This window comes from Paenibacillus sp. 10L310 (assembly GCF_056395745.1).
Genome location: NZ_JBFTKC010000003.1, coordinates 57,672 through 519,044, shown reverse-complemented (window position 1 = coordinate 519,044; position 461,373 = coordinate 57,672). Strand labels below are relative to the sequence as shown.

The 461,373-nt window shown below is 43.8% G+C and carries 424 protein-coding genes, 1 pseudogene, 3 riboswitches and 1 other annotated feature (2 of these 429 running past the window's edge); of the genes and pseudogenes, 332 read left to right on the top strand and 93 right to left on the bottom strand.

Going from position 1 to position 461,373, the window contains the following annotated elements; translation table 11 throughout:
• Together AC1DE7_RS11330 and AC1DE7_RS11325 are read left to right on the top strand one after the other, a co-directional pair.
• Positions 1-82, top strand: the final stretch of a protein-coding gene (locus tag AC1DE7_RS11330; protein WP_076317451.1) for a hypothetical protein. Its footprint begins 371 nt before the window's first position; only the last 82 of its 453 coding nucleotides appear in the window; its start codon lies beyond the left edge, outside the window; its stop codon occupies positions 80-82.
• A gap of 37 nt (positions 83-119) precedes the next feature.
• Positions 120-1,415: a multi-tm2 domain protein gene (locus tag AC1DE7_RS11325; RefSeq protein ID WP_477534449.1), complete on the top strand. Its 1,296-nt coding sequence runs from the start codon at positions 120-122 to the stop codon at positions 1,413-1,415.
• Between the two features lie 151 nt (positions 1,416-1,566).
• Here the strand turns inward: AC1DE7_RS11325 and AC1DE7_RS11320 are convergent, their stop codons facing one another.
• The 7 genes from AC1DE7_RS11320 to AC1DE7_RS11290 form a co-directional block, all read right to left on the bottom strand.
• Positions 1,567-2,220 (bottom strand): methylthioribulose 1-phosphate dehydratase, encoded by a 654-nt coding sequence (locus AC1DE7_RS11320; RefSeq protein ID WP_076317453.1) that lies wholly within the window; start codon positions 2,218-2,220, stop codon positions 1,567-1,569.
• Between the two features lie 3 nt (positions 2,221-2,223).
• Complete coding sequence (locus AC1DE7_RS11315) at positions 2,224-2,901, bottom strand: 2-hydroxy-3-keto-5-methylthiopentenyl-1-phosphate phosphatase (protein ID WP_477534391.1); 678 nt, start codon at positions 2,899-2,901, stop codon at positions 2,224-2,226.
• Positions 2,898-4,121 carry a 2,3-diketo-5-methylthiopentyl-1-phosphate enolase gene (locus AC1DE7_RS11310; protein WP_076317454.1) on the bottom strand — a complete coding sequence of 408 codons (1,224 nt, stop codon included), beginning with the start codon at positions 4,119-4,121 and terminating at the stop codon, positions 2,898-2,900. The genes AC1DE7_RS11315 and AC1DE7_RS11310 overlap by 4 nt, the downstream gene beginning before the upstream one ends.
• On the bottom strand, positions 4,118-4,978 hold the full coding sequence (gene proC, locus AC1DE7_RS11305) for a pyrroline-5-carboxylate reductase (protein WP_340905500.1): 861 nt from the start codon (positions 4,976-4,978) through the stop codon (positions 4,118-4,120). Before proC ends, AC1DE7_RS11310 begins: the two co-directional genes overlap by 4 nt.
• 36 nt (positions 4,979-5,014) lie before the next feature.
• Positions 5,015-6,262, bottom strand: a complete 1,248-nt coding sequence (locus tag AC1DE7_RS11300) for a glutamate-5-semialdehyde dehydrogenase (RefSeq protein WP_340984794.1) — start codon at positions 6,260-6,262, stop codon at positions 5,015-5,017.
• 58 nt (positions 6,263-6,320) lie between these two features.
• A complete protein-coding gene (gene proB, locus AC1DE7_RS11295; RefSeq protein ID WP_047843533.1) occupies positions 6,321-7,424 on the bottom strand; it encodes a glutamate 5-kinase in 1,104 nt (367 codons plus the stop codon).
• 361 nt (positions 7,425-7,785) lie between these two features.
• Entirely contained in the window at positions 7,786-8,994 is a 1,209-nt protein-coding gene (locus AC1DE7_RS11290; RefSeq protein ID WP_405157463.1) for a pyridoxal phosphate-dependent aminotransferase, read from the bottom strand.
• A gap of 261 nt (positions 8,995-9,255) precedes the next feature.
• On the opposite strand from AC1DE7_RS11290, the gene AC1DE7_RS11285 reads away from it, so the two are divergent.
• From AC1DE7_RS11285 to AC1DE7_RS11270, 4 genes are all read left to right on the top strand, one after another.
• Complete coding sequence (locus tag AC1DE7_RS11285) at positions 9,256-10,251, top strand: ABC transporter substrate-binding protein (RefSeq protein ID WP_405157462.1); 996 nt, start codon at positions 9,256-9,258, stop codon at positions 10,249-10,251.
• 202 nt (positions 10,252-10,453) lie between these two features.
• Complete coding sequence (locus AC1DE7_RS11280; protein ID WP_405157461.1) at positions 10,454-12,076, top strand: ABC transporter substrate-binding protein; 1,623 nt, start codon at positions 10,454-10,456, stop codon at positions 12,074-12,076.
• Between the two features lie 73 nt (positions 12,077-12,149).
• Positions 12,150-12,971, top strand: a complete 822-nt coding sequence (locus tag AC1DE7_RS11275; protein ID WP_340984798.1) for a carbon-nitrogen family hydrolase — start codon at positions 12,150-12,152, stop codon at positions 12,969-12,971.
• A gap of 91 nt (positions 12,972-13,062) precedes the next feature.
• Positions 13,063-13,248, top strand: coding sequence for a hypothetical protein (locus AC1DE7_RS11270; protein WP_340984799.1), 186 nt, complete (start codon positions 13,063-13,065; stop codon positions 13,246-13,248).
• A 235-nt stretch (positions 13,249-13,483) separates the two neighbouring features.
• Here AC1DE7_RS11270 and AC1DE7_RS11265 read toward each other — a convergent pair whose 3' ends face one another.
• The gene (locus AC1DE7_RS11265) at positions 13,484-14,404 is read right to left on the bottom strand and encodes a LysR family transcriptional regulator (protein ID WP_076318119.1); all 921 of its coding nucleotides are present in this window, start codon (positions 14,402-14,404) and stop codon (positions 13,484-13,486) included.
• A gap of 361 nt (positions 14,405-14,765) precedes the next feature.
• On the opposite strand from AC1DE7_RS11265, the gene AC1DE7_RS11260 reads away from it, so the two are divergent.
• The 5 genes from AC1DE7_RS11260 (at position 14,766) to leuD (ending at position 21,460) form a co-directional block, all read left to right on the top strand.
• Complete coding sequence (locus tag AC1DE7_RS11260; RefSeq protein WP_100527258.1) at positions 14,766-16,664, top strand: beta-glucoside-specific PTS transporter subunit IIABC; 1,899 nt, start codon at positions 14,766-14,768, stop codon at positions 16,662-16,664.
• A gap of 36 nt (positions 16,665-16,700) precedes the next feature.
• A complete protein-coding gene (gene licT / locus AC1DE7_RS11255; RefSeq protein ID WP_074095604.1) occupies positions 16,701-17,540 on the top strand; it encodes a BglG family transcription antiterminator LicT in 840 nt (279 codons plus the stop codon).
• 45 nt (positions 17,541-17,585) lie between these two features.
• Complete coding sequence (locus AC1DE7_RS11250) at positions 17,586-19,043, top strand: glycoside hydrolase family 1 protein (protein ID WP_477534390.1); 1,458 nt, start codon at positions 17,586-17,588, stop codon at positions 19,041-19,043.
• A 361-nt stretch (positions 19,044-19,404) separates the two neighbouring features.
• Positions 19,405-20,826 carry a 3-isopropylmalate dehydratase large subunit gene (gene leuC, locus AC1DE7_RS11245; protein ID WP_074095602.1) on the top strand — a complete coding sequence of 474 codons (1,422 nt, stop codon included), beginning with the start codon at positions 19,405-19,407 and terminating at the stop codon, positions 20,824-20,826.
• 31 nt (positions 20,827-20,857) lie between these two features.
• On the top strand, positions 20,858-21,460 hold the full coding sequence (gene leuD / locus AC1DE7_RS11240) for a 3-isopropylmalate dehydratase small subunit (RefSeq protein ID WP_036607574.1): 603 nt from the start codon (positions 20,858-20,860) through the stop codon (positions 21,458-21,460).
• 197 nt (positions 21,461-21,657) lie between these two features.
• On the opposite strand, the gene AC1DE7_RS11235 is transcribed toward leuD, so the two are convergent.
• The 4 genes from AC1DE7_RS11235 to AC1DE7_RS11220 are packed head-to-tail and all read right to left on the bottom strand — an operon-like array spanning position 21,658 to position 24,938.
• Positions 21,658-23,130: a serine hydrolase domain-containing protein gene (locus AC1DE7_RS11235; protein WP_076250031.1), complete on the bottom strand. Its 1,473-nt coding sequence runs from the start codon at positions 23,128-23,130 to the stop codon at positions 21,658-21,660.
• A gap of 51 nt (positions 23,131-23,181) precedes the next feature.
• A complete protein-coding gene (locus AC1DE7_RS11230) occupies positions 23,182-23,718 on the bottom strand; it encodes a sensor histidine kinase (protein WP_477534389.1) in 537 nt (178 codons plus the stop codon).
• A 21-nt stretch (positions 23,719-23,739) separates the two neighbouring features.
• Positions 23,740-24,279 (bottom strand): HAMP domain-containing protein, encoded by a 540-nt coding sequence (locus tag AC1DE7_RS11225; RefSeq protein WP_477534388.1) that lies wholly within the window; start codon positions 24,277-24,279, stop codon positions 23,740-23,742.
• Entirely contained in the window at positions 24,264-24,938 is a 675-nt protein-coding gene (locus tag AC1DE7_RS11220) for a response regulator transcription factor (protein WP_036607568.1), read from the bottom strand. Before AC1DE7_RS11220 ends, AC1DE7_RS11225 begins: the two co-directional genes overlap by 16 nt.
• 276 nt (positions 24,939-25,214) lie before the next feature.
• Between AC1DE7_RS11220 and AC1DE7_RS11215 the strand changes: the two genes are divergently transcribed.
• From AC1DE7_RS11215 to AC1DE7_RS11105, 23 genes are all read left to right on the top strand, one after another.
• Positions 25,215-26,621, top strand: coding sequence for an N-acetylmuramoyl-L-alanine amidase (locus AC1DE7_RS11215; RefSeq protein WP_477534387.1), 1,407 nt, complete (start codon positions 25,215-25,217; stop codon positions 26,619-26,621).
• A 258-nt stretch (positions 26,622-26,879) separates the two neighbouring features.
• Positions 26,880-28,289, top strand: coding sequence for an N-acetylmuramoyl-L-alanine amidase family protein (locus AC1DE7_RS11210; RefSeq protein ID WP_076250034.1), 1,410 nt, complete (start codon positions 26,880-26,882; stop codon positions 28,287-28,289).
• A gap of 35 nt (positions 28,290-28,324) precedes the next feature.
• Positions 28,325-29,002 (top strand): GerMN domain-containing protein, encoded by a 678-nt coding sequence (locus tag AC1DE7_RS11205; protein ID WP_076250035.1) that lies wholly within the window; start codon positions 28,325-28,327, stop codon positions 29,000-29,002.
• A gap of 72 nt (positions 29,003-29,074) precedes the next feature.
• On the top strand, positions 29,075-31,813 hold the full coding sequence (locus tag AC1DE7_RS11200) for an S-layer homology domain-containing protein (RefSeq protein WP_477534386.1): 2,739 nt from the start codon (positions 29,075-29,077) through the stop codon (positions 31,811-31,813).
• 163 nt (positions 31,814-31,976) lie between these two features.
• Entirely contained in the window at positions 31,977-32,672 is a 696-nt protein-coding gene (gene nth, locus AC1DE7_RS11195) for an endonuclease III (RefSeq protein ID WP_036607558.1), read from the top strand.
• Positions 32,673-32,695: 23 nt separating this feature from the next.
• Complete coding sequence (locus AC1DE7_RS11190; RefSeq protein WP_017687779.1) at positions 32,696-32,968, top strand: hypothetical protein; 273 nt, start codon at positions 32,696-32,698, stop codon at positions 32,966-32,968.
• A 308-nt stretch (positions 32,969-33,276) separates the two neighbouring features.
• Complete coding sequence (locus AC1DE7_RS11185; RefSeq protein ID WP_477534385.1) at positions 33,277-36,963, top strand: dynamin family protein; 3,687 nt, start codon at positions 33,277-33,279, stop codon at positions 36,961-36,963.
• A gap of 324 nt (positions 36,964-37,287) precedes the next feature.
• Positions 37,288-39,060 carry an ABC transporter ATP-binding protein gene (locus tag AC1DE7_RS11180; protein ID WP_477534384.1) on the top strand — a complete coding sequence of 591 codons (1,773 nt, stop codon included), beginning with the start codon at positions 37,288-37,290 and terminating at the stop codon, positions 39,058-39,060.
• The gene (locus AC1DE7_RS11175) at positions 39,057-40,907 is read left to right on the top strand and encodes an ABC transporter ATP-binding protein (protein WP_036613270.1); all 1,851 of its coding nucleotides are present in this window, start codon (positions 39,057-39,059) and stop codon (positions 40,905-40,907) included. Before AC1DE7_RS11180 ends, AC1DE7_RS11175 begins: the two co-directional genes overlap by 4 nt.
• Before the next feature lie 348 nt (positions 40,908-41,255).
• Entirely contained in the window at positions 41,256-42,758 is a 1,503-nt protein-coding gene (locus tag AC1DE7_RS11170; RefSeq protein ID WP_477534383.1) for an AraC family transcriptional regulator, read from the top strand.
• 131 nt (positions 42,759-42,889) lie between these two features.
• Complete coding sequence (locus AC1DE7_RS11165; RefSeq protein WP_339283193.1) at positions 42,890-43,879, top strand: ABC transporter substrate-binding protein; 990 nt, start codon at positions 42,890-42,892, stop codon at positions 43,877-43,879.
• A gap of 62 nt (positions 43,880-43,941) precedes the next feature.
• The gene (locus AC1DE7_RS11160) at positions 43,942-44,964 is read left to right on the top strand and encodes an NAD(P)/FAD-dependent oxidoreductase (RefSeq protein ID WP_127549560.1); all 1,023 of its coding nucleotides are present in this window, start codon (positions 43,942-43,944) and stop codon (positions 44,962-44,964) included.
• A gap of 252 nt (positions 44,965-45,216) precedes the next feature.
• Entirely contained in the window at positions 45,217-46,404 is a 1,188-nt protein-coding gene (gene purT / locus AC1DE7_RS11155; protein ID WP_477534382.1) for a formate-dependent phosphoribosylglycinamide formyltransferase, read from the top strand.
• Positions 46,394-46,852, top strand: coding sequence for a GNAT family N-acetyltransferase (locus AC1DE7_RS11150; protein ID WP_017687788.1), 459 nt, complete (start codon positions 46,394-46,396; stop codon positions 46,850-46,852). The genes purT and AC1DE7_RS11150 overlap by 11 nt, the downstream gene beginning before the upstream one ends.
• Positions 46,853-47,111: 259 nt before the next feature.
• Complete coding sequence (locus tag AC1DE7_RS11145; protein WP_477534381.1) at positions 47,112-47,915, top strand: CAP domain-containing protein; 804 nt, start codon at positions 47,112-47,114, stop codon at positions 47,913-47,915.
• Between the two features lie 303 nt (positions 47,916-48,218).
• Positions 48,219-49,088: a GDSL-type esterase/lipase family protein gene (locus AC1DE7_RS11140; protein WP_036672919.1), complete on the top strand. Its 870-nt coding sequence runs from the start codon at positions 48,219-48,221 to the stop codon at positions 49,086-49,088.
• A complete protein-coding gene (locus AC1DE7_RS11135; protein ID WP_036613296.1) occupies positions 49,089-50,054 on the top strand; it encodes an ABC transporter ATP-binding protein in 966 nt (321 codons plus the stop codon). It abuts the gene before it with no gap.
• Complete coding sequence (locus tag AC1DE7_RS11130; RefSeq protein ID WP_036613298.1) at positions 50,047-51,036, top strand: ABC transporter permease; 990 nt, start codon at positions 50,047-50,049, stop codon at positions 51,034-51,036. The genes AC1DE7_RS11135 and AC1DE7_RS11130 overlap by 8 nt, the downstream gene beginning before the upstream one ends.
• Positions 51,037-51,112: 76 nt before the next feature.
• Positions 51,113-53,092 carry a DNA topoisomerase IV subunit B gene (parE, locus tag AC1DE7_RS11125; protein WP_282320949.1) on the top strand — a complete coding sequence of 660 codons (1,980 nt, stop codon included), beginning with the start codon at positions 51,113-51,115 and terminating at the stop codon, positions 53,090-53,092.
• A 12-nt stretch (positions 53,093-53,104) separates the two neighbouring features.
• Complete coding sequence (gene gyrA / locus AC1DE7_RS11120; protein ID WP_477534380.1) at positions 53,105-55,567, top strand: DNA gyrase subunit A; 2,463 nt, start codon at positions 53,105-53,107, stop codon at positions 55,565-55,567.
• Positions 55,568-55,795: 228 nt separating this feature from the next.
• Entirely contained in the window at positions 55,796-56,236 is a 441-nt protein-coding gene (locus AC1DE7_RS11115; protein ID WP_315371381.1) for a MarR family winged helix-turn-helix transcriptional regulator, read from the top strand.
• A 275-nt stretch (positions 56,237-56,511) separates the two neighbouring features.
• On the top strand, positions 56,512-56,958 hold the full coding sequence (locus AC1DE7_RS11110; RefSeq protein ID WP_036613308.1) for a MarR family winged helix-turn-helix transcriptional regulator: 447 nt from the start codon (positions 56,512-56,514) through the stop codon (positions 56,956-56,958).
• Complete coding sequence (locus AC1DE7_RS11105) at positions 56,955-58,466, top strand: DHA2 family efflux MFS transporter permease subunit (RefSeq protein ID WP_282320950.1); 1,512 nt, start codon at positions 56,955-56,957, stop codon at positions 58,464-58,466. The genes AC1DE7_RS11110 and AC1DE7_RS11105 overlap by 4 nt, the downstream gene beginning before the upstream one ends.
• A gap of 106 nt (positions 58,467-58,572) precedes the next feature.
• Here the strand turns inward: AC1DE7_RS11105 and AC1DE7_RS11100 are convergent, their stop codons facing one another.
• From AC1DE7_RS11100 to AC1DE7_RS11090, 3 genes are all read right to left on the bottom strand, one after another.
• Positions 58,573-58,917 carry an MGMT family protein gene (locus tag AC1DE7_RS11100; protein ID WP_036613313.1) on the bottom strand — a complete coding sequence of 115 codons (345 nt, stop codon included), beginning with the start codon at positions 58,915-58,917 and terminating at the stop codon, positions 58,573-58,575.
• A gap of 192 nt (positions 58,918-59,109) precedes the next feature.
• Positions 59,110-59,841 carry an RluA family pseudouridine synthase gene (locus AC1DE7_RS11095; RefSeq protein ID WP_100527272.1) on the bottom strand — a complete coding sequence of 244 codons (732 nt, stop codon included), beginning with the start codon at positions 59,839-59,841 and terminating at the stop codon, positions 59,110-59,112.
• 2 nt (positions 59,842-59,843) lie between these two features.
• Positions 59,844-60,707 (bottom strand): class I SAM-dependent methyltransferase, encoded by an 864-nt coding sequence (locus tag AC1DE7_RS11090; RefSeq protein ID WP_017687801.1) that lies wholly within the window; start codon positions 60,705-60,707, stop codon positions 59,844-59,846.
• Positions 60,708-60,933: 226 nt separating this feature from the next.
• On the opposite strand from AC1DE7_RS11090, the gene AC1DE7_RS11085 reads away from it, so the two are divergent.
• Genes AC1DE7_RS11085 through AC1DE7_RS11075 form a run of 3 tightly spaced genes read left to right on the top strand, consistent with a single transcriptional unit; the run spans position 60,934 to position 62,817 of the window.
• On the top strand, positions 60,934-61,386 hold the full coding sequence (locus AC1DE7_RS11085; RefSeq protein ID WP_017687802.1) for a flavodoxin: 453 nt from the start codon (positions 60,934-60,936) through the stop codon (positions 61,384-61,386).
• Between the two features lie 5 nt (positions 61,387-61,391).
• Positions 61,392-62,198, top strand: coding sequence for a hypothetical protein (locus AC1DE7_RS11080; protein ID WP_076250045.1), 807 nt, complete (start codon positions 61,392-61,394; stop codon positions 62,196-62,198).
• A 52-nt stretch (positions 62,199-62,250) separates the two neighbouring features.
• Positions 62,251-62,817: a nitroreductase family protein gene (locus tag AC1DE7_RS11075; RefSeq protein WP_100527275.1), complete on the top strand. Its 567-nt coding sequence runs from the start codon at positions 62,251-62,253 to the stop codon at positions 62,815-62,817.
• Positions 62,818-62,838: 21 nt separating this feature from the next.
• Here the strand turns inward: AC1DE7_RS11075 and AC1DE7_RS11070 are convergent, their stop codons facing one another.
• Together AC1DE7_RS11070 and AC1DE7_RS11065 are read right to left on the bottom strand one after the other, a co-directional pair.
• Positions 62,839-64,296: a 4-hydroxyphenylacetate 3-hydroxylase family protein gene (locus AC1DE7_RS11070; RefSeq protein WP_477534379.1), complete on the bottom strand. Its 1,458-nt coding sequence runs from the start codon at positions 64,294-64,296 to the stop codon at positions 62,839-62,841.
• A 202-nt stretch (positions 64,297-64,498) separates the two neighbouring features.
• Positions 64,499-64,651, bottom strand: coding sequence for a DUF1540 domain-containing protein (locus AC1DE7_RS11065; RefSeq protein WP_074095586.1), 153 nt, complete (start codon positions 64,649-64,651; stop codon positions 64,499-64,501).
• Between the two features lie 343 nt (positions 64,652-64,994).
• On the opposite strand from AC1DE7_RS11065, the gene AC1DE7_RS11060 reads away from it, so the two are divergent.
• A complete protein-coding gene (locus AC1DE7_RS11060) occupies positions 64,995-65,807 on the top strand; it encodes an AAA family ATPase (RefSeq protein ID WP_405141426.1) in 813 nt (270 codons plus the stop codon).
• Positions 65,808-65,903: 96 nt separating this feature from the next.
• On the opposite strand, the gene AC1DE7_RS11055 is transcribed toward AC1DE7_RS11060, so the two are convergent.
• Complete coding sequence (locus tag AC1DE7_RS11055) at positions 65,904-67,370, bottom strand: HAMP domain-containing sensor histidine kinase (protein ID WP_477534378.1); 1,467 nt, start codon at positions 67,368-67,370, stop codon at positions 65,904-65,906.
• Positions 67,355-68,041: a response regulator transcription factor gene (locus AC1DE7_RS11050; protein ID WP_036672909.1), complete on the bottom strand. Its 687-nt coding sequence runs from the start codon at positions 68,039-68,041 to the stop codon at positions 67,355-67,357. Before AC1DE7_RS11050 ends, AC1DE7_RS11055 begins: the two co-directional genes overlap by 16 nt.
• A 192-nt stretch (positions 68,042-68,233) precedes the next feature.
• Here AC1DE7_RS11050 and AC1DE7_RS11045 point away from each other — a divergent pair, with 192 nt between their 5' ends.
• From AC1DE7_RS11045 to AC1DE7_RS11005, 9 genes are all read left to right on the top strand, one after another.
• The gene (locus AC1DE7_RS11045; protein WP_477534377.1) at positions 68,234-68,950 is read left to right on the top strand and encodes a YceI family protein; all 717 of its coding nucleotides are present in this window, start codon (positions 68,234-68,236) and stop codon (positions 68,948-68,950) included.
• A 257-nt stretch (positions 68,951-69,207) separates the two neighbouring features.
• Positions 69,208-73,584, top strand: a complete 4,377-nt coding sequence (locus AC1DE7_RS11040) for a glycosyl hydrolase 53 family protein (RefSeq protein WP_477534376.1) — start codon at positions 69,208-69,210, stop codon at positions 73,582-73,584.
• A gap of 271 nt (positions 73,585-73,855) precedes the next feature.
• Positions 73,856-74,899 (top strand): SPFH domain-containing protein, encoded by a 1,044-nt coding sequence (locus AC1DE7_RS11035; RefSeq protein WP_477534375.1) that lies wholly within the window; start codon positions 73,856-73,858, stop codon positions 74,897-74,899.
• Between the two features lie 71 nt (positions 74,900-74,970).
• Complete coding sequence (locus AC1DE7_RS11030; RefSeq protein ID WP_340390619.1) at positions 74,971-75,945, top strand: diacylglycerol kinase catalytic domain-containing protein; 975 nt, start codon at positions 74,971-74,973, stop codon at positions 75,943-75,945.
• 83 nt (positions 75,946-76,028) lie between these two features.
• Positions 76,029-76,742 carry a response regulator transcription factor gene (locus AC1DE7_RS11025; protein WP_477534374.1) on the top strand — a complete coding sequence of 238 codons (714 nt, stop codon included), beginning with the start codon at positions 76,029-76,031 and terminating at the stop codon, positions 76,740-76,742.
• Positions 76,739-77,737, top strand: coding sequence for a sensor histidine kinase (locus AC1DE7_RS11020; RefSeq protein ID WP_477534373.1), 999 nt, complete (start codon positions 76,739-76,741; stop codon positions 77,735-77,737). Before AC1DE7_RS11025 ends, AC1DE7_RS11020 begins: the two co-directional genes overlap by 4 nt.
• 189 nt (positions 77,738-77,926) lie before the next feature.
• Positions 77,927-78,697 (top strand): ABC transporter ATP-binding protein, encoded by a 771-nt coding sequence (locus AC1DE7_RS11015; RefSeq protein WP_017687815.1) that lies wholly within the window; start codon positions 77,927-77,929, stop codon positions 78,695-78,697.
• Complete coding sequence (locus tag AC1DE7_RS11010) at positions 78,672-80,630, top strand: ABC transporter permease (RefSeq protein ID WP_282320960.1); 1,959 nt, start codon at positions 78,672-78,674, stop codon at positions 80,628-80,630. Before AC1DE7_RS11015 ends, AC1DE7_RS11010 begins: the two co-directional genes overlap by 26 nt.
• Positions 80,631-80,774: 144 nt before the next feature.
• Positions 80,775-81,116: a cupin domain-containing protein gene (locus AC1DE7_RS11005; RefSeq protein ID WP_282322145.1), complete on the top strand. Its 342-nt coding sequence runs from the start codon at positions 80,775-80,777 to the stop codon at positions 81,114-81,116.
• Positions 81,117-81,380: 264 nt separating this feature from the next.
• Here AC1DE7_RS11005 and AC1DE7_RS11000 read toward each other — a convergent pair whose 3' ends face one another.
• Genes AC1DE7_RS11000 through AC1DE7_RS10980 form a run of 5 tightly spaced genes read right to left on the bottom strand, consistent with a single transcriptional unit; the run spans position 81,381 to position 84,175 of the window.
• Positions 81,381-81,680, bottom strand: a complete 300-nt coding sequence (locus AC1DE7_RS11000; RefSeq protein ID WP_036613395.1) for a metal-sulfur cluster assembly factor — start codon at positions 81,678-81,680, stop codon at positions 81,381-81,383.
• A 31-nt stretch (positions 81,681-81,711) separates the two neighbouring features.
• The gene (locus AC1DE7_RS10995) at positions 81,712-82,944 is read right to left on the bottom strand and encodes a hypothetical protein (RefSeq protein ID WP_477534372.1); all 1,233 of its coding nucleotides are present in this window, start codon (positions 82,942-82,944) and stop codon (positions 81,712-81,714) included.
• A gap of 13 nt (positions 82,945-82,957) precedes the next feature.
• Positions 82,958-83,563 carry a DUF2249 domain-containing protein gene (locus tag AC1DE7_RS10990; RefSeq protein WP_477534371.1) on the bottom strand — a complete coding sequence of 202 codons (606 nt, stop codon included), beginning with the start codon at positions 83,561-83,563 and terminating at the stop codon, positions 82,958-82,960.
• On the bottom strand, positions 83,550-83,924 hold the full coding sequence (locus AC1DE7_RS10985) for a hypothetical protein (protein ID WP_477534370.1): 375 nt from the start codon (positions 83,922-83,924) through the stop codon (positions 83,550-83,552). Before AC1DE7_RS10985 ends, AC1DE7_RS10990 begins: the two co-directional genes overlap by 14 nt.
• A gap of 17 nt (positions 83,925-83,941) precedes the next feature.
• Entirely contained in the window at positions 83,942-84,175 is a 234-nt protein-coding gene (locus AC1DE7_RS10980; protein WP_036613358.1) for a DUF2249 domain-containing protein, read from the bottom strand.
• Between the two features lie 320 nt (positions 84,176-84,495).
• Here AC1DE7_RS10980 and moaA point away from each other — a divergent pair, with 320 nt between their 5' ends.
• Genes moaA through AC1DE7_RS10950 form a run of 6 tightly spaced genes read left to right on the top strand, consistent with a single transcriptional unit; the run spans position 84,496 to position 93,677 of the window.
• A complete protein-coding gene (gene moaA / locus AC1DE7_RS10975) occupies positions 84,496-85,497 on the top strand; it encodes a GTP 3',8-cyclase MoaA (protein WP_282320964.1) in 1,002 nt (333 codons plus the stop codon).
• 57 nt (positions 85,498-85,554) lie between these two features.
• Positions 85,555-89,307 (top strand): nitrate reductase subunit alpha, encoded by a 3,753-nt coding sequence (locus tag AC1DE7_RS10970; protein WP_282320965.1) that lies wholly within the window; start codon positions 85,555-85,557, stop codon positions 89,305-89,307.
• A complete protein-coding gene (gene narH, locus AC1DE7_RS10965; RefSeq protein WP_253501249.1) occupies positions 89,297-90,766 on the top strand; it encodes a nitrate reductase subunit beta in 1,470 nt (489 codons plus the stop codon). Before AC1DE7_RS10970 ends, narH begins: the two co-directional genes overlap by 11 nt.
• Positions 90,751-91,443, top strand: a complete 693-nt coding sequence (gene narJ / locus AC1DE7_RS10960; RefSeq protein ID WP_282320966.1) for a nitrate reductase molybdenum cofactor assembly chaperone — start codon at positions 90,751-90,753, stop codon at positions 91,441-91,443. The genes narH and narJ overlap by 16 nt, the downstream gene beginning before the upstream one ends.
• Positions 91,440-92,165 (top strand): respiratory nitrate reductase subunit gamma, encoded by a 726-nt coding sequence (narI, locus tag AC1DE7_RS10955; protein ID WP_310336437.1) that lies wholly within the window; start codon positions 91,440-91,442, stop codon positions 92,163-92,165. The genes narJ and narI overlap by 4 nt, the downstream gene beginning before the upstream one ends.
• Positions 92,166-93,677, top strand: coding sequence for a nitrate/nitrite transporter (locus AC1DE7_RS10950; protein WP_253501243.1), 1,512 nt, complete (start codon positions 92,166-92,168; stop codon positions 93,675-93,677).
• A 125-nt stretch (positions 93,678-93,802) separates the two neighbouring features.
• Here the strand turns inward: AC1DE7_RS10950 and AC1DE7_RS10945 are convergent, their stop codons facing one another.
• A complete protein-coding gene (locus tag AC1DE7_RS10945) occupies positions 93,803-94,504 on the bottom strand; it encodes a Crp/Fnr family transcriptional regulator (RefSeq protein ID WP_253501240.1) in 702 nt (233 codons plus the stop codon).
• 71 nt (positions 94,505-94,575) lie between these two features.
• On the opposite strand from AC1DE7_RS10945, the gene AC1DE7_RS10940 reads away from it, so the two are divergent.
• A complete protein-coding gene (locus AC1DE7_RS10940) occupies positions 94,576-95,304 on the top strand; it encodes a YwiC-like family protein (RefSeq protein ID WP_477534369.1) in 729 nt (242 codons plus the stop codon).
• A gap of 138 nt (positions 95,305-95,442) precedes the next feature.
• Positions 95,443-96,165 carry a ZIP family metal transporter gene (locus tag AC1DE7_RS10935; RefSeq protein ID WP_253501237.1) on the top strand — a complete coding sequence of 241 codons (723 nt, stop codon included), beginning with the start codon at positions 95,443-95,445 and terminating at the stop codon, positions 96,163-96,165.
• A 176-nt stretch (positions 96,166-96,341) separates the two neighbouring features.
• Here the strand turns inward: AC1DE7_RS10935 and AC1DE7_RS10930 are convergent, their stop codons facing one another.
• The 3 genes from AC1DE7_RS10930 to AC1DE7_RS10920 form a co-directional block, all read right to left on the bottom strand.
• On the bottom strand, positions 96,342-96,767 hold the full coding sequence (locus tag AC1DE7_RS10930; protein WP_253501234.1) for a YlbF/YmcA family competence regulator: 426 nt from the start codon (positions 96,765-96,767) through the stop codon (positions 96,342-96,344).
• 190 nt (positions 96,768-96,957) lie between these two features.
• Positions 96,958-97,644: a Crp/Fnr family transcriptional regulator gene (locus tag AC1DE7_RS10925; protein WP_253501231.1), complete on the bottom strand. Its 687-nt coding sequence runs from the start codon at positions 97,642-97,644 to the stop codon at positions 96,958-96,960.
• Between the two features lie 56 nt (positions 97,645-97,700).
• Positions 97,701-98,696: a multicopper oxidase domain-containing protein gene (locus tag AC1DE7_RS10920; RefSeq protein WP_253501228.1), complete on the bottom strand. Its 996-nt coding sequence runs from the start codon at positions 98,694-98,696 to the stop codon at positions 97,701-97,703.
• A gap of 279 nt (positions 98,697-98,975) precedes the next feature.
• On the opposite strand from AC1DE7_RS10920, the gene AC1DE7_RS10915 reads away from it, so the two are divergent.
• From AC1DE7_RS10915 to AC1DE7_RS10885, 7 genes are read left to right on the top strand one after another with little or no spacing between them, the layout of a single operon-like run.
• The gene (locus AC1DE7_RS10915; RefSeq protein WP_282320967.1) at positions 98,976-99,584 is read left to right on the top strand and encodes a hypothetical protein; all 609 of its coding nucleotides are present in this window, start codon (positions 98,976-98,978) and stop codon (positions 99,582-99,584) included.
• A 39-nt stretch (positions 99,585-99,623) separates the two neighbouring features.
• Positions 99,624-100,274, top strand: a complete 651-nt coding sequence (locus tag AC1DE7_RS10910; RefSeq protein WP_477534368.1) for a hypothetical protein — start codon at positions 99,624-99,626, stop codon at positions 100,272-100,274.
• The gene (locus AC1DE7_RS10905; RefSeq protein WP_083684306.1) at positions 100,274-100,831 is read left to right on the top strand and encodes a hypothetical protein; all 558 of its coding nucleotides are present in this window, start codon (positions 100,274-100,276) and stop codon (positions 100,829-100,831) included. Before AC1DE7_RS10910 ends, AC1DE7_RS10905 begins: the two co-directional genes overlap by 1 nt.
• Before the next feature lie 45 nt (positions 100,832-100,876).
• Complete coding sequence (locus AC1DE7_RS10900; protein WP_282320968.1) at positions 100,877-101,611, top strand: SMI1/KNR4 family protein; 735 nt, start codon at positions 100,877-100,879, stop codon at positions 101,609-101,611.
• A gap of 21 nt (positions 101,612-101,632) precedes the next feature.
• On the top strand, positions 101,633-102,934 hold the full coding sequence (locus tag AC1DE7_RS10895) for a hypothetical protein (RefSeq protein WP_282320969.1): 1,302 nt from the start codon (positions 101,633-101,635) through the stop codon (positions 102,932-102,934).
• A 32-nt stretch (positions 102,935-102,966) separates the two neighbouring features.
• The gene (locus AC1DE7_RS10890) at positions 102,967-103,389 is read left to right on the top strand and encodes a hypothetical protein (protein WP_036672886.1); all 423 of its coding nucleotides are present in this window, start codon (positions 102,967-102,969) and stop codon (positions 103,387-103,389) included.
• 21 nt (positions 103,390-103,410) lie between these two features.
• The gene (locus AC1DE7_RS10885; RefSeq protein WP_282320970.1) at positions 103,411-104,016 is read left to right on the top strand and encodes an SMI1/KNR4 family protein; all 606 of its coding nucleotides are present in this window, start codon (positions 103,411-103,413) and stop codon (positions 104,014-104,016) included.
• A gap of 91 nt (positions 104,017-104,107) precedes the next feature.
• On the opposite strand, the gene AC1DE7_RS10880 is transcribed toward AC1DE7_RS10885, so the two are convergent.
• Positions 104,108-104,428, bottom strand: a complete 321-nt coding sequence (locus AC1DE7_RS10880; protein ID WP_076250065.1) for a hypothetical protein — start codon at positions 104,426-104,428, stop codon at positions 104,108-104,110.
• A gap of 109 nt (positions 104,429-104,537) precedes the next feature.
• Between AC1DE7_RS10880 and AC1DE7_RS10875 the strand changes: the two genes are divergently transcribed.
• Positions 104,538-105,590, top strand: a complete 1,053-nt coding sequence (locus AC1DE7_RS10875; RefSeq protein ID WP_282320971.1) for a leucine-rich repeat domain-containing protein — start codon at positions 104,538-104,540, stop codon at positions 105,588-105,590.
• Positions 105,591-105,739: 149 nt separating this feature from the next.
• Positions 105,740-106,561, top strand: coding sequence for a cupin domain-containing protein (locus tag AC1DE7_RS10870; protein ID WP_315373138.1), 822 nt, complete (start codon positions 105,740-105,742; stop codon positions 106,559-106,561).
• Positions 106,562-107,257: 696 nt separating this feature from the next.
• On the opposite strand, the gene AC1DE7_RS10865 is transcribed toward AC1DE7_RS10870, so the two are convergent.
• Positions 107,258-108,304, bottom strand: coding sequence for a Rieske 2Fe-2S domain-containing protein (locus AC1DE7_RS10865; RefSeq protein ID WP_477534367.1), 1,047 nt, complete (start codon positions 108,302-108,304; stop codon positions 107,258-107,260).
• Positions 108,305-108,711: 407 nt separating this feature from the next.
• Here AC1DE7_RS10865 and AC1DE7_RS10860 point away from each other — a divergent pair, with 407 nt between their 5' ends.
• Positions 108,712-109,158, top strand: coding sequence for a carboxymuconolactone decarboxylase family protein (locus AC1DE7_RS10860; RefSeq protein ID WP_036672879.1), 447 nt, complete (start codon positions 108,712-108,714; stop codon positions 109,156-109,158).
• 32 nt (positions 109,159-109,190) lie between these two features.
• Positions 109,191-110,126: a sigma-70 family RNA polymerase sigma factor gene (locus AC1DE7_RS10855; RefSeq protein WP_477534366.1), complete on the top strand. Its 936-nt coding sequence runs from the start codon at positions 109,191-109,193 to the stop codon at positions 110,124-110,126.
• Positions 110,127-110,226: 100 nt separating this feature from the next.
• Here AC1DE7_RS10855 and AC1DE7_RS10850 read toward each other — a convergent pair whose 3' ends face one another.
• Both AC1DE7_RS10850 and AC1DE7_RS10845 read right to left on the bottom strand, forming a co-directional pair.
• Positions 110,227-111,180, bottom strand: a complete 954-nt coding sequence (locus AC1DE7_RS10850; protein WP_477534365.1) for a hypothetical protein — start codon at positions 111,178-111,180, stop codon at positions 110,227-110,229.
• A 241-nt stretch (positions 111,181-111,421) separates the two neighbouring features.
• Positions 111,422-112,063 (bottom strand): spore coat protein, encoded by a 642-nt coding sequence (locus AC1DE7_RS10845; RefSeq protein WP_477534448.1) that lies wholly within the window; start codon positions 112,061-112,063, stop codon positions 111,422-111,424.
• 310 nt (positions 112,064-112,373) lie between these two features.
• On the opposite strand from AC1DE7_RS10845, the gene AC1DE7_RS10840 reads away from it, so the two are divergent.
• From AC1DE7_RS10840 to AC1DE7_RS10830, 3 genes are all read left to right on the top strand, one after another.
• Complete coding sequence (locus AC1DE7_RS10840; protein WP_338706387.1) at positions 112,374-112,958, top strand: hypothetical protein; 585 nt, start codon at positions 112,374-112,376, stop codon at positions 112,956-112,958.
• A 29-nt stretch (positions 112,959-112,987) separates the two neighbouring features.
• Complete coding sequence (locus AC1DE7_RS10835) at positions 112,988-113,716, top strand: DUF1361 domain-containing protein (RefSeq protein WP_477534364.1); 729 nt, start codon at positions 112,988-112,990, stop codon at positions 113,714-113,716.
• Positions 113,717-113,955: 239 nt separating this feature from the next.
• Positions 113,956-114,978 carry a serine hydrolase domain-containing protein gene (locus tag AC1DE7_RS10830; protein ID WP_477534363.1) on the top strand — a complete coding sequence of 341 codons (1,023 nt, stop codon included), beginning with the start codon at positions 113,956-113,958 and terminating at the stop codon, positions 114,976-114,978.
• An 83-nt stretch (positions 114,979-115,061) separates the two neighbouring features.
• Here AC1DE7_RS10830 and AC1DE7_RS10825 read toward each other — a convergent pair whose 3' ends face one another.
• A complete protein-coding gene (locus AC1DE7_RS10825) occupies positions 115,062-116,042 on the bottom strand; it encodes a serine hydrolase domain-containing protein (protein WP_477534362.1) in 981 nt (326 codons plus the stop codon).
• Positions 116,043-116,235: 193 nt separating this feature from the next.
• Here AC1DE7_RS10825 and AC1DE7_RS10820 point away from each other — a divergent pair, with 193 nt between their 5' ends.
• From AC1DE7_RS10820 to AC1DE7_RS10810, 3 genes are all read left to right on the top strand, one after another.
• Positions 116,236-117,300, top strand: a complete 1,065-nt coding sequence (locus AC1DE7_RS10820) for an ankyrin repeat domain-containing protein (protein WP_477534361.1) — start codon at positions 116,236-116,238, stop codon at positions 117,298-117,300.
• Between the two features lie 545 nt (positions 117,301-117,845).
• Positions 117,846-118,565, top strand: coding sequence for a hypothetical protein (locus tag AC1DE7_RS10815; protein ID WP_282320981.1), 720 nt, complete (start codon positions 117,846-117,848; stop codon positions 118,563-118,565).
• A gap of 48 nt (positions 118,566-118,613) precedes the next feature.
• Positions 118,614-118,928 carry a hypothetical protein gene (locus tag AC1DE7_RS10810; protein ID WP_282320982.1) on the top strand — a complete coding sequence of 105 codons (315 nt, stop codon included), beginning with the start codon at positions 118,614-118,616 and terminating at the stop codon, positions 118,926-118,928.
• A 257-nt stretch (positions 118,929-119,185) separates the two neighbouring features.
• On the opposite strand, the gene AC1DE7_RS10805 is transcribed toward AC1DE7_RS10810, so the two are convergent.
• Positions 119,186-119,335 carry a hypothetical protein gene (locus AC1DE7_RS10805; protein WP_282320983.1) on the bottom strand — a complete coding sequence of 50 codons (150 nt, stop codon included), beginning with the start codon at positions 119,333-119,335 and terminating at the stop codon, positions 119,186-119,188.
• Between the two features lie 172 nt (positions 119,336-119,507).
• Here AC1DE7_RS10805 and AC1DE7_RS10800 point away from each other — a divergent pair, with 172 nt between their 5' ends.
• Both AC1DE7_RS10800 and AC1DE7_RS10795 read left to right on the top strand, forming a co-directional pair.
• Positions 119,508-120,044, top strand: coding sequence for a nucleoside deaminase (locus AC1DE7_RS10800; protein ID WP_282320984.1), 537 nt, complete (start codon positions 119,508-119,510; stop codon positions 120,042-120,044).
• Positions 120,045-120,410: 366 nt separating this feature from the next.
• Entirely contained in the window at positions 120,411-121,196 is a 786-nt protein-coding gene (locus tag AC1DE7_RS10795; protein WP_477534360.1) for a hypothetical protein, read from the top strand.
• A gap of 482 nt (positions 121,197-121,678) precedes the next feature.
• Here the strand turns inward: AC1DE7_RS10795 and AC1DE7_RS10790 are convergent, their stop codons facing one another.
• Positions 121,679-123,025, bottom strand: a complete 1,347-nt coding sequence (locus AC1DE7_RS10790; RefSeq protein ID WP_477534359.1) for an ABC transporter substrate-binding protein — start codon at positions 123,023-123,025, stop codon at positions 121,679-121,681.
• Between the two features lie 150 nt (positions 123,026-123,175).
• Entirely contained in the window at positions 123,176-123,532 is a 357-nt protein-coding gene (locus AC1DE7_RS10785; protein WP_477534447.1) for an SgrR family transcriptional regulator, read from the bottom strand.
• 114 nt (positions 123,533-123,646) lie between these two features.
• Here AC1DE7_RS10785 and AC1DE7_RS10780 point away from each other — a divergent pair, with 114 nt between their 5' ends.
• From AC1DE7_RS10780 to AC1DE7_RS10765, 4 genes are all read left to right on the top strand, one after another.
• On the top strand, positions 123,647-123,943 hold the full coding sequence (locus AC1DE7_RS10780; protein WP_282320986.1) for a non-canonical purine NTP pyrophosphatase: 297 nt from the start codon (positions 123,647-123,649) through the stop codon (positions 123,941-123,943).
• Positions 123,944-123,948: 5 nt separating this feature from the next.
• Positions 123,949-124,908, top strand: coding sequence for a DMT family transporter (locus AC1DE7_RS10775; protein ID WP_477534358.1), 960 nt, complete (start codon positions 123,949-123,951; stop codon positions 124,906-124,908).
• Positions 124,909-125,089: 181 nt separating this feature from the next.
• Positions 125,090-125,599, top strand: a complete 510-nt coding sequence (locus AC1DE7_RS10770; protein ID WP_282320988.1) for a hypothetical protein — start codon at positions 125,090-125,092, stop codon at positions 125,597-125,599.
• A 649-nt stretch (positions 125,600-126,248) separates the two neighbouring features.
• Entirely contained in the window at positions 126,249-128,534 is a 2,286-nt protein-coding gene (locus tag AC1DE7_RS10765) for a preprotein translocase subunit SecA (RefSeq protein WP_282320989.1), read from the top strand.
• Positions 128,535-128,955: 421 nt separating this feature from the next.
• On the opposite strand, the gene AC1DE7_RS10760 is transcribed toward AC1DE7_RS10765, so the two are convergent.
• Positions 128,956-130,281 (bottom strand): PepSY domain-containing protein, encoded by a 1,326-nt coding sequence (locus tag AC1DE7_RS10760; RefSeq protein ID WP_282320990.1) that lies wholly within the window; start codon positions 130,279-130,281, stop codon positions 128,956-128,958.
• A gap of 395 nt (positions 130,282-130,676) precedes the next feature.
• Here AC1DE7_RS10760 and AC1DE7_RS10755 point away from each other — a divergent pair, with 395 nt between their 5' ends.
• The 4 genes from AC1DE7_RS10755 (at position 130,677) to AC1DE7_RS10740 (ending at position 133,771) form a co-directional block, all read left to right on the top strand.
• Positions 130,677-131,651 (top strand): phosphotransferase enzyme family protein, encoded by a 975-nt coding sequence (locus AC1DE7_RS10755; protein WP_282320991.1) that lies wholly within the window; start codon positions 130,677-130,679, stop codon positions 131,649-131,651.
• Positions 131,652-131,738: 87 nt separating this feature from the next.
• Positions 131,739-132,200, top strand: coding sequence for a hypothetical protein (locus AC1DE7_RS10750; protein WP_282320992.1), 462 nt, complete (start codon positions 131,739-131,741; stop codon positions 132,198-132,200).
• Between the two features lie 194 nt (positions 132,201-132,394).
• The gene (locus AC1DE7_RS10745; RefSeq protein WP_282320993.1) at positions 132,395-132,928 is read left to right on the top strand and encodes a pilus assembly protein; all 534 of its coding nucleotides are present in this window, start codon (positions 132,395-132,397) and stop codon (positions 132,926-132,928) included.
• 102 nt (positions 132,929-133,030) lie between these two features.
• Positions 133,031-133,771, top strand: a complete 741-nt coding sequence (locus AC1DE7_RS10740) for an AAA family ATPase (protein WP_477534446.1) — start codon at positions 133,031-133,033, stop codon at positions 133,769-133,771.
• A 223-nt stretch (positions 133,772-133,994) separates the two neighbouring features.
• On the opposite strand, the gene AC1DE7_RS10735 is transcribed toward AC1DE7_RS10740, so the two are convergent.
• On the bottom strand, positions 133,995-134,465 hold the full coding sequence (locus AC1DE7_RS10735; RefSeq protein ID WP_282320994.1) for a GNAT family N-acetyltransferase: 471 nt from the start codon (positions 134,463-134,465) through the stop codon (positions 133,995-133,997).
• Positions 134,466-134,749: 284 nt separating this feature from the next.
• Here AC1DE7_RS10735 and AC1DE7_RS10730 point away from each other — a divergent pair, with 284 nt between their 5' ends.
• Together AC1DE7_RS10730 and AC1DE7_RS10725 are read left to right on the top strand one after the other, a co-directional pair.
• Positions 134,750-135,046 (top strand): hypothetical protein, encoded by a 297-nt coding sequence (locus AC1DE7_RS10730; protein WP_282320995.1) that lies wholly within the window; start codon positions 134,750-134,752, stop codon positions 135,044-135,046.
• A gap of 489 nt (positions 135,047-135,535) precedes the next feature.
• Positions 135,536-136,357, top strand: a complete 822-nt coding sequence (locus tag AC1DE7_RS10725) for a nuclease-related domain-containing protein (RefSeq protein ID WP_282320996.1) — start codon at positions 135,536-135,538, stop codon at positions 136,355-136,357.
• 392 nt (positions 136,358-136,749) lie between these two features.
• Here the strand turns inward: AC1DE7_RS10725 and AC1DE7_RS10720 are convergent, their stop codons facing one another.
• On the bottom strand, positions 136,750-138,288 hold the full coding sequence (locus tag AC1DE7_RS10720) for a hypothetical protein (protein ID WP_477534357.1): 1,539 nt from the start codon (positions 138,286-138,288) through the stop codon (positions 136,750-136,752).
• A 161-nt stretch (positions 138,289-138,449) separates the two neighbouring features.
• Here AC1DE7_RS10720 and AC1DE7_RS10715 point away from each other — a divergent pair, with 161 nt between their 5' ends.
• From AC1DE7_RS10715 to AC1DE7_RS10685, 7 genes are all read left to right on the top strand, one after another.
• Complete coding sequence (locus tag AC1DE7_RS10715; protein ID WP_477534356.1) at positions 138,450-139,256, top strand: helix-turn-helix transcriptional regulator; 807 nt, start codon at positions 138,450-138,452, stop codon at positions 139,254-139,256.
• Between the two features lie 135 nt (positions 139,257-139,391).
• Positions 139,392-140,348: an aldo/keto reductase gene (locus tag AC1DE7_RS10710; protein WP_477534355.1), complete on the top strand. Its 957-nt coding sequence runs from the start codon at positions 139,392-139,394 to the stop codon at positions 140,346-140,348.
• A 139-nt stretch (positions 140,349-140,487) separates the two neighbouring features.
• The gene (locus tag AC1DE7_RS10705) at positions 140,488-141,084 is read left to right on the top strand and encodes a cupin domain-containing protein (protein ID WP_076250084.1); all 597 of its coding nucleotides are present in this window, start codon (positions 140,488-140,490) and stop codon (positions 141,082-141,084) included.
• A gap of 206 nt (positions 141,085-141,290) precedes the next feature.
• Positions 141,291-141,971 (top strand): hypothetical protein, encoded by a 681-nt coding sequence (locus AC1DE7_RS10700; RefSeq protein WP_127549464.1) that lies wholly within the window; start codon positions 141,291-141,293, stop codon positions 141,969-141,971.
• A 548-nt stretch (positions 141,972-142,519) separates the two neighbouring features.
• On the top strand, positions 142,520-144,109 hold the full coding sequence (locus AC1DE7_RS10695) for a methyl-accepting chemotaxis protein (protein ID WP_076250086.1): 1,590 nt from the start codon (positions 142,520-142,522) through the stop codon (positions 144,107-144,109).
• Between the two features lie 24 nt (positions 144,110-144,133).
• A complete protein-coding gene (locus AC1DE7_RS10690; RefSeq protein ID WP_477534354.1) occupies positions 144,134-144,559 on the top strand; it encodes a chemotaxis protein CheW in 426 nt (141 codons plus the stop codon).
• 14 nt (positions 144,560-144,573) lie between these two features.
• On the top strand, positions 144,574-146,589 hold the full coding sequence (locus AC1DE7_RS10685) for a chemotaxis protein CheW (protein WP_477534353.1): 2,016 nt from the start codon (positions 144,574-144,576) through the stop codon (positions 146,587-146,589).
• Positions 146,590-146,687: 98 nt separating this feature from the next.
• Here AC1DE7_RS10685 and AC1DE7_RS10680 read toward each other — a convergent pair whose 3' ends face one another.
• Complete coding sequence (locus AC1DE7_RS10680; RefSeq protein WP_036613457.1) at positions 146,688-147,572, bottom strand: LysR family transcriptional regulator; 885 nt, start codon at positions 147,570-147,572, stop codon at positions 146,688-146,690.
• 112 nt (positions 147,573-147,684) lie between these two features.
• Between AC1DE7_RS10680 and zwf the strand changes: the two genes are divergently transcribed.
• The 4 genes from zwf (at position 147,685) to AC1DE7_RS10660 (ending at position 152,739) form a co-directional block, all read left to right on the top strand.
• Positions 147,685-149,208 (top strand): glucose-6-phosphate dehydrogenase, encoded by a 1,524-nt coding sequence (gene zwf / locus AC1DE7_RS10675; protein WP_036613459.1) that lies wholly within the window; start codon positions 147,685-147,687, stop codon positions 149,206-149,208.
• A 36-nt stretch (positions 149,209-149,244) separates the two neighbouring features.
• Positions 149,245-149,910: a fructose-6-phosphate aldolase gene (gene fsa / locus AC1DE7_RS10670; protein WP_036613461.1), complete on the top strand. Its 666-nt coding sequence runs from the start codon at positions 149,245-149,247 to the stop codon at positions 149,908-149,910.
• 60 nt (positions 149,911-149,970) lie between these two features.
• Positions 149,971-151,389 carry an NADP-dependent phosphogluconate dehydrogenase gene (gene gndA / locus AC1DE7_RS10665; protein WP_036672842.1) on the top strand — a complete coding sequence of 473 codons (1,419 nt, stop codon included), beginning with the start codon at positions 149,971-149,973 and terminating at the stop codon, positions 151,387-151,389.
• A gap of 246 nt (positions 151,390-151,635) precedes the next feature.
• Positions 151,636-152,739 (top strand): metallophosphoesterase, encoded by a 1,104-nt coding sequence (locus AC1DE7_RS10660; RefSeq protein ID WP_477534352.1) that lies wholly within the window; start codon positions 151,636-151,638, stop codon positions 152,737-152,739.
• A gap of 170 nt (positions 152,740-152,909) precedes the next feature.
• On the opposite strand, the gene AC1DE7_RS10655 is transcribed toward AC1DE7_RS10660, so the two are convergent.
• The gene (locus AC1DE7_RS10655; RefSeq protein WP_477534351.1) at positions 152,910-153,932 is read right to left on the bottom strand and encodes a hypothetical protein; all 1,023 of its coding nucleotides are present in this window, start codon (positions 153,930-153,932) and stop codon (positions 152,910-152,912) included.
• Between the two features lie 277 nt (positions 153,933-154,209).
• Here AC1DE7_RS10655 and licT (AC1DE7_RS10650) point away from each other — a divergent pair, with 277 nt between their 5' ends.
• From licT (AC1DE7_RS10650) to AC1DE7_RS10635, 4 genes are all read left to right on the top strand, one after another.
• Positions 154,210-155,064 carry a BglG family transcription antiterminator LicT gene (gene licT / locus AC1DE7_RS10650; RefSeq protein WP_036613466.1) on the top strand — a complete coding sequence of 285 codons (855 nt, stop codon included), beginning with the start codon at positions 154,210-154,212 and terminating at the stop codon, positions 155,062-155,064.
• A 132-nt stretch (positions 155,065-155,196) separates the two neighbouring features.
• On the top strand, positions 155,197-157,116 hold the full coding sequence (locus AC1DE7_RS10645; RefSeq protein WP_477534350.1) for a beta-glucoside-specific PTS transporter subunit IIABC: 1,920 nt from the start codon (positions 155,197-155,199) through the stop codon (positions 157,114-157,116).
• Positions 157,117-157,165: 49 nt separating this feature from the next.
• Positions 157,166-158,629 carry a glycoside hydrolase family 1 protein gene (locus tag AC1DE7_RS10640; RefSeq protein ID WP_477534349.1) on the top strand — a complete coding sequence of 488 codons (1,464 nt, stop codon included), beginning with the start codon at positions 157,166-157,168 and terminating at the stop codon, positions 158,627-158,629.
• 167 nt (positions 158,630-158,796) lie between these two features.
• Positions 158,797-159,363 carry a 5' nucleotidase, NT5C type gene (locus AC1DE7_RS10635; RefSeq protein ID WP_036613472.1) on the top strand — a complete coding sequence of 189 codons (567 nt, stop codon included), beginning with the start codon at positions 158,797-158,799 and terminating at the stop codon, positions 159,361-159,363.
• A 24-nt stretch (positions 159,364-159,387) separates the two neighbouring features.
• Here the strand turns inward: AC1DE7_RS10635 and AC1DE7_RS10630 are convergent, their stop codons facing one another.
• A complete protein-coding gene (locus AC1DE7_RS10630) occupies positions 159,388-160,254 on the bottom strand; it encodes a helix-turn-helix domain-containing protein (protein ID WP_477534348.1) in 867 nt (288 codons plus the stop codon).
• Positions 160,255-160,388: 134 nt separating this feature from the next.
• On the opposite strand from AC1DE7_RS10630, the gene AC1DE7_RS10625 reads away from it, so the two are divergent.
• The 11 genes from AC1DE7_RS10625 (at position 160,389) to AC1DE7_RS10575 (ending at position 174,248) form a co-directional block, all read left to right on the top strand.
• The gene (locus tag AC1DE7_RS10625; RefSeq protein ID WP_477534347.1) at positions 160,389-163,109 is read left to right on the top strand and encodes a family 78 glycoside hydrolase catalytic domain; all 2,721 of its coding nucleotides are present in this window, start codon (positions 160,389-160,391) and stop codon (positions 163,107-163,109) included.
• A gap of 114 nt (positions 163,110-163,223) precedes the next feature.
• Positions 163,224-163,697: a putative immunity protein gene (locus AC1DE7_RS10620; RefSeq protein ID WP_477534346.1), complete on the top strand. Its 474-nt coding sequence runs from the start codon at positions 163,224-163,226 to the stop codon at positions 163,695-163,697.
• A complete protein-coding gene (locus tag AC1DE7_RS10615; protein WP_477534345.1) occupies positions 163,672-164,211 on the top strand; it encodes a GNAT family N-acetyltransferase in 540 nt (179 codons plus the stop codon). The genes AC1DE7_RS10620 and AC1DE7_RS10615 overlap by 26 nt, the downstream gene beginning before the upstream one ends.
• 71 nt (positions 164,212-164,282) lie before the next feature.
• On the top strand, positions 164,283-165,440 hold the full coding sequence (locus AC1DE7_RS10610) for an acyltransferase (protein WP_477534344.1): 1,158 nt from the start codon (positions 164,283-164,285) through the stop codon (positions 165,438-165,440).
• A gap of 167 nt (positions 165,441-165,607) precedes the next feature.
• Positions 165,608-166,168, top strand: a complete 561-nt coding sequence (locus tag AC1DE7_RS10605; RefSeq protein ID WP_477534343.1) for a DEAD/DEAH box helicase family protein — start codon at positions 165,608-165,610, stop codon at positions 166,166-166,168.
• Between the two features lie 57 nt (positions 166,169-166,225).
• Positions 166,226-166,531: a hypothetical protein gene (locus AC1DE7_RS10600; RefSeq protein WP_315373318.1), complete on the top strand. Its 306-nt coding sequence runs from the start codon at positions 166,226-166,228 to the stop codon at positions 166,529-166,531.
• A gap of 224 nt (positions 166,532-166,755) precedes the next feature.
• Complete coding sequence (gene licT, locus AC1DE7_RS10595) at positions 166,756-167,595, top strand: BglG family transcription antiterminator LicT (protein ID WP_477534342.1); 840 nt, start codon at positions 166,756-166,758, stop codon at positions 167,593-167,595.
• Between the two features lie 167 nt (positions 167,596-167,762).
• A complete protein-coding gene (locus tag AC1DE7_RS10590) occupies positions 167,763-169,700 on the top strand; it encodes a beta-glucoside-specific PTS transporter subunit IIABC (RefSeq protein WP_477534341.1) in 1,938 nt (645 codons plus the stop codon).
• A gap of 444 nt (positions 169,701-170,144) precedes the next feature.
• Positions 170,145-172,058, top strand: coding sequence for a beta-glucoside-specific PTS transporter subunit IIABC (locus tag AC1DE7_RS10585; protein ID WP_477534340.1), 1,914 nt, complete (start codon positions 170,145-170,147; stop codon positions 172,056-172,058).
• 34 nt (positions 172,059-172,092) lie between these two features.
• On the top strand, positions 172,093-173,535 hold the full coding sequence (locus AC1DE7_RS10580; RefSeq protein WP_477534339.1) for a 6-phospho-beta-glucosidase: 1,443 nt from the start codon (positions 172,093-172,095) through the stop codon (positions 173,533-173,535).
• 314 nt (positions 173,536-173,849) lie between these two features.
• Positions 173,850-174,248, top strand: a complete 399-nt coding sequence (locus tag AC1DE7_RS10575) for a RidA family protein (protein WP_036613496.1) — start codon at positions 173,850-173,852, stop codon at positions 174,246-174,248.
• A gap of 121 nt (positions 174,249-174,369) precedes the next feature.
• Here AC1DE7_RS10575 and AC1DE7_RS10570 read toward each other — a convergent pair whose 3' ends face one another.
• Positions 174,370-175,527 (bottom strand): S8 family peptidase, encoded by a 1,158-nt coding sequence (locus AC1DE7_RS10570; RefSeq protein WP_477534338.1) that lies wholly within the window; start codon positions 175,525-175,527, stop codon positions 174,370-174,372.
• Between the two features lie 220 nt (positions 175,528-175,747).
• Between AC1DE7_RS10570 and AC1DE7_RS10565 the strand changes: the two genes are divergently transcribed.
• From AC1DE7_RS10565 to AC1DE7_RS10535, 7 genes are all read left to right on the top strand, one after another.
• Complete coding sequence (locus AC1DE7_RS10565; RefSeq protein ID WP_477534337.1) at positions 175,748-176,269, top strand: GNAT family N-acetyltransferase; 522 nt, start codon at positions 175,748-175,750, stop codon at positions 176,267-176,269.
• Between the two features lie 118 nt (positions 176,270-176,387).
• Complete coding sequence (locus tag AC1DE7_RS10560; RefSeq protein ID WP_339186857.1) at positions 176,388-177,245, top strand: Cof-type HAD-IIB family hydrolase; 858 nt, start codon at positions 176,388-176,390, stop codon at positions 177,243-177,245.
• A 176-nt stretch (positions 177,246-177,421) separates the two neighbouring features.
• Positions 177,422-178,687 carry a YncE family protein gene (locus AC1DE7_RS10555; protein ID WP_477534336.1) on the top strand — a complete coding sequence of 422 codons (1,266 nt, stop codon included), beginning with the start codon at positions 177,422-177,424 and terminating at the stop codon, positions 178,685-178,687.
• 364 nt (positions 178,688-179,051) lie between these two features.
• Positions 179,052-180,257: an ACP S-malonyltransferase gene (fabD, locus tag AC1DE7_RS10550; protein ID WP_477534335.1), complete on the top strand. Its 1,206-nt coding sequence runs from the start codon at positions 179,052-179,054 to the stop codon at positions 180,255-180,257.
• 272 nt (positions 180,258-180,529) lie between these two features.
• A complete protein-coding gene (locus AC1DE7_RS10545; RefSeq protein WP_477534334.1) occupies positions 180,530-192,415 on the top strand; it encodes an amino acid adenylation domain-containing protein in 11,886 nt (3,961 codons plus the stop codon).
• Between the two features lie 35 nt (positions 192,416-192,450).
• Positions 192,451-202,272 carry an amino acid adenylation domain-containing protein gene (locus tag AC1DE7_RS10540; protein ID WP_477534333.1) on the top strand — a complete coding sequence of 3,274 codons (9,822 nt, stop codon included), beginning with the start codon at positions 192,451-192,453 and terminating at the stop codon, positions 202,270-202,272.
• Between the two features lie 472 nt (positions 202,273-202,744).
• Positions 202,745-202,927, top strand: coding sequence for a YjfB family protein (locus AC1DE7_RS10535; protein WP_017687885.1), 183 nt, complete (start codon positions 202,745-202,747; stop codon positions 202,925-202,927).
• Between the two features lie 142 nt (positions 202,928-203,069).
• On the opposite strand, the gene AC1DE7_RS10530 is transcribed toward AC1DE7_RS10535, so the two are convergent.
• From AC1DE7_RS10530 to AC1DE7_RS10510, 5 genes are all read right to left on the bottom strand, one after another.
• Positions 203,070-203,807: an HAD family hydrolase gene (locus AC1DE7_RS10530; RefSeq protein WP_477534332.1), complete on the bottom strand. Its 738-nt coding sequence runs from the start codon at positions 203,805-203,807 to the stop codon at positions 203,070-203,072.
• A gap of 71 nt (positions 203,808-203,878) precedes the next feature.
• Positions 203,879-204,928 (bottom strand): zinc-dependent alcohol dehydrogenase, encoded by a 1,050-nt coding sequence (locus AC1DE7_RS10525; protein WP_477534331.1) that lies wholly within the window; start codon positions 204,926-204,928, stop codon positions 203,879-203,881.
• A 275-nt stretch (positions 204,929-205,203) separates the two neighbouring features.
• On the bottom strand, positions 205,204-206,442 hold the full coding sequence (locus AC1DE7_RS10520; RefSeq protein ID WP_076328498.1) for an aspartate aminotransferase family protein: 1,239 nt from the start codon (positions 206,440-206,442) through the stop codon (positions 205,204-205,206).
• Between the two features lie 89 nt (positions 206,443-206,531).
• Complete coding sequence (locus AC1DE7_RS10515; protein ID WP_477534330.1) at positions 206,532-207,740, bottom strand: MFS transporter; 1,209 nt, start codon at positions 207,738-207,740, stop codon at positions 206,532-206,534.
• 341 nt (positions 207,741-208,081) lie between these two features.
• Entirely contained in the window at positions 208,082-208,714 is a 633-nt protein-coding gene (locus tag AC1DE7_RS10510; RefSeq protein ID WP_340935558.1) for a DUF1963 domain-containing protein, read from the bottom strand.
• 205 nt (positions 208,715-208,919) lie between these two features.
• Here AC1DE7_RS10510 and AC1DE7_RS10505 point away from each other — a divergent pair, with 205 nt between their 5' ends.
• Positions 208,920-209,621: a pseudouridine synthase gene (locus AC1DE7_RS10505; protein WP_340935559.1), complete on the top strand. Its 702-nt coding sequence runs from the start codon at positions 208,920-208,922 to the stop codon at positions 209,619-209,621.
• A gap of 70 nt (positions 209,622-209,691) precedes the next feature.
• Here the strand turns inward: AC1DE7_RS10505 and AC1DE7_RS10500 are convergent, their stop codons facing one another.
• The 3 genes from AC1DE7_RS10500 to AC1DE7_RS10490 form a co-directional block, all read right to left on the bottom strand.
• Positions 209,692-210,630, bottom strand: a complete 939-nt coding sequence (locus AC1DE7_RS10500) for a DMT family transporter (RefSeq protein ID WP_477534329.1) — start codon at positions 210,628-210,630, stop codon at positions 209,692-209,694.
• Positions 210,627-211,478 (bottom strand): AraC family ligand binding domain-containing protein, encoded by an 852-nt coding sequence (locus AC1DE7_RS10495; protein ID WP_127547607.1) that lies wholly within the window; start codon positions 211,476-211,478, stop codon positions 210,627-210,629. Before AC1DE7_RS10495 ends, AC1DE7_RS10500 begins: the two co-directional genes overlap by 4 nt.
• Positions 211,479-211,705: 227 nt before the next feature.
• On the bottom strand, positions 211,706-212,821 hold the full coding sequence (locus AC1DE7_RS10490) for an NADH:flavin oxidoreductase (RefSeq protein WP_477534328.1): 1,116 nt from the start codon (positions 212,819-212,821) through the stop codon (positions 211,706-211,708).
• A gap of 223 nt (positions 212,822-213,044) precedes the next feature.
• Between AC1DE7_RS10490 and AC1DE7_RS10485 the strand changes: the two genes are divergently transcribed.
• From AC1DE7_RS10485 to tyrS, 8 genes are all read left to right on the top strand, one after another.
• Complete coding sequence (locus AC1DE7_RS10485; protein ID WP_282321034.1) at positions 213,045-213,626, top strand: TetR/AcrR family transcriptional regulator; 582 nt, start codon at positions 213,045-213,047, stop codon at positions 213,624-213,626.
• 54 nt (positions 213,627-213,680) lie between these two features.
• Entirely contained in the window at positions 213,681-213,980 is a 300-nt protein-coding gene (locus tag AC1DE7_RS10480; RefSeq protein WP_282321035.1) for a Dabb family protein, read from the top strand.
• Positions 213,981-214,026: 46 nt separating this feature from the next.
• Positions 214,027-214,806 (top strand): NRDE family protein, encoded by a 780-nt coding sequence (locus tag AC1DE7_RS10475; RefSeq protein WP_282321036.1) that lies wholly within the window; start codon positions 214,027-214,029, stop codon positions 214,804-214,806.
• Positions 214,807-215,129: 323 nt separating this feature from the next.
• A complete protein-coding gene (locus tag AC1DE7_RS10470) occupies positions 215,130-216,446 on the top strand; it encodes a nucleobase:cation symporter-2 family protein (RefSeq protein WP_477534327.1) in 1,317 nt (438 codons plus the stop codon).
• 319 nt (positions 216,447-216,765) lie between these two features.
• Positions 216,766-218,235 (top strand): protein adenylyltransferase SelO, encoded by a 1,470-nt coding sequence (locus AC1DE7_RS10465; protein ID WP_477534326.1) that lies wholly within the window; start codon positions 216,766-216,768, stop codon positions 218,233-218,235.
• A gap of 158 nt (positions 218,236-218,393) precedes the next feature.
• On the top strand, positions 218,394-218,837 hold the full coding sequence (locus AC1DE7_RS10460) for an Imm63 family immunity protein (protein ID WP_036613948.1): 444 nt from the start codon (positions 218,394-218,396) through the stop codon (positions 218,835-218,837).
• A 20-nt stretch (positions 218,838-218,857) separates the two neighbouring features.
• A complete protein-coding gene (locus tag AC1DE7_RS10455; protein WP_076250149.1) occupies positions 218,858-219,307 on the top strand; it encodes a DMP19 family protein in 450 nt (149 codons plus the stop codon).
• Between the two features lie 98 nt (positions 219,308-219,405).
• Positions 219,406-219,633: a binding site (T-box leader), on the top strand.
• Between the two features lie 116 nt (positions 219,634-219,749).
• A complete protein-coding gene (gene tyrS, locus AC1DE7_RS10450) occupies positions 219,750-221,012 on the top strand; it encodes a tyrosine--tRNA ligase (protein WP_340907700.1) in 1,263 nt (420 codons plus the stop codon).
• Between the two features lie 156 nt (positions 221,013-221,168).
• Here tyrS and AC1DE7_RS10445 read toward each other — a convergent pair whose 3' ends face one another.
• From AC1DE7_RS10445 to AC1DE7_RS10430, 4 genes are all read right to left on the bottom strand, one after another.
• Positions 221,169-221,447, bottom strand: a complete 279-nt coding sequence (locus AC1DE7_RS10445) for a YxcD family protein (protein WP_017687903.1) — start codon at positions 221,445-221,447, stop codon at positions 221,169-221,171.
• 5 nt (positions 221,448-221,452) lie between these two features.
• Positions 221,453-221,950, bottom strand: a complete 498-nt coding sequence (locus AC1DE7_RS10440) for a hypothetical protein (protein ID WP_036613538.1) — start codon at positions 221,948-221,950, stop codon at positions 221,453-221,455.
• 98 nt (positions 221,951-222,048) lie between these two features.
• Positions 222,049-222,615, bottom strand: coding sequence for a PadR family transcriptional regulator (locus AC1DE7_RS10435; RefSeq protein WP_036613540.1), 567 nt, complete (start codon positions 222,613-222,615; stop codon positions 222,049-222,051).
• A 173-nt stretch (positions 222,616-222,788) separates the two neighbouring features.
• Positions 222,789-223,364 carry a beta-class carbonic anhydrase gene (locus tag AC1DE7_RS10430; protein ID WP_091011943.1) on the bottom strand — a complete coding sequence of 192 codons (576 nt, stop codon included), beginning with the start codon at positions 223,362-223,364 and terminating at the stop codon, positions 222,789-222,791.
• A gap of 350 nt (positions 223,365-223,714) precedes the next feature.
• Between AC1DE7_RS10430 and AC1DE7_RS10425 the strand changes: the two genes are divergently transcribed.
• The 19 genes from AC1DE7_RS10425 (at position 223,715) to glnA (ending at position 248,550) form a co-directional block, all read left to right on the top strand.
• Positions 223,715-225,229, top strand: a complete 1,515-nt coding sequence (locus AC1DE7_RS10425) for a carboxypeptidase M32 (protein ID WP_477534325.1) — start codon at positions 223,715-223,717, stop codon at positions 225,227-225,229.
• Between the two features lie 160 nt (positions 225,230-225,389).
• Entirely contained in the window at positions 225,390-226,394 is a 1,005-nt protein-coding gene (locus tag AC1DE7_RS10420) for an ABC transporter substrate-binding protein (protein WP_036613544.1), read from the top strand.
• Positions 226,395-226,423: 29 nt separating this feature from the next.
• The gene (locus AC1DE7_RS10415) at positions 226,424-227,218 is read left to right on the top strand and encodes an ABC transporter ATP-binding protein (protein ID WP_477534324.1); all 795 of its coding nucleotides are present in this window, start codon (positions 226,424-226,426) and stop codon (positions 227,216-227,218) included.
• A 38-nt stretch (positions 227,219-227,256) separates the two neighbouring features.
• Positions 227,257-228,048 carry an ABC transporter permease gene (locus AC1DE7_RS10410; RefSeq protein ID WP_370511416.1) on the top strand — a complete coding sequence of 264 codons (792 nt, stop codon included), beginning with the start codon at positions 227,257-227,259 and terminating at the stop codon, positions 228,046-228,048.
• 348 nt (positions 228,049-228,396) lie between these two features.
• Complete coding sequence (locus tag AC1DE7_RS10405; RefSeq protein ID WP_076317597.1) at positions 228,397-229,374, top strand: aromatic acid exporter family protein; 978 nt, start codon at positions 228,397-228,399, stop codon at positions 229,372-229,374.
• 75 nt (positions 229,375-229,449) lie between these two features.
• Positions 229,450-230,010 carry an outer spore coat protein CotE gene (locus AC1DE7_RS10400; protein WP_477534323.1) on the top strand — a complete coding sequence of 187 codons (561 nt, stop codon included), beginning with the start codon at positions 229,450-229,452 and terminating at the stop codon, positions 230,008-230,010.
• A 201-nt stretch (positions 230,011-230,211) separates the two neighbouring features.
• Complete coding sequence (locus AC1DE7_RS10395) at positions 230,212-231,462, top strand: putative amidoligase domain-containing protein (RefSeq protein WP_477534322.1); 1,251 nt, start codon at positions 230,212-230,214, stop codon at positions 231,460-231,462.
• Between the two features lie 207 nt (positions 231,463-231,669).
• On the top strand, positions 231,670-234,471 hold the full coding sequence (mutS, locus tag AC1DE7_RS10390) for a DNA mismatch repair protein MutS (protein ID WP_477534321.1): 2,802 nt from the start codon (positions 231,670-231,672) through the stop codon (positions 234,469-234,471).
• Positions 234,472-234,492: 21 nt separating this feature from the next.
• A complete protein-coding gene (mutL, locus tag AC1DE7_RS10385) occupies positions 234,493-236,727 on the top strand; it encodes a DNA mismatch repair endonuclease MutL (RefSeq protein WP_477534320.1) in 2,235 nt (744 codons plus the stop codon).
• A gap of 17 nt (positions 236,728-236,744) precedes the next feature.
• The gene (locus AC1DE7_RS10380) at positions 236,745-237,530 is read left to right on the top strand and encodes a class I SAM-dependent methyltransferase (protein ID WP_413408242.1); all 786 of its coding nucleotides are present in this window, start codon (positions 236,745-236,747) and stop codon (positions 237,528-237,530) included.
• Positions 237,511-238,467, top strand: a complete 957-nt coding sequence (gene miaA, locus AC1DE7_RS10375) for a tRNA (adenosine(37)-N6)-dimethylallyltransferase MiaA (RefSeq protein ID WP_036672759.1) — start codon at positions 237,511-237,513, stop codon at positions 238,465-238,467. The genes AC1DE7_RS10380 and miaA overlap by 20 nt, the downstream gene beginning before the upstream one ends.
• A 373-nt stretch (positions 238,468-238,840) precedes the next feature.
• Positions 238,841-239,083 (top strand): RNA chaperone Hfq, encoded by a 243-nt coding sequence (gene hfq / locus AC1DE7_RS10370; protein ID WP_017687918.1) that lies wholly within the window; start codon positions 238,841-238,843, stop codon positions 239,081-239,083.
• Between the two features lie 170 nt (positions 239,084-239,253).
• Positions 239,254-241,914 carry a PBP1A family penicillin-binding protein gene (locus AC1DE7_RS10365; protein WP_477534319.1) on the top strand — a complete coding sequence of 887 codons (2,661 nt, stop codon included), beginning with the start codon at positions 239,254-239,256 and terminating at the stop codon, positions 241,912-241,914.
• Between the two features lie 288 nt (positions 241,915-242,202).
• Positions 242,203-242,766, top strand: coding sequence for a ribonuclease FAU-1 family protein (locus AC1DE7_RS10360; protein WP_036672757.1), 564 nt, complete (start codon positions 242,203-242,205; stop codon positions 242,764-242,766).
• A 110-nt stretch (positions 242,767-242,876) separates the two neighbouring features.
• Entirely contained in the window at positions 242,877-243,848 is a 972-nt protein-coding gene (locus AC1DE7_RS10355) for an AAA family ATPase (RefSeq protein ID WP_036613563.1), read from the top strand.
• A 124-nt stretch (positions 243,849-243,972) separates the two neighbouring features.
• Complete coding sequence (gene hflX, locus AC1DE7_RS10350) at positions 243,973-245,259, top strand: GTPase HflX (protein WP_341007898.1); 1,287 nt, start codon at positions 243,973-243,975, stop codon at positions 245,257-245,259.
• 83 nt (positions 245,260-245,342) lie between these two features.
• Positions 245,343-246,596, top strand: coding sequence for a methionine gamma-lyase family protein (locus AC1DE7_RS10345; protein WP_477534318.1), 1,254 nt, complete (start codon positions 245,343-245,345; stop codon positions 246,594-246,596).
• Positions 246,597-246,678: 82 nt separating this feature from the next.
• Positions 246,679-247,092, top strand: coding sequence for a MerR family transcriptional regulator (locus AC1DE7_RS10340; protein WP_017687924.1), 414 nt, complete (start codon positions 246,679-246,681; stop codon positions 247,090-247,092).
• Positions 247,093-247,221: 129 nt separating this feature from the next.
• Positions 247,222-248,550: a type I glutamate--ammonia ligase gene (gene glnA / locus AC1DE7_RS10335; RefSeq protein WP_036613569.1), complete on the top strand. Its 1,329-nt coding sequence runs from the start codon at positions 247,222-247,224 to the stop codon at positions 248,548-248,550.
• Between the two features lie 118 nt (positions 248,551-248,668).
• Here the strand turns inward: glnA and AC1DE7_RS10330 are convergent, their stop codons facing one another.
• A complete protein-coding gene (locus AC1DE7_RS10330) occupies positions 248,669-249,844 on the bottom strand; it encodes a site-specific integrase (RefSeq protein WP_036672752.1) in 1,176 nt (391 codons plus the stop codon).
• Between the two features lie 137 nt (positions 249,845-249,981).
• A complete protein-coding gene (locus AC1DE7_RS10325) occupies positions 249,982-250,716 on the bottom strand; it encodes a helix-turn-helix domain-containing protein (RefSeq protein ID WP_017687927.1) in 735 nt (244 codons plus the stop codon).
• A gap of 202 nt (positions 250,717-250,918) precedes the next feature.
• Between AC1DE7_RS10325 and AC1DE7_RS10320 the strand changes: the two genes are divergently transcribed.
• The 11 genes from AC1DE7_RS10320 to AC1DE7_RS10270 all read left to right on the top strand — a co-directional run bounded on the left by AC1DE7_RS10320 (position 250,919) and on the right by AC1DE7_RS10270 (position 258,812).
• On the top strand, positions 250,919-251,152 hold the full coding sequence (locus AC1DE7_RS10320; RefSeq protein ID WP_017687928.1) for a helix-turn-helix domain-containing protein: 234 nt from the start codon (positions 250,919-250,921) through the stop codon (positions 251,150-251,152).
• Between the two features lie 11 nt (positions 251,153-251,163).
• On the top strand, positions 251,164-251,475 hold the full coding sequence (locus tag AC1DE7_RS10315; protein WP_051449870.1) for a hypothetical protein: 312 nt from the start codon (positions 251,164-251,166) through the stop codon (positions 251,473-251,475).
• Between the two features lie 22 nt (positions 251,476-251,497).
• On the top strand, positions 251,498-252,634 hold the full coding sequence (locus AC1DE7_RS10310; protein ID WP_017687930.1) for a ParB N-terminal domain-containing protein: 1,137 nt from the start codon (positions 251,498-251,500) through the stop codon (positions 252,632-252,634).
• Positions 252,618-253,043 carry an ORF6C domain-containing protein gene (locus AC1DE7_RS10305; protein ID WP_477534317.1) on the top strand — a complete coding sequence of 142 codons (426 nt, stop codon included), beginning with the start codon at positions 252,618-252,620 and terminating at the stop codon, positions 253,041-253,043. Before AC1DE7_RS10310 ends, AC1DE7_RS10305 begins: the two co-directional genes overlap by 17 nt.
• Positions 253,044-253,164: 121 nt before the next feature.
• Positions 253,165-253,524 carry a hypothetical protein gene (locus AC1DE7_RS10300; RefSeq protein ID WP_477534316.1) on the top strand — a complete coding sequence of 120 codons (360 nt, stop codon included), beginning with the start codon at positions 253,165-253,167 and terminating at the stop codon, positions 253,522-253,524.
• 97 nt (positions 253,525-253,621) lie between these two features.
• Entirely contained in the window at positions 253,622-254,782 is a 1,161-nt protein-coding gene (locus AC1DE7_RS10295; protein WP_477534315.1) for a hypothetical protein, read from the top strand.
• A gap of 40 nt (positions 254,783-254,822) precedes the next feature.
• Positions 254,823-255,848, top strand: a complete 1,026-nt coding sequence (locus tag AC1DE7_RS10290) for a replication protein (protein WP_477534314.1) — start codon at positions 254,823-254,825, stop codon at positions 255,846-255,848.
• Positions 255,849-255,852: 4 nt separating this feature from the next.
• Positions 255,853-256,788, top strand: coding sequence for a primosomal protein DnaI (gene dnaI / locus AC1DE7_RS10285; protein WP_477534313.1), 936 nt, complete (start codon positions 255,853-255,855; stop codon positions 256,786-256,788).
• A 128-nt stretch (positions 256,789-256,916) separates the two neighbouring features.
• Positions 256,917-258,047, top strand: a complete 1,131-nt coding sequence (gene dnaN / locus AC1DE7_RS10280; RefSeq protein ID WP_477534312.1) for a DNA polymerase III subunit beta — start codon at positions 256,917-256,919, stop codon at positions 258,045-258,047.
• The gene (locus AC1DE7_RS10275) at positions 258,047-258,559 is read left to right on the top strand and encodes a DUF1064 domain-containing protein (RefSeq protein ID WP_477534311.1); all 513 of its coding nucleotides are present in this window, start codon (positions 258,047-258,049) and stop codon (positions 258,557-258,559) included. The genes dnaN and AC1DE7_RS10275 overlap by 1 nt, the downstream gene beginning before the upstream one ends.
• Positions 258,519-258,812 carry a hypothetical protein gene (locus AC1DE7_RS10270; RefSeq protein ID WP_477534310.1) on the top strand — a complete coding sequence of 98 codons (294 nt, stop codon included), beginning with the start codon at positions 258,519-258,521 and terminating at the stop codon, positions 258,810-258,812. Before AC1DE7_RS10275 ends, AC1DE7_RS10270 begins: the two co-directional genes overlap by 41 nt.
• A gap of 27 nt (positions 258,813-258,839) precedes the next feature.
• Here the strand turns inward: AC1DE7_RS10270 and AC1DE7_RS10265 are convergent, their stop codons facing one another.
• On the bottom strand, positions 258,840-259,052 hold the full coding sequence (locus AC1DE7_RS10265; protein ID WP_477534309.1) for a helix-turn-helix domain-containing protein: 213 nt from the start codon (positions 259,050-259,052) through the stop codon (positions 258,840-258,842).
• A 144-nt stretch (positions 259,053-259,196) separates the two neighbouring features.
• Between AC1DE7_RS10265 and AC1DE7_RS10260 the strand changes: the two genes are divergently transcribed.
• The 47 genes from AC1DE7_RS10260 (at position 259,197) to AC1DE7_RS10030 (ending at position 296,080) form a co-directional block, all read left to right on the top strand.
• Positions 259,197-259,358, top strand: coding sequence for a hypothetical protein (locus AC1DE7_RS10260; RefSeq protein WP_193748451.1), 162 nt, complete (start codon positions 259,197-259,199; stop codon positions 259,356-259,358).
• A 113-nt stretch (positions 259,359-259,471) separates the two neighbouring features.
• Entirely contained in the window at positions 259,472-259,651 is a 180-nt protein-coding gene (locus tag AC1DE7_RS10255) for a hypothetical protein (RefSeq protein ID WP_477534308.1), read from the top strand.
• A gap of 13 nt (positions 259,652-259,664) precedes the next feature.
• Positions 259,665-259,844, top strand: a complete 180-nt coding sequence (locus AC1DE7_RS10250; protein ID WP_477534307.1) for a hypothetical protein — start codon at positions 259,665-259,667, stop codon at positions 259,842-259,844.
• Positions 259,845-259,908: 64 nt separating this feature from the next.
• A complete protein-coding gene (locus AC1DE7_RS10245) occupies positions 259,909-260,574 on the top strand; it encodes an HNH endonuclease (protein ID WP_477534306.1) in 666 nt (221 codons plus the stop codon).
• An 84-nt stretch (positions 260,575-260,658) separates the two neighbouring features.
• The gene (locus AC1DE7_RS10240) at positions 260,659-260,832 is read left to right on the top strand and encodes an FmdB family zinc ribbon protein (RefSeq protein ID WP_164783333.1); all 174 of its coding nucleotides are present in this window, start codon (positions 260,659-260,661) and stop codon (positions 260,830-260,832) included.
• Positions 260,798-261,355 (top strand): hypothetical protein, encoded by a 558-nt coding sequence (locus tag AC1DE7_RS10235; protein ID WP_477534305.1) that lies wholly within the window; start codon positions 260,798-260,800, stop codon positions 261,353-261,355. Before AC1DE7_RS10240 ends, AC1DE7_RS10235 begins: the two co-directional genes overlap by 35 nt.
• A gap of 253 nt (positions 261,356-261,608) precedes the next feature.
• Positions 261,609-262,211, top strand: coding sequence for a hypothetical protein (locus AC1DE7_RS10230; protein ID WP_477534304.1), 603 nt, complete (start codon positions 261,609-261,611; stop codon positions 262,209-262,211).
• 21 nt (positions 262,212-262,232) lie between these two features.
• Complete coding sequence (locus tag AC1DE7_RS10225; RefSeq protein WP_477534303.1) at positions 262,233-262,445, top strand: hypothetical protein; 213 nt, start codon at positions 262,233-262,235, stop codon at positions 262,443-262,445.
• The gene (locus AC1DE7_RS10220) at positions 262,442-262,873 is read left to right on the top strand and encodes an ASCH domain-containing protein (RefSeq protein WP_477534302.1); all 432 of its coding nucleotides are present in this window, start codon (positions 262,442-262,444) and stop codon (positions 262,871-262,873) included. Before AC1DE7_RS10225 ends, AC1DE7_RS10220 begins: the two co-directional genes overlap by 4 nt.
• Before the next feature lie 44 nt (positions 262,874-262,917).
• Complete coding sequence (locus AC1DE7_RS10215) at positions 262,918-263,199, top strand: hypothetical protein (protein WP_477534301.1); 282 nt, start codon at positions 262,918-262,920, stop codon at positions 263,197-263,199.
• Entirely contained in the window at positions 263,196-263,435 is a 240-nt protein-coding gene (locus AC1DE7_RS10210) for a hypothetical protein (RefSeq protein ID WP_477534300.1), read from the top strand. The genes AC1DE7_RS10215 and AC1DE7_RS10210 overlap by 4 nt, the downstream gene beginning before the upstream one ends.
• Positions 263,432-263,662 (top strand): hypothetical protein, encoded by a 231-nt coding sequence (locus AC1DE7_RS10205; protein ID WP_477534299.1) that lies wholly within the window; start codon positions 263,432-263,434, stop codon positions 263,660-263,662. The genes AC1DE7_RS10210 and AC1DE7_RS10205 overlap by 4 nt, the downstream gene beginning before the upstream one ends.
• Positions 263,659-264,291 carry a hypothetical protein gene (locus AC1DE7_RS10200; RefSeq protein WP_477534298.1) on the top strand — a complete coding sequence of 211 codons (633 nt, stop codon included), beginning with the start codon at positions 263,659-263,661 and terminating at the stop codon, positions 264,289-264,291. Before AC1DE7_RS10205 ends, AC1DE7_RS10200 begins: the two co-directional genes overlap by 4 nt.
• 178 nt (positions 264,292-264,469) lie before the next feature.
• Positions 264,470-265,072, top strand: coding sequence for an AsnC family protein (locus AC1DE7_RS10195; RefSeq protein WP_477534297.1), 603 nt, complete (start codon positions 264,470-264,472; stop codon positions 265,070-265,072).
• Positions 265,073-265,189: 117 nt separating this feature from the next.
• The gene (locus AC1DE7_RS10190; RefSeq protein ID WP_477534296.1) at positions 265,190-265,360 is read left to right on the top strand and encodes a hypothetical protein; all 171 of its coding nucleotides are present in this window, start codon (positions 265,190-265,192) and stop codon (positions 265,358-265,360) included.
• Positions 265,357-265,917, top strand: coding sequence for a tyrosine-type recombinase/integrase (locus tag AC1DE7_RS10185; protein WP_477534295.1), 561 nt, complete (start codon positions 265,357-265,359; stop codon positions 265,915-265,917). Before AC1DE7_RS10190 ends, AC1DE7_RS10185 begins: the two co-directional genes overlap by 4 nt.
• 262 nt (positions 265,918-266,179) lie before the next feature.
• Entirely contained in the window at positions 266,180-266,908 is a 729-nt protein-coding gene (gene terS, locus AC1DE7_RS10180) for a phage terminase small subunit (RefSeq protein WP_477534294.1), read from the top strand.
• Positions 266,898-268,355 carry a DEAD/DEAH box helicase family protein gene (locus AC1DE7_RS10175; protein ID WP_477534445.1) on the top strand — a complete coding sequence of 486 codons (1,458 nt, stop codon included), beginning with the start codon at positions 266,898-266,900 and terminating at the stop codon, positions 268,353-268,355. The genes terS and AC1DE7_RS10175 overlap by 11 nt, the downstream gene beginning before the upstream one ends.
• 634 nt (positions 268,356-268,989) lie before the next feature.
• Positions 268,990-269,304 (top strand): GIY-YIG nuclease family protein, encoded by a 315-nt coding sequence (locus AC1DE7_RS10170; RefSeq protein ID WP_477534293.1) that lies wholly within the window; start codon positions 268,990-268,992, stop codon positions 269,302-269,304.
• Positions 269,305-269,316: 12 nt separating this feature from the next.
• Positions 269,317-270,546 (top strand): DNA sulfur modification protein DndB, encoded by a 1,230-nt coding sequence (locus tag AC1DE7_RS10165; RefSeq protein ID WP_477534292.1) that lies wholly within the window; start codon positions 269,317-269,319, stop codon positions 270,544-270,546.
• 163 nt (positions 270,547-270,709) lie between these two features.
• Positions 270,710-271,345 (top strand): hypothetical protein, encoded by a 636-nt coding sequence (locus tag AC1DE7_RS10160; protein ID WP_477534291.1) that lies wholly within the window; start codon positions 270,710-270,712, stop codon positions 271,343-271,345.
• A gap of 363 nt (positions 271,346-271,708) precedes the next feature.
• On the top strand, positions 271,709-272,431 hold the full coding sequence (locus AC1DE7_RS10155) for a hypothetical protein (protein WP_477534290.1): 723 nt from the start codon (positions 271,709-271,711) through the stop codon (positions 272,429-272,431).
• Positions 272,432-272,501: 70 nt separating this feature from the next.
• Complete coding sequence (locus AC1DE7_RS10150; RefSeq protein ID WP_477534289.1) at positions 272,502-272,744, top strand: hypothetical protein; 243 nt, start codon at positions 272,502-272,504, stop codon at positions 272,742-272,744.
• A 227-nt stretch (positions 272,745-272,971) separates the two neighbouring features.
• The gene (locus tag AC1DE7_RS10145) at positions 272,972-273,598 is read left to right on the top strand and encodes a helix-turn-helix domain-containing protein (protein WP_477534288.1); all 627 of its coding nucleotides are present in this window, start codon (positions 272,972-272,974) and stop codon (positions 273,596-273,598) included.
• 229 nt (positions 273,599-273,827) lie between these two features.
• Entirely contained in the window at positions 273,828-274,139 is a 312-nt protein-coding gene (locus tag AC1DE7_RS10140) for a hypothetical protein (protein ID WP_477534287.1), read from the top strand.
• A 212-nt stretch (positions 274,140-274,351) separates the two neighbouring features.
• On the top strand, positions 274,352-275,548 hold the full coding sequence (locus tag AC1DE7_RS10135; RefSeq protein WP_477534286.1) for a hypothetical protein: 1,197 nt from the start codon (positions 274,352-274,354) through the stop codon (positions 275,546-275,548).
• A 316-nt stretch (positions 275,549-275,864) separates the two neighbouring features.
• Positions 275,865-277,322 carry a hypothetical protein gene (locus tag AC1DE7_RS10130; protein ID WP_477534285.1) on the top strand — a complete coding sequence of 486 codons (1,458 nt, stop codon included), beginning with the start codon at positions 275,865-275,867 and terminating at the stop codon, positions 277,320-277,322.
• 38 nt (positions 277,323-277,360) lie between these two features.
• Positions 277,361-278,674: a hypothetical protein gene (locus AC1DE7_RS10125; RefSeq protein ID WP_477534284.1), complete on the top strand. Its 1,314-nt coding sequence runs from the start codon at positions 277,361-277,363 to the stop codon at positions 278,672-278,674.
• 1 nt (position 278,675) lies between these two features.
• Positions 278,676-279,044, top strand: coding sequence for a head decoration protein (locus tag AC1DE7_RS10120; protein ID WP_477534283.1), 369 nt, complete (start codon positions 278,676-278,678; stop codon positions 279,042-279,044).
• A gap of 15 nt (positions 279,045-279,059) precedes the next feature.
• Positions 279,060-280,073, top strand: a complete 1,014-nt coding sequence (locus tag AC1DE7_RS10115) for a major capsid protein (protein WP_477534282.1) — start codon at positions 279,060-279,062, stop codon at positions 280,071-280,073.
• Positions 280,074-280,087: 14 nt separating this feature from the next.
• Positions 280,088-280,498 (top strand): hypothetical protein, encoded by a 411-nt coding sequence (locus AC1DE7_RS10110; RefSeq protein ID WP_477534281.1) that lies wholly within the window; start codon positions 280,088-280,090, stop codon positions 280,496-280,498.
• The gene (locus AC1DE7_RS10105) at positions 280,488-280,928 is read left to right on the top strand and encodes a hypothetical protein (RefSeq protein ID WP_477534444.1); all 441 of its coding nucleotides are present in this window, start codon (positions 280,488-280,490) and stop codon (positions 280,926-280,928) included. The genes AC1DE7_RS10110 and AC1DE7_RS10105 overlap by 11 nt, the downstream gene beginning before the upstream one ends.
• A complete protein-coding gene (locus tag AC1DE7_RS10100; protein ID WP_477534280.1) occupies positions 280,921-281,496 on the top strand; it encodes a hypothetical protein in 576 nt (191 codons plus the stop codon). Before AC1DE7_RS10105 ends, AC1DE7_RS10100 begins: the two co-directional genes overlap by 8 nt.
• The gene (locus AC1DE7_RS10095) at positions 281,493-282,071 is read left to right on the top strand and encodes a hypothetical protein (protein ID WP_477534279.1); all 579 of its coding nucleotides are present in this window, start codon (positions 281,493-281,495) and stop codon (positions 282,069-282,071) included. Before AC1DE7_RS10100 ends, AC1DE7_RS10095 begins: the two co-directional genes overlap by 4 nt.
• A complete protein-coding gene (locus AC1DE7_RS10090) occupies positions 282,068-282,502 on the top strand; it encodes a hypothetical protein (RefSeq protein ID WP_477534278.1) in 435 nt (144 codons plus the stop codon). Before AC1DE7_RS10095 ends, AC1DE7_RS10090 begins: the two co-directional genes overlap by 4 nt.
• A 9-nt stretch (positions 282,503-282,511) precedes the next feature.
• A complete protein-coding gene (locus AC1DE7_RS10085) occupies positions 282,512-282,718 on the top strand; it encodes a hypothetical protein (protein WP_477534277.1) in 207 nt (68 codons plus the stop codon).
• A gap of 27 nt (positions 282,719-282,745) precedes the next feature.
• Positions 282,746-283,516, top strand: coding sequence for a hypothetical protein (locus AC1DE7_RS10080; RefSeq protein WP_315370873.1), 771 nt, complete (start codon positions 282,746-282,748; stop codon positions 283,514-283,516).
• 80 nt (positions 283,517-283,596) lie between these two features.
• A complete protein-coding gene (locus AC1DE7_RS10075; RefSeq protein WP_315370872.1) occupies positions 283,597-283,977 on the top strand; it encodes a hypothetical protein in 381 nt (126 codons plus the stop codon).
• A complete protein-coding gene (locus tag AC1DE7_RS10070; protein WP_477534276.1) occupies positions 283,955-284,266 on the top strand; it encodes a hypothetical protein in 312 nt (103 codons plus the stop codon). Before AC1DE7_RS10075 ends, AC1DE7_RS10070 begins: the two co-directional genes overlap by 23 nt.
• Positions 284,267-284,278: 12 nt before the next feature.
• On the top strand, positions 284,279-291,178 hold the full coding sequence (locus AC1DE7_RS10065) for an NlpC/P60 family protein (protein WP_477534275.1): 6,900 nt from the start codon (positions 284,279-284,281) through the stop codon (positions 291,176-291,178).
• Positions 291,178-291,735, top strand: coding sequence for a phage tail domain-containing protein (locus tag AC1DE7_RS10060; RefSeq protein ID WP_477534274.1), 558 nt, complete (start codon positions 291,178-291,180; stop codon positions 291,733-291,735). The genes AC1DE7_RS10065 and AC1DE7_RS10060 overlap by 1 nt, the downstream gene beginning before the upstream one ends.
• 5 nt (positions 291,736-291,740) lie before the next feature.
• Complete coding sequence (locus tag AC1DE7_RS10055) at positions 291,741-292,187, top strand: phage tail fiber protein (RefSeq protein WP_477534273.1); 447 nt, start codon at positions 291,741-291,743, stop codon at positions 292,185-292,187.
• A gap of 13 nt (positions 292,188-292,200) precedes the next feature.
• Entirely contained in the window at positions 292,201-294,156 is a 1,956-nt protein-coding gene (locus tag AC1DE7_RS10050) for a tail fiber protein (RefSeq protein ID WP_477534272.1), read from the top strand.
• A gap of 14 nt (positions 294,157-294,170) precedes the next feature.
• Positions 294,171-294,509, top strand: coding sequence for a hypothetical protein (locus AC1DE7_RS10045; protein ID WP_477534271.1), 339 nt, complete (start codon positions 294,171-294,173; stop codon positions 294,507-294,509).
• A gap of 2 nt (positions 294,510-294,511) precedes the next feature.
• The gene (locus AC1DE7_RS10040) at positions 294,512-294,655 is read left to right on the top strand and encodes a hypothetical protein (protein ID WP_477534270.1); all 144 of its coding nucleotides are present in this window, start codon (positions 294,512-294,514) and stop codon (positions 294,653-294,655) included.
• A gap of 108 nt (positions 294,656-294,763) precedes the next feature.
• On the top strand, positions 294,764-295,801 hold the full coding sequence (locus AC1DE7_RS10035; RefSeq protein WP_477534269.1) for a tail fiber protein: 1,038 nt from the start codon (positions 294,764-294,766) through the stop codon (positions 295,799-295,801).
• A 12-nt stretch (positions 295,802-295,813) separates the two neighbouring features.
• Positions 295,814-296,080 (top strand): hypothetical protein, encoded by a 267-nt coding sequence (locus tag AC1DE7_RS10030; RefSeq protein ID WP_477534268.1) that lies wholly within the window; start codon positions 295,814-295,816, stop codon positions 296,078-296,080.
• Between the two features lie 140 nt (positions 296,081-296,220).
• On the opposite strand, the gene AC1DE7_RS10025 is transcribed toward AC1DE7_RS10030, so the two are convergent.
• Positions 296,221-296,931: a stalk domain-containing protein gene (locus AC1DE7_RS10025; protein WP_477534267.1), complete on the bottom strand. Its 711-nt coding sequence runs from the start codon at positions 296,929-296,931 to the stop codon at positions 296,221-296,223.
• 166 nt (positions 296,932-297,097) lie between these two features.
• On the opposite strand from AC1DE7_RS10025, the gene AC1DE7_RS10020 reads away from it, so the two are divergent.
• From AC1DE7_RS10020 to AC1DE7_RS09970, 11 genes are all read left to right on the top strand, one after another.
• Positions 297,098-297,622 (top strand): phage distal tail protein, encoded by a 525-nt coding sequence (locus tag AC1DE7_RS10020; protein WP_477534266.1) that lies wholly within the window; start codon positions 297,098-297,100, stop codon positions 297,620-297,622.
• 12 nt (positions 297,623-297,634) lie between these two features.
• Positions 297,635-299,836: a phage tail spike protein gene (locus AC1DE7_RS10015; protein ID WP_477534265.1), complete on the top strand. Its 2,202-nt coding sequence runs from the start codon at positions 297,635-297,637 to the stop codon at positions 299,834-299,836.
• A gap of 42 nt (positions 299,837-299,878) precedes the next feature.
• Positions 299,879-300,445 carry a stalk domain-containing protein gene (locus AC1DE7_RS10010; protein ID WP_127549822.1) on the top strand — a complete coding sequence of 189 codons (567 nt, stop codon included), beginning with the start codon at positions 299,879-299,881 and terminating at the stop codon, positions 300,443-300,445.
• A 35-nt stretch (positions 300,446-300,480) separates the two neighbouring features.
• The gene (locus tag AC1DE7_RS10005; protein WP_477534264.1) at positions 300,481-301,215 is read left to right on the top strand and encodes a hypothetical protein; all 735 of its coding nucleotides are present in this window, start codon (positions 300,481-300,483) and stop codon (positions 301,213-301,215) included.
• Between the two features lie 117 nt (positions 301,216-301,332).
• Complete coding sequence (locus tag AC1DE7_RS10000) at positions 301,333-301,509, top strand: hypothetical protein (RefSeq protein WP_477534452.1); 177 nt, start codon at positions 301,333-301,335, stop codon at positions 301,507-301,509.
• Between the two features lie 67 nt (positions 301,510-301,576).
• On the top strand, positions 301,577-301,966 hold the full coding sequence (locus AC1DE7_RS09995) for a hypothetical protein (RefSeq protein WP_477534263.1): 390 nt from the start codon (positions 301,577-301,579) through the stop codon (positions 301,964-301,966).
• Between the two features lie 2 nt (positions 301,967-301,968).
• Positions 301,969-302,238, top strand: coding sequence for a phage holin family protein (locus AC1DE7_RS09990; RefSeq protein ID WP_477534262.1), 270 nt, complete (start codon positions 301,969-301,971; stop codon positions 302,236-302,238).
• Between the two features lie 20 nt (positions 302,239-302,258).
• Positions 302,259-302,984 (top strand): M15 family metallopeptidase, encoded by a 726-nt coding sequence (locus AC1DE7_RS09985; protein ID WP_477534261.1) that lies wholly within the window; start codon positions 302,259-302,261, stop codon positions 302,982-302,984.
• Between the two features lie 172 nt (positions 302,985-303,156).
• Positions 303,157-303,678: a hypothetical protein gene (locus tag AC1DE7_RS09980; RefSeq protein WP_477534260.1), complete on the top strand. Its 522-nt coding sequence runs from the start codon at positions 303,157-303,159 to the stop codon at positions 303,676-303,678.
• A complete protein-coding gene (locus AC1DE7_RS09975; RefSeq protein WP_477534259.1) occupies positions 303,679-304,371 on the top strand; it encodes a hypothetical protein in 693 nt (230 codons plus the stop codon). It abuts the gene before it with no gap.
• 7 nt (positions 304,372-304,378) lie between these two features.
• Positions 304,379-305,344 carry a hypothetical protein gene (locus tag AC1DE7_RS09970; protein WP_477534258.1) on the top strand — a complete coding sequence of 322 codons (966 nt, stop codon included), beginning with the start codon at positions 304,379-304,381 and terminating at the stop codon, positions 305,342-305,344.
• A 79-nt stretch (positions 305,345-305,423) separates the two neighbouring features.
• On the opposite strand, the gene AC1DE7_RS09965 is transcribed toward AC1DE7_RS09970, so the two are convergent.
• From AC1DE7_RS09965 to AC1DE7_RS09950, 4 genes are all read right to left on the bottom strand, one after another.
• A complete protein-coding gene (locus AC1DE7_RS09965; RefSeq protein ID WP_477534257.1) occupies positions 305,424-305,978 on the bottom strand; it encodes a hypothetical protein in 555 nt (184 codons plus the stop codon).
• An 18-nt stretch (positions 305,979-305,996) separates the two neighbouring features.
• Positions 305,997-306,692, bottom strand: coding sequence for a hypothetical protein (locus AC1DE7_RS09960; protein ID WP_477534256.1), 696 nt, complete (start codon positions 306,690-306,692; stop codon positions 305,997-305,999).
• 322 nt (positions 306,693-307,014) lie between these two features.
• A complete protein-coding gene (locus AC1DE7_RS09955; RefSeq protein WP_036674107.1) occupies positions 307,015-307,344 on the bottom strand; it encodes a zinc ribbon domain-containing protein in 330 nt (109 codons plus the stop codon).
• A 130-nt stretch (positions 307,345-307,474) separates the two neighbouring features.
• Positions 307,475-308,146, bottom strand: coding sequence for an SOS response-associated peptidase (locus AC1DE7_RS09950; RefSeq protein ID WP_477534255.1), 672 nt, complete (start codon positions 308,144-308,146; stop codon positions 307,475-307,477).
• A 206-nt stretch (positions 308,147-308,352) separates the two neighbouring features.
• Here AC1DE7_RS09950 and AC1DE7_RS09945 point away from each other — a divergent pair, with 206 nt between their 5' ends.
• Positions 308,353-309,387 carry a fibronectin type III domain-containing protein gene (locus AC1DE7_RS09945; protein ID WP_477534254.1) on the top strand — a complete coding sequence of 345 codons (1,035 nt, stop codon included), beginning with the start codon at positions 308,353-308,355 and terminating at the stop codon, positions 309,385-309,387.
• Positions 309,388-309,440: 53 nt separating this feature from the next.
• Here the strand turns inward: AC1DE7_RS09945 and AC1DE7_RS09940 are convergent, their stop codons facing one another.
• The gene (locus tag AC1DE7_RS09940) at positions 309,441-310,298 is read right to left on the bottom strand and encodes an ATP-dependent DNA ligase (RefSeq protein ID WP_477534253.1); all 858 of its coding nucleotides are present in this window, start codon (positions 310,296-310,298) and stop codon (positions 309,441-309,443) included.
• Positions 310,299-310,821: 523 nt separating this feature from the next.
• On the opposite strand from AC1DE7_RS09940, the gene AC1DE7_RS09935 reads away from it, so the two are divergent.
• The 8 genes from AC1DE7_RS09935 to AC1DE7_RS09900 all read left to right on the top strand — a co-directional run bounded on the left by AC1DE7_RS09935 (position 310,822) and on the right by AC1DE7_RS09900 (position 315,151).
• A complete protein-coding gene (locus AC1DE7_RS09935) occupies positions 310,822-311,832 on the top strand; it encodes an HNH endonuclease signature motif containing protein (protein ID WP_477534252.1) in 1,011 nt (336 codons plus the stop codon).
• Between the two features lie 18 nt (positions 311,833-311,850).
• Positions 311,851-312,408 (top strand): SMI1/KNR4 family protein, encoded by a 558-nt coding sequence (locus AC1DE7_RS09930; RefSeq protein ID WP_477534251.1) that lies wholly within the window; start codon positions 311,851-311,853, stop codon positions 312,406-312,408.
• Between the two features lie 183 nt (positions 312,409-312,591).
• Positions 312,592-312,786 carry a hypothetical protein gene (locus tag AC1DE7_RS09925; protein ID WP_210108804.1) on the top strand — a complete coding sequence of 65 codons (195 nt, stop codon included), beginning with the start codon at positions 312,592-312,594 and terminating at the stop codon, positions 312,784-312,786.
• A gap of 308 nt (positions 312,787-313,094) precedes the next feature.
• Complete coding sequence (locus AC1DE7_RS09920; protein ID WP_017688018.1) at positions 313,095-313,427, top strand: YolD-like family protein; 333 nt, start codon at positions 313,095-313,097, stop codon at positions 313,425-313,427.
• Between the two features lie 82 nt (positions 313,428-313,509).
• Positions 313,510-314,172, top strand: a complete 663-nt coding sequence (locus AC1DE7_RS09915) for a hypothetical protein (RefSeq protein ID WP_017688019.1) — start codon at positions 313,510-313,512, stop codon at positions 314,170-314,172.
• On the top strand, positions 314,165-314,653 hold the full coding sequence (locus AC1DE7_RS09910) for an accessory gene regulator B family protein (protein ID WP_017688020.1): 489 nt from the start codon (positions 314,165-314,167) through the stop codon (positions 314,651-314,653). The genes AC1DE7_RS09915 and AC1DE7_RS09910 overlap by 8 nt, the downstream gene beginning before the upstream one ends.
• Positions 314,646-314,777, top strand: a complete 132-nt coding sequence (locus AC1DE7_RS09905) for a hypothetical protein (RefSeq protein WP_017688021.1) — start codon at positions 314,646-314,648, stop codon at positions 314,775-314,777. Before AC1DE7_RS09910 ends, AC1DE7_RS09905 begins: the two co-directional genes overlap by 8 nt.
• Positions 314,778-314,785: 8 nt before the next feature.
• Positions 314,786-315,151 (top strand): hypothetical protein, encoded by a 366-nt coding sequence (locus tag AC1DE7_RS09900; protein WP_017688022.1) that lies wholly within the window; start codon positions 314,786-314,788, stop codon positions 315,149-315,151.
• A gap of 254 nt (positions 315,152-315,405) precedes the next feature.
• Here AC1DE7_RS09900 and AC1DE7_RS09895 read toward each other — a convergent pair whose 3' ends face one another.
• On the bottom strand, positions 315,406-315,624 hold the full coding sequence (locus tag AC1DE7_RS09895) for a helix-turn-helix transcriptional regulator (protein ID WP_017688023.1): 219 nt from the start codon (positions 315,622-315,624) through the stop codon (positions 315,406-315,408).
• A gap of 121 nt (positions 315,625-315,745) precedes the next feature.
• On the opposite strand from AC1DE7_RS09895, the gene AC1DE7_RS09890 reads away from it, so the two are divergent.
• Entirely contained in the window at positions 315,746-315,943 is a 198-nt protein-coding gene (locus tag AC1DE7_RS09890; protein ID WP_017688024.1) for a hypothetical protein, read from the top strand.
• Between the two features lie 701 nt (positions 315,944-316,644).
• Here AC1DE7_RS09890 and AC1DE7_RS09885 read toward each other — a convergent pair.
• The gene (locus AC1DE7_RS09885) at positions 316,645-317,196 is read right to left on the bottom strand and encodes a hypothetical protein (protein WP_477534250.1); all 552 of its coding nucleotides are present in this window, start codon (positions 317,194-317,196) and stop codon (positions 316,645-316,647) included.
• A gap of 18 nt (positions 317,197-317,214) precedes the next feature.
• Entirely contained in the window at positions 317,215-317,922 is a 708-nt protein-coding gene (locus tag AC1DE7_RS09880; protein WP_282321084.1) for a hypothetical protein, read from the bottom strand.
• Positions 317,923-318,602: 680 nt separating this feature from the next.
• Here AC1DE7_RS09880 and AC1DE7_RS09875 point away from each other — a divergent pair.
• The 3 genes from AC1DE7_RS09875 to AC1DE7_RS09865 all read left to right on the top strand — a co-directional run bounded on the left by AC1DE7_RS09875 (position 318,603) and on the right by AC1DE7_RS09865 (position 320,599).
• On the top strand, positions 318,603-319,100 hold the full coding sequence (locus tag AC1DE7_RS09875) for a hypothetical protein (RefSeq protein WP_282321085.1): 498 nt from the start codon (positions 318,603-318,605) through the stop codon (positions 319,098-319,100).
• 73 nt (positions 319,101-319,173) lie between these two features.
• A complete protein-coding gene (locus tag AC1DE7_RS09870) occupies positions 319,174-319,869 on the top strand; it encodes a hypothetical protein (RefSeq protein WP_477534249.1) in 696 nt (231 codons plus the stop codon).
• A gap of 400 nt (positions 319,870-320,269) precedes the next feature.
• Positions 320,270-320,599, top strand: a complete 330-nt coding sequence (locus tag AC1DE7_RS09865; RefSeq protein ID WP_477534248.1) for a YolD-like family protein — start codon at positions 320,270-320,272, stop codon at positions 320,597-320,599.
• Positions 320,600-321,046: 447 nt separating this feature from the next.
• Here AC1DE7_RS09865 and AC1DE7_RS09860 read toward each other — a convergent pair.
• Positions 321,047-322,213, bottom strand: a pseudogene (locus AC1DE7_RS09860) (tyrosine-type recombinase/integrase).
• Between the two features lie 1,241 nt (positions 322,214-323,454).
• Here AC1DE7_RS09860 and AC1DE7_RS09855 point away from each other — a divergent pair.
• The 4 genes from AC1DE7_RS09855 to AC1DE7_RS09840 all read left to right on the top strand — a co-directional run bounded on the left by AC1DE7_RS09855 (position 323,455) and on the right by AC1DE7_RS09840 (position 329,217).
• Positions 323,455-324,474, top strand: coding sequence for a phosphotransferase enzyme family protein (locus AC1DE7_RS09855; protein ID WP_477534247.1), 1,020 nt, complete (start codon positions 323,455-323,457; stop codon positions 324,472-324,474).
• A 1,445-nt stretch (positions 324,475-325,919) separates the two neighbouring features.
• Complete coding sequence (locus tag AC1DE7_RS09850; RefSeq protein WP_477534246.1) at positions 325,920-326,675, top strand: adenosine deaminase; 756 nt, start codon at positions 325,920-325,922, stop codon at positions 326,673-326,675.
• A 262-nt stretch (positions 326,676-326,937) separates the two neighbouring features.
• On the top strand, positions 326,938-327,114 hold the full coding sequence (locus AC1DE7_RS09845) for a hypothetical protein (protein ID WP_477534245.1): 177 nt from the start codon (positions 326,938-326,940) through the stop codon (positions 327,112-327,114).
• 801 nt (positions 327,115-327,915) lie between these two features.
• The gene (locus tag AC1DE7_RS09840; RefSeq protein WP_477534244.1) at positions 327,916-329,217 is read left to right on the top strand and encodes an aldehyde dehydrogenase; all 1,302 of its coding nucleotides are present in this window, start codon (positions 327,916-327,918) and stop codon (positions 329,215-329,217) included.
• 104 nt (positions 329,218-329,321) lie between these two features.
• On the opposite strand, the gene lexA is transcribed toward AC1DE7_RS09840, so the two are convergent.
• Positions 329,322-329,948 (bottom strand): transcriptional repressor LexA, encoded by a 627-nt coding sequence (gene lexA, locus AC1DE7_RS09835; protein ID WP_017688034.1) that lies wholly within the window; start codon positions 329,946-329,948, stop codon positions 329,322-329,324.
• 297 nt (positions 329,949-330,245) lie between these two features.
• On the opposite strand from lexA, the gene AC1DE7_RS09830 reads away from it, so the two are divergent.
• From AC1DE7_RS09830 to AC1DE7_RS09810, 5 genes are all read left to right on the top strand, one after another.
• Positions 330,246-330,623 carry a LysM peptidoglycan-binding domain-containing protein gene (locus tag AC1DE7_RS09830; protein WP_127547640.1) on the top strand — a complete coding sequence of 126 codons (378 nt, stop codon included), beginning with the start codon at positions 330,246-330,248 and terminating at the stop codon, positions 330,621-330,623.
• 95 nt (positions 330,624-330,718) lie between these two features.
• Positions 330,719-330,928 carry a DUF896 domain-containing protein gene (locus AC1DE7_RS09825; RefSeq protein WP_017688036.1) on the top strand — a complete coding sequence of 70 codons (210 nt, stop codon included), beginning with the start codon at positions 330,719-330,721 and terminating at the stop codon, positions 330,926-330,928.
• A 125-nt stretch (positions 330,929-331,053) separates the two neighbouring features.
• Positions 331,054-331,563 carry a hypothetical protein gene (locus tag AC1DE7_RS09820; protein ID WP_017688037.1) on the top strand — a complete coding sequence of 170 codons (510 nt, stop codon included), beginning with the start codon at positions 331,054-331,056 and terminating at the stop codon, positions 331,561-331,563.
• A gap of 28 nt (positions 331,564-331,591) precedes the next feature.
• A complete protein-coding gene (locus AC1DE7_RS09815) occupies positions 331,592-332,383 on the top strand; it encodes an HAD family hydrolase (RefSeq protein WP_477534243.1) in 792 nt (263 codons plus the stop codon).
• Between the two features lie 596 nt (positions 332,384-332,979).
• Positions 332,980-334,020, top strand: a complete 1,041-nt coding sequence (locus AC1DE7_RS09810) for a cysteine peptidase family C39 domain-containing protein (protein ID WP_477534242.1) — start codon at positions 332,980-332,982, stop codon at positions 334,018-334,020.
• A 479-nt stretch (positions 334,021-334,499) separates the two neighbouring features.
• Here AC1DE7_RS09810 and AC1DE7_RS09805 read toward each other — a convergent pair whose 3' ends face one another.
• Positions 334,500-335,045 carry a cupin domain-containing protein gene (locus tag AC1DE7_RS09805; RefSeq protein WP_036613600.1) on the bottom strand — a complete coding sequence of 182 codons (546 nt, stop codon included), beginning with the start codon at positions 335,043-335,045 and terminating at the stop codon, positions 334,500-334,502.
• A 179-nt stretch (positions 335,046-335,224) separates the two neighbouring features.
• On the opposite strand from AC1DE7_RS09805, the gene metH reads away from it, so the two are divergent.
• The 26 genes from metH (at position 335,225) to AC1DE7_RS09675 (ending at position 362,548) form a co-directional block, all read left to right on the top strand.
• The gene (gene metH / locus AC1DE7_RS09800) at positions 335,225-338,665 is read left to right on the top strand and encodes a methionine synthase (RefSeq protein WP_339282967.1); all 3,441 of its coding nucleotides are present in this window, start codon (positions 335,225-335,227) and stop codon (positions 338,663-338,665) included.
• Between the two features lie 77 nt (positions 338,666-338,742).
• Positions 338,743-339,681 (top strand): ribonuclease Z, encoded by a 939-nt coding sequence (rnz, locus tag AC1DE7_RS09795; protein ID WP_017688042.1) that lies wholly within the window; start codon positions 338,743-338,745, stop codon positions 339,679-339,681.
• Positions 339,682-340,037: 356 nt separating this feature from the next.
• Entirely contained in the window at positions 340,038-340,847 is an 810-nt protein-coding gene (locus tag AC1DE7_RS09790; RefSeq protein ID WP_074095490.1) for a TIGR01457 family HAD-type hydrolase, read from the top strand.
• A gap of 6 nt (positions 340,848-340,853) precedes the next feature.
• Entirely contained in the window at positions 340,854-341,675 is an 822-nt protein-coding gene (locus AC1DE7_RS09785; RefSeq protein ID WP_091020715.1) for an Fpg/Nei family DNA glycosylase, read from the top strand.
• Complete coding sequence (locus AC1DE7_RS09780; protein WP_127547739.1) at positions 341,665-342,513, top strand: deoxyribonuclease IV; 849 nt, start codon at positions 341,665-341,667, stop codon at positions 342,511-342,513. The genes AC1DE7_RS09785 and AC1DE7_RS09780 overlap by 11 nt, the downstream gene beginning before the upstream one ends.
• 19 nt (positions 342,514-342,532) lie before the next feature.
• Positions 342,533-342,871: a cyclic-phosphate processing receiver domain-containing protein gene (locus AC1DE7_RS09775; protein ID WP_017688046.1), complete on the top strand. Its 339-nt coding sequence runs from the start codon at positions 342,533-342,535 to the stop codon at positions 342,869-342,871.
• The gene (locus AC1DE7_RS09770; RefSeq protein ID WP_036613610.1) at positions 342,871-343,188 is read left to right on the top strand and encodes a thioredoxin family protein; all 318 of its coding nucleotides are present in this window, start codon (positions 342,871-342,873) and stop codon (positions 343,186-343,188) included. The genes AC1DE7_RS09775 and AC1DE7_RS09770 overlap by 1 nt, the downstream gene beginning before the upstream one ends.
• Positions 343,185-343,964 (top strand): ABC transporter ATP-binding protein, encoded by a 780-nt coding sequence (locus AC1DE7_RS09765; RefSeq protein WP_370511415.1) that lies wholly within the window; start codon positions 343,185-343,187, stop codon positions 343,962-343,964. Before AC1DE7_RS09770 ends, AC1DE7_RS09765 begins: the two co-directional genes overlap by 4 nt.
• A 6-nt stretch (positions 343,965-343,970) precedes the next feature.
• Complete coding sequence (locus AC1DE7_RS09760; protein WP_127547652.1) at positions 343,971-345,020, top strand: 23S rRNA (cytidine(2498)-2'-O)-methyltransferase RlmM; 1,050 nt, start codon at positions 343,971-343,973, stop codon at positions 345,018-345,020.
• Positions 345,021-345,247: 227 nt separating this feature from the next.
• Positions 345,248-346,726 (top strand): serine/threonine protein kinase, encoded by a 1,479-nt coding sequence (locus tag AC1DE7_RS09755; protein WP_477534241.1) that lies wholly within the window; start codon positions 345,248-345,250, stop codon positions 346,724-346,726.
• Between the two features lie 24 nt (positions 346,727-346,750).
• A complete protein-coding gene (locus AC1DE7_RS09750) occupies positions 346,751-347,770 on the top strand; it encodes an SAF domain-containing protein (RefSeq protein ID WP_076250215.1) in 1,020 nt (339 codons plus the stop codon).
• Positions 347,771-347,844: 74 nt separating this feature from the next.
• Complete coding sequence (locus AC1DE7_RS09745) at positions 347,845-348,558, top strand: hypothetical protein (protein ID WP_339282959.1); 714 nt, start codon at positions 347,845-347,847, stop codon at positions 348,556-348,558.
• Positions 348,555-349,385, top strand: coding sequence for a CpaE/TadZ family protein (locus AC1DE7_RS09740; RefSeq protein ID WP_076250218.1), 831 nt, complete (start codon positions 348,555-348,557; stop codon positions 349,383-349,385). Before AC1DE7_RS09745 ends, AC1DE7_RS09740 begins: the two co-directional genes overlap by 4 nt.
• A 7-nt stretch (positions 349,386-349,392) precedes the next feature.
• The gene (locus tag AC1DE7_RS09735; protein ID WP_339282958.1) at positions 349,393-351,219 is read left to right on the top strand and encodes an ATPase, T2SS/T4P/T4SS family; all 1,827 of its coding nucleotides are present in this window, start codon (positions 349,393-349,395) and stop codon (positions 351,217-351,219) included.
• Positions 351,209-353,275 (top strand): hypothetical protein, encoded by a 2,067-nt coding sequence (locus AC1DE7_RS09730; RefSeq protein WP_445744885.1) that lies wholly within the window; start codon positions 351,209-351,211, stop codon positions 353,273-353,275. Before AC1DE7_RS09735 ends, AC1DE7_RS09730 begins: the two co-directional genes overlap by 11 nt.
• Positions 353,276-353,337: 62 nt before the next feature.
• The gene (locus AC1DE7_RS09725) at positions 353,338-353,823 is read left to right on the top strand and encodes a hypothetical protein (protein WP_036673846.1); all 486 of its coding nucleotides are present in this window, start codon (positions 353,338-353,340) and stop codon (positions 353,821-353,823) included.
• Positions 353,824-353,839: 16 nt separating this feature from the next.
• Positions 353,840-354,238 carry a hypothetical protein gene (locus AC1DE7_RS09720; protein ID WP_339282956.1) on the top strand — a complete coding sequence of 133 codons (399 nt, stop codon included), beginning with the start codon at positions 353,840-353,842 and terminating at the stop codon, positions 354,236-354,238.
• Positions 354,235-354,786, top strand: coding sequence for a hypothetical protein (locus AC1DE7_RS09715; protein ID WP_338706303.1), 552 nt, complete (start codon positions 354,235-354,237; stop codon positions 354,784-354,786). Before AC1DE7_RS09720 ends, AC1DE7_RS09715 begins: the two co-directional genes overlap by 4 nt.
• Positions 354,773-355,756 carry a hypothetical protein gene (locus AC1DE7_RS09710; protein WP_477534240.1) on the top strand — a complete coding sequence of 328 codons (984 nt, stop codon included), beginning with the start codon at positions 354,773-354,775 and terminating at the stop codon, positions 355,754-355,756. Before AC1DE7_RS09715 ends, AC1DE7_RS09710 begins: the two co-directional genes overlap by 14 nt.
• 138 nt (positions 355,757-355,894) lie before the next feature.
• Positions 355,895-357,445: an ABC-F family ATP-binding cassette domain-containing protein gene (locus tag AC1DE7_RS09705; RefSeq protein ID WP_036613631.1), complete on the top strand. Its 1,551-nt coding sequence runs from the start codon at positions 355,895-355,897 to the stop codon at positions 357,443-357,445.
• 75 nt (positions 357,446-357,520) lie between these two features.
• Positions 357,521-357,630, top strand: a riboswitch (TPP riboswitch).
• 226 nt (positions 357,631-357,856) lie between these two features.
• Positions 357,857-358,519 (top strand): thiamine phosphate synthase, encoded by a 663-nt coding sequence (locus AC1DE7_RS09700; protein WP_339282950.1) that lies wholly within the window; start codon positions 357,857-357,859, stop codon positions 358,517-358,519.
• A gap of 17 nt (positions 358,520-358,536) precedes the next feature.
• Entirely contained in the window at positions 358,537-359,709 is a 1,173-nt protein-coding gene (gene thiO / locus AC1DE7_RS09695) for a glycine oxidase ThiO (protein ID WP_477534239.1), read from the top strand.
• Positions 359,706-359,909: a sulfur carrier protein ThiS gene (thiS, locus tag AC1DE7_RS09690; RefSeq protein WP_036613636.1), complete on the top strand. Its 204-nt coding sequence runs from the start codon at positions 359,706-359,708 to the stop codon at positions 359,907-359,909. The genes thiO and thiS overlap by 4 nt, the downstream gene beginning before the upstream one ends.
• A 2-nt stretch (positions 359,910-359,911) precedes the next feature.
• Positions 359,912-360,679, top strand: a complete 768-nt coding sequence (locus AC1DE7_RS09685) for a thiazole synthase (protein ID WP_477534443.1) — start codon at positions 359,912-359,914, stop codon at positions 360,677-360,679.
• The gene (locus AC1DE7_RS09680) at positions 360,676-361,725 is read left to right on the top strand and encodes a ThiF family adenylyltransferase (protein ID WP_477534238.1); all 1,050 of its coding nucleotides are present in this window, start codon (positions 360,676-360,678) and stop codon (positions 361,723-361,725) included. The genes AC1DE7_RS09685 and AC1DE7_RS09680 overlap by 4 nt, the downstream gene beginning before the upstream one ends.
• 118 nt (positions 361,726-361,843) lie before the next feature.
• On the top strand, positions 361,844-362,548 hold the full coding sequence (locus AC1DE7_RS09675) for a winged helix-turn-helix domain-containing protein (protein ID WP_477534237.1): 705 nt from the start codon (positions 361,844-361,846) through the stop codon (positions 362,546-362,548).
• Between the two features lie 109 nt (positions 362,549-362,657).
• Here AC1DE7_RS09675 and AC1DE7_RS09670 read toward each other — a convergent pair whose 3' ends face one another.
• Together AC1DE7_RS09670 and AC1DE7_RS09665 are read right to left on the bottom strand one after the other, a co-directional pair.
• The gene (locus tag AC1DE7_RS09670) at positions 362,658-363,158 is read right to left on the bottom strand and encodes a C40 family peptidase (RefSeq protein ID WP_253509110.1); all 501 of its coding nucleotides are present in this window, start codon (positions 363,156-363,158) and stop codon (positions 362,658-362,660) included.
• Positions 363,159-363,454: 296 nt separating this feature from the next.
• Entirely contained in the window at positions 363,455-364,096 is a 642-nt protein-coding gene (locus tag AC1DE7_RS09665; protein WP_339282944.1) for a thiamine diphosphokinase, read from the bottom strand.
• A gap of 182 nt (positions 364,097-364,278) precedes the next feature.
• Between AC1DE7_RS09665 and AC1DE7_RS09660 the strand changes: the two genes are divergently transcribed.
• Both AC1DE7_RS09660 and AC1DE7_RS09655 read left to right on the top strand, forming a co-directional pair.
• Entirely contained in the window at positions 364,279-364,980 is a 702-nt protein-coding gene (locus AC1DE7_RS09660) for a trimeric intracellular cation channel family protein (protein ID WP_036613646.1), read from the top strand.
• A gap of 1 nt (position 364,981) precedes the next feature.
• A complete protein-coding gene (locus AC1DE7_RS09655) occupies positions 364,982-365,452 on the top strand; it encodes a low molecular weight protein-tyrosine-phosphatase (RefSeq protein WP_339282943.1) in 471 nt (156 codons plus the stop codon).
• Between the two features lie 165 nt (positions 365,453-365,617).
• Here AC1DE7_RS09655 and AC1DE7_RS09650 read toward each other — a convergent pair whose 3' ends face one another.
• Positions 365,618-366,352, bottom strand: a complete 735-nt coding sequence (locus tag AC1DE7_RS09650; protein ID WP_100527393.1) for an alpha/beta hydrolase — start codon at positions 366,350-366,352, stop codon at positions 365,618-365,620.
• Between the two features lie 256 nt (positions 366,353-366,608).
• Between AC1DE7_RS09650 and pdhA the strand changes: the two genes are divergently transcribed.
• The 9 genes from pdhA to AC1DE7_RS09605 all read left to right on the top strand — a co-directional run bounded on the left by pdhA (position 366,609) and on the right by AC1DE7_RS09605 (position 378,770).
• Complete coding sequence (pdhA, locus tag AC1DE7_RS09645) at positions 366,609-367,676, top strand: pyruvate dehydrogenase (acetyl-transferring) E1 component subunit alpha (RefSeq protein WP_017688072.1); 1,068 nt, start codon at positions 366,609-366,611, stop codon at positions 367,674-367,676.
• Between the two features lie 101 nt (positions 367,677-367,777).
• On the top strand, positions 367,778-368,755 hold the full coding sequence (locus AC1DE7_RS09640; RefSeq protein WP_036613653.1) for an alpha-ketoacid dehydrogenase subunit beta: 978 nt from the start codon (positions 367,778-367,780) through the stop codon (positions 368,753-368,755).
• A 176-nt stretch (positions 368,756-368,931) separates the two neighbouring features.
• The gene (locus AC1DE7_RS09635; protein ID WP_036673829.1) at positions 368,932-370,251 is read left to right on the top strand and encodes a dihydrolipoamide acetyltransferase family protein; all 1,320 of its coding nucleotides are present in this window, start codon (positions 368,932-368,934) and stop codon (positions 370,249-370,251) included.
• 3 nt (positions 370,252-370,254) lie between these two features.
• Positions 370,255-371,670, top strand: coding sequence for a dihydrolipoyl dehydrogenase (gene lpdA / locus AC1DE7_RS09630; protein WP_036613658.1), 1,416 nt, complete (start codon positions 370,255-370,257; stop codon positions 371,668-371,670).
• Positions 371,671-372,147: 477 nt separating this feature from the next.
• Positions 372,148-372,942: a thymidylate synthase gene (gene thyA, locus AC1DE7_RS09625; protein ID WP_076328531.1), complete on the top strand. Its 795-nt coding sequence runs from the start codon at positions 372,148-372,150 to the stop codon at positions 372,940-372,942.
• 50 nt (positions 372,943-372,992) lie between these two features.
• Entirely contained in the window at positions 372,993-373,481 is a 489-nt protein-coding gene (locus AC1DE7_RS09620) for a dihydrofolate reductase (RefSeq protein ID WP_036613663.1), read from the top strand.
• Positions 373,482-374,095: 614 nt separating this feature from the next.
• Positions 374,096-375,583, top strand: coding sequence for a glutamate synthase subunit beta (locus tag AC1DE7_RS09615; RefSeq protein ID WP_036673826.1), 1,488 nt, complete (start codon positions 374,096-374,098; stop codon positions 375,581-375,583).
• Positions 375,584-375,813: 230 nt separating this feature from the next.
• Positions 375,814-376,305, top strand: a complete 492-nt coding sequence (fur, locus tag AC1DE7_RS09610; protein ID WP_036613667.1) for a ferric iron uptake transcriptional regulator — start codon at positions 375,814-375,816, stop codon at positions 376,303-376,305.
• Between the two features lie 125 nt (positions 376,306-376,430).
• Complete coding sequence (locus AC1DE7_RS09605) at positions 376,431-378,770, top strand: type IA DNA topoisomerase (RefSeq protein ID WP_339282937.1); 2,340 nt, start codon at positions 376,431-376,433, stop codon at positions 378,768-378,770.
• A 35-nt stretch (positions 378,771-378,805) separates the two neighbouring features.
• Here AC1DE7_RS09605 and AC1DE7_RS09600 read toward each other — a convergent pair whose 3' ends face one another.
• Positions 378,806-379,570, bottom strand: a complete 765-nt coding sequence (locus AC1DE7_RS09600; protein ID WP_047843374.1) for an HAD family hydrolase — start codon at positions 379,568-379,570, stop codon at positions 378,806-378,808.
• 49 nt (positions 379,571-379,619) lie between these two features.
• Complete coding sequence (locus AC1DE7_RS09595) at positions 379,620-380,540, bottom strand: ArsR/SmtB family transcription factor (protein ID WP_036613670.1); 921 nt, start codon at positions 380,538-380,540, stop codon at positions 379,620-379,622.
• Positions 380,541-380,920: 380 nt separating this feature from the next.
• On the opposite strand from AC1DE7_RS09595, the gene AC1DE7_RS09590 reads away from it, so the two are divergent.
• The 5 genes from AC1DE7_RS09590 to AC1DE7_RS09570 all read left to right on the top strand — a co-directional run bounded on the left by AC1DE7_RS09590 (position 380,921) and on the right by AC1DE7_RS09570 (position 386,449).
• Entirely contained in the window at positions 380,921-382,111 is a 1,191-nt protein-coding gene (locus AC1DE7_RS09590) for an MFS transporter (RefSeq protein ID WP_340905164.1), read from the top strand.
• Between the two features lie 83 nt (positions 382,112-382,194).
• Positions 382,195-382,920: a phosphonate ABC transporter ATP-binding protein gene (locus tag AC1DE7_RS09585; RefSeq protein ID WP_036613671.1), complete on the top strand. Its 726-nt coding sequence runs from the start codon at positions 382,195-382,197 to the stop codon at positions 382,918-382,920.
• A gap of 127 nt (positions 382,921-383,047) precedes the next feature.
• Entirely contained in the window at positions 383,048-384,262 is a 1,215-nt protein-coding gene (locus AC1DE7_RS09580; protein ID WP_143780983.1) for a hypothetical protein, read from the top strand.
• Positions 384,255-384,953, top strand: coding sequence for a response regulator transcription factor (locus AC1DE7_RS09575; protein ID WP_017688086.1), 699 nt, complete (start codon positions 384,255-384,257; stop codon positions 384,951-384,953). The genes AC1DE7_RS09580 and AC1DE7_RS09575 overlap by 8 nt, the downstream gene beginning before the upstream one ends.
• Positions 384,950-386,449 carry a sensor histidine kinase gene (locus AC1DE7_RS09570; RefSeq protein ID WP_127547712.1) on the top strand — a complete coding sequence of 500 codons (1,500 nt, stop codon included), beginning with the start codon at positions 384,950-384,952 and terminating at the stop codon, positions 386,447-386,449. Before AC1DE7_RS09575 ends, AC1DE7_RS09570 begins: the two co-directional genes overlap by 4 nt.
• Positions 386,450-386,562: 113 nt before the next feature.
• Here the strand turns inward: AC1DE7_RS09570 and AC1DE7_RS09565 are convergent, their stop codons facing one another.
• Complete coding sequence (locus AC1DE7_RS09565; protein WP_100527400.1) at positions 386,563-387,789, bottom strand: glucose-1-phosphate adenylyltransferase; 1,227 nt, start codon at positions 387,787-387,789, stop codon at positions 386,563-386,565.
• Positions 387,790-387,982: 193 nt separating this feature from the next.
• Between AC1DE7_RS09565 and glgB the strand changes: the two genes are divergently transcribed.
• Complete coding sequence (gene glgB / locus AC1DE7_RS09560; RefSeq protein WP_477534236.1) at positions 387,983-389,989, top strand: 1,4-alpha-glucan branching protein GlgB; 2,007 nt, start codon at positions 387,983-387,985, stop codon at positions 389,987-389,989.
• Positions 389,986-391,428 (top strand): glycogen synthase GlgA, encoded by a 1,443-nt coding sequence (gene glgA / locus AC1DE7_RS09555; RefSeq protein ID WP_477534235.1) that lies wholly within the window; start codon positions 389,986-389,988, stop codon positions 391,426-391,428. The genes glgB and glgA overlap by 4 nt, the downstream gene beginning before the upstream one ends.
• Positions 391,429-391,570: 142 nt before the next feature.
• Here the strand turns inward: glgA and AC1DE7_RS09550 are convergent, their stop codons facing one another.
• Complete coding sequence (locus tag AC1DE7_RS09550; protein WP_339282931.1) at positions 391,571-393,337, bottom strand: alpha-glycosidase; 1,767 nt, start codon at positions 393,335-393,337, stop codon at positions 391,571-391,573.
• 310 nt (positions 393,338-393,647) lie between these two features.
• The gene (locus AC1DE7_RS09545) at positions 393,648-394,823 is read right to left on the bottom strand and encodes a M20 family metallopeptidase (protein ID WP_477534234.1); all 1,176 of its coding nucleotides are present in this window, start codon (positions 394,821-394,823) and stop codon (positions 393,648-393,650) included.
• A gap of 183 nt (positions 394,824-395,006) precedes the next feature.
• On the opposite strand from AC1DE7_RS09545, the gene AC1DE7_RS09540 reads away from it, so the two are divergent.
• The 3 genes from AC1DE7_RS09540 to AC1DE7_RS09530 all read left to right on the top strand — a co-directional run bounded on the left by AC1DE7_RS09540 (position 395,007) and on the right by AC1DE7_RS09530 (position 398,272).
• Entirely contained in the window at positions 395,007-396,470 is a 1,464-nt protein-coding gene (locus tag AC1DE7_RS09540; protein ID WP_083677436.1) for an ABC transporter substrate-binding protein/permease, read from the top strand.
• Complete coding sequence (locus AC1DE7_RS09535; RefSeq protein WP_036613682.1) at positions 396,457-397,179, top strand: amino acid ABC transporter ATP-binding protein; 723 nt, start codon at positions 396,457-396,459, stop codon at positions 397,177-397,179. The genes AC1DE7_RS09540 and AC1DE7_RS09535 overlap by 14 nt, the downstream gene beginning before the upstream one ends.
• Positions 397,180-397,398: 219 nt before the next feature.
• Positions 397,399-397,595, top strand: a riboswitch (cyclic di-AMP (ydaO/yuaA leader).
• Positions 397,596-397,597: 2 nt separating this feature from the next.
• Entirely contained in the window at positions 397,598-398,272 is a 675-nt protein-coding gene (locus AC1DE7_RS09530; RefSeq protein WP_477534233.1) for a 3D domain-containing protein, read from the top strand.
• A gap of 107 nt (positions 398,273-398,379) precedes the next feature.
• Here the strand turns inward: AC1DE7_RS09530 and AC1DE7_RS09525 are convergent, their stop codons facing one another.
• A complete protein-coding gene (locus AC1DE7_RS09525) occupies positions 398,380-399,171 on the bottom strand; it encodes a polysaccharide deacetylase family protein (RefSeq protein WP_405157366.1) in 792 nt (263 codons plus the stop codon).
• Positions 399,172-399,325: 154 nt separating this feature from the next.
• Here AC1DE7_RS09525 and lpdD point away from each other — a divergent pair, with 154 nt between their 5' ends.
• The 5 genes from lpdD (at position 399,326) to AC1DE7_RS09500 (ending at position 402,229) form a co-directional block, all read left to right on the top strand.
• Positions 399,326-399,667, top strand: coding sequence for a prenylated flavin chaperone LpdD (gene lpdD / locus AC1DE7_RS09520; RefSeq protein ID WP_051447323.1), 342 nt, complete (start codon positions 399,326-399,328; stop codon positions 399,665-399,667).
• A 111-nt stretch (positions 399,668-399,778) separates the two neighbouring features.
• Positions 399,779-400,450, top strand: coding sequence for a PspA/IM30 family protein (locus AC1DE7_RS09515; protein WP_076210133.1), 672 nt, complete (start codon positions 399,779-399,781; stop codon positions 400,448-400,450).
• A gap of 95 nt (positions 400,451-400,545) precedes the next feature.
• Positions 400,546-400,947 (top strand): DUF350 domain-containing protein, encoded by a 402-nt coding sequence (locus tag AC1DE7_RS09510; protein ID WP_036613690.1) that lies wholly within the window; start codon positions 400,546-400,548, stop codon positions 400,945-400,947.
• Positions 400,948-400,970: 23 nt separating this feature from the next.
• A complete protein-coding gene (locus tag AC1DE7_RS09505) occupies positions 400,971-401,477 on the top strand; it encodes a DUF4178 domain-containing protein (protein WP_076317633.1) in 507 nt (168 codons plus the stop codon).
• 11 nt (positions 401,478-401,488) lie between these two features.
• A complete protein-coding gene (locus tag AC1DE7_RS09500) occupies positions 401,489-402,229 on the top strand; it encodes a DUF4247 domain-containing protein (RefSeq protein ID WP_477534232.1) in 741 nt (246 codons plus the stop codon).
• 114 nt (positions 402,230-402,343) lie between these two features.
• Here the strand turns inward: AC1DE7_RS09500 and AC1DE7_RS09495 are convergent, their stop codons facing one another.
• Positions 402,344-402,634, bottom strand: coding sequence for an HNH endonuclease (locus AC1DE7_RS09495; RefSeq protein ID WP_156946171.1), 291 nt, complete (start codon positions 402,632-402,634; stop codon positions 402,344-402,346).
• 198 nt (positions 402,635-402,832) lie between these two features.
• Between AC1DE7_RS09495 and AC1DE7_RS09490 the strand changes: the two genes are divergently transcribed.
• Positions 402,833-404,122, top strand: a complete 1,290-nt coding sequence (locus AC1DE7_RS09490; RefSeq protein WP_338708969.1) for a molybdopterin molybdotransferase MoeA — start codon at positions 402,833-402,835, stop codon at positions 404,120-404,122.
• A 6-nt stretch (positions 404,123-404,128) separates the two neighbouring features.
• Positions 404,129-404,662 (top strand): molybdopterin-guanine dinucleotide biosynthesis protein B, encoded by a 534-nt coding sequence (mobB, locus tag AC1DE7_RS09485; protein ID WP_051449961.1) that lies wholly within the window; start codon positions 404,129-404,131, stop codon positions 404,660-404,662.
• Between the two features lie 247 nt (positions 404,663-404,909).
• Here the strand turns inward: mobB and xerS are convergent, their stop codons facing one another.
• The gene (xerS, locus tag AC1DE7_RS09480) at positions 404,910-406,016 is read right to left on the bottom strand and encodes a tyrosine recombinase XerS (RefSeq protein WP_477534231.1); all 1,107 of its coding nucleotides are present in this window, start codon (positions 406,014-406,016) and stop codon (positions 404,910-404,912) included.
• 178 nt (positions 406,017-406,194) lie between these two features.
• On the opposite strand from xerS, the gene AC1DE7_RS09475 reads away from it, so the two are divergent.
• From AC1DE7_RS09475 to AC1DE7_RS09460, 4 genes are all read left to right on the top strand, one after another.
• Positions 406,195-406,683 carry a GNAT family N-acetyltransferase gene (locus tag AC1DE7_RS09475; protein ID WP_477534230.1) on the top strand — a complete coding sequence of 163 codons (489 nt, stop codon included), beginning with the start codon at positions 406,195-406,197 and terminating at the stop codon, positions 406,681-406,683.
• A 296-nt stretch (positions 406,684-406,979) separates the two neighbouring features.
• Positions 406,980-407,753: an SDR family NAD(P)-dependent oxidoreductase gene (locus AC1DE7_RS09470; protein ID WP_477534229.1), complete on the top strand. Its 774-nt coding sequence runs from the start codon at positions 406,980-406,982 to the stop codon at positions 407,751-407,753.
• A gap of 134 nt (positions 407,754-407,887) precedes the next feature.
• Positions 407,888-408,781, top strand: a complete 894-nt coding sequence (locus AC1DE7_RS09465; RefSeq protein WP_477534228.1) for an aldo/keto reductase — start codon at positions 407,888-407,890, stop codon at positions 408,779-408,781.
• A gap of 622 nt (positions 408,782-409,403) precedes the next feature.
• Positions 409,404-410,750, top strand: coding sequence for an amino acid permease (locus tag AC1DE7_RS09460; protein ID WP_477534227.1), 1,347 nt, complete (start codon positions 409,404-409,406; stop codon positions 410,748-410,750).
• A 56-nt stretch (positions 410,751-410,806) separates the two neighbouring features.
• Here the strand turns inward: AC1DE7_RS09460 and AC1DE7_RS09455 are convergent, their stop codons facing one another.
• From AC1DE7_RS09455 to AC1DE7_RS09430, 6 genes are all read right to left on the bottom strand, one after another.
• Positions 410,807-411,568 (bottom strand): YqcI/YcgG family protein, encoded by a 762-nt coding sequence (locus AC1DE7_RS09455; RefSeq protein WP_036613709.1) that lies wholly within the window; start codon positions 411,566-411,568, stop codon positions 410,807-410,809.
• Positions 411,569-411,650: 82 nt separating this feature from the next.
• Positions 411,651-412,277 (bottom strand): LysE family translocator, encoded by a 627-nt coding sequence (locus AC1DE7_RS09450; RefSeq protein WP_017688112.1) that lies wholly within the window; start codon positions 412,275-412,277, stop codon positions 411,651-411,653.
• Between the two features lie 138 nt (positions 412,278-412,415).
• Positions 412,416-413,024, bottom strand: a complete 609-nt coding sequence (locus AC1DE7_RS09445) for a DUF1989 domain-containing protein (protein ID WP_076317642.1) — start codon at positions 413,022-413,024, stop codon at positions 412,416-412,418.
• A 134-nt stretch (positions 413,025-413,158) separates the two neighbouring features.
• A complete protein-coding gene (locus tag AC1DE7_RS09440) occupies positions 413,159-414,655 on the bottom strand; it encodes an amidase (RefSeq protein WP_477534226.1) in 1,497 nt (498 codons plus the stop codon).
• Positions 414,656-414,977: 322 nt separating this feature from the next.
• Positions 414,978-415,958: a DMT family transporter gene (locus AC1DE7_RS09435; protein ID WP_047843351.1), complete on the bottom strand. Its 981-nt coding sequence runs from the start codon at positions 415,956-415,958 to the stop codon at positions 414,978-414,980.
• 144 nt (positions 415,959-416,102) lie between these two features.
• A riboswitch (FMN riboswitch) is annotated at positions 416,103-416,256 on the bottom strand.
• 84 nt (positions 416,257-416,340) lie between these two features.
• Positions 416,341-416,841 (bottom strand): DinB family protein, encoded by a 501-nt coding sequence (locus AC1DE7_RS09430; RefSeq protein ID WP_036673799.1) that lies wholly within the window; start codon positions 416,839-416,841, stop codon positions 416,341-416,343.
• Between the two features lie 144 nt (positions 416,842-416,985).
• Between AC1DE7_RS09430 and AC1DE7_RS09425 the strand changes: the two genes are divergently transcribed.
• The 5 genes from AC1DE7_RS09425 (at position 416,986) to AC1DE7_RS09405 (ending at position 423,521) form a co-directional block, all read left to right on the top strand.
• Positions 416,986-417,537: a CGNR zinc finger domain-containing protein gene (locus tag AC1DE7_RS09425; protein ID WP_477534225.1), complete on the top strand. Its 552-nt coding sequence runs from the start codon at positions 416,986-416,988 to the stop codon at positions 417,535-417,537.
• Positions 417,538-417,648: 111 nt separating this feature from the next.
• The gene (locus AC1DE7_RS09420) at positions 417,649-419,028 is read left to right on the top strand and encodes an amidohydrolase family protein (protein WP_477534224.1); all 1,380 of its coding nucleotides are present in this window, start codon (positions 417,649-417,651) and stop codon (positions 419,026-419,028) included.
• 521 nt (positions 419,029-419,549) lie between these two features.
• Positions 419,550-420,986: an amino acid permease gene (locus AC1DE7_RS09415; protein WP_255319913.1), complete on the top strand. Its 1,437-nt coding sequence runs from the start codon at positions 419,550-419,552 to the stop codon at positions 420,984-420,986.
• A gap of 259 nt (positions 420,987-421,245) precedes the next feature.
• Positions 421,246-422,325, top strand: a complete 1,080-nt coding sequence (locus tag AC1DE7_RS09410) for a hypothetical protein (RefSeq protein ID WP_477534223.1) — start codon at positions 421,246-421,248, stop codon at positions 422,323-422,325.
• Between the two features lie 275 nt (positions 422,326-422,600).
• Complete coding sequence (locus AC1DE7_RS09405) at positions 422,601-423,521, top strand: tyrosine-type recombinase/integrase (protein ID WP_477534222.1); 921 nt, start codon at positions 422,601-422,603, stop codon at positions 423,519-423,521.
• Positions 423,522-423,792: 271 nt separating this feature from the next.
• On the opposite strand, the gene AC1DE7_RS09400 is transcribed toward AC1DE7_RS09405, so the two are convergent.
• Entirely contained in the window at positions 423,793-424,722 is a 930-nt protein-coding gene (locus tag AC1DE7_RS09400) for an L-lactate dehydrogenase (protein ID WP_036613729.1), read from the bottom strand.
• A 337-nt stretch (positions 424,723-425,059) separates the two neighbouring features.
• Here AC1DE7_RS09400 and AC1DE7_RS09395 point away from each other — a divergent pair, with 337 nt between their 5' ends.
• From AC1DE7_RS09395 to AC1DE7_RS09275, 25 genes are all read left to right on the top strand, one after another.
• Positions 425,060-426,337, top strand: coding sequence for a WD40/YVTN/BNR-like repeat-containing protein (locus AC1DE7_RS09395; RefSeq protein ID WP_477534221.1), 1,278 nt, complete (start codon positions 425,060-425,062; stop codon positions 426,335-426,337).
• 147 nt (positions 426,338-426,484) lie between these two features.
• Positions 426,485-426,694, top strand: coding sequence for a hypothetical protein (locus AC1DE7_RS09390; protein WP_477534220.1), 210 nt, complete (start codon positions 426,485-426,487; stop codon positions 426,692-426,694).
• A 124-nt stretch (positions 426,695-426,818) separates the two neighbouring features.
• On the top strand, positions 426,819-427,091 hold the full coding sequence (locus tag AC1DE7_RS09385; protein ID WP_053061591.1) for a hypothetical protein: 273 nt from the start codon (positions 426,819-426,821) through the stop codon (positions 427,089-427,091).
• Positions 427,092-427,256: 165 nt separating this feature from the next.
• Positions 427,257-427,670: a hypothetical protein gene (locus AC1DE7_RS09380; protein ID WP_477534219.1), complete on the top strand. Its 414-nt coding sequence runs from the start codon at positions 427,257-427,259 to the stop codon at positions 427,668-427,670.
• A gap of 33 nt (positions 427,671-427,703) precedes the next feature.
• Entirely contained in the window at positions 427,704-428,072 is a 369-nt protein-coding gene (locus AC1DE7_RS09375) for a hypothetical protein (RefSeq protein WP_477534218.1), read from the top strand.
• Positions 428,073-428,454: 382 nt separating this feature from the next.
• Positions 428,455-429,234, top strand: a complete 780-nt coding sequence (locus tag AC1DE7_RS09370) for a phosphotransferase family protein (protein WP_127550658.1) — start codon at positions 428,455-428,457, stop codon at positions 429,232-429,234.
• Positions 429,235-429,291: 57 nt separating this feature from the next.
• On the top strand, positions 429,292-429,717 hold the full coding sequence (locus tag AC1DE7_RS09365) for an NUDIX hydrolase (protein ID WP_127550659.1): 426 nt from the start codon (positions 429,292-429,294) through the stop codon (positions 429,715-429,717).
• A 100-nt stretch (positions 429,718-429,817) separates the two neighbouring features.
• Complete coding sequence (locus tag AC1DE7_RS09360; RefSeq protein ID WP_477534217.1) at positions 429,818-430,888, top strand: CHAP domain-containing protein; 1,071 nt, start codon at positions 429,818-429,820, stop codon at positions 430,886-430,888.
• Between the two features lie 95 nt (positions 430,889-430,983).
• On the top strand, positions 430,984-431,406 hold the full coding sequence (locus tag AC1DE7_RS09355; RefSeq protein WP_477534216.1) for an NUDIX hydrolase: 423 nt from the start codon (positions 430,984-430,986) through the stop codon (positions 431,404-431,406).
• A gap of 34 nt (positions 431,407-431,440) precedes the next feature.
• Entirely contained in the window at positions 431,441-432,187 is a 747-nt protein-coding gene (locus AC1DE7_RS09350; RefSeq protein ID WP_477534215.1) for a class I SAM-dependent methyltransferase, read from the top strand.
• A gap of 28 nt (positions 432,188-432,215) precedes the next feature.
• On the top strand, positions 432,216-432,758 hold the full coding sequence (locus AC1DE7_RS09345; protein WP_477534214.1) for a GNAT family N-acetyltransferase: 543 nt from the start codon (positions 432,216-432,218) through the stop codon (positions 432,756-432,758).
• 35 nt (positions 432,759-432,793) lie between these two features.
• On the top strand, positions 432,794-433,288 hold the full coding sequence (locus AC1DE7_RS09340) for an AAA family ATPase (RefSeq protein ID WP_477534213.1): 495 nt from the start codon (positions 432,794-432,796) through the stop codon (positions 433,286-433,288).
• Between the two features lie 44 nt (positions 433,289-433,332).
• Positions 433,333-433,875 (top strand): GNAT family N-acetyltransferase, encoded by a 543-nt coding sequence (locus AC1DE7_RS09335; RefSeq protein ID WP_282321132.1) that lies wholly within the window; start codon positions 433,333-433,335, stop codon positions 433,873-433,875.
• 42 nt (positions 433,876-433,917) lie between these two features.
• On the top strand, positions 433,918-434,511 hold the full coding sequence (locus AC1DE7_RS09330) for a C39 family peptidase (RefSeq protein ID WP_282321133.1): 594 nt from the start codon (positions 433,918-433,920) through the stop codon (positions 434,509-434,511).
• Positions 434,512-435,176: 665 nt separating this feature from the next.
• Entirely contained in the window at positions 435,177-435,959 is a 783-nt protein-coding gene (locus tag AC1DE7_RS09325) for a collagen-like protein (RefSeq protein ID WP_477534212.1), read from the top strand.
• Positions 435,960-436,211: 252 nt separating this feature from the next.
• Positions 436,212-436,781, top strand: a complete 570-nt coding sequence (locus AC1DE7_RS09320; protein ID WP_282321135.1) for a hypothetical protein — start codon at positions 436,212-436,214, stop codon at positions 436,779-436,781.
• A 210-nt stretch (positions 436,782-436,991) separates the two neighbouring features.
• On the top strand, positions 436,992-437,384 hold the full coding sequence (locus AC1DE7_RS09315; protein WP_017688132.1) for a DUF2500 domain-containing protein: 393 nt from the start codon (positions 436,992-436,994) through the stop codon (positions 437,382-437,384).
• 147 nt (positions 437,385-437,531) lie between these two features.
• Complete coding sequence (locus AC1DE7_RS09310; RefSeq protein WP_017688133.1) at positions 437,532-438,281, top strand: glucose 1-dehydrogenase; 750 nt, start codon at positions 437,532-437,534, stop codon at positions 438,279-438,281.
• Between the two features lie 204 nt (positions 438,282-438,485).
• On the top strand, positions 438,486-440,171 hold the full coding sequence (locus AC1DE7_RS09305) for a hypothetical protein (RefSeq protein WP_477534211.1): 1,686 nt from the start codon (positions 438,486-438,488) through the stop codon (positions 440,169-440,171).
• 160 nt (positions 440,172-440,331) lie between these two features.
• Positions 440,332-440,754 carry a cell wall hydrolase gene (locus AC1DE7_RS09300; protein ID WP_076217086.1) on the top strand — a complete coding sequence of 141 codons (423 nt, stop codon included), beginning with the start codon at positions 440,332-440,334 and terminating at the stop codon, positions 440,752-440,754.
• A gap of 75 nt (positions 440,755-440,829) precedes the next feature.
• A complete protein-coding gene (gerQ, locus tag AC1DE7_RS09295; protein WP_036613981.1) occupies positions 440,830-441,288 on the top strand; it encodes a spore coat protein GerQ in 459 nt (152 codons plus the stop codon).
• Between the two features lie 234 nt (positions 441,289-441,522).
• Entirely contained in the window at positions 441,523-443,106 is a 1,584-nt protein-coding gene (locus AC1DE7_RS09290; RefSeq protein WP_477534210.1) for a sigma-70 family RNA polymerase sigma factor, read from the top strand.
• A 228-nt stretch (positions 443,107-443,334) separates the two neighbouring features.
• Positions 443,335-443,757 carry a MerR family transcriptional regulator gene (locus tag AC1DE7_RS09285; protein ID WP_315371702.1) on the top strand — a complete coding sequence of 141 codons (423 nt, stop codon included), beginning with the start codon at positions 443,335-443,337 and terminating at the stop codon, positions 443,755-443,757.
• The gene (locus AC1DE7_RS09280; protein ID WP_338706254.1) at positions 443,747-444,271 is read left to right on the top strand and encodes a hypothetical protein; all 525 of its coding nucleotides are present in this window, start codon (positions 443,747-443,749) and stop codon (positions 444,269-444,271) included. Before AC1DE7_RS09285 ends, AC1DE7_RS09280 begins: the two co-directional genes overlap by 11 nt.
• A gap of 605 nt (positions 444,272-444,876) precedes the next feature.
• Entirely contained in the window at positions 444,877-446,193 is a 1,317-nt protein-coding gene (locus AC1DE7_RS09275; RefSeq protein WP_036613746.1) for a hemolysin family protein, read from the top strand.
• Between the two features lie 69 nt (positions 446,194-446,262).
• On the opposite strand, the gene AC1DE7_RS09270 is transcribed toward AC1DE7_RS09275, so the two are convergent.
• Positions 446,263-446,913 carry a hypothetical protein gene (locus AC1DE7_RS09270; RefSeq protein WP_477534209.1) on the bottom strand — a complete coding sequence of 217 codons (651 nt, stop codon included), beginning with the start codon at positions 446,911-446,913 and terminating at the stop codon, positions 446,263-446,265.
• 232 nt (positions 446,914-447,145) lie between these two features.
• Between AC1DE7_RS09270 and AC1DE7_RS09265 the strand changes: the two genes are divergently transcribed.
• Positions 447,146-447,658: a hypothetical protein gene (locus AC1DE7_RS09265; RefSeq protein ID WP_477534208.1), complete on the top strand. Its 513-nt coding sequence runs from the start codon at positions 447,146-447,148 to the stop codon at positions 447,656-447,658.
• Positions 447,659-447,660: 2 nt separating this feature from the next.
• On the opposite strand, the gene AC1DE7_RS09260 is transcribed toward AC1DE7_RS09265, so the two are convergent.
• From AC1DE7_RS09260 to AC1DE7_RS09245, 4 genes are all read right to left on the bottom strand, one after another.
• Complete coding sequence (locus tag AC1DE7_RS09260; protein ID WP_127550687.1) at positions 447,661-448,614, bottom strand: hypothetical protein; 954 nt, start codon at positions 448,612-448,614, stop codon at positions 447,661-447,663.
• On the bottom strand, positions 448,592-449,182 hold the full coding sequence (locus AC1DE7_RS09255) for an RNA polymerase sigma factor (protein ID WP_017688141.1): 591 nt from the start codon (positions 449,180-449,182) through the stop codon (positions 448,592-448,594). The genes AC1DE7_RS09260 and AC1DE7_RS09255 overlap by 23 nt, the downstream gene beginning before the upstream one ends.
• Before the next feature lie 246 nt (positions 449,183-449,428).
• The gene (locus AC1DE7_RS09250; protein WP_477534207.1) at positions 449,429-450,661 is read right to left on the bottom strand and encodes an aminopeptidase; all 1,233 of its coding nucleotides are present in this window, start codon (positions 450,659-450,661) and stop codon (positions 449,429-449,431) included.
• 90 nt (positions 450,662-450,751) lie between these two features.
• Positions 450,752-451,984 carry an aminopeptidase gene (locus AC1DE7_RS09245; RefSeq protein ID WP_127550691.1) on the bottom strand — a complete coding sequence of 411 codons (1,233 nt, stop codon included), beginning with the start codon at positions 451,982-451,984 and terminating at the stop codon, positions 450,752-450,754.
• 210 nt (positions 451,985-452,194) lie between these two features.
• Between AC1DE7_RS09245 and AC1DE7_RS09240 the strand changes: the two genes are divergently transcribed.
• The 7 genes from AC1DE7_RS09240 to pucL all read left to right on the top strand — a co-directional run.
• Complete coding sequence (locus AC1DE7_RS09240; RefSeq protein WP_477534206.1) at positions 452,195-452,467, top strand: hypothetical protein; 273 nt, start codon at positions 452,195-452,197, stop codon at positions 452,465-452,467.
• Between the two features lie 180 nt (positions 452,468-452,647).
• On the top strand, positions 452,648-453,457 hold the full coding sequence (locus AC1DE7_RS09235; RefSeq protein ID WP_339186922.1) for an MBL fold metallo-hydrolase: 810 nt from the start codon (positions 452,648-452,650) through the stop codon (positions 453,455-453,457).
• A gap of 179 nt (positions 453,458-453,636) precedes the next feature.
• Positions 453,637-454,647, top strand: a complete 1,011-nt coding sequence (locus AC1DE7_RS09230) for an aldose epimerase family protein (RefSeq protein ID WP_477534205.1) — start codon at positions 453,637-453,639, stop codon at positions 454,645-454,647.
• Positions 454,648-454,779: 132 nt separating this feature from the next.
• The gene (fumC, locus tag AC1DE7_RS09225; protein ID WP_282321144.1) at positions 454,780-456,168 is read left to right on the top strand and encodes a class II fumarate hydratase; all 1,389 of its coding nucleotides are present in this window, start codon (positions 454,780-454,782) and stop codon (positions 456,166-456,168) included.
• A gap of 176 nt (positions 456,169-456,344) precedes the next feature.
• Positions 456,345-459,089 (top strand): CHASE3 domain-containing protein, encoded by a 2,745-nt coding sequence (locus tag AC1DE7_RS09220; protein WP_477534204.1) that lies wholly within the window; start codon positions 456,345-456,347, stop codon positions 459,087-459,089.
• Between the two features lie 221 nt (positions 459,090-459,310).
• A complete protein-coding gene (locus AC1DE7_RS09215) occupies positions 459,311-460,933 on the top strand; it encodes a PucR family transcriptional regulator (protein WP_477534203.1) in 1,623 nt (540 codons plus the stop codon).
• A gap of 239 nt (positions 460,934-461,172) precedes the next feature.
• On the top strand, positions 461,173-461,373 hold the 5' end (the start) of the coding sequence (gene pucL, locus AC1DE7_RS09210; protein WP_477534202.1) for a factor-independent urate hydroxylase. 1,305 nt of this gene lie beyond the right edge of the window; only the first 201 of its 1,506 coding nucleotides appear in the window; it begins with the start codon at positions 461,173-461,175; its stop codon lies beyond the right edge, outside the window.

Genomic DNA, 461,373 nt, shown 5'->3' with positions numbered 1-461,373 from the left:
TGGCGACCACAGAGGGTCTTTTACCGAGAAATGGACGGAGGCAGCCACTTCATGGCTGGATAACCTCAAGCCTAAACCATAAATGGTTTCGCATTGCCTGAAAAGAAAGGATGACGACTGTGCACTCAGATCGTAACAAATTACTCGCATTTCTATTAAACCTGATACCCGGTCTTGGTTTTATGTATTGGGGTCGAGCCGCAAGAGCCGTGATCTATCCATTGCTTTTCTTCGGAACAGCTGTTGGCTCATTCATGCTGGCATGGGCGTTTGGTCAACAGGACTTGATGATTTTTGGTGCACTATGTGCCATGTTCTTCTGGGGAGTCAGTATGCTGGATATCAGCATACTTCTGCTCCGATCGCCATCTCCACGTGATGCTCGCTACCAAGGTTATGGGGCACATTACGGAGCTCAAAATCAAGGAGAAGCCTATCAACAAGGACCATTCGCTGGTCAGGGAGATCCTTTGGAGCGGATGAATGAAGATGAGATGCATCATCAGCATCCAGGTGATGAATATGGCGTGCCTGCGGGTCCTTATGGTCAACCCATGTATCGAAAAGGCAGTGAGGGTGAACGGTTCTTCACCATTTTGCTCTCATTTGTTCCGGGATTGGGCCACCTTCATCTGGGATTGTTGCATCGCGGTTTGTCGTTCTTGATGGCGTTCTTTGGTTCATTTGCCATGATGGTTTTCGTGGCATCGATCACCAATGAATCCGTATTTTTAATGTTTCTACTCATACTGCCTGTAATATGGGTATACTGCATGTTTGATGCGGTGCAGCATGTCCACCGTAAGCAGGCTGGTGAGGTACTGCAAGATCGGACTTTATTCGAAGAATTGGAGATGGGCAGAGTAGCCGGACGACGTAGCAAAGTGCTTGCAACGCTGCTATCCGCTTTTCCAGGTGCGGGTCATCTCTATCTGGGATTACAAAAAAGAGGCATGCAATTAATGTTCCTGTTCCTTGCAAGCATCTATGTTCTGGACCTGCTTCATTTGTCGGTGTTCCTGTTCATGATTCCGTTGATCTGGTTCTACAGCTTCTTTGACGGGCTCCAGTGCTCCAGTCGTTATGGACGCGAGCCTTTGGTTGATCAACCGATCTTCAAGGACTGGGCCCGCCATCAGCGTCTGATTGGATTCGGGATTGCCGCGCTGGGTCTATATTACCTGACGATCCGTCTTGTCATTCCACAGCTGAATGAGCTCTTCCCTAATGCATTTATGACGTATGAGATACGTTCCTATTTAAACACCGTCATCGTATCCTTGCTGCTCATTTTTGGCGGTTTGAAACTGCTGTTTGGCAAGCAACGGGGGACGGGTATCCAAAGTGCTGCTCAAGGAAATGATGAGGGAGCAGACAGCCTCTTTTTATTCAAGGATCGGGATGATCGACTGTAGAGTGACCTAAAGATTATTTACACTGACACTACGATGACAGAGCAACCTTCTAATCGCTGTTATCCAACAACATAAAAACACGCCAAGGGCTATGTATATCAGCCTCTGGCGTGTTTTTGGTTGTGCAGCTTTGATTTCGAATAAATGATTGCTATTTCGTAGCACCCTTCAGCAGAAGTTGACGGTACATCACTTCGAACAAGAACTCAAACGCTTCCAGATGACGTTTCGCTTCAAAAGCATCCTTGCCCCACGCATATATGCCGTGGTTACGCAGCAAAATTCCTGGTACGTTGGCATCAAGTACACCTGGCACCAATTCAGCGATAGATGGAATATCTGCAAAGTTAGGCAGGACGGGTACACGAATCTCCGCATTTTCTTCCCAAATGTTGAAAGCCTTGATCAATTCGATTCCTTGAATCGGTACGTGTCCATCTGCTCCAAAGAATTCACTGATCAGGTTGTTAAACACAGTATGCACGTGGAATACAGCACCACAACCCGTCAAACGATAGATTTCGCAATGAATCAACGTTTCGGCACTTGGTTTCAACGTTGTTGTTTCAATTGCTTTGCCGTGTTTGTCCACAAAAAGAAAGTCTTCCGGAGTGCGAAGTGATTTGTCTTTGCCTGAGGCGGTAACCGCAAAATAAAATTGCTCCGGGTCAAAGTCTCCTACACGCATCGACAGATTGCCACTTGTTCCGGGGAACCAGTTACGACCGGCAAACAACGCTTTAATATCAGCCAGTTCTTCAAGGACCTGACGTTTGTGTTCCAATGTAATCTTTTCAAAGCCCATCGTTTACAGCACTCCTTGTGTTTGCTTCTGTTTCATATCTTCGATGATATCGTAAAAGGTAGCGAATGGCACATGGTCTACACCCAGCTCAATACATTTGTCCGTTAAAATAGAGCGGGAGTAGACGAGGTCGGCAATCTTGGCACCTTCAAAATCCGTCAGACTGTCTCCAATGAGGATTCGATTGTATTGTTCTTCCGGGAAGGTACGAATGACTGTTGTTTTGCACATGCCGCAGCCATTCTCACAAGGAGGCTGGCAGGGATTTGGCCATTCAATCTTAATGGTTTCACCCGAGAAGTCAGCTCCGTTGCAATAGACATGATCCTGCGGGATATGAAATGGTGCGAGTAACGGTTTAATGAAAAAGTCCATACCACCGCTGGTCACATTGAATTCGATACCTTCGCTGCGAACGTAGTCAAGAAACTCGCTGAATCCTTCACGGATCCCCGCTTGTCCAAGCACAAATTCCACAATTTCATCTTTCTGCGATGCAGGCAACAGAGCAAACATGGCTCCAACACCTTCACGCAGCGAGATTTTTTGCTCAATTGTATCTTTCATAATCGCTTCAATGCCCTCAGGCTTGAAATGTTTCATGATTGCGACAATATTGTCCGAGAGCGTAATCGTACCGTCAAAGTCACAGAAAATGACTGTTTTTTTATCACTTCTCATCGTTCGCCACCCCACAGATCCAATGCACTTTTCAGCTCCGGATGCTCGGTTGCATACTGCGCGAGTGGAATGGAACGTTGAGCTGCCTCAATGGCTTGCAGGAATGCACGTCCGCCTGCCTCAGTGCCCATAGGATGTCCATGAATACCGCCACCAGCATTAACGATGACATCCGTGCCAAAGTCGCGCAAAATGAGCGGTACAAGGCCTGGATGGATACCGGCTGAAGGCACTGGCATACTGGTTCGTACTGGCAGATCGGCTGTCAGTAATTGCTCCGTGATCGCCATATTTTCTTCCTTCGGCATCGTAACCGAACCATAAGGAGAAGGGAAGAGCACCAGATCGGCACCCGCAAGACGCATCAACTGGCCTAGTACAACCGAAGCGGACATGCCGTAATGTGGTGAAGGATACAGTGCACCTGCAAGAGCAGGGTGAGCCATAATTGGCACATTGATGTCAGGATCACTGCTGAGTTCATGCAGCACATCATATCCGTAAGACAATACGTTGAATAACAGGGCATTGGCTCCTGCACCAATAGCGCGTTCAGCTTGTTGCTTCAGACGAGATGTAGGTCCTGTAAGATTGGTTGCATACAGAAGTTTCTTGCCGGTCTCCTGGCGTGCCTGTTCGGCAGCTTTCATGCAGACCTCGACTCTTTTTTCGATAGGTGTCAATTTATTCTCAAACAGAATCTCATCGTCCTTGATCAAATCAACGCCACCAAGAGCCTGACGAATAAATTGTTCACGCAGTTCATCTGCATCCAGTCCGATAACTGACTTAAAGATACTCATTAACAGTGGACGATCATGTACACCAAGCAGATCACGAACACCATTCAGTCCAAACTTGGGTCCCGGGAATGCACTCAGGAAGCCATCCGAGAAACCAAGCTTTGTAAGTTTAATTCGGCCATCCATTGAGATTTTGCCAAAGACCGTCACGAGCAGGGCAGGGATATCACGGCTGAAGTTAACATCAGGATATCCGATGGTAATATCGGCGTAACGCTCACCCGCAGCTATTCCTTCAGCTTCATTTACTTCTACGCTGATTACTTCACCCAGATGTTTCTGCATCGCTTCACGCTGGGCTTGCGGCAACTCCGTCCAGCTACCCACGGTCATGCCAATCGCGATAGACTGAGCCTTCTTGCGAAAGTCTGCATGATCATCATGCAGACGATATGTGGCTGTGCACATGTTATTCATTTTAAATCCCCTTCCAAAGCAGCTCCCATCTCCCGTGAGCGCTCTGCACAGCGGTTGACGGCTGCAATAACATTTTCAAAGAAATCTCCTTCGTCCAGTGTCTTCAGTGCTGCCTGGGTTGCCCCTCCCGGGGAAGTCACATCACTACGAAGTTTCATCGGTTCCAAACCGGTTTGTTGTACCATTCGTGATGCGCCAAGCACCGTCTGAACAGTGAGATCACGAGATTGCTGGCTGGATAAGCCACCACGAATACCTGCCGCAATCATGGCCTCCATTAAATAGTATACATAAGCAGGGCCGCTTCCGGAAATCCCAGTGAGCACTTCGAGTTTATCTTCAGGTACGATGGTTACGATACCAACCGCTTCAAACATGGTCATCACCGTACTACGCTGTTCATCCGTAATCTCCGCAGAGAAGGCAAGCCCGGTTGCACCGAGTCCAATGGTACTGGATGTGTTCGGCATGGTTCTCGCGATCGGTTGTTTACGACCAAGCAAGGACTGCATCGTGCGGATTGATAATCCGGCAATGACAGATACGATCAGTTGATCAGGTGATAACAGCGGACCAAGCTCGCGCAGCGCTACGGCAGCATCTTTGGGTTTCATACAGAGTACAATGACCGGAGTGGAGGCAAGGTGATCCAAGGATTGCGAGGCAGTTCCGGTATGTACAGCATAACGGGTGCTGAGCTCCTCCTGACGTTTCTGGTTGCTGCGGTTCAGCATCGTAATATCCTGAGGACGAACGACTAGGCGGGAGATCAGTCCGCGCACGATGGCTTCAGCCATCGCGCCTGCTCCGTGGAAAGTAATCTTCTGTTGTAGTAACGTCTGTTGCTCTTGACTCATATTTATCGTTCCTCCTATATAACTGTTGCTGGGATATTATTGACGAATCTGTCCATTGCCTGTAATCCGATATTTGGTTGATGTCAGTGCTGGTAGTCCCATCGGTCCACGAGCATGCAGTTTCTGAGTGCTGATTCCGATTTCGGCTCCATAGCCAAATTCAAATCCGTCGGTGAAACGTGTGGACGCATTGTGATAGACGGCTGCTGCATCCACATCATGCATGAAGCGCTCTGCATGGGCTGTATCCCGTGTTACGATACACTCGGAATGTTTGGTTCCGTAATGTGCGATGTGCTGCATCGCTTCATCCAGGTTCTCGACCACCCGGATATTTAAAATGTAGTCGTTGTACTCGGTCGCATAGTCTTCCTCGGTTGCCTCAAGGGCAGAAGGAACAAGACGGCGCACCGTGTCGCAACCTTTCAAGACCACATTGGCCTCACGGAATTGCTCGGCAAGAGCAGGCAGATGCTCTTCTGCGTATGCGGCATGCAGCAGCAACGTTTCCATGGAGTTACATACGGATGGACGTTGTGCCTTGGCATTGATGGCAATTTCGGCTGCCATAACTGGATCGGCTGATTCATCCACATAGGTATGGCAGATGCCCGCCCCAGTTTCGATGACAGGTACCGTTGCGTTGGCAACCACATTACGAATGAGGGAAGCTCCTCCGCGTGGAATGATGACGTCCAGCAGTCCGTTCAACTTGAGCATTTCATCCACGGAAGCACGATCTGCATCTTCAACCAATTGCAATGCATCAGCAGGCATGTCTGTCGTTGTGAGTGCCTGATGCAGTACCTCCACAATTTTACGATTGGAGGACAGGGCAGAGGAGCCGCCGCGCAGAAGCACTGCATTACCTGTTTTGAGACATAATCCGGCTGCGTCTACAGTTACATTAGGACGAGCTTCATAGATGATGCCAATCAGGCCAATCGGCACTCTTAGTTTTTCAACATGTAATCCGTTTGGACGGGTAAATGTCTCTAACACTTCGCCGACTGGATCAGGCAAATCTGCAATCTGACGTAACCCTTCAGCAATGCCTGCGATCCGCTCCTTATTAAGGGCGAGTCGATCCAGCATGGATTCCGGCGTGCCTTGTTCTCTGCCGCGTGCCAGATCTTCGGCGTTTGCCGTAATGATGGAATCCGTTCCCTTAATCAAAGCATCTGCCATGACACGCAGGGCCGTATTTTTCTGTTCTGTATTCAATCGGTTCAGCTGTGGAACCGCTGCTTGGGCTTTGCTGGCTTTTTCTCTGACTTCACTCATCGTAATTCCTCCTCATATATATAAAGTTGAGTATTCCAACCACTATATAGCTTCATGTTTATTTTAACGTAATCCATTCGTCTCTATGAATAACTTCAAGTCTGTGGATGCTAGCGAGTTGTTTCATCACTTCACCACTGGGAAGTCCGGCAATGAGTCGAAGCTGGTCATCATCATAATTGACAATACCGCGACCGAGCAAGGTTTCATCCATACCAATGACCTCTACGACGTCTCCTGCATGGAAAGTTCCCAGTACCCGCTTGACCCCTACAGGTAGAAGACTGTGCCCCCCATGGACAAGGGCTTCTTCAGCACCATCATCCACAACGACTGTTCCCAGCGGAGTAGACATGAAGCCAAGCCACTGCTTTTTACGGGATAGCGAAGCGAGTCGTGTCTCAAAGTAAGTTCCTTTGCCCGTGCCATCAACTGCCTTCTGCATATCTCCGGGTTCTTTAACACTTCCCACAAATACGGGTACGCCTCCACGTGTAGCTACCTTAGCTGCATCTACTTTGGATCGCATTCCACCTGTACCAACCGATGATCCTGAACCACCGGCAAAAGCATAGATCTCAGCCGTGATTTCGGGGATACGGTCGTAACGCACGGCAGAAGGATCTTTACGCGGATCTGCGGTGTACAGGCCGTTGGTATCGGTAAGAATGATCAGATGCTGTGCCTTCACCAGGTTTGCAACCAATGCGGACAACAGATCGTTATCACCAAACTTCAATTCGTCCACCGACACCGTATCATTCTCATTAAAAATCGGAATCACTCGCTGTTTGAGCAGTTCCTCTACAGTCATGCCTGCATTACCCATGCGTTTACGACTGTGAAAGTCTGTACGAGTTAACAGAATTTGCGCCGTAGTAACGCGGTGCGCTGCAAAAGCCTGTTGATATGCCTGCATCAGTAATGCCTGCCCAACGGCCGCTGCGGCTTGTTTCTCATGTAGCAGTTTGGGGCGCTGAGGGTAGCCGATCTCCCGGAATCCAGCCGCTACCGCTCCTGAGGTGACCAGAAGTACTTCATGGCCCTGATCAGCCAATGCTGCAATTTCTCCGGCAAAAAAAGTAATCGAACTGCGATCCAGACCGCCTTCTTCCGTTGTAAGCGAGCTGCTTCCAATTTTAACTACAATACGTGAAGTCATGGTTTCACTTCCTTAAACATGATTAATAAGTGCTTCTGGAGCAGGCTTTAGCGGGTACAAAAAAAACTCCCGCCCTTTAGTTAAAAAGGACGAAAGTTCGTTACTTCCGCGGTACCACCTTTATTGATGATTAGATCATCCGGCTTCATGCCCTGTAACAGAAGGCACTGTCCTGCACGTAACAGGCCGCTCAGGGGTAGGTTTCAGAGAAGAGCCGCGGTAAATTCTTTCAGCAGGGTGGAATTTACTCTCTGGGCGCGACTGATATTCTCTTACTGGTCCCGTCATCACGTTTCGTTCAATATTTCTTATAACATACCATGGAAACTTGGCATATGCAAAGGGGTTATGGTCCTGTAAATTACTTGAATAAATTCAGCTTGCCAATCCGCTGGGCAGCTTCGCGTAATCGGTTTTCATCACTTAACAGTCCCGCGCGCACATAGCCTTCACCATGCGAACCAAAACCAATACCTGGGGCTACGGCTACCTTGGCTTCTCGCAGTAACAAGTCTGCAAATGAAGCGGAGGTATAACCGGCAGGTACAGGTAACCAGCTGAAGAATGAACCCGCTGGTTTCGAAGCTTGCCAGCCAATTGAGGAAAGAGCGTCATAAAATGCATTGCGACGCGATTCGTAGCGTGAAACCAGTGAGGCAACACATTCCTGTGAGCCAGTAAGTGCTTCCGTTGCCGCAGCCTGAATTCCACCGAAGAGACTGACATAGATATGATCCTGAAGCAGATTGATCTTAGAGACAATCTCTGCATTGCCGAGTGCGAATCCAACACGCCATCCAGCCATATTGTACGTTTTGGATAACGTATAGAACTCAATGCCCACTTCTTTGGCACCAGGGGCTTGTAGGAAACTTACGGGACGATGTCCGTCAAATCCAATCGCACCGTAAGCAAAATCACTGGCTACTACGATTTGATTTTGAATGGCAAATTCAACCGTATCTTCGTAGAACGAAAGGGGTGCCGTTGCTGACGTTGGGTTGTTGGGATAGTTCAGGAACATCAGCTTGGCCTTCTCCCGATCTTCGGCTGTAACAGCTTCGTAATCCGGCAGGAATGCGTTGGACTCCAGCAAAGGCATAAATGACATGTTTGCTTTGGCGAGTGCAACACCAGACCAGTAATCCGGGTAGCCGGGATCTGGAACGAGAACGGTGTCCCCGGGGTTAAGCAGGACCTGAGGTAACTGAACCAATCCGGTTTTTCCTCCGAACAGAATGGCTACTTCAGTCTCGGGGTTCAGATCAACGTTGTAATCTTCCTTATAACGTTTGGCGACGGCTTCCTTCAGGAAAGAGTACCCTCTAAAAGGGGAGTATTTGTGGTAGAGGGGATTCTCAGCCGACTCTTGCAGTGTTTTCACAATATGAGGTGGTGTAGGTGTATCCGGGTTCCCCTGACCCAGATTGATCACGTCATGTCCACTTGCGATTTCACGATTTACATTTTGAACAAGGGTAGCAAAAAATTGCGTTGGAAGCTGTGTCATCACATCAGAAGTCGGTATCTTAAAAGCTGAACGAGCAGTTATATGGTCTGATTGGGTCATTATATTCATCACTCCGGTTTATTAAAAATGGCAAATAGTTCTCATTAATTTATCACGCCAATCCCGAGCTGTATAGAGGGAAATGCACTTGAATATACAGTACATAGGAGCAAAGAGCGGAGTATTGTACAAAACTGAAAGTGCCCATTTAGTTTTGTCCATTGAGCTGAGAGAAGCCATGTTTTATGATAATATCCGATAATGATAATCAATATCATTAATTTCTAGCACAACGCACATGATATAGGGGGAGAAATAGAAATGAAAAAGGGCATACGAAATACGGGAGTATTATTAACGATCACATGGTTATCCATCCTGCTACTGGCTTGTGGAAATCAGGCTGCAACACCTGCTACTGGCGCAGATGATTCCAAAGCAGCCACAGAAACCACAGAGACCCAAACTGCAACGGAAGAGACGAATGAGGGCGAGACCCGGATATTCAAAGACTGGACTGGCCACGAAGTTGAGATTCCTGTAAATCCGAAGCGAGTTATCTATCATGGAGAAGTTACAGGGGATCTGCTCGCGCTTGGTGTTGTTCCTGTCGGCATACTTCGTCAAGAGGGAACCGTATTTGATGATCAGGTTGCTCAGGCAGAAGATGTAGGATTTCCGATCAGTGTGGAAAAGGCGTTAGACCTGAATCCCGATCTGATTATTTTTTCCAACAGTGACGAGGCTCAATATGATCAGATCGCAAAGGTCGCACCCACGGTTACATTTGATTCATTTGGTTTAATAGAAGATCGCATGCGTATCCTTGGCGATTTGTTGAATAAGAAGCAAGAAGCGGAGGACTGGATTACGGCTCATCAAAAAGCGACGGAAGAGATGTGGACGCAACTTCATGAGAACGGAGTAAAAGAAGGGGAGACCGCTTCGGTATTCACCATGTATCCCGGGAATCGTCTGTTTGTCATGGCGGGTGCAGGATTGCCACAGTTGTTATACGGAAAAGACGGGCTGAAGCCAACCGCGGAAATCCAGAAAGTATTGGATGAAGACATGGGATTTGTAGAGATTTCGACTGAAAAATTATCTGAATTTGCCGGTGATCGGATATTTATTTTGGATCCCGTGACCGACGATGCGAAACAATCCACCAAGGAATTGCTGGATAGTACAATCTGGAAGAACCTGCCTGCGGTGAAAGAAGGGAAAGTATATCGTTTTAATATCGTAAAAGCTTCTAGTGATGCTCTTTCCAGGGAGTGGCTGTTACAAGAGCTGCCAAAACAGATGGTTCAATAATGGTGACGAGCTAGTGAGGCAGCAGTAACACCTTTGAGTAATGCAGTTATAAAAAAGTGAAAGGGGCCTTCAACATTTCGTTGAACGCTCTTTTTTTGCTGACTAAACTCATATCTGGATTATTAACAATCTCTCGCTTATAATCAGACCATACAGAATGATTGATAATTATTCTCATTTTAGAAAAACGAGGTGAACCGACATGCAGGCTTTGGATGCCGATGGGGGAGCGTTGTTCTTTTCAGCATTCATGTTTCGGCTGGATCATCTGGTACGTCGAATTGAACCACCTGAACAGGTGATGCTGGAAGTTGCTTGCGAGAAACATGCCTTCCTGATCTGCGAAGAAGGGGATGGGCGTTTATATATAGGGCATGAACAGTTTCCGTTTACTACGGGATGTGTTTATCCGCTTTCTCCGGGAGAGGGGTACCAGATTGAACATCGTAATAACTCGGAATTGAAATATATCATAATGGCTTTTGATGTTATTCATGTGTTGACGGGTGATCCCGAGCTCTTTACCCGCCCTGTATTTGAGCACAGAAACCAATTGAATGGTTATCCCTATGCTCCGTTAAGTGGGTTGCTGGAGCAGATGTATGTCATTCGGAATTATAAAACAGATGCTGAATACAGCCATCTGAATGCACAGTTCCAAAAATGGATGGAGATGATCATTACCCGGTACACTTCTCCAAAGACGGAACAGAGTATGGAAGCAAGACTACACAGCACGATTCAGTATGTGGACGACCATTATGCTGAAGAAATCACTGTACAGAAACTGGCACGACTTGCGGAGATCAGACCTGTACAATATACGACCCTTTTCAGACAACTCACGGGTCACAAGCCGCTCGATTATGTGAATCATGTACGCATCAAACATGCCAAGGACTGGCTTCGCAAATCAGATGAACCACTTCGGGATATAGCGAGTCGTGTGGGGTTTAAGGATGAGTATTATTTCAGCAGGCGTTTTCGCCAAATGACGGGATTATCTCCTCGTCAATATGACAGATCGATTCAGCAGCAGAAATTGGTACAGGATTGGTTGGGTCATGATGTGAATATTCCAGTAAATCCGGACCGAATTATGTATTACGGAGATTCCGCTGGGGATCTGCTGATGCTGGGTATTCAGTTGCTGGAAGATCGGACATATGACGCGGTCGCTCCGGTTAATGTGGAAGCCGCTGTTATCATGAAGCCGGATTTGATTATTTTTGATAGCAGTAATGAACAACAGTATGAACAACTTTACCGGATTGCACCGACGCTTGCTTACAATTCACATGCCACGTTGGAAGAACGAATGCGCAGATTGGGCAGCTGGTTTGGCAGACAACCGCAGGTTGAACAATGGCTAACCTCCTATGCGGAGCGTACCGAGCAGATGTGGGCGAAGATCCATACTGTGATTGAAGAGGGGGAAACGGCATCCGTATTTACATACCATCGGGGTGCACGATTATTTGTTATGGGCAATATCGGTCTGGCGCCTATGTTATATCATCCAATGGGATTCAGGCCAGTTACCAAAGTGAAGGAAGCACTTGTGGCAGGCAGAGCCTATAAGGAAATCTCGGCTGAAGCGGTACGTCAGTACGCGGGAGATCATGTGTTTGTTATGCTGCCTGAGGAAGTTGTGGCAAGACAGGCTACAGAGATGCTGCTGAAAAGTCCCAGTTGGCAGGCCCTTCCGGCTGTGCAAAATGGACGGGTATATCCTGTGGAGGAGTCAACATGGAATGTGGGTGATGCGCTCACGAGTGATCGATTGTTGACCCTGCTCCCTGAGTTGTTGTGTGCAAGTTCATAACAAAAACAGGCTTGCAGTCCTCAGGAGGATCAAGCTATGATAGCAGGTATTACGGTTCAGAGGAGTGCTTGTCATGACAGAAAAACAACAGGGAGAAATGCGTGTAGCCCTGATTCAGGGCGATATTCAGCTCGGAGACCCTGAGGCCAATCATAAACATATGCAGATGTTGCTTAAGCGTGCGGTAGAACAATATCCGGATCTGGGGCTGGCTGTGTTACCTGAGATGTGGAATACCGGATACGCTTTGACTCAAATTCATGAACTCGCTGACCCGGAAGGCCAGAAATCTCGGGAATGGCTGTCTGCTTTTGCTCAAAAACATCAAATTTCCATCGTTGGCGGTTCAATTGCCGAGAAACGGGATGGTCAAATATACAATACAATGTACGCTTATGATCGTGAAGGAAAACAGGTAACACGATACGATAAATTACATTTGTTCCGTCTGATGGACGAGGAGAAATATTTACAGCCTGGTGCGGAACCTGAAATTTTTGAATTGCAGAACGGTCTTACAGCGGGTGCTTCGATCTGTTATGACATCCGGTTCCCGGAGCTTGCCCGCACCCTTGCTTTAAATGGTGCCAAGGCATTGATTGTTCCGGCTGAATGGCCGAAACCTCGTCTGCACCACTGGCGTACGTTGCTTACCGCACGAGCGATTGAGAATCAGATGTATGTGATCGCATGTAACCGTGTAGGTAAAGGGGGAGAGACCGAATTTTTCGGACATTCCCTCATCATTGATCCTTGGGGTGAGATTGTGGCTGAAGGTGGCGAAGGGGAAGAGATCGTGACCGGAATTATTCGTCCATCTCTGGTAGATGAGGTTCGCGGACGTATTCCCGTATTTGAAGACCGTCGACCTGGCGTTTATTTTGGCAAAAAATAAAAACTGAAATAAAATTCTTCAGAAAAAGTGTTTATTCTTCCAGGACGCGGGTAATGATAACTATCCCGTCACCAAGGAGGATGATCAATCAATGGACAACCATGTGAAAGATACGCTCAGGAGACTGGAACAGGATAACACAAGGGAAGATCACTTAAGGGCATTCTTAGAGAATGGAGCAGGAGGGCTATCACCCCCTGATTCAACTGTTCAGGACGAAGGCCGTGTATTGAATCAGCAAAACAGGCTGACAAGCGATCGTAATTTGCGTAAATAAACCGCCAGACATGAAGTTTTCTTATGTACGTTTTCTACGTTAACATTATAAATTAGCATTGTAGCTAAACAACTTAACAAGCAACATTGTACTGTAACCAGTTACTGTGATTGCAATGTAAGAACTCTATCCTGCGGATGCGGGAAACGAGTATATGACAAAGGCTTGGCCCATAAGGGTCAAGCCTTTGTTTTGTTTCAGTATGAAATGTACCCATACCCATAGGAGAAATTTTTTAGTCTCCCTTTGACAGTTCGGTCACGGTTTGTTGAAACGTATGGATGAATGCTTCGGCTGCCTTCGACAGCACTCTGCCTTGACGATAAGCCACAACAAGTGTTCTGCTAGGAGTAGGCTCAGCAAGTGGCACATACACAGGCACGAACTCACTGCGCGGCGCACGGGCGATAAAGCGTGGAACCAGTGTAATGCCCATACCAGTGGCGACCAGCGACTGAACGGTTTCAATATTTGTGCTCTCAAACACAACTTGGGGATCAAAACCAGCCTGCTCACAGAGATCAAATGTAAGTTTGCGGAAGCCCTGCCCTTTTTTCAACACAACAAACGGTTCATCCCGAAGCTCTTCAATTCGCACAGGAAGCGGATGTTCCGGATCTGCCCTGCGTGCCAAAGGGTGATTTGGGGGAACTGCCAGATCAATCTTTTCCTCTCCAATGGCAACGTAAGCGAGACTTGGCTCTTGTAAAGGAAGAGATAACAGACTAAGATCTGCTTTGCCGCTTGCTGTCAATTTCTCAAGCGTAAGCCCGGAGTCTTCCAATAAGGTAACCTCAATCTCGGGATAAGCTTGTTGGAACGCAGGAAGCACATGTGGGAGCAAGTGTGAGCCCGTGATCGGCATGCTGCCTACAACGACTTTACCTTTGCGAAGCTGGGAGATATCGGACATTTCCTGACGCAATAGCTCCACAGCATCTACGATCTTCTGGGCTTGCTCGACAAACGTAACACCCGCATGGGTTAACTCCACGGTACTTGTATTACGCTGAAACAGCAGCACACCCAATTCTTTTTCCAATTTGGATAATTGCTGGCTTAATGAAGGTTGAGCAATATGCAGCTTCTCTGCTGCCCGGGAGAAATTGCGTTCGGCCGCAATTTGCAGCGTATATTGAAGTTGTCTGAATTCCATCGTCATCGGTCATTCCTTTCGTTATGCCACCATTATATCATTACAGATGAAGAAATCATTAATTTCGCTTAACCGCTTGCACTCCATCAGAAGAGTTGCTATACTAAATTTGAAAACGCTTAATAAGAACCACTTACCCGGGTAAAACAAAATCAACGTTTTCATGTGTACCAGTTTCAAGTGTTAGCACAGAACCATTTCAAATGTTCATATTCTTTTTCGTTCATATAATTGAATAACATTCATCCAACGATGGCGTGTTACTGTTCGGCAGGCAAGACCTAGATTGGGTGGGAAGAGTTTCTCTTTTCCTACCCTTTTTAGGTCTTTTTTTGTTCCCATCAAGAAACGGAGGTGCACCATGAATTACAAACAATTAGCCCAATCGATTATGGAGCTGGTCGGTGGCAATGATAATATCAACACGTTAATTCATTGCTCTACCAGGCTCAGACTTACCCTGAAGAATCCGGATATGGCGAAGACCCAAGAAATTAAGAGCCTTGATGGTGTTATTGGCGCAGTGAATAGCGGCGGACAATATCAGGTTATTATCGGTAATGACGTCGCGTACGTCTACAATGAACTTGCCAAGATGATGGATACTCGGCAATCAAACGAAATTCAGGAGAAACAAAAAGCGGATTATAGCCCCAAAGGACTGTTTAATACTTTTGCCAGTGTCATTGCAGGCATTTTCCAACCTATTATCCCAGCCATTGCTGCCTCGGGCATGCTTAAGGCACTTTTGCTACTGGCGACCGTGACCGGCCTGATGTCTAAAGAGAGCCAGACATATACCGTTTTGAGTGTCATGTCTGATGCTGCCTTTTACTTTCTTCCGATTCTACTGGCCTATTCCAGTGCAAATAGATTTAAAACGAACCCCTTTGTTGCCGTTCTGTTTGGTGGAATCATGTTACACCCGAATATGATTGGTCTACTTGGCGGTGAAGATCCGGTGTCCTTTATTGGCATACCTGTTGCATCCGTTCAATATGCGACATCCGTGGTACCGATTATTTTAACGGTCTGGTTCATGTCTTACATTGAAAAGTTCGCGGACAAGATCTCACCAGGACCAGTCAAAATTTTCCTTAAACCTTTGATTGTTATTCTCATTGTTGCTCCAGTTGCCCTGATTGTACTTGGACCTCTGGGGATGTATCTCGGAACGGGAATGTCCAACCTGATCTATTGGATTCAGGATAAGATTGGATGGTTGACCGTTGTCATTATGGCTATACTGATGCCTCTGATTGTCATGTTCGGTATGCATAAAGTATTTTATCCCATTATTTTCGCAGCCTTGGCTTCACCTGGATATGAAACACTGGTGCTGGTCGCGATGCTGGCATCCAATATGGCGCAGGGAGCAGGCGCACTGGCGGTGTCATTCAAAACCAAAGACATCAAGCTGAAACAAGTCGCTTTGTCTGCAGGAATTTCAGGTGTATTCGGTATCACGGAACCTGCTCTCTACGGTGTACATTTAAGGCTCAAGAAAACGCTGTTTGCCTGCATGATCGGCGCCGGAGTCGCTGGGTTGTTCGCAGGTATTGTGAATCTCAAGGCATATGCTGCCGTGGGTCCGGGGATTGCATCTATGCCTATGTTTATCAGTGAAGATCATATGAATATTATCTATGCGATCATTACCATGCTGATCTCTGCCATTGTCGCGTTTGTCGCTGTATATGTCATTGGATTTCAGGATGTTGTTCCAACAGCAGTGTCGATAGCAGGCAGTCCTACAAACAAAGCGAGAGGCGAATCTGAAATCCAGCCATCCAAAGGGATCAAATCGAAAAAGATCGTTTTTGCTCCATTGGAAGGTAAAGTTCTGCCATTAAGAGAGGTGAAGGACGAGGCCTTCTCGCAAGAAGCCATGGGACAAGGTATGGCCATTCAGCCAAGTGTTGGCAAGGTGTTTGCCCCGTTTGATGGTACCGTTGAGACGGTGTTCCGCACTAAACATTCCATCGGTCTGAGATCGGTAGAAGGTGTAGAAATTCTGATTCATGTCGGATTGGATACGGTGAAACTGAAAGGCCAGCATTTTGATGTAAAAGTGAATGAAGGAGAACAGATCTCTCATGGTCAACTCCTGATTGAATTTGATCTTGAAGCTATACAAGCCGCAGGTTATGACACGACGACCCCTGTAATTGTGACCAATTCATCAGATTATCTGGAGATACTGGGCAATGAAACTGCGGCGACAACAGGACCGGGGAAACCATTAATTACGGTGTTATAACTCGCTGAAATATGAATGAAAGGCAGGCAGCCTGATATGGAAGTCATAAAAATACTGAATTCGAGCATTGTTCTTGCCAGACGTGTTGAGGATGACAAGGAAATTATTGTGATGGGAAAGGGCATCGGCTACAGGAGCAAACCGGGAGATGTCGTGGGCGAGGATGAGATCGAGAAGATCTATGTCCTTGAAAATGAAACGATCTCTTCGGATCTCACCGCCCTGATGAAGGAAACGCCAAAAGAATATCTGATTCTGGCTGACGAAATCATCTCTCACGCCAAACATACATTGTCCCGCCATCTGAGTGATCATCTCTATGTCGCCTTAACAGATCACCTGTATATGGCCATGAAGCGATTCAAGGACAATATGACGATCCAGAACCGAATGTTGTGGGAAGTGAAAAAGTTCTATCCGCAGGAGTTCAGTATCGGGTTGCATGGTCTGTCTCTCATTCAAAAACAGCTTGGACTCTCCCTGCCTGAAGAGGAAGCGGCGAATATTGCCTTTCATCTCGTTAATGCGCAGCAGAATGATGACAATATGAATCAGGTCATGATGATGACCAATACCGTCAAGGATGTACTCAATATTATCAAAATTCACTATCACGTGGAGCTGGATACACACAGCATCAACTATTCACGCTTTTTGACCCATTTGCAGTTTTTCATTCAACGGCTTTTTGAACATAAAACGTTAAACACGCAGGATCATGAGCTCTTTGAGCAGATCGCGAATAAATATCCGCAGGAGGAAGCCTGCGTACTGCTAATCAAGGATTATATTGAAGCTCGGTTTGAACATACGATCTCCAATGAAGAGATGATGTATTTGATTATTCATATCAATCGGGTCATGAGTCGCAATTGAGCAAGAATCAAAGAGTTACAGAGATAATCCAAGGAGGAATACACAATGACCAATACAACAAGAACGTTTCCAGAAGATTTTCTATGGGGAGGAGCGATTGCTGCCAATCAGGCAGAAGGAGCGTGGAATGTGGATGGCAAAGGTCTGTCTACAGCCGACATTGCTATCTATCGAAAAGGTGTAGCCAAGAGTGAGTATAAAAAGCATAATGCGATCAATGAAGAACAGATCAAAACTGCGATGGAGTCTACCTCGGACAGAGAATATCCGAAACGCAGAGGCATTGATTTTTACCACCGCTATGAGGAGGATCTGGCCCTGTTTGGGGAGATGGGTCTCAAAACGTTGCGCTTATCTATTGCTTGGACCCGAATTTTCCCGAATGGCAACGAAACAGAGCCGAATGAAGCCGGTTTGCAGTTCTATGACCGCGTAATTGATGGCATGCTGAAACAAGGGATTGAACCATTAATTACGTTGTCGCATTATGAGATGCCGTTGTATCTGGTGAATCACCATGGTGGATGGACGGATCGGAAAGTTGTCGAGTATTTTGTTCACTTTTGTAAAACCGTGTTCACCCGTTATAAGGACAAAGTGAAGTATTGGATTACATTTAATGAAATTGACAGCATTGTTCGTCATCCGTTTACGAGTGGTGGTATTGTGCCGGAGCGTTTCGAAAATGTGGAGCAGGCTGTATATCAGGGGTTACACCATCAATTTGTAGCGAGTGCGCTCGCAGTGAAATACTGTCATGAGATCATTCCCGGTTCCCAGATTGGATGTATGCTTACCAAACTGACAACGTACGCTTATACATGTAATCCCGAAGACGTACTTGTTGCTTCCCGGGATAATCAATTCAATCTTATGTTTACGGATGTACAGGTGCGTGGAGCGTATCCGTACTTTACGAAGAGGTTTTTTGCCGAAAAAGGGATTAACCTGGATATGCTTGAGGGGGATGAAGAGATTCTGAAAGTACACACTGTGGACTTTATCTCATTCAGTTATTATATGTCCCTGGTTTCAAGTGTGGATGGCGACCGATTGGAGCAGGTGAGTGGCAATACAACTGGAGGGGTGAAGAACCCGTATCTGCAAACGAATGATTGGGGCTGGCAGATTGACCCGGTAGGTCTGCGCATCTCACTGAATGAACTGTATAGTCGTTACGAGGTGCCTTTGTTTATCGTTGAAAATGGAATTGGGGCGGTAGACACGATTGAAGCGGATGGTAGCATTCAGGATGATTATCGTATTGATTATTTCCGCTCTCACATTGAACAAATGCATGAGGCGATTCTGGACGGTGTTGAACTGCTCGGCTATACCAGTTGGGGAGTAATTGATCTGATTAGTTATTCTTCTTCAGAGATGGAGAAACGATATGGCTTTATTTATGTAGATCAGGATAATGACGGCAATGGAACGCTGGAGAGAAAACGCAAGAAGAGTTTCTATTGGTACAAAGATGTGATTGCGAATAACGGTTTGTAATACAGTAGTCGAACAAGTACTCTCATAGAAGGCGTCTTTTCATTTCATAACAGAAACTAGCAAAGCAGCTCTGGATTCAGGGCTGCTTTTTTATGTTCTAGATAAAAAGCATTGACAGCACAGAGGCGGGAACGTAGTATAAGACTTATCTGATAATGATAATTGTTATCAATTGAAACCTCTGCGATGAGCAGTGGTTTATTTGTCTTTCTCTCGTTATAGGTTAAACCTATTACATCTATAGATATTATATCTTGGAACAATGAAGGACAGGGTGATATATTTATGTCATTCAAGAGCTTCACTTTTTAAAGAAAACAGAGGCTCTTCCAAGGACCGAACTTATAATGAGGTGAAAATGATGAGTAAAAAAACGATGTTTGAGAAAATTTGGGAAAATCACGTAATTCATCAAGAAGAAGGCAAACCAAGCATTCTGTATATCGATCTGCATCTGGTGCACGAAGTAACTTCTCCACAGGCATTTGAAGGTCTTCGTCTCAGTGGACGTAAAGTTCGTCGCCCTGAACTGACATTTGCAACAATGGACCACAACGTTCCAACGAAAGACCGTTTCAACATTACAGATCCTATCTCCAAACAACAAATTGATACACTTTCGCAAAACTGCCGTGATTTCGGCGTGAAATTGTATGATCTGGACACGATTGATCAAGGCGTTGTACACGTTATGGGACCTGAACTGGGTCTGACTCACCCGGGTAAAACGATTGTATGTGGTGACAGTCATACATCCACACACGGTGCGTTTGGCGCACTGGCATTCGGAATCGGAACAAGTGAAGTTGAGCACGTTATGGCAACTCAATGTTTGCAACAAGCAAAAGCCAAAACGATGGAAGTTCGTTTTGTCGGCAAACGTAACCCGGGTGTAACCGCAAAAGACATGATCCTCGCAGTCATCGCCAAATACGGTACAGACTTTGCAACAGGTTATGTTATTGAGTACACAGGCGAATCCATCCGTGAGTTGAGCATGGAAGAGCGTATGACGGTCTGCAACATGTCCATCGAAGGTGGAGCAAGAGCAGGATTGATCGCTCCGGATGAAACAACATTTGAATATCTGCGTGGACGTGAATACGTACCAGCGGATGCCAAATTCGACGAAGCTGTAGCAGGTTGGAAACAGCTTGTAACCGATGAAGGTGCCGAGTTCGACCATATGGTTGAAATCGATGTAGAGACATTGATTCCGCAAGTGACATGGGGAACAAGCCCAGGTATGGGAACCGACATTTCTTCGAAAGTTCCTGTTCCGGCTGAATTGCCTACAGAAAACGAACGCAAAGCGGCTGAAAAAGCGCTTGAATATATGGGACTTGAACCGGGAACACCAATCGCCGAGATTCCAATTGATTATGTATTTATCGGTTCTTGCACCAACGGACGGATCGAAGATCTGCGTGCAGCAGCACAAGTGGCTAAAGGTCACACGGTATCCAGTCAGGTTACAGCAATTGTTGTACCAGGCTCAGGACGTGTTAAAATTCAGGCTGAACAAGAAGGTTTGGATAAAATCTTTACGGAAGCCGGATTTGAATGGCGTGATGCGGGATGCAGTATGTGTCTGGCGATGAACCCGGATGTATTGAAGCCAGGACAACGTTGTGCTTCGACTTCCAACCGTAACTTTGAAGGACGCCAAGGACGCGGAGGACGTACGCATCTGGTATCTCCGGCAATGGCAGCAGCAGCAGCGGTTAAGGGTCACTTTGTGGACGTACGGGACTGGAATTTCAAAACAGAAGCAGCGATCTAATCTATAACAGACAGAAGGGAGAACGTTTAATATGGAAGAATTCAAAACATTACAAGGCATCGTTGCACCGGTAGACCGGGTCAATGTAGATACAGACGCAATCATTCCGAAACAGTTCCTGAAACGGATTGAACGTACCGGATTTGGACAATTTTTGTTCTATGAATGGCGTTTTGATGAAGAGGGCAACAATAATGCTTCCTTCGAAATGAACAAACCTCGTTATGAAGGGGCATCCATCCTGATCTCACGTGCCAATTTTGGCTGTGGATCTTCCCGTGAGCATGCGCCATGGGCGATTTTGGACTATGGATTCCGTTGTGTCATCGCTCCATCTTATGCAGACATCTTCTATAATAACTGCTTTAAGAACGGAATCTTGCCAATCAAGTTGTCAGAAGAGCAAGTAGAAGACTTGTTCCAACGTACAGCGACACATGAAGGCTATGAGATGAATGTAAATCTGGAAAACAAAACGATTACTGATGCATACGGACTGCATATCGATTTTGATCTGGATGAGCACCGTCGTCAATTCCTGTTGCAAGGATTGGATGATATCGGTCTGACACTTCAACATGATGATGAAATCGCTGCTTACGAACAACGCCACGCGGCAAAACTGTTCGGTTAATCGTTAAAGTATTGCATAACAGAAAGCTTCTGCTCGCCAAAGGCACCTTGTTCCCATCGGTGAGACAGAAGCTTTTTGTAATTTCAGAAGTAAATTAGCTTAATAAGTCAGCTATACATAGAACTCCTGATTTTTCTTGGTGGAATATTTCAACAGATACTATAACAGCCGACTAAATAGAGGAACCTAAAAATCGATTACTGAGGTAGCTCCAATGGGGCGTTTTTTGTATTCTGAAAATAGACGTAGATATAACAAGCCAAATGCACGAAATTCACAAGTGACCATACCATAAGCCATATGATTGGAGTTGATAGGGTAGTCCAGATGCCAAACCAAGGTAGCACACGTCCTCCGCCGATAAACGTAACCAAGGGGGACAGAGATAAGAGAATTAGAACCGGGATCAGTCTACCAACCGTGATCATAATCAATTTGCTGATCGTTAGGCGGTTGTTTTTCCGAAGTATGCGAAAATAGACGTAGATGCCCCATGCAAGCGTAGCGATGATCAGTGCAATCATAATCATTTCCATATTCCGACCGTTTACAAAAGAGGTTTGGGGTTCCTGCCCCCTCATAATGTCCGCTATTCCATCAATAAATGAAGAGTAATTCACATAAGCGTTTATACCAGAATTAAACATTACGGCAATGCCCATTTGCTCGTTCAAATAAACCTGTTCTTCGGACTTGTAGGTCCAGAAAATGCCGCTGTGGGAGATCGTTTGGCCGTTAGACGCATCTTGGTTTGCAAGCCAGCCCATGCCGTACGGACCGATCGCTCCTGAGGCATGATATTGTTTCATCAGCACAGGGGAAACGAGGCGGCCATTATATTGGGAAAGCATCCATAGGGACATGTCCTCTGCGGTTGAAACGATGCCGGCGGGACCCTCAATGAACCAAAGCGGTTCGGATTGACTTATAGCGCGTCCCAAGCTCAGGTAATGTCCTAGCGGGATAGTATTATTCTCATAGAATTGCTGCGTTGTATTGACACTGAAGGTATGATTCATTCCTAACGGTTCAAAAATATGTTTTTTCAGATAATCCGAAAAGCGCTCTCCGCTAACACTGTCCACGAGGTTCGCCAGAAGCACGTAATTGGGATTATGATAGCTGTAGGCTGTTCCGGGGAAATGGGCAAGTTGAACCGTGTTTAATAATTGGTTCGCTTCAGCCAGTGATTGGAATTGCGGAGTCTTTGTCATATCGGGATTAATCTTGTCATTGAGACCACTTGTCTGATTCAGTAAATGACGGACCGTGATATCAAGAACGTGGGGGTCCTGTGGAGAAAGCTCTGGAAAATAGGAAGCGTAAGTCGCATCCAAGTCGATCTGACCCTTGTCCACCAGCTGCAGAACGGCTAATGCAGTAAAGGACTTGCTTAGTGAAGCAATGGGAAAAGGGGTGTTGCCCGTAACCTTCTGGCCGTCCGCCAATGTCCCGTAGCCTTTTGCGTAAAAGACCTCATCGTTATTGGCAATCGCCAGTGAAGCAGCCTTAATGTAATTGGCCTTCATGCTCCGATTCATATATTCGTCGATCTCCTGCAGCACTTCTGTCCTGTCTCTGGCTTCATTGGCGGATAAGGGGGACGCCCACCCGGTACATAACAACAAACAGCTAATTGTGATATACATTCTTTTTTTTAGTTTTAGCATGATAACACTCCTTGAATTCAAGATAAGGAGATGTTATCAGATCATTTTCAACTATTTATCAACTTGGGTCCCAATACTTGCCGTGACGCTTCCACCTCCGTTAGGACCGTTTGCAATCTGAAGACTACCTTCATGTTTTTCGCAAAACACCTTGCAAACGTAAAGGCCCAGCCCGCGATGTTCGCTCGCATCCCATACTTCGCCTCGGTAAAAAGGGAGTATAGCCTTACTCAGGGCTTCGTCAGAGAAACCAGTACCGTCCTCTGAGACGGTAATCTTCATAATGCCTCCCTGAACGTCATAATGGACGTTCACTTGACTGGTTGCGTATCTCGCCCCATTAGCCACTATATTCTCGAAAATCTGCATGACGAGATAGGGATCTACATGTACTGAGGCATTATCATATTCCACGGATGAGACGAAACGTATACCGAACTGTTTCGCGATTTGTTCAGCGCTGCCATCCAGCAAAGCCGTCAATGAAATCGTATCCATCGATTGGATGTTCAACGGCACATCCTCCAGCCTCTGAATGGAGTTCATGGCCTCTGCATAACTCTCCAGACGCAAGATGTGAAGGTTCATAGTATGGATCAAGTCCAGCACCTATTCTTCCGACAACTTCTTCTCAGGAAGATAGGTGGAGAGAAGCTCGGCGTTTCCTTTTAACACGGACAGGGGTGTTCTCAGATCATGGGCAAAAATAGCATTGATCTGCTTGCGCTCTTCAACCGAACGCCAAAGTGTCTTAAGGTTTTTTTCCAATTGTGAGCGCATGTTTTCAAATAGCGCGATCAGCTCGCCCATCTCATCCTGGCTGTCATAGGAAATGCGGAAGTCTAGATCGTTGGCCGAAATGTTCTTGGATGCTCGTTTTAATAGCTCCAGCGGACGTTTTAGCTTCCATCTGTAAAATAGAACGGCCATGGTGACAATACCAGTCGCTACGGTGAGCAGAACCGCCGTGACGAGGGAGGGCATCACCCAATCCGTTTCTCCGAAACGCAGCCGCAGGTTCTCCGCCCAAGCAAACTCCATAGTTATAACGGCAAGCACGGCAATGAGTGTGACCACACACAACAGCATAAAAGATTGTAGCAAGGACAATCGCTTTAAAAACAGGAGTCTAGTCATGAACTTGGCCATTTGTACCCTACTCCCCAAACGGTCTCGATTTGATTATCACAGCCGTATTCCTTTAATTTGTAGCGAATCCGCCGTATATGCTCTGCGATGACGTTACTGTCACCTTGCTCGTCCATGCCCCAAATCTTTTCGTATATGCGTTCCTTTCCAAACACCATATCAGGATGCGTGGACAGCAATTCGACAATATCAAACTCTTTTTTGGGCAGTGAAATTCGCTTATCCAGGTAGTAGAGCTCCCTGGCCGTATAATCAATGACCAATTCATTGTTAAACCTTACCGAAGATTTAGTTTGGATTCGTTGTTCCCTGCGTATATGTGCTTCGACCCTGGCGCCCAACTCGCGAATGCTGAAAGGTTTCAGGATATAGTCATCGCCTCCGGCACGAAATCCCGCTATTTTATCAGCATCTTCGATTCGAGCCGTTAAGAATAAGATAGGGCAAGAGACAAAGTCGCGAATTTTTTCACATAATTGAAGGCCGTTCTGTTCAGGCATGTTGATATCTAACAAAACGAGATCGGGTTGTTTTTCCACTTTCCGCAGCGCTTCCCTGCTGTCCTTGGCCGTCATCACGGAATATCCGTTAATTTCAAAATAATCAGTCAGTAGCTTTCGAAGATCTGCTTCATCGTCCACGATCAGTATTTTAGGCATCAAGTCTCAATCTCCTGTATTCAAGTATTTGAACTCAGCATAGCAAAAATGGATGAGGAATGTAATTTCCATATGATTTCGGGTACTGGACGAATGGAGAAAGTAACCTTTTTGCCACTCAGTTTCCGACTAAATATGACAACGTTGTAACCGGATGATCAGACAATATCTGATAAACTGATTAGTAGATTATGGAAGGTTACATATTGTCATTGATGTTACGCTGCAGAGAATCAGGTCGGATGTTCAAAAGACAAAAAGAATGGTGGATGAGTTATGAAAAAATGGTCGGCAGCAGTCGTTTTTCTTCTGTTCCTATGTTTATTCCCAGTCATGGCCCATGCAGACACCACTCCCTCGATTGTACTCGACGGTGTAACCATTAACCAGCAGACGGGTGCACCTGCAGAGAATATTGGGAAAACGGTCATGGTTCCAATTCGAATTGTATCCGAGAACCTGGGTTATAAGGTGAAGTGGGAGAAGGAAACTCAGTCAGTCCAGGTTCAAAAAGGAAACAGCATGATTCAAATGACGGCTGGCAAAGATGCAGCTACAGTGAATGGAAACGTGGTGAACTTGGATTCGCCCCCACTGATCAAACAGGGAACTACGCTTGTTCCGTTACGCTTTGTTGGGGAAGGCATGGGTCTGCGTGTTGGCTGGGACAATGGAACCAAGACAGTAAGCCTATTTAGTATTCCTCCCGTAGTTGAAACGGAAGGTGACAGTGACCCCGTCGAGGCACCTGTCCCGGATGGTTTGACAGAGCTTCAAGGCATCAGCTTCAGCGGAGATCGCTTGATTGTAGCAACAAACGGTAATATTAGCCCCAAAGTATCCAGTATTGGTGGGCCAGACCGAATTATTGTTGATCTGCCTTCAGCGACATTTTCTGAGGAATTCATTCAGGGACAAGCCTCTAACCCGGATGGGAGTGGACAGATTCTCGTTACGGATTCATCCATAGTTTCCAAAGTTCGGTATGCCATGTTCAGTAAATCGCCTTCTACCGTGCGTGTCGTTCTGGATCTGAATCAGACGGCTACAGCCAAATGGTCTGTTGGAGATAACAATGTCTTGCTCGTTGACCTGACAGCCACGAGTGGAGAACCGACAAGCCAACCGGCAGTACCTACCAATGATGGCAAAACGATTGTGGTCATTGATCCGGGACATGGTGGTCGTCAATCGGGTGCAGTGAGTTTGTCAGGAGCTTATGAGAAGGATTTCAATCTGGCTGTAGGACTGAAGGTACAGGCAACCCTTCAAAAATACCCAAATATTCAAACGGTCATTACACGCCAGGATGATACAGAACTTTCGCTCAAACAGCGTGTGGATATTGCTGAATGGAATCAGGCAGATGTTTTTGTATCCATTCATGGAAACAAATTCACTACACCGGTACCAAACGGTATTGAAACGCTCTACAGTCGTAAAGAAAGCAAAACTTTGGCTGACACTCTTCACAAATATGTGTTACCGGTAACAGGACTCAAGGATCGTGGGGTTAAAACGGCTAGTCTGCATGTGACGCGTGAAACAACCATGCCTGCTGTGTTACTTGAACTTGGTTTTTTAAGTAACCCTACAGATGAAGCAGTCATGCTCATGGAAGAATACCAGGACAAATGTGCACAGGCGATTGTGGACGGAATTGTTGAATTTTTGGGACTGTAAATTGAATTGTGCGCAAATATGAAGGTTAGGGTATTACGTTGTTTAGAGATGTATATTTGATAAATAAGGAAAAAAGAAGACATTAAAATGTAAAAAAAGCTTGATCTGACAACGTTTTTTTTCTGTTATGTTGGAATATATTCGCAACTTTTGAGAGCGAGGGGCGTCTAATAGGTGTCTGGTAATGCCCAAGCGGTCAGTCGGAGTTGGAAAATGACAACATGCGGCAAAAAAATATGAGAATGGTAGGGGTGAAGGATGAAGAAGTTCGGTTTTTTGGTACTGTTATTTGTCTTTGGGCTCGTATTCCCGGGCTATAGTCACGCAGCAACAGACACGAAAATTATCCTAGACGGAAAAGAAATCGTACAGCCATCGGATACAAAAGCGGAAATTATCAACAGCAAGGTGATGGTTCCGATCCGGGTTGTGTCCGAAAATCTTGGATATAGCGTGGAGTGGAAGCAGCAAACTCAAACAGTGACTATTAGCAAAGACAACACTGCCATGCAGATGATTGTTGGACAGAAGACGGCAACGGTGAACGGCAGTAACGTAAACTTGGATGCCCCGCCACTCGTGAAAAATGGTACTACGCTCGTACCTCTCCGATTTATTGGTGAGGAAATGGGTCTTAAGGTGGGTTGGAACAATACCACGAAGACGGTAACATTAGTTACCCAGAATTCAGGTTCCGGAAACGGGACAACCACACCTCCGAACTCTGGCAATGAAGGCGGAGGATCGGATCAAGAAGGTCTTGTACTGGTGAACGGCATCAGCTTCAGCGACAACCGCTTCATGATTGCAACAAGCGGAAGTACGAAGCCGAACGTCTTCACGATGACAGGACCAGATCGAATCGTTATAGACTTGCCGAATACCGCATTTGCTGATTCGTTCAGTGAAGGACAGGCTCTAGACAGCAACCAGAATGGACAACTCGTCGTTAGCGGCTATCCGGATGTGTCGAAGATTCGTTACTCGTTATACAGCAACAGTCCATCTACAATTCGTTTTGTAATCGATCTGTCCAGTTCAAAAGGGTACAGTGTGCAAAATGATTCCGGACTGGTTATGATTAACCTCGACAATCAAAGTGGTACACCTGCCCCTCCAGTTGGTAATAATGGCAAAAAAGTTGTCGTTATCGATGCAGGTCACGGAGATCAGGATCCTGGCGCAATCGGTGTAACTGGTAAACGTGAAAAAGACTTCAATCTGGCAATGGCTCTGAAAGTGGAAGCCTTGTTGAAAAAAGAATCCAAAATTGACGTTGTGTTAACGCGCAGCGATGATACATTTTTGGCATTGAAAGAACGTGTGAAGATTGCACAAGACATAAAAGCGGATATTTTCATCTCCATTCATGCTAACAGTGGCCCTACTGCTGCGAACGGTGTAGAGACATTCTATACACGCTCCAACAGCAAAGCACTTGCTACAGTGATGCACAAGTATCTTTTACAGTCTTCCGGACTGAAAGATCGTGGAGTGAAAACGGCAAGTCTCCATGTGACCCGTGAAACGACAATGCCAGCAGTTCTGCTGGAAGGTGGATTCCTTAGCAATAAGAGCGACGAAGCAGCCCTGTTCACTGAGAGTTTCCAGAACAGTGTTGCCAAAGGGATTGTTGCAGGAATCAAGGAGTATCTGGGAATTAAATAAGGGACAAGCCCTTATGTTGAGGAGGCGGAGTTAGAATGAACAAGAAAATATGGATTGCAGCCTTGCTGGTAACGGTTATGGCAGTTGCTGCTGGATGTGGAAGCAAGCCAACAGCTGCTCCGAATCAGACGCAAGGCGCAGGAACTGAAAACAATGTAACCGAGGTTGAAGGCGAAACAATTACTGAACCGGTAACTGCTGAGCCTGAAGAGAATACAACGCCTACAGAATCGACGGAAGGCAGTTCGGAGGAAGAGACTACAACTACTCCGCCAAGCGAAACGTCTACGGAGAAGCCGGCAACTTCCGAAAGTAATGAAAAGAAAACGATCACTGTATTCTATACGGATGAAGAAGAACTGGAGTTGCACAAAGCTTCGGCAGAGATTTCATACGCATCGGATGATGCCAAATATAAAGCTGCCTTTGAATCACTGCAACAGAGCAAAGACGCTAAACTGGTTCCGCTGTGGTCTAAAGAAATTGAATTGAAGTCTGTTCAGTTCAAGGATGGAGCTCTTACGCTGGATATTCATATGCCAGATACGGCACGTCTTGGAGCAGGTGGAGAGTCTTATGCACTGGATGCTCTAAAACAAACGTTCTTCCAGTTTGATGAAGTAAAATCACTTGATTTACTGGTGGATGGTCAGCAGACGGAGAGTCTGATGGGCCATGTGGATCTTGAACATCCAATGACAAGATCCGAATAGGCTGTACAGCATGCTGTTGTACCGGGAATCCACGGAATATGGGTCGTTTTACATGAGAGAGGGGAATCATAGGTGACTTTTAAATATAACCATACATCACACTCTAAAAAAGTAGTATCAGCCGTGCTTGCAGGCATGATGGCCCTTAGCGCCGGCGGAGCTGCCATGGCAGCAGAATCAACAGAAACGGGGCAGGGTCAGACTGCTGCAATAACAAATACGGCTGCACCAACTGGTTTGTTCAGTGACATCAAGGTCGGATACTGGGCTGAGAAACATGTGTACAAACTGGCATATCAAGGTATTCTTCTCGGTAACAACGGCCTGTTCCGTCCAGGAGACGCGGTAACACAGCAAGAAGCTGTAACAATGGCAATCCGTTTTATGAATCAAGAGGGCCAGTTGAATACCGACACGGCTGCGGCATTACCGACAAACATGGAAGTGGGAAATTATTTCAAGCCATATGTCGCGCTGGCACTTCAACTGGGACTGATTGACAAAACGGAAGAATCAACGGTGGATGTATCCAAGACCTCCTGGGGTCAAAAGCCGGCTTCACGGGAATGGATTACAAAATTGTTAATCCGTTCATTGGATAAGGATGCTGAAGCGAAGGCACAAAACAATCAATCTACCGGATTTGCTGATAATGCAAGTATTTCCGAAAGTGGTAAAGGTTATGTCAATCTGGCTGTTAGCCTGGATCTGGCCAAAGGTGTTGAAGGCAACAAATTCAATCCAACTGGTTCCGTAACCCGTGCTCAACTGGCTACCTTCTTCAGTCGTGGTGAATCGTTAACGGATACAACGTACCCGAACACATCCACGGGTTATGTGACAGGATTGAAAGATGGGCAGATCACGCTGGTTGTGGACGGCAAAGCCGTTAACTTCGCAGTGAACAGCAGTACGCCTTACTTTACGAAAGACAGTGAAACTCGTGCTTCCGCCACAGATGTGAAGCTGTATACAAAAGTTATGGTTGTAGGTTCTGCAGGTGGGGCTTCCTATGTGGAAGTTGTTGATGCTACACCGCAGGTGGAAAGTGTTGAAGGTACATTTGCACGTTCATTGTCTGGTAATAAAATTGGTATCTTTGTGGGCGAGAATTACGAAACGTACAGTTATGATGAGGCAACTGCATTCATCGATCAGAATGGTAATGCAATCAAACTGTCCGATATTACGGCAGATAGCATCATCGAAGTACAGCGTGAGACGTTCTCGACTGACAAAAAAACAGTTGCTATTCGTGTGAAATCCGGCATTGTTAACAAGAGTGACAATGGCGTAGTTGCTGAAGTATCCACTTCTGGCAAAACGATCAAACTTGTCAATGCAGCGGGTGCAACAGAGCAGTTTGCATACAATGACAATCTGCTTATCACATATCAAAACCGTATCATGTCAGTGGCTGATCTCAAAGCCGGCAGTGCCGTGAAATACACCGTAAAGGACAGTGTTTTGCAAACTATCACATTGTCTCAAGGTGTGGAGCAATCTGTGCGCGGAACATTGGTTGAGATCGGTGGCAACCAGTCCACGTTAACGTTCAAACGTGAAGGGGGTTCCCTTGAGGCGAAACTGCTGACTGAAAAGCCGGAAGTTATTATTAATGGTATTCAGGATGCGACGCTAAATGATCTCATCACGGATGCAACGAACGGGGATCAGGTGGAGTTGTCATTGAACTCTGACGATCAGGTAACACGTATTCAGGTGATTGGACGTCAAATGGAACCTATGAACGGAGTAACGGTTGTATCTTACAACAGCAAAACAAAGGTACTTACCGTACTGGACAACAACAAAAAACCGTTTGTATTTACATTGGACGAAAAAACCAAACTGGACTACAATACGACCAAACCTACACTCGCTGGTCTGGAGTCGATTTTAAATGATGGTCGCAAATTGGATCTGACCTATGTGGGAACACGTGCGTTGTCCGTTAAAGTGATTTACAAGTATGAAGGTACGATCAGCAACATTGACACAACGGGCAGAAAAATCAGTGTGTTGTCTGGTAATCAGACGATTACAGTGCCTTATACTACCTTACCTACGGTTGAGATCTATAACAAATCGGGCGCAAGTCTGGGAGATTTGAAGATTGGTGACAAAGTGACCGTAACGCTTGGAGCAAATCAGGATGTAGTGCAGAAGGTTTCACTGAACACTGTGGCTCAATTCGAAGTGGTTGCCTTGGAAGCAAATAGTCGTATTCGAGTAAAATCCGATCTGTTGACAAGTCAGTTCTACGTGGATCAAGCCGTACTGACAGGAGAGAGTGGTCAGACGATCACGCCTTCACAACTGACAGCAGGCAACCTGATTAATGTAACGTTTGAAGGAGCTACGCCAAAAGCGGTTCAAGTCGTGAAGCGTACGCTGGCTGAGGTTACAGCGGTGGATGCTTCATCTGTAACGCTCAAACAGTTTAACGGCCAGACTGAAACCGTGCCTGTTAGCGGTTCGGTTAAAGTCGTAAAATCTGGCTCCACATTAACTTCACTGACTAGTCTTACGGTCGGAGATCGTGTGGAAATGACAAAAGATACGGATAATTCCACACGCTTCAGAGTACTAACTGTCATGAGCAAACAATTCTGGTCTTATGATGGCGTTGGTAACCAGATTTTGGTTAAACGGGAAACGACAGCAGACACAAACTATCGTTTTGCACTCGGATCAAGTGTATTTGTTCACCAGGGTGACAATACTTTAAGCGTGCAATCTCTCAGAGATAATGATAATATTGTATTGTATCTCCTGAACAATGTTATTCTGGAGATTCAAAAACAGTAATCGTTTCTTTTCGAGGATCAAAAGAATGACCGTCTTGATACGGGATCTTTCCCGCATCAAGACGTTTTTTTTGCAAGCTTTTTGAGGTCCCCGCAAAGTACTCGGATGAAGCTTCGAAGTAAGGCTCCGCAGAGTGGAGTCATTTTGTGGGAGGTAGCTCTTCATGAATGCAGCGACGGTTAGACATATACTCGAAACTATGGAAGCAATGTTTCCTGATGCACATTGCGAATTAAATCACAGCAATGCATTTGAATTGACGGTAGCTGTCCTTTTGTCTGCCCAGTGCACCGATGAAACGGTGAACAAGGTAACCGCAGATCTGTTCCAGAAGTACAGAAGCCCAGCAGATTATCTGGCAGTTCCTCTCGAAGAGTTGGAACAGGATATTCGGCGAATCGGTTTGTACCGGAACAAGGCCAAGCATATTCAGAACATGTGCCGAATTTTAATAGAGCAGTATGGCGGTGATGTACCGCAGGAACATGATCAGCTTGTGACGCTACCAGGTGTCGGGCGGAAAACCGCGAATGTAGTTGTTTCCAATGCGTTTGGAGTACCGGCAATTGCGGTAGATACTCATGTTGAACGTGTATCCAAGCGGCTGGCGCTTGCAGGTTGGGATGACTCCGTACTTGAAGTCGAAAAGAAACTAATGAAGCGCGTACCCCGGGACGAGTGGACTTTAACTCACCACCGGTTTATATTTTTTGGACGCTACCATTGCAAGGCACAGAACCCTGCGTGTCATATCTGTCCATTGCTGGACATATGCAGGGAAGGGAAAAAACGTATGAAAACGTCCCAAATCAGGAAAGATAAGGAACGTGTCACCACCCGAAAACGAAAAATAAATTAATGAGCAGAAAAGGATGAATAATCATGAAATGCATTTCCGTGTACACTGACAATTTTGAGGCCTTCTCCGATATCTTTGAACAAATCGTTGAACAGGAAATGGCTGAAAATGAAGAAAAAGAAGTAGAAGGTATCACAGTAAGCCACTCTGGCGACGTGCCTGAACATTATCTGGAGCGTATGTCCGTTAAACCCGAAGTTGTTGTTATGAGAGACAAAGGCAGAGACATTACAATTCTGCAACATGGACAAGTATTTGAAATCTTGCTACCTTCCATGGAGAACGCAGTTTCATAAGAAGTGATTACACTATTGTTTCTGTTGTATTAATGTCATGAGGATCGTTGTGGTTAAGGTGATCACATCGCATTCATGCAACAGACACTTGGCGTAAGCATTTGCTAAATACCAAGTATAAAACGTATTACAGATAAAACCGACTTGTTCGGTTTTATTTTTTTTAGATTATAGGACTTATACGTTCATTTATGTATATTCAATTCCAACCGTTCAAATTCAAACTTGATAATGTTAAAATAAATGTTGTAAAAGAGATAGACGTCGAAACGGATGTCAAATTAGAGGAGCCAGGGGGAAGGCCAGTCATGTCCAGAACAGATTACCCAAAAGAAATGGCCAAACCTCTGCTTCCGCTGCGTGAAGCGATGGAGCAGACAGGGGACCATACGGCTGTACAGGCTATAACGGATTTAATCAGCAAGGCGGAAATGAAACATCTGACGATTGCGTTCTGTGGTCATTTCTCTGCAGGCAAATCGAGTCTCATCAACAGTTTATGCGGTAAGCGGGTGCTGCCTTCAAGTCCCGTGCCAACAAGTGCAAATGTGGTATCCATACGTAATGGTAAGCCAAGAGCGCTTATTTATACTACTCCAAACGTAAGCGCTGACAATGGAGCAGGAACACTTGAAGTTTCTCCAGAGGAATTGGAGGCGTATTGCAAAAATGGTGGAGCTTATAGCTCAATTGAGGTATGGGATGATATTCCTCTGCTGAAAGATGATGCTGTCCTGCTGGATACACCAGGTGTGGATTCAACAGATCGCGGACATAGTCTCGCAACCCATTCAGCGCTCCATCTGGCGGATGTGGTGTTCTATGTCATGGACTATAACCATGTCCAGTCCGAGACCAACCTTTCATTTGCCAAGAGTCTGTCGGATTGGGGCAAACCGTTGTTTTTGATCGTGAACCAGATCGACAAGCATCGGGAGCGTGAGCTCTCTTTTGACCAATATACCGAAGGTGTCGAAGCTATATTTGCGGCCTGGGAAGTTAGATATGACGGACTGTTGTTTACTTCCCTCCGCGACAAGCAGCATCGCTACAACCAGTGGGATGTGCTTCCGGAACTCATTGGACACATGATGCAAGAGAAGGAAGCGTTAATTACGCACAGTTTGGCAAGTTCGGCCAGTCATGTAACGGAGCAACACTTGACGAGAGAAGCCGAGAAACGTGAAGACGAAGAGAATTCCCTGCTGGATGAGATTGGTGGCAAGGAAGGAATTGAACGCTTGGAACGAGAGCTGGAGCTTCTTGATCAACAAGCAGCAGACATTCGTACCGGGCCTTCGCGAGTGCGTGAGAAATTCCGGGCAGAGCTGGAACCTCTTCTGGCAAATGCAAATCTTACTCCTGCGGATATTCGTGCGTCGGCTGCCGCCTATTTGGAGAGCCGCAAACCAGGTTTCAGGGTAGGCTTATTGTTCTCAGGTGGCAAAACCGAGCAGGAGAAACAACGTCGTGCTTCTGAACTGGTGCGGTTATTGCAGGATCAGGCTTCCGGACAAGTTGAGGTACATATTCGTACAATGCTTAGACAGCTGGGTGAATCCCATCAGCTATGGGGAGCGGAGTGGGAGCAGTCGCTCAATACGGAACTGCCTGCTGTAGATGAGGCACTACTGGAGATGAAACGCAGTGCGAGTGCAGAGGTATCTCCAGAGTATGTGATTCAGTTTAGTAAAGATGTGCGGGGCGAGATTGAGGCCCGCTATCGCAGGTCGGCCATGATGCTGGCCGACCGCATGTTGGAGGCGCTGGGCGCGCGAGGCGAAGCCACGCTTCAGGCGCTGGACGCCAGCCGCGCAGCGCTGCTGGCGCAATCCGCGGCGGCGGCGCGCTACACGGCGCTCCAGCGCAGCGCCGCCGCAGAGGCAGCAGGGCTGCGCAGCCTGCTGCCCCATGCGGGCCCCCTCCCCTCCGGGCTATTGCCGGAGGTGAAGGGCCCGCACGTGCCCGCGGTGCCTGAACCGGGCGAAGCTCCCGGTTCGCATGCGGGCACGTCAACGTCTGTGGCTGCGCAGCCACAGACGCCAGAGGCACCGCCAGCGCAGCGCGCAGTCGCGGCGGCGGTGCCTGGGCCATCGTCGTCGGCTGGCGCTGAACGACGCCGACGCCTGGACGCAGCAGCGGCACGACTCGAAGCCGCTGCTGCGCTGGTAGAGCCGTACCCCGCCATGGGGTCGGCGGTACGGGATCTGCGTGCACGCGCGGCTTCGCTTGCGGGCGGCACGTTCACATTGGCGCTGTTCGGAGCATTCAGCGCCGGCAAATCCTCCTTCGCCAACGCGTTGCTGGGCGAAGCTGTACTACCGGTCTCGCCGCATCCAACAACAGCGGCGATTAACCGGATCATGGCTCCTGCCGGGGGCGCGGAGCATGGAACAGCCCGGGTCCGGATGAAGACCCGGGACGCCTTCCAGGAAGACCTCGCCTATTCCTTCCGTCTGCTCGGACTGGGCGAGCCTGGAGCGGAGTGGCAGAAGCGAGTACGTTCCCTCTCGCCACAGGATGTGCATCCGGCGGGGCGCCCGCACTACAGCTTTTTGCAGGCAGCGGCAGCCGGCTGGGAAGAAACAGTGGACCAGTTAGGTCAGGATGTGCTGGTGGATCTGGACGGTTATCGTAACTTTGTCGCAAACGAGAAGAAGTCCTGTTTTGTAGACAGTATCGATCTCTATTACAGTTGTGATGTGACTGAACAAGGCATTGTATTGGTAGACACACCAGGAGCGGACTCCGTGAATGCTCGTCATACGGGTGTAACCTTCAATTATATGAAGAATGCGGATGCACTCATTTTTGTCACGTATTACAACCATGCTTTCTCACAAGGAGATCGCCAGTTCCTGAATCAGTTGGGACGTGTTAAGGATAGTTCTGCCATGGATCAGATGTTCTTTGTTGTGAATGCCAGTGACTTGTCTTCCTCTGAGGAAGAACTGGAGCAGGTTCTCGATCATGTGAGTACCCAACTGCGCAGTAATGGAATTCGGGCACCACGACTCTTCCCGGTATCCAGCATACTGGCGATGGAAGGCAAGATGGCAGGTGATTCGAAGCTGCTTGAGCAATCCGGTTTTATCCGTTTTGAGGAAGAGTTCAACCAATTTGCAGGCAGAGAATTAGCCGATCTTGCCGTAGGTGGAGCTTCCGAAGAGATGGCACGTGTCATTCAGCGGTTGAAGAATCGTGCAGAGGATGCGGCTCAGGGTGAGGAAGCATTGCAGCAGCGGCGGGATGAACTGGAGACGATCCAGGGACAGTCACGCCAGCGCATACAGCGACTTGCAGAGAGATCCATGAAGGAAGAACTGTCACAGGAAACAGCAGAGTTGCTGTTCCATGTGCGGCAGCGACTTGCCTATCGCCTTGGTCTATTCATGGCAGAAGCATTCCATCCTTCCGTACTTCGGGAGGATCGGGGCAATCTGAAGACGGCTTTTGCAGCCTGTGGACGTGAACTGTTACGCATGATTGCCATTGAACTGGAGCAGGAACTGCTTGCTACCACCCTCAGACTTGAACAGGCAGGTCAGACCTGGCTGACGAAGCAAGTTACGGATTGTATAGATGATGTGAGACAGTTATCAGGGGGCGTGGATGTGTCACTGCCACTGAACGAACGCTGGAGTACACCTGTGCTTGAAGAAGTTCGTCTGGAAGAACCGTCTGGATGGAAAAGCTATTTGAATTATTTCCGCAATCCGAAACAGTTCTTCGAAGGAGATGGACGTCAGCGATTACAGGAGGCACTTGATCCTGTCCTCAAACAGATGATCATTGAAGTTCTTCCTGCTGCGCAAGACAAACTGATTCAGTTTTATGACAACCAGATTTGTCAATCCTTGCAACACCAATCCCGTCAGTTGGAAGAACGTCTGGACGAGGCGGTAAGTGGAATTCAAGATACACTGGAGAGCGGAATTCCGGCGGAGCAATGGACCAGCTTGTCTAACCAACTGGAACAGATTGAACGCAGTTAAAATCACGGCATAACGCGTATTCTCTGGAAGTCTTTGTAAAACAAAATGAATGATACAGCAACACATTGAAAATGTTGCGAAAATCAACCCAAAAGGGCCCCTGCCGAAAAGGCATATAGGGAGCCTTTTTTTGGTACGAACAACCTGAAATAAAGAGAATATTCAAACATTTGATTGAAAGGTGGGTATTTACCTTCGTTAATGCGTCAATAAGCTGAAAGCAGGCAGAATATGGTCTGTTATTCGCTTTGCCGCGAATGGGGTACGGTGATAAACTTCATAAATGTTCATAGTATTTTTGAACGACATAAGAGGAGGAGAAACATGGATGTTCTTAGGCAACTGCAAACCTTTTTTTGGGAAAAGCGAACGTATTTATTTGTATCAATCTTGTTCCTCGCCTTAGCGACCGCACTTGGGTTGGTGTATCCGTACATGCTGAGGATACTGATTGATGACATCATTGTTCCGCGAACTTTTGAAGACGTTCCCATAATTGCCTTGACTGTGTTAGGTGTAGTTATTTTAAAAGCGGGAATGCAGTTTTTACATGGCTTTTTTGGAGGACGCTTGGGTAACTTCCTGGCGTACAGACTTCGTAATGCATGTTACGAAAAGCTTCAATTTTTATCCTTCCGTTATTATGATACGGCCAAGACAGGTGATCTGATGTCCCGCCTCACGGGAGATTTGGAAGCCATCCGTAACTTTATCGGATTTGGTTTCGCCCAGATTCTTAATATGGTTTTCATGGTCGTATTTGGCGCAATCATGATGATGACCATGAGTTGGCAGCTTACGCTGTTCACGCTCATATGCATCCCATTACTTGCCTTCGTTGCGCTGAGATTCGAATCCAAAATTCACCCTGCGTTTCAGGAGATGCGGCTGGCGCTCAGTTCACTGACAACAGCGGTACAGGAGAATATTACTGGCGTACGTACGGTAAAATCCTTTGCACGTGAGCCTTATGAAGTGGAGAAATTCTCCATACGTAATGAGCGTTACAAAACAAATCAGATTCATGCCGCAACATTGTGGAGTCGCTATTTTCCGATCATGGAGATCCTTGCTTCGGTGAGTATCGTGCTGTTGCTGGTGATCGGTGGAAGAATGGTTATACAGAAGACGCTGACACTCGGTGAACTCGTTGCCTTTTTCAGTTTGATCTGGTACATAATCGGTCCAATGTGGAACCTTGGGTTCCATATCAACAACTATACGCAATCCAAAGCTTCAGGTGAACGGGTGCTCGAGCTGCTGAATACGCCAGTGGATGTGGAAGAAACGCAAGATCCAGTCATTGTTGAGGCAGACCAGGTGAACGGCCATGTGACATTTGAATCCGTTACCTTTGCCTATGGCAACAAAATGCCAGCAGTAACCGATATTAATTTTGACGCTGCACCCGGTTCTGTAATCGGTTTCCTCGGGGGAACAGGGTCAGGTAAATCGACCATCATTCAGCTTCTGATGCGTGCCTATAACGTGAACTCAGGAACGATCAAGCTGGATGGCAAAAACATTAAAGACATAGGCATCCGCAGTTTGCGGAGTCAGATCGCTTCTGTTTTCCAGGAAACATTCCTGTTCTCATCCAGCATTCGCAATAATATTTCCTACGGGCTTAAGAACGTCACCATGGATGAGATCATCCGTGCAGCCAAGCTGGCCAAGGCTCATGACTTCATTATGGAGTTCCCGGACGGATATGACACGGTGGTTGGTGAGCGCGGTATGGGTTTATCGGGTGGACAGAAACAGCGGATTGCGATTGCAAGGGCTTTGCTGAAAAACCCAAAAATTCTGGTACTTGATGATGCAACAAGCGCCGTGGACATGGAGACAGAACACGAGATTCAGTCCGGTTTCCAGGAAGTTATGCGCGGCAGAACGACATTTATTATTGCACACCGGATATCTTCACTACGACATGCAGATGAGATTCTGGTGCTCGATGAAGGTCGTGTGGTACAACGTGGTAAACATACCGAACTCATTGAAGTGCCTGGACCATATCAGGATGTTTATAAAATTCAATATGCAGATTATATTGCCCGCGGTAAGCGGGAGGCTGGGAAGCAGGTGAATTCATGAGTGCCGAAACGATAGCAGACAGGCGCGAGGCAAAAGTGGCCTCTGAGAAGAAACTGAATGAACGATTTGTGTATCAGGATGATGAAATTATTGAAAAACCGTTTAACTGGAAAGAGTTCGGACGTTTATTTGCATACATGAAACCTTATGCGAAACAACTGTTACCACTTGTTATTCTAATGATGATCTTGGGTACCATTACAAAATTGTCCGTACCTTTTCTGATCAGTCTGGCGATTGACCGTGCCATCGCACCGGCAACGGGGTTGCCAAGCATGACTATGCTTTATCTTATTGCAGGCTCCATATTTGTGTTGTATCTCATCCAGTGGGCTGCCAATACGTACCGGATCAAATTGACAAACATTATCGGACAGCGTGTTATTTATGACCTTCGCTCGGATCTGTTCAAGCATATCCAGAAGCTGTCCTTTAACTTCTTTGACAAAAGACCGGCAGGTTCCGTACTGGTACGTGTTACGAATGATATTAACTCCCTTCAGGATCTATTCACTAACGGTGCAGTTAACGTCATGATCGACTGCGTACAGTTGCTCGGGATCATTGTGATCTTGCTGTTGATTAACTGGAAACTGGGTCTTGCCGTGATCATTACGGTGCCAATCATGTTTATCATCTCGACCAAACTGCGGGTGCTGATCCGTCGGGCTTGGCAGGATGTGCGCATGAAGAACTCTCGGATCAACTCCCACTTGAATGAATCCATTCAGGGGATTCGAGTGACTCAGGCTTACACACAGGAAAAAGAGAACATGAAATATTTTGACAACATGAACCTGTCCAGCAAAAAGTCATGGGATAGAGCATCAGCGATGAACCAGGGCTTTGGACCGCTGATTGAGATTACCGGCGGATTCGGTACGTTAATCCTTTTCTGGTTTGGTGCTTACCTGATTCAGGAAGGTCAGTTGACCGTGGGATTACTTGTCGCTTTTGCCAACTATGTCGGCAACTTCTGGGACCCAATCAACCGTCTGGGACAGATGTACAATCAGTTGCTGGTTGCAATGGCATCATCGGAGCGTATCTTCGAATTCATGGATGAAAAACCAAGTATTGCGGATAAACCAGGTGCCAAGCCACTTCCTTCTATTAAAGGAGATATCGCATTCGAAAATGTGGTGTTCGAATACGAGAAGGGCAGACAGGCGCTGAAAGGGATCAGCTTCTCAGCGGCTGCGGGACAATCGATTGCACTTGTTGGTCATACGGGCTCAGGTAAAAGTACGATCATCAATCTGATCAGTCGTTTCTATGATATATCCGGCGGACGTCTCACCATTGACGGACAGGATGTGCGGGATGTAACGGTAGAGAGTTTACGCAGCCAGATCAGCATTGTATTACAGGATACCTTCATCTTCTCGGGTACGATTCGTGACAATATTCGATTTGGACGACTGGATGCAACGAATGAAGAGGTGGAGGACGCAGCCAAAGCAGTCAATGCACATGAGTTCATCATGAAGCTGCCTGGCGGATACGATACCGAAGTAGAGGAACGCGGGAACGTATTATCCATGGGACAGCGACAACTGTTATCCTTTGCCCGTGCGTTGCTTGCTGATCCACGCATACTGATTCTGGATGAAGCTACAGCCAGTATTGATACGGAGACAGAGCTTAAAATCCAGGAAGCGTTGAAGGTGCTGTTGCAGGGAAGAACGTCCTTTATGGTCGCTCACCGTCTCTCAACCATCCGGAATGCAGATAACATTATCGTCCTGGATCATGGTGAAATTAAAGAAGAGGGTAACCATGAGCAGCTGATCCAAAAACAAGGCGTCTATAATGGATTAATAGAAGCTCAATACAGATTTTTGTGATGAAACCTTCGGACGCCTGTTAAGCGTCTGAACACATATGAACTTATAACACTCTGGTGTTTTTTAGCCTGATCATTCAATAATAAGTGCATCTTATTCATTGAAGACAGGTTAGAGGATAGCCGGAGTGTTTTTTTTATTCGTTAGTGTGGTATGTTATATTTTTGAAGAATGAAATCAATACAATCGTTCATGGCTGGAGGGAGATCAATGCAGATGGACAACAACGAAATAAATTCAAAGCATTTGGATCACCTGGATCATATGAATTTTAGGCTCCTTCACGTGAATTATACGAGTGATCCTGCGACGGAGTGGCTTCTGAGGAAACACTTCATTGAAACATACATGTTATTATTTGTAGCCAGTGGGCAAGGGTGGTTAAAGATAGATGGCAGTTTCATCGAATTGAAGGCGGGCGGACTGTATGTAGGCTTCCCGGGGCAACTGGTTGAGGCAAATGTGCATTCGTTGGATGAAAGAGGCGTGTATCACATGAGTTTTGATGTCATGTACGCACTGGAGCAGGAGGGTGGAACAGCCCTTGAAATGATGAAGCAACTTTTACGTAATGAAATAAATGGCGAGGTCAGCTCATCTTCACCCGTTGCTGTTGGTGTGATCTGTCAGATGATTTACCACCACACGTTGAAGAAGGATGGTTTGCAAAGGTACTATGGTCAGATTCGTTTTCAGGAACTGTTGTATACCATGTTTTACGACGTGGCCCTTACCGAAAAGACGGACCTGGCTTCACCAATTGAACATGTCAAAGGTTACATGGAGCAGAATTATTCGAAGAGATTAACCATTGAGGAATTAGCAAATGTGGCACGAATGAGCCCTCGACATTTCATGCGTTTATTCAAGAAAAGGTATGGTTATAGTCCAGTGGACTATCTAACGCTATACCGAATTAAACAAGCCCAGATCTTAATGAGAAATGATCACAGTTATCGACTCAAGGATGTGGCATCGTACGTGGGTTATCAGGATGAGACGTATTTCCGGCGTAAATTCAAGCAAATCTCTGGCATTCCACCAGCAGCGTTTATACGTAATAGCAAACAAAAAATTGCTGCAGTTCATTCTGTGAGCATTGGTATACTGCTTGCATTGCAGATCATTCCCTGTGCCGCGCCGGCAAGTCATCCGTGGACATACTATTACCGACGTAAATATGAAACGGACAAAGTTATGCCACTCGCAGAGAGTGAGACCACTCGGCTGGAACAGCTTCGATTAGTTAAACCTGATTATATTATTACTGTTGGGACGGAGTCTGAGGATTTGCAAAGACAGCTTCATTCCACTGCTCCTGTGTGTGACCTCCCGTGGGAAAAAGGAGATTGGAGAGAGCATTTGAGATATGTTGCAAGCTTTTTGGACAGGTCTGATATTGCAGAGGTATGGCTTCAAAGATATGAAGAGAAGGCAACGACCATAAAGGACCAGCTTGAGGATTTCATACGAAAAGACAGATTAGTTGTACTCAAAGTTTATGGTGAAGCGTTGCAGATGTTAGGCCCAAGGAGCATTGCTTCCGTTTTTTACGTTGATATGCAAATGGAGGGTCCCGAAGGAGTTGAGACTTATTGGGAACGGGGCACAGTAACCATTAAGGAGTTATCTGTTCTCAACGTGGAAAGAATATTATTAATTGTTGGTGATGATGAGACATCCAGGCAGACATGGTCTGCTGTACGTAAGTCTGAAGAATGGCTTGAGTTGTTAGCGGTACAGAATGGCAGAATGGATATCCTTTTGTCGAGCGTCCTGCTGGACTACACTGCGTTTACTCATGAGCTTATGTTGGATGAAATATTAAAGTTATGGCAAGATCGTCCATAGCAAAAAGTCTGAATAGTCAATATCATACCTGAACATATTTTAATATACTTACTCCTATATCAAATGATAATGATAATTATTATTAATTAGACGTTGTCATAACTAAATGCCATATAGGGGGTACATAAAGAATGAGATTCAGATGGTTAACGGTACTATGCACCATGATGTTGGTGCTCATTATTGCGGCTTGCGGTACAGCGGGGAAAGATGAGGCCACGAGCGAAGGTCAGAAGACTGGTTCTGCCAATACATCCACAACAGAAACAAGTCAGGTAAAAAAAGTGACGACAAAGATGGGAGAAATTGAAATCCCGGTTGAACCACAAAGAGTAGTGGGTCTGTCCCTTGTATATCCGGAGTTTTTGTATGCACTTGGCATCGTACCTGTTGCTGTGCAGAACTATCACGAGGATCATCCTTCTTATTTGGAAGAGCCATTCGCGAATACCATGAAAATGGGCATCGCACGAACGCCGAATTTTGAAGCGGTTATGGAGACAATGCCTGATTTGATTATAGCTCCTGACTGGTGGTCCGAAAAGGATTATGATCAGCTTTCTCTGATTGCACCGACTGTACTTCTTCCACAACGTGATGATTGGCGGGACGAATTGCGTGATATTGCCAAAATTCTGGACAAAGAAGAACAGGCAGAAAAGGTTATTGAAGATTTGGTAGCGAAGGAAAAAGTTGCAGCCGACAAATTAAACGAGATGATCGGAGAAGAAACAGTTCTCTATATTCGAGTCATGGAAAAAGAAATCGTCCTTCACGGGGAGAACCTTGACCGTGGAAACTTCGTGCACAAGCGTCTGGGTATGAATCCGCTCCCGAATTTCCCGAAAGATCAAGTTGCCATGTCCGTATCCATGGAAGTGTTGCCTGAATACGATGCAGATCACTTGATCGTTCAACTGGATGACGATAAGAATCCTGAAATTAAGAAGAAATTTGAAGAGATGTTGGCAACTTCACTATGGAAAAATCTGAAAGCAGTCAAAAATGATCATGTGTACATGGTTGGTGGTAAAGAATGGCTCAATCTGGGGATGTCTCCACTGGCTGATCAGTATGTTATTGATGACATTGTAGCTGTTTTTGAAGAGAAAAATAAATAAAGCAAACGGTTCATGTTACACATATCTCTAAATTCACTACTAAATAACAGGATGTGTCCAAAATGAATGAAGAAGATATCTATGATGTAACCATCATTGGAGGCGGACCGGCAGGATTATATGCGGCCTTTTATGCCGGGATGCGTGATATGAGAGTTAAGATCATTGACGGCAAAGACCAACTTGGTGGTTTTCTGCATACCTATTCCGAAAAAACTATTTGGGATGTGGGTGGCCTGCCACCAATGAAGTGTTCAAAGTTGATTGAGTATCTGGTTCAGCAGGCGAATACCTTTAATCCAACGGTTGAATTGAATTGCATAGTAGATCGGTTCGCTCGACTGGACAACGATATTTTGGCTCTGTATACTGCTGAAGGCGACATACACTATACGCGTACAATCATTGTCGCAGTAGGCCGCGGTATCGCAGAAATTCAGAAATTGGAGCTTCAGGAGCCGATTCAATATGAGCATGAGAATCTTCATTACACCGTGCAAAATCCAGAACATTTTTCCGGGAAGCGTGTGCTCATTTCAGGAGGAGGCAACAGTGCAGTAGATTGGGCAATTGAACTTGCTCAACTTGCACGGAGCGTAGTGGTCGTCCACCGAAAAAATGAGTTTCGTGCAATGGAACGCAATGTTAGCGAGATGAACAATGTAACGGATGTCAGAACACCATATAGCATCACACGGCTTCATAATCATGGTGAACGTATCCATCAGGTTGTAATTACGCATATGGAGAGTCAGGAAAATGTATTGTTAGATGTGGATGAAGTCGTAGTTAGTCATGGATATAAAAGCAATTTAAGTGATCTTGCCAGTTGTGGCTTAGAAATGGACGATGGAATGGTTCTAATGAGCCAACATGCGAATACGAACCTCCCGGGTATTTTTGCTGCAGGGGATTGTGCAACTCACGATAGCAAAGTCAGACTTATTGCCGGAGCCTTCAACGATGCGATTTTAGCTGTAAATAGTGCGAAAAAATACTTGACTCCAGATGCTCCCATGATGGCGTACGTCTCCTCCCATAATGAAATTTTCAGAGAAAAAAACAAACAAATCCCAAGGTTCTAAACTTGGGGTTTGTTTGCTTATTCATGTTCACTGGAGTATTAAAATCTGCTGTTTCAACATATCCTTATTTCTGGGAAGAATGGAAAGGTTGACGAATCTGTAAGCGATAATTGTAAAATTTGATCGAAAAAACACAAAAAATCTTGTAAAATTCACAAGAAAAATAGGGAGCACTCTTGCAATCTTTAACCAAAACCCCGAAAATAGAGAGACAGATATAGAAGATTTCTCTTTGGGAGGATTGGAAAGAACATGTGGGGTGCTCCTTTTACGGCTCAAGCCAAAAAAATGCTGCTACTAGGCAGTGGAGAATTGGGAAAAGAGGTCGTTATTGAGGCCCAACGACTGGGAGTAGAGACGATCGCTGTTGATCGTTATGAGAACGCACCTGCAATGCAGGTCGCGCACCGGTCTTACTGCATCGACATGCTGGATGCCGAAGCTTTGAAACAATTGATCCGTAAAGAAAAACCTCATTACATCGTACCTGAGATTGAAGCTATTGCAACAGAAGCTTTACTGGAGCTTGAGGAAGAGGGATTTTGTGTAGTACCTACTGCCCGAGCTGCACGTCTAACGATGGATCGCGAAGGCATCCGTCGGCTTGCAGCCGAACAATTGAAACTTCCGACAGCTGATTACCTTTTTGCGGACAACCTGGAACAACTTCAGGAAGCCGTACGTGAGCTTGGCACACCTTGTGTCATTAAACCATTAATGAGTTCTTCCGGCAAAGGGCAGAGTGTATGCCGAACACCGGGCGACGTAGAGGATTGCTGGAACATTGCTCTTTCGGGGGCTCGTGGCAAATCCGTTCGTGTTATTGTGGAGAGCTTTGTGCAATTTGACAGTGAGATTACATTACTTACCGTTAGGTCTGTATCAGGCACCGTATTTTGTCCTCCGATTGGTCATGTTCAGAAGGATGGGGATTATGTCGAATCCTGGCAGCCTCATGCAATGACTCCTGAGCAATGGCAGCAAGCTTGTCATATTGCCAAATCCGTCACGGATGAACTTGGCGGGTATGGACTGTTTGGAGTGGAATTGTTCCTCACATCGGATGGTGTTGTGTTCAGCGAGGTATCTCCTCGTCCACATGACACAGGTATGGTTACAATGGTGACGCAAGACAGTTCCGAGTTTGCGCTGCATGTACGTGCAATTCTTGGTTTTCCGGTCACAGGTGTACATCTGTTGACACCGGGAGCTTCAGCAACGCTGAAGGCTAATGATGAAACATCTGACTTTACTGTAGGCGGGATTGAAGAAGCACTGGCTCTTCCTCGTACTCAGATTCGTGTATTTGGCAAACCTGAGACCAAAGTAGGACGCCGAATGGCTGTAGCTTTAAGTGCTGGTCAAGATGTGGAAGAAGCTCGTAAAACAGCGGTGCAAGCCGCTAATATGCTGAAAGTGGAGGTAAATCATGTCCAATAATGTTGAGGCCCCTGTACTGATGATCCGAGAGTGTGAACTACGAGATGCTGAAGCGGTAACGGGACTGATGCGAGAGGTCAGCTATCCGACAACAACCAATGTCATGAAAGAACGTATTGAATGTTTGGAAACCAATCCAAACGCATGCATGCTTGTTGCCGAAGTGGATGAACAAATTATTGGTGTGATTGGCTTGCAATGTGTGCAAAGTCATGCCTATCCAGAACCTGCCGCACAAATTACTTCCCTGATTGTAGGTCAAGAACATCGTGGTGGTGGGATTGGCCGTCGTCTGATGGCTCGTGCCGAAGATTGGGGCAGACAGCAAGGTGGTAAACAACTGTTTGTCACAGGTGCAAACCGTGAAGTGACTTCAACAACGTACTCTTTTTATGAGCACATTGGTTTTCAGAAGAGAGGTTATCGGTTCAGTAAAGTTCTTCTATAGTACAAATAAAGTTTCTTCTATTGCATGGAAATTCTCATGATATCCTGATCTGCACATTCTTGTGTGGTGAATGATAAATAGATGGTGAAGCGACATTCGACTAGCATTTTTAGTCCGAATGTCTTTTTTTTATGGCTAAAAAATGACAAAAAAGTTACTTTTCCATATTTTATAGGTTCACAATCTCCTGTCGAATTGATATACTGCTAGAGTATTAATTACAAAGTTGTAATAACTAATCTTAAGGAGATGAATGAATTTGAAAAAGAAATGGATGAAAACTGTCGTAACGAGTAGTCTGACAGCCGTACTGGCCGTAGGGGTAATGCTTCCTGCTTCCGCGTCTGCTGCAGATTCAACATATAAGACTATCACAACGTACAAAATTACAAGCACAGACAGCTTGAAAGCTTACATTGAGAAATGGCTCAAACAAAATGGATACACCGTATCCGAGGGGCAAATTGTAGAGAAACCTGCTACGCAGCCTGATCTAACGACGAAACCTGCTGAGCCGACAACAAAACCAACTCAACCAACAACAAAACCTGCTGAGCCTACAACTAAGCCTGAGCAACCGACTAAACCAACACAACCAGTTCAAGAAAAACCGGAAACTACACCGGCTAAAGATCCTTCAAACACAGGTAATACAGGTAACAATACAAGTAATAATGGTAGCGAAAGCACACAATCCGACTTTGCTACTCAAGTTGTAAAACTTGTGAACGCTGAGCGTGCTAAAGCAGGTCTGAACGCTCTGACTTCAGATGCACTTCTGGACAAAGTAGCTGTTGCTAAAGTAAAAGATATGAGTAACAATAACTATTTTGATCACCAGTCACCTACGTATGGTTCTCCGTTTGATATGATGAAACAATTCGGAGTAACTTACAGCTATGCAGGTGAGAACATTGCCCAAGGACAAAAAACACCACAGGAAGTGGTTACAGCTTGGATGAATAGTGAAGGTCACCGTGCCAATATTCTGAGCAAAAACTTTACGCATATCGGTGTAGGTTTCTACAACGGATACTGGGCACAAGAGTTTATCGGTAAGTAATCGATTTATAATGAAGAAAGTATGAATTTCTTTACCACAAGGTTATGCCAGTACACAGTTCATATCTGTGTATGGCATAACCTTTTTTCCGTAAAATGACATATAAAAAATGAATTCTGCGAATGAAGCGCCAAAGTTTGCAAATTAACGACAGAACATTTATGTTATTTAGGAATAGCATCATCAGGGCGTGTCTGAAAACTCCGAAGTAATCGGATTTTCAGACACGCCTTAATGTAAAGTCATTATAAATTATAAAATTATAAAGCACCCGAACTGGTGTACATGAGTGGAGATGTGATGATGAAAAAGAAAAAAAGCCTGGATTCAGCACCCTGGATCTGGAGAACTGTCAGTACAGTATCCATCTTGGCAACTTTGTTGTTGTTATTTGGATTTGGTTACGCCATAAAAGACGTGATTTTCCCCGAGGGAGATTCCGCATTAACGACAGGCCAGGAGGCAACTGCTCCATCTAAGGATATCGAGGGGGAACCGGCTGTCGTGGAAGATGGCAAGATTCGGATGGCCGTCATCGGTGATTCTCTGGCAAGAGGCACGGGCGATGATGAAGGACTCGGTTTTGTGAGACGTGCAGGGAATCTGCTTAAAGATAAAGGATATGACGTTCAGGTTCTTAATAATCTGGGTGTAAACGGTTTGAGAACAGATGCTTTATTGGAAAAACTTGATGAGCAAGGCGTACGTTACGTCTTACAACAATCCAATTTTATCTTGCTCTCGATCGGCGCAAATGATTTGTTCCAGGGAGGACAAGTTCTACAGGGGGAAGATCCGCCAACAGCAGAGCAGCTGGCAGCGGCTTTGCCGGAAACGTCGAAGCGCCTTCAAGAGATATTGAAGAAAGTCAAAGAAATTAATCCCGATGCACAGATTGCGTACATAGGGTTGTACAATCCATTTGGCGATGTGAAGGAACTGGAGAAGCCGGGTAATGCAGTGGTGGCTGCATGGAACGATGCTGCACTGGCTATTTTGAACAATGAGGACAAGATGACACTGGTCCCTACATTCGATTTGTTTGAAAATCATCTGGGGGAGTATCTCTCGTCAGATCATTTCCATCCCAACGGACAAGGTTATGAGCAAATTGCAGTTCGGATTGCACAGGAATTCCAGGCAGATACACCGGCAGAAGGGAGCGGAAATTAAATGGCAGAGCAGCAGTATGATTCCGTCCTATCCGTACAGAATCTGAAAAAGCGGATCGGACGCAAATGGATCATTAAGGACGTTACATTTGACGTAAAACCTGGTGAAATCTTCGGATTTCTCGGTCCCAACGGTGCCGGCAAAACAACTACGATACGGATGCTGGTCGATCTGATCAAACCAACAGAAGGAAAAATTAAAGTCTGTGGTTATGATGTGAATCGGGACCCTGAGCGTGCTTTGAAGTATGTAGGCTCCATTGTTGAAAATCCGGAGGTATATACATATCTGACAGGGTGGGAGAACCTGGAGCATTTCGCTCGCATGCAACCAGGTGTGGACAATGAACGAATTCAGGAAGTTGTAGATATTGTGCGTCTGGATCAGCGGATTCACGATAAAGTCAGAACGTACTCATTGGGTATGCGTCAACGGCTCGGTATTGCACAAGCGCTGCTTGGGCGACCGCGTCTGCTTATTCTGGATGAACCGACAAATGGTCTTGATCCAAAAGGGATTAAGGAACTTCGTGTCTTTATTAAGCAACTTGCCAGCGAAGGTATGGCTGTATTTGTCAGCAGTCACTTGTTAAGTGAGATCCAGCTTCTCTGTGACAGAGTAGCCATTATCAGTGCTGGGCGTGTGCTTGCTGTTGGAGGTGTAAGCGAACTGATTGAAGATCATTCGAAGTTGGCTATATGGCATGTTTCACCACTGGAGCAAGGCAAAAAAATGTTGCAGGATGCAGGCATTGCTCTGGTAGGTCGACCTGCGGATGTGATGGATGATACCATTGTTGCGGGCCTTGGTCCCAACGCTGTGGTTGCCGAGATGCACGAAGATCGAATTCCTGATATGGTGCAACAGATGGTTCAAGCTGGTATACAGGTTGAAGGGGTACAGCGGATTCAGCCTACGCTTGAACAACTATTCTTAAAAATGACAGAAGGTGAATCCATTGAGTAATATCATGCCGCTGATCCGCAATGAAACGATTAAGATGGTGAAGAAAAAACGGCTTTATATTATATTTATTGTACTTGCGGTCCTCGTACCGATGTTTACGTATGCCCAGATGAAATCTGCGGAGAATAATCGCGACAAGTTTGGCGGCGATTGGCGTCTTGAACTGCAACAGGCCATCACAGACAATCAAAATTCGCTCGGTAGTGATCGGGTACCTGAAGAGTACAAAAAATATAGAACAGTATATATCCAGCAGATGCAGTATTATCTTGAGAATGACATCAATCCCAAAGAACCGGGTGGTGTCACCTTTACGCGGGAGTTCATGAACAACGCGGTTGGATTGTTTATTCCACTGTTAATCATGGCTATTGCTTCAGATCTTGTTTCTGGTGAACGTACGACAGGTACGATTAAAATGCTTTTAACGCGTCCGGTTAGACGCTGGAAAGTGCTTTTGAGTAAATTAATTACGCTGATTATGTTTGTTTCGATCATAGTGGTATCAGCCTACATTATATGTTATGTCATATCGGGTGCGGTCTTTGGTTATAAAGGCTTCAACATGCCAATCTTCACAGGATTCAAAGTTGTGGGAACAGATGTCGATATGTCGGCAGTGCATGCTGTAGACCAGTGGCTGTATATGCTCATGCAGGCAGGACTGATCTGGTTTGTGAGTGTAATTGTGGCTATGCTTGCATTTATGGTATCTGTGCTTGTGCGCAGTACTGCTGCAAGTATCGTTATCATGATGGCCGCTTTGATTGCAGGAACAATCTTGACCAGTATGGCAGCGTCCTGGCAGACCGCGAAGTATTTGTTCATGGTTAACCTCGAACTTCCGAATTATTTGTCTGGCGGGTTACCTCCAATCGAGGGTATGAATTTAGGTTTTTCCCTTATTGTGCTTAGTGTTTGGGGCATTGCTTCACTCATTGTGTCATTCCTTGTCTTTACGAAACGGGATATCTTGAATTAAAATGGACAAGGATAAGAAAACATCTGTTTGCATTTTAGGCATTTTTTTAGTTGCAAGTTAAGAAGGGGGAGCATGAATGGTCGAGCAAATCGATATGTCGGCAGGTTCGACAGGCGGAGGACAGGGGTCTTCAGGCTACGACGCGGACGACATTCAAGTACTTGAAGGGTTGGTAGCGGTACGGAAACGGCCGGGGATGTACATCGGCAGCACCAGCACTTCAGGTTTACATCATTTGGTATGGGAAATTGTCGACAACGCTGTCGACGAACATCTCGCCAAATTCTGCTCCAAAATCGATATCACGCTGCATAAGGACGGTTCTATTACGGTTCAGGATAACGGAAGGGGAATTCCGACAGGTATACATAAAACAGGGATTCCTACTCCCCAGGTCGTGTTTACGATTTTGCACGCAGGCGGAAAGTTCGGTGGATCAGGATACAAAAAATCAGGCGGTTTGCACGGTGTAGGTGCGTCAGTTACTAACGCATTGTCCGAGTGGCTTGAAGTCGAGATTTTCCGTGATGGCAAGATTCATCGTCAGCGATTCGAGTATTGGAAGGACAAAAAAGGGATTGAACATGTCGGTGAACCGGTCTCCGGTCTCGAAGTGTTGGGAAATACCAATCGGACAGGTACAAAAGTTACATTTAAACCGGATATTCGGGTGTTCCAGAGCGGTATTCAATTTAATTATGATACATTGGCAGAACGTCTTCAGGAGATTGCTTTTCTGAATTCGGGTCTGAGAATTGTGCTCAAGGATGAACGTTCGGGCAATCAGGATGAATACATGTATGAAGGTGGAGCAAGCCAGTTTGTTGCTTTTCTTAACGAAAATAAAGATGTGCTGCATGATGTTATTCACTTCTATGCGGAGAAGGATGACATTGAAGTCGAAGTGGCAATCCAGTATAACGCGGGTTATACCGAAACGCTGGCTTCGTTCGTGAACTCGATCTCTACTCGGGGTGGCGGTACACATGAGACCGGATTCAGGGCTGCGTATACTCGTGTAATGAATGACTACGCGCGGCGTACCAGCATGATTAAGGAAAAAGATAAAAACCTCGAAGGCAATGATTTGCGTGAAGGTATGATGGCCGTCATCAGTGTCAAGATGTCAGAGGTTGAGTTCGTAGGTCAGACCAAGGATCAGCTCGGCAGCGCTTCCGCTCGAAGTGCAGTGGATTCGGTCGTGTCCGAGAATATTCAACGGTTCCTGGAAGAAAACCCGCAGGTAGCGCAAACGTTAATTCGCAAAGCGGTCCAAGCCTCCAGAGCCAGAGAAGCAGCCCGCAAAGCACGTGATGATATGCGCACAGGCAAGAAACGTAGCGAAAGTTCCAACCTGAACGGCAAACTAACGCCGGCGCAATCAAAGGATTTTACCCGAAATGAGTTATTTATTGTCGAAGGGGATTCCGCAGGTGGTTCTGCCAAACAGGGACGTGACTCGAAGATTCAGGCTATTCTGCCGCTCAAGGGAAAACCGCTCAATCCAGAAAAATCAAAGCTGGCCGACATTCTCAAAAATGAAGAATACCGCGCCATTACAGCGGCGATCGGTGCGGGCATAGGAACCGAATTTGCAGTTGAAGACAGCAATTATTCCAAAATTATCATTATGACCGATGCGGATACGGACGGCGCACATATTCAGGTGCTGCTGTTGACCTTCTTTTATCGTTATATGAAGCCTTTAATTGATGCAGGCAAAGTATATATTGCTCAGCCGCCATTGTACAAACTTACTCGTAAGTCTGGTAAGCTTGCGACTGTTCGATATGCATGGACGGATGAAGAACTGGCGAATTATATGAAGGAATTCGGTAATAATGTTGAGCTTCAACGTTATAAAGGTCTTGGTGAGATGAATCCGGATCAACTGTGGGAGACAACAATGAATCCGGAAACTCGTGCGATGCTGAAGGTACAGATTGTTGATGCAGCAAAAGCAGAACGTCGTGTATCTACGCTCATGGGTGATAAGGTTGATCCGCGGAAACGCTGGATTGTAGAGAACGTCGACTTTACAGAGTACGAAGAATAGAAGGTGCTTGGAATGAGTCCATCAGAACAATTTATGCCGGCCTTTCTCGAAGAGGTCGTTGGGGACCGTTTCGGTCGCTACTCCAAATATATTATTCAGGATCGAGCCATTCCGGATGTCCGGGATGGGTTGAAGCCAGTACAACGGCGTATTCTATACGCCATGTACGATTCAGGTAATACGCCTGACAAGACTTACCGCAAGTCTGCCAAAACCGTTGGGGACGTAATGGGTAATTATCATCCACATGGTGACTCATCCATCTATGAGGGCATGGTGCGGATGGCTCAGCCATGGAAAATGGGCCATATGCTCGTGGACGGTCATGGTAACTGGGGATCACAGGATGATGACCCGGCAGCGGCGATGCGGTATACGGAGGCCCGTTTGTCGCCCATCGCGATGGAGATGCTTCGCGATATCGAGAAACGGACGGTTCTGTTTAAGGATAATTTTGATAATACGGCCAAAGAACCGGTTGTATTGCCATCCCGTTATCCGAACTTGCTGGTTAATGGTGTCAGCGGTATTTCCTCCGGATTTGCAACGGAGATTCCTCCACACAATTTACGTGAAGTCATTGATGCTTCGATCGCTGTGATGGAGAAACCGTCGATTGAGCTGGACGAAATCATGATGTTTATGAAGGGTCCTGACTTTCCAACAGGCGGATTGATTATGGGCGGTGACGGCATTCTGGATGCCTATCGCACAGGTAAGGGACGGATCTATATCCGGTCCAAAACCGAGATTGAAAACATGCGCGGTGGCAAACAGCAGATCGTCATTACCGAAATTCCTTATCAGGTCGTGAAATCTCGTCTGGTTACAGCGATGGAGAACATCCGACTGGAGAAGAAGGTTGAAGGTATTGCCGAAGTGCGTGATGAGAGCGGACGTGAAGGTCTGCGAATCGTGGTTGAGTTGAAAAAAGAAGCGGACGCACAAGGTATTTTGGCTTATTTACTGAAGAAAACCGACCTGCAGGTCACCTATAATTTCAATATGGTTGCGATTGTGAATAAAGCACCTCATCAATTAGGATTGAAATCGATTCTCGAGGCTTACATTGCCCATCAGCGGGAGGTTGTAACATTCCGTACCCGGTTTGAGCTGGAGAAGGCGCAAGACCGTGCGCATGTGCTCGAGGGCTTGGTAAAAGCACTTAACATCCTTGATGAGGTCATTGCGGCCATCAAAGCGTCGAAGAACCGTCAAGATGCCCAAAACAACCTGATGTGGATGTTTGGATTCACGGAACGCCAAGCGGATTCCATCCTTACGTTGCAATTGTACCGTTTGACGAATCTGGAGATCAATTCTCTGGAGAAGGAACTCGGTGAACTGATGAAAAAGATTGCACAATTACAATCCATTCTGGATAGTGACCGCAAGCTCATCGGAGTCATCCGCAAGGAATTGATGGAGATTCGTGAGAAATACGGCATAGACCGTCGTTCTGCGATCCAGGGTGAAGTGGAAGAACTTAAGGTTAATCTCGAAGTACTTGTGAATGCGGAAGATGTATTTGTTACGTTATCCAAAGAGGGATATGTGAAACGTACAGGCATGCAGTCCTTTACACGTTCTGGTGGTGAACGGAGCGGAAGTGGTGTAAAAGACGGCGATTATATCGCTCAGGTTCTGGAAGTAAATACGCTTGAGAACTTGCTTGTCTTTACGAGGAAAGGTCAGTATTTCCTGTTACCTGTTCACCAGGTACCTGAATTCAAGTGGAAAGATCCAGGCACAGCCATTGTGAATGTCATTCCCCTTGCGAAAGATGATCGTATTGCAAGTGTGCTTGCTGTGAAATCCTTTGAAGAGCCAAATCACAGTCTGGTCTTCGTTACGCGAAGAGGACAGGTGAAACGAACGGAGCTGAGGGATTACGTTACCAAGCGTTCCGGTGCAGTTGCGGCTTGTAAAGTGGGCAAGGACGATGAAGTGTTATCTGTACATTTAAGTACAGGTGGTCAAGATATTATGTTGATTACAAAAGAAGCCATGGCGATTCGTTTCCGAGAGGATGAGGTCAATCCAATGGGACGTGTATCCGGTGGTGTTCGTGGTATTCAGTTAAGAGATACAGATGAAGTTGTATCCGCTCTATGGGTAGAAGGAGATGAAGGTGAAGTTGCCGTGTTGTCCGATCTGGGATATGGTAAACGATCATTACTTCTGGATTACGCTATACAGAGCCGTGGAGGCAAGGGGCTTGCCACATTCGAGTTCAAAGAAGGCAAACGTGTGAAACCGAATGGTAGCCGTATTGTTGGGGCGTTTTATTGCAAAGAGCAACGTAAGATCACTGTAATGACCAAAGAAGGCCAAGTGTTCCCGATCTCTTCGGAAGGTGTTCCGATTACAGAGCGCAAACATATTGGCAAGCTGATCGTTCATGTGGACAAACAGGACGAGATCGTTGAACTTCTAAGGGACTTCAATGAGAATCAACCAGCATCATCTTCATAAAAACAAACAAACGAGACTTTTCGCAGAACAGCTAATCCTGTCATGCGAGGAGTCTTTTTTTGTTGTTCAAAGGCGGATTAGAAGAGGGCATTCATGCGAAGTTTAACAACCTTCGTCGATTACGGTCGATCGCTAGGAAATTGAAAAAAGGCAGCAGGAATGCGGCTTTGGAGCGCGAAAACTTAAGCAGGTGAAGTGATAACCGGTTGCAGAGAGGAGCGATGGAAGATGTATAATTCCGATTTTGCCAAGTGCTGGTCCAGGTTGACCAAAGATTATAAATTGCATATGGATCAAGAGCTGGCACCCTCATTAACGGAGGCTCAGCTGGCTGTTCTGGAGGTACTTGAAGACCATCAGAAGATGAAACCTTCGGATCTGATTCCTTATCTGTCAACTACGCCAGCTGCTGTAACCATGCTGCTCGATCGAATGGAGAAGAATGATCTGATTCGCAGGAATCGGGATAATCAGGATCGACGCATTGTGTGGGTATCTCTATCAGAGAAAGGAAGAATGGAGACAGCGCGGGGAATCACCATCCGTAATGAATTCATGAACTCTGTTCTCAGTAACATTTCGATGCACAATCAACAATTGCTGGTATATCTGTTAGGCAAAATGACAACACCCAAGACCAAAGAGCCTGCCTTATCTACTTCGGTATGATACCATGCTGATTCTTATGAATAACCATAGGAGTGCCTGCTCGTTTCATGCAGGAGCCCTATGGTTATTTTATTTACAAATTACATATGCTACACACTGTGTCCAGGTTAGTTGAGTAAAGGCATGGATGTAACACAGTTAGTATGTCCTAATATTATTTTTGTAAATTCATATGTAAAGAGTTGACTATGTAAATATTTTTGTTATAATAAATAATTGTTCCCCTGATATTTCGTGTACGAAATATTATATTCCAAAAGTAAAAGGGTGAAACAATGACTGATACGTATGAAGTATTCTATATTATTAATTCGTTCCGCCAAGTGAATCAAATGCTTTTTCGAGCATTTTGGAATGAAAACAAGGAGATCGAGCTGACTTCGATCCAGTTTATGGTGTTATCCATCCTGAGGGAGCGTCCTTCCATTGGCATCAACGAAGTGGCTGAGCTATGCCATATGGGCAGCAGTTCCATGAGCGCTGTTGTGGAGCGGCTCGTCAAAGGCGAGTATATCGTTCGGACACGTTCGGATGCTGACCGCCGATCCGTTAAGCTTCAGATTACGGATAAAGGGGAACAGGCCCAACAGGAAACGCACCATTTGTGGATGGAAAGAGTGTCACCCATTCTGGATATATCGAAGGAAGACCTTGAGCACCTACTTAGAATTCATAGTCAAATGATTGAAAAGTTAGAAGGAAGAGAGATGAACAACATATGAGTACGACTACTGCTGCAGCTCCATCCTCAGCGATGGACAACATCAAGAAAGGCCCTATTGTAGCGGCATTGTTAATTGGTGCCTTTGTGGCATTCCTGAACCAAACCCTGATGAACGTTGCGCTTCCTAAAATCATGGATGACCTCGGCATCGGGCCAAACAAAGCCCAATGGTTAACTACGGGTTATATGCTTGTGAACGGTGTGCTGATTCCAATTACGGCATATCTGATTGCCAAATTTTCAACGCGTCAAATTTTCATTACAGCCATGACTCTATTTACCATAGGTACATTAGTCTGTGGTCTTAGTCCAACCTTCACCATTCTGATGGTAGGTCGTGTTATTCAAGCGGCAGGTGCAGGTATCCTGATGCCTCTGATGACCGTTGTATTCCTGACCATCTTCCCAATTGAGAAACGCGGTCAGGCCATGGGAACCATGGGGATTGCGATGATTCTGGCTCCTGCGATTGGGCCTACACTTTCAGGTTATGTGGTTGAGCATTATTCCTGGAGATTGTTGTTCTACATCATCTTGCCATTCTCTATTATTGCAACGGCAATTGGTATTGCTTTTGTCAAAAACGTAACACGTCAGTCCAGACCTAAACTGGATTATCCAGGCGTTATTTTATCTACACTTGGTTTTGGTAGTTTGCTCTACGGATTCAGTGATGCGGGTACCGATGGATGGGGCAGTACAATTGTCATTGGATGTCTCGTCGTAGGTGCGATATCCCTGATTCTGTTCGTTATTCGTCAACTGACAACAGATCATCCGCTCCTTGAGTTCCGTATTTTCAAGTACAACATGTATACATTAACAACGATTATCAACATGCTCGTGACAATGGCGATGTTTGCAGGTATGATCCTGCTCCCTATTTTCCTGCAAAACATTCGTGGATTCTCACCAATTGAATCAGGACTTCTGATGATGCCCGGTGCGATATTGATGGGGATTATGTCTCCAATTACAGGTCGCATATTTGATAAAGTGGGCGCACGCTGGCTTTCGGTTGCAGGTCTTGCGATTACGGCAATTACAACTTTTGGACTGAGTCGTCTGGCAATCGATACTACCTACGGCTACATGATGTTTATCTACACGGCTCGTATGTTCGGTATGTCGATGCTGATGATGCCTATCCAGACAGCAGGTCTGAATCAATTGCCTCAACGTCTGAACGCGCATGGTACAGCGATGTCCAATACATTGCGTACAGTTGCCGGTGCGATCGGTACAGCCATTCTGGTTACTATCATGAGTAGTAAGCTCAAAACACATCTGGCGGATGCAGTGGCTGCTGGCCAAGTTGACCCTAATAATAAGACAGCGATGTTAGCAGCTACAGCAGATGCAACGATTTACGGTGTTAACTATGCATTCATCGTGGCTACTGGAATGACCGTGGTTGCTTTGATCATGGCGTTCTTTATTCGGAAAACAAAACCAGCTGTTGAGCCTGTTACTGTAGAACAGGAAAAAGCAACGGCTACAGCATAACGAATATCAGATAAAACCAAAAAGAGAACTCTAGCAGTCGATGGGGTAACCCTAACTGCCTGAGTTCTCTTTTTTTGGTGTGCGCGATAGGAGGAGAGTACTTTTATTATTCGGGCTGGATCGTTGGATCGATAAGAAATACAGGATCGGGCTCATGACCGAACTGTTTGAGATTAATGGTTCCGTTTAGTTGAAACTCCACACCTTCGCTAATCAGTTCTGTTTCCTGCATCATGCGCGAGTGTTCGTCCGGTATGGAGATTTCTCCTTTTGCATTGACGACACGGTGCCAGGGCAGACGTTCCTTGCGGCTCATCGAGTGCAGAATACGTACGACTTGTCTCGCGGCTCTTGGACTTCCGGCATGTGCTGCAATCTGACCGTAAGTCATCACTTTACCTTCGGGAATCGCCGCGATGATCGCAACGACTTGTTTGGTAAACGGGGTCATCATGATGTCTCCTCTCTGTATTTTAGGTATATAGCTGAAAATATGAAAAAACGTGTCGTTCAGATACAGAATCTGAACGACACGTTGTATGGACAGATGTAACCTGATCCTGTGCACTTATAGAGGTTGTTCGATAATACCGCTTCTGATCCCATCGTATCGGTACTGAAAACCAGTCTTTTGAACACGTACTTATTGAGGTTGTCCAAAAGCTTTTTGGTACACGGCAGCGGGCCATTCTGCCCAGGGGAATTCTCTTGCAGGCAAAGATTGCAGAATAACTTCTTCCTTAGTAACTGGATGAGGAAAAGCAGCAATCGCCGACCATAGAGCAATCTGTTGCCCGGGTTTATTTACGCTTGCGCCGTACTTCTGATCCCCGTACAGAGGACAGCCGATTTCTTTCATTTGCACCCGAATCTGATGAGATCTGCCGGTGTGCAGTTCGATATGGACGAGGCTGTAACGGTCTGTCTCGCCGATAACACGGTAATCCAGAACGGCATCCTTACCGCCAGCCGTACCTTTAGGTACAACAGTAACGGTATTTGTACGTGCATCTTTCAGGAGCGTGTGTTTTAACGTTCCCTGCTGTGCAGGTAACTTGCCATGTACAACAGCCGCATATATTTTACGGAAATGACGTCCCCGCACAGTCTCGGACAATCTCGAAGCTGCTTTAGAAGTCTTGGCAAAAATCATTGCCCCTCCAACAGGACGATCAAGTCGGTGTACTAACCCGAGATAAACATTGCCAGGTTTGTTGTATCGTTCTTTCAGATCCTGCTTCAGCAATGTAAGCAAATCCGGATCACCTGATGAATCTTCCTGGGTAGGTACATTGACCGGCTTCGTAATGCCTAACAGATGGTTGTCTTCGAACAGAATCGGAATCGCATCGTGGTCATGCCGATGTTCTGACATGATTAAGACTCCCAACGGCCCAGAATACCACAAGGCAGATCAAGACCACTACGTGTGATCGGCAGACCAATTTCACCTGCAGTAATGTCACCACCGTACTGAGCAGACATCGTCATGGTCAACATGTTGCGCAGAACCGTAGAGGAAATGCCCGTAGTGTAGGAGTTAACCAGCATGAATAATGGATTATCCGACAAGATCGTCATACACGACTTCAGGAAAGGATATAGGTTCTCTTCCAGTTTCCATGTCTCTCCATTAGGGCCACGGCCATATGAAGGAGGGTCCATAATAATGGCGTCGTAACGATTTCCGCGACGTTGTTCCCGTTGTACAAATTTGAATACATCATCTGTAATAAAACGAACAGGGCGATCAGCCAGTCCGGATAATTGAACATTTTCCTTGGCCCATTGAACCATGCCTTTAGCTGCATCCACATGCACAACAGATGCGCCTGCATAAGCAGCAGCTACCGTTGCTCCGCCTGTATAGGCAAACAGGTTCAAGACAGAAATAGGGCGTCCTGCATTGGAGATTTTATCCATCATCCAGCTCCAGTTGGCGGCTTGTTCAGGGAACAGACCAGTGTGCTTAAAGCTGGTAGGTTTAATGTGGAATTTCAGGTTTTCGTATCCGATCGTCCAACGCTCGGGAATGGGCTTTTTCATATCCCAGTTACCGCCACCGGAAGAGCTGCGATGATAGTGACCATGCACCTGACGCCATTCATTGGTTTCTTGCTCAAGGGGCCAGATAATCTGTGGATCGGGTCTGCGTAAAATCACATCTCCCCAACGCTCCAGTTTCTCGCCGCCTCCTGTATCGATTACTTCATAGTCCTTCCAATTCTTAGCTACGTACATAATGATTTATCCATCCTTCAAAAGTCATTTGGATACTATTGTACAACAAAAAAGGGCTTGGACGCCAGTTGGGGGACGGGAGTGCACCATATACTGAAAAACAAAGATAACCAAAAATTTAATTTGACAATGATAATCATTATCACATATGATTTTGTTAATCAAAAATTCATTCTTTCTTCATAGAGAGAATATAACATGATCAAATAAAGTGAGGGAAAAATAGATGGCTAAATTGTTAGTGGCTTATGCGAGCATGACAGGAAATACAGAAGAAATTGCAGAACTGATTGTGGAAGGAATTACACAGGGAGGCCACGAGGCAGACCTGAAATCCGTAACGGATTGTAATGCATCTGATGTATTGGACTATGACGGATTCATGATCGGTGTGTACACCTGGGGAGACGGGGAGTTGCCAGATGAATTCCTTGATTTCTATGAGGAGCTGGATGAGCTTGACCTGAGTGGTAAGAGAGCTGCGGTGTTTGGTAGTGGTGACACCTCGTATGAGCAGTTCTGCGGTGCAGTTGATCTTGCGGCTGCCAAGCTGCAAGAGCGTGGGGCGGAGGTATCTCCAGAGATGTTGAAAATTGAATACAGTCCGCTTGAGCAGGAGAAAGAAACATGCCGTGACTTTGGCAAACGCTTCGCTGCTGCCGGATTACAGGTATCCTAAAGATCATGTTAAGACATAATGTTCAGGCAGCGATGCCAGTCGGAAGGAATGACCTTCCTGGACGTCTGCTTGAAGATTACAGATTGGAAGAAATGCTGCGCAGCCCACACCGATTCATCCGCCCTGAACCAGTGTCTGAGCAGCGTCTTCCACTGCAATGGAGGCACCGTGTACAATATGCGGTGAGCCATGCGGTCAATGCTTTTTACAGTCTCGACCCCGATGTTCGCAAAGAGGTACCCGTACAGTATTTACTTGAGAAGTGGTGGCCCAGAAAGACGGATGGTTTCGAATCTGTTCTCCATTACTGGGATGTGAAGAACAAGATTACGGATGAATTGTCACTCGCCATTGCAATGAACGATGATTTAAAGCATCCAGCCATTCTTTTTGAACAGTGGAGAACGGAGTTACCTTCATTATCCATGCATTTATCGATGATATTTCAGGCGGCCTGGCAACCCGAAGGCTGGGATTCGCTGCTTATTCAGAAATATATGGTTGTCCATGATCCAAACGTAGTTGAGGCGTTTCAGCATATGGTCAGTGCATTCTGCTGGGAAGCCTTCGGAAAATTACCGGGTATGATCGAGATATACTGTTTGTTGGAAGGACGCAAAATAAGGTACATCCCTGGACGCCAGTCTCTGATACGTTCCATGGACTACATTCGCTTGATACGTGACAGCATGCCGCAAGCAGAAGTGGTGGAGTCAGAACAGTTTACGACGCGTGATAAAGCGCGCATACACGAAGAGGTAGATCGCTGGAGAACGGAAGCTATTGAACCGAAGAAAACATGGTTGATGTGAAGACAGTTGAAGGATAACAATATATCATGCAGATAGAGGAGGGAAAGTTGCCATGTCTACCGGTCTAGGTCAAGATATAAGCAGCGGCAAGAGACGTGCAGGAACTTGCGAATTCAGTCCGTTGCCAGTACCCCAATCGGTTATACGAAAGTTGCTTGATGAAGCAGATCCTTCATTATATGTAATGAGTTCAGAACCCTGGAGGTTTATGTTGTTTGCAGGCGAAGGACGACAGCTTTATCTGGAAGCGGTCAGACAGAGCTATCCACCCCATCTGGCTGATCGCTACGGCGATTGGGCTACATATCAATACACGGAAGCAATCCCTACCCATCTGGTTGTCGTGGCGCCTAAAAATGCCCGTGAGGATGATCTTCTGCCTGCCAAAGCCTGGAGCAAACGCTTTAGTATTCTGGCTGCGGAACAGGGATTGAATGCGGTCTGGAAGATCAATGATTATCAACAACATCCTGTGTTTATGAATTTGATGGGTTTGACAAGTGAAGAGAAGGTGCTGGGGGTATTCCATATCGGTTACGGAGACCAGCCTGCATTGCGGGATATGGATGCAAGCAGACCAGCCTCTGAACTGATGACGGTATATGACCATTTGGTCTAAAAAAATGATTCATTAGTTCTCTTATTTGCTGGTGTTGAATAGAAAATCACGAACGAGCTGACGATTCGTCTGATCTTTGTTGTAGACGGAGAACAACCGATTGGATACGGTAAGGACATTGCCAAAAAAGAATCGTTCGAATTGGGTCTGTCTGCCCCCGAATGAACCAGATCCAAGCTCCCAGATCAGGCGGAACAGAGCGTTGCGTTCGTGAGAAGCCATATCGTTCCCTTTCAGATATATATTCAGTGAAGGAGCGATATCGGATTGAAACTCTTCTTCCTGAGGGATCATAATCACCCCGCTCGAACCCAAGAGTTGCAGAATTTCAATCATCTCAGGATAAAGTTTCGGAAAGAGGAGATTGGCTGCCATCAAAGGTTTGGGTGCAGGTAATACAAATCCTCTTCCGTCTGGTATTGCACCTGCCTCCGCGGCCAAGGCCAATGCTTTTAACGATTCAAGACCTGCGAACACACGTGCAGATTTCTCTATAACATGTGCTTCCGTATTCAGATCCAGCGTATCCGTGAGAAGCTGGATTGTACCGAGAACAAATTCCGTCTTGGCAATATAACGACACAATACCTGATGACCTGCGTGAATATGAAAGTTACTACCACTGAAGAGACGCGAGGACATTTCCTCACTTCCTGCAAAAAATATTCGTTCATGCGGAACGAGCACCCGGTCAAAGATGACGATATTGTCCATTTCTTCATATCTGGAGCTCAGGGGATAGTTGGTGTGAGATTCGGCTGCGTAGGTGTCCCTGCATACCAGACTGATTCCTGGAAGATCATTGGGGACAGCAAAAGAGAATGCAAATGGATTTTCGTCATCAAATGGGGCGGGTGAAGGTGACGGATAGACAAATATCTCATCCGAAGTGGCAGCTTGTGTAGCCATCATGAATGCACCGCTAATAATGAGACCTTCCTCGGTGCGATCCACGACCTTTGCGGCAATAGCATCTTCAGTAGCATCCAATTGCCCTGAGATTTTGCTGGCATATGGCTGAATGAAGGCATGGGATAACGTGATATCATGATCACGGCAGTACGCATAATAATTTTTGAGATTTTCTGCATATTGGGGAGATAGTTCGTTCAGGAGATCGGCACCTGTGTAAAAGGACATTATGGCTGTATTCATGTAATCGGGTGAGCGACCAAGAAAGCCATGATGCACATTTGCCCAGATATTCATCCCTTCGCGTCGTTTGCGGAGGTCGTCGGCACTGGTTGGAGGCAGGAAGGATATGCCCACAGGTTTGCCGTCTGCCGGGGAGGCATACGTCATCGTTTCTGCAAATTTAGGATCAGATTGCAGATCATACATGTACATCTGAGTCTCCATTAAACCAGCAAATGCTACATGTTCAGAGCGTTTTCCAGTAATAAGGTTACCTTTGTACCAGCAAGGGACGGACTGTGCATCAATTCGTTCGCGATACTGTGTGCCACTTTTAACAGGCATTGTTATTCACCTCTTGGTTCTAATCGTTCATGGGCATACTGACTTCTTACGTAGTGTACGTAGGTCATCTGTCCAATGTGCATTGAAGAGGTGAGAAGGATTTTTACAGAATAGGGCTTGATAATAATTATCATTCTTGTTACAATAGACAAAGAAAAAAGGAACCGGTAAGGGCTCCTTTAAGTGGATCAATTGAAATTACTTATTTTACTTCAAAAGTCTTGCAGTCTGTTTCAGCAGACTGACTTGCTTCTTTGGAACTGTGACTCACAATGTAGATCGAAGAAGCGTTACATTTGTTCTCTTGAGCCCAGTGACGACAGGAATTAACTTCACACAATACGTCTTTTGCCATGATTGTTAACCTCACTTTAATTGGATTACAGTCGTTGGTATAAAGAATCCGGATATAACAAGTTGCCGCTTGTTAATTTGGAAAATTTTTGCTCTCGTGAAATTCGGAGGGCTTTTTTGCGTTATACACAACGATGCACACTTAGAATAGCAAATTTTATTGAAGCTTGCAACCAAATGCCCCCATCTGTGGCAAAATAGTGGACGTGCTGTGGTTATATTTGCAAAAAGGCAGTAGTATGTTATTATTTAATAGTAATAATTACGATTAAAAGTCTAATTGATTCTATATAAATTGAACTAAACATTTACACGAAACCATAAATGAAGGAGCATGTGTATACATGAGCAAAATAAACCATATGAACCGGATTCCCCGCGCGAAAGGGATCGATATGGCTGCTTTTTACACGCCGAAAGAGTGTAGACGCAAAGCCCAGCATATTGTATTTTCCGCTGAAAATGAACGCATCATTAATGAATTTGTCACCATTCTGGGCATGAAAGAGAAGTTCAGAGAGCATGATGTATCAATCCCCAACAAAATGGTCATGTTCGGGCCTCCCGGTACGGGAAAAACATTAACGGCATCACATCTGGCGGAGCGCCTTGATCTGCCATTGGTTCTTGTGAGATTAGATGCGATCATTCATAGCCATCTTGGTGAGACGGGGAGTAACGTACGTAAGTTATTCGAATATGCACGAATGAATCCCTGTGTGTTATTTCTGGATGAATTTGATGCCATAGGCCGGACACGTGAGAGCAATGATGAAGTGAAAGAGATGGCTCGTGTCGTCAATACGTTGTTGCAATGTCTGGACGAATTCAATGGGGACAGTATTCTGGTGGCTGCGACGAATCTGGAAACCCAGCTGGATCACGCCATCTGGCGGCGGTTTGATACGAAGATGACCTACGGTATGCCTGATGATTCGAGTCGCAAATTGTATATCAGCAAATTGGTAGGGGCATTTGAACAGGAGACTCGGCTGGAAGATTACATATGTGAACGCTTGACTGGGTGCAGTTATGCGGATATAGAGCAGATCGTTCTGAAAGCAAAGCGGAAAGCAATCATTGCCAGTAGTGCACTTCATAAGCAACTGATCTCGGATGCTTACGATGAATACAGACCACGTGTATTAGAGTGTTGATTGCTTCCGTTCTGGATAAAGCAACAAAGAACAACGTTGAACTAGCCCAGTCTCCTGAATGGAGTTCTGGGCTAATTGTCATGTTAGCGAGGTGCATTATACTTTAACGGCTGCTCCGTATGCTTTTTCTGTATTCATGGCTTCTTGTGTTGCAGTCCAGCGTGGCAGGCTTAATCTGAACATGCTGCCTTCCGGGCTGCTGGAGACAAGTGCCAGTTCACCGCCCTGTTCCTGAGCGAGTAGGCGGCTATATGTTAATCCTAGACCCAGGCCGCGGTTACGACGTTTTTTGAGTTCTCCACGATAGAACCGTTCGAAGATTTTGGGTTGTTCTTCGGCTGCGATGCCTGTGCCGTGGTCCTTAACATCAACGTAAAGCATCTGTTCTTCTGTACTTAGATAAATATCGAAGACAGCCTTCTGTTCAGGAGCTGTGGCATGAAGTGCGTTATTAAGCAAATTGACAATGATCTGCTGAATGCGGAGAGCATCCCCCATGGTAAAAAAGTTAATTGGAGGTGCGTGCAGCTGAACCTCTGGCATTTTGTCTTCATACGCAATCTTCCACTGATAGATGATCTCACCGACCAACAGTTTCAGATCCGTCCGTTCCTTGCGAACGGCAACACTTCCTGCAGCCATGGCGTTATAGTCAAGCAAATCTGCGACCATTCGCTCCATGCGTTCAGATTCCTTCAAAGCGATATCCAAAAATTCTTTACCTTCCTGTGGACTCACAACATCGTCACGTACTGCCATAACGAGCCCCTTGATGGAAGTTACCGGTGTCTTGAGTTCATGACTTACCCCTGCCAGCGAAAGTGTACGCCATTCTTCAAGTTGTTGGAGACGAGTGGCCATATCGCGAAATGAATTTACAAGTTCATTGATCTCACGTTCTCGTGTATTCAAGTCAAGACTCACATCATAATTGCCACCTCGAATCTGTTCAGCGGCATAGGCGACCTGACGAATCGGTCTGGATAACTTTTTGGACAGGAGATAGATTGTAAACCATCCACAGAGGATTAGTCCTCCGAGGATTAGAGCCACGAGCCATATCGTCTCTGGACCAAATGTAATGGATTGTTTGGACTGCATGACCCACACTTTGCCCAAGGTTTGATCGCCCTCGGATATGTTGACCGTTACACCTGCATATTTGTTGTTTCGCGGTTCAAGATAGTCGTCTGACAGTCGATAATGCACATCTTTTTGCTCCATTTTAGGCTGGGAAAAGATCAATTGATTGTTATTGTCCAAGATCATGACACAAAAATAATTATCTGTGTTGAATAGTTTCTCTCGCTTGGTTACCAGTCTGTCCAGATCGGGTGGAACTCGAAGCATATTATTCTCACTGGTCACTCGATCGGCAATCTCCAGACCAAGCAGTTCTGCGGTTTTGAGGCTTTTCTCAATGGAAGTTGTTCGAATCCAGTAGAGTGCCCCTGCCGCAATAATCGTGAAACCAATGCACAAAATGAGAAAATATCGCAGTGTCCAGTGTGACAGAATGGATATCGTTCGTTTGGGTTTCTTCTGTTTCAGTTGGCGATCCAAAATTGATACCCCATTCCTCGCAACGTCCGAATTTCTCCCGTCTCTGGCGACCAGTGGGAGAGGGCTTGACGTAGTCGTTTAATCGATAGATCCACAGCACGATCACTGCCATCATAGTCCATCCCCCATACCTGTTCAATAAGATGATCTCTGGTAAATGTACGATTCGGATAATCGGACAGGAAGAACAGTAACGACAGGTCACGAGGTGTGAGTGCAACCTCTGCACCGTTCAGCAGCACCTGCTTGGCAGCAAGATCAATGACGAGATTTCCAAAGGAACGCTTCTCTTTGCCACCTGAGGTCCAATGTGGATTACGGCGCAACACCGCATTAACTCTGGCGACCACTTCTTCCGGTACAAAAGGTTTGCTCATATAATCGTCAGCACCGGCATTTAGTCCGTTGAGACGGTCTGAAATGTCATCCAGTGCAGTTAGCATGATCACGGGACAAGCACTTTTTTCACGAATAATCCGCAGCAGATCCCATCCGTCCATTCCTGGCAGCATCACATCAAGTAATACAAGGGAAGGCGTTACGGTATCAAAAAGGGTAAGTGCAGTCGGTCCATCTGCTGCATGATGAACTTCAAATTCTGCTTTTCTCAGATAAGCAGCCAATACTCGTGCAATAGCTTGCTCATCCTCGACGATAAGTATGGATTTCAAAAAAAGCGTTCTCCTTTCGCTTTGTAAACTTGTACTGATTTTACATGAGCCAGAGCGTAAAGCCAATCCTGTATTACGGATTTCAAAAAAATATGTGACTTGTCTTATCTTGACTTCTTCCTGACACATTCAATTGATATGATTCACTCCAAGAAGCAACCTAAACAATCATGTACTGGAGGAAACATAGAGATGAACAAGAAAGCAAAAGCATGGCTTATTACAGGTGTAGCGGCGGTTGCCGTAATCGGTGGCGGTGGTTACTATATCACAAACAGTTACTTGGGGAACAACGTGGAGATTGAGCAGGTGCTTCCTGCGAGCACAGCGACTTCCACCACAGCTGTAGATAGCACAGGAACGGTTGTAGCCAATGAAACTGCTGGAGCAGAGCAACTGAACGGAGACTGGAGCATCAGCGAAGGTTCCAAAGTATACTTCTCCGTAACCACATCACAGGAGACCGTTAACTTTGTGGACGAGAAGGTAACAGGCAATTGGACAATTAATGTAGATGATGCTGCTCAGATGAAGGCAGAAGGACAGATCGAGATGGACGGAATTGATTCCGGGAATGGACAGCGTGATGGTCACGTGAAGCAAGCCGATTTCTTCGACGTTGCTACATATCCACAAGCTACATTTACAGCGACTTCATTTGAAGGGGTACCTGCGGAATGGCCTGTCGGTCAAACGGTTGATATCAAAATGAATGGTACCATTACGGTTAAAGGTATTGAAAAAGAAGTAACCTTTGACGCAAAAGCTGCTTATGAGAATAATGCAGTATTGTTGTCGGCAACATCGATGGTAACGTTCGAAGATTTCGGAATGGAAAATCCGCACTCCGTTGTGCTCTCGACTGAAAATGATATCCAGATACAACTTGAATTGAAACTTTCTAGATAAGTGTAACAATGATCATATACCTGAAAATCTGTTCTGTTCTGCCTTACGGTAGACGGACAGATTTTTTTGTTTTTCTTACAAAATAGTGTGATTAATATAACTCAAATGTAACTGTCACAGGATCATATTGTTAAAATAACTGCTGTTTCCTTTGGAAAATGCCGTGTTACCCATCACTATTAAGCGCTTACAATGAGGAGGAATCATAACATTCATTGATCCATGCACAATCAAACACAAAAAGGGGGAGATCAAGAGTGAACAAAAGGTACATAAGCGGGTGTCTGGTATTACTAATGCTGTTCTGTGATCTGGGGTTGATGGTTCGTCCAGCAGCTGCAGAAGATGAAAAAGTGAACGTGGCACTTAACAAGGCGGTTTCGGTAAGCACAGAATATTTGGAGCATTGGAGCAAAAAGGAGCACTTGGTTGATGGTAAAAGTGACACGCATTGGGCTGCTAAGGCTGGAGTGACAACGGAACAACCACAGTGGGTGATGATTGATCTGGGTGAAGACTACAATCTGTCCGGAGCGGAGATAACGTGGAGAGAAAACACGGTTGTGAAATATATGGTAGAAACATCTGCTGATCAGCAGGCATGGACCAACGTTGCTGATCAAAATGAAAATGCCGATCCCAAACAGATCGCTGATCTGACGTTTCAGCAGAATGATGTGCGATACATCAGATTGAACATATCTTTTTACAAGGGTGAGGGTGTCTGGCCGGAAATATTGGAGTTCAAAGTGTGGGGAGAAGCAGAAGGAACTGAACCAGCCAATATTAAAGGATATGATGAGATCGAAGTGAGAACGGTGACCAGAAGTGCGCCAATTCTGCCCAACGAGGTAAAGGCACAGTTTCAGAATGAAAAATCGGGAATGGTACCTGTGACTTGGGATTATATCGACCCTATGCAATACGCCTCTGCAGGCGAATTTACGGTAACAGGAGTTGTATATGGTGCGCCTCCAGAACCTCAGCTTAAAGCTAAAGTGATCGTTGAGGGATATCGTGCAGACTATGTTAGAGGTGTTGATATTTCCACGTTGACTGCCATTGAGGACAAAGGCGGCAAATACGTGGACAGCAACGGTACAGAGCGTGATTTGCTCGATATTCTCAAGGATCGCGGTGTCAATTATGTGCGTCTTCGTCTGTGGAATGATCCACAGAAATCAGGGGGATACAACGACAAGGACGATGTCATTCGTTTGGCCGAGCGGGTGAAGAAAAAAGGTATGAAGATCCTGTTGGATTTCCACTACTCGGATGAGTGGGCGCACCCGGGCCAGCAGCTTCTTCCCAAAGCTTGGGAAGGTCTTTCGCCCGAAGAGCTGAAGCAGGCCGTATACAACTATACGTATGAAGTTGTGCGAGAAATGAAAGCTAAGGGCGCCATGCCTGATATGGTGCAGATCGGTAATGAGATCAACAGTGGTGTTCTGAACGGTTTGAGCAGCGACGTGGATTTCGAGCAAAATGTTGCATTGCTGAAAAGCGGAATTGATGCTGTACGTGCAGTAGAAGGAGAGATCACCGATAACGCGGATAAGGTGAAGATTATGATCCATCTGGCTGAAGGTGGCAAGGTGGATACGTTCAAATGGTACTTTAAAGAGTTAAGTGCTGGCGGACTGGAATATGACATTATCGGACTGTCGTATTACCCGTTCTGGCATGGGACGTTTGCGGATGTACAGAAAACGATGAATGAAGTGTCAGTCGAGTTTGGCAAAGATGTCATTATCGCTGAAACGTCCTATCCGTTTTCCTACAAAAACGGGGACGCTCATGGAAATATCATCGGATCGGACGAAGCGCTTCATGTTGGGGGAGCAGACTTCCCTGCAACCGTTCAAGGTCAATATGATGCCATCGCCGGCATTATGGACATGATTGCGAACGTGCCAGGAAATCATGGCGCAGGTTTCTTCTACTGGGAGCCAGCGTGGATTCCGGCGGGGGTAGGCTGGATTGCATCTGAAGGGAATGCATGGGAGAACCAAGCGATGTTTGACTACGATGAATTTCCGGCCAACGGCGGGCATTCTTATGAAGGCAGAGCGTTATGGTCCCTTGATGTGTACAAACGTGGATTGGGTATTCTGCCCGCAGACCGCCAGCAACTGGATGCGGCACTTACACGAGCCAAATCATTGGTACAGAATGATTTTACTCTGGATAGCTGGGTGACTCTGGCTCCGGCAATCTCGGCAGCGAATGATGTATACCAACAGGCATACACGCCGGGCGGGGTGAATCAAGCAGATACAGATGCAGCGACAACAGCATTGGAACGTGTGATGCAGCAGATGCAGGTTATCACCCCGCAGCTTGACGAGCTCAGAGCTAAAATAGCGGAAGCGCGTACGTATCAGCAGGCTGACTGGTCTGCGGCCACTTGGGCGGTATTGACCAAAGCGCTGGAAGGCGCTGATCAGATCTTGAATGATCCAAGAGCAACACAGACGGATGCGAATACAGCGGTTAAACGTTTGCATGATGCCATTCAAGGTCTATCCAATGTGGACAAAACACAACTGCACCAGTACATTCAACAAATGCAACAGCAGACTAAATCTTCCTATACACGCCGGAGCTGGTCTGTATTGGAACAGTCTTTGCAGGCAGCGATTCAGGTCCGAGATAACAATGCTGTTGTCCAGTCTGAGGTGAATTCAGCACTGAGTACGTTGAAACAAGCCTTTACTAATCTAGTCTCTCTGGAGGCTTTAACAACGGGCAAAACGGCAACGGCTTCAAGTAGTGCAGGGACAGGAGGCAATCAAGCCAACTCTCCTGAAGGTGCAATTGACAACAATCCGAACACTTCATGGGGAACAGACCAGAGGAAGGATAGCTGGTGGCAAGTGGATTTGGGTCAGGTTGCTAACCTCCGTAAAATCGAAATGTCGATGTGGAGTGGCGGCATCAAATATACGATCGAAGTGTCCAACGATAACAAAAATTTTGTGAAAGTAGTGGACACCACAAGTGATGTTGTTGTATCGACCGCACCTAGCCATGTACTTCCAGAAGGCACGGAGGGACGTTACATTCGGGTAACGATTAAAACAGGTCCCACATGGGTAGGATTCATGGAATTTGAAGCATACGGTACGTTCCCAGCGGACAAATCTGCACTGCAAACTACTGTAGATACCGCTGAGAAATTAAAACAAACCGAATACACGACATCAAGCTGGAATGTATTCAGTAAGGCACTTTCTGAAGCGAAGGCATTCATTCTGGATGTTGAATCTTCAACGCAAGATGTAAGCAATGCGGATCGTGCTTTACAAGATGCTGTGAGTAAGCTTGTACGTCAAGATGTAACACCTGGCCCTGGCCAGCCATCCCAACCAAGTGTACCATCCCAACCTTCCAACCCGGGAACAGCTCCTTCAACGGGGAATCCGGCTGTAACACCACCGGTTGAACCTGGTAATCCGCCAGTTAAGGGTCTAATAACGGTAAAAGGAACAGCAACCGGGAATGACAAGTATTCTATTCGTCCGGATGCAACTCAATTAACTCAGGCACTGCAATCCATGGATGCAGGAAATCGTACGTTGAAACTGCTTGCAGATGTGCCTGACACAGCCAAGACAGTCACATTCCAGTTAGCTGCAAGTCAACTGGCAGCATGGATTCGTTCCGAGGAAGTGAAATCTCTGGATGTAGTCGTTGGAAAGACTATCGTTCGTGTTCCTCTAAAATCACTCCCGCTAACCATTGCGGAGACTGCTGGAACGTTCGACATCGTAGTAGCAAAAGGATCGACAGATACATTGTCCACATCGCAAAAAGAAACGATCGGTAATCATGCAATTGTTGATGTGAATTTGTTAATGAACAATAAGCCATTCCAATGGACAAACAGAGCAGTTGAAGTTGCTCTATCCAATGTGGAGCAACCTAAGAAAAATGATGTAGTTATGATTGTACATTCCATATCTCCAAGTGGAGAAATGAAACCTGTTACGTATTCCAAGTACGATGACAAGACGAAGTCGATGGCGTTCAAACCGCTGGAATCCGGCAGTTATGTCATTGCAGAAGTTGAAGTGCCATTACATGATTTGCAAAATCACAATTGGGCAATCCAAGAGGTACAGAAACTCTACGGTAAAGGGATTATTTCGGGGATGAGCGCAACTCGTTTTGCCCCGCAAGGTGAACTGACCAGAGCACAATTTTTGCAAATGATTATTAAAGGTATTGGTGATGCACGCCAGCCGGATCCATCTATTTCAGTCCCAACGGATGTGAAGGAAGGGCAGTGGTATGCCGATTCAGTACGACTTGGAATGGAAATGGAAATAATTCAAGGCCGAGCAGATGGAAGCTTTGGAGCGAATGAACGCATTTCACGAGAAGAAATGGCCGTTATGCTGAACAGAACACTGAAGGTTGTGCAGCGTGAGGGTGCGACCAATTCTGTACAAGGAAATATGGTGTTTGTAGACAACGCCGAGATCGCAGCATACGCCAAAGAAGCTGTAGCCTCAATGCAACAACTTGGGCTGCTAAATGGCATGCCTGATGGCACGTTTGCTCCGAAAGAAACAGCGAACCGTGCACAGGGTGCTGTTGCAGTCGCCAGAATGATGGAACAACTGTATTAGAGATAGTTCAAAAAGCGCGCTTTTGATTATGAAGGATGATGCTTGGTGGCATTATCAACACTCATGAATAGAAAATAACAAAGCAGGTAAAGAGATCGGATCATATGATTCGGTCTCTTTATTTTTTGCGGAAAAAATGAGGTTCAGACTTCATCCCTTTCTCTAAATAGGCATATAAACATTTTGTTAATGTCGTATTGACAATATTGAATCCATTTGTTATCATTTCGATAATATCAAAACGACAATATTAAGAAATGGGGAATGAGCCATGTTTGGATTCCGATTTGCGAAATTTCAACCCAGTGAATATGTCATGAAAGTAAAAAATGGTGAGGTACAACGTCAAGGTGTAGGATTGTCCTTCTATTATTATGAGCCGACCACATCGGTAGTGGTTCTACCCGTATCCTCGGTGGATGTACCGTTCATGTTCGAAGAGATTACAGCGGATTATCAGACGGTTACTGTGCAGGGGCAATTAAGTTATCGCATTGTGGATTATTTGAAAATAACCCAGAGCCTGAATTACACGTACAATTTGCGCAAAAATCGGTATATCTCCGACGACCCCGGCAAGCTGGATCAACGGGTGATCACCACAGCCAAAGTACTGACCAAGAAACATCTGGAGCAAATGCCGCTGAAAGAAGCTATTCAATCCAGTGAACGGCTGGCAAGCAGCATGAAACGCGAGGTTGTGCAAAGTGAAGAGTTGGAGAAATTGGGCGTTGAGTTGATGAGTCTATCGATTCTGGCCATTCTGCCTAATAAAGAGACGATGCGTGCATTGGAAGCACAGGCGCGGGAAGAGATTTTGCGTCAGGCAGATGAAGCGCTCTATGTACGTCGCAATGCCTCCATTGAACAGGAAAGACGAGTGAAAGAGAACGAACTAAACACTGAAATTGCCGTAGAGACGAAGAAACAGCAAATTCGTGAGACCCAATTGCAGACAGAACGCTCGGTGAAACAGAAACAAAACGAGATGGAGCAGGAGCAGCTTCAGTTCAATACAGCGATGGAGGAACGGAAGCAACAACTGATTGAGTTAACCATTGCCAATCACAATGCCGAGGCAGATGCAAAAGCGTATGAGATTGCCGCCGTGATGAATTCATTGCAAAATGTACAGCCGAATGTATTGCAAGCAATGGCGAATATGGGCATGAATTCTGATAAGCTGATCGCACTTGCATTCCAGGAACTGGCTGAAAATGCTAGCAAGATTGGGCAACTTAATATCTCTCCAGATCTGTTGCAGGGATTGATGTCTCCTGCGCCAGGCAGAGATCAGGGAGGTCGAGCGAGATGAGATTAGGAAGAAGAGAGCAAGCAGAGCAGGCAGGGAAATCAGTACGTCAGCAGGCCACAACGGACGATCGAATGACCGAACACAAGCTGATTTTGGTGAAACGCCGGACCCGACTGGAAGAGCTGGTGGTTCGATATAACACGGTGCAGCAAGCTCAGTTCTATATTGAACGTCTGGGCGCAGACTTCAGTGATTATATGGAGGAAGACCGTCGTTATCGGCTATCTGTGCAGCAGGCCCAGCAGCAGCTGGGTCAATTGGGACGGGTTCAGACGATTGATCGGGAACATGTGCCCAATTTTATCTTTGGAGATCAGGATATCGTGGTCGTGGTTGGACAGGATGGGCTTGTAGCCAACACCCTCAAATACGTAACCGAGCAGCCGCTCATCGGTGTGAATCCGGATCCGATGCGTTGGGATGGCGTGTTATTACCTTTTACCGTGGAGGATCTGAGCTTCATTGTTCCTGATGTCATTCGAAAGCAACGAACCTTGAAAGAAGTCACTCTCGCCAAAGTGGAACTCAATGATGGACAGTATCTATATGGTGTGAATGATCTGTTCATTGGTCGGAAGACACATGTATCGGCTCGTTATGAAGTGCGTTTGGGTTCATCCACAGAACAACAATCCTCTAGTGGTATTATTGTATCCACAGGCATGGGATCGACAGGCTGGTTCAAAAGTGTGTTGGCGGGAGCCACGGGAATTGTTGGATCGGCTGCATGGCAGAACTTGAATTCTGAAGCAGAGGTCGCTACAGCATCGGCATCCATTCATGGGAGCAGGCAAGAGCTGAATCATTTTAACTGGGATGCGCCGTACTTATATTTTTCAGTACGTGAACCGTTCCCGAGCCGGACGACTGCGGTCAATCTCGTGTTTGGACAGATCCATTCAAAGCAACCACTGCACATTGTATCCCAGATGCCAGAGGATGGTGTTATTTTCAGCGATGGGGTCGAGCAGGACTTTCTTGAGTTTAACTCAGGGGTGGAAGCTATCATCGGGTTGGCAGAGAAGAGGGGACGTCTGGTGGTCTAAACCTTTATTTTCAAGCCGTTTCCGACTAGAATGGTTAACTAGATGTGATACACTGACGTCAGGAAACGGAAAGAGGGTTAACGATGCAGTCGATATTGTTGGTTGAAGATGATGCCAAGTTAGCAGGATTGCTGGCGGCTTATCTGACCCGAAATGGATTCCAGGTACAGGTCACAGATGATTTCCGTCATGTATTGGATGAATTTGTGAAGATGGAACCGGATCTGGTACTGATGGATGTGAACTTGCCTCAATATGATGGTTATTATTGGTGCAGACAGATACGCACACATTCCATATGTCCTATTTTATTCATCTCCGCTCGTGACAGTGGTATGGATCAGATTATGGCGTTGGAGCATGGGGCGGATGATTATATTACAAAGCCTTTTCAATATGAAGTCGTTCTTGCCAAAGTCCGCAGTCAGCTGCGCAGAGCCTATGGTTCTTACGCTGCTGTGCACCAGGAAGTAAAGGTGAAGAACGGTCCCTTGATCCTTTATCCTGAGCGATTCGTATTGGAATATGATGAACGCTTAATAGAGCTGACACAGAAGGAAGCCATACTGGTGGAAGCGCTGATGGCGAAGGCGGGGCGAGTTGTCAGCCGAGAAAAATTGCTAGAACAGATGTGGGAAGATCAGCATTTTATCGATGATAATACGTTGAATGTCTATATTACACGTGTTCGCCGGAAGTTGAAGGAGCTGGGTGCTGAAGAGATTTTGGAGACGGTTCGCGGAGCGGGTTATCGTGTGTTAGATCTGGATTCGTCCTCACAGGGGAAAGGGAAATGAGACTTTTCCTGAAAGACCACCAGATGTTAGTTGGATTTTATGTGTTACAGATGCTGCTGGTTCCGTGTGTCTACTGGCTCTCTGGTGAGGGCCGTCCGATGAAGATTGTCCTTTATGGCATGCTGATCAGTACGGTGGTACTGATGGTCTATCTGGTCATACGTTACCTCCAGCTACGAGCGTATTATCGTCTACTTGAACAACCACGTAAACGGGTAAACGAGCCTTTCCAAACGCTTGGAAATTCGGTCGTGGCGGAAGCCATCCAGCAATTGTTACATGAACTGGAGCGTAATCGGCAGAACGAGATGGGGCAGTTACGTACTAGCAAGGAACAGCAGGTGGTATTCATGAATCGCTGGGTTCATCAGATGAAGACCCCGTTGTCCATTATCCAACTGACCTTGGAAGATGTGGACGATGAGACGGCGGGCAGTATTCAGGATGAGTTGGATAAAATGCGCAAAGGACTTGAAATGGTCTTGCATTCATCACGGCTTGAACAGTTCGAAGGGGATTTCAGGGTGGAACTGTTATCCTTGCATGAGGTGCTTCGGAGCAGTATAGCGGAGAACCGACGTTTATTTATTCGTAGAGGCATTACGCCGGATATCCGTATGGAGGGCGACCTTCAGATCTACAGTGATTCCAAGTGGCTGCGGTTCATGTTCACCCAGATTTTGACCAATGCCGTGAACTATTCCGATAGAAAATCAGGCAAAAAAGTGATCATTATCGGCTATAAACAGGAAGAGCGTACAATCCTGGACATTCAGGATGAGGGAATCGGCATCTCGTCTGAGGATATTCATCGCGTGTTTAATCCCTATTTTACAGGCGAACGGGGCAGACAATACCATGAATCTACGGGAATGGGATTATATCTGGTCCGTGAGATCAGTGCCCGCCTGGATAACCGTGTCGAGTTGTTTTCTGAGCCAAATGAGGGAACGTTGGTCAGATTCAGCTGGGTTCATACGAAATATCCGAAGTAAAGAGCGCTTTGCCCATGGGCGAGGTGCTTTTTTTAATGCACAGAAGTGTCATAGAGAAGGCAGGGGAACAGAACCTTAAACGCGTTGTAAGGGAAGTTTAAGGTAATTCGATAGCACCGTTACGGGAGGTCGGTTAGGATAAGAATAGAATTAACGTATAAAGAATGATGGATCAGGAGGGAATTACGTATGGAAATGTTACAGGTATCAGGACTGAACAAAGTATATCAGGGCAAAGTGCAGACTCAAGCCCTTAGTGATATTCATCTCACAATCAAACAAGGTGAGTTTGTGGGTATTATGGGCCCGTCGGGCAGTGGCAAAACCACATTGTTAAACATGGTCTCCACCATTGATGAACCCAGCTCCGGCAAGGTGCTGATTAATGGCATGAACCCGTTTGATATGAAAAAGAAAGAACTTGCCATGTTCCGGCGTCGGGAACTCGGATTTGTCTTTCAGGATTTCAATCTGTTGGACACGCTGACGGTTGCTGAGAATATTGTACTTCCACTGACACTGGACAAGGTCAAACTGAAGGAGATGGAGAGCAGACTACATCGCATTACAGCGAAGCTCGGGATTGATCATATTCTGGATAAACGAGTCTACGAAATTTCGGGTGGACAGCGACAACGAACAGCCATTGCTAGATCCATGATCAATATGCCTTCGATTGTTTTGGCGGATGAACCCACCGGTGCCCTGGATTCTACGTCATCCCAAGCGGTCATGGAGTCACTTGAACAGATTAACCAGCAGGAGAAAACGACCATTATGTTGGTTACACATGACCCGCTTGCTGCAAGTTATTGCAACCGTATCGTGTTCATCAAGGACGGAAAGCTGGCAGCCGAGGTACACCGCGGAGATAATCGACAGACGTTTTTCCAGCGGATCATTGATACTTTATCCTTCTGGGGAGGGAATTCACATGAGCTTTCCTCAGTTCGCGTTTAATAACATCCGTCGTAATGGGCGAGCGTATATTGCTTTTTTTCTTAGCAGTGTGTTTATGGTCATGATTTTCTTCGCGTATGCGGTATTTATCTATCATCCATATGTGACAGAGTTGCCAATGGGTGACACAACCGCTACGGGGATGCAGATCGCTTCGATTATCGTATATGTGTTTGCATTTTTCTTTGTTATGTATTCCATCAGTGCTTTTCTCAAATCTCGGAATAAAGAGTTTGGCATTCTGACCATACTTGGTGCAGAACCCGCACAGATTCGGAGATTGGTCATTTTGGAAAACATGTTGATCGGCTGCCTGTCCATTATTGCCGGTATCGGCGGAGGTATGTTGTTGTCCAAGTTGTTCCTGATGTTAACCACTCGTTTTATCGGGATGGATGATCTGCCTTTTTATTTTCCCGTGAAAGCGATTCTGATTACGATCGGGGCCTTTCTGTTATTATTTTTCTGCATTTCACTTTTCACATTGATTTTTATAGGAAACAAACGGACGTTAGAACTTCTAACGGGAACCAACAAACCTAAAAAAGAGCCCAAAGCTTCATGGTTCTTCTCACTTCTGGGTTTTGCATTACTTACAGTAGGTTTTGTGGTACTCCGCAACGGGTTAAATGGCGGAACAATCATGCTTGCAGCAGTAACAGGGATAGCCGGGACGTATTTCTTCTATTCACAACTTTCCGTGCTCATCATCCGTTTATTGAAGCGTAATCGTAAAACCGTATGGCATGGTACACGTCTGTTGTGGATCTCAGAGATGAGCTATAAAATGAAGGATAATGCCCGCATGCTCTTTATGGTGACCGTGGTGATTGCGATTGCTTCAATGAGTGCGGTTGTAATTTTGTCACTGGATCAAGAGAACCGGGAGCAGTTTACAAACAACGATTTTCCAGTCAAATACAATGTGTACACTCCTTCGGATCAAATGGATATGAGCTATATTGATTCGACACTTGAAGCAGCAGGCTTGAGTTATCAGCAAGTGTATCTGGAGTACTTCTGGTCTGATGCGGATCAGAGTGCTGTCTCGGTTATGCCGCTCAGTCATTACAACCGATTCAATGCGATCCAAGGAAAAAAGACGTTCCAATTGGATTCAGCATCAGCATTGTTCGTAGATTCACGTAATGAGAAGGATCAGGATCAGATCGATCGAAACAGGTTTCGCAATTATGCGGAAGGAGAAACCTTGACTCTGAATCTGGAGGATGGCTCATTGCAAGCAAGAGTTACAGCTACGGATGTAGAGCCACGTTTCGCAACCTTGATCTATTCTACAGGTGTAGTCGTTCTCCCAGATGAGAAGTTTGAAGAGATCACACAACAGTTCAATGCAAATAGGTTATCAGGCAAAGTTCTGTACCAGATTCCGGCATGGGGTCATGCTGTACCTGACCGGCACTCCTCGGAAGCCATGGTTAGCGATCAGCTACTGTCGTCCGCAGATACCATTCGAAGCGATAATGCTTCGGATGAGAATTACTCCGGATTTCTGACCACTCGATATGGAGATTTTGAGAGATACAGACAGGGTACAGCACTCTTTACCTTTCTGGGCATATTTATCGGATTAATCTTCTCGATCTCTTCTGCAAGCTTTCTGTATTTCAGACTGCATACCGATCTTGAAGCGGATGGAAAGATGGTGCATTCTCTTTCGAAAATGGGTCTCAGTTTCCAGGAGATGAAACGATCATCCACCGTTCAGATTGCCATTTTGTTCTTTTTACCGATCGGGGTAGCTATCATTGAAACTTTGGTCGTAGTTAAGCCATTCCTGACTGAATTCGGTATTACCAATTATACGATGCCGGTGTTGACTGTATTTGGTGCCTTTGTACTTGCACAGACGTTTTATTTCATCATTATACGTTCGAGATATATCGCTTCTCTGCGCAAAATGATGGTGTAACCATCTTATAAACAAACGACCATAAGGGACCGACTATGATCTGTTCATTTGCCCGTATTTCTTGATTCAGATCAAGGAAATGCGGGCTTTCTTGCGATAAGATGAATGCATTCACAGATTACATTATCGAGGAGGACGATTATGATGACTATCACGTCATTGCAAGAAGTTAAAACATTTAGTGAGGACCGGTTTACGAAACGAGTTTTATTCCAACAGGGTGGTGGAGTGACCTTTGTCCTTCATTTTCTGCCAGGTCAGCAACTTCCCGTTCATAAACATCCGGGCACAGACGTTATTTTGCTGGTGGTCGAAGGCACAGGTACACTTATTCTGGATGGAAAAGAACAAGTGGTGAAACAAGAGGATGTGATCCATTGCGGCGGTGAGGTCGAGTTCGCATTTCATAATACAGGAGATCAGGAAGTTCGTTTGTTCGTGGTTTTAAACAAAGTGCCAGCAGCATCCTATGCAAAGGACATCTAACATCTACTATCAAGGAATCGATAGAATGATTCACTGATCGGTACCAATATAAGGGGAACTCTATTCTGGAGTTTCCTTATTTATTTTTTTTCAAGAATACGCTGCTCCAACATTCGTCCTTCTAGCAATCTCCGGGGTGTAAATCAAGTATGGCTTCCATCGCAAAACAAAAAGCATACCTGGGTCTGAGAACATCAGATTTAAGTACGCTTTTTCGTATTCCGGCAGCAATTTGTTCATTCATCCGGTCACTGTTCATTCTGCCTAGAAGTATCCCAGCATTTCCTTGGCTTCATTTGACATCAGCTGTGGAGACCATTGTGGCTCCCACACGACTTGAACATCAATATCGGTCTTATTTGTATTTTCCTGCAAAACCCATTTCACCGCACCGACAATTGTATCGTGCAACGGGCAACCTGGTGTAGTCAGCGTCATCCGTACATGTACCCGTTCAGGCTCTTCCCTTACTTCATACACCAGACCCAGGTCAACGATATTGACACCTAATTCAGGGTCATATACTTCCTTGAGACATTCCAGCAAATGCGTGGTTTGTTCCATCATGTTCACTCTCCAGTCCACCTTATTAATGTTAACGTCTGAATACCAAAGCAATATTTGTTATATAAATGATGGAGACAAGAGACAGTATCGTCCCTCCAACCATCATGACCTCAGCCAGATTAATCAGAATTCCACTGATAAGCAAAAGGCTTCCAACGACCATGGCGAGCATACCCCAATTGACATACCGTTCACTCAGCATACCTGCCATCAGCGGTGTTCCGGGTCTGCCTGCCTGCTTGCCATATTTGTGGGTCCACCATAGAAAAGGCACGATTTTGGAGGCATAACCAAGTATGGTGAGAGACACCCAACCCCCGAGATATAGCCATCCAGACAGCAGAACAACACGTGGATGGAGCAGCAGTTCAGGCCCTTGCGAGGAATAGATCAGTAGGGCAACAGCATATACAGCAAACGCACGGCTTACATAGACAGACCAGCGAATGCCCGGACCTGGGTTACTTTTGTGCCGTTTCTCCTGAATTTGCTCCAAGTGATACACATAGAAGAGAAGGGCGGCGGTTAGAAGTAAGAGCGCAAGCCAGAGCAATCCTCCCTTGATACCTGTCAGAAATGCGACAACACCTGTAACTACAGCTGCATTCCACAGAACCAGGACCACTTTTTGCAGTCGAATGGAATAATCGTGGGACAGGTAGAACATCGGAAGCATTTTGTAACTGAAGCCGGTAATTAACATGCCAAACCAGCCAAGTGTTCCCATCCAGATATGTGCACCGAATAATCGTTCATGCAGACCATTCCAATCACCAAAGGCAAAATTCAGACCCATCAGCATACCGGAAAGCCCGGTTAGAACCAGATAAAGACAGGAACAAGCTGCACTGATCGTTACCGGATTCCACTGTGAGGCACGGATGAGGGTAACGGCCATATTCCATCCGAACAACAGAATGCCAGAGAGAGCGAGTGTAGCAGAACCTGCAATCCAGATGACATCTGCACGGATGAAGCCGTATAACATGCCTACGATTCCGATACTGAACAAGAAATAATGACAATAACCAAGAAACAGACTGTAGATATTGGATTGCAAAATAACATGTATCAACTGATAAACGGCACCCATAGCCAGCATGGTTGCCCACCCGAGCACAAACAGATGGGCATGAAACCAGCCTTCGGGTCCTCTGAGTTCATCACCAAGCCAGCCTGTCAGCGAGAGCAGGGAGAATGCGTGATACATTACAAATCCAAAGATGCCCGTGATGATAAAAAGAAACGGCAACCTGGACATGGCCTTTGCCTCCTTACCCTTTTTCAATTCTCACTTTGGCCGTACCATCGGCTTGATCTTCAACCGTGTAGGTGCAACCGAGATTGTTCAACTCTTCAATCAGGAATACAGGTACACGGTCATTGTGAATCAGTACGACTTCCCCAGGTTTGCAACGTTCCAGAGCGGCAAGTGTTCGCATCATGGGCTGTGGAGGTTCCAATCCGCGATTGTCCAGTATAACTTTGGGTGCCTGTGGAGTTTCAATGTTTGCAATGGTAACAACTTGCTCCTCCGGATGTCCTTTGCATGAAGCGGATTCTTCGTCTGAACCGGGCTTAGAATCGACTTCCAATCCAGATAAAACCATTGCAGATAATGCTTTGGCACCGGTTTTATTTTTTTTGTGCACAAACGTGGTAACCCAGTGATCTGAACCTTTTCGTTCCGATGTGCTGGAGTATCCTTTCATCTTGAGAATACCGAGCAGGGGCGTTGGTTTGAATGGAGCATGTAGTACAAAGACATCTTCATGCTGAAGGCCTTTGACCGTGTCCATGATCAGTTGAAACGGCTCCAACTTTTTACTCAGATGAAGACGCACATCCAATTCAACAATATGGACATCAGATGGAGACATGTGTGTTCACATCCGATCCTGCACTAGCTACATCCGCCTGCTGTACCAACTGCAGAGATGATTCATACAGGGCGGCCATTCCACCGTACAGCGCATAGAAGAATGACTCCGGCGCATCGAGGGAGAAGGACAGATAGGCTTTGGGGTCCATGCCGAGCAAACGCTCAAAAAGTCTTGCACTGTCATAGGCGTAAAAACAGAAATGAGTATATTCGAACACAGGCATTTTTTCGTAAATGGTGATAATCTCTTGCGCATATTCTGCTTGCTCACGCTGTGCCAATTGAACCATGGTTGTGGCGTCTTCCAGCCGCAGCGTGATGCGAAGTGTAGTATCGTCAATGATTTCAACGTGCGCCATAGCCGTTCAGCTCCAATCTATAATTTACTGATTTTGACTTGGAAGGTTGTAGGACCCTGCTCAATATACTCCCAGTTGAAGCCATCGGGATGTGTGGATTGAAACTGGAATCGAAGAGGCTTTGGATCGTGATCGTTAATAAGCAACATGGATTCCTGTGGTTGCAACTGATCAAACGTTTCGAAAATAACTTTATGTTTCAAATGCGGTGGATACTCCGTGGCATTAATGGTTGCTGCGTATGTGTTCATGTGTCATTCCTCCAAATAGGGATAGTGTGGTGTTGCAATTTGATTATAGAAAACGTGAGGAGGGAGCTGTGTGAGCCTGCTCACACTTTTTCTTTTGCCATAATTTTGCCTTATTTAGACCAGAATCCTGTTTGGTAAAGGATTACAGAGCATATATAAATGTGCAACTGTGCGCTATGTTTCACTTCTTGTGATATTTTGCACAGTTCGCCGAGCGAGACATCCTTATATTTAGCGTCAAGATGACAAGCGATGAGAGGAAGAAAGTTCCCTCCTTCAGCCGATGTTAAGACAGCACCCTAGAGAAGGGAGGTACGTGTATGGAATCAAAATTAATGGACCCGTTTGGAAGAGTGCATGATTATTTGAGAATTTCGGTTACGGATCGTTGTAATCTCCGCTGTGTGTATTGCATGCCGGAGGAAGGAATGCAGTTTGAACCGACAGAACGCATCCTGTCCTATGAAGAAATCACGTCCATCGTTAATGCGCTTGCTCCACTGGGCATTCGGAAATTGCGTTTGACCGGAGGAGAGCCTCTTGTTCGTAAGGGGCTGGATCAACTGATTGCGATGTTATCCGCTATTCCGGGAATTGAGGACATCGCATTGACAACCAATGGCATCTATTTGGCAGCTTATGCGGATATGCTGAAGGCTGCGGGACTAACTAGGGTGAACATAAGCCTGGATTCTTTGAAGCCAGAACGATTTGCAAGCATTACTCGAGGCGGCAAGGTGCAACGTGTGCTGGAAGGCATTAAGGCCAGCCAAAAGGCCGGATTTCATCCGATCAAGCTGAACGTGGTGCTGATGAAAGGCGTGAACGACGATGAGGTGGAAGATTTTCTGCTGATGACTCGGGATGAACCAATTCATATTCGGTTTATTGAGTACATGCCTATTGGTGAAAGTGGAGAAGGATGGAGATCAGGATATATGCCCCTCGAACATGTACTGGAAACATGTGGAGCGCGATGGGATTACGAAAGATGTGGAGAGATATACGGGAATGGACCTGCGGACAGTTATCGCATAGTGGGGGCTGCTGGAACCTTTGGTCTGATTCACCCGGTGAGTAGCCATTTCTGCGGGAATTGCAATCGGCTGAGACTGACGGCAGACGGTAATATCAAACCTTGTCTCTACTGGTCGGATGAATTCAATGTTCGTCCACTCGTAGGTGATGACAAGGCGGTGCAGGATTTATTTTACAAGGCGCTCGGAGCCAAACCCGAAACACATGACATGTTAAAAGACTTAAACGGGCAACAGATCGACGGCAAGCCAACGTTGCGACATATGTCGCAAATCGGAGGTTAGCAACAGTAGTTCAGGATTCAATTTGCGTCAACAGGTCATATATGTGGGAGGACAACAATGAGTAACAAAAGCATGCCCTGGATGGGCAAACTCAAATATTTTGCCAAACGTGAAAAAAGTGCGGAGGGCTGGAGTGAAATGTCCCCGGTCAACCGGGATTGGGAAGATGTCTACCGCCGCCGCTGGCAGCATGACAAAGTGGTGCGTTCCACACACGGAGTCAATTGTACAGGATCATGCAGCTGGCAGATCTATGTGAAAGACGGCATTGTCACTTGGGAAACGCAGGCTACCGACTATCCTTCAACCGGACCGGATATGCCGGAATTTGAACCCCGTGGATGTCCACGCGGAGCGAGTTTTTCATGGTATCTGTACAGCCCGCTACGTGTCAAACATCCTTACGTACGTGGTGCATTACTGGACATGTGGCGTGATGCGCTTCAGACGCATGGTGACCCGGTTCAAGCATGGTCCAGCATTGCGGATGATCCGGCCAAAGTGAAAAGATACAAATCGGTCCGTGGTAAAGGGGGATTAATTCGCGCGTCATGGGGTGAAGTGACACAGATTATCGCCGCTTCGCTGATTCATACGATCAAAGAATACGGGCCAGACCGGATTATTGGTTTCTCTCCTATTCCTGCAATGTCGATGGTCAGTTATGCAGCAGGATCACGCTTCTTATCTCTGATGGGATCACCATTGCTTAGTTTTTACGACTGGTATGCCGATCTCCCACCGGCTTCACCTCAGATCTGGGGCGATCAAACGGATGTGCCGGAGAGCAGCGACTGGTACAATTCTGGATACATTCTGGTATGGGGCTCCAATCTGCCAATGACGCGGACACCGGATGCCCACTTCCTGGCTGAGGCACGTTATCGGGGAACAAAAGTGGTGTCGATCAGCCCGGATTATGCGGAGTATGTGAAATTCGCAGATACGTGGATGTCGGTAAAACAAGGAACGGACGGCGCTTTGGCGATGGCTATGGGCCATGTCATTCTAAAAGAGTTTTATATTGAAAAACCTACGGACTATTTCATGCAATATGCCAAACAGTATACGGACTTTCCAAATCTGCTGATTGTGGAAGAAAAGGACGGCGTACACACAGCAGGCAGATTTCTAGTTGGGGAAGATCTGGGCATCACAGGTAATAACATGGCTTGGAAAACGCTCGTTTACGATGAAAACAGTGGAACCTATGCGATGCCGAAAGGAAGTTTGGGCTTCCGTTGGGGTGAAGAAGGCACATGGAATCTCAAAATGGAACAGGTGGAGAACGGTGAGCCGATTGATCCAAGACTATCCATGCTCGGCGTCCATCATGAACTTGTAACGATTCAACTGCCGTACTTTGATGATGAGGGAAAACATGTCATGGAGCGGCAGATTCCTGTACGTCAGATATGGTTAGGAGAAAGGTGGATTACAGTAACAGCCGTATACGATCTGGTGCTTGCCAAATACGGAATTGAACGTGAAATGACGCGTTCTGCGGATTCAGCAGAAGTAGTCAATGGTGTGGAACAGTTGAGTGTACGTGTTAACCATGGAGATGAAATCTTGCATGCACCACAGGTAAAACCATTCACTCCAGAGTGGCAAGAGAAAATCACTGGTGTGGACCAAGAGACTGTCGTACAGATTGCACGTGAGTTCGCACAGAATGCGATCGATACCAAAGGTCGTTCCATGATCATCATGGGAGCCGGTATTAATCACTGGTACAACTCCGACGTTATCTATCGCGCCATTATTAACTTAATTCTGATGACAGGTTGTCAGGGTGTGAATGGTGGAGGCTGGGCCCATTATGTTGGTCAAGAAAAATTGCGTCCGGCTGAAGGATGGCAGACGATTGCCTTTGCTCGTGACTGGACCGGACCTGCACGTCTGCAGAACGGAACATCCTTCTTCTACTTTGCAACAGATCAATGGAGATACGAGGAGACCCAAGTGGGAGAGTTGACTTCGGCGCTTGAAGGTGAACCGCGGTTCCAGCATGTGGCTGATTATAATGTGATGGCTGCGCGTATGGGCTGGCTTCCATCCTATCCACAATTCAATCGTAACTCGATTGATCTGCATCAGGATGCGCTACAGGCCGGAGCAACGACGAAGGAAGAGATTGGCGCTTATGTTGCTTCCGAGCTACAGAACAAAAATCTGAAGTTCTCGATCGAGCAACCGGATGATCCGGCGAACTTCCCGCGTGTACTATTTGTCTGGAGAGCGAATCTGATCTCAAGTTCTGGCAAAGGGCATGAGTATTTCCTGAAACATCTGCTCGGTGCAACGAACGGATTGCTGAACGATGACGATCATGGACTGCGCCCAGAGCATGTGGAGTGGGTGGATGAAGCACCGGAAGGCAAGCTTGACCTGATGATCAACATGGATTTCCGTATGGCAGGTACAGCGATGTATTCCGATATTGTGCTGCCAGCAGCGACCTGGTATGAGAAAAGCGATCTGAGCAGTACGGATATGCATCCGTTCGTTCATCCATTCAACCCGGCGGTAGCCACGCAGTGGGAATCCCGTTCTGACTGGGATACCTTCAAGGAAATCGCACGTGTATTCTCCGAGATGGCTGCGCAGCAATTCGATGGGCCGCAGAAGGAGATCATCGCTACACCACTCTTGCATGATTCACCGGATGAGCTTGCTCAACCGTACGGAGAGATCAAAGACTGGAGCGCGGGAGAATGTGAAGCGATCCCGGGGAAAACGATGCCGCATATTCAGGTCGTGGAACGTGATTATGCTGCCGTATATAACAAAATGATCAGTCTAGGACCTGTGGTGAAGGATAAACCAATCGGTACCAAAGGCATATCCTGGTCTGCCAGTGAAGAGTATGAAAAACTCAAGGGTATTCTGGGCGTGCATCGTAAAGATGGCGTTGGACAAGGGTGTCCGGATCTGAGCACCGACCGCAATGTTGCGGAGGCCATTCTGACCTTGTCCAGTACAACGAACGGCAAGATGGCTGTACGTGCGTGGGAAGCGCTTGAACAGAAAACGGCATTGCATCTGAAAGATTTGGCTGAGGAACGATCTGAGGAATGTTTTACATTTGACGAGATCACTTCCAAACCGAAAACGGTCATTACTTCACCTGCATTCAGCGGATCGGAAAAAGGCGGACGCCGATATTCGCCATTCACCACCAATGTGGAGCGCCTGATTCCATGGCGTACATTGACCGGCAGACAGCAGTTCTATATTGATCATGCGATGCTCCGTGAGTTCGGAGAGACATTAGCGACATTTAAACCTGTGCTGAAGCATACGCCGTTCCATCCGAACAGCAAACGTCCGATCGAAGGTGGCAAAGAAATTGTCCTAAATTACCTGACACCGCATAACAAGTGGTCAATCCACAGTATGTACTATGATGCGTTGCCGATGCTGACGTTGTTCCGAGGTGGCCCGACAATCTGGATGAACTACGAAGATGCAGAAGAAGCGGGACTGGTCGACAACGACTGGATCGAATGTTTCAACCGTAACGGGGTAGTCGTTGCCAGAGCCGTAGTAACACACCGTATTCCTCGCGGCATGGCTTTCATGTATCACGCCCAGGACCGTCACATTAACGTTCCGGGTACCAAAATATCACAGACACGTGGGGGGACACATAACAGTCCGACACGTATTCATGTGAAGCCAACGCATATGATCGGTGGTTATGCCCAGTTAAGTTATGGCTTCAACTACTATGGCCCGACAGGCAACCAGCGTGACCTCAATGTCATCATAAGAAAACTGCAGGAGGTGGATTGGCTTGAAGATTAAAGCACAAGTCAGTATGGTCATGAATCTGGACAAATGCATAGGGTGCCATACATGTAGTGTAACATGCAAAAACACCTGGACTAATCGTCCAGGTGCAGAATATATGTACTGGAACAATGTGGAGACCAAGCCAGGGGTCGGTTATCCAAAACAATGGGAGGACCAGGAGCGTTATCGCGGTGGCTGGGAGATGAAGAATGGCAAACTGGAATTGAAGTCCGGCACACGGGCAAGACGCTTGCTTAACATTTTCCATAACCCGGATCAGCCTACCATTGACGATTATTACGAGCCATGGACATACGAGTATGAGAAACTGACGAACAGTCCGGAGAAAAAACATCAGCCTGTAGCACGACCAAAATCCCAGATCACTGGTGAATATATTAATCTGGAGTGGGGGCCGAACTGGGAAGATGATCTGGCAGGTGCCCATGTAACCGGGATGGAAGATCCCAATATGAAGGGTGTCGAGGACTCGATCAAAATGGATTTTGAACAGGTATTTATGATGTACCTGCCACGAATCTGTGAACACTGCCTTAATCCGGCCTGTGTGTCCTCTTGCCCTTCCGGAGCGATGTACAAACGGGAAGAAGACGGAATTGTACTGGTTGACCAAAATGCCTGCCGCGCATGGAGATTCTGTGTATCGAGCTGCCCATACAAAAAGGTCTATTTCAACTGGCAGACGAACAAAGCCGAGAAATGTACCCTTTGTTTCCCGCGGATTGAAGCGGGCCTGCCAACGATCTGTGCCGAAACCTGTGTGGGACGTATCCGTTATATCGGCCTGATGCTGTATGATGCAGACCGTGTTGAAGCCGCTGCTTCCGTTGAAAATGATCAGGATCTCTATGAATCCCAGATGGATATTTTCCTTGATCCGAATGACCCTGAGGTGATTCGCGAAGCGCGCGAGGCCGGAATTCCAGAGGATTGGATTATTGCAGCGCAGCAGTCCCCTATTTATAAAATGGTTATCGACTGGAAAATTGCGCTCCCGCTTCACCCAGAATACCGCACCATGCCAATGGTATGGTATATTCCACCGCTTAGCCCGATAACCAATCGGGTAGAGGGACAGGGAAGTTCGCTGGAGGCCAATGATATTTTCCCGGCGATTGATAACATGCGTATTCCCGTGGAATATCTGGCCAATCTGCTTACGGCAGGAGATACAGATCAAATCCGTGAAGTACTGCGGAAAATGGCAGTTATGCGCATTCACATGCGTAACCAGCAGACGGGCAAGACCAGTGAATCGGAATTACTGGAAAGAGTAGGCATGGATGCTCAGGAAGTGGAGGACATGTACCGACTGCTCGCGATTGCGAAATACAATGACCGTTTTGTCATCCCGCCAGCTCACCGTGAGGAAGTGGAAGATCTCTTCAGCGAACAGGGCAGCTGCGGACTTGATTTTGCAGGGGGTCCAGGTTCTTGCGGAGTATTCTGATGGGAGAGGAGACAACGACAACGATGACGATCGAACCCAATGAAGGAACAGGTCAGGCTCTGGTTTACGATACGAATACGAGAAGAATGGTCTGTAAACTGATCTCCTATCTGTTGCAATATCCCGATACAGCGTGGAGAGAAGGGTTGCAGGGATTGAAGGAAGCTATACAGTCCATTTCCGATGAGACGGTGAACCAGATCTTGCTGACATTTGTAGATAAAGCACAGGCAGTAAACTCGATTGAGTGGCAGGATTCGTATGTTCGAACATTCGATTTTGATAAAAAGTGTAACCTCTATCTCACGTATGCTCTTCATGGAGATGAACGGGATCGGGGCCCGGCTCTGATTGAATTGAAACGCAGATATGAAGCTGCGGGATTTTATATGGAAGTGAGTGAGTTGCCGGATTATCTGCCTATGGTGCTTGAATTTGTAGCTGAGGCGCCCGAGGAAGATGCCTTGGGTGTGCTCTCCAGCTGCCATAAGGCTCTGGTCACGATGACCGAAAGCATTACGGGACAGAACAGCCCATATGGACCATTGCTCAGTCTGATGTTACAGGTCATTCCTGAGCCCCCAGCTCCTGATGTACCCAAACAGGAAGAAGCAGCTAACCAACAACCTGAAGATCTCATGCAGATTGCGGCTCAGATGAGGAGGGGGAATCGGTGAGTACACTGGAACTTTTGTTATGGGGCGCTCTTCCCTATATGGTCATTGTTTTCTGTATTACGGCAACGATCTGGAGATATGTGACGAATCCCTTCAGTTGGACGTCCAAGTCGAGTGAGATGCTGGAGAAACGAATGCTAAAATGGGGAAGTTTACTCTTTCATATCGGAATATTCGCCGTAATCTGTGGACATATTGCCGGTTTACTTGTTCCGGTGGAGTTCTATCGCTGGATCGGACTGAGTGATGAAGGATATCACTTGATGGCTATCGCAGGAGGACTGCCTGCGGGGATCATTGCATTTGCAGGTGCAGTCATTCTGCTGGTTCGCCGTTATGTTGCTCGCCGGGTCCGGGCGACGAGCAGCATCGGGGATTGGCTGGCCCTTGTCATGTTGATCATTGTCATTGTCACCGGAATACTGGCGACCTCGGCCAATGCGGTGAATCACACAGGTTTCGACTATCGAACAACGATTAATCCATGGTTGCGCGGTCTGATCGTATTCCAGCCTGATCCGGTTCTGATGCAGACGGTACCTCTGAACTTCAAAGTACACATTCTGCTCACTTTTGTACTGTACTGCGTGTTTCCATTTACTCGTCTGGTTCACATGCTAAGTATGCCACTGGGTTATCTGAAACGCAGTTATGTGTTATATCGCAGGAGAGATGGAGCTGTGTATCCGAATCAGGAACAAAAAAAGGAAAGGGCGATGTAAATGCAACATAAAGGAAAGGTTCAACTGCCCTTGCAAACCGCAAGTCTGGTTCTTGGTTTCATGGTATGGGTTATCCTGTCATCTCTGATGCCATTTATTAAAGAGGATATTGCGCTTACATCTTCCCAGCTTGCATGGGCAACAGCGATTCCTGTATTGATCGGATCGATTGCCCGTATTCCGATTGGTTATTGGACGAATCGATATGGAGCACGTAATATTTTTATGATTAGCTTTGTCCTGTTGCTGGCTCCTGTATGGTGGATTAGCCGTGCGACATCGTTCAGTGATCTGGTGATAGGTGGACTGTTCCTCGGTATTGGGGGAGCTGTCTTCTCCGTCGGTGTAACTTCACTGCCCAAATATTATCCGAAAGAGCGACATGGGTTTGTTAACGGGATCTACGGAATTGGTAACCTGGGGACAGCACTGTCTGCATTCGGAGCCCCGCTGATTGCTGATCGTATGGGGTGGTCTACGACGGTTCTGCTCTACAGTATTCTGCTACTAGGAATGGCAGCGCTGAATTTTGCTTTGGGAGACAAAAAGGAAACTCGTGTTAATGTTCCGCTTATGCAGCAACTGAAGGCCATATCACGCAACAATAAACTATGGTTGCTCTGTTTATTCTATTTTCTGACATTTGGTTCGTTCGTGGCATTTACGGTATATTTGCCAAATTTCTTAGTCAGTCACTTCCAGATGGACAAAGTCGATGCAGGTATTCGTACAGCGGGATTCATTCTCGTTGCTACCATCATGCGACCTATTGGAGGCTGGCTTGGAGATCGATTTAATCCGTTCAAAATATTAATGTTTGTCTTCGGCGGATTAACGATTGCAGCGATTGTATTATCTTTCGCGCCGTCATTCTATATCTACACCATTGGATGCCTGACTGTGGCCTTATGCGCAGGGACAGGTAACGGAACTATTTTCAAATTAGTGCCAATGTATTTCGTTAAACAACCAGGTGTGGCAAATGGGATGATCTCGGCTATGGGTGGTCTGGGCGGATTCTTCCCTCCGTTGATGTTGACTTTGTTGTACAGCATGACGGGACATTATGCCATTGGTTTCATGGCTTTGTCACAGATCGCGCTGGTCAGCCTGATACTTGTGATCTGGATGTTCTACCAAGAGAAGCTTCAGTTATCTGCCAGCATTCTGGAGAATACAATTGAAGCGATTCTGATCACGGATACGAATAGTGTCATTACTTCCGTGAACCCGGCCTTCACTGCGGTCACTGGTTATAGCGCTGAAGAGGCGGTTGGACAGAGGCCAAGTCTGCTGAAATCTGGCAAGCAAGATAAACGATTCTATGACCAATTATGGTTGGAATTACGTGAAAAAGGATATTGGCAGGGCGAGATATGGAATCGGAAGAAAAACGGAGAGATCTATCAGGAATGGCTGAGTATAACGGCGATCCGTAATGAAGCTGGCGAAGTTAAATATTATGCGGGCATGTTCAGTGACATGGGCAGGCCAGAGCTCACAATCGCCTGATACATGTATCGGTAATTGTGCATACAGCAAGAGACCTTAACATCGATTGCAGGCGTTAAGGTCTCTTTTTGCACACATAGATTGGTGTAGGGGGTGTGGGTGAAAACCACAGTGGAGCTGAGTGGTCACGCATCCCTTTGTTGCTTCAATGCTTGTAAATCAAGAATGATGATCCGGCTACGATCCACTTCGAGCAAATGCTCTTTTGTAAGCTGGTTCAGAAGCCGATTCGCTGTTTCCCTTGTAGTTCCGATGGAATTGGCAAACTCCTGGTGTGTCATGGGCAGGTTGATGATAATTTGTTCGCCATGTGTCTGCCCGTGCTGCTCTGCGAGCATGAGAAGGAAGGAGAGCACACGGTTGCGTACATCCTGACCAGAGAGCACCTGCAATTTGTCCTGTAGTTCACGTATTTTGTCTCCGAGTACGCGCATAATTTTGATTGCAATCGATGGGGTACTCAGCATTAATCGTTCGAACAATCTGACAGGTATGGCCAGTAGTTCGGTAGGCGTAATCGCTTCAGCGGTAGCCGGGTAGGGGTGCGCGTTAAAAAAGCCGGTGTGTGGGAACATATCTCCTGTTTTGAGGAAAGAGACAATCTGTTCATGTCCATTCTCATCCGTTTTATAAGCTTTTACAATTCCGGTACGAATGAAAAAAACAGCTTCTTTTTCGCTACCTTCGCTAAAAATGACCGTTTTCTTGTGAATACTTCTGGAAATGGCGATATCTTCGACCTGCTTCAATTCTTCGGGGCTAAGGTCCTGGAAGATGGGGAACTGTTGTAGAAACTCCGCTGCTGAATCTTTGTTTACCCTGCTCATGAGAATCTTTCCTCTCTGTGTTCATATTTCTGAACTTCGACATCATTCAATCCTAGGAGGTTAACTGTGAAGTGAAAACCAATACGCATTCAATCGTTATCCCTCATGAACATGGCGGCTGGGCCATGGTTAGTGTACCTTTTCTGGTAGGTATGATTGCAAGTGGGCCGCAGTGGCTGCATGTGCCCTTATTTGTAGCCTGGCTTGGACTATATCTAACCGCGTATCCGTTACTGCAGTCTTTGAAAAGAAATGCCAATCGACATCGCTTATACAAGTGGTCTGCAATCTACGGTACAGTGGCGCTAATCTGTCTAATCCCACCTGTTCTGGGTCAGACCTCACTACTATTCTTTGGCCCGGTTCTGGGCGGATTGTTGCTCGTAAACATCTGGCAAGTAATACACAAAGCAGAACGCTCGCTTACCAATGATCTGTGTGCCATGCTGATGTTCTCTCTAGGGGGAGCAGCTGCTTATCTCATTGGAAGCGGGCACTGGGACTTTAGAATGGCAATCGTAGTTTTGTTTTCTTTCTTACATTTTACAGGAAGTACGTTCTTTGTGAAATCGGTCTTTCGAGAGCGAACGAATAAGAGTTGGCTGATGCTAACTCGACTAGTACATATCCTTCTAATTCTCATACCGATCGTGATCGGATATCCTTGGATGTCTTTGGCATATGTCTATTCCGCCGTACGCACCTTCATATATGCAGGCAGAACACTGCGCCCTATGAAGGTTGGTATGATCGAAATTATTGGAGCCGTGCAGTTCCTGCTCTGGTCTATTCTGTTGTAATCCGCATCATTTCATCATAGCGTGATTTTTGAACACAACAGGTGATATAGATCACAACGTCACAGGATTGTTTTTGATTGCTCTGCCAAGGTTAATGGAATGATAGAACATAATTGAACTTGAGAGGGGTCGGCCCAGATGTGGACTGCATTCATGTGGGGCGGCATCTCTGCCTCAGCGGTTGTCATAGGCGCACTCGCAGCATTGTTTCTGAAGATTCCCAAACGAGTCATTGGCTGGATTATGGCTTTTGGGACAGGTACATTAATCGGGGCAGCTACCTTTGAACTACTCGGAGATGCGCTGAATGATGGAGGTATTATCCCTACAGCCATTGGATTTACGGCGGGTGCTGTCGTATATACGCTTTTTGACTTGCTCGTTTCTGCAAAGGGAGGGGCAGGGCGTAAACGCTCGGCAAAGTCGGGAGACTCGAACCAAAGCGGCCTGGGTATCTTTGCAGGCACGGTAATGGACGCTATCCCGGAATCCATCATGCTTGGAGCCAGCTTACTGGCTGGCAACGGTGTCAGTGTGGTGCTGGTGGTATCGATCTTTGTCAGCAACATTCCTGAAGGTCTGTCCAGTACGGTTGGACTACAGGGCAAGTACAGTCGTGGCAAAATCATATTAATGTGGCTGAGTGTACTATTGATCTCCGCGCTTGCAGCTCTGGGTGGGTATCTGTTTCTCGAGCAGCTACCTGAGGAGATGAGTGCAGCAATTGGTGCATTTGCAGGTGGTGGAATCATTGCCATGATCTGCTCGACGATGATGCCGGAAGCCTTTGAAGAGGGTGGGCCAATTGTGGGTTTGATTGCATCCATGGGATTGCTCGCATCGCTGTTGCTGGATCTGTAGATAAAAGAATAAGCTTCCGATGCAGCAAAGCTTTAAGGTGCACACTTCGCTTCTTCAGCTTATTTTGTCTTCTCCGTTTTTGTGTAAATATTAGTTGAATTTATATAAAAAGAGTATCCGAACAGCGTGATTTCTGATCGGATACTCTTTTTGATTATTTAACCAAAAGGAAGATATTAATGGTTGCTGGAACAGCTGCCTCCGCATCCGCAAGCTTCCTTACCTAGTTCATTGGATTCGGGCAGGCGGTTCAACTCCACCGATTTCGTGAAAAAGTGACTGATCTGCTGATGTAGCTGACTGAACTCCCGTTGAGCATAGATAAACCGACGAATGAGGCGATGATCATAGAGTGCGCGTTCTTCCTCTTCATACACCTGGATTTCAGATGCAAGCAATTCGATATTTTGCCGTTCTTTCTCCTCCAGTGCCTGATGTTTCTCCATAAATTTCTCATACTGAGTCGTAGCTTGCTCATCTGCAGCAAACTGATCAATCATGTCCCGCATCTCTTTGTAGCCTTCATCCTGTAGCAGCAGTGAACAGAGCTCCTGCATTTTGTGCATAATGATCTGTTTGTCCAATTTAACAACCGTATTCATCGCATAAACCTCCTGAAGATCTTTTCTTAACTGTATACTGTAACGCTAGGCTGCACTGTGACGATACTCACATCCAATGTGAAATATAATACTTGTCCCAAAGCTATATGAGTTGAACTAATCATTCACACGTTAGCAGCGATGGGAAGGTTATACTGTCATCGTAGTATTAGTGTAAATAATATTTAGTTCAGAACGGAACCATTTCCCTAAGCTGCTCCAATTGCAGAATAAGGATGCAGTTTCCTGTAACCTGAAGCAGTCCCTGAGTTTGCATCATGGCAAGTTTACGACTAAGTGTTTCGGGTGTGATCCCGAGTAACAGAGCCATATCTTTTTTGAAAACAGGCAAGCGGATCTCATGTTTTGCATGATTTCGGGTATGGAAATACAAAAGCAACTTGGCAATCTTCTGTTCCGTTGTCATCGCACTTAGCGAGCTGTTCCATTCATCTGTTTCACGGAGCAGCTTGGTAATGGCAAGCAGGAAATGATAAGCAAGCTTTGGATCATGTTCAAGTAATTGGTCAAAGTCATGCTTGCTGATAGAGCAGATGGCCGAAGGCTCCAGAACTTCGGCGTTCGCGACATGTGGTTTTTGGTGTAACAGGGAATCTTGTCCGAAGAAATCACCGGGAAACAGAAACCGAATAATATGTTCCTTGCCATTTTCATTGTATTTGGATAACTTCACACATCCCTGATGAACCACATAAAGCGTATCTGAGCGTTCTCCCTCCTGGACGACAACTTCGCTTTTGTTATATTTGCGGGTATGCAGAAGGGAGATCAACAAGGCAGCTTCGGATGGATCAAGATGCTGGAACAGAGATACTTTGGAGAAACAGGCATCCTTCGCTTCGTGTGTACAGATCATCGTTTAATCACCTCGAATGGTTCAGGATAGGTATAGCCATTATCTATTGTCATGTCTCAGTGAGACATCGCGGGTCCACCATGATCAGCACCATCCTTGGTCACACGCAAAACAGCGGCAGCGCCTTTGGCTACATGGTTGAACTGATGGGTTACAATCGCATAATCGCCTTCTTCGGTCACGGTGAACTCTACGACAGCTCCACCACTTGCGGGAAGCATAACCGTCTGTATTCCATACTGGATGTTGCGTGGATTTCCATCCGTATACACACGGTCCATAATGGTACCCACAACGTGGAAGGATGAGACTTCATTGGGTCCGGCATTACTGACATAGATTCGCACCGTATCTCCTACTTTGGCTAACAGGGGATGTTTTATTAATCCATAATCATTGCCGTTAAATACGACATAATCCGGTTCCCCGTTCAAAAAAGCTTCATAATCATGCTCTTTATACCATTCACTCTGGACAAGGGTATACTCACGATCAACCAAGTGATCGGAAGGGTATCCTGCTTTGGGTTCCACAATAATCATGCCGTACATCCCGTTGGCGATATGGGCAAGGACCGGTTTGGTTCCACAGTGATACATGAATACACCGGGTGAGGAGGTGGGATAAGTGAACGTGCCTTCCTCGCCTGGCATCACATCAATAAATTTGCTGCTGGGAGCAGCATGTACAGCGTGAAAATCCATGGAGTGAGGAAGGCTGGAATCTTTATTTTTCAACGTGAACACCAAGGTATCTCCCTCTGTCACTCGTAGGACGGGTCCGGGGACGGTACCATTAAATGTCCAAGCGTTGTATATCACTCCTTTGGAGATTTCGACATCTGTAACCTGGGCCGTCATTTCAATATATACCGTAGTACCTTCTCTGCGAATGATCGGGTCCACCGGGGGTTGACTGATCGCAGAGGAGGAGGAGGAGACTTCATCGTGGTGAACAGGTTTAACTGTATCGGTTGAACTACAGTGAGAGAGAGTTGCTGTGAATATAGCGAATACGAGTGACCATTTATATACATTCAGTAAGGAGAACATAGTTGCACAACCTTTACTCAAGTGATGTTTTTCACAATATAAAAAGCGGGTTTTCTTTCATTTCAGTAGTTATTTAGTTATAGATTACGTTATTGAGGTGGAGACGGGTGTGATGAGGCACACACTTGGGTATGTCGTAATAGAGGCATTTCCAACAATCTGTCTTCAATTGTTGTGCTGAGCAACGGAGTTTCATATAATTTTAGAGAGATGGATTGGTAAATGTTGAGTATTTTGACGCTGTGTATGTCGTAGTTTCAGAAGAAAGGTGGATACAGGATGAAACGTTTCGAAGATGAAGGTGCGTATAAGTATAGTTTCTATTCGGTTCTTCGACGGGGAGAGCGGATTGATGTGAAATGTCCCAAATGCGGTGGGCACGCTTCGATTGATCAACGGAATGGTCAACTCGGATGGAAGTGTTACGAATGTTACGCTCAAGCTTTTGAAGAACCAGTATATCAATATAAAGCCAAGGGGAATTGTGCTGTATGTGAACGTTGGTTTAACGTGGAAGTCACAGACGAGAAGAAGACGTCTCACCGATCGACGCATGTGGAATGTCCGCATTGTAGTTCTGTTAATCAGGTTGAATTACACGCCAAGCCGACATACCAAAGGTGTTTTTCCGAGATTTGTGCTGGGAAAGATCCTGTATTCGGGCTGGAATTATACTTCCTGGATAATTTCAGAGGAAAAATAATATGGGCTGTGAATCGGGAGCATCTGAATTATCTCATCGCTTATGTCTCCGCAGACCTGCGTGTAAAATACGGAAATATGCCTATACGAACGGCTTCACATAGTATTCCGGCATATATCAAGGATGCGAAGAACAGGGATGTGGTTGTTCGTACACTGTCGAAGCTTCAGCACAAGACTGGATGAGACTGAAATTGAAGAGTTAAAGCCGCAAGGAGAGAAGACATGAAACTACGAGTTAAACTTACTATTTTTGCAGTCATTCTGGGTATGTTGATGATTCCGGCTTATTTTATTTTACAGACATTTGGTGTATTTCAAAAAGAGACAGTATTATCTGACTATGCTCTGGCCGTTGATGTTAATGGGAAGTCCTATGGGGCTTGGCCGCTGATTAACAGTTTTGCAGCGATGGACAAAGAGGAAGATAACCGTCAGTTTTATTACCGGATTGATATGAATCATATCCAATACCTGTTTAATCTGGCTTATAAGGAGTATGATGTGAAGCCAGGCGGGGACAATCCGTATCTGGCTGGTACTGTAAACTATCAACGTACAGATCACAACTATGTACAGACCGAGAGACAGTATGAGAACGCCAATGATTTCACAACGGTTTTGAATCTGTATGATCAGGATGGGCAGGTGATCTACATCTACAATAACACCGGCAAGGGAGATAAACAGCTGGTAGAATCCATCATTCATCAGGGAATGAGCCGTAATAGTGGCGGTAGTAGCGAAGCTGCCCGCGATCCGTATATCAATATTACGGCGTTATTCCGTGACAAGCTGAACATCGATGTGAAACTGACGGTGGATGAGGAACACAAAGTGGTTACCATTCGAATGAACAAATCGGAGGCGAGATGATGAATGAGTATGGTGTACAACAGGGACCTGCTTATCTGGAAGGATTAATTAGGAAGGAAGAGAACATAAAGTCCGATGAAGTGGAGTGGAAAGGCAAACTTCAAATGAGTGATGGTCATGATAAATTCCATATTTTTTATTATGGTGACTTGACTGAAGATGATCTGATTACCTGGCATGATTCGACACCTCTTCTTGTATATGCGGAGCATACGGTCACGGGTGAGCGCTATCTGCTCATTGATACCGCCAAGCACGGCTATGATGCTATGTTATGTGAGACCTATTCGGAAGACGCACTACATGACAGACCCCTTCGTCCTTACCTGGATGTTGAAGGTGAGGACATATTTGAAGTAGAGTTGACGGCTTACTACAATGTGCCTTGGGATGAAGAGTTTGGCGAAGATGTAGATGAAAATGGTGCATATGAACTGATTACGGGAGAGCGCATGCATTTTGATCAGGTCAAGCGTGATGGATATGATGCCTTTGCCGTTCGCATTCTGAATCGTAAAGGAGTATGGACTGAAATTGTACAGGAAGAACTGGCTTAGATCCTGAAAACGAATGAACCAAACTGAGATGGGAGATGTCGACAAATGTATATTGTATCCCGTGTACTTAAGCCGGTTCCAACAGAGGAACTGGATCACTTTGAACAACAGCACGGCATCTCGCTACCTTTATCATACCGCACCTGGATTGAGCACTACGGGGAAGGTACATATACGGGGTGGATGAATGTGCAGAGACCGGACCCAGAAGTGTTGAAGCCTTTTGTTGAATATGATTTTTGGATACATACGGATGATTCGCCTATAAGTCAGCATCAACTTGAGCAGTGCATCTCCATCGGCAGTTCTGTAGATGGAGATTTCCTTGCTGTTCATCCGGAAGTTGAGGGGCTGTTGTGGCTACCGCGTCATGATGAAAATATCACCTTATGGACATGCTCGGAGACTGAATTTGGCGAAACGCTGGACCGGATCTATTGTGGGTATTACCATCAGGATAAACCAATAACGCCACTTTACTTTGAGCCGTGGAATGAGCTGCGGAAACATACATTTTACCATTTTTCAGGCACGGAACAGGGAAGTTCCATGAAGGAACTCGCCGATACATGCAAAACAGAATTTAAGTGGGACGCTGTGTTGGAGAATGAGTACATGTGCAAGATGTTCATGGTGTCGATGGGAGGATATTTACGATTTAACTATGCTGCTGGGAGAGAAGTTGCCCTGTTCTATGAAGAAAAGAATGGTGCGGAGGAGGCGACGGATAACGAAATCAGTTTGTTTTTGCAAGCACATCATTGTACGGCATATGAATAGGGGCAGAGTGGAGGGACACCTATGAGTTGGTTAAAGGAAGACATTGCGGAACAATGGTGCAATGAAGGCAAGCGTTATGCAAGGGATGTCAATGCATTTGTCCGGAGAAGTATGCGGGGAGAGCAACCGGATGAATCCGAGTTGGAGGTAGACTCCAGAAGCGGAATGAGTACTGAAGTATTCCATATGGTGAGACAGGCCAATCTCCATGGTGATGTGGAGGTGCTTCGACATGAGCTACCCGCAGCGACGTGGCCATTGAACGAGGCGTTTCAGGCTTCCATGCAAGCGGTCAAAGTTGTAGGTTATCTGAACGAGGAAACGATTGTATGTAATACGGGGATTTTCACGGAGAATAGTCAGATATATACGATGGATCAGCACGGATGGCAGTTGATCACTCCATATACTTTTGCAGGTTGTTCATCGGATGGACTTGACTTTGCGCTTGCAGGACGGGATGGGATTCGTATTATTCGTCAGCCAGATCGCAAGTTGGAAGGACAGGAGATAGCGACATATCGATGGGAAGATATTCAAGCCCGGATACAGTCGGCATTACCTCGGATTGAATCACTTGCGGACTGTGAGCATCCCGAACGGACACTTGAAGGACTTATACCTATGGATGAAGGCAGAGCACTACTTATACACTCAAGATACGGGATATATCTTGTAACGCAAGATCAGGTGACCTTGCTTCATCCCGATCTGGCAGAGATCGAAGAGTATGAGCTAGAGGATACACAGATAGATATGGGGCATGCAGCGGTATCTCGGGATGGTCGATGGATTGCCTATGGCAGCCAAGGGAGCAATCATATGGTGATGGACCGCCAGCTGAACAAGACATACTCTCTCTATCCGGAATCGAGCTACCCTCATTATGCAGCATTCACCAGTGATAACCAGACCGTCTGGTTTAACGCATGTCATTTCTATAACGGGGTCACCATACAGGTCCCGTTGGAATCAATTGCAGGCAACGAAACAAAGGAAGATTGGCCAGTGATGGATGAGAATGCACGTGTGTATGCAACAGTGGAAATAGAGGCGGGTATGGTGCTTGGAGATGCATACGGTTATCTGTATTGTGTGAATAACAAGGGAAAGGAAGTATGGCGCCATTTTGTAGGTAGTACGATCTATTCTCTCGCTGTATCACCAGAGCAGTCCAAGCTGGCAGTTGGTACATATGGTGGCATGCTGCATGTGCTTGATCTTCGTTCCAAAGAAATGGACGAGTACGGGATCGGTACAGGCACTCTTCGTGAGTTGGAGCGGTATGTGTTGTGGCGTGGAGAAGAACCTCTGCGCTGGTGAGGTAGCATTTTGACCTAGTTAGGGGTGAAGGGATGGAACGTGAAGAGGCTGTAACGTTATTAAAATGTCACTCCTTTTCTTATGATGATCTGAGTCATCCCAAGATGGAGAACGGTTTTATTGGCAGTCTGCGGCCTTTCCGTGGACATTTGATTAAGGAGAATTTTCATGAGTTGATGGAGATACTGCGTGTTCTGGCGTCCGAACTTGCACGGCCTTCACTGGATCGGGAAGTCATGGCATGTCTATGGGGAATTACTCATATGGCCCGTGCTTGGGCCGTTGAACCCGAAGGCATGCTTCGCAGCAACAACCTCATTTCCGACGAACAGGTAACATTGATGGAACAATGGCTTAATTTGTTATCTTACGCAGTCATGATTCTAATTGAAGGCGGCGGAGAGGAAGAAGCGTTTTGGGAATATCATCAATATCTACAAGAAGAGAAGAACTGAGTTAGGGGAGGTGTGGTGAGATTGGAGCCGAATGTATCATTAAACGTGCTAATGGACGAGTTGAATCACTTGTTAGATGAGAGAATACAGGATCAAGAGATTCGGCAATTGTTTGAAGAATATCAACATCGGGAAGGTGCATCCGAGGAAAGTCTGGATCTATTCGAAAAGGAGTATGGCGTCCGGCTGCCTGGCGATTTTCGTTCCTTTTACCAAAGGAAAGACGGCAGTGGCTACGGGTTACATGTGCTGTACTCGGGTGATGCCGAGACGGGCAGATGTACACCCTTTTATCTGATGTCATTGGAAGAGATTCGACAGACCAAACAATACTTCTGTGAAGTGGATGAGAAGCTTGAAGAGTATTATTCTGCCGAAGAGATCAGCCAGCTGGACCCGGAGATCAAACCATATTTGTTCCATAAAACATGGATTCCTTTTGCAACAATTGCGGGAGGTTCGCTGTATCTGATGCTCGATTTTGATCCAACGGCGGAAGGCACGTATGGGCAGATTATTATGTACGTGCACGATCCGGACTTTGTTTATTACCTTACACCTACCTTCACGGATCTCCTCAGCATGTCGAACCGTAATCTGAAGATGATGGATGAGATCACTTATTAAAATCCTGCACGATTAGACAATTCCTTCAATAATAAAGAAGCTGCCGAAGCAGCTCCTTTATCTGAACAAGTACTTTGAATGAGTCTAATGATTACCACTGGAAGAAACGATGTCCGTGAAATCCTCCGCCTGGAGGTCCTCCGTGTCCACCTGGACCACCCGGCCCGCCTCCATGAGGTCCGCCTGGATAGCCACCTCCTGGGAAATGACCAGGGTGTCCACCGGGGTAACCACCGCCGGAATATCCACCATGCCACCAAGGACCACCGATCGGATATAGTGGAACAGGAACGATGGGCGGGTATGGATAGGGATAGGGATAAGGGTAAGGATACGGTGGGGGTGACGGATAATAAGGGTAAGGATAACCCGCAGATTGCGGGGATGAAACTGAACCAGGGCCGTATGCCATGTAATAAGCCTCCAATGACTGGATTGATGATATCAGCCTATGCCACAGTGGTTTCAGATGATACAGCAGATTGAAGATTAATGAATTATAGAGTAATGAGGGGGAACATATGGTAGCCGTAGCTTTTCACACTGATCCAAGAGGAACGGCCTATGAACTGTTGATTGACGAATTGATCGAGAAGGCAGATCGTTTTATGCTTGTAGACAGACAAAGGTACGAAGAGAATGAGATACCGGAAGTAGTTCGTGTGTTAGAGAGATTGCAGCCCTATCTTGTGGAACGTGCTACGATGGAAGAGATGATGCTGAAAAGCGGAGCCTATTATTCCGAAGGCACCTATTATACATATCGCTGTACGCCGGAATCGGGTCAAGTGCTCAAAGAAGAAGCCAATCGTTTTCATGATTGGTGTTACCCGTCATTGCCGGACGATCTTTGCTTTATGACAGAAGACGGAAATGATTATTTTTTCTCGGTTGCCCATGAGCATATGTATGGCATGAGGATTACATACAAAGAAGCGAGTGAACTTATGGAGCGGATTCCAGGGTTGTTCTTTGAATTGGACCGTCATAAGGAAATTGATCATCTTCTGGACGATGCGATCAGGCATCAGACCGATAAGCTGGATATCAGCTTACATGGTTTAAGTGAGCTTCCCGAACGAATTCGGGAGTTGAAGCACTTGAAGGAGTTGACGATTTTTGAGCAGAATCTGTACTCACTCCCTGCAAGTCTGTTTGAACTTACTTCATTGGAAAGATTGGTCATTACAACGCTGGATCTGGAGTGTATTCCGGCAGAAATCGGGAAATTGAAGCAACTTCAAGAATTAAGAATTTATTGTGGCAGCCCTTTTGAATCTGCACCTGGTTGGAGGCCCAAACCACAAACTGAGTTGGGATTAAATTGTATTCCGCCTGAGATTGGTGAATTAAGTGAGCTGAAGTATCTGGAGATAGTATATTCCGGGATACGTGAACTTCCTCCCGAGTTGGAAAGACTGAAGAATTTGCGTGCTTTACTGGTGACGAATGCACTAATTGAGGGAACTCCGGATGTTGTCACAAGAATGCACTGGCTGGAGTATGTAGACTTAATGAATATTCCATTTGGAACCCATTGGGAAGAAGTCTGGGAAATGAAAAAGAACATGTAACAAATAGAGCCCTGCTCGGGATGTCCGAGTCAGGGATATTTGTTATGCGATGAAAACTTGGCGGAAATGGGCTCACGTATCTGGGCGCTGGGCATAAGCTGGCATATAGGTTATGACCTAAACCGAGAGCGAAGGGCAGGCGTTTTATTTTGGCAACCTCATACATGGATTACACTTTACCAACCACCGAATTTACTTACGATTTGAGCAATAACCCGTTATTCAAGAAGGATGAGAACAACTATATTAACGCTCTTTCCATCAAGCAGTTAAACACACTGGGCAATGTTTCTTTACTGGATATTTTCCTCAACACGGGCAATGTGGTTGAACCACATACGCATCAGAATGCAACGGAGTTGGTATACTGCATCAGCGGTGCGGCAGTTGTTTCCCTCATTAATCCATTTACCAACGAGCTTCTTCATTTCCCGATTACTCCGGGGCAGGTGGCTAACGTTCCTCAAGGCTGGTGGCACTATGAAGTGGCCACTGCAGATCACACGCACTTACTCGCAATCTTTGATGCACCGGTTCCTGAAGCGATATTTGGCTCAGACACCTTACGTCTTACACCTGCAAAACTTTTGGCTTATACGTACTGTCTGGATGAGAAAAAAGTTCAAGAAGCACTTGCTCCCATTCAAAAAACAGTGATTATTGGCCCGCCTGCAGATTGCCAGCCTTCAATTGCTCCTGCCTCTAACAGTGCTCCAAATGTGAATCATCAGCCTTACGTAATGCCTAATGTACAACCCAATGTACAGCCAAACATGCAACCAAACACACAACCCAATGTACAACCAAACATGCAGCCCAATACACAGCCAAACAACCAACCAAACATGCAACCTTACGTGAACCGACTTCCGTACTGGGGCACTTGGGTTGATCCACGTATTATTCATGAGCCGGGCTGTCCGTATTATAGAGAGCTTCCTATGAATACGAATAATCAAGAGGACAGATGACGGTCATGAGGCGAGGTTTATCTAATACACATAAGTATTTCAGTTAAATTAGGTATAACAAAAGAAGCGTCCGCAAAGGAACGCTTCTTTTGTTGATTAAAGGTGTCTTCAAACCTGCTGAAAGCCGATGCATACCTGAACATGTCTAGAGCATGGAGTGCTAACGAATCGTAGGCGTCTTAATCAAGGATTTGAAGCGTGCCGAGAAATCTAAAGAATCTGAGACACGTTATATCAGAATAAACAGCCGTATGAAGTGTTTTTATCGGGGGATTTTGGGAAATAACGAGTCTGAGGTTCCTTACAATTTTAACTGAGGACCTAGAGGCCAAATAAGATGTCCTGAGTTCCTAAGAAAATTTTCAACCCATTCCCCAGAGACCGCAGGATAGTACTTCAAGACTTTTTAGGCGCGACATCCATCATCGATAGCTTGCCTGAGATTGAAGAACACCTACATAAGTTCAACTAAACATTTACACGATAGCGGAGAGGGCAGAAATAACTTGAAGAAGCGGAGCGTTCGCCTAAAAGCTTTCTAAAAGAAAGCTACATCGAAAGCATACGCTATCCCCGGATTTTCCCTATGAAAAAATGGAATAAAAAAATCTGGGGATAACAGCGATCGTAGAGTTATTCTGCCATCGGAGTGCCAGTGTAAATATATTCATTAGTTGAACTTATATATGATTTAATTTACGATGTGTAATTTCGTCCCAAGCCAAGCTCCGTTAATAATTGACGATAAGCAATCGAAGTACGGTCTGCGGGAATATGGGCCTCGGCATGCAGATCTAGGGGCAGATCCTCCGGTTTCTGTGACTCGACCATCTCGCGGTCTTCTTCAAATACCTGCAAGTTGAACTTGATTGTGTCTTCAATCGGAGCGTCTTTGTCAAAGTTGCGTGTGATTGGACAGAATAAACGTGTATAACGTGCAGAGATCGGCGAAGCACAATTCAGAATATTCAGCTTGTCTTCTCCTGGGAAATGTACCGTAAGAGAAGCCGCAAAAGGTGGGAACACTCGAAACTCCCGCAGCCATTGGAAACCTTCAGGTGCAACAAGATCTTGCCCTTTGCCATAGTTACTCACCGTACTCCAATACTCGGCCAGTAACTCGTTACCTTCGCGTTTCACTTTGTATTGGGGGACTTCGGTGTTGTTTCGGTCACCAAACGTTTCGGTATGCACATAGGCAAAATGGGATACATCCAGGAAACCCTCCATTTGTCGTCCAGAGGAACCAGCAATGTCAAAGTTGGGTGGCAAAATATTGATATAATCGGGATCATCCCATCCAGGGAAGGAGGGGATCTGTTCTTCTGTTCCTGCCAGTGTGGTCCATATTAAGCCATAACGTTCGACTGCCGGGTACACGATAAGTTTGAGCTTAGGTGAGATCTTGGAGCTTGGATGCGCAGGTACGGCGGTACATTTTCCTTCACAATTATAACGGAAACCGTGATAAGGGCAGACAATCTCGCCATTTTCTACCCAGCCTTTGCTAAGTGGAGCCCCACGGTGAAAACAAAGATCCTTGGCTACCACAACTTGATCATTACTGCGGTAGAGAACCAGCTTCACATCGAGTAATTGAGCAGCCAAGGGTTTGTCTGTTACTTCGGTTGCTTGGGCTACCGGGTACCAATATTGGGATAATACATGCCAGTCTTCGGCGGTGAACGTACAGCCTCTAGGCAATTCGGACGTCATTGTATGGTTTGCGTTGGAAGTTATCATAGGAAACACTCCTTGCTGATATGGATAAACGATTCGTTTTTTAGTGTCAGAAAAGTTAACTTGATTAGCCGTATGTTACTACTCTTTTGGTCAAAGTATCAATATATCCAACCTGCTTTTGGTTAAAATCACAAACGCTACAGCAAAAACCGTACATGAATACGGAAAAACGCGGATTTTTCTTACGTTAGATGTTAATTGTAGAAAAGAGAACAACCTTTCAGTATGTTTTTCTATTACTGATTATTGACTCCATGGAGGTTGCCTGCCATCAGAATCTTAGTGTGAATATCCGTTAGTTGAGCAACCATTCTTGTGGGCATAAAAAGATTTTCGCAAAGAATGTCACAGATCCCAGCCGTCATTTGTCTACAGTATGTAAACCAAATGACGGAGGCGAATGAGAAATGAATTTAAGAACGAATTACAGAGTAGCGAGTCCAGGCGCTTTTAAAGCGATGATGGCAATGGAGCAATATATTTCTGGGCAATTTGAAAATAAAGTATTGTATGAGTTGTTAAAAATCCGCGTGTCCCAGATTAATGGCTGCGCTTTTTGTCTCGATATGCATGCCAAAGATCTGATGAAACTGGGAGATTATGCGGATCATATTTTATTGCTGAGTGTGTGGCGTGAAGTGCCTTTCTTCACGGATCAAGAACGTGTTATGCTGGAGCTGGCTGAAGCGGTGACCCGAATCTCGGAACACGGTGTACCCCTTGCGTTGTACGATAAGGTCCGTGAACATTTCAGTGAATCCGAACTGGTGGATCTGATCCTAGCCATTAACACGATTAATAACTGGAACCGGATTGCGATCACAACTGGGATGTATCCGGGTTGCTTTAACTAAAAATACACGCACCATGCCAGAGGAGGCTTCTTATGAATTCCAATTTCCACGCCAATGAGCCAGAAGTGTCTTCTCTGGATGTTGGTGAGTTGTATATTCGTTATAAAAAATATGCATTTTCAATAGCTTACCGCATGCTGGGCAGTGTGGCAGAAGCTGAAGATATTGTGCAGGATTGCTTTGCGGGGATTCAGAGCACGTCTGCTCAGGATATTCGTAATCCCAAGTCCTACATCGCCAGATTGGTGGTGAACCGAAGCTTGAATTTGCTAAACTCCGCCCGTAATCAGCGGGAAAGTTATGTTGGTGAGTGGCTGCCAGAGCCGATGGGTGACAGTGAAGAGGCGAACATGCCAGAGGAAACGATGGAGAAAAAAGAGCTGATCTCCTACGCCTATCTGGTCATGTTGGAGAGTCTATCGCCCATGGAACGGGCTGTTTTTGTCCTTCGTGAAGCGTTCCGATATGATTATTCCGAAATAGCGGATTGGCTGGGCAAAACGGAGAGTAACTGCCGTCAAATCTTTAGCCGCGCCAGACGAAATCTGCCCGAAAGACTTCCGCCGATCGAGCAGAGTGATGCGGATATGATAGCCAAAGGTGAATTGCTGAGCCGTTTTACAACGGCATTCCTTCGTTATGACGTCTCTGCCATGCTGGAGTTACTGGCAGATCAGCCTGTATTTACAGCAGATGGCGGTGGCGTTGTGCATACGGTTATGAGAACAATGAACGTGCACAAAGGTGTGCTTGCACTCCTGACCTCACGGCGAGTCCTTACGCGATTGCGTGAAAGAGAATGGGTACCGATGTGCATCAATGGCGAACTTCAACTCGCGTTGATGAAAGAAGGGCAGTTGTCCGAGGTACTCTGTTTGGAGTTGGATGCTTCTGGAGAGCGGATTGAGGGCGTGTATCTCGTTGTAAATCCGAACAAACTTACATCAATAGACACTTCAACTCTTTGATCCAAACGTAAGGACTTGATATGTAAACTTAAAAGCGTCAACCTCTGTCTCGAGGACTGCCGCTTTTTTTTGCATTCACATTTTGCGATTCAGCATCCGATTATTCACGGGCAAATTGTTGTTGAACAGGTTCAATGATTGCTCTGACTTCAGGTGTAAGCTCATCATTGTTCTGATTAAGAACCCGTAAAATCTTTTCCATAGTGTCCAGAAGAACACTCTCCGTATTGGGCTCCCGCTTAGCCAAAGCTTTCTCGTAAGCCTGTTTCACCACAGGGTCCATGGTGCGGATTTCTTCATCCGTGTACCAATCATAAGCAGGCGTGTTGTCACTTCCGTAAAACAGATAATCCACAAATAACCCTTGCTTCACTGCTGATGTGCGATTGGAATTCGGGAAGTTGTTCAAAAAGGCTTCTTTCTCCAATGCACGCTGGATTAATTCGTTCCAAGAGATGATAATGCCCCCATCTGAAGTCGTCATTTGGTTGGACTCGGTAGCCATAATATTAATGTATGCAGCAATATCAGCCTTAACAAAAGGTTTGAACTTTTGATATATCTCATAATTGATGATGGGGTAATACAAGCCTTCACTGGTTTCCAGTTTGAACCCGAGATCTGAAGCTTCCTGCAGAAGTTTCTTCACGGTCGGATCTTTAATTTCTTTGAGCAGACGACTATATGTAAGCTTCTGTTCGTAACCAAGTTGTTCATGGGCTTGAGATATGGCCTGTTGAAATTGTTCCGTATACATTTGGTAATCCATATTAGCTAATTTCACGTTCTGCATGTTCTCCAATTGCAGCGTCATTAGTGTGGCCTGCCAAGGTCCGACTTTATCGATATGATTCATCAGGTATTTACGCGCTTTAACCAGACTTTCTGTGGACTTCACTGCTTCTGTTCGATAGGTTTGAAACTGATGATACACCGCTTTGGAAGCGGGAACAGGTGCAGCTAGTGTTGTTGAAGGTGTGAGTGTTGTGCCAATGGCAGTACAGCCGAGAGCCATAGCCAGTAAACCAAGTTTAGCAGGTTGCTTCCATCTCATTTGTATACCTCCCCATTAATGAAGAAAAAGCCATTTGAATTCTCGTATAACGGCATTTCACCCTATTTTATATGTATGATCCGTAAGTTGAATATGTACGGGTTTGTCTTTGATTAAACCAGTTTCTGGTAACCAAATCAAGAGTCTTAAGCAGGAAATGATTATAAATAACCAAAGAACAGCCCCTAAAACCCGCATGGGTTGAAGAGACTGTTCTGGGGAATCGGACTTTATTTTCTAATTAATGAAGTGGTTTATTGTTAATAGGCATCTGAGGCGCCCCGGTTGCTGGAATGTATGCCTGAAGCATCTGTTGTGTATCACTTGGAGTGAGTTGAGGTACTTGATAATAGGCGTTTTTATTCTGGAACATGAAAATTTCATAGGCCATCTCGATAAAATGCTGGATCTGAGAAGCGATGACTCGGCGAACCGTTCCATTTGTGATCTCGCTACAGGACATGCCGAGCAGACTCGCATGTGACTTGATCAGTCCCAGCATATGACCGCTAATCCCGGCATCCTTTACATCAGCTAAGCTCTGGTTTGGCTTTTTCGGTGCTGATGACTTAAGGCCATATACCGGTGGTACCATGTTGGGGATCATATAGGTAGCTGTCTCTTGATGAGGCTTCTGTCCGGATGCAAAACACTCTGCTGTCAGATTGTACTGGGATAATATGAAATTGTACTGCCGGTCGAGAATGCCAATCAGTTCCTGGCTCTGCACAAATGTACGAAAGATCATGTATTGATCCAGCACGTTAATGGTGGAGGACAGAATCTCATGCACATCGAACATCTCATGGCCGCCATGATTCATGTTAGGGGTGACATTTGGATTGGTGTTCAATGTAGGTTGTACTACATTCTGAGGGTTCATGGAATTTGGATTCATTGTAAATTTGATTCTCCTTTGGTAAATGGTATGATTCTATATAAGTTGAACGAAAGAATATTTACACTTGCCACTCGGATGACAGAACAACCTTCCGATCGCTGTTATCCCCAGATTTTTAATTCATTTTACAAAGGTGAAAATCCGGTGATAAGCTTATGCTTCCGAAGTAGCTTTCTTGTAGAAAGCTTTTAGCGAACGCTTCGCTTCTGTAGTTTGTTTCTGTCCTCTGCGTTCTCGTGCAAATGTATAGTTCAACTTCTATAGTATGCTTGGAGAGTAGTAAATTTATGTAATGTTAGCAGTATACGCACAAATAGGAACAGGTATGGTGGTGGTTAAGATGGAAGAGACCGATTGGGGTGTAGCAAAGGATTTGTTCGTCAAACATTACGGGAGCGCTATACAGATGCATCGAGAAGGCGTGTATGCGGACTATAAGCGATGGGACGTACCCCAAGAGTTAGAGGAACAATGGACAGGGGAGCGGATTCAACAATTAAGTTCCGAGTTGTCTATCATGAATTGGGATGCGGTGGATGAACTTGCGTTGATTGCCAAACATCGGACAGAACCAAGTATAATTAAGGCCATTACAGCATTTGCTTCAAGACAATTGAAGAGTGCGGACAGTATGGTTCGTCTCGTGTATGCTGAACGTCTGATTGAGCTGATCAAACGGTATGAATCCTCTCTGCCAATGGACAAGTTACGGGAGACCTATCAATTGACGATGGATTTGCTGGTTGATGTGGCGACTAAACCGTTGGTGCTTGATCCAGGCCATGAATTACAGCAGTATGGATTAAAGGATAAACGAGGATTGAATTTGCGTGTTGAAAAGAATAAAGAAGAAATCATCCGCTATTTTCGAAACTAATTGAATTTTATCAAGTGAGGTCAGAATCATTGAGAAAACTGAATTATATTCGCATATTTATTTTCCTTAGTGTGGTTACTATAGTAACGCTTGGCTTGTACTACGTAGCCGCAGATTGGCTGGATCAGCGTTATTTCCGCTTCCTGATCTGGAATCTGTTCTTGGGCTGGATTCCTTTTGTGTTCTCTTATGCAGCCTATCTTCTAAGTGATGTGAAATGGAAAGGTGCCGCATGGCTTGCAGTTGCAAGTGGTCTGCTGTGGTTGTTATTTTTCCCGAACTCTTCTTACATTGTTACGGATCTGGTTCATCTGACAGCGAGAAGTTCCCGGTATTATGGTGGGAACGGGGTGGACTACACGTATTGGTACGACTTAAGTGTTCTATTAATGTTTGTCTGGACTGGTCTTCTGCTTGGATTCCTGTCGATGTATCAGCTTCAGGAAGTGATCTATCACCGAATTGGACGCTGGGCATCCTGGATCTTTGTACTGGTTGGCAGTGCTTTGGGAAGTTACGGGGTATTGCTTGGACGTGTATATCGACTGAATAGCTGGGATGCACTGACGAATCGCGAGACGCTAATTGAACTGATGCACGAAAGTGTAAGCCGTCCGTCTCTGGCGTTTTGCCTGTTTTTTGGCACGTTTATCACTACAATCTATGCCACATTGTATTATCTGATCAATACGAGGGCTCCCCGTGAAACGAAGAAGATTACAGGAAGTCCCGAGTCGGACCTGCAAGCGTTACGCTAATTCATGTTGCCTCGAGACATGCAGCCAGATAGACTTACGGTAAAACGAGTGGAACAAGTTATTGAACAGCACTTGAGCATGCTTTGTCAAACTTAATCTTACGTTGTATGAAGAAGGGTTATTTCCTTTTATAAGGGAGTAATCCTTCTTTTTATGAAAATTTGGCAGGTATGCAGGATATGACGAAGAATTAAGAATGAGAATGTAATGAATACATAGACAAGTAGGTGAACAACAAAATGTTGAATGCAGTAGAGCTGACAACAAAAGTAGAAGAAGTAATGGAAAGCATTAATTTTTCGGGTGTTGTATTACTCCAGCAAGCCGGGAAAACCCTTTTGAATATGAAACGTGGTTATGCGAATCGCAGTGAAGAACTTGCCAATCAGGTGGACACACGCTTTGGAATTGCATCAGGATGTAAGGTCTTCACGGCAGTGAGTATATGCCAACTAATTGAAGCGGGCAAGTTGTCTGCGGATTCCAAGCTTACGGATGTGTTGGATGTGGAGTTTCCACTGTGGGACAAAGGGATCACCATCCAGCAGTTGTTAACACACACGTCAGGCATTCCGGATTATTTCGATGAAGAAGTGATGGATGACTTTTCAGAATTATGGAAAGACAGACCCGTCTACGCGATGCGGCGATTAAGTGACTTTCTGCCCATGTTTCAGCATCTGCCAATGAAGTTTGCTCCGGGTGAACGTTTTCACTACAACAATGCGGGTTTCATTGTGCTGGGACTTATCGTGGAACAACATTCAGGACTGTCGTTTACAGATTATGTGGAAGAGCACATTTTCAAAAGGTGTGGTATGAAGGACTCCGGTTATTTCGTAACAGATCAGCTCCCGCGTAACACAGCTTTAGGGTATATCGATCATGAAGATGGCTCCTGGAACACCAATATGTTCTCTATTCCTGTCAAAGGTGGATCAGATGGTGGAGCCTATGTTACGGCACCGGATATGATTCGATTTTGGGGTGCTTTGCTGGGTCACCAATTGTTGAATGAAGAGGCGACACAGCAGTTATTAACTCCACATGCTCATCAAGAGGATGAAGAGTATTATGGGCAGGGTATCTGGATTGACCGTAAAGAGGAAGACATTTTCAAAATTCATGTCATGGGGTTTGATCCAGGGGTGTCGTTCATGTCTTCCGTGTATCCGGACTATGACCTACAACTGGTTGTGCTCTCTAATCAAGAGTCTGGTCCGTATCCAATAACAATTGCTATCGAAGAAGCTTTGGCATGACGAATAACCCTCAACCTATGGTCAGGTTATGGCCACAAGGTTGGGGGTTAATTGATCGAACAGGAAAGAAGGATTGCCTGCGTTTATAACATTTTCCATAGCTCAGGGGCAATTAATCGAGGGAAAACATCCAACGGAGGTTTCTCTTTCTTTCGTTTGTCATTGGTTAACACCGTAATAAGTTCGAGCTCTGGGACAATATATACATACTGACCACCAAATCCTCGCGCGTAATAATAATGGAGATTGGGTTGGTCGTCTTCAGCAGCAATATTTTCGGAGTCAGACCTTCCGTTCGGATAGACATCCACCCACCAATGCCAAGCATAACTGCCGTGATTCGGTGGAGTGACTGTAATGAAAGGTTGCGTCGAACCGGATATGAGATCACCTGAAATGAGAGACTCACCCGCCCACATCCCTTGTTGTAGAAACAGCTGACCAAATTTCAACAGATCTACGGGTAACATTTTAAGACCGAATCCGCCGGTATGTACACCTTGAGGATCACTTTCCCATTCGTAATCCGTAATTCCGAGCGGGCTAAAAAGATAGTGTTCTGCGAACTCGGCTACGTTCATACCTGCATTTTGCATCAGGATGGCCGATAGGATCTGTGATACTCCGGAGTTGTACTCCATATATGTACCCGGTTCATGGCTTAGGCGTTGTTCCAACGAAAAATTCACCCAATGATCGGTGCGGGTCATGCGAGGGAATGAATTCTGCCCGCCAAACTCGTCCCAGTTGAACCCGGCTGTCATGGTGAGTAGTTGTTCCAGTGTGATCGCTGCTTTACGAGGATCAGGATCGGATGTCAACTGTGGGAAAAAAGTAGAGATTGGGGCTGATGCCTCTGGCAACAAGCCTTTATCCATCGCTATACAGATGAGCGAGGACAGCACACTCTTGGTACATGAATTGATTTTTGCAATATCGGTCGCAGCCTCTTGGTTGCGGTAGTGTTCGTACATAATCTCACCGCGTACGCTGACGAGGCAGCTTCGCAGATCCAGCTGCGGAACGATCTGTTGTAATTTGGATGACAGTGATGAAGGATTCATAGTGTCCTTTCTGTACGGTTGATTTGTTATAGGATTTTGTAGAAATAGGTGTCCATTATCTTAGCATATTAGTTGAGCGGAGCTCAACAAACGATTACTTATTCAGATTGTGAGAGGTATACTGGTAGCTAAGGAGTAGGAAAAAAAGACTGATCGTAGTGTAGAATTAAGTAAACGAAAGGAGGGTACACTTTTGTTCAAAATTGGAAATCAAGGATCGTTTGAAACGCTACCTGATCATGCTAGAGCAATATATGAGGGAGACACGGATGCTGTAGAAGAATTCATTAAGCAGGGCATGGATCTTGAAGAAGAAATCGTACTCAGTAAATACATAGCATTGACGCCACTCGACCTTGCCTTAATCTGCAATCAACCGGAAGTGGTTAAGTTGTTGGTGGAGTATGGAGTTAACCTGAATGTCAAAAATAATCCGGCGATCCTGAAGGCCGTTAGATATTGTGGAGAAGAAATGGTGCGTTACCTGTACCAGCAGGGTGCCAAGTTAAACGGACTTAATCGGGTCAAATCTAGTGCATATGACGAAGCCTACTATGGTAACAAAAAGAATATAAACGTGCTGAATGAACTGGGGTTGGATATTCGAGAATATGGAGGCAAAACGTTACGCAAGGCTGTAGCTGATCACGATATGAAGACAATCCAGTATTTGCTGGTTAAAGGGGTAGACGTCAATTACAATGAACCAGATATGGTATACCCGTATAAGGCGACACCTCTCACGGTAGCTGCAAGGCTTAATAACATGAAGATGGTTCGATATCTGGTGGACCAAGGAGCAGATGTGACCATTCAGGAAAAGGATGGAGAGCGGGCGTATACGATTGCAGTGAGTCAGAAAAATGAAGAAATGGCCGAATATCTAAAGGGGCATGAACCTCTAAACTTTCATGATATGAGCAACAAATTGCATGCATTAAAATCTTATAAACTACCACAGCAACTGATTGATTTCCTAACCGTTGGTATCCGAAGAATAGACTTGCCAGATAATGAATCAGGCATTCGATATATAGAATTCTTTCATCTGATCGATACAGTGGAGATGAAAATGGGCAGACAGAAGCTACTGCGTATATCCTCGAACGTCGATCAATATTCGCATATTCTGATCGTCTGGAATCCGAGCAAAAAAATGATTGGATATGCAGATATTGAACATCAAGAACATGGAACGATAGCTACTTTTGAAGAGTTCTTGGCTGAGCCGGGGAAACAAATTGCAGATTTTTTTTGATCAAATGTAATTATGTCCATAATAATCTGGTAGGGAGTTAATAGATCAAGTGTTCAAAATGCTTCTTTAATAAAGTAAAGAATTATCGTCGTTTAGCGACTCGTGATGATAAATTAGCGTGTACGTTTAAGTCTTTTTCGGCCTTGGCATCCATAATGGTGTGGCTTGCTTGAGTTTAAAGACACGCCATAGTGAAATATTACTTTAATATAGCTAAATCAGATTTGAAAAATTAAAATATATTTCTTTTATTGATTAGGCAGTTCACATAGTGATCTCTCTGATATCTGTATTGTTGCTTTAGCCTATTAATGTCAAAGATACAGTTATATAGGGGTGCTTGCCATGTTTATTACCACCCATGATTTTGCCAAAGCTGCTCTTAAAATAGTTTGAAAAAGGTAGGGAAATATAGACGAAGAGCTTCTCACGTGTTTATGCTTTTTGATGAAGGGTATGCTGATGCTTTTTCCATTCGCATTGTCACATTGGCTTTACTTTGAGAGTTATGCAATTGATTCTGTAAGAAAGAGGATATTAAATTCATGAGTTATTACGAACTAGCTGTTGAAAGAATTAAGAATATTGACGCGAATCAATACATTGGAATCTCCAACAAAAGATACGAAGAGGTAAGGTCTAACGGTGATTATAAAGCAGATGCCAGGTTGATTGCTGAGTATTATCGAAGAGTTGGTGTTTATTTACAGTTCATCTCCAAAGAAGTCACAAGTGTCTATGTGGGAATGGATTTGTTATTAGGCTATAAAATGGCCGATAATGAATGGGACGATTTATTGGTAACAGCTCCGAACTACAAAGAAGTCGATTTTTATCTTATGAAATTATTAACCATGCACTATCTACGATGGTGTAATCTGCTTGATAGTGGCAACAATATTGTACTTCAGTTTCCAGATATATATGAACCCATGATAAAATTGTTCGAAAGAGGTGGCGGGTGGATTAGTACGCATCATCATGAGTTGGTTGGTGGATTTGGAGCTTTTTCTCGTTCAATTGACGCAAGAAGAGGAGACATGAAACCTTTTGATATAAGTGATAAAGCTCTTGAGCTTATAATTAAAGAGGTAGAATTCGCAGAATCCTATGTGGTGGAGTATAAAAGAGGTAATCTATCAGAAAAAACATGTATTCGATGTGGGAACAGATTAATGATTCAATCCAACATAACTGAGCATGGTTATCAATGGTACAAAATTAAATGTGAATCTAAAGGTTGCTATGATAATAATTTCTCATGAGTTTACATAATAAAAAAAAATTATTAACCATAACGGAGATTGTATACAATGAGTGAAGATTTAGTACAACTTGAATTGGATGAGAACAAATTAATATTCTTTGAGATCAATAAAAAAAAGGTGAAATTGATACCTGATATTATCCGCGAGGAATTTAATGAAGCGCAAGTGATTAATGAACACAATAGTGAAGAAAAAGTGATTTACCAGGTGTATCTAATTGAAAACAATATTGAATTCACAATCCGAATTATAGCGTCGTTTTTCCATGATTCGGTCACTATTATCGCGGATGAGGCAAATATAACAATGAGAGCATATCAAACACTGAATAAAAACCTTGTAAACAGTTCATCGGCTTAAAACATTCGTAGTTTAATGTGTAAGTGGAGTAAGTGAAGTTAGTCTTTCATTAACCATAATTACATTACAGGAATTAATGAATATCCTCTCAGGCTAAAGGTGTTAAATGTATGAGGGGTTTCGCAATTGTCCGATAGAAATAGTCATGACATCAGAAATGAAGGTATTAATTTCTTTTATTGTAAATGTATTTCAGTGGTCTTTCTAAGTTCTAGAAATTCTTTTGGTGAATTTACGTTAGTTAGTGGTGATTTTCTTTAAACATCAGTAGCAAAAAATAAACTGTGTGAAACACCAACTTCTTTAGCACGTTTGTTAAACGATTCTCTGAATTCTTCAGGGGTCATATGTAAACTTCCCGGTAATTTTTCTTGATTTGTTCTTTCTTCCTTAACCTCTTCTTTCAAGGGGGGGTTACTTTACCAAATAACTAATCGGTCTTTTCCTCGTTAATTTATTTAGCTAACGGGCAGGTTAGCGTAGCTGTACAAGAAAAAAATAGCATTATGGGAGAAGGAGTAGCAGTATATTTCTGGAATTTATTATTATTGGTAATTACTGAGATGGGATGTGTATAAGATGGACAATCATTACCAAAACCTTCTGTTAGCTTTTGAAGAAGCTGAAAAGGCTAGAGATGAGGGTACTTTTCCTATTGGTGCAATTATTGTTGATGCAGATGGTTCAGTTGTAAGCCGAGGTAGGAACAGAGTTTTTTCAAGCTGTGATTCTACAGCTCACGCCGAAGTGGATGCTATAAGAAAAGCCGGAAATGTGATACTTCATCTTGAGAGCAAGAAATTTATTCCTAAGAACGAACTTACCTTATATACTACCTGTGAGCCTTGTCCCATGTGCACAGGTACAATCGTGTTGTCTTTGATTAAAAAAGTGGTTTGGGCTGCAAATGATAAGGATATAGGTGCATTTAAAAAATTCAAGGAATTAAATAGCGAATTACCTATTTATAATGATCTGTTCCACGACATCGAGTTTGTTGCAGCCCCTTACAGAGATTTAGAATTGAGACAAAGAAAAATGTTAGCAGAATGGAACAACAGCCGCGGGTATACCGATAATCATTGGAATGATGAATTAGTAAATGAAATTGTTTAATCATAAATGAAACTTTGCGTCTGATGTATTAAGCTAACGGGAACGTTAGCCCTATAAAACCAAAGAAGCAGCCGACTATAGTGATCGGCTGCTTTTGTTCAAAATTCATTCTTAATGCAACATAATAATATTTATTGTTTGGTATGAAGTGAATTTTTCAATAATAACAAAAGCTAAACCTATAGCAAATAATATAGTTCCAAGAAACATAAGCCTTTTTTATAGATGATCTACCCATAATTTTTATCGCCTCCTTGTTATGATATATTGCTTTTATAACAATTAATGGAATTTATTTAAATTATAACCTATGATTGGTACACATAGAGTTGACATGAGGTAATGCTATATCCTGAAATGAATTGTTTGCTGTTTTTACATTACAATACTGTATATGGAGGATATCTTTTTGAAAAAAAATTCATAGTTACAATGGTAGGAACCTTGTTGTTGTCTGGATGTGGGGTTAATAATCAGTCTACAAGTCCAGCAAAGGTTCATGAGAACACGTCCAAAGAGAGTGTATCAACATCAGTTGAATCTACTCCCAAAACAATATTATCCGAGACTTCAGATAAGAAAATTGCTGTTTATGGTGTTCAGGAGAAAGGGGATTTCTTCTCGTCACTTGATGTAGCTATAAATGGAGAAACGAAAACATTTGATTGGAGTAATGTAACAAATTCCGCTTTTTATCCTCAAATTTCTGTCATTGATTTAAATGAAGATGGAGAAAATGAGATTGTTATTATTCTGACCAAAGGTACAGGGACTGGAATACATGATTCAGAAGTGCATGTCCTTAAAACAGACTTCACAGAAATCCCTGTTACGGATCCGAAAGATTTCGTTAAAAACAATATTAAAGTTGACCTAAAAACTGATAAAGATATTTGGCAGTACACTGTTTCCGCTGATGGACACAAGTATTCATTTGAATTTAGTGAAAGTGACTCAAGCGAATGGTTTGAACAACCAACGGTTCAAAATATATTACGATACGTAACTAAGGATAATGAGCTTATTTCAGAGCTGCCTATTCAGATTTCTGTAGGAAACTATTTAGGACATGCAATCGTTACATATGCAATGGTTAATGGAAAGTTGGAACCATCCCAAATAGAGGTTTTAAAAGAAGGAAGCTCATTATGAGCTGCCTTTGTGTTGTATTGGATGATTAATATCCTTCTACTCTGTAGACGTATAAAGTAATGTAGATGAGGGTTTAGTTGTTCATCCGCCTGTTAGTGCAGGTACCCGAGAGGAAGATAGGAAAGACGTAATCTACAAGCTGGATCTGAGTAGAAAACAGTTAAGAGGAAACGATAGCATAACTATTAAGAAAGCAGCTGATCTTGTGATCGGCTGCTTTTGTTAGCTAGCGGGCTGAATAGTTGATTAATAGGAAGTGCAGGATAGAATCAGGATCTTATCTAAATTTCTATACCGATCTTTAATGATTGGGCTGCTGGCATTTTGAAGAAAGATTGTATTCTTTATGCGATACAATCTTGCTTTTTTGTTTATTTGAACAAACTCCTATTGGGACTGTGAAGAATTTGCTCAGATTAAAAGTTGGCTAAATCAAAATATCTTATATCCACTGTTTCCGGATAAATGGAATTCATAAGTTTTTAGGGCCGTAACGCAAGTCTATAAAAATCTGCCCAACCATAAGCGTTGGTTTGCATTCCTAATAAACGATTGTCGTAGTACGTGGTCTGTTTTAGATGGTACAAGAAGAATACAGCTCGTTTATTTCTAAGCCATTGTTCCGTTTCTCGGGTCATTCGAATACGTTTGTTTAGTTCGGGCTCATTTTCGATCTTACGCAATCGAGTGTTTAGATGCTCATAAATCTCAGGGGAAAGATGCCTACGTACAACATGACGATCATCAAACATAAGACGTAAGAAAGAGATAACCGAATTATCATCAACAACAGCATTAGCTAGTACTAGATCCGCGGCATCGATTATATCCGGACGTATAAACTCTTCATAGTCTCGAATCTCTACATTGATTATTATCCCATGTTTAGCGCATTGTTCACTAAACCAGCGTGCATTTTTCTCCAAGGAATCACCCAATATATGATAGGTCAAAAGCGATAGTGATCGTTCTGGTTGAAAGGGAGGCGGCACTAGAAAGGCAGATTCCGTTTGTAAGTAACTACGGTCATCATTAGTATATTCATGCTCTAGCATTCGGTCGGCTATAATGCTCCATTCGGGAAAAAAACTGTATGCTTCGCTATAGGTATGATCGTTGGAACCAGCATTCATATGTAGCGGATTAGCCGTATGACAAAGCCAACGACGAAAATCGCTAGATTGAAGAGGTCCCGGCCTGTTTAGCTGAATTGTCATATATGTGCATCCCGCTTCAACTCTCTCGATGTCAGGTGGTCGAATGTTTCGTGTGTGGAGTTGAAAAGGATGAATATAAGGGAGTGAATCCCCTGCCATTTCATGTATTGTTAATGGACGATAACGAGTTTCCGGTATGATCCACAGTTCCACCCGGTCGAGTTGAGCTCGCCCCCAAAAATATGCAGGGAAGGACTCAAGAACAATTTGGACGTTATCGTTCTCAATCACACGGAACGGGCCACTCCCAATAGGAAAACGTGCAAATTCCCCTGGCGAGAGTATTGAGGAAGAAAGGGGAAGGATTGAAGCACGTGGAGAAGCAAGCAGTTGGGGAAGAAGATGATAAGGTCGTCTAAGTCTAATCACAACACAGTAAAGACCTAATGCTTGAATGCTATCCAATGGAAGTTCGGTCCATTCCGTCCGTCCAAAATCGGTAGACGTTAAACGTTTAAGAGTATAGACAACGTCCTTGGCATTCAATTCGGTATTATCGTGAAAGAGTATCCCTTTTCGCATGTAAAAAGTCCAAGTGGTTTCCATGTTATCCGTTTCCCAATAATAAGCCACATGAGGAATGATTTCGTCGTCCTCATCACTAGTAGTCACAAGCGTGTCAAAGAGTTGGCGAGCCAAATGCCACTCCGTGCGCCGCAGAGTAAATGCAGGATCTAAATTAGGCATACTTCGGTAAAAAGGCAGGCGCAGTGTGTCACGTTGATAATTCTCATTCTTATCGACTCGGTAACCATACTGTCCCTATAGCCAGTTTGCAAAACGACCACGTGTTACATCATCCACGTCATGCTCTTCAAGTAATCGTATTCCATCATGAAACCTTCCTTTAATCGTTGCTTCCTGAGCGATTGTAAGCACGACCTCTGCTTCTGAAGCTAATATCGTCAGCGTTGAACGATTTCCTCGCCCAAGTCCTGGGGACCAAGTGATCCACCCAGCCGTACACAAACGACGTATGATCCATTTCACATTACGTGGCGTACAGTTCCAAACCGTGCCCAACTCTTGTAAAGTCGTCTTCTGTGAAATCTGCGATTCCAGCTTGCCAAATAATTTTTTGAGATTGAAGAAATGTTCTGATAACTGCAGAATATTCACCTCCAAATAAAAGGGGAAGTTTCAAATCGAAAAGTATACTCTTTTTATATCCCTTTTTTCAACTACAATCATAGCATACGAACCATAAGCGGAGCTGAAAAGGAGGAGCTTATTATGGAAATTGTTTTAGCCACTTGGATTCCAAGGAAAGCCCAATGGATAAACGAAGGACTGCTTAAAATACCGATCCCAATGCGGGCGTTATTTGAAAATGAAGTGCACGAAGTTGATGATATTGGAAATACCTTCGAGGAAAACGCGCTTTTGAAAGCCGACGCAGTTCAGATTACATCAAATAGGATAATCGTTGCGGAAGACTCAGGGTTATGTGTAAATGTGTTAGACGGAAATCCAGGTGTTCGTACTGCCCGGTGGGCTCCAGGTACAGATGACGATCGTAGTATGAGGTGAATATCTTGACTAAGAATAATACAAGTCGTTTTAGTAACAAAGATTATTATTTCCTCGCCATTGGTGCAGCCCTATTAGTCACCTTACTTTGGTCGACCTCTTACATTTTAAACAAAATGGCGTTTCAACATCATATTGGGCCTTTTACACTAGCTGGATTACGTTACAGCGTTTCAGCAATTACATTAGTGCTCGTTCGGTTGATTCTGGTAAATCGAAATAGTATAGCACCAAAAAGGCGTGTTCAGAAGGGAACAGTACGTATCCAATTACGACCATATTATATCGTTATTCTTGGTGTAACTGGGTATCTAATGGCACAGGGACTGCAGTATTCGGGACAGATGCTGATTACACCAACACAAACGAGCATGATCCTATCTGTTGGAAACACTGTAGCTTTAATTGTACTAGACGTTTGTTGGCTCAAAGAGTTACGTGGTCGCTCATCATTTTTAGGGATCGTGGCAGCAATGGCTGGAGCTGTCGTTTTCTATTTCCCTTGGGATTTTGAGAGGACCCATTTTGGTGGGATTGTTCTTATACTCACTTCTTGTGCTGGATATGCTATCCATCTGGCACTAACGAGGCATTTACTTAAAAACGGAAAAGCAAATCCAGATGATCTAGTTCTCATGCCCATGGGAATTGGTGCCATTGGGATGTTAGTGATTGGGCTGATTTTTGAAGGTTTACCAAGCTTCTCTTGGCCACTTGTGGGGATCATACTTTGGTTAGGGATCATTAATGGTTCGATTGCGTTCTCTTTATGGACTTGGAGTCAAAAGCACTTACGGGCTTATGAAAACAGTCTCATCAACAATTTGATGTTATTAGAGGTGGCTGTATTCGATGTTATCATCTTACACCGTAATTTATCGGTTGTTGAAGTGGTGGGACTACTGATTGTAGGATTAGCTGTTGTATTCGTACAAATATACTCTCATTTAAAAAGGCCTACCTAGGAGACTGGGTTTTTTCTAACAGTGCAAGTGTTTTACCTACCCGTATATCTGCAAAAAAACAGATAGAGATGATCAAGAGGCACTTCTAAAATGCTATGTTGATAGGGCAGGTTAGCGTAACTAAACTGGTTTATTGCTCGTTTATCAATATATAGGGCAACCGTATTCAAGGAGGTATATAATGAAAAGATTTGTATTGATGTTTATTTTTGCTTTCGCAGTGGTTGCTTGTGATAATTCTGTTGAAGATCTACCTGTTACCCAAGATGATCAGGAAATTCAGGATCTTCAAGCTGAAAACAAGCAACTTAAGGCTGAATTAGAAGCGGCTCAGAATACTTTGAATGAAATGGATATGAGTACAGTTAGAGGCCCTTTGAATGCAGCATTCAGAATAATTAAAGCTATGAATAATAAAGATTACGAAGCCTTAGCAACATTATCTGTCCCTGAAGTGGCGTGGGATGATCAGAATGATACGTATACTTTACAAGATGATGAATCCAAGCAAAAGGTTTCTCTCTTATCATCAATTGAGTTAGGGAACCTAGAGTATCGCGGATTTGATCCAGTGAGTGAGAATGAGGTTCAATTATTTTTGGCAAAAGTAGATGATGGAAATGTTGCCATTTATATTGATTTTGTGAAAACTGGGGATCAATGGCTATATAAAGACCATTTAACCAATTAAACAAGTGAAACATATCATAATTAAAAAGATATTGTTCAACTAACGGGCAGGATAGCGTAACTTGGATGACTTGAAGAGTGTTTTCTTTAATGGAAGCTTATAGATGGAGCTGTATGAAGGGCGGTCAAGATCCCATTTTGGGCATAGCAGTGAAGTGTCGCGTGACAAGAACAATGTGCCATTGCCGATTAGATTAATATCTAAACATTTAGGTTGTGGGAAATCATAACTGGTGAAAAAAAACGATTTACTATAAAGATCGCAAAATTGATGTTTATAAACTCTTTTTGAGCGAAGGATAAGAACAACATACCATTAATCAGTCAAACAACTAATTTACCGAATTATCATTAAGCTAAAGAGTAGGTTATTTAAATTCTTTTGTAATTTTTACGTCAAAGCAAATAGGAGATCAATATAAGTACGTGAGCTACTGGTGTATTGATCGACTACCTTAAGATGGATATCTCGCGAATATACCAAATCATTTAATTCAATATTTTTAGTTTTTATGGAAACTTTCACCAAGTGAGTACGTATGTAAAGTCATATCTTACGCTTAGGCAGCATTTGACGGAACGAGAATACAATTTAATAGGACAAGCTTTCTGAAAGAAAGCAGCATCATGACCGAGGAGGGAATAAACCAGTGAGTATAGTCGTCAACTTGATGCGGAGATTCAAAGACCGCGATACCCGGCAACAGTTAAAAGGCTATCGAGACAAGGTGGAACTCATCAGAACACGGAATTTGGAGACTTGGGACGATCAGCGGCTCCAAGAGGAATCTCTCCGCTTGAAAAAGGAAGCAAAGTGTGGAACACCTTTAGATGAACTACTTGTCGACGCCTATGCGCTGGTCTGCGAGGTAGCGAAGAGAAAGCTCGGATTAAAGCCTTACAATGTGCAGATCATGGCTGCCATCGCCTTGCATGAGAGATTTTTAATCGAGCAGCATACGGGCGAAGGAAAAACACTCTCTGCTGTTATGCCTGCTTACCTAAATGCGCTGACTGGCCAAGGCGTTCATGTGCTGACGTTTAACGATTATTTGGCAAGTCGAGATGCGGAGTGGATGGGTCCGATCTATCGTTTTCTCGGATTAAGTGTAAACTCGGTTCAAGCTGGTATGAGCCTTTTCGAGAAACAGGAAGCGTACGCCAACGATATAACCTATGTGACGGCTAAAGAAGCGGGATTTGATTATTTGCGCGACACGATCGCCCTAAACGAAGCTGATACGGTGCATCGTCCATTCCACTACGTCATCGTCGACGAAGCGGATTCATTACTTCTCGATGAAGCGCGGGTGCCACTAGTCATCAGCGGCGAGTTGAGCTCTTCCAAGAGCGACGACCTTCGTTTCGTAGAAGTGGCTCGGCAGCTCGACGAAGTAGAGCATTATGAATTCGACGAGTTTCAGCGGAACGTTTATTTGAATGAAGCTGGCACTGCGAAGGTGGAGTCACTACTCGGATGCGGCAATTTGTACGATAGCCATAATAGTCATTTCTTAACATCCTTGAATTGTGCGCTACATGTGGAAACGTTATTAAAGAAAGATGTCAATTATATCGTGAGAGATGGTCAAATTGAATTAATTGATGAATATACTGGTCGTGTGGCGGAGAACAGGTATTTGCCGGATGGACTGCAAGCTGCGCTTGTGGCCAAAGAAGGACTAGAGTGGAAGGCAGGAGGGAGAATTCTCGGGACGATTACCATTCAACATTTCATTAGTTTGTATCCAGGAATTTGCGGAATGACGGCTACGGCGCAGGCTTCAGTAATGGAATTTGAAAATATTTATGCCTTACAAGTCGTGAAAATTCCGCCGAATCAGCCAAACATACGGATCGATCACCCGCACCGCATTTACACTCATAAAGAAGCCAAACTAAAGGCGCTTGTACAAGAAATTTCGTCTATCCATGCGATGGGACGTCCGATTCTCATTGGTACGTCTAGCGTTGAGGAGTCTGACAAGCTGGCGGAGGCGCTGGTGAGCGCCAATGTACAATGCCATGTTCTGAATGCAAAAAACGACGCAATAGAAGCCAAAATCATAGCTAAAGCAGGAGAAATTGGCGCCGTAACGGTGTCTACAAATATGGCAGGACGCGGCGTCGACATTAGGCTCGGCGGCGGCAACCCGGAGAAGGCAGAAGTTGTCGCCAAGCTGGGAGGATTATACGTGATAGGTACATATGTGAACGAAAGCGTGCGGATTGACGATCAGCTACGCGGGCGTTCCGGCCGCCAGGGCGACCCGGGAGCTTCCGTATTTTTCGTCAGCTTAGAGGACGAGTTAATGCTTCAGTTCGGAATCCACAAAGTGGTTCGCGCTCCTCGGCAGGAGGAGGCTCTCGAGGAGTCGATGCTCCGCAGTAAAATCGAGCATGTTCAGCGCGTTATTATGGGCCAAAACTTCGATATCCATCAGGAACTGAACAGTTATTCCGATATGGTGGAGGATCAGAGGCGAATTCTATACGCTGAGCGACTCAGAATTTTGAAAGGGGAGCTGCCAATGAGCCCTTCGGAGCAGCGGGTCCGGCTTTTTTATATCGATGAGTTCTGGGCTGAACATCTGGCATACGGTTCTTACCTTCGCGAAAGCATCCATTTGGAGAGCATTGCTAGCCGCAATCCAATCGACGAATTCCATGCGAAAATCACCCAGGCCTACGAGCAAATTCCGGCTAAAATCAATAAGGAGTCTACGAATATGCTTCTAAAGCTTGGAGGTTCAAATGATCCTGCGGAGTGGGAAAAGCTCGGTCTGAAAAGCCCTACTTCCACCCGGACCTATATTATCAATGACCAGTACAGCCAGAATAAGCGGAGTTCATGGACAGGTACGACTGTTTTGGCTTTTTGGGGTAGCAAAATTTTGAAGTTGGCACTGTGGCCTGTATACAGGCTGTCAAAATAGTGATGCAGAGTAGCTTTTAAGGTAATTGCGGAAAACAGATCTAGGCCAGAGAAGGAATGGTTGGGTAAACGATCATAAACGCTATCCAAATAAGATCATTTGGTACTTCGGGGAACGAAATTATCTCAGATGTAACAAATTTGGGTTTGAGATAAAACTGTTGCTACTCTATTACATCCACAACGAGGAATTGACAACAAAATTCAAGAGTTGTTTGGAAACGTGGTCTCCCAAAATGATTAATAGGAACCACACCAAGGCGACATTATTAAGCTAACGGGAAACAATAGCTTAATAAAACCAAAAGCAGCTGACTAACGTGATCGGCTGCTTTTGGTTTGAAGTGGTGGCCCCACATCGGCACGTAAAAAGCTAGGCTCTTGTAGCGAGGTGTTCGTGGGGTTGCCTAGTTTTGTTATGGTTACAGGTTGTAATCGATGCCTTCGCCAGCGCCTGTGAGGGCATTTACGTATATGTGAGAAACGCCTTCGATCCCAGTGACGGAAAATACGTATACAAGCTTGCTGTTGTGGATCTCCAGCTTTGGCTTACCCGAGACGTTTACTTTTGAGTCGAGTTTCTCAGAGGCTTGCTCCGCAGTCAGTTTCGGGTGAAGTGGGAAGGTTTTATTGTAATTGTAATAATAACTATACGCATCAAAATTCTTCAACGCACCGTTACGACGATCAAATTCCCATACGACTTGCATCTGCGGAATGGAAACTTGTTCCCGAACCGGAATATACGTGAGATAAATTGAGGTGTTTTTTATTTCTTTTGCTACTATTGTCAGACGTTCGTCAGACCAGCGCGCCATCCAGGTGTCGGCAACCGCGATAGCCTGTTTTAAGTCCATAGATTGCTCTACAGCTACTTCTTCGGAGATCGAGACGTCGCGTGTCACTTGGAGTACGTGTCCGCTTTTACTCAGTGTTGCAATATAGGGGCTGGTTGGTTTTCCAATGGTGTCCGATAACTTGAAATCCATGACTTCTCCTAATTGGGAGCTGCTCCCGCCGGAGACCATGTTGACGATTTGCTTATCTGCTCCTGTATTCCAGGCTTCGCCCATGAAGGTTTTCGCTTTGGCCGCAAGCTCCGTAGTCTTATAAGTGGCTTCACCGGCGAAAACGGTTCCTGGCTTCGGAGGTATATAAGGATTCTGATTGTACAGGAACTCGTTAAAGGCTTTATTTCCATATGTTGAGACCGAATCGAGTGTAGACAAAGCCTCTTCCATTTCGGCCGAGATCCGTTCTATATTTGATAAAGAGGTACGATCACCTTTCTCTCTCATCAGATCAAGATATGGTAGGGCGGTCCTCGCAAACTTTCTCAGACGCTGAATTTGTTCTAATTGATTCGGGTTGAGCGAAATTTCCTTCTCGCTGGCGGGATAGGCCAAGTAGCGGCTCCCGTTCGTGATAAACGATTCGTACACTGGCCAAGATTGAGAGTTTGTTGTAGCGGATGCACTGCTTATAAATTGCACTATAAGATTGGCATTTTCAATCGCAGATTGAAGTGCTGCTTGCCGATCTGAAACCGTAGGCGCCCCAAGGGACTCCGCAAGTGCATAGTCGAAATTACGCAAGTAGATCGATTGTATATGCGACCAGTATTGCGTATTGCGCTGTTGCTGCTGCTCCCATTGTCGATTATTTTGATGCTCCGTATAACTGAAATACGCGCCCGCGAATGTCGTCGTGCAAAGCAGGCCAATGATGGATTTGGTGAGAACGTTCATGTCTGCTAAAGCTCCTGTCTTTGTCTTCATAATGCTTATCCACTTTAACAAAGATGAGAACACAGTTTAATGAGTAAATATTTCCAATGTAAATCCCTGGTCCGTTGACCAATTCTGCACGCATGAGGCTGAAGAAAAGTACATTAGAGGTGGGGAATAAGAACATTAGGGTATTGAACTAACGGGAAAAGCTAGTTCAATCAGAGATTACTTAATTCGCCAACATATTAATTATTTGTTGGTCTTTTTCTGTTGCATCCGGACAACACTGTGCAATGCGCATCTTTTTAAACTGATGGACAGTAGAGTTTGTTTATAATCAATCTTGGTCTTCATAACATAAATATTCCTGATATAATCATTTTATAAAAATGGAAACAACTGGGGTGGATGTTATGTTTTCTGAAGAGGATTATACAAAGGTAGCGAAAGAAGCCTTAATTCAATACCCGATAATTTGTAGTGAAATTGCATACCTCGGGGAAAGTGATAATGTTACATTCCGAGTTCATACTAAAGACGATAATCCGAAGTTTCTTATCAAAATCCATATCTCGAAGAGTTCCAATTACTCAAAGGAAAATATCGAATCAGAACTCATGTGGCTTGAAGCCTTGAATGAAGATACAGGTCTTGTTGTACCTAATCCTAAAAGGAATCTCGAAGGTGATCTGGTCACAGTTATATCAACTGATTATAATAACAATAAATTCATTGTGACTGTTCACCAGTGGGTTAATGGTAAGGTGCTTAACAGAGAGCCAACAAGTAATGAAACTGGCAATTTGGCTCTTTTAATGGCGGCTTTACATAAACATTCTATAAAGTGGAATTCACCTGACGGCTTTAATAGACCAATATACAATTCCGATCATTTATATTCTTCACTTAATCAATTAAAACAGTTGGTAAATTTAGAACTTATGTCAAGTGAAGCATTTTCATATGTGGAGGAGTCAGCACATAAAATAGCAAAAATGATAGAAAGACATAAAGGAGAACAGTGTAACTGGGGAATCATTCATTCCGACCTTCACGAGAGTAATTATGTGTTTTATGAAGATATTCCTCGACCAATAGATTTTTCGAATTGTGGTTATGGCTTTTATTTATTTGATATGGCTGAAACATTTCTGCATCTTTCAGTTGAAAATAGGAAAATATTCATTAAATCATATAGTAAAGTAAATCAACTACAAGGAAATTATATAGAGTTGTTAGAAGCTTTCTTTATATGGTCAATAATAAGGACTTTTGCATTTCATTCTTTAAATCCAAACGAACAACAATCTTTGACAGCTAGTCTTCCATCAGTTATTCAACATTATTTTATGAAATATTCTAAAGGAGAAAATTTCTTATTCAACTAATGGACGTTTTACCTGAATAGTGACAAAGCATTGAAATTAGCAACCTATTCAAGAATGTGTTCGTCTAATTATTCGGAGATGATACTAATGACGAAAATGAATAGCTCCATCATAATGTTAGTTTTAGTAGTGTGCATGATTTTGGCAGGCTGTACAAAGGAAAATACGGAGTCAGAACCAATACACACTGAACCAGTAGCCACAAATATTTTAAAAAAGGAGCCATTAGGTCCAAACATTAATACAAATCAATCTAATTTAGTCGGTTCCCTTAAGGTAGAAAACGTAGGATCAGATACTAAAATAATGTATACTTTCAAAAATCAAAGCGAAAAAATAGTGAATGTTATTGGCGGAGCAAGGTATAGGTTGATAAAAAACAACAAAGTAGTAGACGAAGGTGTTGTACCAACAAAAGACTATATTGATTTGGAGCCTGGTCAGGACTATACAGATATCAAGACATTTTCGAAACTGGAGCCCGGCTCATACACCATCCATGTGGAATGGAATACAACTGTTGTATCTGCTGAATTCGTTCGAAACTAAAATTGGGTAAGCTAAAAGGAAACGATAGCTCGATAATACGAAGAAAGCAGCTGATCAATGTGATCCGCTGCTTTTGTTCAAGTAACGGGCAGGTTAACTCAATGCCATATTGCGAATTACAGGTGTAACTTTTATAAATTGATAGCGTTGTTAATAACGAGGAACTTCTTATAGGTTTTCAGAATAACTAATAAATGAATACGAGGGATGAAGTATTGAAGAAAAAGAGATTATTTTTTACTGTTGTATCATTAGCTTTAATAACAGCGACCGCAACTGCCTGTGATTCAACAAGTCCAACTCAAGAGAATATGTCTACTCCAAAATCTGGTGTATTATCAAGCAAGTCGGAAAGTACAACCCTTTCTAATTCTTTAAGCGAACAAGAGAACAGACCCTCGCACTATATTGCTTCTGGAGGCGCGACGGTACAGCAACCCTTTTCCGTAAATCCTGAATTTGTACATATAAAACTGCTTATGAAGAACAATAGTAGCCATGAGGTCAATGTTAGTTTAACGCACTTAGCTACTAGTGAAGTGTATTTCGCTAGAACGATTGCTGCCGGGGAATCTTTAGATTGGATAAATAGTAAAGAAGGTTTCACACAAGGTATGAGTACTGGAGGCTACTTGCTTCAATGGAGTGGTGGCGGTTATCGCGTTGATGGGGAAGTGTGGGGATATGCTGGTTCAGACCCGGACGATACTGTTCATCTATCTTATTGAACTAACGGGCAGGGTAGTTTCGGTATGTGGTATTATTTGATTGATGGAGTAAACTAAAGGGAGTGAATTAGATTGAATGTACAGCATTCCTATTTACGACAAATTCAGCTCAAGAGGCACCAAGTACCCACTTATAATCGTTACCCCTTTAATTTGGCAGTCATTCGAAGCCTACATACTCTTGATTTCCACCCCCAGGTAACCTATATCGTAGGTGAAAATGGGATGGGCAAATCAACACTGATGGAGTCCATTGCTGTCGCATGGGGATTTAACCCGGAGGGTGGGACGATCAACTTTTCCTTCTCAACCCAGGCTACCCACTCGAGCTTATATGAATATATACAATTGATCAGAGGCCCGCGACGCCCGAGGGATGGCTTCTTCTTCCGGGCAGAAAGTTATTATAATTTAGCCACGACGATCGATGAGTTGGACAGCCAACCTTCATTCGGTCGCCCGATTCGCCCTATTAAAGATTCGTACGGTGGCAAGTCCTTGCATGAGCAATCGCACGGAGAGTCGTTCTTTTCCACGTTCATTCATCGGTTCGGGGAGAATGGATTATATATACTGGATGAGCCTGAGGTCGCATTGTCTCCTCTTCGCCAAATGGCGATGCTAACACGAATCCATGAACTTGTTTTGCAAAACTCTCAATTTATTATTGCGACCCATTCCCCAATCCTTATGGCATATCCAGATTCGATTATTTACAATCTAAAGCCGGATGGTATCGAGGTCCAAGTATTGGAAGAAACCGACCATTTTATGATTATGAAAGAGTTTGTGAATAATAAGGATAGGATGCTCAGAGAGTTATTCGAAGAAGTTCAAGACTAAGCTAACGGGCAGTACAGTTCTAATATGTGGTGTAATTTCGGACTAAGGTATGACTCATCATGCTTGAAAAACTATTGTGTTTCAGGAGGGTCATATGTATGGGAAAGACATTCAGCAAGAGAGCTAAAAAGATAATGGTAATATGTTAAACTTGCTTGTTGAATTTCATATAAACGTTAACCGCCCACCGTAAGGCGGTTAACTTAATCCAATGGTTATTCATCTATAAATGCTTTTCATAAAATACCATTGTCATTTTGTCGTTGATCACTTTTGTTGCACCCGTCTTTTTATAGCCTATCTTTTCATACAAATAACAGTTTCCTTTCTCTTGTAAGATGGTACCCAATCTCCATGACTTCGCCTCATCATAGATCTGTTCAACCAATACAAAGGCTTTTTGAGCAATTCCTTTTCCTTGATGTTCTGGCAGTATAAAAATTGGGCTAACACTATAGATTTGATTATCTTTTTTCACGACTCTAATTCCACCAACAACAACCTCAAGATGAAGAATTATAAAATAATCTGTACAAGATTGATTAATTTGAGTAATAATTCTTTCTACGGTTTCATTGGCGGGGCTCGTTTCAAAATCCTGATATTTTTCCAACAAAGGCATAAATGCTTTGACTTTCATCTCATGAATAGTCGCTGCATCTTTTAAATCTGCTTTACATAATGAAACCTCCATTAAATGTATCCCTCCTATTGAAACGCTTGTTAAAATAAGTATAAAATTTATTTCGAAAAATTTCCATTTAATGGAGTATACATGCACAATTTACGCTGGAAGGAAAAACAAGTGATTCCCATGTATACCCATAGCATGTTGAGACATGGTAGACTATATAAGAATCCGATGGGGTAATAAGATTCATTTGACATTGTTTTTACTTGATTTATAATACGTTGGAGATACGATAGGATTCGGTGTGGTTGATTTAATCGAATCTATTCAATAGGAGGTTTGAGTGAATGGAAACTATAACAGAACTCTTTAAGAGATTGGAAAAAGAAAGAGAAGAGGGATTAAAGGTAAACCCTAGATACGATATCGATAAACTTGCAGATGAAAACGGCGAAGTACCTATCTACTTTCATTCAAATATAGAGTACCAAATGTACTTGGATGGTAAAAGTGTAATTGGCTCAACCGAGCGTTTTCTCCATTCAGATTTATTACGTAATGTACAGAAAGATAGAATTGAAAAATTGACCGATGGGAGGACCTTAGCACATATTCCAGCTTTATCAACGACAGCAATCGATTAAGGAGGGGTTAAAGATATTAAAAAGACATTGGGGCAAATATTTAATTCTACTTGCCGTTATTTTACCGATCTCCATTGTTACTATCTTTACGCTCCCTCATGATAAACGCTATATTGCAGTAGCCATATTTCCAATACTATTCTGGGTATCATATTATTCGTGGATTGCATTCGAGAAGAAAAAAGAAGGTACATAAAACACGGGCTGGAATCAATGATGTGAAGCTTATCGATCGAGTTGACCTAATGCATGTAATCGAAATCTTTATAAAGGATGATATCGTTAGGACTCGCTATATTATTGAAGGAGAGCCAAAAATAATATAGCGAGTCATGGAACGAAGTGAATGTGGAGCACCGCATGACATCCTTAAGGCCTTAAGGATTATAAGGTTGGGAAGTATCTAAAAAGATCTTTGTGAAAAACAGAAGTTGTTAATTAACGGTCAGGTGAAATATTACATAGTAACTCTTATGGGGTGATAGATACGTGTATTTTCTAACAAAAACAGCAACCATTCTGACGTGGATTTTTGATCACCTTGGACTTGTTGTCGGGATTTTGTTTGGAATTGTAGCTTTAATAGGCTTACTTAGTGGGATATTCTCAAGCCGTACCCCCATGAATCATTCGCTTGCCCATGAAGAACAGGAAAGAAGCATAGACCGGAGTTTAGGAAAGAAAGAGGAATGGGAAGGCGAGCAAAGTAGCTCATTTGTAGATACGCCAGTAGTCCTTTTCGATAAGGGGCAACAGGGAGAAGCCATGGTGCTTGATGCTGTCCGAAAAAGTCACCCCGATATCAAATGTCTTTCATCTCTTTATGTACCAACAAGCAGTGGACAATACACTGAAGTGGACTTAGTTGCCATCCATAGTACTGGAATCTATGTAATTGAATCCAAAAACTATCGGGGAGTGATTGTTGGGAATGAAGATGAACGTATATGGAATCAAGCATTTATTGAGAATCGAAATGAATTTTACAATCCAATTATGCAGAATGCAGGACATATTCGTGCTATTAAGCTTTTTTTGGGTGAATGCTATACAGACATACCGTTCCATTCCATTATCGTATTTAATAACGATTCAAATATCGATACGATCAAAGTTAAATCAAAAGGCATCGTTATTACGAAACATATGAATCTAACAAGCCAATTACAGGGACTATTTCACATCCTTCCTGATGTTTTAAATGAGGAAAGTACGACAGTGGTTTATGAATCTCTGCTACCACAAACAGAGGTATCGGAGGACATAAAAAGGAAGCACTTGGAATTCGTTCGAGATCGTAAAGATGCGTAGTGTAAATTTGAATCAGCTTGAATCCAGATAGAATAGGCGCAGTAAAGAGTACTTTCCTTAAATGAAATCGAAAAATAGATAAACGATGAGCAAAGTGAGTTGCCATAGGTAGCTTTTTCTTCTTGTATGAATCTATGAAAATGTCGGTTAAAATAAGAACAACTACACATATGGTGAAATAGACTACATTGAGAATCTTTAACTTCCTAGCACTGCTTATACCCGTTCTTATCATGTTAAATTAGACGTAAAAGAAAAAATAGAGTAAAAGAAAATGTATTCATAAAAAAAGGGGGTCCTGCCATGTTCATAACAGGACTCTCTTTGCGTAAACAGCTGTTTTTTGGTGAAATATTGCCGCCATAGCGACTGGACGAGTTGAAACATGTAACCTAGAAATCCCTCAAACGATCAAATACCTCATATAAATCCTCGTGATTAACCTTAATCAATTCATCTTGACGCAGTTCCAAATGCTGCTGTAATTGATCCAGCAACTCCGTTAGAACAACATAAATCTCTTCCCGCTCAACAGTTTCAATAAAGCCGGTCTTGGCATCCATCTTGTTGAAGGTCTGTGTGTAGTTCTCAACCATGGATACGAGCTGTTTGTGCATAGCTTCCTGATTATTAAAATCTTGACTTAACTGACGTATTTCCTTCAAACACTGCTTGTACAATTGAGCTGCTTTTTTGGCGTGTGCTGCCTTGATGTGGTCCCGCCCATCCCAATCCCGAAATGGATTGTTCAGGTTCTCCGCAAGCCATTCCGGTTTGCGTGCTTTGGTGATTTCCATATCAAGTCCGGCAGCAGCGGTTTTTTTATATCTTGTTTTGATCGATTTGGCTGCATCGGCAGGAAGGCTGGTTAGCCACAGCGTAGCCAATTGTGGAAGTTGCTCTGGATCAGGGAATTCTTCACCATTGAAGCCGAACAGGTCATATGTAGTGAAGGTTTGCAAATTTGCCAAATGCTGAATCGACTCTATATGGGATACATTGCCGGGTTTACCCCACAATCGCAACTCTGAAAGCTCAGGATAATACTGCACAAGTGGCTCCAGATGGAGCTCCGTGATATCTCTGATATACAGACCTTCAAGTCGTGAGATACCCGTAACCTGTGGAAGGCCCGATGGAACGTTGAGAGTGATGCATTTACCGTCTTCATAAGCCGAGATTCGCAGATCAGGAGACAACTCTCCTGTGAAATTCAGACTTTTCATCTTTGTGTTCAAAATTAACTCCTTCAACCCGCTAACATCCACAATAAGTTTGGTCAGGTGACTGTTGCTGATATCGAGCATCGTTTGACCATGATGTATGATATGAAGTTCATTAATGAACGGGTTGTCCTCTATAAATGGAAAGATTGATTCCGTATATCCATCCATTTCAATATGTGTCAGACAAGGTAGCTTTGCGAGTTCGGCTACATCTTCAGAAGATGTAGGGCTGAAATCGCAGAGTGTACTCGTACTGCGCCGCATTACACGATCGCCAATCATCACTTCTTCGTCATCATCCGCAGCTTGTTTGAACTGCGCTCTTCGGATCGCATCGATACCTTCCCATTCACGCTGGAGATAGAGACTTTCTCCGATCGGCCAGCCTCCGCCATACGTATTTGTTTCCTCGGTGTAGAGAGGAGGGATGTTGCCTGCAAGCACATACTGTGAAGGAACATTAGCACTCACGAAACTATGGGCAAGTCGGTCATTCCAGAAATAGAAATTACAGATCAGCGGTTTCATCTGATGAAGATGCATTTCATTAGGCAGTTGATCACCAGTCCAATCCAACTGAAGGACGGAGGCAAGCGTGTCAGAAGTTTTACCCTCTGTTTCTTTCAGTCCAGTTACCTGGCAGGCTGTATATTGTTGTAATTTTTCGACGTACACGCAGTACACATCTCCAACATTGGGGATCATGTTATGCTCCTTTCGTTCTGCATCAATCGATGCTAAGCTACTTGTAAACCAAGTATTCTGTAGAACTAATAATAGATGAATTATATCAAAGTCATTCAGAGACTACCATTTTGGATAGAGTCGAATAGGCTTGAATACTTTTATAAAAAGGAACGATGTCTATGGATACAAGTATGAGCCGCAACAAAAAACTGGGTGAGTTTTTGAAATCACGGAGGAGCCGCATTCAACCGGAACAAGTTGGATTGTCAGGATCTCATGGACAGCGAAGAACACCCGGTCTACGGCGGGAAGAAGTGGCAGTATTGGCTGGTGTCAGTGCAACGTATTACACGTGGCTCGAACAGGGTAGAGAGTTGGCGGCTTCACGAGAAGTGATGCAGAGTATAGCGAATGCGCTCCGTTTAACCCTGGAAGAGAAGAGTCATCTGTTTGACTTATGGGACCCTAATACGGAACATGAATTCCTTGCTTCGTATTCGCAACTGGAGCCAGGGTGGCAGAGCATTATTGGCCAGTTGACTCATCCTTCCTTTATTACCAATGAACGTTCTGAGGTACTTGCCTGGAATGAAGCTGCAGACACGAACCTCTTCAACTTCTCGTCGATGAATGTGAATGAGCGTTTAATGATGCGGATTTTATTTCTGGATACAGCGCTCAGGGAGCGTATGCACAACTGGGAGGAATTCGCGCGGCACTCGGTAGCCGTATTCCGTACGTATTATGACAAGTATCCGAGTGACCCCGAATTCAGCAGAATCGTGAAACAATTGAGTGAAGAAAGTGTAGACTTCCGAACGATCTGGAACCTGCACCAAGTTGAATTCAAACAAGTCAATCGTGTCCTGCTTGAAACGAAGGATCGGGCAGATGGCGTTGTGCATGCATACGATATCTTTTCCATGAATAATCTGAACAGCCAATCAGGCATTCATTGTTGTATTTACGTTCCTGTTGCCATATAGAAAGTTAATCAAACTGGTAATTTCTTTACTAGCATAAACAGAGTGTGGTTGGGGTCTCGGAAGTGAAATAGAATGAACTCAAGTTCATACGTATCTAGTTAACGTTTCTATTTCAAGATGAAAAGAGGGAGCCACATGCTCAAAACAAGAACACTGGGAAATGATAAATTACGAATATCTGCGCTCGACCTGGGTGTGATGATGATGCCGTATAATGACGAATCTGTACATACCATTCAGGGTGCGCTGGATGCAGGAGTCACCATGTTTGATACGGCGGATCTGTACGGAGCGTATGAAAAACAGCAATTTGGTGGGAATGAAAAACTGCTTGGACGCGCGCTTCAAGGTCGAAGATCCAAAGCAATCGTTGCCACCAAATTTGGTATAACACACACGCAGGGCCCCAAGGGAGATCCGGCCTACATCAAAAAATCAGTAGATGCGAGTCTCTACAACCTGGGAATGGATTATATCGATCTGTATTATCAACATCGTCCTGATCCGAATACACCCATTGAAGAGACCATAGGCACACTTGCCGATCTGGTTCAACAGGGGAAGATTCGATATATTGGTTTGTCCGAAGCGCCAGTAGCGATTATTCGGCGTGCACATGCTGTTCATCCGATTACAGCGTTGCAGACCGAATATTCATTATGGAGTCGAGAGCTTGAGGATGAGATTATGCCTGTCCTGCATGAATTGAACATTGGCTTGGTTCCATACAGCCCTTTGGGGCGGGGCTTCCTGACAGGTCAGATCCGTTCTATAGACGATCTGCCGGAAGATGATTATCGTCGTCACTATCCGCGTTTCCAAGGTGAGAACTTTCAGAAAAATCTGGAGGTTGTTGGATTGATCCAAGAGATGGCTAAGCAAAAAGGGTGTACRGTCTCTCAACTTGCTCTGGCTTGGTTGCTTGGAAAGGGAGAACATATCGTTCCGATCCCAGGGACTCGCAATCTGGAAAGAGTTCACGAGAACTTAGGGGCGCTACAGGTTTCGCTTACGGATGATGAGATGAACCAGATAGATCACATATCTCCCCAAGGCATTGCAGCCGGAGGCAGATTCCCTGGTCAAGTCTAGTTTGTTTATACAAGATTCTAAGAAACCTTAAAGTTCAGGATTAAAAACAATATATAACATGTGTCAACGGTATTATCTTTCTATTCTCCGGCATACAGTACAACAATGAGATGTATGCCCAAGGAGGAGAAATGATCGTATGATGAATCCGATTTTACAAGCCCCGAATGTTCCGCTGGCAGCCGATTCCAATGCGGTTGTCAATTATCAGAGGGATTCACGCAACTATGTAACCCAGTTGTTTGGAGAACAGCTGCCGACCATTGCGAATGGGTTCTTCAATGTATACTTAAGCAAAGGAATCATTGTGCAGCCACACTGGCACACCAATGTCACGGAGATGGTTGTGGTCATCACCGGTGAAATTACAGCGTCAGTCTTCAATCCGTTTACGCGTGAACGATTGACATATCGTCTGAAACCAGGTCAGGTAGTGGTATTTCCGAAAGGCTGGTTTCACTGGTTTGTCGCTGAGACAGATGATGTATATGTATTAACTATCTTTGATCAACCAACGCCTGATATTGTGTTTGGAGCGGATTTCTTGGCAGCTACACCGCCGGAGGTGGCTCACCGTGCGTACTGTTTGGATGAAGAGGCATATACGAGAGCTGTTGCTTCCATTAAAAATGATGCGATTCTGGGCCCTCCAATAGGGTGTGATACGCAGGTTTCTGATCAATCGACTTCACCTTCCAAGACGTCCGTGTCACCATCCAATAAGCTGAAATCTTAATTCAAGATTCCTTATTCATTATCAAAGTACACAGCCTGTAACTGGAGAATATCAGTTGCAGGCTTTTTGATGTGTCGATGTAATAATCGTATGAAGTCCATGGAGGGGTTGGTATTCTATTAGAAAAAATTCAAAATGCCTGAGTCAGTGGGTTACGTTCTCTGTTAGTATAGTATGAACATCCAACAAAAACGGAGGACTCATGAATGAACATGTCAGAAATGAAAACGCTTGAAACTGCAATGAGTTATGCACCTATTTTGATGTTTGACAGAGCCGAACCTTTTTATCCTGATTTTGTTGGCATTTCTGTGTTGCATCAATCGGGGCCTTCACCATCGTTCAGAAGGGACATTAAGTTTCCGACCGAGGTAGTACAATATGTAATTGAATATGCAATCTGGTGGGATTATGAGATTGGACATCTGTATGAAATGGAGCATGTATGGGTTTATGTGGGTCATGACGGAGAGGTAGTAGACTGTGAAGCCAGCTTTCATGGGAAGGTGCTGCGCGGATTATTGAAGGAACGGGTCAATGTGGTTGGACATCATGTATGTCTGTACTCACAGCCTGGCAAACATGCTTTCTCACCACTTCCGGTTGTATTTGAGTTATTGCCAAACCTGTATAGTGCAGCAGGTGCCGAAGCTGGATGTGATGGGCTACTTGTGAATGAGTTGTTTCAAGATTATTTTGAAACAAATGAACAGATCGATGATCAGGTAGAGCGTTATCTGCAGACCAAAGCGTTTGTACCTACCATGGAGTTCGAAGAATATTTACTAAAACCGGAGATGTTCATGACGTGGGATAATCTGTTTGGAATTATTCCGCACAGGATTAAGGACCGCCTAATGGAACTGGAGCAACTATATAACACATAAATAATTAGTTTTAAACGGGTTTTATGTTAATTTAAAGTGTATTTTTTCGCTTCAGAACCAAACTTTGTTGATTCGGGTTTGGTTTTTTTTATGGGAAAATGGACTCAGTATAAGTAATCATTTATTAGACTTAGGTCTTGAAATGTTGAGTGTGTACAGCAAAAATACATAATTTTTTGTGTGGAAAATGATATTTGTTAGACGTAAGAACTATATAACTTCTTGTATAAATAAAAGAAGATCATGTCACATGAAATTTTGTATGGAGATGTATGTGTAAGTCAATGCAGAATGTTGATTATACGTATGTATGTAAATGAAAAAAACAATTTAATAGGTAAAAAGTATAATTTATATTAAAAAGAAGATTCTTTATATCTGAAATAAAAATTCATAATAGTGCAAATTTATAGAAATAAAAATCTCCTATTCAGTTTTAATATATTTATGTCGAAATAGATCGTAAGTTGTCTGGAGCGCGACCTAGAGAAGGGTTTACCAAGCGTTATATACATAACTGGACACTACGATGCCTAGGAGGAGATTACATGAAGTGGTTTGGAAATTTGAAAACAGCAACAAAGATTATCTCAGCGTTTTTAGTTGTGTCGATAATCCTTGCGGCGCTTGGCGTCTACTCTGTAGTAACATTGAGAAGTACGAATGAACGAATGCAAGAGATGTATAACAACAATCTAATCTCTGTCAAAGAATTATCATCTGCTCAGATTGATTATCAAAGAATGCGTGTGAACGTGCGTGATTTGAGCTTCGAAACCGTTGAAACCGAAAAAACTCGGATCACGGAGAACATCGCTTCGATCCGTCAGAGTGTGAATGATCGCCTGACCATCTATCGTCCGCTTGCAACAACCCCTGAAGAAATAGAGTTACTCCGTAATTTTGATGCGGAATATCCAGGATATTTAACAATGTTTGAACGAGCAACTAATCTGGCTGTCGCAGATGATCAAAGTGCCTTTAATACCTTCCTTAAATCTGAGCTTAAACCACAAGGAGACAGGATTGTAGAACTCCTTACCAATTTGATCGACCTTAATGAAAGTATGGCTGAACAGGCGAATATACAATCTCAGGCTGCCTATTCACAAGCATTTAAAGTAACGATAATTCTTGTGGTTCTGTCCGTACTCTTCAGTATTCTCATTGGATATATCATCTCTCGCTCCATTTCGAAGCCACTCATGGCCATGCTGGGTCTAGCTACAGAAGTTGCCAACGGAAATCTGACACTTAAGTCAGACATCTCCAGCAAAGATGAAGTGGGTCAACTAGCCGCGGCACTGAATCGGATGGTCGATAATCTGAAAGAGTTAATTAACAATATCGTGATGAACTCCCAAAGTGTTGCTGCTTCTTCGGAACAGATCTCAGCCAGCACACAGGAAATTGCGAGCACCAGCACAAGCCAATCCAGTGAGGCGGGAAATATCTCCGAATTGTTCAAGGAGCTTTCACTTGCCATTAACTCCGTCGCTGCAAGTGCGGAAGAAGCGGCTGAACTGTCCAACGATACGGTGAAGACTGCTCGTGAAGGTGGACTTGTTGTACAGACTTCATTGGAAGGTATGCAAGCTGTTAATACAAAAATGACTAAACTTGAAGATGATTCTCGTAAAATCGGTGACATCATTGAAGTGATTGACGATATTGCTGAGCAGACCAATCTGCTAGCGCTGAATGCTGCAATTGAAGCGGCACGTGCCGGAGAACAAGGACGAGGATTCGCCGTAGTAGCAGATGAAGTCCGGAAGCTTGCCGAACGAAGTGGCGAGGCGACCAAAGAAATTACAGCCATCATCAAAGCAATGCAGGAAAATACGAGACAAAGTGTACAGGCTGTAGTAGCCAGTGTTGAGCAGTCTTCCATGACTGGACAGGCGTTTGATCAGATCATTGATATGGTCAATAACTCCTCACAGAAAGTAAACGAAATTGCTGCTGCATGTGAAGAAGAAGCAGCCCAAGCCGCAGAGGTGATGAGCTCTGTTGAATCCATCTCGGCTTCCAGTGAGGAATCCGCTGCAGCGTCTGAAGAGACAGCGGCAACATGCCAATCTCTGGCACGTCTGGCGGAAGAACTGGCGAATTCGGCAGCTGCCTTCAAAACAAATTAATAAAATTGAATTGAGGGTGAATCGATGTCTTCACTTCAGAAGGAACAATATATTGAACTGTCTGTAGGTGCAGAGACTTGCGCCATTCGAATCGAAGAAATTCACGAAATTATTAAAATGCTTAGCATTACAGATATTCCATTTAGCCGCCCAGAGATCAAAGGGGTAGTTAATCTGCGTGGCAAGGTTGTATGTGTGATGAGTCTGCGGAACCTGCTGAGTATGCCGGATGAACCGGACACCAGAGCAACGCGTATTATCGTAGTTCGACATCAGGAAGAATATATTGGCTTGATCGTGGATCGGGTGAACAAGGTAACCACATATTCCGAAATTCATCCGCCAACCGGCGGATATGGTCGTAACCGTGAAGGTTTATTCCATGGTGTGGGTCAACAGGAAGACAAGCTTGTGGGCATTTTGAAACTGGACGAAATATTGGGCGGTTAGGGAGGTATATATGAATGATGGATTTGTCTGCCTACCGTGACATCTTTATCGAAGAACTGAATGATCAACTGGAACGTATGGATCAGTCTTTATTGGCATTGGAGCTTTCGCCATCTGTAGAACTGGTTCAGACGCTGTTTCGGGCAGCCCATACTATCAAGGGATCGGCATCCACAATGGATTTCCGTGAATTAAGCGACCTCACGCATGAAGTGGAGTATGCTCTTGAATGGGTCCGGGAGAAAAAACCGGAGATGACTTCGGAGCTAATTGATACGTTGTTCCGCTCTTTGGACGCCATGAAGGTACTTCGGGATCAGTACATTCGTGGGGAAGCCTATGCAGATTTTCGAGCAGTAGTAAGAGAAATAAAGGATTTAATTCAGACTCCGGCAGTAGTCGGAAAACTTATAATACCTCAATTGCAACCAGCAGAATCGATTATGGCACAGGTAGCTATTGTGTCAGGGAAGCAGTTATTGTCCATTCATGTTGTGCTGGAGCAGAAGTGCATGATGAAAGCGGCCAGATATCATATTTTACGACAACGCATTGAGGACATCTGTGGTACGATTGTCGCTACTTCGCTCATGGAGAGTCAACCGGGCGCGCAGAATGAAGATGATCATTATGGTCAGTTCATCATCATCGTAGCAACGTCGAATGACCAACAGCAGCTTAAGGCAGAGCTGTCTTCAGACTCGGATATTCATATGCTGGAGATTAATCGATATCTGCTGGAATCCAATGAGGTTGCAGCGACGTCTGCACCACTTGAATTAATCTCTGAAACAGAGCAAACGAAACAAAGCTTTCCTACCGTAAATACAACTGGGCCGGATGAGAAAGTGAAAGCTGCTCAACCTACAGTTCGTGTGAGTGTTGAACGTCTGGACCATTTGATGAATTTGGTCGGTGAACTGTTAATTGATCAGACATCCCTTGCAGATCTGAGTGGATCGGGTGCGCGTAAGGAGTCTTCACCACTCATCCGGAGTATTAGTGGTGTATCCGATCATATGGGCAGGGTAATCAAGGAACTCCAAGAAGGTGTAATGAAGACACGGATGTTACCCATTGATCAACTATTCAGTCGCTTCCCGAGATTGGTTCGTGACCTATCACAGAAGCTGGGTAAGGATCTGGAACTGGTTATTCAAGGTGGAGAGACTGAGCTTGACCGGATGATTATTGAAGAACTGAGTGACCCGCTGATCCATCTCATCCGCAACAGTGCAGATCATGGCATTGAAAGTGCAGAGATTCGGGCGGAGAACGGTAAGCCGTCCAAAGGACGTATTACATTAACTTCGTTTCATGAAGAAAATCATGTTGTCATTCGTTATTCGGATGATGGCAAAGGTATCGATGGTGAGAAGATTAAAGCTTCCGCCTTGGGCAAGGGCATCATTAGTGAGGAACAGGCTACACGCCTAACAACACAGGAAGCTGTCCACCTCATATTTGAACCTGGCTTCTCGACGGCTTCTTCTGTCAGTGAAGTATCAGGACGCGGTGTTGGAATGGACATCGTGCGTAGTCAGATCGGGCGACTCAACGGCATCATTGATATTGATACGGAGGTTGGTGTGGGTACCACGTTTACGATTCGTCTACCGCTCACACTGGCGATTATTAAAGGTCTGTTAGTCAAAGTATCGGGTCGTGTGCTGATCTTGCCGATGTATAATGTTGCTGAGATTGTTCGAATTTCACCTGAAGATATTCAGATGATCCAGGGGCAACAAGCGATCCTGAATCATGGACGAATTGTACCTTTTCACCGACTGTGTGACAGGCTCAACTATCCACGAACAGACCGCAAATCCAAGACCATTCCACTGGTGATCGTGCGTTCCGTTGATAAAATTGCAGCTTACGCAGTAGATGAGATTATAGGAAATCAGGAAGTCGTTATTAAGACACTCGGTACGTATCTGGGAGCGATGAACCATCTATCTGGAGCAACGATCCTCGGTAATGGTAAGGTTGCCCTTATATTGGACGCGTCCTATCTGGTGAGTCTTTAATCGTTAGATAAACACAAATTTTTATACAGGCCAAAAAGCCTCATCATCCATAACTGGACGGTGGGGCTCTTTGTTGAACCTTTTGACATTGTGACCACTCAGGATTTGAAAATGAGATCCATAAACCGGTTGGCTGCCAGAGAGATCGGCATATTGCGTTTGGTCATAATCCCCACATGGGAAGGGGGGAGCGGGACATCAAGCTGAATTTCGAAGAGAGAGCCTTCCTCCAGCTCTTTGGAGATAAATTCACGTGTGACATAGGAAATACCCAGTCCTCGACGCGCAAACTCAATCAACAGATCAACACTACCAACCTCAATCTCAGGTTTCAACGTGTAATTATAGCTGTTAAACAACTCAGTTATAGCCATCCGAACACGGCTGTTCCGGGAGAAGAGGATCAGTTGATGCTCCAGAAGCATCTCAAGTGTCATGATTTTCCCCTTCAACTGAGCATAACGTTCCCCAGCTACAAAACAGTCCTTCAACTGAATACTTTCCCTGACTTCTAGCTGTGGATCAACAATGGGCATCCGAACAACACCAAGATCAATCTTGCCTTCTTTCAGAAAGGTAATCACTTCCGGGGTAGTTCCATGACTCAGATGTAGCTTGATATTAGGGTACAAGGTGTGGAATTCCTCTAGATACGCCAGCATGTAATGCTTGAACAGGGAGTCACTGCCACCAATCCGGAGTTCACCATTGTCGAGATTCTTCAGTGCGGCCATTTTTTCTTCCGCAAGTGAGATCAGAATCTGGGATTGTTCAATATAGGAGTATAGACTGGCACCTTCCTGTGTCAGCGCTACACCCTTGGAATTTCGATAAAACAAGGTAAGACCAAAGCTCTCTTCCAATTGCTTAATGGCATGACTGACGCTGGGTTGAGTGATATACAGTGCTTTCGCAGCCTGTGTCAAACTTCCCGTTTTGGCGGCCCAATAAAAGACTTTATATAGTTCGTAATTTGTAGTCATAGATGTGGTCTATAGCTCCTGTGAAATATATTAATTACTTGTATGGCTATAAAACGTATTATAGTGTAACTACAACAAAGAAACCAGAGTTACTTGGAAGGAGAACGGTAAGATGGAACCAACTACCATTGTTTTATTTGGTGCAACTGGCGATTTAGCCAAAAGAAAAATATATCCTGCCTTATATAACTTATATCTTGAGCAGAAGCTTCCTGAAACCTTCTCATTGATTGGTCTGGGGCGTAGAGATTGGTCTGATGAATTCTTTCAGGCACAAGTGGAAAAATCATTAAATGAATTTTCCAGACGCCAAGCTGATCCTGAAGTTGTGAAGTCATTTGTGAAAGCTTTCCGCTACAGTGTATTGAATATAAGCCATAAGGAAGATTATATAAAGCTGTTGGGATTAGTTGAACAAAGAGAAGCTGAACTTGGCATTCCGTCCAATCGCTTGTTTTATCTCTCGGTTGGTCCGGAATTTTTTGAACCGATTGCCGAGAACATTCAAGAAAGTGGACTGGGTTCCACAGAGGGATGGAAACGCCTCGTTATCGAGAAGCCATTTGGTCACGATCTACAGTCTGCGAGAGACCTTAATCGCAAATTAAGCGAATCGTTCACGGAGGAAGAGATTTATCGGATTGACCACTATTTGGGCAAACCGATGGTACAGCGTCTGGAGACGTTGCATCAGAGTAACCCAATCATGAAGGCGTTATGGAACAACCGTTACATCTCCAATGTGCAAATTACGGCGAATGAGACTGTAGGTGTCGAAGAACGTGCATCCTATTATGATCATGTTGGTGCAGTGCGAGACATGTTCCAGAATCATATGTTGCAATTGCTCATGATGATGGCGATCCAGCTTCCATACAACAGTACTTCCGAAAAAGTTGGATTGAAGAAAAAACACATTATGGAATCGATCCAGCCGTTACAAAAACAAACTGTGGGCGCAAACATCATCCGTGGACAGTATGCAGAAGGCAACATTCAAGGTAAACCGGTAAATGCGTATACTGCTGAACCGGGTGTAGCCGAGAATACGATGAATGACACATTCATTGCTGCCAAATTGCAAATTGATGATTTCTTCTGGCGTGGTGTTCCGTTTTACATTCGCACGGGTAAAAGAATGAAGGAGAAATCAACACGTATCGTGATTGAATTCAAAGAACCTTCAGGACAGACAAATGTGCTGAAAAACAAGGGTTCCAAGCCAAACCTGCTTGTCATTGAGATGAGTCCGGATCAGAGCATGACATTGCAACTGAATGCAAGTGATCCTGAGAATAAAGGTGAATTCAAGCCGGTTCATATTGATCTTTCTCCGGACAAAGGTGACCTTGCGGAAGCTTATGAGAATCTGATTCGTGATGCTTTGCTGGGTGATCCAACCTTCTTTGCCCACTGGGATGAAGTAGAATTGTCATGGGCATGGGTGCAGCCAATTCTGGATGCATTCCAGGAAAATCTGTTGCCACTTCACCTGTATCCTGCGGGTAGCTATGGACCGGTTGAATCAGATGTTATGCTTGAAGAAGAAGGTCACCACTGGTGGTTTGATGAGCCGGCGGATCAGGAGTCTGTAGTTACAAATAGCATACCCTTGGCGGTTAATGCGAATCTCTAAACCAAAATAAAAAATATATCTGGAGGTAATTTAATCATGAAATTTTTTATCGATACAGCTAACGTGGAAGATATCCAAAAAGCATACAAAATCGGCGTATTGTCTGGCGTAACAACAAACCCATCTTTGGTAGCCAAAGAAGGCGTGAAATTCGAAGATCGTATTGAAGAAATCTTGCGTTTGGTACCTGAAGTGGAGTCCGTTTCTGCGGAAGTGACACCAGATGCCCTTACTGCTGAAGAAATGATCGCGCAAGCAGACGAGTTGATCAAAATTAACAACAGCGACAAAAACATCACGATCAAATTGCCGATGACACTAGCAGGACTTGAAGCTTGCCGTTACTTGACCAAAAAAGGTGTGAAAACCAACGTAACGTTGATCTTCACTGTGAACCAGGCGCTTCTGGCTGCTCGTGCTGGTGCGACATATGTATCCCCATTCCTGGGACGTCTTGATGATATCTCTGAGGATGGCGTACAATTGGTTACCAAAATTGCTGAATTGTTCCGTACACATAACCTGGATGCACAGATTATTGCGGCTTCTGTAAGACATCCGGATCACGTTACACGTGTAGCGATGGCTGGAGCACATATTGCTACTGTTCCATTCTCCGTCATTGAACAGATCTCCAAACACCCGCTGACAGATCAAGGTATGGACAAATTTGCAGCTGACTGGAAAAAAACAGTACAATAATCTATAACCATTCATTCGTTTCAACTTACTATATAAATAATGGAGTATTGGGAGGACATAATGAGTAAACAACAGATTGGTGTTATTGGATTGGCAGTAATGGGTAAAAACCTGGCTTTGAATATTGAAAGCAAAGGTTTCTCGGTATCGGTATTTAACCGTTCCCCGGAGAAAACGAACGATCTTCTGAAAGAAGCAGAAGGTAAAAACCTGACAGGTGCGTTCACTATTGAAGAATTCGTGGAATCCCTGGAGTCTCCGCGTAAAATTCTGATCATGGTGCAAGCAGGTAAAGCAACAGATGCAACGATCGAGCAACTGCTTCCTCATCTGGATCAAGGCGACATTATTATCGATGGAGGTAATGCTTACTTCCCTGACACACAACGTCGCAGTAAAGAACTGGAAGAAAAAGGTTTCCGCTTCATCGGAGCAGGTGTATCCGGTGGTGAAGAAGGCGCACTGAAAGGCCCGGCAATCATGCCCGGCGGTCAGGAAAGTGCTTATCAGTTGGTAGAACCGATCCTTACAGCGATCTCTGCCAAAGTTGGCGATGACGCTTGCAGCACATATATCGGACCAGACGGTGCCGGACACTATGTGAAAATGGTGCATAACGGTATCGAGTACGGAGATATGCAGTTGATTGGTGAAGCTTATCACTTGCTCAAATCCGTATTGAACGTTTCCGTTGAAGAGTTGCATGAGATCTTCACCGAGTGGAATCAAGGGGAGCTGGATAGCTACCTGATCGAAATTACGGCAGATATTTTCTCCAAATACGATCCAGAAACAGGCAAACCAATGGTTGACGTTATTCTGGACGCGGCTGGACAAAAAGGAACAGGTAAATGGACAAGCCAAAGTGCGCTGGATCTCGGCGTTCCATTGTCCATGATTACGGAATCCGTATTCTCCCGTTTCCTCTCTGCGATGAAGGACGAGCGTGTAGCAGCTAGCAAAATCCTGAATGGACCAGCGACTGAAGCGTTCTCCGGCGACAAAAAAGCGTTCATCGAGAACGTGCGTAAAGCATTGTTTGCAAGTAAAATCGTATCCTATGCACAAGGATTTGCACAAATGCGTGCAGCTTCCGATGAATACGGCTGGGATCTGAAATACGGTAACATTGCCATGATCTTCCGTGGTGGTTGCATCATCCGTTCGCAGTTCTTGCAAAACATTAAAGAAGCATATGACAAAGATGCAGAACTCAAAAACCTGCTCTTGGATCCTTACTTCCAAAACATCGTTGAATCTTATCAAGGTGCATGGCGTGAAGTTATAGCGGCTGCTGTAAAACAAGGTATTCCAGTACCTGGTTTCTCCAGCGCACTGTCTTACTATGACAGCTACCGTACAGAGCGTTTGCCAGCAAACTTGCTGCAAGCACAACGTGACTACTTCGGTGCTCACACATTCAAACGTGTGGACAAAGAAGGTTCATTCCACTTCCAGTGGATGGACACTAACGAGTAATTTTAATTCCGAAAATAAAGCATTCCTGCAGTGGTCCTTGAATTTAAATATTCAGGGCGGCAGCGGGAATGCTTTTTCTCGTTAATGGTTCGAATTTGAATATCATCAAATTGTAATAAAATGTACGAATCTGAGTTTGGCAAACAGATGATCTGACCCTTCAACTACGTTATACTTGTTCAGACGGACCTATATCCGTAATGAAAATTCAGAATACAACTTAATGACGTGGAGGTTAGACCGGGCATGTTTGTATTAGCAGGTATATTGTTTTTGGTCGTATACGGTTTATTAGTGTTCTACATAGGTTGGAGCGGTTGGAGTTGGATGAAACCAGTTGTGTCCGCCAGATTTCGATGGTTCTATATTATAGCGCTTGTATTCCTTGCCGTTTCCTTCATTTTGGCACGGGTATTTGGAAGCATCTCGTTCCTCGGTATTATCGGTTCTTACTGGCTGGCAATCTTCTCGTTGTTATTGTTGATCCTGCCCGTCGTCCACCTCACGATGTGGTTGCTGAGATTAACCCGTATTCCAAGACATCACACACAGAAATGGGCGGGAGTTGTTACGCTGGTGCTGTTAGTGTCCACATTGGGTTACGGAATTTTCAACGCTTACAGCCCTGTAGTGAGAACGTATAATATCCAGATTGATAAAAAAGTAGAAGGTGTAGACAAGCTCAACATTGTCATGGCTGCCGATATGCACTTCGGACTTCTATCTGGCCCTGCACATGCCAAACGCATGGTAGAGGAAATTAATGCACTGAAGCCGGATCTGGTGCTGTATCCTGGAGATATTATTGATGACAATCTGGATATGTACCTCAATAGCGGAATCGCCGATATTATCAGTGACATTCAGGCCCCATACGGCGTCTATGCTTCACTCGGAAATCACGATAAGTTTGATGGTCCGATTGAAGATCTGATTGCTGCGCTGGAGAAGAGCAACATGCAAGTTCTGTACGATGACAAGATTGTCTTGGATGACAACATCACCCTCATTGGACGGAAAGACCGAACAGAGAAGGATCGGGCAGAAGTAGCTACTTTAATGCAAGGCACTGATTTGACCCAACCGGTACTTATGATGGATCATCAGCCGTATGATCTGGATATTGCGGAGCAGAATAATGTAGATCTGATCGTATCTGGTCACACCCATCGTGGTCAGATTGCACCGGCTCAATTCATCACACAGGCCATTTATGAGAACGATTGGGGTTATCTGCAAAAGGGCTCTATGCACTCCATCGTAACCTCAGGATTTGGATTCTGGGGACCTCCAATTCGTACTAGCAGTCGTTCGGAGATTGTACAGATTAATGTGACGTTCCAGCAATGATGAAAGGCCCTTCGAAAGAAGGGCTGCCTAATAAGCACGTCAAGCGTAGATTGATGATACCGGCTCCGCTTTTATGATGACAAGATTAAATCTACTGTCGTCATAAAGCGGAGTATTTCTTATGCAATTTTAAATCGGCGCTTCAAGCCGCCTGTTTTTTATTATGTAAGTTAGTTTCTTACCCCTTTTGAAGGAATGGCTTCAAACGAATAAAATGCGCCTTTTGTATTGATTTTACCGATAAGCGTTGTGGCTCCTTTTTTCGTGAAGGTGTACTCGTTCTCTTGGATACGAACGGAATAACCTTTTAGCTCAATACCAAATATAGATCTGACTGTAGGTACAGCGATGGATAGTGCTTTGTTTTTGCTGAGCTTGGGCTTGGCAAAAGACTTTTTGAAATCAGTATCATTTTCCCAGTTGATACCCAGTTCGTTGGTGACTTTCCATACCTTTCCGGTCTTGCTGCCGATATGTACGTAATTTAGATTGTCGTTATCCCTATACTTCCATAACATATCTTTTCCTTCTACGGTAAATAAGGTGTAATCAAAAGCTTTTACTGAGGGTATTCCAAGTGTTTTGAGTGAATTTCGTGCTATGTTTGTCATCCAGGCATAGGAATCATCGATTTTATATTGCAGGATTGCCGACATTTGATTACCTTTGTCCACATCGATGTAAAGTTGTTGACTTGGTCCAAAGATGACCCAGTAGTTTTGGAGTAAATGTCCATGTTCCTGATCATTGGCTTTGAAACGCAAAAATCCACTTTTAATGAAGATATCTTCATCCTCAAATGTTTTTAAGAAGGCATCAAGCTTCAGGCGTAGCGCATTATCCATGACTTTATTGAGATCAGCGGTATCATACATGATAAGGGTGGACGCGACATGATTTGTATCAGGATCGTATCTTTGTGTGAAATCTGCGAATCCAGTTCCATCTATAGTTCCGTTAATGACCCACGGATCAAATGATGTGTCTATTGTGGTGAATTGAATGTTCTGTTTCCCCACGAGTTTAACTAGTTCATCACTCAAAAGTTGTTGTGTCTTCCGATCCAGCTGGTCAGCGGACATGTAATTCTCTATTAACGAGAGTTCATTGGATTTTGCGGCCAAGGTGGGCGGCGCTGATAACAATAGCGAGATGGCAGCAATGACGGCGGTAAACCAAGTGATTTTTTTCAAAGTGAATCCTCCTGATTAGTTTGGGTCATATTATTAGATATCAAAGGGTATATCGCATTTCAACATAACATAACATAAAAGGTAAATGTTTCATATGATCTAAAAAAGTGGAATAGAGCGGTATTATTTTTGGGTTGACACCGTTTTCAGGTTATGATAAATTATATCCGAGGCTTGTTACCGGTAATGCGGGCAAAACCACTATGGAAATGATTTTATTATTTCTGTTTTGGTTTTGCCCTTTTTTATTCCTCAAAAAAAACCAGGTGGGTCCATAATGATTATTAAACAGATATTTAATAACAATATTGTCAGTACCGTGGATGACAAAAATCAGGAACTACTGATCCTCGGCCGGGGAATCGGATTTAAGTTCAAAGCAGGCGATGAGATTGATGAAGAGCGGATTGAGAAGGTATTTCGTCTTCAGGATGCATCGATTTATGAGAAATTCAAATCCATCGTAGCTGAAGTGCCGATTGAGATTCTGCAGGCAACAGATGATATTGTGACACTGGCACGAACGCAATTGAACAAAACCATCAGTGACGGGATCTATGTCTCGCTGTCTGATCACATTCACTTTGCTGTTCAACGCTTGGAAAAAGGAATGATTACTCGTAATCCACTTTCTTGGGAAGTTCAGCACTTCTATAAGGCGGAGTACGATGTGGCCAGAGAAGCACTGACCTTGCTGAAGGAAAGACTGGATATTGAGTTTCCCAAAGATGAAATCTGTAATATTGCCTTGCATTTCATCAATGCGGAAGTCAATGATTCCATGAACGATGTCACCCATCTGATGCAGCTGTTGCAGGAGATCATGAATATCATCAAATATCACTTCAACGTCGAATTGGATGAAGATAGCGTCAATTATTTCCGCTTCATCACCCATTTGAAATATTTCTGTCAGCGTGTCATTACCCATTCTTCACATGATGATGCTGAGGAGTATTTATATGAAGTGGTTCGGAAAAACTATCCGGAGACATTCAAATGTATTGGCAAGATCGAGACTTTTATCCATAAGAACTATCAGTATGACATGACTCACTCTGAGCAGTTATATCTAACGCTCCATCTGGAACGTTTGATGAAAACCAAGCGGGACGAAAAGTCCACGCAATAGAATCAAATTACAACTGGATATCCTATGGGCTTGTTACTGTTCAATCAGGCAATACCCGAATGAGATGGCGCCATCCATATGCGCTAGATTCGTTCGGGTATTTTTTATTGGAAAAATGAGGAGGAAAACATCATGAAACATCAGGAAACGGCGCAGGAAATCATTAAAGCCGTTGGGGGAACAAACAATATTAACTCCGTTTATCACTGCGTCACACGTTTGCGCTTTGATCTGAAAGACAACGAGAAAGTTGATAACGGCTCACTCAAGAAACTGGATAAGGTCATGGGAACGAATATTTCCGGCGACCAATTCCAAGTCATTATCGGTAATGATGTGGCAAAAGTGTTCGATGCCATGGTGAAGGAAAATCCGGCAATCCAGCAAACTACAGAAAATAAAGAACCAAAGTCGGATAAAAAACAAAATGTCGTGCTGAAAATTTTCGAAACAATTGCAGGTGTCTTTGCGCCGATGCTTCCAGCGATTACTGCGGCAGGTATGCTCAAGGGATTACTTGCACTATTCGTGTCCGTAGGTTGGATGTCTGCCGGAACGGATACGTATCGTATTCTTTCAGCCATCGGTGACGGCGTATTCCACTACCTGCCTTTACTGATTGCAGTTAGCGCTGCTCGTAAATTCGGCAGTAACCCGTTTGTTGCGATTGCACTAGGTACTGCACTCATGTATCCAGACATGACAGCATTGTTATCTAGCGGTGAATCGGTTGGATTTTTGGGAATCCCGGTTACGGCAGTAAGTTATGCCTCATCGGTCATCCCAATTCTTCTTGCAGTATGGTTGATGTCCTATGTTGAAAAATGGGTTGACCGCGTTATCCCTGCTGCGCTCAAGCTATTGCTCGTGCCACTGATTACCTTACTTGTTATGGTTCCGGTAACGCTGATTGCGATCGGTCCATTGGGTACATTTGTAGGTAGCGGATTGTCTGGCGGCATCAATTGGCTGCTCAATGAAGGCGGATTGATTGCAGGTATTGTTCTTGGCGGCGCGATGGCGCTCATTATTATGACAGGAATGCACTATGCACTTGTGCCGATCATCCTGAGTAATATCGCTACACTGGGCTTTGATAAATTCTTGCCGTTGACCTTTATCTCCAATATGGGTCAGGCTGGTGCAACACTCGGCGTATTCTTCCGGGCAAAAGATAAAAAACTTAAAACCGTGGCATTATCCACGAGCTTTACAGCACTCATGGGTGTAACGGAGCCAGCTATGTACGGCGTAAACATGAAATACAAAAAACCATTTGCCGCAGCCATGATTGGTAGCGCAGTGGGTGGCGGATTCGCCCTTGCTTTTGGCGCGAAAGCGTATGTGCTTGCGGGTAATGGGGGTCTCCCAGGACTTCCTTCCCTGATCGGACAGACCTTCTGGTATTCCTTTGGGGGTATGATTTTGGCCTTTATTGTGGGTGCGATCATGTCTACGATATTTGGTATCAAGGAAGAAGAAGGAGACGCAGAGGCGTTAGCTCAATTCTCACCGGGTGCTTCTACAGCTCCAGCGAAAGTAACTTCCAATGACGCTGCAACCGTAAATGTAGACGACATGGGCGATCCAACACCAACGAGTGATGCAATAGCAGTTGCACCGATGACAGGTAAATCCATCCCACTCAAAGAAGTCAACGATCCAACATTTGGTGATGAATTGATGGGTAAAGGTGTAGCATTTGTTCCAACGGTGGGCGAATTGGTTTCTCCAGTGACAGGTACCATCATGAATGTGTTCAAAACAAAACATGCGATCGTTGTCCGCAGTGATAACGGAATGGAATTGTTGATTCATGTTGGAATTAACACGGTGAAGCTGCGTGGACAGTATTTTGATGCACATGTTGCTACAGGAGCACGTGTACAGGCTGGAGACAAGTTGCTTACATTTGAACTGGCCGAGATTGCAAAAGAATACGACATCACAACCGCTATGGTTGTTACCAATACGGCTGATTACAAGCAGGTTTTACCTGTGAAATTGGGCGAAATCACGATGGGTGAAGACGTCTTGAAAGCTGAGATCTAAACTGTCCGTCTTAGGACTAACAATATCAACAACAGAAGGAGAGATTCGAATGATTAATCGACAAGGGTTTCCGGAAGGTTTTCTATGGGGCGGCGCTATTGCCGCTAACCAGGCTGAAGGCGGATTTGACGCTGGCGGCAAAGGATGGTCGACAGCCGACATGGTTCCTTATTTTGAGAAAAAGGACTACACCAACCTTAGAGAACTGATGCATGTCACCAGTGCAACGGTTAAGAAAGCAATGGCACATCACAGTGCAGAAGGTTATCCGAAGCGTTACGGGATTGATTTTTACCATCGTTTCAAAGAAGATATTGCGCTCTTCGCAGAGCTGGGCTTCAAGACATTCCGACTGTCCATCAACTGGCCACGTATTTTCCCAAATGGTTATGATGCCGAGCCAAATGAAGAGGGATTGCGTTTCTATGACGAAGTGTTCCATGAACTCCGGAAATACGATATCGAACCACTGGTAACACTCTCGCATTATGAGATGCCTATGGCACTTGTCCTGAAATATAACGGCTGGGCTGGCCGCGAAGTGATTGGACACTTTGTGAGATATGCGGAAACCGTGATGAATCGATACAAGGACAAGGTAAAATACTGGTTGACGTTTAATGAGATTAATACAACCATTATTGAACCGTTCACAGGTGGCGGTATTATTGAAGACCGGGTTGAGAACACGATGCAGGCTTCTTATCAGGCACTTCATCATCAATTTGTAGCCAGCAGCCTGGTGACAGAAAAAGCACGTCAGATTAACCCGAACTTCCAGATCGGATGTATGCTTGCGCGTATGATTCATTACCCGGCGACATCGAAGCCAGAGGATGTGCTGCAAGCACAGATCGATAATCAGCTGAACCTGTTGCATACGGATGTACAAGTTCGTGGTAGTTATCCAACGTTTATGGCTCGGTATTGGGCAGAGAACGGGATTACGATTGCCATGGAACCTGGGGACGAGCAGATCCTGCGTGAGCACACGGTTGATTTCATCTCGTTCAGTTATTACACATCCTTGGTGTCCGCAGTGAACCCAGAGGAATATGGAGTAACTGGAGGTAACCTGTACAGTACAATTAAGAACCCGAATCTGGAGCGTACAGAGTGGGGCTGGCAGCTTGATCCGATCGGCCTGCGCGTTGCACTGAAAGAGCTGTATGACCGTTATCAACTGCCATTGTTTGTGGTAGAGAACGGCCTTGGTGCCAAAGATACCGTTGAAGCAGACGGTTCCATCAACGATGATTACCGGATTGATTATCTGAGAAAACATATTACACAAATGAAAGAAGCCGTTATGGATGGTGTGGACCTGATGGGATATACCAACTGGGGAGCGATTGATATCATCAGTGCATCCACTTCGGAAATGTCCAAGCGTTATGGCGTGATCTACGTGGATCAGGATGACAACGGACAAGGCACATTGAATCGGTATAAGAAAAAGAGCTTTGGCTGGTACCAAAAAGTCATTGCCTCGAATGGCGAGAACTTGGAATAGATTAATCTATATAGGCACCCCGGGCGTAGCTGGTATTAGGCGCCGGGGCGCCTTTTTAATATAATCAGGTAGAATTCTCATCAACGTTATTGGCATTTCAAGGTAAAAAAGATGACTACATAACATTCTGGATGGTATACTGTGTTCGTATTGGGGGAGGGATAACCATGAAGAAGCCTATTATTGCTGTAGATATGGATGACACGATATGTCATCTGGTCAAGCGGGCTATATATCACAACAACCTCAACTTCCCGACCCATCCGTTGCGCTACGAGGATATGATTCATTGGGATACATCCCATTTGCGTCATCCAGAGAGCACGCATGATGTATTTTATGGTCGGCCGGGTCTGTTCGAGGAATTGGAGTTATACGACGAATATGTTGTAGATGAGATGCGAAAGCTGAACGATGCTTATGATGTGATTGTTGTGACGGCAGCAGAACCAAGAACAGTCGTTGAGAAGTGGAACTGGCTTCAGCAGCATATGCCTTTTATAACCGCAGAACAGTTTATTACATGCAAAAGAAAAAACTTGCTCGGTTTCGATCTGCTCATTGATGATGGAGCACATAACCTGATCCCCGCGCATGAGGACGGCAAAAAGGTCATCTGTATCCCACATCCGTGGAATATACAGGAGCGTGAGCGATACAACTTTCCGTTGATGTCTTCATGGAAAGAGGCCAAGGCATACATAGATGAAGTGTTACAAGTTGTTGGTGTCTGAAAGTAAATCTTATTGTCCAGAGTGCTATGCTCTGGATTTTTTGCGATAGGCGAGAGGTGTTTCGCCTGTTATTTTTCTGAATGCAGCATAGAATGAATCCATATCCCGATATCCGACCAGCTCGGCAATCAGACTGACTTTGTGTTGTGAACCCTTTAGAAGTTCGCAACTTTTTTGTATACGGAGGTGTTGCAGGTGGCTACTAAAGGTCTGTCCAGTATGCCGAAGAAACATTCGTCCAATTTGCTTCTCGCTCCAGCCCGATACACGGACCAGATCAGACATTCGAATACGATTGCTTACGTGTTCCTTGATATAGTGAAGGATGTAATCAAAACCGGTGGAATGATGCTCTTCATCATGTTCCTTTTGATAAAGTTGTCTGTAGGTCATCAATACCAACTGGCTTACCAAGGTGTATAACATGGTAGACGAACCGATTCCCGGAACAGAGGATTCACGGTACAGCTTCACCATTAGTTCTTCAATCCGGTCGTTGTGATCCACAACGGATATATAAGGAACCTGATTTTGTTCCAGATCCATCAGATGTTGAATGATTTCTTTTTCCTGAATGATTGCTGTCAGCGTGTGGATCAATTCAGCATTAAAGCAATTATATATAATTAACGGATGCTCGGTTACGTTGGTGCTGACAGGACGAAAGACATGAGGAACGCCGACAGGAATAACAAACAGCATGCCCTTCCTCACCGGAATGACATCTTCACCGATATGATGAAAGCCCTTTCCTTCGGCAACATAGCTATACTCAATAAAATCATGTGCGTGAAAAGGAAGCACAAAATCTTCAGAGCAACGATTAACAAAAAGTTGCAGATGATTATGCAGAAAGTATTCACTTTTCATGAGTTGTACAGATGAATTCACAAGCAACCTCCTCGCACAGATGGCTGAATTACCGGATGAAATAGTCTGGATTACCGGGTATTTACGACAACAGGATCGATATAATTATATCGTAACCCCGAATGGGAAGCTAAGATGGAAAGGACGATCTGCTAATGTTCAACGTTAGTCACCTTCGCTGTGAGTATAGAATCAATCCGATAGGCCTTGATGTCAAATCACCGCGTTTAAGCTGGCAGCTGCAATCCGATCGTCGGAACTGCATGCAATCCGCTTACCAGATTCAGCTGTCATTGACGGAAGATTTTGATGGAATTGTATGGGGTTCTGGCGAGATAAGTACGGATAAATCCATACATGTGGAATTAAACCATTTTCAGCCTTCTCCGCGAACGCGATACTATTACCGAATTCAGGCATGGGATGATGCAGGAAGTGATTCGGGCTGGTCCGAAACGGCTTATTTCGAGATGGGACTTATGGATAGTCATAACAAGTGGCAAGCAGAATGGATCACAGCTCAACCATCAGATGATGGAGATACGTCATGCCCGCGTATGCGCAAGCAGTTTAATGTGAAACGACCTGTTACTTCTGCCCGCATATATGTTACAGCACTTGGATTATACGAGTTGCATATGAACAACACAAGAGTAGGAGAAGATTATTTTACACCTGGTTGGACCTCTTATCGTAAGCGATTACAATATCAAACCTATGATGTAACTCATCTACTTCAGGGTGGGCAGAACATATTAGGCGCTTATCTGGGTGATGGCTGGTACCGAGGGTATCTCGGCTGGAACAAAGAACGGGAGATATTCGGTTCGACTTCCGCGTTGCTGCTGGAATTGCATATGAAATACGCAGATGGATCAGAGGAATGTATTTTATCCAACGGGGATTGGACGGCTGCTCCAAGTGCCATTCGTATGTCGGACATCTATATGGGGGAGACGTATGATGCACGAATGGAGTCCGATTGGTCGGATTCATCTCAGACGAATTGGTCACCCGTGAACGTACTGGAGCATCCGAAAGATATCATCGTTGCGCAGGAGAATGTACCCGTCACCCAAGTAGAACAGCTACAGCCAATCGCTTTGTTAACAACCCCACAGGGAGATCGTGTAGTAGACATGGGGCAGAATATGGTGGGATGGGTGAGATTCAGCATTCAAGGTGAGGCGGGTCAGACGGTTGAGCTGCACCATGCTGAGATATTGGATCATGAAGGCAACTTTTACACCGATAATCTTCGCGCCGCCAAGCAGTGTATTCGCTACACGTGCAAGGGGGATGGCGTGGAATCATTTGAACCACATTTTACGTTCCAAGGGTTCCGCTATGTGAAGCTGGTTGGCTTTCCGGAACACGTTCGTCTGGATGAATTCACCGGAATAGTGCTGCACTCGAATATGGAGCAAACAGGTCAGTTCTCATGCTCCAGTCCGCTGGTAAACCAACTGCATCACAATATATTGTGGGGGCAAAAGGGGAATTTCCTGGATGTGCCGACAGACTGTCCACAGAGGGATGAACGGCTCGGATGGACCGGGGATGCACAGATGTTTGTCCGCACGTCCTCCTACCTGATGAATACGGCTCCCTTCTTCACCAAATGGCTGCGGGATCTGGAAGCGGATCAGGGAGAAGATGGCGGTATTCCATTCTTTGTTCCGGATCTGAGAAGTTCCACGTCAGAAGGATGGGGAGACACCAGTCATTCTTCAGCCGCTTGGGGGGATGCAGCAGTTATCTGTCCTTGGACCATCTATGAGATGTATGGGGATGTCAGATTATTGGCCGAACAATATGAGAGTATGAAGCAGTGGATCGAGTATATTCATGTGCAGGGTGACAATCCGTATCTGTGGAACACGGGATTCCACTTTGGCGATTGGCTGGGACTGGACTCCAAGCCTGATAGTTATGTTGGCGCAACGGACACAGATTATGTGGCATCATCCTTCTATGCCTATTCGGTTTCGTTAACTCAAAAAGCGGCTGAGGTTCTTGGAAAGACAGATGATGCTGAATATTTCAAGGAGTTGCACAAAAACATTGTTCATGCGTTTCGAAATGAATTCGTGACTCCAGCTGGCAAAATTGCTGTTCCTACGCAAACAGCACATGTTCTTGCGCTCCAATTTGACCTGCTGGACGCCACTTCCCGAACTCGTGCTGTCGATCAATTGGCAAAACTCGTGAAAGAGGCGGGCAATCATCTTACTACAGGCTTTGTGGGTACACCTTATCTGAATCCGGTATTGAGTGGTGCAGGTCTTCACGACCTGGCATATACATTACTTTTTCAAGAGGATTATCCGTCCTGGCTATATCAGGTGACTCAAGGCGCAACGACCGTCTGGGAACATTGGGATGGGATCAAAGAGGATGGCAGTCTCTGGAGTGCTGATATGAACTCATTTAACCACTATGCGTACGGAGCGATTGGAGAATGGTTGTATCGTTACGTTGCCGGCATTCGGTCCGATGAACATCAGCCAGGATTCCGAATGGTGCATATCGAGCCGCAACCCGGACCTGGACTGGATTGGGTGGAAGCGAGTCTGGAGACGATGTATGGTCATGTTGCTTCAAGCTGGCACCGGTTGGCGGATGGTAAAATGGATATACGGGTGCATATTCCCGCCAACACGAGAGGTACGGTACGTCTTCCTGGAGCAGGTGCACAGATCGTTCTGGAACAAGGGAAACCGTTGGATCAGATAAGTGGAGTTCAGGATATTCAAAACATTGGAGACGATGTTGAAGTCACACTTGGATCTGGGAGTTACCAATTTACGTACAAAGACACGAATGCGAAGAAGGATCGGGATGTTCAACAGTCTACATTGACAGAGTCCGTATAATGATAGAATAAGCGGTAAGATGTACACTTGAAGAGGATCTGCACACACGGAGGTCCTTTTTCGAACTTGTTGAGAGTAAATTTGTAGTATTTGAACAATGAAAGGAGCATGACCATGGCAAAACCTGCATTCAAAGATGCACCTTTACGTAGTGAAATAGAGGATTTGGCTAAGCAACAGGATCACCATACATTGGCCTGTTGGGCTGCGGAGTGTGCGGCACGTGTCTTGTATATATCTGAGAAGAAGACGGATGATCTCCGCCCCCGTGATGCCATTGACGCAGGAAGAGGTTGGATCTGTGGTGAGATTGCCATGGTTGATGCTCGAAAGGCGGCTTTTGCAGCTCATGCTGCTGCACGGGAAGCCGATCATGTCGCTGCCTCTGCTGCATCTCGTGCGGCGGGACACGCAGCTGCAACGGCCCATGTCAAAGGCCACGCGGTACATGCCGCAACCTATGCAGTGAAAGCTATCTTTTATGACTCTTTGATGGAAGAGCAAGAACGTCGTGTCCTGGAAGAGAGAACGTGGCAATATCAATATCTGTTGGGAGGGTGTAATGATCATGGGGAAAGAACACGTTAGATTAATTAAACCATCACGAGCATATAAGGAAGCGTATTTGGCATTTTATGAAGACTGGGTCAGAAGTGGAGAATTGATGGTACCTTGGGTCATTTCCAAAGATCCTTATGCGTTCGATGAGATGTTGGCATTTTTGCAACGCAATGAACAAGGGATCGACATCCCGGAAGGCTGGGTCAAAGACAGTACATACTGGTTGGTCACGGAGAGTCAACAAATCGTGGGTGCTGTGAATATAAGGCATGAGCTTAACGATAAATTGTTCAACAGTGGAGGACATATTGGATATGGTATTCGTCCAGGAGAGCGGCACAATGGCTATGGTTCCGAAATTCTCAGGCTTTCTTTGGAGAAAACAAGAGAGCTTGGAATCTCCAAAGTATTGGTTGTATGTGATGCGGTTAATGAGCCTTCCAGAAGGGTTATCCTTCGAAATGGTGGCATTCGGGATGAAGACTATGTGGAGTCCAATGGCAACGTTGTTGAACGATTCTGGATAGAGAATGTCGAATAATGCAGAATAATGATGAAATATAACGAAAATAATATGGATTATGATTGTATTACCCTCGTGTGCTGATTAAAATGAAGCATAGAATCTGGATTGCGGCCGGAAACTATCATCCCATATCAGGCACAAGTGAGGTTATCTTTATGAATCAACCGGTTAATCGGCCCCGGCGAATTGAGTATCTGGATCTCTATCGTGCTTTTGCCATCATGGCAGTGGTAGCTATTCATGCAACTTCAACAGCAGTTACGCATTACCCCAAGCATACATTAGATCATGATGTGTATTATTTCTGGAACACGTTTTTGCAATTCGCCGTTCCAGCGTTTCTGTTCCTGTCCTCCCTGGTCTTGTTCTACAACTACAGCTCCAAGGTGAATGAGAAGGGTTGGATGCTCGCTTTTTATAAAAAGCGTTTATTTAATGTGTTTGTACCTTATCTGGTGTGGTCCCTTATCTATTTTGCCATTAAACAGTTGCTTGCGGGCAAAGAACCTTTGACCCATAGTGTTCAATTTGCCAAACAATTAGTGATGGGAACCGCTCATACGCACTTGTACTTTTTTCTGATTATTCTTCAATTCTATATCGTTTTTCCGTGGCTTCTGTCCCTTACACGCCATCGTTTGTTTAATCGTTATTTGCCATTATTCTTTATTGCTGGCCAAGCGATCTTCTATGCACTACATTTGCAGTTTCACTTTGAACGGACAGGAAGTTTGTTACCCAGTTATCTGATCGTGATTGGATTTGGCGCATGGGTTGGGTTGAACTTTGAGTGGGCATTGAACAAACTGTATACTCACCGTTATGTGCTCATAGCTGCGTTGATAGGTGGAGGTGCCATTTTTATATATGGTAATGCTTATATCAAAACCGCTTTTGCTGCATACCCGGTTATAACCTATACTGTGCTGTTCCTGTTCCGTAATCTGTTTACCTTGTCAGCCTGCCTGCTCCTACTGATCTTTAGTGAACGAATCGGCACAGGAAAACATACCGAGGTTCGTAAAGCTACGCGTATTCTGGACTCCTTGGGTACAGTTGCGTTCGGTGTATTTTTAATGCATCCACTTGTACTGCTCTTCTGGAGACGTGAATTCACAGATGACCTGGCTCGGCACTTCAGCGTGGGCATCATTCTATCTTATATTGTGGCGCTCCTGATCTCATGGATCTGCGCGACGGGATTGCGCCGGATGAAGTGGGGATGGGTACTGATCGGACGGTAAGTATAAATAAACATATGTAATCTAAGATAAGAGATTTCAAGCCCTCACGCGTTGAGGGAATCACTTGAAACCTCTTTTTTATTTGCCCTTAAGAAGGTATTATAGAGTTTAATGTCCATAAAATTGAATTAATGGAATGAACACTACCTTGTCAGGAGTGATCGAAAATGAAATTAGTGATTATTTTTGGCCCACAGGCTGTGGGCAAGATGACGGTTGGGCAAGAACTGGAGAAGATAACAAAGCTAAAATTGTTTCATAACCACATGACCATTGAATTGGTGTCTCCTTTCTTCAGCTATGGAACACCACAAGGCAAACGACTGGTTAATCTGTTCCGTCAGGAGATTTTTGAAGAAGTGGCGAAGAGTGACCTACCGGGTCTGATTTTTACATTTGTATGGGCTTTTGACCTGAAGCAAGACGGAGAGTACATTCGTCAAATCAGCGAGTTATTCGAATCTAATGGAGGACAGGTCTGTTATGTGGAACTGGAGGCTGATGCATCAGAAAGACTGGAGCGTAACAAGAGTCCGCATCGGCTGCTGCATAAGCCAACAAAGCGAGACATCGCGTGGTCTGAGCGAGATTTGCTTGATACGATGAAGCTATATCGATTGAATTCGGAACCGGGAGAAATCAAGCATGAGCACTACATACGGATTGATAACACACACAAGAGTCCGGATGAGGTGGCAAAGTTAATTCAGGAACGATTTAATTTGTAATCTATGAAACGTTTATCTTAGCAGAGTAGATATTTTATATGAGAGGGGCATTACATCATGTACTTTGTTTTATTTTTGCTCATAGGACTTGTTTTATGTTATCTGATCCCATTCGGTCCGATTTTGGCTGGGGGCATTGTTTTCGCACTTGTGATAGATCATTACCGTCAGACGATGCATATGCGTGAAGATATCCGGGATATTAAGAATCACCTGGGCCTAATGAACAAAGGCGAGGCGCAGGAGTACGAAATGGATAAAGAATACACTCAAGTCGATCGTTTGGATTCAGAAGAAATGGACATGATTAATCGAAAAATTGAAGCAGACCTGGAGAAAGACAACAAAAACAATAAACCGTGAATTCCTGTAAAATAATTCTTGATTTGCTCACTCCTGTGAGTATATTTACCTAGATCAGGAGTCATGCTAATTCGATATTAACTTTTTGTTGCACTGTGTAGAAATTTGTAATATTATGAGGGAAGCGCGTACAACATATCGGGTTGTAACTGTTGAATCAGGCAAAGCCGTATACCTTGAGAAAAGGGATTGGTTTGTCTTTTTCTGTATATTGGAGTGATAAAGTGAAAATCGAGAAGGTGCTGAACAATAATGCTGTAGTTGCAATGAATGACGAACAGGAAGTTATTATCATTGGCCGGGGGATTGCTTATCAGAAGCGGGCGGGTGATATGGTTTCCGAGCAGCATATCGACAAGATATTTACTTTACAGAATGAAGATATTCAGGAAAACTTCAAGGCATTAATCTCAAGCATTCCTCTGGAATACATGAAAGTATCCGAGGAAATCATCGCTTACGCCAAATTAAAACTTGGCAAGAAATTAAATGAGAGCATTTACTTACATCTCACAGACCATATTCACTTTGCCATTGAGCGGTATCGCAAGAATCTGCCCATACGCAACGGTTTAATCTGGGAGACAAAGCAGTTATACAAAGAGGAATATGAAGTCGGAATGGAAGCGCTCAATATGATCTGTGATCAATTTGGTGTGATCTTGCCCGAGGACGAAGCCGGTTTTATGGCACTTCACTTTGTCAATGCAGCTTTGAACGAGGAAATGCCCAACATCAAGAGTATGACCCAGGTCATGCAGGAAATCTTGACAATCATCAAGTATCATTTCAAGATTGATTTTGATGAGAACTCACTGACATTTTATCGCTTTGTGACGCATTTGAAGTTTTTCGCCCAACGTTTGGTGAAGGGAAAACATTACAAGAGCAACAACGATGATGAACTGTTCCTGATGATTCAGAAAAAGTATCCAGTAGCGCACAAGTGCTCGGAGAAAATCAAGAAATTCATTGAAAGCAACTACACGTATCAACTAACTGACGAAGAATTGATGTACTTAACGATTCATATTGAGAGAGTTGTGAATGCAACTTCTGAATAATCCCATAGATCAGCTTGCAGGGTTGCAACCACTAGGGCAAAACCTGAACGCTTGAATGACTGAACATACCGTTAACCGGATGTTCCATACATTCAGATGTTCAGGTTTTTTTATTCTCTCCAATATGCTTTGAATCCGTGTCTAGCCAGAAAGGAAGAAAAGACTTCATGAAACACGAGCAATTAGCCAAAGACATTCTGTCTGGCGTTGGTGGAAAACAGAACATTAACAGCGTGGTGCACTGCGCGACCAGACTTCGTTTCAAATTAAAAAATGACAATAATGCCAAAACAGACGAACTCAAAAATCTGCCTGGAATCATAACGGTAATGCAAAGCGGGGGGCAATACCAGGTAGTTGTGGGTAACGAAGTGTCTGATGTTTATAAAGCCTTGTTACAGGTGGGTAATATGAATGCGGATGAACCGGTCTCAAGTGATGATTCAGAATCTTCCGGTAAAAAAGAGAGTCTCTTGGGTCGGTTTATCGACTTGATCTCAGGTGTCTTTACACCAATTCTCGGATTGCTAGCTGCAACAGGGATGATCAAAGGTTTCCTGTCCATGTTTACTTCTCTCGAATGGTTGGACCCGTCTTCAGGAACATATCAATTGTTGAATGCTGCAGGTGACTGTCTGTTCTACTTCTTCCCAATCTTCCTGGGTTACACAGCTATGAAAAAATTCGGTGGATCTCCATTCCTCGGGATGGCCATCGGAGCCTCACTTGTATATCCGACCTTATCCGGTCTTAGTGGTGGGGAACCGCTCTATACGCTGTTTGCAGGCACATTGTTTGAATCACCGATTCATATCACGTTCCTGGGTATTCCCGTTATCTTGATGAGTTATTCCTCATCCGTCATTCCGATTATTATTGCTGCTTATTTTGGAGCAAAGGTAGAAGCGTTCTTCAAAAAGATCATTCCTTCTGTTGTGAGAACGTTCCTCACGCCATTCTTTACGATTCTGATTGTTGTCCCTGTAACATTCCTCTTGATTGGTCCAATTGCGACATGGGCAAGTCAGCTGATTGGTGCCGGGGTATCGGGCATCTATGACTTGAGTCCGTTGGTAACCGGTATTGTTGTTGGTGGATTGTGGCAAGTGTTGGTTATCTTCGGGTTACACTGGGGTATCGTACCAATTATGTTGCTCAATCTGTCCACACTAAAAGCAGATCCGATTCTGGCGATGATGTTTGCTGCTTCCTTTGCTCAGATTGGTGCCGTTCTTGGCGTTATGCTTAAAACGAAAAATACCAAACTCAAATCACTGGGTGTTCCTGCCTTTGTGTCCGGGATTTTTGGTGTAACTGAGCCTGCTATTTATGGTCTTACTTTGCCATTGAAGAAACCATTTATTATGAGTTGTATTGCTTCTGCAACCGCTGGTGGTATTATTGGCTTCGCTGGCTCCAAAATGTTTGTATTTGCTTCAGGAATCTTTGGTGTTCCAGCGCTGATTAGTCCCACAGAGGGAATCAACTATGAATTCTGGATGGCCATGATTGCCACTATCATTGCTTTTGTACTAGGTTTTGTTCTCGTTTATTTTGTAGGATTCAAAGATCCTGCTAATCCAGAGGCTGCCAAACAGGCTCCAGAGCCAGTAAAAGAAGAGAAGGCTGCACTTGAGCCTAATCCAAACAATCGCTACGAAATTGCTAGCCCGATGACGGGTGAGGTAGTTCCTTTGCAAGAAATTAATGATGCTACATTTGCTGGTGAACATATGGGTAAAGGGATTGCTATTCGCCCAACCAGTGGGAGAGTTGTATCCCCGATTAATGGTGTGGTACAGACGATTTATCGTACCAAACATGCAATTGGTCTTGTAGATGATCAAGGTGTAGAGATTTTGATCCATATCGGTCAGGATACGGTACAACTCAAAGGTCAACATTTCACTGCACATGTGAAAGATGGAGATCGTGTGAGTGTTGGCGATCTGATCGTTGAATTCGATCTGCAGGCCATTATTGAGGCGGGATATGAGACCGTAACACCGATTATTGTAACGAATACGGCTGATTATTTGGACGTGGTTGCTACAACAAGTCGTGAAGTGCAAGAAAAGGATAAATTGGTTACGGTTATAGGTTAATGCTGCTTTAGTGCGAATTTTATTAATCTGAACATTAGCTTTATAGAGACCACTTTGATGTTTTCGAAGTGGTCTCTTTTTTTATTTTCGGTCACTCAAATGTATTTGTGAAATTAATAAAAATAAGTGTTGCAAACGTAGTTCAGATGTACTATGATGAGTTTAAGAAGTAAGCGCATACATTAATCGGGTTGTAACTGTTCAATCAGGCAATGCCGACCACCCTCAGTTCAGAGGGTATGGAATGTAACTTACTTTCGTTATCCAAATAATTAAATACCAATGTGTACAGCCTTACAGGGTTGCAACCGTTAAGGGCAAAACCTGAATTGCTGAATAACACGACTGATTTCCGGACGATCCGGTATGTTGTGTATGTTCAGTGGTTCAGGTTTTATTTGTTTCAAAAGTCATGGGGAGTCTACTTAGAGAGGGAGAATTACAATGAGCAACTACGATCAATTAGCTAAGGACATTCTGTCACGTGTAGGTGGTCGCGAGAACGTAAACAGTGTATTCCATTGCGTAACAAGACTGCGGTTTAAACTGAAAAATGAAAGCGTAGCCAAAACGGAAGAACTTAAAAATCTGCCAGGTGTTATTACCGTCATGCAAAGTGGTGGACAATATCAAGTTGTTATCGGCAACGAAGTGCCGGATGTATATAAAGCAGTTGTTAAAGCAGGGAATTTCCCAAGTGAAGGACAAGTGGAAGAGGAAACGGACAACTCAGGCAAAAAAGTAGGGTTGTTCAGCCGATTTATCGACATGATCTCCGGTGTGTTCACACCACTACTCGGTTTACTGGCTGCCACAGGTATGATCAAAGGTTTTAACGAGATGTTTGTAGCCTTTGGCTGGATAACTCAGGATTCCGGAACGTATCAATTATTGAAAGCAACGGGGGACTGTCTGTTCTACTTCTTCCCGATCTTCCTGGGTTACACTGCAATCAAGAAGTTTGGCGGTTCACCGTTCCTGGGTATGGCGATAGGTGCATCTCTTGTTTATCCGACATTGGGCGGTCTTAAGGCAGGAGATCCACTGTACACCTTGTTTACAGGTACATTGTTTGAATCACCTATCCACATTACGTTCCTGGGTATGCCGGTTATCTTGATGGACTACGCTTCATCGGTTATCCCAATCATTATTGCGACATTTGTAGCTGTAAAATTAGAAAGATTCTTCAAGAACGTTATTCCGAAAGTGGTAAGCACATTCCTTGTTCCCTTTTTCACCTTGCTTGTAATTGTTCCAGCGACTTTTTTGGTCATTGGTCCAATCTCCACATGGGCAGGACAATTGATTGGCGCGGGAGCTACTAATATTTATGAATTAAGTCCTATTGTTACAGGATTGATTATCGGTGGACTATGGCAAGTGTTTGTATTATTCGGACTTCACTGGGGACTGGTTCCGGTTGCATTATTGAATCTTAGTACGTTAGGCGCTGATCCGGTTATCGCAATGTCATTTGCTGCTTCTTTTGCTCAAATCGGTGCTGTACTTGCCGTATTACTCAAAACAAAAAATACGAAAATAAAAACACTCAGTGTACCAGCATTTATCTCCGGTATATTTGGAGTAACAGAGCCTGCGATCTATGGTGTTACGCTTCCATTGAAAAAACCGTTTATTATGAGTTGTATTGCTGGGGGGATCGGAGGCGGTATTCTCGGTTATGCAGGTTCGAAGATATACATGATTGGCGGACTTGGCGTATTCGGTTATCCAACTTTTATTAATAAAGAAACAGGATTAGACTTCGCGTTCTACATGGCTATAGTTGCTTCATTGATTGCATTCGTTCTTGGTTTCGTATTGACTTATATTGTTGGATTCAAAGATCCGGTGGAAAAAGTAGCTAAACCTGCACCAGTACTTGATCCAAATCCGAACAGCAGATACGAAATTGTAAGCCCAATGGCTGGTGAAGTTGTTGCATTGAACGAAATTAATGACGTAACGTTTGCAGGAGAGCACATGGGTAAAGGGATTGCAATTCGTCCAACCAGTGGTAGAGTGGTATCTCCAATCACAGGTGTCGTTCAAACCGTATATCGTACCAAACACGCCATTGGTCTTGTAAGCGATGATGGTGTAGAGATGCTGATCCATATTGGACAGGATACGGTCAAGCTGAAAGGTCAACATTTTACAACCCATGTGAATGATGGAGACCGTGTTAACGCAGGTGACCTGATTGTTGAGTTTGATCTGCAAGCCATTAAGGATGCAGGGTATGAGACGGTTACACCGATCATTGTCACTAATACTTCAAATTATCTGGACGTTGTAGGAACAAAAGATGCATCCGTTCATGAGAAAGATAAATTGATTACGGTATTAAGCTAATTGAAACTAAGGATGGTTAAGGAGGAACTACTCAATGAATGAAAAGTTTACAGCTTTCCCGGAGAATTTTCTCTGGGGAGGAGCAACCGCAGCGAATCAATTGGAAGGTGCTTATCTGGAAGGTGGCAAAGGTTTAACAACAGTAGATCTCATTCCGATTGGTGCCAATCGATGGAATATTGCTCTGGGTAACCTGGATTCGTATGAGCCAAAAACAGGGGAATTCTATCCTTCACATGAAGCCATTGACTTCTATCATCGATATAAGGAAGATATTGCGTTATTTGCAGAAATGGGATTTAAGTGCCTCAGGCTTTCCATAGCCTGGGCACGGATTTTCCCTAAAGGTGATGAAGCGGAGCCAAACCAAGCAGGCTTGCAATTTTATGATGATGTCTTTGATGAGTTATTAAAATACAACATTGAACCTGTCGTGACGATCTGCCATTTCGATGTACCTGTACATCTGGTCGAGACTTACGGCGGTTGGAAGAATCGTAAGATGATTGGTTTCTTTGAGAAATATGCGACGACGCTATTCAATCGATACAAGAATAAAGTGAAATACTGGATGACGTTTAATGAGATCAACATGTTGCTGCATCTCCCGTACATTGGAGCGGGTATTGTTCTGCAGGATGGTGAAAACAAAGATCAGGTCCTGTATCAGGCAGCACATCATGAATTGGTAGCGAGTGCACTTGCTGTTAAGGCTTGTCATGAGATCATTCCTGGTGCACAGATCGGGTGTATGTTAGCCGCTGGAATGGTGTATCCATACAGCTCTAACCCGGATGACGTGTGGAAGGCTATGGAGAAAGATCGCGAATCATTCTTCTTCATCGACGTGCAGTCGAAGGGAGCATATCCAGGTTATACAAAAAGGTTTTTCAGGGAAAATGATATTCGGATCGAAATGCAACCGGAAGATGCAGATATCTTGATGCAGAACACAGTCGACTATATCGGTTTTAGCTATTACGCAAGTCGGTGCACCAGTACGGACCCTGAGATTTTGAAAGATTCGACAGAAGGCAATGTATTTGGTTCGGTGAAGAATCCATATCTTCAAGCATCTGAGTGGGGATGGACCATTGATCCTAAGGGGCTTCGAATTACGCTTAATCAACTGCATGACCGTTATGGCAAACCTTTGTTTATCGTAGAAAATGGACTTGGGGCAACCGATGTGTTGTTAGACAATGACTCCGTTGAAGATGACTATCGCATCGAATATTTGAATAGTCATTTTGCCGAAATGGCTGAAGCGATTCAGGACGGTGTAGAGCTCATAGGTTACACAAGCTGGGGACCGATTGACCTGGTCAGTGCGGGTACCGGAGAGATGAAGAAACGTTACGGCTATATCTATGTAGACAGAAATAATGATGGTACGGGCACACTTCGCAGACTGAAAAAGAAGAGTTTTCACTGGTACAAAGATGTCATTGCGAGTAATGGCGCACAATATTTCTGATACAAGGTGTCCGGCTCTATAGAATAAACAAAGAGCAGTCTCGTTACTACGGGATTGCTCTTTGTTTATAAGGGGATGAATTTGACCCTTGATGTGGTTTTCAGATATAATAAAGAAATGAAGAGAATCTTGTCACTTAAGAAGGGAGGAGCATCCACTCATGAAGAAAAAATCACTTGCGTTTATATCTTCGGGATATGGATACTCCACTGCTGTCTTTTTCTAGAATCTATTCCAAGGGTGAAGTCTGTCCAAAATCGGAAGAAAACTAGGAAATAACGCAGAAAAATCTTAAGAATGATGAGGTAATCCAAATGAATATTGACAAAATTACTAGAAAAAATCCAGAAAATATGCCAGCTCCTGTAGGTCAGTACACGCATATTACAAGAATCCCGAGGAATGCAGAGTTATTTGTGACTTCGGGTCAAATTGGAGCAGATCAGAATGGACTCTTTCCAGAGAGTCTGAATGAGCAAGTCACTAATACATTTAATAATATTAAAACAGTGCTCGAATCTGAGCGCTTAGATGCTGAACATATTATCAAAGTGAACGTATGGGCAACCGAGGAAATCGATTGGGATTTCTTATATGCCGAGTGGGGACAATTATTTAGTACGGATTATCCTGCAATGACGATTGGATATATTACGGCGTTAGGTCTACCAGAGATTAAAATTGAAATAGAGCTTTGGGCAGCAAAAGTGTAACATCGAATACTTTTTAACCAAACGAAGGAGCATCTCACTTACAGATGCCCCTTCGTTTTTTTATTTGTGTAAAAATGGAAAGGATATGCCCTGTGTGCAATCATGAGCGATAGTAGGTGTATCATGGCACCTGCAAGCTCTGATAAGCATTCAGTCGACCATATGTCCAGTAGATCCCGGAGCCTGATACCGGATCAGAAGCGAAACACAGCGCATCCCGAATCTGAGCATTTGTTTTCCCTTGTGCAGCGAGAAGTGCAGCGGCTCCAGCCACATGAGGGGCAGCCATGGACGTACCGCTAAGGTAGGCATAGGAACCTCCCAGGTATGTGGATAGAATGGTATCACCCGGTGCAGCCATATCCACCCAGGAACCATAGTTGGAGAAATTGGATTTGAGATCGGAAGGGTTGGTTGAAGCAACGGCAATCACATTGGGATACGATGCGGGTACGATTGGGAATGAAGTGTTATCGTTACCGGCTGCGGCAATAATTACAGCTCCTCGATCCCAAGCATACTGTACTGCAGCTTGAAGGAAAGCATTTCCCATCGGCCCACCAAGGCTCAGGTTAACAACCTGTACACCGTTATTGGCAGCAAAGACAAGCCCGTTACCGACATTTCCAATCGTTCCTTGCCCGTTGTTATCCAGTACCCGGAGCGGAACGATGGATGCGAGTGGTGCAGCGCCTGCGATGCCCACACCATTGTTGGTAACGGAGGCAGCGATCCCGGCCACATGGGTGCCGTGGCCGTTCCCGTCCTCAGGGATGTTATCATAATCAACATAATCATAACCGGGGAGGAGCTTGGAGGCCAATTCTGGATGATTCAGCTGTACACCGGTATCGATAATGGCGATTTTGACAGAGCTGTTACTCTGGGTAATATCGCATGCAGCGGGTGCATTGATTTTGGACAAGTTATACTGATAAGGAAAGAAAGGGTCATTGGGAGTGAAAGAAGCCTCAACGAGGTAATTCGGCTCTGCATGTTCAATAAGCTCATGATCTTTGTAATGTTTCAGCATTCTGTGCATTTTTTTGCGGGATTCCACACGGTACCATCCTAAATCTTCATAGGTCTCAGCGACCTTACATCTCCCTTTTTTGTGAAGGGTGTGCATCTCATCCTCGGTAGTACCTTCCTTGAATTTGACGAAGAGCTGCTTGGGAGCGTGAGGGTGAAACTTGCTCTCGGCAAGTTGGTCCAGATAACGATACACGAACCCGATTACTAGCAAAATGAAAGCAAAAACACCTAACCATAACCACATGAGCGTTTATCCCTCCAATCTGATTTGTGACACGCCTTATCGTATGCGAACTCTATCAGACTGCGCGGGCACTCTTGCAATTTGGATAGTAGTATAGATAGATTGATAGGAAGGGATAAATTCGGTAAGATGATATGAAGAGAGCCGCTTTGGCATGAACAAGATTTAAGGCAGGGCCGAGAGGTAGCTCCTAATACAGAGGATAAGGAATGTGGTTTTATTGACACAACTTCAGAGTATACCGACAGTCACACCAGTTCAGGCACACCAGATTCATGATGCCATTGATTTTGCCATGCGTGTACGCAGAGAAGTGTTTCCGATGATGGATCATACGAAATTGCCTGTAGACTTCGAGCAGTTCAGAGAACATTATCTGGACTCCGATGATTCGATCTTTCTTGTTGCAATGATGGAGGATGCGGGCATCGTCGGTTCTATTGGGATATTACCTTATGATGGACGTATCGAAGCTGTGGAAGGTCGATATGCAGCTCGATCGGCTGCCGAAATAGTAAAATGTTATGTAGATCCCGCGTATCGTAGGTTTGGCATTGGTTCGATGTTGATGAACGAACTGGAGAACGTGGTAAAGGATATGCACTATGCAACGCTGTATTTGCATACACATCGCTTCTTGCCAGGAGCCGTAGGTTTCTGGAAACGCCAAGGGTTTACGGTTATTGCTGAGCAGGATGATGACTGGCAAACCGTACATATGGACAAGTTGGCATGTAAGTGACCATTGGAAACGGAACCGAAATTCTTACCACATTTTTGGAAAAATAGATTGATGATACTATAACTCTCGTATACAACAACATAGACATATACGAGATACATGATGGGGGCATAAGCAGATGAACGAAACGAAGCGAAAAATTGTTTTTATTGATATTGATGGCACATTGGTCGACGATGATGGAAACATCCCGTTGTCAGCACAGAAGGCTTGTAAACAGGCCAGAGAGAACGGACATCTGCTCTATTTATGTACAGGCCGATCCAAAGCAGAAATTTATGATTCCATCTGGGATGTTGGATTCGATGGTCTGATTGGTGCAGGTGGGGGTTATGTGGAGTTTGGCAAGGACGTGTTATATCACAAAAGGGTAACAGCGGAAGATGTTCGACATATGGTCGATTTTTTCAATGAAAACGGCATTGACTTTTACCTTGAATCCAATTCGGCATTGTATGCGAGTAGCAATCTTCAACCTCACCTGGAACGCCGTATCTATGGCGATGTGGAGAATGACCCTGTAGCCAGAGAGAAGAAGGAGCTGAAACCGCACCCGTTTATTGCCGGATTGACGTATGGAGAGGCCGACCTGTACAAGGATGACGTGAACAAAGTATGTTTCTTGGAGAGCTCAGCCATCCCGTTTGAGCGGATCAAGCAAGAGTTTGAAGGGAAATTCGAAGTCATTCAGTGCACCGTGCCAATCTTTGGTGAAGGAAGTGGTGAACTGATGATCCCTGGCATTCACAAAGCCATTGCAATCGCCGATTTGCTGAAGCATCTGGGCATGTCCCAAGAAGATACATTTGCCATCGGTGATGGCATGAATGATGCAGAGATGTTGGAATTTTGTAACATCGGAATTGCCATGGGTAATGCGAAGCCTGGACTGAAAGCCATTGCAAATGATATTACTGGAACAGTCGAGGAAGATGGATTGTATCATAGTTTTGTGAAGTATGGATTGATCACTTGATAAAGAAATGAGGCAATCTGGAAAACAGTTAATACGTACACCCTTTGTCCCAAACCTTATTTTAGACCCTGCATATATTATTGCAGGGTCTTTTTTTGGTTTAAAACAGATCAATTTATATTTTTACAAAAGGATTCTAATCAAACCATAACATCTAAGTGAAGGAGAGAATCGAAATGGCCATTCTATCAACCGGACCTATCGAGAATAATGCCGTCAGTGATGTACGGCCAACACAACAAGTTACCGTTAAAATTGATAACAGGAATTCTCTGGATGGATCCGTTGTTTTGATACAAGGGTATAATCTGACCTCTACGAGGACTTTATATGTCAGCGAGCAGATTTCAATTGATCCGGATCAGGTAGTGACAAGAACTTATTTTGCCAATCTTGATGCATTTGAATTTGTCTTTACAGTTGAAGGTGTAGCTATAGAGCAGACAGAGATTTCCGTGTGGGGCAAAACCGAAAACGGCCAGCTTGTTGCTGCACATCGATTAGTTTCTTCCGAACTTGAAATAGAGGGGGATAATACGTCAGTCAACCGCATATATGTAGCCAATTTTAATAGTAACGATGTTTCCGTCATTAATGGTGATACGAATACGGTCATTGCTACCATTCCTGTGGGGACGAATCCTGCAGGGATTGATGTCAATCCATTAACGAGTCGTATATATGTCGCAAACAGAAGCAGTAATACCATTTCCGTCATTAATGGTGTAACCAACGCGGTAATTGCTTCTATTCCGGTTGGGAATGAGTCAGGGGACGTAGGGGTCAATATAGCAACCAATGCCGTTTATACGGCAAATTTTAATTCATTGGATACAACTGAAGATGTAACCGTTATTGATGGATTAACCAACACGGTGATTGATGCGATCACTATTCCTGGACTCAATTTTTTAACGGGTATAGGCGTCAATTCCTTAACCAATCGGATCTATGCAGTTAATTTTAATTCTGATACTGTCTCTGTAATCGATGGAGTAACCAATACAGTGATTGCTACAATCCCCGTTCAGGTCAATCCATTCCGTATAGGTGTCAATCCAGCCACCAACCGTATTTATGTATCGAATTTTACCAGTAATACGGTTTCCGTTATTGATGGATTGACGAATTCCGTCATTGATACCATTCCAGTCGGCGTTACGCCAGCTGAAGTAGCGGTTAATACCTCCACAAATGCCATTTACGTACCCAATCGAGACACGGATAATGTTTCAGTAATTAGTGGATTAACAAATACCGTGATTACTACTGTTCCGGTCGGGAATAATCCAAACGGAGCGGGCGCCAATCCGTTAACTAATCGAGTTTATATAAGCAATCAAGATGACAATACCATTTCTGTGATCGATGGCGAAACAAATACGGTGATTGCTACTATTCCGGTGGGGGCACGTCCGTTCGCAGTAGGTGTAAATCCGTAGAAAGGTGAGGGGATTTGGATGAAAGAAGTTATAACGGCATCAGACTTAATGGAGCAGCTGATCACCATGAACAAAGAAAATTCTGTATGCCAAGTTAGGATTCTAGGTAAGGAGAATCGTGAGTCTTGAATGATCAGATCAGAATGGAACAGGCATCTCCTCAATGGGGGTGTCTATTTGCATTAAGGAGCCCAAAAAGAATGACGAATTTTTTTCCGTTAATAGAAATAGATGCCCCTCCTTTTGACTTTGTTATTGCATAACTCCTAATGAAAGTTTAATATAAATTTTGCAAACAAGGAATTTATTGGTTTTCGTTTGTCGAAGTGCATGAAATATAAAGTTGATACATGGAGGATGCTGGATGAGTAATGTAGCTCTGTTGTTTCCTGGACAAGGTTCTCAGATGGTTGGGATGGGTAGAGACTTTTGGAATAACTTCGATGTGGCTAAGAAGTTATTTGAAGAAGCCAGTGATGCCATTTCTTTCGATTTGAGAAAGTTATGTTTTGAAGGTAGCATGGCTGATTTGACAATGACGATGAACGCTCAGCCTGCACTTTTGACTGTTAGTGTCATAGCATATCAGGTGTATATGCAAGAAATAGGGATGGAACCCGCTTATTTGGCTGGGCATAGTTTGGGAGAATATTCGGCTCTGGTATGCGCAGGTGTTCTCTCATTTCATGACGCCATTAAACTGGTAAGACAACGAGGTATCATTATGCACAATGCAGACCCGGATCAGAAAGGTACCATGGCAGCCATTTCAGGTGTTCATTTAGATTCACTTCAAAACATATGCGAACAAGTTTCCACGATCGGACGTCCTGCTTGTGTGGCTTGTATGAACGCTGACCAGCAGTTTGTCATTTCGGGACATCGGCACTCTATACAAGAAATTATTAAAAGGACAGAAACCCTGGGAACGAAACAATCTTATATCAATGTAAGTGGTCCCTATCATTCTCCCATGATGCAAACCGCAGCAGAACAATTCAAAGTTGAATTGGATCAATATCAATATGCCCATGCAAAATACCCGGTTATTTCCAACGTTACAGCAGCACCCTATGAGTCTGATCGATCTGTCGTGGATTATTTAACCATGCAGATGACGATGCCTGTAAGATGGTCAGAGTCTATGCTCTATCTGGTTGCAAATGGGGTTACTGAAGTTATAGAGTTGGGTTCTAAACATGTGTTAGTTAGTCTTATGAGTAAAATAACGAAGCGTATTGTACCTTACTCGCTAAGTCAGCCTTCCGATTTACTAATGCTTACAAATACACAAGAAAGGAAAAATAAACGCTTAACAATTCGTAAAAAGTTGTTATCAGAACTTATAGTAACCGCACTCATTTCACGGAATTATAACCCTGATTCGATATCATACACCCAAACGGTTGAGCCATTGTTTCACCAATTACAACGGGCAAAGGAACAAGTAAACAACAATGAATATGAACTTAGTGAAGAAGAGATAAATGATGCTCTACAGGTATGTCATTCCATTATTATAGCAAAAAATATTCCATTGGATGGAACCGCGTTGATTGATGCAATCTAGTACTCGATCTGTGCTTTTGCAAGATCTATATTACAGCAACAGACTGCCTTTTTATAAGGTAGTCTTTTTGTCCTTTAATGCATCTGAACTTGTTGAAGCTTCAGATATTTGGTAATAAATATGTCAATAACCCACAAATCAATCTCTATTTTTTACCATATAGTAACAATAAACTGATTGATTTTACATATATTTCTATGGTAAAATTTTGCTTGAAATATGTGTAAATAATTAGATAAGCATGTTAGAGATGATTCATTTGGAGGAGAGATATGTATACTAATCAGTTTCAAACACTAGTGGATATTATCCGCGACAGAGGTAAAATAACCGACCGCGGTATTCGTTTTATCGATGCGGACAAACGTGAAACTTTTATATCTTATCATCAATTATTTACTGAGGCACAAGGGTATTTAGGTTATCTACAAGCCATCGGAATTAAACCTAAACAAGAGATTATTTTTCAGATTCAAGAAAACAAACGGTTTTTAGTCGCATTCTGGGCTTGTATACTCGGTGGAATGATCCCTATCCCTGTAAGTATTGGTGAAGATGAAGAACAAAACTTGAAAGTATGCCGTATTTGGAATTTGCTAAATAACCCTTTCATGATTGCATCTGAGAAGGTGCTGGATAAAATGAAGAGATTTGTTTTGGAACATGACATGCTTGATTTCCATCATCAATTAGAAGTCAGAACGGATCTGATCCAAGACACCATATATCATTATGAATCTATTAATAATATAGTTGAACCTCAGTCTGATGACTTGGCATTTATTCAATTTTCTTCTGGATCAACCGGTGATCCCAAAGGCGTTATGCTCACCCATCGAAACCTGATTTATAATACTTGTGCTGCTATTAATGGCACACAAATTAGTTCAAACGATAGTTTTCTCTCCTGGATGCCCCTTACCCATGATATGGGTTTGATTGGATTTCATCTCGTACCCCTCGTGGCAGGAATTCATCAGTACTTGCTCCCAACGGAATTATTTATTCGCAAACCGATTCTATGGATGAAAAAAGTAAATGAACACAAAGCAACCATACTGTCTTCTCCTAACTTTGGTTATAAATACTTCCTGAATTTCTTTCGCGAAGACAAAGCGGAGGGATGGGATCTGTCATCTGTCAGAGTCATTTATAATGGGGCGGAACCTATATTACCCGAAGTGTGTGATGAATTCCTAAATGTATTGTCAGCATATCAATTAAAGAAAACAGCCATGTTTACCGTATATGGATTAGCAGAGGCCTCTGTTGCCGTCTCCTTTCCCAAGGTAGAAGAAGAGTTTACTGCGGTGTACGTTCACCGGGATCATCTGAACTTAGGGGAGCGTGTCATCGAAGTCAAGAAACATGCTGAACATGTGGCATCATTTGTTGCCGTTGGCGAAGCAATTGATTATTGCCATGTTAGAATTTGCGATGAGGAAATGAACAGTGTTCCCGATTTGGTTATTGGAAAAATTCAAATCAAGGGGGATAACGTCACCCAAGGTTATTATAATAATTCACTAGCAACGGAGAAGTTATTAACGCACGACGGATGGGTGAATACAGGAGATCTGGGTTTTATCATGAACGGAAAACTGGTTGTAACAGGGCGGGAAAAAGACATTATCTTTATCAATGGTAAAAATGTATATCCCCATGACATTGAACGTGTCGCCATACAATTAGATGATATTGAACTCGGAAGAGTTGCTGCTTGTGGTGTGTATGATTCGAATAGTCAAAGTGAAGAAATTATTGTGTTTGTCGTGTACAAAAAAAAGATCGAACACTTCTTGACGCTTGTTAAAGAAATCAAAAGACATCTATATAAACATGGGGGATGGAGTGTCAAAGAGGTACTGCCCATCAAAAAATTACCCAAAACAACAAGTGGGAAAATCCAGCGGTATCAGTTAGCCAAGCAGTATGAAGCAGGCAAATTCTCAACAGAATTTGCATTCATCCATGACTGGATCAAGAATGACAATGACAAGGCAAAGGGAAAGGCTGCTGTTTCGGTTCGAGTCATAGAACATGAATTAACTTCACTATTTTCTGAAGTGCTGGTTGGGAAAAAGGTTGAACTTGAGGATAGCTATTTTGATATGGGTGCAACTTCATTACAGCTGGCCCAAATCGCTGAACGTATAGAACAAAAATACGGAGAAGAGCTTGCTGTTACGGACCTCTTTACCTATCCCTCGATAACTGAATTGGCAGCATATCTGGCTAGAGGCTACAGCGAGACCATGCAAGTCAACAAAACTCAAGAGGATCATACGCCATCCAAAGATATTGCTATTATCGGTATGGCTTTGAATCTCCCTGGTGCATCAAATGCAAGCGATTTTTGGCGTGTTTTGGAAAATGGAACGCATAACATTCGGGACTACCCGGAAAGTCGGATAAAAGACGCAGCGGATTATATACAATCCATGCGAAGTGAAATGAGCGAAGTTCAATGGATCAAGGGTGGTTACTTGGATCAGATTGATCAATTCGACTATTCTTTCTTTGGCATAACCCCAAAAACTGCACAATTTATGGACCCGAATCAAAGGATATTCTTGCAAACGGCATGGCATACGATTGAAGACGCTGGGTATGCAGGGGAAGGAATCAATGGAAGAAATGTGGGCGTGTACGTGGGGTATTCCAAAGTTGGGTATGATTACGAACGGCTCGTGACGGCGAGTTACCCCGCAGAACTCAAAAATTATATCATTGGAAATTTACCATCTGTACTGGCGAGCAGAATTGCATATTTCTTGAATTTAAAAGGCCCGGCCTTAACGATTGATACCGCTTGTTCCTCCTCACTTGTTGCTGTTCACATGGCATGTAAAGGATTGCTCGCTGGAGACTGTGAAATGGCAATCGCAGGCGGCATTCGAACGGCATTATTACCGATAAGTATCGGACTGGATATGGAATCTCCAGATGCATTGACGAGAACGTTTAGCGAAGATGCCAACGGCACGGGATTTGGCGAAGGTGTTGGGTCGGTCATGTTGAAGCCAATGCAGCAAGCGATTAAGGACGGGGATCATATCTATGGTGTGATTAAGGGAAGTGCGATTAATCAGGATGGAAAGACGGTAGGAATCACAGCACCTAACCCGGAGTCACAGACCAATGTGATCGAACAGGCATGGAAAGAAGCCGGCATTTCTCCTGATACGCTTAACTTTATTGAAGCACATGGAACAGGAACAAAATTAGGTGATCCGGTTGAGTTCAATGCTTTGCGTAAAGCTTTTGAGAAATATACGGATCGGAAACAATTTTGTGCAATCGGATCTGCCAAAGCTAACATTGGACATGGTTTTGAAGCGGCGGGGATCGCTGGATTAATTAAATCTATTCTTATGTTTCAACATAGAAAGATTCCACCATTGGTTCACTTTGACAAGCCTAATCCCCTGCTTAAGTTTGAAGCTTCACCTTTTTATGTGAATCAGGAACTAATGGCTTTTGGTGAAAAAGAGGGTCCATTACGATGCGGGGTTAGTTCTTTTGGTTTCAGTGGTACCAATGCGCATGTGGTTCTCGAAGAATATGTTCCTTCCCCAACCGTAGATAAAAGAATGTCCCAAGAGCCTCATCTATTTGTTCTGTCTGCTGCCACGGAACGGGCGCTGGATGAATTGGTCAGAACGTATCATGAATATCTAACCGATCACACGGATGTTTTCATTCAACAAATCTGTTATACAGCCAGTACGGGAAGGGCCAATCTGGATTATCGGCTTGCCATCATAGTCACGAGTACACAAGAATTACATGAAAAATTGAAACGAATTGCAAGCGGAGAGGGTAAACTGCCATATGTTTATTTTGGTTATGCCAAAAAAGACAAAACGCTTGTTAGCGATCATCTCTATGCTCGGGGAAAGGCAGAATCTTTAAATGAACTCGGTCAGTTATTTACACTGGGGTCAGTGATTGATTGGGAAAGGTTTTATAATCATGAAGTCATTCGGAAAATTCCATTGCCTCTATATCCATTTGAGCAGAAGCGGTGTTGGATTGAAGTCAAACATACGATACCAGCGGGACATAGGTCAGAGAGGAATGAGGTTCAAATGGAGATGAATACAAACGATATTGAATTAAAGATTAAAACAAGCATCAGTCGTGCATCTGGTTTGAAGTTGGAAGAGCTGGATCATCAAGCTCATTTTCTCCAAATGGGACTGGATTCCATCATTCTTGTGCAGATTCAGAAGGAGATCTCAGAGCTGTTCCGTTTGGATATCCCGATGGAAATGTTTTTTGAAACCCTTACAAATATTAATTCCTTAGTTAAGTATGTGTCAGAGAATATAAAACAACATGATGTATCTGAGAACATAAAGAATGAAACCGATCAGGAGCGTACTGAACAACGAAATCTGGCATCTGTGAACAATATAAACACGGCAAAATCATCAGGGAATGTCTCGGAGCAAATTGTGATGTCTGCCATTCAGCTCATGGAGTCCCAATTAAAAAGTTTGAATGTGCTGTTAGGCGAGCAAGTGAATACAATTCAATCCCCGCTTCCGGAAATGAAACATCATGAAACCAAACCAACCAAAGAGATCCAACCCAATTCGGAATCAAAGGAAGCTAAACCTTTTATACCGTATCAATCGTTGAAGATTCATGAAGAGAGCGGATTATCACCGCTTCAGAACCAGTATGTTGAACAGTTTGTAACAAAGTATACCGCAAGAACCAAAGGCTCCAAATTAAAAACAGGCCAAACACGTTTGGTTCATGCGAATAATCGCAATGTATCTGGATTTCGCTCGTATTGGAAGGAAATGGTGTATCCCATTATTTCAACTCGTGCAGAGGGAGCTAAGTTATGGGATCTGGATGGGAATGAGTATTTGGATCTGACGATGGGATTTGGTGTAAATCTATTTGGTCATAATCCAGCTTTTATTCAAAATGTAATAGCAGACAGCCTCCAGGAACAATTGCCTCCATTGGGCCCTATGTCAGATTTGGCAGGAGATGTTGCAACAAAAATTTCCGAGTTGACAGGTGTAGAGCGTGTCGCATTTTATAATTCAGGAACAGAAGCTGTTATGGTTGCACTTCGTTTAGCGAGGGCAGCAACAGGGCGTTCCAAAGTTGTATTATTTTCTGGATCATACCATGGTACACATGATGGGGTGTTGGGTGTAGCGAATCCTGGGGATGCTTTATCGTCTGCGCTGCCTATGGCTCCTGGTATTGTAAATAGCGCTATGGATGATTTGATTATTCTTAATTATAACCATCCGCAATCACTGGATATGATTCAGAACCTGGGTGATGAATTGGCTGCTGTGCTTGTAGAGCCGGTGCAAAGTCGAAGACCTGATATGCAGCCAACACAATTCTTACGGGAACTTAGAGAAATAACAAATCAAACTGGGACTGCACTTATTTTTGATGAAGTCATCACTGGATTTAGAATTGGTCTGGGTGGAGCACAGGATTGGTTTGGGGTTCAAGCAGATCTGGTTACGTATGGAAAAGTGGTCGGTGGCGGGTTGCCTATTGGCATAGTCGCGGGTAAAGCTGAATTTATGAATCCGGTAGATGGTGGAACCTGGAACTTTGGTGATGATTCTTACCCTTCCGACGCAGATAAGAAAACGTTTGTCGGTGGAACCTTCTGTACACACCCTCTTACGATGAGAGTGATGTTAACGGTACTGCAGTATCTTCAATCCGAAGCAGGAACTTTATATAAGGAATTAAATGAAAAAACAGATTATCTTGTAAAAGAATTAAATGCGTTTTTCAAAACAGCGAATGTACCGATGCAAATGGTGAACTATGGATCTTTATTTCGATTTATATCATTTGGAGATATGGAATTATTCTTCTACCATTTAATTTATAAAGGTTTATATATTTGGGAAGGCCGTAACTGTTTTATATCAACTGTGCATTCCATGGGTGACATGGATACGATAATCAGAATCGTGAAAGAGACGATCCATGAACTACGCGAGTGGGGGTTTATCCCTGGTGAATCGCCTGTTTCGGAATATCCGCTCTCTTTAGAGCAAAAACAATTATTGTTAACTTCATTACATGGGGAAAATGCGAATGCTGCATTAAATCAGAGTGTTATTTTAAAAATGACAGGTGGAATAAAACCTTCCACACTGGATCAGGCCGTGAATCAAATCGCACAGCGTCATGAAGCTCTGAGAACAGTCATTCATGCCGATCGTGAAACACAACAAATCATATCCGAAATGGAACTTCGATGTACATGGTTGGATTTCTCAGCATATGCGGGTGAGGATCAAGAACGGGAAATTTCCAATTGGTTATCTGCCGATGCAAATGAAGCCTTCGATTTACAGTCTGGGGAACCTCTATTTAGAATCACCTTGCTTAAAAAGGCAACTGATCAATACCTTATGGTGCTGACATTTCATCATATTGTTGTAGATGGCTGGTCGATTGCAGTATTCATTCAAGAGTTGGAACATACCTATTCTGCTCTGGTCCGAGGAGTTCCGGTTCAATTACCTGAAGCCACTCCATTCCGAGCGTATTTAAGCTGGCAACGACTTGAACATGAAAAAGGCTCATTTACCGAAGGAGTCCAGTTCTGGAAAGAACAATTTTCCTTATCCTATCCCAACATTACACTTCCAACGGCACCGTCCGATGATGTGCCCAAGGGATATGACGGTGAAAGATATTCCATCAAGCTGGATCATCAATTAACAGAGTCTTTGCGAACGTTAAGCATCAATAATAAGAGCAGTTTGTTTGTAACGATGTTTGCAGCGTTTCATTTATATTTGCATCAACTAACAGGGCAGTCTCACCTTGTCATCGGCGTGCCTACAGCGGGTCAGTCTCATATGCGAAAAAATGCGCTCATTGGCAACTGTGTCAACATTGTGCCTGTTCATCATGCCTTGTTAACGAAGCAATCCGTTGTAGACCATGTCCTTGAGCTCAAGGAAACGCTGGCTCTAGTCATGAAGCATCAGCATGTTCCATTGACCCTCGTATCCGAACAGCTTGCTCATATGCCTGCACCGGATACCCGGATTTTATTCAATATGGACAGAACGATTCATCATCTCCAATTTGAAAATATCAAGACTGGATTCATGTCGTATCCGATCAAACATATTTCTTACGATTTATTTCTTAATATTACGGATGTTAGCCATGAATTGTACCTGGATTTTGATTACAATACCGAGCTTATTGGACCTGAGATGATGAAATTGTGGTCTGAAGGATTTAAGGGTTTGCTGCAAAAAATGGTGAGTCATCCAGAGGCTGAAATTTCGTCTTTGACGTTGTTCTCATCCGAGCAACAGGACCAATTACAGGAAATATATAATCGGTTTGTTACGGAGCGTCTTCCTCACGTTAATCATGCAGCCATATTCGAGTCTCCAGTCAATGACGTGGAGAAAAAGCTGGCTTTGATCTGGGAGGACGTATTATCCCTCGATCAAGTGGGGAGACATGATCACTTTTTTGATCTCGGAGGTAACTCGCTCAAGGCGACAGTAATGCTATCCAAGGTACATGAGCAGTTTCAACATAAAATTTCAATCGTTCAATTCTTCCAAAATCAACGTCTGAAGCAGCTGGCCAGTCTGATTACAGGCGAGAACGAGGAAACATTCATTCCGATTAAGGCATTGGACGTCAAGGAATTCTATGAGACATCATCTGCACAACAGCGGATCTACTTTTTGGATCAATTTGAGCCGAATAGTGTGTTTCAGAACATGTGCGGCCATATTACGGTCACAGGAAATATCGATGAAGCTAAATTGATTTCGTCATTGGAACAAATCGTGCACCGTCACGAAGCTTTTCGCACCAGTTTCCATCTGATGGATGGAGAGCTTTACCAGCGTATTGCTCCAACGATTGATTTTGAAGTGAAACGATCTCAGGGAAGCTCTGCTTCATTCGAACAACATGTTAAGGCGTTTGCCAAACCATTTGATTGCTCCAAAGCGCCATTAATACGTGCCGAATTCATTCGTGTAAACGATGACCATGCAGAGATTCTCATCGAGATGCATCATATTATATCGGACGGTTATTCCGTTGGCATTCTTGCGAATGAATTGATTGATGCGTATGACGGAAGAAGCATGTCGGAAATTGAGATTGAATACAAAGACTTTACAGCTTGGCAGAAAGAATTTCTGGCGGGGGAGTCTTATAAGCAGCAAGAAAAATATTGGCTGGATCAATTCAAAGGAGAACTCCCGAACCTTAATCTGCCTACTGATTTTGTTCGGACACCTCATTTGACTTCGGCAGGTTCAAGATTGTCATTTGTGTTGGACGCACACTTGAAGCAGTCGCTGGAGAAGCTTGCGAAACAAACGGGAACTACGATGTTTATGGTGTTACTGGCAGCGTATAATGTGCTGCTTCATCAATACACAGCACAAGAAGACATGATTGTAGGTACGCCAACATCAGGAAGAAACCATCCGGATGTCGAGAATATGATAGGTGTCTTTATCCAGACGGTAGCAATTCGATCACAGCCGGTGGGAAATAAGTCGTTTCGATCCTATCTCGAGGAAATTAAAAAACAATCCCTGGATGCATTGGATAACCAGGACTATCTTTTTGACAACCTTGTAGAGAAATTAAACACGCATCGGGATACAACCGGGACAGCACTTTTCAATACGATGTATATCTTCTTAAATACCGCGTTGAATCAACGGCAAGAACAGGATTGCAGCTTTAAAGTTAGAGAATTAAATGTCGGTGTATCGTTGTATGATCTGATGTTCATCGTTGAGGATGATAACGAGTGTCTGGAAATGCACTTTAATTACAAGACGGAGCTGTTTGAACGGGATACCATCGACAGAATGAAAACACATCTGTTCAACATCCTCAGAGACATTGTGATCGAACCTGATATTGCCTTGTCCGATATTCAAATGCTGTCTGAACATGAGCAGGACGTTCTTTTATATGACTTTAATGATACCAACATAGAATATTCCCGGGATCAGACCATACAGGAGTTATTCGAAGCACAGGTGGAACGGACACCTGATCAATTGGCTGTTAGTTTTGGAAATGAGCGATGGACGTATCGTCAATTGAATGAACGGGCGAATCAGTTGGCATATACGCTTAGAGCTGAGGGAGTGCAGCAGGATCAATTTGTAGGTATTCTGACAGATCGTTCGATTGATATGATCGTTGGCATCTTTGGCATTCTAAAAGCAGGCGGGGCGTATGTACCGATTGATCCGGATTCTCCTGAAGAGCGTATCCGGTACATCCTGCATGATTCGGGGACAACGTTGTTAGTCACGCAGGAGCATTTGAAGCAGTTGGTATCGTTCAATGGAAAAATGATTGATTTGGACGATGAAGAAACCTATGTAGCTAATCTGTCGAATCTGGAACCAGCGGGGAATTCCGAACAGTTGGCTTATATGATCTATACTTCAGGCACAACAGGCATGCCAAAAGGTGTAATGATCGAACATCGTCAGGTTCATCACTTGGTTAAAGCGTTGTACAGTCAAGTTATAGATGATCAGCTTAGCGGTTTGCATGTCGCTTTACTTGCGCCTTACTATTTCGACGCATCTGTGAAGCAGATTTTTGGCGCACTGCTGTCAGGACATGCTTTGTTTATTGTAGACAAGGACACGGTACTGGATGGACAAGATTTAATGAATTATTATCAGCACCACCAGATTGATTTGACGGACGGAACACCTGCGCACCTGAAATTGCTATCGAAGGCAAAAAACGTTCAAGGCATATCGCTAAAATATATGCTCATTGGCGGTGAAGCTCTTTCTCAGCAAAGTGTAAATGATATCACATCATTATTTGCTCTCAATCATATAACGCCTCCAACCATAGTTAATGTGTACGGTCCAACAGAATGTTGTGTGGATGTTGCGACATACCGTGTACTTCCAGAACACCTGGATACAGCGAATCAACGAGCTCACCTACCGATTGGTCGAACATTAGGAAATAACCGCCTGTATGTATTGAACAAACATGGCAAAGTTCAGCCTGTAGGCGTCGTAGGGGAATTATGTATCTCTGGTGATGGGGTTGGTAGAGGATACTTGAATTTACCTGAGCTGACAGCAGAAAAATTTGTACGTGATCCGTTTGTCCAGGGAGCGACAATGTACAAAACGGGAGATTTGGTGAGATGGCTTCCCGATGGCCATATCGAGTATCTGGGAAGAATGGATCACCAAATTAAAATTCGCGGATATCGGATCGAAGTAGGAGAAGTAGAAGCAGCACTGTTAGATCTAGAGTATGTGAAAGAAGTTATCGTCGTTGCACATGAGGATGATCACGGGGACAAATCATTATGTGCATACTTTACAGCGGATTCCACGCTGACGGTGGGAGAGTTAAAACAAAGCCTCTCTATGGTGTTGCCGAATTACATGGTACCAGCCTACTTTATACAATTGGATCACATGCCTCTGACATCGAACGGGAAAATCGATCGCAAATCGCTTCCGAGTCCAGAAGAAAACATACAAACGGGAAGTGAATATATAGAACCCCGAACTGGGGTGGAAAAACAGTTGCTGCCTATTTGGCAGGATGTGCTTGCCGTGAAAAAAATCAGTGTAAAAGACAGTTTTTTTGATGTAGGAGGCAACTCTTTACGTGCGACCAAGCTGGCCGCCAAAATCAATCAAAAGCTGAATATCCACATATCGGTAAGAAACGTCTTTGAATGGCAGACCATTGAACAGATGGCTCAATCTATTGAACAAATGGAACAGGAAGTATCAGTTTCCATTCCTCAAGTGGAGGAAAAAGAATATTATCCTATTTCTTCGGCGCAAATGAGAATGTACATTATGAGCATCAAAGCTGGCAAGGAACTCATGTACAACATGTCAGGTATGTTTATGTTGGAAGGATGGCTTGATCGGACCAGATTGGAAGAAGCATTCCAACAATTGATTCATCGTCATGAATCGCTTCGGACTGGATTCAAAGTCATACACGGAGAACCGAAACAGATCGTATACCCTAAAGTTAACTTTGGAATTGAATTGATCGAGTCAACGGAAGTAGAGATCGAAGATCGAATTGAACAGTTTGTTCGCACATTTGATCTCGGGCAAGCACCTCTTATGAGGGTGGGACTTATTGAACTTCACCAGGAGCGTCATGTATTGCTGGTAGATCTCCACCACATCATTGCAGACGGACTATCCGTGCATCTTCTGATGACTGAACTTAGCCAGTTCTATAAGGGAGAGGAGCTGTCTCCTCTTCGAATTCAATATAAGGACTATGCTGAATGGCAGCAAATGCAACTTCATAGTGAGCGGATGAAAAAGCAGGAGAAGTATTGGCTTACTGTGTTTGGTGAAAGTATCCCGCTATTGGATCTGCCAACAGACTATGAAAGACCTGAAACCCTAAGTTATGCGGGAGATGTATTGGACATTGTTTTGGAGGAAGACATCCTTCCAGGCTTAAGGAACATGGAAGCTCTGACAGGAACAACGTTATATATGATTCTATTAGCAGCCTATACCATTCTGTTGTCTAAATACAGCGGACAAGAAGATATCATCGTGGGCACGCCGATTGCAGGAAGGACACATGCTGAGCTTGAGCCGGTTATGGGGATGTTTGTGAATACACTGGCTATTCGAAATTATCCTGCGGGGGATAAAACTTTTACGCAGTATCTGCTGGAAGTGAAAGAAAATATGTTGAACGCATATGAGAATCAGGATTATCCGTTTGAGGAATTGATCGAGAAAGTGAATATAACCAAAGATGCTCGGCGGAATCCGTTGTTTGACACCATGTTTGTATTGCAGAATACAGATGCTTCAGAGATTCAGATGGATGGAGTAACCTGTAAGCCTTATGCACCAAACACGAGAGTATCCAAATTCGATTTAACGTTGTATGTTACCGAATTGCAACACAAGTTAGAAGTGGCCTTTGAATACAGTACGATTTTATTTGAGAAAACAACGATTGAAGCGATGTCACAAAATCTGTTGGTCATATTAACAACCATTGCCAAAGACCCTCATATTGAAATCAACAAGATTCAATTGGTTGAAGAATTAATAGATGGGGATACGCTGGCTGATCTAATTGAAGTAGATTTCTAAAATAACTAAAAATATAAATGTGATCGGGGTGCCGTATGTCTATTTTCAAGAAACAGGAATCGTATTGGGCAAGCCGATTTGAAGATGATGATCATCTTGTTCATTTGCCTTATTGCAAGACAACCTCCAAACACCCAGACGATACGCAGCACCAGAATGATATATATAAGTCTTTGTCAGCCGATGTTTCACATAAAATCAAGTCCATGTCGCGAAATGCTCCTATGGCGATCTATACGATCTTATTAACGGGAGTTCAGTGTCTGTTATATAAATACACGAATGAAACCAAGATGATTATTGGCATACCAACGATGGAAGAAAAGAACAATGATCTATCGCTCTCGAATAAGGTTCTTGTCTTAAAAAATAATATCAATCATGTGATGTCATTCAAATCCTTATTTAATCAAGTGAAGGCAAGTTTAACTGAAGCCATTCAGCATCAACGAATCCCTTTCAGAAAAATGGTTGAACGTTTAAATGTTCAGTATGATTCGAACCATGTACCTCTAATTCATACCTTGGTTTCGTTAAATGAAATTCATCCTGCCCTTGATGAAAATAACGTAAAAGCGGCGACAATGTTCCACTTTGATCTCAAGAACGACTTCATTCAGTTAAGATTAGTTTATGATGATGATCGTTATGATCGCGATTATATGGTACAAATTGTAGAGCATCTTGACCAATTGTTTTCCGTAGTTCTAAACCAACCTGATCTGGAGTTAAGTCAAGTTGATATGTTATCAGAGTTTTATCGAAACAAGCTGTTATATGACTTTAACGATACAAGGGTTGAGTATCCACAGAACAAGACGATGCATCAATTATTTGAAGAACAGGTGGAACGAACACCGGACCATCCGGCAGTCGTATTTGAGAATAGACAGTTAACGTACAGAGAGTTAAATCAAAAATCCAACCAATTGGCCCGATTGCTTCAAGCTAAGGGGGTGCAGGCGGGTCAGTTCGTTGGCATTATGGCAGAGCGCTCACTTGAGATGATCATAGGTTTATTCGGTATTCTAAAAGCTGGCGGGGCATATGTCCCAATCGATCCGGAATATCCGGCAGACCGTATTCATTACATCCTTGAGGATTCAAAAGTGGCTTGGTTGCTGCATCAAAGTCATATACAGGAACCTGAACATTTTGCAGGGACATGTGTCATTCTGGATTCTGAAATAAATCATTATGATGATCATTTAAATTTGGAAGATGGAGCGATCTCCAGTGATTTGGCATACATGATCTACACGTCTGGAACAACAGGTCATCCCAAAGGCGTAATGATTGAACATGCCAGCATTGTGAATTCCCTGCAATGGAAATCGGATTTTTATCATTTTACCGGAGATGATCGGGTAATAATGCTGAATCCATTCGTTTTTGATTCATTTATTACTCATTTCTTTGGTCCGATGATATCTGGCTCGACAGTGTATTTGTTAAACCAGCAACAGTGTAAAGATGCTATAGCCATCAATAAGATGGTCAAAAAACAGCAAATCACGCATATCCAAAGTCCACCCAGTTTCTTGATGACCCTATTGGAACAAGTAAGCGCGGAAGATTGGACATCCATGAAAAATGTGGTGGCTGCGGGAGAGAAGATTGTTCCTGCCTTAATACACAAATTGCAGCGCATCAATCCACGCATCGAAGTGTGTAATGAATACGGTCCAACTGAAAATAGTGTTGTATCCACAGTTCTGTCGATCAAGTCGGCAGATCAAAATATCTCAATCGGGAAGCCTATTGCGAACAATAGAGTCTACATTTTAGGAGAACGGAATGAATTGCAGCCTATTGGAGTTCAGGGAGAATTATGTGTAGCCGGAGCAGGGCTATCCAGAGGTTACTTGAACCGTCCAGATCTGACGGCGGAGAAATTCGTGGATGATCCATTTGTTTCGGGAGCAAAAATGTACAAGACAGGTGACTTCGCAAGATGGCTACCCGATGGGAACATAGAGTATATAGGAAGGGTAGATCATCAAGAGAAAATTCGTGGACACCGGATTGAACTTGGTGAAGTGGAGACGGCTCTTCTAAATAGTACCCAGATAAAAGAGGCCATCGTCATAGCCAGAGAAGATGAAACAGGAACCAAACAATTATGTGCGTACCTGGTAGGGGAGGACTCAATCACGATCGGGGAACTGCGGGAGGCGCTGTCCCAGAAGCTGCCAAACTACATGATTCCGTCCTATTTTGTACAGCTGGCTCAGATGCCGCTCACGTCTAACGGGAAAATCGATCGCAAAGCTTTGCCTGCTCCCAAAGAACATATGTTGAAGGGCATGGAGTACGAAGCACCCCGAACGATGGTGGAACAACAACTTGTATCGATCTGGGAAGAGGTACTTGGGGTAGAGAACATCGGGATTTTGGATAATTTCTTCGAGCTTGGAGGAGATTCGATTAAATCCATTCAAGTCTCTTCGAGGTTATATCAAGCAGGTTACCAGGTGCAGATGGATCATCTGTTTAAAAATCCAACCATAGCAAGCTTGATTCCCTATGTTCAACCCATAAGTACCCTGTCAGAACAGGGAATCATCATTGGAAAAGTGATGCTGACTCCAATCCAGCATTGGTTTTTTGAGCAATACAAGGTGGACGCTCATCATTATAATCAGTCCGTGATGTTGTATCGGAAAGAAGGTTTTCACGAAGCCACACTTCGCGGTGTATTCGATAAACTGAGTGAGCATCATGATGCACTTCGTATGGTATATCGCCATACGGAGCAGAGGTATGAAGCGTGGAATGAAGGGTTGGCAAGGGAACCCTTATATACACTTGAAGTGATGAACTTCAAGTCATTAGCAGATCCGTCTCAAGAAATCGATAAGAAGGCAAATGAAATGCAAAGCACGTTTACGTTGGAACGTGGGCCCTTGATGAAGCTGGGCTTATTTCGATGTGCAGACGGAGATCATTTACTCATCGTTATTCATCATCTAGTCATCGACGGAGTTTCATGGCGAATTTTGATTGAAGACCTATCGAGGGGCTATGAACAATTAAGTGAGGGAGAATCCATTCAACTACCGCAAAAAACGGCTTCCTTCCAATTATGGGCAGAACAGCTCCAGTTGTATGCCAACAGTGATGCGATAACGCAAGAGCTAGCCTATTGGAATGAAATTGAACAAGTAACCTATAAACCGTTACCTACAGATTTCGAAGCGGATCATGCACTGGAAAAAGACAGTGAAGAAATCACGATGGAATGGTCAGCGGCAGAAACGGAGCAATTATTAAAACAAGCGAATCGTGCGTATAAAACGGAAATTAGCGATTTGCTGCTCCATGCATTAGGCATGTCTATTCACCAATGGACGGGTATGGATAAAGTGCTGGTCAATCTGGAGGGACATGGAAGAGAACAAATTTTACCGGATCTCGATATTACACGAACGATCGGATGGTTTACGAGCCAGTATCCGGTTGTACTTGATATAGAAGCAAGTTCAAATATGTCTCTTTTCATCAAAACAAACAAAGAAATGATTCGTCAAATCCCTAAAAAAGGGATTGGTTATGGTATTTTACGATATTTAAGTGCACTTCAGCAAGAAACGCCCTTTACCTTGAATCCTGAAATTAGTTTTAACTATTTGGGTCAATTTGATCAGGATCTTCAGAATAGCGGGATGCAGATCTCTCCCTATCCAGGCGGAGCAACAGCAAGCGACAAACACAGAAGAAATGTTGTTATCGATATGAATGCCTTAATTGTGGAAGGCAAATTGACGTTGTCACTTCGGTATAGTCGCACCCAATATCAAAAAGAAACGATGGAGCGAGTGGTAACATATTTTAGAGATCATCTGCAAGAAATAGTGATGCATTGTGTGACAAAAGAGAAGCCGGAATGTACACCAAGTGATTTAACGTTAAAAGGAATTACGATTGAAGAATTAGAAGGATTTGTTCAAGAATCGGAACACATTGGTGAAATCGAAGATATATATGCTTTGTCACCGATGCAAAATGGGATGTTCTTTCATCATTTGCTTCATTCAAAGTCTGAAGCGTATTTCCTTCAAACCACGCTGGATCTTCATGGTTCGTTAGACGTGGAAGCTTTTACGAAGAGTCTGGATCAGTTGATGCAGCGTAATTCGATTCTCAGAACAAATTTTCATAGCAAATGGAAGAATGGGCCTCTGCAAGTGGTATACCGTCATAAACGTAATGGGCTAATATACGAAGATTTGCGTGAGATGAATGAAAAAGATCGTGAAGCATACGTGGCAGACTATACAAGAGCAGATAAAATAAAAGGTTTCGACCTGTCTCAGGATGTGTTAATGCGTATCTCGATTTTGCAAACGCATGACCAAACCTATCGTTTCATTTGGAATTATCATCATATTTTGATGGATGGCTGGTGCCTGTCTCTTGTAATCCAGGAGTTGTTTGATGGATACTTTGCTATTCAGGAACAACGAAAACTGGAGGCAAAGAGTACGATTCCATACAAACACTATATTGAATGGCTGGACAACCAAGATCATGAAGAATCCCTGAAATACTGGCGTGACTATCTGCAAGGTTATGATGAGCAGACCACTTTGCCAAAAGAACATTCGATTACGAAGAGTGATGAATATCATTCAGAGCATATGATTTGTACATTAAGTCAGGAATTAACCGGACAAATCGCACAAGTGGCCAGTCAGAATCAGGTGACACTGAATACGTTTATGCAAACAGCCTGGGGAATGTTGCTACAGATATATAACGGCAGTGAGGATGTTGTATTCGGAAGCGTGGTGTCGGGCAGACCTGCGGCGATTGTTGGAGTTGAGCGAATCATTGGTTTATTCATCAATACCATTCCTGTACGCGTTCAGACTCAAGGTAACGAGACATTTGCAGCGGTTATGAAGCGGAATCAGGAACAAGCTGTCGCTTCGCATCCACATGACACGTATCCGTTATACGAGATTCAAGCGGAAACATCGCAAAAGCAAAATTTGATTGATCATATCCTGATATTCGAAAATTATCCTGTACAGGGCATTATGGAACAGTTTGGGGATGAGGAAGAGACAGCTCTTCGGATTACGAATGTAGAAGCAGATGAACAAACAAATTATGACTTTAACCTGATTATCAAACCAGGCCAATCCATGAAATGTATGTTCTATTACAATGCTAATGTCTATGACCGGGCAAGCGTAGAACGCATTCAAGGTCACTTGATTCAGATGTTGGAGCAAGTGGTCAACAATCCGAATATTCCGATCCATGACATTGACTTGACCACAACACAGGAGAAAACACAAATTTTGGAACAGTTTAATGATTCTATGGCTGAATATCCAATGGACAAGACAATTCATGGACTGTTTGAGGAACAAGCAGTAAGAACTCCCGAAAACGTTGCGGTTGTATATGATGATCGACATTTAACCTATCAAACGCTGAACGAGAAAGCCAACCAATTGGCAAGAACGTTGAAGGCTAAAGGCATTCAAAATGATCAGTTAATCGGGATCATCGCTGATCGTTCGCTAGACATGGTTGTAGGAATCCTTGCGATTTTGAAAGCGGGTGGCGCATACGTGCCGATTGATCCTGAATATCCGGAGGATCGTATAAACTACATGCTTGAGGATTCGGGTGTACATGTATTATTAATGCAAAGTCATTTGCAAGAACGCATCTCTTTTGCAGGAGAGGTCGTTTGCCTGGATCTACTTGAGTCCTATCATGAAGATCATTCCAATTTGGGAATGACTGCTGCACCAACAGGCCTGGCATATGTAATTTATACCTCAGGAACGACAGGTAAACCAAAAGGGACATGTATTGAACATAAAAATGTGGTGCGATTGTTGTTCAACAGTAAAAATATGTTTGATTTTAATGCATCAGATACATGGACATTATTCCATTCCTTTTGTTTTGATTTTTCGGTATGGGAAATGTACGGGGCATTGCTCTATGGAGGAAAACTGGTTATCGTACCTCAAATGACGGCAAAAAGTCCGGAACAATTTCTACAATTGTTAAAAATCGAGCAAGTGACGATATTGAATCAAACGCCAACGTATTTCTATCATCTTCTTCAGGAAGAACTGGCAGGTCATGCAACAGATCTGAAATTAAGAAAAGTGATTTTTGGAGGAGAAGCCCTCAATCCCGTGTTATTGAAGGATTGGAAGCTGAAATATCCATTTATCCAGTTAATTAATATGTATGGGATAACCGAAACAACGGTTCATGTAACGTATAAGGAAATAACCGACATTGAAATACATGCTGGAAAGAGCAATATTGGAAAACCAATCCCAACGTTGCAGACCTATATTTTGGATCAACATCAACGCATTCAACCGATCGGTGTTCAGGGAGAATTAGTTGTAGCAGGTGAGGGCCTTGCCAGAGGTTATCTGAACCGGCCTGATTTAACCGCAGAGAAATTTGTTGATCATCCCTGGATTACAAAAGGGAAAATGTATCGCACAGGAGATGCCGCAAGATGGCTGTCGGATGGAAATATTGAATATCTGGGACGAATCGATCATCAAGTGAAAATTCGCGGTTACCGAATTGAGCTTGGCGAAGTGGAAACTGCGCTCTTGCAAATAGACTCCATTCAGGAAGCAGTCGTTATTGCCCGTGAGCATAAGGATGGTTCGAAGCAGTTGTGTGCGTATTGGAAAGGCGACAGCTCACTGACAGCGAAGAAAATCAGAATGGCATTATCTCATGAAATTCCGGATTATATGATCCCGTCTTATTTTGTTCAATTAGAGTATATACCGTTAACTTCCAATGGGAAGGTTGACCGTAAGGCATTGCCATCTCCACAAGAACATATGCAAAAAGGGACCGAGTATATGGCGCCGCAGAACGCTGTAGAACAAGCGATTGTCGCTGCCTGGGAAGCTGTGCTTGGTGTTCAAAAGGTTAGCACATCAGATCATTTCTTTGAACTCGGGGGCGATTCGATTAAATGTATTCAAGTTTCCTCACGACTGCTTCAAGCAGGGTATAAAGTGGAAATGAAGCATTTCTTCACCTATCCGACAGTAGCGGAGTTGAGTGAACACGTTACATCCGTGAGCACTATTTCTGACCAAGGGGAAGTTACGGGACAAGTGATGCTGACACCTGTTCAGCGCTGGTTCTTTGATCAAAATATGGTGGACGCACATCATTACAATCAGGAAATGATGTTCTTTCGTGAAAAAGGGTTTGATGTCCGCTTCATTCACAGCATCATGGATAAGATCGTGAAACAGCATGATGCTCTCCGCATCCTTTATCGACAAGCGCCTGAGGGCGGATATGAAGCGTGGAATCGAGGGGCAGACGAAGAAGGATTATACAGCCTTGAAATCGTTGACCTCAAAACAGAAGCAGATCCTGCATCGTTCATTGAAAATAAAGCAAAAGAAATTCAGAGTGGTATGGATCTGTCTCACGGACCTTTGATCAAACTTGGGTTGTTCCAATGTGCTGAAGGGGATCACCTGCTTATTGCCATTCATCATTTGTTGGTAGACGGGGTATCATGGCGTATTTTATATGAAGATATTCAGACAGGGCAAGACCAGTTCTTGAGAGGTGAAGAAATCCGGCTTCCTCAAAAAACGACCTCGTTTAAACAATGGGCAGAACAATTGTCGACGTTTGCAGACAGCCCGGCGATGAAGCAAGACAATCAATACTGGAGTCGAGTGGAGCAGGCCCAGCTAAGCCCGCTGCCTAAAGATATGGATTGTGATGAGACGATTGGCAAAGATAGTGAAACGATCACCATTCATTGGACCGCAGCGGAAACCGAGCAATTATTAAAGCAAACACATCATGCGTACCATACGGAAATTAATGATATATTGCTAACCGCATTAGGAATGGCTGTTCATGATTGGACAGGCATGGGAAAAATCCTCGTAAATCTGGAAGGGCATGGTAGAGAAGACATCCTGCCAGAGCTGGACATTACGCGTACAGTGGGATGGTTTACGAGCATGTACCCCGTTATGATTACGATGGAGTCCGGGGCTGACTTATCAAGGAAGATTAAGACCGTTAAGGAAGGACTGCGTCAGATTCCAACCAAAGGCATTGGTCACGGGATTTCGAGGTATTTGTCACATGGAGATGAAGAATTCAAGTTAGAGAAAAATCCCGAAATTAGTTTCAACTATATGGGACAGGTGAATCAGGATTCGGGCCAAGATGGTATTAAATTCTCGCATTATTCCAGCGGGCCATCTGTAAGTGAAAACAACAAGAGACCATTTGTGCTGAATATCAATGGCATTGTTACAGAGGGTCGGTTGTCGCTGTCCATCAACTATAGTTCAAAACAATATCGCCGGGAAACGATGGAGCAATTGGCTTTTCTCTATAAGGAAGGTCTTAATAGAGTCGTTGAACATTGTGTAACGAAGGAACAAACCGAGCTGACGCCAAGTGATATTTCATGCAAGTCATTAACCATTGATCAATTGGATCAAATCGTGGAACAAACTGGGCACATCGGTCGAATCGAAAATGTGTACCCACTTACACCATTACAGAAGGAAATGCTGTACGAAAGTGAACGGAATCCAATTTCTGGCGCTTACTTTGTACAAATCATGTTTGATATGCATGGAGATTTGGATGTTACCTCTTTTGCGCAAAGTTTGGATCAATTAATGCAAAGGCATGCGATATTAAGAACTAATTTTTACAGTGATTTCGTGGACATCCCTCTTCAAATTGTGTATCAAGAGAAGAAATTTGAATTTAACTATGAAGTTGTAGCTGGCACAAGTGAGCTGCAACGTAAAACGTATGTTGACGAGTATATCGAGCAGGACAAGGCAAGAGGATTTGACTTACAACGAGATTCGCTAATACGTATGTCTGTTTTACGAACAAACCATGAGGAATACCGCGTCATATGGAGTTTTCACCATATTTTGATGGACGGCTGGTGTATGTCTCTGGTAAGCAAAGAGATATTTGAGAATTATTTTGCGATTCGGGAAAATAGAAAGCCTCAAGTGACTCTATTAACCCCATATAGTCAATTCATTGAATGGCTGGAACAGCAAGATCATCAAGGTGCAATAACGTATTGGACTCATTACCTGAAGGGTTATGAAGGACAAACGAAATTGCCTGGAGAAAAAATCAAACCGAAACATGAAAGACAGGATTCCAGAACGTTAAACTGTTATTTGGATGATGTACTAATCGAGCAAATGAAACAGATTGCGGAACAGCAACATGTTACTCTCCATACGTTAGTGCAGACGGTCTGGGGTGTATTGTTGCAGCAATACAATGAAAGCAACGATGTTGTATTCGGAAGTGTGGTATCGGGCAGACCACCTGTCATTCCTGGGATCGAAAGCATGATTGGATTATTTATTAATGCGATTCCTGTTCGTATCCAGGCTCAGGTCGATGAGTCATTTATATCTCTAATGAAAAGGAATCAGGCACAAGCTGTGGAGTCACATGCATATGATACGTATTCGTTATATGATATTCAAAATCTGACCAAGCAAAAACAATCTCTGATTAACCATGTTGTTGTATATCAGAACTTCCCGGTAGAGAACCGAATGGAGAGTCTGGGTCAGAAAGGTGAAACACCGCTTGAGATTATGAATGTTGGGGGTACAGAACATAATAGTTTTGATTTTACCTTGATTGTCAAACCCCATGAAAATATGAAGATCATATTGATGTATAATGCCAATGTGTATGACCCATCTACCGTTGAACAGATTCAAAAACACTTTATTTCCATGATTCAACAGGTGGTAAGTAACCCGGAAGTTAAAATCAACGAACTTGCATTGAGTACGTCGAACAGTTATTAATGCACAAGTAATGGGCCGATCCAAAAGTGAGTTTCCTCCTCACTCAAAGCGCTAACGAATCTGACGCGTATTAATAGGTAGATTCGATGTGAATGGCAAACTTAAACGAACCTCAGTAACGTTATTTCATCATATCAGGGTGTCAGAACCTAAAAATCGACCCAATCGACGAAATAACGTCTCTGTGATTCGTTACACCACAGACCTGTGCAAATCAGAGCGAATAGCGTGTGCCAGGTTCATTAGAATAAAATAACTTTAATAAGGGATGTCCTCAGTCATGCTCATGACTTATGGCATCCACTTTTTATGCTCCGTTAATGATGATAGCTGGAAAATTACTGTAGATGGAGAAATAAAGCTTCTGACGTGGTCGGATCAACATTGTGATCGACCTTTTAACAATTCCACCCTTCTGACCGATATATAATAAGTACATCTATGTAATCAGAAAGTGAAAGGAGTGCAGAACATGGATATTGCAGCATTATCAATGGCGATGAGCCAAGCTTCAGTAGTGCAGTCGGCAAGCTTGCAAGTGATGTCGATTACAAAAGACATGGCACAGCAGCAAGGCCAGCAGATGGCAGAAATGTTGAAGTCAATGCCTGCTCCTCATCCCAATCTGGGTGGAAGTCTCGATCTTTCGGTTTAGTTGAAATACAGCATGTGTCCTCATGTAACACCCATTGCAGCAAGCAAAACCCAAACAGCTCCAATTCGAATGAATTGAAGCCGTTTGGGTTGTTTTTTTTCTAAATACATTCCGAAATTATGATCTTTTTATTACAATCTTCTCAGCGAAACTTTGACAAGCTTGGCAATCTGCCTTCAAAGGGCAGTGTATCCTTCAATGTCCATAACTCATCGTAACTGGAAATCTGAAGATCGGCTTTGGACAAGTCCTGATTGCCTGATCCCGGATTACGATATCCGATGCAGCGCATGCCTGCACTTTTGGCGGCTTGGACACCATTGCGCGAGTCCTCGATCACTAGACAATTCGAAGGAGATGCACCAATCATCTCAGCGGTGGTCAGGAAAATATCTGGTGCCGGCTTGCCGTTTGTAACTTCCTCACCTGTCATTCTCACCTCAAAGTATTGTCCAAGATCGGTCTTGTCCATGATCAAATCAATCAGTGCACGTGGAGAGGAAGAAGCAACGGCTATGGGTATATGTTGCTCATGCAGCCAGCTTAACCAGCGTTCCACGGAAGGCATTGCCGTCAGATTCGAATGGGCGAGCATCGTTTGCATCACATTATGCTGATGATAAGCAAATATTTCTTCCAGCGTAGCTGTCAGCTGATGTTTGTCCAATACCTGCTGCCACATGGATTCCAGCGTAACTCCTACATAGTTATGATGTTCTTCATCAGTCACCCTGGCTCCAAAATGGGTAAAAGAGCTGCGCTCAATCTCAAAATAAATCGGTTCGCTGTCAATCAGTACACCATCCATGTCAAAAATGACCGCTTGAATGATGTCATCATTGGGCGCTCCCAGTCCGTTAGATTCTTTGTTCGCTGCCATGTTGTATTCCTCCTCCAGGATTGTGTAAACATATGTCTCTAATGTAATCCATTCATGGTTAACGTTCCACTTCAGAAACTGGAACCGCTGGATTGCAACACAACTTTAATGGCATGTGAAGAGGCTTGAAGTGTGCGTCCCTGAATATCGCAGCCAAGTGTGCGGAATGCCTCTTCGTAATCCTCCAACGGGAAGGAGTGGGTGATGATTTTTTTTGCCGGAATAATCCCTTGTTCAATCATATAATGTGCGGTTGCAAATGTTCCCAGAGAATCAATGGAACCAATAATTTTTAAACTACGGTCCACGACTTCCTTGGGATTGAAAGAAGTATTTCCATCTCTCAGACCAACCAGCATCAGATAACCGCCACTGGCGAGCTGGGAAAGTACTTGTGTGCCCACAACACCTGTTGTATCCACGATCATATCGACCTGATGGGTTGCGGGTGACAGTGATTCTATTGCATTTTCGAAGGATGAATGAACTTCCCAACGATCAGGTGTAATGGAACCGGCAATGGCTAAGCGCTCTTCGGAGATGTCGACCAGACAGCCGGTAACCCCCTTCGAAGCGAGTGCGTAGCTGTACAGAATGCCAATCGGGCCTGCACCGAGGATGATTGTTCTGAAATTCGGCAGTAGATGAATCTGATTAATCCCGGTCAGCATACAGCTGAGTGGTTCCGTCAAAGTTGCTTCTTCATAGCTCACATGATCCTTCAATTTGTACAAAAAACGATCCTCGGTCACGTAATAATCTGTAAATGTTCCGTCAGCACTTACACCTGTCTCGGTAACAGACTTGTGTGTGCAATGATTTTGTCTGCCTGTTCTGCACATGTCACACTGTCCGCAATAGTAGGTAGGGTCGACTACAACACGGTCGCCCGGTTGTAATGTCGTAACCGCAGAGCCAACTTCAATGACTTCCCCGGCAGACTCATGACCGAGAATGACAGAAGGGACCGCATGATATTTGCCGCTGACAATACCGAGATCGGTACCGCATACACCAGTTGCTCGAATACGAACCAACACCTGATTATCTCTTGTAATTTCCGGAACAGGCCGTTCCTCAAGCGCCACATCCCAGGCCGATTTGTATACCAATGCAAGCATGATATAACCTCCTTATAATTATAAAAAATATAAATATAGCGATTCATCTGAAAACAGTTTCTGACAAGATACGAAAGTAGTGAAGGGGACGAAATCGATTCTGGAGAAGCGAAGCGTTCGCCTCAAAGCTTTCTGAAAGAAAGCTACTTCGGAAGCATATGTTATCAATGGATTTTTCCCTTGGGAAAGGGAATCAAGAAAATCCGTGGATAACAGCGATCATAAGAACGATTCGTAACCGAAACGACCACTTCGAACAGTTGCATTGAAATGTTTTAATTAACGCTGGCGAGCACTGAATCCAGCCGCTCTACAATCTCAACCAGTTCGTCTTCGGTTGTGGTAAGGGAAGGCCGAACCTTAACAACGTTGCCAAATCCATATCTTGAACTTCTCAAGATTAGATGCTCATCTGTAAAAGCACGGTCAACAATGGCATTGGTTTTGAGCGTATCCGGTTCATTACCGTCACCTACAATCTCCAACCCCCACATTAACCCGACACCACGAGCTTCACCGATACTTGGGTATTTCATAGCCAATTCATGCAGCAACTCACCCAAAATTTCACCTTTGCGTTTCACCGCATCCAGAAACCCGGGTTCGGATACCACTTCCAAGGTGGATTTGGCAGCAGTTACGGAGATCAGATTACTTCCTGAGGTGAAGGAATGTTCGTGCTTTTCGAGCACGTTCAGCCGGGATTGCATTAAAACCGCAGCAACAGGTACGCCGATCCCGCCAAGACCTTTTGCAAGGGTAATCATATCAGGCTGGATATCAAACAGTTCGCTGGCAAACATGGTTCCGGTACGACCGATTCCTGTCTGTACTTCGTCAGCAATGAGAATAATATTGTACTCATCACACAGTTTACGCAGTCGTTTGAAATATCCGGCAGGAGGAATGATATTGCCGCCATTTCCGAGAATGGGTTCGATAATCATGCAGGCGACTGAGCCGGAACTTGCATATTCTATCGCATCAGATATAGCTTCAACGCATTGATAGCCGCAGTCTCCATTTGAGGATTTGAATGGGCAACGATAACAGTATGGGGCAGGTACATGGACAGCGTTAGCCACAGCCGAATTGGGGAAGCGTTTCCGTCTAAAGGCATTCCCCGAAATCCCAGTGGCAAATTGGGTCTGCCCATGATGGGACAGATACAGGCTGATGATGTCTGTTGATTCGGTATACTTCTGTGCAATTTTGGTTGCACATTCGTTGGCAGTTGAACCAGTGATATCCCGCATCCATCCGGCATTAATGTCGTTTGGAGCATATTCGATTAAGTGATCAAGTACTTCATTTACGTACGGTTCGGTGAAGGAGGAAGACATATGCGTCAGATTGCCGACTTGTTCCTGAATTTTGCTGACAACATGTGGGTGATTATAGCCCAGTGACAGATTGAATGTTCCCGACACGCCGTCCAGGTATTCAACACCTGAATCGTCAATCAACTTAATCCCTTTTCCGGCTATGAAGCGGTTGTTGGTTAAAGTTTGCATACGATTTCCTCCAATATAATGGTGTACTAGCTCGAACGAAGCTCAACAATCCGGATGATGCGGGCATCACCTCCCTTAAGAAACGATGTTTACATTTCCTTGCTATGTTGTGCGAGAGCAGTACGTACTGCATTATTTTTTACAGTCCATAGATGAGAGACCATCAATGTGAGCAGCAAGATCAGACAGAATCCGGCCAAAATCCAGATCGTATTCACGACAGGCCCTGTACTCATACTCCATCCAGTCACATACTGCAAGATGGCACCTCCAATACCACCCGATGCGATCAGGATACTGGTTGTCCGCTCGGTCATACCGGGAATCAGAACATTTGCGTAGACCAGTGCGATACAGAACAGCCCCGACATGAACAGACCGGTTCCGAAAATGAGTACATACGTTGTCCACTGTCCAGTTACAAATACCATAGCGACCGTAAACAAAAGCGTGCCAACCGTACTCCAGATCAGGAAAGGCATATAGTTGACGGCTTCCGCTATTTTCCCGGAGAAAAGACGACCGATGATCATCGCTATCCACAGGATGGAGACACTCAGCGATGCAACAGATTCCTGAAGCTGCAGTCGTTCTACGAGAATGGAGGGCAGGAAGTTCATCAATCCCAGTTCCAATCCCATGTAGATGAAAAAGAAGATGACGAAGATTGTCAGCAGACCCAGATGTTTTCTCGAATATCGGGCTTTACCTGCTACATGTGCCACTGTATTCTCGCCAGCCTGTTCCAGATACAGTGCGGCTGGCTGGGGCATAGTAATCCACAGCAGCATGAGAACTAGTGACAACATGGCCACCGTATAAAAAGTAAGATGCCACAGATCTATCCAGATGAATAAAGCAGCGACAGCCGGGATGAGAAGTGCTCCAAGAGCAAAGAAGACATCCAGCTTGGACATGGCGACCGCCTTTTGATTCTCAGTGAATTCGATCGTGAATGCACCTACAGAGGGTTCGATGATACCTGAACCGAAACCTACGATAATTGTGAGAAGAAGAACTACAGACCAGGATGGCAGAAAACCGAGTACTATATAGGCGGCTACAATACAGATCAGAGCTAGGGTCAGCATCGCTTTTCTTCCGATACGGGCTGTCAGGGCAGGAGCTGCGATGACACCGACAAGAAATCCAAGAAACTGCAGAAATAACAAAAATCCGCCATCACTGTAACCGCGCTCATAATGTGACAATAAAACAGGAAGAAGTGCACCGAGCACAACGCTGGTTATGCCGATTAACAGATAAAAACCGCAGCTTAGAGCGAATATTCTTTTCAAAAGCCCGCCTCCTAGTTGGATATAAATTTTATATTATGTAATTTATGTTTATTTCATATATAACTTATACCATAATTGTCCAAATGTACATGCTTTTTGTTGTAAAATAATGTTAAATTTTGATGAAGAGAAATATTTCTTGTACTAAATTTTTTCTAAAACGATTTCGTGTCGAAAGGATAAATATGATCCAATCCATATGACCTTTTAACAGGGTTTGGCATCTGTATTGATCGAGAATAGTAAAACGTGCATATATAAAAAAACGTTCCCTGTCTAGGTAGACGGGAAACGTTCTGATTAGCCATTTTATATAATGATACCTGACTCCACGTAAGCTATTAAGCAGTCTGTACAAAGAAAATTCCATCGAATGGCGCGTGAGCAGACTCGGGACCCCTTCGCAAAAATAAATAACCGTTTGCATCGGGAAGACCCAATATATCCCGATAAGGCTCAGGAAAATCTCCGGAATATATTTGACACACCAGTTGATGTTCCTCTAGCAAATGATCAATTCCTTTCACACCGTTTGGTAAAGTGGGAGAAAAAAATGAGAATGCAGGGAATGCCTGATCGTCTAACTCCATTTCAATCAAACGTACGCCGCTTAACGGAATGGGTGGAACGGGACATACGGAAGTGAGTGGATGCGAAGATACCGAGACATAAGTGCACCCGGCGAGAATATTCTCGTTCCATTCCAGCTCATCTCCCGTATAGGTTACCTGATCCAGAAAGTATTCGGAGGCGGAGTAGGTCGAGAAGACCGAGATATATTTATCTTGTGGTAAAGAAGGGATATGGACCTGCTGTGAAAGTGTATTGCAATTAATGGAGAACAGATGTAATAAAGGCTGCCCCTCAGGGTTGAGCGGCCAGTCGGACACGTATGCAGTGTCTCCACCAATCCACATGCCAGAGTCTTGGTTTGGATCATCGGGGTCAACTGTAATTCGAGTAACTTTGTACATGAGAAGCTCCTTCCAGAGTGTATTTTGGCCTTTCCTATGTAACGTTGTATGTGTTTTTATATAACCAATCATTGCTTCGTTTCAGTATAAATGAGATGATGTGGAATGAAAATCAGTACAAGGTACTAACTCATTGCATGAAGCGAATGAACGTACCAGCACTCTAAGCACCAGTGGCAATACTATAGATGAGAAGTGGTGACACATGTTAATTAACAAATACATAAGTGAAACGGGATTCTGCTCCCGCAGGGAAACGAACCGTTTAATTGCGGCCGGACGAATAACGATCAATGGCAGGGTATGTGAAAAAGGGGCGGAAGTTGAACCTCACGATGTGGTACTCATTGATGGCAAGCTGATTCCTCGTAATGACAGCGAACCTGTCTACATTGCTCTGAACAAGCCCATCGGTATTGTCTGCACAGCAGCAGAACATGTGGAGGGGAACATCATTCAATATATGAATTATCCTTCTCGCATATTCGCGATAGGAAGGCTGGATAAGGCATCTGAGGGGTTAATTTTGCTTACGAATGACGGAGGTATTGTGAACAAGATGATGCGTTCGGAGCATAATCATGATAAAGAATATGTAGTGACTGTAGACAAACCCATAACCGACGAATTTGTAAAGTCCATGTCGGATGGCGTTGAGATTCTGGATGTGGTGACCAAGCCCTGCGAAGTGTATAGACAAAGTGACAATGTATTTCGTATTATTCTGACACAAGGTCTCAACCTGCAGATCCGCAGAATGTGCAAAGCCTTGGGGTACCGAGTCCTCAAGCTGGAGCGTGTGCGAATTATGAATATTACGCTGGATCAACTGGAGCGGGGGCAATGGCGTCATCTGGAGCAAGAGGAACTGGAGATTCTGCTGTCTCAATTAAATGAGATAAAATGAATGACTTCTGCTCATGTCAACGGTGGTCACACACAATGTCCAGTTATATCAGTGAAAAATGAAGCAAACACTAACCCCTATGCGGATTAGTGTTTTTGTTGTTAAGCTTGTGTCCTTTTTGTTCTGAAATGTAAGAGCCAAATAGAGTTAAGAGCGCGCCGAGCACAATCACCCAGGTTATCTGCTCTTGAAGAATCAATGCAGATGACACAACAGTAATGACAGGCACCAGATAGATATATACACTCGTTTTGATAGCTCCGAGGAGATTTACGGCCCGGTTCCAGGTCACGAAACACAACGCGGAGGCACCCAGACCGAGGTAGAGAATATTGGAGAGATTGGTCATGTTTGTGAAGCGTCCGAGTTCCCAATGGAATTCAAACAAGAATAGAACTGGTAGCATGAAGATCAGGCCATAGAAGAACACCTTGCGGGTCGCACCAATGGTGTGATAACGAAGCTCGCCAATTTTTCGCATTAGCACAGAGTAGATCGCCCATACCGCAGGTGCTATGAAAGCAAGCAGATCACCTATCGGATTCAGTTGCAGAATGAAACTGCCGTTCAGTGCGATGAGTATTATGCCGCTCAAAGCAATCCCGAATCCGATGATAAAGCGGCGAGTTAACTTCTCACCATCTAAGAAGAAATGTGCGAGTACGGCAGTGAAGAACGGGGCAATGGAGACAATAACACCCACGTTGGAAGCTGTTGTGTACACCAGAGCAATATTTTCAATAAGAAAATATAACGTCACCCCACATAGTCCTGCTCCAATAAATAACCATTCTTCTCTGAATGAGGCGATCCGCAGTGAACGTGGATAGATCAATAATAGTATTAAATATCCGATCAGGAAACGGAAAAATAGAATCTCCACTGGAGTAAAGTCAATCAACAGAACCTTCGTCGAGACAAACGTAGTTCCCCAGATGAGTATAGTAAACAAAGCGAGTAAATGTCCGGTAGAGGCTTTAGTGTTTTGATGTCCAAGATGACTTGTCATACGATGTTAGTGGTGGCTCGTTTCAACTCCGAATCATGATTGAAGATACGTCTATATTGCCTGGGTGTCAGGCCAATCAGTTTTTTGAAAAAATTCGTAAAATGGCTCTGGTCACTGAATCCTGTCTGTGCAGCTACTTCAATCGGAAGCAGACCTTGTTCCAGCAGACGTTTGGCTTGATTAATGCGAATCGTTTCCAGGTAACGGTAAGGTGATATCCCTTTCTGGCGAGTGAATAAACGCAGCAGGTGGTACTTGCTCATCTCCGTCAAATCGGCTAACTCGTTCAGTGAGATGCTCTCCATGTAATGAGCTTCTATGTAATCACATATGCGTCTGATCTCTGTGGTCACATCCTGTGTGGAAACAGGTGGTTCAGCATCCGAATAATCTCGCAGCAATTGATCCAGTAGTAAGAGTAACAATTCTTCTTTGCAGAAATCCGATTGCTCTTCCAGAATCATCTGATGCAGCTCGTGCAGGGAACCCACAAGTTCACTTTGATAGAGAACGGGGGATGTGAACCGTGGCAAGTAAGCTTGTCCAGTAATCTCTCTCACATACTCTCGCATAACCTCAGGCTGGACGTTGATACAGCGATAATCGAGGGTTCTGCCATCCACCTGTTCGCAGGCGTGCGGATCATGTGGATTAAAAACAATCATGTCACCACTATTCAGAATGTATTCTTCGTTGTTGCAGACGAGGTGACGCTTGCCTTGCTCAATGAATCCAATGACGTAATAGTCATGAAAATGATTGGGAAACTTCTGCATAATGCCTTCAAATTGATAAGCTTCTAGCTGTAGATCGGTATCAAATACGACAGTCCGGACTTCCCGAGTCATGATGCACCTTCTTTCTGGTATGTTAACGTTATTATAGGTTGCAAAGAAGGAATTTTCTTGAACGATATTGCTATTGCTCGAAGTGTTTGATCGGACAGATATCTATAAAAACAAAATACCCGCAATCCCGGAGGGAAAGCGAGCCCTTTGCTTAGTATAGTTGATTCATGAGTTCAAACCTATATATATATGAGAAAAAAAATGTCTGAAACAATAAGGTATTGTTCTTAGTTTAACGTAGCCAGTGCTTCAGGTGTAAAAGGGTGAATTTCAGATACGCGGCCTTCCTGTATTTTAACTGCCCATGTCGGGTCACCAAGAAGCGCACGTCCCACAGCCACCAGATCAAATTCCTGTTGATCGAAACGCTTCATAAGCTCGCTCATACCTGGATGTGTTGCTTTATCTGCTCCTGCTTCAGGCTCATCTGGCATACCCACAGAACCGACGGTAATGGTGGTTTGACCACTTAGCTTTCGCACCCAACCTGCAAATCCAAGCTCAGATCCTTCAAACTCGGGCTCCCAGAAGCATCGTGTCGAGCAGTGGAAGATATCTACACCTGCGTCAACCAGCAAATGAAGGAATTGTTCCAGTTGTTCGGGGGTGTCGAACAGTCTGGCTTGATAATCATTCATCTTCCATTGGGAAATCCGCATCGCGATAGGGAAATCAGGACCTACCGCAGCACGAACTGCCATTACAACTTCAACCGCGAATTGAGTTCGTTTCTGTAGGTCACCGCCATAGCGGTCTGTTCTCCTATTCGTTGTTTTCCAGAAAAATTGATCGATCAGAAAACCGTGTGCACCGTGAAGCTCAATTCCGTCAAAACCAATGCTTTGTGCATTGGCTGCTGCATCTGCATAAGCTTGAATCACAGTTGCGATCTCTGCCTCCGTCATGGGCGCACCTACTTGAGTACCTTCCATATCAACTCCCGATGGACTAAGAGATTCAGCTTCTGGGTGAGGTTGAGATCCAGAAGGGCGGGTAATACCCAAGTGCAGAATTTGCGGGAAAATCTTGCCGCCAGCTTCATGGACTTGTTTGACTACTTCAGCCCAGCCGTGAAGAGCTGCTTCTCCAAACATATGAGGGAGCCTAGGCTCACTTGATGCAGACGGATGCTCAATCGTTGCACCCTCTGTAATAATGAGTCCAACACCATGCTCGGCACGTCGGCGATAATATGCAGCTACATCGGGACCTGGCACACCATCCGGGGAGAAGGCACGAGCCATGGGGGACATGACGATGCGGGAGGATAGGGTTAACTTTTTAACAGTGTATGGTTGGAACAGAAGCTCCGTAGAAATAACGTTATGTTGTTGATTACTCAAACTAAGCACCTCCATTATTATGCACCTTCAAGCGGGTACAAGTGCAATCTTAACAAGGTGTATAGGCATGCTCAACCAACAATCGAAGCATTTTGTTGCTTAAGCGAAAGACACGGATTATTGTATGGTGTCTTTGCACTTACTTTCACTTGTTGAACAATTAACACTTATCTATAATGAAGGAGTCTAACCAAATATTTTGTGTACAAAGGAGGATTGGGACATGTCTGGTGTATTGTCTCCAAACTCGAATGATCCGCGTGTAATCCGCACGCGTCAATTAATTCTTGATGCGTTTATAAACCAATTGAATATTAAAAATTTCAACAGCATTACGATTCAAAACATTACGGAACAAGCCACAATTAATAGGGCTACATTCTACGCCCATTTTCAGGATAAATATGCACTGCTTGAAGCCTTTTTAGCGGATGCTTTTATGGAATATGTAACGAAAAGAGTGAACCCGGATGCCCGGTTATCAGCCGAAACCATACAGCAGCTTATATTTTCATTATGTGATTATCACGTCTCAAGTAATGGTTGCATCAAAAAATATGAGACAGTTGCACCAATTATTGAAGAGAACATCAAGACTCAACTGGAGCAATTCCTTCTTGAATTATTGAGCAAAGTAGCGGGTGATGTAGATCCCAAAACGCTGAAAATTACGGCAACCACGCTAAGTTGGTCGATCTATGGAATGACGTATCGATGGAATATTGAAGGCGGGCAGGAATCTCCGGCTGAATTAGCCAACAGAGTGGTCCCTTATATGATGGGTGGATTGGAATTGTTGAATTAACTTTATTTAACGAAATTGCATTAATATTCGGATGGATATGGGAGGAATAACAAGATGTTTGATCATTTGGTTGTTTTTAAATTTAACGATAAAACCACACTAGCCAAACAGCAGGAATGGGTGGATCAATTGCTCGCGTTACAGGAACAAATACCGGGGATTGTCGCGCTGACTGCAGGGATCAATGCAACGGAAGAAACGGATCGTATCCAAGGTTACACGATTGGATTGAGAGTGACGTTTGAAGATCAGGAGGCATTGCGCGCCTATGGTCCACATCCTGCTCATCAGGCATTTGTAGCTTCCCTCGATGGTTGGGTGGAAGATGTGATTGTAGTTGATTATGCTATATAAAGGCGCGAAATCAGAGGTTTAACGAATATAGGAGTTGAAGATTCCCATGTGTTTAATTTTATTTGCTTACAACATGCATCCAAAGTATCCGCTTATATTGGGATCAAATAGGGATGAATTCTATCACAGACCTACGGCTCAAGCACACTATTGGGAAGATCATCCTCATATATTGGCTGGCCGGGATTTGTCGAAAATGGGAACCTGGATGGGCGTAACCACAGAGGGGCGTCTGGCTGCTACCACGAATTATCGTGATCCGAATGAAGATGTACATGCCAAGGGCTCAAGAGGAGATCTGGTTGCTGATTTTTTAAAGGGAACGTCCACACCTGAGCAGTATATGCAACATGCGGAGCAAAGCCAAAATGATTATCCTGGCTACAATTTGTTAGTGGGTGATCTTGACGACCTCTATTATTATTCTAATGTAGGTAATGTTGTGATGAAGTTGAAACCGGGAATATACGGGATTAGTAATCACTTGATTAATACGGATTGGCCCAAGGTGAAGCGTGGAAAAGAAGGGCTGGAGAAAATCATCCAAGGGGAGGACGAAGCTACCCTGACAGAAGAAATATTAGGTTTGCTGCAAATGGCAGACCCTTCAGTGGATGAGCTTTTGCCCCATACAGGTGTTCCATTGGAGTGGGAACGTTTGCTTTCTCCCATCTTCGTTAGAAGTGAGAAATTCGACTATGGGACCAGAGCTTCATCCGTTGTTCTGATGAACAGAGAAGAAGTGTTTTTTACGGAGAGGGTTCACCAGAACGGAGAGGTAATGGAGCAACGTTTTAACATCAAACCTCTTAACTCGACAAGCTGAGAATATGAAAGAAATGATGTTCTGACATTATGCATTAACATGAATTTACATGAATCACTGAAGTTAAATCCAAAGTTCATGTTTCATTGCTTCTGAGTGTAAAGAATTATTTGAATTTTCCGCGTCAACTAATATAACACGATATAAACGGTTTGAGAGTTCTTTTTGTATAACACGCCCAATTTTAGTTGGACTCTTTATCTCTTATCACAATTCTATGTTATGAATCATGGAACTTCCCTGAATAGTTTATATAATGTGAATCAACATAACATGATTTTGCAGCGGTTTGGTTGATTCTAATTTCAGGGGGGCAACGTGGGATGAAAGAAACCAAAAAGATGAGAGTTTTTTCACTGGGGATTCAGCACGTACTCGCGATGTATGCGGGAGCAATTCTGGTGCCTTTGCTTGTGGGCAGAGCACTAAATTTGACTGCAGAGCAGTTGGCGTATCTGGTATCCATTGACCTGTTAACGTGTGGGATTGCAACATGGCTTCAGGCTCGGAAAGGGAAGTACTTGGGTATTGGTTTGCCAGCGGTGCTCGGAAGTTCTTTTGTAGCGGTGACACCCATGATTGCGATTGGATCGCAATACGGAATTCCTGCCATATATGGGTCGATCATTGCAGCCGGGTTATTTATCGTCATCTTTGCCGTATTTTTTAGCAAAATCGTCAAATTGTTTCCGCCAGTTGTGATTGGTACAGTGGTAACCATTATCGGTCTTGCGCTAATCCCAACCGGCATTAAAAACATGGCGGGTGGAGCAAACAGCGAGAATTTCGGAAGTTTGGACAATTTGGCGCTTTCATTTGGTGTATTACTGTTCATTCTAATCCTGAATCGATATGCTCGCGGTTTTGTAAAATCCCTGGCTGTTCTCCTTGGTATTATTGTGGGAACCCTCATCGCAGCCATCATGGGAAAAGTGAATTTTGCCTCTGTACAGGAAGCCTCCTGGTTCCATTTACCTCAACCCTTTTACTTTGGATGGCCTACCTTTGAAATCGGCCCAATCATTACAATGATTATTGTAGGTACGGTGGTTATCATCGAATCAACAGGTGTATTTATGGCTTTGAGCAAAATCTGTGATCAACCGATCAACGAAAACGATCTGGCACGGGGATATCGCGCAGAAGGTTTTGCGTTTGTCCTTGGCGGCATCTTTAATGCTTTTCCATATAATACATTTGCTCAGAATGTTGGTTTGGTTCAGCTCTCCAAAGTGAAAACGACCAATGTTGTTGTTGCAGCCGGAGGTATACTGGTCTTTCTCGGACTTATTCCCAAAGTAGCTGCTTTTGCAACCATTATTCCAAGTGCTGTCCTCGGAGGAGCGACTGTTGTCCTGTTTGGAATGGTTGTCTCATCCGGGATCAAAATGCTGCAAAACGTCGACTTTGGCAAACAATCGAATCTATTGATCGTGGCTTGCTCCGTTTCACTTGGGCTCGGTGTTACTGCTGTACCGGATCTGTTTGCCCAGCTTCCTCAAAGTATTCGGATTATTGTTAGCGATGGTATTATCACGGGAAGCCTGTCAGCGATCCTGCTTAATGTTTTCTTTAACCTCGCTTTGAAAAAAGAGAGCGTGCCAGTACAGCCTGTACAGGCTCAAGAAGCACACACGTAATCCTTGTAATAACAGACGTGTCATCTATAGTAGTAAGTAAGCGGAATACATCCAAGACGGTTTTCTGGGAAGTGGAGTGAAAGGGAATGACCCCACTTGGCAAAGAAACCTCTTGGATTTTTTGGTGCTTACGATTCATGAGGAATGCAAAAGACATGCAAATATGCTAAAGTTTCATCAAGAACATTTTAGATGTTCGTTTAAGTCAACAATCTCTTGAATTGAATTTCCATGCGACTACATAAATGAGCATTGGTTCACAAGGCTAAAATAAAACCAGGGAATATCCCTTGGGTACAGAAAAGGAGTTGTGATCACCATGCAACAAGAAACGTTGAACAAAGGGTGGAACTTGAAGAATAGTTATGCGCAGTTGCCGCAACCCTTTTTTACAAGTCAGGTCGCGGTGCCTGTTGAATCACCAAAGCTGATCATTTTCAATAGATTGCTTGCATCCAGCTTGGGACTGGATGTGGAGTCTCTTGACAGTGATGAAGGAGCGCAAATTTTTGCAGGTAATATGATTCCGGAAGGAGCCGAGCCTTTAGCTCAGGCCTATGCAGGACATCAATTTGGCAATTTTAACATGCTTGGAGATGGACGGGCTCTTCTGCTGGGTGAACAGATTACGCCACAGGGCGAGCGAGTGGATATCCAGTTGAAAGGTTCAGGGAGAACACCGTACTCTCGTGGAGGAGATGGACGTGCTGCTGTAGGGCCTATGTTACGAGAGTATATTATTAGTGAAGCGATGTATGCACTGGGTATTCCAACGACTCGCAGTCTGGCAGTGGTGTCTACAGGAGAAAACATTATCCGCGAAACAGAGCGGCCTGGTGCCGTATTGACCCGGGTGGCTTCCAGTCATATCCGGGTAGCAACCTTTCAGTACGCAGCAAGATGGGGGTCTATCGACGATCTTCGGGCATTGGCTGATTATACGTTGCATCGACATTTTCCTGATGTTGCTCAAGCTGAGAATCGTTATCTTTTGTTCCTTCAGGAAGTGATTAAACGACAGGCGGCTCTCATAGCCCAATGGCAGCGTGTTGGTTTCATTCATGGCGTGATGAACACGGATAACATGGCGATCAGTGGTGAGACCATCGATTATGGTCCATGCGCCTTTATGGATGCTTACAATCCGTCGACCGTATTTAGCTCCATTGACAGACAAGGTCGCTATGCTTATGGTAATCAACCGTATATTGCCGGGTGGAATTTGGCTCGTTTTGCCGAGACGCTTCTGCAGTTGTTGCATGAAGATGAAGAACAGGCCGTGCAACTCGCTCAGGATGCTATCGCACAATTTTCTGAATTGTACCATCATCATTGGCTCCAGGGAATGCGTGCCAAACTGGGCTTGTTGGATGAAGAGGCCGAAGATGAAGCATTGATCAAGGAGCTTCTTGAACTCATGGAGAAGCATAGTGCAGATTACACCAATACGTTCCTGGCATTGACCTATGATAGGTTGGAAGGGACAGCTTTGTTTGGCACGCCAGAATTTGCTGAATGGCATGAGCGGTGGCAAGCAAGATTGGACAGACAGCAAGAGGAGAAGGAAGTCTCTCGACAGTTGATGAGAACAAACAATCCAGCGGTCATTCCCCGAAATCATCGGGTCGAGGAAGCCCTTGAGCAAGCGGAGAATCACGGAGACCTTAGCGTGATGGAGAAGCTTTTGGCAGTTCTTTCAGATCCGTTTGCACACTCACCTGAACAGGCTGAATATGCCGAACTACCTGCACAATGTAATACTTCGTATCAGACTTTTTGTGGGACCTGATTGAACAGTAGGAATAAATATGAAGAGGCTGCCTTGGGCAGCTTTTTCATTTTTTTATTCTGTCATGAACGTTAGAATTCAACGTTTTATTGAATTTGGAGATTATCATGCAATAATCAGACAAGTAGAGTTTTACTTTTGCAGAGGCAGGTGCATTCATGTCCAACATGTTAAGCAAAGAACAATTGGCAGACATCCTTTTACAGCTTTTAGATAGTACATCTTTTCCCAGGGAACAGATGCAGAACTATGTTAACCGCTTGTTTGAGACCTTTAAATGGGATGGGGTGCCTTATGTAGAGAGTAGAAAAGATACGTATATCGTTCGAATATACGAACGTGGTCTCGTCTCATTGGAGAAACGGGTGAAACAGCCGGATGAAGTCATCTATTGGTTGCTGGAAGATATTATTTTCACCGCGACGCATGTAGGGTTGTTGGAAAGACATGGCGTGGATAATAAAGAGACGCATTTGAACTATACAAATGAAGTGATGAAGGACCTGAACAGGGGTGTCCTGGAAGCCTTCCAGCAGATCGGTGATCCGTATTTACATTGGCATCAGACGGGTAAACGTCAGGAGTTAGAGGGCATGGCATAAAGAAAAGTGAGGTGTGTTACATGAGCGAGCAAGATATTAATGACGTATGGTATGACTATGCTGTGTTATTTGTCGAAAAAAAGAATGAATCTGAACAGGGCTGGGCATCGTTGACTTCGAATGAGCAGGACATTGCTGCTTTATGGCTGTTAGAGGCGGATGTCTTTAATGGCGGTTTTATACAGTTTTTCTGCAACTGGGGGGAAGAGGTATACCGTTACGCGTTGCGGGCATTACATATCATTGGTGCGACTCAAGTCGTGGAGATTATAACGTCAGCATACGGCTACATTGAGCACTTGAAAGAGGATGAAAGGCTTACCGAACTGTGGGATATTCCTAAATTCCTGACAAAGGAACAAGAGCAGCAGTTAGATGCGCTGGATCAGCAGTTTTGGAACAATGAGGATCAGATCGCGGAGAAAGCTTATGGTTATTATCACGGAAAATTGAACATGATGATTATATAATCTGGTTTAAACTATGCATCCGTTGTTCTGTTCAAAGATTAATACTTGGTCTTGCAATGACTGAAACGTTCGGCTATACTTGCTATAAATTGAATACATGAATCACGTTGATAGAGCGCAGTAGCGGCTTTGTCCCTGTTACAGAAAGTCAGGGGTTGATGGAACCTGATACATACAAGGGCTGCGAATTACACTCTGGAGTACTTGGGTAATGCCAAGCGGATGGGCAAACGATATATTGTCAAAAGTGGTATGGATAACGTGTTAAGGTCACGTGTTGTCCATGCAATTTGGGTGGTACCACGGTTATGATAATCGTCCCTGTGTCTAATGAAGACAAGGAGGCGATTTTTTTGTGTCCAAAAAATCCGTTCCAGCGTGTAGTTTCGTAATTTAACGTTGATCATGACTGAATCTTGAGGATAGAAAAGGGGTTATACAAATGAATATTATTGATGAACTACAGTGGCGTGACGCCATTAACCAGCAGACAGATGCAGAGGGACTGCGTGAGTTGACTGAAACCAAATCAATCTCACTGTACTGCGGCGTTGACCCTACGGGGGATAGCATGCATATCGGACATCTCATTCCATTCATGATGCTCAAACGTTTTCAACTGGCAGGACACCGTCCGGTTATTTTGATTGGTGGAGCTACAGGTACGATTGGTGATCCAAGTGGTCGGCAGGCAGAACGTTCTTTGCAAACGATGGAGCAAGTGCAGGAGAATGTGGATGCACTGACAGCGCAGATGAAGAAGTTGTTCGTAACAGACGGTGATAATCAGGTTCGCATGGTGAACAACTACGATTGGACACACAAAATCAATGTGATTGAATTCTTGCGTGACTACGGCAAAAACTTTAACCTCAACACAATGCTGGCTAAGGATGTAGTTGCGAGCAGACTGGAAGGCGGAATCTCGTTTACCGAGTTTTCATACCAGATCCTTCAATCACTCGACTACCTGCACCTGTTCCAAAACGAAGATGTACAGCTTCAAATCGGCGGTTCGGATCAATGGGGGAATATCACGAGTGGTCTTGATCTGATTCGTAAAAAAGAAGGATCTGAAGCGAAGGCGTATGGTCTGACCATTCCGCTCATGCTCAAATCCGACGGTACGAAATTCGGTAAAACAGCTGGCGGCGCAATCTGGCTTGACCCGAACAAAACAACACCATTTGAGTTCTACCAGTTCTGGGCGAATACAGATGACCGTGATGTCATTAAATACTTGAAATACTTTACTTTCCTCAGCAAAGAACAAATCGAAGCTTTGGCTGAAAAGGTAGAGACAGAGCCGCACAGACGTGAAGCACAGAAAGCACTCGCGGAAGAAATGACAAAATTCGTTCACGGCGAAGAAATGCTCGAACAGGCTAAGCGTATTACAGCGGCGCTGTTCAGTGGTGATATCCGTTCCCTGACAGCAGATGAAATCGAGCAGGGTTTCAAGGAAATGCCAACATTCGAAACGGACGGCGAAGCGAAAAATATCGTCGACTGGCTCGTAGATCTGGGGTTGGAGCCATCCAAACGCCAGGCGCGTGAGGATGTCACTAAAGGCGCGATCTCCATGAACGGTGAGAAAATCACAGAGCTTGAATTCACAGTGTCGGCAGAGCATGCCATCGGCGGTAAATTCATCATTATCCGTAAAGGTAAGAAGAACTACAGCCTGGTTAAACTCCAAGCGTAGTGTCTGAGTATTAGAACGTAACACAGAAACGTATAGAGACTACAATAGACACACAAATAAAGCTACAAATACAGAAACAAAAAGACCGCCTTCCATCTCTGTCAGGCGACAGAGGGGAGGCGGTCTTTCGTATATCAGGCCAGTGAGTGACCTATCTTATTGATTAACGATCGCTGTGATTTCTTCATCCAGATCAAGTCGTACATTCTCACGGTACGCCCTGATGTTGTATTCACTGTGCAGGTAACGAAGAATCGCTTCAATCATATTGGACTCCACCAGATATTGACTGCGGCCTTGAATCCAAACTTCAGCGGAATAACCTGTATCTTCTTCCCAGCTCAGTTCTACGTTCACATCGGTTGGACGTACACCCTTACGTTCTGCCATATGAATACAGATTGCATTCACAATTTCATCCATGCTCAGAACCATAGAGATTAGTACCGTCCGTTTCTGTTACGGTCATCATCACGATCATTGCGACGGTCATAACGACCATCCGCTGCAGGTTTGCGACGATTGGAGATGGCTCTGAAGAGTGCCATAGCCAGCATAACAATCAACATAATTGCTGCAACGTTCACGAGCAATCCAAGGATGTTACCCAGAGCGCCCATGCCACCGAATAATCCGCCGAACATCATACCAGCAAGACCACCAAGCATCATGCCTTTCATGAATCCGCCGCCACCGCCGAAGAATCCGCCACGGTTCGTTGTGGCTGCTCCATTGCTGGAATTGTTATTCGTATTCGATTTGCTTACATTGCTGTCGGATTTCTTAGGTGTATTGCTATAACTTTTCGTACCGGATTTGAATCCGCCACCACGTCTTGCATCTGCAGAATCCGGATTCGTTACTCCCACTGTTGCGAACAATAATGTAAAGGCCATAAATACCATCATTAGATGTTTAACTCCGAATTTTTTCTTCATTGTAAAGATCGTAACCCCCCGATTAATTTGTTTGAATCGCCCAAAAATGGGCCTTACTCATGTAATACGGTCAACTTGCAGGAACGTTTCAAATTTTATTAAATTTCTGAAACGCTTGGACTTGGGTCTTGAATTGCAGCTTGGCCATCAAGCAATTGGGTAACCCAATGACACCATTCCAGGCCTGTTTGTGCGTGCATTAACCCTTTTTGTACCAGGATGTAGCTTCCAAAATCTCGGTTGCCTACACGAAGATTATCCTGAGGTATACGTGACTTCAGATCCTCGAAATAACGTATGCGTTCCATAAACCAGCTTTTACGCTCGTTAAGAATGCGTCTCATGCTTCCGTCTTCCGCTATGCCAACACACAAAATACGCAAATTAAATTCATCGCGTGTAACCGGTGCGGTAACAGGAGTAATCATCCATTCCAAGAGCTTTTCAATGCCTTTTTCCGTAACTGCGTACATTTTCTTGTCCGGTTTGTCAGACTGTTGTACCCAGCGGGAGGCCAATAACTCATCGTTTTCCATCTTGGACAGGAGTGGATAGATCTGGCTGTGTTTCGCCTGCCAATGTGGCTGGATTTTCAGCATCAGATCATAGCCCGATGACTCCTCGCGGGTAAGCAGCCCGAGTAATCCGTAGGAAAGTATGTTCATGCACATGTCTCCTTAATATTAGGGCTAGGTCAGAGAGAACAATCGTTTTTACTTTCTTTGACCGCTTTCATAAAAAGTGTACACTGAAACTGTATGGTTTGACAACCTGACAGAGCAACTGCCTTAATTTAGACAAAAAAAGTGCGAACCATAAGGTCCGCACTCCAAACCATTTAGAGAGATGCCTGTTGTCCATACCCCTCAGCGACAAGATCAAGCTCACCTGTGGCAGAATCGATAACCATGCCGTGGACGGGTACATTGGGAGGAAGTAAAGGATGCTTCTTGATCACTTCCACAGTATGTTTTACCCCTTCTTCGACGCTGTCAAACCCGCGCAACCATTTTTGCAAACGGATGCCAGAGTTCTCCAGGGTTGTCATGACTTCTTCCGATACGCCACGCTCAACCATATGTCCAATCATGGTCTCAGCGTGAAGGGAAGCCATACCACATTCCGTATGCCCCACTACCAGGACTTCATCTGCACCCAGTTCATAGATGGCGACAAGTACACTACGCATTACACTCCCGAAAGGCTGAGAGATAATTGCGCCTGCGTTTTTGATGATTTTCACATCACCGTTTTTCAAGTTCATAGCCTTGGGCAGCAATTCAACCAGACGTGTATCCATACAAGTGATGATAACCATCTTTTTGGTTGGAAACTTGCCAGCCGTATACTTTTCGTATTCTTTAGTCTCGACAAATGATTTGTTGTAAGCCAAAATCTCTTGAATGTTGTTCATGTCCATTGCCTCCTGTTATCCAATACGACGAGCACGGCCACTTGCATATGATGCAGCTTGTCCTACGCGCCTTTGCTTTAAATAGTATTTCACGGTCAGCAGATGGAATTACTCCAACCCTTTAGAGGTTGTTCAAAAAGTCCACTTTTGATTACAAATCATGCCTGAGGGCATCATCAGCATCGAAGTTGAACGCCATTTCTATCTTCGCGGTAATGAAAACCAGACTTTTTGAACACGTATCTTTAGGAGAACAATGCAATTTTCATCTGTTAAAAGTTGATTATACGCAATGCAAAAAGTATCATCAATAGGGTATAACATTTTTTTTGAAGAGGTGAACGATAACAATGGATAAACAAACACAGGAACATTTGGAATCCTTCCGTAATCTGGCTCGTAAAATTAAGAGCTATCATGAAGCCATTGGTTTGCTTCACTGGGATCTGCGCACAGGTGCGCCGAAAAAAGGCGTTCCGACTCGTTCGGAGACGCTGGGTATGTTGTCCACCGAAGCATTCAAGCTGCAAACCTCGGCTGACATGAAGACTTACCTGGATGCATTAACGACTCCAGTAGTATTGGAACAGCTCGAAGATATAGATCGTCGTCTGGTTGAAGATTGCAAGAAAGAATATGATCGCAGTCAATCCGTACCACCTGAGAAAGTACAAGCTTATACCGTGCTAACAGCCAAGTCGGAAACGGCATGGGAAGATGCCAAGCATAATAGTGATTTTGCAGGATTCTCACCTTATCTCATAGATATCGTTAAGCTCAAACAGGAGTTTATTGATTATTGGGGTGTGAAGGATACACGTTATGATACGCTGCTTGATATGTATGAACCGGATCTGACGGTTGAGAAAGTGGACGCTGTGTTCGCCCGCCTCAAAGCACGTTTGGTGCCTTTGCAAGAGAAGATTAATGCTTCAGAAAACAAGCCAAATACAGAGTTCCTGAATCAGTTGTTTGACACCAAACAGCAGGAAAAATTCAGTCTGTTCATCCTGGAACAAATGGGCTATGACTTTGAAGCTGGACGATTGGACGAGAGTGTTCATCCTTTTGCAACGGGTCTTAACCCGGGTGATGTGCGGATCACAACACATTATCTGCAAGATGATGTAGCAAGCGCAGTCTTCAGTTCACTGCATGAGGGCGGACATGCCCTGTACGAGCAAAATATTGATGACAGTCTGGCGGGTACCCTTCTTGCCGAAGGAACGTCCATGGGTATTCATGAGTCCCAGTCCCGTCTTTGGGAAAACATGATTGGTCGCAGCCTGCCATTCTGGACACGTTATTACAAAGATTTGCAGCAGCATTTCCCGCAACTGAGCGAGGTTGAACTGGAAGATTTCTATCGTGCAATCAACCGGGTGGAGAGTTCACTCATTCGGATCGAAGCGGATGAACTGACCTATAACCTGCATATTATTATCCGATATGAGATCGAGAAAATGTTATTCAACGATGGTCTGGAAGTGAAAGACCTGCCAGAGACCTGGAATGCAAAATACAAGGAATACCTAGGTATTATGCCAACGAATGATGGAGACGGTGTTCTTCAGGATGTTCACTGGTCTGGTGGTGACTTTGGTTACTTTGCTTCGTATTCTCTGGGTAATATGTATGCAGCTCAAATTCTACATACATTGCGCAAGGAAATGCCGGAGTTTGATACCCTCATTGCCGAAGGTAATCTGATTCCAATTAAGGAATGGCTTGCAGACAAGATCTACCGGTATGGTAGAAGTCGCACACCTTCCGAATTAATTGTTGCCATAACGGGTGAAGAATTGAACCCGGATTATCTGGCTGATTACCTGGAAGCCAAATATGCCGAGATTTACAAGCTGTAGGTATCCCCGTAAATAACATACTGAATAACATTTCGAAGAGCTGAAGAGTCGGGCAACATTGCCCGGCTCTTTTTTGCATTTAAGTTCTTAACCTTTTGTTGGGCATCGGCATATCCATAATAGAGAGAAACTGCTGAAACCAGTGAAGGAGGGAAACAACATGAAATACACGCCATGGTTCGTCCGGGGCATCGTTATTCTGCTGATTATCATTGTGGCGCTCACCAGCTGTAATAAGGAAGAGAATGAAGCCAAGATTACGATTGGCGAAGTGACTCGTTCGGTATTTTACGCACCGGAGTATGTGGCTGTGGCTCAAGGTTTTTTTGAAGAGCAGGGACTTGAGGTGGATATTCAAACGACTGCTGGTGGTGACAAAACGATGGCGGCATTACTCGCAGGTTCGGTGGATATCGCACTGGTAGGGGCGGAGACGTCCATATATGTCTATCAGCAGGGAGCGGAAGATCCGGTCATTAACTTTGCCCAGCTCACCCAGACGGATGGTACATTTCTGTTCGCTCGTAACACAGAAGGTAGCTTCGATTGGGAGCAACTGAGGGATTCCACATTTCTCGGTCAACGCAAAGGCGGCATGCCGCAAATGGCAGGGGAGTTCGCACTGAACAAACATGGCATTGATCCGCAAAGTGATCTGGAGCTGATTCAAAATGTGGACTTTGCCAACATTGCGTCTGCTTTCGCCTCAGGCACGGGAGATTATGTTCAACTGTTTGAACCCCAGGCATCCATCTTTGAACAAGAAGGTCGGGGTAAGGTTGTTGCATCGTTTGGCACAGAAGGTGGTCTTCTGCCTTACACCGTCTTCATGACGAAACAGAGTTATCTTAACGACAATAAGGATATCGTACAGAAGTTTACGAATGGTCTACACAAAGCGCAGGCATGGGTGGATTCTCATACGGCTGAAGAGATTGCTGAAGTCATTTCTCCTTTTTTCAAAGACATCGATCCAGCCATTTTGGTAAGCAGTGTGAACCGTTATAAGGAACAGGGCAGCTATGCAACGGATCCGATCATTGATGAGGAAGAGTGGAACAATCTACTTGATGTCATGAGTGCCGCTGGAGAGTTGAAAGAACGTGTAGATTTGAATGCCATTGTGGATAATGCCTATGCGGAAGAAGCTACAAAATCAAAGTAATGGGGTATTCAGGAAAGGAAGTGAGCAGAATGCCTGAATCCGAAAGTGTGATCCGACTGGAGGGGATCTCTCAAGTATATGTCAGCGAGCGGGAAGCTTCCTTGGTGATTGAGGACTTGAGTCTGGAGATCCAAAAAGGAGAGTTCGTCAGTCTGGTTGGACCGAGTGGATGCGGTAAAACGACATTGTTGTCGATCATCGCCGGGCTGCTCACACCCACCCGAGGAGAGGTTAAGGTTAAAGGGAAACTCGTTGGCGGCCCCTCAGCACAGATTGGTTATATGCTTCAACAGGACTATCTGTTTCCATGGCGGACCATTCTGGATAATGCTTTAATCGGTCTTGAACTGACAGGCAGACTGGATGAACGGAGCCGTGAGCGTGTACGAGAACTGCTGGTAAGTATGGGGTTGGCCGGAACGGAGAATCAGTACCCGTCAGAACTTTCAGGGGGTATGAGACAGCGAGTGGCTCTGGTGCGCACGTTGGCAACCGACCCGGGGATTTTATTGTTGGATGAACCATTCTCAGCACTTGATTATCAAACCAAGTTGCAATTGGAGGATCTGGTCTCGGACACGTTAAAACAGTTTGGCAAAACATCTGTTCTCGTCACCCATGATTTGTCTGAAGCCATTGCGGTCAGTGACCGCGTCATTGTACTGGATTGCAATCCTGGGCGCATCCGTCGTGAATTTATCATTCCCGATGGAATTCGTAAATCTCAGCCGTTTCATGCCAGGGAGCAAGAAGGATTCAATGCGTTGTTTCAGGCGTTGTGGAGTGAACTGGATCAGTCCGGGGGAGGTGAGGAAGACGCGTGAATCCAATGAATCCGAAGCAGGAAAAGCGTGACGAATGGATGGGGCAGCTGCATCGGAATCATATTCAGCAGGTGGCCAGATGGCGACATCAAGTGCTTGCCGTACAGTTATCTATGTTAGTATGTATGTTTTTGCTATGGGAAGTGGCAGGCAGACTCCGTTGGATTGATGTGTTGTTGTTCAGTTATCCGAGTAAGGTTTTTGCCCAGATTGGCAAGGACATCGCTAGTGGCGAGTTGTGGGCACATGTTGGGGTAACCGTAGGGGAAACGGCAGTTGGTTTTTTACTGGGAACACTGGTGGGAACCTTGCTTGCGGTTTTAATTTGGTGGTCTCCTTTTTTGTCCAAAGTGTTGGACCCCTATATGGTTGTGTTCAACAGTATGCCAAAGGTAGCACTTGGCCCGATCTTTATTGTGATGTTCGGCGCGGGTTTTACAGCGATTGTTATGACCACATTGTCCATCACGGTCATTATCACGACACTAGTGGTGTATAACAGCTTCAATGAAGTCGATCCCAATTATATTAAAGTCATTCGTACGTTTGGTGGAGACCGTTCCGAGATTTTTACCAAAGTTGTATTACCTGCTTCTTTTCCGGCGATTGTATCCACCTTGAAAGTGAACGTTGGCATGGCTTGGGTGGGTGTAATTGTGGGTGAGTTTCTTGTCGCCAAACAAGGGCTCGGTTATCTCATTATCTACGGATTCCAGGTATTCAACTTCACACTTGTACTATCAAGTCTGTTAATTATTGCTGCAGTTGCAACAGCCATGTACCAACTTGTTGTCTATGCAGAACGCAAAATGCTGGCTGGCCGCAGGTGATTCTGAAGTGTTTTACTCGTAATGTGACCGGGTATGATATGTATACAATTTCACAAGGGGTGTCACGTTGCCCGATACCGTAAAATCAAGTACCATATTTAGTATGATTATTCCGCGCAGATCCGGAATGAATGCGATGATTGGAGAAGAGGGCCTTGAGGTTCTGTCGCAACGATCTAACTTGCCAGCGTCCCTCATTCGGGGCGTGTTGCTGTGACCGGCATGCATGCGCATGTCGGTTGATGTCGTCTAGTTTACTTTTGGATGAGACATACTAGTCATGATAAATGAATGAGGCGACGAGCTGGCTAAGAATTTTTTTGCAGCTTAGAGGAGATGGAATGTTAAATGGGTTTTAGGGTAATTAAAACTGCAATCGCCGCATTAATGGCTGTATTGATTGCAGACTGGTGTCGCTTGCCGGGACCAACATCAGCGGGATTGCTTGCCATTCTTGGCGTGGATGTAACGAGAAAACGAAGTATTCGCACCATATCGGCGCGGTTCTTTGCTTCCGTCGTTGGACTTTTATTTGCAAGTGTACTTTTTCACTTTCTAGGCTTCCATTATTGGGTGCTGGCGGTATACATATTGATCGCATTCCCGGCTATTGTCCGGGTAGGCTTCAAAGAAGGTATTGTTACAGGTTCTGTTGTGGTGTTTCGGGTGTTTGGCGGCGGGGAGATGGACGTGCATGTCATCCTCGTACAGATTGCTTTGTTGTTAATTGGTCTTGGTTCCGCAATGGCGGTTAACCTGGCCTATATGCCGGCAGCAGATCCACAGATGTTGCGCATTCGCAAACGAATCGATGAACTCTTCTCGAAGATTTTCAAGGAATTTGCGGCCACGCTACGTAATCCCAATGAAGCATGGGCGGGGAGAGAGCTGATTGAAGCAGATAAAGCGATTCTGGGCGGTATTGATGCTGCCAAACGTTCTCTGGAGAATCAGGTGATTCATCCGAATGAGGAATGGAGTGTCTACTTCTATATGCGCAAAACGCAGTTGGACTCAATCCAGCACATGATGCATCTCGTGTCCCAGATCTATCAGAAGATGCCACATGCGGAAATGGTCTCGGAGCTGTTCGATCAGCTTAGTCAGGATGTACTTACTGAATCTTACACCGGACGAACTGAAAAACTTCTTGCGGATGTGCAAGAAGAATTCAAACGTATGGAGCTGCCGGATACAAGGGAAGAATTCGAGATTCGTTCTGCAATTCTCCAGCTGTGCCGTGAACTCGCGCTGTATCTGAAAGTCGCGAAGAAGGACAAAGCGCCGTCCCCAATCTCGGACCGGTCCCAATCTACAAACGAATAATAGAAAATAGTTGTCACCCTAGACGAATGCCCTGCATACACTTGTAGTGAATGATTGTATGGAGGAGGTTTAAAGATGTCATTGAGTCATAAACATCAATGTAGAGAGATTATCACGAAGGCGATCTGCGGCAAAGGTCGTAAGTTCTCTACCGTAACACATACCGTGACTCCGCCAAATGGTCCGACAAGTATTTTGGGGGCTTGGATTATCAACCACCAATATGAAGCCGTATCAGCGGGTGACGGAATTGAAGTTATTGGTACTTACGATATCAACATTTGGTATTCCTACGACAAGAATTCTCAGACGGATGTAGCCAAAGAAACGGTCTCGTATGTAGAACATGTGCCTTTGTCCTATCTGGACCCGAAACACCGGACTTCCACAGTGGAGGTATCTGCGGATGCAACGCAGGAACCTAGCTGTGTGGAAGCCACAGTATCAGCAGGTGGAAGCAGTGTAATTATCCGGGTAGAACGGGAATTCGCTGTGGAACTTGTTGCCGAAACCAAAGTTTGTGTGAAGGTCTGCACAGAGGGTTGCGGTGACTACGAAGACAAGGACTATGACTTTGGCAGTGCCGATGGAGATTATGACGATCTCGATCCCGATCTGCTCGACGATGAGCTGTGAGTTTGACGCCTGTATTTGATAACCTAAGGTATCATATGCGCCAGAAGGCGCGGTGAAGAGGGCGTAAGCCCTCTTTCTTCTTAAATATTAAAAAATGGGTGGTAACGAGCCTCGCAATGTGCCTGGAATACCTTTCACGGGAAGGCTCCGCATTGCGGGGTTATTTTTATTTTAGTTGCATGATCCGGGAGGGGGGACGTAATGAATGTGATGGAACAAGCGGAGGAAGCGCTGCGCCGATATGAAAGGATGACTTCTGGAGAACGTGCAGAACGGTTGAAACAGGCAGGCATTGAAGTATTGTCACTGCACGATCGGCGCAAACGTGAACCAGGCTTGCGTGTACGCTATGACGTAGAGATAAGTTGTCTGCAGGCGATCCGAATCAAACGCAAGGATACTAGTGGCATGGGAGGGGCACAGGAAACTCTGTTGGTGCGTGAAGCGAGTTCAACCTTGTTCAAGCGCGTAGAACGACTTGCAATCAAAACGCTGTATACACTAGGACTGGATCATGGAGCTGTTCGAATGGAATCCTCAGGGAACGGCGGTTGTGCAGTGATTTCAATTGATCCATGTCCCTGGAAAGGGGTGACCAACCTTGCTACTACCTATAGAGAAAGCTGGAAGCAGCATCAGGAACTGCTGGATGAGGAAGTAAGTCACAGACCCATTCCAATACTCGGCATGGACCCGGAGTTTCTACTGGTGCAGATGCCGGAATCCAAAATCGTACCCGCCTCCAGATTTCTTGAACGTACAGGAATGGCAGGCTGTGATTCCGTGACGATTGGTGGACGGCGCATATATCCGGTTGCCGAACTGCGACCGGCTCCCAGCTCCGAACCACGAGAACTGCTGGCTCATCTGATGAGGGCATTCGCAGCCGCTTCCCGCAGCATTAGTGATCACTCACTTATCTGGCAGGCAGGCGGGATGCCACAGCGTGGGTTACCTCTAGGCGGTCATATTCATTTTAGCGGGATGAATCTTACCGGGGAACTGCTTCGTGCACTGGACAATTATCTGGCATTGCCACTGGCATTTCTGCAAGACCCACGAGGATCGGGAAGACGACCCCGTTATGGAGCACTTGGTGATTTTCGCCTGAAATCCTATGGTGGGTTTGAGTATCGTACGTTACCCAGCTTTCTTGTATCGCCCCTTGTTGCGAAAGGTGTTGTGGCCTTGGCAGGTCTGATCGCGAGCGGGTATACTCATTTACGGCAGCGTCCGTTAGCGAAAGCTGAGGTCCATGCCGCTTTTTATGAAGGAAAGCGCGAAGTGATTAAGGAACACATTCCAACTCTGGTAGATGATCTGAAGAGGTTGGATGGATATGCACGTTATGAACGGTATGCGTCTCCGTTAATCCTTCAATTAAAACTGGGAAGAACTTGGGATGAGAGCCGCGATATTCGCAAACTCTGGAATATTCGGGCAGGTTCATGAAGTACGGACGTTTTTTTGATATAATAAGAAACAAGTCTTTTATGAGTAATAAGCTACTACGGAAGATATGGAGCAGCAACCCTTGAAGGAAGTGGCGATTAGCCAACACATAAGGCGGAGGCGCAAACACAGTGCCTGACCGTCTTATTGTCCTTCCAGGATGCGTTTCTTCCTGACATTATAGGAACGGGATGGAGGATATTCATCATGGCTCAGTATACGCCAATGATTCAACAATATTTGCAAGTGAAGTCCGAAGCACAAGATGCTTTTCTATTTTTTAGACTGGGTGACTTCTATGAACTGTTCTTCGAGGATGCGATTAATGCTTCCCGTGAACTTGAGATCACGCTGACCGCACGCAACGGAGGCACGGATGATAAAATTCCGATGTGTGGTGTACCTTATCATTCGGCTGACAATTACATACAGCGTCTGATTGAAAAAGGTTATAAAGTTGCGATATGTGAACAGATGGAAGATGCAAGTGTAACCAAAGGTATGGTACGACGTGAAATTGTACGTGTGGTTACACCGGGAACGGTAATGGAAGGCAAGACACTCGGTGACAAGTCCAACAACTACATGGTGTGTCTTACAGGTAATCAAAATACGCTGGCGCTCGCGGCCTGTGATCTGTCAACGGGTGAGTTGTATGTGACATCCGTACCCTATTCCAAGGAATGGCTCAAGGATGAAATCGGCATCTACGAACCATCGGAGCTGGTGGGGGATGCAGCGCTGCTTGAAACGGTAGAAGCCGAGGCGTCTCCAATCGGTCGTCCTGTGGTCTACACGTCGTGGACAAAAAATAAGGAGGATCTGGTCCGTCAGCAGTTTGGCGAGGCTGTCTGGGCAAGATTAGAGCCTGAACGTCAAGCGTGTATTGCACGTCTTTTCTCCTACCTGAGCGAGACACAGAAACGTTCTTTGGGACAATTAACACAAATCTCAACGTATGAGCCAGATCATTATATGATCTTGGACCCGTTTACCCGCCGGAACCTGGAATTGGTAGAAACCGTGCGTGAACGCTCCAAAAAAGGTTCATTACTCTGGTTGCTTGATCGGACCGAGACGTCCATGGGTGCGAGAATGCTGCGTCGTTGGGTCGATAAGCCATTGTTGCAAAAAGGGAAGATCAATGAGCGTCTGGAAGCGGTAGATATGCTGTACAACCAGTTTATATTGCGTGAGGACTTGCGGGCAGAACTCAAAGACATCTATGATCTGGAGCGCTTGGTAGGTCGCATTGCGTTTGGTAATGCCAATGGTCGAGATCTGAATGCACTTAAGTCATCGCTGGAGAAAATTCCAGGACTTCGTCAGCATTGCGCAGGATCTTCTTCCGCAACATTGCAGCATATTGCCGAAACGATGGATGATTGCAATGATCTGCGTGAAGCTATCGGGCAAGCCATTGTGGACGAGCCGCCGGTATCGGTAAGGGACGGAGGTCTGATTCGTGAAGGGTATCATGAACGTCTGGATGAATTGCGTGAGGCTTCGGTTAACGGGAAGCAGTGGATTGCGGAGCTGGAAGCGCGAGAGCGTGAGGCGACAGGCATTCGATCGCTGAAGATTGGATATAACAAAGTGTTTGGTTATTATATCGAGATCACCAAGTCCAATCTGTCCTCGCTGCCAGAGGGACGTTATGAACGTAAACAGACACTTGCCAATGCAGAACGTTACATTACGCCGGAGTTGAAGGAAAAAGAGACGCTGATTCTCGAAGCTCAGGACAAAATGGTTGATATTGAGTATGGGCTGTTCGCAGAGCTGCGCGAGCGGCTGAACAAAGAGATTGCAAGATTGCAGAAGCTGGCCGAACAGGTTGCAGAGATTGATGTATATCAATCTTTTGCGGTGATTAGCGCTGAGCGTAACTTTGTACGGCCTACGCTGACCGACGGTTATGACCTGGTTGTGGAAGAAGGACGCCATCCGGTCGTTGAGGCGGTCATGCGAGATGGCGCATTTATTGCCAATCACACGGCAATGACCAAGGAAGAGGCACGTATTCTGCTGATTACCGGTCCAAATATGGCTGGTAAGAGTACGTATATGCGACAGGTTGCTTTAATCTCCATTTTGGCGCAAGTGGGTTGTTTTGTACCTGCGGGTCAGGCGGAAGTGCCGATCATGGATCGCATTTTCACACGGATCGGTGCCGCGGATGATCTCATTGGCGGACAAAGTACATTCATGGTGGAGATGGCCGACATTCAGGTCATGACGGACAAAGCCACACCACGCAGTCTGATTATTATCGATGAATTGGGACGGGGAACGTCAACTAGTGAAGGTATGGCCATTGCTCAGTCTGTTATTGAATATGTACATGATATTATCGGCTGTAAAGCTCTTGTATCAACTCATTTCCATGAGCTAGCTCATCTGGAGGAGAGTCTGGACAAGCTGGCCAACTACTCGATGGCGGTACAGGAGAGTGGTGACAAAGTTAATTTCCTGCGCAAATTGATTGCCGGGGCAGCCAGCAGCAGTTATGGTATCTATTGTGCACGTCTTGCAGGTCTGCCTGATAGCATTATTGAGCGGGCGAATGGACTATTGCATGGGTTCGAACATGCGGCCGCGCAAGTAGCTGTGGGCAGTGAATATATCGGGAATGAGAAGCAGGAAGCAGGCTTGAAATTAAAAGGTGTAGAATTCCAACACACGGCTTCAGCACCATTGATCCGGGAACACGAGATTGTGGAGAGCGCAGAGTACACACCTTCTATTGAAGATTCGGTTGGGAAGCAACATGCCAAGAAATCAAACAGCAAAGGACAGTCCAGCGCAAACCATTCGGATGTGGTTCAACTGTCCATCTTTGGGGATGATGAGCCGAATGTGGCAACGAAACCGGATGAAGTTGCGGTGGATAAACCAGCGCGAGAATTCATCCGTACGATGAAAGATATCGATGTCATGAATATGACACCTCTTCAGGCGATGCAGATATTGAATGATCTCAAATTGAAGGCACAGCAATTATCCTGAGTATAAGGGAGGGGAAAACCTGTGGCGAAGATACATGTGCTTGATGAACATATTGCCAACCAGATCGCGGCGGGTGAAGTGGTCGAACGGCCTGCTTCAGTTGTCAAAGAGTTGCTCGAAAACTCGGTGGATGCAGGCGCCACCAAAATTGAAGTGACGGTGGAAGAGGGCGGACTCCTCAGTATTCGTGTCAAAGACAATGGTACAGGTATTGAGCCAGAGGACATGGAAACCGCCTTTTATCGTCATGCGACCAGCAAAATAGCCCATGGCCGAGATCTGTTTCAGATCACAAGTCTTGGATTCCGTGGCGAAGCCTTGGCGAGTATTGCCGCCGTGTCCAAGGTAGAGGTATTATCGGCAAGTGGTAATGACGGGCGGGGGCGCCGCATCGTGATTGAAGGCGGGAACCTTGTTTCTCATGAAGATGCAACCTCACCCCAAGGTACGGATTTTGCAGTGAGAGAACTATTTTACAATACACCAGCCAGACTCAAATATATGAAAACGATCCAGACGGAACTGGGACATATTTCAGATGTCCTATACCGCATGGCGATGTCTCACCCAAACATTTCGTTCCGACTGCGCCATAATGAGAATGTGTTGCTTCAGACGTTGGGCAACGGCGATCTGCTGCAAGTGGTTGCAGCGATCTATGGGACAAGTGCAGCGAAAGCGATGCTTCCCATCCAGGGTGAAAGTCTGGATTACCGGGTGAGCGGGCTGATCAGCCTGCCAGAATGGACACGAGCGAATCGTAATGGTATGTCAACGATTGTTAATGGGAGATTTGTTCGCAATTACGGTCTCAATCAGGCGATTCTCAAAGCCTACCATACCTTGCTGCCGATCAATCGCTTCCCACTTGTCGTGGTGCAGTTGGAGATGCACCCCTCTCTTGTGGATGTGAACGTGCATCCGGCGAAGTTGGAGGTTCGCTTTAGCAAGGAACCAGAACTGTATGAATTTATAGAGACGACGTTGCGGGGTATACTCCGGCAGGAGGTATTAATTCCACAGGTCAAAAAACAGCAGATTCGACGTGGGGACGATAACTCCTTTATTCAGGAGCAATTCCTCTTTCCGCGTGGTCCGCTGAAAGATGCATCTGATGCAGAAGGATATGGGCAACAAGGGCCACTTGGGAAACCTACTGCTGCACCGCTGAAGTTAACTGCAGAAGATGATGATCTGGATTTGGATGCTCCGGCGGATGTGTCTACAGCACAGTTGGTATCTGAACAGGGTCACTCAGTGCCGTTGCCCGAAGCTCCACCTGAGGTTACACAGCCCCCGGAGCAGTTAGAAAGTTGGAACGGGGATATTTTGCAGAAGATTGCTAGTCATGGCGAGGGGCAGACATCCGCTAACGTGCAAGAAGGCACTAAGGATGTAAGTACAAGTTTAAGTTCAAGTACAAGTTCTACCGAAACTGTTCCCAAATCTGACCTCTCTTCTCAAGATGGTGGGGATCGTGGAGCAACGGAAAAACCTTTGGCTGAAGGTAAACCAGCTACGTATCGCTCCGAATCCGTAAATTCACCGGTTAGGGAAGCTCGGTCAACCTACAACCCGTCTTCGATTGCAAGAGGGGAACGGACGTGGAAAACCTCAGGTCTGCCTGATGCCACTAAACTTGCTGCTGCCATTAAATCAGATGCATCCATGCCTGAATTTCCGGAGCTGAGTCTGATCGGACAGCATCATGGTACGTATTTGATTGCGCAAAATGATCAAGGTTTATATTTGATTGATCAGCATGCCGCTCATGAACGCGTGAATTATGAGTACTATTACGAGAAATTTGGTAACCCTGCCCAGGCCTCACAAGAGTTACTGCTGCCTATTACGCTCGAATTTACACCTTCGGAGACGGAAAAGCTGAAAACAAGGCTGGCCTGGTTCGAACAGGCGGGGGTATATTTGGAGCATTTCGGTGGACAGACGTTCCGTGTGCGCTCCCACCCGTTCTGGTTCCCCAAAGGGGACGAGAAAGACATTATCGAAGAAATGTCCGAATGGGTTCTTAGCGAACGCAGCATAGATGTGGCCAAGATGCGGGAAGCTGCATCAATCATGTGCTCCTGCAAGGCGTCCATCAAAGCTAACCAGAAGCTGACGGATCAGGAGGCAGAGGTGCTGATTCAGCGTCTGGGTTCATGTCGACAGCCCTATACGTGTCCACATGGGCGGCCGATTGTGGTTTCATTTTCAACATATGATCTGGAAAAATTGTTCAAACGTGTTATGTAGCTATTTAGGAGGAATCTATGTATATTACAACCGGTGAAAAGGAAGCGGCTTTACTTGTGGAGCGGGCCCGAAACCTTGCTGAAACAACAGGGGGTACTTACGTGCGCCGTAATAAAATGTCTCTGCCCATGATGATTGAACACTATGAGGCGGAGGAGGTTCTGGTTGTACTCCAGGGTAAAGTGCGTCTATTTCGGAAGGATTCACCGTTGCTGGAGTTCCACCCCAGCATGGGATTTGTTCGTGCCAAACGTATATTGCGAGGAGAACCTGATCCACTGCTGGAGGCGGGGGCGGTGAATGAAGGGGATACCATCATCGATTGTACAGCCGGACTGGGCACGGATGCACTGGTGTTCTCGGTTGCAGTGGGCAAAAGTGGACGGGTGATTGCATGTGAGAGCTCTCTTCCGCTATATACACTACTAGTGGAGGGGATGTCTCAATATGAGACGATCAAGCCAGCGGTAAATGAAGCTTTCCGGCGTATTGAGCTGCATCATGCGAATCATCTTGAGTTGCTGCGTTCCATGCCGGATCGAAGCTGTGATACCGTATATTTTGACCCCATGTTCCGTGAACCGATGATGGATTCAAGTGCTATTCAGCCCTTGCGAGATTATGCGAATGCTCACGCGTTGGACGAACAGAGCATTATGGAAGCAAGACGGGTTGCCCGTAAACGTGTCGTTATGAAAGAAAAGCGCGGCAGCGCGGAGTTTGACAGGCTCGGATTTGAAATACTTGATCGGGCGAATGCAAAAACCCTGTACGGAGTGATTAATGTTGAAAGTGGAAGTTAAACCAAAACCTAAACTGCTTGTGTTGGTTGGACCAACAGCAGTAGGCAAAACAAGAATGAGCATCGAGCTTGCCCAAGCTTTCAATTGTGAGATTATCTCAGGCGATTCGATGCAGGTATATCGTGAAATGGATATCGGAACTGCCAAGATTACCTCTGAAGAAATGAAGGGTGTACCCCATCATCTCATTGATATCCATGAACCGGAGTATCCGTATTCTGTGGCCGAGTTTCAGGAGAGTTGTACAAGATTGATTAGTGAAATTCACGAACGCGGTAAAATGCCTTTTATTGTAGGTGGCACCGGTCTGTATGTGGAATCGGTATGTTACGGCTTCCAATTTTCGGATAGCGGTTCAGATGAAGCGTTCAGAGAGGAACAATTCAGCTATGCTGAGCTAAATGGAGCTCAGGCCCTTCATGATCGATTGAGGGAAGTTGACCCTGTTAGTGCGGATCGTCTGCATCCGAATGACCAGCGGCGAATTGTACGTGCGCTTGAGATCCATCACCTCACAGGCGAGAAGTGGTCTGATCAGCTGGCAGTACAGAAGAAAGAGTCGCCTTATGACCTTCTTATTGTTGGTTTGACAATGGATCGGCAGAAGTTGTACGCCAGGGTAGAAGAGCGGATTGATCTGATGATCGAACAAGGTCTGGTGGATGAAGTGAAGTCCCTGTTGGAACGTGGAGTAGCCAGAGGTCATATTTCCATGCAAGGGCTGGGGTATAAGGAGATTGCTGCGTTCCTGCAAGGGGAAGTGAGTTGGGAAGCTGCGGTTGAGTGGTTGAAGAGGGATACACGTCGGTTTGCCAAACGGCAGCTTTCCTGGTTCCGTCATATGAAGGATATAGAATGGGTGGACATGACGGATACCCAGGATTTTGAAGGGAAATACAAGCAGATAAGTGAATTGATTACACGGAAATTTGATTGATTTGAGCGATTATTAGTATTCTTCTGACAGGCATCGATTAGATCAAGATATGTAAACCTCTACCTTCTGGTCATCAAAAGGATAGAGGTTTTTATTTATCACTAGAACAGATGGTAGAGATTAAGTATTCGCTAAACAACGAATAAATGTGCTTTAAAATGAAGATTTTGTCCCTCTTTTGCAAAACAGACAAGCGGTGTATAATGGATAAGTCTTCTATTTGTTCACCTCGCTAAGAATGGGGGTAAAATAGCAGACAAGGGGTTTTTGTGGATTATATGAAACTGTTCATGATATAATAGCACGAAAGCTACTCAGCGATATTGAATATTACTTGAACACGAATTCAAATGAACCAATGGGGGTACGGCTAATGAACAAGTCCATCAACATCCAAGATACGTTCTTGAACCAACTGCGGAAAGAAAATATTCCTGCTACGGTCTATCTGACCAACGGCTTCCAAATCCGCGGGACAATCAAGGCATTTGACAATTTTACGATCGTCATTGACAGCGACGGACGCCAGCAAATGGTCTACAAGCATGCCATCTCCACGTTCACGCCGCAACGCAGCGTATCGCTGATGCAGCAAGATAACAGCGGCGAAGCTTAAAAAAATTACGAAACCTTTTCACCAACCATTTCGTCTACAAGTATAGGTATTGAAACAGAGCAACCTGAATAAAGGGTTGTTCTTTTCATTCCGGGCAAAATATGTTTAATATATGCCTGAGCCTACAGACGATTAGAAATTATGCAACCGAAAGGGAGTCAGGAGGTAACATGCCAAACGATCCGTTGTCGAGGTCTAACAATCGCAACAACAATAACAAGTCACCCAAAAAAGCGAAGCCAAAGACCTCTAAAAAGAAAAAAATTACGGGTAAACGCGTTGGATGGACACTGTTTTTCACAATGGCAATCGCCATATTCTGTGCACTTGGCGGATATTTATTTATTATGGTGAGTGGTGAAAATCTGCTCAAAGCCAATAAGGACAAAACCACAATTAATGAAACTTCAAAAGTATATGATCGCAATGGCCAATTAATGGGGGAACTATCCATTCAGAAGCTGGAACCTGTCAAAGAAGATGATATTCCTGAGCTTGTGAAGCAAGCCTTTGTTGCAACGGAGGATAAGCGATTCTACGATCATCAGGGCGTGGATATCTGGTCCATTGGGCGTGCAGCGGTTAAGGATGTCATGGCTCGTTCCATGGTGGAAGGTGGTAGTACACTAACCCAACAGCTTGCCAAGAACATGTTCTTGTCCCGTGACAAGACGTTCTTCCGTAAAGCAACGGAAGTATCGATTGCCATGGCATTAGAGCGCAAGTACACAAAAGACGAAATCCTGACGATGTATCTGAACCGTATTTTCTTCGGTCATCAGCGTTACGGGATTAAAGCGGCATCTGAATTTTACTTTGGAGTTACTGATCTCAAGAGGTTGAAGTTGTGGCAAATTGCTACATTAGCAGCTATGCCGAAAGGGCCTTCTGCCTATAATCCGGTGAGCAATCCAAACGACTCAAAAGCACGCCGAGGTGTGGTATTGCAGCTGATGTATGAACAAGGCTACATTACCAAGGCGGAGATGGACGAAGCAAAAGAGATTAACTATAACTACAAGCGACCAGAGAAAGACAGGAAGTATCAAGGTTTTATAGATTATGTGCTCCGTGAAGCTGAACGAGTAACAGGTAAAACGGAAGATGATCTGAATATCGGCGGGTACAAAATCTATACAACTATGGATGCTCAGGCTCAAACAGCCATGGAAACTGCCTTCACAGATGATAATCTGTTCGAGGCAAGTAAAGACGATCAACAGGTTCAAGGCTCCATGGTTATCATGAACCATGAGAATGGTAGCCTCGTTGCCCTCCTGGGAGGACGGGATTATCAGACTAAAGGTTATAGCCGTGTAACGCAGAGTCGAAGACAACCAGGTTCAGCTTTTAAACCGATTGTGTCTTATGCACCTGCGCTTGAATCAGGAAATTACAGTGCCAACTCGTCGCTGAGTAATGCGAAGCAATGTTTTGGTAACTACTGTCCTGGTAACTTGCATGGATATTCTTCAACGATCAGTATGACGGATGCCATTACGAAGTCGGAAAATATCCCTGCGGTTTGGCTGCTTGATAAAATAGGTGTTAACACAGGCATTAATTTTGCCAAGAGTGTAGGCATACAGCTGACAGATGAAGACAAAAACTTGGCGATTGCCCTCGGTGGTCTAAGTAAAGGTACAAATACACTGGAAATGGCGCAAGCCTATAGTGCATTTGCCAACCTCGGAGAATACCGACAAGCCTATGCGATTAAAGAAATCAAGGATAGCGCAGGCAAAACCACTTATAAACATGATAACTCGGACACAACGCGTGTCATGAGTGAGCAAAATGCGTATCAGCTTACACAGATGCTGCAGAACGTCGTTAATGACGGTACGGGACGTTCAGCACGTCTGGATCGTCCGGTAGCGGGTAAAACAGGAACAGTTCAAAGTGGTATCTCTGGCAACAGTGCCAACCGTGATGTATGGTTTGTTGGATACACCCCGGAATGGACTGCCGCAGTCTGGATGGGCTATGACAATCCGGATGCCAATCATATGCTTAAGAACAGCAGTAAGCTGTCGGCAGCTTTCTTTGCCAAAGTCATGGGAGATGCTTTAAAAGGCGTTCCAGTGAAGCAATTCAAAGCACCAGCTGGAGGGCAGGCACCTCCGCCAGTAGAAGAACCAGAAAAGCCGGCTCTGTCCGTTAGTGGGCTGAGTGGATCATACGATCCAAATGCACAAACCGTCTCCCTGAGTTGGACTGGAACGGGTGACGCGAGTACGCAATATCGAATTTATCGGAAAGAAACATCTGAAGCCCAGTTCACTCATCTCATTGATGCAATAGGAGCGACCAATGCACAAGATTTAAGTGCGTTGCCTGGTCTAACCTATGAGTACTATGTGACAGCTTACGACTTGGCATCAGGACTTGAGACGGATCCTTCCAACACCATCTCCTTGATGATTGAAGCGCAGGAAGTGCCGCCGGAGGAACCTGATCCTGGTATAGACCCTGGAACAGAGATAGATCCTGAGCTGCCAGGTACGGAGAATCCGGACAATGGTACACCGGATAATGGCAACTCGAACGGTAATAACGGTAATGGAAATGAAAATGGCAACAACGGAAATGGTAATGATAATAACGGAAACAATGGCAACGGTGGTAATAACGGCGGAAACGGTCAACCTGGGGAAGGCAATACGACCCCACCTGGTCAGGGCACAACAGATCCTGGCGGAAATGGTGAAGGTTCCGATGATGGGGCCGTAACAACGCCAGGCGAGGTTGTAACTCCGGACAGCGGAACAAGTGGGGATACTGGAGGGACAGATGCACCTGCAGATTCCCAAGCTGGCACCGGCGGCTAAGCCAATGAATCACTAAATAGCTACATTGAAAAACTGCTTCCCAGGAAACCGGTGAAGCAGTTTTTTGTGTTATACAGAACCAACTGTAATGGAAGCTGATTTGATGAATAGGTGGGACAAAGCTTGATTTTGAGTGTAAACCTTAAATATGGTAAGCTGTAACTATTCGTAATACGTTGTGCAAGGGCGGGCCCAGAGCGCTGGAATCCATCAGGCGGACGTTATTACATTGTTCACCAATAACATCAGAGCAGGTCACGGACCTGTAGTCGGCAAAGAGGGGTTCGTATGAAACGGAAATTCGGGGATCGCGCGAACTGGCGCCGGATTACGAACCGACAATTCACATGCCGGTTCGTTCAATCCAAAATTTTCACAGGTTATATTACGTTGTACACCATACAGGATTTGAAAGAACCTCTGTGGAAAACTTATGGAGGCAGTACCTTCTGTATCGCAGATAAAGGTTATTCCTGGCTACAATACTATCCGAAGGGAGAGCACTTTGTAGTTACGGCGATGTTTGACGATCAGGAACGGATTGTAGAGTGGTACATTGATACATGTCGTAGTCAGGGGATAACCGATCAGGGTGTTCCTTGGTTTGATGACCTGTATCTGGATGTCGTTGTATTGAAAGATGGGGAAGTATTTTTGCTGGATGAAGATGAGCTTGAAGATGCACTGTCACGAAAACATATTACAACGGGTGATTATGACTTGGCTAACAAGACGGCAAAGGAACTGCTGCATGCCATTGATGCACATGTATTCCCATACTTTCAGTTATCACTGAAGCATAGGCCGAGTTTGTTTGAGAACGGAGAGTTTCGAAAAAACATTCAGATTTGAGTCATCTACTTATCCGTAGAATTCTTCATGATCCTTCTAATATTGGAGCACCTGATAGAATACATTAATAATCAGGAGAGTTCAGCCCGATAAAATAGAGGTGATGGCGAATGAACGGACGGGTCATGGCTGCAGGAGAGCAACCAGGAGGCAGACCATCCAGACAAATTAATATTGTGTTGCGTAACCAGGAACCTCAGATGTTGGTCAAAGATGAAGCAGCGGCAGTACAGGCAGCCAAGAGTATAACCAAACATGCGCACTTCCAAGAGATACAGGGTGAATTGGAGCAACTGGTTGGACTTGAAAATATCAAAGACTTGGTGTTTGAGATCTATGCTTTTCTACAGATTGCTCAGATGCGTACCGAAGCAGGCTTACTTAGTGGTGCGCACGTGTATCATATGATCTTCAAAGGTAATCCGGGAACCGGTAAGACCACCGTGGCGAGGATTGTTGCCAAACTCTTTCAGAAGATGGGTGTTTTAAGTAAAGGTCATCTTATTGAAGTAGAACGTGCAGATCTGGTTGGAGAATATATCGGTCACACGGCGCAGAAAACAAGAGATCTGGTTAAGAAGGCACTCGGTGGGATATTGTTCATTGACGAAGCTTACAGTTTGGCCCGCGGTGGAGAGAAAGATTTTGGCAAGGAAGCTATTGATACGCTTGTAAAATCAATGGAAGACAATAAAAACCAATTTATCCTCATATTGGCTGGTTATTCAGATGAAATTGATTTTTTTCTTCAGACCAATCCCGGATTACCTTCCCGCTTTCCCATTCAAGTGGAGTTTCCAGACTATAGCATTGATCAGTTGATTCAAATCTCTGAGATTATGGCCAAAGAGCGCGATTATATTCTAATGCCACAGACCATACTCAAGCTAAAGCAGCATTTGCTTCAGGAAAAAAATGATTCGCTGCATGCTTTTAGTAACGCCAGATACGTTCGTAATGCCATTGAGCGTTCGATCAGGCATCAGGCGGTTCGTTTGTTGGAACAATACTCGGAAGGCAGTCCAGGAAAACTGGAGCTGATGACAATCCGTACAGAGGATTTGAACTTTGAGCGAAAGTAAGCGATAATATAGTTTTTACACCAGCCGGCCGGGCCAACCGGTTCGGCTTAAGGTATGCCATGGCATATTCGTGGCAATGTATATCAACGGATTACTTTAGTAATTAGAGGGAGTGAACATATACATGACAAATGGTACACATGATACAGATATGGTCAAAAAAGATCGCGCCGTCTTGGTGAGTCTTGTCACGGATGATGTAAAACGTACAGGTATTAACCCTGAGTACTCTTTAGAGGAACTGGTGAAACTTGCCGAGACAGCTGGAGTGGAGGTACTAAGTGTACTTTCTCAGAACAGGGAAAAACGTGATACCAAATGGTTCATTGGTAAAGGTAAGGTGGAAGAGCTCCGTGCGATTGCAGAGGAACTGGGAGCAACTACGGCTATTTTCGATCAGGAATTGTCAGGTGCACAGGTTCGTAATCTGGAAGAAACACTCGACCTCAAAATTATTGACCGTACCCAATTGATTTTGGACATCTTTGCACAACGTGCCAACACTAGAGAAGGTATCATTCAAGTGGAATTGGCTCAACATAGCTATTTGCTGCCACGGTTGTCGGGTCATGGTAAGAACCTGTCCAGACTCGGGGGCGGAATCGGAACAAGAGGCCCGGGTGAAAGCAAGCTGGAGACAGACCGCCGTCACATTCGTGGTCGTATCGATGATCTGAAGCGTCATCTGGAAGAATTGACTCGTCATCGTAAATTGCATCGTGAACGCCGTAAAAAAACAGGTATTGTTCAGGTAGCCCTTGTTGGTTATACCAATGCTGGCAAATCAACCTTGCTCAAGCAGTTGACGGCTGCAGATGTGTATATTCAAGATCAGCTATTCGCTACATTGGATCCTACATCACGTACGATGGAACTTCCGAGTGGAAAAGAAATCGTACTTACCGACACGGTTGGATTTATTCAAAATCTACCGCATGATCTGATTGCAGCATTCCGGGCAACGTTGGAGGAAGTGAATGAAGCAGACCTGATCCTGCATGTTGTGGACGCCTCATCAGCTATGCGTGAAGATCAGATGCGGACGGTTAATACGATTCTGCAAGAACTTGGTTCAGGGGACAAGCCGCAGTTAGTCCTGTATAACAAAAAAGATGCGTGCACACCAGAGCAACTTGAGATGCTTCCATTGGATAAAGGTCATATTAAAGTAAGCGCATTAGACTCGGAGGATTTGCTTAAAATCCGCGAATTCATTCAGACAGAGCTGACAGGTGATACGAAGCGCTTCCGTATTCCGGCAGAACGTGGTGATCTTACGTCGGTACTCTATAAAATTGGTGATGTAGTGGAAACCAGCTTTGAAGAGAATGATGTAATTTATGAAGTTGAATTGCAAAAAGGTGAATATGAGAAATTTGGTTATATGCTTGAAGAATTCATTGAATTGTAATATTCATGACATATTGATGTGATAAGTTACACGATAATGGATATTCGACGTCAGATTCGTGCTATGAAGGGGAATGAAGTAAGATGGTAAGCTTTGATTCAGAAATATCTGAACTTCAACGTCAAGTGGAGCATCAGATTGAAGGACAACTTCAACAGATTGATCGGATCACAGATCACAATCAATGGAAGGTGATTAATGCTTTCCAACAGCGAAAAGTAAGTGATTTTCACTTTGCAGGTTCAACAGGTTATGCCTATAACGATCGTGGGCGTGAAGTGCTTGATGAAGTATATGCTGATGTATTCGGCGCGGAAGCCGCGTTGGTGCGTCCTCATTTTGCTTCAGGTACTCATACGATTAGTACAGCTCTCTTTGGAGTTTTGCGTCCAGGTGACGAATTATTGTACATCACGGGTAAGCCTTACGACACATTGCATAAAGTTATTGGCAAACCCGGTGATGGTACAGGTTCATTACGCGATTTTGGCATCGGTTACCGTGAGACGGCCTTAACTGATGAAGGTGGAGTGGACTGGGTAGCAGTTGAAAAAAGCATTACACCGGCTACAAAAGTCATTGGGATTCAACGTTCACGTGGTTATGACTGGCGCTCATCCTTCTGTGTTGCTGAGATTGCTGACATGGTTACGCGTGTTAAAGAGCTTAAGGAAGATGTCATCGTATTCGTAGACAATTGTTACGGTGAATTCACGGAGGAACGTGAACCGACAGAAGTCGGAGTTGATCTGATGGCCGGATCACTGATCAAGAATCCTGGTGGAGGCATTGCGGAAACCGGTGGATACATATGTGGGAAGGAACAATACGTACAGCTGGCAGCTTATCGTCTAACAGCCCCTGGAATTGGGGGAGAGGTTGGAGCAATGCTGGGGACAACACGTGGCATCTACCAAGGACTTTACATGGCACCGACAATTGTAGGACAAGCTATCAAAGGAAGTACGTTTGCTGCTGCGATGTTTGCTGAATCCGGATTTGTAACCAAACCCGCCTGGAATGAAGCTCGCACAGATCTGATCCAGGCTGTTAAGTTTAGCTCTGCAGAGCATCTGATCGCCTTCGTGCAGGGGATTCAGCGTGCAGCAGCTGTGGATAGCCATGTGGTTCCTGAACCGTGGGATATGCCTGGTTATGAGCACCCTGTCATTATGGCGGCAGGTACGTTCATTCAGGGTGGAAGTCTGGAATTATCAGCCGACGCGCCTATTCGGGAGCCGTATATCGGGTATATGCAAGGCGGATTAACGTACTCTCATGTCAAATATGGCGTTTTGATGGCGTTACAGACTATGAAAGATCGTAAATTATTGTGAGTTTATCTAACACGTCATTGACACTTGGTAATAACTAAATGTACAATAGGGTGAAGAATAGATGACTGGAAGGTTGATGAACATGGGTGATGAAATCCGCAGAAATATGGCCTTATTCCCAATTGGTATTGTAATGAAACTTACGGATCTGTCTGCACGTCAGATTCGTTACTATGAGCAGCACAGCTTGATCGTTCCTGCGAGAACGTCAGGTAATCAACGGTTATTCTCTTTTAATGACGTAGAGAGATTGCTAGAGATCAAGGCTTTGATTGAAAAAGGAGTTAACATCGCGGGCATCAAACAAGTGATGAATCCTGTTTCAAAAGAATCCGAGGAAGCTACAGTTATCACGCCAGATACTGAAGTTAAACGCAGAGAGCTGTCCGATACGCAGTTGCACCGCTTGCTGAAGCAGCAGCTTGTATCAGGTAAGAGACCAGGACAAGTATCTCTCATTCAGGGAGAGCTTTCCCGATTCTTTAATAAAAACTAAATTCGCATAACTTGGCGAGTGAGGGGAAAACATGCACTTTTGGTGTGAGACTCCTTGACCCGTGGAACTTTCTAATGTACAAATATAACAGGCAAGCCAAATACGCAGATAAGAAAGGGAGAGGTTATAGTGAGTTATACAAAAGAAGACATTCTCCGCATTTCGAAAGAAGAAAACGTACGATTCATTCGATTGCAATTTACTGATTTGCTTGGAGCTATCAAAAACGTTGAGATTCCTGTGAGTCAGTTGACTAAGGCTCTGGATAACAAGATGATGTTCGATGGATCTTCCATTGAAGGTTATGTACGTATTGAAGAGTCCGACATGTACCTCTATCCAGATCTAGATTCTTGGCTTATTTTCCCATGGGTTGCAGAGAACCGTGTTGCACGTCTGATTTGCGACGTATATCTTCCAGATGGTAATCCGTTCCCAGGAGATCCACGTGGTATCTTGAAACGTAACCTGAAGGAAGCCCAAGATATGGGATTCACTTCCTTCAACGTTGGTCCTGAACCCGAGTTCTTCTTGTTCAAAACAGACGAAAAAGGAAACCCAACTAACGAACTGAATGACCAAGGTGGTTATTTCGACCTTGCGCCTACGGATCTTGGTGAAAACTGTCGTCGTGACATCGTTATCACACTTGAAGAAATGGGCTTTGAGATCGAAGCTTCCCACCATGAGGTAGCTCCAGGTCAGCATGAGATCGACTTCAAATATGCTGATGCTCTGAAAGCTGCTGACCAGATCCAAACGTTCAAACTCGTTGTTAAAACGATTGCACGTCAGCATGGTTTACATGCTACATTCATGCCGAAACCACTGTTTGGTATGAACGGATCCGGTATGCACTGTAACCAATCCTTGTTCAAAGGCAATGAGAACGCATTTGTTGATGAGTCGGACGAGTTGGGTCTGAGCAAAACTGCTCGTCACTTCATGGCTGGAACTCTGAAGCACGCACGTGCGTTTGCAGCAATTACTAACCCAACTGTGAACTCATACAAACGTCTTGTACCAGGTTATGAAGCACCTTGTTATGTAGCATGGTCTGCTAGTAACCGTAGCCCAATGATTCGTATTCCAGCTTCCCGTGGTCTGAGTACACGTGTTGAGGTTCGTAACCCGGATCCGGCTGCTAACCCTTACCTGGCTTTGTCTGTTCTGTTAAAAGCAGGTCTGGACGGAATCAAACGTGAGCTTTCCTTACCAACTCCAATTGACCGTAACATCTACATCATGTCAGAAGAAGAGCGTGTGGAAGAAGGCATTCCAAGCTTGCCAGCTGACCTGAAAGAAGCATTGAATGAATTGATCCGTAGCGAAGTCATCTGTGATGCTCTCGGCGACCACGCCTTGGCTCACTTCTATGAGCTGAAAGAAATTGAGTGGGATATGTACCGTACACAAGTCCACCAATGGGAACGCGATCAATATATCACGTTGTACTAGGGATATCTAAACCTTGGTAGTGCTGGATTTTCAGCGTTCCAAGGTTTTTCTCTTTTTAGAGAAATATCGGTGGGATATTTGTTATGACCGCGGTTTTGACCGCGACTATTAAATCAATCTATTCTTCTGGATAGTCCATGTAAGAAGAGTATTTATCTATGCTTCTAACTTCTATCACTTCTGTAATATGTGCGTAAATATCAGACGTGACTTCAATAGAAGCGTGTCCTAATCTTTCCTGGACTTCTTTCATACTTGCCCCGGATTCTAACATCATAACAGCATGTGTGTGTCTGAGTCCGTGAACAGTGATATCTTTATCTATTCCAGCATTTTTACAGATCCTTTTGAGCGCTCGTTGTAACGTTGATTTTGCAAAAGGGCGACCATCACCTCGATTAAAAACCAATTTCAAGCTTGTTTCCTCGGTAATTCCAATTTGTTTCTCGAACTCCTTTTGTATGAGGATTTGCTCGTTTAATTCTTTAGCTAAACTTTCAGTTATCATAATGGATCTTTTTGAAGCCGCGGTTTTGGGAGGCGCAAATAATTTTTCTATATCAAACTGATTGTACACAATTGTTTTATTGATTGAAATTCGCCTTTCCACCGTGTCTATATCATCTCTTTGAAGCGAAAGTGCTTCGCCTTTTCTTAATCCAGTTTCAATAAGAGTTTTGAAAAAATAGTAATACTTAGGATTATCTTTTAATGCCGCTGACAAAAAAACAAACACTTCCTGTTTAGTAAGAAAGTTAGCTGGGTCTGAAGTATTCAGTTTATTTAAATTCGGATCCGGGATAATTATTTTAGAACAAGGATTTTTCTTAATGATTTCAAGATCTAATGCTTTGTACATAGCACTCTGCATTGTAGTATGGATAATTTCAACTGTACGTTTGCTGAGATGTGTGATTAGCCCGTTAACGAAAGTTTGATATTGAGCGTTTGTGAGCTTCGAAACCTTAATAAAGCCTAGGTTTGGTACCAAGTATTTTTCCACTCCATATTTGTGTTGCTTGAAAGTGTTCTCTCTAACAGTATTCCTTTTGTAAATCTCTAGCCAATCCATAAGAAAATCCTTAATCAATATGTCCTTGCTTTGATTTGCGAGATTTCCGCTTTCAATTTGGATTTCTAATTCTTCTGCAGCCAATTTAGCTTCTGTTTTAGAGTTGAATCCTCTGCGTGTTGTATTTATCCTCTTCCCTGTTTTAGGGTCAACTCCTGTATCAATCTTGAACATCCATAGTGTTCCTTTTTTCTTTGTTTTATATTTGATGTAAGATGCCATTTTACAATCTCCCCTCGAAATGATTGTTTTTTGCCAACCCTCCTTATAAGAATATACGTTCTATTTTTACATATAGGAAATAGCCTTACGGCTATGAAACCTAAAAGTGAGAAGATTTTAATCTTAGTGTTATGAAGTTATTTGTCTTGGTCAGTCAATGCTTCGGCATATCCCAAAATACGCTGTTTAAGTTCTTGAGAAATTGGTTTTCCGTTAAAACTAATTTCAGGTTGATTAAGAAATTCTTCTAAATCTTTAATGTCATTTTCATCTTCTTTGTAAAGTTCATGTTTTTTAGCTATTGAAGTTAACTCTTTTAACAAAATTTCTTTTTCCTCATAACTTAACTTTTCAAGTATGATTTCTGACAAAACCTCGAAATTACAAACTAAGTTAAAAGAACCTTCAGTAATTTCATTTAGAGTTAAAGGATCATCCTTAAATTCATTTACTCCTCTTTCGTATATTTCAAAAAAGGCTGTGGACTCCTCATTAATTTGAATATTTTTAAAAATCTCAATTGCATCTTCTTGTAGATATGAGAAAAATAATCCTTTCTCGTCAGTAAGCATGGCTGCTACATGCTTTATTTTCTCGTCAAGATCAGAATTCAAGTTAAAATGATCGATTCTTTTCAAGGGTTCATTATCATCTTCATTTATGTGACCTGCCATAATCATCAATTCATTAAAAGATATATCTAGAGCTAGTGATATCTTTTTCAAAGTATCTGGTTTTGGAGCGCCGCGTTTTCCAGTCTCGATTCTTGAGAGTTGAGCAATACTTATTCCTGATTTTTTTGAGACGTCTATCAAAGTGAATCCTTTTAAATCGCGGGCATTCTTAATCAATGTACCAAGTTCATTAGACACGACGATTCCACCTTTTTTCTTATTGGTAATTATAATACCATCTTTTTACCTCGGGGTAAACAGGAAATCTAGAATACAGAAGGTATCTGATGAAAAACAGCGTAATCAATGAGCCAGATGCAGAATTTGGCGAAATATAGCATTTTACCAAAATGAAAAATACTGATATTGTTTTACCCAGAGGGAAAAAGGTGGTGAAAAAATGGCTAATATGTTTGGGATATATCTAAAAAAACAACGTAAAAAGAAAGGGTTGAATTTGATCGAATTATCTGAATTATCGGGAGTAAGTTGCGCACAGATTTCAAGAATCGAAACAGGTAAACGGGGTATGCCCAAACCCGATACATTAAAAAAATTCTCGGTTGCCTTAAATCTAAATTATGAGGATTTAATGATGAGAGCTGGGTATCTGGAAAAGGTGACCAACTGCTAAGGAGGAACGAGATGGAAACTAACATGACAATTCATATTCCTGACGTAGATAAGTATGTCCAAGAACTTGTGAAAAAAGCATATGAAATCGGAGTCGAAGAGGGGAGAGTCAAGTACGACTATCCTCTTGTACTCACTAAAAACGATCTGAAGGATATATTTCAAGTAGAAGCGTCAGCAGTAAATAAACTTGTGGAAAATCCTTCTTTTCCTAAATTCAAATTAATTCGAGCGAGGTACCCGAGAGATCTAGTTTTCAATTGGATAAGTGAAAACTCCTCTAATCAAACAGTTGGATTCTCCAGAAGGAAGAATAACAATTAATCTGTAAAGGAGAATTAAAAAATTGCAAATTACTATTGAAAAAATAAAGGTTAATGACCGCATTCGAAAGGACTTTAGTGGCATTGAAGAACTGGCGCAAGACATTGAACGGAACGGACTTATCAATCCTATATTAATAACTCCTGATTTTCAATTAGTAGCTGGAGAACGCCGATTACGCGCTCACCAACACCTTGGTCGAAAAGAAGTGATGGTTAGGGTTATGGAAATTGAAGATTACGAGCACCAACTCCGGTTAGAAATTTCAGAGAACGAGCACCGGAAAGAATTTACCTTCTCGGAGCGTGTGGAATGGGCTAAACGCCTTGAGGAAGTCGAACGAATTAAGGCCAAAGAACGGATGGCAGGAGGCAAGGAAAATGTTCCTGAGCAGCCGACCGGACAAGTTCGAGATATCGTTGCAGAACAAGCAGGATTTGGTTCTGGTAAAACGTATGATAAAGCCAAATTTATCATGGAGAACGCCACTCCGGAAATCATTCAGCAACTCGACGCAGGAATCATTTCAACACATAAGGCTTTTACGGAAACAAAAGAACGTCTTGAAGCCGCGGTCCGAGAAGCAGAAACGCGGGCAGCTCAAGCTGAACAAGAGAAAGAAGAACTTCAACGGCGATACAAGGATGCGATCCCAGCCAATCAGGTGGATGAAGCAGTAGCGGCGGCAGTAGAACGCCGAGATGAAGAGACAGAAGTTCTTCTCGAACAGAAATCTCAAGAAGCTGCTAAGAAGATCAAAGAGCGTGATCAATACTGGAAGGACAAGCTTCAGGACGATGTTGAGGCTGAGCGTCTGAAGGTAGAAGAACTGAAAGCCGGTTATCAGCGGACGAAAGAAGAATTGGAGACTATAAAGCTCCAGCAGTCAGATGACTTCGATGAACAACAGGCGACCGCTCAAATGAAGAAACTTCGCTTCGAAGCTGATAGCAACACCATACAGGTCAGCATCCATGTGAAGCAGTTTCTCCAGAAGGTTGGGATTACATCGTTCATGCTAGGTGCAGTATCCGGCGCAAGTACGAGTGAGAAGAAACGACTATCAGAAGGTCTTGATATGCTCCAATCCTTCATAGACCAACTTCGTCCGGCAATTAATTCAAGAAAGGTGGTAGACAGACATGACATTGATTCCTAATCAGCCTGACTATCTGACAATCGTTGAAAGACAGTTGCAACTTACAGAGGCGCAGGGAGTTGCTATCCGAGGATTATGGGATGGCATGAAACAAATGCAAGATGACGTTGCTGAAAAGGTCGGAGAGGTTCAGATGATGGTGCAGGAGGTTCGAGATAGTGTAACGCTGACGGATGCAGAGTGCTACCAACTCCAGTCTCTTGTCCGCAAGAAGTCGAACTCGTTAACAAAGGACAGGTATAAAGAGTCTGACGAGAAATTCAAGGTCCTGGTCGGTCGTTATCGTAGGGTGGTCTGGAGTAAATTGAAAGATCGGTTTGAGGTAGCGAAATACAGCCATGTACGGCGTATCGACTTTGATGACGCAGTTGATTTCATTAAGGAATTTCGTCCGGAAGACTACATCTGATCTGACAGGAGTTGAAACCGTTGGGATACAAATTTATGACTCTGGATGACTTGGCACGTATCTGGTCACACAAGCCATTGCAACATGAAATTATTCAGAGAAACATTGCCAAAAAGAAATGATGATTCGTGCTCAGAAGTTAATGCAAACCAGAATGTCGCGAAGACAGATCAGGGATTTATGTGATGACGCAATCGACGCACTCTCAATGGAACTTAATATTAAATTCATCAAAAAGAAAATTAAAGTGCTCCGTAACGATCTTGAAAAGTTGGAACGCTCAATCGATAAGAACGCAGAATATGAAGGACTAATCTGGAAAGAACCATCAGGCTATAAGGTTGAAGGGACAGTGATTGGTTTGTGTAGACACTGCGATAGAGAAGTGTTCTCAGGACAAAAATTTCCTGATCCAAAAGAAGAAGGACTCTTTTGTAACTACTATTGCAGAAGAGTCTACCGCAACAACAGTATCAAATGAGTCCTTAAGTTAATCGTGCTACCAACACGATCATTTAAAAAAATATTCAACGGCAGTATAACATGAAAACTTAAAAATGGAAATAGGGGGATGTCCCGTGAAAGAAAATAAGAATTTTGCTGTACGGGAAACGAATATCACTGTTAGGGGAGATAAAGAAATATCCCATCCCATCTTTCTGCGGATGTTGGAAATGATGAGAGGCAGAGGATTTACCGTTGGTTCTGACCCGAGAATAGATCGTGATTATGCGATCCTTTCAAAAGATCACTTCGCTGGAAGCAAGGGAGACCTCCTTTTCATAGCCGACAAATATAACACAGGTGCTCGTATTGAGTTTTACCAAGAAATCAATGTTGAGAACAGGAACGGTGGAAGGTATGACTTCAACAAATTTAAAAAAATGCCTTATTTGATCCAGAAACGATTTTTGGTAGAACGAAAACATATTGAGGATTTTCTGTTGCAAGAAGGTTTATCTTGTGACTCTGATCCTGAATTGAAAACATCATATGACAAGGTGTTTCACAAGCTAAACGAACCGAGTAGACATTGGAGATCCGACAATTTACCTGATTACAACGCTCTTGATAAAGATGGAGTGCGGATCAGCAATGGAGAAGTTAAGTACTTCCGTAATCGCAGAGGTGTACTGATGCGCGGAACTGTCTATCACAACATCAATAACATGTGGTGGGTGATTGTAAACAAGGATCACTATACAAATCTAGCTGCATTTGAACTCTTCAACCTTGATACTGTTCCTGAAAACTCTATCAAAAAACTTATACGTAGATCAGGGCATAACAATCCAAAATCAAGATTCGTTCCAACAGATGAACAATTGAAAGACTGGAAACGGAAAGCGAAGCAAGCTGGCAGGGAAGGGAGAGTTCAGTTTGCTAACTCTATACTTGAATACCTTTATGAAATCAATTGGTTGTCACGAAAATTCCAGTTTGTCATTAAGGAAACGAACCGACTTGGTCTTGTTGAAACAGAAGGAAATCCATATTTTCTTGGCATGAGGATGGGCGAGCGGAAATATGATCCACCTAAAACTCTTCCTCTATATCCCAAACCAAGGCATATGTCTGGTACAGAATCAGGCTGGGTAGAGAACATACGCGATTATGTATCGCATGGAAAACCGACAGTCTCCCGGTGGTTTTGCAAAGATCAGAACGGTGAAGGTGGACAAGCTTACCTTTGGCCTGAGGTTAGAGGAAGATTGTTGAAGATCGGCGCACATGTTTAGTAATGGAAAACTCAAACTGTATGACTTTGGGGTGAGGTGAGTGGCAAGTCCCCAGTTAGGAAACGGATATATCGGCATTGCTAATGAGATATGGGATGAGATCATCAGCAGAAAGTTCACCGAGCGTCAGCAGAAGATTCTCAAACTCGTTCTAAGGTTATCTTATGGCTGCCAAAAGAAAGAGGCTGTTATCCCCCTCCTGAAGCATTTTGAACTATGTGGAGTGCGTATACAGGACGCGAAGAAAGAAATTGTCTACCTACAACAATGCAAAGTAATCATGTGGGACGGAAATCAGGTTTATTCTCTTAATAAAAACTATGATGAATGGCGAGTTAATCTTGTGAAAGAGTGGGATAGGGACAAGTTTTCCGAACTCATTTCTATAAATTTAGGTGCTAAAAAAGTTACGAAAAGTGTAACTCGAAAAGAACAGAAACATGCTGAAAGTTACGAAAATCGTAACTTGGAAGTTACGAAAAGTGTAAATGAAGAGTTACGAAAAGTGGAAGTCGAAGAGAGTCTAATCCCTTGCGGGAGTAAGGATGAGGGCACCTCTAAAGACATGTTTAAAGACAGTATTAAAGTTGGTTGTTGTTTAACTGATCCCGATTCGATATTTGAACCGTACATGGGAAACAAGGATTCTGTTCCTAATACCGAAGCAGATGCTGACTCTGATCGGGAGGTTTCCCAAACGGAATATCGTAATCAAGTGGCAGCTCGTTATCTCCAGAGAAGAGGCAAGGGACTGGAGATAACCTTAAACGATGAAGATGCGGTTAAACAGTTCATAGCTGAGAGGATTCCGCTCCAAACAGCTATCGATGGTATTGACCAATCGTTTGACAATTTTAAACCCAAGAACAAATGGGATCAGATACGAAACCTGAGTTACTGTGCAACGGTTGTATATTCGTTGCATGCCAAACGTGAAAAATCAAACACAGCTGAAATTAAATTAGTGACTTCCATACCAAATGCGCCGATTGAAACGGCATCAACCGTGACCGCAGATGATTTAAAAGAGTTGCTTGCTAATCTAAGGTCAAAGCAAGGAGTGTGAGTACATGGGCAGCTTTCAGGAGGAACTCAAGGCACTAATTCCCCCAAGGTTTGCAGAAAGACAGCAGGCAGCTATTCAGCAGATTGAGAGCCATCCGGAAATCAAACGGCTCCGACAGGCCTATCCTGATCGCTCAGGAGACCTGGTAAGCCCAAGACGGTACAGGGATGTATCGGAACATTTGGCTCAATGTGATGCATGCGCCACGTGCCCCGGTCTAATAGGGTGTCAGAACGTCCAGAAAGGGCACAGAAGCGTTGAGGAACCAAGCCCTGACAAAGTGGACGAGCTGGTATTTAGGCTTAAAAAATGCGAACTGTTGAAGTCTTACGAGCGACAACAGGGCATAGGGGAACGAATTAAGAGTCACTTCATTCCTGAGCATATTTTGAACGCCACCTTTGACGACATTGAACCTGATCCTCCGAGGATGGCGGCTATTGCGGGAGCAGTGAAGTTTTGTAGTGAATTTGTTCCCAGGGAAACGGTTCAAGGTTTGTATTTGTACGGCCCAATGGGAGTGGGCAAGAGTCTTTTTGCCGGAGCTATCGCACGGGAGTTAGCTAAATGTGAAGTGGATGTCCTCATGGTGTACGTACCTGACTTTATCGAAGAGGTTAAGGATGGCATTGGCTCCAAAGAGAGCGTAGCAAAGAAACTGGATGCTCTCAGAACGGTACCAGTGCTTATCATGGATGATATTGGGGCAGAGTCGATGAGTGGTTGGGTAAGGGATGAAGTTATTGGTCCGGTTCTCCAGAGACGTATGGAGCGGTTGCCGACCATCTACACATCCAATCTAACGATACAAGAGTTGTTCAAACATTTTGCTAATGCCAAGGGATCTCAGGATGAGAAGAAGGCAGCTCGGATCATTGAGCGGATCGAACCATTTGTAAAGTTGCTGCCAGTAGGCGGAAGAAATAGACGGAGGGGATAACCGAATGTGCAAAACATGTAACGGTCAAAAGGTAACGTACCAGTTCAATGGTGCAATGATGATGTTGGGTCCTTGTCCAGCATGCAATCCTAATGCTAAAAGAGCTGTGAAGGAGGGAATCCGACCTTATGAAAATAGTCGTGGATAGTGAGCTGCTAGTTGAAGCTCTCGAAGATGCAAGTAAGGCTTTTGCGAGTAAGAGCCTCATGCCGATTCTTGATTGCTTCCTGATCGAAGCAAACAGCGAAGGGCTTAAAGTTACAGGGACGGATACTCGGACAACAATTCAGTCGTACATCTTCAGCAAGGATGTCCAGGTTGATTCAGATGGAGTGATAGCGATCCCGAAACTATCGTTGGAAATGATGAAGAAACTTACTGGCGATGTCAGTATTGAGACAAAGGGAACTACTGTGATTATTAGGTCCCGAAAAAAAGAAATCGACATGGGTATTTTCGATCCGGAGGAATTCCCGCAAGCGCCGACTATTGACGATAGTGAGCTGTTCGAAACTACTGGCAAGGAACTCAGGAGATTGTTCAAAAAGGCGACTTATGCAGCCGATCCCACGGGTAAAAATGCAGCAATACTCGCAGGAGCACACATCTATATCGATGACGGTTTGATTGGTATTGAAGCGACAGATAGACATCGACTTGCGAAAACGGAGTATGCCACAGATGTTGCTAAATTAGGCGGAGCTGTTATTGAGGCCAAGGCACTCGGGGATCTCCAAAAGATAATTTTGGATAAAGACAATATCGAATTTGGTTTCTCGAAGTCTGCTGGAGGAGAAGTGGTCCACGTATTTGCGAGAACGGACAGATTCACTTTTTACTCCAGGGTACTGGAAGGTGCCTTCCCGGATGTGAGCCGGATGTCAGTTGTGCCAGAGGGTGTCACCAAAATAACAGTAGATAAAAAAGAGTTAATGAATTGTCTTGAAATGATTTACACACTCGCAAAGGAAGACAAACACAACAAAATTATTCTTAACATCTCAGAAGATGAAATGAGTATTCGAGGACAAGGGAAAGAGACTGGCAAGGCAAGTGAAAGCATTGTTCCTCTGTCGTTTAGCGGTGAGGATTTCGCTGTTGCCTTAAACTCAAAATACTTCATGGATGCCATCAAAGCATTGGATGGAGATCAAGTAACTTTGGTGTGCTCAGGTAAAGTCAAACCTATCTATATTCTGGATGAGAGTGATGAAAGATCGGTTCTCATTGTACTTCCTTATAGGACGGAAGAAGTGTAATGAACAAATATAATGCAACCAAAGTGATCGTCACTGAAGACGGGACATTGTTCTCGGAATGGATCGTTAAAAAGCACAATCTGGATATAACCGGTACACGATTTGACAGCGTGGCTGAGGGCGAGTATTACCAACTTCTCCTCCAGCAGAAGAAATACGGAGATATCAAAGATTTCGAGTGTCATCCTAAATTTGTTCTTCAAGAGAAACCGAAGGTCACTTACATTGCTGACTTCCTGGTAACGGAATTAGATGGCAGTCAGCGGGTGGTGGATATAAAAGGAATGGAGACCTCCACATTCCGAGTCAAACTGAAACTATTCCAAGCTAAATATCCGACTTTACCAATATATATACTTGTTAAAAAGCGAGGAGAATTCATTGCTCTTGCACAATACAAGAAGGAAAAATCAGCGCGTAAACGAGCGGCGAATGCACTTAAAAAACGAGTAGATGAAGGGAGTAAGCAAAATGAAAATCAAACATACCGTAATCAAAAACGAGGACATTAATAAGCATCTTAACCAACAGGAGAAAGAAGAATTGCTGCGCTTATTTCATAAAATTCAATATGGTCGAGTTTCGGAGGGGAAAGTTGGATTTAACCTCTACCTGGTCGTAAATACAGACGAAACTTACGCTGAAGACGTTGTACGCATCTTACAAGAAAACGCTCATTGGGAACCAACATACGATCCAAATCAAGTCGAGTTTAGGCAAGAGGGAGATACGATGGAGCTTCCAGAAGTTAAGAATCCCGTCTGAATGGAAATTAAAAAGGAGCACAGAGGTTTAATTATCCTCTTGCTCCTGAGTTTTAAACAAATCTTCTACGCCGACACCTAGCGCTCTTGCAATAGTGAACAAATGCGTAGACTCATGTCGGCTATTTCTATCAAATCTACTTAACGATCCCTGAGGAATACCGGTCATTTCTGATAATTGTTGTTGAGTAATCCCCTTTTCTTTTAAAAGAGGCATTAAATTAGGTTTCACGTTAATCATAGCAGCCACCCTTTCAAAGAGATTATACGATAACGAATATTTATTAGCAAGATGGATTGACTGAATATTCGATATCGTATATGATTAAGTCAAGAACAAATATACGTAATGCGATAACGAATAAAATTATGGGGGCTGAATCACTTGAGAAGAACTTACAAAGAAACACCATACTGGACCGATGGATATTGGGAATTTGAATACGACCTCACTTTACTTACCATCTGGATTAGAGAGTTGAAAGTTCGTCTGAGCGAACGAAAACAGGCCATTAGGCTCAGAGCGTTCACTGGATACGTCCAGTGAGGTTGGCACCACTCAGAGGCAAAGGAAACATTTCCTGACCTCAACAATGAAACAGTGTACTGGAACGATCAACGTTGTGCTAGAACTAAATAGTCAAAAGGGAGGTTTGCTCTATGACTGAAGCTGAAAAAGATGAATTCTGCACAGCTCTATCTGAAAGGTATGCACAGATTAGACAGGCAAGTTCTTATAACAAAGATTTGTTGAATGTGTGGGATGAAGTTGTCAGTGATTTACCTTCTGACATTAAATCAAAATTTGATGAAAAGTACAGTCGATTGTCGGCATTTTAAGGGAGGTTTTGATGTGAGTACAGTAGATTTGAACAACTTTGATGAGCAACCTGCCGAAGTGCAGCAAGCTATTGCTTTTTATGTCGGATATTCGGTAAACGGAGTTCAAGCGACTGCCGAGGAAAGACAAGCACACTATGCCGTTTTGGAACACGTTGGGTTATTAGAGCCTATAAAATCCGTAGTGGAATAGCAGTGAAATAGGTTCAAAATATAAGCATAAGCACAGGGAATAGGAAGGAAAGGTGGATGAGGAAATGACCCATCAGACATTCTGGAAACCGGAGAAAAAACTAAAAGAAAAGAAAGTGAGCAGCTTCGGGCGGAGTAAGAAAGACAAAAAGCCTGTGCCTGAATGGAAGAAGGACATTTTAGCCCATCACCAATCCAGACCAGGCTCGAAGGAGCGCGGAGATTTCCCGAAAGAAGTCATAGCTCAGTTTATCGAAGAATCAAACGGGATTTGTGAATGCTGCAAATTTGTTGAAGCAACAACTACTCACCATGTATATCCGCGAGGAAGGAAAGGGCGCGGAGTTAAAACCAACGGTCTTCGTCTTTGCTGGCCCTGTCATGATCGGATTCAAACCAATGAAGAATTACTCCAATTTTGGATTTCCGCCTTCCGTGATAAATACGGAGACCGCTTCTGGTTCGATGAACAGGATTGGGGCGAGTACAACCGTAAGCAAGGGGTGCAGCAGAAAGCGGATCAGGAGAAACAGAACCGTCAGCAATCTTTGAACCCGGTTAAAGAACTAATTTCTTCTGCGGCAGGACGTTCATTGAAAGCAAAAGAGGTCAGACTTATTGAAATGATGGATGATAAACAGATCGCAATTTTCGAGACTTTAATTAACGATATTGTAAGAGTTGAAGAGAATCATCAAGTCCCGTTTGGATACGGACATTTCGATGATTAATATGCAATTAATTCATATAACAACGAATTTATAATGTTATTTGGAGTTGTGTTTCTCTGGATAACAGAGGAAGGGAGATAAGACATGAACACGCGATGGGATATTTATGAGTGCGAATGCGGACTAGGCTACGCGATCCGACAGGAAGTGGACAATGAAATCGAAGAACCGGCTTGCCCGCATTGCGGCGGAACAGATGCACGACTGATCCAATTAAAGGACGGTGAACGAATTGAGCCAACTGGAGCTAATCGATAAACCCGTTGTTGCCAAACCATCGACGGACTGGATCGGCGCGGACGAGAGAGTATTGGCTCTACAAAAGCATCCTAATTTCGCAATAGGAGAACTGGTTGCATACAAAATGGTTCCATCCATTTTCGATTCAAATAAGGTGTTGGTCTATGACTGCATCAGCAAGGATAAAGGGAACAAGAAGAATCCCTTCCACTACGGGAACATTCACCACACTTTAACTGGTGGTCTGTATGATGCCATTGATCGCGAATACCAGTTAGGAAACCCTGGGTGGTGGATGCTTAATGAACCTTCAAAAGATAAAGCGGATGCACATGCCCAATGGCGACCGTGGATCTGGAAGAATGAAACTGTCAAAAAAGAATTCATGGAATGGCATGCTGATCATTTCTACGGCTGGACAAAGGAAAAGTGGAAAGAGAGAAATCATACATGGAAAAGAGAAGATAGGCAGATCGTGGATGCAGAGGAACCAGCACAAGCTATCGAACAAGCTGCACCGGAGCAATTAACACTTTTTTAACAGAGGAAGGGAAACAAACATGAAACAATACGCAGTGTATAAAGGAGAAAAATTGTTAGCAATGGGTACGTCATATCAATGTGCCCAGCAGATGGGTGTAACAGCAAAGTACATCGTATGGCTGACAATGCCGACCGCTAAGCGACGACTCACGAAGAGGAAGAACCCTGATAAAGCTACGGTCTGTGACGTGCTTGATTGATTAGGGATAAGGGAATACCTCCCTTCCCACCACACAAAGGAGCGGATAAACATGGAAGCAATGAACGTGTACCAATTTCAGTATTCAGCAGCTCATTTTGATGAAGCATTCACAACATTTCAAATAGCACCAACACCAGGAAAGGCCAAGAGCGCAGAGTTCAGTTCCTTCAGTGACTATGATCCAGATGCGAAATACCTTGAATTCCTCAAGATGGTGAAGGTAAGGAAGATTGGTCAATCTACACCAAAGCGAAATGAAGCGCCTTATCCAGGCCAGGACAGAATTGATCTGATAAATGAATTGATCAGAGTAATCGGAAGGTCAGGACGGAAATTTTTGTACAGTAAGCAGCATAACCGATTTGCGGCATTTCATTGGGCAGATGGGCAGCTGTGGTTGGTAGACGATTACACGGATAGGCCACTACTTATGGACGAGTCAGTACCGGGCCAACACTATCATTTCTCACACGGAGGAACACTCTGGGGCCTTATGTGCGACTTTAGGGATTATATCTTGGGTGATGATGATGCGAACCATAACAACGGCTACGGCGGCTTGTACAGTCCGCATTGGGGATATCCGGAAGAGGACATGGATTTAATCCGTGCTTATGCGATTGAGATCGGATATTTAAAACCATGGGGTTAGGCCCACTAAAGGAGAGATAACATGAGCCAAGCTGAAATAGTGTTCCGGGAGCGGATGGATATGGACTATACAGACCAAGAATGCCCTAAATGCAATCATGCCTACCAAACTGTCGGTGAAAGGTTGGTGTCCCTGCCGTACTGCGGCGCTTGTGGAAAGACGGTGTTGGACCTTAATCATAAGTATTGCGGCTGGTGTGGAGTACAAATTGAGATGGGGGTGGGGAAACAATGAAGGCTATAACAATTATTCAGCCGTGGGCAACACTGATCGCCATTGGCGCAAAACAGTACGAGACACGTAGCTGGCCTACCAAGCATCGGGGAGAAATTGCCATCCATGCCGGGAAGAAGATTGACACTGAAGCCTGCAAAGAACCGGAAATCCGAAAAGCATTGGAAGAGTACGGATATATGATAGACAACTTACCAGTGGGTGCGGTTGTGGCGACAGCTCAATTAACTAACTGCCTTAAATCGGTGGATACATGGACTGACGGATATGTATTAGAGGGGAACAGATTGGTCTACTCTCCTGAATACGAATTTGGAGACTTTGAACCCGGTCGATATGCGTGGGAAATGTCGGATGTAAAGATGCTAATGAAACCTCTTCCGGTTAAGGGGCAGCAAGGATTGTGGAATTTAGCTAACCAATTTTAGGGTTGAGGCGTGGGCCTCTCCCTACTAAGGAGGATATACAAGATATGAGCAAAACAATCGAATTCTATAAAACTAGCAACATGGCAATTGAGATCACTTCAATGTACTGCGATATCTGTGAGCACCCATTTTATGAACTGGATGGTCGAGAGCTTGACTGTTGCCCTAAATGTGAGCACCCATTTGTTTCGTACACCCCAGAAAAAATCGATTCCGATTATGACACCTATCTGTTGATTGTAGACCCGGTAACAGGCATTCCAGCAGTTGTAAGACGTGACGGAGAGCCTGTGTTGGCTCCCAAGGAAGGAGCGGATACAGAATGAGACAATTCGGGTTAACTTACGACGATGCCATTGCAATACAATCCTGCCTGGTGATCGGTCTTGAGGCACAAAAGATTAGATATGATGAACACTGTCATGAAATGACGTTTCCTGATCGGATGAAAGCGCAATTGGACTCCTCACGAACCATGAAAAAGATTGCTTACCTCAACAAATTCACCGGGTCTCATAGCAGACGGAGCCTGAAAAAGTTAGGGAAGTTGGTGGTGGAATGAACAACCGTGTAGCTGGTTTGATAAATGAGTGGGAAGGCGTAGATCCAGAGGATTTGATTGAAGCTATAAACGAACGTGATCAAGCAATGAAAGAACTGACTGAAATTAATGCTAAGATTGCTTCAGACCGGGATCAGGTTAAGAGGGAACTTGAGTGGTTCGAAGGTCGGTGCTTGGAATTGATGAGAGAAAAATGTAAGCGGGAGATCCGGGAGGGAACGGCATGAGCACAGAAAAAGTAATAGTTATCACATCTAAGCAGGAAGACACTGATGATACTAATAAGATTATCCAGTTAAACTTTTTTTCGGATGTAGATGAAGAAGATATCCGTAAAACCAAATGGCTTCTCGGAAAATATGTAGACATGATTGATATCATCCAAAATTATGAGTATGCGCTCAAACAGATCGAGAATGGAATGTCAGCCTATGAGCTGCTGTCTGCTGAGGGTGCAGTTGCCAAGCGAGAATCAGGTCATGAGCTGACAGCAGACGTTACAGCTAATTCGGTAATAATGAAGGACAAGCGTCATGAAAACTACAAATTATACGTGTTCATAACTAATAATGTCAAATTTGCCATAAATAACATTAAAGATCCCCATGAGGGAGTTGCGGCGAGATTGTTGTTCTTGGAAGGCAAAAAATATTTGAAAGCCCAGAGTTACATGGAAAAAGGATACCGTAAGGACGTTCCTGGCATCGCGGCGACTACTTTTGCAGATAAGCGGCGCAAGTCCATAGCCAACATAGCTAATAGTTTGAAATTCAATCGAACTTTAGACTTTGTAATGATAGATTACGGTCGTGGAAGGAACCAAGATGGAGAGATTGGGTTAAAGTTACCAATATGAAAATGAACAAAACAGTCGCTGGAAACAACCCCAGCGACTGTTTTGTTTTACTCATAACTAATGTTCGTTAAATTTAACAGAGTGTTCCCCTTCTCTAATAAGAGAAGGCGTGATATGTTATATACACCAAAAAAATAGTGCACTTTAAAGGATAAAACCAACATAAGGAGGTTATTTTGTGAAAGTGAAGATTATTGAAACAGGTGTTGTTGAAGAGCTGGATTTCTTTGACGAAATGACTGGTATTGATATGGCTTACAAATTCATTGAAAAGTATGAAGGTTTTTCTGATGGTCAATTTATTGAATTGACAGAGGAAGGGTTATTTTCTGCAAGTCAAGCCACTTATAGTTGGTGGAAAAAAGTTCTTACTGAAAGGAAATTACAGAATCAAAGAATAAGTGAGTTGGTAAAAAAACACGGGAAAGAAGTAGTTGAAGATATATTAAGAGAAGTCGATTTCAAAGTTCCTTCGGACATAGAATTATTGAATCAATCTATTGCAGTTAATGAAATTTTGTTAGATTGGAATTGGGCTTTAACTAATGAGCACTTATTAAATAAAAATCGCACGATTCGGGCTATATCCCCAACTGGTCGAGTTTACTCGCTTACAAATGAACCGGGAGAGTATTCTCAATCAGATCTTGCAAAAGCTTTGGGAGTTTCTACGGCAGCAATACGAGATCGTATACGTCGAGGAACTTTACCAAATTATGATCGATACACCACAAGTGGACGTGGCTATTGGAATTCTGATACAGTCAAACATTTACTATAATTACAGGCTAAAAACCGAAGTGGGAATGTATCAAAAGCATGTTATCTTAAATCTATAAAATAACGTAAATAAAAAGGTCGCTCTTAGGAGCGGCCTTTTTATATTGGAGGGAAGAGCGTGGAGGGTAACTATTTCAGCAGAGCTGAACCGGCTATTCCAAGGGTATCGGAGAAGCAGCCGGAACAGTGTCGTGGGTGTGGATGGGGAACTTGGACAGGTGTAAATCAATTATGCATCATGCCGCGGTGCTGGAAAGGATCAGAAGAGTCAAAGAAGGTGATTGAATGAGAAAGGTACAACCAATTCGCGACGAACGTGTTATAGAAGGGATGAAGGAATACTTCTATATAAGAAGCATGCGCAATTACTTATTCTTTTGTATGGGTATATACAGCGGACTTCGTGTTTCTGACTTGCTTAGTCTCAGGGTGTGGCAAACCAAGGGAACTCACATAAGTATGGTTGAGCAAAAGAACAAGCATGCTAAAACATTTATAATTCATCCGAGTATTCGGTCAGATCTCGATGAGTACACTGCGGACATGTTCCCGAATGATTGTCTATTTCCAAGCCGCCAAGTTAAAAAAGTAAGTCGAATGCGGAAACAGCCGATTGATCGGACCACTGCATATCGTTTTCTGAGTGAAGCCGCTCGTGAATTTAGATTGAAAGATATAGGTGTTCACTCATTGCGAAAGACCTGGGCATACCGTCTGTATATGGACGATCCAGAGAATTTAGCGTTACTAATGGAGATGTTCGGACACAGCGATCCAAGGGAGACTTTGGACTACATTGGGCTGACTCAAGACATGATGGACAGAGCAATTCTTAAGTTGAGGTGAAATGAGTGAAACATAATACAACGATTTGTTCACTCACAAAAGAAATATCATGGCATTAGATGAAGAAACGCAATATTTTATGCCTAAACTGAGTGAAACACTATTACCTTTATGTTTCAGTCAACTTACATTATTTAGTGGATATGAGTATAGAACAACAGCCTGCGATTCAGACGGAGGCTTATTTTGATTCGTAACGTTTGACTATTACTGACCTTAAATAGGAATTCCAACTCAATTACATGAAAGTGGTGATAATTTTGTGAGCAGGAAACAGAATCCGAATCGGAAGAAAGCGTTCAAAATATGGAAAGATAGCGGCGGGGTGATGAAGCCGAAAGAGATTGCGGAAAAGTTGGGCATTACACCTGAATCAGTCCGAAAGTGGAAATCGCTTGATCAATGGGAAGGGAAGATGGCTAACGCTAAACCCGGTGCTCCTCGTGGCAATCAGAATGCTAAAGGCAACAGAGGTGGTAAAGGGGGTCCACTCGGCAATCAGAAAGCTGTCACGCATGGTCTGTTCCGTAAATTTGAGCCACAAGACGCTGAATACCTTGAACTCATTGATATAGTGCAGCAAATGGAACCTATAGACATGATCTGGCATAACATCACCCAGGGATTCCGTAAAATCATTTGGGCGCAGCGAATCTTCTTCATCAAAGATAAAGAGGATATGACCAAAGAGTTGAAAAGGGAGAAACCAGGCGAGTATGGAGATGAATACGAATGGGAAATTCAATTTGCTTGGGATAAATACGCTAGTTTCATCAAGGCAGAAGCTACGGTCATGCGTGAGATCAGGGGAGCTATCAAACAATTCCTTGATATCACGCCGCAGGAAGATGAACGCAGATTGAAGTTAAATCAGATGCAGGCCAAAGTTGAGAAAACCCGCCTTGAGATCGAGAAACTGAAGAATGGTGATGGAGATACCGAGGATGATCTAATCGAAGATTGGGTGAAGGCGGTGGAAACTGGTGAGTAAAGAGTCTCCGCAAACGAAACGCCGCTTTGCTGCATTCAAAAAACGTATTCCTGAGTACCGGATGAACCCGGTTCTTTTTTGCGTGGAGCTGCTGAAATTCACTCCTGATGAGTGGCAAGCAGAAGTATTGATGGACATAGCTGGAAGTCCGCGAGTTTCCGTGCGATCTGGACAGGGTGTTGGTAAGACCGGTCTTGAAGCTGCGGTGGCATTATGGTTCCTATCGTGTTTCCCGTTTCCGAAGGTTATCTGTACAGCTCCTACACGTCAGCAGCTACATGATGTACTTTGGGCAGAGATAAGTAAATGGCAAGAGAAGAGTCCTCTGCTCAAGCGAATACTCAAGTGGACAAAGACTAAGATTTACATGCGAAATTATGAGGAACGCTGGTTTGCTACAGCCCGGACAGCAACCAAGCCTGAGAACATGCAGGGTTTCCATGAAGACTACATGCTTTTCATTGTGGACGAAGCTTCAGGGGTTGAGGATCGGATTATGGAAGCGATCCTGGGTACACTCTCAGGAGAATTCAATAAGTTGCTCATGTGTGGAAACCCGACTCGGACCAGCGGTGTGTTTTATGATTCTCACAACAGGGACCGGGCAGATTACAACACGCACAAAGTTTCCTGTCTGAACAGCCCTCGGACAAGTAAAGAGAATATAGCTATGCTTGAACGTAAATACGGTAAAGGTTCTGATGTATGGCGTGTCCGGGTTGAAGGGGAATTCCCTCGTGGAGAATCAGAAACCTTCATTGCTCTGGAAGTGGCTGAATTTGCTGCCAAAGATGTAAACTTAGAACCGGTAGGTGATATCCTGACCATCGGCTGTGACGTTGCTCGTTTTGGCGATGATGAGACGTCTATGTACGCGGGGATAGGGCCCGTAACAGTCGGGCAACATCATCATTTCAAGAAAGATACGATGGTTACTGCTGGCTGGGTGTTGAACTTGATAAGAGAATTGCTTCCACAGTACCCCGAAATCGTTCATACGAGAATAAGGATAGATGATACTGGTGTGGGTGGTGGAGTGACAGATCGGCTGAATGAAATCATTGCTGAAGAAGGATTGCCATATGAGGTCATTCCTATAAACAATGGAACATCCTCATTGGATGAGCATTACGGGAATTTGGGTGCAGAAATGTGGGCATCCATTAAAGGACAATTGGAGCAGAATATGAGCAATTACATGAACGACGACCCTGCTGTGTTACAACTACCTGATGATGATGTATTAACATCCCAGTTAACTACAAGAAAATGGTCAATGACCAGTAAGGGGAAGATACTCCTTGAAAGTAAGAAGGACATGAAAAAGCGTGGATTAAAGTCACCTGACAGAGCTGACGCATATGTCCTGACCTTCGGTGAATATTCGATGGGAACACCTCATTCTATGATGCTTCCAACAATAAGTGGTGTATCAGTAAAAAGATAAAATGAAATCACCTTCTTTTAACCAAAGTTTGATGAGAAAACAAAGCAAAAACAACTCACAACATACGTTTTAAATGCGATTGACGAGAAACCTACCCGACGCGCTGTAGAATATTTAGAAACTGTTCTGCAGTTACGACAGACCGTTTGGTTCTTCGTGAGGTCCAGTCATGCAGGTAAGAATATAGAGAACATCAGTGTACCAATGCCATCACTAACAGACAGAACGGATTACTATATATAACGTTGACAAAGAAGCGGAAATGAAAGAAAAAGACCGCTTGCTCAGCCTGACAATGTATTACCCAACATGAAGTTTATCACCGAAGCTACCTAGATGATGAAGGTGAATTTGATTACATTAGCTGTAAAGTGATGTTAGCGAGTGATAGCACTTTCAGAATGATAAAAAGAGAGATTATGCAAGTTCTTGTGCTTTTATTTAGGTCTAGAAACCATTAATGAAGTGATCTAGGCGTAGATTGAAAGGAAAAATAGATATATCATATTGCACAACAATTACAAAATATTGCGCAATCAAAAATTAAATTGCGCAATTTATTGACATCGTTGTGCAATTTGATGTAAAATACTGAATATAGCAATGAATCACATTTTCAGAGAGGAGAATTAGTATGGAAAGTCAATGTTCTTTTAATTTAGGATGCGAGTATCAACTCCCTGAACTTCCTGGAGTCTATGTTATAAAAGATGTAAATACTCATGAAGTTTTATACATAGGGAGAACGCGGAACTTAAGAACACGATTTAAAAAGCACTTGAAAGAATCACACAATTGGCGATTGAAGCGAAGAGTAGTAAGCAACGAAGGGTTAACATTTGGATACGAATTAACAATTTCTCAAAAAGAGATGATTGAGAAGGAAAAAGATTATATAAGAAGTTTTGAACCAACATGTAATGAGGTTCGTTATAAAAAAATTAATTAGGGGGAATTTATAATGGCGCGTTTGTACCCGTCTTTGAGAGGAAAACTAGGAAGTACCGAATATTACCTTACGGTTATGAAAGCAGCAGATGTAATAAAAGAGATCAGATCTGCTGATGAACTTGTAGAATGGAATGATTTCACAATTGAAGAAAGGCTTCAGAGGGAGATTAACTGGGGAAGAATTAAATCTGAATTAGCTCCTTATCTACTCAGTGAAGAAGATCGATTCTTCGGTTCACTAATAGTGGATATTTACAATGATAAAGGAGTAGATTTTGAACCTTTATCATCTACGTTTAAAACAAATAATAAGTTCTACGAGAGTGCTGCACAAGGCTTTGGATTCTTAGTTATGACCGGTGGTGAAAGTTTGTTTGCCCTTGATGGTCAGCATCGTTTGAAAGCACTACAAGTAGCAATTACGGGTAAAGGAAAAGGTGGAGAATTTGTAGATTTACCAGATGATTTGACTCACAATCCTGACCTTGGGGAAGAAGACATCACCGTAATTTTTATACGGCACGATAATAATTCGCATAAAATTAGAAAGATATTTAACAAGATTAACAAACATGCGAAACCCACTTCAAAAGGTGACAATATTATAACTTCAGAAGATGATCCTTTTGCTTTAATTTCTAGAAAACTTATTGGTCCTGACGCACCACTTAAGGAAGCTCAAGTAAATTGGCGCTCAAATACATTAACGAAAACTTCCAAACAATTCACTACAATAGGCACTTTGTATGAAAGTGCAGAAATATTACTAAATCCCTATAATGTAAATAAAAAAGAACTTCCAGTTGATCTTGCGAAACATTACGATAGGGTGAGATTGGTTTGGGATACACTCCTTAAAGAGTTTGAGTTATTTACTGAGATGATACATTCTACCGAGATAGGAAAGTTGAGAGAAGAAGTTCTTGTTGGAAAACCAGTTGGACAGATGGCTCTTATTGAAGCAATTCAGAACTGTAAAGCACATAACATGCCTGATCTTCACGAGGTAATCAAACAGCTTAATAAAATAGACTGGAGTTCAGATTCTGAAATTTGGTTGCATATTATGTATGAACCTAACGGAAGAATAAAAGCTAACAGTACCTCAAGAAAATTAGCTGCACGAGTTATTGCATATATGGTTGGTGCAGAATTTAACGATAATGAAAAGGCAACACTTCTTAATGACTATCGCAAAGTAAAGAATGATTTCAATGCTATGCTTCCTGATCCGGTTTAAAAGCATTTCTGGAGCCTCGTAAGATTGTGGGAATCGAGCGAGAAAGAAACGAACAGTTGTAGGAAGCGGTATATGGCTGTGCCGTTTCTCTTCTCGTTTATCTTAAGCAAGATATCTTAATACATTATTCGACTTAAATAGAGGGTTTTCATTTTGATGTCGAATGCGTATCCAAAAAAAGAGGGTGAAAGATATTAGTCAATGGATTTACATAACTATTTTAGTAGTTGCTATTAGCATGTTGTTCTTTCTTGTTTCATATGTAAAAACTATAGTTATTAACTATAAAATTATGGAAATGAAAGAAATTAAAAATAACCTTGTGGTTTTTTACTTAATTCTTGGTCCTTGGGCAACGGAATCCCTTTACGTGAAACCTGACAAGCCACTCAGCGTGGAGGAAGAAATCAAGAATTTCTATGAAGTCGATTTAAAGAAAAAGATAAAGTCTATAAGAGGAGCGAAGAGAATTGATTTAATTGTAGAAGTTTTAATTTCAAAAAAATTTAGTGTTCATGAGAGAAATATTTTGAGGAGCTATATTGAGTCAGATGAAGTAGAAGATAGTAACTTTTTGAATGTTATGTCTATATTAGTTTCTATGGCAGTTGCTGTTTTTATTGGACTCATAGCATCTCAACTATCTGGTGCTTCTAATATGATATTGTTGTTTACTATGATTTTATCGTTAGTATTACTTTTCATGTATGCGATCTTACTCTTTACTTATTCAAATCTTCGCTCAAAAGCTAAGATGATAAGAATAGCTTTGAATAGGTATGAGAAAACTTATGAATGAGTGACAGATTTATAGGAAACAACGGTTTTTTTGATCTGAATTTTAAGTTGTTGGTAATATAAAATGTTTTTCTATAGTCACAAAAGCACGTATGTTTCAAAGCAAAAAAGCATAGACTGTTTGTGGCCATTTTTTTAGGCGCAAACTTTTAAGACGTGGCAACATCATAAGTCGCTCCTCCATGGATCGGCTTTTTTTGTTAGGAATCGAAGAATCAGTAGCGGAAGAGGTGAGAAGAACCAGTTCCCTTAAGCAGCTGATGAAGTGCAAAGGTTGTGTATGGGGTAGATGGGATGGTGTAAAGCAGTTCTGTAGTAGACCTGTTTGTCCTAAGGATATAAAATAAAGGGAGGGGGGATGGAAATGGATAATTTAACGTCATTGACTCAATTTCTTGGTATCGATTCGGACTCGATTCTTGGTGTATCAATAGAGGGTACAATGGATCAGATGCCTTTAGTGGGGAAGGTATTGAATACTTTGAAGATGAGAGAACTTCAAAAAAAAATAAAATATCTAGAACATAAAATTCAACGCTTGTCAGATAGTATGATGGAAAGACCCGATGATTTTGTCAGCCAATTTTTTAAGGAGAGGGCATTTCCATTCATGTTAGATCAACTATTAGAAGAACAACAAGAAGAAAAAACTGATTTAATTATGAATGGCATTGAATACATTTACGACCAGAGGATAACCGAAGAAAACAAAATGTTGATTCATTTTGATATTCTAAAGGAACTACGAGTTACAGAAATTAAACATCTAATGACTTATACAGCGGATGGGAGAAAAGCTGTAAGAATAAAAAACGAAGATGAAGAAGTCTCGGAAAGTGATTTAAAATATTATGAATACATAGATAATCATCTTGAAAAGTTAGGTCTTGTTGACAAAGGGGTTCGATCATCTAGGGAGGTACAGCAAGATGTTTTTTCAACTCTTTCTAATGCTGTCTCGACTAAAGATGGGATGAGAGGGAGAGGACTAATAATTAAAGCTCCACAAACAACTTTAACACCATTTGGGAGAGAGTTCGTTCAATTTTTCAAGTTAAAATCTTTGATTCAATTACCTGCTAATTAGAGTGTATTTGTTTTGGTACTTTGCTACTAAAGTCTAATGTCAAAATTTGATTACAGGCGGTGCAAATCTTATGTTTAAAAACAAAACAGAGGCTTTTCTTGAGGCCTATGCTGAGCATAAAAAAACTAGAGGAGCCATGGCAACACAGAATGATATTTTCTTTGAACTACTATATGGCTACATTAACTCTACTAGGAAAACTGATAAGAAAAAGTATGCAAAAATGATTTTAAAAACAAAGCCAACAATGTACAGAACCTCTCTGTGGGAATACGTTGATGAAGAAGAACTACTGGTAACTTCCAAAACATAGGTAGAAATTGCCGTTCTAAGGCTAATACAGCGAGAAAGTCTGATTACAGGGTGCAGTCATTTGAAGAGCGGAGAACAGCATCTGAGTGAGCCTACTCATGCATATGAAGCTCACCCTAACGTTGAAACTAACTCAACACAAACCAAAATAATCTTAAATCAAACCTTCTCTTTATCACCATTTGATGATATTATATATAAAAATAGTGATTTTAGGGAGAGTTGAAAATGACAAATTATTATTTGCAAGATGATGTGTTTATGACACCTTCGGAAGCTGCTTATCGTTGGAATGTTAAAAGAAACACGTTGATAGCTGCACTGAATCGCGGGAGGTTCAATGAGTACATCGGTGATGGAGTCAAAAGATTTACTCAGCATGGTGCTACTGAGTGGCTACTTTCTGTCAAAGCTATGAGAGATTTATTTGGAGGGGAAGATAAGGTTCAAGTGTTTGAACTGAACAATCTTCCTAACGAAACCACTCCTTCTCGTAGTGCTGTGTACTTTAATCACAGATGGCTATGTATGACTAACGTGGAGGTTGATGTTACTGAAGAAATGCTTGAGACATTCCGTACTTGTGAATCTTACGAATCTGCTAAACAAATGGCCGTGCAGTTTGGATTTGTGTGTCGCTCTGTGGAAGATATAATCGGACAGATGCCTCTATTCGGATTTCCAGACGTTGAGGATATGGAAACTTTGAAACATAATAAGAAAAGAGCCGAAGAAGTTATCGATGACTGTCTAGACGAATTGGAGCGCTCGATTCAAAAAGATCATAGCGGTGCATTCAGTCCTTATATAGCTAGCTGTAAAAAACTTCTCACTGATGTTAAGAGTCGTCTGTAGACTTAAAGGGCAGTCATATGGATCTGCCCTCTTTGCTTTACTGACCTTGGCCGTGTGTAAGTTTGGCAGTCTTGTACTGGTAAATGGCGACGATAGCAGCACAGATTGCCGGGATGGTGATTCCTATTAGAATCTCCAGCATGGTTCGTTTCCTCCCTTCTTCTCTTGTCTCTCTTTAAGAATCGTTCTATACACAACAAAGATAGTTGCTAAACAAATCCCCTTTTAAATGTCCTTTGTACAACTTCCAGAATTTGATTATGATATTTCTGAGAGAGGATGGGATAGAATGCGATATGTTGGCATTGAAACATTGTATTTGGAACTTGGCGATCTGCAAAATATTGAATTATATTTAAAAGAAACTGCTGGTGCAACTTTTTTGGGAGCATTAACAGTAGAGGCTATAAGTAGTGGAATAACCTCTGACAACACAATTCCAGCACGCTACAAGAAATTAGAGGCGAGTGATATTGCAAAGTCTAGTTACCCAGATTTATTTGCCCGTATAGAGGATGCATTTAGAACACGCAATATATAAGTACGATGATTAAGGACGAGCCATAGCGCTGGTCCTTTTTTTGTTGCTATAAAATCACTGGAGTTGGAGAACATGAACATCAGAAACGTGCCAATCGATAATACAGTAGCATGGTTTAACCTTTAACAATGAAATAAGAGTAAGAGGAGGAAGAAGGATTTAGACTGGCTAATAATTTGGTATAATAAAACATATAGCAGTAATAAACGGGGGTGAAGAAAACGAATTTTCCTCAAAAATTATTAAGTCAGTTTCTTGAAAATAGAGCAAAGGAAAAACAAATTAAAAAATTTTCTACAGCTGATATTAAAACATTGTCCTCAGCAATCATTGCCATTTCTTGTGTGCCAAATCTTTTCTTAGAAGAAGCCCAGGAGGATATGGAGTTTCAACATGTAGTTTCATTGCTCCATGTAGCTAGGGAAGAAGATGAAATCTCTACTGAACTATCACTGATTTTTACTCGAAAAAAAGATTTAATAATCCAGAAATTTAAGGACTTAAAAATTAGCTTAGAACAAGAAATATTTAAAGATAAAAGACCGCAAATTGAACACCTAATGAGATCAGATGAGGCGCAGAAAAAACAAATCGCTGAAAGGATGACTCAATCATGCTACGATAGTCATCCTGAACTCACCTCAAAGATACAATTAATTGATATGAATACTGCCTTAATCGATAAATCATTTTCACTTCATCCCAACATATTGTACGATGAGAAATTTTTATATCACTATGCATATATCATTCTTCATCCCGAAGTGCTTACGAACGATTTTGAATTGGAAGATGAGTGGAAGGACTTCCCTCTAAAGTGGCTTGTAAATAAAATGTCTCCTGCTGATGCTAGAATCCTATATATATATTATAAAAGTAGACAAGATTACTCAGCTATTTTTACTTCTCGATATGATGATGAGAGTAGATTTGAATGGCTAGTAAATCAAATTAATGCTCACAATTTCTCGGAATTTAGTAATCGTAGTTCTTTGATAGAAGAGGCGATTGAATGTTATAAACAGGGCTATTATGGTGCAACCATTTCTCTAATAATACCTCAAATTGAAGGTGTTATATGGGACTATGCAGAATACTTCAATCGGAAATTTAATAATGTATACAGAATTGAGGATGATAAACATTATCTCTTAACCTTAAGTGGTAAGGAGATGGACAATTATACTGTTGGAAATCTTCTCAAACAATCAGAGTTTGGGAAGGTTTTGGATCAAGACTTACTTTGCTACTTCTGTGATGAACTTTATAATGAAAGAAATCCAATTTTCCACGGTAGAGATAACACTTTTTCTTCCAAATTTAACGCTGCAAAGAAACTATGCTCATTTGAATATGTTATTGAACAGATAAATGAACACTTAATGAATGAACTGTTAGACAATGGATGAAGTTATTGATCCCGAAAAGGTTGATCTTGTACTGGAGGGAAAATTGCCACTTAGTTCTTTATTACCGAGTCCTAAAGATTAAATATTTGACTTCTAGGCTGAAGCCAAATATTTTACCTTGATACACAGAAAAACCTTTAAGGTGCTGCTTTGCTTTATTTGCAGTTGAAAATGATGATGAATGTAGGAAGAGTATTAAAAATCCGTAGTAATATTATAGTAAGTCGATGATATTATAAATCCATAGAAGTATGAAGAAATGTAGAAGGTAAGGAAACTTTTCCTGCCTTCTATTTTTATGTCTGGAGGTGAAACTTTGAAATGGTATCATAAAGCCATTTATTCATTTGCGAATTCGGTTCTTCCGACTGCTGTAAAGCGTCAGATGATGGGTTTTGGTAGGATGACCTCACCAAGATCGTCAAACGGATGGGATATATTCAATTGGCTCCCGAAAAAGTACCAGAGTGCCCATAATATCGATCTGACCAAGCTGCAGAATCATACAGCGGAGGAATTACTTGAAATTCTTGTGTCTGTTCATCCTGATATTTCGCATGCGCTCTACAACTTTCTGCGTATGGGAGACACGCCACTTACATTTACAGCAAAGAAGCAGAGTGGTAGTGACGATAAGAATGGGCAGAGATCGTTAGATGCAATCAAGAACTTACTGGATTCCCCACTTCCCTCACCTGGTTATCAGCATGGAAGGTCGCTGGACAAGCTTGATACGATTCAGCGGATGATGATCATGGTACGGGGTGCTTGTGCTGGTGAAGTAGTTTTGAACGAGCGCTGTAACGATGTGATTGATATCGTACCTGTTGACCCTGCGACAATTTGGTTCAGGAGAGAAGAAGGAACCAATCGACTTGTTCCTTGGCAATACATCAAGAATCCACGTCCTCGTGCTGGCGAAGAATGGTTTGGTCAGTACAAGAAAATTGATACACCAACATTCATTTATGAAGAGTTCGATCCGATGATCGATGATCCCTACGGACGGACGCCAATCCTACCGGTGCTTCAAGCGGTTTTTTTTCATCTACAGGTTTTGCAGGACTTGAAGGCGGTTGTTCACAATCAGGGATACCCAAGGCTGGATATATCCGTGGTTGAGGAAGTTTTATTAAAAAACATGCCTAATCAATATAAGAATAATCCTGAAGGTCAGCAGAAGTGGTTAACAGAACGCATGAACGAACTAATGGGACATTTCAACTCCTTGAATCCAGACGATGCCATGATACATTGGGATAGTGTGAAAGTTGAATATCTCAAGGGTGGTAATGCTGGCCCGATGATTGATATCAAGAAATTGATCGATATTATCGATACGCAGATGGCGACGGGATTAAAAACACTGCTCACATTACTGTCCAGGCATCAAGGTTCCACTGAGACATACAGCTCCGTGGATACACAAATTTATATCAAGTCTGTAGAGTCCGCCCGGAACGTGACCAAACGTTTCTGGAAGCGGGCTTTTTCTATGTCCGCTAGAGTTCGTGGTGTTCAGACGCTTGTCGAAGCAGATTATGCTCCGATTGATTTGCGTTCTGAGATGGAACGAGAACGAGATTTAAGAGCGAAACTGAACAACTATGTGCTCGCAGAAAAAGAACGTTACATCACGTCTAAGGAAGCCGCTACAGAGGCTAGATGGATCATGGGGCTTGATCCTAACATTCCGCTTGAGCTAGTTGTAGAACTGGAGAATAAACGCTTTGTTGCACAAACGCAGCCTCCTGTCACTCCACAGAATGAGTGAGTTGGCAAGTTTACTATATCAAGGAGGTGAAAAACCAAATGGCAAAACCGTCTGCAGAGCAACTGTCGAAGATTAATCAGAAGGCACTTGTCCCCCTCACCGAAGAACAAGTCCATGTGTTCCAGGCAAGGATCATCGGAACGAAGAGGATTGATAAGTACAAAATGAAAATAACTCCAAACTTTCTTCGTAAGATGGCTGATCAGGTTAAAGAAGGTGTGGCACTGCTAGTGGACCACCCATGGCAAAAGTGGGAATCACTCTCTTTCCCATATGGCAGAACCTTCGACAGCCGTATTGTTGAGGAGAATGGAGAACTGGAGCTATACGGTGACCATTACATGGCTAAGGGTCTTGAAGCAAATGGGATATCCACGGACCAATTGGCTACCGGTATTGATGCGGGTACGATCTTCGACACATCAGCTGGCTTTATATCCACGAAGCATAACTGTAGCGTTTGTGGTGGGGATTACTATCGTAATCCTGATTGTACGCATATCAGGGGATTGGAATACGATGGCAAGGAATGTCTTGTTCTTGCTGATGAAGGTTACATCATGGAAAACTCAATCGTATTCGATGGAGGTTATGAGGGAGCTGGCATCACGCGTGGTTCCCTCTCGTCAAAGATTCAAGAAGATAATGAGGTCCAACAGCAAACTGAATATGAACCACTTCCTCTAGATGCGAAGTCGCTGTATGGCGATGGACGCGTCTTTTATTTTTTTAGCAATAAAGGCGGTATGAATGCTTTTGTATCCAAACAGCACCAAACATTAGAACAGGCCAAAACACAGGCCGAAGGAGATGATACTGTGACAGAAGAACAAAAGGCTACTTTGGCAGCAGCGCAAACTCAAACAATCGCACTGACTGCTGCAAATAGTGTACTCGGACAAGTCCGCGCTGCGTTGGGCGTTGAAAATGATGCGGACATTACTGCTAAGTTGGCTACACTGAGCGCTCAGGCTGCTGATGGTGCAGTCTACAAGACAAAGGTTACGGAGCAAACTTGTGGAGCTGGTGTACGTGCGTTGGGAGAAGCGTTTAATACGGAAACTATGAAAGCTATGCTGTCCCATTTGCCAGTATCTGAGATTGAAAAAATCGGCGCGACTTACGAAGCTCAGGCACAAGTTGCATTGGGTGGCGGTGGTCGTCATACCGAGGGTGATAACCCTGATCTTCCTGCAGGAGCTGCTAATGGAACAGCGCCAACTAACGTGCAGGCTGCTGGTCAAAAGACACCAGAACAACTCCAAACAGAGGCAAAAGAAGCGGCTAGAGCTGATGCTATAGCTGCCCTCAAAAATACCGGCAGAAGTAATCTGCTGAAGGAGGATAAGTAATATGATTGGATCTCAATATAACGGCGCACCGGGACCGGGTCAGATTAATACGCAGGAATTTGTAGAAGTTCTTGCTTCCACCGATCTACAAGCACGGATTCCTGGCGGGGTGTTGCTTGCCCAAGGGAGTGGAGTAATCAAGAAAGGAACTGTCCTTGGGAGGGTTACAGTTACCAACAAATTTGTTCCTTATCTATCCTCAGCATCTGACGGTTCGCAAGTCGCTGTTTGCATTTTGGACAATGATCAGGATACTACACTTACCGATATCGGTGCTTCTGCGTGGATTGCTGGTATTTTCACTGAATCTAAAATTACAGGCATTGATACAGCGGCTAAAACAGCGCTGAAGCTTTGCTACTTTGTATAAGGGGGAACAACATAAATGGCAAACGTACTTGACCCATACTTCCTTACGGAAGTCGTTCGGAACATTCGGACGGATATCAACAGCTTTCGAGGTGCTCAGATCCTTACCAATGGAGTTGATTTCAAACCAGAACTTGGGCTGACAATTGAATATGACATCACCTATGACGATACAGGCATGACACCGCCAACCGGGTTGAACGATCCATCACCTATTCACGCAGCACCTGTTGTGAAGCAAATGAACTTCACCAACCAGGAATGGCGCGAAAAGGCGATAATTGACCGTGAAAAGATTGCTATTCTTCGCAAGCCAGGTACGAGCCTTGAACAAAAATGGGGCGAGGAGTACATGATCGACCAAATGGTTAACCTTAATCAACGCCTTGAAACTCGTTTCGAGTGGATGCGGTGGCAGGCGCTGACGGGTGGGCTTGTTATTCCAGCGACAGCCAATAAACCTTCTCGGAAAATCGACTATGGCGTTCCTGCAAATAACAAGCCTACGGCTGATATCCTGTGGAATAATACAGCAACTGCCGATCCGTTAAAAAATCTGGATGAATGGCTACTTAGATTCCGGGGAAGCGGGGCGAGAGGCGTTAAAGTTGTGGCTAACAAGAAAGTGGATACGTACCTAAAACAGAATGAAAAGATCCGTGATCTGATTAAATTCACTTACGGTAAAGATATTGTTACGGATGGTTCGCTTTCGGAAATCGTCAGTCAAAACCTGAATGGGCTTCAATACGAAGTGTACGATGGTGGATACATTGACAATAAAGGAACATTCTACCCATTCATCCCTGACAACGCCGTAATCATCATTGGTCAAGGCATGACAGGTTCTATCATGGACCTAGTGACCAGTCCTAATAACTACGAAGACATCTTCACTGGTCACACTGGCAAATTCGCGCTTGCTAAACTGATTCAAGGTGACCCTGACCAATGGCAAGTAATCAACGGCGCAACAGTGCTGCCGCGTATGAAATACGTCAACTGGCATATCTTTGCTACAGTGGCGTAAGGGAGGGATGACCTATGACGATCGTAAAAGTTTTGGTTGATGCTGTTGGGGAATACAATGCGGGGGACATCGTAAAAGATGCCCCTGATGGACTTATTGAGATTGCTAAAAGGCAAGTTCGCAATGCGGCAACCGGAAAGTTGTTAGCTGAAATCATTGAGGGAGATGTGAATTCTACGGACACTCCCTCGGAACGCGAGCAAAAACTTCAAGCAGAATTGGACGAATCGAAGAAGCGCGAAGCGGATCTTTTGGCTGAGATTGCTGAACTGAAATCCGATTTGCATAAGGACGATTCGGACGATGAACTGAAAGATCTTAAATCAACTGCAAAGGACTTGAAGATCCAAGGTTACACCAAAATGAGTATCGAAGAATTGAAAGAGGCAATTTCCACCACTAGCGGTGAAGCCGATGGTCAATAAGATACTGACAACTGAAACATATCACGAAGAAGTGAGAGGGCGCCTAGGCGTTGGTGAGGATGTAATACCTGACTCCGACATAGACGCTATTTCTGTTTTGCCAATCGGTGAAGCGAGGATTATAAAGGCAGTTCCAGATTACGCTGATTTGACTGGTGATGATCAAGCCTATGTATATGCAGCAGCTATTTGTATGGTTGCTGCTATACTTGCTCCATCTATGGCTGCCAGAATCAAAAAAACAATGAAAGATTTTGATTTTTCTTTCGAAAATCAGGCAGTTAATTGGGAGAAACGTGCATCGCAATTAGTTGATGAGGCTAATGAGTTCATTGGATTAATTTCCACCGTTCAAGAAACCATGGATGCTCCATTATTTATGTTGTCTGGTCCCACGAGGGAGAAGGAAAGGCGCGCTTCTAATGTTTAAAGATTTCGCTCATAGACATTCTCCTTGTACTGTAAATGGGGAACCGGATAAAGTCATTCTGTCCCGAGAAACAAAGGCGACTACGGTTCTTGGTAAAGAGTATATGTACAACGGCCTTTTTGCTCCTAAGTCGCCTGTATTACCTGGGGATGTTGTGCAGAATGATATGATATTCTTTGTTCAAACTCTCCGTTTCACCGCAACCAAAGACAAATACTGCTCCTTGATTAAAACGAACGTTATAACGGAAGTTCAACGATACATGCAGGAGTTCGATATGAATGACAATCCCAAGGGAAAACCTGAGTTTACTTCTGTTGTTACAGAAGTTGTTGGGTTTGCTCAACATGTCTCTGCACAACTCAAACAAGAAGACCCTGGTCTTCTATCTACAACTTCGCTGGTTATTCTTTTGCATACCAGTGTTGATGTCAGGGAACCGAGTGATCCGGAATTGGTAAGTCCAGACCGCATCGTGATTGCTGGTAAGAAATATCAAGTGGATGTGGTGGATCGGATCAAGTATCCGAATCTTCTACATATTCAGTTGTGCGAGGACAGGCGATGATTACCGGGTACGATGCAGAACGTGCAGCGAAGGACTTGGAAAACAAGTTGGCGGTTGAAATCACAGGTCTAACGAAAATCGTATTACTTACTGCGAAGACCGGCATTCGATACTACCCTGCTGTCCGTGAGCGGCTGGAGATGCAAATGATCGTGCTAGCGAACCAAATGATTTCAGGAGACATCACCGCTGATTACTGGCAAGCGTGGCTTGAACAATTCGGTAAAGGCTCACTTATGGCAGGACCGAGCCAAAACCCCGGTTTGATCAGTTATATGAACAGTGAGGCGTGGAACAAATTGAGGTCAAAGGGTAGCCGAGTAGTTGTAGGTCGGGGGAGAGGTACTTACCGAGCTATCGACGGCACAATTAAAAAGTCCAAAGGCGGATACGCAGGTGTGGATTTGGAGGAGTTGGCAGAACGTGGGGACCTTGATCCTTCGTTCAAAGCCACTCCTCCTACTTATTTCATGCGTATAGCTCTTGAATCCAATCGTGATCGGATATTAAACGGGATTAGTCGTGTCATTACGGAATTTCCATACCACCGATACTTCCGGGAGGTGAAGAATTGAGTTTGGAATTGTTAGATGCTGTGCAGCATGCGCTTAAAGGTGACGCTGAACTCATGGAAATGCTTAATCTTAATTCTTCATCTCCTTCAAAGGAGATCGTGAAGAGATTTACAAAAGGAATGGAACCCGAAATCGTCGTAAGTCATGAAACTGTTCCGCATATCTGCCAATATGTGATGCCAGGGCGCTTTTCTCCAAATCAATTAGTCTTCGAAGGAAAGTTTTGCTTAGATTTTTATGCTGGTACTGGTTATGCAGCAAAGCTGCTCTTTGAAAGAGCGTTTCGTATCTTACACGATAAACGGATAACGATGCCAGGTTGGGCGACATACCTATGTGTACTGACGTACGATGCTGATTTTGCAACGGGTATACAAGGTGTCAAAGGGTATAAGGCAATATTTGATGTTGACTATCTCCGGATGAATTGAGGTGAGGATATGTCTGAAAAACAAACTGAAGTAACAGATAACAAGCCGGAACTTAAGGAAGAATTTCCTGAGCTAGAGAAGTTGATCCGAGAAAAGATTCGTCTTGCACAAAAACTCGGATTGATGGATGGCAAGGAACCGGTTGAAGGATATGAAAACACGAAGGAATACAAACGAATTGAAGAGATTGATGCACGGCTCTGGGAGCTTGTGTAATCAACTTCATACCCAAGGAGGATAAATATGAGACCACTCGTTTTTGATGGCGTAGGAACAATCGTAGCCCGTAATTTGGATAACACAATTAAGTATGTTGAGGACAAGGTAACAAAGGTTACGTTACAACTGCAATTTGACTGGCAGGCGGTCATGGGCGGCGACAGTGGATATGCATTCCACTACACAGCAGGGGATCTACAAGACAAAGTCAGTATTGAAGTGCCACGTTACTCTGCGGCAATCGCTGATATGTCTCAAGGTGGTAAAACAGAGAAGAAAGAAATTGTGTTTGACGAAACAGAAACAGCTTTTCTGAAGAATGGCGAATACAAACTGGCCTTCGGAGAAACCTTGGTAGCGGATAGTGACGAAGTCTATGTCAAGGACCCGGATACAGATGCATTGACTCAACTTACCCGTGTGGCATCAACGCCGACTGATCAACAATACACAATCACTGCTGAGGGAGTGATTGAATCTACCACGGCAAATAATGATAAAGAACTGCTTGTTACCTACAAGTGGTCTAACCAGGGCACGGAAACTTCATTCGATGGAACTCGTCGTCCAACAGCGTTCAAATTCACGCACAGATTCAAACTGATCGATGACAAAACGAACAATGAGATTCAATGCCAGCTCACCATTTACAAAGCCTTGGGCGGTGGTACGCTTGACGTATCCCAAGAACGTAAAAAAGCTAATACTTCCACCATGGATTTGCAAGTCATGGAGCCTGAACGCACACCAGATAACCCGAATGGTCATGCAATGACTATCAAGTTCGGAATTTAAACTATCACACACAACCCTGCCGGTAATCGGTGGGGTTCTTTTTTGGTAAAAACCACTTTTCAATTAAAAGGAGAATGAACATGAGCGAAGTAGAACAAGCAGTTGAAACCCAAGAAGAGAAAACATTGGACCAGACTTTAAACTTTGGCAGCACCGTACGTCTGGCTGAAGGTATCCATAAGACTATCCAAATCGGGACAATAAAATTGATCCGGGAAGTACGGCAGCATGCGAAGAACCTCGGGGGTATTCGCTTCAGCTATGTAATTGGACGTGATCCTATTGAAGCAACGCAAGTTGGTGAGCAGGATATCCCTGCTATTGACTGTCCGGCTATTGAGCAGGCCTATCAAAAAGCCTTCGATCTGATTTTTGTTGAGGGCCTAACGGATGAAGAGTATGAACAAGTGGACATGGAGGGCATCCAGGCATTGGATGATGTTTTGGACCGATTTCTATAAGGAGTCTTTTCCTCCAGATCCTGATTCCGATGACGATGATGAGTATTCTGAGGATGGTGAAGTAGATCAACCAGGAACGGACTGGATGGGTCTATGGGCACTCTGTATCAGCAACGGTATATCTGATACAGAGTGGCTTAATATGACCATACCTAAAATCCGAGCACTGATGAATGAAAAACAGCGCTCCCGTGAATTTGAAATCACTCTTCATGGAGGTTCGGTTGAAAACAAAAAGCCGAAGAAAGCAAAATACTTATCTGATCTTGGTTTCTTCCAACCAAGGTAGGAAGGAGGCAATATGGCAGAGGGTACAAATAGAGATGTCGTTGCTGCGCGGATAAAACTAGACACTGGTACAGTGCTACAATCATTTAAAAACATTGATACGGGTGCTAAAGGTAATGCTGATGCGTTCAAGGCGCTGAATGCTGAGTTATCATCCGCTGAGAAGTCATACAAGAATATATCATCAGCAATGGATAAGATGGCCTTAACTGCGGATCAACGCCGCCAAAAGATACTCGCTGAAGTTGAAGCTCAACATAAGCAAAAACTTGCTCAAACTGCCTTGCTTGGTGCGAGGGCTCAACAGTTGGAGCAAACTAATCGCTTGATTGATGCTAAAATGCAGGCTCAGCAAGCCTTGATCAAAGGGCGTAATCAACAGATTGAGCAATCCGAACGTGAACATCAACAAAAGATGCAGATTCTTCAGAATCGTTCTGTTAAGACCGGGCAGGAGGCAGCAAAGGCAACGGGGACAGGAACGGATGACCGGACGAGAGAGCGCGTACTACAAGAGGAACAGAAGATTCGCATGGCCTTGACTGAGCGACAACGTAAAGAGGAAGCTCTCAGGGAAAAAGTGTTACAAGAGGAACAACGGATCAGACAAGCCTTGTCACAAACTGAACAGCAAACCAAACGGATGGGGTCCACAATGGATGCTGTCTCTAAAAGTTGGATTGGTAGAATAGGAGACATGGCTTCACATGCCGTTGTCTTCCATACGATGTACAAAGCGATGCACGAAGTCACCCAGGCCATGAAAGAAGGATTGGTTGACATCGAATCAAACATGGCCGGTTACGTGCAGACCAATGAGCATTATTTTGTGCATTTCGAAGATGGCACCAACAAGATGGTTATGGATACACAAAAGCTAAACCGTGAGACAAAAGCCTTTATCCAAACTGCTCACGAACTTGGATCAAACATATTGGATGTAACCGAATCGGCGCGGCTTTGGGGCAGGATGTACAAGGATGTTAATGTGGTTCAGGAGCTTGTCCGTCAGTCTACAAAGTTGTCAACGGTAGATATGGTGGAACTCGAAGACGCAACCAAATCTATGGAATCCGTTATGTCTCAGTATGGTGTACACATCAGTAATGCGAATGATGCCATGGTAATAGGTAACCGGGTTTTGGACTCTTGGTCTAAAGTTGCACATGATACGATGGCTCCAGCCCGTGACCTGGGAGCTGCCTTCCAACGTACTGGTAAGATAGCCGCGGAAACAGGCGTATCGTTCGACGTAATGAACGGGCTGATCTCCTCCGGTGTGAGGAATACAGCCTTATCCGGGGAAAATTTGGGTAACATGTGGAAAACGGTTCTGGGTACAATCCGGACAGATAAAGCCGTGGATGAAATTGAGCGTCTTGGTGTCAAAACCAAAGAGGTTGTCGATGGCGTCGAACAATGGCGTAAAGCTGAAGATATTCTATTGGACCTCTCCATCCAGGTGACAGACAAGAACTACGACCTAACTCAGTCATATGCAGATATCTCTCGTGGTGTTTATCAATATGCAAAACTGGCCGCTTCACTTAACGTTGGAGATATCTTGCTGGGTACTGCTGCTTCTATTGGCTCATCCGGCTCTACGATGCAGTATTTGACTGTTCAAATGGACACAATCCAGCGTAAGGCAGCTCAGACCAGAACTTCACTGCTTGAAATCTTTAACACAGCTGGCGAAGATGGATTGCGTCAGATGATTAAAGATGTGTTGGATGGAATTGACCAATTGCTAATTGGATTGACAAAAATACCTACAGGTGTATATGCTGCCGCTGCTGGATTAAGCGGTCTGCTGTTGGCGTACAAAGCCCTTAGCGGACCTATTGCATCCGTTATAGCGGCTATTCAAGTTTTAAACGCTGCTAAAGCGCAACAAACGGTTTCGACGGTTGCCAGCACAGCTGTAACAGCTGCTAATTCAGCTGCAAATACTGTGAACATCGTTTCAAGCGAAGGCGTAACCATCTCCACAGTTCAGCAAACTGCTGCAAGAGAAGCGCAAGCTGTAGCTACTACCACGGCAACGGTAGCAACCGGTGCATTGAGCAGGGCGCAGGCGGCGGCTACCGTTACTATGGCGGCAACAACTGCTGGACTTTCTCTGTTGGTAGGTGCTATTGCTATTTTCGCAATGAAGAGTGGGGAAGCAGAAAAAGCAGAACGTGATCGGGTTCAAATGATGAAGGACAATGATTCTGCGAGTCAACAAATGATTAGCCAGTATCAAAGGCAGATTGACTTGTTGCCTAAGATGGTCAATGCACACAATTCCTTAAAAGCGATGATTGATGGTGGAACACTATCCACGAGTAAACAGGAGCAAGCAAAACGCCAACTGGAAGAAATATCTAAAGCGCTTGCGATGACTATAGGAAAAGAAGGACTAGCTCAACTTGAAGCTGCAGGGTTTACAGACGAGGCAACTCAAATACAGATCTCTGCTCTTAATACGTTGATTGACAAGCAACGAGAAGCTAGAAAGGCTGTATTGGAAGATCAAAGAAGCGGTCTACAAGACCAAATGAATGAAAATATCGCTGTCATTGAAAAAACGAAGGAGAAGATAGAGTCTCTTGAAAATAGTTTGATCGCAGGCGGCGTAGAATTTATGAAGAACATTTTCAGTTTCAAAAGTGTGGATGAATCATCCAATGAACTGGAGAATTTACAAAATAAACTTGATTCTTTAGAGACGAAAAATCGTGAGTTGGAAGCTTCAATAAGTGATGCAAATGTCCAAATGCAACAAATGACCGTAGAATCTGTCGAAGCCCAAAAGGAAACGGATGCTTTAGCGGGGATAAACGGGAAGGCATCGGATACGATTGAAGAATTGACTGAAAAACTGGTTGAGCAGACGAAAGCTTTGAGAGAGTCCGTTCAAGCAAGTATTTCTTCAGTTTCTGAGCTGAACCAAGTTGCAGACACGCTCTCCAAAGGACAATCATTAAGTGCATCTTCTGTGGCAGACTTGATTCTAAAATACCCTGAATTGGCTTCCCAGATCCGGAAGACAACGGATGGATGGATATTTGAAGGTCAAATTCTAGAAAAATTGCGGCAAGCGAAGATAAAGAAAGCTATTGATGATCTGAAAGCTGAGAGGGATTCAACACGAAGCGTTGCGATGGAAAGTTTAAAACGAATTCAATTTTATGGCCAAGAGTTTGAGTCTATCTCAACCTTCGCCGAAGCACGCGAGAAAATTAAAGATATTGAAAAAGAAATCACCGAAGAACAGAAGAAAAATGCTTCTGAATTAAATAGCACGCAGCTTATGAATCAAGGCATAGCTAATTTTCTTCAACAAAAGGCCAATGAGCAACTCGAAGCTAAAAAACAAAAACTTAATGAGTTAAATGAAGTCGTTAAGAAATATGCCGGTCAACTACAGCTAAGCAACGAACAGATCGAAGCCATGACTAAGCTTCTGGAAGATGACACTTACGGGGTAGAAGACAATAACAAGGCCAAAAAAGAAACCGTAGAAATTATGACGGACTTACAGAAAGCGATTGAAGGCTACAACAAGTCATTGGAAAAATTGGATTCACAACAGAAAAGAGTTGCGAAGTCGTCCAAAGAATACCTTGATATACTCGCTGAGAARCGTAAAGCATTACTGGAGGAACAAAAACTTTACGAACAAGGATACAATGATCCATCTCAACTCGTGTCCTCTCAAACGGAGATAACGACAAGCGGTGGGCCTTCTTCAGACATAACAAGAATGCTGACTACTGCCGTTAACCTGGCTAACTCTGGTGTAATGAGATACAAGCAAATAGACGGAGAATTTACCGGTTCGTTTGATGACTTCAAACAGCGAGCCTATTCAGACTGTTCTCAGTTTGTGCAGGAGATGTTTGAAACGATCGGAGTACAGGTACCGCGTACGGCAGCTCAACAAGCTAAAGCGGGGACTGCGGTATCAAAGAAAAATCTTCAAGTTGGAGACCTTGTCTTCTTTAATACGAATGGTAAGGACAACTCTCACGTTGGGATTTACATGGGGGACAGCAAGTTTATCCAAATGGGGGAGTCCGGACTAAAAGTTTCGGATTTAAACAATAGCTATTGGGGGCCTAAGTACAATGGTGCAACTCGTATTCCTGGGCTTTCGACAGATGCTGCCTACCCGACATCCACTAGTTCCCAAACAACCTCTGGTGGAGTGGCATATGCCGGTAAATACGCTTCTGAGATTAATGCTGCTGCCAATCAATTTAATGTTGACCCACATCTTGTTGCGGCTGTGATTCAACGCGAATCCTCGTTCGGAGCCAAAGGAATTACCAATGTCATGCAAGTCAATGGCATGAACAATTCAACTGTTAAACAAAGTATAGATGCAGGTACGAAGATGTTATCAGACCTACTGAAGAAATCAGGTGGGGATGTCGCCATGGCTCTTGGCGGATACAACATGGGCGCTGGTATCATTGACTGGTTTAAAAAATCAGGTGGATACAATTTAGCGGATATGAAAGCTTACTCTGCTAAGTATGACAAAGTTTATGCTGGTGACGGATACGGAGATGTAGGGTATGTAGATAAAGTATTGGCTGATTATTCTCCACAAAAGTCCAGTACAACACAACCTACACAGAAGCAATTGAAGGATGCAAAAAATACCGCTGATAGCGAACTGCTTCGGATTAGTGATGAACTTTATAATATTGATGTTTCAGAACTGGAGAGTAAACTCGGAATCAAAGATATGAAAATCTCTGACAAAGAGTTGTCTTTAAAACAATCCGAAGCACGGCAGAAGAACATGAAGAAAGACTCCCAAGAGTACAAAGCAGAATACGAGCTTCAATTGAAACTCAAAACTGAAATACAGAAACTGATGCAGGAGCAGCGTCAGATGATCGAACAATCCGGGCTGAAATCAGATGAGTTGACTAATAAGCGGCGAAGCCTGACTGAGAAAATCGGGGATGTGCAGTCCGAGAAAGAAGACATGAAGGATCAGTATGCCAGCGACCAATTTGATACCGCACAGGCCAATATGGAAGCTCGTGTTGAACGCATGCGTCAACAAGGCCGTTCCGAGATGGAAATGACCAAGACGCAGCTTCAGTTTTATCAGGGACAACTCAAAAATACGGCCCTAACTGAGGAACAGCGTGTTGAATCAGCTAAACAAGTGTATGACTTGACGAACAAGGTTACGGATCTGAAATTTAAAAATTCAACCAATTGGATTGATAAACAAACGGATCAGATGGAACGTCAAGGTAAGTCTGAGGTTGAGATTTATCAAATGCAGGCCGAGGCTTACAACCGGATGCGAAACGACACCACGCTAAAAGCAGAACAACGAGCTGAAGCAGAGAAAATGTATCAAGATACTTCCAAGAAACTGATTTCGTCTAGGTACGAGTACTCGGAAAAGTGGATTAACAAAGAAGCTACGAAGATGGAAATGTCCGGTGCTCAAAAAGTTGACATCATGAAGTGGGAGCTTCAAGAGTTTCTGAAGATGCAAGCTGATAAGACGATGTCTTCTGAACAGCTATGGGATCTAGAACAGAAAATATATAAGCAGCGTAATGATCTGGATAAGGAGTACTATTCTGCTGCTGAGAAACGAATTAATCACTTGAAGGCGATCGGTGAAATGACTACCGAACAAGAACTTTCCGAGTATATGAAACTTCAAGCTTCTTACCTGGTAGGAAGCGATCAACGGATGGATGCAGATGAAAAGGTCTACGATCTAAAGAAAAAACTCATGGACGAAATGACCAAAGCTGTATCCGAATCGGTAACCAAGCAGAAAAAGTTACTGGACAATGCGAGGGATGAGGAGATTAAACGTATCCAGGCAGAGAAGGATGCTTTCACCTCGGCTCAAGAGGCCAAAATCAAAGCCATTGATGATCTGATTCAAGCCATGGAGCGAAGTAACGATCAGGATGACTATGAGAGATTGCGTGCGGAGAAAGTAGCACGTCTGGAAAAACTTCAGTCCGCTGTTGGACCAGAAGGTATTGAAGAGCGGAAACAGGTACAGAAGGATATCGAGGATATGGATCGTGAACACGGGCGCAAGCTTGCGAAACAAGCGCTTGAGGATCAGAAAACGGCATTGCAAGAGGAAAAAACAACTCGCGAAAAAGATTTTGACGATAAAATCCAAGATGCTAAATCAAATTACGATAATCTGTCAGCAGCCTTTGATGAATTTTCTTCAAATACTGAACTATCTGCTGAAAACCTGAAAAACATTCAGGTACTGAAGGAGAGCGAGAAGAACGAAACGATCCTCGGAATGCTTGATGCATTTGTTTTGGAGTACCAGAGCCGTCTTGATCAGATTGCTGCGGCAAGTGCTTCACTTGGAGTTACTGTTGTCTCTGGGGGAGCTTTGGCTCCAGGAACCGCTTCGAAGGACTCTTCATATCAAAAGGAAATTGATCTGTACACATATAACGCTAACAAGGATGCGTGGGATGCAGCTAAAGCTCGTGGTGATGCTGAAACTATGCGACTTCTGAAAGAACAAAACGATGCTATTCGCAAGAAATATGGAATCGATAAAGATACAGGCAAACTCCAGCATTTTAGTGAAGGGGGAGTAGTCAAAGGTCCTCGTGGTGCGGCTGATCCAGTTATCGCTCATGCTGGAGAGGCTATTCTTAACGATCGACAACAGGACTCATTGTTTAATCTCCTGAATCTACGTATGCACAGACTAGACTTCACAATGCCTGAATTCTCAGTTCCTCAAGGTTCAAACGGAGTAAATCCGGAGAGAACCAGCAATCAATTCGTAATTAAATCAGGAGATACTTATATCGCGGATGAATCGACCGCGAAGGTCTTCTGGAGCGAGCGCGATAATTTGATGCGGAGGATGCAGGCAAGAGGAGGTAAGGGATAATGATCAATGCTACTGCTGACGGAAAGTCTTTTCGAGAGATTGGGCTTGGCCTGAAGAAGCACAACATCCCGGTGTTGCCACCGACGAGGGACTACAGTCTTGAAATTGCAGGACGGGATGGAGAGATCGATTTTGGTAGCACCTACGGTCCAAGAGTAATTAATCTGGAGTGTATCGTTATGGCAGACGATGCTACCCTTGACTATCACAGAAGAGTCGCCCAAGTGGCGGCTCTTTTTAATATCAAAAAAGGGGACATTGTACTCACGTTTGAGGATATTCCAGGCAGAAGATATATCGGAAGGTATGCTGGGACGATGGATATTGAAAAGATTATTTTTGATGGGGAACTGACAATTCCAATCAAAATGGGCAAACATCCCTTTCCGGAAAGCGATGAAAATATGTTGGAAGAAACAATCACCCGGTCACCAGAAACACTAAAAGTGAATTCTTTGGGAGACGAACGGGCAAGCCCTGTCATCGTTCTGACCAACACTGGCTCAAACACAATTACACATTTTAGGCTTCAAAATGAATATTTGATAGAGGGGTGAACGTCTTGGCGAATATCGGCAAGTATTTAGCAACGAAAATTCTTAATACAACAGCGCGAGGGGAAAAGTTTGTTTTTCCAGATCAACTTTATGTGGGTCTGTACACCTCTAATCCCACCTTTAACGATACAGGGCAGGAAGTGAGTGGTGGGGCATATGGTCGAAAAACCGTATCCTTTGATGCTCCTGTACAGGCTACAGTCAGGGAGTTCCATCCTAAAACCGGGTTGCAAAGTGATATCCAAAAACTGGTCATTAGATCTTCGGCGGACGTACCATTTGATGTAGCATCAGGGAATTGGGGCGTGGTTACACACTTCGCCTTGCGGGATGCAGCAACTGGCGGGAATCTTTATTACTATGGTGAACTAGAAAATCCGAGAAGCATTTTAACAAACGACATTTTTAAATTCCTAACAAGTCAGGTTGAGATTCGTTTAAGTTTGAGTTAAGGAGGGATGAGTTTTGCTAAAAACCATGTACCCAGCAACGGCCAATAGTAGACAAACCGAATTGGTTGCTGCAATAGATGATACGCAAACCAGCATAACTGTACTGGATGGTTCTGTTTTGCCGGATGCTCCGAATGAGCTGGTTATTGATCCGGCTAATGAAAATGCTGAAACAATACTTTACACAGGCAAGACGGGGAACACGCTCACGGGTGTAACCAGAGGATTTGAAGGAATGGCACAATCATGGGTGGCAGGCACGAAGATTGCCCGTTTTTTTACAGCCCATGACTTTAACACATTTAAGTCCAACATTGAGGACTTGGATAATCGTTTGGACAATATTCCTGCACCACAGGACGCCTCTTTAATAGATAAGGGTAATGTCCAACTATCAGAAGCAACAGACAGCCAAGATGTAGATAAAGCTGCCACGCCAAGTGCTGTGAAAAAAGCATATGATCTTGGACTAGCTGCACAAGCTATTATCAATAACAGAGATGGATACGGTATAACAACTAATTCTGGCAATGCGTATTCCGTATCGGCTACCCCTGCACCAACTGCACTGGTTGCTGGCTTACGTGTGACAATCAAAGTCAATGCTGCAAATACTGGAGCAGTGACGATCAATGTAAATGGATTTGGTCCTAAAAGCGTCTTGAAGTCAAACGGTGGTGCCATGACTTCCGGGGCGTTCAAAGTCGATTCGGTTTATTCGGTGGTCTACAATGGCACAAATTTTATCTTACAGGGTGAAGGGGGGGCTGGAAATGCACTGCCCTCTGATGTAGTGCTCGGAAAAACGTTTACGAATGATGACGGCGAAGCGGTGGGGACTCGCGTCAGTTATGCATCAGGAGATATGATACCTTACGCCAAAATGGGTCTAACGGATATGGTTCCTAAGACAAACATCTTGCCGCCTAATACAAGCGGGAATACCACCGTGCCGATGGGACTAACCCAAGCCAAAGACGGATCGGGTTATTACATTGTTTACCTGGAACTAACTAATGTCTGGCTGGCTAAATACGACAATTTCGGGAAATTGATATGGCGCATCGGAGTCGGTACTTCGAATACCCTTTCGAGCTTAGGCATTCCCATAACTGGAACAAGAGACGGGGGAGTATGCCTATACTTTTACAACACTCAATGGTCTGATCCGTCCATTGTCAAATACACCTCGGATGGATCGCTTGTTCGTAGGTATGCTTATACTACCGGAAGTTACATTCCGATGGACATACAAATAGATTCTGATGGAGCTATTTTCGTAACCTCATCTAACGGAGGCGTGGCGAGGCTGGCAATCGATGATAGTTTTTCTTCGACGGCAACAACGGCGTCAGATACATGGAGATGGACCCAGATGTCCGTAAACACGGATATCGTTATCTATCGTGATTGGATTTACTTCATTGCAGGTTCTCAAAATAGCCCGTATTTAATTCGGTTGACAAAAGGTCCGAATGCCCCGACAACGAGCCAGTATAGCATTTCAATTTGGTCAGACGAAGGTTTGAGCGGGACTGGGTTAGTTGGGAACGGGGTTGGCGGTTTTTACGTCAGCTCAACAGCTGGCAGGATTTACTGCTTATCTTGGACTGTGGTTAAATCTTGGGACACGCAAGTTTCTTCAGGAGCTGCGAGCTTTGTTGCGGACATAATTTTTTACAATAACTTCATCTATATGTTCAACAAATTGAACGGGTTGACAACCGAAAATTCCTCTTCCACCAACGATCTAGCCCGTCTGAATTCTATAAAAACTTTATCTTTCTCAGGTGCGCTTCAGTCAGGAGAGTTTCCTGTTTTTATCAAACATGCTACCCAACCGCAATTAGATGGTAGATTAAGCAGCGGGAAGATGATGCAATTTACGTCTGACCCTCCTAACAATGTGATCCTTTGTTTGAATTCGACAACCACACTATATGCGAACCAGATGCAGATACAACCTTAAAGGAGATGGTGACCATGATTTTTATTCACGGAGAAAAAAAAAGAAAGTTAATGATGGTTGCATTACGACACTATGACCCGGAAGCGATTGAAAAATCAGAACCTGACGTTTTCAAGGAAGGTTACGTAGTTGAATCTGTACCGGATGCGCCTTACAAACCGGGCATGTATGCAACGACCTATTACAACACAGAAACGTTGGATTTTGAGTATGAGTACTCTCCTGCTCCAAAAACGGAGGAAGAGTTGGCGAACGAAAGATTTGCTCAGTTGCAGAAAGATAATGCTGAATTGAGACAGGCTGTATCTGAGCTGAGTTTGGTTATGGCAGCAGTCATGGGAGGAGGTGAGTAACTATGACATTTACAAAGGAAAGCGGCTTGGTAAAAGTGTGGGTTGGTCTTGTGCTGAGTGATGTTTACAAATTGGATCAAGTGCCACCATTATTTAATCTGAAAGTCGTTGTAACTGAAGTTGTCAACGGCACAGCAGCAGTGTAAAAAGCGTTCCAACATCGGAGCGCTTTTTTTATGTCTAATTCCAGACCATTTAACAACTTACAAGCTAAGTCGTATAGACCTAATAACAACAAAAAGGAGGAATTAATCATGCCAATTGAAACGAAACGTTTAAAACTTCCCCTCCCTTTGGGGAATGAAAGTGTAAGCCGAGTAGGTATTAATGCCATCTTTGAGAAGATTGATGAGGGTGTTGCAACACGAGAAGATGTGGAAGAACTTCGCCAATTGGTCAACGAGATGGACATTCCTGATGCATCACTGACTCAGAAAGGTAAGGTGCAGTTGTCTAGCAAGACTGACGGAACGTCCGAGTCGGTAGCCGCGACAGAGAAAGCTGTAAAAGAAGCATACGACCGTGGTAGCGCAGCAGTCACAGCAGCTCAAGATGCACAGGCTATCATTAATAACAGAGATGGATTCGGGATAACCACTAAAACCAGCGTATACAATTATGCAGTCACTCTTACGCCTGCACCCACCGCTCTTGTTGCTGGTTTAAGAGCCACCATCATGATAAATGAAACTAATACTAGCTATGTGCATCTCGATGTCAATGGCCTTGGCCTAAGGAATATCTTAAAACCTGATGGGAGCCTCCTAAAAGCAAATGCACTCCGGGCAACCGCTGTGTATTCGGTGGTCTACAATGGCACAAATTTTATCTTACAGGGTGAAGGAGGTGAGTATGGTACAGCGGTAGCGGGGGATGTCAGAGCAGGCAAAACAATAGGGACTGAATCTGGGTTTGTAACTGGAACCTTACCTGAAAGAAATACGACTATTATAACACCAACACCTTCGCCGCAAAACTTCCCTGCTGGTATATACTCAGCATTTACTGTAACAGGACAAACTGCCCAAGTGTACCAGTCATCTATGTCTAATATTCCACCAGGCACTCAAATGGATTTACCGCAACCTTTTATACCCTCTGTATCTATGGTTTATAGGTCAGGATCGGCACAGGGAGCCGCATTGAACAATCAGGCGAATGGCGGATTATGGAATAGGGCGAATCTGGATATACAAAATAACTTCAGGGCAATTCTAGGCGACACTGCATTACTTGTATTGATAAACTTTTCTCCTACAAGCGCTACAATGGAATATAAATCTTTTAGATAAGGGTGAGGAAATATGCAGACTGTTGATGGATTTATCAAAGAGAATTATGAGTTGAAATATTCAGAGATTGCTGGATCTACAATGATTATTTGGAACGAAACAACGTCCACTATTTATGATTTTTTTGTGAAATTCTTTGGCGAGATAATCGAAGATGGGATAATAAAAGGGTTAAGTTCTGCTGACATTTCCAAAAACATGATTACCGAATCCATTAAGAATAATTATGGCTTTACTGAACTGATATTGATTCAGTCCGATATTAATCTGTGGTCATGAAAAAAAATGGATAGCTAGTTTATGCCCTCTGGAGTGGTCAGAAGAGTACTCAAAAATTACAAACACCCCACAATTATAGCTGGGGTGTTGTTCTTCTATGTGCACAAACTTTTTTTGCTAAGTAAAAGGCGCTGAGATTATTAGAATTTCACAGTGTAGTAGTTTCTGTCGCGAAGTATTGGATCAGAAATTTTAACATCAGAAACTTTTACGCCTGGCTTAATCAACTTACCAACAGATACACTTGACCACTCGTTTACAGTAATATTTCCCGAAGCGGTTGTTCCACCCATATACTCGACTCCAGTATCTAAAGTATAGATATCAATAAAATGGATGGAAGCCCATTTTGGAAATGTTGTTGGTTCTTTTTTAACTAACACATCGAATTCAACAATCGCGTATGTAGCACCTTCTCCTGCAGGTGAGTCATTGAAACTACTATCATATCTAACACCTGTAACTTTAATGTCAAAATAAGGTGTTTTGACAACATCGCCTACATTGTAAATCTTGGTTTGTGGTTGGTTTGTAGTGCTAATGCTAGGGGGAGTGGAGGAATTGTTGTTCAAAAACGATTCCCCTTTAGTTTCAAACTCAATTTTCTTTTGCTCTTTGTCATAAATTAATTTGTAACCAGTCATTTCTGCAACATCACGAATAGGCAAGTATGTTTTTCCGTTATAAACCAGCGTGTCAGATTGCAAATTTTGTTCCTTGCCATCAACAGCGAATGAAAATTTGGTCAATATGGCATTAACCGTAGAGGGGGCTGCAGCAGCAAGGGTTGCTGATCCGATCATCATGCCAATACCGAGAGTAGCCACTGTTTTAAATAATGATTTTTTCAAAGTGTGAGTCTCCTTTATAAATGGGGTATACACTTTATTTCGGTAAACACTGGAAAAAGTTTATAGCACCTCTCCCAAAAAGACGGTACTTAATATGTTTGCCTAAATGAAATCACATCGGTTTTGCCGGCTGGGTCGAGGGAATAAAAATGAAGGAGGGAAGGCCATGTTTAATCGAGGGGGATTTAACCGCATGGCCTTTAACCGCCAAATATCCGTATTCGTCTTTGGCCGGGCAGTTGCTGACATATCAGGATCTGCTGGTGCTTCTGCAACGATGGAAATGACGGGTTCGGCGGTTATGGATGTCAATGCGGGAGCGGCAGGAGATTTTGTCCGTGAAATATCATTTGCGGCCGTTATGGATGTAGCTGCCGGAGCTAAGGCTGATTTTGTCCGTGAGATTACCAAACGGGCTGTAATGGATGTAGGTTTTGGGGCAGTCGCCAAGGGGAGTAGGTACCATGTGGAATTCCTTGAATTCACAGGACCATTTAAACCAGGTGATCAAGTTATTATTGATGCTAATACGTATAAAATCACCCAAAACGGAGTGAATGCTTCACATTTACTTGTTGAAGGTGATTTCTTTGATTTAAACCTTGGGGAAAACAATCTCACATGGACAGACCCTGAAACAGGTAGAAACGTTCTGATTCGTGTTACACATAGAGACAAATTCCTTTATTAATTGAGGTGTAATATGCCTAATCCAACAATGAAAGTATTCGACAAGAACATCCGGAGTGTAGGTACGTTGGTTGATAGTTCAGAGATACAACGAAGAAGACGTATTAACAGTGACTATGAAGTAACATTTATGGTCCCAATGACCTCAGATGATTACCGCGAAAAAATAGCAATCAAAGGCCACGTTCAAGACGAACGTGGCCAATTTTATGTCATTCAGTCCCGGAGCCGGTCCCGTGAAGGTCGGAAGCTGATGGCTTCAATCTATTGCAACCACATTATGTTCAAACTGAATGACTTCAAGTTTCCGTACTCGTCATATATTGATGAAGCTTATGGCGTACATCTCAACGAACTGACAGAATTGATTACAAAAGCCACTGGTGGGAGATTCACATTTGTTATCCACGATACGTTTGATCTACATGACGTTAAGGATTTTGGGCGGGGGACATGTCTTGAAGCTCTGAACCGGATTGTGGAAATGTATGAATGTGAAGTTGAACCTGATAATTTTGTGATTAACCTCAAGAAGAGAATTGGATCAGATCACGGATTGCAGTACCGGCTTAAAAAGAATATTGTATCCAGTTCCTTCAAGGACAAAGGCGAATCCCTTGTAACCCGGATGTATGCTCAAATGAAGGATGGACGGACATTCATCGGTATGGATGCTTCCTTGCTGACGGATCTGGAAAGAATCCTATTGTCGAGCGTACCAGGAACAATTGTGAACGGAAAGCTGGCGGTCAATTATCTCATATCTCCCTTTGCACAGTACTGGGCGAGTGATTCGGTTCCATTTTACGATGGAGAGATCATCGAACAGGATATTGAGGAAGCAGAGGACTTGCTGAAGGCTACACGTAAGGCGCTGCTTGAGCAAGAGGTTGTTTCTCTGGAGGCAACTATATCCACGGCAGACTTGTTCAAAATCGATCACACCGAACCCAAGCCTCATTTGGGTGATGATGTCATGTGTATCGACCCGGACATGGGCATGAACCGGATGAAGGCTCGTATTACAGAACTTACCGAGTATCCATATAGTATGGATAAGCATGCTGAACCAACAATCTCCAATCTGAACTTGAGAGATTATGATGATATTATCAGTGACCTAGAACGAAATAAGAATATCACCAATAACCTATTTTCAAACGGGAAGATCCGGACGGATGTCTTTGAATCATTTGCCAAGCAAGCGGTCATTGACATCAACAACAGCAAAACCGAGCTGATCTATCCACCAGAAGGCGGAATACTTGCTCAAGAGAAAACGAATCCTCTGGAACAAGTCAGATTGACTTCTAAAGGGATAGGGATATCGACAGATGGCTGGAAATCGATACGTGCTGCCATTACAGCCAGAGGCGTTGTAGCGGAGCAAGTAATAGGTCAACTCGGTAACTTTGTCTCTATGCTGATCGGTAATGGTGAGGACATTGTACAGATCAACACGAATGGTATTGCAGCAGGGGCATCGTCATTTAATAGCGCACCTTTCAGACTGAACATGAAGGGCGATTTGATTGCGAATAGCTTAACCGCCAACTATGCCAACATTGAGTACTCCAACTTTAAAAACGGGGCCATCGTTGGTTCCTCAATAAACGTAGGCAATGGGATGTTCACAGTTACTTCAGGAGGGATAATGTCGGCTGTAGGAGCAAACTTCTCAGGATCTATTACCGCATCTACAGTAACAGGTACAAATATTAATGGTGGTACAATTACTGGGGCATTGATCCGTACGGCAGCAAGCGGTAGACGGATAGAGCAAGACAGTGTAGGGTTCCGTTCATATGATGCTGGGAATAGAGTACGCATCCAAATCGCTACTACAGATGATGCAGCAGTAGCGGCAATTATTTTTAGGGATACAAATGGTTCATCAGTAGGGGAGATTAACTCTTATGACTCAAGCGGACAATTGACTATTTTCAGTAACAATCTGTTCTTGGGATCTAACAATACGGGCAATCCCATAAGGCTATATGGTCGTGTGATTTTTAGTGGACAGACTAGTGGATTGACACTAGCAATAGATGATGTAAGCGGATTGAGACAGAGATTAACAAATTTACAATCAGATATAGATAATCTCACTCGCTTGTTCAACAACCATAGTCACAGTGTCACCCTACCAACCCACAATCATGGAATTTCTGGTGTATCAAGCTGGGGCGGAACCTTCTCAACTTCGTCTCCGTAATGTATCATAATAGGTAAATTGCACCAATACGGAGGTAGAATGATGAAGAGGTTCGCTCATAAAGTTGCATATATCGCTGGTGGTATCATTATAGGAATAGTTTTTTCGACAACCGCAGGGGCGTTTGCGGATCAGGTCAAATCGCTTGTTGGGAAAAAGGTTACAGGAGAATATACAATTGTTGTTGATGGCAAAAAATTATCTGACAAGGGAGCTGTGATTGATTCTAAAGCTAACGTTCCGGCTCGCGCCTTGTCTGAAGCATTGGGGGCTGATGTATCAGTGGAAGGCAAGACAATTAATATAACGTCAATTTCTAAGACTGATCAGAATGTAGTGATCGATACAAAAGCGAATGTCAATAACAAGTATATTGGAGATACAAAAAGAAGTTTAGAACAACTTAAAGAAAGTATTTTAGCAAACATATTAAATCCAACAAATGAAGGTAAAAATAAAATCCAAACAGATATCGAAGAATTAAAAACTTTTGGTGCAAATGATGCAGTTGCTGCAAAAGAAAAGCAACTTGCACAGTATAACGAGGACATTGAAAAATATGAGAAGGAATTAAAACTAATTGATGAAGCATTACTTACTGCTAAATAAACATAGAAATCTAAATTTGAAATTGGTGATAAAAGTTGGCAGGACTTAAAGAGATGGTTGAATCATTTTCAAGTTTGACTGGGAGAGCATTGCTATGGCGGGTAGGAGATAGCACGAAAAGTGGTTACATAGCCGAAGCTAAGGATATTATCTTAGACGGTGACACTTTAGTGCTTATTCTATTTGATAAAGATGATTTAATAATATCTAATGAAACTAGAATTCAGGATTTTTATGAAACAAAATCAAAGTTTCAATTCACGGTAAATTCAATTAAATACACATTGTTCAGAGAATATGAGGGCGATGATGATTTTGAAGAAGAATGGGTTCCAAAAGCAAGATGTGCAAAATGTCATAGAGTAGTTGTATTTAGAGGCGAGTGTTATTGTAATAAAAATGATTTGAGTGTGACATTGTCTGTAATTGAATTTACTAATGAGTTCAATTACAGATGTCTCCTCTTTAATAAATTTGGATCGGAACTATTCGAGACTTCATATGGAACGTCACCCTCAAATGCTTGGAATAAGATCAACAAAGATGAATTTTCGTATTTTGTTGATATAATCAAAACTGAAAACGGTTTTTATTTTGAGGAGGAATGGATTGAAATTGCGTCTGAAGTTACAGATAATAAAACTAATGAAACCTCTTATTACTTTTGTAGCAAGTGCTATTTAAACACAAAAGTATACTATTACGAAGATCGATGGCTATGTAAGCCGTGTCAATTAGCGTTAGAAAACAAAAAGAAAGGGTACATTTAAGTTTATACTTGATGATCCGTAGTACAGAAGCATTAATAATCAAATAAGATGAATCTATAGAAAGCCCTATTCCTTAATTGGAAGGGGCTTATTTTCGTATAGAGAGGAGGAAAGGTCTTGGCAAAGATGACACATACACTCCAAGTTGAAATGGATTTGAATAAACCGGTTGAAGAACTGACCCAAGTAATCTCTGCGGTTCTTAGCTCGCATCCACTTAATCAAAAAGAGATTCTGACAGCTTTAGATTTGGAGATTGGGAATGCACTGGCAGCAATTGAGATTCAAGAATAAAAAGAATGCACAAAGACAATTGAATAGGGCAGGAAACATTTCCTGAACAGAGAGATGGGGGAAAACGATGGAAGCCATACCAGGAGGTGTGAATGACATGCAGGATGTGAACACGATTGTTGATTTAAAGGTCCAATTAGCTCGGATTGAGGAAGCGTTGAAACCTTTGGCTGCTTTGGCTCCGGGCGTAGCTGAAGTCAGAGAAATAGCCAAGGAAGCATTGCAGGCGGTCCAACAAATGACTCTTCGAATTGTTGAGATTGAATCCGCTCTGAAGAAGACAGCCGATGTTGCTCATGATGCAAAGCGTGATGCAGCAGATGCATTGTCGCGTTTAAATAAGCATGACGAGGACCAAAAGTGGTTGAGACGTACCGTGTACGGAGCGGCTTTAACTGGAGTAACTGGACTTATTGTTGCGGCTGTATGGGCCGGAATTAAGCTAGGAGGAATGTAATTGTGGAATGGGAAATTATTAACGGCTTGATCGATGCGAAATTAATTATTGTTTTGGCAGCATGTTGGGTCATCGGCTTTGTGTTGAAGAAGACACCAAGGGTACCGGACTGGACGATTATTTTTATCGTTACTGCGGTAGCAATCGTGTTTGTGCTGTTGATGTTGGGACTTTCGGTGGAAAGCGTGGTTCAAGGCATCTTAGTTGGTGCTGTGGCGGTCTATGGTAATCAATTGGCTAAGCAGACTCAAAAGGGAGCTGATCGGCAATGACTCTCACATTGGATTATGTAATGAGTAAGTCTGCTGCCAGGCTGACAGGTTTATTGCCTGTCGTGCGTACAGCTACGGAGCGGCTTATACAGCGCTCTTTTGCTATTGGAATCCCGATAGTCATCACGCAGGGATTGCGGACCATAGCAGAGCAAGACGCTTTGTATGCACAGGGTCGAAGCAAGCCAGGGAAGGTTGTAACTAACGCACGCGGTGGATACAGTTATCACAATTTTGGTGTGGCCGTGGATTATGTGTTGCTCATGCCTGACGGTAAATCAGTAAGTTGGGACACAGTGCGGGACGGCAACGGAGACAAACGGTCTGATTGGCTCCAGGTCGCTGAGATCGGCAAGGGGTTGGGCTTCACATGGGGTGGAGATTGGGCGAGCTTCCCTGACTATCCTCATTTGCAAATGGACTTTGGTTTATCAACAGTGCAATACCGTTCTGGGCAGCGTCCAACACAGGCGAAAATTAATGCTGTTATGGCAAAATTACAAAACAAGGAGGACAAACCAATGACGTCAGAAGAAAAGAAACAAATGGAGGAACTAAAGGCTACAGTTGAATCTCAGGCCAAGTGGATCGCGGCTCAGAAGGCTAAAGAGAACATGGAATGTCCTAAGTGGGCAGAAGAAGCTTATGAATATTATGAAGAGTGTATAACTGATAATAAAGGATCTTATGATTTCTGGCGGCAAATCGTCATTATGTACAGAAATGAGAATAACATTAGAAAATAAGTGTTTTTTAATTACGTTCCTAACTCTTAAAAATAGGAACGTAATTGATACATAAAGAGTCTTTTAGACCTATTTTGGTTATTGTTTAGGTATAAAGAATTAGATTTGAATAATGTTTTTTTAAGTGTATAATGGATTTATTTACAATCAATATCCGCTAGGAGTGAATATCATGGATCCCATGGGAAAGATATTCTTGACCACCTCAACGTCATACAAACTCGATCAGAATGACATAAGTAATGACATAGCTTTTTCAAAACAAAAATACGTCATAATATCTTATGATTATGTTTCGCCTAAAGGTTATACAAAGATGCTAAATGAAACCTTCTCTTCTGGATTAAAGCAGGTAATTTTTACACCATTTAAATTCCAAAAAGTAATCGAGAGATTAAACAACATGAATCTGAGAGTAAATTCGTTTGAATTTGACCCTCCGTTGGGAGACGAAGATCAGCAATATATTAACGATTTACTTAGGGGGGACGACTATAACAGAAAGGACCTTGGAGGTTTATTCAAAGAGATTGAAAATTTTGATGAAAAAATGAGTATTATACCCAAGAAAATATCTTTTTCTAACCAACTAGGCAACCACTGTTCTATTTACAACAATGGCACTGTTTTGGTAGAGGATGTTCAGGATTATGAAGCTATAGATCCTATAATTAGTTCGGTTATAGGTGTTTGAATGAAGAAAACACTTAACATACTGAAATATATTCTCTCTATTAGTGGGTCTCCAGCGACACTTGCTATAATGTGGTTTTTCGATATAAGACCATTCTCTTATATTTATGATTCTTTTAAAATTAGCAAGGATATCCCTGATAATGGAATGATTGCACTTGACCTCGCGTTGCTACTTCTAATTTATAATCTTCTCATAAAATGTTTTGAATGGATTTTGACTAAGATAGAAAAGCCAATATCAATTTCTTTCGCAATCATTGACCAGTCGCATCCAGATAAAAATAATTCAATAACGATTTATGCTAATGAGCAAAAGTTACACAAGCTCACATTGAAAGTTCAGGTCAATTATAAACATCTATATATGAAAAAGCTGACGAAACCTTACTTAGAAATACACTGGAGCAGATGGATCACACTAGAAATAAACGAAAGTAAATCTGCCCAAATGGGTGGAACAATGAATGAGAATGATTGGAAGGCACCCTTATTGTACTCAATTGGAGAAATGGAGCATGAGATGCATTTTGATGTTCCTATGTACATTACACCAAGCGCAACTTTTTCGAAAAAGGCATATATTATTCCAAAATTGAATTTCGATGACAATAAAGCCTTTTCATTTCTTGTCAAGTTACTTATGATAGAGGTGAAAGAAAAAAAGTTTGAGATTATTTTAAAAGAAGGGTAGTGTATGAATGTTTACAGCACAGATTGTGAAACTTAATGAGATTGATAGCTTAAGACAGGCTGCAATAATCTTAGAAAGCAATTCAATTTTAGATGACACTGTAGATCACGATGATTGGCCTGCGCATGAACCTTTGACTAAACGATGGTTAGGTGTAGATCAATTTGATTTGGGGATTAGTGAGCTAATGGCTGGAACTAGAGAGACTGTTAGATTTATAATTGCTCATGGTCATAACGAACGTGCTAAAAGAGAAAACGGTTGGTATGATGGTGATGTGTTTATAGAAGATAAGTCAGAACGTATTAATACTGCTAAATTTAATTCCATTTTTTTTGAGATGGGAGACTTTGTTTATGTGGCAGTTTTGATGCCGTTAAGCGCCAATTTAAATACATACATAAATGATTTGCTTCCTGAAGAACTTTGGGGTTCTAAGACTAGAGAACCCATAGATTATAAACTCCATCAAGATTTTTATTACTGGTTATTGAATGCCTTTACTAGGAATAATAGAGTAGCTTCCAGCAATCCTGTAATCTATATTCGTTCTTGGACTGGATTCCATGGGACTACTCAAGACACAATTCACAGAATGTCAGGTGAAGGAGAGAGGATATCCGCAATTTTAAGTACTTTGGCATTCTTGTTTTCAGACGATCCTTTTAAATCGCTCAGCTTGGCTATACAATACGAGAATGAAAGGATTCCTGTCCATTTAGGAGAGACCGGCTATCTTACTATTAGCAATTACGAGTACGAAGGAATGTTCTCAAATGCTTATCATGGAACTTCTAGAGAAATTCTCTTAACAATATTAATGTACACAAAAGTATTGCCTGACTTGTTCAGGTCATATGAACTGTCAAAAGAAGAAGGACGTTGGAACGAGACGACTAAAGAAGAGTTTAGGAACTCAATTGGAGACCAAATTATCAGTAGAGTAAGATCTGAATTGGAAATTTCAGTTTGATTGCATTGGACACCCTAACAGAAAGCAAAAGGAAGTAACAAAAAGTCTCTCTTGTCAAATGATAAGAGAGACTTTCTATTTACTGTGGTAGATTACCTGAACCTACATACTTACCTTTCTTGCTGTCCCATTTATAGTTTGCAACAGCGATCTCCCATCCACCTTCTGGGTAGTGGCTCTTCCACAGTTGCATTATTTCCCCGGTTTTCGAAATATTTATCCCAACATCACCCATAACAGACAACTTCTTTTTAAGAGTACCATCCTGATACTTGTAAACGAGCAGTTCAGTATTCGAGGGTAAATAGTCCAGAGTAACAGCTACATGCTTTTCTTTAGCCGAAATATTGAGGATATGAATTGTAGGTTCTTCATCGCTATAGTAATTTGTATCTATAAGTACGATAACTCCTTTAGAGTTAATCAAATAAAAATTGCCTGAGTCAGTGATCAACAAGTGTTCTTTCTTATTGTCTCCGTTGAGATCTAATGATTTACTGACTGTTACATGCTCCCTAGGGAATTTCTTCTCTAACAATGTCTTTGGATTTACTGTAGCAGCATCAACGTAAGATGGATTAAAAATGAATCCAAACATTGTTACGGCACAGAGTAAAGCTAGTACTCTTTTCATAGTAGTCTCCTTTATAAATTATTTCTCTTTTGCGTCACTAGCACTGAACATTATTCCAATAGCATCAGATCCAGTTATTCTATAACGAATTCCGTTTAGTTCTGTTGATTCATTAATTGTTGTCCAATCCACACCTTCATTAAGAATACCCAGGTCATCAAGAACATTACCAACAGCTTTTGATGGTGTGTCTGGATTGGTTGCGAGTATTACCAAACCGATAGTTAAAACAAGATCTGTTCCAGATGAAAGAGTGCCATTACCTTGACCTATCATCATTACATCACGTAATGATCCGTCTGCTTTGTTTACTGATCCGGCTATAGCTATGTAATCTGTGGTCATATACTGGAATACATCTTGAGCTGGTCCAGTTTCAATGTTTAATTTCTTGCCAATTTTCAGTTTGGAGTTATTAAGCTCATCTGCGCGTTGATTGAACGATTTACGAAATTCTTCCGGAGTCATTCCCAAAGTTCCTGGTATTTTGTCTTGCTTCTTTACACTCTCTTTTGCTACCTTAACTTCCTCGGTCTTAGTTGCAGATTTTTCAGCAACAACAGTTTCTGACTTGGTTTCAGCCGGAGTGGAAACTTCGGTTGCTGCAACTTCTTCTTTTTCAGTTTTCTCCTCATCTTTGTTGCCGAAGATACCTCCCACTATAATCACAACAATAAGCCAAAACCACCATTTTTTCTGAATAGGCTTTTTCAATCTTCTTCCTCCTGATATAGTAATAATTAACAACAGAACATAGTCTATCAGAACTAGGTATAATTTTCTAAAAAAATGTCTGGATGTGGGAGAATGAATACATATAGAGTACTGCAAACAGATATGGATTTCCTCACGGCAGCCTTAATACAGGTTAGGGTATCCGTCTGGCATGTTTTAGACGATCGAGAGAACATCATTGACTATGGCGGTCCGGTGGAGTCTTATACCGAAGTATCCATTAAGATCATGGGGAAAAGATACTTTCGTGATAAGTTTGAGTTTAGGGTACAAAAATAGGAGCCATATAGTGGCTCCTTTGTTACCAATCTCTTAAAAACTCCATGAAACCCAATATAAGTAATAGACCACCAGCCACAGAAACAACTCCTGATATAAAGCTGCCTATTATAGAATTGGCGACTACATTTATTTGTCCAAAATTATCTCCACAATAAGGACATATAACGGCAGTTTTAGATACCGAATTTCCGCAAGATCTGCAAGGTTCCATACTTGATAATTTACCTCTAATGGCAGCCCTTATATTTCGGAACGTAGCAAGAAACAAACCAGCAGCTAAACCGAAAAACAACAGAATAAAGCTTGAAAACATAATTATTCCAATAATAAAAGCTATTTTCTCTTCCATATATTCCTCCAACTATGTAATCAATCCAGAATAGTCTATCAGACCTAAGTGGTTATTTCCATATAATTCTGAGTTGTAAACGACAAAAAAGAGTGACGACCTACAGTGTCATCACTCTTTAATTCTATTCCTAATTTACTTCCTTTAAAAGCTCATCAGAGTTATTCCTCACATTTCCAACTTCTTTAGGGACCTTATAAGCTCTCATCTCAGAAGCCTTGTATGGATTTAGCAATCTGAGTAAGGACTGCACATCATCATTATCTCTTCCTAGCCATTCCGCCTCATCGTCAGGCCGCAGAATAACCGGCATGCGATTATGAATGTCCTCCATTAGACTGTTCGGTTCCGTTGTGATGATGGTACACGTGCTCAACTTGTTTCCATCCGGATCTGTCCATGTATCGTACAGGCCAGCAAGCGAGAATAAACGGTCATCCTTCATCAGAATGCGCATTGGTTTCTTTTCCGTTCCTTCCTTACGCCACTCATAAAATCCGTTCGTGGGGATGATGCAGCGTTTGGAGCTGATTAGACGTTTGAAGGAAGTCTTCTCGGTTAACGTCTCAGCACGGGCATTAATCATCTTGTTCCCAATCTTGTCATCCTTGGCCCAAACGGGTACCAGGCCCCATCGGAGTGAACCCAATCTATTTCCGTCCTTGCTGCCGATGATTGTCGGAATGTACTGCATGGGTGCTGCATTGTAATTAGGTTTGTACTCAAAGCCATCAGCTATAGATGCATAGTACCTGTCCATTATGGCGTCTAAGGGATCAGTAATTGTAAATCTTCCGCACATAGTAATGCCTCCTTTGAGACTCTATACTATTTAATTTTACTCAAATATTTAAGAATAGAAACGGGTAATTTGTGGAGATGATCATCCAATATAAAATAAAAATGCAATAAATTAGATGATATTTATAGATCAGCAAGTTTATGTTTAGACGTTAATCCTGTAGGTCGTTATAGTTAGTTCTATAATAAAGAATAAGGAGATTAACGATGAAAAAAAATTGTTTGGCATTTTTGACTGTTCTGCTTATAATTCTGTTGTTTTCTCATTCAACAACAGGAGCGGCATCTCCATTAAGTAATAAGGTAGATGGAATGCTTGGATTTTCTCCACCCAATGGAACTGAAGTAAAGGCAAGTAGCGAGTATTCAACATACATTGCGAAAAATGTGATTGATGGTAAGCTGAAAAACGAATGGAATGCAGGTACATATAGAGGTACCATTGAACTAAAATTTCCCGAAGCAATTGAATTTAACTTTGTTCATATTAGCACTGCAGCAGAACCGATAAGGTCCGTTACATATCAAATCTATGGATTAAAAGATGGCACTTGGACTGCTATTAGCCCTAAAGAAACCCAAGCACTTTCAGAAAGATTTAATACACCTCCACCGGTTAAAGTTACGCAAGGAGTATATGAGGGCATAAAGATTGAGGGGGATGGTGGTTCTTCTTGGTTGGCAATCGATGAAATTACATTAGGCAGTTTTGAATATATCAAACTAAATGGTTCTATCACAGGAACTACTGCTACCTTAAATTGGAATACAATTAACGATGCTACAGGATATAAAATTCAATATGGTACTGAGTCAGGAAAATACACAGATTCGATTACAGTAGAAGGGAAGGATAGCGCAACTTATAAAGTACCAAATTTGGAGTTCGGTAAAACTTACTACTTCCAAATCGTAGCTATTTTCAATGGAGTAGAAACAGTTATTTCGAATGAAGTAGCATTAACTATAAATAATGATAACACCGAGACACCAACACCGGAACAGCCTGCAGGTGATCGTGCAATCCTTGTCGTGACTATGACTACCGGTCTTGAGAAAGAGTTTGACTTGAGCATGAAAGCAGTAAATAGTTTCATTGATTGGTATGAAACAAAACAAGCAGGAAGCGGAAAAGCATCATACGCGATTGATAAGCATGACAATAACAAAGGTCCGTTCAAGAGCCGTAAAGACTACATCCTGTTTGATCGAGTCCTGACGTTTGAAGTAAGCGAATACTAAGCAGTCAATACAAAAGGCTCCGCAACTCAATGCGGAGCCTTTTTTGCATTATCTCAGACAATAAATCGATCAAACACAGGGATACGCAGCAAGCCTGATTTGGTCCAGTTGCGCATTTTAACTCTGGCCTGAATTCGAGGTTCAAGGTAAACGTTGTTCTTGTCTTCACCTGTTATCAGCTGCTGGCAAACTCCACGGAATGCTTGCTTATGTTTTGTACTGGGGCCATGCTCAATAATTCCCACTGGGCGCATTCTGCCAGTTGTATCTGGCACAGCTGCAAACCATCCAAACTCAGTTTTCTTGTATCCTGTGATAAACACATCAGCATAGGACCAGTTAATAACCTTCAGCCAATCCTTTGACCGTCTGCTGACATACTGGCTATCTTTGCGCTTGCCAACTATACCTTCCATACCCATAGTCTCTATCTGAGCGTACAAATCTTCTCCAGCGCCTTCTATGTGCGGTACGATGCCAAAGGAGGGAGAGGGCAGAGTAATGCTATGTAGAATAGCTTTACGTCCCATGAGAGGTAGTTTACGCAAGTCCTGACCTTTGTACTGCAGGATATCAAATATGGCAAACGTGGCCGGAAGCATCCGAGTGAGTTGTTGTATCTTACTATCCTGTTTAGTACTGAAGCGGCTCATGACTGCTTCGAAATCGTTCAATCCAGTTGTCGGATCGGCGCATGCTACTTCGCCATCCAAAATGATGTCGGAGTCAAACGGCAACTGTAATTCCGGGTACTGACGAGTACAGTCATTATTGTGACGTGTATATAACCGGACATTGCCGGACTGTTGCGAATATATCAACCGATGTCCATCAACCTTCGGTTCAAAAAGGTAATCCGAATGAGAGAAGGGACCCGGTGCTGTTTCAAGTAACATAGGACTTATGAACATAAAAACACCTCAACCTAATTATAGCGTTTTGCCATAAAGGGTTGAGGTGGTAAGTTATGGGATATGTAATTTCAATTCTATGTTGTTTTTGCGATGATCTCATCTAAAGTTAAATCTATGTAATTGATCCACCAAGAAGCAGAGATCTTTTCCTGGAGCGGACCTAACTTTTCAAGAGAAAGAACTTTGTCATAAGCCTGATTAAAAAACAAATATTAAAATTCCTGCTGCACTCATTCCTCTCCGATCAGACTCAGGTGAAAACGTCGCCATACACCAGCTATAACTCCATATATATCCATGTGTCTAAATTAGGAATGAAAGGTACTGTTGACTTATTGTTAGTGGGGCTTTTTTCTTTTATATGAAATACATAAGGGTATTAGGAATCAGTTGTATATTAGTTAATAATGCCCATGGTTTATTGTGGTAATTTTATAGATAATAATATTTGTATGATCAAAAGCTTGAATGGAGGGTAGAAGGGCACAAATATACTAATCCTTTGGAGGTAAGATAATTCATGAAACAACTATTAAGAAAGAATTTCGCCTTGTTATTAGCTTTAGCACTTGTACTGGGACTTTTCCCTAATTCAATTAGTGCAGAAGAAGATAGCAATCCAAATAACAACGAGAATGCTATTTCATCTGAAATAAATCTTGATCCTGTTGTTGATCGAGATCTCGTTGATGATTTCAAGGAAAATAGTGATGTTCCTGACATTTACGGTACAACTCCAGAAACTACTTATACATTTGAAGTAAATGGAGAAACAATTCAACCAGGTGAGAGTATTTATATTTATTCCTCGCCTGATATGCAACAGCCGTTAATTTCAACAGAAGCAAATTTAGCAGAAGTATCTGCAACATCAAAAGTTTCTCCTGCTGCAGTGGGAGTAAATTCAATTGGTATTCAACCTGTTTTGAACCCAAAGGGAGGCACAAGTAAGATTACTGCTGGGTTGGGCGTTACAAAGGTAGTCGGTTCCAAACCTGTCTTAGTAGGTGTAAACTACGTTCTAAAAAAAGCTATGACTAAAGGAGGTACGCCACAAGTCGTATCTAGAACCTCAGATAACATCACATTTCCAGGGCTTGGATCGTCAACTCAGAAAAACATCGCTTTATCAGGTGTAGGTTATTACTCGGTTACTTTTGAAGTAAGTGTGCACTACCCAAAAGAAATAGTTCCTTTGGTATCTTCGTCTTCAACGCTACTACTTAGTAGAACAGCTCGCCCTTGGCCTGGGGACTATGTTGACCCTGTATCAGGAAAAAGAATTACAGACCCAGTTAGTTTGACTTGGGCAAAAACCTCTACTCCTGTAGATTGGACTGATAAAGAACGCAGACCATTTAGACAGTGGTACCAAAGAACGTACAACGTACCCAATTATAATTGGGATTTAGTTGATATACATCACATCAGACCTAGAGAGTTTGGTGGCACCAACGATAATAGTAACTTAATCCCGTTAAGCAAAAATGTCCATAAACTTTATACATCTTTCTTTGCTGGATATAAGTAAGAAAAGGAGAGTATGAATATGACTAATTCTGGAGTCAGTCAGTTTCTTAAGATTCTGATTTCACAAGCGGAAAATAAAAATTCTTTAAATGTGCTTCGAGGAGATGGAGAGCTCTATAAGGCGAAATTTGTTTTTCATAAGCCGGCTCTCCAAAATGATATCCATGCGCTTGAAAAAAAACATCAAATAAAGCTGCCACAAGATATTATTGAGTTTCTTAAGATAAGTAATGGTGCTTCATTGTTTGATACTGGCGATGGTGAATCGCTGGTTGTATATAGCGTAAAGGAAATGGATGAAGAAGCCGATTTTTATTCTCCAGATATTGCTCCAGGATTATTCCCCTTGATTAAATATGCGGGAGGCACGATATTTTTTGCTTCTCAGAAAGATAAAAGAAATTTGTTCTTAGGATCATCTGGATCAGATTTTGATTATTTGGGTCTCACCTTTGCTGAATTATTAGAATACTTTATACGAAGCAATGGAAATTATTTTTGGGAGTGGAGTCCTTTGCTCGCATGTAGGACTCTTGATGAAGAAGAAGTTAAGTTTAAAGATTGGCTTGAATTATAATAAAAAGGTTCACCAGCAATTATTTGCTAGTGAACCTTTTTATTTATATATTTTGAATTTGGTATAAAGAAGCCCGGTCTCTGGGGGTCTCTGGGCTGGGTATTTTTTTCTGTTGAATAACGAACATACATTCGCATATAATGAAAATACAAACAAATGTTCTGTGAAGTTGGAGGGGTGAACATGCCAGTGAAATACTTGGGTTGGTTGGTTGAAATTATCTATGAGGATCAAAGTGGAAAGATCACCAAACGACGTATCCAGGTCAAGAGCATACGGTCGGGGATGATTAGAGCTGATGATCTATTGTCCGGAAAGCCACGTACGTTTAGGGAATCTGGTTTACTGGCATGCCGTCCAATAAGAACGACAGCATAGGGGGATTCAAAATGTTGACGGATTATCAAAGGAAGGTCCTTCGGATCTTATATAACTACAAAGGTGGACGGCGTAGGTTTCCCACTATTCACGAGCTAACGATTAAAACAGGGAAGAATAAGCCAGATATCATGGCTGCTTTGGACGCTCTTATATTCGCGGAATACATCCATTGGGAAGATAGGTCTGACACGGCCAACATAGTGATCTTGGAAGGCTGGGAACGTGAGGGAGAACGTCCCAAGGTGGACCACACACCATCGTCTGGGAACATTGACTATTGGACTCAATATTAAGGGGGGCTTATCATGCGTAGCAGACTGAAGGAAAACGGGTTGTATGAGACATCCAGGATGATTATGCCTGAACATAGAGAGGCATGGTTGGCTCAATGTGAACAACAGAAGAGACGCGGTAAGCCAGATCTGGACGATCAAGAGATACAACAGATCAGTGAAGTTTTAGTGGAGTCCTATAGTAGTAGCCGCACAGTTGATCTGGTGTTATTCAGCCCATTCGATGATGAGGATGTTTCCGGGATAGTTGTTGGACTAAATACGTCTCATCATAGAGTTAAGTTGATGTTAGAAGAAGAATATAGATGGATTCAGCTTGCGGAAATTATATCTGCATCTGTATAGCATTTGTATGAATTTGGCTATGGAATTGCCACGTTGTCCTTTATAATAACTTTAAAAGTTATTTTAATTAGGATGGTGCCAAGTGGGGGTAATTGCTTATATCTTGATAGGTGCATTTGATGTATTTGCTGTCCTGGCACTGATGTTGAGGCTTTATCGTTTGCCAGTAAGGGATAGATTTTGGGAAAAAATCATCTTTTCTGTTCTGGCCGCAGTAGCATCATATTTCATAAGGATTGTAATTGGAATACCTATGATAGATACTGCTGTGTTAATGCTCCTAGTTATACTATTTATGCGTTATGTACTGGAGATCAAACTATTTTACGCGGCTCTCATGTCTAGCGCAGGTATGAGCGCGTATGTTGCTATTCAATTAGCGTTAGCTATGGGTTACATGGCTATCGGTGGCAATGCGCAGGCCGTTATAGTTGAGACGCATGGATACAAAGTTCAATTGCTTCAAATTACAGCGATATGTATTGCGTACATTGTCTCGTCGATAATGACGCTGTTCCGTTGGGGATTCTCATTTGTACCTCTACCACCGCACGATTTCAATATTGAATTGGACTACTCTAAGAACAAGGGTCTTTTGATTACAACTATCGGTGTTCTAATCTTCATTTCATTCGCTATGGTGTTATTGCTGAATTACATGATTGTGTTGTTGGTTCCAGCAGCCTTGCTGAGCTTCGGTATATCATATTACTTTTCAAACCGGAGGGATCTCCAAATTGATTGAATTGGTATCACGTAAGTTTGCAATGTCAGTTAAACGTGCATATCCGCCGGCCAATGAGGAAGTAATAGCTTATGAGGTGGGACGGCAACTAAATCTTTATTCTATTGTTATATTGACAATAGTTTTTTCATTGTTAATAGGTCAATTAATTGGGTCGATTGTTGCCATGTGCACCTTTGCATTTGCCAGAAAAATTACTGGTGGGTTACACCTTAAGTTGACTCTGTGTACAATAGTTACTGTGTCATTATTCATAATAGCACCTGTAATTCCCATGAGCACATTTAGTGTGGTAATATTAAGCGTGCTAGTATCCTTTTTTTACATGGGACTTAGAAGAGAACAGTCACGTTGGTTGATAGTGATCGTCAGCCTGGCTAACGTGAACATTCTTTCTTCAGAAATTACACTTGTGCTTATGGCGCAATTATTGTTGGTATGGGCGGCCAAGATAAAAGGAGGTGAAAACGTACATGAATGAAAAAATTGCCAAAATGTTATCTCTTAAAATCGAGCAAGATGCAGCCGATAAAGTAGATAGCAAGAAAGTGTTCATCGGATCACAACCAGTTCCGGAGGCGCTTAAAAAGAAGAAGCAAAAGTAGAGTGAATTATGGATGAATTAAAGCATCATGTGGCTGGATCAAGAACGGTTGATGGCAAAGAAATTGGAGAGTATGATTTCTATAGTTTAGCGGAACTTTGTTACATAGATATGTTCTCTCCTAAAAAGAACTACCTTGTCCCTCACTATCATACGAAGCAATTATCCTTCAGTGATATTCGCACGTTTGAAGCATCTAAAAAGCTTTATCCGAATCTGGTGCAATTAGATAGTGGTTTACTAGTTAACATGGATCAAGTAGAGAAGATAGAGGAAACGAGGTTCGGCCTAATGGCTCACTTTTACGGTGGACTTCAACGAGAAATAGCGAAGAACAAGATCCACTTGGATTTTGTTAAAGACAAGCTGAAATGAACCCGAGTTCTTCGAGAATCGGGTTTTTTTGTACCATGAATTAACAAAAGTGTCAAGAAATTTCGATACTAGGTACGAAATACTGAAAGCATCAGGGGCTAGACGACACTCTTCGACATATTCCACTATTTTCATGTGCTATGCTTTATTTGGAAGTAGAGGGGAGGGGTTGAAAGAAGTTGTTAGATGATTTTTACTATAAAAAGTATCTACCCGTCGATACTTTTTCCCGGGGGGACGCCTGCTTATAGGCGTTAGGGTTCGATATGCCAGATATACAAATCCTCAGCGTGGCAGTCGAGGATTTTCGATATAAGAACAGCGGCTTCGTAAGGCATTGGCTCACGATTATTGGCCCAGTTAGAGATACGTTGTGGCGTATACCTGGTTCTCCGAGATAACTGTGCTTGAGTCGTACGAGCCTCCTTAATCCTAACTTTAAGCAGACATCTGCCCCGGGAGATTTTACTCACTTCTTATTCTCCTTATACGGGGTAAGACTATTTAGTTTCGAGAGACATTATAACATGGTGGTAATATCAGGTAAACCCTATACTATGACAGCACATCACATACATCGTGGGAGAGATAATTATGCAAAGTCCGGAGAGAGATTTTTTCCAAATAAAAGATACTGACAAATTCAAATTTATTCTTGAAGGAGGAACCGTAGAAGAGTTGAAAGTAGGGAACATGTTGGAGAAAGAGTGGGAGTATGATGGGAAGAAAATATCCAATAAAAACTTAGTGAAAATTCTCAATTTTATTAAGAACATAACCTTAGCGGATTGAGGCCAATAAAATGCTTTGGATCAAAGTTTCCTAAGCTATTTATTGACCGCATTTTGACCGCGCATTCTGAAGAAATAGGAATAATTAAAAGAATATATAGTTTATGATTTTTATGAAAACCGTAGTGAATACTATATAAAAGTATTTAAAAATACGTAGAAAATGATACTGGCTTTGTACCGTACACAAGTCCACCAATGGGAACGCGATCAATATATTACGTTGTACTAATAGCTCAATCCCTTGGCGCTCTAGCGCTGAGGGGTTTTTCTTTTTGTGGGCAAGTGCCTATATATTTAAAGAAAAATCAAAGTGCCCACAAAATGCCCACAAAATATTTTTCTATTCGAAAATTTCTTCAGTGAATTTCTCAAATCTATCTATATTGCTTTTCTGGATCTTGCCAGAGATGTGGGCATAGTTGACCAAAAGACAAGCAAAAGCATTAGCTAGTTATTGTGAGTGGATAACAGTATCTGGATTAAAGAGTTCTACGGTTTAATTTTGAATTTAAAAACGCTCTGTCAGAATATACTGGTCAGAGCGTTTTTATTGTTTTTGAACGAAAGATGTAGGTTTTCGGCTAATAATTAAAATGGAAGTGAAACAAATATTAGTTGTAACATGCTAATTTAAAACATCTCTTTCTGGTAAAGTAAAGACTAACTTATAGTCCTTATTGTTAAACCTTTTTTAATGGTTTAAGGCGTTTCTCCCGAGCCTACATATTTGCCCTTCGTACTATTCCACTTATAATAGGCCACAGCAACATCCCAACCTCCTTCAGGCAAATGACTTTTCCAAACTTGTCTGATTTCACCTGATTTTGATATCTTAATACTTACATCGCCAACAATAGTGAGTTTCTTTTTAAGGGTTCCATCCTGGTACTTAAAAACAAATAATTGTGTATTGGAAGGTGGGGAGTCTAACGTTATAGCAACATGTTTCTCTTTTGAGGAGATATTAAGTAAATGGAATGTTGGCTCTTCTTCGTTGTAATAATCTGTATCTATAAGTACGATAACTCCTTTAGAGTTGATGAGATAAAAGTTGCCTGAGTTAGTGATCAATAAGTGTTCTTTCTTATTGTCTCCGTTTAGGTCTACTGACTTACTGACTGTTACACGTTCTCTAGGGAATTTTTTTTCTAACAAAGTCTTTGGATTTACTGTAGCTGCATTAACATAAGATGGATTTAATATGAATCCAAACATTGCCACGACACAGAGTAGAGCTAGTACTCTTTTCATGATGATCTCCTTTAAAATTTATTTCTCTTTTGCGTCACTAGCACTGAACATTATTCCAATAGCATCAGATCCAGTTATTCTATAACGAATTCCGTTTAGTTCTGTTGATTCATTAACTGTTGTCCAATCCACGCCTTCATTAAGGATACCCAGGTCATCAAGAACATTACCAACAGCTTTTGATGGTAAGTCTGGATTGGTTGCGAGTATTACTAAACCTATAGTTAAAACAAGATCTGTTCCAGATGAAAGAGTGCCATTACCCTGGCCTATCATCATTACATCACGTAATGATCCGTCTGCTTTGTTTACTGAACCGGCTATACCTATGTAATCTGTGGTCATATACTGGAATACATCTTGAGCTGGTCCAGTTTCGATGTTTAATTTCTTGCCAATTTTCAGTTTGGAGTTATTAAGCTCATCTGCGCGTTTATTGAACGATTTACGAAATTCTTTCGGAGTCATTCCCAGAGTGCCTGGTATTTCTAAGTTCTTATCCTCTTGCTTCTTTACATTCTCTTTTGCTACCTTAACTTCCTCGGACTTAGTAGCAGATTTTTCAGCAATAACAGTTTCTGACTTGGTTTCAGCCGGAGCGGAAACTTCGGTTGCTGCAACTGCCTCTTTCTCAGTTTTCTCCTCATCTTTGTTGCCAAAGATACCTCCCACTATAATTACAACAATAAGCCAAAACCACCATTTTTTCTGAATAGGCTTTTTCAATCTTCTTCCTCCTGATATAGTAATAATTAACAACATAAATAGTCTATCAGACCTAGGTATATATTTCTATAAAAACGTATGGATGTAGAAAATGAATACATATTGAGTCTTAGATACAAACGAAGAGTTCTTTGTCGCAGAATTATCCCAAATACGTGTCTCTGTCTGGCTTGTGAAACCTGGTCGAAAGATAATTATGGACTATTGTGGAACGTTGGAAGCGTATAGTGATGTGTCTGTAAAGATTGCTGGGAACAGATATTTTAGAGACCAGTTGAATTTAGAGCGGAAAGAAGTGGATAACGGTTGATCTTAAAGGCATTATCTTGAGCAATTAAAGAAGAGGTTTAATAAATCAAAAGTTGCTGGAAACGAATAACTCGATTGTTATCCAGGGGAAATCCATAAAAAACTTGGTTTCAAGAATCGCGATAACTGGAGATATAACCTCATCTGAGAAAAGCGGAAAACCTGCTCTGACTAGTCCCTTACTTTCAGCTTCCTTAATAATGGTTTTATTGAACGTTAAGTATAAAGGAGAATAGAGTAATCTAAATTTTCAAGAAATTATATAATGTAAGGCTAATTTCATATGTTAAAAATAGTATATCCGAACCATTCCTCTTATTCCATTATATTACTATAATTGAAATAGACAAAAAGAGAGGATGATTTTATTTATGAAAAAATCTTTATTGGTAATTTTTACTTTATTATTAGTGCTTGCTTTCCCTGTTTCTTCGTTCGCAGCTGAACCGACGGAAGCACTGCCAGACCAATTCACATCAGAATTTCTACTTGTTGAAAAACAACAAAATGACCCTGACGTAGTTTCTACGCAAGCAACGCCTAAACCAGCTGGATATGGAACTATCCTTTGTAAGGCTATAGGAAGCGGGAAAATGGAATGCAACTGGACAATCAAAATTACTAAGTCTGGTGAAGCGATCCAAAAAGCAGCGTTGGTATTTGTAATTGATAACTTTGATGGAAAAGAAGTAGGTAGAAGAAATGTGACAGTCGAACCACTAGGTACTAATTACAATACATTGCGTGGGCAAGAAACATTTACCCCAGGTAAAGGTAAATTTAAAGTTCATAAATATGGTGCAGTTGAGGGAAGAAAGGCTATATATGAAATTGTAGCTGTAACTGCAGATGTTATTGAAGTAAAATAACTATTAAATAGAATTGCGAATGAACACTGTCCTACTACAAGGCAGTGTTCATTTAATTAGGAGAGATGAAACAATGTTGTTGAATGTTTTTAAGGTTATAGATCTCATAGAAAGAAACGATGTAGAAGAGAGTTTTGATGAACCAACATTTGAAATAAAAAGATTGAATGAAGAACAGAGAACAGATTTGTCTTACGAATTTAAAGATAATACACTTTTACAATGGGTAATTATTCCTTTTTTAAATGCTGGAGACAGAGCGATAATGCAAATTCAGATACATTCACAAGAAACTGAACTCTTTCTCAGAGAACATATAATTCCTCATTTCGAAAAAGTTGAGGCTATTTATCTTAACGGAGAATTAAAAGAAATACAAATAGGAGAGATGAAAGACTCTTCTAAGAAAAGATTTCAAGATCGTGCTAAAACGACTGCTGATGTTAGCGATGTAATCAAAGATTTTTATTTGAAAGAACAAATTATCAAAACGGAGTCAATTCAATGCGTCGATTATGTGATGGACATTAAACAATTCCGTTCTTGTGTAAAATTAGAGAATATTGAGGAGGATCTATCTTTAGCAAAATATTTAAAAGAATCAATTACATTAAACAATGGAAGTTTGTTTTTATCTCCATTAAATTGGAGGTTTGACGATGAACTTTTATCATCATCTGCGCTTGAATATTTTTCTCGATTTGCTGATAGGATCTACGTTACTGTTAATGAAACTAATGGTCATATTAGATCCATTGAACTAATGTAATAAAGTTGGATAAAGAAAAGCCTTGCAGCCTAAATAAAGCTGAAGGTTTTTTTGTTGTTGATAAAAGAACGTATGTTCGCATATAATATTGATGAGGTGATTTACATGTTAACGGATTATCAAAGGAAGGTCCTTCGGATCTTATTTAACTACAAAGGTGGACGGCGTAGGTTTCCTACAATCCATGAACTGACTGTCAAAACAGGCAAGCATAAACCAGACGTTATGGCTTCTTTGGATGCTCTTGTGGCTGCGGAATACATACATTGGGAGATAGGTCTGACACGGCTAACATAGTGATCTTGGAAGGCTGGGAACGTAAGGGAGAACGTCCTAAGGTAGAACACGCACCACCGTCTGGAAATATCGACTATTGGACTCAATACTAAGGAGGCTTGTCATGCGTAGCAGACTGAAGGATAACGGATTGTATGAGACATCTAGAATGATTATGCCTCAACACAGAGAGGCATGGTTGGCTCAGTGTGAGCAACAGAAGAGACGTGGTAAGCCGGAACTGGACGATCAGGAAATGCAACGGATCAGTGAAGTACTTGTTGACTCTTATAATAGAAGTAGTACGGTTGATTTGATATTATTTAACCCTTTCTTCGAAGAGCCGCTCTCAGGAGTAGTTATGGGATTAAACTCTGCACGGTATGAAATAGAGTTGATGTTAAAGGATGAGTTCCGCTGGGTTTCTTTAGCCGAAATTGTCTCTGTTAATTAATGAGATTGTATCGCTTTAGAATTGCGAGCTTATACTTTATAATATCTGTATAAGCATATTATTTTAATTAGGAGATTTTTGATTTAACCAGCGTCATATGTCAGAGTAGTAATGCAATAAAAGTGAGTATATGAAACGAGTTTCTTCATTATAATAAGAAAAAAAGGGCGCCCACAAAAGCGCCCACAAAATGCCCACAAAAGTCTGAATAATTATGATTAGTTTTGAAAAGCTGATCACTGATAATACTTGTTTTAAGCCGATTTCTTATGGTGGATGATTCACTTTGAAAGCATGGAACATAAATAGAACACAAGTCCACCAATGGGAACGCGATCAATATATCACTTCGTACTAATTGAAAAAAACCTTGTAACTACGGGGTTTTGAAGGAATGAGCCGGGGGACGTTTTGAGGGAATTGCACTTCTATTGAGGTTGCGTCCCCCTAAACGTCCCTCGGTTTTTGATTTTCTGAGCCAAAAATACGGGAAGTGTACTCTTCATATTTATCAATGTTACGCTTCTCTAGCTTTTTAGAAATATGAGCATACACATTGGATGTAATTTGCACACTGCCATGCCCAAGCTGCTCTTGTACAAATTTTATTTCGGCCCCAGCTTCAAGCATGATCACGGCATAGGTATGTCTGAAGGAATGGATCGTTAAATCCTCACTTAAACCCGCTTTTCTCAAAATTCTCTTCGAAGCATTAAAAAGACTAGATTTAGGCATCGGACTACCATCATTCCTGCACAAGACGAGATTTAAATCGTGTCTGTACATGGACTCCCCTAAATTGATCTTATTTTGATTCTGCCATGAAGCATGATACCTCAAATCATTTATGATGGCGTTACTTACACTAATGGTGCGTGTAGATTTTTTTGTTTTTGTATCTCCGAAAAGTTCATCCTCGTCTGCGGCTTGAAAATCGAGTGTTTCATCCACGCGGATCGTCTTTTCTTTGAAATTGATATCCGACCACCTGAGAGCGGCAGCTTCACCTTTTCGTAAACCCGTTTCAATAAGCACTTTGAAGAAAATCCAATAAATGTACCCATACCCTCGAGCCGTATGAAGAAATTTGGGGATGTCTTCTGAATCAATGAATTGGATCGTCTTCTTTTTGTGCGCTCCTTTAATAATTGAACCTTTACATGGATTGCGTAATATTTTTCCTTGAATCAGTGCATGTACCATGGCTGAGTATACAGTAGAGTTGATGATCTCAACCGTACATTTGCTGAGTCCCTTTTTAAATAAAGAGTCTAAAAAGACCTGATACATATCTGGTTTTAAATCTTTGAGCATCAGACGCTTAAAATAAGGTTTGATATGGGTATTAAGGTTGTTTTCATGTAGTTTGATCGTATTCTTTCGTACAACTTCTTTTTTGTAGTTATTTATCCAATTTCGAATTTAATCGACCAAAGGAATGTCGCTCTGTTCGAACCCTTGCTTTAGCTACCTTAAAAATTCAGCAGCAGCTAATTCAGCCTCTGGTTTAGTTCGAAAACCCGCTTCGGATTTCTCTTTTTGTTGTTGAGTGAACGGATCGGTGTATTTTAACCGATACCTCCAGCCACTTTTTAATTTCTTAAAACTTGCCAATTTCATTCCTCCCTACTAGAAARAGGAGAAAGAGCTTCGAATTAAAGCCGGAAAAGATATTTTAAAGAAATCATCAAAAAACGAGCCTTCGGTAACTAAGGCTCGTTTGTGCAGGAGTCATATTTGGCTCCAATAACTATGTTTGGATTAGTGCAGAGGTTTGTTGCGGAAAAGTAACTAAAACAATTCCACCCTATTTCACAGGATTTGACCATACTTTAGCTTTAAAGTTCTTGTCCTTGGTTCGAGACCAGAACTTGTACCGATTGCCGAAAAGGAAATGATCTGATTACCGATTAGATAAGTATTTAACTACTTGTCACTGCTCTAATTCATTAAGCTAGCGGGCAGTTTAGTTTAAGATTAACTGCGGTGAACCATATCATCGCTAGTGATAAAGCAGAGAATTGAACTGGATATCGCATCGGCAACGCTGAGTTTGCAGGAAGGAGCTTAAAGTATTCACGTACTCGATACATGTGGAGTGTCTAATATTGATGGTCCGTAAGGAATAGATGAGATGTGACAGTTTAGCTCAAACGACTTAATTGTATAGTGTTGACACTTCGCCCACTTGGAGTAATATGTTACTATTGAGATAGCATTCTATTTCCGATGAAGATAGTTTGAATGTTATTTATGAAGGAGTTGACAATGTTCGAGATATGTTCTATGCAAAGTCTATTTTATGAACAACGGCGGTTGTTTGTATAGAGCTAATAATATAAGTAACCGCTTAAATCCGGATAGATAATTGTTATAGTGTAGACTTTGCTACCTTAAAATTCAACTATTTTAAGGAGCGGCTATCATGAGATATGTAAATGCCGACATCATCTTTCCGGAAGAATTACTAAATGAAATACAAAAGTATATGAACGGTGGATTGGTTTACGTCCCTAAATCAAAAGGTTTGCGTTAAAAATCGGGGTGAAAATTCAGGCAGCAGAAAAATTATAATCTTAGAAATGGTGAAATCCGGCGAAAGTTTCTCGATGGTGACACTATCGAGAAACTTTCAGATCGATTTTTCCTTTCAAGCGATACTATTAAAAAGATCGTTTATACAAAATAATAGCTTAACCAAAGTCGCATTGGAAGAAATCCTAATGTGACTTTTTTGTGTATAGTATAGTTTAAATTGTTTATTACATATTTTCAAGCTTTTACTATCGTTATAATAACATATAAGAGAAGTAGTTGATTTACTTCATAAAATAAAAACTGCAGGGGGATAACAAATGAATGATTTTTTTAGATTTGATACTGATGAAGAACGGCGGGCGTTATTAATCAGAGCAAGGAAAGTCGCTTTATCTGCAATTCAAAAGTATAACTTAGAATGGGATAACATCCAGTTTATTCAACTATCCGATACGATCACGTATAAAATTGAAACCAGTACAGATAACAATTATTTACTTCGCATTCATTCGGACCGATTAAGCAGAGAGGAAATTCGTTCGGAGCTGCTACTGTTACAAGCCCTGAACAAATCGAAAGATCTAAATGTACCAGAAGGGATGGCAAATTGTGATGGTATTTATGTATTGGACATCGAAACAGAGACAGGATATAGGCGCCCTTATATAACGATGATGCGATGGATAGAGGGTGAAAAAGCAGCAGGTGAATTTACAGATAGTCAAGCATATAATATGGGTGTATTGATGAGCAGGCTCCATGAAGCAGCAAAGGATTTCAATCCACCTTCTGATTTTGTAAGACCTACTTGGGGCGTAGAAAGTTTTAAACGTGAAATGGCTAAGTTGGAACGTTACTATGAGCGTTTTTTATCCGAAGAGGGATGGAAGCTGTATCAAGATGCAGCTGAGAAGGTTGTATCCCAACTTACCACTATGCTTCCAAGTGAACATAACTATGGGCTCATTCATGCTGATTTACATACCGGTAATATGGTTTTTAGAGATAATCAACCCTATCCGATTGATTTTGGAAGATGTGGGTACGGATATTATCTCTATGATATGGCAGGTACCATATTGGAGCTTTGGCCAAAGCATCGATGGATGCTTATCCAAGGTTATGAGAGCATGAGGAAGTTGGAAAAGGACTATATTCGCGATCTGGAATGTTTTTTTGTCATGTTCATGATCGAGAACACCTGCCATCACTCCTCTGATCCAAGAGAAACAACCAGTTTAATCGATGAACAAAAGTATGCCCAAGCATACATAAGAGAATATTTAAATGGTAATCCATTTTTATTCGAAGTGATCGAGCCTGTAAATGTGGATTAATACTAACCGATACCGGGCTAAAATAATGATATCTTATGGTGATGATTTACAATAGGTCGCTGTTTAGAGTGTTTGTTCATATCATCAAGTTTTAAAAACGTGAGATATGACTTCGAGTTTATATAAGATCTACTTGTGTACTTAGCGCTGAAACTTTTCTGTTTATTATGAAGATTTATGCTTATTCATGAAGTTTGTCCGATCCAGTTGTTCTTCAGCTTCTCTAGTTCCCCTTCATTTTCGGGGTATATTTTGACGGAGCTGTTTGGGTCGTTTCGTGATTATTTAAACTGGCATTGAGTTGGAATGAAGGCGACTCGAATTGGTGGGTCGTCTTTTTTCTTTTCTAGGGGTTTGATGGTTTGCGCCGAATGTTCAGTTCAGCGAGATGCCAAAAACGGTTGAGGCATTATGGAAGATCGAGCTTTTATATGGAAAGCATCCGTCCTATACGGAGCGTCCAGAAGGGGTAGCTGTAGGAATGATGGGAAAACTTCTGATAAGAGATGATGGCACATCTCGAGAGAACGGGTACTGTATAGAACGTTATTTCTTTTTTTGTGTATGTAAAACCGCCTTACAGCGGTGTAAGCGCAAGTTAATCAAAGTATCGAACAGAGCAGTAAAATGTTGTTGTTGAAAGATGTAAAAAGGAAAATCTTCGAATTAGTAACAGAAAAGATATTTTACAAGATACATCAAAAAACGAGCCTTTGTATATAAGGCTCGTTTGTGCAGGAGTCATATTTGGCTCCGAAAGTTATGTTTAGTCTACTACATTTGTTTTATCGCTGAGAAAGTAACTATAACAATTCTACCCTATTTCAGAGAATTTGACCATACTTTAGCTTTATAGTTCTTGTCCTTAGTTCGAGACCAGAACTTGTATCTTGTACCAAGTGTCGGAATAGAGATGTGTCTAATAATTGTGCATTTAACTGAAAATATCATTTAGTATCCTAGCGCATGAGAAGTTACATATTATTATATAGCAACTGAAACGCTGAGATAGGGAGTCAGATATTAAAAAACGAAATATAGTATTGAAAATAGCTGTTGAGCAAAGGGAATTATACTGGTTATAGCTATCATCATAAATATTATTTAAAAACTTTAAGGTATATAAGATAAATTATACCAAATTTATCTTATAATATTTTTGAGTTGGAAATACAATACTTGATTCTGTGAACAAGAGGTGAGAGCAACTATGAAAAATAGAAACATAACAGGTATTGTATTGGCTATAATCTATTGCATTGTTCTTTACTTTATTTTAATAGATTCTCCGCCTGGTGAAGCTCCAAATAATCCGTTCTGGGTTTATTTGTTTATTCCAATTGGGTCTATTGTGATTACATCTTTGTTTGATTACGTAATCAAATTCGATTTTTTTAGAAAAAAGAAAGATTAGAATTGAATGGATTACTAAAATGATACAAACAATGAAAATTGCTAAAACATTTTTAGCCGGAGTCATGCTTTCTACATCTATCTCAATTCCAGCATTCGCTCAAGATCAGGCAAATTCTTTACCAGCACTTCAAGTGGAAAATAGCCTTTTAGAACTAGTCGAAAGTACAACCGATAATTCCATCACTTTTAAAGACGGTTCTACATTAATTCAATATGACAGCTATTATATTGCAACAGATTTAAATAGTAAAGATGAGTTAAAAATTACAAAAGTTGATGAGACTAAAGTAAAGTATGAAAATCTCCAAACTGGCGAAGTGAATTATGCTACAAACGAAATAAAACCTATTCACGAAGATCTCAGTTTCTCGCCACAAGCATTAGCAGACGGTTATGTATATAAAGGCAAAGTAGAAAATTCCACAGAGATAATATATGCAACTGCTTCTGCAATAGCAGGTATACTTGCTTCCTTTATAGGAGGACCTGTAGGTGGTAGAATAGCGGGCATACTTGTAAGCATCGGTGGTTATTATCTTTCTAAGGATGCACCCAGAGCCTATTGGGTAACAAAAACATATACTAGAGATGTTAAGCATAGTGATTTTAATGCGACTTTATTCATCAGGAAAGACCATCATTATTACAAATATCATGATTATACCGGTTTTATTGATACCGCTTCGACAATCCAGACTTGCCAACCTTTTGGTTGTGATCCAGTAAACGAGTATAATTCTTTTATGTTGTGGGATAGAAAAAGCCGATTAAAGTCGCTATTATAGCGGCTTTTTTTTGTTTTATTCGTACAAGTTCATTTTTCGATTACCGATTAGATAAATATTTAACTACTTAACAGAAACTAAATAAATTGTTAGAGTGGTCTTACGAAAAAGCAAAGCTCAACCGATAAAGCAATTGATGCTTTAATCCGTTGGCAAAATATTAAAGGAGTAACAAGCAGGTTTCTAACTGGCGTAGGTGTTGTTGTCACTCTTCCAGTAGCTAAACCAGCTGATTAATGTACGTGCAAATACGAGTGCTCACATGCGTGGTTATAATCCAAAAGATGATGAAGTTAAAACGTTGGTTTTTTCGTGTCTTACCAGACAAGCTGCTACAGATATTTTGAAGGCTGGTATAAAACCGGGCAGTATACCTGTAAAGAATGCGATTAAAAAGATTTCAAACGTAGCAATTAAGACTATAAATCATGTTTGGTGAAAAAGGTATTATGTTTTCTTTCCAAATAAGTGTAGCCCAGCTGAATTAGACTTAAAAATAGTTTTAAGATAACGGACAGGATAGTGTAATTATTACGCGAATTATCCTAGGGAGTTGCATAAAGAAGGAAAAACGTATCTAGAAAAATAAAAAAACTTCTTAGTGAGACTGGTGGAAAGTGTGCAACCCGGGATGTTTAAGAATAGAGCCTGTTGATTACCATCAAATCAAGGTATGGGCAATTCATAAAAAACACGAAACTAGGCACATGATTGCGTGGAAAACTTAAAATAACTGATGATGAGTTATATAGATGGAAGCAGATAAAAGGGTCACCAAAGAAGCCTATGTTTGTCTGTAACCATGGCTTACTTTTAACATGATGCATTCGTTCACCAATAGATAATCGTAAAGCTCTCTTTTCATTAATGAAAGGGGAGTTTTTTATATGTGGTAACTAAACATTTCTATTTTAAGAAATGTATCAATTCATGTTAGTAACAGCGCAAAAACCATTGTCATTTATCTAGTAACCCATTAAAGAGAAACTGAAATTAGAATTCTTTCTTACAGTGCATCAAACTGTCGGAAGCAAAAAATCTAAATTAAGCTTCCTTAGAAATTCTAATAGCCACTACATAGTAGCAAGTACTAGCTTTCACTCTATAAAAATTCCAACCATCGTTCAAATACATACAATATGGATGTTTCAACTGTATGTTGAAAGTTTCATATAGAAGAGGTATACTTTAATTAAATTTTGAGCAATTTAATTTTAAATAATTAATTGGAGATGTTAATATGGATCAGGCAAAACAACTGGTGACAGAACAACGTACATTTTTTTATACAGGACAAACTAAAAATATCGAATATCGGATTAATGCGCTTCAACAGCTTAGAAAGGGAATTGAAAAGTATCAGCAACGGATTCAAGATGCACTTCGGGCAGATTTGAACAAATCAGAGGCGGAAGCTTACGGTTCCGAGATTCGCATTGTTCTGGGTGAACTGGATTTTGCATTAGAACATCTGCAGGAATGGGCTGCACCAAAACAAGTCCCAACCAATTCGGTTATGCCGGATGGGGTGAGCACCATTTACCCTGAACCATACGGAGTGGCTCTTATTATTGCACCTTGGAACTATCCTTTCCAACTGGCCTTTGGTCCACTGATTGGAGCAATTGCAGCCGGTAACTGTGTAGTTATCAAGCCTTCTGAATTAACACCAGCGGTATCTCGTCTGACATATGATCTGATTCAGGAAATCTTCCCTCAGGAGTATATCGCCGTTATGGAAGGGGAAGTTGAAGCCAGTACAGCATTGTTGAAAGAGAAGTTTGATTATATTTTCTTCACAGGAAGCACAGGTGTTGGTCGCATTGTTATGAAGGCAGCTGCGGAGCATTTGACTCCTGTAACCCTGGAGCTAGGGGGCAAGAGTCCTGCTATTGTCCATAACGATGCAGAACTGAAGCTGGTGGCCCAGCGTATTGTTCGTGGTAAGTTCCTGAATGCAGGCCAAACTTGCGTTGCTCCGGATTATTTGCTTGTAAATGAACAAGTTCATGACGAATTGATCAATCTGATTGGCGCAGAGATCAAAGATAAATTTGGGGACGATGTGTTACAGAACGCTGATTTCCCGCATATTGTTAACTCGCGTAACTTTGATCGGTTGTCGAAATTCCTAACAGATGGCAAAACGCTGATTGGTGGACGTTCTGTACGAGAGCAGTTGCTCATTGAGCCGACTGTACTTGGAGATGTGAACTGGGAATCAGCTGTCATGCAAGATGAGATCTTCGGTCCGATTCTTCCTGTATTTACGTACAGTGACCTGAATCCTATGCTAGATGAGATTGTTCGCCGGCCAAAACCATTGGCGCTATATCTCTTCACACAGGATGAGCAGCTGCAGGATCAGGTTCTGAATCAAGTATCCTTCGGTGGGGGATGTATTAATGACACACTTTCTCATATGACTTCACACTACCTCCCGTTTGGTGGTGTAGGAGAGAGCGGTATGGGCTCATATCACGGACAACAGAGCTTTGATGTGTTCTCGCATCACAAGAGTGTTCTGAGACGCAGTGAATAATTAGCCGCTAAAATAACATAAACAAGAAAAAAGAGGTTGTCCTGTTGATCAGGACAACCTCTTTCGTATTTCATTACATCTAGTTTTGTTACTCAAGTTAAATATTAATGAATATCTCGGAAAAGGCCAATGACTTTACCCAGAATACTAACATGTTTCAAACGTAAAGGTTCGAAGGTCGCATTCTCCGGTTGAAGGCGAATATGATCTTTCTCTTTATAGAACGTTTTCACTGTAGCTTCATCGTCTTCAGTCATTGCAACGACGATATCACCGTTATCAGCAGTTTGCTGTTGACGGACAATAACGTAATCTCCATTAACGATTCCAGCTTCCACCATACTATCTCCCACTACTGAAAGCATAAACACTTTTTGTTCGCCTACATAATGTGTAGGAAGAGGGAAGTAGTCTTCAATGTTCTCGGTTGCAGTGATTGGAACCCCGGCTGTAACCTTACCAACAACAGGAATACGTGCAACGCTATGAGCAAATTGATGAGAATGCTCAGATTCTTCCTGGCTCAAAAGCTCAATGGCTCTTGGCTTGGTAGGGTCGCGTCGGATCAAACCTTTTTTCTCCAAACGATCCAAATGTCCATGTACTGTTGAGCTGGAAGCCAGTCCAACCGCTTCACCAATTTCCCGTACGGAAGGAGGATACCCCTTCAACCGGACTTCATTTCGTATAAACTCCAGAATAGCCTGCTGCCTGCTGGATATCTTCGACATACCGTATCAACCCCATTTTAGTAACGTTTGGGAAAATTATAACATAGAACCTCCGTTCGTACAAACATAAGTTCTAAATAAAATAGCATTAAATCAGTGTTTTTTAACTTATAGAACAGAAATTGTTCAAAAGTCAGAGCATAATATTGCAAATGCTTTGCAAATGTACTTGAAATAAGATATTGCTCCTTCTAAAAAAGAAGCGAACAATTGTTCTGAAAATCTATTGAACAAAACAAGTGTTCGTGTTATATTGATTTCAACAGATAGGAACAAACGTTTGGAGGCGGGTATTTAATGAGATATTCTACTTATCAAAGCATTTATGAACCAATGAATTCGGAACTGGTGAAGTCTAACATAGGGAAATACAAGAAGGTTTTAGCGCGTTTCAAGATTTCTTCATGGATGTTAAAGGTAGCCATTACCTCTTTGATTATATTTATTGGATGTAGCACTGTTTTAACTGTATTTGCCGGCAATGAGAATGATGTTCTGCCTGGAGGAAAGATAGCTGTTTCACAAGGGGAAACATTATGGAGTATTTCTTTGGAACATAAACCGACGAATATGGATACACGTATTTATATAGAAGCAATTAAGAAAGTGAATCAACTTCATACAACTTCCATCCAAGTGGGACAAGTACTAGCTCTACCGCAATTTGCAGAATAAAATGCACATCAATAAGTGTTAGCGCGTGTCAGCTTGACAAGCAGCCTTTATAATGGCAAAGTTAATATGACTTTGTATTTTTGGAGGGGACAAGCTTGGATATAGATAGTCTGGTAGCACGCATTAACGAATTGGCTCGTAAGCAAAAGTCCACTGGATTGTCGGAGGAAGAACTTGCTGAACGTGCCGAGCTAAGAGAGATTTATTTGAGTAATATTCGCAGCAATTTCAGACAACAACTGGATACCATTGAGATTGTTGATGATGAGAATGACAAAGGCCACCAAGGCAAACTCAAACACTAACGAAACCTAATGATATCATTATGATATTTAGGTTTCTTCCTGTTATTTTGAGTGTGCAATTTATAGGGGGAAATGTTGGTTTGCAATTATGTAAGCCGATACAAAGACACATAAGGGGGATTCTCATGTCGCGTTCGTTCGAGAGAACGGTTAAGAAAAATTCCAAGCAGTTAAATCAGCAACGCAAAAAAAGTGGTCAACCAATCACAGGTACACCAGGTGAAGAAGTCTTTAAGGGACGCAGCTTGTTGTTCCCAATATTTTTGATCGGTCTCGCCTTTTTGTATCTGTTTATGAGCACATTCCTTGTGCAAGCTCCAATGACAACTTGGGACTGGGTGACCATGCTGCTTTACGTATTTTTGGCAGTCATCTTCATGCTTCGCCGTCCATACATCAAGATTAGCAGTAATCGGATTATAACGACGAAGGGTAATCGTGAACGTTCAATTGGGGTTGACGATATCGTCAAATTCAGAATTGAACCAGGTACAGTTGTTATCGAACATAACAGTCGCGGGAAAAGATGGGTGTTTACCAAGTTATTGAACCGTTACGATACAGATGCGATTGCAGAACGTTTGCTGAAATTTGCGAAAGCACACCAGATCACCGTGGAAACCGTCGAAAAGTAATTATTGCATAAAGGGGTAGATGATCGGAATGGCGTTAAAAGCGATTTTGTTCGACCTAGATGATACTTTATTATGGGATGAGCGTAGTGTTCGAGAAGCTTTTCATGAGACTTGTCTAATCGCAGCGCAAGAGACTGGGGTCAAACCAGAAGAACTTGAAGAAGCTGTTCGTAATGAGGCACGTGGGCTGTATGAATCATATGAAACCTTTCCTTTTACCAAAATGATTGGAATCAATCCGTTTGAAGGCCTTTGGGCTAACTTTACTGGTGGGGATCAACCTGAGTTCCGTCAGTTGGAACAGCTTGCTCCAGTTTACCGTAAAGAATCCTGGCGTCGTGGCTTGTTGAAGTTGGGTATAGATCAGGAAGATCTTGCTGAACAACTGGCTGCGCAGTTTGGAGTAGAACGGAGATCTCGACCACATGTATACGAAGAAACGATGGATACCTTGCGTCAGTTACAAGGCAAGTACAAACTGTTGTTGTTAACGAACGGTTGTCCTGCTTTGCAACAAGAGAAGTTGGATGGTGTACCTGAATTGACTCCTTTCTTTGATGAGATTATTATCTCGGGTAACTTCGGAAAAGGAAAACCAGATCCGTCGATATTTGAACATGCTTTGAGTAAACTGGGTGTTAAACCCGAAGAGAGCATGATGGTTGGAGACAAGTTAACGACTGATATTCGTGGTGCTTTATCATCTGGCATCCAATCCGTATGGATTAACCGTGAGCATAAGAACAACAATGAAGCGTATGCGCCAGACCATGAAATCAAGCATTTGTCTGAATTAACAGGTCTAATTGCTAATTTCTGAACCCACTTGTGATTTCACTAAATCAAATATAACATGAAGCATTGCGGCTATTTGGACGGTATTATCGTTCACATAGCTGACAATGCTTTTTTGTTTTTAGGGTGGTTTAGCGGGTACGATGACCGAAATGAATATTACATCTATTTATTATTTATTATGGTAAAATTTATTGAAATTGTATAGGGGGTCAATTAAAATATAGTTGATATACTAGTGCCGCGGCCATATCAAATTTAAGGTAGAGATGTTTTAACAAATTTCTAACCGCAATTATAGTAAATTGCCAGTCATTCAAATGTCTACTGTGCTTTATTATGTATGTATTCCTAATGGGATACCATAATACTGCAATTCTTGAATGGAGGGAATTCGAAGTGGAATACCTACCTTTTCACTGATCTGTGCCTCCCGAGCTCGCTCGAATTAATAGATCACAGAGGACGCAAATGCTTGGGGTGTAAAACGGCTCACGAATTCCTTTTCGCTCATCTGTCACCCTGGGCTTGACAATCCGTCATAAAGAAAAATGAAATTTAATCCTTTTAATGGATTATAGGAATCCAAATAGTTACTAAGCCCACCCAAAGGAGACTCTTATGGATAAAATCATCTCTCTTACTGATTTTCAATATTTCAAAGGTATGAAAAAAATGTTCCCACATAGCAATCATCCCTTCCTAAATTGCAGCCATAATTCTCTAATGACAATTGCCGACTATTTCAAAAAGGATAAGTTTTCTATAGTTAATAATTTCACCACGATATACAGATTTGATAAAGATAAACTAGGAAGTACCGGTTATTTCAAACTGGATATTTTGAACTTTAAGAGGCTAGATCAAGTAATGGATGAAATGTGTATTTCAATGAATTTTACTTCACCACATATAGATTCGTTACAATCAGAAATCATTAGTTCGCTTTCAAAAGGAAACCCAGTTTCCCTTGTTATTGATTTATATTATCAAAGAGGCCGTGAGTTTTATTTTAACAAAAAGCATGGTCTACATCCCATTTTAGTTTACGGCTTTAATTTAACAACCAATGAGGTCTATATTGTTGATGATATAACGGAGTATAAGAAGTACGTTGTACCGTTTACGGAAATCAAAAAAGCTTGTATGAGTGAAGAAATCAAGCCAGATGAGCCTTATTTTATTGAATTTATAAACAATGTTAATTATCATCATGAGAGAGACCCTAAGGAAATGTTGCACGAAAGTATCAAACGTCTTAAAGATAATATGCTGAACCATCAGGACGAAATAATTGAAGGGATACAAAGTATATCATTATTGGCTGATTTTTACGGAGATAGTATAACTAACGAAGATATTATAGAAACTTTAAGTAGCACCATCTATAGAAAGTGTTCGGAAAAGTTTAGATTAGTCGCTCTTTATGAACAACTTAATCCAGATCTTATCCATACAACAAAAGAAGAAATTGATTTAATAATTAATGAAATTATTATGGATTGGACAAATATTAGGGCAATTACGACCAAGGCTATCTTCTCACAAAACATTAATAGCGACACAGTTCGTAAATGCGTCCAGTTAATTAGACATTTACATGACAAAGAAATAAAGTTCATAAAGCAATTTTATAATCTACTTAATATTTTAGCCATCTAGAGGAGCTTTCTCTGGCATAACTTCTGGAGCTATGAGGCATCGCAGTCGTAATTTTTCATCCGTATCACGTCAACCAAAGCAAGGGAGTTGAAGAATCTATAAACGAGCTTAGGTTCTAAACGAGCATGCAACTACTTGAAGCGGGCAAAACTTATATTGGAGTCTCAGCGGTCTTACATCGTCTAATATCGAGTTGATGATTCTTTTGGAGTAATATGAGTTGTTTGCTGTTTGCCAAGTAACTTGAAGATAGTATGCTGGAAGTAGGCAAATGTTCAAATTCCAGGCACGAAAGAAATGCTAACCTAGTGAGAAGTAAAGATCACGGAAAAAATGAAAACGGGACGAAGTAAGATAGATCTCTGCTTCGTCCCGTTTTCAACTTATGAGAGTTGTTTCACTAAACCGATCGATTTAAAGGTCAGTTCGTTAGGTCTTTGGGTCAGGGGCCATGAAAGACCTGAACACATCTTGAAGGGTCAGGCGTTCTTGATAAAAGTAGGATCAGGGTATGGATCTGCAATCCAGCCATCTTTTTCGATGAACAGACGTACAGCAATAATTTGTTTGTTCTCCATTAAAGTGAAGAAGTGCGGTGTATTCTCAGGTACAGAGATAACGTCTCCAGGAGACAGTTCTACATTAAAGTAGCCCACATCATCTGTAGCTTTGATAACAAAGATTCCTTTACCAGCAACAATTGCACGGATCTCATCTTCAGCGTGGGTGTGAATTTCTTCGAACTTGGCGAGCTTTTCTTCGATATCTGGTGTTTGTTCGGACAGCGTGATGACATCCCAGATCTGGTACCCGCGACGTGCAGCCAAATCTCTGATTTCATAATCGTAAGTTTCCAAAACCTCGGTTTTCTGTTCATCAGTTAATCCAAAGTTATTTTGCAGATCAGTGTTCAGTTTGGAAGCGTCCCACTTCTCATATAATACTTCGTATTTGTTTAAGAAATTTCGAACATTTTCGTCACCAGTGATGCGTTCGTTCGTATTTCGGATAACAATTTCAGCCATGTTCTTTCCCTCTTTTCCACTTGGTTTAATTGAATTATATCGGATTGCTTTGTTTTTGTCGATTCTCAAATTCCGTTCATATTCGTGCAAACCCGCCATCTTTCGGGACCAAACCCGATCTTTCACATTAAGTTAGTTTCTGTTAAACTAAGATCTAACGTTTTGCGGGGGTGAAGATATTGGATAAGATTAGTCTACACGATGCATTAAAACAACGAATATTAATCCTCGACGGTGCAATGGGGACCATGATTCAACAAGTTGATCTGACTGGCGAAGATTTTGGCGGCGAAGATCTGGATGGATGTAATGAAATGTTAGTGCTTACTCGTCCAGAACTGATCCAGCGCATTCATGAAGAATATCTGGAGGCGGGCGCCGATTTAATTGAAACCAATACATTTGGTGCCACATCCGTTGTGCTTGCTGAGTACGATATTCAGGATCGGGCACGCGAGATCAACCTGGAAGCAGCCAGAATTGCGAAAGCTGCGGTTGATCGTTTCTCTACACCTGAATCTCCACGTTATGTGGTAGGTGCGATGGGACCAACAACCAAAACACTGTCTGTAACTGGGGGCGTAACGTTCCAGGAACTTATCGACAGTTATTTGGAGCAAGCGCTTGCTTTAATAGAGGGAGGCGTTGATGCGCTACTACTCGAAACCTCACAGGACACCCTCAATGTAAAAGCAGGCAGCATTGGAATTCAGCAGGCCTTCGAACAGAGTGGTGTTACACTGCCCCTGATGATATCAGGAACGATAGAACCGATGGGAACGACCCTTGCAGGTCAGAACATCGAATCCTTTTATATATCCTTAGAACACCTTAACCCAATTTCGGTAGGACTAAACTGTGCTACGGGTCCAGAGTTCATGCGTGATCACATTCGCTCACTTTCCGCGATGGCATCGGTTGCCGTTAGTTGTTACCCGAACGCGGGTCTTCCGGATGAGAATGGTAATTACCATGAGTCACCTGACTCGCTTGCTCAGAAGATTGGTGCTTTTGCCGAACAGGGCTGGTTGAATATCGCTGGTGGATGTTGCGGGACAACCCCTGCACATATTCGGGCGATGCGCGATACACTTGCCCAGTACCCCCCAAGAGAAATGAACGGAACACATCCACCGGCATTGTCTGGTATAGAACCGATCTACATCGAACAGGACAATCGCCCATATATGGTCGGAGAGCGTACGAATGTGCTGGGATCACGGAAATTCAAACGCCTCATTGTAGAAGGCAAATATGAAGAAGCCTCGGAAATTGCACGTGCTCAAGTGAAAAATGGAGCGCACATTGTCGATGTGTGTGTACAAGACCCAGACCGCGAAGAGTCTGAAGACATGGTGAAGTTCCTTGAATTGGTTGTAAAAAAAGTGAAGGTTCCTCTCATGATCGATACAACTGATGCTTCAGTAATTGATCTGGCCCTCCAGTACTCACAAGGTAAAGCGATAATTAACTCCATTAACCTTGAGGATGGCGAAGAGAAATTTGAGCTGATCACACCGTTACTTCATAAATATGGTGGTGCAGTTGTTGTCGGAACGATTGACGAACGGGGTCAGGCGATTAGTCGGGAAGACAAGCTTGACGTAGCCAAGCGCTCTTACGATTTGCTGGTGAACAAATATGGACTCAAACCAGAAGACCTGATTTTTGATACTTTGGTGTTCCCGGTAGGTACGGGAGATGAACAGTACATCGGTTCAGCCAAAGAAACCATTGAAGGTATAAGAGTGATTAAGGAAGCGATGCCAGAATGTCATACGATCCTAGGGATCAGTAACATTTCATTTGGACTGCCTGAAGCGGGCCGTGAGGTGCTGAACTCAGTATTCTTATATGAATGTACCAAAGCAGGTCTTGACTATGCGATCGTGAACACAGAGAAACTGGAGCGTTATGCCTCCATTCCTGAAGAAGAACGCAGACTCTCCGAAGAGCTTTTATATAACACGAATGATGACACTCTGGCGGCGTTTGTAGCGGCGTTCCGTAACAAGAAGGTTGAGAAGAAGGAAAAAATCTCGAACCTTTCATTAGAAGAGCGTCTCGCTTCATATGTAGTCGAAGGAAGTAAAGAAGGATTGCTGCCAGATCTCGAACAGGCACTTGCAAAATATACAGCACTTCAAGTGATTAACGGTCCACTGATGCGTGGGATGGAGGAAGTAGGTCGTCTCTTTAACAACAATGAGTTGATTGTAGCTGAGGTGTTGCAGAGTGCGGAGGTTATGAAGGCTTCTGTAGCATATCTGGAGCAATTCATGGAGAAGAACGAGACTTCGGTTAAAGGCAAGATCATTCTGGCCACGGTCAAGGGCGATGTGCATGACATCGGTAAGAACCTGGTTGAGATCATCCTTTCCAATAACGGTTACCGAATCATTAATTTGGGTATAAAAGTACCACCTGAACGTATCATTGAGGCATACCGAGAAGAAAAAGTCGATGCGATCGGTCTCTCGGGTCTATTGGTAAAATCAGCGCAACAGATGATTCTTACCGCTCAGGATTTGCGAACAGCAGGTATTGATGTGCCTATTATGGTTGGCGGAGCGGCGCTAACACGCAAATTCACCAAAAATCGTATCCGTCCTGAATATAACGGAATGGTTGTATATGCCAAAGATGCGATGGATGGTCTGGATCTGGCGAACAAATTGATGAATCCTGTTTCACGTGAAGTGATGCAACTGGAGATGGAAGCTGAGAAAGAAGCTGATGCTTCAGGTGCTGTAGCTGTTCAGGCTCTTCCAGAGCTTACGCGAGTGGAGCGTTCGGATATTGCTGTAGATCATCCGGTTCTTGTCCCGCCTGATCTGGATCGGCATACGATGCGTAACTATCCTTTATCACATATCCTGCCATACGTGAACATGCAGATGTTGCTTGGACATCATCTGGGGTTGCGCGGCTCAGTAGAACAACTGCTTGCTTCAGGTGATAAGAAGGCTACCGACCTGAAAGCAGTCGTGGATGATATCATGCAAGAGGCTGTTCGTGACGGGATTATTCAGGCGCATGCCATGTATCGTTTCTTCCCGGCTCAGTCCAGTGGTAACAGCGTCATTATCTATGATCCAAAGGACACCAGTAATATTTTGCATACATTTACGTTCCCACGTCAAAAAGTCGAGCCGTTCCTATGCCTGTCCGACTTCCTGAAACCTGTTGAATCCGGTCAGATGGATTACGTTGGTTTCATGGTAGTTACTGCCGGACACGGTGTGCGTGAACTATCCACGGCGTGGAAAGATCAAGGGGATTATCTTCGCTCGCATGCTCTGCAATCCGTAGCGCTCGAAGTAGCAGAGGGATTAGCTGAGCGTGTGCATCATATGATGAGAGATATCTGGGGATTCCCGGACTCTGCCCAGATGACCATGAAGCAACGTCATGGTGCACGCTATCAAGGGATAAGAGTATCTTTTGGATATCCGGCTTGTCCGGATCTGGAAGACCAAGGGCCGCTGTTCAAGTTACTACAGCCTGAGGATATCGGTGTAGAATTGACGGAAGGTTTCATGATGGAACCTGAAGCTTCCGTATCAGCGATGGTATTCAGCCATCCGCAAGCTAAGTATTTTAATGTAGAGAAGGCATAAATTCAGTAGAGTGTCAGGCAAAGCCCTCCGCATTGTCGGAGGTTTTTTGCTGGCAACAGAAAGAGGTGCGATCCAGAATGGAACTATATTTCCTGGGAACTAATGCTGGTGTACCTACGCTTCAACGGAATGTAACTTCCATTGGGCTACGCATGTTGGATGAGCGCAGAGCTTTGTGGTTGTTTGACTGCGGGGAAGGGACGCAGCACCAGATTTTAAGTTCTCCGCTTAAACTGAGCAAATTGGAGAAAATATTCATTACACATCTGCATGGTGATCATGTATTTGGACTTCCAGGACTGCTTTCGAGCAGAGCCTATCAAGGTGGCACCACACCATTAACCGTATATGGTCCGCCAGGTACGGAACGAATGATCAGTACAACAATGGAGCTGAGCCAATCCCGGGTTAACTATGATTTGAATATCGTGGAACATACGGGCGGCGTCCTGTTCGAGGATGACAGTTTTATCGTGGAAGCTGCTTTGCTTGAGCATCGGATTGACAGTTATGGATACCGGATTACCGAAAAAGATCGTCCAGGAAGCCTGGATCCAGCCAAACTGGCGGAATATGGTCTGAAACCAGGCCCATTGTTCGGCCGACTGAAACGTGGAGAAACCATTACGTTGGATAACGGTGATTCGCTTCGTCCAGAAGATGTATTGGGAGCGCCCAAGCGTGGTATGGTGATCACCATATTGGGTGATACACGTCCATGTGACAACGTACAGCCACTTTCCATAAATGCAGATGTACTTGTACATGAAGCTACATTCATGCATGATCTGGCCGATACAGCGCATGAGTACTATCATAGTACTTCTAAACAAGCGGCAGAAGCGGCTAGAGCAGCCAATGTAGGGCAACTAATCATGACTCACTTCAGTTCACGCTATAAGGATGAGGATCAACTTCAGCCACTTTTGGAAGAGGCGCAGTCCGTATTCCCGAATACCAGACTTGCAAACGAACACCAGCTTATTCCTGTCGTGCATCGCAAGCAAGAATCTTAACCCTGATTGCGAACCAGTGCACGGCTAAACACGTCATATAAAGATCCGGGTAATTGCACGGGACTGAGGGTGAGGAACTCCCGCGGTCCCTTTTGCAATCTGGTCAGAAAGCGTGTAGGATGGGCAATATGAAGAGGGAAATGATTCAAATTATTTTCCGGGAAAGCGCAGGAAATGACAAGCTTGTACAGAAGACGCGCGAGTTAAACCGTCGGTGTTCGATCCGGTTCGACTTGTTGCGTGCATATGCCAGCAAGCCATTATTTTTTGCCTGAATACATAGGTTCGCTGTCAAGTTCGAGGTAATTGATTAAGGACATGAAACGTTAATGGAATGAAGAAAGGAAGTGCTGTGTGTGATTAAGGCCTATCTGATTGACTTGGATGGTACGCTCTATCATGGCAGACATCGTATCGAAGGAGCCGATCAGCTTATTCGAACACTGCAAGAGCTAGGAAAGCCGTATTTATTCGTAACAAATAATTCTTCCCGTACACCACAAGGTGTGGCAGATCATCTGAACGGGATGGGCATACCTGCCGACGCGTCTCAAGTATGTACTTCTGCTGTGGCGGCTGCTGAATATGTTGCTGAAGAGTCCCCGGGTGCAAAAGTGGCATGTATTGGAGAAGCAGGACTGCTGGAAGCCATAGAAGAAGCAGGACTACAGCTGACGGAAGATTTACCAGATTACGTGATACAGGGGATTGATCGTGAATTTTCCTATCATAAACTGACCAAGGCGCTAAGGTGGATTAATGCGGGATCAAAATTCATCATGACCAACCCGGATCTGCAGCTTCCTTCCGATGATGGACTGACACCTGGGGCGGGAACTATTGGAGCAGCAATTGAAGCAGCAACCGGAGTTCATCCTACCGTTATTGGCAAGCCATCGAGTGTTATAATGAAGTCAGCCATTAGCCGGCTAAACCTGGCGTCTCATGAAGTGGCAGTGATCGGAGATAATATGCGAACCGATATTGCAGCTGGAGTGGCAGCAGGGTGTGAGACGCTGTTGGTACTTACCGGTGTGACAACACGGGATAATATGGATGGACACATTCAAGCAGCGAAGGCTCGACCTGATCATGTGTTTGAAGATTTGCATAAATTGATGGAGTGGCTGTCGCAAGAGGCAGACCAAGCTTCCAAAAAGGGGTAATGTACGATGCCGGAACTGCCGGAAATGGAAAATTACCGGACCTTGCTGTCCGAGGAAATACTTGATCTACTGATTACAGGTGTTGTAATTAACCGCGATAAAACGATAAATACGGAGCCTGATCTGTTTATTAATGAACTTACAGGTAATCGCATCATATTTGTTGAGCGCCGAGCGAAGCATCTAATTTTCCACTTGGCTAATGGCAAACGCCTGGTGCTGCACCTCATGTTGGGCGGTATGATTTTCTGGGGCACGGAAGAAGAACGTCCTGATCGTTCCACACAAGTGGAAATTCAGTTTGGCGATCACATTTTATTCTTTATCGGACTGCGCTTGGGTTATTTACATCTGCTTACTTCGAAAGAAACCGAAGAGGCGATGTCTGATCTTGGACCTGAACCTTTAGATCGACGGATGAATGTGGAACGTTTTGCTTCTCTGTTGAAAGGTCGCCGGGGTACGCTCAAGACAACGTTGGTAAACCAACATATTATTGCGGGGATTGGCAATTGTTATTCGGATGAGATTGCTTTTGCTGCCGGTCTGAGACCAAGCTCCAAAACGCAGAACATCGCGACTTCACCAGAGTTGACAGAGCGTTTGTTCCATTCAATGCAGTCCGTGTTGCGTGAAGCAGCTTCTGAGGGCGGTTATATGGAAATGCCGCTGATGCAAGGGGATACGAAGACAGGAAGTTTTGACGAGCAATGTCGCGTATACGATCGGGAAGGCGAGACTTGTCCGCGCTGCGGGGGAACGATTGAACGAGTGGAAATTACGGGCAAGAAGGCATTCTTCTGTCCGAAATGCCAGCATGAAGCCTAAAACCGGAATCGGGGCACATGTCAGCACCAGAGGCGGATTTCTTCAGGCAGCCAAGAGAGCACATGTGATGGGGGCAACGGCGTTTCAGTATTTTCCGAAGAACCCGCGTAGTCTTGGTCTGAAAAGTCTGGATCTCAAGGATGCTGAGCAGTGCAGGGATTGGTGTGAACAGCAGGGACTTGCTTCGATTGCACATTCACCCTATCCCACGAATCCGGCGTTGGGCATGACCCGTGGAGAGGCGGGGTTTCATGCTACAATAGCTTCTATTCGCAATGATCTTGAAATTTCGAATGCTTGCGGTTCTGTTGGGACGGTGGTCCATTTTGGACATATCAAAACAAACAATCCGCTGGAGGGTTATCAGAACCTCATTCATTGTCTGGATACCGCCTTGGAGAATTGGAATGGACATTCAAAGGTACTGATTGAGAATCAGGCAGGTGATCATGGCCCGATGGGCACGACAATGGAAGAAATGATACAGATTCGCAAATTAAGCCGATATCCCGAGCATATTGCTTTTTGTTTTGACACATGCCATGCTTTTGCTTCAGGTTTGTGGTCGTCAGGCAACGAAGCGGCGATGCTCGAAAAGGGCAGGATGCTCGGATATTGGGATAATGTTGCTGCTGTACATTTTAATGATTCCAAATATGCGTCTGGTTCCTGTAAGGATAGACATGCAAGGATCGGACAGGGATATATCGGAAATGAATCAATGAAAGCATTGTTAAAGGCGCCTGAGTTCCAAAAAGCGGTTGTTGTGCTCGAGACAGAAACGGGCGAAGATGGAACGCACCGTGATGATATAGCGCTCATGCGTTCCTGGATATAATGGGGAGAGGAGCGATTGTATGCATGTTTTTTTGGATGACTATCGGGCATGTCCGAAAGGATTTGTTCTGGCAACGAATGCAGAAGAGTGCCTGATGCTGCTAAGAGAAGGTGACGTGGACATTTTGTCTCTGGATTATGAGCTTGGTCCGGATTCGCCTAATGGCGGTGAGGTCGCGGCATCCATTGTACGAGAAGGTTTATTTCCGCGTGAGATCTATTTGCATACGTCCAGTATGTTTGGGAAACGCCAGATGTACGAGATGTTATATAGCAATAAACCGGATTCGGTAACCATTCATAATGGGCCAATGACGGGTGAGGTCATGCTACGTGTTGCCGCGGGAGAAGAAAGCTAATGAAGCCAATTACATCCAAAATGTTAATGCGCAGTGTATGGGAAGGCATGCCACAGGCTGTATTTATATATACCCCTTTATGTGGGACATGTGCGGCAGCCCGCCGTATGTTAGAGGTAGTAGAGCACATGCTACCAGAAGGTATTTTATTGGAAATGAACATTCATGACATTCCTGAACTTGTACAACAATTTAAAATTTCAAGCGTTCCAGCAGTGATGCTATTTGACGGCCAGCAAGATGTTCCAAAAATGGTTTATCGGATGAGCTCTGTGGAGCATCTGCTCTCGGAGATCCGGAAGGCGGTGCTGAAATGAGTATAATCTCGATGGAACATGTCTCACTTAGACGAGAAGAGAATCAAATTTTGGATGACGTACATTTGCGCATTGAACAAGGCGAACATTGGGTTATTTTGGGTCGGAATGGATCTGGCAAAACAACGTTGTTGGAAATGATGAACGGATATATGTTTCCAAGCCAGGGACGTATTGAAGTACTCGGTAATTTGTATGGACAATGTGACGTCAGGGAAGTACGTAAGGAAATCGGTTATATCAGCCAAACGTTGATTGAGAAACTCACACCCAGAGATCCAGTATGGGAGGTCGTCGCTACAGGAGCTTATGCTTTTTTGCGTTTTTATCAGACAATTCCGGATGAAGTAAAAGCAAAGGCAATGAGTTTGCTGGATGACATGGGCTTTGCCAACCTGGCTAACAACCCGCTTGGAACGTTATCCCAAGGGGAGCGCAAAAAAGTCATGCTCGCTCGTTCATTAATGGCCGAGCCAAAATTGCTGATTATGGACGAGCCTTGTGCCGGCCTAGATTTATATGAACGTGAGAAAATGCTGGCTGAAATTGATCGTCTGCGCCAGCGTAACATTACAGTTGTGTATGTAACACATCATGTTGAAGAGATCGTACCTTTATTTACACATGTGGCCTTGATCCGCGATGGACGTATTGCGGCAGCTGGCCCCAAACATGAAGTTTTGACACAAGATACAATTAAGCATACGTACGATGTTCCGGTCGATATCCAGTGGGATAATGCTCGTCCGTGGATACGCGTACGTTCTGGAGGGTAACACAATTTGAGTACACAATCGTCTTGGGAAGAAGGCAACTTCTCCCGTTTTATCTGCACAGCCAATCATGGCTTTGCCCCTTATGCTCAGGAAGAGTTGCGCCGTACGTTTGGTGCGGTGAAGAGCACGGTACTCGTACCAGGAGAAATACTGCTTGCGGGTCTGCCTGTAGCTGAGGAAGAAGTTGCAGATAAGCTGTGGGCAGAGTATCCAACGTTTTTACGTCATATTCAACCTGTTCAGTTTCAGGAGAATACTGAAGATTCGGAGCAGTCTATTGAGAAATTGGTTGCATTTGTGTTGAATCATAAGGAATTGAACGGTGCCTCTGTCGTGCTACAGGTACGGAAGACAGAAGGGGCCTTTTGGCAAGAAAATGCAGCCTCATTGAAGCAACTGCTAACTGAAAAGCTGGATGAGCTAGGCTGTGAATGGGTTGTACGTGATGCTGAATATGTCATTTCTGTATTTGCAACGAATGATATGTTGTATGCTGGCATATCCAGACCTGAACAGAACTTGTCAGACTGGAGCGGGGGAGCCGTACGTTTTCAAAAAGAAGATGGGCAGATCTCGCGGGCCAAATTCAAATTGCTTGAAGCCGAGCTAACGTTTGGCATTGACTTTACTTCATTTCATAAAGCACTTGATATCGGTGCAGCACCAGGTGGATGGACCTCGTTCTTGCTTGAACGCGGGCTTGAAGTAACGGCGGTAGATCCGGCGAAGATGGATCCAACGCTGCTGGCATCACCCAAACTGACTTTCTTGAAAAAGAATGCAGGGGATGTTCGTTTTCGCGAAGGAGAATTCGACCTGCTCGTATGTGATATGAGTTGGAGTCCGAAGCTGATGAGCCGACTTGTATCAGACCTTCTATACAGTCTGCAACCTGGGGGAACAGCGATTGTTACCGTGAAGTTATTGCATAAAAAACCGCTCGCACTCATTAAAGATGTGATTGATACGTTTGAGCGTTCGCGGATGCAGATTCAACGTTCCAAGCAGTTGTTCCATAACCGGGAAGAGATTACACTTTATATGGTCAAATATTAAGAGATCTAGCTTTAATTAAAGTAGCTAAAGGCATTATGAAATTGATTCGATTAAGCTCATTTTATTTTGTGCTTTACAATCTATTCCTGCCTGTACTATAATGATACCAATATTAACCATAACAAACCTGAGGGAAAGCATCCCGAAGTGAACGAAACCGGATATCCGGTCTGTTCTTCTTCGGTGAAGCTTTCCCTTTTTTGTTGTGTATTGAAGGAGGAATTGGTATGAGACATCCGGCCAGGCTGGAACGCGGAAGCCTGCTGGGAGGTAGATATCGTATCGTATCCATTCTGGGAACAGGCGGAATGAGCCATGTATACGAGGCGGAAGATCTGAAGTTGCCGGGCAAGATATGGGCAATTAAAGAAAGCGTAACGATTATGCCATATGAAGGCAGTATGGAGACGGAAGCCGCTCTTCTGACATCACTTCGCCATCCAAGATTGCCGCAAATTGTTGATTTTTTTGTCCCGGATGAAGACGGGTACACATACTTGGTGATGGAATACATCGAAGGGTTAACGCTCAGTGAGTATTTCAAGCAGTGTCGTGGGAAGATCCCGATGGAGCAGTTGACGGCGCTTGTACTTCAATTGCTGGATGTGTTGAGTTATTTGCATAATCTGAATCCACCTGTGATCTATAGGGATCTGAAACCATCAAACATTATGATCACGCCGGAACATGAAGTAAGATTAATTGATTTTGGCATCGCCAGAAGTTACAAACCGCAAAGTGCTGAAGATACCGTTAAGTTGGGAACCGCTGGTTTTGCCGCTCCAGAACAGTATGGCGCGGGTCAGACCGATGCGCGTTCAGATCTATATGGACTCGGAGCATTGCTACTGTATCTTATGACAAGTGGTGCGTATACGGAATGGATTCAGGGTGTGGAAAGCTCTATCCGGAGTGATGTTCCGCGGACATACATCCCTGTGGCGAGAAGACTGTTAAGGTATAATGCCGAAGAGCGATTCCAATCTGCCGATGAGGTGCGGAAGGAACTGCTACGAATACCCGGCGGAACAACGCCTGGTGGAGATACAACGATGACCTTGAATGGGGGAACAAGAGTTATTGCCCTGACTGGTGCTTCATCTGGTGTAGGGGTTACCCATACGGCTATAGCTATCAGTCATTATCTCGAAAGGCAAAACTTCAAAGTAGCTGTGATTGAAATGTCACCTCGCTCTCAATCCTTTGCAAGGATTCAACAAATCGCTCAAGCGGGTAAACCGGTGCCAGCAGGCAGACAGTTTGCAGTCGATGGTGTGCATTATTGGAAACAATCCGGGCGAGCGGATATTTTGTCTTTGCTTGGGGGGAGTTATCAGTTCATCGTGATGGATCTCGGTAGTGGTCAGGATCAGAACCGGCTGGAAGAATTCCTGCGTGCAGATCTACCTATTGTTATAGGCTCAGGTGCCGAATGGAGACAGGCGGAGATTGGTGCTTTTGTTCGATCACATCATCGGTATCCACGAGAGAAATGGATATATTGTCTGCCCCTGGCAGCAAGTGAGGCTGTTCAGCGCATTCGTAAAGCTCTGGATACATCGAGTGTATATGGTCTGCCGTTACATATTGATCCTTTTGACAAGGACGCACAGATGGATAAAGTGTTTTCACATATTTTAATGCATATGATGGCACAGCAGCCCAAGAAACGTTCATTCTTTTCAAGAAGGAAAGTACATGATTAGAAGATTACGAAAGGAGAGCCTCTTTTGTCTAAATTAAGAAAACAAAGCCGTCAACTGATCTATGCCGGACTTATCGGAGCAGGAGCTGTAGGGTTGGTGTTTGGAGGATATGTTATTTACAATGTCAAAACGATGGGGGATGTCAGGTCAGCTGTAGAAGCCCGTTATTTATCGGCATATGAGGAAAAGGAAGCTGAATTAAAGCAACAATGGGATTCGGGAGCACAAGGATGGGTTACGATTCGGGATATTGAAGCAGGTGAACCGATATTACCGGAGGATCTGAAGCTCATTGCTGTTCCGGATGCACAAGCACCGCGAAACCTCTGGTCCAGTACCAAGCAGATGGAAGGCCAAGTGGCCAAAATAGAGTTGAAAAAAGGAACAGCCATTACCACCGAGATGGTGTATGAGGATGTACCGGCTCCTCCCGATTTAAGAAATCGAGAGCTGCAAGTTGTATTACTGCCGTCCTCACTTGTTAAGGGAGATATTATTGATGTTCGTATTCAATTCCCTACCGGACAAGACTATGTTCTCTTATCGAAGAAAAAAGTGGAACGACTCAATGCAGCTACCTTATGGATTACGATGACGGAGGAAGAAATTCTGTCACTCTCAAGTGCAATTGTAGATGCCTATTTACATAAAGCTTCAATCTATGCCTTAACCTATGTAGAACCACAGTTTCAGACACCTGCAATCGCGACGTATCCTGCCAATTCAGAAGTGTTAAAACTGCTGGAGAGTGATCCGAATATTGTTCGACGAGCCGAGCAGGAGTTATCCAGACAGGTGCGAAGTTCGCTTGAAAGTTCACTGGCCGCCTCCATGACAGCACCGTCAAAAGGGGTTGAACAGGATGTGGCACAATCCTCAGTTACATATAACAGTCGTCCATCATCAAATAATCCGGCAACGTCGGATGGAGTGATGTGGAATGATGGTTCAGGAAACGGAGCAGGAGCTAATTCTGGAAGCGTAAATGATCCTGCTGATGCTTCACAAACAGAACAACAGAGCTTGCTAACGGGTGGAGAATAGAGCGAAATCCGAGGTTTACTTTAGAATAATTCAGATAACAGGGGTTTAAGAAAAAGAAAGGAGTTGTAACATCTATGCATACATGGATCTTTGCGGGTTTATGTGAGAAGAATGATCTGATGCTGTATCTTTGCAAGATACTGGCTTCGACAGGCAACAAGGTTTTGCTCGTAGATGGAACCTTACAGCAGAAGTATGGGTACGGTGTAGGTGACAGTCAGCAGTCTTTGCGAATTACGGAATTTGAAGGATTTGATATCGCTTGTCATTTTGTTACTTCAGCAGCAGTAGAGAATCATCTTGAAGTAAATGGCGAGCGATTGGACAGTTATGACTATGTGTTATATGACATGGAGACCTCGCATTTTGCTTCACGTAATCTCTGGCTAACCGCTGATGTAAGAGTCTGGGTGAGTGATTATGAGCGTTACAATCTGGAACGTGGTAAGGGATGGTTGAAGCGGTTGCTTGAAGAACAGTCATTACCTGGTGAGCTGTCATTTCAGCGGCTCTTAATTAACGGGGTTGACTGCAAGCTTGAAGTTCGTTATCTGTGGGCGTATCTGGAGGGCAGTCCGTTTGTGTGGACAGGAGAATCCTTAGTGCTTCCTTGGGATGAGTTAACAGCTGCGGTTAAGCTTGAGAATGAGCATCATCGCCGAGTTCATCTTGGACCTTTGTCACGAAATTACAAAAAGTCGTTGTGTCGCGTGGTCGAGCAGTTAACAGGTTGGGAAAGTGTTCGCAGTCGCCGTGCGATGAAAGAAGCAGAGAGGATGAGAGCATGAGCACCATTACCTTTTGGAGCCCTTTTGCAGGAACGGGTTGCACTTCAAGCACATTAATTAGTGCTTATGCGATGGCACTTCACTACAGGACAAGAGTGTTACTTGTTAATGCAGGCTTTGCAGGAACTGGCACAGAAGCTGCTCTACCATCCAAAGATACGGATTCAGCGGATTTTATGTTCTCCTTTGAAGAGGGTGGCTGGGATGCGATTGAACGGCTGCATTCGAGCGGCAGTCTGAATAAGCACAATCTCAGGGATTATACCAAGCCACTTCTGAAGGAAAGACTTGATTTCCTAACCGGAAAAATTGATGAGATGGAACGTTCCCCGCAGGAACATGGTGAGACAGTGAAAAAGCTACTAAATGTAGCTAACGAGTATTACGATCTGGTTCTTCTGGATGCAGATCATGCTGGTGTTGATTCACAGCTCAAGCTACAGCTGGCGGACTATGTTGTAATTAATCTCGATCAAAATATGCGAAATCTGGAGTTGTTCTTTGAAAAGATCCTGCCAGAACGAATGAACAATAAGAATATACATGTTGTCATTAACAAATACGATTCGCATTCCCGTGCAACGCTTTCCAATATTCGGCGCCAGTTCAGATACAAAGGCACGATGTCTGCGATACCGTACACAACCGGATACTTGGATGCAATGAATCGGCGAGATGTCGCTAGATACTTGCAGTTGGAAAGTTTGACTGAGGATAAGGATATTCGTAAAGGGAGTTTTGCTGCAAGCATGAGCGAACTCGCTCGCCTGATTATGGACGGTGCAGGTATGCGCACAGTTCTGAAGAGGCTGGAAAGGGGAGCGTGAACCTCCGATGCTCTGGAATACCATATGGATAAGTTTGATTTTGATTCTGTGCCTGACTTATATCTGGTTCAAGTATAGAACGTTTCTTCGTGCAAAGAGTGCTCGTGTTCCTGAACAGGAATCATTCACGATTGACATGTTGATTGAGAAGGTGAAGAACTCACTTCATGAGCTTAGTCATAGTCAGCTCGCGGATGCGGGTCTGCATGAAGAAGAATATCGTCGAAGAATTAATCAGCGTGCCGAGATGAGAAAAGCACTGAAGGGCTGTGTCTCAGGCAGTATCAGCGACAAAACGTATGTCAAAAATCTGATAGGGGATCTCCTGACCCGAAGCATAGGGCTGAACAAATCAAATGTGGATGAAGTTATTTTGTTTGCAGAACCAGATTTGCTGACGATCCAGGACCGATTCGAAATTGTATTTTATCTGTACCGACAGCAATTCGGTGTGGATGCACTCTCCCGAATGATTGATACCTACGATCTTGGCAGACTGAGAATGGAGGAAGGTACGGACGATGGAGGAAGTTATTATATCTCTGAGGAGGATATTCAGTATGTGTTCGAGTGCGAATATCGAGAGCTTGGATTCAGAGAAAAGACGGATATCATCGTGCAACGTATCTACCAACATTATAAAGGATTCTCGGTTGTTGATGAGATAAGGGACCAACGTATTGACGGTGTTAGTGGTGGTGTCAGCGGTATGCTTGATGCTGTTCATAATATGGGACTTCGAAAACCGGCATCATGGAATGATTTGCTGGATCAAGGACTGGAGGATAATGCACATGAAGAACCGCTTAGCGGCATGGAAAGTGTCTGGATTTTCTATAAAGGTAAGTCCATTCATCTATCCTTTCTGTCCTTCGGCAGTATTCGTGAACTGAAAAGGGTATGCCAGAATATATACAAATACAATTACCCCGGACAGTTGTCGGAAGCAAGTGGATACAAGGTGAACGAGATGAAAGACGGCTCCCGTGTCGTTGTTGTTAGACCTCCTTTTGCAGAATCGTGGGCGTTCTTCGTCCGGAAGTTCGATATTCCGAATGCTTCACTTGAACAGTTAATTACGGGTAACAACGCAGATCTGCCAATTACATTGCTTCAATACCTGATGAAAGGAAGCCGGATCACAGCTGTGACCGGGGCACAGGGTTCTGGTAAAACAACGTTGCTTATGGCTATGGTCAAACACATCTATGCATCGTACACCCTTCGGGTGCAGGAAATGGCGTTTGAACTTCAATTAAGACGGATCTATAGTCGGCGTAATATTTTGAGTTTCCGAGAAACCGAACACATTTCAGGTCAACAAGGGCTTGATTTGCAGAAAAAAACGGATGGTACCGTCAATATTCTCGGTGAGGTTGCGAGTGATGAGGTGGCCGCATGGATGATTCAAATGTCTCAGGTTGCCAGTCTGTTCACCCTGTTTACCCACCATGCCAAAACGTTTCGTGATCTGGTCTTCTCCCTCCGTAATTCCTTGCTCAAGACAGGTATGTTCCAGCATGAGCATATTGCTGAGGAGCAGGTTGTGAGTGTAATCAACTTCGATGTTCATATGAAGAAAGATGCTGAAGGACGAAGATATATCGAACGAATTACGGAGTGTCTTCCTCGTGCGAATCAAGGTGATAGCGTGGAAGAGAGGGCAGGTTTTACATTTCATAATGTTGTGGAGTACAGAGATGGAGCGTATGTTGCAACAGCTCCAATCTCTTCTGGAAGCATGGTGGATATGCGAGAACAGATGACATTAAAGGATGCCGAGAAGTTTGAACAGTTTATGAAGCAACACTGGGGTGATCAGAATGACAATTAAATGGATTCTGCTCCTCGTATTAAGTATTTGTGCAGGGGGGTTGCTGATTACACTTCTGGTTTTAAGTATGTTACGTCACAGAGGAGGTGGTTCAACAAGTCAATCCGGCGTGATTTTTGTTCCTAGCGGGAAGGGATTCAAAGGACTGGGATCAATCTTGTTGCAGTCCTACCGTCTTGGAATGAAAGTGCCATTGCTATCAGCTTATATTCTACAGGTGCAGAAACGTATTTCATTCCGCCATGTTGGGGATGAGCCCTCACTTCGCAGGCTGACGATGACAGTGGTTCTAATTATTCTTGGAGGTTATGGCGGCATAAGTGTCATTCTGTTTCTTCTGCAGCCGGGTATCGCTTTTGTAATACTGTCCGTGCTCTGTGCTGTGGTACTAAACAGCCTGGTATTGGATATGTGCCTTAGTCGTATGGAGAAAAGGTTGCTGGTGCAGATGTTGGATCTCTTTGCAGATGTAAGGCATCGGTATCATCAGCATGGCATGGTTGAGGAAGCGCTCTATGAAGCCGCTGAAGCAGGTACAGGAGAAGCAGCAGAACAAGTAAGACTGATCTACGAAGCTCTAACTTCTCCAGATCCAAATGAAGCACTTGAGCGTTATTATGAAGTGGCTCCCAACCGTTTTCTCAAAGGATTCGCAGGCGTTTCCTATATGGTCATGGAGTTCGGGGATAAGGACAGAGCACAAGGGTCTATCTATCTCAAGGGACTTGGTAATCTGACTCAGGAGATTCATCTGGAGATTTTGCGGCGTGATAAATTGGATTACCTGCTCAAAGGACTTAATATCATCGCGCTCGCTCCGGTATTATTCACCGCTCCGATCGAACGCTGGGCTAGAGTCAGTTTCCCAACGATGGATGAATTTTATCGCAGCAAAATCGGTTTTGTTACCAAAATATCGATCTATGTGATCATCATCCTTGCTTATTTGCTTCTGCAAAGACTCCAGCAATACGATGAGACCCGTTATCGGTCAGGGCATAAGCATTCATGGTTGGATCAGTTTCTGTACAAGCAAATCTTCATACGGAAATTGGCGATGTTGTTTGCAGCAAAACCTGGCAGTGCACAGTACAGTCAAACGATAAGGCTCATGAGGGAGAGCAGTTCAGAGTTGAAATACGAATGGCTTGCCATTCGACGAGTGTTGTTATTCGCAGGTTGTTTGGTCCTTACAATGGGTTGCATCTTGCTGTTGCACCAGGTTGAACGTAACCACATCTTGTATGATCCAATCCGCGATGATCGAATGTTTGGTGCAATGGCTGAAGCGGATCTCAGGAAAGCTGAGGAAAAAACAGCGTTGGATCAATCCGTGCTGGAAAGTGTAGAAATGAACCGAGGAGCTACATACGAAGAAGTCTCCAAAGCGTTACAGCAGTTATCTCCAGTTCAGTTAGACCATGATACCCAGAATGAGACCATCACGCGCATTATGCAGAAACTTGAGGTATATAACAAACAATATGTACGCTGGTGGGAAATGATTATAGCCATTCTCATGGGTGCAGCGGGGTACTACATGCCCGTATGGCTCATGTTATTTCAGCGGAAAATGCGAAGGTTGGATATGCGACATGAAATCTATCAATTCCAGACAGTGATTTCCATTTTACGTGAGATGGACCGGATGTCAGTCGAGGAGATATTGGAGTGGCTTAATCGATTTGCCGTCATTTTCAAGCGCCCGCTGCAAAAATGTTTGTTGCATTTTGAACATGGACCAGAGCTTGCACTTGAACAATTAAAGGAAGAGGCGGGCTTGCCCGAGTTCCAGCGACTGGTTGATAAATTACAGCTTGCCCTTGGCAAAATCTCAATACGTGAAGCCTTCGATGATCTCGAGAGCATGATGGCATTTTATTTTGAACAACGCAAGCAGGAGTACAGCAAAATGATAGATGTCAAAGCATCATGGGGCAGAACCATCGGATTTACACCTATGTACGCCCTTATCTTTTTGTATCTGGTCATTCCATTGGTCGGTATGAGTTTCTTACAGATGAGCATTTATTATGAGCAAATTCAGAAACTGTAGCACAATTCATCTGTGTGACAGTCTGAAATAGTTTAATAACTTATAACTTGGGAGGATTTATCATGAACAATGCATCAAGCGCTTTAAAGGTGGCAGCAGGGATATTCTTAACAATCGCTTTGATCACAATTGTAGTTCTGTTGTTTATTTCGGCTCAGGAGGCAACCAAGACGGCCCAGAACAATTTTGCTGATATCCAAACCGAGTTGTCCCAGGCTGCATTTACGGTATATGACGGAACAACCATCAGTGGATCACAGGTAACGAATGCGCTGCGTAAATATGCGGACAAGGACCAGTTCGGTATTCAAGTTATTACAGGTAAAAATAAAGCGGGTCAATGGTACGGCAATCAATTAAACATTTCACAGGATCTCAATAATGCGGACTACGGCTCGGTTATTGCACCCGACGATAAAGTGGGGATTATTAACCAGACCATGAGTGAAAAAGAAAATCAATATGTCAATCCAAGTGGTAAATTCAAAGCCATTATCGTAAAAGACCGTTCGAACGTGGTAAGAGGGCTGATCTTCCAGCAATCCTGACAGGAGTTGGTTTAACATGTCAAGGAATACACAGCATCTCATGTTGTTTTGTACGGCGGTTGTCCTGTTTGTGACAGCCTGCCTGTACGGGCAACAGAATGTTAAGATTTTATCAGCGGCCTTGAACGACAGAGTACAGACAACAGCAGGCATGGAAGGTCGGCTGACAACAACACTGCATACCACCAATCTGTATCAGTATAGTGGAGCGGGAGTGTTGCATACCGTTAGACAGATGACAGGCACAGGCATTCCTGTGGAGGTAGATGGAACTTCGTATGTGATCGATCCACTTGTCAGCAAAACAGCGACGATTCCTGTCCAGCTCGATGCCACCTACAGACCAGAGTTTATACGAAATGAAACTGGAGAACTGCTCAAGATTGTTTTTTGGAAGGAGGCGAGTGTGAATTGATTAATGCCGCATCCAAGCTGCTTGCCGTATTGCTCGCAGTCCTTCTGCTCTATGTGTACCCAGCTGCTGAAACAGCCGATCGGCAGGATGATATAGCACGTATGACGGCTGTTCAGAATGTAACACGTTTTGTTGATGCTGTCCGAACGAAAGGGTATATTTCACCTCGAATGTTGGCTGATTTTGAGGAGCAACTGGCCCAGACGGGCAATGTGTATGATGTGTCGATGGAACATTTACATAAGAAATATGTACCTCACTATATAGACCCGATGGACAATAACAGTTTTAACGGGACCTATGAAGTGGTGCAGGATGGATATTATGCAGCTCAGATTCGAGAAAGACTATTCCCATCCTCAGGTGTGATACCGGTTGATGATCCTGGCCGAAGATATACGTTGACGACAGGGGATTTTTTCACCGTGACGCTCCAAAATACAAATCGTACACCTTCCATGCTCATTCGTGAATGGTTGAGTGGCACGGTTCAGGCTTCAGCAGTATTTGTAACATACGGAGGTATGGTCCTCAATGAAGATTACTGAGCTTTCCATTGTATTCGTGCTGATCTTTTTCCCGCTCTTCTGGATCATCTCACTCCATACGCAAGATGCCGAGGAGGCTCAATATCTTGGCCAACGATACAGAGCTGCACTTCAAACTGCAGTCATGGATGCAGGTGCAGTGATGCATCAAAATGAGAAGCAAAATGATGAAGCAGGTTATGATTCAACCAAGTTTGTTAAAGCGGACAAAGAGCTTGCCTTGTTGACATTTACGCAGACGATGGCTTTGAATATGGGGATTCAGAATGATCCTGCAGCTATTCGAAACATGTTTAATTACATTCCTGCCGTGGTTATTCTGGATTATGATGGCTATTATATGTTGTCCACAGAAACAGAGTTGACAGGTAACCGTGAAGATTCTTTAAGGCAAGTGTGGAGTCCCAAGAAACCTTATACATATTCAGATTCTAATGGTAACAGTATTAACTTTACACTGGACGACTACGTATATGCCTTTGACGCAAGCGCAGGGAAATGGATTGAGGGATTCCAAAAAGAACTGGCCTCAAGCACACAGATTCCTTTACTTCAGAATACCAGCGTATTTGAGCAAGTTAGACAAAGCCGGATTGTGACTGCTGTTCAGGATGATCTGGCTGATGTGATTAACCGCCATAATGAGTTTGCCAGAAAGAACGGTATTTCCTATACGTTTACGATGCCCCTGATTGCGCAGGAAGATTGGTACAACTCCATTAACGATACAGGGATTATGGCCTTTATCCAAGGTATAGGTGTGGGTGACCAAAAGATCAACAATTATGCGATCGGTGGAGGCAGACTTGTGAAGAAAACGGCCATCGTAGGTGGGGTAGATTCTTTAACGGGTATCAAGTACTATTACCCCTCCACATGTGGTAATGGTTACCGTGCTGAAGAGGTGTTTACAGACGCAAGACAAGCAGCTGCACAAGGCTATTTTGAATATAAATGCTCTAATCGTTAGGGTAGCCTGTATGATAAAATCATGTAAGAGGTTCCTGAACTGTTTACATTACTTTCAGAAAAGACGGGACCTGTGCTAGAATAGGGTTTCGGAACAATAACAAAAGTAATGTCTAATAGATAGGAGCAACCTCATCTTATGAGTTTATTGTCAGTAGAGAACGTAAGTCACAATTTTGGAGATCGCACGTTATTTAAAAATGTATCGTTTCGTTTACTTGCCGGAGAGCGCGTAGGACTTGTTGGTGCCAATGGTGTGGGTAAATCCACATTAATGAACATCCTTACCGGTAAATTGCTTAAAGATAGTGGAAAAGTGGAATGGACACCTAAGGTCCGTTATGGATATCTGGATCAGCACACGAAGCTTACCCCAGGCAAAACCATTCGTGACGTTCTTAAAGATGCATTCCTTCCGTTGCTTGAATTAGAAAAAGAAATGATGAATATAACGGACCAGATGGCAGATGCAGATCCAGATAAGCTGGAGCAGTTGCTGGAAGAGATGGGCGATATTCAGGAACAACTGGAACAGGGCGACTTTTATCTGATTGACGTAAAAGTGGAAGAGATGGCCAATGGACTTGGTTTGTCCGCAATTGGTCTGGATCGGGATGTCGCAGCTCTAAGTGGTGGACAACGTACCAAGGTGCTTCTGGCCAAGCTTCTGCTTGAGAAACCTACAGCTCTTTTGCTGGATGAGCCGACCAACTATCTGGATGTAGAACACATTGAATGGTTGTCACGTTACCTGAAGGACTACCCTCATGCGTTTCTTTTAATCTCCCATGACACGGAATTCATGAATGAAGTCGTAAATGTCATTTATCATTTGGAATTTGCCAAATTAACGAGATATGCAGCGAACTATAACAAGTTCCTCGAGATGGCTGATATGAATAAAGCCCAGCATATTGATGCGTACGAGAAGCAGCAAGAGTACATCAAGAAGCAGGAAGATTTCATTCAGCGTAACAAGGCACGTGCTTCAACTTCTGGTCGAGCGAAGAGCCGGGAGAAGCAACTGGACAGAATTGAACGTATTGATCGTCCAGATGAAGCGGCCAAACCAACGTTCAAATTCAAGGATGCCCGCGCGAGCAGCAAAACGGTCTTTGAGGGCATTGATTTTGAAATTGGATATACGTATCCTTTGCTGCCTAAAATGACAATGACAATTGAACGTGGTGAAAAAATTGCCATCGTAGGTTGTAATGGTGTGGGTAAATCAACACTGCTGAAAACCATCCTGGGAAAAATATCTCCACTCAGTGGAAAGACTTTCTTGGGCGATTATCTCGAAACGGCCTATTTTGAGCAGGAAGTTCGTGCTGGGAATATCACGCCGATTGAGGATGTCTGGAATGAGTTTTCACATTTGACCCAGAATGAGGTCCGGGGTCATCTCGCTCGCTGCGGGTTGAAAAATGAGCACATTACCCGTCCGCTTAACATGCTGAGTGGTGGAGAGCAAGCCAAGGTTCGTCTATGCAAACTCTTGATGCGTGAAAGCAACTGGATTCTATTCGATGAGCCGACGAACCATTTGGATGTCACAGCTAAAGCTGAGTTACAGCGTGCCTTGCAAGAATTCAAGGGAACGGTGTTGCTGGTATCTCATGAACCTGATTTCTACGAGGGTTGGGTTACCAAAACATGGAATGTTGAAGAATGGTCTGAGAAAAACTAGACAATTCAAGCAACGCTTAATAGAAATGAACGGTGACAAAAAAATCCTTCTATGGTAACATAGGCTACAACTTCATATGAACACTAGGGGGGCCGCACGATGTGGCTGAGATGGAAGAATGCGATTCCGGACCCTTTGCACCTGATCTGGATCATACCAGCGTAGGGAAGTGGCGAGCGCGTTTCAGTGAATGACGTGAGCAAACGGCAATTCGAAAGAATTCAACCGTCTTGCTTAGTAAATTGAAACATGCAGTTGCGTGTATAACGTTATGGCTATAAGGTCTATAGCTTTATTGCACGAAATGAACTGTATGTATCAGTCAGTCATCTGGTCCTATAATTAATACGCAGCCACTCCCCTACGGGAGTGGCTTTTTTGTGTTTTCATAGCATTCACGCATGGAAGGAGATGAAAAGTACGGTAATTTCTCATGAACGTGTACACGGATCATTTGAACTGCATGTTGTATCTACGGGTGTAGGGAATCAAGCATCTTTTGTAAAAGCTGCAAAGGACGTTTGGCCATGGGTGGACTACATCCATATACGAGAGAAACAACTCTCGTGGCAACAAAAGATCGGTTGGGCTGAAAGTCTGCGTGGTGTTGGCGTTCCGTCTTGTCGCATCGTTATCAATGGTTCAGAGCTGCCTTCACAGAATGACATCTATGGCGGTGTACATTGGGGGCAAGATGCGATACGTAACTACAACCCTGCTGTTATAAGCAATGTCCAGCGAATTCGTCTGGGTGTATCTGTTCATTCAATCGATGAGGCAAAAATCGCTGAAGAACGGGGAGCCGATTACCTTTTCTTCGGGCATGTCTACTCAACCAACAGTAAGCCTGATCTTGAACCAAGAGGATTATATGCTCTGGCTGAAGTGTGCTCTGGTGTCTCCATTCCTGTCATGGCGATTGGGGGCATCGAACCGGGAAACATTCACGCTATTCGCTCTGCAGGCTCACAGGGAGTCGCTGTGATTTCGAATGTATGGGCGAGCGATTCCCCGGATCGGGCCGCTGAATCATTAAGGCAGGCTATCGTTGCTACAGAAAGTTTGAGCCGCTGAATCAAGGAGATGAGAGGATGAAAAAGATCATTACTGATAGACCGGATAAGATTTATGCAGAAACGATTATTGTAGGCGGAGGCGTTGTTGGATGTGCCATTGCGTATGAGCTTGCTTCCCATGGACAGGATGTGCTGTTACTGGAGCGTTCGGCGATTGCAGGAGGGACTTCTTGCGCAGCGGCTGGGATGCTGGCAGCAGACAGTGAGGATTTTGCTCATCCTTTGATGGCTAAGCTTGCCAGGCAGAGCAGGCAGTTACTTATCGAGCAACAGGTGCTAATGGCTACACTCAGTGAGATAGAGACTGGTCTGCAACGCCAGGGATTCCTAACTCCTTTTCGTTCATACAGTGAATTAAGTAGTTATAAGGACAATCGGAAGTCTGCGTTGTCTGCTTCTGCTGATGAGGTGTGGTGGGACCGTTCCGTTGTGCAACAGGAGGCATCATGGCTTAACAGAGATACGTATGGAGCCTACTACAGACCTTACGAGAGTGAAATTCTTCCAGTCCATCTAACGAAGGCATATGCTGAATCCGCTCAAGCATTGGGAGCACGGGTTATGGAGGACATACAGGATATACGTGTGCAAGCAAACGAACACGGCGTGCAGGGGATCACCACATCGATCGGTGAGATGAAATGCAAACAGGTCATTATAGCGGCTGGATTACAGAGTGAAGAGTTGATGAGACATGTGAATCTGAGCTTGCCTGTGTGGTCGGTAAAAGGTGAAATAGCCGCCGTTCAGTTCTCAGATGAACATGCAGGGTACAGACCTGATAGAACGGTGTATGCAGAGGATATCTATATTGTTCCCAAAGCCAATGGAGAGGTTTGGCTTGGGGCAACCAGTCTGCCAGGCAGAACGGATTTGAACGTTTCTGTACAGGGTGTTCAGAAGCTGCTAACAGCGGCTACCCACTGGGTACCTGGGATGAAGGAAGCGCAATTTATACGAGCGTGGGCAGGCGTAAGACCGGCAACTCCCGATGGACTGCCTTATATAGGTGCTTGCAAGAGTATACCCGGGTTGTTTGCCGCCTTTGGACATTACCGCAACGGTATCTTGCTTAGTGCGATAACAGGCAGGCTTATCGCTGAGTTGCTCGCTGGCAAAAGCTCAGAAGAACTCGGAATTGAGGCGCTGAGCCCTGAGCGATTGAACAGAAAGGGAGTGGTGCAGTGAATATCATCGTTAATGGTCAACGGATGGAGATTGAAGACAGATTGAATCGTGTGGATAAATTACTCCAATCTTTTGATTTGCAAGTCAAGACTGTAGTTGTAGAGCTGAACAAGCATATTTTAACCCGTGAGTATCATGAAACGACGGCATTAAGAGAAGGCGATCGAATCGAGATTGTACATTTTGTAGGAGGCGGTTGATGATGTTGAACATTGGTAAATATACGTTTGAGTCCAGATTGTTGCTTGGAACAGGTAAGTTTTCGGATCTGGAAGTGCAAAGTCAGGCTGTGGAAGCATCTGAAACGGAAGTTTTGACCTTTGCTGTTCGTCGTCTGAATCTGGAAGAGCGTAACCAGAAGCATTTCCTGGATACGTTGGATCTGGATAAATACACACTTCTTCCGAATACGGCAGGGGCTTCCACTGCGGAAGAGGCGGTGCGGATTGCCGAGCTTGCGCGGGCTTCAGGACTTTGTGATATGATAAAAGTCGAAGTCATCGGAGATGGAATGACGTTACTCCCAGATCCGATTGAAACGTACAAGGCTTGCGAAATTTTGCTGGAAAAGGGCTTCACGGTATTGCCTTATATTTCGGATGATGTCATTCTGGCCAAAAGGCTACAATTACTTGGCGTACATGCTGTAATGCCTGGCGCTTCTCCCATCGGAGCTGGTAGAGGTATCATCAATCCCTATAACCTTGAGATCATCATTGAGCAGGCCGTTGTACCTGTAATTGTGGATGCTGGATTGCGCTCCCCAAAAGATGTTGCTTATGCGATGGAACTTGGTGCCGATGGCGTATTGTTAAATACAGCCGTATCCGGATCAGGGGATCCAGTGAGCATGGCTAAAGCGATGCGATTGGGGGTAGAAGCGGGTAGATTGGCATATGAGGCAGGCATGATTCCCGTAAAGCGTTATGCAGCAGCCAGTAGTCCGGTGGAAGGAATGGTTCATACATGACAGATCAAATAATATCTTCCGAGCAGGCCGATCGTTATTCCAGACAGGAACGGTACGCGCCACTTGGCAAGGAAGGCCAGGCCAGATTAAAGGGCAGCAGAGTTTTAATTGTAGGCGCTGGCGCACTCGGAACAGGAATTGCAGAAACGTTAGTTCGTTCAGGAGTCGGACACTTAACGATTGTGGATCGTGATTATGTGGAGTGGAGTAACCTGCAGCGGCAGCAATTATATGTAGAACAGGACGCGATGGAGCGGATACCGAAGGCAATGGCGGCGGAAAAACGTTTATCTGCCATTAATTCCACGGTTCATGTGGAAGGGAAAGTGTTGGACGTCAGAGTAGATGAGTTGGAAGAACTCGTTCAGCATACAGACTTGATCATGGATGCAACGGATAACTTTGATACCCGACTACTTATTAATGATATGGCACAGAAGCACGGTATTCCCTGGATTTATGGTGGATGCGTAGGTAGTTATGGTATTACCTATACGTTTATGCCCGGAGATACGCCATGTTTAAATTGTTTGCTGGGTGAAGTCCCTCTGGGTGGAGATACTTGTGATACGTCTGGCATCATACCTCAAGCCGTACAGATGGTAACGGCGAATCAGACCGCAGAAGCGATGAAGTTACTTAGTGGCAATGCAAATGCATTGAGACGTAAGTTATTGTCATTTGACCTGTGGAGGAACGAATACATATCCATCAATGTGGATGGTGCGAAAAAGCAAGACTGTCCTTCCTGCGGTACTTCGGCAACGTATCCATATCTTTCTGCGTCCAATCTGGAGAAAACAGATGTGTTGTGTGGCAGGGACACCGTTCAGATCCGACCTGCACGGCGCATGAATCTGGATCTTCAACAAACAGCGGAACGTCTGGATAGACTTCAAGAAGGAAAAGTGGAATCCAATCCGTTTCTGGTTTCTTTTACAACAGGAGTCCATAGAATGGTTATTTTCCAAGATGGACGTGTCCTCGTACACGGAACAAAAGACACAGCTGAAGCACGTACGCTCGTCCATCGCTACTTTGGTTAAAGCAAGAAAGAAGCAAAGTCTGTTCCCTTAAGGAATGGACTTTTTCATTTTACGGCATGCTATCTGTACCAACCATTGCTGCGAGCAGTGGGGATAGAGACAGGCCGGGTGAAAAAGAGTGAAAACAGCCATTTTGCTGATTGGAGCAGGAGAGCAGGTCAGCCTTATTCAGGATGTTTTATGTAGCGAAGGGTATGAGGTGCAACGAATGGAGTGGTCTGAACTAAACCAATCCGTCGAGCCTTCGTTGTTGCATATTAACCTGATCATCCTGGTAGACCGGGAAGAGGGGACGAAACATTGTGGCAAGGATCAGAAATTAGAATTAAAACGATGGTTAGATAAAGGTCAGGTTATACCTCTACTGGTTATTACTTCAATTGCATCTCCTCAGTTCATCGTGGAATGGCTGGATTATGGAGCTAATGACGTGATGGAGGAACCGATCCACATGACCGTAATGCTTGCCAGAATACGAAACTTATTGCGTGTTTTTGCGAATGCAACACCAGAGGGCGAAGAAGTAATTGTAGTTCATGATCTTAAAGTGAATTTGCGTTCAAGACGGGTAAATCGTGCGGGTGAATACCTGACATTAACACCAAAAGAGTACGAATTGCTGGAATTTCTGGCCCTGCATGTGAATGAAGCATGTACTCGGAGTGATATTTTGCGGGAAGTATGGGGATATGAGTATGCGATGGATACCAACGTTGTGGATGTGTATATCAAACATCTGAGGGTTAAGGTGGATAAGGGAAGAAGTGTGAAACTGATTCATACTGTGCGTGGGATCGGTTATATGTTGCATGATAAAAATTAGATTACTAGGTTAGTTCCATGAATCACCAGTTTAAAGTGTGGCAAAAAGAGGGTAAAAATAAAAGACCGGATAATACCCCCGGTCCTTACTCATTAGCTATGATGTGAATCTAAAGTACACGACGAGCTTTAACATACGTTCTCTTCCAAGTACCAGAGTCCAGATCAGAGAGGGTTACGCCTGGAGATCCGTACGTATGCAGAATCTTACCATTTCCCGCATAAACGCCTACGTGAGTGACATTGGAACCGGTAGAACGGCTACCACTGGAGAAGAATACCAGGTCGCCGACACGCAGATTAGCTTTAGACACAGCTTTACCTTCTTTGGATTGTTTCACGGAAGTGCGCGGCAAATCTACACCATACTTTTTGAAAATATATTTCATAAAAGAAGAGCAGTCAAAAACCTTGGTTGTTGAAGTTGAAGCACCAAATTTATATGGAGTTCCAGTGAATTTTTTGCCATAGTTAACAATTTGTTGACCTGTGGATACAGAAGCAGTTGCTGCCTGTGCAACAGGTGCGTTAGTCATTAATACAGCTCCAAAACCTAGTGTAGCGCACAACCCGACGGTTACGGCCTTTTGGACAAAGATGTTTGTTTTCATGTTAGTTAGTACCTCCAAAATTCGTTTTCGTTAAGTTGCTAGAGCGAGTATAACAGCTTTGTAACAGCCTAGAAATTGGATAGGGGAGTATAATCCCTTGCGCCACAATGGTTTGGGTATGTTTATTAAAATATGATTAAAAATGTCAAAAAATTAATCATTGACGGATGAAGAATAATGATGAAACAACAAAGACCCTTGAATATCAAGGGTCTTTATTATGTGTGAACCTATTTTCTTCATTGAATCACTGGTTACAAAAACGTAATAAATAACTATATAGCATTCGAATAGATTCAATCTTTGCTCTGAATAATCAGTAATAAGCCGCTATCGATAGTGACTGTACCGGAGGAGCCTAAGAGCTGGTTGCTTACACCCAAGGATTGTCCCATGCGAATGGTGGCTTGATCTAGTGGATACATAAAACCATCTAGAGTTATTCCTGCAACTTCATGAGTCAAGGGGAGCAGAGAAACATATTTATAGTCACGGTGCTCAACCACAGCTTTAGATGTGGTCAGTGTCATGTAGTTGTGCTTGTCCTGAATGGCACAGGAGATATGATGCTGCATCGCGCGAACCATGATATGTACATTGGCGAGTGTGTGATCCATACGTGTACCTGTAGCACCTAACATTAAGATGTGAGAAGGTTCGTAATCTAGCGCTGTCTCAAAAGCCATTTCTGTATCAGTAAGATCTTTGTGAACAGGGTCGCATGTAATGAACCGAATGCTATTGTTACTTACAATGATACGTTCCTCTTCATTAATGGAGTCGAAGTCACCAACTGAAATGTGTGGCTGAATGCCGTGTTCAATTAAAAATAATGCACCGCGATCGGCCGCGATGATCATATCATCTTCTCGTATTTCCTGAAGTAATTCTACAGATAAGTTTCCGCCTGTAAAAATAATAATCCGTTTCGCTGTCATTTTATTTCATCCTTCCTAATTCAGAGAAAAATAGTTCATAGTCCAAATCTAATGTTGGAACCTGTACAAATATATTCACCAAACCAGTATAATCCACAAAATGTGGTTGCACAATTTAAGTGCTCGCGGATACAATGGGTAGAGCGACATGGAGATGACTTGAAAAGTGAGGTTTGAACAGGTTGGACTTACACATTTTTGAAGTATTCAGCATTATAGGCACTATCGCATTTGCAATGTCCGGCGCTTTCGTGGCAATGGAAGAGGAGTATGACATTCTGGGTGTACTAGTGCTTGGACTTGTCACGGCATTCGGAGGCGGGATTATCCGGAATGTACTTATAGGTATACCTGTAACGACACTATGGAGTCAGGGATCACTTATTATGTTAGCCTTAGTATCTGTAGCAATTGCGTTTATATTGCCTCTCAAGTGGATTAGTCACTGGAAGCGAACAGAGGCGTTGTTTGATGCAATCGGACTCGCAGCATTTGCAATTCAAGGGGCGCTGTACGCGGCGAACATGGGACATCCCATTAGCGCAGTTATCGTTGCAGCAGTGATGACCGGTATTGGTGGAGGCGTTATTCGTGATGTGCTTGCTGGACGTAAACCGCTTGTATTGCGTGACGAAATCTATGCTGTATGGGCAATGACAGCCGGTTTTGTTATAGGTATGGGTTGGTTAACAACGAATGCTGGATTATTATTTTGTTTCGCGGCCGTTGTGTTCTTCCGGATGTGCTCTGTACATTATAAATGGAAACTGCCACGTCGTTCGCTCGTACCATCTGAGACCGGAAACGTCAGTCCTCAGCCGGAGAATATTGTGACACAGCCAACATCGTCGGTACTTCAAGGTACGTTAAGTAAGGGGGATTAATATGATTAATGTTTTGTTTGTATGTCTGGGCAATATATGTAGATCACCAATGGCTGAAGCCGTTTTGCGTCACAAAGTCCTGGAGAAGGGGCTTGAACACCAGATTCGTGTGGACTCAGCGGGTACAGGGGACTGGCATGTTGGTAAACCTCCGCATGAAGGGACTCGAAAATTGCTGGATTCGTACCGGATTTCTTATGCCAACATGGCAGCAAGACAGTTCGCCAGCGAAGACTTTACTCAATTTGATTACATTGTGTGTATGGATAATTCCAATGCAGATAATGTGCGCAACGTTCCAGGCGGAGCTGAGGCGGACATCATCAAGTTCATGGACATGCTTCCCGAGGAAAAACTCAGAGAAGTACCTGACCCATATTACACAGGCAATTTTGAAGAGGTGTACGAGCTGGTTAACTCAGGCTGCGATGTTCTGTTGAGTAAGATTGAAGCGGAACATTCCTTAGCCTAAAAAGCAAACGAAATTCATGCTTAATTTGTAATTCGACAAAGAAGCAGGATTAGAGGACTTAAAGTAAGCAGGATATCCTGCTTCTTTTTCAGGTTACAATTGTAAGCGGTATCATTAAAATGAAAAACAATAGCGGCATTTCAGCCGCCTGTTAAAGTGGTCCTTTTATCTTTCCTGGAGAAAATAAAGTAATGCTTCGGGCAATTCCTTCTGCCAAAAACCCCATTGGTGTTTTCCGTCTTTCTCCTGGTAGGAGACGAGGGCACCACGTTTTTCCAGCAATTCTCGAGTATCCCGGTTTAATTGAACGAAATCATACGTACCTGTGTCTGCTTCGAAATCAGTCTCCTGCAAACCAACAATCATCCAGATCGAGAGCCAAGAAAGATCTTCAGCTGCGGCATAGATTTCCTGAGAAGCAGAGTAGAAGGCGCCAGACAGGCTGATCACACGTGTGAACAGATCCGGATATAACAGAGCAAGATGAAGCGAAACACTGCCACCGAGCGAGTCTCCGGCAAGAATGCGTTCCTGCGGAGAACGGCGCACAGGATATTTCTCTTCTATATAGGGAATAATCTCTTCAGCGAAGCAAGCGGTATATGCCTTGAACCGATCTCCAAATGGAGCATATTCCTTCGTTCTCACGGACACATCGACCTGAACCCCTACAATAATGAAAGGTTCGGCTCCTTCGTCCAGAATAATTTGGTTAGCTGTTGTAGCAATTCGTCCGAAATTAAAAAATTCTTCGCCATCCTGACAATATACGACAGGGTAGCTAAGCAATTCGTTATAGCCCGGAGGAAGGTAAATACGGAGCGTTCGCTTCTCTCCAAGATAGCGACTTTCAATCTCTTCCTTCACAATCGTGCGTTTCAAATAGCGGGAATCCGTCATAAAACGTCACCTTTCTCGGTTAATTTTTTGCATTCGACCGCGCAATACGGTAAGATTACCCTTGTGCGGGGTTAGGTCAAACACGCAGTCATGTATTATGCTGTTATACCAATATTAAGCCCCTGTTATACATACAATCCGGCAGGAAACATAAAAAAATTACGGATTTCTTTGACGTATGGAGTGAAACAGGTGTATAATAATATTATAACAGCGGAACTTGATATTCAAATTTTTTGTTGAGGTGAAGAAAAAAATGAGCAAGGTTCCTTATGAAGTGTATACAGAGGATGTAGAAGCTCTGTCCGTGCTGTCTCCTGACGGCGAAATTGTTAACAAAGACATGATGCCTACACTTTCCGATGATCAATTAAAAGAAATTATGTACCGCATGGTATTTACCCGTACTTGGGATGACCGTGCAGTAAACCTGGGCCGTCAAGGTCGTCTTGGTTTCTATGCTCCAGTATCTGGTCAAGAAGCTACAATGGTTGGTAGTGAATTTGCAATTGAAAAAGAAGACTTTGTATGTCCTGGCTATCGTGACATTCCGCAACTCGTATGGCATGGACTTCCTCTTTATCAAGCATTCTTGTACTCCCGTGGACACCAACATGGTGGACAAATTCCAGATGGCGTTAATGTATTGATGCCACAAATCATCATTGGTGCACAAATTCTGCATGCAATGGGTATCGCTATGGGTTACAAATTGAAGAAACAAAAACAAGTTGTTATCACGTACACAGGTGATGGCGGTTCTTCTGAAGGTGACTTCTATGAAGGTCTGAACTACGCTGGTGTATACAAACTGCCTGTTATCTTCTTTGTACAAAACAATGGTTATGCCATCACTACTCCTTTTGCTAAACAAACTGCAGCTCTTTCCATCGCTCACAAAGCGGTAGCAGCAGGTATCAAAGGTGTTAAAGTTGACGGTATGGACATCTTCGCTGTTATCAAAGCTGTTCAGGAAGCTGCTGAGCGTGGACGTAACGGAGAAGGCGCAACATTGATCGAAGCAGTAACTTACCGTTTCCGTCCTCACTCCCTTTCGGATGATGCTTCCAAGTATCGTACAAAAGAAGAAGAGGCAGAATGGTCTGCTAAAGATCCTATCGCACGTTTCGCTAAATATCTGGAGAAAAAAGGTCTTTGGACTGAAGAAGATACAGCACGTGTGAAAGAAGAAGCAAAAGCTAAAGTAAATGAAGAGATCAAAAAAGCGGAAAAAACCGAGAAAATGACGATTTCAGGCTTGATCGACAGCATGTTCGAACAAACGCCTAAGCACTTGGAAGAGCAAAAAGCTGATTTCCAATAAGTTTTTTCCGATAAAGCATAAACATCCGCGACTTTAATGTCCCGGTATACATGTACGAATTCAAATGTGAACTGTCAATGTTTAAGGAGGAAATGAAGCAAATGGCACAAATGAACATGAAAGAAGCAATCCGTGATGCGCTTCGCGTGGAGTTGAAACGTGATCCTAACGTTCTGCTTTTCGGTGAAGACGTAGGTAATGTAGGCGGCGTTTTCCGTGTAACGGAAGGTCTGCAAAAAGAGTTTGGCGAAGAGCGTGTATTTGATACACCACTGGCTGAGTCCGCTATTGGTGGTCTGGCTGTAGGTCTGGGTGTACAAGGCTTCCGTCCGGTTGCTGAGATCCAATTCGTTGGTTTTATCTTCGAAGCCCTTGACCAAATGGTAGTGCAAGCTGCTCGTATGCGTTTCCGCTCCGGTGGAAAATACAATTCTCCAATCGTATTCCGTACACCATTCGGTGGCGGCGTAAAAGCGGCAGAATTGCATACAGATTCCCTGGAAGGTCTGCTCACGCAAACACCAGGTATCAAAGTCGTAATTCCTTCTAACCCTTACGATGCAAAAGGTCTGATGATCGCTTCTATTCGCGATAACGATCCTGTATTCTTCATGGAGCACTTGAACTTGTACCATGCTTTCCGTGCAGAAGTGCCTGAAGAAGATTACGTTGTTGAATTGGGCAAAGCGAACGTTGTTCGTGAAGGTTCTGATGTAACGATCATTACTTACGGTATGATGGTTCACACTTCTGTGAAAGCAGCAGATGAACTCGAAAAACAAGGAATCAAAGTTGAAGTTATCGACCTTCGTACGGTTAGCCCGATCGACATCGATACTATCGTTGCTTCCGTTAAGAAAACAAACCGTGCAATTGTTGTACAGGAAGCTCAAAAGAGCGCAGGTGTTGCAGCTGAAGTCATTGCCCAAATCAATGAAAAAGCAATCCTGCACTTGGAAGCTCCGGTTCTGCGTGTAGCTGGTCCGGACACTGTATATCCATTTGCACAAATCGAAGATACATGGCTGCCTAACCCGGCGCGTATCATTGCTGCGGTTAACAAAGTCGTAAATTTCTAATTTAATCATCTGACATGCCGCAAGGCGCAGTATGGTGATTCACACCGCAGCGCAAGCTGCACTGTAAACAGCCATTAGCCCCTTGAGTAACAGTTATTTGCATTAGCAGTAACAGTTGTTTCTTGGAGTTAAGGGTTGTTTTCAGGATTGAGCACATAATCAAGGAGGTTTTTCAGTTGGCTAAATTTGAATATAAATTCCCTGAATTGGGCGAAGGCCTGCACGAAGGCGAAATCATCAAGATGCACATCAAAGTCGGTGACAAAGTAACTGACGACGACATCATCATGGAAGTACAGAACGACAAAGCGGTTGTAGAAGTACCTTGTCCGGTTAACGGAACAGTTACAGAAGTATTCGCTAAAGACGGTCAAGTCTGCCACGTTGGTGAAGTTGTAGCGATCATCGATGCAGAAGGCGAACTTCCTGAGCAAGACGACGCTCCTGCTGGCGATCAAGGTGAGCAAGAGAAAGATGCAGCTCAAGGCGGAGCTGACACAAGCGGTTCTTCTGCAGCAGCTTCCAGCTCGGATGCAGCTAAAGAAGGCGGCAACAACAGCGTTCCGGCAGTACCTGCCAAAGACGTTCTGGCAACACCAAGCGTGCGTAAATTTGCTCGCGAACAAGGTGTAGACATCGCTCAGGTTAACGGCACTGGCAACAACGGTAAAGTAACCAAAGAAGATGTTGAATCCTTCAAAAACGGTGGCGGTTCTTCCGCAGCGGTATCTTCCGAAGCTCCGGCTCAAGAAGAGAAAAAATCCGCAGCACCAGCAGCTGCAGCTGATCAACACGTTGAAGAAGAGCGCGTACCATTCAAAGGTATCCGTAAAGCGATCTCTAATGCAATGGTTAAATCGGCTTACACAGCACCTCACGTTACAATCATGGACGAAGTGGACGTAACTGAATTGGTTGCTTTCCGTACTCGCATGAAACCAATTGCAGAGAAAAAAGGAACAAAAGTTACTTATCTGCCATTCATCGTTAAAGCACTGGTTGCGGCTTCCCGCCAATTCCCGGCTCTGAACGCTATGATTGATGAAGAAGCTAACGAAATTGTTTACAAAAAATACTACAACATCGGTATCGCTACAGATACAGACAACGGCTTGATCGTTCCTGTTATCAAAGATGCTGATCGTAAATCCATCTGGATGATTGCTGATTCTATCCGTGATCTGGCTGCTCGTGGTCGTGAGGGCAAATTGAGCGCGAATGAAATGAGAGGAAGCACAATCTCCATCAGTAACATCGGTTCTGCTGGCGGTATGTTCTTCACTCCAATCATCAACTTCCCTGAAGTTGCTATTCTCGGAACAGGACGCATCAGCGAAAAAGCAGTGATCAAAAACGGCGAAGTAGTTGCAGCACCTGTAATGGCTCTTTCCCTGAGCTTTGACCACCGTATCATCGATGGCGCAACAGCACAAAACTTTATGAATTACATTAAACAGCTGCTCGCTAACCCTGAGCTGCTTGTTATGGAGGTGTAAGATATGGTAGTAGGCGACGCTTCTCTCAATATCGACACATTAGTAATTGGTGCGGGTCCTGGCGGCTATGTAGCTGCCATCCGCGCTGCTCAACTGGGCCAAAGCGTATTGATCGTAGACAAATCCGAACTGGGCGGTGTTTGTTTGAACCGTGGATGTATTCCATCCAAAGCCCTGATCTCTGCTGCACACCAATATGAGTCTGCACTTCACGGTGAAGCTTTTGGTATCTCTGCTGAGAACGTAAAAGTGGACTTCAGCAAAACTCAAGAGTTCAAAAACGGCGTTGTTAAGAAAATGACTGGCGGCGTAGCTGGTTTGCTCAAAGGCAACAAAGTTGAAGTTTTCAACGGTGAGTGCATGTTCATCAACGAAAACGAAGCTCGTGTATTCAATGACCACGAGTCTCCACGTTACAAATTTAAAAATGCAATTATTGCAACAGGTTCCCGTCCAATCGAACTGAAACCTTTCCCATTTGGTGGACGCATTCTGTCTTCGACAGAAGCTCTGAACTTGCCTGAAGTACCAAAAAGCATGATCGTTATCGGTGGCGGATATATCGGTGCTGAGCTTGGTCAAATGTACTCCAAATTCGGTGCAAAAGTAACAATCATCGAAGGTTTGGATACAGTACTGCCAGGTTTCGATAAAGACATGACTAGCCTCGTGGCTAAAAACATGAAGAAAACAGGCATCGAAATCGTAACGGGTGCAAAAGCTGAAAGTGCTGAGCAAACGGATAAAGATGTAACTGTTAAGTACTCTGTAAATGGTGAGTCCAAAGAAGTAACTGCAGATTACCTGCTGGTAACTGTTGGACGTCGTCCAAACACAGATGGAGAACTGGGTCTCGACATGATTGGTGTTGACGTTGACGAGCGTGGATTTGTCAAAGTTGACCACCAAGGTCGTACCAGCATTCCTCACATCTTTGCTATCGGTGACATCGTATCTGGTCTGGCTCTGGCACACAAAGCTTCTTATGAAGGTAAAGTGGCTGCTGAAGCAATCGCAGGACAACCATCTGTAGTTGACTACAAATGTATGCCAGCTGTTGTGTTCACAGATCCAGAATGTTCCAGCGTAGGTTACACTGAAAAAGAAGCTAAAGAAAAAGGTTACAAAGTAAAAGCAGGCAAGTTCCCTTATGCGGGTAACGGCCGTGCTGTATCTTTGAACCACGCTGAAGGCTTCGTGAAAATCGTAGCTGACGAAGAAAGCGGCCTTGTATTGGGTTGCCAAATCGTAGGTCTGGAAGCTTCCAACTTGATTGCTGAGCTTGGTTTGGCAATTGAGATGGGCGCTACTTTGGAAGATCTGGCTCTCACAATTCACGCTCACCCAACTTTGGGCGAAATCGTGATGGAAGCTGCGGAATTGGTTATGGGTCACCCGATCCACATCATCTCCCGTTAAGATCAACTAAGCTTCGGATCCGTCCGGCATTATACGTATATCAGAAGAGACGAATGACGTTAACGCGTTATTCGTCTCTTTTTTCTGAGCAAGAGTCGAGAAATATAAGATACTCGTGTATGTGATATGATGAAAATTTACACGCTCATAAGTTTCAGTGAATTGATTTTATCCAACAACTCAATTGTGGTACACTGTAGTAATGATCAGTCATGATGTGGCTCCAAGCCAATCACGGTCTATATATTTAGTTAAACTAACCTTTTACACGAGAACGTAGAGAACAGAAAAAACCTGAAGAAGCGGAGCAAAAAGCTTTCTGAAGGAAAGCTGCATCGGAAGCATACGCTTCGCCTTTATCCCCGGATTTTACCTTTGGAAAAGGAGATTAAAAAAATCTGGGGATAACAGCGATCGGAAGGTTGTTCTGTCATCGGAGTGGTAAGTGTAAATATTCTTTAGTGAGGGGATTTCAACATGAAAAACTATCTGGATTTATTGCAGGATATTCTGAACAACGGCGTGCATAAAGGAGACCGTACAGGAACAGGAACACAATCTGTATTTGGCAGACAACTCCGTTATGATCTCTCCGAAGGATTTCCGCTGGTAACAACCAAACGAATTCATCTCAAATCGGTTATTCATGAACTGTTATGGTTTTTGAGTGGCGATACCAATATATCTTATTTGAAAGAAAACGGTGTGAAGATCTGGGACGATTGGGCGGACGAAAATGGGGATCTCGGTCCGGTATACGGCTCGCAGTGGCGCACATGGGAAGCACCAAACGGAGAAAAAATTGATCAGATCTCTGCAGTCATTGATTCGATCAAAAATAATCCGGATTCACGGCGTCACCTTGTCAGTGCATGGAATGTGGCTGAGATCAATAATATGAAGCTTCCACCTTGTCATTTTGCGTTTCAGTTTTACGTTGCAGAGGGTAAATTATCTTGTATGCTTACGATGCGTTCCGTAGATACGTTCCTCGGATTGCCGTTTAATATCGCGAGTTATGCGCTCTTGACTCATATGATCGCCCAGCAATGTGATCTTGAGGTAGGTGATTTCATCTGGTCTGGAGGGGATGTTCATATCTACTCTAACCATGTTGATCAGGTTAAAACGCAGCTGGAGCGTGAACCTTATGCTTTACCTAAGCTGGTAATCAAGCGTAAGCCGGATTCTATTTTTGATTATAAGTTTGAAGATTTTGAGTTTGAGAACTATCAGCATCATCCGGGCATTAAAGCTCCAATTGCAGTCTAATTATGTGTTCAATCTCGACAAGAAACTTGGATTGAAGGAGTGTATTACCCTTGAGTATTGAATTGGTATGGGCAATGGGGGAGAACGGTGTGATTGGATTAAATAATTCGATTCCATGGCGTTTACCCAAGGATATGGCCTTTTTCAAACAACGTACGCTGAACAAAACAATTATCATGGGACGTAATACGTGGGAATCTTTTGGTGGTAAGCCGCTTCCTCAGCGTCGTAATATCGTAGTGACAAGAGATCTGAACTACAAGGTGGAACAGGCTGAAATTGTACATACGATTGAAGAGGGGCTGAGTGTAACCAAAGGTGAGGAACTGTGCGTAATTGGGGGTTCCCAAGTGTATCGTGAGTTCCTGCCACTTGCAGATCGTCTTGTGGTGACCAAAATTCATGAGAATTTTGAGGGAGATACGTTTTTCCCTGAAGTGGATTGGTCCGAATGGGAACTGATTGAACAGATTGAAGGCGAACAGGATGAAAAAAATGTTCATGCGTATACATTTGAATTTTACGAACGTAAACGGTAAATGTGGCATAAGAAATTCCTGACTTCGGTCGCATTTGTATGATGAGAGGCGCTGATTGCGAAATATTCGTGAACAGCGTCTTTTCTTTATAAAAAAATGAGTCACTTGTTTAAACTGGGATACATATAACATTAATATAACATGAGTAATTGGTATTTATGTATATTATACATACGGCCAAGCATTAAACAGTAAAAAAGTGTAAAAGTTTTGAAGTTTTAACGTTGTGAAGCCCTAAAACAGGTCTGATATTCGGAATTGAGAACGATTTATAGCAAAATATGTTGAATTTGATGACAAATTATCTGACATTCACTTAACGTTTCGACCTTTTATTTCTTTAACACACACCAGATTTCGCAGTTCAAAACCACATTTAACACCAAATAAGGGTATTGACCATGGGTAGACTTGAAAGATATGATGTATAAAATACAAATAATTATGCGGATAATCCATTTAATATTCAGCACAGTAAATGCTACTATAATTGAAATATCTTCGAGAAGATTTTGTGATACAATAGACAAAAACTCAAGTAATGAGTAATCCATTTCATATAGAACCATGCACATGAAGGGATTAAGACAAGAACGGATGGGGGAAAACGTAAGATGTCTACACCTACTGGATTTATGGAATACAAACGTCAACTGCCAACAGATCGTGAGCCAGCGGAGCGGATTAAGGATTGGGAAGAGTTTCATAAACACATGGCTGAAGAAGAGCTCAGAACACAAGGTGCACGATGCATGGATTGTGGTACCCCGTATTGCCATACAGGTATAGATATGATTGGTGGCACGTCAGGTTGCCCCGTGCATAACCTGATTCCAGAATGGAATAATCTTGTATATCGCGGACTGTGGAGAGAAGCACTTGAGCGCCTTCACAAAACGAATAATTTCCCAGAGTTTACAGGTCGCGTCTGTCCAGCTCCTTGCGAAGGATCATGTACAGTTGGCTTAATTGGTCAGCCTGTAACCATCAAAACGATTGAAGAAGCAATTATTGAAAAAGGTTTCGAAGAAGGATGGGTCGTTCCCCAACCTCCTGAAAAACGTACGGGTAAACGTGTAGCTGTGGTAGGCTCAGGTCCAGCGGGATTAGCTACTGCGGCTCAGTTAAATAAAGCAGGACACTCGGTAACCGTATATGAGCGTTCGGACCGTGTCGGCGGATTGCTGATGTACGGTATCCCAACGATGAAATTGGATAAAAACGTAGTTCAACGTCGTGTTGATCTGCTCGAAGCAGAAGGCATTCAATTCATTACGAACACCGAGATTGGTAAAGATATCGCAGCACAACAACTGGTGGATGAATATGACGCTGTTGTATTGTGCGGTGGTGCAACGAAGCCGCGTGAATTCAATATTGAAGGCAGCGACTTGAAAGGCGTTCATTACGCAATGGATTTCCTGAATGGCAGCATTAAGAGTTATCTGGACTCCAATCTGGAAGATGGTCAATATCTGTCCGCTAAAGATAAAGATATTATCGTCATTGGTGGCGGTGATACAGGATCTGACTGTGTGGCTACATCGCTGCGCCATGGTTGTCGTACGATCACTCAATTCGGTACGCATACACAAGCGCCTATGGAGCGTGATCGCATTAATAATCCTTGGCCACAATTCCCGAACGTATACACACTTGATTATGCGCAAGAGGAAGCCAAAGCGTTGTTTGGTCAAGATCCGCGTGAGTTCTCCATCATGACAACGAAATTTGTCGGAGACGATGAGGGGAACCTCAAAGAATTGCATACAGTACAGATCGAGCGTATTGTGGATGAGACTGGTCGCAAGATTTATCAGCCGATTCCAGGTACAGAGCGTGTATTCCCGGCTCAGATGGCCATGATTGCCATTGGTTTTGATGGACCGGAACAAACGTTGGTAGAGCAACTGGGACTTGCAACAGATCGTCGCACAAACGTTAAGGCACGTTACGGCAAATACAACACCAATGTGGATAAAGTATTTGCAGCAGGTGACATGCGTCGTGGTCAAAGCTTGGTTGTATGGGCGATTAATGAAGGCCGTGAGGCTGCTCGTGAAGTGGACAAATACTTGATGGGTGCTTCGGTTCTGGTGTAAAGTATAGAATAAGATATCAATGACAACCTTCGCGATCAGCGAGGGTTGTTTGCTGTTATTTTAACCAATTTGACTACATATTTCATGTAAGTGTGAGCAATATCATTGCTTTTCAAGTGATAAAGATTTATTATTATATTATAATGATTATAAATAAGGATTAACTGAAACCATGAATCTGTACGATAAAAGTAAATTTCAATGAATATAAATCGGAGGTGCGACCTGCTATGGCAAGTAACCGGGACAAGTCCATTTCAGAACAGATCTTTCACATTAAAAATCAATTGGTTGAAAAAGGATATAAGTTAACACAACAACGGGAAGTTACTGTACGTGTATTGCTTGAACATGAAAAGGATCATTTTAGCGCAGAGGAAGTATTTCTGCTGGTTAAGGAGCAGTTCCCTGAGATTGGATTGGCTACCGTATACCGCACTCTCGAACTGCTGAGTGACCTTCAGGTCGTTGAAAAGATCAACTTTGGTGACGGCGCTGCGCGCTTTGATCTGCGAAGTACAGACGGTTCCCATCACCACCATCATTTGATCTGTACAGAATGTGGTAAAGTGGAAGAGATTATGGAAGATGGTCTGCTTCGTTTGGAACAACAAATCGAGCGTCAGTATGGCTTTGCTGTTACGGATCATCGTCTGGATTTCCAAGGAGTATGCAAAGAGTGCAGACAAAAGCATGTATTAAAGGAACAGGCAGCAGGATAATTCATTTCGGGAAGGTGCTCCCGAATCCGAAATCTGATATAATGAGTTTCAGAAGCAAGGGGCTTCCGTCGGCGGAATGCCCCTTTTTGCCGTCATGCGGACGGTGAAGGAGGAGAGATGGACGGATGAAGACACTGGTTATAGCGGAAAAACCCGACATGGGTCGAACCATTGCCGCCGTCATAGAACCAAAGGCCAAGAACAATCGCACGTATCTGGAGGGTGAACATTACATCATCACTTGGGCGATAGGACATTTGCTTGGACTGGCTGAACCGGATGCCTATGATACAAAGTACAAACGCTGGAATATAGCGGACCTGCCGATCATACCCGATCAGTTCAAGATTGTACCCAATCCGAGGACTAAAGATCAGCTTAAAATGATTGGAGAACTGGCAAAACGGGCTTCAGCGATCGTTAATGCTTGCGATGCAGGGAGAGAAGGTCAGTACATCTTCGCCCTCATACAACAGCAATTGAAGCTGCGTCAGCCTGTAAAGCGTTTATGGATATCGGATTTGACGGCAGAGAGCATTAGACGTGGTTTTGATGGTCTGAAGGATGCCTCTGAATTTGAAAATCTGACCCATGCTGCTCGCGCCAGAAGTGAAGCCGATTGGCTGATCGGGATGAATGCCTCACGGGCGTTTACAACCCGCCATAATGCATTGTTGTCTGTAGGCCGTGTGCAGACGCCGGTACTCGCGTTAATCTACGATCGTGAAATCGAGATTGAAGCGTTCCAGTCACAGACCTTTTATGAAGTAGCCGCCTGGTTTCGGCAGGAAGGTGTTGAGTACCGGGGACTGCGTCAGGGAGATAAGTTGACCGATGCGGAGGCAGCAGAGGCCATTGCAGCCAGTGTGAAGGGCAAGACAGGGCAGATTACCAAATACGAAGCGAAGCAGACGAAGGAGTATCCGTATCGTTTGTATGACCTGACCCTTTTACAGCGTGAAGCCAATGCCAAGTTTGGATATGGTGCCAAAAAAACACTGGATATCGCACAGGCCTTGTATGAAAAACACAAGGTGATTTCGTATCCGCGGACAAACTCCAACTATGTTACAGAACAGAATATTGAAGGTATGCACAAAACACTAAACCTGCTTAAAAATGGTACCTATAGTGAGCTTGCGCAGGGGGCCAAGCCGGAGCTTGTTCATAAGAATAATAAAGGGGTATGTAATCCGAGCAGGGTTGAGGATCACCATGCGATCCTACCTACTTTGAAGCGACCAGGTACCTTATCCAAGGATGAGCAGAACATCTATGATTTGATTGTCAGACGATTCTTGTCTCACTTTTATCCTCCGGCAGAGTATAAGCAACATACCGTGCTCACCGAAGTGGAGAAACATCAGTTTAAGACATCTGTCAAAGAGCTGTTGTCCCTCGGATGGAAAGTGGTTCTCGGTTCTGGAGATCAGGAACAGGGCGGTGCAGGCAAGAAGAAGACCAAGAAAAACGGCAATGAGGAAGAGGAAGCTGAAGAGTGGACGGACAAGGCTTTTAGTGTGCAACCTGAATTGCCTGTTCAATGCACGAAGAGTGAGTTCAAGGAGAAGGCGACCCAGCCTCCCAAAAGTTATACCGAGGGAACATTGCTGAAAGCGATGGAGAGTGCAGGCAAGCAGATCGAGAATGAAGAGCTGCGAGACGCGATGAAAGATAGTGGTCTGGGTACTCCGGCTACACGTGCGGCTACAATTGAACGCCTCAAAAACGTAGGTTACATTACGCTGCAAGGGAAGAAAATGCAGTTAACGCTCAAAGGCAGAACAGCTATTGAGTTGATTCGTCGCGCGGGTGTAGATCTGTTAACTTCACCTGAGATGACCGGGCAATGGGAAAGAAGATTATATCAGATTTCCAAAGGTGAGGCGGGTCAGGACAAGTTCATGGAGAACGTCAAGAAATTCACCTTGTCCATCATTGAGAAAGTGCGTGTACAAGCTCCTGCTCCAGCAGATGCTTTTGGAGAAGATTCACGGGCAGGCAGGGGGAAAGGCAAGGGAGCCAGAACCCAGGCAGGCAATACAAGGACATCAGCCAAGACGGCTAGTGGCGGTTCAACTGTAAAAACGTCCCGTCAGACTTCGGCATCTTCATCGAGAGCCGGCAGTGGGAAAAATGTGACCACCAAGGCGCCGTCCTCAAGTGCGAGCCCATCGGGAGTGAGAGAGTTACTGGCACCTTGCCCCTCTCCTGGCTGCACGGGTCAGATTATAGAGGGCAAGAAGGGTTATGGATGCTCACGTTTCAAGGAAGGCTGTTCATTTGTGGTCTGGAAAGAGTATGCAGGCAAAAAAATTACCAGTACGATGTTAAAATCGCTGATTGAGAAGGGGAGTACACAAGTACTGTCGTTTAAAAGAAAAGACGGGAGTACGGTGAAAGCACGTATTATTTTGCAGGACGTAGTAACAGGCAAATTATCTGGTGAGAAGCAGGATGCTTGATCTTAGTTAACAGTTAACATACAGCAAAAGGACCCTTATCCAAGGGTCCTTTTCTGTTGCTGCTGTTGTATATTTTCGTGTATGACTTTTGGTACCTCTTCCAGTGCAGTGATGGTATACATCGACGTTTCCGGATTAGGCTGAAGTTCTACGATGTTGTATTGCCATTCATTCGGTTGTTTGATATAAATGCTGTGAATTCCGGCTTTTACCGCAGGCATAATATCTGTGCGTAGTGAGTTGCCAATCATCCATGTTGCACGACGATCAAACGGACCATTAGACAGAATGCCTTCCAGTGCCTCGACGTTTTTGTGTTGTCGGATATAGATCCGATCATCAAAATAAGCCGAGAGTTTCATCTGATCAATCTTGCGCTGCTGAATCACGGTTTCGCCGCCGGTATATAAGTAGAGGGAATGTCCAGCACCTTTAAGGTTTTCAAGCGTTTCAACCATATGAGGGTAGGGTTCAACCTCCTGGTCGTATACACTCATGCCCAACTTGCTCAGATAAGACTCTTCTCTGGGAGAGGTTAATCTGGCGAACTTGCTGGAGAAATAACGATAGGTATCAATCAGGGATTGCGGGAAATGATGACTCGCAAAACCAAGCTTGTTCACTCCGGTTACATCGATCTCCAGCTGTTTTTCCCGAATCTCTTGTGTTGTCAGAGAATGTCCATCAAACCACTCTTGCATATTCTCAAAGAATTCTCCCAAAATCAGGTTGAAGTATTTGTTGCAATATACGAGTGTATCATCAAGGTCAAACAAAATATGTTGTTTCATTATTTTCATGATCTAACTCACTCCTTGTAGCCAGTAAATCCACAATGGTTCAACTAAATTAAATGCGAATATAGGATTCCAGGAACATATTCAATTCAGATACGCCATCCGGCCGAATACTGTATTTCTCTTTACGGTTACTTCCGAGCAGATGGGTCCGTAGCAGACCTGCGATGCGTAGCGCCATAACCTGGTCTTTGACCGTGTCTTCGTCTTTACCTAATTCTTCACACATCTCAGCGAGGGATTTGGGTTCATCCGATACGTAACGAAGCAGGCGAAGTCTTTCGGGATCAGCCAGCGCATGGGTAAAACGTAAAAGACATGTTGGTGGCTGGTCTTCGTTCTCTTCAGGTGCATCTACGGGATACTGCATGATCATCATACCCTCATAAAAACAGTACATATTAATAGGACGATTGTGCACCGTTGGAAACAGGATGACTTCGTTCAGTCCCGGCATCGGTTCAACAAGAACGCCCGCTGTAGCATATTCAATAAGCAGTTCAGAGCCCATTTTATCAAGCAAAATGCGTTTTTCTTCGGCATCTTCTTCCAGCCACACACGCTGATCTTCGCTCATATTCTGACAGTAGTGTTCATCCCATAGTCGCAATAATGGGACATAACTGTTCCGAATGCGCGTAGATTCTTCTATTGTAAGAGCCGGCAGAAGAGGAGACACACGTGCAAACAGGTCTTCCGCTGTCATTCCGGCAAGCATGTCCAGGAAATCACGATTCTCCGATGTATCATTTTGATAGGCTGCCCATGCAAACAAAACATCAAAATCATCAAAAGGCCAAGTGGCAGCAGGTGCGAGCGCAGCTCGTACATTGGAACTTAGTTTGCCTTCCACTTCCAGAATCCATTCAGGACCAATATCCAGATGCTGAATCCATTTTTTCGTGACATAAACCAGAAAGCTGTTGAGCATTTCATATATCGGTGAAACATCAATTTTCACATGATAAGCCATATTGTTGCAGAATCCTCCCGTCACATCTAAATGTACGCAGCGACTTAAGTACGATTAGTGCGTGTTCAAAAAGTCTGGTTTTCAGTACCAAGAAGATGGAAATGGAGTAGCGGAGCGTAGGAAAACTACGTGAGCAACGGACATTTCGGCTGAAATTCATCTTCGAAGCTGATGATGCCACTAGGCATGATTCGTAATCAAAAGTGAACTTTTTGAACAACCTCTATTATGGCTTGTTTTGCAGGGCGTTGTCCACTATAATGTTCAAGTCCGGGGCAAAGCCCTGATCTTTGAATAGCAGTTTAAAACCATATGTATAACATACAAAAGTCGTCAGCGATGGCGATTTTTCTTTGTGTGCTCGCAGGAGGAATGAATTCGTGTCATCGATTACTCGTCCCAAACTATCACACTCGACAGCGAACTATCTCATTTTGATTACGGTTATTGTGGTGGCGGGAATAAGTCAGGGGCTTTTGCTGCCTGTGCTTTCGATTTTTTTGGAGCAAAAAGGGGTTTCACCAGGTTTAAACGGATTAAACGCCGCCGCGTTGTACATTGGCTCTTTTGCCATGACTCTCGTTGCGGAGAGACTACTGGGTGCATTCGGTTTCAAAAAGTTGATTGTAGGTGGCCTGATATTAGTCATGGTCCCTTTAATACTATTTCCGTATTTACCAGATATTAAAATATGGTTCATATTGCGTCTGATCGTTGGAATAGGAGACAGCGCACTTCATTATGCGGCTCAGCTCTGGGTGCTACTTGTTACCGCTCCTGAAAAGCGTGGACGCTACATATCACTATATGGCATGTCCTACGGGCTGGGATTCAGTATTGGTCCGCTGGGAATTAAGCTGCTTGGCTTCGGTGATGCTGTCCCTTTCTGGGTCTTGTTCATCTGTATAGCAGCAGTGCTTATACTGGTATTAATGAAGCTTCCGGATACAAAACCGGAAAAAGCAGAGCATGGCCAACTACCTGAACGTCGCTTCCGTCGTAGTCTGGCATGGGCCTGGTATGCACTTTTACCAGCACTCTTATACGGATATATGGAAGCGGGTATGAATAGTAACTTCCCCGTGTATGGGTTGCGTATTGGATTCGATACCAATCAGATTTCGTCGTTGCTTCCTTTTATCGGGATTGGAGGTTTGTTCCTTCAATTACCTCTCGGAATGTTGAGTGACCGATATGGGCGGAAGAAGATATTGATGTTTGCGGGCATCAGCGGGGGAATCATCTTCATGCTGGTTCCAGTCGCAGGTACGCATTTCTGGTGGACGCTTGTATTGTTAACAATCGCAGGCGGCCTGGTCGGTTCCTTTTTCTCACTGGGCCTGGCCTATGCCGCAGACATTTTGCCTAAGGTGTTGCTGCCTGCAGCCAACGTCGTTGCTTCCTTTCATTTCACGATTGGAAGTATTATTGGGCCGAATCTGGGTGGTCAGATGATCAACTGGATTTCACCCGGAAGCATGTTCACCTTGCTCGGAATCCTGTACCTTCTTTTCGGCTTGGCAGGTATATTATTTCGTCGTAAACCTGAGTTCGAATCTGTGTTAAAATAGAAGCTGGTGTTCGCATGGAAATTGATGTCCATTTCCGAGTACACTAGTGGTAGGGAAAAACATGGACAAGAGGAGACATCGCGATGATCAGAGTAGAGAACTTGAGTAAATCCGTTGGCGTGGACCGCGTTCCCGTTCTACGGGATATTCGATTTGATATGCAACAGGGTGAAATGATAGCTGTAGTTGGCTCAAGCGGTAGCGGTAAAAGCATGTTGCTTAAATGTTTGGCCATGATGGAAAAATGGGATTCCGGCCGGTTTACGGTGGATGGCGCCGAGATTTTGAAAGAAGGCTGGTCTGGAAAACGGAAAATCAAACGGGAATGGGCATACTTGGAACAAAATCCAGAATTATTTCCTAGACGTACGGCTCTTAAAAATGTATTAATCGGACGATCGGGTCAGACTCCTGTATGGAGAATGGTAACCGGTATGGTACGTTCCGATGACTATATGGGTGCTATGGATTATCTCGAAGGATTGGGATTACTTGATAAAGCACATCAAATAGCAGAGAAGCTCAGTGGTGGCGAGAAGCAGCGTGTTGCTATTGCAAGAGCACTTGCTCACGGTGCCAAAGTCGTTTTGGCGGATGAACCAGTGATTGGTCTTGACCCTCACACAGCAGATTCGGTGCTGGAAACGCTGCGCAAATTATGTGAAGAAGAACGTGCAACAGTCATTGCAGTACTGCCTATTGAGCTTGCTGAGAAACATGCCACACGGATCTGGGGATTGGCAGAAGGCAAGATTGCTTTTGATATTCGTGGACGAAGACTGACACAGCAAGAAAAAAACCAGATTTAAACTATTGAAAAGAGTGATGAGATTGTTTAATTCACGGTGGGGACGCTTTGTAGCAGCAGGAACTATGGCAATTATGCTTGGTTCTGTTCTAAGCGGATGCACAGTCATAAGTGACCCCAAGGGTTTGATGAGAAAACCAATGATGTCCACCGATAAGGAGAAACTGTACAACGTGGTTCAGGTTAAACTGCCGCCAGAGAGTACATTGATTCGTCCCAAGGATATGAATAATACCAGCATGATTCGGGTGGAAGACCTGAATGGGGATGGAACTCGGGAAGCGATTGTTTTTTATGAGACACCTAATGAGAATGTGCGAATCCATGGCATGATTTTGGAAGAGCAGGGAGGCACATGGGTTAAAAAACTTACATTTGATGTGCCGGGAAATGAGTTGCAATCCTTTAAAGTATTGGATATTACGAATGACGGAAATCCGGATATTATTCTTGGTGTAAGCCTGCAGGAGCAGAAAGCCCTGACTGCATATTCCTACAAGGGCGGGGCACTGGAGCAGGTCTTGGGTGGAGTTCCGTATAATCAATATATCATTGATGATGCGCAGGGGAACACGCTGGATTTGAGCGGAGATGGTAAAAGTGATTTTGTTATCATTTCGCTGAACAACAGCGGTTTTGCAACGATTGCGTTATATCAGTACGAAGATGGCAGCTTCAAGGAAGTAGATCGGGTGCAGACCGATTATACCGTTAAAGAAGTTTATAATGCTCTGGGCGGAGAGATTGCCAAAGGACAGATGGGCATTGTACTGGATGCCGAGCTGGATGATCGGAGTTCCTTCTCGCAAATTATGTATGTTAAAGATAACAAGTTAGTCAATGCTTTCAAATCACCGGATCAAACGTATAGAGATGACAAAATTTTAAGCGGTGATGTTGATAATGATGGTATTATTGAGTTTGGGCTCAAAGAGACTCCAAAAGGTTGGGAGCATTACGTATTTGACTCTCGGTTGTGGTTTTACACCTATTATCAGTGGGATGGCAAAGATAGCAAGAAATTTGTCTCATTCCAATTCCGGGATGATGCTGATTTATTCCATCTAAACCTCAAGCCAGAGTGGTACGGTAAGATCACTATTGATACCAAATCGGAAAAGGAAAAATATATTCGATTTAAAATGATTGATACGGACGAAACCGTAGCAGAGATCAAATATTTCACCCTTTCCAAGTGGGAACAGGAGAAGGGTAAAAGCTGGAAGGAAATTACGCGTACCAAAGATCGGGTTATTGCTTCACGGGTAGCACAATCAGAGGCGGGTAAAGATGCACTGAGCAATACTTCTCAGCTGAATAGAAAGGGAGAACTTAATGAGTAAAGTACTTATTCTTGAGGATGAAGAATCCATCCGCAGTTTTATAGTGATTAATTTAAAGAGAAACGGATTCGAAGTGCTTGAAGCGGGTGACGGTCATGAAGCGCTTCGCATACTGCAGACAGTACCAGATATTGATCTGGCTCTGCTGGATGTTATGGTACCAGGTATTGATGGATTCGAGGTGTGTCGACGGATCCGTGAAACCAATGAACGTCTGGGCATCATCTTTCTGACAGCGAAAGTGCAGGAACAGGATAAAGTGTACGCACTCTCCGTTGGTGCAGATGATCACGTCAGCAAGCCTTTCAGCCCAACAGAGTTGATTGCACGTATTCAGTCATTGTTACGCCGCGTGAACGTGCATCGGGAAACTGCGGCAAAGGTTACGTTCCAGTCCGGGCCATTTTCACTGGACCTGATCTCAAAGCAATTCAAAAAACAGAATGAAGCCATTGAGTTGACTCCAACGGAGTTTTCCTTGATTCAGTTTTTCCTGGAAAAAGAAAATACACCGCTCAGCCGCGATGTATTGTTAGATCACGTATGGGGAAAAGAGTACATGGGTGATCCCAAAATTGTGGATGTCAACATTCGTCGTCTGCGTCAGAAAATTGAGAACAATCCTTCCGAGCCCGAATACCTGCAGACAGTATGGGGTCACGGGTACAAATGGAAGGGCCGGGAGCAATGATTAAAAAAGGCATTACTCGGCAGATCGTACTACATTATTTCTTTGTAGTTTTTCTCGCTCTGCTGTTGGTCGAATTCGTATTTATGTTGGCAGTTCAAAGGTATTATTATGAGAGTATCTACAATACGATTAGTACCCACATTTCTAATTCAAAGGACTTTTTCGAGCCGATCGCTCGTGAGAATACTACGGAGGATGGCAATAATCTGTCTAGACTCCTTGTGAACTTGGCATTGTCCAATACTGAATTGGAAATTTTGGATCTGAACGGGCGCGTATTGGCGAGTTCAACTGCTTTTGAATCTGACCGTGCTGTGCTACAAACCAGTGATATTATGCAGGCTCTGAATGGGGATATGGGACGCTGGATTGGAAGACAACCAGGTACTGGAGAATCCGTCATGGCCGTTTCACACAAGTTTGATCTGGGCGGCGAAAATACTTATGTTATTCGATATCTGACATCACTTGAAGATGTGAATTCAAAGCTGTTGAATATGGGACTACTCGCCGCTGCCGTCGGTGTTGGCGTGCTTGCTATAGTGTTGATCATCAGTATTGGTATGGCAAATTCCATTGTACGTCCAATTAACAACATCACCGCAGTATCTGCCCAAATGGCTAGAGGACGGCTGGATGTCAGGGTTAAGGGGAATTATAAGCACGAACTGGGCGAATTGGCATCAACACTTAACTTCATGGCACATGAGATTGTGCGGAGTAATCAGATCAAGGATGATTTTATCTCTTCGATCTCACATGAATTAAGAACACCTTTGACCAGTATCAAAGGCTGGAGCGAGACACTGGATTCAGGTGGTTATGATCCGGAAGAAACCCGTATCGGTATGGGTATTATCTCCAAGGAAACCGAACGACTGATTGGACTTGTTGAAGAGATGCTGGATTTCTCCAAATTGCAGCAGAATCAGATGAAGCTGGTCAAAGGAACGGTCAACATTCGTGAAATTGTACAGGAAACGATGTTGAATGTCTGGGCCAAAGCGGAACAAAAACAGGTCCATCTCAAGTTGGAAACGGACGAGACTCGTGCTTATAATGTCCATGGAGACGGTAACCGACTGAAACAAGTCTTCCTGAATGTTGTGGACAATGCGATCAAATTTTCACATGAGAATTCCTGGATCTTCTTGTCGGTCAAAGAGGAGAATGGTCAGATCATTGCAGCTGTTCAGGACACCGGTATCGGAATTAGTGAAGAACATTTAATTAAAGTACGGGACCGTTTCTTCCAGGTGAATCATCAAAATGGGGGAACGGGACTAGGTCTTGCGATTACGCAGGAACTGGTAGAACTGCATGAGGGAACGATCACGATGCAGAGTGAACTCGGATCGGGGACAACCGTTACGGTTACGTTACCGGCTGTGGCTGAGGAGATGGGTCCAGAAGAATCTGTAACACAATCTGGTGATGCTGAAGTCACAGATGAGCGAACAGCAAGCGATACAAAATCAGATCTAGAAAAGTCTTAAGGTTGTAAAAGATAAGAGATTTTTCTATCTGATGATCGAGCATGTACGCTTTATAATATCCATACCAACACAAAAAAGGTGAGCCATCCAAGGCCCACCTTTTTTGCATATTCTTATGAAGAAAGTTCGCCAGTGCGCAGGCGCCCACTTTTCTCATATACTTCTTTCAACATACGAACAGGTTGCGTACGGACAGCCGGTTTGGCAGAGACGATCTCGTTAGGTCCAACGACCACAATTTCATCTGCTGTACCTTTAACGATTGCACCGTCCTTGATTATTGCACCTTCACCGATGATGGCGCGTTCGATGTGAACCCCACGGCCTATGCGTGCGTTAGGCATAACAACACTGTCTTTAACCTCAGAGCCTTTACCCACTTCTGCACCGCAGAAGATAACGGAACGTTCTGAACGACCTTCGATTGCACAAGAGTCGTGAATCATGGAAGTAACATGTTCGATCTTTGTATGTCTTGCTTTGTAAGCACTTGGCTTGGAGCGCCAGTCGCGAGTAAACATCGGCCAGTTTTCTTTTTGCAGACTCCAGTCTTCCTCGTTGTGTAACAGATCCATATGTGCATCCCAAAGGCTCTTAACCGTACCTACGTCTTTCCAATAACCATTAAAATTATAGACAAAGAGGGGATTATTTTCGTTCAACATTTGAGGAATAACATCTTTACCGAAGTCATGACTGGATTCAGGGTTAGCGGCATCTTGCAAGAGATGGCGTTTCAGATAATCCCATTTGAACATGTAAATGCCCATTGAAGCCAGATTACTTTTTGGTTCAGCCGGTTTCTCGGCAAACTCGGTTACACGCAAATCAGCATCGGCAGCCATGATCCCAAAGCGATGTGCTTCATCCCATGGAACTTCCATAACTGAAATCGTTGCTGCGGCATTATTGGCTTGATGAGCCTCCAACATATCGCGATAATTCATATGATAAATATGGTCACCCGACAAAATTAGAACATTTTCGGGGTTTTGTTGATCAATATAGTCGATATTTTTATAAATAGCATCCGCCGTTCCCAAGTATTCGTCATTTCCTGTATGATAAGATGGAAGCAAGGATATTCCTGCCTCACTTGAGTTGCCATGTCCCCATGGTTCTCCTCCACCGATGTGATCGTGTAAAGATTCCGCTTGGTACTGCGTCAATACTCCTACAGTATCGATCCCTGAGTTTACGCAGTTACTGAGAGGAAAATCGATGATCCGGTAGTGCCCGCCAAACGGTACAGCGGGTTTTGCGATACTCGAGGTTAAAGGGGCTAATCGCTTCCCTTCTCCTCCCGCCAACAGCATAGCGATGCAATCTTTATTAAACATAATCGTTTCCCTCCCAAAATATTGTGCATTGTAGTACATCATTAACGCAAAGTAGAGCAGATGAAACGATTGTTACTGTAAAAATTCAGAAAAAAGACAACATTTTCTAAACCACCGCATTTTTCTTTTCAACTTGGCTAGACTGGGGTAATGGTTACTGTTATATCTATTTTCTTGAGAAGAAGGTGATCTCTTGGCCATTCAACCGTTAGCACACCCGGACATATTGCCGGAGCATATTTATTTATTTCATGAAGGTAACCTTCATCACAGTTATCGAATGTTGGGCGCGCAGCCTGAGACTTGCGATGGCCTTCGGGGGTATCGCTTTACCGTGTGGGCACCAAATGCCGTAGAAGTAGGACTGGCTCTGGACCGCAATGAATGGAAAGGCGAAAAGGAACCTTTATATAAGATACCCGAATCAGGATTTTGGAGTCGTTTTTTTCCGGAAATTAGCGAAGGAACTTTATACAAGTTCCGTATATTAACGGAAGATGGAACAGAATTGCTCAAAGCGGACCCATATGCGTTTCAAGCAGAGGTTCGACCTCAGACAGCCTCTGTCACCAGTTCAATCGAAGGGTACAAATGGAATGATGGAGCCTGGAGACGCAAACAACGTGCCATGTATAACAAACCTCTACATATTTACGAAATGCACATGGGAACCTGGAAGCGCAAAGAAGACGGAAGCCTCTATAGTTATCGTGAGATGGCTGATTTGCTTGTTCCTTACTTATTAGAAATGAAATATACACATGTTGAAATGATGCCCCTCAGTGAGCATCCATATGACCTTTCGTGGGGTTACCAAAACACAGGGTTTTATGCGCCCACCAGTCGTTATGGGCATCCAAAAGATCTGATGTATCTAGTGGATACACTACATCAGGCTGGGATTGGCGTATTGCTGGATTGGGTACCTGCACATTTTGCCAAAGACGCTCATGGGTTGCGTATGTTTGATGGTACGCCTTTGTATGAGTATGCAGATCCGATGTTAGCAGAGAAGCCGGGCTGGGGCACACTTAGCTTTGACTACTCGAAACCTGAGATTCGTTCATTTCTGATCTCCAATGCATTATATTGGATGGAGATGTATCATTTTGACGGACTCCGTGTTGATGCGGTTACGAGTATGCTACGGCTTGATTTTGAGAAGCAGCCAGGACAATATCGTACCAATGATGAAGGTGGTCTTGAGAACAAGGAAGCTGTAGCCTTTTTGCAACAACTGAATGAGACGGTGTTCAAGTATTTCCCTTATGCATTGATGATGGCTGAAGAATCCAGTGCATGGCCAATGGTGACTTTACCTGTAGATGAAGGTGGTCTGGGTTTCAACTACAAATGGAACATGGGCTGGATGAACGATACGCTTGATTACATGGAATCTGATTTTCATGAGCGTCCTTCCAAACATCATTTGCTGACTTTCCCGGTCGTATACTCCTTTGCTGAAAATTATGTGCTACCTCTGTCACATGACGAGGTTGTTCATGGCAAAAAGTCGCTCCTCGACAAGATGCCAGGAACCTATGAGCAGAAATTTGCCGGCATGCGTGCTTTTCTGGGCTATTTTATGACTTTCCCAGGGAAAAAGCTGTTGTTTATGGGTGGAGACTTTGGCCAGTTCATCGAATGGAAAGATGAGGATCAACTGGATTGGTTCTTGCTGGATTATGACAGTCACCGCAATTTGCATAAGTTTGAGCGTGAGCTGTCTAACCTGTACTTGAGTGAAAAAGCTTTGTGGGAGCTTGATCATTCCTTGGACGGTTATGAATGGATCACTCCGGATGATCAGGACCAGAGTGTCATTTCATACGTACGCAAAGGAAAAAAACCTACGGATACACTCCTTGTGCTCATTAACTTTCAGCCGGTCAAGCGGGAGCGTTACCGGATTGGTGTCATGCGTCCCGGTATGTATACCGAAGTACTGAACAGTGACCATTCCGTTTACGGCGGTTCAGGCATTACTAATGATATGCAACTGCCTACCGAAAAGATTCCTTTTCATGGGCATCCGCATAGTCTCGAATTGGTATTACCTCCGCTTAGCATCGTGATTCTAAAAAAGAACACACGTCGGAAAACGGATGAATCACCTGCGAGTATAACTTCCGTCAGTTCAAAAACGAAGAATAAAAATGAAAGCAACACGCTCAAACCGAAGAGGAGGACAAAGGCATGAATATTCTATTTGCTGCTGCTGAAGTACATCCATTTATCAAAACAGGAGGCCTTGCTGACGTAATCGGTGCTCTCCCGTTTGCATTGAAGAAGAGCGGGGCAGATGTGCGGGTGATTATGCCTAAGTACAAGGGGATTCCCGATGAGTATAAAGACGCGTTACAGCCCGTAATTACAACGGATGTGCCTCTTGGCTGGCGCAGGCCCTATTGTGGAATAGAAATGCTGGTTCATGATGGAATTCCAGTCTATTTTGTGGATAATGAGTATTATTTTGGGCGTGATGGAGTGTACGGTTATATGGATGATGGCGAGCGTTTCGCCTTCTTCAACCGTGCAGTTCTCGAAGTGTTGCCACAGATTGATTTCAAGCCTGACGTGCTGCACAGTCATGACTGGCATGCAGGAATGATTCCTTTGGTGCTTGAAGCCCATTACAGACACGATCCATTCTACAGTGATATTCGTACGGTATTCACCATACATAACTTGTTGTATCAAGGGGTATTCCCGCATCAGTTATTCAGTGATATCCTTGAGCTGGACGATCGATATTTCACCGTGGATGGAGCCGAGTATTACGGTAATGTCAACTTCCTGAAGGCTGGAATTGTCTACGCTGACCATGTAACAACCGTTAGTCCAACTTACGCACAGGAAGTGAAAACATCTTATTACGGATACGGTCTGGACGGACTGCTCAGTTCACTTGGAGATCGATTCAGCGGGATTGTAAATGGCATTGATACCAAGAGTTACAACCCGGCTACAGACACCAAGATCCCGGTGAAATACAGAACAAGTCTGTCCAAGAAAACGGAAAACAAAATTGAGCTGCAAAAGGAACTTGGACTTCCTGTTCGTCCTGATGTACCTCTTATGGTCATGGTCACAAGGCTTGTGGATTCCAAAGGACTTGACTTGGTCTGCCGTATCCTGGATGAATTGTTGTATTATGATGATATTCAATTCGCTGTACTTGGAACAGGGGAGCAGTCCTATGAACACTGGTTCCGTGAAGCCGCGAATCGTTATCCACTTAAAATGTCTGCACAGATCAAGTTCAACGACGGGTTATCCCGTCGGTTTTATGCAGGCAGTGATATCTTCCTGATGCCATCCAGATTCGAACCGTGTGGTATTAGTCAGTTACTGGCTCTGCGGTACGGTAGTGTGCCTCTCGTAAGGGAAACAGGCGGTCTGAACGACACTGTGCAGGCATACAATGAGTTTACTGGAGAAGGGAATGGTTTCTCATTCTCGAGCTTTAATGCACATGACATGATGAATACCATTCGGCGTGCTGAGGAGATCTACAAACAGCCAGAACACTGGAAGAAAATTGTGAAAAATGCAATGGGCGGAGAATACAGCTGGAATGTCTCAGCTGAAGAATATATGGATATTTATCGTCGGATCACACTTGACCTTGTAAATTGATGTAGTCTTGAATGAGTCACAGCACATGATGCTGTGGCTTTTTCTCATCCAAAAAAACACTTCCAAAGTTCAGAATGAAGTATCATCTGAGACGGTGGAAGTGTTTTTCTTTTCTTTTATATGACTGTTTAGAATTTAAACCTCAGTTGTGTTGGATAGTTGCCGGATCAAGCTGTCTGTACAAAATGCGATACCCATAGGGGTCAAGCTTAATGTTCATCATTCCATCGGCTGGAAACACAGGCTCTTCAGTTAATGCATCTTTCCAGTCTTTTGTTTCCATGGGATGAGAAAGCGTTCGATCTTGAGGTGTATTGTTCATCCATACGGTAAAGTGAAGGTTGTCATCCACACGCTCGTACACGATACAGGGATCATTGTGATCAGCCTTGAGGAATCGGAAGCGTCCTTTGCGAAGGGCTTCATTGCTTTTGCGTAGATCGATCATCAGACGATAGAAATCATACAATTCTCTGTCTTGCTTGGCTGGGTCCCATTCCATACATTTTCGACAATCCGGGTCAGCATCACCACTAATCCCAACTTCGTCGCCATAGAAGATACAAGGTGTACCGATATAGGTGAAAAGAAATACAACCGACAATTTTAATCGTCGTTTGTCTTCTCCTAACCGGGTGAGCAGTCGTGGGGTATCGTGGCTGCACAGCATATTAAAGATCACTTCGTTGGTTTGTTGCGGATAGCGCATAATCAGTGAACCCATCTCGTTGGCAAAATGATAACCGTCCATTGAACCACAGAAGAACTGAAGCACTTTGTCGGCAAATGGATAATTCATGACGGAATCGAATTGATCTCCCATAAGCCAGGTCAAGGAGTCGCTCCATACTTCTCCAACAATATAGGCTTCAGGGTTCGCTGCCTTAACAACCTTGCGAAAATCACGCCAGAAATGGTTGTCCACCTCATTTGCTACATCCAGACGCCACCCATCCAGCTTAATTTCTTTGATCCAGTACTCAGCTACATCAAGTAGATATGCCTTAACCTCAGGGTTGGCTGTATTGAACTTGGGCATGTTGCCATAGAACCCAAATGTATCGTAGGTTGGTATACCATCCTTGATCTGAACCGGATATTCATTGATGTGGAACCAATCGGCATACTTAGAGTTTTTGCCATTCTGGAGAACGTCTTGAAAAGGAGGGAAGTCTTCGCTGCAATGGTTAAACACCGCGTCAAGCATGACACGTATACCCAGGCGATGACATTCTTCTGTCAATTGTTTAAGCAGGGCATTATCACCGAAATGGGGGTCGACTTTTTTATAATCAATCGTGTCGTATTTGTGGTAGGAATTGGCCTGGAATAACGGGGTAAAGTAAATGGCGTTCACGCCAAGTTCAGTTAAGTCATACAGATGATCCAGCACACCTTGCAGATCTCCACCAAAATAATTGTCCAACTCAGGTTTGCCACCCCAGTCATGGGTTTCTTTTGGATTCAGCTTGGGATCTCCATTAGCAAACCGTTCCGTCATGATCTGATAAAAGACGGCTTCTTTGGCCCACTCGGGCACCTTAAACAGATCAATTTCATGTATATACGAGAACTCATAATATCCTCCAGTTGGATAGGGGGTCTCATAATGAATTCCATTATCCGCAAGAAACACATCTTCTGAACCGGCAGTTATCCGAAATATATAAGTGAGACGTTTGAATTGTGGCTTGACGGCAGCCTCCCAATAATCAAACATGTTATCCGAAGCAGCCTTCTCCAATTGAATTTCCTTGTACGTTCCATTCCAATCGTACTTATCTCCGGTCAGTGCAGTCACGTATTGCACATCATTACGTTTGGTTCGTACGCGCAGATGTATGGTAGACGAATTATAAGCATAAGCCCATTTGTCACGAGGAACATGATACATGGCTTCGAGCAGCATGACAGCACCTCCTGAATATAAGATAAGTTATAGAGGTTGTTCAAAAGACCGCTTCATCCCATCTTCTCGGTACTGAAAACCGGTCTTTTGAACACACACTTATAGTTATAATTAACCAAGTTAGCCAGCAAACAAATCACATTTACTGTAATAAAATGTATTATTTTCATCGTTTTCAAAGGTTTCTTTCACAGCATTTCCAGCTTTGTGCTGAATATACTTACAGCTAATTTAGAAAAAAGGGTGCCCTGAACAGCTTGGAATTCAAGATTGTTCAGGGCACCCCTATATAACATGTTGAAAGTGAATTTTAGCGAATAGCTTGCTCGAACTCCGTGCGGATGGTTTGAAGCAGCTCTGGCTGGCTCAGTACGTCATAGGCTGTTGTTGCAAGTGCCTTGGCTCCCAGAATCATGCCATCCAGCGCACGCTCCTGAAGTGCAAGGTCACGGAAGGCTATGGAGTGCAGTGTATGCACCTCGTCTACAACACGAATGTAGGGATGAATTGCAGGACATTTCAGGGAAACGTTACCGATGTCCATAGAGCCGTGATCATTACCACTCACAATCTCTTCTTGCGGGATTCCAAGTTCCATCAGATTTTGACTAAACGCAACTGAGAATGCTTCATTGGTAATCATCTCGTCATAGGACGTTTCATAGTTGGATGTCACCAGCTTGCATCCTGTCTGGAGAGCAGAACCTTCAGCGATCTGAATCACACGTTCTGTGAGGATATTCAGTTCTTTACGAGTTGCTGCCCGTACATAAAATTGCGCAGAAGCATAGTCAGGAATGATATTTGCTGCCTGACCTCCGTTGTTGATCACACCATGAATCCGAACGGTGCTTTTCACTTGTTGACGGAATGCATTAATCCCGTTGAACGTTTGAATGACAGCATCAAGTGCATTAATACCTTCGTGCGGACTTGCAGCGGCATGTGAAGATCGGCCATGGAATTCAAATTGCACAGCATCAATAGCCAGCGAGCTGCCTGACTTTTCGTAGGCATAATATGGATGCGCCATGAGAGCGACGTCACAGTCATCGAACAAACCTGCTTCAGCCATCGGAACTTTGGCACCACGTGTCTCTTCAGCGGGGGTACCAAACACTTTAATGGTTCCACCTACTTCATCCAGAATAGATTTTAGCCCAACAGCGGCCCCAAGACTCATCATACAGATCAGATGGTGACCACAAGCGTGACCGATCTCCGGCAAGGCGTCATATTCGCACAATAAAGCAATGGTAGGGCCTGGTTTGGCGGCTGAATAGGTTCCGATAAAGGCTGTGTCTAGTCCAAGGATAGGAGCCTCTACAGTGAACCCGTGATAGACAAGTTCTTCTTTTAGACGAGCAGAAGCAAGGAACTCTTCATTTCCCAGTTCGGGGTTGGCACCGATATATGATGAAATGGCTTTAAAACGGGAAGCATATTGATCAATAACCGTCAGAATTTGTGATTTGTTAGCTGTCATTAGTAAACTCCTTATGCAAAAATGAAAATAATTCATTGATTATTTCATGTTTGCTTCATTTTTTCAGAAACAAGTCAAGATTTGTAATGTCAAAATGCATTGCATAATCATGCATTGTACTTTATAATGACTCAGTCATCAACATGAGAAGCATACAAAGTATTGTAAGGGGAGAGAAAAAGGTTGAAATTAATAAGTCGTTACACCATGATGCTGTTGACCTTTGTTATTCTGCTGACGACTGCCGTTCCTGTGGCACTTGCAAGTGGAACTACAGATAATTCAAGCAGTAAAAAGCTGGTGCTCGGTACAAGTGCCGATTTTGCACCATATGAATTCCATAAAGTGATTAATGGCAAAGATGAAATCGTCGGCTTCGATATTGAGATCGCCAAAGAGATTGCCAAAGATCTTGGCGCTGAGCTTGTGATTGAGGATATGGGCTTCGACGGTCTTCTGCCTTCATTGCAGAGCGGGCGTGTTGATCTGGTGATTTCAGGTATGACGCCGACGGATGAGCGGAAGAAAAGTATCGATTTTTCCGACACCTATTATAAATCAAAACAAGTGATTATGGTTCGCAATGTGGATAAAGACAAATATCCAACCATGGCAGAACTTGAAAATGCGAAGATTGGCGTTCAGAAAGGCTCCATTCAGGAAACGATCGGACAGAGTATTCCAGGAGCGAAGCTTACTGCGCTGGATAAAATCTCGGATATCGTGCTTCAACTGCAAACAAAACGCATTGACGCGGCAATCGTTGAAGATACCGTTGCTGTAGGTTATCTGGACGATATCATTGGACTTGCTGCTGCTGTTCCGGACGAAGAGCAAGCAGAAGCGGCAATCGGGATTCGTAAAGGTAATACCGAGCTGCTAGCTGCAGTAAATGGAACACTAGAGCGACTGAAAAGCGAAGATAAAATCAATCAGATGGTGACGGACGCCAGCCTCTTGATGGCGGATAAAGCGAACAAATCACAAAATATTTTCCAAGTATTCTGGGAGTACAAAAGTTTCTATGCTACAGGTGTAGGATACACACTTCTGTTGTCTGCACTTGGGGTTATCTTCGGGGTAATTATTGGATTGATCATCTGTTTGTTCCGTTTGCATGACGCTGCAATCTTGCGCTGGATCGGTACGGCATACGTTGAAGTGATCCGTGGCACACCGATGCTGGTACAATTGATGATTATTTACTATGGTTTTTCTCTGAGCTTTGGCATTAACTTCACTGCACTTCAGGCAGGTATCATTACACTTTCAATCAATAGTGGTGCCTATCTGGCGGAGATTTTCCGTGCAGGTATCCAAGGTGTGGATCGTGGTCAGTTGGAGGCAGCGCGTTCATTAGGTATGGGAAGAGGCGCCGCGATGCGTTATATCATATTGCCACAAGCCTTCAAAGCTGTATTACCAGCGATCGGTAATGAATTCATAACTATCATCAAAGAATCCTCCATTATCTCCGTTATCGGTATGGTGGATATTATGTATCAGGCAAGTGTAGTCAAGAACATTACGTACCAAGGCTTGAGTCCATTTTTGATTGCAGCAGCCATCTACTTTGTAATGACGTTCATTTTGTCCAAGCTGCTGGGACGACTGGAAAGGAAGTTGAGTGCAAGTGATAGACGTTAGACAATTACACAAATCTTATGGAAATAACGATGTGCTTAAGGGCATAAACGTGACGATTGGCAAAGGTGAGGTTGTCGTGGTTATCGGTCCTTCCGGTTCAGGTAAAAGTACGTTCTTGCGTTGTTTGAACCTGCTGGAACAGCCTACCTCAGGAGAGATTGATTTTGAAGGCGTGTCAATCACGGACCCCAAGCATAACATTAACGCAACTCGTGAGAAAATGGGCATGGTGTTCCAGCACTTCAACCTGTTCCCACACAAAACGGTAGAGCAAAACATTACGATTGCTCCGATTAAAGTAAAGAAACAATCCACTCAGGAAGCGGAGAAAATTGCCGCTGATCTGCTTAACACCGTAGGCTTGTACGATAAAAAAGATACATTCCCGAATCAGCTGTCTGGTGGACAGAAGCAGCGGATCGCCATTGCTAGAGCATTGGCCATGCAGCCGCATGTGATGCTGTTTGACGAGCCTACGTCGGCACTGGACCCTGAGATGGTCGGCGAAGTGCTGGATGTCATGAAACGTCTTGCAGAAGGCGGGATGACGATGGTCATCGTAACGCATGAGATGGGTTTTGCACGTGAAGTGGGAGACCGAATCCTGTTCATGGATGGCGGGGTTATTGTGGAAGAGGGAACACCTGATGAGGTGTTTGGAGCTCCAAAAAATTCACGTACACGTGATTTTCTTGCCAAAGTACTCTAAATGAAGTGATCAAATAGCGTTACTGACTTCGAGTCGGTAGCGCTATTTTTTTATGGATAATAATCACGTATGGATTCGTAAAAGTAACTTTTCTGTTACCAAATATAAAGAAGTCGGTTCGCCCAACTTTTCTGAATTATCCAGTATTCTTACATATGCTTACATGCTAAAAACCATTTGGTAAGAATTACTACAAGTTCAGGTTACAAAATTGTGATATATTGAACTCTGCCGAAACTTCCGGACAGGGAGTGCGGGGGATGTAACGATGCAGATTGTGCAGGGGGAAGATCTACAGCACACTGCTTGGGGTGAATTAGGGGTACATAACGTTTCAAATGTAATGAAGAACCTATAGGGTGGGCTCCTCATCCGAATCCGACAACTAACTTCGCAGGCACAATGAGGGAGGAAGACCATGATTAACAAGAAACGTATAGCCAAAACAGCAGTAGCATTAATGACAACAGCAATGCTCATTCAAGCCGTTCCGGCTCACGCCGATTCAGTTCATGTGGCCAAAGAAGGGGATACCTTCTACACCTTATCAAAACAATATGGAGTAGCACTCAACACGTTAATTAAAGCAAACAACGACATTTCACCTTACAACATTTATGGTGGTTTGAAAATTACGATTCCCGGTAAGGCAAACAATGTAGCAGCCGCTGCGGCAACGGAGAGCAAGACCCAAGCGAAGACTGTTACTACAGCAAGCTTGGACGTCAACGCAGATAACAAAGTGGTTCAAGCCTGGGGTAAGACATTCGATTACAGCAAAGCTGTGAACGTAAAAGCAACGGCATACTCTGCAGATCCGTCTGAAAATGGAGGCTGGGGTGCAGTCGATTATTTCGGAAATGACCTTGAACTGGGTACGATTGCAGTTGATCCAAGTGTGATTCCACTTGGAACTAAAGTACTGGTAACTGGTCACAGCCATCCAGGATTGCCAAAACAGGCTTTTGTAGCCACAGCGCGGGATGTGGGCGGTGCAATCAAAGGTCACCGGATTGATATCTTTATCCCGGGTAGCAAACAGTCTGTAAGTTCATTTGGTTTTCAGGATATCGAGCTGTACATTCTGAAGTAGAGAGAAAATAACATTTAAAATGAATTCAAACAGGGTGTCTGCCAGTTGCTAATCCGCGATTGAACAGCACCCTTTTAATATTCTCATTTATTTCTACCACGGTCATCTTAATCTTTGGCCTTGGGCAATCCCAGCATTTCGTCCAAGGTGACCAGTTCATATCCCCGATTACGTAGTTCCTCAATAATTTCAGGCAAAGCCTCAATCGTGCCGTTCAGGTTTGACCCTACACCGCCTCCAGCATGTTGCAGAACGATGGAGCCAGGTTTCACGGCAGACAGGATGTTATCTTTCACCTGTTCCTTTGAAAGGCCTTTCCAGTCCAGGGAGTCTACGTTCCAGTTCACAATGCTATAGTGTTGTTTGGCAGCCCATCTCAGCTGTTCTTCATTAATGTCTCCATAAGGTGGCCGAATCATCTTAGGCGTATAACCCGCCAAACGTTGAATAATATCCCCGGTATGTAAAATTTGTTTGCGAAAGGCATTCATCGACAGCTTACTGAATTCAGGATGATTGTAGCTGTGATTACCAACCATATGCCCTTCCTTAACGATGCGTTTCACCAGATCCGGATGTTTCTCAGCACGACTACCCACGATGAAGAATGTAGCTCTGACATTGTATTTCTTCAATACATCCAGTACTTGTGGAGTAAATCGTGGATCAGGTACATCATCAAAAGTCAGTGCAACCTTCTTGGTTGAAGGACCATTGGTTTTGAACGTATCGGCATATTTTTGACGTAATTGTCCCAATGTCAGTTGTTCTTCTTCCGCAGAATCCGAACCTGATACTGATTCACTTGGCGGGCTTGAAACATCCTGCGATGAAACTGGAGCATGAGATCCCCCGAGAAAAATAACGATAACCATCAGCATAATGAGGCGTACGCGCATAATAAACGGCCTCCTTTTCCAAAATGACGTTCTCCTTGGTATGCCCGGGGGTTCCATAAAATATGCGTAGTGTGAGAAGTTTCATTGCGGATTTATCTTATGACAGCCATAATTCCTCCATATATAACATATAGAAAAGGATAGGTGGATGGGTATGAGTACATATGATTTGAAATCCATACGTTTACAGGTGATTGAAGCAGGAGAAGATAAGGTTTTTCTCGTTACCGGAGGAAAGGCGCATATTGGCGCCGTAGCCACGTTCTACGTGGATCATGAGCGCGTAAGCGGGACGACAGTCCATATTCCTGGGCATAAAGAACAAGAGCTGTGTGAGCGGCTTGCCCGAAAGGCTGCCTTGCAACTGAAAGTAACCGTTACGGTGATCATGGGTATCCATTTTGATTCCATCACGCGGATGCAGATCGACGAAATCGTGCAGACTGCAGAGAGGTTGATGGAGGATCATCTGAACAAAGATAAACGATCTTCCTGACATAAGAGCCATCGAATGTTTTGATTTTATTTGCTAAAATTGAAACGAGTTGTAGATTATTACGTATGTATGTTTATATACGATGTAATATCGACTAGGAGGAATAACATAATGTCCATTTTCAAACGTTTGCGTGATCTAACTATGTCTAACATCAACGCCATTATTGACAAGGCGGAAGATCCAATCAAGATGACGGACCAATATATCCGTGACATGCAAGAGGATCTGGAAGATGCGGAGAAAGCAGTAGCTCAACAGATCGCCATTGAGAAGAAATTCAAGCAGTTATTCGAAGAGCAGGAAGCTCTTGTGAAGAAACGTGAAGAGCAGGCGCATACGGCGGCACGTGCTCAGAATCTGGATTTGGCTCGACGTGCCCTGGAAGAGAAAAAGGCTGCTGAAGAGAAGATGGCTGAGTACAAAACCAGCTATGACCAAAACAAGGCTTCTGCAGATAACCTGCGTGGCAAGCTTGACGAAATGCGTAAGCAGTTGACTCAAATGAAGAACAAACGTGAAACACTGGTAGCCCGTTATAATGCAGCAAAAGCCCAAACGGAAATCAACAAAGCGTTGAATGGGTTTGGCTCTGATACTGCAAGTGCTGGTATGAAGCGTATGGAAGAGAAAATGATGCAGATGGAAGCACAGGCCGAAGCAAGTAACGAAATGTCTTCCAAAGGAAAATCTTTGGATGAAGAGTTCGAGAAGTTGGGTAAAGATCAGGCTGTTGAAGACGAACTCGCAGCATTGATGAAACAGTACGATAATAAGAACTAATACCTTGGTTGTCAGCAGGGTTAACCAGCGGAGGAGAAGAGTATTTCTCCTTCGCTTTTAAATGCGGTTCATGTTGATATGTGGGGGCTGTGTAAATGGATTTGAACATTTTGGCGATGCTGGTCTGGACCGGATCTGGTTCGGTTTTGCTGTTTGTCCTGATGTATGTTGATTCACTGTTCACGAAATATAAGGATTTTGCTGAAGTTAAGGCTGGCAATATGGCCGTTACTACACGTATGGTTATGAAATTATTTGCACAAGGATATGTACTCGCTACGTCCATTTCTACGGCCGGTCACCTGGGAGAAGCACTGCTGGTCTCCGTTGTATCCTTTATCATTTTGTTGATTTTGGAGAGTGTTGTACACTTTATGATTCGCAAATGGGCCAATCTGGATCTGGATACGGGAATTCAGCAAGGGAAGACAGGGTACGGGTTGTTCTCTGGCGCTTTACATATCGTGGGCGCACTGATTATTGCAGCTTGTTTATAAGATAAGGAACAGGAGTAATTCTCATGAGTGTATGGAAACGAATTAAAGGAATACTAACGAAACCTGAACCACCGCAGGCAGAGAAAACGATGCTTCAGCTTGCACCTGGTGATATCTGTGAGGTTTCTCTGGTCACTTATGAAGTCGTTGGTCGGGTGCAAAATCGTGCTCGAAATGCAGTTGTGCTCACATTGCAGGATGGTACCGCATTTCGATATTTGCATATCGAAGAACGGGAACTCACACGTTACGCCCTATATACACCAATTGATGGCAGGCTTGATGCACCTGATGAGGTGCCTACATTGCTGGATCTGGATGGACGCGCATATCATCTGGAGGAAGAGTATGGAGGCATGGTATCAACGGCAGGTAGAACTCCATATGGCCAGGCTGGAGAACAATTGGTATGGCAGTATCAGTCGGATGATAATATGCTTCTTCGCGTGGAGTGGCAAGACAGAAGATTTACACTGTATGAGGGTGAGTCCATTCTTCCTGCGGATATCAAAGTGATTCGTTCGAGCTAGGAGAGGTTCCAATGAAAAAACGCTTGGCACATGGATTAAAATTAATGCTGGTCCTCAGCCTTGTCATGTCTCTGTTGTCCGCGTGCGGAGCAGCACCTTCTGTTCAGGACACATATCCGCTTGAATCGGTTAACGGCAGTGGTAACTCAACGTCCTATGTGTACCGGGCTTCGGACCGTACCGTTCCGGAAGTGGCTCAGGAATTGTCTGACCAGCGGCAACCGGATCAAATCTCGGCAGAGAACACAGAGCGTATGTTCCTCGTGTATCAGGACGAGTATTATCACCTGCAACAAGACCCGAGCAAGCCGGAGGATACCTTGGTTGAGGTGGACTCCAAGGAATATGTTCGGCAGAACTACGATTCATCTTTTTTACAAGGTTACCTCACCGCTACATTAATTGGTAATCTGTTCGATTCTTTTGGCGGGCGAGGTTATGGCAACTATCGAGGATATACCAATAAAGATACGTATAAACCGAGTGCAGGGTCTTATCGTGCACCAACAAGTAATGACAAGAAGCTTGCTCCACCTATTACTGTTGAACGGAAAGGTACGATTACAAGGCGCGGAAGCGATAAAGATTCAAGCGTGGGATCTGGCGGAGGATTATTCAACCGCAACAAGGATCAGAGCAAGGGAACCATTGATCGCAACAAGAGCAGTGGTGGGTTGTTTGATTCACCTAAGAAATCCTACAAAAAACCAAAAACCAGAGTGGGCGGCGGCCGAATTAAGAGGCGTAGATAATGATTCAATTATAAGCTTGGCTGCCCAACATATAGTTCAATCCAAAAAGAACAGGAAAAGGTATGACTGATTTATCTCTATCCGCGCATTTACCTTGGAACTGTTCTTTTTGGTTTACGATTTGCGAACATGATTGGACTTGCGTACGCGGGGAATCGTTGTAGCAGGTTGTTTGCGAATCCAGCGGATAAATGGAATCATTCGTTCATCCTGTCTCAAGGATTGCAGATCAGTGAGACCAAGGGTTACAATGTCGCGATTGGTGTATAGCGAATGAATCTGTTTGTGACAGGGGATGCACAGGTTGGCCGTTGGTAGAAATGTTCCGCCCATTTCTTTGGGTGTCAGATGATGAATGGTCGTATTCACAGGTTCTCTTTCGCATAATTCACATCGATTACTCATGATTATCGCCTCCCTTTGTCACTTATATTATGGGCAGACAAGATGCCTTTCATGTTGAACATAGGTCAAGGAATGTTACACCTGTAAGAAATAAGATTTGTCACAGGATCAATAAGTGATGTACTTGTTATCTTACAGTATTCGGGCTACACTTTCTTAAAGGATGATAGTCTTTAGGAGGTAAGAATACTTTTGAAAATGAACTCACATTCACATGATATGACAACTGCCAAATTCAATCGTACAGCTGTACAGGTACCGGATGCCCAGGCCAAAATAGCTGCAAGAGTTACTGTAGGCTCCATAGAGAAAGTTCATCTTGAATCTGCTCATGGCCGCACACTTGCAGAGACGATTCAGGCACCCCATCCGTATCCATTTTTCCGAAGATCGGGTATGGATGGATTCGCGATTATCAGTACAGATACCATAGATGCATCGAGTGATCATCAAGTTTGGTTTCGAGTCATTGATGAAATTCCTTGCGGCTACACTTCGGATCACACCATTGTTTCAGGTACGACGGCTCGCATCATGACCGGTGCACAGGTTCCGGAAGGTGCGGATGCGGTGGTCATGATGGAGATGACCGAGAGCAAGGTAGAGGACGGAGAACAGTGGATTGCATTGAAACGGCACATATTGTCGGGTGCTAACATCACCCCAATCGGACTGGAAGTCCAAGAGGGACAGCAACTGCTCGAAGCAGGAACGATCATCAGGGCAGGAGAGCAGTCCGTGTTAGCTACTTTTGGTATAGCAGAAGTTCCCGTATTTCAACGTCCAAAGGTGGCGATATTCGCAACCGGCACGGAATTGCTTGATGTAGAAGAGCCATTACAACCAGGTCGGATTCGGAATAGCAACAGTTACATGCTGCGCTCTCTGGTTGTTGAGGCAGGTGGAGAGCCTGTGATGTACGGTTCTATTGCAGACGATGTGAATACGGCAAGGGCCAAACTGGAAGAAGCCATTCAAGATAATGATATTGTGGTGACCACAGGCGGAGTATCCGTCGGGGATTATGATATTATGGGTGAACTTGTGCTGGAAGAACATGTGGAGATGTTGTTTAACAAAGTGACGATGCGACCAGGCAGTGTGACCACAGCTGCTATATATAAAGATAAATTGCTTTTTGCACTTTCGGGTAACCCGGGGGCTTGTTTTGTAGGTTTTGGTCTGTTTGTTCGTCCAACCATTCGTTCCATGCAGGCGGATGCTCATCCTTATATGGAAGAATGGACTGCGATCTTGGAAGAAGAGTACACCAAAGTTAATAATTTCACACGGTTCGTCCGTGGACGCACAGAGATCCGCAACGGCATGGTGTACGCGATACCGGCTGCCGCCCGTGTAGATGAATCCAGCGTGATGATCACCATTAAGGACAGTGATTGCCTGATTGTTGTTCCACCTGAGAAAAAAGGCATTCCTGCGGGTGAGCAGGTACGTATTCTCAAACTGCCCTCAGGTCATGTGAGGTAGTGGTAGATGACTACAATGAGTGATACAAAGCCACATATCATACAGATTGTTGGATACAAAAACACGGGTAAGACAACCCTGACAGCCGCGCTGATCGGGCACTTTTCTTCTATGGGACTTAAAGTAGCAGCAATTAAGCATGATGGACATGACCATTTTGAGATGGATCAAGAAGGAACGGATTCTTATCGATTTGGAGAGTCTGGGGCTTCGGCGGTGGTTATCATGTCAGAGAAACGTACTGCGATTATGGAGCGACAGGCAACCAAGCTGGAGGATATGCTGAGCTATCTATCGGATTATGATTGGATTGTTGTTGAAGGATTCAAGAATGTTTCTTATCCCAAATTTGTGATGGTTCGAGAAGAGAAAGATCTGACCTTGGTTGATCAGCTTGAAGGGGTAGTGGGTATAATCTCATGGCTACCTTCAGAGCAGTTTATAGAGCGGAGCGCCGTAAGCAGAGAGATAACATGGTACTCGGTTCATGAAACGGAGGATATAGCCAAAGCGTTGTTAGCGATGGTTGAAAGCAAGTGAAGGCAGAATGGTGAAGTCTAATCGTAGAAACGTTAAAAAAGTAGGATATTATGATCGCTGGATATGATTGAATTTACAGAGAGCGTGATTGATTCTTTTTAATACAACGTAATATTTATTATGTAAACTATAATTATTTCTACTTATGCTCTTCTCCTTGAATGATGCAAAAAAAACAAAAAAGCAGCAGACCTTTCTCGGATCGAAATCCTTGATGCGGTTTGCTGCTTTTATTATGTTCGGGATGTTACATCCCTTCGTCGGTACGACGTTCAATGGCTTCGGACATCGTTTTGTCGGTAAGGTGAGCATAGATCTCGGTTGTTTCCGTAGAAGCGTGTCCAAGCTGCTCTTTTGTTTTGTAAATATCATTTTGCAAATAATAGTCGGTTGCGAATGAATGGCGTAATTTGTGCACGGTCAAGTAGGGTTTACCAAAGCGCTTGGCATATTTCATAATCATGGCCTGGATCGCTCTTTTGGTCATTCGACTGCCTTCGGAATCTCCGTTACGCAAAGCAATGAACAGACCTTTCTCCCGCTTGGGCGTGCGGTAACGTGATTGCCGCAGGTTCATATAAGTTGCGAGTTCGTCCTTGGCCTGTTCCCTGAAATAAACGGGTGTTTTGTACGTCTCATCATTGTTACCTTTGCGATAAACATACAGGAGTTTGTTGTTCAGATCGAGATCATCGACGTTCAGGTTCACAACTTCCGACACTCGTAAACCTGAATTTAGAATCAGGCTGGCAATGCAGGCGTCCCGTTCTTTGTTGAGCTCATGGGAATAGAGTGCCTGCTTGTTCTTCTCCATATCGACAGCGTAACCTTCAAGAATATAGCCGATAAATTCCAGTAATTCCTCTTCCTCCAGGATTTTACCTTTGAGTTTGGCAGCGGTGTCCTTGGGTTTATGGGTACGCTTGATCTCGATTTTGGCCATAATGTTCCGCTTCAGCAAAGGATAGAAGTCTTCATCTTCCGCAATTTGGCTCAGGTAATGAAAAAGCGAGCGAAGGGAAGAGAGCTTGCGGGAGACGGTAATTCTGGAATTGGTTCCTTCTCGTTTGGTTGTGAGAAATAACCGATAGGCGGTAACTGAATCCATGCGAAGGACTTCCAGTTCAGTCAAGGTAACTTCTTTATTAGAGCTTGCCTCGGACAACCCTTCTGCTCGCAACCATCCGAAGAAAGCTTCGTAATCTCTCAGATATTCGAGCAGGGTAGAGGGGGACAGGTCAGGCAGCTTGTAGTCCATGAATTGCTGAACGAACCAAGGCATGGAAGGTAGTTTGTCATCCAGCTTGCGTCGATCAATCTCTTTTTGCACGTTGGTCAAGTTCGACACCTCCATGTGAAAAACATATAAGATTAATGTTCAATTTAATAGTATTCTATGCTCTAGTGTACCATAATTTACATGCTCACAGCTTGTTCACCAAAGCAGGCAGTAAGTAGGGTATGCTTCCTTGCCCTTCGGCGCGTAAACCTTTAAAGTAATTAGTATACGTAAAGCAGAGGAGGTGAACCGGATGAATATGAAAATAGAACTGGTTCCCCGGGAACGCAGTCAGGTGATTCGGCATTTAATGCAATTTTATTTATATGATTTTACCAAATACCTGAATATTGATGTGGACAGTAACGGCATTTTTCCGGAATATCCCGGTCTGGAGGCATTCTGGGCAGAAAAGGACCGCAAGTTTCCTTTTTTGATTACAAGTGATGGGGCACCTGCAGGGTTTGCTCTGGTGGAGAAATTGGAGCCTGGTAGTAAGGATAATGACTACTATTTGACTGAGTTTTTTGTGATGCAAAAATATCGGCGCAGTGGGGTGGGCACTCGGGCAGCCTACGAGCTGTTCAAACGTTTTCCAGGAAGATGGAAAGTGACCCAGGTTCGTAACAATGTTATTGCGCAGGCGTTCTGGCGAAAAATTATAGGGGATTATACCGGAGGCCGCTTTCGAGAAAAGATCCATCCGGAACTGGGCAATCCAAGCCAGTATTTTGTAACCTGATTCCCATCGGGGTTTACCTACATATAGAAGTATTTGCATGATTGCGATATAAGTTGAACTAATCATTTACACGATAACGGAGAGGACAGAAAAAACCTGAAAAAGCGAAGCGTTCGCCTAAAAGCTTTCTGAAAGAAAGCTGCATCGGAAGCATACGCTATCCCCGGATTTTCCCCTTCAGAAAAGGGAATCAAAAAATCTGGGGATAACAGCGATTGGAAGGTTATTCTGTCATCGTAGTGTCAGTGTAAATAATCTTTAGTTCAACTTATAAATCTGATGAAGGAGTGAGTGACATGAACGTACCCACATTCCATCTCGATGGACAGACAGCACTGGTGACAGGTGCAGGGAGAGGGATCGGAAAAGCAATTGCGATTGGACTTGCCCAGTCAGGCAGTGACGTTGTACTTGTATCCCGAACGATGAAAGAAATTGAGGAGACAGCAGCCTACATCTATGAACAGACAGGGCGTAAAGCGCTCGCTCTGACTGTGGATGTGACATCAAAAGAACAAATGGAAGAGACGTTTCAAGAGGCGATCTCGGAGATGGGTAGCCTGGACATTCTGGTGAATAACGCAGGTATGAACATACGGACACCAGCACTTGAAGTAACAGACGAGCAGTGGGAGACCATCATGCAGACAAACTTAAAATCGGCTTTCTTCGCTTCGCAATTGGCGGGTCAGCATATGAAAGAACGTGGGACTGGGAAGATCATTAACATCTCTTCCGTAGGTGGGCATACGGCTTTGCGGACAGGGGTTGTATATGGTGCGACCAAAGCTGCATTAATTCATATGACCAAAGTTCTCGCACTGGAATGGGGCAAGTATGGAATCCGTGTCAATTCAGTAGGGCCATGGTATTTCCGAACACCTTTGACTGAAAAGCTGCTGGATGATCCCCATTATTTGCAGGAAATTGTAAGTCGTACACCGCTACAGCGAGTGGGAGAACTGGAAGAAGTGGTAGGGCCGGTTGTATTCCTGGCATCAGATGCAGCGGGATACATAACTGGTCAGACGATATTGGTTGACGGTGGAATGTCCATTTATGGCTTCTAAGTAAATGAAGTTGGTTGCAGTTTGGAAAAGTGGGTGGCATAACCAACTCATGGGTAATAACATAAGGGAAGTTGAAGTTAATCTGTATTTCTATTTATCTGTACCCAATTCACTGAACTTGGAGGAAGATAACCATGGAAACGCGCAAGTACGGTAATACTGGCATGAACGTAAGTACACTTGGATTTGGCGGAGCGGAAATAGGCAAAAATGTATCCAAAACGGATGTAGCAACATTGCTGAATAGTGCCCTGGATGCTGGATTAAACGTGATAGACACGGCTGAATGTTACGGTGACAGCGAAGAATTAATCGGCGAGGTGTTGTCACATCGGCGTGATGACTACTATTTGTTCACCAAATGTGGACATGCTGCCGGGATCGAAGGTCCGGATTGGGATGCCAAAGTACTGGAGCAAACGATTGACCGTAGTCTGAAAAGGCTGAAAACGGACTATGTGGATGTTATCCATTTGCATAGCTGCTCCGAAGAAGTACTCCGACAAGGAGCAGTGATCGAAGTGCTACAGCGTGCCAAGGAATCAGGTAGGACCAGGTTTATCGGATACAGTGGGGATACAACAGATGCGCTATATGCGATTCAGACCGGAGTATTTGACAGCCTGGAGACTTCATTAAATATCGCAGATCAGGAAGCAATTGATCTTACGTTGCCTGAGGCAAGAAAAAGAAACATGGGTGTCATCGCCAAAAGACCAATTGCCAATGCGGCCTGGACGTATGATACACTTTCAGAAGAGGCTTATCCATTTATATACTGGAAGCGCTTAAGTGAACTGAACTATGGTTTTCTGGGTGAAGATGCCCAGGTAGCGGTGGAAACAGCACTGCGTTTTACGCTAAGTACCGAAGGTGTAGACACAGCTATTGTAGGAACAGCCAAGCCCAATCGCTGGCAGCAAAATGCTGATCTTGTGGCTAAAGGGCAACTCCCACAGGAATTGTATGATGAAATTAGAGCACGATGGGAAGAAATCGCCGGAGCAGATTGGACTGGCCGGACTTAAAACAGAAATATTAGCGAAGCCGCCATATGGCGGCTTTTTTATGACCAACATAAAATATTTTCAACATATGAAAAATTCACAACAACTTTCGGATCAGGGGCTGCGAAAAATTTTAGGGAATAATGTCTATACGTCAGCCTAGCCCGAAAACGGGTGAAAAAGGATGAAAGAGGAAAAATCCCAGGAAATATCCCTTCTTATAAGCGACTAAATTTATAAAAAACGACGAAGATATTGAGAAAATACGAAAAATAGGCAATCTACGTTCAATTTAAAAGAAATAACGACTGAGTTATAATATTTCAACATATGAAAAATTCACAATAGAAAGATCATTTTCTCACCTTAGTTACCATCTCTCATATAGCCACATTGACGCACCACCAAGTTTAAAGGAAAACCATTATAAGCGATTGAAGTCAACCACTTTTTTGCGGGTTTGAATCAAATTGAAAATATATCTTTATGAATAATCTCTAAAAGCATACATCTTAAATTCATTATCAGAATAATTTTAACATATTAATTATTATGTAAACTAATAATAATTCTTTTGGTAATACAGACATAAAACCTCCATGACCTGTAAATCGTAAGGGGATAAGGCAGAAGGAGGAGCTTCATGAAAAGTAAGCAACACCGTAAAAACGACGACGAAAAACTAAGTTGGGTCAGCCTATCCTTGTTTGGCGCGGGTTGCACACTGGGAACGGGATTTTTTCTAGGGACCAGTCTGGCGATTCATTGGGCCGGCATATCCGTACTTATATTGTTGGTGCTGGCTGCGGCAGGTACTTACTTTGTATTTGGTGCGCTGGCTCAGATGACCGCAGAAGATCCAAAGGAAGGCGCTTTTCGAACGTATGCGGGCGAAGCATTCGGACCTTGGGCTGGTTTTGGTAGTGGATGGATGTACTGGTTCTCTGAAATGCTCATCATGGGCAGCTCATTAACGGCACTTGGGCTGTTCTCTCAATTCTGGTTTCCCAAGTTTCCGCTATGGGCATTTGTTGCGATCTATGCCGCTATAGGTCTGTTCATTGCTGCACTGGGAGCGAAGGGATTAACCAAAACGGAGAATATTCTTGCTGTAATCAAACTTGCTGCAACGGTTGCATTTATAGCTATAGCAGGAGCGGCTTGTCTGGGTTGGTTACCTGTAAAAGTCACACCCGAGCAATTGAAGAATGAATGGTTCCCGCATGGAGGTAAAGGCGTATGGACCGGTTTCATCTATGCATTCTTTGCTTTTGCCGGGATCGAGGTTATGGGTTTGATGGCAGCTAACCTGAAAGAACCAAAAGATGCAGTGAAATCAGGTCGAGTAATGCTATTGACGGTGAGTACACTCTATGTGATTGCAATTGCGTTGATCCTGTTGCTTGTGCCTTCAGTTCAGTTAACTCCAGATGAAAGTCCGCTTGTCAAAGCCATGTCAACCATTGGATTCACTGTTGTGGTCCACATTCTCAACGGAATTCTGATTATAGCCGGATTCTCGACAATGGTGGCTTCGTTATATGCCATTACGTCCATGTTGGTGAAACTCGCGGAAGATGGAGATGCACCAAAGTTGTTCACGAAGACCCGGGGAAAAAAGGACATGCCACTTCAGGCATTGTGTTGTACAGCGGCTGGATTAGTCCTGTCTACGTTGATGGCATTATGGATGCCCAAGAGTTTGTTTGAATATGTGACGACAGCAGGTAGTCTGGTATTAATGTATACATGGCTGCTCATCTGTATCACGTACATTAAAAAAATGAAGCCCGTGAAGTGGAATCGCATCAAAGTGTGGATTGCCATAGTATTAATTGTGGCTGCTGTGGCTGGGACAGCGATGGAAAAAGCCAGCAGAACGGGTCTGCTGGCAAGTGTGGGACTATTGGTGTTCCTTGGGATCATCACGTATGTTGTTCATAAGGTACGTGGCTCGAAAGCATCGCAGTCAGCACCATCCAAACCATAAGCAACTCTCAGCAACTTTCGTGGAGGTCGTACAACGGATTAATGAGTGCTTTAAGATTATTTCGTCAACTTGCCTAAGGCTTGCTTCATCCGCATGAATGGACATTTGGAAGGTGTCTGCTCATCATCAGGCAGGAAATACTGTTTCCATTCCAGATTATCCTGCTGACCATACCACATCAGCGAAGGGTGAGCAGGTACAGCATCATATGCAGCGAGACGTTTGCGAATTAAGGTTTTCATTTTACGGCCAAGAGGGGTGTTGTCATTAATGGATTCGAATACCCACCGTGGTTGAAAAGCAAACATGAGATAAGGAAAATGCCGGCTGGCTCGGAGTTCATGTGCAGGAGTTGCACAAAAACAAAAGTAAGGCTCTCCGCCAAAGCAAAACTCCCATGATGAATCATGAGGATCGGTTGAAATATGTTCCGGCCACGGCTCGGTATCGTGTGAACTTACCCGATTAAGCATTTGCCAGAATAACGTCTGATATTGCTCTACCGTTGTATGATCTTTCAGATCACTTGGTGTCTCACAGATCACGACCATCGAAGCGTAATGACCGGTGTCTCTGGAGACAGGACCATATTGTCTAAGCAGATCGGCCATATCTTCGGCAGCATGTTCAGATCGGGGGTCACACGTAAATCCGTACCTCAAATGTCCTGACAGAAATCCCATTCGTCCAGGTACACATGGATACGTATTATCTTCGTCGGCGATCATTTTACCAAATTGCGAATAAGCGTCCTGCTGCCAAGATGGAAGACGCTCAAACAAGGTGTTTATTTCGTCGGCACTATACAGCTCCGCCATTGATTCCCAACTCCATTCCACATGATACCGTTACAGTATTAATGTCGGGGAAGTTGGGTGACTGTCCAGCCTGATTTTGTTGTCAGAAAAATATGGAACGTACAGCTTCGTACCCAAAATACAAACCAAATCCGATCAGGCAGATTCCCGAAATGATAGAGATCCAGCGCAATACATTCTCACTGCTATGTTTGTGGAATCGACTGGCCATGCCAGCCATAATGACATCCCACACCAGAATACCAATGAATATGCCTGAACTGTAGAGCAGCAAATGAGCAGTATCCGTATGCTTCACAGTTGTCGCGAGAATAGAGCCATAGATCCCCAGCCAAAATAATATATTCAGTGGATTGGACAGGGCCATCAAAAATCCGGAAATAAAAGATTTTCGAACAGTTGCTTCCGCAGTAGATGTACCTTGAATGCCTTGCTTTAGCTTCGAGAGCGTTTCCACTCCCGTGTAAATCAAAATAAAACTGCCAAATGACCAGAGAAAAGAGCGCATGAACGGCGTGTCCAGAAAATGGGCAACTCCAAAATAAATCAGCAGCATATACACCAAATCTGCAAACATAGCTCCGAGTCCTAGAATCCAAGCATGCATGAATCCGTGGCGGGCTCCACGGTCGAGTTGGGCGGCGTTAATCGGACCGATTGGAGCGGACAATGATATTCCCAGAATGATATAACTGAACAGTACAGACATAAACACGTTCACTCCTTAACGGGTTCGATGAATTGTACCAGTTGTCACAGAAAATGGGTACAAGTCATCGTATTCCCGCAAGGAGTGAATTAGAACAAACTACTTTTAATCATATCGCCTTATGGCCTTGTTATTCTGTTATAGTTCCACATCCAATTGAATTGGGGTGCAGTTGTATCCGTTGCATGAGCTTTCTTCACAAGGACAGGCGGAGAGCCCAATTGTGAGATCCATTAATGCCTCCATCTCGATATAATCACCTGCACGAGAGTCGGGAGCTACAACATCAATCTTGCCTTCACTGTCTACAACGGACTTCATAAACAGGTTAAATGGATAGTGTTGATCCGGCGGTAAGATTCCGAAGGGTTCTAGTGCTGTGTTCAAGTTGTGATAACAACTGGCATGATCCTTTTTGTCGTATAACACCTCATACATCTCTGGTCGACAAGCAGAGTTGAAGAAATCATGTACCCCAACGGTGTCACGGACAATCTTGAGTAAAGGTTGATACTGATTGGAATACACAAACTGTCCCGGTTTGATTCGGTAAGTGCGCAATACATCCATTGTCACGCCGGGGTCCAAGCGATGGTTAGCATCCATAGCATCGTATGCCACAAAATCAATGACTTGCTGTCCCTCCAGATCAGTTATGCGTAGTAAAGAACCCTTGCTTACTTTCAAGGCATATCCCGTTTTGGCTGGGATACGATAAGACTGTTTATGGCGCTGATTTGTATTCATCTGTTACATTCCTCCGCTACTTTTTGCTTTCAGTATGCGGAGCAGATGAAGCTTTCATGCACTGTTATGGTGACGTACTCTACTCAGGCAGGAACATCCAATGGTGAATTTAAACACAACCACATTATATGCCTTTATGCTGGAAACAGTGGATTACCTCTCATTCCAATCCAGAGGTCTGATTGTTCAAGCTGTCCAGCCAGATGTAATAACCAATCTTCGCGTCCCTTGGTTGCCATCACTTGAACGCCCATTGGCAACCCTTCAGGTGTCATATGCAGAGGTACACTTATCGCAGGCTGACCTGTCAGATTTGCAAGCTGGGTGAAGGGTGTATACGTAAGACTTGGCTCAAACATTTCATAGATGAGTTGCTGCTGCTGGGTCTTGTCCAATTCACTAATTCGCATCAGATTACGGATCTGTTCGTCATGAGGTGTTAATTCACCAATCTTAGGCGCAGAAAAAGCATTAACAGGTGTGACGTAGAAGTCATAACGCTCAAACAAGGTGGACATCTGAGCTGCAGCTACATCCCATTCAGCTAAGCTATGTACAAATTCCGCAGCGGAAACCTTCTTGCCTGCTTCAGCCAGAACCCAAGATTCAATCTCCATATCATTGGAGGTCAGAGCCCGGCCCATGGATCGTTCCATGGAAGAGATCATCGCGGCCATCTCACCGCTGTTCATCATGTAATAATTCTCCATCAACCGAACTCCGTTGACGGGACTCAGTTTTTCTTCAACATGATGACCTTGATCTTCCAACCAGCGAACGAGCTTGTATACAGACTCTTTGGCTTCTGCGCTGACAGGTGTTCCCACGGGCGAATCCGTTGTGTATGCAATTTTCAGTTTGCGTTGATGTGGATAGCTCATATCAGCCAAGTAACTGCCTGGAAAGAGTGGAGCATGGAACGCAGCTTCGGGCTGAATGACTTGTAACGTATCAAGCAATGCAGCACTGTCCCGAACCGAGCGAGAGAGGGCAAAATCAATCGATGCGCCTTGCCATTGACGACCAACTCCCGGTCCTACAGGTGTGCGCCCGCGGGTTGGCTTCAATCCAAACAATCCGCTAAAGGAAGCCGGGATACGAATTGAACCTCCTCCGTCACTGGCTCCGGCAAGAGGAACAATACCCGAAGCTACAGCAGCAGCCGCACCACCACTTGAACCACCCGGGGAGTGATTGATATTCCATGGATTGCGAGTGGGACCATGAAGACGGGGCTCGGTAATATTTTTCAAACCAAATTCAGGCGTATTGGTATGTCCTATGAAGATAAAGCCTGCATCACGGAGTCGAGTGACAAAATTGGAATTGCGTAATGCACGATGCTCGCTGAACAAACGGGAGCCTGAAGTCAGAAATTCACCTTCCAAGGATTGCGAGATATCTTTCAGGAGCAGGGGAACGCCGGCAAAAGGTTGTTCTCCAGGTCGAACCAAACCGGCTTCCTCCCGTGCACGAGATTCATATGTACGAATAACCGCATTAAGTTGCGGATTCACTTCTTCAAGGCGTGCAAACGCCGCTTCAAGCATTTCAACCGGGGATACTTCCCGGGATCGGATCAGTTCAGCCAAACCTACGGCGTCGTAGGAGGTATATGAGAATGAAGACATTATGATCGTTCCTCTCTGAATATATTTCATCTGTTTATTCCATATGTCATCGTACCACCGGATTAGACAAAAGACAAAAGATAGAAGAGACGTAGTGCGATGATATGCATACTCGTTATGAGGTTGGAGGGAAAAGAGGGGGATTTGCATTTGCGAAATAGAGATAAAGCAAAGGGTTAATAGCTCATATTGCTAATTGAGAAAATGAACGAGTAATATCGAGTAATGGCAATAAAAAAACCAATGCTCATCTAATTTGATGTGCAATGGTTTTATTTTATATTTGACTATTTGTTTATATGTGAACCTCAAATATATCTACTTATTCTGTACGCAGCTTTGGTGCAGCATCGGCCGCAGTTGATGATCTTTCCTGCTGTCTGGAAATGGCGAAGAGGGCCACCCAGATCAGAATAAAACCAAGCAGCTGCTCCCATGTAATCAGTGTACGGAAAGCAATCCAGTTCACCAACACACCCGCCATCGGGAAGCTGAGTTCCGCGAGAGTTGCAACAGATGCTTTGGTTGACGACAGACCTTTGTAATACAACAGAAGACTGAGCAAACCAGGTAACAATGCCTGACCGAGAATGTTGAGGATGACAGCAGTCTGTTCACCCGTTCCGGACGGAAACGTCCATGCCGCACCTTCGTTCCACGTCATAAAGATCAGGAGCGGGAGAGCAACGACAAAGCGCAGGGAGGTGACGGTTTCGTAACGCGCCTGACCCAGCATCAATCGTCCCATAACGGTTGAACCTCCCCATAGGGCAGCAGCCCCAAGGGATAACAAGCTTCCAGCATGAATCCAGTTGTCCCAGTTACCTAATGGCAATGTGAAGCCAAATGTAAGCAGGTACGTTCCTGCTAATGCAATGAAGAACAATCCACCGAAGCGACGTGGTAACGTTTCTTTTAGTAACAGTTTAGCCAGCACGATAGCGAAGAGTGGTTGCATTTTTTGCAATAAAAGCACCGTATTCGGATCGTTATGTGTTAGTGCCATGGTGAACAATACCGTTGCGAGTGCTGATCCTCCCCATGAGATAAAAATCACGGCAATCCAGTGGCGAGCGCGCAGGTTTTTCAGATCAGCCCGAAATTTCCACAGCACGGGAATGGCAATAAGACTGACGATGATATGTTCCACCAGTACAATCTGCGTGGATGTCATCGTATTTAGCAAAATAATGCGGAAGAGTGGGTCGACACCCCATAAGGCGGCGCCGAGAACTACAAGCCAGAATCCGGTATTACTTCGTTCCTTGCGGTAAACAGGTGATGCTGCTGATGTCTTTTCCATATTCAGGACTCCTTCGTCAGAACACGGAATCTTCAGTTGGCAAAATCGACAAAAGCCCCCGTTTTGGTATATACCAAATAAACGGGGGCTCATCCAAGGACATGCGTCAGGAAAGAGGCCTTCCCGTGAACGGCATGTCAATGTGTTGATCTTCTCTCATCCGGACTGTACCGTCGGCCTTGGATTCACACCAAGTCAGTCGCTGAATGTCCTTCGTTAAGAACAATTAGCGAGTCGCGGGCTGGTTCCGAAGAACATCACCGCCGGTTGGGAATTGCACCCTACCCCGAAGATCCTATTCAATTATATAGTGTGTTGAACAAGCTGTAACATTAATAAGTTCATCTTATTCCTGTAAGCGCTAGCAGTTCAAGCATTTTTTTTAGAAAACGATTTTCCAGCTTCCTTGCTGTCTGCGAAGGAGCACGATCTGACCTGCGTGATACGCATCATGGAGTACCCAGCGAGCTAGTTCGTGTGCCCATTTCTCTTCGGAGTCCATATATGCGGCTTCAAGATCAGACTCTTGTAGTGCAGCTAATTGATCTCGCAACTGCTGGGCTAATCGAGTTGTACCCTGCATCAGTGTATTCCAACCAGCTGCATCCGTTGCATCTCCCGGATTCCCAAATGTGTATTCATTGGAGTCTACAGCAGGAAGGGTAGGCTCCTTACCTTGCATGCGACATAATAAGCGATGGTTGTAATAATACATATGGTTAACCAACTGCCAGATGCTTAATCCCCCTGAGGGTGGAATCCAGGCTGCTTGTTCTGCTGTAAGACCCTCCAAGGATTTCGACAAAGGTACAATCCAATTACATTGATCCCAAGTATCATCCTTTTGAATAAGTAACACATCTAGTGCTGTTGTGTTCGTCATTGCCTTTTCCTCCTTGCGTATAATTGTGATAGGTGATGTAACTAGCTAAAATTGATTAATAAGGTTACACTTAATATAACACATCAAAGACGAGTTGTAACCTTCTTTATTTACTTAGATGGTTACATAAACGGAGGTATATATATGGACAGGTTATGGACCGATTTTGTAAACAGCGATTATCATGACTGGCGTGGGGGAGATCGATCGGAGGACAGGCTCGGGAAGGCGAGTTGGCAGCAAGATTTTCTGGAACGATGGCAACTTAACGCTTCTGTCCCTGCATCTCCAGAAGATGAGTTGTCGATGAGAAACTTCAGGAATGAATTGTTGGCTCTTGGAGCCCGCGTGTCTTCTGGAGCATCATTAACGGATATAGAAAAACAATGGTTGAATGGCTTTATGGAAGCAGGGCATGTGAGAAGAACATTGACTACAATTGATCAGGAACTGAAACTCCAACTGGTAGCTGTGGAAGCGCATTGGCATCAGGTTATGGCTGAAGTAGCTGCTGATTTTGCCATGACTTTGGTGGAGGGAGAAGGGGGCAGGATTCGGATCTGTGATAATTCGGATTGTCGCTGGATGTTCTATGATGATACCCGAAGCAGAACACAGAAGTACTGTGATGATAAGATGTGTGGCAATCTGATGAAGGTTAGAAGATTTCGGGCGAAACGCAAATCCCAAAATTGATAAATACTAACAATAACTATATAATGTATATATACTAGCGAAAAAATAGTCAGAAGCAGTATGGATTCGTAAGCAGGATGTGATCGTCTTTCAAACCAAAATAGATGGGAGATGTTTCTTGTGCGGACAAGTTATCTGTTGAAAAATGGCTGTGTGTTGTCGATGGATGCTAAAATTGGACAGTATAAGAGGGCGGACGTTCTGATTCAGGATTCACTGATCATGGCGGTTCAGCCCGACCTGGATATTCCGGATGCGGAGATCATTGATGCTTCATCGATGATTATTATGCCTGGGCTGGTGGACACGCATCGGCATATGTGGGAATCACTTGTCAAAACAGCGGGAACCAACTGGTCGTTACCAGTTTATTTGCAAAATCTCTATTATGGTGCGATGGGAAGCAAGCTCCGCCCACAAGATAGTTATATTGCCAATCTGCTCGGTTCCTTGGAAGCGCTTAACGCAGGAGTGACGACAGTAATGGATTGGAGCATGCCATATTCCCCTGACCATACGGATGAACTGATTCGTGGACTTCAGGATGCTGGCATTCGGGCGGTATTTGCTCACGGAGTCCCTGGTGAGACGGACTACTGGAATCGGGATAGTCAACTCACGTATTCGATCAATGATGTGAGAAGAGTCAAAGAACGTTATTTTTCATCACGGGATCAATTGCTTACTTATGGGCTTGCCATTCGTGGTCCGGAGTTCAGTCATTGGGATACAACCGTGAAAGAGATCGAGCTAGCACAAGAACTGGATGCGATCTGTTCCATGCATGCCGGATTTGGCAGTTGGGGATCTGTGGATCGCTCGATCAGTCACTTGTACGAAGCGGGACTCTTAAGTCCACGGGTGAATATCGTTCATGGTAACACCATGGGCATGGATGAATACAAAATGCTGGCAGATAGCGGCGCTTCCTTGTCGGTCACACCTGAGGTTGAAATGATGATGGGTCATGGATATCCGGCCACCGGTTATTTTCTTGAACATGGGGGAACCCCTACACTTGGTGTAGATGTGGTCACGTCCACAGGCGGAGATATGTTCTCGCAGATGAAGTTTGCACTTCAAGCTGAACGATCCAGAGCCAATGAACAACTTTTGCAGCAGGGTGAGATGCCTGGTGAGTTGAACTTGCAGTCCAGCCAAGTGCTGAGATTTGCAACTTCGGCTGGTGCCCAAGCATTGGGATTAGAACAGAAGGTCGGTACGTTGACCCCAGGGAAGGAAGCGGATCTGATCATGATTCGTACCACCGATCTGAATATGTTCCCCGTTCATGATCCAATTGGCGCTGTTGTGCAATTTGCCAATCCATCCAATGTGGATACGGTCTTTGTGGCAGGTAGACTCGTGAAGCGAGAGGGTAAGCTGTTGAATGTTGATCTGGATGCGATTCGTCATGCGGCCATGCAGAGCAAAGATTATTTGTTAACCCAATACCGGATGTCGGACGCGGAGAGAATTACGTTCTCATAATTTACTTTTTCATAAAAACCTGAAATGAAGTCAGTTTGTATTTTTATATACAATTCTACCTATAGTAAGAAATAAAGGGCCGCATAACGCTATGTGGCTCTTTGACATGCCCTTCATATCGTCGAATTAGACAGGATAAGAGAGGAAGGGACAGCGGAAAAAGACGAAAAGAGCTCTCTTTTTCTTAACTTCAGATAACAAGGAACCAGAGATGTTTTTCGCAGAAAATTATGCTCATAAAAACTGCGCATAATATAAATTATACGCAGTTTTGTTTTAAATCGATTTTCATATTCAACCACGTGCAACAGATCATGATAAATTTCGCGGAAAAAGAACAAAATAAGTGATCTACAAAAATAAATTTAACCAAGCAACGCGATAACGTGTAGAATTCGATAGGTTTTTATAGGTGATCGATACGATAGAACAAATGACTTTTTCATAGAACAGTTGGGAAGCCATCCAATCGCTACTACATCCATAGCACAATCAAGATTCATGACGAGAGGAACATGACTATGCGTGAGAACAAACAACGATCTTCATTATTTCGTAAAAAACCAATTGCCTCCGGGGGCGATAACAGCAGTGCATTGAAAAGGGCGCTCGGTCCGTTGGACTTAACCACACTTGGGGTGGGTGCCATTATCGGCACAGGGATTTTTGTGTTGACTGGTGTAGCTGCCGCAACGTATGCCGGCCCGGGCCTTGTACTGTCATTTTTGCTGGCAGGTATCATATGTGCATTCGCTGCATTATGTTACTCGGAATTTGCATCAAGCATACCGGCCTCGGGTAGTGCGTACACGTATAGCTATACGGCTTTTGGCGAAGTGATTGCCTGGATTCTGGGATGGGATCTGATATTAGAGTATGGATTCGCGAGTGCGGCGGTAGCCAGTGGATGGTCTGGATATTTCCAAACGTTATTGTCCGGATTCGGGCTGGAGTTACCACATGCTCTTACGAGTGCGTTCAGCCCGGAAAAGGGAACCTATTTTGACATCACGGCGGCGGTCATTACGTTAATTATCACTTTCCTGCTTACCCGAGGGGTGAAGGAAGCTGCTCGTGCGAACGGCATCATGGTAGCGATTAAAATTATCGTGGTGCTGATCTTCATTGGTGTAGGTGTTTTCTATGTAGAGCCAACCAACTGGCAGCCATTTTTGCCTTTTGGTATCTCAGGCGTAACAGCTGGAGCAGCGACGGTATTTTTTGCCTACATCGGATTTGATGCGGTCTCCACAGCGGCAGAAGAAGTTAAGCAGCCACAACGGGATTTGCCGATTGGAATTATTGCGTCACTGGCAATTTGTACCGTTCTCTACATTGTTGTATCATTGATCCTCACAGGGATTGTGCCTTATAACATGTTGAATGTAAGTGATCCAGTTGCGTTTGCATTTGAATTTGTTCAATTGAAGGGATTGTCCTGGATTGTATCTCTTGGAGCGATTGCCGGCATTACGACCGTATTGCTGGTCATGATGTATGGTCAGACACGTCTGCTCTATTCCATGTCTCGTGACGGACTGCTGTCACCTGTCTTTTCCAAAGTTAGTGGCAAGAGTCAGACACCAGCGGTAGGGACATGGGTTGCAGGCATTATCGTGGCTCTGTTCTCCGGGTTCATCTCGTTGGGACATTTGGCGGAGCTTACGAACATCGGAACGTTGTTTGCTTTTGCAGTTGTAAGTCTGGGCATTATCGTATTGCGTAAAAATAACCCGGATCTCAAACGCGGATTTCGCGTTCCACTTGTGCCGCTGATTCCGATTCTGAGTGCCTTGGGTTGTGTATACTTAATGACACGCCTTGCAGCGCTGACATGGATTACGTTTTTTGCTTGGTTGATCATTGGATTAATTATCTACTTTGCGTATGGAAGGCATTACAGTCATCTGAATCCGAAACGCCGGATCTCGAGTGCTTTCAGAGCAAAGGATAATTAGATTAGTCGAGAACATCTTTAACCGAGAATATCTTCATTTTTCCTCATTTCGTATCGCTTAGGCGAAGCGGGATGGGGATTTTTTTATATAGAAAGATAAAGGATGATAACAGCAGGGGAAGGTTGGGATTTTCTTCATATATGGGTAAGTAATAAGGGACGTAACCAAGTTAATCACGGGGGCGGGGTTGCGGCTAAGCCAAATATGAAATATATTTGGGGATGTGACATGCCATCAGACATAAGAGAGGGGATGTATCATGAACACACCATTACATACGAATTCAGATCATCAAAATGCAGCTTTTGGATTTGCATTAGCTGACTCATCCGTACTTGCAGAGGCACAATTAGTTGTTTCACAATCAGGAGGTGCAGGTGACCTACAGTTAGATATTGATCCGCAGCGCCTTCTGAAGGATGGACGTAAAGTATCTGTCATTGCACAACAGTTGGACTCACCGGTCAATCGTCAGGATGCCAATATCATCTATGGTCAGGAGCTGGCATACGTGCAGTATGCTGTTAACCTGAAACCGGATAGCTCAATCTCCATTGCATCTATTGAAGGCGTTGAACAGTCTGTTAATCTTGGTTGGGAAGCATTTCAAGAGGGGGAATACGAACTTCGAATCTCCCTGCATATGAAAACACCTCGTATTGCTGAAGGTACACTCGAACCTGAACAACTTGCAATGGTTAAGTATGCGCAAGTTATCACCGTATATATATCGCTTTTCCCGGCAGAAGCAGCGTCGTTGAGTTCACCATCTCAAGCTGTGTGGAGCAGAAACCATCATGTGTTTGACTCCTACGGGAGAGGAGGATTTATTCTCGCTGACCTGCCTCGACTCGCTGAACGCGTAGAGGCACTGATGGGACCGGGTAACCATAATCTGATCGAACAATTTGCTGAAGGAAACTTGTCGGATACTTTGCTGGATGAGGGGCTGATGGCGATTGCCTGGGGCGTGACTCCGTGGTGTTATTCACTCTATTCTGCACCAGATGAGCAGTCTGCTCGAATACTTGCCGTGGACAAGCTGGGCGATGAACCTGAACGGCAAGGGATCTACCGTATTGATCCGTCCATTCAACAATTAAGCATTGTGCCGGCGAACGAACTGGCTTACTGGCCTGCTTGCGTTCAGAACGATTGGCCTGTCATTGATGTGGCGGGTGAAGGCGAGACGTTGCACATGGATTTGTATACTCAGATATGCGAATCCGTGAATGGTCTGCACGAGAATCCATTGCCATCGTTTGTACTTACCCGTAGTCAAGGCAAACCCGAAGCGATCATTCCGCTGATTGATGTTGTCATTGTGGATGAAGCGTAGAGCACTGCTTTATAATAAATATATACATTGAACTAATCATTTACACGAAAACGGAGAGGACAGAAAGAACCTGAAAAAGTGAAGCTAAAAGTTTTCTGCAAGAAAGCTACTTCGGAAGCATACGCTTCGCCTTTATCCACGGATTTCCCCCTTGAGAAAAGGGAATCAGAAAAATCTGGGGATAATAGCGATTGGAAGGTTGTTCTGTCATCGCAGTGCCCGTGTAAATAATCTTAGTCAATTTATAAAGAACCGAATTGAGGTGACGTAGACAGATGATGACCGAGGAGATTCAGGAGCAATATGCGGACGAGCTTGAAGCTTTTCACATATGGATGAAGGACGCCGGATATACAGGCCATACAGTAAAATCATACACGGGTGACGTGGTGGAATTCCTGGTCTCCATTCAAGGAAAGTCACTGGAGCAGGTCAAAAAGCTGCATGTGCTGTCTTTTCTGTCCCGTGCCCGGGAGCGTGGGGTTAGTGATGCCACGAGAAATCGCAAACATGCGGCGGTGAACTGTTTTTACAAGTCCCTCATTGAACTCGAATTGTTAACCAAGAATCCGGCGTTTGGGATCAAAAAATCCAAAACCGAGAAAAACCGTGCGCCCGTTTTCCTTGATGAAAGTGGGCTGACACGTTTTCTGGAGTCGGTAGAAGGCAAGTATCGTACACGTAATCTGGCTGTTTTTCTATTGATGGGATATATGGGATTACGGGTTGGAGAAGTGCATGCGTTGGATTGCAAAGACTATAACGCGGAGCGGCGTACATTGGATGTATTTGGTAAAGGTCGTAAATGGCGCTCGCTCCCTGTACCGGAGACTGTGGCAAAAGTATTATCTCAAGCGATGGCTGAGCGTCTCGATCCTTGGCGGCCAAAAGAGGAAGCGTTATTTGTCTCGCAGAAAGGGAAGAGACTGTCGATTCGCAGCATCCAGCTCATATCTACAGAAACCTTTGAACGTTTCCAGCAGGAATCACCAGCCAATCAACGTCAAAACTACTCCAGTCATAAGCTGCGTCACTCCTTCGCGACCATGATGTTACGGCGTGGAGCCGATCTGCGTACCGTGCAGGAGCTACTTGGTCATGCATCGATTCAAACAACAACCGTGTACACACACGTCACCAGTAGGGAGAAAGAAGAGGCTATGGCTTTGCTGGACGTTAAACTTCCGACATATTAGAAGTGAAAAGCTAATATTTAACCCGAAAAGGAGTCTGTCCAAGTGACAGGCTTTTTTGTTATTGATTTGGATGGTGGATATTTAAACATAATTAATATTATGTAAACTAATATCTGAAATCTAAATTGGCCTATAATAGAAATCAAACAAAAGAACCATTCGCCTCTTCTCTTTAGAAGAAACAAATGGCCCTTTTGGCTAAGACAGATATCTTAATTTACAACTTTTAACGTGCTAAATCGTTCACGATATGAATGATTGCGCGATTGAATTACTCGAGTCCAGCGATCTGTTCTTTTAATTTGTTAGCAGAAGCCTGGAAAGCCACTTTTTCGGTTTCATTCAACGGAAGAGGCAGAATTTCGCGCACACCGTTGCGATCTACGACACAAGGAACGCCTAGATAAACATCCGATACACCATTGTAATCTTCAAGGTACGTGGATACGTTCAGAACGGAGCCTTCGTTGCCGAGAATTGCAGCTACAATGCGGTCCAGAGCAAGGGCGATTGCATAGGAAGTCGCGCCTTTGGCATTAATAATCTCATACGCTGCATTTTTGGTACGGTCGAAGATATCCTGTTGTGTTTCTTCATCCAATTCCAGATCTGTTCCTGCAACGTTAGCCAGGCTCCATACCGGTACTTCGGAATCTCCATGCTCACCAATAATGTGTGCGTGAATACTACGCGGGTCGATCCCTTTATTTTTACCAATCAGGTAACGGAAACGTGCGCTATCGAGCAATGTACCTGAACCGATGACACGTGAAGCAGGCCATCCACTTTGTTTCCATGAAGTATAGGACAAAATATCTACAGGATTGGTTGCAATCAGCAAAATACCATGAGAATTCACTTCAGTAATACGCTCGATAATATCTTTGAAAATGCTTGCATTTTTCTTCAGCAGATCAATCCGGGTTTCGCCCGGCTTCTGGGAAGCGCCGGCTGTAATAATAATGATATCTGCATCTTTGCAGTCGGAATAATCGCCAGCCCATACTTTCACGCCTCCCGTAAATGGAAGACCGTGGTTCATATCCAGCATTTCGCCGGTTGCTTTATCATGATTCACATCCACAAATACCAACTCGGACGAACGCTGTCTCAACATTAGCGTGTATCCCGTTGTTGTTCCCACCGCACCCATGCCTACAATCACGACACGACTTGGTTTCAGAGCTGCACTATTTGTCATGTTCAATATCCTCTCCTTTTTGGGTTATACTCCCATCCATATTAAGGGATTAGAGAATATAAAGCGAGTGTTGTCTATAAAATAGTTCACATTTCATGTCTTTTTACCAAGTATTCCGTCGAAAAACAGTTTAGGATGAAATTAATGGTAATAAATGTGCGACCTATAGCCCAGAGTATGAACTGGAAAAAGGGAGCGGTCCAACCATGAGTGGGCAATGAGCCTTTTACATAAGGTTTGTGGTAGAATAGGAGCAGTGGATTCTGATGAATCGTAAATAAAACGCCATAGGACAGGCATGCGCGCCTGTATATTGGATGAGAGAGGTGGAACCCACTTGCGTTTGCAATGGATTAAAATCGCGCAGACAGCATTGCTGTCTATAGGTATAGCAGCTGTATTGGCTGCATGCACCGACTCAGATCAACCTCCGGTAGCAGAACCTCCGCAGCAGCAGGAGGACGCCGGGAATACAGGGCAGACATTAACTGTCGTTCCCCCTGTGAACAGTACAGAATCTGCAGATATGGCCAAGTACCAAATACAGACCCGTTTGACCGATTTTCAGTTGCTCAATGACAACGGAGGATTGGCGTGGGGTGTGACGCGGAATGCGCTGCGCCTGTACTACACTCAGGATCAGGGAAAGACCTGGACCAATATTTCACCTTCGGAAAATGTACAGTTTCCGGCTAACCCTAAATATGGACAAAGCATTTATTTTGTAGATCGTGCACATGGTTGGATAGTTCGTGAAGGCATGGGTGGAACAGATACCATGGTGCTTCGCACCAACAATGGGGGCGTAACTTGGAGTCTGTCTTCTCTGTCCAAGACGGATAAAGTGACTGCGATCTCATTTGTATCTCCTGAGAAAGGCTGGATTCTCACCACGGTCGATACCGCTATTGGTAAACAGGACAAGAAACTTTACTTTACCGAGGACGGTGGAATTACCTGGAATCGGATGTCTTCCAGTGATGAAGATGGCAAACAGGAAGCAGAAGAGATTTCCAAACGTGGATACACCACGGGCATGACTTTCTCGGATCCAAAACATGGTTTCTTAACAGCGCTGGAGTTCGGCACACCGAAGTTATATGTAACATCAGACGGCGGAGAAAACTGGAATACTGGACCATCCTTCTTTGACCGAAACAAATTCAACGGGTGTGGTAATTTCAGTGTTAGTTCACCACAATTTTTTGGACGTGAAGCGCAATCAGCCTGGATGTCAATGTCCTGTTCTAAAGGCGAGAGCACGACATTTAATGGATTCTTTACCACCGATGGCGGAAAGAGCTGGAAGCTGTCCAATTTCACTTTAAACAAACAAAATGGTCCGAATCGTAACCTTTCACCGGTATTTCTGAACGCATCGGAAGGTTGGGCGATGCAAAAGGGCATAACCTACCACACCAAGGATGCGGGCAAAACGTGGAGCGCTCTTCCTGCAAGCAGTGTACTGGAGAAAATTCTCGAAGATTATCCGGAGATTGTGAAGATGCAGATGGTTAACCCCAAGCTTGGCTGGATATTGGTTGAAAATACAGATGCCAAAAGATCGTTGTTATTGCAAACGGTAGATGGCGGTGTACATTGGAAAGTACTTTAAACGTAGAGTGTTATCGATGTGAATAGATAGGAGAAAGGAGAGGAGCCTAAGGGTTCCTTTTCTTTTTTGCTTAGTTTGTGAAATAAATCACAAATAAATCCGGTAGAAGGTGATATATTTAACTCAACAAGAGAAGGAGTGATGAAGATGAGAACCAACGGTCAAACTCAAATCACGCAGGCGGATGAATTAACCAGATATATGCTTCAATTATGCTACATATGTGACGATGCGAATCGTTGCACAACAGAGGAAGCAGTGAAGGCTTGCATGGCAGAACACGCACAGGCAGACCAGCCCGAACCAGCCGAAGGCGGAGAAGTAACTCGCGGGTATATGGATATGATGTACGCATAGTAATCAAAACGGATCAAAGAAGGCTGATATATCAACGTTTTGCCCCTGAAGTACCCCCCTTAGAATAGGACATTGGAAAAACCTCTGGGTTTAGCCGATGAAATTCTAGGGGGTGTATTTTTTTATGGCGATTAAAGGACACTTTGAAAGTGTTATCTCGGTTGTTATCACGATTACTATTGTAAGAGGAACGTTAGCAACTGAATCAGTTATTTATTCCGCGACATCTACGAATGACTTTGGCCCTCTGGCACCACAGATTATCACATTTCCAGCAAAAGATTTCAATCCACCACTCTTACTACAATTGACGTACACTGCTTTTATAGGCACTAGCCTGGTACCTGTTATTCGTGTAGGTCCTGAGAACTTCGATTGGTTCATTGTCTCAGACTAATCTGAACAAAAAGAATAATTATGGTGATATAGGAACAAATCCGATAGCATCGGTAAATATGACTTCACTGGCATAAAGCTGGAGGAGTCATTTTTTATTATTTGGATTTTAAATCCCACAAATGTTAAAGTTAGGATATCCGACAGAAGATAGGGGAATACTTAAATGGAAACTAAAGCAAATGGAGTTCTCAAAAATTTGACTTACCTTATTTTAATTATTGTTTTATTCGCAGTTGGATCTATGTTACTCAATAACCAACTTACGCAAGCCAGAACGAGATTTGATGTTAGTCCTTTTTTGATAACAATTATACCAATTGTTTTCTTCGGAGGTATTGGTGTGGTTCTTGGATTAAGGATTAGAGGACAATTGAGATCAACAAAACAACAGGACACATCGGGTTTCCTACTGATAACTTTACCGGCTCTTATTGTTTCTTTAAGTTATGTATGGGCCTCATTTGGATGGTTAAATGATTCTGTATATCAATATATTGTTGTTAATGACTATTTAGTGATTGTGGCTAGTGTAATCTTAGGATTCTCTATAATGTCAGCTTTACCAAAGAAAATTTAGGGTAATATTATAATGTAAAAAAAGGGTCAATAAGTGAAGAAGAAATTAGGATTGCTTGCTCTGACTTTAGGATTAATTTTTGGGGTTACTGCCAAACCAACAGCCACGACTGCATCACCAGATGGTACTCCATCTCCGCCTCGATTTGAATTCAATGCTTTAGTAACTGATGAAAATGGAAACAAAGTTGATGTCGAACTTAAAAATGTGAAACAAGTGTCAACTCAAACTAATTCTAATGGATTATTGAGAACTCAAAACGCAGACAGTGAAACAACTGTTACTGAAAGTTACGAGGTTACTGTTTCTCTCCCTACTGATAATGATGCTATAAGCACTTTTGATGAAGGCGAGGGTGGTAAAACAGAGAATAATGTGAAAGCGTATATCTATTACGTATAACCATCGTAATAACAAGTAAGAGTGCCTTTGACAATCATAGATCTGCTCTGCGTCAGGTTCTAGCGAGTCGTTTCTTTAGTTCCATCTAAATAGAACTCAGATGAGAAGCAATGAATCAGTTTGTACAACTACAAACGTATGTGAGAGAAAAGTGTAGTAAGATGGATCTGATGTACACTTAGACTAATGATTCACGGAGAATGCTCCTGCGGGAGTGTTCTTTTTGATTTGGAGAGAAATGTATGCGCTTTTAAATGTACTACGCAAATATTGCAGCATGGGTTATTATAGAAATAATTAAGGTGAATCACTCAAAATGTGGATTTTTTTATTGACTTTATCTGAAAGAGAAAGGGCGTGAAATTGTAGAAAGGACAAAACTATGAATATTCAAGATCTCCCAATTGAAATAAAAGAACATATAGGGGAAGTCCAGAAAATCACTTTTCCTAAGCAAGGTCATACTTCTACTGTGGCTATACTGGATACGTTCGACCAAAAGTACATCATCAAGAAGACAGAAAACGATCTTTATAATGAATGGTTATCCGATGAATATAAGGTGCTCCAATACCTTTACCATACGGGACTCCCTGTTCCAGAGGTATATTCATTTCATACTGAGGACACATCGAGATGGCTTCTGATGGATTATATTGATGGAATAAGTTTAAGAGAATTTCTCTCTAAGATGCCTGACCTCCAAAGTAAAGAAAAAGCGATTTTTAACTTTGGGCTTTGTTTAAAGAAAATACATGAATGCTCTTGTCCTGTTGAATTATTGAACAATGACAGTCCTTGGTTAGATACAATGCTTAACAAAGCAGAATATAATCTAACTCACTTTGCTATAGACGGATCAGCAGAATTACTTCAACAGTTGAAAGAAGCAAGACCAAAACCAGTAGAGAACACTTTCATTCATGGAGATTTTACTATAGATAATGTGCTAGTTAATGATTGCAATATTGTTGGAGTTATTGACTGGGCAGGAGCAGCTTATGGCGACCCAAGATATGATGTAGCATTAGCTATTAGACCGAAACATAATGCGTTTGACAATGAAAGAGATAGAGAAATATTTTATAACGGGTATGGAAAGTTAAGAATAACGGATGAAGAATATAATTATTTTGAAGACGGGATATATAACTTCTTTTAGTCTGGCTATAAATTGTTCTTCAAACGTATATTAATCTCTCTAGAAGGAGTCGAATAAATGAGCCCTCCAAAACATATCTTATCTGCCGCTGCAATCGTGATAAACGACAAAAATGAATTATTACTTATTAGAGGACCACGAAGAGGATGGGAAATGCCAGGTGGTCAAGTGGAAGAAGGAGAATCTCTAAGTCAAGCTGCGATCCGAGAAACGAAAGAGGAGTCCGGTATCGACATTGAAATTATCAAATTCTGTGGAATATTTCAGAATATCGAAAATTCAATATGTAACACATTATTTCTAGCCAAACCAATAGGAGGAGAATTAATCACATCAACGGAGAGTTTAGAGTCTGGTTTCTTTCCGATCGAAGAAGCCATTTTAAAAGTCGAATGGAAAAACTTCAGAGAAAGAATAGAGTATTGTTTAAAACCTGAGATGCAACCTTTTTGCATTGAGTTCAGCGATAAGAATAATATTTAAGCATGTTACATATTACAGTGTATTTACAGATTCATCATAGATATGGGTCTAGGAATAAAGCCGAATCTGACCCATTCAAGAAAGGTAAGGAGGCCAAAGTTTGAGTTCAGGAAAGAAATCTAAACGGCTGGACACTGTTCGTAGTCTCGTTCATGAAATGCTTCTTGAGGAAAGTATTAACAAGGAAGGTATGTTGGTTCATCTTTATGAGGTTTCTAATTTTGCTTCCATGCTTGCTATGAAAAGAGTACAGGATTCGGAAATTACTGCGATTGCAGGGTTACTCCACGGTTTTTATTTCTACAAAACAGGAATCGAAGACTTTCCTGGTCCTAATAGTGCGGATGCTGTTAGACCGATATTACGCAGTGCTGAAATTTTTACGACAGATGAATTGTCTATCATTCTTAAATCAATCTTTTATCAGGAAGATACACATCTAGTTCATGGCCCATATGAAGAAGTTATTAAAGATGCCATACTGTTTCAGATATACTTCCAGAATCCAAATAGAAACTTATCAAAGGCAGAGATAAGTAGAATACAGAATGTATTTACTGAATTGGGGATTTCGAAGGAGAATATAAAAGCAGACGTTAATGTTAATGTGCAAACAGTTCACATAAATACTGAAGAGCGGCGTTCTAAGTTAGCTGATTTAGCAGAAACGCTGGCAAGGCAAAATATTAATGGTACTTCAGGGGATCAACGATATCAGGAAATTTGCAGTTATTGGCCGGATTCTGATATCTGTAAAGTACTTGAAGCCAATTGGTGTGCCGCATTCGTATATCATTGTTGTATGAAAGTTGGAATAAAACTCCCTATTAGATATCCTAATCGAATGTATCGATTAGCTGGGGTGGGTGCTTGGTTGGACTGGGCTCAGCTAGCTGAAACAGAATTCTTTTATCGGGATATGCAAGAAGGATTTGAACCAGAGCGTGGTGATATAGTCATTTATGAGAAGCTCTTAACGGATAATTCTCACGATCACATTGGAATTGTTTTGGCCTGTGACGGTGATCAATTATTGGTTGCAGAGGGGAACACAGACAATAAAAACTACTTTAGCGTTTTATACAGAGAAAGAGGACATTGTATTCTCGGATATATCCGTGTAGATGAAAGCTATCAATTTAATTTTCAAGGAGAGTATAGACCAACTTAGTTGATATACATGGGTGTGCTAGTTTATGTATCTTGAGGTTATGAATTTTGTATCAAAAACATAGGAAGATCACTATCAGAAAGGAAGTTCAATCAATGAAACGAGTCGATGTAGTATACTCACTACTAACCAATCCATCCAAATCTAAAGTGCTTGCAGTAAGAAATGTAGAACGTTCAAGCTGGTCGCTGCCTGGCGGAGCTGTTGAACCCGATGAATCATGGGAACAAGCAGCAATCAGGGAAGCCAAAGAAGAAACAGGACTTGATGTTGGCGTCCACGGCATTGTAGCAATAAACGAGTGTAAATTTGAAGAAATTAAAGAACATGCCATTTTCATCACATTCAGAGCGGAAATCGTCGGAGGGAGAGAAGAGATATCAATACCAGACGAAATCTCTGAGATTGCATGGTTGGATATAACACAGGCAGATGAGCTTATGCCTTACTACAAGAATGGCTTTAAAAGCTTACTTAATGGCAATGAGATTACATATTTCAACGAAGGTAACAAGTAATGTTCTGAATGTAGTGTATAAAGGAGGCTATCAGATGAACAAGCACAGTGTTTATGAAACAAACAGCTTTTATTGGGATACAAAAGGGAATGACTTTTTGAGTGCAATCGTGCTTCCACATTATGGAGCATTTATCTCAGAAGAAAAACACCAACTTTTTGGTGATGTCTCAGGATTAAAGATGTTAGAGGTGGGCTGTGGAAATGGTCAATCCTTGCAGTATCATGGAGACCGCAAAGCAGGTGAACTGTGGGGTACGGATATATCCCAGAAACAGATAGAAAAGACACAACAACACTTGAGGACATACGGAATTCCTGCAACATTGATATGTTCACCCATGGAAGAGGGATGTGGTATTCCTACTAATTATTTTGACGCTGTGTATTCGATTTATGCCATAGGTTGGACAACCGATCTTGAAGGTACTTTCAGCCGAATCGCTTCTTATTTAAAGAAAGATGGCATTTTTATTTTCAGCTGGTCTCATCCAATTCATAGATGTGTCGTTGAAGAAAATGATAGATTTGTTTTCAATAAGTCATATTCTGATGAATCTTGGTATGCGGTGTCTCCTGATTTTTGTCAGGGAGAATTAGTTTTAGCTGATCGTCAAATATCAGCCTATGTCAACGCGTTAGCAAAAGCGGGATTTGTCATTGAACAAATGATAGAAGAATCCGATGAGGATATCATGCAATTACATAATAATAGCGATAGTCTCCTTAAAAGAGCGAAGATGTTACCTGTATCCTTTGTGATTAAAGCAAGAAAACGGTGATTAAATGAAATGAATCGGAGAGTGGGATATGTTTAAATATCAAATGGATACTGCTACCTATGTATCGCTATTGGCAATGAAAGATGCACCCCAATTATATAATCTGATCGATCGAAACAGGGATCATATAGGAGCGTGGTTGAAGTTCCCCAGCATGACATTAACAGAAGATGATTCAAGAAATTTCATCAAGAGAACACGTATACGCTATGCTCAAGATGATGGTTATTGGTTAGGAATCTGGTGTGGAGACGAGCTTGCTGGTTCTATTGGATACTTATACATTGATCAAGAAAACAAGAAGACTGAAATAGGATATTGGCTTGGTCAGGAATATGAGGGTATGGGACTTATTACAAAATCGATTAAAATTCTAATTGATTACGCATTTGATGAACTTGAATTAAATAAAGTTGAAATTGGCGTAGCAACAGACAATCTCAAAAGCCGCGCAATTCCTGAAAAATTAGGCTTTCAACGTGAAGGTGAATTAAGAGATTACGAATATATTAACGGTACATATTTAAACAGGATTATTTATGGGTTGAAAGCAGATCAATGGAGAACGTAATAAATCAAATTTTATTTTAACTAAAGGGGCTAGTTATGAGAAAATTACCGCTGTTTGTAGTGACAGGCGCGAGTGGAACAGGAAAAACAACGATCTCTTCGCTTGTTCGGAAGCAACTTCCCGAATTTGACGTCTTTGACATGGATATCATCGATAACGTGGATTGGCAGATTGCCAAAGAGAATTGGTTGAGGATTGCGTATAACATATCGCTAAGTGGACGAGGGACTGTTTTATGCGGAACGATGGTTCCGGAAAACATTGCATCGTCGGATTACATAGATCGATTTGATCGAATTCTATATATGAATTTGCATTGTGACGATGTTACTCGCCAGACGCGTTTAAGAGCCCGTGGGTGGGACGAGAACCTGGTTGAAGATCACAAGAATTTTGCCAATTGGTTACTCCAGAATTCGGAAACTGCGTTTGACCCGCCAATGCAAACAATTGATACGACAGAACTTACAGCAATGGAAGTAGCTGAACATGTTAAAGAATGGGTTTTAAAGAACTGGTGTGTTGAATGAACATTTAAAATAACCTAATAGTTAGATTGAGTGGGAGGAACAGGATGCTGCCTTTTCAAGTGAATGAATCTATTGTATTAGAGCTGATCCAATCTCGAGATAGAGATGAGTTGTATGCGTTAATTGATGAGAATAGAAAGTACTTGAGAGCGTGGTTACTCTGGGTCGATAAAAGACAATCGCCCAGCGATTTAGATTCTGTAATTGAAGTATGGACACATAATTATGAAGAGAAGAACGGTTTTGATTCCGGAATATGGTTCAATGAACAATTGGTTGGGATGTTAGGATTGCATTATATTGATTGGACGAATCGAGCAACGAGCATTGGATATTTTTTAGCTGAGTCAGCACAGGGCAAAGGAATCATTACTAAATCAATAGAACAATTGCTTAAATATCTCTTTAACGAGTTGAAGTTAAATCGTGTAATCATTCAATGTGCAGAAAACAACTTTAAAAGCAGGGCTATACCTGAGAAAATCGGATTTTCATATGAGGGAACATCCAGAGAAGCTCAATGGGTTTACGATCATTATGAGAATATTGTGACGTATAGTCTGCTGTCTAGTGAATGGCATACTTAAACGGTAGAGTACATCGTCTGATGAGACGAAGGAGGTCACGTATTGTTTCTCAATGTATTACTTTGGTTGATTATTCTCTGGGTGATCTCCCTTTATTTCAGTTTTCCTAAGAAAGATCGCATGTACACAGTCAATGTGCCAAGCACATATTACATTCAATCTTCAAATCGGTTGGATATTCAGAAAAACTACGAATGCGCTGCATTTTCCAGTGCGTTTGTCTTGAGACATTTCGGTTTGGAGTCCAACGGAACAAAGCTTTATGAAACCTATCCTCGCAAATTACTGGATGGGACGGTATATCCCAAAGCGGTCGTTGTTTTTTTCAGGAAGCTAGGATATCAGGCAATGTACTTACGTGGTAATGTGAATACGTTAAAGAAACAGATCAGCCAAGGGGTACCTGTTATTTTATTTATTAGAGTACATCCCAAACAACGTTATTTGCATTTTGTTCCCGTCGTTGGTTATGATGAAACGCATTTTTACTTGGCAGAATCGTTAGACCACAAGATTAATTGCGATGAAGAATATTACAATCGAAAAATCAGCATAAATGAACTCAACATGTTATGGAGGTCGTGGTTACCTTTTTCTCAAAACTCCTATATCGTCATACACCCGATGCAGATTTAAGACGGCTCTCTTTCAATGGGCATGATTTATTAGCTTTAAACGAACTAATCGGCATTATTCGGAACGTCTGCGTTGTTAAATCATGAAACTCATGCCCAAATGGCATGAGTTTTTTTGAACAAATATCGCTACGTAAACCAGCTCGCCTCAATTAATGGTTATGAACAATTTAGATCAACCGTATGGGCGGTGTGATATCCATTTTATTGTTTTTTCTGGGAATTAGCTGAGTTTTTTACTAAAATGGTTGTTCGTCCACGCATCTATTCATCTACATACGTACGTTAAACTATGTCTATAGGGAGGTGTCCACACTGTGAGTCATTCAGAAGTGAAGAAACGTATGAAGAGAAAAAAGGCAACATGCCATCCGTGTAAAGTTAAAAGAAAAGACCGCCGATTGAAAGTGGTTAAAAAGTTCGTTCAAGTAAAATGTCCGCCTCCAGAAGTGAATATATCTACCCCTACTGTTGTTGGACCAACAGGACCCCAAGGTATACAAGGCGTACAGGGCGTACAAGGTATTCCAGGTAAACAAGGGGTTGAAGGGCCACCTGGAGCTCAAGGACCAGCGGGGGGGCCACCTGGACCACAAGGGCCTCAGGGACAGCCAGGTCCTGCTGGAGCGATAGGCTCTCAAGGTCCGGTCGGGACCTGCTGGACCTATGGGAGCACAGGGGATTCCGGGAGAAGCAGGGGCCGTAGGGCCACAAGGTCCGCAAGGTAATCCAGGTCCTGCCGGAGCAATTGGACCTCAAGGTTTTCCTGGAGCTGTTGGGCCGACGGGGGCGACAGGAGTAGCAGGACCGGCAGGCGCGGTAGGCCCTGCTGGAGCAGTTGGCTCGACAGGCCCAGCAGGTACAACAGGAGCGGTAGGCCCTGCTGGGCCTGCCGGTGCAGCAGGAGCAGTAGGTCCGGCAGGGCCAGCCGGTGCAGCAGGAGCAGTAGGCCCGACTGGTGCTACAGGAGTAGCTGGTCCAGCTGGAGCCACGGGAGGTACAGGTGCAACAGGAGCAGCCGGAAGCGTACTGGGATTTGCTGACTTTTTCGCACTGATGCCACCTGATAATGCAGCAACGGTTGCTCCCGGTACTGATGTAAGCTTTCCTCAGGATGGGCCGACAAGTGGAACAACTATCGCACGTACGGGGCCTAGTTCATTCAATCTGGCAGCCATTGGTACGTATCAGATTTTGTTCCAGGTGAGCATCAATGAAGCCGGTCAATTAATCTTAACTCTCAATGGGGCAGATTTGGCTCCTACTGTAGTTGGGCGAGCAACGGGAACGTCTCAGATTGTGGGTATGGCTTTAGTGCAGACAACCGTGATTAATTCTATTCTGACCGTGCGGAACCCGGCTGGTAATGCTACAGCATTAACAATCACGCCACTTGCGGGCGGAACTAGACCTGTATCCGCACATCTTGTGATCACACAATTAGCATGAGTCCGTTAACAGGCTAGCAAACTCTCCTCAACTTTATTAAATATGCATCCACAACGGTAACATGGGTTTGCTTGAACTGAGATAGCAGTGCTTTACCTGAGGCTGTTATCTCAGTTGGAGCGGATAATGGTACAAGAGTAACTACATATCGGATACCCTTTTTGTTTTTGAGGAATGGTGAAAACGTCACTACTAATTATTTTTTCAGTTGATAATATGATAAAATATTGGAAAAACATCAGAGGTGAGTGCATGAAGAATGGACACTGGAGAAAAATTACATGGGTTGTTGCGGCATTATTATTAATCATGGTCACGGCTTGCAGCAATAGCAAATTCAATCCAAACGAATTTTCAGAACAGGATCTGGCTGTGACGAAGACCGACAGTGAGGATAAGATTACGTATGGAATGAGTCAGGAAGAGGCGGAGAAAATTCTCGGTGAGGGAACATCAACCGGTGTGGGTCAATCCTATCAATACAATAACGGGATCACGATTGGTTATAGGGATGCCAAAGTCGTTAGTATCATCTTGAATAAGGACTCGAAAGGGTACTTTAAGACGGCTCGCGGGGCAGAGGCGGGGATGACACATCAAGAGATTCTCGATCTGTATGGCAAGGAACATGTTCTGGTCGAATCTGAACGTAATATTGATTATGCCTATCATATTCAGAAGGAAACATTCCTGGATGAGAAGTCGCTACAAGCGGAAAAAGATGATCTGGCTATCTATCGTGCATCGTTTATGCTGACAAAAGAGGGACAGGTCAATCAGGTTATATTGTTGGATCATCGATTTGCAACAACCTTTAAGTAAAACATGGCTGCTAGTTAAGCAAGGTATTAGATAATGAAATAGTACTTATTTTTCGTATGAAGCAACCCTTCGGTATTCTGCCGGAGGGTATTTCCCTTCACACCGTTCGATTTCAATCCGGATAACAAGTTCCTTGTTTACGTGCATATACATTACAGGAGACGGGTCAAGACTCCGGCTGTCCTAAGTTGTATGAACGGAGGGAGAGACATGGGCATTGAATCATCCTGGATGTTTGATTTGTTTGGAACCGTCTTTCCGGTTGTATTTGTTCTGATTATAGGTATAGTCCTTCTGTCGATGGGAAAGGAGGTATGGAGGTGGGGACGCAACAACTCGGAGCCGCTATTGACCGTGCCTTCACGTATCACCAGCAGACGGATGAAGATGAGTCAGTCGCAATCTGAACCGGGTAGTACAGCACGAACGTTATACTACGTCACCTTTGAAGTAGAAAGTGGAGATCGGCTCGAATTCAAAGTCAATGGCGAAGAGTATGGTTTGTGTGCTGAGGGGGATGAAGGACGGCTCTCGTTCAAAGGAACGCGTTATGTAGGTTTCGAGCGATATAATCGCGTATATTCTGAACGCCTACGGGGTTAAACTGAGCAGCTTGCGCCAGAATGGCGTGAGCTTTTTTTGATTATTTACTGGACAAGCGTTTCTTAATGGGCATAACGTGTTTTTATATAAGAAGAGGCTTAATGAGATTATGATCAAAAGATCATTACCATAGAGGAGGCAATCAATATGTCATTTACAGATCAGGTCGTTGTTGTAACCGGGGCCGCTCAGGGAATAGGACGAAGTGTGGCTGAGGCTTATGCAGTCGCTGGAGCCAAAGTTGTACTTGCCGACTACAAGGAAGCAGAAGGGGCGGCCGCGGCAGCTTCCATTCGTAATGAAGGCGGAGAAGCCATCTTTGTCCAATGTGATGTTCGGAGCGAGCAGGATATTACGAATCTTTTTCGGACAACCGTGGAAGAATTCAAACAAATTGATGTTTTGGTGAATAATGCAGGACTCGCCAAGTGGAAGTCACCCTATGAGCTGACGCTGGAAGAATGGGACGATGTACTCAATACCAATGTGAGAAGTTGCTTTTTGGCGAGTCGGGAAGCAGCCAAACATATGAAAAGCAATGAACACGGGGGTGCCATTATCAATATGGCTTCCACACGTGCGCTGATGTCTGAGCCGGATACCGAAGCTTATGCCGCATCCAAAGGAGCGATTGTAGCTCTGACGCATGCGCTGGCGGTCTCATTGGGCAAAGACCAAATTCGGGTCAATTGTATCAGTCCGGGATGGATTGAGACAGGTGACGTGGAGAAATTGAAAAAGGAGGATCATGAACAGCATCCCTCCGGTCGTGTGGGTGTTCCTTCAGATATCTCCCGTGCTTGTTTATATTTGTCTGATCCAAGCAATACCTTTGTCACAGGGACCAACCTCGTTATTGATGGAGGCATGACCCGAAAAATGATATATGAGGACTAGAACCGGGATTAAGCCGGGCTAGCCCTAAGCTGTCCCAACTTCAGAGTAATAAGCCCAAGTTAAGCACTTGGGCTTATTTGTTTTTAATAACTCGGTTGCTATAATAAATGTGATTTTACAACAGTAGAGGAATGGAGGGAGTATATGTTCGGGAAACAATCCCGGAAGGTATTTTGGCTGTTACTGCTGATCGGAGGGATGATAATGATAGGGAATGAGTCACCTGCTGAAGCTGATGGCGCAGATATACGGGCGGCCTGGGTATGGCAGGCACAGTCTGTTAGCAACGGAGATGAGCTGTTGGCCAATGCAGCTAAACATAAGATAAACAGGCTGTACGTGAATGTAGACATGACGCTGTCCAAGGAGGTATACCAGACGTTTATAGCCAAAGCAAGCCGTGCAGGTATTGCGGTTGAAGCGCTGGGAGGCGATCCATCCTGGGCACTCAGTGGCCGTGAAGGTCCCATGCTCAGATTAGCGTCGTGGGTAAGTGATTATAATCAAGCTGCTGAGCTCAACGAGCAATTTGATGCCATACATCTGGATATCAAGCCCTATGTGTTACCAGCCTGGAAAGAAGATGCCAAGCCACTGGTACAATCCTGGGTAGCCAATATGAATCTGTTATTTGAGCAATTAAGACAGGATGGCGCAGTTGCAGTGAATATGGATCTGCCATTTTGGCTGGATTCCTATACCGTCACAGGAAATAGAGTTTCTGAGGATACAGATAACGAACCATTGTCACGTTGGTTCATTGAACAAGTGGAGCATGTCACTTTACTCGCTTACCGTGATAACGCGCAAGGGAACAATGGTATCATACGTTTGATTGAACAGGAAATGAACTGGGCCGATGCCAGCAATGTGAGCGTCACGGTTGGGTTGAACACCAAGCCCATGCCTGGTGAGGAGTTCACGTCATTTGCCGGGAAAGGTGTAGCACAACTGGAAAGCGTTATTGAAGAAGTTGCCTCCGCATTCGGCGAGCATAGTTCCTACGCAGGTTCTGCTGTACATGACATCGTATACTGGGGACAACTGGAGCCGTCGGAACTGCCATCACCGGAGATTCCATCCAATCAGCCAGAGATTCGGGGAACGTATATCTGGGAGGCCTCTCAGGTGACGAATGACGGGGGAGAGCACATACTAGCATTTGCTAGAGAGCAGAATATTAACTGGTTGTATGTCAGGTTGGACCTGGATCAACCCTATTCCAGCTATCGCAGTTTTGTGAAACGGGCAAAAGCGCAGGGTATTGAGATCCATGCGATGGGTGGACACCCCATCTGGGGCAAAAAGGAGAATCGTCCACGCATTCAGCGATTGATTGATTATGTGAAAAACTATAATGCTGAATCCGAGCCGGATGAACGATTTGAAGGCATCCATCTGGATATTGAGCCTTACACTTTGCCAGAGTGGGAGAATAGTCGGGACACCTTATTGACCGAATGGGCTGCCAATATTACATTTTTCCAGGAAGAAACGAAGAAGGACAGTGATCTCGAAACAAGCGCAGACCTTGCTGTATGGCTGGATAGCTTCGCGTTGCCAGGAAAGGATACATCTGTGGCTGAATTTATGATCCGTACACTCGATCATGTGTCGCTGATGGCTTTCCGTAACAACGCCGAAGGTTCCAATGGGATTGCTGCTGTTGTGAGTCAGGAGATGGAGATCGCCGATCGTTTCGGTAAAAGGTTGATGATTTCGGTCGAAATGAAGCAGAACCACGAAGGTCCTCATATTTCTTTTTATGAGAAAGGGGCAGCGGAGATGGAACTTCAGCTTGCCAAGCTTCCTGATCTGTTGGCCGAATATCAGGCTTACCAAGGCAACATTGTTCATGCCTATGATTATTGGATTGAAGCCAAGCCTTAAACAGGCGAGTATTATAAGAAACGAGTTGCTTCGGGACTTCACCTTGGGTGAGGTTCCGGGCTTTTTTTTATGGAAAAAAGATGGAATCGTGTCACCGAATGGGCTCCTGCACAATACGATGTACGGTGATGAACAGCTGAAACAAGGGAGGAAACAGACTATGGCTGTTATTAAAGCCAACTCAGAGGACGTCAAGCTGCTGGCTAGGCTCATGAGGGCAGAGGCTGAAGGTGACGGCGAACAGGGTATGTTGCTTGTGGGCAATGTAAGTGTGAACCGGGTGCTGGTGGATTGTCTGGACTTTAAGGATATTCGCGATATCAATCGTATGGTATTCCAGAATCCAGGAGGCTACGAGTCAACACAGAAGGGGTACTTTTACCAACGCGCAAGACAGTCCGAGATACGTCTCGCACAACGGGTGATTAATGGAGAGCGCTTCTGGCCTGCCAGCAATTCATTGTGGTTCTTCCGACCTGTGGCCGAGTGTCCGGCAACGTGGTATGACCAGCAAAATACAGGACGTTTCAAAGCGCATTGTTTCTTCAGTCCTTCAGGCGAAGACTGTCCGGAAGTATATTAAATTTTGGGAGGAATCATCATGATTAATCAGCCTTATCAACCAACAACTCAAACAATGGGTCAGCAAGCGAATTCCGTGTTGGGTCAACAAGCCAATTCTCAGGTTCAAGGTACGTCTTACAAAATCGGTAACGGAATGCCTGCCATGTCACCAACGCCAGGGATGGTGTCCCCAAGCTCCACAAGTGTACCCCCACTCGTATCCAGTGGTAGCCCAATGACACCAACAGGTGCAGTGATTACAACAACGGCTCCACAGTTTGAGCAGTCATACATTGAGAATATTTTACGTTTGAACCTTGGTAAATTCGGTACATTCTACATGACATATGAAGGCAACAAAGAATGGAACGCTCGCATATTCCAAGGTATTATTGAAGCAGCGGGCCGTGATCATATTATCATCAGTGACCCGAAGACAGGTAGAAGAATCATGCTGTTGATGGTCAACTTCGACTATGCTACATTTGATGAGCCGTTGTTGTATCAATATCCGGGCGTGGTAGGCAATTACCCGCAAGCTCCAAGCAGATAATCATTTTCAACTCATCATGTTGATTGATAACTGACATGTCACATGTCTAACACATACTGATTTACATCGCTGTCCTTGAATGTGGAGGTAATCCGCAGACAGGACAGCTTTTTACATAAACATATATACGAAGGTTACTCTAGGTTTAGAGTTATACGTAACCTTTTGGCGATAACATGGCACTTATACATGAATAGAACAAGCAGCATGCTTATATGAAGGGAGTCCATAGCATTGAATTCATGGATTGAAGGAGCGATGAAGGGCGAAACTGATGCTTACGCACAACTGATGTCTCAATATCGCGGGATGGCTCTTGCTGTTGCCTACAATCGTTTAGGAGATACATTTTGGGCTGAAGATGTCGTACAGGAGGCATTTACTGAAGCCTTTGGCAATCTGTCCAAGCTGGAAGCTCCTGAGGCTTTTCCCGGGTGGTTCAAGGTGATCGTGGAGAGGCAGTGTTATCGCTGGCTAAGACGCAAGCAACATACCATGATTCCAGTTCAGGAGCTGGAGCATGTATTCCATGAAGAGGATCAGGCGCATAATCCGGAAAAACAAGCGGTGCAAAACGAAATGCATCGTACCCTGCGTGATTCTATTGCAATACTGCCATCATCGATGCGGATTGCTGTTGAACTGTTTTATTTGGAAGGATACTCGCTCAAGGAAATATCGGATTTCCTCGGGGTGAAGGTACCAGCGTTAAAGAAAAGACTGTTCGATGCCCGATCCAAACTTAAGCGCTCTATGCCAGTAAGGGATCTGGTCTCTGTATTCAGTGACTTGTATGAAGGGGGAAAAGGATTGTTACACATTATGAATGGGGATCACGCTGCCAATCGTTTAAGAGAGAGTGGAATTCAGGGAGACATCCTGGTATGGAGAGAGTTGTACACGTTCGGCCCGGTAGCCAAAGAGATGGGAGATACGAAGGAGCGGCAGACTCGGGCATCCGTGTTAGAGCAGCAGTTGGGCATTCCACAGGCGGAATACTTGAAGATTGAGGAACTTGAACGCAAGTTGAACTCGTTTCAACAATACAAGGAAATTGTTTTATGGTTCGAATACGATCTCTATGATCAAACGATGTTATCGTATCTATTGCATTATTTCAAAGGACAAGCACTCCAGAATACAAAACTGAATCTGCTCTGTATTGACTCGTATCCAGAGATTGAGCACTTTAGAGGACTGGGACAGCTTACCTCCACACAGATTGAACGTCTGTCCGGCAGTTGGCATGTGATTGAGAAAAACGAGTTACAAGCCGGTGCACAGTTCTGGGAAGCCTATACGTCGACTGATTTCCGGTATCATCTGGATTACTTGCAGGCAGATACTTCTGCGCTACCCTTTGCGAAAGCTGCCTTTAAGGCACATTTGTCCCGTCTGCCATCTGTATCGAACGGTCTGGGACTCATTGAGCAGACAACACTGGAGACTATTAGAGCAGGTGTGGAGCATCCGTATCCATTATTTCGTGAGGTAGGGGACAAGCTGCATATTCTGGGGATGGGAGATCTTGAATACTGGGCACATCTGAAGCGGATGACAGAAGGACCTCATGCTCTTCTTCAGATGAGCGGTGCAACCACTTTCCCTAATTTCAAGCAGCATGATGAAAAATTCCGTGACGGAATCCTGTCGCTAACGGAACTCGGAATTCAGGTGTTGAATGGAGAAGTCGATTGGGCATTGCTGAAGCAGGATGAATTCTGGATCGGTGGATTGCATAACGAAAGCGGGAAACAAGCCAGATGGCGTTGGAACCCCGCTTCGGAAACCGTAGTGGAGATTGAGTCGACATCGTAATCAGCGGATAGAATTTAAGAAAATAACGTATTACAAAAAGAGAGTATCCAGCCATGCGGAAGCATGAGCGAGGATGCTCTCTTTGGTTTGGTTAAGAATTAGTTGTGTTTCTCAAAATGATTTTTCCTTTCTTAATAGTTTGTTTGACTAGATGTAAACCTGTACAGTAAACTGTATACATTACAGTTTACTGTACAGGTTTACACTAAAGTGTAAAGGAGTGAGGTTATGAATCAGTACACTGCAAAGCGTATCTCAGAAATTCTTCAAGAAGATGATACTAAGATGAACTTGAGGACGGTTCGGTACTATACACAAATAGGCATGGTTCCTCCGTTAGAGTTGGTAGGAAATAAAAGAGTATACACCGATAAACACATTCATTATTTTCGAGCAATTATAACTTTATCAAGAACTGGTGAGAACTTAGCATCCATCCAAGAAAAATTGAAGCTTCTTTCTGTAGAGGAAGTGGAAAAAATCGGCCAATTGATGAGTTTATATAGCCCAGATCGTGTCTTGGAAAACGAAACTCTGACAATAACAGATGATGTTTCAATTACATTAAGTCCTCGAGTTTCTGCCGAATTAAAACAGAAGGTAATTGATTCTGTCTCACAGGTTTTAAGGGGGGAGTTTAATGATGCTTAATTTACGGTTGGCTAAAAAAAAGATGGAAAAAGAAGAAGGAATGAATCATTTATGGATTGAGCTCACCCATACCAATAATTTAAATGAAAATGCAATATTACGTATTCACCTCCCAAATGGTCTTTATCGAGGATTAAATTTGAATGGGAATTTTGAAACAGAAACAGGTGAAATAAAATTAGTGTCACGAGACAAAGACGTATTTATTGAGCTTTATACACAGTCGAGAATAGATTGTGATGAGGCATTGATTAATGTGGAATTATGTTATCAAAGTAGTCATCTAAATTGGAAAGGAATAAAACAGGACATAACAGTTCGCTTTGTAGATGAGGAAGATGTAGATGATGAGCATATCGATCATCAAGTCATTGAACGAGTGATGAAACTCGAAATTAATTCGTCTAGCAAGGCTGGCTCAGATAGTGAATTATTAGTTATCAGACCAAGGACTTATCAAACAAGGGACAGTGAGTATGCTTATCTTGAAAAGGACTATCGAATAAACTACTAGTGGAAGGGAGCGCTCAACGTATTTTATGAATGCGTAAACTTATTGATAATGTGATATGTAAAGCACAATAACAATGGGCAGGTGATAAAAATGGACCAAGAGGTAATCGAATATTCCGTAGAATTCCAAGATTCTTATGGGATCATATACACTCGAGAATTGAGAGCTGAAAGTATAGCTGAAGCCAAAATTATCATTCAAAATAACTATCCTGATGTTGTAATTCGAGCAGTCACACGTATTACAGAAAATGATAAGTGATTAACTATCTAATAATCTGAAAGTTAATCACTTATCAATACAACTGAGAAAATAGGAAGCATAACGGCGTATTGAGTAAAAATTTTTCCGGGAAACAGCATAATCGAGACTTTTGTTAAAGAAAAAAGGCGTTTGTGCCATTTCGTTGTCATAGGACACGGATTGACTGTGTAGTTTAGAATTATATAATAAAAGAAGCATATCTTTTTTATTCGACAGAACAAGGTGGAGGTGGAAGCATTGGGAAGTTGAAATTGCATATGAGCGGCAGAATGGCAAATATCCTACATTTTCGAAGGAGGTGGACCTATTTGCCGAAGAATGACGGCGAATAGGATGAAAATTTGAGTGACCCCTTACCGAGTATTTTAAATTTAGTAATCATTGGTTTACTTGTATTAATGAATGGTTTCTTTGTGTCGGCGGAATTTGCGATGGTGAAAGTTCGTGGAAGCCGGATTGAGGCTTTGGTGGAAACAGGCAACAAAAATGCCATCTATGCTTCCAATATCGTACGTAATCTGGATGCATATCTATCAGCTTGCCAACTAGGTATAACTTTGGCTTCACTGGGACTCGGGTGGCTGGGAGAACCGGCAATTGCACATCTGTTAGAGCCCATGTTTACCGCATTTGGACTGGGACCAGTCTACGTTCATGGAATCTCTATTGCCATTGCATTTGTGATTATTACGATCTTGCACATTGTACTGGGTGAACTTGCTCCCAAAACGATGGCAATTCGAAAGTCTGAGACGATCACGTTGTGGTCTGCGGCTTTGCTAACGTTCTTCTACAAGTTAATGTATCCATTCATATGGGCACTGAACGGTATGGCTAACGGCTTGTTGAGACTGTTCCGAATGGCACCAGCTTCGGAGATGGACTCCGCACATAGCGAAGATGAAATACGTATTCTGATGAAAGAAAGCAATAAGAGCGGTTTAATTGATAACACTGAATTAGCACTTGTTGATAATATATTTGATTTTACGGATACAACCGCCCGTGAAATTATGATTCCGCGGACGGAAATGATCTGTCTGAATGCCAATGAGTCGATGCTGGAGAATCTGGAGATTGCCAGTGAGAGTATGCGAACAAGGTATCCGGTATATAACGGAGACAAGGATCATATTATCGGCTTTATTCACATTAAGGATCTGATGCGATCCCAACTTACGGATACCATCTCCGTGATTCGGCCCATCCTGGCTGTGCCAGATACCACGCTAATCAGTGATCTGCTCAAGCGTATGCAGCGTAGCAAGACACAGATTGCGATTCTGATTGATGAATACGGGGGAACCTCCGGGCTTGTCACACTTGAAGATATCATGGAAGAGATCGTAGGCGAGATTCAGGATGAATTCGACCATGAGCGTCCTGTCATTGAACAAGTGGATGAGATGGAATACTCTATTGATGGATTGATGCTGATTGAAGAAGTCAGCGAACGATTCGGACTGGAGATGGATCGTGCCGATTACGATACCATCGGGGGCTGGCTGTACTCGAGAGTAGATGCCATTCCACCTGAGGTTGGTCAATCGGTTGAGTATGGGGGTTATGTATTTGTCATTCAAGAGACAGAGCATAAGCGGATTTCCCGAGTAAATGTGATTAAGCTGGAACTGTTGGTTGAAGAAGAAGGCGCGTAGCCAGATTGAAATTGTAACAGATGAAGCTGTATGGTGACGTAATGGTCATCGTACAGCTTCTTTGCATGCTCATGATTCTTTGGGTGCATGAATGACAACATCGGCGTAACGATTCTCCGTGACCAAGCTGTTCTCGATAGAAATTCGCTTATAAGTGACGTAAACATTCTCTCCCGGAGCCAGATCATGCTGGATATTCAGCTTTTTTCGAGTGGATTGGGTTGTTGTCGGTGTCTTAATGGTGATGATGGCGTACATAGGCGTATCGACAAAAGTAACCTCGTAAGAATTGTAGTCCCCCACTTTAGTGGTGGATAACACGGGATTTTGCTTATACTGGGTCAGGTGATCATTCACCATGCCAAGTGTTACGGGTAACACATAAAACAGAAGTACCAGAGGCAGAAGGGAGAAAGCAATCCCGAAAACACGTAAAAATTTGACATGGGAAAGGGTCCGTCCGCTCTGCTTGAGAAAAAGAAAAGCAAGGATGGGGGACAGTACAAGTCCCCAGATCATAAAGGGCAATACATAGCGGTCAATCCCCATGCTTATCCAGTTTTCCCGAGCTGTAGCTAAGAAATATATTAAGGTCCCTGCGGTAAGTGCACTCACCAAGATAACAAGCCAACGTTTGAACGAGCCGGAAACTTCGATATGTAGTTCATTCGGATTGGAGCTGTGACGATGCCTTCTGGATTTGGATTGAAGTTTACTCAAGTTATACACCTCATTTGCAAATCTTGTTGGTTCATATGGTTTCGTGTATCCATTACCCAATACATACGGGCTGGAATAATTTAGGTTTCAACCATGCTGGAGAGGCATGCAAAGATAAAAGACGCTGCCGACAGTAACATCGGAGCGTCTAATTTTTTTTGAAACCTGTCACCCGATCCGTCCGTTTATACCCTTACACAAAATCAAGTATGGAAGCGGAGGATGGATCAATATGCGGAAAATGAAAACAAAGAGTGCAGCATCTATGCTAAAAATAACCCTTGTTGCCTTGTTAATGGTGCCAACAATCCTGGCTATACCTACGTCCGAACCAGCCGTTGCAAGCCCGATAATCAACGTGTCCTCTGGTGCCCTTACAGCTCCGCCACCGCCAGAACCATCCATCCATTCGCTTGCTACCAATTCCGAACGTGGACATATCTATCAAGCGGTCGGTGCAGTCATTCCGGGGGGTGGACTATCGGCTATCGTCAATACCAAGACCATGACATATACAGCAATGAAGACACTATCCGTAGATTATCGACTTGAGCGCTGGACAGGAACAGCATGGGTAACTTTCAAAACGAGTTCCAACAATGCAACGAATACAAACTTATTGAATGCCGCATCGGATTGGACCGTAATGCCAGGATATTATTATCGCGTTACCAGTATTCATACAGCGTATGATGGAAGTGCCACGGAAACAAGCAAACATGTCTCTGGCACCGTGTTATTTTGATCTTATCGACGGGTGCTACCCGGAAACTTCTGCTCTTGAAAATCGTTGGCAATAGCAGTCATTTCTTCTTCCGAAAGGGTGCCAAACAGACTCATATTGTTTGAACCCATCATCCACTGAAAGGAGTTATAAGGTGGGCCGATATACATCAGTGCTTCCGAGCCATCCGCCAGCTTTACGGTGCTCATATCACGAAGCATGGCTCCTTCAATTTTCTCCCCAGGCATGACATAGATATAATCAAACTGGATAATCTCATCTTCTATGCTTTTGCCTTCACTGGTATATTGAACTCTCATTTGGTTGGACTCATAATAATCGTCTGGATTCACAGGGTTTTCAGTATCAAGCACGAGTTCGAATTTGACCTTGTTGAATCGCTCGGGAATGGCCTTGGATAACAGAAAGTCACCCATGAACCCTTCGCGTGCAATCTCTTCCGTAACAAGTACTGGACGAAACTGATGGCTCGATAACTCATACGACGGTGTATTAAGAGCTTCTTCTTCTTGTACCTTAAGAATGTCGTCCAAGCTGGTTTCTGGTGGTGGAGGCGTTTTGGCTGTTGACGGATCAGCCCCCAGTTGGGTCGTACGATCCTCAATGATAATGGATTTCATGCCATTGCCCCAATCCTTGATGGATTGCACAAAAGGGGATACCGCTTGCGTACCGGACGGCAGGCTGAAAATAACGGCCCCGATAGTTACGGATGCAGCGACTACAACTGAAAGTCGCAAGGTACGTATTCTTTTTTTACGTAAACCGATTCTGTTAATTTCCCTGTTTACCTTCTGCCAGGATTGCCGCATGGATTCGGTATGGGAGGCGGAAGGGGCAGAGACGGCCTGATGGAAAGCTTCATCAAAAGCCAGGTCAAACGCAGCGTCGAAATATTCGTCTTCCAGCTCTGAATCGAATCGCTCCACGTTTTTATCGGACTTGCCTTTGCTCAATGCTTCCACCCCATTCCTTATGTAATTTCTTCTTAATACTGCCACGGGCTCTGAACAAGCGTTGCTTCACAATGTCTTCGGAGGTATCCAGCAGTTCGGCCATCTCTCGGTAGGAGAGACCTTTTTTCCACCGTAACTCCACCAGTACACGATATTCCGGTTTGAGCTGTCTGAGATAATATTCAATGGACTCTTCCATCATCTGCGTTTCTACCATGCTTTCCACGGAAGCTGCGGTCTGATTCATCGTCTCCATATCTATAAAAACACTATCCGTATCCAATTGGTTACGGTTATTTTTATTTTTTCTCAGATAATTAATAGCTGTGTTCCGTGTGACAACCTTGAGCCAGGCTTTCAGTTTGACCTCGTCTTCAAAGATGGGTTTGTTTTTAATGATTTTGATAAAAGCTTCCTGAATAATATCTTCTGCTGCAGCACGCTCCTTGATGATATAAACGATAAGACCATGTACCATATTATAATATTCATAATACACTTCTTCTTGAAGCGCAGAGCCTAAATTATGGAAATCTGAGGCTAGTAATAACTGGAGCCGATTGGCCATGATGTTCTCCTTTCTGGTGAACAGTCCACAAACATTGGTATCATTACATTTTACAACATAATATGGAAACGGTACAATGGGAGGTTGGTCCGGGAAAAACCAGATGAGAGAAGTGTGTATAACATGCATGAAAGTTTGCTGAAAATTAATAAAAGGCCGTCTCGCCAACCATGAATACATGGTTGCAAGACAGCCTTTCGACTATTCAGAGAACATACATTACGGGAGATAACTCTCCGCGATCATTTAGAACGCCCAGTCTCCCTTAAGGAAGATGGCTTCACGTTCGCCGTTTGCCGTGATACCGTAGATGTCCGTCTCGGGAGAGCCCATCATGAAGTCCACATGGGTGATGCTGGTGTTCATGCCACGGGCTGCAAGCTCTTCAGGAGACATCGTTTTGCCACCTTCGATATTAAATGCATAGGAACTGCCAATCGCAAGATGGCACGACGCATTCTCATCATACAATGTAGTGTAATACAGGATACCACTCTCAGAGATCGGTGAATGGAAGGGAACCAAAGCGACTTCGCCGAGGTAATGAGATCCTTCATCCATGGAAATGAGTCTTTCCAGCGTATCCTGACCTTCTTCAGCATGAAAATCAATGATACGTCCGTTCTCAAATGTGAGCGAAAAATGATCAATGATACTGCCGCCATAGCTGAGTGGTTTGGTGCTGGACACTTTGCCATTAACGCCATGTTTGGCTGGAGCGGTGAATACTTCCTCTGTCGGGATATTCGCGACAAAAGGGGAGCCTTGCTCATTCACGCTACCTGCCTGCGCCCAGATATGACCTTCTGGAAGCTCGACAGTAAGATCCGTCCCTGGGGAGAGGAAATGTAATGCTTGATACTTCTTGTTGTTCAGGGCAACGGCTTTGGTCTCCAGTCGTTCAATATGCTGTTCCCAAGCCGCTACAGGGTCCTCCAGATCGGCTCTCACCGCAGCAAAAATGGCTTCCCACAACTGGCTAACCTGCTCAGCTGCCGGGAGATCCGGGAATACTTTGGCTGCCCAATCGGGCGAAGGACATGCCACACCCGTCCAGCTCATTTTATCCGCCTGTTGATACTGACGGTACTTGGCCATCGCCTGAGCATATGTACGCTGATGGGTGGAAATCCGCTCCGGGTCAATACCTTTCATTAGGTCTGGGCTGGATGACAATACGGTCAGGAAGGTTGCATTATTGGCCGCCAGTTCTTCAAGCTCCGCTGCATGCCATTTCGGCGGCTCTTGGAAGGATTCCTCAGGGGCCATCTCAAACCGCAATCGATTGACGGTTTCATCTCCGTATTTTACAATCACCTGCTTGGCTCCAGCTTCATATCCCTTACGTACCAGCAAACGTACAAATTCAGCGGTATCAATCATCGCAGAGATGACAAATACTTGCCCTGGTTGCACATTAGCACCTACTCTTACAGCAAGTTCAGCGTAACGATCCAGTTTTTGTTCAAAACTTAACATATGAGTTCCCTCCAATTGTTGAATTTTTGACCTGTTGACGCAGGAAAAGAGAGGAGTAATCTCCTCTCTCCTAAATCACATCAAACGGGATTAGAATGCCCAGTTTCCTTGCAGGAAGATCGGCTCTTCCGCGCCTTCGGAGGTCACACCGTGGATGTTCATTTCTCCGGATCCAATCATGAAGTCTACATGAGTGAGGCTGGAGTTCATACCACGTTCAATCAGCTCTTCTTTGGACATCGTTTTACCACCTTCCAGACAGAAGGCATAGGCATTACCAATCGCCAAATGGTTGGAGGCATTTTCATCAAACAAAGTATTGTAGAACAAAATATTGGTATCGGAAATTGGGGACTGATGTGGAACGAGGGCTACTTCACCCAGATAGTGTGCGCCATCATCTATCTCGATCAGGTTTTTGAGTGCATCGAGACCTTGATCGGCGGTATAGTCAACAATTCGGCCGTTCTCGAATGTTAGTGAGAAACCGTCAATCAGGTTGCCGCCGTAGCTCAGTGGTTTCGTGCTGCGCACTGTACCGTTAACACCCGTTTTCAGCGGAGCCGTGAATACTTCTTCCGTAGGCATATTGGCAATAAAGACATGTCCTTGCTCATTCACACTTCCACCGGATACCCAGATATGGCCTTCTGGAAGTTCAATGGTCAAGTCTGTGCCTGGAGCTGTATAGTGAAGCTTCTTGTATTTTTTGTTGTTCAACAGATCAGCGCGGGAATCCAGGTTTTGCAAATGGGTTTTCCATTCGGCAACAGCATCCTGCTCACCGATCCGTACCGTTTTGAAAATGACATCCCATAGGCGGTCTACTTGTTGCGCTTCTGGAAGATCCGGGAACACTTTAGCTGCCCATTCCGGAGAAGGAACGGCCACGATAGACCAGCTGAATTTGTCAGCCATCTGATAAGAACGATATTTTTCGAGCGCTTTGCCGCGCACTTTTTGGCTAGTAATAATGCGTTCCTGCGCTACACCGTTCAGCAAATCTGGATTTTCAGCGATGACGTGCAGAATAGCGGCACCTTCTTCAACCAGTTCAGTCATTTCAGCTGCAAACCATTTCGGTTCAATGGAGAAGGCTTCATCAGGTGCAAGATCGTAATGAAGACGTGTAACGGTTTCATCACTCCAGTTTACTTTGACCAATTTCGCACCTTTACCGTAGGCTGCTTTGACAATCAGTCGTACAAAGTGTGCTGCCGAGATTGGAGCGTTAACCACGAGTGTCTGTCCAGCATGGACATTGACACCGACTTGTACAGCCAGTTCAGCATATTGCTGCAGATTCGTTTCAAAAGTATTCATGCTATTTTTTCCTCCAATGTGATAATAATATCGTAGCTTGTTGGCTATTATAGTCCTCATTACAACTATGTAAGGACTCAGAATGGTTCCTTCATTGAATAAGGTATACGTTGCTACGTTATATATTGTACAATTAACCAATAATAATTACCAAACTAGGTTTACCAGAAATGTTGGAGACCGACTGTAGATGAAAGATTAAAGGAGAGAATGATTGTGAATATTGAAATTATAAGTTCTGAAATGCGCCGTGAAGGTGAAAAAGGATACGTGGGAAATACCGTTTACCGCACAGAAGGCGAAAAGTCAGTATATGAGATTACCTTCATGAGCAAGAACGGAAAAGACTGGGACTATAGCTTGCATTTCACAGAGCAATCCGGTGATGAAGAAGAGTTACTGCGTATGGACGAGTTGCTTGAGAATGATGACGATCTGTACAATCAATTGCTCGATGCTGCTTTGGAGGCATTTCCAGCTTAACTAGCTGAGATGTTCTTGTTCTATTGTGTTGTGTCGATGACTATACTAGACGGTGTATGCCCAAAACAGGGTGTATACCGTCTATTTTATTGGAAATGTTGAATAGATGATCCAGAAAAGGGAAGTCTACGAGATGAATGGAACCAGAGAGACAATCCGCCTAATGGGAGGTAACCGTGAATGGCATCTGACAATCTGATTACAGAAGGGTTGACGGGACTTGAAGAAGTCGCGCCCGATATTCTCAGTCTACGTACACTATTCGTTAATGTCGTGTTCATCGGAGAGCCAGGAAGCAGGAACTGGGTCCTCGTGGACACCGGAATGGCGAGGTTCACGGATCATATTGTTCAGGTTGCAACAGAACGATTTCAAGGTCCGCCGTCTGCGATCATATTGACGCATGGTCACTTCGACCATGTAGGAACCGTTATTGAGCTGGAACAATTCTGGGGTGTGCCAGTGTATGCTCATCCGCTTGAAATTCCGTATTTAACGGGATTAAAAGATTACCCGCCAGCGGACCCTTCTGTAGGTGGAGGTTTAATGTCCAGGTTGTCATTCGCTTATCCTAATGAGGCAATCAATCTGGATGATCGGATATTCAGTCTACCCAAAGATCATTCCGTTCCAGGTCTATCAGGATGGGAATGGGTGCACACGCCAGGTCATACGCCTGGACATGTGTCGCTGTTTCGGGAAGCGGACCGTTTGTTAATTGCGGGAGATGCAATCATCACAGTGAAGCAGGAATCGCTGTGGAGTGTGTTGCTTCAGGACAAACAGTTGCATGGCCCGCCTTCCTATTTTACAACCGATTGGCAGGTTGCTCATCAATCTGTCCAGCATATAAGGCATCTGGAGCCGAAACTTGCGATTACCGGGCATGGGCATGCCTTGAGCGGAGATATGTTGAGTGAATCCTTGAAGCGGCTTGATCTGGACTTTGAAGAGAGCACTGTGCCGGATCACGGCAAATATGTGGATTAATTGAACCATCATATGAAAGACAGCAGAGACAGCCGTAACGGATTGCAGCTGTCTTTTTCCTGTCTTTTTTGTCTTTCTATTATGAATTTGTTCTCTATCCTAGATTGGTATTTTGCGCTCGGGCATGATATAGTCGAGCCGTATAATATAACCTTAGTATGCAGGAGGTACATATAACGATGACACAGCAAAATGCAGCATTTGAAGAACAATTTGGAGGGATTCCGGCCGTTTGGCTTCGTTTTAATCAGTTTGAAGCGGCAGTTATTCCAAGCGTGGGTGCCAACCTCGTTGCTTTCCGTGATACAGAAAAGGGTTTTCGTTACTTGAGAGAACCGAATCAGGATCAGATGGATGAGTTTATGGCTGCACCTGCGGTCTATGGAATTCCGATTCTTTCTCCACCGAACCGTTATGAGGATGGACGCTTCCCCTGGAATGGTAAAGTCTATCAGTTGCCTGTGAACGAACCGGCTACAGGTAACCATTTGCATGGATTTTTGCATGATGCCGAGTGGAAGGTTGAGGGATACGGTTCTGATCAGCTGGAGAGTTATGTGTTGCTTAGCCAGGACGTGAAAGAAGGACATACATTCCATCAGTACCTGCCGTTTACGTTTACGGTGACGCTTCGTTACTCTTTGAGCAGCCAAGGACTTCAGCAACAATTGATCGTCCGCAACAACGGGACTGAATATATGCCGAATTTGTTTGCATTCCACACGGCGATTGCTGTACCTTTTGCACCGGACAGTCAGGCCTCGGATTACACGGCCAAAGTTACGATTGGACAACGTCGTGAATTGAATGAGCGTTCCCTGCCAACAGGACAATTTCAACCGCTTACACCTGAGGAAGAACAATTGAAGAAAGACGGGGTTAGTCCGTTCTTTGCTGCCATGGATAATCATTACACGGCGGAGCCGCAGAATGGACGTAACTATATGGAACTTACGGATCACCATACTGGAGACAAACTGGTATACGATGTGGGTACCTCCTACAAGCACTGGATGATCTGGAACAATAACATGGGTGGCGAATTCTTCTGTCCTGAACCACAGATGAACCTGGTTAACGCTCCTAATGTTGAAGGCATACCTGCAGAAGAAATCGGATTGATCGGTTTGGAACCAGGTGAACTATTCGAACAGAGCAGCCGATTGTATCCAATTGCGTCACAAAAATAATTCACGCTCATTTTGCGCTACGCTTACAATTTTGTCGAAAAGGTGAAAACCTGCTCGTAAATCATGTATAATATGACGAGATACACAAGCTTTGTAGAGACCCAAACCATCTTTTTGGAGGAGGACAAGCAAGTGGAATACCGCATTGAGAGAGATACGTTAGGCGAAATGAAAGTACCAGCCGACAGGCTGTGGGGAGCTCAGACGCAGCGCAGCAAGGAGAACTTCCCGATTGGCAATGAACATATGCCGATGGAAGTTATCCGTGCTCTTGCCATTTTGAAAAAAAGTGCTGCGGCCAGTAACCATAAATTAGGTAAATTATCTGCGGCTAAGTCCGATGCTATTGCTTATGCAGCAGACGAGATTATTGCAGGCCGAATTGATGACCATTTCCCACTGGTAGTATGGCAGACGGGAAGCGGAACACAATCCAATATGAACGTGAACGAAGTGATTGCCAATCTGGGGAACCAACTGCTGGAGCAAAAGGGCAAGGAAGAGCGTCTGCATCCAAATGATGACGTGAACATGTCCCAGAGCTCCAACGATACATTCCCAACGGCTCTGCATGTCGCAGGTGTTCTGGCTGTTGAGGATCAACTTTTGCCAGCAATCGCGGTATTAAAAGCCACTTTTGCAGACAAGTCGGATGCATTCAAGGATATTATCAAGATTGGACGTACCCACCTCCAGGATGCAACACCAATTACGCTTGGTCAGGAGATCAGTGGTTGGGAAGCCATGCTGGGCAAGAGTGAGCGTATGATCCGTGAAAGCGTACAGTATCTGAAGGAGCTTGCGATCGGCGGTACAGCTGTCGGAACGGGCATTAATGCACATCCGGACTTTGGGGACTTCACTGCCAAGGAGATTGGCAAACATACGGGGAAAGATTTTGTATCTGCACCAAACAAATTCCACGCACTTACAAGTCATGATGAAGTTGTGTATGCGCACGGTGCGGTTAAAGCGCTTGCAGCTGATTTGATGAAAATTGCCAATGATGTCCGCTGGTTGGCCAGTGGCCCTCGTAGTGGATTGGGCGAAATCCGTATTCCTGAGAATGAGCCAGGCAGCTCCATTATGCCGGGTAAAGTCAATCCAACTCAGAGCGAGGCCATTACTATGGTGGTTACGCAGGTCATGGGTAATGATGCAGCGATTGGTTTCGCGGCAAGTCAGGGTAATTTTGAACTGAATGTATTCAAACCGGTTATCATCTATAACTTCTTGCAATCCGTGCAACTCCTGGCGGACTCCATTATTGCGTTTAATGACAAGTGTGCCGTGGGCATTGAGCCTAATCTGGATCAGATTGAACATAATCTGAACAATTCGCTTATGCTGGTTACAGCGCTTAACCCGCATATTGGTTATGAGAATGCAGCCAAAATCGCGAAACTTGCACATAAAGAAGGCTTGTCTTTGAAACAGGCGACGTTACAAACGGGCCTGCTTACCGAAGAGCAATTTGATCAATATGTCGATCCAGCCAAAATGATCGCTCCAAAGGCCTAAAATCAGCCAAAATGAGCAATATAGATCACTGAAGAGGACGACCTGCACAAGCAGGTCGTTTTTCTTATGATTACCGATGAACTTAAAGCTTGTCAGACTATACGTATACATATAAACTACATATGCACCAGTTTTAATTTAATTATGGGATTCGTATATATTTGGAGGTTTCCGCGTTGTCAAAAACGAGAAGATTTACGATACGCTCCAAAATTTTATTGGGCTATCTTGTGGTTGTGCTTTTGTTTGGAGCTGTTCTGTTAGTGCTTACGGCCCAAATTAATGTGTTACAGAAGGAAAATGATTTTATCTCCCATCATGATCTGGAAGTACATAATCTGACCAACGCGATTGAAAAAAATGTCTTGAACATGGAGACAGGACAGCGTGGATTCATGATTACAGGTAATGAAAGTTACTTGGAGCCTTATTCCCAAGGCCTATCCCAGTGGAGTTCCAACTATGATCAGTTGAATGCTCTCATTAGCGATAATCCTTCACAGCAGCAGAGTCTGCAAAGCATCAAAGCTCATATTACACGCTGGATTGAGATCGCTGGGGAGCCGTCGGTGGACTTGAAAAAGCAAGGGGATCAAGCGAAAGTTGTTGCATTCTTTCAATCTGATCCGGGTAAAACTGAAATTGATCTGCTGCGCTCTCAACTTACAACCTTCCGTAATACAGAGATCGCTCTGACCGAGGCGAGGGTTACTGAACTTGCCAGACGCAGCTCCACACTGCTGACGATTATGTACACGCTGTGGGGTATTATTGCAGCATTATCCATTGCAGCTGCGATTGTGATATCCGGAAATATCGTCAAAACGTTGCGAGATGTTATGCAAACCATCAGTGATATCTCCAAAGGTGGAAACCTGAAGCAGCGAATTCAGGTGCGCACACATGATGAAGTGGGAGACCTGGGCCACGAAACCAACAAATTACTGGATGAAGTACAGGAACAGAATCGGGTCAAGGACCAGATTACAGGCATTGCCACACTCTTACAGAACCCGACCAATCTGGAAGGATTGTCCCGCTTGTTCCTGAACGAGCTTGCCGTGTTGTTTGAAGTTCCCTATAGCGTCTTATATTACTGGAAAGACAATCGACTGCTGCGCTTGGCTGCATATGCTGGGGATGGAGAGAAAGAACGTTCGCTCGGTAAAGTGTCGCTTGCTCCGGGTGAGGGGCTTGTAGGTCAAAGTGCTGTGGAGAAGAGAGTTTTACGCATGAATGATCTGCCCCAGAACTATATCCGAATCTCTTCGGGTCTTGGGTATACATCTGCCACATCACTTACTGTAGTACCGGTCCTCTTCGAAGGCAGAACGATTGCGGTAATCGAGCTTGCTTCAATGAAGCCGTTGCAAGAGAATGATATGAAGCTGATGCAAGAACTGACGGATATTTTTAGTGTTTCCCTACACTCTACCGTCACTCGCATGGAATTACAGCAATTATATGATGAGTCACAAGTTCTAAATGAAGAATTACAGGCACAATCGGAGAAACTTCAGGCTCAGACCGAAGAGATGTTGTCTCAGACGGAGGAACTGCAGATGCAGACCGAAGAACTTCATATGCTTAACGATCGTCTGGAAGTACAGAAGAGTGCTGCAGAGACATCAGCCAATGAACTTTCGGTTGTGGCAGATCAGTTACGAACGAGCTCGGGGTACAAATCCGAATTTTTGGCGAACATGTCCCATGAACTGCGGACACCGCTCAACAGCATGTTGATTTTATCTGAGATATTGTCTGAAAATAAAAATCAACACTTGAATAGTGAAGAGCAGAACTATGCTTCAGTCATTCACAAATCAGGTAAAGACCTGCTGAATCTGATCAATGATATTCTGGATCTATCCAAGGTGGAAGCCGGACAGATGGAAGTGGATTTCGATGATGTCTATCTGGGCAGTGTTCCTGAAGTTATGAACCAGTATTTCCTGAAAACAGCGGAACAGAAAAAAATAGATTTCCGAATTCAGCTCCAAAGTCCTTTACCGGAAACGATCGTGACGGATGAGATGAGATTGCATCAGATTCTCCGAAACCTGCTCTCGAACGCATTCAAGTTCACCAGTGAGGGTGAAGTTGCCTTAACCATCTCCAAAATGAGTCTGGCTCATCCTGAATTGAAAGATCAAGAGACCGACGTGATTGCTTTTTCCGTCAGTGATACAGGGATCGGAATTGCGGATAACAAACTCGTGCAGATCTTCGATGCTTTCAAACAGGCGGATGGAGCTACAGCACGTAAATACGGGGGAACCGGACTTGGCCTGTCTATCTCTCAATCGCTTGCGAATTTGCTGGGGGGTTCAATCTCGGCAACAAGTCGTGAGGGGCAGGGCAGCGTGTTCACGCTATTCCTGCCACTGCGAAGAGATGAACCTGAGACTATGAATGCATCGCGGTTGTTCCTGAATGAGGTGGCTACCACTACACCTGAGATCAATAAGCTTCCTTCAATCACTTCCGGACAATCGGATGTTTTATTGACACCTCTGGAAGAAGCGTTGCTCAGCGGACGCCAAGTACTTGTCGTTGATGATGATATACGTAATGTATATGCCCTGGCTAACGCCCTTGAGCAATACGGTATGAATGTCATTTCAGCGCAGAACGGGTACGAGTGTCTGGAATTGCTGGAGCGTGGAGGAGTCAAGCCTGATATCATCATGATGGATATTATGATGCCGGAACTGGATGGTTATGAGACAACTCGCCAGATCCGTGAACGACTTGGTCTGACTCAGCTTCCGATTATTGCGCTGACAGCCAAGGCCATGAAAGAGGATCGGGAGAAATGTATTGCAGCAGGTGCTTCGGACTATCTCAGCAAGCCATTGAATATCAAAGATGTATTATCCCGTATGAAATTATGGATGAATCACGAAACCATGGAAATCTGATCTAAAAACCTATGCCGATTACAGGAAAGTGCGCTGTAATTAGGTCATAGGTTTTATTTTTTTGCCGTGTAAGCTTTATTCAGAAAATTGATGTTATAATACTTAACAACAAATAAAAGTTGAATGCATAAATATGGATTTAATTAGAAAAACAATGCAAAATTTAGTTTCGTTAACCAGAATGACATAACATTGTGTTATATATATGGGAGGTAGTGTCCATGCAACTTACGGTTAAAGAGGCTTTACAGGTGTACCCGTTGTCAGAGGCCAAACTGGTTGCGGGTGGAGAAGGGACTTCACGGATGATGAAATCCGTTAACGTCATGGACGCTCCTGATATCGCGGATTGGATCAAATCCGGAGAAATGTTGTTCACCACCGCTTTTATTATGAAAGACAGTGAGATGGATGCACTGCGTTTGATGCGACGTTTGAATGAACGCGGCTGCGCAGGACTCGGCATCAAACTGGGACGTTTCTGGCAGTCCATTCCCCAAGGTATTGTCGAGGAAGCTGATCGGCTTCGTTTGCCACTCCTTGAGCTCCCCTTTCAATTCACCTTCTCCGACCAGATGAATGCCTTGTTCAAGGCTGAACATGAACGTAGCAACCGTTTGCTGCATGAGGTTGTGCAAAAGCAGAAAAAATTAATGCAGTTTGCGCTGCAACAGCAGCCACATCGGAATGTGTTTGCCGAACTTGCCACGGTGCTGAACTATCCGCTTGCCGTCATTGGTTCACGTGGGCATGTGCTGTATGGTAGTGAAGGCATTGCCGGGGATGCTGTAACCCAAGGCTGGCCTTGGAAATCCGTCATGCACCGAGTGAAATGGAATCAGGGAAGTTGTCATCGCGTACCCATCAAGCAAAATGATGAAGAATACGGATCGTTGCTTGTGTTTACCGATTCAGCCTTATCACTTAGAGCGGAGGAAGAGCTGTTCCAACAGGCTGCGGATGTACTGGCATTTTATATGGATATGACTTATCGCGAGCATATTAATCCGACTGTGCAAGATGAGATGCGTACACTGCTTTCACAGTATCTGGATAACAAAATGACTGTTCAGGAATTGACCACTTTGAGTGAAAACAAAGGTGTACATCTATTCCAGGGAACTTATCAGTGCGTACTGATTACACTTGAGCCGACTCTGTTTGCCGAGGGAAAATTGCTTAAACAGATTCATCGTGAGTTGCAATACAATCCGCTGATGCAATTCACGGCCTCACAGCATTTTCAGATCGAAGATGGCATTCTGTCCATCTACACCTGTCCAACAGGGCGAGATTATGGAGAGGAGCTGTCAAGTTTTCTCTTGAGCCGTTTCGGTGATGTTCTGGCAGCGCAAGAAGCAAAAGGAGCACCGGCTCCGCGTTTCTGGATCAGCAAAATGAAACATGAGCCCAAATCGCTCCGTGAAGCATACCAGGAGTGTCTGGATACTCGACAACTGGCTCGTCGATTCGGCATGAAAGACCGTGCGTTGCAATTTGAAATGCTCGAATTTGCCTATGTGTTCCAACACGTACCGGATAACATCATGGAGAACTACTGCAATAAAGTACTTGAACCGTTACTTGCCAGGGACGGTGACCCCAATCAGGTGCTGATGAATACATTGGAGTCCTTTATCGAGAATGACGGACTGATCAATGAAGCTGCCAAGCAACTGTTTGTGCATCGCAACACGGTCACTTATCGTATGGAGAAAGTTGGCAGCTTGCTGCAAATGGACTTTAAGAAAACGAATGATCTGCTTAAATTAAAGCTGGTATTTACCTTCCGCAAGTTCGTGCGGGACAAAGCAGTTGCAAGACCGCACAATGTCCAACTCTAGACCGCACATTGTGCAACATGACAATGCTACCGGGTTAGACCCCCAAGAACCGCATTCCGTTGATGGAGTGCGGTTTTTTCATGTTTAAGGGTAACAAAAGCTGCTCTTCCCGTGCACAGCAAACAAATCACAACTCTGATGTTATGTTATATTACAAAATTGCGTAAATATTGTTGTCGCGACGTTGAACGGCACTTAGAATGAAGAACAATAATCCACAACAGACCGGAGGTTCTAACATGAGCGACTTAATTAAACTTGTTAACAACTGGTCTATTACACAGTTTGTGCATACGTTTGGCGGCTTCTTTGAGGAATCACCATGGGTGGCTGAGCGAGCCGGGCTTTTACGACCTTTTGATTCATTTGAACAGATGATGAAAGTGATGAAAAACGTGGTTCAGATATCGGATGACCAGGTGAAGTTGCAGTTGCTTCGA

Coding starts and splice junctions, on each gene's coding strand:
- AC1DE7_RS11085 (WP_017687802.1), top strand. CDS start 60,934: ATGGCTAAATTGTTAGTGGCTTATGCGAGCATGACAGGAAATACAGAA.
- AC1DE7_RS11100 (WP_036613313.1), bottom strand. CDS start 58,917: ATGACCCCGTTTACCAAACAAGTCGTTGCGATCATCGCGGCGATTCCC.
- AC1DE7_RS10355 (WP_036613563.1), top strand. CDS start 242,877: ATGAACGGACGGGTCATGGCTGCAGGAGAGCAACCAGGAGGCAGACCA.
- AC1DE7_RS09440 (WP_477534226.1), bottom strand. CDS start 414,655: ATGTCTTCATTCTCATATACCTCCTACGACGCCGTAGGTTTGGCTGAA.
- AC1DE7_RS10015 (WP_477534265.1), top strand. CDS start 297,635: ATGCCTAATCCAACAATGAAAGTATTCGACAAGAACATCCGGAGTGTA.
- AC1DE7_RS09985 (WP_477534261.1), top strand. CDS start 302,259: ATGAGTAAGTCTGCTGCCAGGCTGACAGGTTTATTGCCTGTCGTGCGT.
- AC1DE7_RS09765 (WP_370511415.1), top strand. CDS start 343,185: ATGAGTATAATCTCGATGGAACATGTCTCACTTAGACGAGAAGAGAAT.
- AC1DE7_RS09340 (WP_477534213.1), top strand. CDS start 432,794: ATGAGAAAATTACCGCTGTTTGTAGTGACAGGCGCGAGTGGAACAGGA.
- AC1DE7_RS10840 (WP_338706387.1), top strand. CDS start 112,374: ATGTTAGCAGTATACGCACAAATAGGAACAGGTATGGTGGTGGTTAAG.
- thiO (WP_477534239.1), top strand. CDS start 358,537: ATGAAAAAGATCATTACTGATAGACCGGATAAGATTTATGCAGAAACG.
- AC1DE7_RS09310 (WP_017688133.1), top strand. CDS start 437,532: ATGTCATTTACAGATCAGGTCGTTGTTGTAACCGGGGCCGCTCAGGGA.
- AC1DE7_RS10095 (WP_477534279.1), top strand. CDS start 281,493: ATGATTACCGGGTACGATGCAGAACGTGCAGCGAAGGACTTGGAAAAC.
- AC1DE7_RS10590 (WP_477534341.1), top strand. CDS start 167,763: ATGAAACACGAGCAATTAGCCAAAGACATTCTGTCTGGCGTTGGTGGA.
- AC1DE7_RS11035 (WP_477534375.1), top strand. CDS start 73,856: ATGTTTGGATTCCGATTTGCGAAATTTCAACCCAGTGAATATGTCATG.
- AC1DE7_RS11320 (WP_076317453.1), bottom strand. CDS start 2,220: ATGGGCTTTGAAAAGATTACATTGGAACACAAACGTCAGGTCCTTGAA.
- AC1DE7_RS11070 (WP_477534379.1), bottom strand. CDS start 64,296: ATGCCTGTTAAAAGTGGCACACAGTATCGCGAACGAATTGATGCACAG.
- AC1DE7_RS09435 (WP_047843351.1), bottom strand. CDS start 415,958: ATGGAAAAGACATCAGCAGCATCACCTGTTTACCGCAAGGAACGAAGT.
- AC1DE7_RS11290 (WP_405157463.1), bottom strand. CDS start 8,994: ATGACCCAATCAGACCATATAACTGCTCGTTCAGCTTTTAAGATACCG.
- AC1DE7_RS09405 (WP_477534222.1), top strand. CDS start 422,601: ATGATGACCGAGGAGATTCAGGAGCAATATGCGGACGAGCTTGAAGCT.
- AC1DE7_RS11010 (WP_282320960.1), top strand. CDS start 78,672: ATGAGCTTTCCTCAGTTCGCGTTTAATAACATCCGTCGTAATGGGCGA.
- AC1DE7_RS11210 (WP_076250034.1), top strand. CDS start 26,880: ATGAAGAAGTTCGGTTTTTTGGTACTGTTATTTGTCTTTGGGCTCGTA.
- hfq (WP_017687918.1), top strand. CDS start 238,841: ATGAACAAGTCCATCAACATCCAAGATACGTTCTTGAACCAACTGCGG.
- AC1DE7_RS11270 (WP_340984799.1), top strand. CDS start 13,063: ATGGACAACCATGTGAAAGATACGCTCAGGAGACTGGAACAGGATAAC.
- AC1DE7_RS10380 (WP_413408242.1), top strand. CDS start 236,745: ATGTATATTACAACCGGTGAAAAGGAAGCGGCTTTACTTGTGGAGCGG.
- AC1DE7_RS10395 (WP_477534322.1), top strand. CDS start 230,212: ATGAATGTGATGGAACAAGCGGAGGAAGCGCTGCGCCGATATGAAAGG.
- AC1DE7_RS10455 (WP_076250149.1), top strand. CDS start 218,858: ATGAGCGAGCAAGATATTAATGACGTATGGTATGACTATGCTGTGTTA.
- AC1DE7_RS10685 (WP_477534353.1), top strand. CDS start 144,574: ATGATGGATTTGTCTGCCTACCGTGACATCTTTATCGAAGAACTGAAT.
- AC1DE7_RS09670 (WP_253509110.1), bottom strand. CDS start 363,158: ATGAAAACAAACATCTTTGTCCAAAAGGCCGTAACCGTCGGGTTGTGC.
- AC1DE7_RS10520 (WP_076328498.1), bottom strand. CDS start 206,442: ATGCAAACTTTAACCAACAACCGCTTCATAGCCGGAAAAGGGATTAAG.
- AC1DE7_RS11175 (WP_036613270.1), top strand. CDS start 39,057: ATGAGTGCCGAAACGATAGCAGACAGGCGCGAGGCAAAAGTGGCCTCT.
- AC1DE7_RS10255 (WP_477534308.1), top strand. CDS start 259,472: ATGACTGAAGCTGAAAAAGATGAATTCTGCACAGCTCTATCTGAAAGG.
- AC1DE7_RS10700 (WP_127549464.1), top strand. CDS start 141,291: ATGAACATGTCAGAAATGAAAACGCTTGAAACTGCAATGAGTTATGCA.
- AC1DE7_RS09785 (WP_091020715.1), top strand. CDS start 340,854: ATGCCGGAACTGCCGGAAATGGAAAATTACCGGACCTTGCTGTCCGAG.
- AC1DE7_RS11165 (WP_339283193.1), top strand. CDS start 42,890: ATGAGATTCAGATGGTTAACGGTACTATGCACCATGATGTTGGTGCTC.
- AC1DE7_RS09815 (WP_477534243.1), top strand. CDS start 331,592: ATGGCGTTAAAAGCGATTTTGTTCGACCTAGATGATACTTTATTATGG.
- AC1DE7_RS11150 (WP_017687788.1), top strand. CDS start 46,394: ATGTCCAATAATGTTGAGGCCCCTGTACTGATGATCCGAGAGTGTGAA.
- zwf (WP_036613459.1), top strand. CDS start 147,685: ATGGAACCAACTACCATTGTTTTATTTGGTGCAACTGGCGATTTAGCC.
- proC (WP_340905500.1), bottom strand. CDS start 4,978: ATGAGTCAAGAGCAACAGACGTTACTACAACAGAAGATTACTTTCCAC.
- AC1DE7_RS10185 (WP_477534295.1), top strand. CDS start 265,357: ATGAGAAAGGTACAACCAATTCGCGACGAACGTGTTATAGAAGGGATG.
- AC1DE7_RS11095 (WP_100527272.1), bottom strand. CDS start 59,841: ATGTCAGAACATCGGCATGACCACGATGCGATTCCGATTCTGTTCGAA.
- AC1DE7_RS11275 (WP_340984798.1), top strand. CDS start 12,150: ATGACAGAAAAACAACAGGGAGAAATGCGTGTAGCCCTGATTCAGGGC.
- AC1DE7_RS09245 (WP_127550691.1), bottom strand. CDS start 451,984: ATGAATACTTTTGAAACGAATCTGCAGCAATATGCTGAACTGGCTGTA.
- AC1DE7_RS10645 (WP_477534350.1), top strand. CDS start 155,197: ATGAAACATCAGGAAACGGCGCAGGAAATCATTAAAGCCGTTGGGGGA.
- dnaN (WP_477534312.1), top strand. CDS start 256,917: ATGAAAATAGTCGTGGATAGTGAGCTGCTAGTTGAAGCTCTCGAAGAT.
- xerS (WP_477534231.1), bottom strand. CDS start 406,016: ATGGAGGTGTCGAACTTGACCAACGTGCAAAAAGAGATTGATCGACGC.
- AC1DE7_RS10110 (WP_477534281.1), top strand. CDS start 280,088: ATGACGATCGTAAAAGTTTTGGTTGATGCTGTTGGGGAATACAATGCG.
- AC1DE7_RS10240 (WP_164783333.1), top strand. CDS start 260,659: ATGAACACGCGATGGGATATTTATGAGTGCGAATGCGGACTAGGCTAC.
- AC1DE7_RS09905 (WP_017688021.1), top strand. CDS start 314,646: ATGAATGAAAAAATTGCCAAAATGTTATCTCTTAAAATCGAGCAAGAT.
- AC1DE7_RS09740 (WP_076250218.1), top strand. CDS start 348,555: ATGAGCACCATTACCTTTTGGAGCCCTTTTGCAGGAACGGGTTGCACT.
- AC1DE7_RS10875 (WP_282320971.1), top strand. CDS start 104,538: ATGGTAGCCGTAGCTTTTCACACTGATCCAAGAGGAACGGCCTATGAA.
- AC1DE7_RS09810 (WP_477534242.1), top strand. CDS start 332,980: ATGGATAAAATCATCTCTCTTACTGATTTTCAATATTTCAAAGGTATG.
- AC1DE7_RS10850 (WP_477534365.1), bottom strand. CDS start 111,180: ATGAGATGGAAGCAACCTGCTAAACTTGGTTTACTGGCTATGGCTCTC.
- AC1DE7_RS09510 (WP_036613690.1), top strand. CDS start 400,546: ATGGATTTGAACATTTTGGCGATGCTGGTCTGGACCGGATCTGGTTCG.
- AC1DE7_RS10915 (WP_282320967.1), top strand. CDS start 98,976: ATGAAACGTTTCGAAGATGAAGGTGCGTATAAGTATAGTTTCTATTCG.
- AC1DE7_RS11315 (WP_477534391.1), bottom strand. CDS start 2,901: ATGAGAAGTGATAAAAAAACAGTCATTTTCTGTGACTTTGACGGTACG.
- AC1DE7_RS09280 (WP_338706254.1), top strand. CDS start 443,747: ATGATGCTTAATTTACGGTTGGCTAAAAAAAAGATGGAAAAAGAAGAA.
- AC1DE7_RS10510 (WP_340935558.1), bottom strand. CDS start 208,714: ATGTACAAAGTTACTCGAATTACAGTTGACCCCGATGATCCAAACCAA.
- AC1DE7_RS11225 (WP_477534388.1), bottom strand. CDS start 24,279: ATGGCCAAGTTCATGACTAGACTCCTGTTTTTAAAGCGATTGTCCTTG.
- AC1DE7_RS10625 (WP_477534347.1), top strand. CDS start 160,389: ATGTTCAACGTTAGTCACCTTCGCTGTGAGTATAGAATCAATCCGATA.
- AC1DE7_RS09495 (WP_156946171.1), bottom strand. CDS start 402,634: ATGAGTAATCGATGTGAATTATGCGAAAGAGAACCTGTGAATACGACC.
- leuD (WP_036607574.1), top strand. CDS start 20,858: ATGGAAGAATTCAAAACATTACAAGGCATCGTTGCACCGGTAGACCGG.
- AC1DE7_RS10525 (WP_477534331.1), bottom strand. CDS start 204,928: ATGCTTGCATTGGTATACAAATCGGCCTGGGATGTGGCGCTTGAGGAA.
- AC1DE7_RS09230 (WP_477534205.1), top strand. CDS start 453,637: ATGACACAGCAAAATGCAGCATTTGAAGAACAATTTGGAGGGATTCCG.
- AC1DE7_RS10440 (WP_036613538.1), bottom strand. CDS start 221,950: ATGAAGAAAAAATTCGGAGTTAAACATCTAATGATGGTATTTATGGCC.
- AC1DE7_RS10400 (WP_477534323.1), top strand. CDS start 229,450: ATGTCATTGAGTCATAAACATCAATGTAGAGAGATTATCACGAAGGCG.
- AC1DE7_RS09570 (WP_127547712.1), top strand. CDS start 384,950: ATGATTAAAAAAGGCATTACTCGGCAGATCGTACTACATTATTTCTTT.
- AC1DE7_RS10210 (WP_477534300.1), top strand. CDS start 263,196: ATGAGACAATTCGGGTTAACTTACGACGATGCCATTGCAATACAATCC.
- AC1DE7_RS10405 (WP_076317597.1), top strand. CDS start 228,397: ATGGGTTTTAGGGTAATTAAAACTGCAATCGCCGCATTAATGGCTGTA.
- AC1DE7_RS09655 (WP_339282943.1), top strand. CDS start 364,982: ATGATTAATGTTTTGTTTGTATGTCTGGGCAATATATGTAGATCACCA.
- AC1DE7_RS09755 (WP_477534241.1), top strand. CDS start 345,248: ATGAGACATCCGGCCAGGCTGGAACGCGGAAGCCTGCTGGGAGGTAGA.
- AC1DE7_RS10170 (WP_477534293.1), top strand. CDS start 268,990: ATGGAAAGTCAATGTTCTTTTAATTTAGGATGCGAGTATCAACTCCCT.
- AC1DE7_RS10535 (WP_017687885.1), top strand. CDS start 202,745: ATGGATATTGCAGCATTATCAATGGCGATGAGCCAAGCTTCAGTAGTG.
- AC1DE7_RS10105 (WP_477534444.1), top strand. CDS start 280,488: ATGGTCAATAAGATACTGACAACTGAAACATATCACGAAGAAGTGAGA.
- AC1DE7_RS09385 (WP_053061591.1), top strand. CDS start 426,819: ATGGCGATTAAAGGACACTTTGAAAGTGTTATCTCGGTTGTTATCACG.
- rnz (WP_017688042.1), top strand. CDS start 338,743: ATGGAACTATATTTCCTGGGAACTAATGCTGGTGTACCTACGCTTCAA.
- leuC (WP_074095602.1), top strand. CDS start 19,405: ATGAGTAAAAAAACGATGTTTGAGAAAATTTGGGAAAATCACGTAATT.
- AC1DE7_RS10615 (WP_477534345.1), top strand. CDS start 163,672: ATGATCATGGGGAAAGAACACGTTAGATTAATTAAACCATCACGAGCA.
- AC1DE7_RS09265 (WP_477534208.1), top strand. CDS start 447,146: ATGCGGAAAATGAAAACAAAGAGTGCAGCATCTATGCTAAAAATAACC.
- AC1DE7_RS11060 (WP_405141426.1), top strand. CDS start 64,995: ATGAGCAAAATAAACCATATGAACCGGATTCCCCGCGCGAAAGGGATC.
- AC1DE7_RS11215 (WP_477534387.1), top strand. CDS start 25,215: ATGAAAAAATGGTCGGCAGCAGTCGTTTTTCTTCTGTTCCTATGTTTA.
- AC1DE7_RS10020 (WP_477534266.1), top strand. CDS start 297,098: ATGTTTAATCGAGGGGGATTTAACCGCATGGCCTTTAACCGCCAAATA.
- AC1DE7_RS10120 (WP_477534283.1), top strand. CDS start 278,676: ATGATTGGATCTCAATATAACGGCGCACCGGGACCGGGTCAGATTAAT.
- AC1DE7_RS11220 (WP_036607568.1), bottom strand. CDS start 24,938: ATGCCTAAAATACTGATCGTGGACGATGAAGCAGATCTTCGAAAGCTA.
- AC1DE7_RS09350 (WP_477534215.1), top strand. CDS start 431,441: ATGAACAAGCACAGTGTTTATGAAACAAACAGCTTTTATTGGGATACA.
- AC1DE7_RS09525 (WP_405157366.1), bottom strand. CDS start 399,171: ATGCGCGTACGCCTCATTATGCTGATGGTTATCGTTATTTTTCTCGGG.
- AC1DE7_RS09920 (WP_017688018.1), top strand. CDS start 313,095: ATGCGTAGCAGACTGAAGGAAAACGGGTTGTATGAGACATCCAGGATG.
- AC1DE7_RS09455 (WP_036613709.1), bottom strand. CDS start 411,568: ATGGCGGAGCTGTATAGTGCCGACGAAATAAACACCTTGTTTGAGCGT.
- AC1DE7_RS09940 (WP_477534253.1), bottom strand. CDS start 310,298: ATGTTCATAAGTCCTATGTTACTTGAAACAGCACCGGGTCCCTTCTCT.
- AC1DE7_RS10475 (WP_282321036.1), top strand. CDS start 214,027: ATGTGTTTAATTTTATTTGCTTACAACATGCATCCAAAGTATCCGCTT.
- AC1DE7_RS11160 (WP_127549560.1), top strand. CDS start 43,942: ATGAATGAAGAAGATATCTATGATGTAACCATCATTGGAGGCGGACCG.
- AC1DE7_RS09580 (WP_143780983.1), top strand. CDS start 383,048: ATGAGAAAACCAATGATGTCCACCGATAAGGAGAAACTGTACAACGTG.
- AC1DE7_RS10895 (WP_282320969.1), top strand. CDS start 101,633: ATGAGTTGGTTAAAGGAAGACATTGCGGAACAATGGTGCAATGAAGGC.
- AC1DE7_RS09885 (WP_477534250.1), bottom strand. CDS start 317,196: ATGAAAAGAGTACTAGCTCTACTCTGTGTCGTGGCAATGTTTGGATTC.
- AC1DE7_RS10485 (WP_282321034.1), top strand. CDS start 213,045: ATGTCTGGTGTATTGTCTCCAAACTCGAATGATCCGCGTGTAATCCGC.
- AC1DE7_RS10770 (WP_282320988.1), top strand. CDS start 125,090: ATGAAAAGATTTGTATTGATGTTTATTTTTGCTTTCGCAGTGGTTGCT.
- AC1DE7_RS11280 (WP_405157461.1), top strand. CDS start 10,454: ATGCAGGCTTTGGATGCCGATGGGGGAGCGTTGTTCTTTTCAGCATTC.
- AC1DE7_RS09410 (WP_477534223.1), top strand. CDS start 421,246: ATGAACACACCATTACATACGAATTCAGATCATCAAAATGCAGCTTTT.
- tyrS (WP_340907700.1), top strand. CDS start 219,750: ATGAATATTATTGATGAACTACAGTGGCGTGACGCCATTAACCAGCAG.
- parE (WP_282320949.1), top strand. CDS start 51,113: ATGGTCGAGCAAATCGATATGTCGGCAGGTTCGACAGGCGGAGGACAG.
- AC1DE7_RS10480 (WP_282321035.1), top strand. CDS start 213,681: ATGTTTGATCATTTGGTTGTTTTTAAATTTAACGATAAAACCACACTA.
- AC1DE7_RS11185 (WP_477534385.1), top strand. CDS start 33,277: ATGTCCAGAACAGATTACCCAAAAGAAATGGCCAAACCTCTGCTTCCG.
- AC1DE7_RS11020 (WP_477534373.1), top strand. CDS start 76,739: ATGAGACTTTTCCTGAAAGACCACCAGATGTTAGTTGGATTTTATGTG.
- AC1DE7_RS09820 (WP_017688037.1), top strand. CDS start 331,054: ATGTCGCGTTCGTTCGAGAGAACGGTTAAGAAAAATTCCAAGCAGTTA.
- AC1DE7_RS09735 (WP_339282958.1), top strand. CDS start 349,393: ATGCTCTGGAATACCATATGGATAAGTTTGATTTTGATTCTGTGCCTG.
- AC1DE7_RS11105 (WP_282320950.1), top strand. CDS start 56,955: ATGAGTACGACTACTGCTGCAGCTCCATCCTCAGCGATGGACAACATC.
- mutS (WP_477534321.1), top strand. CDS start 231,670: ATGGCTCAGTATACGCCAATGATTCAACAATATTTGCAAGTGAAGTCC.
- AC1DE7_RS09500 (WP_477534232.1), top strand. CDS start 401,489: ATGAAAAAACGCTTGGCACATGGATTAAAATTAATGCTGGTCCTCAGC.
- AC1DE7_RS10345 (WP_477534318.1), top strand. CDS start 245,343: ATGGTAAGCTTTGATTCAGAAATATCTGAACTTCAACGTCAAGTGGAG.
- AC1DE7_RS09975 (WP_477534259.1), top strand. CDS start 303,679: ATGAAGAAAACACTTAACATACTGAAATATATTCTCTCTATTAGTGGG.
- AC1DE7_RS09445 (WP_076317642.1), bottom strand. CDS start 413,024: ATGAATACAAATCAGCGCCATAAACAGTCTTATCGTATCCCAGCCAAA.
- AC1DE7_RS10225 (WP_477534303.1), top strand. CDS start 262,233: ATGAGCCAAGCTGAAATAGTGTTCCGGGAGCGGATGGATATGGACTAT.
- AC1DE7_RS10695 (WP_076250086.1), top strand. CDS start 142,520: ATGAAGTGGTTTGGAAATTTGAAAACAGCAACAAAGATTATCTCAGCG.
- AC1DE7_RS10360 (WP_036672757.1), top strand. CDS start 242,203: ATGAAACGGAAATTCGGGGATCGCGCGAACTGGCGCCGGATTACGAAC.
- AC1DE7_RS09595 (WP_036613670.1), bottom strand. CDS start 380,540: ATGGCTTATCATGTGAAAATTGATGTTTCACCGATATATGAAATGCTC.
- AC1DE7_RS09325 (WP_477534212.1), top strand. CDS start 435,177: ATGGGAGCACAGGGGATTCCGGGAGAAGCAGGGGCCGTAGGGCCACAA.
- AC1DE7_RS11235 (WP_076250031.1), bottom strand. CDS start 23,130: ATGCTAAAACTAAAAAAAAGAATGTATATCACAATTAGCTGTTTGTTG.
- AC1DE7_RS09345 (WP_477534214.1), top strand. CDS start 432,216: ATGTTTAAATATCAAATGGATACTGCTACCTATGTATCGCTATTGGCA.
- AC1DE7_RS10970 (WP_282320965.1), top strand. CDS start 85,555: ATGAGTAACAAAAGCATGCCCTGGATGGGCAAACTCAAATATTTTGCC.
- AC1DE7_RS09710 (WP_477534240.1), top strand. CDS start 354,773: ATGAAGATTACTGAGCTTTCCATTGTATTCGTGCTGATCTTTTTCCCG.
- AC1DE7_RS11110 (WP_036613308.1), top strand. CDS start 56,512: ATGACTGATACGTATGAAGTATTCTATATTATTAATTCGTTCCGCCAA.
- fsa (WP_036613461.1), top strand. CDS start 149,245: ATGAAATTTTTTATCGATACAGCTAACGTGGAAGATATCCAAAAAGCA.
- AC1DE7_RS09425 (WP_477534225.1), top strand. CDS start 416,986: ATGGACAGGTTATGGACCGATTTTGTAAACAGCGATTATCATGACTGG.
- AC1DE7_RS10245 (WP_477534306.1), top strand. CDS start 259,909: ATGACCCATCAGACATTCTGGAAACCGGAGAAAAAACTAAAAGAAAAG.
- AC1DE7_RS10145 (WP_477534288.1), top strand. CDS start 272,972: ATGACAAATTATTATTTGCAAGATGATGTGTTTATGACACCTTCGGAA.
- AC1DE7_RS09565 (WP_100527400.1), bottom strand. CDS start 387,789: ATGTTTAATAAAGATTGCATCGCTATGCTGTTGGCGGGAGGAGAAGGG.
- AC1DE7_RS09720 (WP_339282956.1), top strand. CDS start 353,840: ATGTCAAGGAATACACAGCATCTCATGTTGTTTTGTACGGCGGTTGTC.
- AC1DE7_RS11025 (WP_477534374.1), top strand. CDS start 76,029: ATGCAGTCGATATTGTTGGTTGAAGATGATGCCAAGTTAGCAGGATTG.
- fabD (WP_477534335.1), top strand. CDS start 179,052: ATGAGTAATGTAGCTCTGTTGTTTCCTGGACAAGGTTCTCAGATGGTT.
- gndA (WP_036672842.1), top strand. CDS start 149,971: ATGAGTAAACAACAGATTGGTGTTATTGGATTGGCAGTAATGGGTAAA.
- AC1DE7_RS10010 (WP_127549822.1), top strand. CDS start 299,879: ATGAAGAGGTTCGCTCATAAAGTTGCATATATCGCTGGTGGTATCATT.
- AC1DE7_RS09935 (WP_477534252.1), top strand. CDS start 310,822: ATGAAACAACTATTAAGAAAGAATTTCGCCTTGTTATTAGCTTTAGCA.
- AC1DE7_RS09305 (WP_477534211.1), top strand. CDS start 438,486: ATGATAGGGAATGAGTCACCTGCTGAAGCTGATGGCGCAGATATACGG.
- AC1DE7_RS09650 (WP_100527393.1), bottom strand. CDS start 366,352: ATGACGGATTCCCGCTATTTGAAACGCACGATTGTGAAGGAAGAGATT.
- AC1DE7_RS09875 (WP_282321085.1), top strand. CDS start 318,603: ATGAAAAAATCTTTATTGGTAATTTTTACTTTATTATTAGTGCTTGCT.
- AC1DE7_RS09420 (WP_477534224.1), top strand. CDS start 417,649: ATGTTTCTTGTGCGGACAAGTTATCTGTTGAAAAATGGCTGTGTGTTG.
- AC1DE7_RS11190 (WP_017687779.1), top strand. CDS start 32,696: ATGAAATGCATTTCCGTGTACACTGACAATTTTGAGGCCTTCTCCGAT.
- AC1DE7_RS10555 (WP_477534336.1), top strand. CDS start 177,422: ATGGCCATTCTATCAACCGGACCTATCGAGAATAATGCCGTCAGTGAT.
- AC1DE7_RS11045 (WP_477534377.1), top strand. CDS start 68,234: ATGAACAAGAAAGCAAAAGCATGGCTTATTACAGGTGTAGCGGCGGTT.
- AC1DE7_RS10560 (WP_339186857.1), top strand. CDS start 176,388: ATGAACGAAACGAAGCGAAAAATTGTTTTTATTGATATTGATGGCACA.
- AC1DE7_RS10125 (WP_477534284.1), top strand. CDS start 277,361: ATGGCAAAACCGTCTGCAGAGCAACTGTCGAAGATTAATCAGAAGGCA.
- AC1DE7_RS11265 (WP_076318119.1), bottom strand. CDS start 14,404: ATGGAATTCAGACAACTTCAATATACGCTGCAAATTGCGGCCGAACGC.
- AC1DE7_RS09600 (WP_047843374.1), bottom strand. CDS start 379,570: ATGAAAATAATGAAACAACATATTTTGTTTGACCTTGATGATACACTC.
- dnaI (WP_477534313.1), top strand. CDS start 255,853: ATGGGCAGCTTTCAGGAGGAACTCAAGGCACTAATTCCCCCAAGGTTT.
- AC1DE7_RS09515 (WP_076210133.1), top strand. CDS start 399,779: ATGTCCATTTTCAAACGTTTGCGTGATCTAACTATGTCTAACATCAAC.
- AC1DE7_RS10365 (WP_477534319.1), top strand. CDS start 239,254: ATGCCAAACGATCCGTTGTCGAGGTCTAACAATCGCAACAACAATAAC.
- AC1DE7_RS09470 (WP_477534229.1), top strand. CDS start 406,980: ATGAACGTACCCACATTCCATCTCGATGGACAGACAGCACTGGTGACA.
- pdhA (WP_017688072.1), top strand. CDS start 366,609: ATGAGCAAGGTTCCTTATGAAGTGTATACAGAGGATGTAGAAGCTCTG.
- AC1DE7_RS09830 (WP_127547640.1), top strand. CDS start 330,246: ATGAGATATTCTACTTATCAAAGCATTTATGAACCAATGAATTCGGAA.
- AC1DE7_RS10205 (WP_477534299.1), top strand. CDS start 263,432: ATGAACAACCGTGTAGCTGGTTTGATAAATGAGTGGGAAGGCGTAGAT.
- AC1DE7_RS10925 (WP_253501231.1), bottom strand. CDS start 97,644: ATGATCTGTACACACGAAGCGAAGGATGCCTGTTTCTCCAAAGTATCT.
- AC1DE7_RS10950 (WP_253501243.1), top strand. CDS start 92,166: ATGCAACATAAAGGAAAGGTTCAACTGCCCTTGCAAACCGCAAGTCTG.
- AC1DE7_RS09430 (WP_036673799.1), bottom strand. CDS start 416,841: ATGACGAACACAACAGCACTAGATGTGTTACTTATTCAAAAGGATGAT.
- AC1DE7_RS10660 (WP_477534352.1), top strand. CDS start 151,636: ATGTTTGTATTAGCAGGTATATTGTTTTTGGTCGTATACGGTTTATTA.
- AC1DE7_RS09300 (WP_076217086.1), top strand. CDS start 440,332: ATGGCTGTTATTAAAGCCAACTCAGAGGACGTCAAGCTGCTGGCTAGG.
- AC1DE7_RS10905 (WP_083684306.1), top strand. CDS start 100,274: ATGAATGAGTATGGTGTACAACAGGGACCTGCTTATCTGGAAGGATTA.
- AC1DE7_RS09315 (WP_017688132.1), top strand. CDS start 436,992: ATGGGCATTGAATCATCCTGGATGTTTGATTTGTTTGGAACCGTCTTT.
- AC1DE7_RS09335 (WP_282321132.1), top strand. CDS start 433,333: ATGCTGCCTTTTCAAGTGAATGAATCTATTGTATTAGAGCTGATCCAA.
- AC1DE7_RS10860 (WP_036672879.1), top strand. CDS start 108,712: ATGAATTTAAGAACGAATTACAGAGTAGCGAGTCCAGGCGCTTTTAAA.
- AC1DE7_RS10800 (WP_282320984.1), top strand. CDS start 119,508: ATGGACAATCATTACCAAAACCTTCTGTTAGCTTTTGAAGAAGCTGAA.
- AC1DE7_RS10410 (WP_370511416.1), top strand. CDS start 227,257: ATGGGGCAGCTGCATCGGAATCATATTCAGCAGGTGGCCAGATGGCGA.
- AC1DE7_RS10075 (WP_315370872.1), top strand. CDS start 283,597: ATGAGCGAAGTAGAACAAGCAGTTGAAACCCAAGAAGAGAAAACATTG.
- AC1DE7_RS10930 (WP_253501234.1), bottom strand. CDS start 96,767: ATGAATACGGTTGTTAAATTGGACAAACAGATCATTATGCACAAAATG.
- AC1DE7_RS11300 (WP_340984794.1), bottom strand. CDS start 6,262: ATGAGTGAAGTCAGAGAAAAAGCCAGCAAAGCCCAAGCAGCGGTTCCA.
- AC1DE7_RS10745 (WP_282320993.1), top strand. CDS start 132,395: ATGAATACGAGGGATGAAGTATTGAAGAAAAAGAGATTATTTTTTACT.
- AC1DE7_RS11230 (WP_477534389.1), bottom strand. CDS start 23,718: ATGAACCTTCACATCTTGCGTCTGGAGAGTTATGCAGAGGCCATGAAC.
- AC1DE7_RS09640 (WP_036613653.1), top strand. CDS start 367,778: ATGGCACAAATGAACATGAAAGAAGCAATCCGTGATGCGCTTCGCGTG.
- AC1DE7_RS09745 (WP_339282959.1), top strand. CDS start 347,845: ATGCATACATGGATCTTTGCGGGTTTATGTGAGAAGAATGATCTGATG.
- AC1DE7_RS11005 (WP_282322145.1), top strand. CDS start 80,775: ATGACTATCACGTCATTGCAAGAAGTTAAAACATTTAGTGAGGACCGG.
- AC1DE7_RS10100 (WP_477534280.1), top strand. CDS start 280,921: ATGTTTAAAGATTTCGCTCATAGACATTCTCCTTGTACTGTAAATGGG.
- AC1DE7_RS09235 (WP_339186922.1), top strand. CDS start 452,648: ATGGCATCTGACAATCTGATTACAGAAGGGTTGACGGGACTTGAAGAA.
- AC1DE7_RS11135 (WP_036613296.1), top strand. CDS start 49,089: ATGGCAGAGCAGCAGTATGATTCCGTCCTATCCGTACAGAATCTGAAA.
- AC1DE7_RS09585 (WP_036613671.1), top strand. CDS start 382,195: ATGATCAGAGTAGAGAACTTGAGTAAATCCGTTGGCGTGGACCGCGTT.
- AC1DE7_RS10420 (WP_036613544.1), top strand. CDS start 225,390: ATGAAATACACGCCATGGTTCGTCCGGGGCATCGTTATTCTGCTGATT.
- AC1DE7_RS09855 (WP_477534247.1), top strand. CDS start 323,455: ATGAATGATTTTTTTAGATTTGATACTGATGAAGAACGGCGGGCGTTA.
- AC1DE7_RS10680 (WP_036613457.1), bottom strand. CDS start 147,572: ATGACTACAAATTACGAACTATATAAAGTCTTTTATTGGGCCGCCAAA.
- AC1DE7_RS10985 (WP_477534370.1), bottom strand. CDS start 83,924: ATGGCGCACGTTGAAATCATTGACGATACTACACTTCGCATCACGCTG.
- AC1DE7_RS10415 (WP_477534324.1), top strand. CDS start 226,424: ATGCCTGAATCCGAAAGTGTGATCCGACTGGAGGGGATCTCTCAAGTA.
- glgA (WP_477534235.1), top strand. CDS start 389,986: ATGAATATTCTATTTGCTGCTGCTGAAGTACATCCATTTATCAAAACA.
- AC1DE7_RS10530 (WP_477534332.1), bottom strand. CDS start 203,807: ATGGCAGCGAACAAAGAATCTAACGGACTGGGAGCGCCCAATGATGAC.
- AC1DE7_RS11015 (WP_017687815.1), top strand. CDS start 77,927: ATGGAAATGTTACAGGTATCAGGACTGAACAAAGTATATCAGGGCAAA.
- lpdA (WP_036613658.1), top strand. CDS start 370,255: ATGGTAGTAGGCGACGCTTCTCTCAATATCGACACATTAGTAATTGGT.
- AC1DE7_RS09805 (WP_036613600.1), bottom strand. CDS start 335,045: ATGGCTGAAATTGTTATCCGAAATACGAACGAACGCATCACTGGTGAC.
- AC1DE7_RS10460 (WP_036613948.1), top strand. CDS start 218,394: ATGTCCAACATGTTAAGCAAAGAACAATTGGCAGACATCCTTTTACAG.
- AC1DE7_RS09460 (WP_477534227.1), top strand. CDS start 409,404: ATGAAAAGTAAGCAACACCGTAAAAACGACGACGAAAAACTAAGTTGG.
- AC1DE7_RS09865 (WP_477534248.1), top strand. CDS start 320,270: ATGCGTAGCAGACTGAAGGATAACGGATTGTATGAGACATCTAGAATG.
- AC1DE7_RS10910 (WP_477534368.1), top strand. CDS start 99,624: ATGAAACTACGAGTTAAACTTACTATTTTTGCAGTCATTCTGGGTATG.
- AC1DE7_RS10435 (WP_036613540.1), bottom strand. CDS start 222,615: ATGAACATACTTTCCTACGGATTACTCGGGCTGCTTACCCGCGAGGAG.
- AC1DE7_RS11205 (WP_076250035.1), top strand. CDS start 28,325: ATGAACAAGAAAATATGGATTGCAGCCTTGCTGGTAACGGTTATGGCA.
- AC1DE7_RS09505 (WP_076317633.1), top strand. CDS start 400,971: ATGAGTGTATGGAAACGAATTAAAGGAATACTAACGAAACCTGAACCA.
- AC1DE7_RS09680 (WP_477534238.1), top strand. CDS start 360,676: ATGACAGATCAAATAATATCTTCCGAGCAGGCCGATCGTTATTCCAGA.
- AC1DE7_RS09615 (WP_036673826.1), top strand. CDS start 374,096: ATGTCTACACCTACTGGATTTATGGAATACAAACGTCAACTGCCAACA.
- fur (WP_036613667.1), top strand. CDS start 375,814: ATGGCAAGTAACCGGGACAAGTCCATTTCAGAACAGATCTTTCACATT.
- AC1DE7_RS10040 (WP_477534270.1), top strand. CDS start 294,512: ATGACATTTACAAAGGAAAGCGGCTTGGTAAAAGTGTGGGTTGGTCTT.
- AC1DE7_RS09400 (WP_036613729.1), bottom strand. CDS start 424,722: ATGACAAATAGTGCAGCTCTGAAACCAAGTCGTGTCGTGATTGTAGGC.
- AC1DE7_RS10215 (WP_477534301.1), top strand. CDS start 262,918: ATGAGCAAAACAATCGAATTCTATAAAACTAGCAACATGGCAATTGAG.
- AC1DE7_RS11285 (WP_405157462.1), top strand. CDS start 9,256: ATGAAAAAGGGCATACGAAATACGGGAGTATTATTAACGATCACATGG.
- AC1DE7_RS10900 (WP_282320968.1), top strand. CDS start 100,877: ATGTATATTGTATCCCGTGTACTTAAGCCGGTTCCAACAGAGGAACTG.
- AC1DE7_RS10470 (WP_477534327.1), top strand. CDS start 215,130: ATGAAAGAAACCAAAAAGATGAGAGTTTTTTCACTGGGGATTCAGCAC.
- AC1DE7_RS11075 (WP_100527275.1), top strand. CDS start 62,251: ATGTCTACCGGTCTAGGTCAAGATATAAGCAGCGGCAAGAGACGTGCA.
- AC1DE7_RS09285 (WP_315371702.1), top strand. CDS start 443,335: ATGAATCAGTACACTGCAAAGCGTATCTCAGAAATTCTTCAAGAAGAT.
- AC1DE7_RS09770 (WP_036613610.1), top strand. CDS start 342,871: ATGAAGCCAATTACATCCAAAATGTTAATGCGCAGTGTATGGGAAGGC.
- AC1DE7_RS10620 (WP_477534346.1), top strand. CDS start 163,224: ATGGCAAAACCTGCATTCAAAGATGCACCTTTACGTAGTGAAATAGAG.
- thyA (WP_076328531.1), top strand. CDS start 372,148: ATGAAAAACTATCTGGATTTATTGCAGGATATTCTGAACAACGGCGTG.
- AC1DE7_RS10585 (WP_477534340.1), top strand. CDS start 170,145: ATGAGCAACTACGATCAATTAGCTAAGGACATTCTGTCACGTGTAGGT.
- AC1DE7_RS11030 (WP_340390619.1), top strand. CDS start 74,971: ATGACCGAACACAAGCTGATTTTGGTGAAACGCCGGACCCGACTGGAA.
- moaA (WP_282320964.1), top strand. CDS start 84,496: ATGGAATCAAAATTAATGGACCCGTTTGGAAGAGTGCATGATTATTTG.
- nth (WP_036607558.1), top strand. CDS start 31,977: ATGAATGCAGCGACGGTTAGACATATACTCGAAACTATGGAAGCAATG.
- AC1DE7_RS09890 (WP_017688024.1), top strand. CDS start 315,746: ATGCAAAGTCCGGAGAGAGATTTTTTCCAAATAAAAGATACTGACAAA.
- AC1DE7_RS10315 (WP_051449870.1), top strand. CDS start 251,164: ATGGAAACTAACATGACAATTCATATTCCTGACGTAGATAAGTATGTC.
- AC1DE7_RS10500 (WP_477534329.1), bottom strand. CDS start 210,630: ATGACAAGTCATCTTGGACATCAAAACACTAAAGCCTCTACCGGACAT.
- AC1DE7_RS11115 (WP_315371381.1), top strand. CDS start 55,796: ATGTATAATTCCGATTTTGCCAAGTGCTGGTCCAGGTTGACCAAAGAT.
- AC1DE7_RS10080 (WP_315370873.1), top strand. CDS start 282,746: ATGAGACCACTCGTTTTTGATGGCGTAGGAACAATCGTAGCCCGTAAT.
- AC1DE7_RS09705 (WP_036613631.1), top strand. CDS start 355,895: ATGAGTTTATTGTCAGTAGAGAACGTAAGTCACAATTTTGGAGATCGC.
- gyrA (WP_477534380.1), top strand. CDS start 53,105: ATGAGTCCATCAGAACAATTTATGCCGGCCTTTCTCGAAGAGGTCGTT.
- AC1DE7_RS10150 (WP_477534289.1), top strand. CDS start 272,502: ATGTTTAAAAACAAAACAGAGGCTTTTCTTGAGGCCTATGCTGAGCAT.
- AC1DE7_RS10735 (WP_282320994.1), bottom strand. CDS start 134,465: ATGGAGGTTTCATTATGTAAAGCAGATTTAAAAGATGCAGCGACTATT.
- AC1DE7_RS10720 (WP_477534357.1), bottom strand. CDS start 138,288: ATGATCCCCAATGTTGGAGATGTGTACTGCGTGTACGTCGAAAAATTA.
- AC1DE7_RS09685 (WP_477534443.1), top strand. CDS start 359,912: ATGTTGAACATTGGTAAATATACGTTTGAGTCCAGATTGTTGCTTGGA.
- AC1DE7_RS09255 (WP_017688141.1), bottom strand. CDS start 449,182: ATGGCCAATCGGCTCCAGTTATTACTAGCCTCAGATTTCCATAATTTA.
- AC1DE7_RS09845 (WP_477534245.1), top strand. CDS start 326,938: ATGCGTGGTTATAATCCAAAAGATGATGAAGTTAAAACGTTGGTTTTT.
- AC1DE7_RS09970 (WP_477534258.1), top strand. CDS start 304,379: ATGTTTACAGCACAGATTGTGAAACTTAATGAGATTGATAGCTTAAGA.
- AC1DE7_RS10605 (WP_477534343.1), top strand. CDS start 165,608: ATGAAATTAGTGATTATTTTTGGCCCACAGGCTGTGGGCAAGATGACG.
- AC1DE7_RS09840 (WP_477534244.1), top strand. CDS start 327,916: ATGGATCAGGCAAAACAACTGGTGACAGAACAACGTACATTTTTTTAT.
- AC1DE7_RS09320 (WP_282321135.1), top strand. CDS start 436,212: ATGAAGAATGGACACTGGAGAAAAATTACATGGGTTGTTGCGGCATTA.
- AC1DE7_RS10865 (WP_477534367.1), bottom strand. CDS start 108,304: ATGATAACTTCCAACGCAAACCATACAATGACGTCCGAATTGCCTAGA.
- AC1DE7_RS11180 (WP_477534384.1), top strand. CDS start 37,288: ATGGATGTTCTTAGGCAACTGCAAACCTTTTTTTGGGAAAAGCGAACG.
- AC1DE7_RS10705 (WP_076250084.1), top strand. CDS start 140,488: ATGATGAATCCGATTTTACAAGCCCCGAATGTTCCGCTGGCAGCCGAT.
- AC1DE7_RS10305 (WP_477534317.1), top strand. CDS start 252,618: ATGACATTGATTCCTAATCAGCCTGACTATCTGACAATCGTTGAAAGA.
- AC1DE7_RS09605 (WP_339282937.1), top strand. CDS start 376,431: ATGAAGACACTGGTTATAGCGGAAAAACCCGACATGGGTCGAACCATT.
- AC1DE7_RS10155 (WP_477534290.1), top strand. CDS start 271,709: ATGGATAATTTAACGTCATTGACTCAATTTCTTGGTATCGATTCGGAC.
- AC1DE7_RS11250 (WP_477534390.1), top strand. CDS start 17,586: ATGACCAATACAACAAGAACGTTTCCAGAAGATTTTCTATGGGGAGGA.
- AC1DE7_RS10445 (WP_017687903.1), bottom strand. CDS start 221,447: ATGGTTCTGAGCATGGATGAAATTGTGAATGCAATCTGTATTCATATG.
- AC1DE7_RS10495 (WP_127547607.1), bottom strand. CDS start 211,478: ATGACTCGGGAAGTCCGGACTGTCGTATTTGATACCGATCTACAGCTA.
- AC1DE7_RS10750 (WP_282320992.1), top strand. CDS start 131,739: ATGACGAAAATGAATAGCTCCATCATAATGTTAGTTTTAGTAGTGTGC.
- AC1DE7_RS09575 (WP_017688086.1), top strand. CDS start 384,255: ATGAGTAAAGTACTTATTCTTGAGGATGAAGAATCCATCCGCAGTTTT.
- AC1DE7_RS10265 (WP_477534309.1), bottom strand. CDS start 259,052: ATGATTAACGTGAAACCTAATTTAATGCCTCTTTTAAAAGAAAAGGGG.
- AC1DE7_RS09475 (WP_477534230.1), top strand. CDS start 406,195: ATGAATATGAAAATAGAACTGGTTCCCCGGGAACGCAGTCAGGTGATT.
- AC1DE7_RS10140 (WP_477534287.1), top strand. CDS start 273,828: ATGTCCTTTGTACAACTTCCAGAATTTGATTATGATATTTCTGAGAGA.
- AC1DE7_RS10635 (WP_036613472.1), top strand. CDS start 158,797: ATGAAGAAGCCTATTATTGCTGTAGATATGGATGACACGATATGTCAT.
- AC1DE7_RS10160 (WP_477534291.1), top strand. CDS start 270,710: ATGCGTATCCAAAAAAAGAGGGTGAAAGATATTAGTCAATGGATTTAC.
- AC1DE7_RS09930 (WP_477534251.1), top strand. CDS start 311,851: ATGACTAATTCTGGAGTCAGTCAGTTTCTTAAGATTCTGATTTCACAA.
- AC1DE7_RS09390 (WP_477534220.1), top strand. CDS start 426,485: ATGAGAACCAACGGTCAAACTCAAATCACGCAGGCGGATGAATTAACC.
- AC1DE7_RS11000 (WP_036613395.1), bottom strand. CDS start 81,680: ATGGAACAAACCACGCATTTGCTGGAATGTCTCAAGGAAGTATATGAC.
- AC1DE7_RS10070 (WP_477534276.1), top strand. CDS start 283,955: ATGTTTTGGACCGATTTCTATAAGGAGTCTTTTCCTCCAGATCCTGAT.
- AC1DE7_RS09870 (WP_477534249.1), top strand. CDS start 319,174: ATGTTGTTGAATGTTTTTAAGGTTATAGATCTCATAGAAAGAAACGAT.
- AC1DE7_RS10085 (WP_477534277.1), top strand. CDS start 282,512: ATGTCTGAAAAACAAACTGAAGTAACAGATAACAAGCCGGAACTTAAG.
- AC1DE7_RS10935 (WP_253501237.1), top strand. CDS start 95,443: ATGTGGACTGCATTCATGTGGGGCGGCATCTCTGCCTCAGCGGTTGTC.
- AC1DE7_RS10755 (WP_282320991.1), top strand. CDS start 130,677: ATGTTTTCTGAAGAGGATTATACAAAGGTAGCGAAAGAAGCCTTAATT.
- AC1DE7_RS09850 (WP_477534246.1), top strand. CDS start 325,920: ATGAAAATTGCTAAAACATTTTTAGCCGGAGTCATGCTTTCTACATCT.
- AC1DE7_RS10815 (WP_282320981.1), top strand. CDS start 117,846: ATGAGTTATTACGAACTAGCTGTTGAAAGAATTAAGAATATTGACGCG.
- purT (WP_477534382.1), top strand. CDS start 45,217: ATGTGGGGTGCTCCTTTTACGGCTCAAGCCAAAAAAATGCTGCTACTA.
- AC1DE7_RS09450 (WP_017688112.1), bottom strand. CDS start 412,277: ATGTCTGTACTGTTCAGTTATATCATTCTGGGAATATCATTGTCCGCT.
- AC1DE7_RS10570 (WP_477534338.1), bottom strand. CDS start 175,527: ATGTGGTTATGGTTAGGTGTTTTTGCTTTCATTTTGCTAGTAATCGGG.
- AC1DE7_RS10855 (WP_477534366.1), top strand. CDS start 109,191: ATGAATTCCAATTTCCACGCCAATGAGCCAGAAGTGTCTTCTCTGGAT.
- AC1DE7_RS10425 (WP_477534325.1), top strand. CDS start 223,715: ATGGATAAACAAACACAGGAACATTTGGAATCCTTCCGTAATCTGGCT.
- AC1DE7_RS10220 (WP_477534302.1), top strand. CDS start 262,442: ATGAAGGCTATAACAATTATTCAGCCGTGGGCAACACTGATCGCCATT.
- AC1DE7_RS10600 (WP_315373318.1), top strand. CDS start 166,226: ATGTACTTTGTTTTATTTTTGCTCATAGGACTTGTTTTATGTTATCTG.
- lpdD (WP_051447323.1), top strand. CDS start 399,326: ATGAGTACATATGATTTGAAATCCATACGTTTACAGGTGATTGAAGCA.
- AC1DE7_RS10045 (WP_477534271.1), top strand. CDS start 294,171: ATGATTTTTATTCACGGAGAAAAAAAAAGAAAGTTAATGATGGTTGCA.
- AC1DE7_RS09775 (WP_017688046.1), top strand. CDS start 342,533: ATGCATGTTTTTTTGGATGACTATCGGGCATGTCCGAAAGGATTTGTT.
- miaA (WP_036672759.1), top strand. CDS start 237,511: ATGTTGAAAGTGGAAGTTAAACCAAAACCTAAACTGCTTGTGTTGGTT.
- AC1DE7_RS10760 (WP_282320990.1), bottom strand. CDS start 130,281: ATGAACGTTCTCACCAAATCCATCATTGGCCTGCTTTGCACGACGACA.
- AC1DE7_RS09950 (WP_477534255.1), bottom strand. CDS start 308,146: ATGTGCGGAAGATTTACAATTACTGATCCCTTAGACGCCATAATGGAC.
- AC1DE7_RS09965 (WP_477534257.1), bottom strand. CDS start 305,978: ATGAAAAGAGTACTAGCTTTACTCTGTGCCGTAACAATGTTTGGATTC.
- AC1DE7_RS09490 (WP_338708969.1), top strand. CDS start 402,833: ATGAACTCACATTCACATGATATGACAACTGCCAAATTCAATCGTACA.
- licT (WP_074095604.1), top strand. CDS start 16,701: ATGGAAGTCATAAAAATACTGAATTCGAGCATTGTTCTTGCCAGACGT.
- AC1DE7_RS11065 (WP_074095586.1), bottom strand. CDS start 64,651: ATGGCAAAAGACGTATTGTGTGAAGTTAATTCCTGTCGTCACTGGGCT.
- AC1DE7_RS10980 (WP_036613358.1), bottom strand. CDS start 84,175: ATGAACACATACGCAGCAACCATTAATGCCACGGAGTATCCACCGCAT.
- AC1DE7_RS09955 (WP_036674107.1), bottom strand. CDS start 307,344: ATGGAAGAGAAAATAGCTTTTATTATTGGAATAATTATGTTTTCAAGC.
- AC1DE7_RS10880 (WP_076250065.1), bottom strand. CDS start 104,428: ATGGCATACGGCCCTGGTTCAGTTTCATCCCCGCAATCTGCGGGTTAT.
- AC1DE7_RS10825 (WP_477534362.1), bottom strand. CDS start 116,042: ATGAATCCTTCATCACTGTCATCCAAATTACAACAGATCGTTCCGCAG.
- AC1DE7_RS09215 (WP_477534203.1), top strand. CDS start 459,311: ATGCAACTTACGGTTAAAGAGGCTTTACAGGTGTACCCGTTGTCAGAG.
- AC1DE7_RS10275 (WP_477534311.1), top strand. CDS start 258,047: ATGAACAAATATAATGCAACCAAAGTGATCGTCACTGAAGACGGGACA.
- proB (WP_047843533.1), bottom strand. CDS start 7,424: ATGACTTCACGTATTGTAGTTAAAATTGGAAGCAGCTCGCTTACAACG.
- AC1DE7_RS10465 (WP_477534326.1), top strand. CDS start 216,766: ATGCAACAAGAAACGTTGAACAAAGGGTGGAACTTGAAGAATAGTTAT.
- AC1DE7_RS10890 (WP_036672886.1), top strand. CDS start 102,967: ATGGAACGTGAAGAGGCTGTAACGTTATTAAAATGTCACTCCTTTTCT.
- lexA (WP_017688034.1), bottom strand. CDS start 329,948: ATGTCGAAGATATCCAGCAGGCAGCAGGCTATTCTGGAGTTTATACGA.
- AC1DE7_RS10545 (WP_477534334.1), top strand. CDS start 180,530: ATGTATACTAATCAGTTTCAAACACTAGTGGATATTATCCGCGACAGA.
- AC1DE7_RS10990 (WP_477534371.1), bottom strand. CDS start 83,563: ATGTCTCCATCTGATGTCCATATTGTTGAATTGGATGTGCGTCTTCAT.
- AC1DE7_RS09550 (WP_339282931.1), bottom strand. CDS start 393,337: ATGCTGCTCGAAGCCATGTATCATGTTCCTCGTGACAAATGGGCTTAT.
- AC1DE7_RS09995 (WP_477534263.1), top strand. CDS start 301,577: ATGGAAGCCATACCAGGAGGTGTGAATGACATGCAGGATGTGAACACG.
- AC1DE7_RS10995 (WP_477534372.1), bottom strand. CDS start 82,944: ATGTCCAGGTTGCCGTTTCTTTTTATCATCACGGGCATCTTTGGATTT.
- AC1DE7_RS10920 (WP_253501228.1), bottom strand. CDS start 98,696: ATGTTCTCCTTACTGAATGTATATAAATGGTCACTCGTATTCGCTATA.
- AC1DE7_RS10730 (WP_282320995.1), top strand. CDS start 134,750: ATGGAAACTATAACAGAACTCTTTAAGAGATTGGAAAAAGAAAGAGAA.
- hflX (WP_341007898.1), top strand. CDS start 243,973: ATGACAAATGGTACACATGATACAGATATGGTCAAAAAAGATCGCGCC.
- AC1DE7_RS10945 (WP_253501240.1), bottom strand. CDS start 94,504: ATGAGCAGGGTAAACAAAGATTCAGCAGCGGAGTTTCTACAACAGTTC.
- AC1DE7_RS09665 (WP_339282944.1), bottom strand. CDS start 364,096: ATGACAGCGAAACGGATTATTATTTTTACAGGCGGAAACTTATCTGTA.
- AC1DE7_RS10270 (WP_477534310.1), top strand. CDS start 258,519: ATGAAAATCAAACATACCGTAATCAAAAACGAGGACATTAATAAGCAT.
- AC1DE7_RS10165 (WP_477534292.1), top strand. CDS start 269,317: ATGGCGCGTTTGTACCCGTCTTTGAGAGGAAAACTAGGAAGTACCGAA.
- AC1DE7_RS10200 (WP_477534298.1), top strand. CDS start 263,659: ATGAGCACAGAAAAAGTAATAGTTATCACATCTAAGCAGGAAGACACT.
- AC1DE7_RS10030 (WP_477534268.1), top strand. CDS start 295,814: ATGCAGACTGTTGATGGATTTATCAAAGAGAATTATGAGTTGAAATAT.
- AC1DE7_RS10690 (WP_477534354.1), top strand. CDS start 144,134: ATGTCTTCACTTCAGAAGGAACAATATATTGAACTGTCTGTAGGTGCA.
- AC1DE7_RS11310 (WP_076317454.1), bottom strand. CDS start 4,121: ATGAATAACATGTGCACAGCCACATATCGTCTGCATGATGATCATGCA.
- AC1DE7_RS09980 (WP_477534260.1), top strand. CDS start 303,157: ATGGATCCCATGGGAAAGATATTCTTGACCACCTCAACGTCATACAAA.
- AC1DE7_RS09730 (WP_445744885.1), top strand. CDS start 351,209: ATGACAATTAAATGGATTCTGCTCCTCGTATTAAGTATTTGTGCAGGG.
- AC1DE7_RS09355 (WP_477534216.1), top strand. CDS start 430,984: ATGAAACGAGTCGATGTAGTATACTCACTACTAACCAATCCATCCAAA.
- licT (WP_036613466.1), top strand. CDS start 154,210: ATGATTATTAAACAGATATTTAATAACAATATTGTCAGTACCGTGGAT.
- AC1DE7_RS11090 (WP_017687801.1), bottom strand. CDS start 60,707: ATGTACGTAGCTAAGAATTGGAAGGACTATGAAGTAATCGATACAGGA.
- AC1DE7_RS10060 (WP_477534274.1), top strand. CDS start 291,178: ATGATCAATGCTACTGCTGACGGAAAGTCTTTTCGAGAGATTGGGCTT.
- AC1DE7_RS09465 (WP_477534228.1), top strand. CDS start 407,888: ATGGAAACGCGCAAGTACGGTAATACTGGCATGAACGTAAGTACACTT.
- AC1DE7_RS10230 (WP_477534304.1), top strand. CDS start 261,609: ATGGAAGCAATGAACGTGTACCAATTTCAGTATTCAGCAGCTCATTTT.
- AC1DE7_RS09240 (WP_477534206.1), top strand. CDS start 452,195: ATGATTGTGAATATTGAAATTATAAGTTCTGAAATGCGCCGTGAAGGT.
- AC1DE7_RS09900 (WP_017688022.1), top strand. CDS start 314,786: ATGGATGAATTAAAGCATCATGTGGCTGGATCAAGAACGGTTGATGGC.
- AC1DE7_RS09725 (WP_036673846.1), top strand. CDS start 353,338: ATGAACAATGCATCAAGCGCTTTAAAGGTGGCAGCAGGGATATTCTTA.
- AC1DE7_RS10320 (WP_017687928.1), top strand. CDS start 250,919: ATGGCTAATATGTTTGGGATATATCTAAAAAAACAACGTAAAAAGAAA.
- AC1DE7_RS10810 (WP_282320982.1), top strand. CDS start 118,614: ATGAGTGAAGATTTAGTACAACTTGAATTGGATGAGAACAAATTAATA.
- AC1DE7_RS11140 (WP_036672919.1), top strand. CDS start 48,219: ATGAAAAAGAAAAAAAGCCTGGATTCAGCACCCTGGATCTGGAGAACT.
- AC1DE7_RS10115 (WP_477534282.1), top strand. CDS start 279,060: ATGGCAAACGTACTTGACCCATACTTCCTTACGGAAGTCGTTCGGAAC.
- AC1DE7_RS10505 (WP_340935559.1), top strand. CDS start 208,920: ATGTTAATTAACAAATACATAAGTGAAACGGGATTCTGCTCCCGCAGG.
- AC1DE7_RS10640 (WP_477534349.1), top strand. CDS start 157,166: ATGATTAATCGACAAGGGTTTCCGGAAGGTTTTCTATGGGGCGGCGCT.
- AC1DE7_RS10575 (WP_036613496.1), top strand. CDS start 173,850: ATGAATATTGACAAAATTACTAGAAAAAATCCAGAAAATATGCCAGCT.
- AC1DE7_RS10340 (WP_017687924.1), top strand. CDS start 246,679: ATGGGTGATGAAATCCGCAGAAATATGGCCTTATTCCCAATTGGTATT.
- AC1DE7_RS11170 (WP_477534383.1), top strand. CDS start 41,256: ATGTTATTATTTGTAGCCAGTGGGCAAGGGTGGTTAAAGATAGATGGC.
- mobB (WP_051449961.1), top strand. CDS start 404,129: ATGACTACAATGAGTGATACAAAGCCACATATCATACAGATTGTTGGA.
- AC1DE7_RS10715 (WP_477534356.1), top strand. CDS start 138,450: ATGGATACAAGTATGAGCCGCAACAAAAAACTGGGTGAGTTTTTGAAA.
- AC1DE7_RS10430 (WP_091011943.1), bottom strand. CDS start 223,364: ATGAACAACATTCAAGAGATTTTGGCTTACAACAAATCATTTGTCGAG.
- AC1DE7_RS09530 (WP_477534233.1), top strand. CDS start 397,598: ATGATTAACAAGAAACGTATAGCCAAAACAGCAGTAGCATTAATGACA.
- AC1DE7_RS10845 (WP_477534448.1), bottom strand. CDS start 112,063: ATGAACCCTCAGAATGTAGTACAACCTACATTGAACACCAATCCAAAT.
- AC1DE7_RS09380 (WP_477534219.1), top strand. CDS start 427,257: ATGGAAACTAAAGCAAATGGAGTTCTCAAAAATTTGACTTACCTTATT.
- AC1DE7_RS09780 (WP_127547739.1), top strand. CDS start 341,665: ATGAAGCCTAAAACCGGAATCGGGGCACATGTCAGCACCAGAGGCGGA.
- AC1DE7_RS09925 (WP_210108804.1), top strand. CDS start 312,592: ATGCCAGTGAAATACTTGGGTTGGTTGGTTGAAATTATCTATGAGGAT.
- AC1DE7_RS10300 (WP_477534316.1), top strand. CDS start 253,165: ATGATTCGTGCTCAGAAGTTAATGCAAACCAGAATGTCGCGAAGACAG.
- AC1DE7_RS09370 (WP_127550658.1), top strand. CDS start 428,455: ATGAATATTCAAGATCTCCCAATTGAAATAAAAGAACATATAGGGGAA.
- AC1DE7_RS09945 (WP_477534254.1), top strand. CDS start 308,353: ATGAAAAAAAATTGTTTGGCATTTTTGACTGTTCTGCTTATAATTCTG.
- AC1DE7_RS10610 (WP_477534344.1), top strand. CDS start 164,283: ATGAAGCATAGAATCTGGATTGCGGCCGGAAACTATCATCCCATATCA.
- AC1DE7_RS10540 (WP_477534333.1), top strand. CDS start 192,451: ATGTCTATTTTCAAGAAACAGGAATCGTATTGGGCAAGCCGATTTGAA.
- AC1DE7_RS09415 (WP_255319913.1), top strand. CDS start 419,550: ATGCGTGAGAACAAACAACGATCTTCATTATTTCGTAAAAAACCAATT.
- AC1DE7_RS09700 (WP_339282950.1), top strand. CDS start 357,857: ATGAAAAGTACGGTAATTTCTCATGAACGTGTACACGGATCATTTGAA.
- AC1DE7_RS09250 (WP_477534207.1), bottom strand. CDS start 450,661: ATGTTAAGTTTTGAACAAAAACTGGATCGTTACGCTGAACTTGCTGTA.
- AC1DE7_RS10035 (WP_477534269.1), top strand. CDS start 294,764: ATGCCAATTGAAACGAAACGTTTAAAACTTCCCCTCCCTTTGGGGAAT.
- AC1DE7_RS09545 (WP_477534234.1), bottom strand. CDS start 394,823: ATGACAGCTAACAAATCACAAATTCTGACGGTTATTGATCAATATGCT.
- AC1DE7_RS10780 (WP_282320986.1), top strand. CDS start 123,647: ATGGAAATTGTTTTAGCCACTTGGATTCCAAGGAAAGCCCAATGGATA.
- AC1DE7_RS09365 (WP_127550659.1), top strand. CDS start 429,292: ATGAGCCCTCCAAAACATATCTTATCTGCCGCTGCAATCGTGATAAAC.
- AC1DE7_RS10580 (WP_477534339.1), top strand. CDS start 172,093: ATGAATGAAAAGTTTACAGCTTTCCCGGAGAATTTTCTCTGGGGAGGA.
- AC1DE7_RS11080 (WP_076250045.1), top strand. CDS start 61,392: ATGTTAAGACATAATGTTCAGGCAGCGATGCCAGTCGGAAGGAATGAC.
- AC1DE7_RS11260 (WP_100527258.1), top strand. CDS start 14,766: ATGAATTACAAACAATTAGCCCAATCGATTATGGAGCTGGTCGGTGGC.
- AC1DE7_RS10830 (WP_477534363.1), top strand. CDS start 113,956: ATGTTGAATGCAGTAGAGCTGACAACAAAAGTAGAAGAAGTAATGGAA.
- AC1DE7_RS10330 (WP_036672752.1), bottom strand. CDS start 249,844: ATGGCATCTTACATCAAATATAAAACAAAGAAAAAAGGAACACTATGG.